The organism is Mucilaginibacter sp. UYP27 (assembly GCF_040547175.1).
Lineage (GTDB): Bacteria > Bacteroidota > Bacteroidia > Sphingobacteriales > Sphingobacteriaceae > Mucilaginibacter.
Genome location: NZ_JBEPPE010000001.1, coordinates 865,072 through 1,326,444, shown reverse-complemented (window position 1 = coordinate 1,326,444; position 461,373 = coordinate 865,072). Strand labels below are relative to the sequence as shown.

General features: G+C 43.0%; 405 protein-coding genes, 4 tRNA genes, 3 rRNA genes and 1 riboswitch (2 of these 413 cut by a window edge). Of the genes, 195 read left to right on the top strand and 217 right to left on the bottom strand.

The features are described 5' to 3' along the window. The 4 genes from ABIB39_RS05890 to ABIB39_RS05875 form a co-directional block, all read right to left on the bottom strand. Window positions 1-533, bottom strand: the 5' portion of a protein-coding gene (locus ABIB39_RS05890) for a hypothetical protein (RefSeq protein ID WP_354428143.1). 811 nt of this gene lie to the left of the window's left edge; only the first 533 of its 1,344 coding nucleotides appear in the window; it begins with the start codon at window positions 531-533; the stop codon falls past the left edge of the window. 111 nt (window positions 534-644) lie between these two features. Continuing rightward, window positions 645-1,193, bottom strand: coding sequence for an SGNH/GDSL hydrolase family protein (locus tag ABIB39_RS05885; protein WP_354428141.1), 549 nt, complete (start codon window positions 1,191-1,193; stop codon window positions 645-647). After that, window positions 1,160-1,789: a hypothetical protein gene (locus ABIB39_RS05880; protein ID WP_354428139.1), complete on the bottom strand. Its 630-nt coding sequence runs from the start codon at window positions 1,787-1,789 to the stop codon at window positions 1,160-1,162. Before ABIB39_RS05880 ends, ABIB39_RS05885 begins: the two co-directional genes overlap by 34 nt. 20 nt (window positions 1,790-1,809) lie before the next feature. Further along, window positions 1,810-2,922, bottom strand: coding sequence for an MBOAT family O-acyltransferase (locus ABIB39_RS05875; RefSeq protein WP_354428138.1), 1,113 nt, complete (start codon window positions 2,920-2,922; stop codon window positions 1,810-1,812). Window positions 2,923-3,518: 596 nt separating this feature from the next. Between ABIB39_RS05875 and ABIB39_RS05870 the strand changes: the two genes are divergently transcribed. From ABIB39_RS05870 to ABIB39_RS05835, 8 genes are all read left to right on the top strand, one after another. Further along, the gene (locus tag ABIB39_RS05870) at window positions 3,519-5,993 is read left to right on the top strand and encodes an SLBB domain-containing protein (RefSeq protein ID WP_354428137.1); all 2,475 of its coding nucleotides are present in this window, start codon (window positions 3,519-3,521) and stop codon (window positions 5,991-5,993) included. Between the two features lie 20 nt (window positions 5,994-6,013). After that, on the top strand, window positions 6,014-7,069 hold the full coding sequence (locus ABIB39_RS05865; protein WP_354428135.1) for a GumC domain-containing protein: 1,056 nt from the start codon (window positions 6,014-6,016) through the stop codon (window positions 7,067-7,069). 145 nt (window positions 7,070-7,214) lie between these two features. Then, window positions 7,215-8,450: a lipopolysaccharide biosynthesis protein gene (locus tag ABIB39_RS05860; protein ID WP_354428133.1), complete on the top strand. Its 1,236-nt coding sequence runs from the start codon at window positions 7,215-7,217 to the stop codon at window positions 8,448-8,450. 13 nt (window positions 8,451-8,463) lie between these two features. Next, window positions 8,464-8,970 (top strand): serine acetyltransferase, encoded by a 507-nt coding sequence (locus ABIB39_RS05855; protein ID WP_354428132.1) that lies wholly within the window; start codon window positions 8,464-8,466, stop codon window positions 8,968-8,970. Then, window positions 8,970-10,127, top strand: a complete 1,158-nt coding sequence (locus ABIB39_RS05850) for a glycosyltransferase family 4 protein (RefSeq protein WP_354428130.1) — start codon at window positions 8,970-8,972, stop codon at window positions 10,125-10,127. The genes ABIB39_RS05855 and ABIB39_RS05850 overlap by 1 nt, the downstream gene beginning before the upstream one ends. 60 nt (window positions 10,128-10,187) lie before the next feature. Then, complete coding sequence (locus ABIB39_RS05845) at window positions 10,188-11,312, top strand: glycosyltransferase family 4 protein (protein ID WP_354428129.1); 1,125 nt, start codon at window positions 10,188-10,190, stop codon at window positions 11,310-11,312. Window positions 11,313-11,314: 2 nt separating this feature from the next. Beyond that, window positions 11,315-12,421, top strand: coding sequence for a glycosyltransferase family 4 protein (locus ABIB39_RS05840; protein ID WP_354428127.1), 1,107 nt, complete (start codon window positions 11,315-11,317; stop codon window positions 12,419-12,421). Window positions 12,422-12,534: 113 nt separating this feature from the next. After that, a complete protein-coding gene (locus ABIB39_RS05835; protein ID WP_354428125.1) occupies window positions 12,535-13,878 on the top strand; it encodes a sugar transferase in 1,344 nt (447 codons plus the stop codon). A 392-nt stretch (window positions 13,879-14,270) separates the two neighbouring features. Here ABIB39_RS05835 and ABIB39_RS05830 read toward each other — a convergent pair whose 3' ends face one another. The 5 genes from ABIB39_RS05830 to ABIB39_RS05810 all read right to left on the bottom strand — a co-directional run bounded on the left by ABIB39_RS05830 (window position 14,271) and on the right by ABIB39_RS05810 (window position 20,872). Beyond that, window positions 14,271-16,334, bottom strand: a complete 2,064-nt coding sequence (locus tag ABIB39_RS05830; protein WP_354428123.1) for a beta-L-arabinofuranosidase domain-containing protein — start codon at window positions 16,332-16,334, stop codon at window positions 14,271-14,273. Window positions 16,335-16,747: 413 nt separating this feature from the next. After that, the gene (locus tag ABIB39_RS05825) at window positions 16,748-17,119 is read right to left on the bottom strand and encodes an aminotransferase class V-fold PLP-dependent enzyme (RefSeq protein ID WP_354428121.1); all 372 of its coding nucleotides are present in this window, start codon (window positions 17,117-17,119) and stop codon (window positions 16,748-16,750) included. Then, complete coding sequence (locus ABIB39_RS05820) at window positions 17,077-17,964, bottom strand: dienelactone hydrolase family protein (RefSeq protein ID WP_354428120.1); 888 nt, start codon at window positions 17,962-17,964, stop codon at window positions 17,077-17,079. Before ABIB39_RS05820 ends, ABIB39_RS05825 begins: the two co-directional genes overlap by 43 nt. 163 nt (window positions 17,965-18,127) lie before the next feature. Next, the gene (locus ABIB39_RS05815; RefSeq protein WP_354428118.1) at window positions 18,128-20,476 is read right to left on the bottom strand and encodes a glycoside hydrolase family 3 C-terminal domain-containing protein; all 2,349 of its coding nucleotides are present in this window, start codon (window positions 20,474-20,476) and stop codon (window positions 18,128-18,130) included. A 21-nt stretch (window positions 20,477-20,497) separates the two neighbouring features. Continuing rightward, window positions 20,498-20,872, bottom strand: coding sequence for a hypothetical protein (locus tag ABIB39_RS05810; protein WP_354428116.1), 375 nt, complete (start codon window positions 20,870-20,872; stop codon window positions 20,498-20,500). A gap of 136 nt (window positions 20,873-21,008) precedes the next feature. Here ABIB39_RS05810 and ABIB39_RS05805 point away from each other — a divergent pair, with 136 nt between their 5' ends. Both ABIB39_RS05805 and ABIB39_RS05800 read left to right on the top strand, forming a co-directional pair. Then, on the top strand, window positions 21,009-21,782 hold the full coding sequence (locus ABIB39_RS05805) for an NUDIX hydrolase (protein ID WP_354428115.1): 774 nt from the start codon (window positions 21,009-21,011) through the stop codon (window positions 21,780-21,782). A 193-nt stretch (window positions 21,783-21,975) separates the two neighbouring features. Then, entirely contained in the window at window positions 21,976-23,502 is a 1,527-nt protein-coding gene (locus tag ABIB39_RS05800) for a choice-of-anchor I family protein (RefSeq protein WP_354428114.1), read from the top strand. A 70-nt stretch (window positions 23,503-23,572) separates the two neighbouring features. Here ABIB39_RS05800 and ABIB39_RS05795 read toward each other — a convergent pair whose 3' ends face one another. Continuing rightward, window positions 23,573-24,349: a type 1 glutamine amidotransferase domain-containing protein gene (locus ABIB39_RS05795; protein ID WP_502916174.1), complete on the bottom strand. Its 777-nt coding sequence runs from the start codon at window positions 24,347-24,349 to the stop codon at window positions 23,573-23,575. 139 nt (window positions 24,350-24,488) lie between these two features. On the opposite strand from ABIB39_RS05795, the gene ABIB39_RS05790 reads away from it, so the two are divergent. Beyond that, window positions 24,489-25,055: a Crp/Fnr family transcriptional regulator gene (locus ABIB39_RS05790; RefSeq protein ID WP_354428113.1), complete on the top strand. Its 567-nt coding sequence runs from the start codon at window positions 24,489-24,491 to the stop codon at window positions 25,053-25,055. A gap of 126 nt (window positions 25,056-25,181) precedes the next feature. Continuing rightward, window positions 25,182-27,509: a S9 family peptidase gene (locus tag ABIB39_RS05785; RefSeq protein WP_354428111.1), complete on the top strand. Its 2,328-nt coding sequence runs from the start codon at window positions 25,182-25,184 to the stop codon at window positions 27,507-27,509. Between the two features lie 99 nt (window positions 27,510-27,608). Here ABIB39_RS05785 and ABIB39_RS05780 read toward each other — a convergent pair whose 3' ends face one another. Beyond that, window positions 27,609-27,713, bottom strand: a complete 105-nt coding sequence (locus tag ABIB39_RS05780) for a heme-binding protein (protein WP_354428109.1) — start codon at window positions 27,711-27,713, stop codon at window positions 27,609-27,611. Window positions 27,714-27,815: 102 nt separating this feature from the next. On the opposite strand from ABIB39_RS05780, the gene ABIB39_RS05775 reads away from it, so the two are divergent. Beyond that, complete coding sequence (locus ABIB39_RS05775; protein ID WP_354428107.1) at window positions 27,816-28,163, top strand: DUF1801 domain-containing protein; 348 nt, start codon at window positions 27,816-27,818, stop codon at window positions 28,161-28,163. A gap of 45 nt (window positions 28,164-28,208) precedes the next feature. Here ABIB39_RS05775 and ABIB39_RS05770 read toward each other — a convergent pair whose 3' ends face one another. The 11 genes from ABIB39_RS05770 to ABIB39_RS05720 form a co-directional block, all read right to left on the bottom strand. Continuing rightward, window positions 28,209-28,607 carry a GlcG/HbpS family heme-binding protein gene (locus tag ABIB39_RS05770; protein WP_354428105.1) on the bottom strand — a complete coding sequence of 133 codons (399 nt, stop codon included), beginning with the start codon at window positions 28,605-28,607 and terminating at the stop codon, window positions 28,209-28,211. A 53-nt stretch (window positions 28,608-28,660) separates the two neighbouring features. After that, complete coding sequence (locus ABIB39_RS05765) at window positions 28,661-29,164, bottom strand: hypothetical protein (protein ID WP_354428104.1); 504 nt, start codon at window positions 29,162-29,164, stop codon at window positions 28,661-28,663. Window positions 29,165-29,177: 13 nt separating this feature from the next. After that, window positions 29,178-30,104 (bottom strand): TIGR01777 family oxidoreductase, encoded by a 927-nt coding sequence (locus ABIB39_RS05760; protein ID WP_354428103.1) that lies wholly within the window; start codon window positions 30,102-30,104, stop codon window positions 29,178-29,180. A 12-nt stretch (window positions 30,105-30,116) separates the two neighbouring features. Beyond that, entirely contained in the window at window positions 30,117-30,932 is an 816-nt protein-coding gene (locus ABIB39_RS05755) for a DCC1-like thiol-disulfide oxidoreductase family protein (protein WP_354428101.1), read from the bottom strand. A 55-nt stretch (window positions 30,933-30,987) separates the two neighbouring features. Continuing rightward, window positions 30,988-31,494 (bottom strand): GbsR/MarR family transcriptional regulator, encoded by a 507-nt coding sequence (locus tag ABIB39_RS05750; protein ID WP_354428099.1) that lies wholly within the window; start codon window positions 31,492-31,494, stop codon window positions 30,988-30,990. Window positions 31,495-31,636: 142 nt separating this feature from the next. Beyond that, complete coding sequence (locus tag ABIB39_RS05745) at window positions 31,637-32,011, bottom strand: hypothetical protein (RefSeq protein ID WP_354428097.1); 375 nt, start codon at window positions 32,009-32,011, stop codon at window positions 31,637-31,639. Between the two features lie 90 nt (window positions 32,012-32,101). Then, window positions 32,102-34,351, bottom strand: coding sequence for an FG-GAP-like repeat-containing protein (locus ABIB39_RS05740; RefSeq protein WP_354428095.1), 2,250 nt, complete (start codon window positions 34,349-34,351; stop codon window positions 32,102-32,104). Window positions 34,352-34,484: 133 nt separating this feature from the next. After that, a complete protein-coding gene (locus ABIB39_RS05735) occupies window positions 34,485-35,039 on the bottom strand; it encodes a hypothetical protein (protein ID WP_354428093.1) in 555 nt (184 codons plus the stop codon). A gap of 80 nt (window positions 35,040-35,119) precedes the next feature. Beyond that, on the bottom strand, window positions 35,120-36,640 hold the full coding sequence (locus tag ABIB39_RS05730; RefSeq protein WP_354428091.1) for a cryptochrome/photolyase family protein: 1,521 nt from the start codon (window positions 36,638-36,640) through the stop codon (window positions 35,120-35,122). Window positions 36,641-36,672: 32 nt separating this feature from the next. Further along, window positions 36,673-37,257, bottom strand: a complete 585-nt coding sequence (locus tag ABIB39_RS05725) for a DUF3108 domain-containing protein (RefSeq protein WP_502916184.1) — start codon at window positions 37,255-37,257, stop codon at window positions 36,673-36,675. Next, window positions 37,196-37,486 carry a hypothetical protein gene (locus ABIB39_RS05720; protein ID WP_354428087.1) on the bottom strand — a complete coding sequence of 97 codons (291 nt, stop codon included), beginning with the start codon at window positions 37,484-37,486 and terminating at the stop codon, window positions 37,196-37,198. Before ABIB39_RS05720 ends, ABIB39_RS05725 begins: the two co-directional genes overlap by 62 nt. 187 nt (window positions 37,487-37,673) lie before the next feature. Here ABIB39_RS05720 and ABIB39_RS05715 point away from each other — a divergent pair, with 187 nt between their 5' ends. Genes ABIB39_RS05715 through ABIB39_RS05705 form a run of 3 tightly spaced genes read left to right on the top strand, consistent with a single transcriptional unit; the run spans window position 37,674 to window position 39,456 of the window. Continuing rightward, the gene (locus tag ABIB39_RS05715; RefSeq protein ID WP_354428085.1) at window positions 37,674-38,750 is read left to right on the top strand and encodes a sensor histidine kinase; all 1,077 of its coding nucleotides are present in this window, start codon (window positions 37,674-37,676) and stop codon (window positions 38,748-38,750) included. Beyond that, window positions 38,747-38,893, top strand: coding sequence for a hypothetical protein (locus ABIB39_RS05710; protein WP_354428083.1), 147 nt, complete (start codon window positions 38,747-38,749; stop codon window positions 38,891-38,893). The genes ABIB39_RS05715 and ABIB39_RS05710 overlap by 4 nt, the downstream gene beginning before the upstream one ends. Before the next feature lie 23 nt (window positions 38,894-38,916). Beyond that, entirely contained in the window at window positions 38,917-39,456 is a 540-nt protein-coding gene (locus tag ABIB39_RS05705; RefSeq protein ID WP_354428081.1) for a LytR/AlgR family response regulator transcription factor, read from the top strand. 73 nt (window positions 39,457-39,529) lie between these two features. Here ABIB39_RS05705 and ABIB39_RS05700 read toward each other — a convergent pair whose 3' ends face one another. The 5 genes from ABIB39_RS05700 to ABIB39_RS05680 form a co-directional block, all read right to left on the bottom strand. Next, complete coding sequence (locus ABIB39_RS05700; RefSeq protein WP_354428079.1) at window positions 39,530-40,549, bottom strand: asparaginase; 1,020 nt, start codon at window positions 40,547-40,549, stop codon at window positions 39,530-39,532. Between the two features lie 111 nt (window positions 40,550-40,660). Then, window positions 40,661-41,428, bottom strand: a complete 768-nt coding sequence (locus ABIB39_RS05695) for a TatD family hydrolase (protein WP_354428077.1) — start codon at window positions 41,426-41,428, stop codon at window positions 40,661-40,663. A gap of 47 nt (window positions 41,429-41,475) precedes the next feature. After that, window positions 41,476-42,471: an FKBP-type peptidyl-prolyl cis-trans isomerase gene (locus ABIB39_RS05690; RefSeq protein WP_354428075.1), complete on the bottom strand. Its 996-nt coding sequence runs from the start codon at window positions 42,469-42,471 to the stop codon at window positions 41,476-41,478. 53 nt (window positions 42,472-42,524) lie between these two features. Continuing rightward, window positions 42,525-43,496, bottom strand: a complete 972-nt coding sequence (locus ABIB39_RS05685) for an FKBP-type peptidyl-prolyl cis-trans isomerase (RefSeq protein ID WP_354428073.1) — start codon at window positions 43,494-43,496, stop codon at window positions 42,525-42,527. Between the two features lie 15 nt (window positions 43,497-43,511). Beyond that, window positions 43,512-44,522, bottom strand: coding sequence for a DHH family phosphoesterase (locus ABIB39_RS05680; RefSeq protein ID WP_354428071.1), 1,011 nt, complete (start codon window positions 44,520-44,522; stop codon window positions 43,512-43,514). Window positions 44,523-44,651: 129 nt separating this feature from the next. Here ABIB39_RS05680 and ABIB39_RS05675 point away from each other — a divergent pair, with 129 nt between their 5' ends. Further along, entirely contained in the window at window positions 44,652-45,071 is a 420-nt protein-coding gene (locus ABIB39_RS05675) for a nucleoside-diphosphate kinase (RefSeq protein ID WP_354428069.1), read from the top strand. Between the two features lie 140 nt (window positions 45,072-45,211). After that, window positions 45,212-45,412: a hypothetical protein gene (locus tag ABIB39_RS05670; protein WP_354428067.1), complete on the top strand. Its 201-nt coding sequence runs from the start codon at window positions 45,212-45,214 to the stop codon at window positions 45,410-45,412. Between the two features lie 2 nt (window positions 45,413-45,414). On the opposite strand, the gene ABIB39_RS05665 is transcribed toward ABIB39_RS05670, so the two are convergent. Together ABIB39_RS05665 and recF are read right to left on the bottom strand one after the other, a co-directional pair. Beyond that, window positions 45,415-45,705, bottom strand: a complete 291-nt coding sequence (locus tag ABIB39_RS05665) for a DciA family protein (RefSeq protein ID WP_354428066.1) — start codon at window positions 45,703-45,705, stop codon at window positions 45,415-45,417. Further along, window positions 45,698-46,798, bottom strand: a complete 1,101-nt coding sequence (gene recF / locus ABIB39_RS05660; RefSeq protein WP_354428064.1) for a DNA replication/repair protein RecF — start codon at window positions 46,796-46,798, stop codon at window positions 45,698-45,700. The genes ABIB39_RS05665 and recF overlap by 8 nt, the downstream gene beginning before the upstream one ends. A 308-nt stretch (window positions 46,799-47,106) precedes the next feature. Between recF and ABIB39_RS05655 the strand changes: the two genes are divergently transcribed. The 6 genes from ABIB39_RS05655 to ABIB39_RS05630 all read left to right on the top strand — a co-directional run bounded on the left by ABIB39_RS05655 (window position 47,107) and on the right by ABIB39_RS05630 (window position 51,457). After that, window positions 47,107-47,781, top strand: coding sequence for a tetratricopeptide repeat protein (locus ABIB39_RS05655; protein WP_354428063.1), 675 nt, complete (start codon window positions 47,107-47,109; stop codon window positions 47,779-47,781). Between the two features lie 159 nt (window positions 47,782-47,940). Continuing rightward, window positions 47,941-48,438, top strand: coding sequence for a 6,7-dimethyl-8-ribityllumazine synthase (gene ribH, locus ABIB39_RS05650; RefSeq protein ID WP_354428061.1), 498 nt, complete (start codon window positions 47,941-47,943; stop codon window positions 48,436-48,438). Between the two features lie 236 nt (window positions 48,439-48,674). Then, window positions 48,675-49,004 carry a bacillithiol system redox-active protein YtxJ gene (ytxJ, locus tag ABIB39_RS05645; protein ID WP_354428059.1) on the top strand — a complete coding sequence of 110 codons (330 nt, stop codon included), beginning with the start codon at window positions 48,675-48,677 and terminating at the stop codon, window positions 49,002-49,004. Window positions 49,005-49,172: 168 nt separating this feature from the next. After that, window positions 49,173-50,051, top strand: a complete 879-nt coding sequence (gene lipA, locus ABIB39_RS05640; RefSeq protein WP_354428057.1) for a lipoyl synthase — start codon at window positions 49,173-49,175, stop codon at window positions 50,049-50,051. A 24-nt stretch (window positions 50,052-50,075) separates the two neighbouring features. Further along, on the top strand, window positions 50,076-50,630 hold the full coding sequence (locus ABIB39_RS05635) for an RNA polymerase sigma factor (protein ID WP_354428056.1): 555 nt from the start codon (window positions 50,076-50,078) through the stop codon (window positions 50,628-50,630). Beyond that, window positions 50,630-51,457 (top strand): anti-sigma factor, encoded by an 828-nt coding sequence (locus tag ABIB39_RS05630; RefSeq protein ID WP_354428055.1) that lies wholly within the window; start codon window positions 50,630-50,632, stop codon window positions 51,455-51,457. Before ABIB39_RS05635 ends, ABIB39_RS05630 begins: the two co-directional genes overlap by 1 nt. Window positions 51,458-51,687: 230 nt before the next feature. Here the strand turns inward: ABIB39_RS05630 and ABIB39_RS05625 are convergent, their stop codons facing one another. Then, window positions 51,688-53,193 (bottom strand): NAD(P)H-hydrate dehydratase, encoded by a 1,506-nt coding sequence (locus ABIB39_RS05625; protein WP_354428053.1) that lies wholly within the window; start codon window positions 53,191-53,193, stop codon window positions 51,688-51,690. 132 nt (window positions 53,194-53,325) lie between these two features. Next, window positions 53,326-56,172, bottom strand: coding sequence for an excinuclease ABC subunit UvrA (uvrA, locus tag ABIB39_RS05620; RefSeq protein ID WP_354428051.1), 2,847 nt, complete (start codon window positions 56,170-56,172; stop codon window positions 53,326-53,328). 258 nt (window positions 56,173-56,430) lie between these two features. Here uvrA and ABIB39_RS05615 point away from each other — a divergent pair, with 258 nt between their 5' ends. Then, on the top strand, window positions 56,431-56,580 hold the full coding sequence (locus tag ABIB39_RS05615) for a hypothetical protein (protein ID WP_354428049.1): 150 nt from the start codon (window positions 56,431-56,433) through the stop codon (window positions 56,578-56,580). Between the two features lie 165 nt (window positions 56,581-56,745). On the opposite strand, the gene ABIB39_RS05610 is transcribed toward ABIB39_RS05615, so the two are convergent. After that, the gene (locus ABIB39_RS05610; protein WP_354428048.1) at window positions 56,746-57,537 is read right to left on the bottom strand and encodes a lytic transglycosylase domain-containing protein; all 792 of its coding nucleotides are present in this window, start codon (window positions 57,535-57,537) and stop codon (window positions 56,746-56,748) included. A gap of 221 nt (window positions 57,538-57,758) precedes the next feature. Here ABIB39_RS05610 and ABIB39_RS05605 point away from each other — a divergent pair, with 221 nt between their 5' ends. The 6 genes from ABIB39_RS05605 (at window position 57,759) to ABIB39_RS05580 (ending at window position 62,792) form a co-directional block, all read left to right on the top strand. Then, window positions 57,759-59,234 carry a pseudouridine synthase gene (locus tag ABIB39_RS05605; RefSeq protein WP_354428047.1) on the top strand — a complete coding sequence of 492 codons (1,476 nt, stop codon included), beginning with the start codon at window positions 57,759-57,761 and terminating at the stop codon, window positions 59,232-59,234. Between the two features lie 263 nt (window positions 59,235-59,497). Beyond that, the gene (locus ABIB39_RS05600) at window positions 59,498-60,187 is read left to right on the top strand and encodes an SIMPL domain-containing protein (RefSeq protein WP_354428046.1); all 690 of its coding nucleotides are present in this window, start codon (window positions 59,498-59,500) and stop codon (window positions 60,185-60,187) included. Window positions 60,188-60,296: 109 nt separating this feature from the next. Continuing rightward, window positions 60,297-60,536, top strand: coding sequence for a hypothetical protein (locus ABIB39_RS05595; RefSeq protein ID WP_354428045.1), 240 nt, complete (start codon window positions 60,297-60,299; stop codon window positions 60,534-60,536). A 20-nt stretch (window positions 60,537-60,556) separates the two neighbouring features. Beyond that, entirely contained in the window at window positions 60,557-60,781 is a 225-nt protein-coding gene (locus ABIB39_RS05590) for a hypothetical protein (RefSeq protein WP_354428043.1), read from the top strand. 279 nt (window positions 60,782-61,060) lie between these two features. After that, window positions 61,061-62,218, top strand: coding sequence for an N-acetyl-alpha-D-glucosaminyl L-malate synthase BshA (gene bshA, locus ABIB39_RS05585; protein ID WP_354428041.1), 1,158 nt, complete (start codon window positions 61,061-61,063; stop codon window positions 62,216-62,218). A gap of 73 nt (window positions 62,219-62,291) precedes the next feature. Then, entirely contained in the window at window positions 62,292-62,792 is a 501-nt protein-coding gene (locus tag ABIB39_RS05580; protein WP_354428040.1) for a hypothetical protein, read from the top strand. 119 nt (window positions 62,793-62,911) lie between these two features. Here ABIB39_RS05580 and ABIB39_RS05575 read toward each other — a convergent pair whose 3' ends face one another. From ABIB39_RS05575 to ileS, 4 genes are all read right to left on the bottom strand, one after another. Next, a complete protein-coding gene (locus ABIB39_RS05575; protein ID WP_354428038.1) occupies window positions 62,912-64,054 on the bottom strand; it encodes a lactonase family protein in 1,143 nt (380 codons plus the stop codon). A 328-nt stretch (window positions 64,055-64,382) separates the two neighbouring features. After that, complete coding sequence (locus tag ABIB39_RS05570) at window positions 64,383-64,988, bottom strand: lipoprotein signal peptidase (RefSeq protein ID WP_354428037.1); 606 nt, start codon at window positions 64,986-64,988, stop codon at window positions 64,383-64,385. Further along, complete coding sequence (locus ABIB39_RS05565) at window positions 64,989-65,366, bottom strand: TraR/DksA family transcriptional regulator (RefSeq protein WP_354428036.1); 378 nt, start codon at window positions 65,364-65,366, stop codon at window positions 64,989-64,991. Continuing rightward, the gene (ileS, locus tag ABIB39_RS05560; RefSeq protein WP_354428794.1) at window positions 65,367-68,750 is read right to left on the bottom strand and encodes an isoleucine--tRNA ligase; all 3,384 of its coding nucleotides are present in this window, start codon (window positions 68,748-68,750) and stop codon (window positions 65,367-65,369) included. A gap of 352 nt (window positions 68,751-69,102) precedes the next feature. Here ileS and ABIB39_RS05555 point away from each other — a divergent pair, with 352 nt between their 5' ends. Continuing rightward, the gene (locus ABIB39_RS05555) at window positions 69,103-70,749 is read left to right on the top strand and encodes a M28 family metallopeptidase (protein ID WP_354428035.1); all 1,647 of its coding nucleotides are present in this window, start codon (window positions 69,103-69,105) and stop codon (window positions 70,747-70,749) included. Between the two features lie 54 nt (window positions 70,750-70,803). Further along, the gene (locus ABIB39_RS05550) at window positions 70,804-71,799 is read left to right on the top strand and encodes a YbjQ family protein (protein WP_354428033.1); all 996 of its coding nucleotides are present in this window, start codon (window positions 70,804-70,806) and stop codon (window positions 71,797-71,799) included. A 264-nt stretch (window positions 71,800-72,063) separates the two neighbouring features. Here the strand turns inward: ABIB39_RS05550 and ABIB39_RS05545 are convergent, their stop codons facing one another. Next, the gene (locus tag ABIB39_RS05545) at window positions 72,064-72,714 is read right to left on the bottom strand and encodes an HAD family hydrolase (RefSeq protein ID WP_354428031.1); all 651 of its coding nucleotides are present in this window, start codon (window positions 72,712-72,714) and stop codon (window positions 72,064-72,066) included. 82 nt (window positions 72,715-72,796) lie between these two features. On the opposite strand from ABIB39_RS05545, the gene ABIB39_RS05540 reads away from it, so the two are divergent. Then, on the top strand, window positions 72,797-74,344 hold the full coding sequence (locus tag ABIB39_RS05540; RefSeq protein ID WP_354428029.1) for a CotH kinase family protein: 1,548 nt from the start codon (window positions 72,797-72,799) through the stop codon (window positions 74,342-74,344). A 9-nt stretch (window positions 74,345-74,353) separates the two neighbouring features. Beyond that, complete coding sequence (locus ABIB39_RS05535; protein WP_354428027.1) at window positions 74,354-74,545, top strand: hypothetical protein; 192 nt, start codon at window positions 74,354-74,356, stop codon at window positions 74,543-74,545. Here the strand turns inward: ABIB39_RS05535 and ABIB39_RS05530 are convergent. Then, complete coding sequence (locus ABIB39_RS05530) at window positions 74,542-75,318, bottom strand: SDR family oxidoreductase (protein WP_354428025.1); 777 nt, start codon at window positions 75,316-75,318, stop codon at window positions 74,542-74,544. The genes ABIB39_RS05535 and ABIB39_RS05530 overlap by 4 nt on opposite strands. A gap of 82 nt (window positions 75,319-75,400) precedes the next feature. Here ABIB39_RS05530 and ABIB39_RS05525 point away from each other — a divergent pair, with 82 nt between their 5' ends. The 4 genes from ABIB39_RS05525 to ABIB39_RS05510 are packed head-to-tail and all read left to right on the top strand — an operon-like array spanning window position 75,401 to window position 77,631. Further along, the gene (locus tag ABIB39_RS05525; protein WP_354428024.1) at window positions 75,401-75,586 is read left to right on the top strand and encodes a hypothetical protein; all 186 of its coding nucleotides are present in this window, start codon (window positions 75,401-75,403) and stop codon (window positions 75,584-75,586) included. Continuing rightward, on the top strand, window positions 75,586-75,951 hold the full coding sequence (locus ABIB39_RS05520) for a diacylglycerol kinase family protein (RefSeq protein WP_354428022.1): 366 nt from the start codon (window positions 75,586-75,588) through the stop codon (window positions 75,949-75,951). The genes ABIB39_RS05525 and ABIB39_RS05520 overlap by 1 nt, the downstream gene beginning before the upstream one ends. After that, window positions 75,941-76,666, top strand: a complete 726-nt coding sequence (recO, locus tag ABIB39_RS05515; RefSeq protein WP_354428020.1) for a DNA repair protein RecO — start codon at window positions 75,941-75,943, stop codon at window positions 76,664-76,666. Before ABIB39_RS05520 ends, recO begins: the two co-directional genes overlap by 11 nt. Before the next feature lie 29 nt (window positions 76,667-76,695). Beyond that, window positions 76,696-77,631, top strand: coding sequence for a hypothetical protein (locus tag ABIB39_RS05510; protein ID WP_354428018.1), 936 nt, complete (start codon window positions 76,696-76,698; stop codon window positions 77,629-77,631). 77 nt (window positions 77,632-77,708) lie between these two features. Here the strand turns inward: ABIB39_RS05510 and ABIB39_RS05505 are convergent, their stop codons facing one another. From ABIB39_RS05505 to ABIB39_RS05470, 8 genes are all read right to left on the bottom strand, one after another. Continuing rightward, window positions 77,709-78,803, bottom strand: coding sequence for an AI-2E family transporter (locus ABIB39_RS05505; RefSeq protein WP_354428016.1), 1,095 nt, complete (start codon window positions 78,801-78,803; stop codon window positions 77,709-77,711). 131 nt (window positions 78,804-78,934) lie between these two features. After that, on the bottom strand, window positions 78,935-79,177 hold the full coding sequence (locus tag ABIB39_RS05500) for a hypothetical protein (RefSeq protein WP_354428015.1): 243 nt from the start codon (window positions 79,175-79,177) through the stop codon (window positions 78,935-78,937). A 246-nt stretch (window positions 79,178-79,423) separates the two neighbouring features. Then, window positions 79,424-80,341, bottom strand: a complete 918-nt coding sequence (locus tag ABIB39_RS05495; RefSeq protein ID WP_354428013.1) for a glycosyltransferase — start codon at window positions 80,339-80,341, stop codon at window positions 79,424-79,426. Window positions 80,342-80,389: 48 nt separating this feature from the next. Beyond that, a complete protein-coding gene (locus tag ABIB39_RS05490; RefSeq protein ID WP_354428011.1) occupies window positions 80,390-81,160 on the bottom strand; it encodes a class I SAM-dependent methyltransferase in 771 nt (256 codons plus the stop codon). A 4-nt stretch (window positions 81,161-81,164) separates the two neighbouring features. Next, entirely contained in the window at window positions 81,165-81,818 is a 654-nt protein-coding gene (locus tag ABIB39_RS05485) for a class I SAM-dependent methyltransferase (protein ID WP_354428009.1), read from the bottom strand. Next, complete coding sequence (locus tag ABIB39_RS05480) at window positions 81,815-83,131, bottom strand: flippase (RefSeq protein ID WP_354428007.1); 1,317 nt, start codon at window positions 83,129-83,131, stop codon at window positions 81,815-81,817. Before ABIB39_RS05480 ends, ABIB39_RS05485 begins: the two co-directional genes overlap by 4 nt. A 94-nt stretch (window positions 83,132-83,225) precedes the next feature. Continuing rightward, window positions 83,226-85,037 (bottom strand): translational GTPase TypA, encoded by a 1,812-nt coding sequence (gene typA / locus ABIB39_RS05475; protein ID WP_354428005.1) that lies wholly within the window; start codon window positions 85,035-85,037, stop codon window positions 83,226-83,228. Window positions 85,038-85,250: 213 nt separating this feature from the next. Continuing rightward, window positions 85,251-86,063 carry an alpha/beta hydrolase gene (locus ABIB39_RS05470; RefSeq protein WP_354428003.1) on the bottom strand — a complete coding sequence of 271 codons (813 nt, stop codon included), beginning with the start codon at window positions 86,061-86,063 and terminating at the stop codon, window positions 85,251-85,253. Between the two features lie 229 nt (window positions 86,064-86,292). Between ABIB39_RS05470 and ABIB39_RS05465 the strand changes: the two genes are divergently transcribed. The 7 genes from ABIB39_RS05465 to ABIB39_RS05435 all read left to right on the top strand — a co-directional run bounded on the left by ABIB39_RS05465 (window position 86,293) and on the right by ABIB39_RS05435 (window position 95,670). Beyond that, the gene (locus ABIB39_RS05465) at window positions 86,293-87,000 is read left to right on the top strand and encodes an alpha/beta fold hydrolase (protein ID WP_354428002.1); all 708 of its coding nucleotides are present in this window, start codon (window positions 86,293-86,295) and stop codon (window positions 86,998-87,000) included. A gap of 95 nt (window positions 87,001-87,095) precedes the next feature. Continuing rightward, window positions 87,096-88,169, top strand: a complete 1,074-nt coding sequence (locus tag ABIB39_RS05460; protein ID WP_354428000.1) for an ATP-grasp domain-containing protein — start codon at window positions 87,096-87,098, stop codon at window positions 88,167-88,169. 154 nt (window positions 88,170-88,323) lie between these two features. Continuing rightward, the gene (locus ABIB39_RS05455) at window positions 88,324-89,421 is read left to right on the top strand and encodes a carboxylate-amine ligase (RefSeq protein ID WP_354427998.1); all 1,098 of its coding nucleotides are present in this window, start codon (window positions 88,324-88,326) and stop codon (window positions 89,419-89,421) included. Window positions 89,422-89,542: 121 nt separating this feature from the next. Next, entirely contained in the window at window positions 89,543-90,382 is an 840-nt protein-coding gene (locus ABIB39_RS05450; RefSeq protein ID WP_354427997.1) for a type 1 glutamine amidotransferase, read from the top strand. A gap of 41 nt (window positions 90,383-90,423) precedes the next feature. Next, window positions 90,424-90,753 (top strand): GIY-YIG nuclease family protein, encoded by a 330-nt coding sequence (locus ABIB39_RS05445; RefSeq protein WP_354427995.1) that lies wholly within the window; start codon window positions 90,424-90,426, stop codon window positions 90,751-90,753. A 76-nt stretch (window positions 90,754-90,829) separates the two neighbouring features. Beyond that, window positions 90,830-92,026, top strand: a complete 1,197-nt coding sequence (locus ABIB39_RS05440) for a hypothetical protein (RefSeq protein ID WP_354427994.1) — start codon at window positions 90,830-90,832, stop codon at window positions 92,024-92,026. 275 nt (window positions 92,027-92,301) lie between these two features. Next, window positions 92,302-95,670, top strand: a complete 3,369-nt coding sequence (locus tag ABIB39_RS05435) for a trifunctional glycoside hydrolase family 18/polysaccharide deacetylase/glycosyltransferase family 2 protein (protein WP_354427992.1) — start codon at window positions 92,302-92,304, stop codon at window positions 95,668-95,670. A 291-nt stretch (window positions 95,671-95,961) separates the two neighbouring features. On the opposite strand, the gene ispF is transcribed toward ABIB39_RS05435, so the two are convergent. Together ispF and porV are read right to left on the bottom strand one after the other, a co-directional pair. Further along, window positions 95,962-96,444 (bottom strand): 2-C-methyl-D-erythritol 2,4-cyclodiphosphate synthase, encoded by a 483-nt coding sequence (gene ispF / locus ABIB39_RS05430; protein WP_354427990.1) that lies wholly within the window; start codon window positions 96,442-96,444, stop codon window positions 95,962-95,964. Then, the gene (porV, locus tag ABIB39_RS05425; RefSeq protein WP_354427988.1) at window positions 96,444-97,619 is read right to left on the bottom strand and encodes a type IX secretion system outer membrane channel protein PorV; all 1,176 of its coding nucleotides are present in this window, start codon (window positions 97,617-97,619) and stop codon (window positions 96,444-96,446) included. The genes ispF and porV overlap by 1 nt, the downstream gene beginning before the upstream one ends. A gap of 237 nt (window positions 97,620-97,856) precedes the next feature. Between porV and ABIB39_RS05420 the strand changes: the two genes are divergently transcribed. The 4 genes from ABIB39_RS05420 to ABIB39_RS05405 all read left to right on the top strand — a co-directional run bounded on the left by ABIB39_RS05420 (window position 97,857) and on the right by ABIB39_RS05405 (window position 101,834). Then, window positions 97,857-99,503, top strand: a complete 1,647-nt coding sequence (locus tag ABIB39_RS05420; protein ID WP_354427986.1) for an SUMF1/EgtB/PvdO family nonheme iron enzyme — start codon at window positions 97,857-97,859, stop codon at window positions 99,501-99,503. 322 nt (window positions 99,504-99,825) lie between these two features. Next, the gene (locus ABIB39_RS05415; protein WP_354427985.1) at window positions 99,826-100,299 is read left to right on the top strand and encodes a ribonuclease H-like YkuK family protein; all 474 of its coding nucleotides are present in this window, start codon (window positions 99,826-99,828) and stop codon (window positions 100,297-100,299) included. Between the two features lie 132 nt (window positions 100,300-100,431). Beyond that, on the top strand, window positions 100,432-101,274 hold the full coding sequence (locus tag ABIB39_RS05410; protein WP_354427984.1) for a sulfurtransferase: 843 nt from the start codon (window positions 100,432-100,434) through the stop codon (window positions 101,272-101,274). 107 nt (window positions 101,275-101,381) lie between these two features. Further along, complete coding sequence (locus ABIB39_RS05405) at window positions 101,382-101,834, top strand: SRPBCC family protein (protein WP_354427982.1); 453 nt, start codon at window positions 101,382-101,384, stop codon at window positions 101,832-101,834. A 61-nt stretch (window positions 101,835-101,895) separates the two neighbouring features. Here ABIB39_RS05405 and ABIB39_RS05400 read toward each other — a convergent pair whose 3' ends face one another. Both ABIB39_RS05400 and mnmL read right to left on the bottom strand, forming a co-directional pair. Then, window positions 101,896-103,113: an acyltransferase family protein gene (locus tag ABIB39_RS05400; RefSeq protein ID WP_354427980.1), complete on the bottom strand. Its 1,218-nt coding sequence runs from the start codon at window positions 103,111-103,113 to the stop codon at window positions 101,896-101,898. A 308-nt stretch (window positions 103,114-103,421) separates the two neighbouring features. After that, window positions 103,422-104,372, bottom strand: a complete 951-nt coding sequence (gene mnmL / locus ABIB39_RS05395; protein ID WP_354427978.1) for a tRNA modification radical SAM protein MnmL/YtqA — start codon at window positions 104,370-104,372, stop codon at window positions 103,422-103,424. A gap of 454 nt (window positions 104,373-104,826) precedes the next feature. On the opposite strand from mnmL, the gene ABIB39_RS05390 reads away from it, so the two are divergent. The 4 genes from ABIB39_RS05390 (at window position 104,827) to ABIB39_RS05375 (ending at window position 107,623) form a co-directional block, all read left to right on the top strand. After that, window positions 104,827-104,961, top strand: coding sequence for a hypothetical protein (locus ABIB39_RS05390; protein WP_354427977.1), 135 nt, complete (start codon window positions 104,827-104,829; stop codon window positions 104,959-104,961). Between the two features lie 185 nt (window positions 104,962-105,146). Continuing rightward, window positions 105,147-106,013, top strand: a complete 867-nt coding sequence (locus ABIB39_RS05385; protein ID WP_354427975.1) for a DNA adenine methylase — start codon at window positions 105,147-105,149, stop codon at window positions 106,011-106,013. Window positions 106,014-106,017: 4 nt separating this feature from the next. Then, window positions 106,018-106,512, top strand: coding sequence for a hypothetical protein (locus ABIB39_RS05380; protein WP_354427973.1), 495 nt, complete (start codon window positions 106,018-106,020; stop codon window positions 106,510-106,512). A gap of 1 nt (window position 106,513) precedes the next feature. Continuing rightward, window positions 106,514-107,623: a DGQHR domain-containing protein gene (locus tag ABIB39_RS05375; protein WP_354427971.1), complete on the top strand. Its 1,110-nt coding sequence runs from the start codon at window positions 106,514-106,516 to the stop codon at window positions 107,621-107,623. A gap of 13 nt (window positions 107,624-107,636) precedes the next feature. Here the strand turns inward: ABIB39_RS05375 and ABIB39_RS05370 are convergent, their stop codons facing one another. Further along, the gene (locus ABIB39_RS05370) at window positions 107,637-107,825 is read right to left on the bottom strand and encodes a hypothetical protein (RefSeq protein WP_354427969.1); all 189 of its coding nucleotides are present in this window, start codon (window positions 107,823-107,825) and stop codon (window positions 107,637-107,639) included. Window positions 107,826-107,888: 63 nt separating this feature from the next. Here ABIB39_RS05370 and ABIB39_RS05365 point away from each other — a divergent pair, with 63 nt between their 5' ends. After that, window positions 107,889-108,083 carry a hypothetical protein gene (locus tag ABIB39_RS05365; RefSeq protein ID WP_354427967.1) on the top strand — a complete coding sequence of 65 codons (195 nt, stop codon included), beginning with the start codon at window positions 107,889-107,891 and terminating at the stop codon, window positions 108,081-108,083. Between the two features lie 28 nt (window positions 108,084-108,111). Here ABIB39_RS05365 and ABIB39_RS05360 read toward each other — a convergent pair whose 3' ends face one another. Further along, complete coding sequence (locus ABIB39_RS05360; protein ID WP_354427965.1) at window positions 108,112-108,489, bottom strand: hypothetical protein; 378 nt, start codon at window positions 108,487-108,489, stop codon at window positions 108,112-108,114. Window positions 108,490-108,721: 232 nt separating this feature from the next. Between ABIB39_RS05360 and ABIB39_RS05355 the strand changes: the two genes are divergently transcribed. The 6 genes from ABIB39_RS05355 to ABIB39_RS05330 all read left to right on the top strand — a co-directional run bounded on the left by ABIB39_RS05355 (window position 108,722) and on the right by ABIB39_RS05330 (window position 118,550). Next, the gene (locus ABIB39_RS05355; protein ID WP_354427964.1) at window positions 108,722-112,753 is read left to right on the top strand and encodes a methylmalonyl-CoA mutase family protein; all 4,032 of its coding nucleotides are present in this window, start codon (window positions 108,722-108,724) and stop codon (window positions 112,751-112,753) included. Between the two features lie 382 nt (window positions 112,754-113,135). Beyond that, window positions 113,136-114,134 (top strand): ABC transporter ATP-binding protein, encoded by a 999-nt coding sequence (locus ABIB39_RS05350; protein WP_354427962.1) that lies wholly within the window; start codon window positions 113,136-113,138, stop codon window positions 114,132-114,134. 4 nt (window positions 114,135-114,138) lie between these two features. Beyond that, on the top strand, window positions 114,139-115,707 hold the full coding sequence (locus ABIB39_RS05345) for a hypothetical protein (protein ID WP_354427960.1): 1,569 nt from the start codon (window positions 114,139-114,141) through the stop codon (window positions 115,705-115,707). A gap of 667 nt (window positions 115,708-116,374) precedes the next feature. Next, window positions 116,375-117,082 carry a M23 family metallopeptidase gene (locus ABIB39_RS05340; protein WP_354427958.1) on the top strand — a complete coding sequence of 236 codons (708 nt, stop codon included), beginning with the start codon at window positions 116,375-116,377 and terminating at the stop codon, window positions 117,080-117,082. After that, on the top strand, window positions 117,079-117,837 hold the full coding sequence (locus ABIB39_RS05335; RefSeq protein ID WP_354427956.1) for a DUF4846 domain-containing protein: 759 nt from the start codon (window positions 117,079-117,081) through the stop codon (window positions 117,835-117,837). The genes ABIB39_RS05340 and ABIB39_RS05335 overlap by 4 nt, the downstream gene beginning before the upstream one ends. A 170-nt stretch (window positions 117,838-118,007) precedes the next feature. Beyond that, window positions 118,008-118,550, top strand: coding sequence for a thioredoxin family protein (locus tag ABIB39_RS05330; protein WP_354427954.1), 543 nt, complete (start codon window positions 118,008-118,010; stop codon window positions 118,548-118,550). Between the two features lie 153 nt (window positions 118,551-118,703). Here the strand turns inward: ABIB39_RS05330 and ABIB39_RS05325 are convergent, their stop codons facing one another. The 3 genes from ABIB39_RS05325 to ABIB39_RS05315 form a co-directional block, all read right to left on the bottom strand. After that, complete coding sequence (locus ABIB39_RS05325) at window positions 118,704-119,384, bottom strand: hypothetical protein (protein ID WP_354427952.1); 681 nt, start codon at window positions 119,382-119,384, stop codon at window positions 118,704-118,706. A 232-nt stretch (window positions 119,385-119,616) separates the two neighbouring features. Continuing rightward, on the bottom strand, window positions 119,617-121,053 hold the full coding sequence (gene pyk, locus ABIB39_RS05320) for a pyruvate kinase (RefSeq protein WP_354427950.1): 1,437 nt from the start codon (window positions 121,051-121,053) through the stop codon (window positions 119,617-119,619). A gap of 64 nt (window positions 121,054-121,117) precedes the next feature. Then, entirely contained in the window at window positions 121,118-121,543 is a 426-nt protein-coding gene (locus ABIB39_RS05315; protein ID WP_354427948.1) for an IPExxxVDY family protein, read from the bottom strand. A gap of 510 nt (window positions 121,544-122,053) precedes the next feature. On the opposite strand from ABIB39_RS05315, the gene ABIB39_RS05310 reads away from it, so the two are divergent. Genes ABIB39_RS05310 through rnc form a run of 3 tightly spaced genes read left to right on the top strand, consistent with a single transcriptional unit; the run spans window position 122,054 to window position 124,307 of the window. Then, on the top strand, window positions 122,054-122,293 hold the full coding sequence (locus ABIB39_RS05310; protein WP_354427946.1) for an acyl carrier protein: 240 nt from the start codon (window positions 122,054-122,056) through the stop codon (window positions 122,291-122,293). A gap of 24 nt (window positions 122,294-122,317) precedes the next feature. Further along, window positions 122,318-123,571, top strand: coding sequence for a beta-ketoacyl-ACP synthase II (fabF, locus tag ABIB39_RS05305; RefSeq protein ID WP_354427944.1), 1,254 nt, complete (start codon window positions 122,318-122,320; stop codon window positions 123,569-123,571). Between the two features lie 10 nt (window positions 123,572-123,581). Further along, complete coding sequence (gene rnc, locus ABIB39_RS05300) at window positions 123,582-124,307, top strand: ribonuclease III (RefSeq protein ID WP_354427942.1); 726 nt, start codon at window positions 123,582-123,584, stop codon at window positions 124,305-124,307. 69 nt (window positions 124,308-124,376) lie between these two features. Here rnc and ABIB39_RS05295 read toward each other — a convergent pair whose 3' ends face one another. Next, complete coding sequence (locus tag ABIB39_RS05295) at window positions 124,377-125,099, bottom strand: hypothetical protein (protein WP_354427940.1); 723 nt, start codon at window positions 125,097-125,099, stop codon at window positions 124,377-124,379. 234 nt (window positions 125,100-125,333) lie between these two features. On the opposite strand from ABIB39_RS05295, the gene ABIB39_RS05290 reads away from it, so the two are divergent. The 9 genes from ABIB39_RS05290 to ABIB39_RS05250 all read left to right on the top strand — a co-directional run bounded on the left by ABIB39_RS05290 (window position 125,334) and on the right by ABIB39_RS05250 (window position 131,688). After that, window positions 125,334-126,209 (top strand): YicC/YloC family endoribonuclease, encoded by an 876-nt coding sequence (locus tag ABIB39_RS05290; protein ID WP_354427938.1) that lies wholly within the window; start codon window positions 125,334-125,336, stop codon window positions 126,207-126,209. A gap of 93 nt (window positions 126,210-126,302) precedes the next feature. Then, entirely contained in the window at window positions 126,303-126,884 is a 582-nt protein-coding gene (gene gmk, locus ABIB39_RS05285) for a guanylate kinase (protein ID WP_354427936.1), read from the top strand. A 20-nt stretch (window positions 126,885-126,904) separates the two neighbouring features. Further along, entirely contained in the window at window positions 126,905-127,276 is a 372-nt protein-coding gene (locus ABIB39_RS05280; protein ID WP_354427934.1) for a four helix bundle protein, read from the top strand. 51 nt (window positions 127,277-127,327) lie between these two features. Further along, window positions 127,328-127,903, top strand: a complete 576-nt coding sequence (nadD, locus tag ABIB39_RS05275) for a nicotinate (nicotinamide) nucleotide adenylyltransferase (RefSeq protein ID WP_354427933.1) — start codon at window positions 127,328-127,330, stop codon at window positions 127,901-127,903. Between the two features lie 81 nt (window positions 127,904-127,984). Then, complete coding sequence (locus tag ABIB39_RS05270; RefSeq protein WP_354427931.1) at window positions 127,985-128,584, top strand: MiaE family protein; 600 nt, start codon at window positions 127,985-127,987, stop codon at window positions 128,582-128,584. Between the two features lie 395 nt (window positions 128,585-128,979). Continuing rightward, complete coding sequence (locus ABIB39_RS05265) at window positions 128,980-129,840, top strand: sensor histidine kinase (protein ID WP_354427929.1); 861 nt, start codon at window positions 128,980-128,982, stop codon at window positions 129,838-129,840. Window positions 129,841-129,843: 3 nt separating this feature from the next. Beyond that, on the top strand, window positions 129,844-130,545 hold the full coding sequence (locus tag ABIB39_RS05260) for a LytR/AlgR family response regulator transcription factor (protein WP_354427927.1): 702 nt from the start codon (window positions 129,844-129,846) through the stop codon (window positions 130,543-130,545). Between the two features lie 96 nt (window positions 130,546-130,641). After that, the gene (locus ABIB39_RS05255) at window positions 130,642-131,166 is read left to right on the top strand and encodes a hypothetical protein (protein ID WP_354427925.1); all 525 of its coding nucleotides are present in this window, start codon (window positions 130,642-130,644) and stop codon (window positions 131,164-131,166) included. Window positions 131,167-131,310: 144 nt separating this feature from the next. Then, window positions 131,311-131,688, top strand: a complete 378-nt coding sequence (locus ABIB39_RS05250; RefSeq protein ID WP_354427923.1) for a response regulator — start codon at window positions 131,311-131,313, stop codon at window positions 131,686-131,688. 50 nt (window positions 131,689-131,738) lie between these two features. Here the strand turns inward: ABIB39_RS05250 and ABIB39_RS05245 are convergent, their stop codons facing one another. The 7 genes from ABIB39_RS05245 to ku form a co-directional block, all read right to left on the bottom strand. Continuing rightward, complete coding sequence (locus ABIB39_RS05245; protein WP_354427921.1) at window positions 131,739-133,343, bottom strand: FAD-dependent oxidoreductase; 1,605 nt, start codon at window positions 133,341-133,343, stop codon at window positions 131,739-131,741. A gap of 7 nt (window positions 133,344-133,350) precedes the next feature. After that, entirely contained in the window at window positions 133,351-134,061 is a 711-nt protein-coding gene (locus ABIB39_RS05240; RefSeq protein WP_354427919.1) for an SAM-dependent methyltransferase, read from the bottom strand. A 69-nt stretch (window positions 134,062-134,130) separates the two neighbouring features. Next, complete coding sequence (locus ABIB39_RS05235) at window positions 134,131-135,387, bottom strand: pyridoxal phosphate-dependent aminotransferase (RefSeq protein ID WP_354427917.1); 1,257 nt, start codon at window positions 135,385-135,387, stop codon at window positions 134,131-134,133. Between the two features lie 359 nt (window positions 135,388-135,746). Continuing rightward, window positions 135,747-136,481 (bottom strand): acyl-CoA desaturase, encoded by a 735-nt coding sequence (locus tag ABIB39_RS05230; RefSeq protein WP_354427916.1) that lies wholly within the window; start codon window positions 136,479-136,481, stop codon window positions 135,747-135,749. A 156-nt stretch (window positions 136,482-136,637) separates the two neighbouring features. Next, a complete protein-coding gene (locus ABIB39_RS05225; RefSeq protein WP_354427914.1) occupies window positions 136,638-137,099 on the bottom strand; it encodes a ferritin-like domain-containing protein in 462 nt (153 codons plus the stop codon). 249 nt (window positions 137,100-137,348) lie between these two features. Beyond that, entirely contained in the window at window positions 137,349-137,930 is a 582-nt protein-coding gene (locus ABIB39_RS05220) for a YciE/YciF ferroxidase family protein (protein WP_354427912.1), read from the bottom strand. Window positions 137,931-138,017: 87 nt separating this feature from the next. Next, window positions 138,018-138,791: a non-homologous end joining protein Ku gene (gene ku, locus ABIB39_RS05215; protein ID WP_354427910.1), complete on the bottom strand. Its 774-nt coding sequence runs from the start codon at window positions 138,789-138,791 to the stop codon at window positions 138,018-138,020. A 284-nt stretch (window positions 138,792-139,075) separates the two neighbouring features. Between ku and ABIB39_RS05210 the strand changes: the two genes are divergently transcribed. After that, window positions 139,076-139,708 carry a hypothetical protein gene (locus tag ABIB39_RS05210; RefSeq protein WP_354427908.1) on the top strand — a complete coding sequence of 211 codons (633 nt, stop codon included), beginning with the start codon at window positions 139,076-139,078 and terminating at the stop codon, window positions 139,706-139,708. A 177-nt stretch (window positions 139,709-139,885) separates the two neighbouring features. After that, window positions 139,886-141,175 (top strand): HAD-IB family phosphatase, encoded by a 1,290-nt coding sequence (locus ABIB39_RS05205; protein WP_354427906.1) that lies wholly within the window; start codon window positions 139,886-139,888, stop codon window positions 141,173-141,175. Window positions 141,176-141,292: 117 nt separating this feature from the next. On the opposite strand, the gene ABIB39_RS05200 is transcribed toward ABIB39_RS05205, so the two are convergent. Both ABIB39_RS05200 and ABIB39_RS05195 read right to left on the bottom strand, forming a co-directional pair. Next, a complete protein-coding gene (locus ABIB39_RS05200) occupies window positions 141,293-141,763 on the bottom strand; it encodes a universal stress protein (protein ID WP_354427904.1) in 471 nt (156 codons plus the stop codon). Window positions 141,764-141,833: 70 nt separating this feature from the next. Next, window positions 141,834-143,162, bottom strand: coding sequence for a voltage-gated chloride channel family protein (locus ABIB39_RS05195; RefSeq protein WP_354427903.1), 1,329 nt, complete (start codon window positions 143,160-143,162; stop codon window positions 141,834-141,836). Window positions 143,163-143,186: 24 nt separating this feature from the next. Then, window positions 143,187-143,251, bottom strand: a riboswitch (Fluoride riboswitch). 116 nt (window positions 143,252-143,367) lie between these two features. Between ABIB39_RS05195 and ABIB39_RS05190 the strand changes: the two genes are divergently transcribed. After that, the gene (locus ABIB39_RS05190) at window positions 143,368-144,321 is read left to right on the top strand and encodes a tryptophan 2,3-dioxygenase family protein (protein ID WP_354427901.1); all 954 of its coding nucleotides are present in this window, start codon (window positions 143,368-143,370) and stop codon (window positions 144,319-144,321) included. A 3-nt stretch (window positions 144,322-144,324) separates the two neighbouring features. Continuing rightward, window positions 144,325-144,645, top strand: coding sequence for a hypothetical protein (locus ABIB39_RS05185; protein WP_354427899.1), 321 nt, complete (start codon window positions 144,325-144,327; stop codon window positions 144,643-144,645). Here ABIB39_RS05185 and ABIB39_RS05180 read toward each other — a convergent pair whose 3' ends face one another. Beyond that, on the bottom strand, window positions 144,646-145,107 hold the full coding sequence (locus ABIB39_RS05180; RefSeq protein ID WP_354427897.1) for a hypothetical protein: 462 nt from the start codon (window positions 145,105-145,107) through the stop codon (window positions 144,646-144,648). A 109-nt stretch (window positions 145,108-145,216) separates the two neighbouring features. Between ABIB39_RS05180 and ABIB39_RS05175 the strand changes: the two genes are divergently transcribed. After that, on the top strand, window positions 145,217-146,281 hold the full coding sequence (locus tag ABIB39_RS05175; protein WP_354427895.1) for a branched-chain amino acid aminotransferase: 1,065 nt from the start codon (window positions 145,217-145,219) through the stop codon (window positions 146,279-146,281). Window positions 146,282-146,336: 55 nt separating this feature from the next. Here ABIB39_RS05175 and ABIB39_RS05170 read toward each other — a convergent pair whose 3' ends face one another. Continuing rightward, entirely contained in the window at window positions 146,337-147,083 is a 747-nt protein-coding gene (locus tag ABIB39_RS05170) for a class I SAM-dependent methyltransferase (protein ID WP_354427893.1), read from the bottom strand. Beyond that, on the bottom strand, window positions 147,083-147,610 hold the full coding sequence (locus tag ABIB39_RS05165) for a serine acetyltransferase (RefSeq protein WP_354427891.1): 528 nt from the start codon (window positions 147,608-147,610) through the stop codon (window positions 147,083-147,085). The genes ABIB39_RS05170 and ABIB39_RS05165 overlap by 1 nt, the downstream gene beginning before the upstream one ends. Before the next feature lie 98 nt (window positions 147,611-147,708). On the opposite strand from ABIB39_RS05165, the gene ABIB39_RS05160 reads away from it, so the two are divergent. Both ABIB39_RS05160 and ABIB39_RS05155 read left to right on the top strand, forming a co-directional pair. Beyond that, window positions 147,709-148,968: a glycosyltransferase family 4 protein gene (locus ABIB39_RS05160; RefSeq protein ID WP_354427889.1), complete on the top strand. Its 1,260-nt coding sequence runs from the start codon at window positions 147,709-147,711 to the stop codon at window positions 148,966-148,968. After that, window positions 148,965-149,714, top strand: a complete 750-nt coding sequence (locus ABIB39_RS05155; protein WP_354427887.1) for a glycosyltransferase family 2 protein — start codon at window positions 148,965-148,967, stop codon at window positions 149,712-149,714. Before ABIB39_RS05160 ends, ABIB39_RS05155 begins: the two co-directional genes overlap by 4 nt. A gap of 98 nt (window positions 149,715-149,812) precedes the next feature. Here the strand turns inward: ABIB39_RS05155 and ABIB39_RS05150 are convergent, their stop codons facing one another. The 3 genes from ABIB39_RS05150 to ABIB39_RS05140 all read right to left on the bottom strand — a co-directional run bounded on the left by ABIB39_RS05150 (window position 149,813) and on the right by ABIB39_RS05140 (window position 152,919). Further along, window positions 149,813-152,200: a YfhO family protein gene (locus ABIB39_RS05150; RefSeq protein ID WP_354427885.1), complete on the bottom strand. Its 2,388-nt coding sequence runs from the start codon at window positions 152,198-152,200 to the stop codon at window positions 149,813-149,815. Window positions 152,201-152,378: 178 nt separating this feature from the next. Continuing rightward, window positions 152,379-152,675: a hypothetical protein gene (locus ABIB39_RS05145; protein WP_354427884.1), complete on the bottom strand. Its 297-nt coding sequence runs from the start codon at window positions 152,673-152,675 to the stop codon at window positions 152,379-152,381. A gap of 4 nt (window positions 152,676-152,679) precedes the next feature. Then, window positions 152,680-152,919, bottom strand: coding sequence for a DUF4834 domain-containing protein (locus ABIB39_RS05140; protein WP_354427882.1), 240 nt, complete (start codon window positions 152,917-152,919; stop codon window positions 152,680-152,682). Between the two features lie 237 nt (window positions 152,920-153,156). Here ABIB39_RS05140 and ABIB39_RS05135 point away from each other — a divergent pair, with 237 nt between their 5' ends. Next, entirely contained in the window at window positions 153,157-153,774 is a 618-nt protein-coding gene (locus ABIB39_RS05135) for a hypothetical protein (RefSeq protein WP_354427880.1), read from the top strand. 52 nt (window positions 153,775-153,826) lie between these two features. Here ABIB39_RS05135 and uvrB read toward each other — a convergent pair whose 3' ends face one another. Then, window positions 153,827-155,854, bottom strand: a complete 2,028-nt coding sequence (gene uvrB, locus ABIB39_RS05130; protein WP_354427879.1) for an excinuclease ABC subunit UvrB — start codon at window positions 155,852-155,854, stop codon at window positions 153,827-153,829. Window positions 155,855-156,106: 252 nt separating this feature from the next. On the opposite strand from uvrB, the gene upp reads away from it, so the two are divergent. From upp to ABIB39_RS05035, 19 genes are all read left to right on the top strand, one after another. After that, entirely contained in the window at window positions 156,107-156,754 is a 648-nt protein-coding gene (gene upp / locus ABIB39_RS05125) for a uracil phosphoribosyltransferase (protein ID WP_354427877.1), read from the top strand. Between the two features lie 36 nt (window positions 156,755-156,790). Beyond that, window positions 156,791-157,711, top strand: coding sequence for a toxin-antitoxin system YwqK family antitoxin (locus ABIB39_RS05120; RefSeq protein ID WP_354427875.1), 921 nt, complete (start codon window positions 156,791-156,793; stop codon window positions 157,709-157,711). Between the two features lie 57 nt (window positions 157,712-157,768). Then, the gene (locus tag ABIB39_RS05115; protein WP_354427873.1) at window positions 157,769-158,479 is read left to right on the top strand and encodes a YjjG family noncanonical pyrimidine nucleotidase; all 711 of its coding nucleotides are present in this window, start codon (window positions 157,769-157,771) and stop codon (window positions 158,477-158,479) included. Beyond that, entirely contained in the window at window positions 158,476-159,006 is a 531-nt protein-coding gene (locus tag ABIB39_RS05110) for a DinB family protein (protein ID WP_354427871.1), read from the top strand. Before ABIB39_RS05115 ends, ABIB39_RS05110 begins: the two co-directional genes overlap by 4 nt. A 651-nt stretch (window positions 159,007-159,657) precedes the next feature. After that, on the top strand, window positions 159,658-160,512 hold the full coding sequence (locus ABIB39_RS05105; protein WP_354427869.1) for a UDP-2,3-diacylglucosamine diphosphatase: 855 nt from the start codon (window positions 159,658-159,660) through the stop codon (window positions 160,510-160,512). A gap of 35 nt (window positions 160,513-160,547) precedes the next feature. Beyond that, entirely contained in the window at window positions 160,548-161,594 is a 1,047-nt protein-coding gene (locus ABIB39_RS05100) for a WG repeat-containing protein (protein ID WP_354427867.1), read from the top strand. Further along, window positions 161,570-161,767 carry a hypothetical protein gene (locus tag ABIB39_RS05095; protein WP_354427865.1) on the top strand — a complete coding sequence of 66 codons (198 nt, stop codon included), beginning with the start codon at window positions 161,570-161,572 and terminating at the stop codon, window positions 161,765-161,767. The genes ABIB39_RS05100 and ABIB39_RS05095 overlap by 25 nt, the downstream gene beginning before the upstream one ends. A 147-nt stretch (window positions 161,768-161,914) precedes the next feature. Next, window positions 161,915-162,901, top strand: a complete 987-nt coding sequence (locus tag ABIB39_RS05090; protein WP_354427863.1) for a glycosyltransferase family protein — start codon at window positions 161,915-161,917, stop codon at window positions 162,899-162,901. A 277-nt stretch (window positions 162,902-163,178) separates the two neighbouring features. Beyond that, a complete protein-coding gene (locus ABIB39_RS05085; protein WP_354427861.1) occupies window positions 163,179-164,162 on the top strand; it encodes a DUF6427 family protein in 984 nt (327 codons plus the stop codon). A 45-nt stretch (window positions 164,163-164,207) separates the two neighbouring features. After that, window positions 164,208-164,900 carry a phosphoribosylformylglycinamidine synthase subunit PurQ gene (purQ, locus tag ABIB39_RS05080; protein WP_354427859.1) on the top strand — a complete coding sequence of 231 codons (693 nt, stop codon included), beginning with the start codon at window positions 164,208-164,210 and terminating at the stop codon, window positions 164,898-164,900. Further along, the gene (locus ABIB39_RS05075) at window positions 164,901-165,644 is read left to right on the top strand and encodes a type III pantothenate kinase (RefSeq protein ID WP_354427857.1); all 744 of its coding nucleotides are present in this window, start codon (window positions 164,901-164,903) and stop codon (window positions 165,642-165,644) included. Next, window positions 165,637-166,965, top strand: coding sequence for a BamG family beta-barrel-assembly machinery protein (bamG, locus tag ABIB39_RS05070; protein ID WP_354427855.1), 1,329 nt, complete (start codon window positions 165,637-165,639; stop codon window positions 166,963-166,965). The genes ABIB39_RS05075 and bamG overlap by 8 nt, the downstream gene beginning before the upstream one ends. A 9-nt stretch (window positions 166,966-166,974) precedes the next feature. Then, window positions 166,975-167,553: an LPS export ABC transporter periplasmic protein LptC gene (gene lptC, locus ABIB39_RS05065; protein WP_354427854.1), complete on the top strand. Its 579-nt coding sequence runs from the start codon at window positions 166,975-166,977 to the stop codon at window positions 167,551-167,553. A 97-nt stretch (window positions 167,554-167,650) separates the two neighbouring features. Further along, window positions 167,651-169,768 carry a peptidylprolyl isomerase gene (locus tag ABIB39_RS05060; protein ID WP_354427853.1) on the top strand — a complete coding sequence of 706 codons (2,118 nt, stop codon included), beginning with the start codon at window positions 167,651-167,653 and terminating at the stop codon, window positions 169,766-169,768. Window positions 169,769-169,840: 72 nt separating this feature from the next. Then, window positions 169,841-170,356 carry a DUF2480 family protein gene (locus ABIB39_RS05055; RefSeq protein WP_354427851.1) on the top strand — a complete coding sequence of 172 codons (516 nt, stop codon included), beginning with the start codon at window positions 169,841-169,843 and terminating at the stop codon, window positions 170,354-170,356. Between the two features lie 110 nt (window positions 170,357-170,466). Beyond that, complete coding sequence (locus ABIB39_RS05050) at window positions 170,467-171,246, top strand: DUF3108 domain-containing protein (protein ID WP_354427849.1); 780 nt, start codon at window positions 170,467-170,469, stop codon at window positions 171,244-171,246. Window positions 171,247-171,254: 8 nt separating this feature from the next. Beyond that, window positions 171,255-171,818 (top strand): DUF3109 family protein, encoded by a 564-nt coding sequence (locus tag ABIB39_RS05045; RefSeq protein WP_354427847.1) that lies wholly within the window; start codon window positions 171,255-171,257, stop codon window positions 171,816-171,818. A gap of 348 nt (window positions 171,819-172,166) precedes the next feature. Then, window positions 172,167-173,303, top strand: coding sequence for a GDP-mannose 4,6-dehydratase (gmd, locus tag ABIB39_RS05040; RefSeq protein ID WP_354427845.1), 1,137 nt, complete (start codon window positions 172,167-172,169; stop codon window positions 173,301-173,303). A gap of 14 nt (window positions 173,304-173,317) precedes the next feature. Beyond that, the gene (locus ABIB39_RS05035) at window positions 173,318-174,931 is read left to right on the top strand and encodes a capsule assembly Wzi family protein (protein ID WP_354427843.1); all 1,614 of its coding nucleotides are present in this window, start codon (window positions 173,318-173,320) and stop codon (window positions 174,929-174,931) included. Between the two features lie 75 nt (window positions 174,932-175,006). Here the strand turns inward: ABIB39_RS05035 and ABIB39_RS05030 are convergent, their stop codons facing one another. Then, window positions 175,007-175,492 carry a hypothetical protein gene (locus ABIB39_RS05030; protein WP_354427841.1) on the bottom strand — a complete coding sequence of 162 codons (486 nt, stop codon included), beginning with the start codon at window positions 175,490-175,492 and terminating at the stop codon, window positions 175,007-175,009. Continuing rightward, entirely contained in the window at window positions 175,489-176,823 is a 1,335-nt protein-coding gene (tilS, locus tag ABIB39_RS05025) for a tRNA lysidine(34) synthetase TilS (RefSeq protein ID WP_354427839.1), read from the bottom strand. Before tilS ends, ABIB39_RS05030 begins: the two co-directional genes overlap by 4 nt. Before the next feature lie 51 nt (window positions 176,824-176,874). Here tilS and ABIB39_RS05020 point away from each other — a divergent pair, with 51 nt between their 5' ends. Next, a complete protein-coding gene (locus ABIB39_RS05020; RefSeq protein ID WP_354427837.1) occupies window positions 176,875-179,580 on the top strand; it encodes an OstA-like protein in 2,706 nt (901 codons plus the stop codon). A 5-nt stretch (window positions 179,581-179,585) separates the two neighbouring features. On the opposite strand, the gene ABIB39_RS05015 is transcribed toward ABIB39_RS05020, so the two are convergent. Then, complete coding sequence (locus tag ABIB39_RS05015; protein ID WP_354427835.1) at window positions 179,586-180,158, bottom strand: non-canonical purine NTP diphosphatase; 573 nt, start codon at window positions 180,156-180,158, stop codon at window positions 179,586-179,588. Between the two features lies 1 nt (window position 180,159). Continuing rightward, on the bottom strand, window positions 180,160-180,780 hold the full coding sequence (locus ABIB39_RS05010) for a hypothetical protein (RefSeq protein WP_354427834.1): 621 nt from the start codon (window positions 180,778-180,780) through the stop codon (window positions 180,160-180,162). A 154-nt stretch (window positions 180,781-180,934) separates the two neighbouring features. Here ABIB39_RS05010 and ABIB39_RS05005 point away from each other — a divergent pair, with 154 nt between their 5' ends. Both ABIB39_RS05005 and ABIB39_RS05000 read left to right on the top strand, forming a co-directional pair. After that, window positions 180,935-182,317, top strand: coding sequence for a peptidylprolyl isomerase (locus ABIB39_RS05005; RefSeq protein WP_354427832.1), 1,383 nt, complete (start codon window positions 180,935-180,937; stop codon window positions 182,315-182,317). Between the two features lie 2 nt (window positions 182,318-182,319). Continuing rightward, a complete protein-coding gene (locus ABIB39_RS05000) occupies window positions 182,320-183,282 on the top strand; it encodes an AAA family ATPase (RefSeq protein WP_354427830.1) in 963 nt (320 codons plus the stop codon). An 87-nt stretch (window positions 183,283-183,369) separates the two neighbouring features. Here ABIB39_RS05000 and ABIB39_RS04995 read toward each other — a convergent pair whose 3' ends face one another. From ABIB39_RS04995 to mutL, 6 genes are all read right to left on the bottom strand, one after another. Further along, the gene (locus ABIB39_RS04995) at window positions 183,370-184,236 is read right to left on the bottom strand and encodes a DUF4440 domain-containing protein (protein ID WP_354427828.1); all 867 of its coding nucleotides are present in this window, start codon (window positions 184,234-184,236) and stop codon (window positions 183,370-183,372) included. 159 nt (window positions 184,237-184,395) lie between these two features. Beyond that, window positions 184,396-185,886 carry a cysteine--tRNA ligase gene (cysS, locus tag ABIB39_RS04990; protein ID WP_354427826.1) on the bottom strand — a complete coding sequence of 497 codons (1,491 nt, stop codon included), beginning with the start codon at window positions 185,884-185,886 and terminating at the stop codon, window positions 184,396-184,398. A gap of 46 nt (window positions 185,887-185,932) precedes the next feature. After that, window positions 185,933-187,045, bottom strand: coding sequence for an endonuclease/exonuclease/phosphatase family protein (locus ABIB39_RS04985; protein WP_354427824.1), 1,113 nt, complete (start codon window positions 187,043-187,045; stop codon window positions 185,933-185,935). After that, window positions 187,035-187,865 carry a rhomboid family intramembrane serine protease gene (locus ABIB39_RS04980; RefSeq protein ID WP_354427822.1) on the bottom strand — a complete coding sequence of 277 codons (831 nt, stop codon included), beginning with the start codon at window positions 187,863-187,865 and terminating at the stop codon, window positions 187,035-187,037. Before ABIB39_RS04980 ends, ABIB39_RS04985 begins: the two co-directional genes overlap by 11 nt. 29 nt (window positions 187,866-187,894) lie before the next feature. Beyond that, the gene (locus ABIB39_RS04975) at window positions 187,895-188,608 is read right to left on the bottom strand and encodes a rhomboid family intramembrane serine protease (RefSeq protein WP_354427821.1); all 714 of its coding nucleotides are present in this window, start codon (window positions 188,606-188,608) and stop codon (window positions 187,895-187,897) included. A 34-nt stretch (window positions 188,609-188,642) separates the two neighbouring features. Beyond that, on the bottom strand, window positions 188,643-190,499 hold the full coding sequence (gene mutL / locus ABIB39_RS04970; RefSeq protein ID WP_354427820.1) for a DNA mismatch repair endonuclease MutL: 1,857 nt from the start codon (window positions 190,497-190,499) through the stop codon (window positions 188,643-188,645). Window positions 190,500-190,638: 139 nt separating this feature from the next. On the opposite strand from mutL, the gene ABIB39_RS04965 reads away from it, so the two are divergent. From ABIB39_RS04965 to ABIB39_RS04955, 3 genes are all read left to right on the top strand, one after another. Further along, window positions 190,639-192,270 (top strand): amidohydrolase, encoded by a 1,632-nt coding sequence (locus ABIB39_RS04965; RefSeq protein WP_354427818.1) that lies wholly within the window; start codon window positions 190,639-190,641, stop codon window positions 192,268-192,270. Continuing rightward, on the top strand, window positions 192,257-194,074 hold the full coding sequence (locus ABIB39_RS04960; protein WP_354427816.1) for a serine hydrolase domain-containing protein: 1,818 nt from the start codon (window positions 192,257-192,259) through the stop codon (window positions 194,072-194,074). The genes ABIB39_RS04965 and ABIB39_RS04960 overlap by 14 nt, the downstream gene beginning before the upstream one ends. A 309-nt stretch (window positions 194,075-194,383) precedes the next feature. After that, complete coding sequence (locus ABIB39_RS04955; RefSeq protein WP_354427815.1) at window positions 194,384-194,992, top strand: hypothetical protein; 609 nt, start codon at window positions 194,384-194,386, stop codon at window positions 194,990-194,992. Between the two features lie 73 nt (window positions 194,993-195,065). Here ABIB39_RS04955 and serS read toward each other — a convergent pair whose 3' ends face one another. After that, window positions 195,066-196,337, bottom strand: coding sequence for a serine--tRNA ligase (serS, locus tag ABIB39_RS04950; protein WP_354427814.1), 1,272 nt, complete (start codon window positions 196,335-196,337; stop codon window positions 195,066-195,068). A gap of 125 nt (window positions 196,338-196,462) precedes the next feature. On the opposite strand from serS, the gene rsmI reads away from it, so the two are divergent. The 3 genes from rsmI to lnt are packed head-to-tail and all read left to right on the top strand — an operon-like array spanning window position 196,463 to window position 199,354. Beyond that, on the top strand, window positions 196,463-197,206 hold the full coding sequence (gene rsmI / locus ABIB39_RS04945; RefSeq protein WP_354427812.1) for a 16S rRNA (cytidine(1402)-2'-O)-methyltransferase: 744 nt from the start codon (window positions 196,463-196,465) through the stop codon (window positions 197,204-197,206). Between the two features lie 12 nt (window positions 197,207-197,218). Next, a complete protein-coding gene (locus ABIB39_RS04940) occupies window positions 197,219-197,737 on the top strand; it encodes a hypothetical protein (protein ID WP_354427810.1) in 519 nt (172 codons plus the stop codon). A gap of 6 nt (window positions 197,738-197,743) precedes the next feature. Beyond that, on the top strand, window positions 197,744-199,354 hold the full coding sequence (gene lnt, locus ABIB39_RS04935) for an apolipoprotein N-acyltransferase (protein WP_354427808.1): 1,611 nt from the start codon (window positions 197,744-197,746) through the stop codon (window positions 199,352-199,354). Window positions 199,355-199,359: 5 nt separating this feature from the next. Here lnt and ABIB39_RS04930 read toward each other — a convergent pair whose 3' ends face one another. From ABIB39_RS04930 to ABIB39_RS04910, 5 genes are read right to left on the bottom strand one after another with little or no spacing between them, the layout of a single operon-like run. Next, a complete protein-coding gene (locus ABIB39_RS04930; RefSeq protein ID WP_354427806.1) occupies window positions 199,360-200,208 on the bottom strand; it encodes an N-acetylglucosamine kinase in 849 nt (282 codons plus the stop codon). Beyond that, a complete protein-coding gene (locus ABIB39_RS04925) occupies window positions 200,205-200,588 on the bottom strand; it encodes a response regulator (RefSeq protein WP_354427805.1) in 384 nt (127 codons plus the stop codon). Before ABIB39_RS04925 ends, ABIB39_RS04930 begins: the two co-directional genes overlap by 4 nt. A gap of 40 nt (window positions 200,589-200,628) precedes the next feature. Further along, window positions 200,629-201,942 carry a TolC family protein gene (locus ABIB39_RS04920; RefSeq protein WP_354427803.1) on the bottom strand — a complete coding sequence of 438 codons (1,314 nt, stop codon included), beginning with the start codon at window positions 201,940-201,942 and terminating at the stop codon, window positions 200,629-200,631. A 5-nt stretch (window positions 201,943-201,947) separates the two neighbouring features. After that, window positions 201,948-205,070 carry an efflux RND transporter permease subunit gene (locus ABIB39_RS04915; protein ID WP_354427801.1) on the bottom strand — a complete coding sequence of 1,041 codons (3,123 nt, stop codon included), beginning with the start codon at window positions 205,068-205,070 and terminating at the stop codon, window positions 201,948-201,950. A 5-nt stretch (window positions 205,071-205,075) separates the two neighbouring features. Next, window positions 205,076-206,149, bottom strand: a complete 1,074-nt coding sequence (locus ABIB39_RS04910; protein ID WP_354427800.1) for an efflux RND transporter periplasmic adaptor subunit — start codon at window positions 206,147-206,149, stop codon at window positions 205,076-205,078. Window positions 206,150-206,391: 242 nt separating this feature from the next. Here ABIB39_RS04910 and ABIB39_RS04905 point away from each other — a divergent pair, with 242 nt between their 5' ends. The 3 genes from ABIB39_RS04905 to ABIB39_RS04895 all read left to right on the top strand — a co-directional run bounded on the left by ABIB39_RS04905 (window position 206,392) and on the right by ABIB39_RS04895 (window position 209,268). Beyond that, entirely contained in the window at window positions 206,392-208,179 is a 1,788-nt protein-coding gene (locus ABIB39_RS04905) for a M61 family metallopeptidase (RefSeq protein ID WP_354427798.1), read from the top strand. 158 nt (window positions 208,180-208,337) lie between these two features. Continuing rightward, window positions 208,338-208,493, top strand: coding sequence for a lmo0937 family membrane protein (locus tag ABIB39_RS04900; protein ID WP_354427796.1), 156 nt, complete (start codon window positions 208,338-208,340; stop codon window positions 208,491-208,493). An 82-nt stretch (window positions 208,494-208,575) separates the two neighbouring features. After that, window positions 208,576-209,268, top strand: a complete 693-nt coding sequence (locus ABIB39_RS04895) for a PAS domain-containing protein (protein ID WP_354427795.1) — start codon at window positions 208,576-208,578, stop codon at window positions 209,266-209,268. 57 nt (window positions 209,269-209,325) lie between these two features. Here the strand turns inward: ABIB39_RS04895 and ABIB39_RS04890 are convergent, their stop codons facing one another. Both ABIB39_RS04890 and ABIB39_RS04885 read right to left on the bottom strand, forming a co-directional pair. Continuing rightward, window positions 209,326-211,308 carry a TonB family protein gene (locus tag ABIB39_RS04890; protein WP_354427794.1) on the bottom strand — a complete coding sequence of 661 codons (1,983 nt, stop codon included), beginning with the start codon at window positions 211,306-211,308 and terminating at the stop codon, window positions 209,326-209,328. Between the two features lie 2 nt (window positions 211,309-211,310). Then, entirely contained in the window at window positions 211,311-211,682 is a 372-nt protein-coding gene (locus ABIB39_RS04885; RefSeq protein ID WP_322229134.1) for a BlaI/MecI/CopY family transcriptional regulator, read from the bottom strand. A 131-nt stretch (window positions 211,683-211,813) separates the two neighbouring features. On the opposite strand from ABIB39_RS04885, the gene ABIB39_RS04880 reads away from it, so the two are divergent. After that, complete coding sequence (locus ABIB39_RS04880; RefSeq protein ID WP_354427791.1) at window positions 211,814-213,217, top strand: MBL fold metallo-hydrolase RNA specificity domain-containing protein; 1,404 nt, start codon at window positions 211,814-211,816, stop codon at window positions 213,215-213,217. Window positions 213,218-213,277: 60 nt separating this feature from the next. Here ABIB39_RS04880 and ABIB39_RS04875 read toward each other — a convergent pair whose 3' ends face one another. From ABIB39_RS04875 to ABIB39_RS04855, 5 genes are all read right to left on the bottom strand, one after another. Continuing rightward, on the bottom strand, window positions 213,278-214,192 hold the full coding sequence (locus ABIB39_RS04875; RefSeq protein WP_354427789.1) for a polysaccharide lyase: 915 nt from the start codon (window positions 214,190-214,192) through the stop codon (window positions 213,278-213,280). Between the two features lie 888 nt (window positions 214,193-215,080). Then, on the bottom strand, window positions 215,081-216,505 hold the full coding sequence (locus tag ABIB39_RS04870) for a SusD/RagB family nutrient-binding outer membrane lipoprotein (protein ID WP_354427787.1): 1,425 nt from the start codon (window positions 216,503-216,505) through the stop codon (window positions 215,081-215,083). 11 nt (window positions 216,506-216,516) lie between these two features. Beyond that, window positions 216,517-217,188: a hypothetical protein gene (locus ABIB39_RS04865; RefSeq protein ID WP_354427785.1), complete on the bottom strand. Its 672-nt coding sequence runs from the start codon at window positions 217,186-217,188 to the stop codon at window positions 216,517-216,519. Between the two features lie 179 nt (window positions 217,189-217,367). Next, window positions 217,368-219,629 carry a SusC/RagA family TonB-linked outer membrane protein gene (locus ABIB39_RS04860; protein ID WP_354427783.1) on the bottom strand — a complete coding sequence of 754 codons (2,262 nt, stop codon included), beginning with the start codon at window positions 219,627-219,629 and terminating at the stop codon, window positions 217,368-217,370. A gap of 804 nt (window positions 219,630-220,433) precedes the next feature. Beyond that, window positions 220,434-221,615: an MFS transporter gene (locus tag ABIB39_RS04855; RefSeq protein ID WP_354427782.1), complete on the bottom strand. Its 1,182-nt coding sequence runs from the start codon at window positions 221,613-221,615 to the stop codon at window positions 220,434-220,436. An 890-nt stretch (window positions 221,616-222,505) separates the two neighbouring features. Between ABIB39_RS04855 and ABIB39_RS04850 the strand changes: the two genes are divergently transcribed. From ABIB39_RS04850 to ABIB39_RS04825, 6 genes are all read left to right on the top strand, one after another. After that, the gene (locus ABIB39_RS04850) at window positions 222,506-224,953 is read left to right on the top strand and encodes a bifunctional YncE family protein/alkaline phosphatase family protein (RefSeq protein ID WP_354427780.1); all 2,448 of its coding nucleotides are present in this window, start codon (window positions 222,506-222,508) and stop codon (window positions 224,951-224,953) included. A 354-nt stretch (window positions 224,954-225,307) separates the two neighbouring features. Continuing rightward, window positions 225,308-226,558: a YdcF family protein gene (locus ABIB39_RS04845; RefSeq protein ID WP_354427778.1), complete on the top strand. Its 1,251-nt coding sequence runs from the start codon at window positions 225,308-225,310 to the stop codon at window positions 226,556-226,558. A 5-nt stretch (window positions 226,559-226,563) separates the two neighbouring features. Next, window positions 226,564-227,442, top strand: coding sequence for a hypothetical protein (locus ABIB39_RS04840; protein ID WP_354427776.1), 879 nt, complete (start codon window positions 226,564-226,566; stop codon window positions 227,440-227,442). Between the two features lie 316 nt (window positions 227,443-227,758). Further along, window positions 227,759-231,037: a SusC/RagA family TonB-linked outer membrane protein gene (locus tag ABIB39_RS04835; protein WP_354427774.1), complete on the top strand. Its 3,279-nt coding sequence runs from the start codon at window positions 227,759-227,761 to the stop codon at window positions 231,035-231,037. Window positions 231,038-231,062: 25 nt separating this feature from the next. Beyond that, window positions 231,063-232,589 carry a RagB/SusD family nutrient uptake outer membrane protein gene (locus ABIB39_RS04830; RefSeq protein WP_354427773.1) on the top strand — a complete coding sequence of 509 codons (1,527 nt, stop codon included), beginning with the start codon at window positions 231,063-231,065 and terminating at the stop codon, window positions 232,587-232,589. A gap of 75 nt (window positions 232,590-232,664) precedes the next feature. Continuing rightward, window positions 232,665-233,531, top strand: coding sequence for a glycerophosphodiester phosphodiesterase family protein (locus ABIB39_RS04825; protein ID WP_354427771.1), 867 nt, complete (start codon window positions 232,665-232,667; stop codon window positions 233,529-233,531). A 391-nt stretch (window positions 233,532-233,922) separates the two neighbouring features. On the opposite strand, the gene ABIB39_RS04820 is transcribed toward ABIB39_RS04825, so the two are convergent. Then, window positions 233,923-233,997, bottom strand: a tRNA-Val gene (locus tag ABIB39_RS04820). 98 nt (window positions 233,998-234,095) lie between these two features. Beyond that, complete coding sequence (locus ABIB39_RS04815) at window positions 234,096-234,407, bottom strand: hypothetical protein (protein WP_354427770.1); 312 nt, start codon at window positions 234,405-234,407, stop codon at window positions 234,096-234,098. A gap of 413 nt (window positions 234,408-234,820) precedes the next feature. Between ABIB39_RS04815 and ABIB39_RS04810 the strand changes: the two genes are divergently transcribed. Both ABIB39_RS04810 and ABIB39_RS04805 read left to right on the top strand, forming a co-directional pair. Beyond that, window positions 234,821-235,519 (top strand): ferritin-like domain-containing protein, encoded by a 699-nt coding sequence (locus ABIB39_RS04810; protein WP_354427768.1) that lies wholly within the window; start codon window positions 234,821-234,823, stop codon window positions 235,517-235,519. A gap of 12 nt (window positions 235,520-235,531) precedes the next feature. Continuing rightward, window positions 235,532-236,383 (top strand): ferritin-like domain-containing protein, encoded by an 852-nt coding sequence (locus ABIB39_RS04805; protein ID WP_354427767.1) that lies wholly within the window; start codon window positions 235,532-235,534, stop codon window positions 236,381-236,383. Between the two features lie 546 nt (window positions 236,384-236,929). Here the strand turns inward: ABIB39_RS04805 and ABIB39_RS04800 are convergent. Further along, a complete protein-coding gene (locus tag ABIB39_RS04800; RefSeq protein ID WP_354427765.1) occupies window positions 236,930-238,684 on the bottom strand; it encodes a DUF6600 domain-containing protein in 1,755 nt (584 codons plus the stop codon). 179 nt (window positions 238,685-238,863) lie between these two features. On the opposite strand from ABIB39_RS04800, the gene ABIB39_RS04795 reads away from it, so the two are divergent. Beyond that, a complete protein-coding gene (locus tag ABIB39_RS04795; RefSeq protein ID WP_354427763.1) occupies window positions 238,864-239,826 on the top strand; it encodes an isopenicillin N synthase family dioxygenase in 963 nt (320 codons plus the stop codon). Window positions 239,827-239,850: 24 nt separating this feature from the next. Here the strand turns inward: ABIB39_RS04795 and ABIB39_RS04790 are convergent, their stop codons facing one another. Next, entirely contained in the window at window positions 239,851-240,069 is a 219-nt protein-coding gene (locus tag ABIB39_RS04790; protein WP_354427761.1) for a hypothetical protein, read from the bottom strand. 8 nt (window positions 240,070-240,077) lie between these two features. Further along, on the bottom strand, window positions 240,078-240,359 hold the full coding sequence (locus tag ABIB39_RS04785) for an ATP-dependent Clp protease adaptor ClpS (protein WP_354427759.1): 282 nt from the start codon (window positions 240,357-240,359) through the stop codon (window positions 240,078-240,080). 104 nt (window positions 240,360-240,463) lie between these two features. On the opposite strand from ABIB39_RS04785, the gene ABIB39_RS04780 reads away from it, so the two are divergent. Then, window positions 240,464-240,586 (top strand): hypothetical protein, encoded by a 123-nt coding sequence (locus ABIB39_RS04780; protein WP_354427757.1) that lies wholly within the window; start codon window positions 240,464-240,466, stop codon window positions 240,584-240,586. A gap of 192 nt (window positions 240,587-240,778) precedes the next feature. On the opposite strand, the gene ABIB39_RS04775 is transcribed toward ABIB39_RS04780, so the two are convergent. From ABIB39_RS04775 to ABIB39_RS04765, 3 genes are all read right to left on the bottom strand, one after another. Further along, entirely contained in the window at window positions 240,779-243,475 is a 2,697-nt protein-coding gene (locus ABIB39_RS04775) for a TonB-dependent receptor plug domain-containing protein (protein WP_354427755.1), read from the bottom strand. Between the two features lie 61 nt (window positions 243,476-243,536). Next, window positions 243,537-244,073 (bottom strand): dCTP deaminase, encoded by a 537-nt coding sequence (gene dcd, locus ABIB39_RS04770; protein ID WP_354427753.1) that lies wholly within the window; start codon window positions 244,071-244,073, stop codon window positions 243,537-243,539. A gap of 162 nt (window positions 244,074-244,235) precedes the next feature. After that, complete coding sequence (locus ABIB39_RS04765) at window positions 244,236-244,358, bottom strand: hypothetical protein (RefSeq protein WP_354427751.1); 123 nt, start codon at window positions 244,356-244,358, stop codon at window positions 244,236-244,238. Window positions 244,359-244,498: 140 nt separating this feature from the next. On the opposite strand from ABIB39_RS04765, the gene ABIB39_RS04760 reads away from it, so the two are divergent. The 4 genes from ABIB39_RS04760 to ABIB39_RS04745 all read left to right on the top strand — a co-directional run bounded on the left by ABIB39_RS04760 (window position 244,499) and on the right by ABIB39_RS04745 (window position 247,461). After that, a complete protein-coding gene (locus ABIB39_RS04760) occupies window positions 244,499-245,137 on the top strand; it encodes a 4'-phosphopantetheinyl transferase family protein (RefSeq protein ID WP_354427749.1) in 639 nt (212 codons plus the stop codon). A 63-nt stretch (window positions 245,138-245,200) separates the two neighbouring features. Beyond that, window positions 245,201-245,929: a lipoyl(octanoyl) transferase LipB gene (gene lipB / locus ABIB39_RS04755; protein ID WP_354427747.1), complete on the top strand. Its 729-nt coding sequence runs from the start codon at window positions 245,201-245,203 to the stop codon at window positions 245,927-245,929. Then, entirely contained in the window at window positions 245,929-246,657 is a 729-nt protein-coding gene (locus ABIB39_RS04750; RefSeq protein ID WP_354427745.1) for an SGNH/GDSL hydrolase family protein, read from the top strand. Before lipB ends, ABIB39_RS04750 begins: the two co-directional genes overlap by 1 nt. A 360-nt stretch (window positions 246,658-247,017) precedes the next feature. Beyond that, on the top strand, window positions 247,018-247,461 hold the full coding sequence (locus tag ABIB39_RS04745) for a lipocalin-like domain-containing protein (RefSeq protein WP_354427744.1): 444 nt from the start codon (window positions 247,018-247,020) through the stop codon (window positions 247,459-247,461). 158 nt (window positions 247,462-247,619) lie between these two features. Here the strand turns inward: ABIB39_RS04745 and ABIB39_RS04740 are convergent, their stop codons facing one another. The 10 genes from ABIB39_RS04740 to miaB all read right to left on the bottom strand — a co-directional run bounded on the left by ABIB39_RS04740 (window position 247,620) and on the right by miaB (window position 258,598). Then, window positions 247,620-249,050 carry an L-serine ammonia-lyase gene (locus tag ABIB39_RS04740; protein WP_354427742.1) on the bottom strand — a complete coding sequence of 477 codons (1,431 nt, stop codon included), beginning with the start codon at window positions 249,048-249,050 and terminating at the stop codon, window positions 247,620-247,622. 123 nt (window positions 249,051-249,173) lie between these two features. After that, window positions 249,174-249,962 carry a mechanosensitive ion channel family protein gene (locus ABIB39_RS04735; RefSeq protein ID WP_354427740.1) on the bottom strand — a complete coding sequence of 263 codons (789 nt, stop codon included), beginning with the start codon at window positions 249,960-249,962 and terminating at the stop codon, window positions 249,174-249,176. Between the two features lie 338 nt (window positions 249,963-250,300). Then, on the bottom strand, window positions 250,301-251,935 hold the full coding sequence (gene groL, locus ABIB39_RS04730) for a chaperonin GroEL (RefSeq protein ID WP_502916164.1): 1,635 nt from the start codon (window positions 251,933-251,935) through the stop codon (window positions 250,301-250,303). Between the two features lie 131 nt (window positions 251,936-252,066). Further along, entirely contained in the window at window positions 252,067-252,360 is a 294-nt protein-coding gene (locus ABIB39_RS04725; RefSeq protein ID WP_354427738.1) for a co-chaperone GroES, read from the bottom strand. Window positions 252,361-252,600: 240 nt separating this feature from the next. After that, the gene (gene secG / locus ABIB39_RS04720; protein WP_354427737.1) at window positions 252,601-252,963 is read right to left on the bottom strand and encodes a preprotein translocase subunit SecG; all 363 of its coding nucleotides are present in this window, start codon (window positions 252,961-252,963) and stop codon (window positions 252,601-252,603) included. Between the two features lie 11 nt (window positions 252,964-252,974). Then, complete coding sequence (locus tag ABIB39_RS04715) at window positions 252,975-254,867, bottom strand: hypothetical protein (protein WP_354427735.1); 1,893 nt, start codon at window positions 254,865-254,867, stop codon at window positions 252,975-252,977. Window positions 254,868-254,887: 20 nt separating this feature from the next. Further along, window positions 254,888-255,442 carry an LptE family protein gene (locus tag ABIB39_RS04710; RefSeq protein WP_354427734.1) on the bottom strand — a complete coding sequence of 185 codons (555 nt, stop codon included), beginning with the start codon at window positions 255,440-255,442 and terminating at the stop codon, window positions 254,888-254,890. A gap of 13 nt (window positions 255,443-255,455) precedes the next feature. After that, window positions 255,456-256,703 carry a sigma-54 interaction domain-containing protein gene (locus ABIB39_RS04705; protein ID WP_354427732.1) on the bottom strand — a complete coding sequence of 416 codons (1,248 nt, stop codon included), beginning with the start codon at window positions 256,701-256,703 and terminating at the stop codon, window positions 255,456-255,458. Between the two features lie 33 nt (window positions 256,704-256,736). Then, window positions 256,737-257,108, bottom strand: a complete 372-nt coding sequence (locus ABIB39_RS04700) for a four helix bundle protein (RefSeq protein WP_354427730.1) — start codon at window positions 257,106-257,108, stop codon at window positions 256,737-256,739. A gap of 41 nt (window positions 257,109-257,149) precedes the next feature. Further along, on the bottom strand, window positions 257,150-258,598 hold the full coding sequence (gene miaB / locus ABIB39_RS04695) for a tRNA (N6-isopentenyl adenosine(37)-C2)-methylthiotransferase MiaB (protein ID WP_354427728.1): 1,449 nt from the start codon (window positions 258,596-258,598) through the stop codon (window positions 257,150-257,152). Between the two features lie 151 nt (window positions 258,599-258,749). Between miaB and ABIB39_RS04690 the strand changes: the two genes are divergently transcribed. Continuing rightward, complete coding sequence (locus ABIB39_RS04690) at window positions 258,750-260,558, top strand: hypothetical protein (protein WP_354427726.1); 1,809 nt, start codon at window positions 258,750-258,752, stop codon at window positions 260,556-260,558. Between the two features lie 61 nt (window positions 260,559-260,619). Here the strand turns inward: ABIB39_RS04690 and ABIB39_RS04685 are convergent, their stop codons facing one another. From ABIB39_RS04685 to ABIB39_RS04620, 14 genes are all read right to left on the bottom strand, one after another. Further along, complete coding sequence (locus tag ABIB39_RS04685) at window positions 260,620-261,258, bottom strand: hypothetical protein (RefSeq protein WP_354427725.1); 639 nt, start codon at window positions 261,256-261,258, stop codon at window positions 260,620-260,622. 9 nt (window positions 261,259-261,267) lie between these two features. Beyond that, complete coding sequence (gene sov / locus ABIB39_RS04680; RefSeq protein WP_354427724.1) at window positions 261,268-268,488, bottom strand: T9SS outer membrane translocon Sov/SprA; 7,221 nt, start codon at window positions 268,486-268,488, stop codon at window positions 261,268-261,270. A 24-nt stretch (window positions 268,489-268,512) separates the two neighbouring features. Continuing rightward, window positions 268,513-269,097: a Holliday junction branch migration protein RuvA gene (gene ruvA, locus ABIB39_RS04675; RefSeq protein WP_354427723.1), complete on the bottom strand. Its 585-nt coding sequence runs from the start codon at window positions 269,095-269,097 to the stop codon at window positions 268,513-268,515. 6 nt (window positions 269,098-269,103) lie between these two features. Next, entirely contained in the window at window positions 269,104-271,401 is a 2,298-nt protein-coding gene (locus ABIB39_RS04670; protein WP_354427722.1) for an NADP-dependent malic enzyme, read from the bottom strand. 108 nt (window positions 271,402-271,509) lie between these two features. Then, window positions 271,510-272,724 (bottom strand): lytic transglycosylase domain-containing protein, encoded by a 1,215-nt coding sequence (locus ABIB39_RS04665; RefSeq protein WP_354427721.1) that lies wholly within the window; start codon window positions 272,722-272,724, stop codon window positions 271,510-271,512. Between the two features lie 60 nt (window positions 272,725-272,784). Next, window positions 272,785-274,209, bottom strand: coding sequence for an Asp-tRNA(Asn)/Glu-tRNA(Gln) amidotransferase subunit GatA (gatA, locus tag ABIB39_RS04660; RefSeq protein ID WP_354427719.1), 1,425 nt, complete (start codon window positions 274,207-274,209; stop codon window positions 272,785-272,787). Between the two features lie 105 nt (window positions 274,210-274,314). Beyond that, the gene (locus tag ABIB39_RS04655; RefSeq protein WP_354427717.1) at window positions 274,315-274,503 is read right to left on the bottom strand and encodes a Sec-independent protein translocase subunit TatA/TatB; all 189 of its coding nucleotides are present in this window, start codon (window positions 274,501-274,503) and stop codon (window positions 274,315-274,317) included. A 36-nt stretch (window positions 274,504-274,539) separates the two neighbouring features. Continuing rightward, the gene (locus tag ABIB39_RS04650) at window positions 274,540-275,049 is read right to left on the bottom strand and encodes a Sec-independent protein translocase subunit TatA/TatB (RefSeq protein WP_354427715.1); all 510 of its coding nucleotides are present in this window, start codon (window positions 275,047-275,049) and stop codon (window positions 274,540-274,542) included. Between the two features lie 55 nt (window positions 275,050-275,104). Then, window positions 275,105-276,397: a murein hydrolase activator EnvC family protein gene (locus ABIB39_RS04645; RefSeq protein WP_354427714.1), complete on the bottom strand. Its 1,293-nt coding sequence runs from the start codon at window positions 276,395-276,397 to the stop codon at window positions 275,105-275,107. Between the two features lie 16 nt (window positions 276,398-276,413). Further along, entirely contained in the window at window positions 276,414-277,214 is an 801-nt protein-coding gene (lolB1, locus tag ABIB39_RS04640; protein ID WP_354427712.1) for a lipoprotein insertase outer membrane protein LolB1, read from the bottom strand. Continuing rightward, a complete protein-coding gene (locus tag ABIB39_RS04635) occupies window positions 277,192-278,928 on the bottom strand; it encodes a tetratricopeptide repeat protein (protein WP_354427710.1) in 1,737 nt (578 codons plus the stop codon). Before ABIB39_RS04635 ends, lolB1 begins: the two co-directional genes overlap by 23 nt. A 22-nt stretch (window positions 278,929-278,950) precedes the next feature. After that, the gene (locus ABIB39_RS04630) at window positions 278,951-280,435 is read right to left on the bottom strand and encodes an oligosaccharide flippase family protein (RefSeq protein ID WP_354427709.1); all 1,485 of its coding nucleotides are present in this window, start codon (window positions 280,433-280,435) and stop codon (window positions 278,951-278,953) included. Between the two features lie 19 nt (window positions 280,436-280,454). Then, a complete protein-coding gene (locus ABIB39_RS04625) occupies window positions 280,455-280,733 on the bottom strand; it encodes an acylphosphatase (protein ID WP_354427707.1) in 279 nt (92 codons plus the stop codon). Window positions 280,734-280,840: 107 nt separating this feature from the next. Next, window positions 280,841-282,010 (bottom strand): amidohydrolase family protein, encoded by a 1,170-nt coding sequence (locus tag ABIB39_RS04620; protein WP_354427705.1) that lies wholly within the window; start codon window positions 282,008-282,010, stop codon window positions 280,841-280,843. Between the two features lie 144 nt (window positions 282,011-282,154). Here ABIB39_RS04620 and rlmN point away from each other — a divergent pair, with 144 nt between their 5' ends. Continuing rightward, the gene (gene rlmN / locus ABIB39_RS04615; protein WP_354427703.1) at window positions 282,155-283,222 is read left to right on the top strand and encodes a dual-specificity RNA methyltransferase RlmN; all 1,068 of its coding nucleotides are present in this window, start codon (window positions 282,155-282,157) and stop codon (window positions 283,220-283,222) included. A gap of 81 nt (window positions 283,223-283,303) precedes the next feature. Next, window positions 283,304-284,080 (top strand): ComF family protein, encoded by a 777-nt coding sequence (locus ABIB39_RS04610; RefSeq protein ID WP_354427701.1) that lies wholly within the window; start codon window positions 283,304-283,306, stop codon window positions 284,078-284,080. An 80-nt stretch (window positions 284,081-284,160) separates the two neighbouring features. Here the strand turns inward: ABIB39_RS04610 and ABIB39_RS04605 are convergent, their stop codons facing one another. The 4 genes from ABIB39_RS04605 to ABIB39_RS04590 form a co-directional block, all read right to left on the bottom strand. Then, a complete protein-coding gene (locus ABIB39_RS04605; protein WP_354427700.1) occupies window positions 284,161-287,289 on the bottom strand; it encodes a PAS domain S-box protein in 3,129 nt (1,042 codons plus the stop codon). Window positions 287,290-287,304: 15 nt separating this feature from the next. Continuing rightward, window positions 287,305-288,579 (bottom strand): serine hydroxymethyltransferase, encoded by a 1,275-nt coding sequence (glyA, locus tag ABIB39_RS04600; protein WP_354427698.1) that lies wholly within the window; start codon window positions 288,577-288,579, stop codon window positions 287,305-287,307. 115 nt (window positions 288,580-288,694) lie between these two features. Next, a complete protein-coding gene (locus tag ABIB39_RS04595) occupies window positions 288,695-289,633 on the bottom strand; it encodes a hypothetical protein (RefSeq protein ID WP_354427696.1) in 939 nt (312 codons plus the stop codon). A gap of 46 nt (window positions 289,634-289,679) precedes the next feature. Further along, a complete protein-coding gene (locus ABIB39_RS04590) occupies window positions 289,680-290,429 on the bottom strand; it encodes a segregation and condensation protein A (protein ID WP_354427695.1) in 750 nt (249 codons plus the stop codon). A 136-nt stretch (window positions 290,430-290,565) separates the two neighbouring features. On the opposite strand from ABIB39_RS04590, the gene dxs reads away from it, so the two are divergent. Then, window positions 290,566-292,497 (top strand): 1-deoxy-D-xylulose-5-phosphate synthase, encoded by a 1,932-nt coding sequence (gene dxs, locus ABIB39_RS04585; protein WP_354427693.1) that lies wholly within the window; start codon window positions 290,566-290,568, stop codon window positions 292,495-292,497. Window positions 292,498-292,609: 112 nt separating this feature from the next. On the opposite strand, the gene ABIB39_RS04580 is transcribed toward dxs, so the two are convergent. The 3 genes from ABIB39_RS04580 to ABIB39_RS04570 form a co-directional block, all read right to left on the bottom strand. After that, window positions 292,610-294,184, bottom strand: coding sequence for a M28 family metallopeptidase (locus ABIB39_RS04580; protein WP_354427691.1), 1,575 nt, complete (start codon window positions 294,182-294,184; stop codon window positions 292,610-292,612). Between the two features lie 250 nt (window positions 294,185-294,434). Next, on the bottom strand, window positions 294,435-295,127 hold the full coding sequence (locus tag ABIB39_RS04575; RefSeq protein WP_354427689.1) for a response regulator transcription factor: 693 nt from the start codon (window positions 295,125-295,127) through the stop codon (window positions 294,435-294,437). 9 nt (window positions 295,128-295,136) lie between these two features. Beyond that, window positions 295,137-296,966, bottom strand: coding sequence for a sensor histidine kinase (locus tag ABIB39_RS04570; protein ID WP_354427687.1), 1,830 nt, complete (start codon window positions 296,964-296,966; stop codon window positions 295,137-295,139). 137 nt (window positions 296,967-297,103) lie between these two features. On the opposite strand from ABIB39_RS04570, the gene ABIB39_RS04565 reads away from it, so the two are divergent. After that, window positions 297,104-297,985, top strand: a complete 882-nt coding sequence (locus ABIB39_RS04565; RefSeq protein WP_354427686.1) for a T9SS type A sorting domain-containing protein — start codon at window positions 297,104-297,106, stop codon at window positions 297,983-297,985. Window positions 297,986-298,122: 137 nt separating this feature from the next. On the opposite strand, the gene ABIB39_RS04560 is transcribed toward ABIB39_RS04565, so the two are convergent. Next, entirely contained in the window at window positions 298,123-298,485 is a 363-nt protein-coding gene (locus ABIB39_RS04560; RefSeq protein WP_354427685.1) for a DUF3127 domain-containing protein, read from the bottom strand. A 244-nt stretch (window positions 298,486-298,729) separates the two neighbouring features. Between ABIB39_RS04560 and ABIB39_RS04555 the strand changes: the two genes are divergently transcribed. From ABIB39_RS04555 to ABIB39_RS04540, 4 genes are all read left to right on the top strand, one after another. Further along, window positions 298,730-299,830: a tyrosine-type recombinase/integrase gene (locus ABIB39_RS04555; RefSeq protein ID WP_354427684.1), complete on the top strand. Its 1,101-nt coding sequence runs from the start codon at window positions 298,730-298,732 to the stop codon at window positions 299,828-299,830. A gap of 407 nt (window positions 299,831-300,237) precedes the next feature. Continuing rightward, window positions 300,238-300,468, top strand: a complete 231-nt coding sequence (locus ABIB39_RS04550; protein ID WP_354427682.1) for a helix-turn-helix transcriptional regulator — start codon at window positions 300,238-300,240, stop codon at window positions 300,466-300,468. After that, the gene (locus ABIB39_RS04545; protein WP_354427680.1) at window positions 300,468-300,911 is read left to right on the top strand and encodes a hypothetical protein; all 444 of its coding nucleotides are present in this window, start codon (window positions 300,468-300,470) and stop codon (window positions 300,909-300,911) included. Before ABIB39_RS04550 ends, ABIB39_RS04545 begins: the two co-directional genes overlap by 1 nt. A 173-nt stretch (window positions 300,912-301,084) precedes the next feature. Then, on the top strand, window positions 301,085-302,011 hold the full coding sequence (locus ABIB39_RS04540; RefSeq protein ID WP_354427678.1) for a phage/plasmid replication domain-containing protein: 927 nt from the start codon (window positions 301,085-301,087) through the stop codon (window positions 302,009-302,011). 255 nt (window positions 302,012-302,266) lie between these two features. Here the strand turns inward: ABIB39_RS04540 and ABIB39_RS04535 are convergent, their stop codons facing one another. Further along, on the bottom strand, window positions 302,267-302,491 hold the full coding sequence (locus ABIB39_RS04535) for a helix-turn-helix domain-containing protein (RefSeq protein WP_354427676.1): 225 nt from the start codon (window positions 302,489-302,491) through the stop codon (window positions 302,267-302,269). 91 nt (window positions 302,492-302,582) lie between these two features. Between ABIB39_RS04535 and ABIB39_RS04530 the strand changes: the two genes are divergently transcribed. From ABIB39_RS04530 to ABIB39_RS04520, 3 genes are all read left to right on the top strand, one after another. After that, window positions 302,583-304,028 carry an energy transducer TonB gene (locus ABIB39_RS04530; protein ID WP_354427675.1) on the top strand — a complete coding sequence of 482 codons (1,446 nt, stop codon included), beginning with the start codon at window positions 302,583-302,585 and terminating at the stop codon, window positions 304,026-304,028. Between the two features lie 340 nt (window positions 304,029-304,368). Further along, window positions 304,369-305,562 (top strand): PDDEXK-like family protein, encoded by a 1,194-nt coding sequence (locus ABIB39_RS04525; protein WP_354427674.1) that lies wholly within the window; start codon window positions 304,369-304,371, stop codon window positions 305,560-305,562. Between the two features lie 51 nt (window positions 305,563-305,613). Further along, entirely contained in the window at window positions 305,614-306,522 is a 909-nt protein-coding gene (locus ABIB39_RS04520; RefSeq protein WP_354427672.1) for a DUF5655 domain-containing protein, read from the top strand. 34 nt (window positions 306,523-306,556) lie between these two features. Here the strand turns inward: ABIB39_RS04520 and ABIB39_RS04515 are convergent, their stop codons facing one another. Next, window positions 306,557-307,156, bottom strand: coding sequence for a recombinase family protein (locus ABIB39_RS04515; RefSeq protein ID WP_354427671.1), 600 nt, complete (start codon window positions 307,154-307,156; stop codon window positions 306,557-306,559). 147 nt (window positions 307,157-307,303) lie between these two features. Beyond that, window positions 307,304-309,178 carry a DUF262 domain-containing protein gene (locus tag ABIB39_RS04510; protein WP_354427670.1) on the bottom strand — a complete coding sequence of 625 codons (1,875 nt, stop codon included), beginning with the start codon at window positions 309,176-309,178 and terminating at the stop codon, window positions 307,304-307,306. 193 nt (window positions 309,179-309,371) lie between these two features. Here ABIB39_RS04510 and ABIB39_RS04505 point away from each other — a divergent pair, with 193 nt between their 5' ends. From ABIB39_RS04505 to ABIB39_RS04485, 5 genes are all read left to right on the top strand, one after another. After that, entirely contained in the window at window positions 309,372-310,856 is a 1,485-nt protein-coding gene (locus ABIB39_RS04505) for a type I restriction-modification system subunit M (protein ID WP_354427669.1), read from the top strand. Continuing rightward, window positions 310,765-312,429, top strand: a complete 1,665-nt coding sequence (locus tag ABIB39_RS04500; RefSeq protein ID WP_354427667.1) for a restriction endonuclease subunit S — start codon at window positions 310,765-310,767, stop codon at window positions 312,427-312,429. The genes ABIB39_RS04505 and ABIB39_RS04500 overlap by 92 nt, the downstream gene beginning before the upstream one ends. Next, window positions 312,426-314,156, top strand: a complete 1,731-nt coding sequence (locus ABIB39_RS04495) for a restriction system-associated AAA family ATPase (protein ID WP_354427665.1) — start codon at window positions 312,426-312,428, stop codon at window positions 314,154-314,156. The genes ABIB39_RS04500 and ABIB39_RS04495 overlap by 4 nt, the downstream gene beginning before the upstream one ends. 10 nt (window positions 314,157-314,166) lie before the next feature. Next, window positions 314,167-315,357 carry a hypothetical protein gene (locus tag ABIB39_RS04490; RefSeq protein ID WP_354427663.1) on the top strand — a complete coding sequence of 397 codons (1,191 nt, stop codon included), beginning with the start codon at window positions 314,167-314,169 and terminating at the stop codon, window positions 315,355-315,357. A gap of 158 nt (window positions 315,358-315,515) precedes the next feature. Further along, the gene (locus ABIB39_RS04485) at window positions 315,516-316,109 is read left to right on the top strand and encodes a hypothetical protein (protein ID WP_354427662.1); all 594 of its coding nucleotides are present in this window, start codon (window positions 315,516-315,518) and stop codon (window positions 316,107-316,109) included. Window positions 316,110-316,250: 141 nt separating this feature from the next. Here the strand turns inward: ABIB39_RS04485 and ABIB39_RS04480 are convergent, their stop codons facing one another. Continuing rightward, complete coding sequence (locus tag ABIB39_RS04480) at window positions 316,251-316,541, bottom strand: helix-turn-helix domain-containing protein (protein WP_354427660.1); 291 nt, start codon at window positions 316,539-316,541, stop codon at window positions 316,251-316,253. 517 nt (window positions 316,542-317,058) lie between these two features. On the opposite strand from ABIB39_RS04480, the gene ABIB39_RS04475 reads away from it, so the two are divergent. From ABIB39_RS04475 to ABIB39_RS04430, 10 genes are all read left to right on the top strand, one after another. Next, window positions 317,059-318,234 (top strand): THUMP domain-containing class I SAM-dependent RNA methyltransferase, encoded by a 1,176-nt coding sequence (locus ABIB39_RS04475; RefSeq protein WP_354427659.1) that lies wholly within the window; start codon window positions 317,059-317,061, stop codon window positions 318,232-318,234. Continuing rightward, complete coding sequence (locus ABIB39_RS04470) at window positions 318,231-318,722, top strand: hypothetical protein (protein ID WP_354427658.1); 492 nt, start codon at window positions 318,231-318,233, stop codon at window positions 318,720-318,722. The genes ABIB39_RS04475 and ABIB39_RS04470 overlap by 4 nt, the downstream gene beginning before the upstream one ends. Window positions 318,723-318,899: 177 nt before the next feature. After that, window positions 318,900-319,139: a helix-turn-helix domain-containing protein gene (locus ABIB39_RS04465; RefSeq protein WP_354427656.1), complete on the top strand. Its 240-nt coding sequence runs from the start codon at window positions 318,900-318,902 to the stop codon at window positions 319,137-319,139. 63 nt (window positions 319,140-319,202) lie between these two features. Beyond that, window positions 319,203-319,847, top strand: a complete 645-nt coding sequence (locus tag ABIB39_RS04460) for an HD domain-containing protein (protein WP_354427654.1) — start codon at window positions 319,203-319,205, stop codon at window positions 319,845-319,847. Between the two features lie 29 nt (window positions 319,848-319,876). After that, window positions 319,877-321,187: a carbohydrate porin gene (locus ABIB39_RS04455; RefSeq protein ID WP_354427653.1), complete on the top strand. Its 1,311-nt coding sequence runs from the start codon at window positions 319,877-319,879 to the stop codon at window positions 321,185-321,187. A 65-nt stretch (window positions 321,188-321,252) separates the two neighbouring features. Beyond that, the gene (locus ABIB39_RS04450) at window positions 321,253-321,780 is read left to right on the top strand and encodes a YceI family protein (RefSeq protein WP_354427651.1); all 528 of its coding nucleotides are present in this window, start codon (window positions 321,253-321,255) and stop codon (window positions 321,778-321,780) included. 49 nt (window positions 321,781-321,829) lie between these two features. Beyond that, window positions 321,830-322,894: a sensor histidine kinase gene (locus tag ABIB39_RS04445; protein ID WP_354427649.1), complete on the top strand. Its 1,065-nt coding sequence runs from the start codon at window positions 321,830-321,832 to the stop codon at window positions 322,892-322,894. Window positions 322,895-322,944: 50 nt separating this feature from the next. Then, window positions 322,945-323,595, top strand: a complete 651-nt coding sequence (locus ABIB39_RS04440; protein WP_354427648.1) for a DUF47 domain-containing protein — start codon at window positions 322,945-322,947, stop codon at window positions 323,593-323,595. 21 nt (window positions 323,596-323,616) lie between these two features. Continuing rightward, on the top strand, window positions 323,617-324,624 hold the full coding sequence (locus ABIB39_RS04435) for an inorganic phosphate transporter (protein ID WP_354427646.1): 1,008 nt from the start codon (window positions 323,617-323,619) through the stop codon (window positions 324,622-324,624). Between the two features lie 39 nt (window positions 324,625-324,663). Beyond that, on the top strand, window positions 324,664-325,386 hold the full coding sequence (locus ABIB39_RS04430) for a DUF4197 domain-containing protein (RefSeq protein WP_354427645.1): 723 nt from the start codon (window positions 324,664-324,666) through the stop codon (window positions 325,384-325,386). A 142-nt stretch (window positions 325,387-325,528) separates the two neighbouring features. Here ABIB39_RS04430 and ABIB39_RS04425 read toward each other — a convergent pair whose 3' ends face one another. Both ABIB39_RS04425 and ABIB39_RS04420 read right to left on the bottom strand, forming a co-directional pair. After that, complete coding sequence (locus ABIB39_RS04425) at window positions 325,529-326,854, bottom strand: hypothetical protein (protein WP_354427644.1); 1,326 nt, start codon at window positions 326,852-326,854, stop codon at window positions 325,529-325,531. Beyond that, complete coding sequence (locus ABIB39_RS04420; RefSeq protein WP_354427642.1) at window positions 326,805-327,377, bottom strand: RNA polymerase sigma factor; 573 nt, start codon at window positions 327,375-327,377, stop codon at window positions 326,805-326,807. Before ABIB39_RS04420 ends, ABIB39_RS04425 begins: the two co-directional genes overlap by 50 nt. Before the next feature lie 83 nt (window positions 327,378-327,460). Between ABIB39_RS04420 and ABIB39_RS04415 the strand changes: the two genes are divergently transcribed. Beyond that, window positions 327,461-329,470: a vWA domain-containing protein gene (locus tag ABIB39_RS04415; protein WP_354427640.1), complete on the top strand. Its 2,010-nt coding sequence runs from the start codon at window positions 327,461-327,463 to the stop codon at window positions 329,468-329,470. Window positions 329,471-329,545: 75 nt separating this feature from the next. Here the strand turns inward: ABIB39_RS04415 and ABIB39_RS04410 are convergent, their stop codons facing one another. The 3 genes from ABIB39_RS04410 to pdhA form a co-directional block, all read right to left on the bottom strand. After that, the gene (locus ABIB39_RS04410) at window positions 329,546-330,328 is read right to left on the bottom strand and encodes a M90 family metallopeptidase (protein WP_354427639.1); all 783 of its coding nucleotides are present in this window, start codon (window positions 330,326-330,328) and stop codon (window positions 329,546-329,548) included. Between the two features lie 214 nt (window positions 330,329-330,542). After that, window positions 330,543-332,246, bottom strand: coding sequence for a dihydrolipoamide acetyltransferase family protein (locus ABIB39_RS04405; RefSeq protein WP_354427637.1), 1,704 nt, complete (start codon window positions 332,244-332,246; stop codon window positions 330,543-330,545). Between the two features lie 39 nt (window positions 332,247-332,285). After that, window positions 332,286-333,281 carry a pyruvate dehydrogenase (acetyl-transferring) E1 component subunit alpha gene (gene pdhA, locus ABIB39_RS04400; RefSeq protein WP_354427633.1) on the bottom strand — a complete coding sequence of 332 codons (996 nt, stop codon included), beginning with the start codon at window positions 333,279-333,281 and terminating at the stop codon, window positions 332,286-332,288. Window positions 333,282-333,873: 592 nt separating this feature from the next. Between pdhA and ABIB39_RS04395 the strand changes: the two genes are divergently transcribed. Together ABIB39_RS04395 and ABIB39_RS04390 are read left to right on the top strand one after the other, a co-directional pair. Next, window positions 333,874-334,449: a C40 family peptidase gene (locus tag ABIB39_RS04395; protein ID WP_354427631.1), complete on the top strand. Its 576-nt coding sequence runs from the start codon at window positions 333,874-333,876 to the stop codon at window positions 334,447-334,449. A gap of 64 nt (window positions 334,450-334,513) precedes the next feature. Beyond that, window positions 334,514-335,641, top strand: coding sequence for a CapA family protein (locus ABIB39_RS04390; RefSeq protein ID WP_354427629.1), 1,128 nt, complete (start codon window positions 334,514-334,516; stop codon window positions 335,639-335,641). Here the strand turns inward: ABIB39_RS04390 and ABIB39_RS04385 are convergent. Next, complete coding sequence (locus ABIB39_RS04385) at window positions 335,638-335,823, bottom strand: hypothetical protein (RefSeq protein WP_354427627.1); 186 nt, start codon at window positions 335,821-335,823, stop codon at window positions 335,638-335,640. The two genes, ABIB39_RS04390 and ABIB39_RS04385, sit on opposite strands and share 4 nt — an antisense overlap. Window positions 335,824-336,118: 295 nt before the next feature. Between ABIB39_RS04385 and ABIB39_RS04380 the strand changes: the two genes are divergently transcribed. The 5 genes from ABIB39_RS04380 to ABIB39_RS04360 all read left to right on the top strand — a co-directional run bounded on the left by ABIB39_RS04380 (window position 336,119) and on the right by ABIB39_RS04360 (window position 340,898). Beyond that, on the top strand, window positions 336,119-336,571 hold the full coding sequence (locus ABIB39_RS04380; protein WP_354427626.1) for a 3-oxoacyl-ACP synthase: 453 nt from the start codon (window positions 336,119-336,121) through the stop codon (window positions 336,569-336,571). Between the two features lie 146 nt (window positions 336,572-336,717). Further along, a complete protein-coding gene (gene rbp, locus ABIB39_RS04375; protein WP_354427624.1) occupies window positions 336,718-337,134 on the top strand; it encodes an RNA-binding regulator in 417 nt (138 codons plus the stop codon). 289 nt (window positions 337,135-337,423) lie between these two features. Then, window positions 337,424-337,987, top strand: coding sequence for a ribosome recycling factor (frr, locus tag ABIB39_RS04370; protein WP_354427622.1), 564 nt, complete (start codon window positions 337,424-337,426; stop codon window positions 337,985-337,987). A gap of 125 nt (window positions 337,988-338,112) precedes the next feature. Next, entirely contained in the window at window positions 338,113-339,057 is a 945-nt protein-coding gene (locus ABIB39_RS04365) for a bifunctional helix-turn-helix transcriptional regulator/GNAT family N-acetyltransferase (RefSeq protein ID WP_354427621.1), read from the top strand. 80 nt (window positions 339,058-339,137) lie between these two features. After that, complete coding sequence (locus tag ABIB39_RS04360) at window positions 339,138-340,898, top strand: ABC transporter ATP-binding protein (RefSeq protein WP_354427620.1); 1,761 nt, start codon at window positions 339,138-339,140, stop codon at window positions 340,896-340,898. A gap of 104 nt (window positions 340,899-341,002) precedes the next feature. On the opposite strand, the gene pyrH is transcribed toward ABIB39_RS04360, so the two are convergent. From pyrH to ABIB39_RS04325, 7 genes are all read right to left on the bottom strand, one after another. Continuing rightward, window positions 341,003-341,707 carry a UMP kinase gene (gene pyrH / locus ABIB39_RS04355; RefSeq protein ID WP_354427618.1) on the bottom strand — a complete coding sequence of 235 codons (705 nt, stop codon included), beginning with the start codon at window positions 341,705-341,707 and terminating at the stop codon, window positions 341,003-341,005. Between the two features lie 50 nt (window positions 341,708-341,757). Then, window positions 341,758-342,879, bottom strand: coding sequence for an N-acetylglucosamine-6-phosphate deacetylase (nagA, locus tag ABIB39_RS04350; RefSeq protein WP_354427616.1), 1,122 nt, complete (start codon window positions 342,877-342,879; stop codon window positions 341,758-341,760). Between the two features lie 170 nt (window positions 342,880-343,049). After that, entirely contained in the window at window positions 343,050-343,901 is an 852-nt protein-coding gene (tsf, locus tag ABIB39_RS04345; RefSeq protein WP_354427614.1) for a translation elongation factor Ts, read from the bottom strand. A 92-nt stretch (window positions 343,902-343,993) separates the two neighbouring features. Continuing rightward, window positions 343,994-344,848 (bottom strand): 30S ribosomal protein S2, encoded by an 855-nt coding sequence (gene rpsB, locus ABIB39_RS04340; protein WP_354427613.1) that lies wholly within the window; start codon window positions 344,846-344,848, stop codon window positions 343,994-343,996. Window positions 344,849-344,867: 19 nt separating this feature from the next. After that, a complete protein-coding gene (rpsI, locus tag ABIB39_RS04335) occupies window positions 344,868-345,254 on the bottom strand; it encodes a 30S ribosomal protein S9 (protein WP_121248210.1) in 387 nt (128 codons plus the stop codon). A 26-nt stretch (window positions 345,255-345,280) separates the two neighbouring features. Continuing rightward, the gene (gene rplM, locus ABIB39_RS04330) at window positions 345,281-345,718 is read right to left on the bottom strand and encodes a 50S ribosomal protein L13 (RefSeq protein WP_067062091.1); all 438 of its coding nucleotides are present in this window, start codon (window positions 345,716-345,718) and stop codon (window positions 345,281-345,283) included. A 498-nt stretch (window positions 345,719-346,216) separates the two neighbouring features. After that, complete coding sequence (locus tag ABIB39_RS04325) at window positions 346,217-347,236, bottom strand: aldo/keto reductase (RefSeq protein WP_354427610.1); 1,020 nt, start codon at window positions 347,234-347,236, stop codon at window positions 346,217-346,219. 116 nt (window positions 347,237-347,352) lie between these two features. Here ABIB39_RS04325 and ABIB39_RS04320 point away from each other — a divergent pair, with 116 nt between their 5' ends. Beyond that, window positions 347,353-347,679, top strand: coding sequence for a hypothetical protein (locus ABIB39_RS04320; RefSeq protein WP_354427608.1), 327 nt, complete (start codon window positions 347,353-347,355; stop codon window positions 347,677-347,679). 145 nt (window positions 347,680-347,824) lie between these two features. Here ABIB39_RS04320 and ABIB39_RS04315 read toward each other — a convergent pair whose 3' ends face one another. The 6 genes from ABIB39_RS04315 to ABIB39_RS04290 all read right to left on the bottom strand — a co-directional run bounded on the left by ABIB39_RS04315 (window position 347,825) and on the right by ABIB39_RS04290 (window position 355,627). Beyond that, window positions 347,825-348,805 (bottom strand): acyl-ACP desaturase, encoded by a 981-nt coding sequence (locus ABIB39_RS04315; protein ID WP_354427606.1) that lies wholly within the window; start codon window positions 348,803-348,805, stop codon window positions 347,825-347,827. Between the two features lie 1,363 nt (window positions 348,806-350,168). Continuing rightward, window positions 350,169-350,280 (bottom strand): 5S ribosomal RNA (gene rrf, locus ABIB39_RS04310). 310 nt (window positions 350,281-350,590) lie between these two features. Further along, window positions 350,591-353,475: ribosomal RNA gene (locus ABIB39_RS04305) — 23S ribosomal RNA — on the bottom strand. A 273-nt stretch (window positions 353,476-353,748) separates the two neighbouring features. Further along, window positions 353,749-353,825 (bottom strand) — tRNA-Ala (locus tag ABIB39_RS04300). Window positions 353,826-353,871: 46 nt separating this feature from the next. After that, window positions 353,872-353,946, bottom strand: a tRNA-Ile gene (locus ABIB39_RS04295). Between the two features lie 159 nt (window positions 353,947-354,105). Then, window positions 354,106-355,627 (bottom strand): 16S ribosomal RNA (locus ABIB39_RS04290). The 16S, 23S and 5S rRNA genes sit together here with 2 tRNA genes alongside, the layout of an rRNA operon. A gap of 700 nt (window positions 355,628-356,327) precedes the next feature. On the opposite strand from ABIB39_RS04290, the gene ABIB39_RS04285 reads away from it, so the two are divergent. Then, a complete protein-coding gene (locus ABIB39_RS04285) occupies window positions 356,328-357,731 on the top strand; it encodes a methyltransferase RsmF C-terminal domain-like protein (protein ID WP_354427605.1) in 1,404 nt (467 codons plus the stop codon). 56 nt (window positions 357,732-357,787) lie between these two features. Here ABIB39_RS04285 and ABIB39_RS04280 read toward each other — a convergent pair whose 3' ends face one another. Then, the gene (locus ABIB39_RS04280; RefSeq protein WP_354427604.1) at window positions 357,788-358,513 is read right to left on the bottom strand and encodes a LytR/AlgR family response regulator transcription factor; all 726 of its coding nucleotides are present in this window, start codon (window positions 358,511-358,513) and stop codon (window positions 357,788-357,790) included. 2 nt (window positions 358,514-358,515) lie between these two features. Then, the gene (locus ABIB39_RS04275; RefSeq protein WP_354427602.1) at window positions 358,516-359,430 is read right to left on the bottom strand and encodes a sensor histidine kinase; all 915 of its coding nucleotides are present in this window, start codon (window positions 359,428-359,430) and stop codon (window positions 358,516-358,518) included. A gap of 383 nt (window positions 359,431-359,813) precedes the next feature. On the opposite strand from ABIB39_RS04275, the gene ABIB39_RS04270 reads away from it, so the two are divergent. The 4 genes from ABIB39_RS04270 to ABIB39_RS04255 all read left to right on the top strand — a co-directional run bounded on the left by ABIB39_RS04270 (window position 359,814) and on the right by ABIB39_RS04255 (window position 362,055). Continuing rightward, window positions 359,814-360,017, top strand: a complete 204-nt coding sequence (locus ABIB39_RS04270) for a hypothetical protein (RefSeq protein ID WP_354427600.1) — start codon at window positions 359,814-359,816, stop codon at window positions 360,015-360,017. Further along, the gene (locus ABIB39_RS04265; protein WP_354427599.1) at window positions 360,011-360,910 is read left to right on the top strand and encodes an ABC transporter ATP-binding protein; all 900 of its coding nucleotides are present in this window, start codon (window positions 360,011-360,013) and stop codon (window positions 360,908-360,910) included. Before ABIB39_RS04270 ends, ABIB39_RS04265 begins: the two co-directional genes overlap by 7 nt. Before the next feature lie 5 nt (window positions 360,911-360,915). Then, entirely contained in the window at window positions 360,916-361,722 is an 807-nt protein-coding gene (locus ABIB39_RS04260; protein WP_354427598.1) for an ABC transporter permease, read from the top strand. A gap of 126 nt (window positions 361,723-361,848) precedes the next feature. Next, window positions 361,849-362,055: a PLDc N-terminal domain-containing protein gene (locus ABIB39_RS04255; RefSeq protein WP_354427596.1), complete on the top strand. Its 207-nt coding sequence runs from the start codon at window positions 361,849-361,851 to the stop codon at window positions 362,053-362,055. Between the two features lie 14 nt (window positions 362,056-362,069). Here ABIB39_RS04255 and ABIB39_RS04250 read toward each other — a convergent pair whose 3' ends face one another. Both ABIB39_RS04250 and ABIB39_RS04245 read right to left on the bottom strand, forming a co-directional pair. Next, entirely contained in the window at window positions 362,070-363,065 is a 996-nt protein-coding gene (locus tag ABIB39_RS04250) for an EamA family transporter (RefSeq protein ID WP_354427594.1), read from the bottom strand. Then, window positions 363,062-363,517 carry a DoxX family protein gene (locus ABIB39_RS04245; RefSeq protein ID WP_354427593.1) on the bottom strand — a complete coding sequence of 152 codons (456 nt, stop codon included), beginning with the start codon at window positions 363,515-363,517 and terminating at the stop codon, window positions 363,062-363,064. The genes ABIB39_RS04250 and ABIB39_RS04245 overlap by 4 nt, the downstream gene beginning before the upstream one ends. An 80-nt stretch (window positions 363,518-363,597) precedes the next feature. On the opposite strand from ABIB39_RS04245, the gene pdxR reads away from it, so the two are divergent. Beyond that, complete coding sequence (gene pdxR / locus ABIB39_RS04240; RefSeq protein ID WP_354427591.1) at window positions 363,598-365,085, top strand: MocR-like pyridoxine biosynthesis transcription factor PdxR; 1,488 nt, start codon at window positions 363,598-363,600, stop codon at window positions 365,083-365,085. On the opposite strand, the gene budA is transcribed toward pdxR, so the two are convergent. Then, on the bottom strand, window positions 365,082-365,876 hold the full coding sequence (budA, locus tag ABIB39_RS04235; RefSeq protein ID WP_354427589.1) for an acetolactate decarboxylase: 795 nt from the start codon (window positions 365,874-365,876) through the stop codon (window positions 365,082-365,084). The two genes, pdxR and budA, sit on opposite strands and share 4 nt — an antisense overlap. 115 nt (window positions 365,877-365,991) lie before the next feature. Between budA and ABIB39_RS04230 the strand changes: the two genes are divergently transcribed. Then, complete coding sequence (locus ABIB39_RS04230; protein ID WP_354427588.1) at window positions 365,992-366,756, top strand: PI-PLC domain-containing protein; 765 nt, start codon at window positions 365,992-365,994, stop codon at window positions 366,754-366,756. Here the strand turns inward: ABIB39_RS04230 and ABIB39_RS04225 are convergent, their stop codons facing one another. The 10 genes from ABIB39_RS04225 to ABIB39_RS04180 form a co-directional block, all read right to left on the bottom strand. Beyond that, on the bottom strand, window positions 366,757-367,203 hold the full coding sequence (locus ABIB39_RS04225) for a DUF1569 domain-containing protein (protein ID WP_354427587.1): 447 nt from the start codon (window positions 367,201-367,203) through the stop codon (window positions 366,757-366,759). A gap of 89 nt (window positions 367,204-367,292) precedes the next feature. After that, window positions 367,293-369,065: an alpha-L-rhamnosidase-related protein gene (locus tag ABIB39_RS04220; RefSeq protein ID WP_354427585.1), complete on the bottom strand. Its 1,773-nt coding sequence runs from the start codon at window positions 369,063-369,065 to the stop codon at window positions 367,293-367,295. A 2-nt stretch (window positions 369,066-369,067) separates the two neighbouring features. Further along, the gene (locus ABIB39_RS04215) at window positions 369,068-372,307 is read right to left on the bottom strand and encodes a glycosyl hydrolase (RefSeq protein ID WP_354427583.1); all 3,240 of its coding nucleotides are present in this window, start codon (window positions 372,305-372,307) and stop codon (window positions 369,068-369,070) included. Window positions 372,308-372,367: 60 nt separating this feature from the next. After that, window positions 372,368-373,753, bottom strand: a complete 1,386-nt coding sequence (locus tag ABIB39_RS04210) for an FGGY-family carbohydrate kinase (protein ID WP_354427581.1) — start codon at window positions 373,751-373,753, stop codon at window positions 372,368-372,370. Between the two features lie 3 nt (window positions 373,754-373,756). Further along, window positions 373,757-375,031 carry a sugar isomerase gene (locus ABIB39_RS04205; protein ID WP_354427580.1) on the bottom strand — a complete coding sequence of 425 codons (1,275 nt, stop codon included), beginning with the start codon at window positions 375,029-375,031 and terminating at the stop codon, window positions 373,757-373,759. Window positions 375,032-375,089: 58 nt separating this feature from the next. Further along, window positions 375,090-377,210, bottom strand: a complete 2,121-nt coding sequence (locus ABIB39_RS04200) for a bifunctional aldolase/short-chain dehydrogenase (RefSeq protein WP_354427578.1) — start codon at window positions 377,208-377,210, stop codon at window positions 375,090-375,092. Window positions 377,211-377,331: 121 nt separating this feature from the next. Further along, window positions 377,332-378,414 carry an L-rhamnose/proton symporter RhaT gene (gene rhaT, locus ABIB39_RS04195; protein ID WP_354427576.1) on the bottom strand — a complete coding sequence of 361 codons (1,083 nt, stop codon included), beginning with the start codon at window positions 378,412-378,414 and terminating at the stop codon, window positions 377,332-377,334. Window positions 378,415-378,553: 139 nt separating this feature from the next. Next, the gene (locus ABIB39_RS04190; RefSeq protein WP_354427575.1) at window positions 378,554-378,844 is read right to left on the bottom strand and encodes a hypothetical protein; all 291 of its coding nucleotides are present in this window, start codon (window positions 378,842-378,844) and stop codon (window positions 378,554-378,556) included. Between the two features lie 80 nt (window positions 378,845-378,924). Next, a complete protein-coding gene (locus ABIB39_RS04185; protein ID WP_354427573.1) occupies window positions 378,925-379,800 on the bottom strand; it encodes an alpha/beta fold hydrolase in 876 nt (291 codons plus the stop codon). A gap of 172 nt (window positions 379,801-379,972) precedes the next feature. Next, a complete protein-coding gene (locus tag ABIB39_RS04180; RefSeq protein WP_354427571.1) occupies window positions 379,973-380,542 on the bottom strand; it encodes a hypothetical protein in 570 nt (189 codons plus the stop codon). Window positions 380,543-380,807: 265 nt separating this feature from the next. On the opposite strand from ABIB39_RS04180, the gene ABIB39_RS04175 reads away from it, so the two are divergent. Beyond that, window positions 380,808-381,407 (top strand): Crp/Fnr family transcriptional regulator, encoded by a 600-nt coding sequence (locus tag ABIB39_RS04175; protein ID WP_354427570.1) that lies wholly within the window; start codon window positions 380,808-380,810, stop codon window positions 381,405-381,407. Between the two features lie 51 nt (window positions 381,408-381,458). Here the strand turns inward: ABIB39_RS04175 and ABIB39_RS04170 are convergent, their stop codons facing one another. The 3 genes from ABIB39_RS04170 to ABIB39_RS04160 are packed head-to-tail and all read right to left on the bottom strand — an operon-like array spanning window position 381,459 to window position 386,905. Then, on the bottom strand, window positions 381,459-384,677 hold the full coding sequence (locus ABIB39_RS04170) for an error-prone DNA polymerase (protein ID WP_354427569.1): 3,219 nt from the start codon (window positions 384,675-384,677) through the stop codon (window positions 381,459-381,461). 2 nt (window positions 384,678-384,679) lie between these two features. Further along, a complete protein-coding gene (locus ABIB39_RS04165; RefSeq protein ID WP_354427567.1) occupies window positions 384,680-386,176 on the bottom strand; it encodes a Y-family DNA polymerase in 1,497 nt (498 codons plus the stop codon). A 3-nt stretch (window positions 386,177-386,179) separates the two neighbouring features. Continuing rightward, complete coding sequence (locus tag ABIB39_RS04160) at window positions 386,180-386,905, bottom strand: ImuA family protein (RefSeq protein ID WP_354427565.1); 726 nt, start codon at window positions 386,903-386,905, stop codon at window positions 386,180-386,182. Window positions 386,906-386,992: 87 nt separating this feature from the next. Here ABIB39_RS04160 and ABIB39_RS04155 point away from each other — a divergent pair, with 87 nt between their 5' ends. Continuing rightward, window positions 386,993-387,271, top strand: coding sequence for a hypothetical protein (locus tag ABIB39_RS04155; RefSeq protein ID WP_354427564.1), 279 nt, complete (start codon window positions 386,993-386,995; stop codon window positions 387,269-387,271). Window positions 387,272-387,473: 202 nt separating this feature from the next. Continuing rightward, window positions 387,474-388,367, top strand: coding sequence for a glycoside hydrolase family 43 protein (locus ABIB39_RS04150; protein WP_354427562.1), 894 nt, complete (start codon window positions 387,474-387,476; stop codon window positions 388,365-388,367). A gap of 90 nt (window positions 388,368-388,457) precedes the next feature. Here the strand turns inward: ABIB39_RS04150 and ABIB39_RS04145 are convergent, their stop codons facing one another. Genes ABIB39_RS04145 through ABIB39_RS04130 form a run of 4 tightly spaced genes read right to left on the bottom strand, consistent with a single transcriptional unit; the run spans window position 388,458 to window position 396,239 of the window. Beyond that, window positions 388,458-390,293, bottom strand: coding sequence for a glycoside hydrolase family 2 protein (locus ABIB39_RS04145; protein WP_354427561.1), 1,836 nt, complete (start codon window positions 390,291-390,293; stop codon window positions 388,458-388,460). A 56-nt stretch (window positions 390,294-390,349) separates the two neighbouring features. After that, window positions 390,350-391,051, bottom strand: a complete 702-nt coding sequence (locus ABIB39_RS04140) for a DUF3823 domain-containing protein (protein WP_354427560.1) — start codon at window positions 391,049-391,051, stop codon at window positions 390,350-390,352. A gap of 15 nt (window positions 391,052-391,066) precedes the next feature. Then, window positions 391,067-392,968: a RagB/SusD family nutrient uptake outer membrane protein gene (locus ABIB39_RS04135; protein ID WP_354427558.1), complete on the bottom strand. Its 1,902-nt coding sequence runs from the start codon at window positions 392,966-392,968 to the stop codon at window positions 391,067-391,069. Between the two features lie 22 nt (window positions 392,969-392,990). Beyond that, the gene (locus tag ABIB39_RS04130) at window positions 392,991-396,239 is read right to left on the bottom strand and encodes a SusC/RagA family TonB-linked outer membrane protein (RefSeq protein ID WP_354427556.1); all 3,249 of its coding nucleotides are present in this window, start codon (window positions 396,237-396,239) and stop codon (window positions 392,991-392,993) included. A 195-nt stretch (window positions 396,240-396,434) separates the two neighbouring features. Here ABIB39_RS04130 and ABIB39_RS04125 point away from each other — a divergent pair, with 195 nt between their 5' ends. Further along, the gene (locus tag ABIB39_RS04125; RefSeq protein WP_354427554.1) at window positions 396,435-400,421 is read left to right on the top strand and encodes a hybrid sensor histidine kinase/response regulator transcription factor; all 3,987 of its coding nucleotides are present in this window, start codon (window positions 396,435-396,437) and stop codon (window positions 400,419-400,421) included. Here the strand turns inward: ABIB39_RS04125 and ABIB39_RS04120 are convergent, their stop codons facing one another. Beyond that, window positions 400,422-401,741, bottom strand: a complete 1,320-nt coding sequence (locus ABIB39_RS04120; protein ID WP_354427552.1) for a vanadium-dependent haloperoxidase — start codon at window positions 401,739-401,741, stop codon at window positions 400,422-400,424. It abuts the gene before it with no gap. 263 nt (window positions 401,742-402,004) lie between these two features. On the opposite strand from ABIB39_RS04120, the gene ABIB39_RS04115 reads away from it, so the two are divergent. Further along, on the top strand, window positions 402,005-405,565 hold the full coding sequence (locus ABIB39_RS04115) for a VCBS repeat-containing protein (RefSeq protein WP_354427550.1): 3,561 nt from the start codon (window positions 402,005-402,007) through the stop codon (window positions 405,563-405,565). Between the two features lie 20 nt (window positions 405,566-405,585). On the opposite strand, the gene ABIB39_RS04110 is transcribed toward ABIB39_RS04115, so the two are convergent. The 6 genes from ABIB39_RS04110 to ABIB39_RS04085 all read right to left on the bottom strand — a co-directional run bounded on the left by ABIB39_RS04110 (window position 405,586) and on the right by ABIB39_RS04085 (window position 415,150). Then, window positions 405,586-407,106 (bottom strand): glycoside hydrolase family 43 protein, encoded by a 1,521-nt coding sequence (locus tag ABIB39_RS04110; RefSeq protein WP_354427548.1) that lies wholly within the window; start codon window positions 407,104-407,106, stop codon window positions 405,586-405,588. 73 nt (window positions 407,107-407,179) lie between these two features. Next, complete coding sequence (locus ABIB39_RS04105; RefSeq protein WP_354427546.1) at window positions 407,180-408,286, bottom strand: acyltransferase family protein; 1,107 nt, start codon at window positions 408,284-408,286, stop codon at window positions 407,180-407,182. Between the two features lie 529 nt (window positions 408,287-408,815). Then, a complete protein-coding gene (locus ABIB39_RS04100; protein WP_354427545.1) occupies window positions 408,816-409,904 on the bottom strand; it encodes an alkaline phosphatase family protein in 1,089 nt (362 codons plus the stop codon). 53 nt (window positions 409,905-409,957) lie between these two features. After that, on the bottom strand, window positions 409,958-411,559 hold the full coding sequence (locus ABIB39_RS04095; protein ID WP_354427544.1) for a SusD/RagB family nutrient-binding outer membrane lipoprotein: 1,602 nt from the start codon (window positions 411,557-411,559) through the stop codon (window positions 409,958-409,960). Window positions 411,560-411,581: 22 nt separating this feature from the next. Continuing rightward, window positions 411,582-414,860 (bottom strand): SusC/RagA family TonB-linked outer membrane protein, encoded by a 3,279-nt coding sequence (locus tag ABIB39_RS04090; RefSeq protein WP_354427542.1) that lies wholly within the window; start codon window positions 414,858-414,860, stop codon window positions 411,582-411,584. 155 nt (window positions 414,861-415,015) lie between these two features. Further along, window positions 415,016-415,150 carry a hypothetical protein gene (locus tag ABIB39_RS04085; protein ID WP_354427541.1) on the bottom strand — a complete coding sequence of 45 codons (135 nt, stop codon included), beginning with the start codon at window positions 415,148-415,150 and terminating at the stop codon, window positions 415,016-415,018. Between the two features lie 645 nt (window positions 415,151-415,795). Here ABIB39_RS04085 and ABIB39_RS04080 point away from each other — a divergent pair. Further along, a complete protein-coding gene (locus ABIB39_RS04080) occupies window positions 415,796-416,152 on the top strand; it encodes a hypothetical protein (protein ID WP_354427540.1) in 357 nt (118 codons plus the stop codon). Window positions 416,153-416,824: 672 nt separating this feature from the next. On the opposite strand, the gene ABIB39_RS04075 is transcribed toward ABIB39_RS04080, so the two are convergent. After that, window positions 416,825-417,406, bottom strand: coding sequence for a phosphonate degradation HD-domain oxygenase (locus ABIB39_RS04075; RefSeq protein ID WP_354427538.1), 582 nt, complete (start codon window positions 417,404-417,406; stop codon window positions 416,825-416,827). 152 nt (window positions 417,407-417,558) lie between these two features. Here ABIB39_RS04075 and ABIB39_RS04070 point away from each other — a divergent pair, with 152 nt between their 5' ends. The 4 genes from ABIB39_RS04070 (at window position 417,559) to ABIB39_RS04055 (ending at window position 421,338) form a co-directional block, all read left to right on the top strand. Beyond that, window positions 417,559-418,134: a helix-turn-helix domain-containing protein gene (locus tag ABIB39_RS04070; RefSeq protein WP_354427537.1), complete on the top strand. Its 576-nt coding sequence runs from the start codon at window positions 417,559-417,561 to the stop codon at window positions 418,132-418,134. A gap of 80 nt (window positions 418,135-418,214) precedes the next feature. Further along, a complete protein-coding gene (locus ABIB39_RS04065; protein ID WP_354427535.1) occupies window positions 418,215-418,898 on the top strand; it encodes an HAD-IA family hydrolase in 684 nt (227 codons plus the stop codon). A 5-nt stretch (window positions 418,899-418,903) separates the two neighbouring features. Continuing rightward, window positions 418,904-420,214, top strand: a complete 1,311-nt coding sequence (locus ABIB39_RS04060) for a DUF5690 family protein (protein WP_354427533.1) — start codon at window positions 418,904-418,906, stop codon at window positions 420,212-420,214. Beyond that, window positions 420,211-421,338 carry a TIGR03364 family FAD-dependent oxidoreductase gene (locus tag ABIB39_RS04055; RefSeq protein ID WP_354427531.1) on the top strand — a complete coding sequence of 376 codons (1,128 nt, stop codon included), beginning with the start codon at window positions 420,211-420,213 and terminating at the stop codon, window positions 421,336-421,338. Before ABIB39_RS04060 ends, ABIB39_RS04055 begins: the two co-directional genes overlap by 4 nt. A gap of 556 nt (window positions 421,339-421,894) precedes the next feature. On the opposite strand, the gene ABIB39_RS04050 is transcribed toward ABIB39_RS04055, so the two are convergent. The 17 genes from ABIB39_RS04050 to ABIB39_RS03970 all read right to left on the bottom strand — a co-directional run bounded on the left by ABIB39_RS04050 (window position 421,895) and on the right by ABIB39_RS03970 (window position 437,433). Continuing rightward, window positions 421,895-422,998 (bottom strand): AI-2E family transporter, encoded by a 1,104-nt coding sequence (locus ABIB39_RS04050; RefSeq protein WP_354427529.1) that lies wholly within the window; start codon window positions 422,996-422,998, stop codon window positions 421,895-421,897. Next, window positions 422,998-424,101, bottom strand: a complete 1,104-nt coding sequence (locus ABIB39_RS04045; RefSeq protein WP_354427528.1) for a glycoside hydrolase family 130 protein — start codon at window positions 424,099-424,101, stop codon at window positions 422,998-423,000. Before ABIB39_RS04045 ends, ABIB39_RS04050 begins: the two co-directional genes overlap by 1 nt. 2 nt (window positions 424,102-424,103) lie before the next feature. Beyond that, a complete protein-coding gene (locus ABIB39_RS04040; protein ID WP_354427527.1) occupies window positions 424,104-424,850 on the bottom strand; it encodes an HAD-IIB family hydrolase in 747 nt (248 codons plus the stop codon). A 5-nt stretch (window positions 424,851-424,855) separates the two neighbouring features. After that, entirely contained in the window at window positions 424,856-425,827 is a 972-nt protein-coding gene (locus tag ABIB39_RS04035; RefSeq protein WP_354427526.1) for a type I phosphomannose isomerase catalytic subunit, read from the bottom strand. A 10-nt stretch (window positions 425,828-425,837) separates the two neighbouring features. Next, window positions 425,838-427,097: a DUF2254 domain-containing protein gene (locus ABIB39_RS04030; RefSeq protein WP_354427525.1), complete on the bottom strand. Its 1,260-nt coding sequence runs from the start codon at window positions 427,095-427,097 to the stop codon at window positions 425,838-425,840. Continuing rightward, window positions 427,094-427,489, bottom strand: coding sequence for a hypothetical protein (locus ABIB39_RS04025; protein WP_354427523.1), 396 nt, complete (start codon window positions 427,487-427,489; stop codon window positions 427,094-427,096). The genes ABIB39_RS04030 and ABIB39_RS04025 overlap by 4 nt, the downstream gene beginning before the upstream one ends. 3 nt (window positions 427,490-427,492) lie before the next feature. Next, window positions 427,493-427,732, bottom strand: a complete 240-nt coding sequence (locus ABIB39_RS04020) for a hypothetical protein (protein WP_348050872.1) — start codon at window positions 427,730-427,732, stop codon at window positions 427,493-427,495. 67 nt (window positions 427,733-427,799) lie between these two features. Continuing rightward, window positions 427,800-428,234 (bottom strand): hypothetical protein, encoded by a 435-nt coding sequence (locus ABIB39_RS04015; protein WP_354427521.1) that lies wholly within the window; start codon window positions 428,232-428,234, stop codon window positions 427,800-427,802. A gap of 61 nt (window positions 428,235-428,295) precedes the next feature. Continuing rightward, on the bottom strand, window positions 428,296-429,750 hold the full coding sequence (locus ABIB39_RS04010) for a trypsin-like peptidase domain-containing protein (protein ID WP_354427520.1): 1,455 nt from the start codon (window positions 429,748-429,750) through the stop codon (window positions 428,296-428,298). A gap of 54 nt (window positions 429,751-429,804) precedes the next feature. Beyond that, window positions 429,805-430,074 (bottom strand): HPF/RaiA family ribosome-associated protein, encoded by a 270-nt coding sequence (locus tag ABIB39_RS04005; RefSeq protein ID WP_354427519.1) that lies wholly within the window; start codon window positions 430,072-430,074, stop codon window positions 429,805-429,807. Window positions 430,075-430,085: 11 nt separating this feature from the next. Then, window positions 430,086-430,445, bottom strand: a complete 360-nt coding sequence (locus ABIB39_RS04000; RefSeq protein WP_354427518.1) for a hypothetical protein — start codon at window positions 430,443-430,445, stop codon at window positions 430,086-430,088. Between the two features lie 265 nt (window positions 430,446-430,710). Next, window positions 430,711-431,199 (bottom strand): DUF2147 domain-containing protein, encoded by a 489-nt coding sequence (locus tag ABIB39_RS03995; protein WP_354427516.1) that lies wholly within the window; start codon window positions 431,197-431,199, stop codon window positions 430,711-430,713. A gap of 2 nt (window positions 431,200-431,201) precedes the next feature. Beyond that, window positions 431,202-432,110, bottom strand: a complete 909-nt coding sequence (locus ABIB39_RS03990) for a universal stress protein (RefSeq protein WP_354427514.1) — start codon at window positions 432,108-432,110, stop codon at window positions 431,202-431,204. Window positions 432,111-432,218: 108 nt separating this feature from the next. Next, window positions 432,219-433,100: a mechanosensitive ion channel family protein gene (locus ABIB39_RS03985; RefSeq protein WP_354427512.1), complete on the bottom strand. Its 882-nt coding sequence runs from the start codon at window positions 433,098-433,100 to the stop codon at window positions 432,219-432,221. Between the two features lie 8 nt (window positions 433,101-433,108). Next, on the bottom strand, window positions 433,109-434,854 hold the full coding sequence (locus tag ABIB39_RS03980; RefSeq protein ID WP_354427510.1) for an APC family permease: 1,746 nt from the start codon (window positions 434,852-434,854) through the stop codon (window positions 433,109-433,111). Window positions 434,855-434,863: 9 nt separating this feature from the next. Then, window positions 434,864-436,183 carry a DUF389 domain-containing protein gene (locus ABIB39_RS03975; RefSeq protein ID WP_354427509.1) on the bottom strand — a complete coding sequence of 440 codons (1,320 nt, stop codon included), beginning with the start codon at window positions 436,181-436,183 and terminating at the stop codon, window positions 434,864-434,866. Window positions 436,184-436,185: 2 nt separating this feature from the next. Then, window positions 436,186-437,433 (bottom strand): cation:proton antiporter, encoded by a 1,248-nt coding sequence (locus tag ABIB39_RS03970; RefSeq protein WP_354427507.1) that lies wholly within the window; start codon window positions 437,431-437,433, stop codon window positions 436,186-436,188. A gap of 305 nt (window positions 437,434-437,738) precedes the next feature. Here ABIB39_RS03970 and ABIB39_RS03965 point away from each other — a divergent pair, with 305 nt between their 5' ends. Next, entirely contained in the window at window positions 437,739-438,713 is a 975-nt protein-coding gene (locus ABIB39_RS03965; protein ID WP_354427505.1) for a DMT family transporter, read from the top strand. 534 nt (window positions 438,714-439,247) lie between these two features. On the opposite strand, the gene ABIB39_RS03960 is transcribed toward ABIB39_RS03965, so the two are convergent. Continuing rightward, window positions 439,248-440,690, bottom strand: coding sequence for a HEPN domain-containing protein (locus tag ABIB39_RS03960; RefSeq protein ID WP_354427503.1), 1,443 nt, complete (start codon window positions 440,688-440,690; stop codon window positions 439,248-439,250). Between the two features lie 139 nt (window positions 440,691-440,829). Between ABIB39_RS03960 and ABIB39_RS03955 the strand changes: the two genes are divergently transcribed. Further along, window positions 440,830-441,243 carry a helix-turn-helix domain-containing protein gene (locus ABIB39_RS03955; RefSeq protein ID WP_354427502.1) on the top strand — a complete coding sequence of 138 codons (414 nt, stop codon included), beginning with the start codon at window positions 440,830-440,832 and terminating at the stop codon, window positions 441,241-441,243. A 150-nt stretch (window positions 441,244-441,393) separates the two neighbouring features. On the opposite strand, the gene ABIB39_RS03950 is transcribed toward ABIB39_RS03955, so the two are convergent. From ABIB39_RS03950 to ABIB39_RS03920, 7 genes are all read right to left on the bottom strand, one after another. Beyond that, window positions 441,394-441,921 (bottom strand): hypothetical protein, encoded by a 528-nt coding sequence (locus tag ABIB39_RS03950; protein ID WP_354427500.1) that lies wholly within the window; start codon window positions 441,919-441,921, stop codon window positions 441,394-441,396. Further along, a complete protein-coding gene (locus ABIB39_RS03945; protein WP_354427498.1) occupies window positions 441,918-442,904 on the bottom strand; it encodes a relaxase/mobilization nuclease domain-containing protein in 987 nt (328 codons plus the stop codon). Before ABIB39_RS03945 ends, ABIB39_RS03950 begins: the two co-directional genes overlap by 4 nt. After that, window positions 442,879-443,283, bottom strand: coding sequence for a plasmid mobilization protein (locus ABIB39_RS03940; protein WP_354427496.1), 405 nt, complete (start codon window positions 443,281-443,283; stop codon window positions 442,879-442,881). The genes ABIB39_RS03945 and ABIB39_RS03940 overlap by 26 nt, the downstream gene beginning before the upstream one ends. A gap of 197 nt (window positions 443,284-443,480) precedes the next feature. Then, window positions 443,481-443,780 (bottom strand): hypothetical protein, encoded by a 300-nt coding sequence (locus ABIB39_RS03935; RefSeq protein WP_354427494.1) that lies wholly within the window; start codon window positions 443,778-443,780, stop codon window positions 443,481-443,483. Next, window positions 443,777-444,046: a helix-turn-helix domain-containing protein gene (locus ABIB39_RS03930; protein ID WP_354428792.1), complete on the bottom strand. Its 270-nt coding sequence runs from the start codon at window positions 444,044-444,046 to the stop codon at window positions 443,777-443,779. The genes ABIB39_RS03935 and ABIB39_RS03930 overlap by 4 nt, the downstream gene beginning before the upstream one ends. Window positions 444,047-444,242: 196 nt before the next feature. Beyond that, window positions 444,243-445,028: a hypothetical protein gene (locus tag ABIB39_RS03925; protein ID WP_354427492.1), complete on the bottom strand. Its 786-nt coding sequence runs from the start codon at window positions 445,026-445,028 to the stop codon at window positions 444,243-444,245. 486 nt (window positions 445,029-445,514) lie between these two features. Beyond that, window positions 445,515-446,801: a vanadium-dependent haloperoxidase gene (locus tag ABIB39_RS03920; protein ID WP_354427490.1), complete on the bottom strand. Its 1,287-nt coding sequence runs from the start codon at window positions 446,799-446,801 to the stop codon at window positions 445,515-445,517. Between the two features lie 217 nt (window positions 446,802-447,018). Here ABIB39_RS03920 and ABIB39_RS03915 point away from each other — a divergent pair, with 217 nt between their 5' ends. Both ABIB39_RS03915 and ABIB39_RS03910 read left to right on the top strand, forming a co-directional pair. Then, on the top strand, window positions 447,019-448,104 hold the full coding sequence (locus ABIB39_RS03915) for a sensor histidine kinase (RefSeq protein ID WP_354427488.1): 1,086 nt from the start codon (window positions 447,019-447,021) through the stop codon (window positions 448,102-448,104). Continuing rightward, window positions 448,101-448,802 carry a LytR/AlgR family response regulator transcription factor gene (locus ABIB39_RS03910; RefSeq protein ID WP_354427486.1) on the top strand — a complete coding sequence of 234 codons (702 nt, stop codon included), beginning with the start codon at window positions 448,101-448,103 and terminating at the stop codon, window positions 448,800-448,802. Before ABIB39_RS03915 ends, ABIB39_RS03910 begins: the two co-directional genes overlap by 4 nt. Window positions 448,803-449,105: 303 nt before the next feature. Here the strand turns inward: ABIB39_RS03910 and ABIB39_RS03905 are convergent, their stop codons facing one another. Further along, window positions 449,106-449,468, bottom strand: coding sequence for a winged helix-turn-helix transcriptional regulator (locus tag ABIB39_RS03905; protein WP_354427484.1), 363 nt, complete (start codon window positions 449,466-449,468; stop codon window positions 449,106-449,108). A gap of 74 nt (window positions 449,469-449,542) precedes the next feature. Here ABIB39_RS03905 and ABIB39_RS03900 point away from each other — a divergent pair, with 74 nt between their 5' ends. From ABIB39_RS03900 to ABIB39_RS03885, 4 genes are all read left to right on the top strand, one after another. Then, complete coding sequence (locus ABIB39_RS03900) at window positions 449,543-449,980, top strand: SRPBCC family protein (RefSeq protein ID WP_354427482.1); 438 nt, start codon at window positions 449,543-449,545, stop codon at window positions 449,978-449,980. Between the two features lie 32 nt (window positions 449,981-450,012). Continuing rightward, window positions 450,013-450,555 (top strand): SDR family NAD(P)-dependent oxidoreductase, encoded by a 543-nt coding sequence (locus ABIB39_RS03895; RefSeq protein WP_354427480.1) that lies wholly within the window; start codon window positions 450,013-450,015, stop codon window positions 450,553-450,555. 4 nt (window positions 450,556-450,559) lie between these two features. Then, on the top strand, window positions 450,560-450,751 hold the full coding sequence (locus tag ABIB39_RS03890; protein ID WP_354427478.1) for a hypothetical protein: 192 nt from the start codon (window positions 450,560-450,562) through the stop codon (window positions 450,749-450,751). 168 nt (window positions 450,752-450,919) lie between these two features. Then, window positions 450,920-451,498, top strand: coding sequence for a DUF1579 family protein (locus ABIB39_RS03885; RefSeq protein ID WP_354427476.1), 579 nt, complete (start codon window positions 450,920-450,922; stop codon window positions 451,496-451,498). 603 nt (window positions 451,499-452,101) lie between these two features. Here the strand turns inward: ABIB39_RS03885 and ABIB39_RS03880 are convergent. The 3 genes from ABIB39_RS03880 to ABIB39_RS03870 form a co-directional block, all read right to left on the bottom strand. Beyond that, window positions 452,102-452,230 carry a hypothetical protein gene (locus ABIB39_RS03880; protein ID WP_354427474.1) on the bottom strand — a complete coding sequence of 43 codons (129 nt, stop codon included), beginning with the start codon at window positions 452,228-452,230 and terminating at the stop codon, window positions 452,102-452,104. A gap of 278 nt (window positions 452,231-452,508) precedes the next feature. After that, window positions 452,509-453,723: a site-specific integrase gene (locus ABIB39_RS03875; RefSeq protein WP_354427473.1), complete on the bottom strand. Its 1,215-nt coding sequence runs from the start codon at window positions 453,721-453,723 to the stop codon at window positions 452,509-452,511. 251 nt (window positions 453,724-453,974) lie between these two features. Next, window positions 453,975-454,046 (bottom strand) — tRNA-Glu (locus tag ABIB39_RS03870). A gap of 240 nt (window positions 454,047-454,286) precedes the next feature. Between ABIB39_RS03870 and ABIB39_RS03865 the strand changes: the two genes are divergently transcribed. The 7 genes from ABIB39_RS03865 to ABIB39_RS03835 all read left to right on the top strand — a co-directional run. Further along, window positions 454,287-454,568 carry a DUF427 domain-containing protein gene (locus ABIB39_RS03865; RefSeq protein WP_354427471.1) on the top strand — a complete coding sequence of 94 codons (282 nt, stop codon included), beginning with the start codon at window positions 454,287-454,289 and terminating at the stop codon, window positions 454,566-454,568. Further along, window positions 454,568-455,959 (top strand): mercuric reductase, encoded by a 1,392-nt coding sequence (locus ABIB39_RS03860; protein ID WP_354427469.1) that lies wholly within the window; start codon window positions 454,568-454,570, stop codon window positions 455,957-455,959. The genes ABIB39_RS03865 and ABIB39_RS03860 overlap by 1 nt, the downstream gene beginning before the upstream one ends. A gap of 8 nt (window positions 455,960-455,967) precedes the next feature. Further along, complete coding sequence (locus ABIB39_RS03855) at window positions 455,968-456,933, top strand: ABC transporter ATP-binding protein (protein WP_354427467.1); 966 nt, start codon at window positions 455,968-455,970, stop codon at window positions 456,931-456,933. Continuing rightward, on the top strand, window positions 456,926-458,497 hold the full coding sequence (locus ABIB39_RS03850) for an ABC transporter permease/substrate-binding protein (protein WP_354427465.1): 1,572 nt from the start codon (window positions 456,926-456,928) through the stop codon (window positions 458,495-458,497). The genes ABIB39_RS03855 and ABIB39_RS03850 overlap by 8 nt, the downstream gene beginning before the upstream one ends. 2 nt (window positions 458,498-458,499) lie before the next feature. Beyond that, window positions 458,500-459,654 carry an ergothioneine biosynthesis protein EgtB gene (gene egtB, locus ABIB39_RS03845; protein ID WP_354427463.1) on the top strand — a complete coding sequence of 385 codons (1,155 nt, stop codon included), beginning with the start codon at window positions 458,500-458,502 and terminating at the stop codon, window positions 459,652-459,654. Between the two features lie 18 nt (window positions 459,655-459,672). Beyond that, window positions 459,673-460,662: an L-histidine N(alpha)-methyltransferase gene (locus ABIB39_RS03840; RefSeq protein ID WP_354427461.1), complete on the top strand. Its 990-nt coding sequence runs from the start codon at window positions 459,673-459,675 to the stop codon at window positions 460,660-460,662. 259 nt (window positions 460,663-460,921) lie between these two features. Then, window positions 460,922-461,373: the 5' portion of an SPFH domain-containing protein gene (locus ABIB39_RS03835; RefSeq protein WP_354427459.1), read on the top strand. Its footprint extends 490 nt past the window's final position; 452 of the gene's 942 nt are visible here — the first part of the coding sequence; it begins with the start codon at window positions 460,922-460,924; its stop codon lies off the right edge, out of view.

The window sequence follows — 461,373 nt, the reverse complement described above, 5'->3', positions numbered from 1 at the left end:
AAACGATAAATTCCGTCGCCCTGACTGGCATCATACACAATCAGGTTTTCGTAATCTGTTGTAGATAGCAAACGTGCAGCATACAGTAGATAAACACTGATAAATATAGTCCCCATAATAAACATTTGTACAAACAAGACTGTCTTGAGCAAATTATACGGATCTTTCGCGTTGGAAAACACGCTTGCGATAAAGCCACAAAAAGTAACGCAGGCAAACATTTCTATAAGCCTGGCCAGGCTTATAAAACCTGGATGCTTGATAAAAGTTAGTTCCTGATCGTTGATGTAAAAATCAGTGAAATAATTGAATATCAAAGTCTTTAAAAAAAAAGCTACATAGTATAATATAAAATATATTGTAGTTTTACTTTTTAAATTTTTTTTAAGAAAAAACGGGAATAACGCAAGCATTATAATTTCTGCCAGTTGCAGCCCCGCTATCTTTAAATCGGGCAACTGAAGGCACACCGTACAAAGCAAAACGATCCAAAGTTCTGACCTGTAAAACACCGGCCCCAATAGCTTTGTCATATACGACTATTCAAATTTCTAATTAAACTGATTGTGGCATTCATAGCCAAGATTACAAATTAATAAAAAAAGAGGGACATGCTGAATAGTGAGGTGTTTTTAATATATTATTTACAACCGCTTATGGTTTTTGAAAACCATTGTATCAATCATTAAAGACAAAGGAATTGTTCTTTTTGCGCCAATCATGTTTTTAAGATAACACGTGTCTATTTTTTTTAAAACTCCGGACAAGGGTTTCGATCTTAGGTAATTGTACCATAGTTTTCCAACAAACACTTCCCCGGGATGTATCCCATCAAGCATATAATTGTCGCTGAGGCCCGCTCTTCGAGGTGTGGTGAAAGGAATGAAGTCAAATTTACGCGCTTTTAAAGAGTCCTGCAGATCTAAATAATTTTTAAAGAACTTGTTGAAATCTTTCACTTTTGTAAAGTAATCATAAAAGTCATCAGATATCGGCGGAATAAACACCACAACCTGGATACCCATAGCTCTTAGCTCATTTAAGCAGGCAAAAACTTTTACTATTAGTTCTTGGTCAAGCGTGTAAGGATAAGTAAATATATAATCTTTGTTTTTGAGCAGATCTTTATACCCCCCCGGGTCTCTAAATTTAGGGTCTTTCAGGTACTTGGCAATGTCTTCGGCATAATGCATACTGCCATCTCTCCGATACCCTGAACCCCGTTTGCCCCAAAAACCCAAACCCAAATCAACGGAAGTAGCCGATGAAATTTTGCTATAGCTATAAATAGTTTTAACGAGTAATTGAGATGCGGCGGCATGAAATTTTGCTTATATATCTCATCGGGATGCGGATCATCAATCATGTTCACGTGGTAGTTGGTGTTCGTTTTTTTTACAAGGGAAAGGTCGAGCCCTAAAATCACAAGTTTAGGTTTATGTAAGCGTTTTTCTTGAATCTGGGTCACAACGCTCTGAAGATCATAGGCATTATTTATGGCATACCCCATATTGTAAAATACTGATTGATAAGGATGAAACATTTCTTTCCGAAATTGCAATACGATAGATTGCCCTAAAACAAGGATATCCGGAGAGGTTCGTTTCATCATCCCCAACTTATACATTGTCGGCGAATTATCAAAAAACGCCCTCATGTAGTACAATTCTTGTTTGCTACTTATTTGGTTATCAATAACATGATTGATCGGCGTAGTCTCCTTATTTAAGTAAAGCAGGTATTCGCATACGCCAAAGTAGAGCCATACGGGCAACAGATAAACAAGCACCTTTTTTATAAACCGCTTCATCAAAAATTAAAATATATAAAGGATGGATCGATAAAAAGCCCCGTTATTAATATCATAAATAACAGGATATAATAAAGTGGCACCTTAAACCAGGGTGAGTAATGATGTATATCAAATTGGTATTCATTTTCTTGTTGAAACCATTCCCAGATGAAAAATAAGGTTAATAAAGGGAGAACTTTAAGCAAAACCATTGTTGGCAATATAAATTCAAACTGGAACATTCTGTTCAGGTATCCTAAAGCCGAAGGTATGTCTGGAGATCTAAAAAAAACGGTTGTAACAGATGCTACCACAAACACAAATGCGATAGATATTGCAGACCAGAACCGGCTATTTTTCAACTTTTTGAATAGTTTTTTTAAAGCCGGATTTTTTTTAGACAGAATGTGTGGTACAAAGTATAACCCATTTAAAAAACCAAATGTTATAAATGTAAAATTAGCGCCATGCCACAAACCAATAAGCACAAGCAGCAAAAGGGTGCAGAAAATGCGCCAAATTGTACTTTTACGATTTTTATAAAGTAATGGCATGTAAACATAATCCCTAAACCAAGCGGTTAAAGTTATGTTCCACCTTGACCATGCCTCGCGTGAAGTTTTAGCAAAAAATGGCGTTTTAAAATTCGTACTTAAGTTAAATCCCAATAATTTACCAGTGCCTATAGCAATATCAGAATATCCTGAAAAATCGCAATAGATCTGAATATAAAAATACATCGCCCCCAACAGCAATTCTAAAGATGATAAAGCGTTGTAGTTCATAAAAGCAAAGTTTACTTTAGGCGCCAAACGGTCTGCTATAACCATTTTTTTAAAAAGTCCGTAGGTAATCTGCCTTACACCGTCAGTTGCGAGTTGATAATTGAACTTACGACCCGTTAAAAATTGGGGAATAAGATGATCGCCCCGTTCAATGGGGCCGGCAAATATTTGTGGGAAAAAACTGGTGAAATTCAGAAAAGCGACGATGTCCTTTTCAGGCTTAATTTTTCTTTTGTAAACATCAATGTTGTAACCCAGTGTTTGAAAAGTAAAAAAACTGATCCCAATGGGTTGAATAATTTGAAGGAGTTGTATATCTGCCTTTACATGAAAAAAGCCGAGCATTTGTACAGTGCTTTGAATAAAAAAATTACAATACTTGAAAAAAAAAAGTATGCCCAAATTGAGGAATAAACTTGCCCCCAGAAACCAAGACTTATACCGGCGCGCCTTGTAAATCTTGAAACTCAAAAAATAATCTATCAGTGAGCAACCGATGATTAGAAACAAAAACAAGTAATTGAACCAACCGTAAAAAAAATAATTAAATCCTAATAATAGAAAATTTTGAACCCTGATGTTTTTTTGAAAACTCCAGTAAAGAAGGAATACGGTGATTAAAAATACAAGGTATTCGAAAGAATTAAAACTCAACTTTATTGTGGATTGGTAATATTCGTTCTAAAATAGAGATAATTAAGGAATAAATATTAAACTATTATCATATAAGTTAATAAATTTATTGCGGCGTAACGTTGTATCACATTATGAAAATAACTTATTGATTGAAACGGACAACAGGCCGTAGTAAACTATTATTTGGTTCACGATGTATTTTCCAATTAAAAAAATTGACACCCTAATTATAGAGATAAATTGATTTACTTTTGCACAAAACAACCTTTAACTAAAGTTTGTTTGAGCATGATACCCTCCAATCCATGAATAGACTTTTAGTACTTTTATTTGCTCTATATATTTCTTGCGGAATATTTTCAAAAGCTCACGCACAAAGTAGTTTGCAAAACATCTCATCTGTTAATGTAGATAATCTTTCAGACCAGCAGATTAACCAAATATTGCAACAGGCTTCTAAAGCCGGCTTAAGCGATGCGGATATACTACAGCAAGCACAGGCAAAGGGCCTGTCAGAAGGCCAGGTACAAAAATTACAGGCGCGCATCAAAGCCTTCAGGGATAATAACATCGGCCGGGGTTCAAATAACAGCGATACCACTGGCTTCACTCAAAGGCGTTTAAATTATCAGCCGGATAGTTTAGAGGATAATACAGGAAACCGAAAAGATTTGTCAGAGAAGTTAAAACCTAAAATATTTGGTGCAGATATTTTCAAAAATAAGAACAGTACGTTTCAGCCCAACTTAAAGTTGGCTACACCTGTAAATTATATCTTGGGGCCAAGCGACCAATTAAATATAAATGTTTATGGGCGCTCGCTGGTAAATTGGAAACTGGAGGTTAGCCCGGAAGGAAATATCAACATACCTGGTGCCGGTGTTTTAAACGTTGGCGGTAAAACTATTGAACAGGCTACAGCATCCATAAAAAATAAACTTGCGGCCAATAATTATTCAGTTGATAAGGGAACAACCGTACAGGTAACCCTCGGAAATATTCGGAGCATACAGGTTATTATGATTGGGCAAGTTGTAAAACCCGGCACCTATACCTTACCGTCTTTAGCAAGTGTTTTTAATGCCTTATATGCTGCAGGCGGCCCTAATGAAAACGGCAGTTTAAGACAGATAGAGATCATCAGAAATAATCGTATCATCCGACACCTTGATGTGTACGATTTTATTTTGAAAGCTGATCAAAAAAATAACATCACACTTCAGGACCAGGATATTGTGCGTGTGCCAACTTACCGCACAAGGGTAGAGTTTTCTGGTGAAATAAAAATCCCGGCTTTATTTGAGGTTTTACCTGGCGAATCCTTGGACAATGTGATTGCATTCGCCGGTGGATTTACAGACAGCGCTTACACCGCACGTATCAAGGTTTCGCAAATAAGTGACCAGCAACGTAAAATAACGGATGTTGTTGAAGCCGACTATAAAAATTACATGCCCTTACGGGGAGACAAATATATTGTGGAGCCTATTTTAAATAGGTTTTCAAACAGAGTGGTTATTGATGGCGCGGTTTTCAGACCCGGCATTTACGAATTGCAAGACGGATTGACCCTGCTGCAATTAATAACAAACGCTGCCGGGTTAAAAGAAGACGCATTTACCGAACGTGGCGTAATAACCCGCTTGAAACCAGACAATAGTACCGAGATAATTAGCTTTAACGTACGTGATGTGATCAATAAAAAAATTAATATCCCGTTGCAGCGCGAAGATGTGGTAAACATATCTTCCATTTTTGATCTGCGGGATAAATACGTTGTTACGATCAACGGGAATGTACGCAGGCCGGGGAAATTCGCTTTTGCCGCAAACATGAAGGTAGAGGATCTGATTTTAAAAGCAGGCGGTTTTACAGAAGGAGCCAGCACTAACCGAGTTGAGGTGGCACGCCGTATATCTGATGCCGATCCTAATTCAAAAAACAGCTCGGTTGCGCAAGTGTTTAGTGTAAATATTGATGGCGCGCTTAAGCCCGCGGATGCGAATTTTGTATTGTCCCCATTCGATATTGTTTCTGTTTACAACCTGCCTGGTTATGAAAAACAAAAAACTGTTAAAGTAGAGGGTGAGGTATTGTATCCGGGTAGCTATACCATAAAAAATAAAAACGAAAAAGTATCGGATCTGGTAGCAAGAGCAGGCGGGCTCACTGCCTCTGCCGATGCTACAGGTGGCTCTTTGAAAAGAGAGAACATTGCGATCCTGGGTATTGATAAAAATAAATCTGATACCATAGCAATTGAATTTGAACGTACCAACCAAAACAATCGGTTAAAAAGAACATATCGCGACTCTACCAATACCGAAGATAATCAGCAGCGCAATAATTATGTAGGGATAGAACTTGATAAGATTCTTAAAAAACCCGGCTCGAACGGAGACCTTTTATTAGAAGATGGCGACGTATTGAGAATCCCAAAACAACAGCAAGTGGTGCGTGTTAATGGCCAAGTGTTATACCCAAGCGCGGTTGTTTATGATAAGTCAAAATCGTTTAATGATTTTGTTTCTAATGCTGGAGGGTATGCACCACAAGCTTTAAAGCGTGCTGCGTACGTTGTGTATCCTAACGGTACAGTAAAAGGCACTCGCAAATTTTTATTTTTCAACAACCACCCCGAAGTAAAGCCCGGCAGCGAGATATTTGTGCCAAAAAAACCTGAGAGCAGAGGTAGTTCGTTGCAAACAATCTTAGGGTTATCAACAGGGCTGGCTTCATTAGGCGCTGTAATTTTGGGCATATTAAGTTTACGCAGATAGCGATTAGTACCTGTAAGAAAATGGATAATAAACACTCAGATGTAATTTCGTTAAGTTACATTATACTCAGGGTAAAACTGTTATTTGCCTACTTAATAAAAAAATGGCTTATTATTTTGGTATTCGGGTCAATAGGCGCAGCTTCAGGGTATTTTTTTGCTAAAGTTAAACGAAACACCTACTCGGCTGAATGTACTTTCGTTTTACAGGACGGAGATAAAGGCGGCCTTGGACAATATGCTGGTTTGGCATCCCTGGCTGGAATAAGCCTTGATGGCGGCGGCGACGGACTGTTCCAGGGCGATAATATTTTTGAATTGTATAAATCGCGCACGATGCTTGAGAAAACACTATTAAAAAAGGTGTTATTTAATGGCAAACCCCAATTATTGATTGACCGCTACATTGATGAAAATAAATTTAGGAAAATTTGGGCGGATCAAAAGTTGGGCAATATAAATTTCAATACCCCGGTTGATCGATTCTCGCGCGTTCAAGATAGTTTGATGACAGATATTGTAAAACGTATTAATAAAACAGCATTAACTGTTATAAAACCTGACAAAAAACTTGCCATTATCCACGTAACTGTTAAGTCTAAGGACGAGCTTTTTGCTCAGGCTTTCGCAAACGAAATTGTAAAAGATGTAAATGATTTTTATGTGCAAACTAAAACAAAAAAATCAACGATTAATGTTCAGCTTTTGCAAAAGCAAGCTGATAGCGTTAAGCGCGTTGTTAATCAATCTATAGGCGGGGTAGCAAGCTCACTTGACGCTGCACCCAATGCTAACCCGCAGATGCTAACGTTAAGGGTTCCATCACAACGTAAACAGGTTGACGTTCAGGCAAGCGTGGCTGTATATGGGGAAATAGTGAAAAACCTGGAAATTTCAAAACTTGGCTTGTTGAAAGAAACACCACTTATACAGGTGATAGATGCACCTATTCTTCCGCTCGAAAGCAATAAAATACCAAAAAAGATCGCCTTTATTGCCGGCTTTATGTTATTCGCTTTTTTAGCTGCAGCGTGGTTTGCACTGAAGTTTTTCACTCAAAAAAGTCAGCAGTCCTGACATGCCTGTAATGTTAAAGTTTAAAAGCCTCTTACGGCAAGTTTTCAAAAAAGACAATGATGGGATTCACGTCATTGATGGCAAAAAAAGAAATCTTAAATTATTGGTGCAGTTAGGATTATCTTTTGGATATAAGGGCCTGTCCATGATCTTAAGTTTTGCTATTGTACCTTTATCAATAAATTTATTGGGCTCAACTGAATATGGGCTTTGGTTAACCATATTTTCGTTAGTGAACTTCTTTTTGTTTTTTGATCTTGGGCTTGGTAACGGCTTAAAAAATAAAATTACAGTAGCCTTGGCCAACAATGAGATAGAAGAGGTGAAGCGCTACATCAGTACAGGATATATTGTGTTTGCTTCATTATCACTAATACTTATAGCCGGCTTATTCTTAACCACCAAATTGATTGATATAAAATCATTTATCGATACCGCGGGTATTTCTCCTAAAGATGTGGAACGATCTATTTTAACAATAGGGACAATCATTATCATTTCCTTTACACTCAACTTTGTGTACAACATTGCAGCATCTATGCAAAACATATCGTTCTCTAACCTTGGTATGGTGCTCAATAATTTAATTACAGTATTGATCCTTATTGCGTTCAATGTATTAAAAATAAAAGCAAACATCAATATGATGGCTCAAGTTATGGTTATATCCCTCATTGTAAGTATGGTAACAGCCAATATTATATTTTACAAAAAAAACCCTTCGCTATTGCCCGCTTTAAGGCACTTTCGGTCTGATTATTTGAATAATATACTGAAATTAAGTTTCGGTTTTTTTATTGTGCAGATCCAGGTGATAGTGATATCTTTTACCGATACCATCATCATTAATAAATACCTTGGCAACATTGAGGTGACCAAATATAGCCTGGTATATAAACTCTTTAATGCTGTTATAGTAATGCTGAGCCTTATATCTATGCCTTTGTGGACAGTTTTTACTGAAGCATTTGAAAAAAAGGACAACGTTTGGATAAAAAACGTATTTACACGATTTAATTATTTTGTGGCTGGGGTTGCTATAGTATTCATTTTAATGGGGGTATTTATAAATCCTATCCTTTACTTATGGGTACAAAAAAATTACGATATACCAGTATTATTAATAACAGGCATGGTGGTATATCACGTACTTTATGCCTGGAATTACAACTATTCGGTATTTCTAAACAGCATTTCGGCCATACGCGTACAGCTGCCTTATCTGTTTTTTACCATTATAGCCAACATACCCTTATGTATATATTTTATCCATTTAAATCTGGGTTCTGCAGGGGTTGTGCTGGCATCGGCGGTATGTATTCTACCATTTTCTATTTACGGCCCATACGTTGCATATAAACGGATACGCGCCAATACTTAAAAATAAAAAGAACATGCCCGTCAATTACAATATATTTCAAGATTTTAGAGCTAACTCAAAAAACGTAAAAGGGCAATTTGTATTGGTACTATATAGGCTCGCAGTTTGGGTGCGAAGCAATAAGTTGATCACCATACTTTTTTTTTGGTATCTCATCATATATATTTTTGTAGTAGAATGGTTTATGGCCATTGAATTATCATGGCACGTGAGGCCCGGCGAGAACCTCCAATTACATCACGGCTTTTCATTGGTGGTAAACCCAGGGGTTAAAATAGGTAAAAATTGCATTTTAAGGCACTGCACTACCCTGGGCAATAAAAAAAGCGCCGAGGGGGATTATAATAGCGGCTGCCCGGTAATTGGTGACAATGTAGATATAGGGGCAAATGTGTGTGTCATAGGCCCCATAACTATTGGTAATAATGTAATGATCGGCGCAGGTTCTATTGTCGTTAAAGATGTGCCATCTAATTGTGTAATAGCAGGTAACCCGGCTAAAGTTCTAAAATATTTATAATGCTGAATATACTTTATGTGTTTGGCGGCGAAAAAGCCTCCGGTGCCGAGAAAGTGATCGAACGCCTTATTAATCACAATTTAGAAGTTGTAAAACCACATTTATTTGTGGCCCCCGGAAGTTATGCTGACGAGCTGGTTAGCCGTAACGGTGATATTAAGATTACTATTGTCAACCCTTTGAAAAAGCTTAACAGAAGCAGTTCGGCTAAATTTACTTTTTTTTGGCAGGCTATAACAAACAATCTCAAAGTTGCTGCACAGGTTATAAAATACATTAACCGAAATCAAATCGACATTGTGCATGCCAATACCATAGTGCCTGCATTTTACCTGATCCCGGCAGTTACATATTTCAAAGTATTCAATAAAAAAATAAAATTTATATGGTCAGATCACGACCTGAAATACTTTTCGGCGTTCGAAAATAAGTTGGCCCAATTAGCTTTCAAAATTTTCGACCGCACGCTGGTAGTTTCTGACGCAGTAAAGGCAAAATACGCCAATAGTAAAAAAGTGTTAACATTATATAATGGCATTAACCTATCTGAATTTACGCCTAATGAGACGAGTAAGAATTTGTTCAGAACAAAGCATGGCTTTACAGAACATCAAATCGTTATAGGGCTTGCAGGAACCATCGAGCCACGTAAAGGTCAGTTGCAACTTATCAAGATATTCGAAAACTTAAATAAAACAAGTCCTGAGGCGCGCTTGGTGTTAGCGGGCCCACCTTCGGCAGACCACCAACAATATGTTAATGAAGTTTTAAATGCGGTGAATAGTGACTTGCACGTCACATATCTGGGTAAAATAAGCGACATGCCCGAAATGTATAACGGCTGCGATATTCTTATTAATAATAGCAATTTAACCGGCAGTGAGCCACTTGGTACAACCATTTACGAGGCAATGGCGATCAAGAAAATAGTAATAGCATCAAACACCGGCGGTAGCCCGGAGATTATTACTGACAATACCGACGGTTATTTATTTGAGTGCAACGATCAAAACGCGCTTTTGAAAAAACTGGAATACGTTATAGGGAATTTTAGTTACCTGAACCATGTGCGCGAACATGCAAGAGAGAAAGTATTTCGTAAATTTAATATCGATACGATGACTGATCAATATAATAGTATCCTCAGTTCGTTTTAACGCCCAGTCCGCGAAAAAAAGACTATAGTAAAAAATAGGATTATAGCCTGCCTGATAAACATGAAACTAACCTCAAGCTTACTATCAAATAAACCATCCTTATGTATTGATGCCAGGATGATACAACATTCGGGCATTGGCATGTACTTGCGTATGCTTTTGCCAATAATTTTACCAAAGTATAATAGTATATTACTTGGAGACCCAGCGTTATTGTCGGCATACAGTGACTCGGCCAAAATAATTTCTTTCCTGCCGCCTATTTATTCCATAAGCGAGCAAAAACAATACAGAAAGCTGATCCCAAAATGTGATCTTTTTTGGTCGCCGCATTATAATGTTCCGCTCTTTGTTGTACAAGCCCGTAAAAGGGTGGCAACAATTCATGATGTTTTCCACCTGGCATTCATCAAACAGCTCAGCATCAAACAAAAGATATACGCTAAGTTGGTAATAAACAGGGCATTAAGTGCAAGTGATCAAATTATCACTGTGTCTAATTTCTCTAAAGATGAGATAATTAGATTTGGCAGCGCCAAGGGGGCTGATATAAACGTGATTTACAATGGTGTTAAACAATATCCAATGGTTGGAAATTGGAAAGATGTTAAAGCTAAATATAAGCTACCTTCACAATACATCTTATATGTTGGCAATGTCAAACCCCATAAAAACCTACAAACGCTTGCAGAGGCTTATTTAAAACTCTCAGAAGAATTAAAAGAAACATATAAAATTGTAGTGGTTGGTAAAATTGACGGTTTTATAACGGGTGACGAAGATCTGCTACGCATAATCAACAACAACGATATTTTGAAACGGAGTATTGTGTTTACAGGTTTTGTTGATGACGATGATATGGACACGATCTATGCCAAAGCGTCGGTATTTGTTTTGCCATCCTTATATGAAGGGTTTGGCTTGCCGCCGCTTGAAGCTATGCTTAATAAATGCCCCGTGCTGGTGTCCAATCAAAACAGCCTACCTGAAGTATGCGGCGATGCAGCCTTGTACTTCGACCCACATGATCCGGCTGATATTGCCGCCCAGATGGAAAAAGTGTTATCAGACCAAGGCTTGCATTCCAGCCTGGTAACAAATGGCACAAAACGTGTGAAATATTTTACTTGGGACAAAAGTGCGCAACAACACATCAACCTTTTTAACAAATTGATATATAGCTAATAATGAAAGTAGCATTAGTACACGAATGGCTTACCGTTATTGGCGGGTCCGAAAACGTATTTAAAGAGATTGCATCCATCTACCCCGATGCTGATATTTTCACCCTTGTGGCCCGCGGTGAAACCATTAAAAAACTTAACCTTGAGGGCCACAAGATAACTACCTCGTTCATACAAAAGCTGCCATTCGCAAAAACTAAATACCGGTCTTACCTTCCGCTTTTTCCGCTGGCCATAGAGCAGTTTGACCTTTCTTCGTATGATTTGGTAATATCGTCGTCTCACGCGGTGGCCAAAGGCGCATTAACACATTCAAACCAAATGCATATTTGTTATTGCCACTCGCCTATCAGGTACGCGTGGGATTTGCATCACCAGTATTTAAAGGAATCGGGGCTTAACAAAGGCCTAAAAGGTTTTTTGGCAAAATACCTGCTTCATCGTATTCGTACGTGGGATATTATCAGCACTAACCGGGTAGACCACTTTATAGCTAACTCTAATTACATAGCCAGACGAATAAAAAAAATATATGGAAGGGAGAGTGTAGTGATTCACCCGAACGTTGCTACTAACGACTTTTCGCCCGTATTTACCAAAGAAGATTTTTACGTTACCTGCTCCAGATTTGTACCGTATAAAAAAATTGATCTTATAGTTGAGGCCTTTGCACAAATGCCCGATAAAAAACTGTATGTAATAGGCGAAGGCCCTGATTTTAAAAAAGTGAGTAAATTGGCAGCCACAAATACAATTCTGTTAGGTTACCAACCTTTTGATGTTTTAAAAAAATACATGGGTGAAGCAAAGGCTTTCGTTTTTGCCGCCGAAGAAGATTTCGGGATTTTACCTGTCGAGGCACAGGCTTGCGGGACGCCTGTAATTGCGTTCGGCAAAGGCGGCGCATTAGAAAGTGTTGTAGAAAATAAAACAGGCATATTCTTCTATGAACAGACTACAGAAGCAATAAAAAGTGCGGTTATAAAGTTCGAATCAAATAAAAATTTATTTGACTATCATGAAATTGTAAGCCATGCTAAATCATTTTCAACGAAAGTATTTAAAGATCAGATAGTTAACTACATCGATAAAATAATGAAAAACAATTGAGTGCGCTGTAGCGTTTCGAGTTAAACCACCGTATATACTTAAATAAGTATCGTACTTTTTAATTTAAAGTCATTTTAAGAAACTTATATTTGCAAAAATTTTACCCCCTCAAAATGCGCTACTCGAAATTGCTTAAGCCCCTTACATTTTTATGTGATCTTTTAATATTAAATATTTCCTTATCTATATCCAGCTTGCTGGTTCTAAAATACTATTCAGCAGAGATAGAGACAAGCGAATTTTATTTATTGGTTAATTTGACCTGGATTTCTATAGCCTCATTAACAAGAAACTACACTATTAACAGGCCATTAGTATTAAGCCAGAATCTTAACTATTTTTTGAAAACAGTTGTTTACCATCTAGTACTTGTATTGGGAGTAGTTTATTTTTTTAAAATTTTCGAGGTGAGCAGGCTACAGATGGTTGCTACTTATTTGTTGTTTTTTTTATTAATAATAATCCAACGTTCACTGATTTTTGAAATTCTGGACTATGTCCGTAAAAAAGGGTTTAACAACAAATTCATTTTAGTCCTTGGTAATAACGACATCGCTACCAGAGTAAGAAATTCATTCAAAAAACATCCCGAGTATGGGTACAGCTTTACGAAAAATATTTCTGAAGAGGAACTTTCACTTTTAACTCAACAAGAATTATTTGAACAGATTATTAGCACCGGTGTTAATGAGGTATTTATATGCTACAAATCAATGGATAAGATCTTTTTAAAAAATCTTGTAGATTTTGGAGATCAAAACTTGATTAAAGTAAAGTTTATACCAGACCTGATGCTTGAAAGCGCCAATCCAACAATAATTAATTACGGCAATTTCCCGGTTATACAATTATCTAACAACGTTGAACTTAGTTTTAATATCCTTGTATTTAAAAGATGTTTTGATGTTGTCTTCTCGTTAGCTGTGATGATTCCCGGTATGCCTATTTTTATTTTATTAATGTTGGCCACCAAGTTAACTTCAAAAGGCCCGGCCTTTTACGCACAGGAGAGAATTGGTAAAAATAATAAGCCTTTTAAAATTTATAAATTTAGAAGCATGTTTATAGATTCGGAAAAACTTGGACCACAACTTTCAAGTGATTATGATCCACGAATCACTAAATGGGGACGTATGATCAGAAAATCCAGATTAGATGAATTGCCACAGTTTTGGAATGTATTAAAGGGTGATATGTCTGTTGTTGGGCCCAGGCCAGAACGCCAGTTTTTTATTGATCAGCTTATGCAAAGGTCACCAAACTACAAGAAATTATTGCGCCTTAAACCAGGATTAACCTCAATGGGGCAGGTTAATTACGGATACGCTGAAAATGTTGACCAAATGTGTAATCGTGTACGGTATGATCTGTTATACCTAAATAATATTAATTTTAATAATGAAATGCGTTTGATATTTAAAACCATAAAAGTTATGACCCAGTTAAAGGGGAAATAAATTAGTACAATAATTTATTAAAAATTGAAAAGGGTGTAATTAATAATTATACCCTTTTTTGTGGGCCGAAAACAGCTACTTTATATAATTAAAAGTCATAATAGATATTTCGAAATAAACATCTTAGCCCAACGCTATTTGTAATAACCTAAAAGGGTTAGTAAGTGGCTGGGTGTTATTCGAATACTTGGGATCTCCTGAAAATGAGAATAAGTGCAGGCGTATCATTAAAGCGTCATTCACTAAAAGCAAACCGCCTAAAACGGTTATAGATGTTAAAAGCTTTCGTTACTTACTTTCAAAGTAATTAATAGGCGTAACAAAAAAGGATCCTTTTAATCAAACATTTACTTCATCAATAAACGGTTCCTAAACGTGTTAAAGCCTAACAATTATTCCGCTACCGGAAAAGCCGAAATTCTTAGCCTTGCGCCGCCCATAGGCACTAACGTTAACCGTGTTAAAGGTTCGGTATTTTTAAAAGGGCTTTGAGGCAGTACGCTGCATAAACCATACTGGTCAACGGTCCACTGCGGGATTTTTTTACCTGTGGCTACAAGGCGTATTGGCGCGCCAGTGTTGGTGAATGGGTTATTGTCTTTAGGCCATTCCTGCTCTATAACTTTGAATGACTTTTGGGGGTGCTGCTCATCAATTACCAACCCGTAGTTCCATGCTGATGCCGGGTGGATCTCGTACGAAGGCCATTTTTCAGGATCGGCACCTGCCTGCCAGCGCGAATCACCAATGGCTGTTTTTTTGCTATCCTCTTTAATGTATTTCTCGTCGATCTTTAGTGAGTATGTTAACGGGCCGTAGTTTACGCTAACGCTATTTTTATTTTTAGCCCATTGGCGCACTTCAATCTGCATAGGTAAATGCAGGGTTACTTTATCGCCGTTTTTCCAGGTTTTTGCCAGGCGTATATAATCGCCTTTTACGTTGCTAACTTTTACCGCCAAGCCATTTACTTTAACTGATGCTCCTTTACACCATTCGGGCACGCGTAAATACATAGGGAAGGTTACGGCTTTGGCTGTATTTACCGTAAAGTTCAGCTGATCTCTAAAAGGGTAACGGGTAGTTTCGGTAATAGTTACAGCTGTGCCATCGCCAACTTTTGCGTTTACCTGCCCCTGGGTATAAAGTTGGGCTGCCAAGCCATTATCGGGTGTGGCCATCCAGCTGTTTTCTGCATAATAAACCCAACCTGCAGCATGGTTGTGCTGGCAGCAACGGCTGCTAAAAGGGTTCATCATTAAAAACGGACCGCTGTTATCAATACCCGGGTTATGGTTTTTACCATCACTTACCACCATGTTTGGCGCTGTTAAATATCGCAACGATCTATAGTCGGGCATGAAGGCTGCCGAGAATGTATTGAAAGCCACATCCTCACAATTTGCCGCCCAAAAACTATCGCCTGTAATACCCAGCAGCATTTGGTCTGATGTCATTTGCTCAACCATACCACAAGTTTCAACGGCCTGGCGGGGGTCATCGTAGCCTTTGCGGGCATTCTCATCCGCACCAAACATGCCGCCCGGCACCTGCCCATATACATTACGAATCAGCTTAAAATCGTTATATGATGCCGCAAGATCTTGCGGTTTGTGGCTTTGCAGGTAAAAAGTGGCTGGCTCCCTAAAACATTGTGCCACATTTACATTGTGCCAGTTGGGCAGGTTGTTAGTTTGGCGCCAGTTGGCGGTATTTTTATCGAGCTTGGTAGCTAAGTCCAGCAGAAACTTATCTCCCGTACGGTTGTAAAGCCAGTAAACGCTGGCAATATTATCACCGCCGCGGCTGTTTTCCCAGTAATCCTGCAACAATTTATTATCAGGCAACGACAACTGGAATTTAAAATACCTGGTCATAAAAGGGACAACGCGAGGGTCTTTGCTGTACTCGTAATACGATTGCAGGCACCAAAGCATCGGCATATTTGTCCACAGGTCGCGGTTACCATCATGTTCAACGGCGGGGCCAAAATCGCCATTGTCGCGCTGATTACTTAATACGGCGTCTATCCAAAATTTAGCTTCGGCAATGATTTTTTTATCGCCCAGCATGTAGCCAATGTTGGCGTAACCTTTAAGCCAGTATGGCAATTCTTCCCAGCCATATTCTCCTTTGCCCTCTTTATTGAGCCAGGCATTATTGTTTTTAGACAGCCAGATACTTATTTCGCCCAAGTTGCCGGTAAGCCCGTCGCGCTGTAATTCAAGCGCTTTTTTTAGCCAGCCGCCAGCTTGTATGCTACCTACAGGCAACTTAATAAAATATGCCTTTTGCAATGGTGCGCGGTTGCTTACATAATTAGCGTTTAAGGTGCTATTATTTATTTTATTGAGCACGGCACCCCTAACGGCTTGGGCCGGGCACATTTCCATACCGGCCCAGCTTAATATTAACGATAAACTAACAATTTTACCAATAGTGTTTAAGTGATTCATTCGGCCGCTTTATTTTACTAACTCTAATTTATACAATTTTACTTGTTCCTGAAATAACTTTTCGATAGGTATGGTTATAAATTTCGGTCGTAAGTTGTAAAGCCAGTTGCCTCGCCTTAAATTTTCGCATATCGTAAAGTTAATGTTTTGACGACCTAATTTGTTTACCGTCTAAAAATTATAACTGATTTGAAGGGTTAAATAACTTAATTGTTACGCACACTGATATGATTCGGATTTCAAAGTAACAATTGTCATAAGAAACTTCGAAGTATCGTTACCTATAAACATTATTTCCAGCCAATGGAAGATGGAACAAAAGACTTTCCCGTCCGGAGATAAGATCTGTGCATTTGCCACAAAATCCGGTAAGTAATAAGGCTTCGCCAATTATTAATTCTTTATGCTTTGTATTATGCGGCTACGGCTTTGTACAGGTCTGCTAACGTTTCTGCTACATAATCAATTTCCTGTACCGTATTGTATTTGCTAAATGAGAACCTGACTGTGTTTCTGCAAACATCGGCACCAATTGCTTTTAAAACATGCGAAGCCGAACCTGTTGAACACGCACTTCCGCCTGATACCGAAATACTGTTTTGGTCGAGGTAGGCCAGCAAGTCGCCGGTTGCATGGCTAACTGGTAGGCTCGCGCTTAGCACGGTGTAAAGGCTTTTATCTGCAATGGCCGAATTACCGTTAAACTGTACATCGGCTATTTTTCTATTTAGATCCGAATAGCTTATTTCAAATTCTCGCTGAAAAAATCTATTGTACGTTTCCAAGCCAGTTCGGCAGCGATTTTATCATACCGTGGTGTGGTATCGTTATGGAACCCATGGTTTACGTTTTCGTAAATAAACGCCTGATATTTTTTACCATTCTCTTTTAGGGCGGCTTCGTATGCGGGCCAGCCATTGGTTATCCTTGTATCAAGCGATGCATAGTGCAACATTAGCGGAGTTTTAATTTTGGGTACAACGGCAGCCTCGGGCTGTGCACCGTAAAAAGGTACTGCAGCAGCCAAATCAAGTACGCGTACAGCCATCATATTGGCTATACCACCACCATAACAAAAACCTACTACACCAATTTTGCCGTTGCAGTCCGTATGGTTTTTAAGGTATTCATAAGCGGCTATAAAGTCCTCCTGCATTTGTTTTGGGTCGCGTTTGCTTTGTAAATCGCGCCCTGCATCGTCGTTACCGGGGTAGCCGCCAAGCGGTGTAAGCGCATCCGGCGCCAGCGAAATAAAACCTGCAACAGCAGCACGCCTGCCCACATCTTCGATATAAGGGTTTAAGCCGCGGTTCTCGTGGACTACTATCACACCACCCAATTTGCCTTTTGCACCTTTAGGCTTTGATAGCAACCCTTTTATACTGCCACCGCCTTTTGGCGAAGCGTAGTTGATATATCCGGATTCCAATCGCGGGTCATCTGCCTTTACCTGTATGTTATTTTTATAATCGGGCATCAGGAAACCCATGAGGGCAGGAACAGTTAATCCGCCAACTGCATAAAGTGACAGTTTCTCTAAAAATATTCGGCGATCTACGCGGTTGTGCGCATAATCATCATACAAGTCAAACACTTCCTGCTTAATATCTTCTTTGTTGATCTGGCTCATAATAAAAGGCTTTTGTCAATTTTAATAATAGCGGCAATGGCTTGCTATCCAATCAGGTAACACCGTTGCTACACAGATGGTTTGCTATTCATTAAATATCCACCTAAACGCAAGGCCTGCATACTCGTAGTACGCAGGCCTTTAGTACTAAATATAATAGCTGTTAATTTTTAAGCTCGTCTATGGCTATTTGTGGCACTAATGCTTTATTCACTTTTTGTACCGTGATATCCTTAGCCAGTTTAAATATCTTTTGCAGCTTAATATCGTCGCTCGATGCTCCGATCTTTACATTATAAGTACCCGCCTCAGCAACCCATGCCGATTGCTTTGTGTTAAACGAAGCAAGATCTTTGGCATTGATACTGAACATTAACACTTGCGAAGCGCCCGGCTGTAGTAAAGCAGTTTTGGCAAAGCCTTTAAGCTCTTCTGCGGGTTTATCCATGCTTTTTGCCGGGGCATTTAAATACAGTTGTGCTACCTCTTTACCGGCAACCTTGCCTGTATTGGTAACCTTTACGCTAACCGTAATTTTACCCGTAAAAGTTGGGTTGCTTAGACTAAGGTTGCTGTAAGCAAACCCTGTGTAAGATAATCCGTAACCAAACTCATAAGCCGTAGCCTTTTTAAACGTGTTATAATAACGGTATCCCACATAAATCCCTTCTTCGTAAGTTACCTCGGCAGGGATGGCTTTCATACCCATCATCCCGGTTGTTGCCTTTTCAGGAAACTCTTTCCCCGGGAAGTTCTTGGCAGTTGGCTCGTCCTTATAATTGGCTGGGAAAGTAGTTGCTAACTTGCCCGATGGATTAACTTTACCGCTTAGTACATCGGTACTTGCATTGCCGCCTTCTAATCCCGGCTGCCATGCAAGTAATATGGCGTCAGCATACTTTTTAACAGGCTGTATATCTATCACCCCGCCTATGTTAAGTACTACAATAACTTTTTTATGCTGCGCATGATACACCTCGGTAAGGTCTTTTATCATATCCTTTTCTACGCCGGATAATTCGTAATCGTTTTCTGTTTTACGGTCGCGGCCTTCACCCGCGTTCCTGCCAATCGCTAATATCGCAACATCAGATGTAGCGGCTTTTTTAGTCATCATATCCTTATCCATTGCATATTCTGGCGCTGCCGGCGTCGGGTTCATAAACTCCTGGAAAAAGCCTTTCTTAGGGTTCTTTTTAGCATAATCGGTTAAATAAGCAGTATACACTGTTTCTATATCCTTATCCACTGCATAGCCTGCCTTGGCTAAGCCCTGCTCCAACGAAATTTTATATGCTTTATTTACATCGCCGCTGCCGGTACCACCGGCAATCAGTTCGTAACCGTTTATACCATATAAAGCTACATTGTGCGTGGCTGCTTTAAGCGGTAACGATTGTGCATCGTTCTTCAATAACACCATGCTTTCTGCAGCTGCAGCCCTTGCAATAAAGGCGTCTTTTTTAAGGTCGGGTTTATCGGAGTGTTTGTAGCCTTTAAACGTTGGCGACATTAACACTAACGATAACAACCTGCTTACGTTTTTATCAAGTACCGCAACAGATAACTTGCCGCTTTTTACTGCATCCATTATGGCTTGCGTTTGGGCTTTGCCGCCCGGCATAAGCAGGTCGTTACCGGCGTTCATCTGGGCAACCGCGTTTTTACCGCCAAACCAATCTGTCATTACAGATCCTTTAAAGCCCCATTCTTTTCTAAGGATGGTTGATAGCAAGTCGTGGCTTTCTGATGTATAGGTACCGTTAAGCAGGTTATAAGAGCTCATCACTGTCCACGGTTGTGATCTTTCCACTGCAATCTCAAATCCTTTAAGGTAAATCTCCCTTAACGCCCGCTCGCTTACAATAGCGTTAACTGTGTTACGGTTTGTTTCCTGGTTGTTTACCGCGAAGTGTTTAATAGAGGTGCCCACACCGTTAGACTCGATCCCGTTTACCATTGCGGCGGCCATTGTACCCGCCACTAACGGGTCTTCAGAAAAGTATTCGAAGTTACGGCCGCCAAGCGGGTTACGGTGGATGTTTAAGGCAGGGCCCAATAATACATCAATACCATATTCTTTTACCTCGTGCCCAAAAGCTGCGCCCACTTTTCTAACAAGGGCGGTATCCCAGCTCGAGGCCAGTAAAGTACCAACCGGCCATGCGGTTGCATAATAGGTTTTACCGGGGTTGCCTTTACGCACGCTATCGATACGTACACCTGCTGGGCCGTCTGATACGACGATAGAAGGGATGCCAAGGCGTGGTATAGCATAGGTTGTACCGGCTGCACCTGGCACTTTGTCTTGCGTTTGGCCAATTGTGGGGCCTGCACCCGGCATACTGAAACCATTACCTACTACCAGTTTTGCTTTTTCCTCAAGCGTCATGGCTTTAATAATTTGTTGTATAGGGCTTTTACCTAACTGCGGTGCTTTTTGCGCCTGGGCTGATACGCCATAAAGTACGAATGCGCAAAGCAATGCTTTACGAAGGTGTATAGTCGACATTAGTTTATATTTTATGATGATCTATTTGGTTTTTACGCGTTCGCCTTTGGCTTCAAACATGCCCATCAGGCTACCTTTTACGCGGTCGGCATCAATGCACTCCAACAATAGGTTTACATCGTAACCCTGTGCATTAAAGTAAGCGGTTATCGTTTTCTCCTTTTCATCAATTTGCATAATTTTAGAGATTTCCTTGTCGGTAGAGTCGCGCATGCTGCCGGTTAATTTACCATCTTTCCGTTCAAACAAAAAGTTCATGGTGGCATCGCCATTGGGGGTGCCTAAAATGGTTATCTTCCATTTCCCGGCAAAGTAGTCGGTTGTTGATTGCGCTTTTGCACTTATAGATAAGCACATACAGGCAAATACCGCAAAAATTAAAACGATCTTTTTCATACTGGTTTATTAAAGGTTAAGAATTGGCTGGTTACATTCCGTAGAAATGACGGATTAAATGTAAATAACAAAATTTACAAATCAAATTTATTCCGTACTTTTTACGTAATGGATTTTATTTAGCTTTGCAATAACAATGGAAGCACTAAAATTTGAGGACCTTACTAAAGACGCTGAACAATATCTGCGCAACGTTTCAGTTGATAACGTGATCTTTGGCTATCACGATAAAGAACTGAAGGTGTTGTTGCAGCAACCTTTCACATCATCTAAATGGACAGTTACCGGGGGGTACATCAAAAGGACTGAAACCATTGAACAAGCCGCCAACAGGATCGCGCTTACCAGGACAGGGTTAGATAACCTCTACTTCCAGCAGTTTGGGGCATTTGGCAACCCGGATAGGGCAAACGACAGTGATTTTAATGCAAAGCGATTAAGCGAACTCTTGGGCACTAAAGTTCCTAACGATTTTTTTGCCTTTGATTATTTTGTTTCGGTAGGGTTTTATACGCTAACAGAGTTTTCATTGGTGGCGCCGAAAAAAGATAAGCATGAAGCAGATTGCAGGTGGTGGCCAGTAAACGAGCTGCCCGTTATGATGTTTGATCATCAGCATATTATTAACGAGGCTTTGCGTGCCCTGCGCCTGCACATTGCGCATTACCCGATAGGTTATGAGTTGCTTCCGCAGAAATTTACCCTTCCCGAAATCCATAACTTGTATGAAACCATATTAGGCAAACCGCTTGATGACCGCAATTTTGCTAAACGTTTAATGGCTACCGGTATCATTATCAAATTAAAAGAAACCAAAAAGATAGGCGCCCATCGTTCGCCATTCCTATATAAATTTGATAAAGAGAAATATGACGAGGGGCTTAAAAGCGGCGTTACGCTGGCATTTTAAAAATAAATAATTTTTAGGGGAGCAAAAACAGGTGCAGTAATAGAACACGTTATAAATATTAAAGGCCAACGTATAAATCATCCGTTGGCCTTTCCTGTTTTTTAACATAGGTGTGTTAACATATCTTTAACACAGGCCGTAAGTTGTATTAACCTTGTACAGGTAGTTTTGCGGTTCAAACAAAACAAATACTATGAAGCATTACTTACTATCGGCATTCCTGTGCCTTTTTTTATTTAGTTGTAAAAAAGACAAGATCAGCACCACACCAGACCCGGTTAAACCTGAGTTTTTTGTAAACGAAGACCCAGCCACCTTCAAAGAAATAGGCTCTCTCGATATTGGCGATGTAGGCGCGGCCGAGATCAGCGCATTTGACCCTGCTACCAACCGCCTTTTTGTGGTTAACAATGGCGTTGTAAATAAAATTGACGTGATCGATTTTAAAGACCCGTTGCACATGTCGGTCATTAACTCTATCGGTGTTGCCCCTTACGGTGGCGCGGTTAACAGCGTAGCTGTATCTGGCGGTAAATTAGCCGCGGCTATAGAAGCTACCGATAAACAGGCAAACGGCAAGGTTGCTGTTTTTAAAACGAACGACCTTAGCGAAGTAAAAGTGATAAATGTTGGCGCATTGCCGGATATGATCGCCTACTCGCCCGATGGTAAATTTATTTTAACAGCTAACGAAGGCGAACCGAATGATGCCTATACTAATGACCCTGCCGGTACGGTATCTATTGTATCGGTAGCTAATGATTATGCCGTTACCACAATAGATTTCTCGTCGTTTGCAGGTAAAAAGGCCGATTTGGTGGCTAAAGGTTTCAGGATATTTGGCTTGGGTAACGATTTTGTAAAAGACATCGAACCCGAGTACATCACCATATCTGCGGATTCTAAAACCGCCTGGGTTACGCTACAAGAAAACAATGGTATCGCTAAAATTGATATAGCTACCAAAATCATCACCAACATATTCCCGCTGGGCTTTAAAGATTATAACGTAGCTGGTAACGAAATAGACCCAAGCGATAAGGATGATAAAATAGCTGCCGCAAAATGGCCGGTAAAAGGTATTTACATGCCCGATGGTATCGCTATTTTAGAGCAAGGTGGCATACCCTACCTATTTACCGCTAACGAAGGCGATGCAAGAGAGTACGCAGGCTTTAGCGAGATAAAACGTATTAAAGATATTAAGCTTGATGCCGTATTGTTCCCTAACGGTACCGACCTGAAAAAAGACGCGCAACTTGGCCGTTTAAATATTACAACTACCTTAGGTGATACCGATGGCGACGGCGATTTTGACGCATTATATTCGTTAGGCGCACGTTCTTTCAGCGTATGGAACGGGCTTGATGGTAAACAAGTATTTGACAGCAAGAACGAACTTGATACAAAAACCATTGCAGCAAATGCTTATGATGATGGCCGTAGCGACGATAAATCTGTTGAACCGGAGGGTATCACTATTGGAAAAATTGGCCATAAATACATAGCATTTGTAGGTATGGAACGTGCCGATGCCGTTGCCGTTTATGATGTTACCGACCCAACCAAACCCTCATTTTTACAACTTCTAAAATGCGGCGATGCACCCGAAGGTGTATTGATCATCCCTGCAAAAAACAGCCCTACCAAAAAATGCCTTTTGGTTGTAAGCAGCGAAAATGATGGTGTTATAAAAGTTTACACCCCCAATACCCTTTAATCAATAATTTAGTAAACAAAGAAGGGCCGGTTTATAATATAAACCGGCCCTTCTTAATTGTTAATCAAGCTTATTTAACTTTTAGCAATTCAACAATTTTCTCGCCAACTAATTCTGCCGAAGCCGGGTTTTGGCCGGTTATCAGCAAGCCGTCGTTCACCATAAACCCTTTCCAGTCTTCGCCTTTTTTATAATTGCCACCGTTGCTTATCAACATATCTTCTAATAAAAAGGGCACCATATCTTCAGATTGGCCTGCTGCTTCTTCGGTATTGGTAAAGCCGGCAACAGTTTTACCTTTTATCAGCAGATCGCCATTTTTAGCTTTAACATTTTTAAGTACCGCAGGCGCATGGCACACCATGGCAACAGGTTTGCCGGTGTTATAAAAGGTTTCTATCAGTTCAATCGACTTTTCGTTTTCGGGCAGGTCCCACATTGGGCCATGGCCACCCGGGTAAAATATAGCATCGTAATCGTTAGCTTTTACAGATGTCAGTTCAACCGTATTGTTTAACCTTTCCTGCGCTTCTTTATCATCCAGGAAACGTTTTGCAGATGGGGTAATGTAATCAGGCAATAAACTTTTAGGGTCAATTGGCGATTTGCCACCCCTTGGCGATGCAATGGTAACCGCTATACCTTTACCTGTAAATAAATAATACGGGGTAGAAAATTCTTCCAGCCAAAGGCCGGTTTTTTTGCCCACACTTTTTACCTCATCAAAAGAGGTAACAACAATCAGTACTTTTTTTGGAGTATTCATGGTAATTTTTGTTAGTTGGCCGTAAGCCGCCACATTAATAAGCGACAGCATTGCCAGTAAAATATTGGATAAAATTTTCATAACTTTTATTGTCCAAAGGTGCTGCTTTTGGCTACCCACTACAAGGAAGTAAGTCACTAATAAAATGTGATGTATATCACATGAATATTGGGGCAATGGCAGATTATACTTAATTTGCAGGGGTATTTATACCAATTAAATGAGCCAGGCATTCAGACATCATATCGAAGAAATAATAACGCTTACCGATGCGCAGTTTGACCACGTTTTATCTTTTTTTAAAATCAAGAAGCTGAAAAAACACCAGTACATTGTACAAGCCGGAGATTTGGTAACGCTTGATTACTTCGTATTAAGCGGCCTTGTTAAATCATCGTTTATAAACGAGCAAGGCAAAGTACACATACTGCAGTTTGCAATGGAAAACTGGTGGGTGTCTGACTATAAGGCCCTCAACAGCCAAACACCATCAGCTTTTTATATTGATTGCATTGAAGACACCGAACTATTAACCATCACTATCCAAAATAAAAATAAACTTTGCGCCGAAAGCCATAAAATGGAGCATTTTTTCAGGATAAAAGCAACCGGTGGTTACGTGGCTTTACAGCACCGCATCCTCTCCTTATTAAGTAACGATGCCGAAACCCGTTACAAGCGACTTTTTGCGCAATACCCCTCTCTTTTTCAACGCATCCCAAAAGCCATGATAGCCTCTTATCTCGGTGTATCGCGCGAAACTTTGAGTCGCCTATCTCCTGTTTAGGCCCGATCAACAATTATTACAAGCTGTAAAACGCTGCCCCCTCTGTAACATACATTATACTATACAGCTATCGCATAATTTAAGAATTTGCCTTACCTTGGTTTGTTTTACAAACTGACTTTAAAAATGAATAAATACTTACTTACGGTATCTGCTTTCGCGATGGCATTAACAGCCGGCGCGCAGCAAACCGCTCCAATAACCGCTAAAGATTATGAGCGTGCCGAAAGCTTTTTAAGCTACAACACATCCGGCTTGGTTGATAGGGCAAACGTTTTCCCTAACTGGCTCTCCGGCGATAAATTCTGGTACCGCGTATCAACCGCGCAGGGCAGCGAATATGTCCTGGTAGACCCAATTAAAAAAACCCGTACCTCGGCTTTCGACCCGCAAAAACTTGCCTCCGCTTTATCAACTGCATCAGGCAAAACTTATGATGCAAACAAATTGCCATTCCAAAGCATTGGCTATTCTGCCGATGGCAAATCGGTATTATTTTCTGCGGATGCTAAAAAATGGGCTTATAACCCGGTAAGCAACCAGGTAAGTGCCGATACCTCAAAAGCTATTGCGGGTAAAACCGCTGCCTTAACCGGCCGTGCGGCACGTGGTGGTGGCAACGAAGTAATGTCGCCAGACCGCAGCAAAGCTGTTTTTATAAAAGATTACAATCTTTGGGTGCGTGATGTTGCCAGCGGCAAACAAACCCAACTGACTACAGATGGCGTAAAAGATTTTGGTTATGCTACCGATAACGCGGGCTGGACCATGAGCGACAGGCCGATTGTTTCATGGTCGCCGGATTCTAAAAGAGTGGCAACCTTTCAGCAAGACCAGCGTAAGGTAAGCGATATGTACCTGGTTACCACCAACGTAGGCAAACCAACTTTGATGGCATGGAAATACCCACTGCCGGGCGATAAGGACATTGTTACTATACAACGTGTTATTATTGATATTGATAACCCAAAAGTGGTGCGCTTTAACATCGCGCCTGATCCGCATCGTGCAACACTAAGCGATGATATTGCCAGCAGCGGCAGTTTTGATGATGCCGACTGGAAAGCCGACGGCAGCGAGTTTGCATTCTTATCAACCTCACGCGATCACAAGAATGAGAAATTCCGCATTGCTAACGCTACTACAGGAGCGGTGCGTGAGGTATTTGAAGAAACTGTTAAAACACAATACGAATCTGGCTGGGGCGCTATCAACTGGCGTTACCTCGCTGCATCCAAAGAGATCATCTGGTTCTCGGAACGGGATAACTGGGGGCACTTATACCTTTACGATACCACAACCGGCAAACTAAAAAACCAGATCACCAAAGGCGACTTTGTAGTTACCAAACTGCTTAAGGTTGACGAGAAAACCCGCACCCTATACTTTGTTGCAGGCGGCCGCGAGCCGGGCAACCCTTACTTTTCTCACTTATATAAAATAGGTTTTAACGGTAAAGGCTTAACGCTTTTAACGCCCGAAGATGGCAACCACACCGTTAGCTTCTCTCCTGATGATAAATATTTTGTAGACAGCTACTCACAGCCAGATGTAGCGCCGGTTACCGTATTGCGCGATATGAGAGGTAGCCTGCTGGCTACTTTAGAAAAAACAGATGTATCGAGACTTACTGCCACCGGTTGGAAAGCCCCCACTCCTGTTAAGTTAAAAGCACATGACGGCACAACCGACGTTTACGGTTTGGTATTTATGCCTACCAAAATGGATGCCGGTAAAAAATATCCTGTTATAGACTACATCTACCCGGGCCCGCAGGGTGGTAGCGTTGGTAGCTGGTCGTTCTCCGCATCTCGTGGCGACCACCAGGCGCTTGCCGAACTGGGCTTTATAGTGGTGTTGATAGAAGGCACCAGCAACCCGCTGCGTTCAAAAAGTTTCCACGACATGAGCTATGGCAACATGGGCGATAATACCCTGCCTGATCAAATAACGGGCATTAAACAATTGGCGGCAAAATACCCTATCGATACTACAAAAGTGGGCATCTGGGGCCACTCGGGTGGTGGTTTTGCTACCGCTAACGCTATGTTTAGGTATCCTGACTTTTTTAAAGTAGGTATCTCAGAATCGGGCAACCACGAAAATCGTAATTACGAGGATGACTGGGGCGAACGCTATAACGGTTTGGTAAAAAACTCAAACTACGATGCGCAAGCGAACCAAAACTTAGCTAAAAATTTAAAAGGTAAACTAATGCTTGCACATGGTATGATGGATAACAACGTACCACCATACAACACCTTATTAGTTGCCGAAGCATTAGAAAAAGCCAACAAAAGCTTCGACCTGGTGATATTCCCAAACAGCGCACATGGTTACGGCCAATACTCATACTACATGATGCGCCGCCGCTGGGATTATTTTGTAAAGAACCTTTTAGGTGCAGAGCCACCTTACGATTACGTGCTTGGTACTAAAACAACTAAACGCTAAAATCCGCGACAAGTACTAATAGTAAGCCCCGGCAATTATTGCCGGGGCTTTTTTGGGCAAGCTCTTAATCAAAATGACCTCAACAAGTTTTGTAGACGACTATAGTAAAGCGCCGGCGCCAGCTGATGCCACTTCATGATCCTGATCTATCGAACCACCGGATACGCCGATGGCGCTAATAACTTTACCGCTGTCATCTTTCAAAACCACACCACCCGGAAACTGATTAGCCCGCCGTTTGAGTGTTATTACTCATATTTAGTTTTATGAGTTAACTTAGTAAGTTTTAATTCAATACTTTTATAGATGCTCCGCCCTATAGATAGTTACTATTTAAAGCATCCCGAGCCAATGCAGAGTTGCTTGCAATATATGCGCGGCCATATACTTCAATTGGATGCCAATATTACCGAGGCTTGGAAATATGGCATGCCTTTCTTTTGTTATAAAAGCAAAATGATGTGTTACCTATGGGTGCACAAAAAGCACCGTCTCCCGTATTTAGGTATTGTAGATGGCAAGTTGATCTGCGATCACGACTTAATTATTGAGAGAAGAGCAAGAATGAAAATACTACTGCTTAACCCTACTGAAGACCTGCCCTTGGATAAGATAAATAACATCTTAAACCAAATGCTGAGCCTGTATAAATAAGGAACGCCACCATTTGGGCAGCGTTCGTTATCAGTTTAAGCGGACCTATATTGCGCCGGCACCTGCTGATGCTACTTCGTGATCCTGATCTACCGACCCACCTGATACGCCAATGGCTCCAACAATTTTACCGCTGCCATCCTTTAAAACCACACCACCCGGAAAGCTGATTAGCCCGCCATTTGAGTGTTCGATGTTATAAAGCGGACCGCCCGGCTGCGATAGTTTGCCTATCTCGCCCGAGTTCATGTCAAAAAATCTTGCGGTTTTAGCTTTTTTAATGGCAATATCTATCGACCCCAACCACGCGTTATCCATACGGTGAAAAGCTACCAGGTTTGCACCTTCGTCTACAATTGCTATGTTCATAGGTACGCCAATCGCAGTTGCTTTTTCTTTAGCAGCTTTAGACAATTGTTCTGCCTGTTCTAATGTAACACTCATATAATTTTGATTAGTTGAGTAATTAGAACAGCAGCTACTGAAGTATGTTTAAATTATTTGACCGTTTGTGTTGTAATTTGAATATCTTCCAGTTTCCGGGCGTACCGGTAAGCAATATACAAAGGAATAATTCCTATCACCCCAAAGGAGCAATCTATCAGTTGCCAAAACAGCGGAATATGCCTGATGGGCCCGGCAATAAATGCCAGTGGAAAGATGAGCACGCAAGCGATCATCCCAAACTGCAGCACCCAGATATTACGTGCCGGATCGCGCAGTGGGCCTATGAATACCAGCGCGATAATGATGTGGGCAAAGGCAAGCCAGTCGGTACCGTAACTTAAATAGGGGTATTGGGCATTGGTGGTTTTTATCGCTGTGTAAATAGTGGTTAGCCAATGCTGCATTTTGGGTGAAAAGGCAGCAAGGTTGTTCATTGCAATGGCCAGTTCGCTCTCTATCGGGAACGCGGTTATGCCGCTTAATACCAGGCCGACGATTAGGAAGATGATCCAACGTCGGGCTTTTGTTGTTAACTGTGCTTGTGTAGGTTTCATGTTTAGGAATAATTTAAAAACGAATACTTAGGATATCTTTAAGGGCATGCTCCACTTTGGCAAACTGGAATTGGAAGCCCGCATCCACCAAACGTTTGGGTAACACCCAGCGGCTTTTCAAGATCAACTCAGTCTCGGTACCTATTACTGCTGCGCCCATTTCCAGCAGCCAGGCCGGTGCAGGTAAACCGAACGGGATGCCAATAGCATGCCGCAGTTTTTTCATCAGTTCGGTATTTTTAACGGGTTCGGGTGCTGTGCAGTTTACTACACCATCAATTTCGGGGTGCTGCATTAGCCATTCGGCAGTTTTTACCACGTCTTGCTCATGCACCCATGATACATACTGCTGCCCGTTGCCCTGCCGGCCACCCATACCCGTTTTAACCAGGTTTACCAGCCGTGGTAAAGCGCCGTCGTTACGACCAAGCACTATGCCAATACGCAAGGCTACTTTGCGGGTGCTTGGCGTTTGCTGGTCGAAAAAGGTTTTCTCCCAAATCTTGCAAACTTCGATAGAAAAACCATAACCAATTTCGCCGGTCGCCTCATCCTGCGGGCGGTCTTCTGCGTGGCGGTATATGGTTGCAGATGCCGCGTTTATCCAAAGCTTTGGCGGAGTTATCAGTCCGTCCACAACCTTGCCCAACAACATAGTAGGCCCAACCCTTGAACTGATGATCTCCTCTTTATTCTTTTGCGTGTACCGGCAATTCACATTTTTACCGCAAAGGTTTATCAGTATATCGGCACCTTCCAGTTCTGTTACCCAGTTGCCCATGGTTCGGCCATCCCACACCAAAGTTTTAATATTCCCTTTATCCGGCTGGGGCCGCCTGCTCAAAATAATAATCTGTTCGGTATCGTACTTATAATGCTCGGCAAGGGCTTTGCCTAACTGGCCATTACCACCCGCTAATATTATTTTTTGGTATTTCATAATCGTGTATAATTAAAGGAATAAAATAACCGCCAGGATAGCCGCTCGATAGATTGCCCAGGTGATAGTCAACGCCCATCCAATGTTAAGTAGTTTGCTCCTGCGGATGTGTTCTAAAAACATCAGCCCGGCTACCATCATAAAGTAGGCAGCGTAAATAAAAGGGGGTGCGCCAATTATTTTAGCTACAAGTAACATCACCAGCAACAGCAACCCGCCGGCAAAAGAAATGGTCATCATGTTGCCAAGGTATTCCCATTTCTTATCATTGGCTACTACACTTATGATAATTCCCTGGAACAGTACCTGCCCACCGCATATCAAAGCCTCGCGGTACAAATTACCAACGGGCATAATGCCTTGCAGCAGGCCTGCATAAATAGTTAGCACGTATGAGGTAACCGCCCAGGTAAATATGAGGTAGGCAATGCGATATTTCAATTTAAAAGTGGGCTGTACATTTGCCCCATCGCCGCCTGTTGGGATAATTACACGGCGGTTGTATGAAATAAAGGCGTAAACCTTGCTCATTATCCACACAAACGGACTGATATTAAAGAGCGGTTTAAAAACCGGTGCAGCATTGCCAACAATTTTGAACAAGCTTTTTATCCCGTAAGTAACCTCGCCGGTTTGGCGGTCTACCAGTGCGATCTCGTTTGCAGCCCGTTGCCTATCAACCAGTGGGCAGGCATCGGGTGTTAGCTGCTGGTAAGCTTCACGGCCATCTTTATCAAGCATGCCGGTTTGTATAAAAGCGTTTGTGTAAAGTTTGCACATGGGGCATTCCGCATCGTAAAGTATGGTGTAATTGGCAAGGGTTTTCATTATGGTATTATTTATATTTTCAGTAATAATTGAAATTAAAAAACAAAAAAAAATGCTACTTGAACATTTTAAAAATAGATCCCCAAAACCAACTCTCTTCGGCTTTAAGCATGGTCTCCAAAGTTTTGTCTACGTTTTTAGCCATCTTATTTATATCCGTTACCGATTTATTAAAAGTTGCAAATTCCGGGTCTTTACTACTGCCTTTTACTTTTGTAAGTTCGTCTAAAATTTTAAGTACGGGTTCCAGTTCGCGTTTGCGGCGTTCTTTGGCAACCTGGCGGGCAATATTCCAGGTATTTTTGTCAGCAAAAAAGTATTCTTTACGTTCGCCTGCTTTATGTAATTTTTCAACAAGGCCCCAACTCATCAAGTCGCGAAGGGTCATGTTGGCATTACCGCGAGAAATGCTCAGGCTTTCCATAATTTCTTCGGTAGTTAACTCGCCGGGGGTTACCAATAGCAAAGCGTGTACCTGCGCCATGGTGCGGTTTATCCCCCACTCAGATCCCAACCTGCCCCATGCTTCAATAAACTTTTGTTTTGCCTCCGGTAATTCCATATACAAATGTACATATCTTTTTAAACTTTCAAAATATATTGAAAGTTTATTTTTATTTATTTTATCATCTGTTAACTCAATTTCATGTAAACAAAAGAAGCCACCTGTTTGGGTGGCTTCTTTTGATACTAATGGATCTTAGTTAAGATGTTGCGCTCCAGCCATCGCTCCAACCGGTGCTTGTTTTGCTACTACCCTTCACCATTTTCTCGTAATTTACTTTTTGGGCGGGGGTTAAAACGGCTTTAATTTTTTGGATAGTAGTTGCACGCAAAGGGCGGATAGCTACTAACATTTTATCGTTATTGCCTTTTTGCTCGGCTTTGATCTTCTCAAACTTTTGTGCCGATTCCTGGTAAATGGCGGCAATTTTAGTTGTCTGGGCATCGGTTAGCTTTAACTTGCCTTGCAACTCTTTTGCTTTTACAACCGGGTCGGCGGTAGATACTTTGGTTTGTGCATTAGCGGCTACAGTAAGGCCGAAAAACATGCAGATAATTAACATTAATTTTTTCATATGTTGTTGGTTTATGGTTATTAAATAATAAGTGAAGTTACCTTTTAGTCTCAAATATTTTTAAATATAGCAATAATATCTGCCATTATATTACTTAACGTGGGCCGTCATGGGCATGCAAACGGCAACGCCCTTTTTATCTTTAAAGGTAAGCTTCGTGAGATTTTGGGCTTGTAAATAACTACCCCCTTCTGTAAGGTGTAAAAATTGGCGGGGCAATATATTTTTAAACTTTTGAATAGTGCCGCTACCCGCCCATTTTATTTCTATCTCGTCGATAGAAGTTGCCTGGCCTATCCCAATCTCCTGCTGCAAGGGCGATGCGCCGAAGCTACCGCCACTGTTCACATCTTTATAAACACTGCGCTTTACGCCACCTTCGATAAAGGTGAGTTTGATGTGGCTGCCAATAGCCGCCTTATTTGCTTTGACACCCGTGAACTTAATGCTGATCCAGTTGTTACTGCCTTGGCCGGGATTTAAGTACAGCGAACTGGTGTAAGAGTCACCGCTGTAAGCACCTCCCATTTCGGCATAAATATCCTGGTTGCCATTATTACGCAGATCGGCAAAGGCTACGCCGTGGCCCTTTTGCAGGTTGCCCAGGCGCGACGCCGTTGTGGCATCCTCAAACCTTTTGCCACCCAGGTTATGGAACAGTTTATTTGGGACCAATGATTTAAAATCGGGGTTGCCTGTGCCCAAATACATATCCAGATAACCATCGTTATCAATATCGCCAAAGTTGCCGCCCATGCTATAAACCACTTTATTTAAGCCCACCTGGTTGGTAACATTGGAAAAGGTGCCGTTCTGGTTGTTATGGTACAGGTATATATTACCTGCTTCTTTAACAGGTTTACCCAATGCAGCGGCAGCTGAATAATACCCAAGGGTGGTACTAAAATTATAATTCCCTATCAGGACATCCTGCCAGCCATCGTTATCATAATCATAAAACCAGGTGGTAAAGGTGCGCTGTTTATTGTCGTTAATACCCGATGCCGCTATAGCGTCAACAAAATCGATTTGGCCACCGGGTTTGGTAATGTTTTTAAGCAGGTGCTTTTGCCCGTCCATTGTAGATAGGAAAACATCCGGCAAACCGTCGTTATTATAATCGGCAGATGTTGCGCCTTTTACATAACCAAGTATATCGCAGTGGACTTTACCGGTAACGTTTGTAAATGTACCATCGTGGTCATTTACAAACAGCATACAACGGTGCTCGCCACCCGCGTCCATGCCCGGCGAATTTTCGGTGCCTATAAACACATCCAGCCAGCCATCATTATTAAAATCGGCCCAGGTTGCGGCTTGCGTAGGGTGGTAAAATAGCAGGCCGCTTTCGATAGTTACGTCGCTAAAGGTACCGTCGCCATTGTTACGCAGCAACGAACTTGGCTGGTTACCGTAACCTTTATTAAGCCACGCCCCGCGCAATACAAAAAGATCAAGGTTACCATCGTTATTGTAATCTGTTTGCTGGATGTTTAAGCCGCCTTTAATTCCTACAAGGCCGCTTTGTTCGGTAACATCGCTAAACGTACCATTCCTGTTATTGCGGAAGTAGTGCATGGCATCACGCAGGTCCCAGCCCGATGTTATGATGTCCATATACCCGTCGTTATTAAAATCATCAATAGCTACGCCGCCGGCCTTTCCGTGTATATTTAAACCAAGCCCCGCGGCTCCATCAACAAAGGGTTTTATTTTACTGCCATTATCGCTGTCTAAATTTGGGATCAGGTATTTTGCAGGCACTTTGCCCGGGTATTGCCCTAACGTCATGTAAGCGATGTTCAATAACCAGCGCGATTCATAATCGTCGGGCTTGTAATTTAATAACGCCTGGTATGCTTTAATAGCCTGTTTTGACCCGGTTTGGATGGTATGCACACCATCCTCTTTTATGGGGAATATACATGACGCACCGGTGTGGTTTAACATGCAGTTGCTGCGCTCGCCAAGTCGCATGTAAGCTATACCCAAGTCGGGCATCAACTGGGGCATCGACATATAATCGATTTTATCGGCCAGTTGCTCGTACAAATCAACCGATTCCTGTTCTTTGCCTACTTTAAGGGCCAGGTCGGCTTTGGCAAACAGATAGTTCATATGCTCTTGCGGACTGTCGTTATTTGAGTTTAGTAGCGAATCATACAGATGATACTTTGCCTCGGGGTTAAAGGAGTTTTCGAGACTATTGTTCCTGTTGATGAGTTGTTGAATCAGCCCTACCATCTCTTGGTGCGATGACCGGTGATGATATGATGCAATAGTTATGGTTACTACAAGCAACAAAACAAATGTTACTATGTAAAAGATCTTCCTTTTCATGGATATATGAATAATTATCGGCATAGCCGGCAGCAGGATGGGTTACGCTTATACAGTAAACACAAGGTGCATTACTACTAAAGCTTACGTTAAGTTGAATGGATTTCCCTGCGCTAAGTGCGCGCGGAATTATCTAAGACAGTGACGCTGCATCGGGTGGCTGGCCCGGCCCCTGGATAACCGACTCCGAAATATGTGATTGGGACAGCGCGGTTACTTTCTTAAAAGTAACTATCAGCGGGGTAGAGAACCTGTATTGAACATCCTTATGGCTGTACGCGATTAATATGATTTTGCCAAATGGCACATGGTCTTTCTTTTGAATGGGGATATCATTTATGTTTTTAGCATCAATGATGTTTTGAGTGCTTAGCGTAGTGGTTTCGTAATTAGGCACACACATTAAATATATGCCGGTGCTGGTAACCCGAAGTTTCACGTAATTATAACTCGCATTTTGGAAATTCACACGGCCCGAAACCGCTTCATAACTAACCTGGTCGGTGATGCCAGGCATGCTCATGGGGATCTTCACTTCTGTAAGGTCCTTAATGTTATACTTGTTACTGGCAACCTGGTGGTTGTACAACTCGTTTGACTGATAGGTAACATACTGATGTAACGCCAAATGCCCGCCTATATTAAACAGGAGCACATGTAGCAAAAAAATAGCTATCAGCTTTTTCAAAAGGACTTAGGTATAATTGGTTAACTAAATTGCGATTATAAAACAAGCATTCAAAATTATTTGAAGGAAATATTTTCGTCTCATTTAATGTAACCACCTTGTTTATCAAGTTCTTTTAAAAAAAATTCGGCATTCGCAAGATGTTTCTCCTGCTTATCTACAGGCATTTTATCAAAGGTTTTGATAAGCATTCCCAGCCTTGGGTTTTGTAAAAAGAAGTTGCGGTGCACATGCATAAACCGCCAAAACAGGCCGTCCCAAGTTTGCTGCCAGTCGCCTTTGGGCCAATTGCCCATTTTCATAAGATAATTACTGCCACTGATGTAGGGCTTGGTCATCATGAGGCCGCCATCGGCAAATTGCGTCATGCCATAAGTATTGGGCACCATTACCCAATCGTAGGCGTCGATGTACATCTCCATAAACCATTGGTAAACCTGATGCGGATCAAACTCGCAAAGCAGCATAAAGTTGCCCATTACCATTAGCCGTTCTATATGGTGACTGTAACCCGTATTTAGTACCCGTTTAATTACAGTATCTATAGGGTAAATCCCGGTTTCGCATTTCCAGAACGATGCTGGGATCTTCCGTTTAAAGCCCCAGTAGTTTTTGGTACGTTGTTTTACGCCCTCGCGCTTGTAAACAATATGGATGAATTCGCGCCAGCCCATAATTTGCCGAATAAACCCTTCGAGCGAATTGAGGGGGATCTCAATATCCGCAGCAAAATCAAGGGCTTTATCAATTACCTGCTGCGGGTTTAGCAGGCCAATGTTTAGCATCGGGGTAAGTACGGAGTGATACAGAAAACCCTCCTGCGCAACCATTGCATCCTCATAGATTCCGAAACTATGGAAACGCTGTTTCAGGAAATTGCCAAGCCAATGCTCTGCCTCTTTATAAGTAACGGGATAAAACCCGCCAAGGTTTCCAAATGGCGATGCCGTGCTGCCATAATTATCGGGGTAGTAGGTATCTACCCATTGCTGTGCATCGGTTACATATTTGTTGTCGGCTGGAACATCCAACACAGGAACAACTTCGTTCTTTGGGAACTTTAAACGGTTCTCGCTATCGTAGGTCCATTTACCGCCGAGGGGTTTGCCGTCGGCTTCCAACAAGATTTTTCGCTCCTTTCGCTGCGCGATGTAAAAATCGGTTTGAAAATAGGTTTTGCGCCCATCAAAATATTCGGCCACATCACCGGCACTATTCAAATAATTAGGTGAGCGATATTTTGCTAACGCGATGTTGTGTTTGGCACAATGAGTATCCAGGCGTTTCTCCAGCCAATCGTCGGCTACATCGGCATAATGGATGCTATCCACTCCCTGCCCTGCTAAATAAGGGATAAGTTTACGTACATCGCACAGTTCATCTGTGGCTTCAATGTACTTTACTTGGATGCCATTTTCGCTTAGGAAATCAGCATAAAACATCATAGAGGCCCGATGCAGCACCAGCTTTTTCTTGTGGAAGGTATATTGGTTAAAATACAATTCTTCCTCTACCAGGTAAACCAAACGCTCATTTTTCACGGCCGGGTGTTTCTGAAACAACTGGTGCGGAAAAATAAGCGTTATACTTTTGGGATGCATGGCTTTAAAACATGCTTTAAGGGCAAATTGTTCTACTTACCAAACCTCGATAAAACATTATAAGCAGCCGCAGGCAGCTTTACTTTGTAGCGGTAGCCTCCCGGAAAGGCATCTTCCTCTTTTATAAACTCGTGGCCTTTTTTACTTATCCAAAAAGTTTCGGTAGCATGCTGGCCTTTGTAGTCACTTTCGTTAAACAGTTTCCAGCAATCTACCTTTTGGTTATCCATGGTCATGATCACCTCGCTGCCTATGACCTTGTAAATAATATAATCGGGTTTGCCAATGCCGGCATCGTAAAAGTTAATGGCAAAGGTTTTACCGGCAGCTAATGGCAGCATCTGGAAGGTTTCCATATCCAGGTTCCAGTTAAAGTTTGGCGAGGTAAAATCAAGCGAAAAATCTTTGTTCATATTGTTAGCCACGGTATCGGCGCCCTTAATTTTATCTGCATCCCAATTGTAAGCGCGGTTTTTACCGCCAACCTTTTCGGCGTGATAGATCGGCGCAAAATCGCTCATCCGGTTTACGGAATACACCGTGCGATGACTGCTGCTATCGCTGCCGTACCAGTGCTGGCTGGTAACTAATACCTGTTCGCCATTGCGGGTTGCTATTTTGGTATCGCGCAGCCAAAGCCAAAAGCCAAGGCTTTTGGCTTTGGCTGCGCGATTGAAAGTAAACCAGGTACTGGCGCAAGCCGGGTTTTAATGTCGCTGTTTTCAAGCGATGATCTTTAAGCCTTATGGTATCTACCTGTGCCAATGCAAATTTTGGGTTTGCAGATAAAAACAATGTAGTTAAAAGGCATATCATAATGCCCGTTATTGATGTTTGAATTTTCATGTTGTGTGCGTTTAAGTTTTGCATGTTGCTACAAATCTGCAATTCATCACCCATCACATGAAACTGTTTCAACCTTGTTGGCTATGTATTTAATTAATAGAGTGATATTTTCAACGATGTCATGTACTCCTGTGATATTTGCCTTTTAACCCATTCGTTTAAGAAAAAGCGGCATGCATTTAATTAAATGCCGCTATTGTTTAAACAGGTAGGCTTCTCAAGAAAAAGCTTTGTACTTTTAAGCATGTTATCGTTTAAAAGTAAACCCACCATTGTGCAATTGCAATGGATGGTTTGGGGTTTTGTTTTCGTGGTGATTACCCTATCGTTACTGGCAATGGATAGCTTTTGGCAGGCCATTACCTACGCGCTTTTGAATACTTGCTTTTATGCGACTATTATTTATGGTAACATTTTATGGCTGTTCCCAAGGCTATATTTAAAGGGAAAAGTAGCGCTTTATATTTTGGCGGTAATTATTTTCCTGCTTGCCATGGGCGCTATGCGTGCATTTATCACCTTAAATATTTACAACCTTTTATTCGCCAAACACCCCGAGCCTATGACCATGAAGGCCGTGATCAGCATGATTGTCGGCGGCATTATGATCTTCCTGCTCAGCTTTGTGTTCAGGATAGCTATAGCTTATTTCGCCCTTAAACGGCAGTCGGAAGAGATCCTTACCCAAAAAACACAGGCAGAAATCAACCTGCTAAAATCACAGGTGCAGCCACATTTTCTCTTCAATACCCTCAATAATATTTATTACGAAGCCTACCTCGAGGCACCACGCACGGCTGCGTTAATAGAACGTTTGAGCGATATTATGCGCTACTTTGTTGACGAAAGCCCCAAAGAACAGGTTAACCTGGGTACCGAGATCCAGTTTCTGGAGAATTACATCGCGTTAGAAAAGATCCGCATTAGGTATGATATCGATCTCACGTTCCATAAGGATTCCAGTACCGCCCAAAGCCTGCCGCCCATGTTACTGATGACCTTCGTCGAGAACATTTTTAAGCACGGAATTGATAAAAGCAGCAACGAAAATAAAATAGAGATCTCGCTAACACAGCAAAATGGCAGGTTGATATTTACTACAACCAATACGCTACCGCAAACCCCGCTAAGCATCTCCTCGACAGGTTTTGGGATTGATAACCTGCGCAAACGGCTGGTGCTATTATATGGCAGCAATTTTGAATTGCAGGTGCAAAATAAAGGCGATATTTACGTGGCAAACCTAAATATCCCGCTGGCATGAATTTAAGGTGTATCATTATTGACGATGAACCCAATGCGGTAAACCTGCTGGAGGTGCTTATAGGGCAAACCACCCAATGGCAGCTTTTAGGCAAGTGCTACAACGCGTTGGAAGCAATGAATTTCCTAAAAAACACACGGTAGATTTTATCTTTCTGGATATCAATATGCCGCACCTAACCGGGATGGAACTGGCGGGATTGCTACCTAAAGAAACCAAGATCATATTCACTACCGCATACGCAGAACATGCTGCGGAAAGCTACGCTTTCCAAACTATAGACTACCTTTTAAAACCTATCACCCTAAAACGCTTTGTAACAGCCACGCAAAAAATTGAGGCCGCTTTTGCTATGCAACCGGTAGTTGAAAAGGCAGAAAGCAAGGCCGATGAGGGTTACTTCTTTGTAAAATCGGGTAAAACGCTACGCAAGATCCTGTTGGATGAAGTGCTTTATTTCGAGGGGGAAAAAGAATATGTTCGCCTGGTTACGGGAAATGATGAACTGCTCATCTACCGCCGTTTAAAAGATATAGAAGAGCAACTGTCCACACCCTTTGTGCGTGTACATAACTCGTATATCGTCAACACAAAACTGCTAAGCAAGGTGCAGGACAATCATATTTACATTGGCGATAAACAGATCCCCGTAAGCGAAAAGTTTAGGGATGGGTTTATGGGGCTGATTAGGAAGCGTTTGTTTTAAAAGCGGGTAGAAATCTGTCTATACACGTCATTTTAATGACGCGCTGGGTGGAGTAAAGCGGTAATAATGCTCTTTACGATTCCGTCAACTCGCCCCTTAGGTCTTTTTCTAAACAGCGTTTTACTTCTTGCGGGTCATCAAGTTCGCCAAGCAGGTACATCATTTTGGTGACGGCTGCTTCGTAGGTCATGTCGTAACCGTTAGCAACGCCAATGTCCTTAAGTTGCTTGCTGGTTTCGTAACGGCCAAGTTCAACAGTACCCACTTTACATTGGGAGATATCCAGGATCACCTTACCGCTATCGATAGCATTTTTAAGCAGGTCGATAAACCATTGATCAGTGGTAGTATTGCCCGCGCCGAATGTTTCCATCACAATGCCCCGCACATCGGCACCCAAAATGGTTTCAACAACCTTGGGGCTGATTCCCGGGTAAAGTTTTAATACAGCAACATCATTAACTAAAGTATTATGAATTTTCAGCGGGCCTTCTCCGGGTTCGCGAATGTCATTTACGCTGAAACGCAGGTGTACGCCAGACTCTGCCAATATCGGGTAATTGGGCGAGCGGAAGGCCTCGAACTTTGAAGAATTATATTTGAATGCACGGTTACCGCGGAACAGCTTGTAATCAAAGTAAATACAAACTTCGGGCACGCGCGCCTTGTCGTTCTTTTTGGCTTTGGCAATCTCGATAGAGGTCATCAGGTTTTCCTTGGCATCGGTACGTACCGCGCTGATAGGTAACTGCGACCCGGTAAATATTACCGGCTTATCCAAATTTTGCAGCATAAAGCTAAGCGCCGATGCAGTAAAGGCCATAGTGTCAGATCCATGCAGTATCACAAAGCCATCCACCTCGTTGTAGTTGGCTTCTATAAGCGCGGCAAGTTCTGCCCAAACCTCGGGGTTCATGTTTGATGAATCGATGATATGCTCAAACGAGTGCACCTTAATTTTGCAATTAAGCTTTTCCAGTTCGGGCACGTTATCCATTATCTGTTCAAAGTTAATGGGCACCAGTGTTTTTGTAACCGGGTCGCTCATCATACCTATTGTCCCTCCGGTATAGATGATCAGTATCTGGCTCATTCAGGTCAGGTTTATGCTGTTAATATTAATTTATTTGAATTAAGCAGGAATCAAGAAAACTCAATTGTCAACTTGTTTTCTTAATTCTTCAGGCTTAAGTCTCGCGTCCTTTTATACACCAAATATCTTTTTCGAATTTTGAGTGGTGATAGCAGCCACCTGCTCGATAGATATTTGATATAGCTCCGCCACTTTTTGGGCTACATAAGTTAAATAAGAGCTTTCGTTAGGTTTACCACGGTACGGAACGGGTGTAAGGTACGGAGAATCGGTTTCTAAAACCACATGCTTTAAATCAATTTGTGGTAATATCTTATCCAGTCCTCCATTTTTGTAGGTAACTACACCGCCTATACCCAAATAAAAGCCCATTTCGGTGATTTTATTGGCTTGCTCCAGCGTGCCGGTAAAACAATGAAATATTCCGCGCAGATTTTCGTCCTTAGTTTCCTGCAAAACTTGGTAAACCTCATCAAAAGCATCACGGCAGTGGATCACTATCGGCATTTCCATGCTTTTGGCCCAATCTATCTGCAATTTAAACGCTTGGATCTGTTCGGTTAAAAAGGTTTTATCCCAGTAAAGGTCTATCCCAATTTCGCCAACGGCATACACGGGGTATTTATGTAAGGATGCTACAATAAGCGACAATTCGTGTTCCCAATCATCCTTTACAGAACATGGGTGAAGGCCCAGCATCGCGTAGCAATTGTCGGGATAAGCCGCCAGCAAATCAAACATCAGCGGTACCGAAGCAGCATCTACATTGGGCAAAAACAAACGGCTTACGTTACTATTCAGGCAACGCTGCATCAAAGCGGTACGCTTCTCTTTTTCCGTTTCGTAATATAAATGGGTATGTGTGTCAGTAAATACCATGGTACAAAAGTAAAAAAGCCTTCTTTGCGGAAGGCTTTTCAATTGAATTAATTTTTCTTTTTAACGGTGGTCCGCTTTTTAAGCGGCGTTTTCTTTAGCGATGCCTTGCCCGCCGGTTTTACCACAGCGTGCTTGATCCGCGCTACCCTTACCAATTCTACATCAAATAACAAGGTAGAATATGGTTTAATGTCCTCGCCGGCACCACGCTCGCCATAAGCTAATGCCGATGGGATGATGAACGTTGCTTTTGAACCTTCGTAGAGCAGGGCCAAACCTTCGTCCCAGCCTTTAATAACGCGGCCGGTGCCTAATGCAAAGTTAATGGGCTCGTAGTTGCGGCCCGGCTGGTTTAAGCCACCTGCTTTTGCATCGGCCTCAACACTGCTATCAAACATTTTACCCTCCAGCGTGCGGCCTGTATAGTTTACATACACGGTATCGCCATTAAGCGGCTTAGGTTTTGCACCTACGGTTTTAACCACATAATGCAAACCCGATGGCGTAGTTTTAGCAACAAGGCCTTTGGTTTTAATGTAATTTGATAAAGTTGCCATTTCGGTCGCTTTAACTTTTTCACCTTCGGCCTTCATTTTTTCCATAGCGGCATTACGCTCGGCCATGGCTTGTTCTAATGTTTGCGACGAAAGTATCCGCAGTTTAAAAACCAGGTTGCTCCCTTTTTTAAACATTGGCGGCATCTCTGTTTCGTGCCCTTTAAATACCGAATCGACCGGTACTTTTACTATCGCGCTGTCATTAACCGACATTAGCGGGAAAATGTCCATCAGGTCGGCCATATTGGTAGATGGGATGATCTGAGTTTTTATTGGCTGGCCTTGCTTATAAGTGCTAAACAATACCGAATCTGTTTCCGTTGCTTGGGTGGCGTTAAAGGTGATTACATCGTTTTGCTTTAACTTTGCACCCGGGTTTGTGCTGATGATCTGATATTGCACGCCCCTTGCGGTACGCTGAGATTGCGCGCTGGCATTAAAGCCAAACAGGCAAAGCATCAAACTTAAAAAAATACTATTCTTCATAATAAAAAAAGCCTCCCGGGATTACTCCGGAAGGCTGTATAAGTTTTACAAAATTATCTTACTTGTGGTTGTGGCATTGCCGGTTGTTGTAACGGTTTTGGCGCGTTAGGGTCACGTTTTATGATCTTTAATAACTCTATCTCGAAAGTTATTGGCGTAAATGAACCGATACGTGGCGGGTAACCCTGCTCACCGTAACCAATGCTTGACGGAATCACGAAAGTTGCTTTAGCACCTTTGTTTAAAAGCTGCAAGCCTTCTTCCCAACCTGCAATTACACGGCCTTCGCCAACAGGCACCTTAATAGGCTCGTATGTGCGGCGTGCATCGTAAATTTTAGTGTCGGTTTTAGCGTCTTCTTTAACGCTGGTATCAAATAGTTTACCATCTAATAACCTGCCTGTGTAATTGACAACAGCGGTATCGCCAACAGCAACATTAGGGCCACTACCCGGGGTTTTAATTACATATTGTAAGCCAGATGCTGTAGTAGTAGTTTTAAGTTTTTTATCGTCTACATACTTCTTGATCTTAGCAGGTTCTTTTTTCTTGATGATCTCGCTTTGAGCTTTAAAGTAATCAGTAACGTGTGCTTGGAAAACAGGATCTGACTGGTTACCTTTTGCAATTACTTTTTCAACCTTAATTTCGTAAATAAGGTATTTACCTTTGATGCCGGGAGGCCTTGGTGCGCCTTTCTTAAACATTGAGTCGACAGCTAATTTTACGGTAGCGCTATCGCCTTCGCTCAACAACAAAAACGAAGAAGAAATATCACCTTTACGGCTTTCTTTTTCCATTATCTGTGGTACAGGGCGGCCTAATTCATAGGTGCTGCCTAATACCGAGTCGCCGTCTGTTTTTAATATCAGGTTAAGGCTAATGAAATCGCCCGGCTTAATAGTTGGCCCGGCTTTATCTGTACGGATGTTGTACAACATGCCACCGGCACCTTGTTTAAAACCACCTTTGCAACTTGCAAGCCCTAATGCCGCAACTGCTATGATCATTAAGTTTTTTCTCATTTTTTCTGTTAGTTCTTATTGTAATAATAGTGTTTTATACTCGGGTAATATTGATTTAAATTTTGCTACGGTTGCCTCCAGCGATTCATCAGACTGGCCGCCTGCCGCGTTGCGGTGACCGCCCCCCTGGAAATACTTTTTACAGATCTCATTTGCCGGGAACACATTTTTTGAACGTAAGGATAGTTTAACCTTATCGTTACGCTCAACTATAAATGCTGCCAAATGCACGCTTGCAATTGAAAGTGCATAGTTAACTATTCCTTCGGTATCGCCGGTGTTTACATCAAACCTGGCGATATCGGCTTTGCTAACGGCCATTATGGCTGTATTATATTCGGGCAGTATCTCTAAACAATTTGCAAGGCAATGGCCCAAAAAGCGCAAACGGTTTTCTGACGAACTGCTGTATATTAATTCGTGGATGCGTGAGTTATTGGCGCCGGCATCAATCAAATGTGCCGCTATGCGGTGCACGGTTGATGTGGTGTTTGGCAACCGGAAAGATGCAGAATCTGTCATGATACCTGTGTATAAACAGGTAGCTACATCTTTATTAATTAATTCGGCGTGCTGTAACTGGTCTGCTATAAATGTATAAACCAATTGCGCAGCAGCACAAGCATTGATATCCCAATGGCGGTAATCATCAAAATCTTCCGGCTCCAGGTGATGGTCTATCATCACTTTGTAGGCCTTGCTTTCGCCAACCAGCGGGCCCATATCGTTAATGCGGTTCAGGGCGTTAAAATCAAGGCAGAAAATGATCTCGGCATCGGCAATTAACGTGGCAGCAAGATCGCGGTTTTCGGTAAAAATGATCACCTCTTCGTTGCCCGGCATCCAGTGTAAAAACTCAGGATAATCTGTAGGTGCAATCACCTTGGCGTGGTGCCCTTGCTGTATTAGGTAGTTATACATCCCTAACGACGAGCCCATAGCGTCACCATCGGGCTTGTGATGGGTAGTAATTACTATTTTACGGGGCTGACTTAAAAGTGCAGTAAGCGAGGCTAAATCCAACATCAATTTTAAAAGAGTTGCAAAGCTAAGTAAATTAATTAAATACGTATAGCATAATTGTGGCAAAAGCTTTAAGTTTCAGTTATAAAACGCTACTTTTGCGCCTCTTTAATCAACAAAGTACATTATACAATGGCAAATAACAGAACTTTTACAATGATAAAGCCCGATGCAGTTGCAAACGGCCACATTGGTGCTATTTTAGACCAGATAAGCAAAGCAGGTTTTAAAATCGTAGCATTAAAATACACATCACTTAGTGCTGAAAAAGCAGGTGAGTTTTACGCGGTACACGCCGAGCGTGGTTTCTTTGCAGACCTTGTTGGCTTTATGTCATCGGGCCCTATCGTTGCGGCTATCTTAGAAAAAGATAACGCTATCGACGACTACCGCAAACTTATTGGCGCAACAGATCCATCTAAGGCTGACAAAGGCACTATCCGTAACTTATTTGCAAAATCTATAGATGCAAACGCCGTACACGGTTCAGATTCTGACGAAAACGCAGCGATAGAAGGCAACTTCTTTTTCTCGGCCTTCGAACGTTTCTAAGCTATTGAGGCTCAAATAAAAAAGCGCTTTGTAAACTATTAATTACAAAGCGCTTTTTTGTTGTTTACTTGCTAATAAACAAATAGTATGTATCTTTCATATCAGGGCAACTTAACGTATGCCTATTAAATGCGATTACTATGAAGTCACTTATTAAATACCTTATCTATTCTATAGTTATCGTGGCTATTATTGTAATTTCAATGGATATTTTCAGTGACCACCCGGAGGCTCAATTCGCGTTTATATTCCCCGGTATCTTCTTATTGGCCTTTTCTCAGATCATGGACGATAGCTACCGTTTGGTTAATCACAGTTTACGCACCTCACGCGGCAGGTAGTTTTATAGGAACACGATATCTGCCACCAGTTCGGTTTTTGCAAACTCATTTATTTTTTGAATGATCTGCTCACGCATCATTACAAGTTCGTGCTTAATAACCGATGATTCTATCCGCAGAAACAGTTTCTTATCTTTTATAAATAATTCTTTGGTGCGGTTAGCTACCGACTTGCCTACCAGATCAGGCCATAGGGTTACAATAGCGGTTTCGTCAAACTTTCGTTTTATTTTGTAAACATTGAGCATCTGCTCAATTGCATCTTTTAACGATTTATCGTTTGCTTTACGCATCTATACTACCCTCCGTTACCTTAAATAATTTCACGCCCACAGCTATCTTTTCAAAGATCCCCTCTACCCTTGCACTGCTGGTATCGGTGATGAACACTTGCCCAAAATCGTTATTGGATACCATTTGCATCAGTTTGGTAACACGGTTATCATCCAGCTTATCAAAAATATCATCCAGCAAAAGCAATGGCTTAAAACCATTTTTTTGGGTAAGGAAGGTGTACTGCGCCAGCTTTAATGCTATCAAAAAAGATTTTTGCTGCCCTTGCGAGCCAAACTTTTTCATAGGCATGCCGTGGATGTTAAACTGCAGATCATCTTTATGGATACCCATGGTTGTACGCTCCAGGATTCTGTCGCGCTCCATGCTTTTCTTGAGCAGTACGGCAAAACTTTCATTCAGCAATTGCGACTCATAGTTCAGCGCTACCTGTTCGGCATCTTCGCTAATGAACTGATAATGTTTATTAAAGATGCCGGTAAACAGTTCCATGAACGCCCTGCGTTTTTCAAAGATGCGGGTACCGGATGCGATTAGTTGGTCGTCGAAAACGGACAGCAATTCCGGGTCATAACGGCCGGTATCGGCAATTTGCTTAAGCAGAGCATTGCGGTTGGTTAATACCTTATTATATACAATTAGTTCGTCCAGGTAGTTATGGTCGGTTTGCGAGATAACGTTATCTATAAATTTGCGGCGCTCCTCGCTACCCTCAATGATGATACTAATATCATAAGGAGAGATCATCACCAGCGGTAACAGCCCGATATGATCTGCCAGGCGCTGGTAATCTTTTTTATTTCGTTTAAATTGTTTCTTTTGATTGCGCTTTACCCCGCAGGCCACAACCTCTTTGTTCCCATTTTTTTGGAACACCCCATTTATCATGAAAAAATCGGCGCCCTGCTTTATCTGCTGGGTATCTATCGGGTTAAAATAACTTTTACAAAGCGACAGGTAATGCACCGCATCTAACAGGTTGGTTTTACCCGCGCCATTATTACCAACAAAGGCGTTCACCCCTTCGGCGAGCGAAATCTCGGCCTCGGTATAGTTTTTAAAGTTGATGAATGATAGGTGCTGCAAGTACATAAGCGGGGAGCAAATTTAGTGTTTTTTGGTTGGTTTATTTGTTCAATGGTTCATTAGTTTATTGGGGATTCTGCAGCCATTCTGGTTATAGACGTGAAGTTGGCGGCACGAAGTATCTTGCCTCTACGGGATGAACAATGTAGAGGTGCGACACTTTGCGTCTCACTGCAGAAAGGCAATTTCCACCCTGTTTTCAGCCCTATTATCCACTAATAACAAACCCATTACGTATATACCAACTATCCAAAATTTAAATTTGCTAAAAGGATTGAAAACCGTATTTTTGCAAACTTAATTTTTAAATACAGATGTCAGCAACCGAGGTGAATACAAAAACTACAGCAGAGAAAACAAGTGTTGTAAAGAGCGGTAGTTTTGTTCAGGAGAACCAAAAAAGCTTATTATTTATTGCAGCAGCTATTGTTGTGATGATTGTTATTTACATAGCATACCTTAAACTTTACCTTGCACCAAGGGAAGTTACCGCTGCAAACCAAATGCACGTAGCACAAGATTTTTGGGCTAAAAAAGATTGGGACAAAGCTATTAATGGCGATGCCGGCTACCCTGGTTTCAAAAAAATTATAACTGATTACAGCAACACTAAGGTTGCTAACCTTGCATATTTTTACTTAGGCACCGCTTATTTAAACAAAGGCGAATACCGCCAGGCAATTGATAACCTTACCAACTACCGTGGCGATGACAATATGGTTGCTGCTGAAGCTTTAGGTAGCACAGGCGATGCTTACGTTGAATTGAAAGATTTAGAAAAAGCGGAGACCTTTTTCAAAAAAGCTGCTGATAAAGCAAGCAACAAATTCCTTACCCCGTTTTACCTTAAAAAACTGGGCTTGGTTTACGAGGCAAAAAAAGACAATCAAGCCGCTGCTGATACATATAAAAAAATAAAAGCTGATTATTTTGAAAGTGCCGAGGCTCAAAACATTGATGAGTACATTGCACGCGTTGACACAAAGTAATAAAACATCAATATCGAATTTCAAATGTTCGATTTCGGATTTATAAGTTGAATGCATACATTCACAATAGATCAGAAATCGGACATTTTTGTTTAAAAGCAAATCCGAGACCGATAGTATAGCAATTCGAAATTGAACATCCGAAATCCAAAATAAAAAATGGCTACTCAATTAAAAAACCTGTCAGATTTTTCGACCGCGAGCGAGATTCCATCGGCCGAAGGCTATAGCTTTGGTATTGTGGTTGCCGAGTGGAACGCAGAAATAACCAACGCGTTGTACCAGGGCGCTTACGATAGCCTCATCAAGTACGGCGCTAAGCCCGAAAATATACACTCATTCCCGGTGCCGGGCAGCTTTGAATTAACCAGCGGTGCCGAACTGTTATTGAAAAACAAAAAGCTTGATGCTGTAATTACATTGGGCTGTGTGATACAGGGCGAAACCCGACATTTTGATTTTATTTGCGCCGCGGTTGCAAATGGTGTAACTAATGTTGCTATAAAATATTCAAAACCTGTTATATTTGGTGTGTTAACTACTGATAATCAGCAGCAGGCTATTGACCGCAGTGGTGGCAAACACGGCAACAAAGGCGACGAAGCTGCTGTAACCGCCATTAAAATGGCCAAATTGAACGAAACTTTAATTGGGTAAACCCGTATAAATACCAAGTTTAACAAGCACATGAAAAAGATCTTATACATAGCAATCATAGCACTTGCAATTGGCAGCATGTCGTCATGCTCTAACAAGTTATGCCCTGCATACGGCTCATACCCCAGCCGCCGCTAACACAGCAATTTGTCATTTTTTTTACCTTTAAGTTAAAACTAAAAGCAGTTTTACATTGTCTTTACTTTTAAACAGGCAATTACTTATATTTTTGTTTCATGGAATGGATATCGTTGGACACGGCAGAACAGATAGATAATATTAAACAACAAGCTGGCTACAGCTTAATTTTTAAACACAGCACCCGATGCTCTATCAGCATGATGGCAAAAAGGCGCTTTGAGATGGATTGGCAGAACCTGCCATCGGATATGCCGTTATACTTTTTAGACCTTATAAAACACCGCGACCTATCTGCCAAAGTAGCGCAAGATTTTATGGTACACCACGAGTCGCCACAGATGCTATTAGTAAAAGATGGCGAATGTGTACTTGATCAATCTCACGGTTCTATTTCGGTAGACGAGGCCATGAGTGTGCTTTCTTAATCAGAATCAAGATAAGAGTCCTGAATCAATCTGAAATACATATCGGATCCGCAGAAGTTATTCTGCGGATTTTTTGTGTCTGATTGATTTTGCATCAACAAACTGTAATATTGTACTAATTCTATTCCCCCTTTAGGGGGTTAGGGTGTTTTTACCTATTTTTGTTTCATGATAGATTTGCCAGTAGTACCCGCCACCCAACCGCAGCGCAAGCCGGATTGGTTAAGGGTTAGGCTTCCGGTAGGGAAGGAATACGCCCATGTACGTGGTTTGGTTGATGAACATAAGTTGCACACCATCTGCGAAAGCGGCAACTGCCCTAACATGGGCGAGTGCTGGGGAGCCGGTACAGCTACGTTTATGATACTTGGCAATATTTGTACACGCTCGTGCTCTTTCTGCGCGGTGGCCACCGGCAGGCCCCTGGCTGTTGATGCCGATGAGCCAAACCGCGTAGCCAACTCAGTAAAGCTAATGCAGGTTAAACACTGCGTTATCACCTCTGTTGACCGTGACGATCTTAAAGACGGTGGTTCTATCATCTGGGCCGAAACCATCAACGCCATCCGCCGCGAAAGCCCGGATACCACCCTTGAAACTTTACTGCCCGATTTCCGTGGCATTTGGGGCAACCTTGACCGCGTATTAGCAACATGCCCGGAGGTAGTGTCACATAATTTAGAAACTGTACGCCGCCTAACCCGCGAAGTACGCATCCAGGCAAAATACGACCGCAGCCTCGAGGCGCTTAAAATAACATCGGCTGCAGGCGTGCGTACTAAATCGGGCATTATGCTTGGCCTGGGCGAGCGCGAGGAAGATGTACTGGAAGCAATGGACGACCTACTGGAAGCTGGCGTACACATCCTTACGTTAGGCCAGTACCTGCAGCCAACACGTAACCACCACCCTGTTATCGACTGGATCCACCCGGATCAGTTTGCAAGCTACAAGGAATGGGGATTGAAAAAAGGTTTCAGGTATGTAGAAAGCGGCCCGCTGGTACGCTCTTCTTATCATGCCGAAAAACATTTGTTTGAAATGTAAGTTATCCTTTATATCTTCATCGAGTTGAGCCCCAAACGTAAAATATCATTATCTGAAGAGGATTTAGTCCTTGCTTTGCGCAACCGAGAGAAGATCGCGGTTGAGGCATTGTACGATATGTATTCCGCATCCCTGTTCGGTGTTATCTCACGAATCATTACAGATGAGGCCATCGCCGAAGATGTTTTACAAGAAACTTTCGTAAAGATCTGGCATTCGTTTTCCGGCTATAGTGCCGAAAAAGGGCGTTTATTCACTTGGATGGTAAATATCGCACGCAATTTAGCTATAGACAAGGTTAGATCGAAGGATTTTAAGAACCAGAGCAAAAACCATGAGCTTGAAAATAACGTAACTTTCATTGACGAACAAAGAAATACAGTTTACAAGCCTGAATTGTTGGGCATCAGGGAATTAGTATCTACCCTTAAACCTGAGCAAAAGTCGATTCTTGATCTCGTGTATTTTAAAGGTTATACCCACGTAGAGGCCGCCGAAGAACTTGGCATACCCCTGGGCACCATTAAAACACGATTAAGGATGGCCATAATACAACTCAGAAAACATTTTAATGAATAGTGGAAAACGTTAAGGCATATATCGAATCAGGCATCTTAGAGCTTTATGTTCTGAGTGACACCAGCGCTACTGAGAAAGCGCAGGTGGAAGAGATGGCTGCGAAATATCCTGAGATAAGAGCCGAAATTACCGAAATAGAAAAATCAATGGAGTTGTATGCGGAAGAGCATGCCGTTGAACCATCAGAAAATTTACGCACAAAGGTTTTAAACAGCCTTATTGTTAACCTTGGCGATGATAACACGTTCTCTAAAACTGTAACCCGCCAGGATGATGATAACATACGCACTATCCCTGCTGCGCGTTTAACCAGCTTTTACAAGTACGCGTTTGCTGCCTGCCTTACCTTATTATTAATTAGCGTATATGGCCTGGTAAACCTGTATAGCAAATTGCAGGAATCTAACACACAGCTTGCCGCTTTACAAACCGACAATACTAAGATTGCCAACCAGGTTAGCCTGCGCGATAACGAATTACAGGTTTACCGCGATACCGCCTTTAAAGTATTAAAGCTTAAAGGTACTGCCAAAACGCCATCCGCTGCTATGGTATTGGCATGGAACTCGATAAGTAAAAAGGTAATGGTAGATGTACCAAGCCTTAAGCTACCACAACATGACGAGCAACACCAGTATCAGTTGTGGGCACTTGTAAATGGCAAACCTGTAGATATGGGTGTATTCGATCTCCCAAAGGCAGATACTGCCGGTGTTAAGGAAATGAAGGCTATAGCATCCGCACAGGGCTTTGCCGTAACATTGGAACCAAATGGTGGCAGCATTAACCCAACCATGGATCAAATGGTGGTTATAGGCACGTTTTAACAACGGTATTTTAATATAATAAAACCCGCTTTGCCCTATGCAGAGCGGGTTTTTTGTTAAAGTTTTGTTAAAAAAGGCATCTTATATAAAACAAATAAATATTTAGCGTTGTTAGTGTAACTAATACATGACTCACACGTCATATGTATAGTTAGTTAGAAGTATATAGTTCTTTATAAGATCAGTTAATAGTTTGAAAAGCGAATGTTTGATACTGACATTCGCTTTTTTTATGCCTTTAATTTTGCCATTGTGATAGGCAACTGACTAATGATATTTGTAGGCAATACCACATTCAACCTGTTAGGAAGAGCCAGCTCATCGCCCGCCTTACCATGGATATACACACCTAAAATACAGGCATCCAGTGGCGAATATTTTTGCGCTAATAACGAGGTGATGATTCCTGTAAGCACATCCCCCATCCCGCCGGTTGCCATAGCCGCGTTCCCTGTCGAATTAAAATATAGTTTTTCATTTGGCGTAGCCGTAATCGTATAATCGTTTTTCAGGATGATGTAAATGCCTAATTCTTTTGCCTTGGCTTTCGCCGTTTGCAGCCGTTGCCACCAACTGGTATGTTTACCAAACAAGCGGTCAAACTCTTTCATGTGTGGGGTAATTACACTCCCGGCCGGTAGTTTTTTAAGCAGGCTTTGGTTCTCAGATAATACATTCAGCGCATCCGCATCTATCACAATCGGCTTATCATAATTTTTTAATATGGCTTTAAGCAACTTTAATGTGTCGGTCTCCCGGCCCAAGCCCGGGCCAATGCCAATGGTGCTAAATTTCTCCCACTCAATTTTGGGCAGCTTGTTTTCATCGCGCACGAACGCCATAACCTCGGGAATAGAGCTATTCAAGGCAACCAATCCACTCCGCGGGATACATGCCGTAGTCAAACCAGCCCCTGCATGCGCGCAAGCCGAGGCCGACAGCAATGCAGCCCCCATGGTTTCATCACTACCTGCAATAATCAAAGCGTGGCCGTATGTACCTTTATTGCTAAAGCGATGGCGTGGTTTTATAAGTCGCTGCGCGTCTTTTTCTTCTACCAGGTAATAAGGTGTGGCAACTGTATTTAGGAAGTCTTCATCTAATCCTATTTTTACCACCTCGCAGCATTTGATAAACAGGCCACTTTCGGGTAGCAAGAAATTGAGTTTGGGTTGCTGGAAGGTAATTACCAGGTCCGCTTTTAAAACTGTGGCATCTTTGGGTATCTCACCATCGGTGTAAAAACCGGTAGGCACATCAACTGCCACAACGGTTTTATCCAGTCCATTCAAGTAGTCGACCACCGTTTTATAATCGCCGGCAAGGGCTTTGTTTAGCCCACTGCCCAACATGGCATCGATAATTATATCAGCCTTTTCTACGGTCGATTTTGTGGCGGTTTTTAGCTCTTTAATGGCGATTTTAGTCGCCTTTAAGCGCTTTAAATTCTCATTAAAATCGTTGCTGGCCTTATCACTAAACCGGCAGATCTTCACACCAATATTGCGGTAACCATGATTGCACAGGATGCGGGCGATAGCCAAACCATCGCCACCGTTGTTACCAGTGCCGCAGTAAACCGCAATAGTTTGTTTCTTATCCTGGAAATGATTGATGAACCAACCCACAAAGGCTTTTGAGGCGCGCTCCATCAGGTCGACAGAACTTATTGGCTCATGAGCTATAGTGTAAGCGTCGGCTTCACGGATATGCTTGGATACGAGTAAAGGCAGCATATATCCTAAAGATAGGATTTATAGGTTTTGTTTGGGGAGAAAAAGATTTGTCATTCTAGTGAACGAAGGATTTAATCATGAATGCAAACCGACGATTAGATACTTCACTATGTTCAGTATGACAAATGTAAATTACTTTATCTTCATTTCCTTCTTCAAAAACTGCCCTGTAAAACTATCTTTAACTTTACACAAACCCTCTGGGGTGCCGCTAAAGAGTATCTTGCCACCGCCAGATCCACCTTCTGGGCCAAGGTCAATCACGTGGTCTACAACTTTAATAACATCCAGGTTGTGTTCGATAACCAATACCGAGTTCCCTTTATCAACTAATTGGTTTATCACCCCAAGTAATACGTTAATATCCTCGAAGTGCAGGCCGGTTGTTGGTTCATCTAATATATAGAAAGTGTTGCCGGTATCCTTTTTACTCAGTTCGGTTGCCAGTTTTACACGTTGCGCCTCACCGCCGGATAATGTGGTTGATGATTGCCCAAGTGTGATATAACCCAAACCCACATCAAACAAGGTTTTAACCTTACGATAGATGGATGGGATATGCTCAAAGAATGGCGTAGCATCTTCGATACTCATATCCAGCACATCGCTAATGGATTTACCACGATAGCGCACTTCCAGTGTTTCGCGGTTGTAACGGCGGCCTCCACATTCTTCGCAGGGCACTTGTACATCCGGCAAGAAATTCATCTCGATAACCTTTTGGCCTGCACCCTGGCAAGTTTCGCAACGCCCACCTTTTACATTGAAAGAGAAACGGCCCGGCTTATACCCGCGAATCCTCGACTCGGGCAGTGCCACAAACAGGTTACGAATATCCGAGAACACCCCCGTGTAAGTGGCGGGGTTGGAACGCGGTGTGCGGCCAATTGGCGTTTGGTCTATCTCGATTACTTTATCGATATGCTCCAGGCCTTCAATTTTATCATAAGGCAGGGGCACTTTCTTTGCACGGAAGAAATGGTGGTTCAGTATCGGGTACAATGTTTCGGTTATTAAACTCGATTTACCACTGCCTGACACCCCTGTTACCCCTATTAGTTTACCCAACGGGAAATCGACAGAAACTTTCTTTAAATTATGCCCCGTAGCTTTTTTAAGTGATAAGGTTTTACCGTTACCCTCCCGGCGTTTTTCGGGGATTGCAATTTCGCGCTCGCCGTTGATGTACGATGTAGTAAGCGTGTGGTGTAACATCAATTCGGCAGGTGTACCTTGCGCTACGATAGTGCCGCCGTGTACGCCTGCTGCCGGGCCCATGTCAATTACGTGGTCGGCTTCCAGTATCATATCCTTATCATGCTCCACAACCAAAACCGTGTTACCCAGGTCGCGCAGGTTTTTAAGAGCGTTAATAAGCCGTTCGTTATCACGCTGGTGCAGGCCGATACTTGGCTCATCCAAAATGTACATTACATTCATCAACTGGGAACCAATTTGAGTTGCCAACCTGATGCGTTGCGCCTCGCCACCAGAAAGTGTTTTAGCGGTACGGTCTAAAGTCAAATAACTTAAGCCCACATCCAACAAGAAACCAATACGTGCGCGGATCTCTTTCAGGATCTCTTTAGCAATAATATTCTGGCGTTCGTTAAGGCGGTCTTCAAGGCCGGTGTACCACTTACTAAGCGTGGTAATATCTATGCAGGCCAGTTCAAAAATATTCTTCTCGTCAATCTTAAAATGCAGCGACTCCTTCTTTAAACGGGCGCCGTTACAAACCGGGCAGGTACGCAGTACACGATAGTTTTCCATATCGTCCATACCCTCGTCGTTACGGCGTTCCTGCTGCTCTTCCAGCATCCTGATGATGCCATCAAAGGTTACCTGGTAGTTTTGAACATTCCATTTATTATATTCTACAGCAACAGTTATCATCTCCGGCGTGCCGTTCAATATCATATCCAGCTGTTCGCGGGTCAGTTTTTCTATCGGGGTAGATAGCGAGAACTCATATTTTTTAGCCAGTGCCTTTAACACCTGGAAGATCCAGGTTTCGCGGTACTCGCCAATAGGGGCAAGCCCACCATTTAGGATACTCAGTTTCGGGTTTGGCACTACCGATGCTTCATCCACCTCAAAAATATAACCCAGGCCATTACACTTTTCGCAGGCACCATAGGGTGAGTTAAACGAGAAAGTATTTGGCTGCGGCTCATCATACGAGATGCCCGACACCGGGTCCATCAAATATTTACTAAAGTAGGCTACGTTATTGTCCTTATCGCCAATGCGGATAATGCCCTTGGCTATTTTAAGGGCCGACTGTACCGATGTGTATAACCTTTTGCTATCGGCTTCGCTCACCACCAGGCGGTCAACCACAATATCAATATCGTGGATCTTGTAACGGTCTACCTGCATTTTTGGTTCAACGTCGGCAATGGCGCCGTCTATATAAACCTTCAGGTAGCCCTGCTTGCGGATCTGTTCAAAAAGCTCGCGGTAGTGGCCTTTACGGGCTTTTACCACGGGTGCCAAAATGTTGACGGGCTGCCCGTCAAACTTTTCAAAAATGGTTTTCAGGATTTGCTCCTCGCTCATGCGCTCCATCTTTTCGCCGGTGGTGTAGCTGTAGGCATCACCCGCGCGGGCAAAAAGCAAACGCATAAAATCGTAGATCTCGGTAATGGTACCAACGGTACTGCGAGGGTTTTTGCTGGTCGTTTTCTGCTCGATTGCAATTACCGGGCTAAGGCCCGATACCTTGTCAACATCGGGACGCTCCATACCGCCCATAAACTGGCGCGAGTAGGCCGAAAATGTTTCCATATAGCGGCGCTGCCCCTCGGCATAAATGGTATCGAAAGCTAAGGATGACTTGCCGCTGCCGCTAAGCCCGGTTATTACAACCAGCTTATTGCGGGGGAAAGAAACATCTATATTTTTTAGATTATGTACCCGGGCACCATAAACTTCAACTTCACTTTGCTCGCCCAGGTCTAATGTTTTTTCGCTCATATATTCTTCCAGAAAACAAGACAGATGCGGCTTGGTTTTAATTGGCCGCGTTATTACTAAAAAAGTTCGCAAATATACGCAAAAACGAGGTCGATTTATACGCTTCGCCCAGATATGAAGTACCTGTTAATGTAAAATTCTAACCTCACCATCAACGCTTTAATTATACCGTTAAACAAATGTTTTTAAGTTAACAGTGTATTTATAATACATGGCTTCATTTGCGGCAAATAAACAAGCCAAACCATTAACCGTGGTATGGGAGGGTTGACCATTACACCCGATGGTAAAACCCTGGTGGGCATTATGCAATCGCCTAAGTACAACCCAACAAAGACCGCGGTTGCAAATTCGGTAGTGCTGCGGATCTTGACTTATGAAAGGTACTCCCTGCTACAAAAACTGTAGACCATAACAGGTTATACTTTGTAAAGCTGAAGTTATAATAAGATATTACCCCTTATTTTAAGCCCCCTCTTGCACGGAAGGGGCTTTTTTGTACCCCCTATATCCAAAAAAAAGCCACCCCAACCAAGGATGGCTTTTAAATGTGCTCCGTAATATTAAATTACTTTAATTGTTATATGCTACCAAAAGTGGCAGTGGTTTATGCATGTAGGTATAAAAGTTTTTATACCCGTATTTTGCAGGCTTATTGATGATCTCTTTCATCGCGATAAGCTTGTAAACGTACGAACCGGTTTCGCGGTTAAGCACCATGCGGAAATAGTTATCCTCATTTTGCTTGTTCATGGCGCGTTCCAGTTTTACTGAACCGTTGTTGTAAGCAGCAGCGGCTAATGTCCAGCTGTTAAACTCACCATACAGTTCTTTAATGTACTTGCAGGCCGCGATGGTAGATTTACGCAAATTTAAGCGATCATCTTTACCGTTGCCAACCTTCAAACCGTAAGTGCGTGCGGTGCCCGGCATAAACTGCCATACGCCACGTGCGCCTTTTGGTGATGTACCTTCGCACAAGCCCGATTCTACCAACGGCACATACTTAAAATCTTCGGGGATGCCGTAGGCTTTTAAGATAGGCTCAATAATTGGGAACATCTTGTCGGCTTTTGCATGCAAAACGTTCGATTGAACTGTTTTGTACCCGTGCTTTGCTATTGATTTTTTTAATTTAAAATCTACTTTTTTATCGTTTACAGGCAGTGCTTCGTTGGCAAAATTATACGCTGCTTCAGCATCTTCGGTGTGTTTGTTGAAGATGTAATTTGAAGATTTATTAACGATAGTTTTGGCGACGAAAACAGGGTTTGTACTGTAAATGTTAAGCCTGGAAATGATAACCAGCACGAAGATTACGGAGCACGTAATTAGGTGTTTTTTAGTCATTTCAATTTTACTCATTAATTATACTTTTTGGTATGATGTGCGGCAAAGGTAATCTATATAAATCAGATTGTCAAACACTTAGTAAAACCTTAGTGTTTTGAGAATTTTAAAATAGCGCGAAAATCGTGGTTTAAACTGCTTTAAACCTGCTTTTTGCACCCGATTAAAAAGTTGTATTTTTAGTTAAAAAGTTGTACTTTTGACCCTCACGCTGCGAAAGCGCAAAACAAAAAATTATGGTATTTAAACGACCAGCAGGTAGTCGCGACGACAGGCCGAACAACTCTCAAAACCGCTCTAAAAGTGGTGGCGAAAACGGCAAAAGGCCATCATCATCCTCTACAGGAAAATCATTCGGCGCAGGCCGTACAGATGGCAAAAAAAACTTCTCGGTAGATAAACGCGGATCCACCTACTCAAAACCAAACACCGGTAATTCAAATGCTGAAGGCAGCGACAGGCCAAAGAAAGACTACGGCCAGTCCTCATCATTTAGCGGTGGCGAAAAAAAATCATTCACACCAAAAGGCCGCCCATACACCGGCAGGCCGGCAGATAACGACCGCCCAAAACGCAGTTTTGGCGGCGATGCGCCACAAGGCGACCGTAAAAGTTTCACCCCGCGTGATAAACCATACAGCGGCCGCACACCGGGTGGCGATAGCGAAGGTGGCAGCACATACCGCAAGCCAAGTTTAGGCCCAGCATCATACGGCCCGCGTAAAAACGCTGCCGCAGGCGATAAACCATTTAACAGGAGACCAGCCGGTACCGACGGGCCAAAAACCGAAGGCGCTGATAAAAAACCATACGGAACCCGCGAAGGCGGGCCAAAGAAAAGCTTTGGTGGCGACAAGAAATTTGCAGGCACACGTGGCGGCACAAAAGATTTCCCGAGTACATCAACGGGTTTCCGCAAACGCGAGGGCGACGATGCACCATCCAAACCTACAATGCGCGGCCGTAAAAACCCGGTTGTAAAAGCTAAAGACGATGGCCTGATACGCCTTAACCGTTACATTGCCAATGCAGGCATCTGTAGCCGCCGTAAGGCTGATGAATTGATCGCAGCAGGTGTTGTGTCGGTAAACGGCGAGGTGATCTCTGAACTGGGCCACAAAGTTGACCCGATCAAAGATCTTGTACGCTACAACGGCGAAGCTTTAAAACGCGAGAAAATGGTTTATGTTCTACTTAATAAACCAAAAGATTATATCACCACTACCGACGACCCTCAGGAGCGCCGTACCGTTATGCAACTGGTTGATAAAGCCAGTAAAGAACGTATTTACCCTGTTGGCCGCCTTGACCGTAATACAACCGGTTTAATATTGATGACCAATGACGGCGACCTTGCCGACAAACTATCACATCCGCGTAACAGCATTACCAAACTTTACCTGGTAGAACTTAACAAGGCATTACCACAAGGCGATCTGAACAAGATAGAGTACGGTATAGAGCTTGAAGATGGTGTTATAAAACCAGATAGCGTATCGTACGTTACAGGTGGCACTAAAAAAGATATAGGCATCCAGATCCACAGCGGTAAAAACCGTGTTGTGCGCCGTATCTTCGAATCGCTTGGTTATGATGTGGTGAAACTTGACCGTTCGGTTTATGCTAACCTTACTAAAAAAGATCTTCCGCGTGGACGTTGGAGATACCTTGATGAGAAAGAAGTGATCCAGTTGAAACATTTGATTAAATAAGGATCATCAACATAATATTAAAAGGCATCATTTACGTGATGCCTTTTTTGTTTACGAACTTTCTCCCGCCCGTCATTGCAATGACGGGAGTATTCAAAATATATTATTAAATATTTCTCGCCCGATATTATCTGCTTAAGTCTTTATTATCACCTTATTAAAACACCAATTGGTGTTTACGGTTACACATTTGAATTTATTGCCTGTTGCACATTAAACTATCGGCACGTAATCCACTCTACATTATACAAACATTAAACACGATGAAAAAATTATTCTTAATAGCAGCACTTGTAGCCACCACTTTTGGGGCGTTCGCTCAAAACGCAGATCTGCGCCGTAAAATTGAAGTTACCGGCATTGCCGAGCAGGAAGTTACCCCCGATATTATCAACGTATCTATCTCGTTAAGGGAATATATGAATGGTAAAACCAAGGTAACCATCTCTACTTTAGAGAAACAACTTGAAAATGCTGTTGCAGCGGCAGGTATTGCCAAAGAGGACTTTACCATCAACAGCTTATCATCATGGAATTACCAAACCGAGAAAAAGAAAAACCCGGACTTTTTGGCCAGCAAACAATATGGCATTAAATTTCGCGACCTGAATAAGTTTGATCAGATTTTAAGCAAGGTTGATGCAAAGGGCATCCAAAGCACCAATATCGATAGCTACGATTACTCTAAGATAAATGAGATCAAAAATGCCTTGAAGTTGAAAGCCCTAATAGCCGCACGCGATAAAGCAGCATTTTTAGTAAATGGCCTTGGCGATAAACTGGGCAGCGCATTAAACATTACCGAAAGCGACAACAGCAGTTTCCCGCAGCCGCGTAACGTAATGTACATGGCTAAAGCATCGATGGCTGATAGTGCAGCTCCTGAATCTGACATTGACGTTAAGAAGATTAAACTAAGCTTCCAGATCAACGCCATTTTCGAGATAAAATAAGTGACCCTATATATAGTAAAACAGCCTCGCATAGTCGGGGCTGTTTTTGTTTAGGGCTATAAAACATTTAATTTACGGGTATGTTATTATTATACGTAAATTGACCATTATGAAAGCGTTAAAATATTTTGCCATCGTAGTTTTATTATCAGCATCGATAACCGCTTGTAAAGATAGCGGCAGCAAAGCCGTGGGTGGCTCGGCAGATACCGTTGCCAAAATGGGCACAGGTGACCCAAACAACACCCATGCGGCAGATTCTACTAAAATGGATAGCGTTAATAAAGGCAACGCCGACCCAAGTGGCCGTGGCGCGAGCGATACGCTAAACGCGCGACCTGTTCATTGAACTTATAAAATCAGTTTGATATGAAAGCTTTGCGATACTTGTTAGTGGCTGGTCTGTTATCTACGGTTATTGCTGCATGCAGCAGTAACGGTAACAGTTCAGCGGCCGATACTACAACTACAGATACTGTAGCAAAAGGGCCTAAGACAGAGGCTAACCCTTTTAGATTGCGATTGGATACTATACAAGTTGTAACCGTAGAGCGTAACTCCAATGATACCGCAAACGCGCAATCTGTTCACTAACAATAGTTTAAAGGAAATGTTGCGATAAATACTATCCATAACTTGGTAAACGCTTCCCTTTTAAAGCTGATTGCCGGGGTGGCGTAATAGTTCATTGAGTACTTATTCATTTGTTCATTGCGGATTAGCATCACTTTACTGTCATCTTTAATTCTTTTGAATTTCCCTCCTGTCAATCATTTTACATACGGGTAACACTTTTACAACAAATTGCTGTTAAACTTGCATGCTCAATATCCGCGTTAAATAGTGGCAAGGGCTTAAAGCGTATTACACAAAATGAAAATAGGAATAGTTTGTTATCCCACCTTTGGCGGAAGCGGGGTTGTTGCTACAGAGTTAGGTAAAGCCCTTGCAGACCGCGGGCATCAAATTCACTTTGTTACCTACAACCAACCTGCGCGCCTCGATTTTTTTTCTGAGAATCTTTTTTACCACGAAGTATCGGTATCGCAATATCCGTTGTTTGATTACCCCCCCTATGAGTTGGCCCTGGCCAGCCGCCTGGTAGATGTGGTAAGGTTTGAAAAACTGGACCTTTTGCACGTACACTACGCTATCCCGCATGCTTCGGCAGCGTTTATGGCTAAACAGATATTGGCCACTTACGGCATTTCTATTCCGTTTATTACCACCCTGCACGGTACAGATATTACCCTTGTTGGGCAGGACAGCACTTATAAGCCGGTGGTTACGTTTTCCATCAACCAAAGCGATGGCGTAACGGCGGTGTCCGAACATTTAAAGAACGACACCTATAAATATTTTAAGATAGAGAAGGACATTAAGGTGATCCCAAATTTTATTGACCTTACCCGTTTTAGCCTTAAACCAAAAGATCACTTCAAAAAAGCCATAGCTCCAAATGGCGAAAAGGTTTTGGTGCATACCTCCAACTTCCGTAAGGTGAAACGTACCGAAGATGTAGTAAAAATGTTCGCAAAGGTTATTGAAAAGATCCCGGCGAAACTACTGATGGTGGGTGATGGCGGCGAACGCTCTTTATGCGAACGCCTTTGCCGCGACTTGGGTATTGCCGAGCACGTACGCTTTTTAGGTAAGCAGGATGCTATTGAAGAGATCCTGTCGGTATCAGATCTATTCCTGATGCCATCACAGTCAGAAAGTTTTGGTTTGGCAGCGTTAGAGGCCATGGCTTGCAAAGTACCTGTTATAAGCAGCAACGCGGGTGGCTTACCCGAATTGAATATTGAAGGTGTAACAGGTTTTCTACTTGACATCGGCGATATTGATGGCATGGCCGAGAAAGCGATTTACATTTTAGAGGACGAGGCCAGGCTTAATCAATTTAAAGAAAACGCCCTTAAACGCGCTAAGGAACTTGAACTTGCCAACATTATGCCCCTGTATGAAAACTTCTATAAAGAGGTAATTGAGAAAAACAAACTGGATATAGCTGCTTGCGCAAATAAATAGTATGATATTATTATAACCTTTTGGCCTGATTTGTGTTCATACACCAATCAACATATATTATAATAAATATACCATGAAAAAGATATTCCAAACAACCATTGCCATTTTAGCTGTAGCCTTTATTTTTTCGGCTTGTTCAACGCCGCAGCAAACCAATGCCGGTACAACATCATCTCCAAATGTATCCCGCGGTAAATTTACAGGCACCTGGACTATTACTAACGTAAGTTACGATGGCCTTGTTCCCGGCGCTGTACAAAACGTATTTGATCAGGCATCGCCGGCAGATTTTGTAGGCAGCACCTGGAAATTCACTAACAGCGGTAACGGTGTTTACACACTTCAAAACGGCGCATCGCAAACCATTTTCTGGTCGGTATTTAGCGGTGGCAGCACCGGTACACAGTTCCAGTTCAAAAAACTTTTCCAGGGCGATAAAGCTAAAAACGTAGCCGAAGGTTACCGGTTAGATATTGGCAGCATTGATAATGCAAACATGACCTTACGCTCACCTGTACCAATTGGTAACAGTGGCACGGGCTACATCGTTTACACGTTTACCAAAGCGCAGTAAGGGTTAAGTTAAAAGTCGAAATTAAAAAGTAAAACAAAGAAGCCGAAAGTGTTATCCACTTTCGGCTTCTTTGTTTCAAACCTTTGAGGTTTTTTGATTTTTTAACTTTAACTTTTGACTTATAAAGCCGATAAAAATTTCACACAAACCGGGTTACCAACTACCACACGGTTAACGGCCTGTAATATCTTGCCGGTGTTTTCATCTATTTTGTAAACAATAATGGTATCGCTATTTTGATGGGCTATAACCAGGAACCTCCCGCTTGGGTCTATAGCGAAGTTACGCGGGCCTTTGCCACCTGTAGGCTTGCGTTCTATAAAAGTAAGTTCGCCATTTTCCTGATTGATGGCAAATACCGATATATCGTTAGCATCCCCACGGTTGGTAGCATACAAGAACTTTCCGTTTGGCGTTATGTGGATATCAGCAGCACCTGTTGCACCTTTAAAGCCATCAGCCAATAAAGTAATGTCTTGTTTCAGTTTGGGCTTGCCGTTGTTATAATCGTAAACTAAAACAGCACTTCCCATCTCCATAATGGCATACAGGTATTTTTTATCGTTAGAAAAAGCTAAGTGGCGTGGGCCGTAACCGGGAGTTACACTTACAAACGCCGGTTTTGCAGGTACAATAGGATTTTGGTTACCGCCCTTGTATTTAGTAATGTTTATTTTATCGGTACCCAGGTCTGTGTACAGCACGTATTTTTCATCGGGCGATAATACCGCCGTATGCACATGTGGTTTCTCCTGGCGCTCTTTATTAGGGCCGTGTCCATCTTCTTTAATGGTTTGCACTGCAGCGCCTATAGAGCCATCTACATTAATAGGAAGCACCGCGATGTTGCCACCCGAGTAATTGGCCACAAAAAGGTTTTTTTGATTCTTATCAACCGATACATAGCAAGGTGAGCCGCCCAGGGTAGATACTTTATTAATAAAAGTCAATTCGCCGGTTTTACCATCAAATTTAAATGAGCTTACTTCGCCGTTATCGTTCTCGTTAACCGCATAAACAAACTTGTTGTTGGCAGATACTGCTATGTACGACGGATTGCTTACATCATCAATACGGTTAAGGTACGCCATGCGGCCGCTTTCGGTATAAAAACGGTATACGCTGATACCTTTGCTGGCGCCGCTGGTGTAAGCACCAACAACAATATCAAAGGTTTTTGGGTATGGCGATTTTTTAGGCTTTTGCTGCGCGATGCCTAAAACAGGTGATAACATAGCTATCATTATAAATATTCTTTTCATCAGGAGTATTTGGTTTATATGTGCAAGTTAATAAAATATGTCTGAACCAGAATTTACAGAATTTAGGATTTAACAGAATTTTAAAAGCATTTTTTATCAGACCGGAATATGTATGATTGGTTTAATTTCATCAAGGAGTGCCCTTCGGGCGGGCGTTTCCGCTCACGCTGCGCAGGCCTTAACCACACTTCAGGTATCCGCTGCAATCCTAATGCGCCCTTCTAATGCAAGAGACGCGAAGTATCGCGTTTTTACAGCCGTGAGATGAATGCACAAAAAAGCCCTCAAGACTATCGTCAAGAGGGCTTCAAATAATATAAATAAGGCTTTACTCCTCTACCATTTCACTATTTGGGCTGCTCACCTCAGGCTCTTCTTGCTTAAAGTAGCGTTTTTGATTTAGCAATATCATAATAACCCCTACAGATATGGCAGCATCAGCCAGGTTAAACACCGGACGGAAGAAGATAAACTCCTCGCCAGCCCATATCGGCACCCAGTGCGGGAAATGACCTGTTAACAGCGGGAAGTAAAACATATCTACCACACGGCCGTGGAAGATGCCTGCATAATTATAAATTATGCCGTAAAAGGTTGAATCTATAATATTACCCAATGCGCCGGCCAATATCAAAGCTACCATCATCACTAAACCGCGATGATATTTGTGCTTTATTAAAAATACCAGTGCATAGCCTATACCACAAACCGCAACAATACGAAACAGAGTTAAAACCAGTTTACCCAGTTCCCCGCCCAGCTCCATACCAAAGGCCATACCGTTATTTTCAGTATAGTGCAACATCCCGCGGTTGCCCAGGAAATGAATTTCTTCGCCCAGGAACATGTGTTTCCTCACCCAGATCTTGATGATCTGATCGAGCAGGATAATTAAAGCGGCAGTAAAAAAAGGTTTTGTATAAGCAGCCTTCATTTATTGCTTTAATTTTGCTTCCATAGTTAGCGTTGTGTGCGGTACAGCACGCAGGCGTTCTTTAGGGATAAGCTTACCGGTTTCGCGGCAAATACCGTAAGTTTTGTTTTCGATACGCACCAAAGCAGCCTCTAACTGCTCAATAAATTTCTTTTGGCGGGCAGCTAACTGGTTAATTTGTTCTTTTTCCAACGTGGCAGATCCATCCTCCAGTGTTTTATAAGTACCGGCGGTATCATCTGTACCGTTCGCGTTAGGCGAACTTAATGAAGTAGCCAGCGCGCTCAGCTCTTCTTTAGAGCTGCGTAGTTTTTCTAATAATAGGTCCTTAAATTCTACTAATTCCGAATCAGAGTACCTTGTTTTTTGGTTTTCCATTTAACTTTTACTTATAGCAATCAAAATTTCATATTCGTCAATAACCACTTTCGTGCCTTCAGTTAACTGATTATCAAGCACAAGGCTGTCAGCTAAAATTTCGGCGCAAATATAGGCTAAATTATTTTCCAATGCTTTCCAGATTTCGGGGCTGCAATTTACCATAACATTTATCCTGTCGGTAACCTCAAATCCTTTAGCCTTACGTTCGTTTTGTACTCGGTTTACAAATTCGCGGGCAATACCCTCCTCTTTCAGCTCGTCGGTTATCGTAACATCTAAAGCCACGGTTAGTTTGCCTAAATTTGCAACCTGCCATCCCGGAACATCTTCCGCGATAATTTCCACGTCTGAAATCAGGATCTCATACTTGCTATCAAGTACAGCGATAATACCTTTCGACTCCAGTTCAGAGATCTCTTCCTGGCCAAAAGCATTGATGGCAGTAGCCACATCCTTCATATCCTTACCAACTTTAGCGCCCAGGGCCTTAAAGTTTGGTTTGATTTTCTTTTTGATAAAACCGGCAGCATCGGTAATGTATTCGATATCCTTAATGTTGGTTTCAGAAAGGATAAGTTCTTTAACTTTTTCTATCTGCTCCTTAAAGTTCTTATCCAGTATAGGCAATAAAATTTTGCTTAACGGGCGGCGAACCGGGATCTCTATTTTTTTACGAAGCGATAATACGAGTGATGAAATATCCTGCGCCATTTGCATACGCTCTTCAAGGGCAACATCCACCAGTTCGTTATGATACTCAGGGAAATAGGCCAGGTGTACCGATTCAAACTCCTCTTTACCGGTAACGCTGTTCAGGTCGGTGTATAAACGCTCTGCGAAGAATGGCGCAATTGGCGACATTAATTTACTGATGGCTATCAAACACGTATAAAGCGTTTGGTATGCCGATAGCTTGTCTTCAGAATTATCCGATCTCCAGAAACGTCGGCGGCTTAAACGGATATACCAGTTGCTAAAGTGTGCGTCAACAAATTCCTGTATGGCACGGGCTGCCTTGGTTGGTTCAAAATCGGCGTAATAGCCGTCAACCTCTTTGCTTAGGGTGTTTAGTAATGATATGATCCAGCGGTCAAGTTCCGGGCGTTTATCTAAAGCGATCTCGGCTTCTTCGTATTTAAACTTATCGATATTGGCATAAAGCACAAAAAACGAGTAGGTATTATACAGCGTACCGAAGAACTTACGGCGCACCTCGTCAATACCATCGATATTGAATTTAAGGTTATCCCATGGCGATGCGTTGCTGATCATGTACCAGCGGGCAGCATCGGCACCAAATTGCTCAATAGTTTCAAACGGATCGATACCATTCCCTAAACGTTTAGACATTTTGTTACCGTTCTTATCCAACACAAGGCCGTTTGACACCACGTTTTTAAACGCCACACCTTTGTTGCCAACTTTTTCGTTAACGGCTTTTACCTCGTCGCTGGCTTCGCTCAGCATCACCGCAATGGCGTGCAGGGTAAAGAACCAGCCGCGGGTTTGGTCTACACCTTCGGCAATAAAATCAGCAGGGTAGGCGGCAGCAAATTCCTCTTTATTCTCGAAAGGGAAATGCCATTGCGCGTATGGCATGGCGCCGCTATCAAACCAAACGTCTATCAGGTCGGGTTCGCGCAACATGCGTTTGCCGGTTGATGAGGTTAGGATCACATCATCTACATAAGGGCGGTGCATATCTTCCAGCTTAAAGCCCGCAGGCATTAAATCAGCGGCGATAGATTTCTCTATCTCAGCATTCAGCTCTTCTATCGAACCTATGCATTTTTCTTCTTTACCATCTTCCTCGCGCCAGATAGGCAGCGGGGTACCCCAGTAGCGTGAACGCGACAGGTTCCAGTCTACCAAATTTTCCAGCCAGTTGCCAAAACGGCCTGTGCCGGTACTTTCGGGTTTCCAGTTGATGGTTTTATTAAGCGCAACCATTTTATCTTTTACCGCGGTGGTACGGATGAACCAGCTATCTAACGGGTAGTATAGGATAGGTTCATCAGAACGCCATGAGTGCGGGTAGCTGTGCTCGTATTTTTTAACGTCGAACGCGCGGTTCTCTGTTTTTAATTTTATGGAAATAAGTACATCCGTCGGTTTAAAACCTTCCGCTGCGCGGTCCGCGTCGGTATAATATTCTTCTTTAACGTAACGGCCTGCAAAATCGGTAACCTCGTCTACAAAGCGGCCCTGCTTATCAACCAAAGGCACATCTTTACCATTCTCGTCTTTTATCAGTACCGATGGCACGTTGTTTTCCTTACATGCCCTAAAGTCATCCGCGCCAAAAATAGAGGCGGTGTGCACAATGCCGGTACCGTCATCGGTAGTTACAAAATCTGCCGGGATAACACGGAAAGCATTTGCTTCCAGATCGGCATTGGTTACATACGGCATTAACTGCTCGTAGTGGATGCCCAGCAGGTCGGTGCCTTTAAACTCACGGGTTAAAGTCCAGGGGATAATTTTATCGCCGCCCTTGTAGTCTTCAAAAGAAGCGTTCTCGCCCTCGGCCTTAAAATATTTTTTTACCAGGTCCTTAGCTAATACAACGCTAACCGCATCGTAAGTATAAGGATTGAAAGTGTTTATTTGTACGTAGTTGATGCCCTCGCCAACGGCCAAAGCACAGTTTGACGGAAGCGTCCACGGGGTGGTGGTCCAGGCCAGTATAAATACATCGCTGCTTACCCCGTCAAATAAAAATGCCGAATCTTTATCGTTCTTTACTTTAAACTGGGCAACAATGGTAGTATCCTTTACCATTTTGTAGGTACCCGGCTGGTTCAGCTCGTGAGAGCTTAGTCCCGTGCCCGATTTTGGCGAATATGGCTGTACGGTATAACCCTTGTAAAGCAGGTTTTTATTGTAAAGCTGCTTGAGGATCCACCAAAGGCTTTCTATGTATTCGTTCTCGTAGGTAACGTAAGGGTTGTCCAGATCTACCCAGTAGCCCATTTTAAGGGTAAGGTCGTTCCAAACGTCGGTGTAACGCATCACCTCCTTACGGCAGGCATCGTTGTATTCTTTAACCGTGATTTTTTTACCGATATCATCCTTAGTGATGCCTAACGATTTTTCTACAGCCAGTTCTATAGGCAAACCGTGGGTATCCCAGCCGCCTTTACGCTTAACCTGAAAACCTTTAAGGGTTTTATAACGGCAAAAAATATCCTTGATACTCCGCCCCATAACGTGGTGGATACCGGGCATACCATTAGCGCTGGGCGGGCCTTCATAAAAGGTGTACGGCTTGCTTGCCGGCCTGCTGCTGATACTTTTTTCGAATATGCTGTTCTGTTTCCAGAAATCCAGCACGTCTTTACCTGTTTGGGATAGATTTAACTGCTTATATTCCTTGTACATCAATGTGTTCGCGTCGAATTTTAAAGGTTGCAAAAATAGCGAATTTTATTATTAAATGATAGTAATTGCCTAATTATGACGGAGAGATTTCAGCCTCTCACCGCTACTCTCCGAAGGAGAGGAAGTAAAAACATAAATGATTAAACTTGTTGGCCGTCCGCTTTACGAGTCGACTCACCCCCTGCCCCCTCTCTGCTGCGGCAAAGAGGGGATAAAATATATATTTTTATTCTCACCCTCTTTCCGCTTGCGGAGAGAGGGTCGACGAGCATAGCGAAGTCGGGGTGAGTAAATAGCCGGCTTCAAACAATATCTTTCTTTCCTATATTTGACTAACAAACACATCTAACTCATGAAATTAAACTTCATAAGCGTTTTGGCTGCTGCCGCGCTTTTAGCGGGCTGCGCCGGTAACGAAAAGAAAACAACAATTGCCACTACTCCCGATACCGGGATGGCGGCAGATATAAGGCAGCATATTGCCGTTTTAGCGAACGACAGCCTGCTTGGCCGCAAGCCCTTTACCAAAGGCGAGGATAAAACCATAGCTTACATAGCCGACGAGTTTAAAAAGTTAGGCCTTGAGCCGAGTAATAACGGCAGCTATTTCCAGGAAGTGCCATTGGTAGAAATAACTTCTGCCGCGCAGGATATGAACATTAGCGGCGCGGCTACCGTTGCCCTAAAGCCGGGTGTTGATTTTGTTGCCGCTACCCGCCAAGAGGTGGATAGCCTGAGCCTGAAAAATTCCCCGCTTGTTTTTGCAGGCTTTGGCGTTGTTGCCCCCGAGTACAGCTGGAACGATTACAAAGGCCTTGACGTTAAAGGTAAAACCGTTGTGGTTTTAGTGAACGACCCGGGCTTTAAAGCTAGGGAAAAACTTTTTAAAGGCGACACCATGAGCTACTATGGCCGCTGGACCTACAAGTACGAAGAGGCCGCGCGCCAAGGCGCCGCGGGTGTGATCATCGTACACCAAACCGAACCGGCAAGCTATGGCTGGCAGGTAATACAAAACAGCTTTAGCGGTGCCAAACTTTATCTGCAACAAGCCGATAAACACATGAACCGCTGCCAGGTAGAAGGTTGGATGAGCGAAGAAGCCGCTACCAAACTATTGTTGGCGGCAGGCATCACAGGCGATATTCGCGCTTACGCCCGTAAAAAAGATTTTAAGGCCGTAGCGTTGAACAGCACAGTATCGTTATCGTTAAAAAACACGCTTAAATATTCAAAATCTCACAATGTGATTGCCACGTTAAAAGGCACGGCTAAGCCGGATGAAACCATTTTATACACCGCCCACTGGGACCACTTCGGCATTGGCAAGCCCGATGCAAAAGGCGACAGCATTTACAACGGCGCCATAGATAACGCAAGCGGCGTTGCAGCGATATTGGCGGTTGCCAAAAAGTTTACCCTGCAAAAAGATAAACCGAAACGCAGCATTGTTTTCCTTGCCGTTACTGCCGAGGAGCAAGGGCTTTTAGGATCTGAATATTATGGCACCCATCCTGTTTACCCGCTAAATAAAACCGTGGCCGATCTTAACATTGACGCCCTATCCGACTTTGGCGAAACCAGCAATTTCTCTATCACGGGCAAGGGCCAAAACGACCTGGACGATTACGTGGTAGCCTTAACCAAACCAAAGGGCTGGGATGTTGTGGGCGATGAAAACCCCGGCTCGGGCAGCTACTACCGCTCAGATCACTTTAACTTTGCCAAGGTTGGCGTACCAGCGCTTGATCTCCACAACGGCTCAAAAAGCATCCAGCGTGGCGAAGAATTTGGCAAGGAACAAGCCAAAGTATATAACGAGCAGCACTACCACCAACCATCAGACGAGTACAGCGAAGCGATGGACACCAAAGGCATGGCCCAAACTGCTAACCTGATGTACCAACTCGGCGTAAAACTCAGCAACGAAACTACCTTCCCCGGTTGGAAAAAAGGCTCGGAGTTTAAAGCGATACGGGATAAAGCAATGGCGAAATAAATTTGATTGAGAATCACCCAATTACTAAGCCCGGCTCAATAATCAGCCGGGTTTTTGTTTCTATACAGTTTAGTATTAGATTTATGCAAACCTTATTATGAAAAAGTATTAGTCACCACAACAGAAAGCCTGCAAGGCTGGGAAATTGTCAATTATATAGAACCCATATATTCCAACTTAATGGTTGGCGCAAATTTCTTTAGCGACTTTGGGGCCTCGTTTACAGATATATTTGGAGGCAGGGCAACCCGCTATGAGAAAAGCATACAGCTTTTAAACGAAAAAGCCGTTGAACTTATAAAAGTTAAAGCGCGCGGATTAGGCGCCAACTGCATACTTGGGTTAAAAGTAGATGTTGACGAAGTAAGTGGTAAAAACATGCAGATGTTTATGATAACCGCATGGGGAACAGCCGTTATTGTGAAAAACGCTGTAAACCCTATTCAGCATTCAAATTCTAAAGAAATTGATAAAGACAAAATAAACGAACGGGCTAATATTATTCGTCTTGCCAAGGCCTCGGCAAGCGATTCATTTAAACTTTTATTAAAAGATCTTCAAATAATAGTAGATACCCGCTCTGCGATGTTCAAAGACATATTATTAAGTAAATTTAAAAAACTTGATTCTGTAAATTTCAATAATAATGATGATTATAAAGAGGCGGTTAAACTGTACAATGATTATTTTTCGACATTAAACGCAGAAGATGCCATACCATTATTTTACAACGACTTACTATCAGAGACAGAAAGCCATTACTTGAACAAGGTATTAGAATTAATAAAAAACAATGACCTTGTAGATTACAACTTCATAAATCAACTTTTAGATAGCGATTTAAAGAAAAGAAAACTTGCCTTAAATATATTGCAAGCTGATAAGCCAACTTATAATATTGACGATATAGCCGCATTAGAAAAAACGATCGTTCATCTAAAGGAAGCATTTCCATCGAAAGTTACTATAGGACTAAAAAAAGGATTTTTATCTTCTACTGAAAAAGAAGTATGGACTTGCACTGCGGCACCTCAAATGCGATGGAGTTAACTTTTTGTAATAGTGGTACAAATGATCATCATGGCTTTAGATCTGATGAATTACAACTTTCCCAAATTATTACGCTATTAAACAATAAATTGGAGGCACTAAAGGTAATGCTTTAATCTATCCAATAGGGGATAAAGTAATGGCGAAATAATAGTTATATAGCCCGTCATGCCCAACTTGTTTCGGCATCCCACGAGACAGGCAATTAGCATTCTTTTTACTTTGCTTGAGAGATGCTGAAACAAGTTTAGCATGACGACTTATTTACACCTTATCTATTCTAATCCATTGCATGCCTGCGGCTTCGGCGGCTTGTACGCCGGGTTCGCCGTCTTCAAATACCAGGCAATGTTTAGGGTCTACGCCAAGCTTTTTCGCAGCGGCCAGGAACGGGTCGGCGTAGGGTTTACCATGGGTGGTTTCGCCGGCGCATATTAGCACTTCTACTTTATCTAAGATCCCTAAAACGCTTAATGTTTTTTCTACCGAAGTACGGCTCCCGCCGGATACCACACCTATACGTACCTTACCGGCATGGTTTATCAGGTGGTTAACCACATAATCAATAGGTTGGGTTTTCTCGATGTATTCGCTGAAAAACACCTTGTGTTTACGCGCGGCAAAATCAACAGGATCGAATGTAGTGTTGTACCGTTTATTTATCTCGCCCACCACATTCAGGATAGGCAAGCCGGCAAATTCATCAATGATATCACCCTCGATCACAAAGCCATCATCGGCAGCAACACGAATGTAGCTTTCCTTGTGCGCGCCCATATTATCGGCAAGGGTGCCGTCGCAATCATATAAAAACGCTTTAAAGTCCCCGGATGAAAGCTTGTTTAACGCCTTATATTTTTTTATTGAAGTTGCCTGGTCCATCATGGCTGCAAGTATATATAAACCTTCAAACATATTTGTAATGTTTAAGTTAGCAGGTTGTTAACATGGTGTTAACCTTTTTTTAATATATTGCATACCAATTATAAATACTTTCATGAAAAAAAGCTTTACCTGCCTGTGTTTACTATTGTTAGTTTTTGGCTGTAAAAAAGATAGCACCGTTACCCCGCCCGTTGTTGTACCACCGGTTGTTGTAAACACCACCCCGCCTGTTACCTTCAGTTTAGAGGAAGAAAAAAACAAAGGCAAAATAACCAATGATATAGCACTTACTTTAGATGGTACTAACCTAAAAGGTTACACATCGGGTACTACCGAAAGCCACAGTTTTGCGGTTACTTTTAAAACCAAGGATGCGGCATCAACCGTAAAAATTAAAGATATAGCTCAAGTAAGCGGTGTTACTGTAAACGATTTTACAAAGCCAATTGTTTACACCATTACCGATAGCAAGGGCGCAAGTATAAATTACACGGTAAGCATTTACAACTTTACAGGCCTGCCCATATTTAAGATAACCACGGCAAGCCCGGTGGTTTCGAAAGATGATTACGTTACCGGCGCGCTAAACATAAATGCCAATGGCTATGCCGACCAGGAAACCAATGATATTAAGCTGCAGATAAAAGGCCGCGGTAACTCCACCTGGGCATTACATCCTAAAAAACCTTATCGCTTAAAATTTGATTCCAAAGCTCAATTATTAGGCATGCCGTCTGCAAAAAACTGGGTATTGCTGGCCAATTATTCTGATAAAACCCTAATGCGCAACTACATTGCCGATGGTGTGGCTCAAAGCCTTAAAAGTGATTTTGCGCCGCATGGCATTTTTGTAGAGGTGGTAATGAATGGAGAATATCTTGGCACTTATATGCTTACCGAGCAAGTTGAAGTTAATGCCGCCCGTGTAAATATCCCCGAACTTAAACCGGCCGATAACAGCGCGTCTGTTGTAACAGGCGGTTACCTTTTGGAGCTGGACCAGCGCCAGGAAGACCCTTACAGGTTTAAAACAGCGGGTAACCTGCCGTTCACCATTAAATCGCCGGATGTGCCAAGCACGGCTCAGATGGATTATATTACAGGTTACATGCAACAAACCGAGAACGCCATTTTTGCCGCGAATTTTGCCGACCCGGTTAATGGCTACTCCAAATACATCAATTCAGATTCGTTCATCAATTGGTTTTTAGTAAACGAGTTGTTTAAGAACCAGGATGCCGCCAACTATAGCAGCATGTTTTATTATAAAGACCGCGATGGTAAACTGGGCATGGGCCCCGCGTGGGACTTTGACCTGGCTGCCGGCAATGTGGATTACAGCGATGCAACTAACCCAAACGGCTGGTGGGTGAAAGATGGCCCGTGGTTTAGCCGCCTGTTCCAGGACCCTGCTTTTGTTACCAAAGTGCGTACCCGCTGGCAGTTCCTTAAAGCTAATGGCATCCCGGCTATGTTTAAAAGCATTGATGATACCCAAACCTATTTAACCCGGCCGGCAGAGCAAAATTTTACCAAATGGGATATCCTGAACACTTATGTATGGCCTAACCCTATTGTTTTAGGTACTTATCCAAAAGAAGTGAACCAGCTTAAAGCATGGCTTATACAACGCATAGCGTGGATGGATGGGAATTTGTAATTTCGCGGTATGAATTTAAAGATCTACGTGGTGATATTTGTAGGGGTACTCATTATATTGTTTGCCGCCTTTAGCTTGTTTGCCGTTGGCGCGCAAAACCAACAATGGGGCAGCGTACTCATAGGCGCGGCCATTGGCTGCCTGCTTGCTATAGGTTTCCGCTTGATGAAGAAGAAACGGCTTCAAAATAAAAAATCTTAATAAATATTCCGCCCCGCGCCGCCATCAACCTGGATGGTTTGCCCGCTTATATAGGCTGCCTGTTCTGATGCCAGGAAGGTTACCAACGCGGCAAAATCCTCTGGCTTGCCAATGCGGCCAAGTGGTATGGCTTTAGCTTTTTGTTTGATAGCCTCGTCGGGGTCCATATCTTTTGGCATGGTGTGCTTGATGCGATCTGTAAGGATCAGCCCCGGCGCTACGTTGTTCACCGTGATGTTGTAGGGTCCAAACTCATCGGCCATAAGCTTTGCCATCCCCACTACGCCCATCCGCATAGCGGTGGATAGTACCGAACCACCCAACACCGATTTTACCGAGCCGCTTATAACATTGATGATACGCCCGCTACCTGTTTTTTGCAGATGGGGCAATACTAAACGACTGGCACGCGCCATGCTAAGCAAGTTCAGATCAAACGCCTGTTGCCATTGCGCGTCGTCAAAATTCTCAAACTTATCAAAAGGAGGGCCGCCGGCATTGTTCAGCAAAATATCTATCCGGCCAAATGCATTGGCTGCTTTGCCGATAAATTCGGTTACCTGCGCGGCGTCAGCCACATCAACAGGTATGGCTACCACTTTGTTGCCCGTGGCTTGCGTAATTTCGTCGGCGGTTTTATTTAATGCTACTTCATCGCGCGAGCCGATGATAACTTTAGCGCCTTCGGCAGATAAAGCCATCGCGATAGCTTTGCCTAAACCTTTGCTTGCAGCCAGCACTATGGCTACCTTGTTATTTAGTTTTAAGTCCATTTACTAATGTTAAACCGTTGCTAACATAAATAAAATATATTTGTACTAAGCTTAACGGCTTACTCAATATTGATACTTTAATATGAAAAACCAGGTTGCCCGTACATATTTATTGCTCGGCATTGCACTAATACTATTTGCCTGCGCAGCGCTTTTTGTGCCACCCGGCAAAATTCAGGATTTTATGAACGGCGGCTCGGCAGGTTTCGCGCTTGCAGGCTGCATCAGCTTTGTGATGTTGCTGATCCAAAACTTTAAAAAACGCTAATGAAAAAATTTATCCTAAGTGTCGGTTTTGCACTTAAAGGTATCGGGCATGCCTTTGCTACACAGCTAAATTTTAGGATACAAACCTCTGTCGCGTTGCTTGCTATCGCGATGGGTTTATATTTCGACATCAGCGCGAGCGAATGGCACTGGATAACTCTTTGTATTGCCCTGGTGCTGATGATGGAACTTTTTAATACCGGTATGGAGGCTCTGGTAGACCTGGTATCGCCGGGGTATAACGAACTGGCCGGGCATGTTAAAGATGTGAGCGCGGCAGCGGTATTAATAGTGGCGATATTTACTTTAGTGACCGGCGCCATCATTTTTTTACCCAAAATATTTCTGCTTTTCCATGCTGCATAAAACCCGTGGCATTGTGTTTAAAACCACTGACTACAGTGAAAGCAGCGTAGTAGTGCAGATCTTTACCGAGAAGTTTGGTTTGCAGTCTTACATAATCAACGGGGCAAAAAAGCCCAAGGCCAAAATAAGCCGCAACATGCTGCAGCCCCTGCATTTGTTAGATCTGGTAGTTTACCACAAAAGCAACGGCAACGTGCAGCGAATAGCCGAGTTGAAGAACTCGCCCAACCTGCAAACCATCTCGTACGATGTGATCAAAAGCTGCATCGTTATGTTCCTGAACGAGGTGCTGTATAAAGCCATAAAGCAGCAAACGCCCGATGAGGCTACCTTCGATTTTGTATTTAATGCTATTGAACTGCTGGACCATAAAACCCGCGGGTTGGCAAATTTCCACCTGCTATTTTTGGTGCAGCTAACGCGATACCTGGGTTTTTACCCCCACGGTAAGCTATTGGCCGAGGCTGATTTTTTTGACATGAAAGATGGCGTCTTCACCAATTACAAACCCGACAGCGTAAGTTACCTGTCGCCGCCGCATACCAAAAATTTATATACTCTGCTAAAAAGCAATTTTGGCAATATCGATGAAGTAAAACTAAGCAACGACGAACGGCGTTACCTAATCAATAAATTATTGGAGTATTACGCCATGCACATTGAAGGCTTCGGCAATATCCGCTCGCACGAGGTGTTGGAAGAGGTATTGGGGTGATATTGACAGATATTTACTAAATTGACCGCGTGAATAAGCAGCTAAACTTAAAAGTAATAATTCCATTTTTCGTAGCCATTGCGCTTGCGGCTTGCGGCCCGGGCAAGCCCGAGAAATCTAAAATAACGTTCAAAAGCATCGAAGGCATTACCTTTTTAGAGGTATCGCGTAAGCAGAATAATGGCCTATCTTACAACGAGTATGGTTTCCACCTAACACCTGACTGGAAGCTTCGCTTTACATCTGCCGACTCGGCAGCGTTGTATAGCCCGGTAAAAGGCAAGTTCTTTAACTTCCCCCTGGCCCTGGGTACCGATTCGGTTTTTAACATAGCACATGCCTTTTTAAAGATGAAGGTATTAAGTAAAGATAGCCTGGTGTTCCAGTTATTAGAGGCACAGGGCGACTCCATAAATCTGCATAAATCGCGGGTCACCATGAAGCTTTACGCGGAAGATTACATCAAAAATAAATTACATACCGATCTTGCTACCTTGCAACGTGCCGGCAAGCAGGATAGCATTTATGTACGGGGTTTGGTTGCCAAGGCAAATGCAGATATCAAAAAGGCATTCGCGGCATCCCAGCCGGTACAACTCATCAGCAAAAACCCAAACCTAACGGTTGAGAAAGAGAAGGCAACACCAAGCCTTTTGGACAATAAATATAGTACCGACGATGATTACCTGAACCCCGTTTACAATATTGACATCCACAAGGCCTATCAGAATTTTGACTATGCATTTGAGGCTACCGTAGATTCTGCCGGCGCCTGGCACTATAACAAACCTTTACGTGGCTTTTTAGACGATAAAGTAGCCGAAGCCTCATTCATCCGTATATCAACCGTTATTATGAATACCTATCTGAAGTTATTCCTTACTACCGTACCCGGCCAAACTTTGGGGATGAAACATGCCAGTATTATTTCGGTAAGAGTTAGGGGTTTTGTGGCCGCAAAATAATTGACAGATCAAGGACCAAGCACATACAATAAAAAGCGTTCACGGTTGTTTTGGAGACGATAAAAGTGATTAAAAGCCTACTTTTTTTGCTTAAAAAGCCTCGTAATAAAATTACCTTCTTCGCCTTTTTTTTCTTTTGGCGGGCCAATTAAAAAGGCATAATCTTGCAGGGGTGTCACATGGTCGCACACTATTTTAAACATGCCTAATAGCGGCACGGCCAATATCATACCGGGGATGCCCCAAACCGCCTCGCCTATTACAATAATAAGTATGGTGAACAGCGGATTAATGTTTAGCCTGTCGCCTACTACAAGTGGCTCAAGAAAATAAGTTTGGATGAGTTGTACCAGCCCGTAAGTTATCAGCACCCCTGCTACAACCCGTGTATCGCCACTTTGCGCAAGTGCCATTAAAACGGTTATGGATGTCCCTGTAATATTCCCCGCAAAGGGCACCAACTCCAATATACCGCATAGCACTGCGAAGAAGAGCGCGTTATTTACACCTGCAATGGTAAAGCCGATGCCGTACATTATCCAAAGTATTACTATCATCAGGCCCAATCCACCCAGATAGCTTTGGGTTACTTTACCAGCGTTATTCAGCACAACTTCGGTCTCTTTACGGTTATCTGGCTTAAATAACCGCAGGATGAACTTCTTGAAATGCGCCCGGTAAAACATGAAAAGGAATGTATAAACCAGCACCAAAATTGTATCAATCAAAATACCCGCAAACGACCCAACAAGCGTGGTTACCATTCCCGCCGCCTGGCCCATGGTGCTGCCCTGCTGCTCCTTTATTATTTTTTGCTGCTCGCGGTGCGAGATGCCGAAATGCTGCTTTACGTATTCTTTAAGGCCGGCTATGATATTTTGTACCCGCTCTTCTATTTTAGACAGGTCTTCTGCCAGGTCGTTAAATTGGTATTGCAATAGTGCAACCAAGCCCCCAATTACCAAAAGCAGGGCAACAACACTTAAAATGGATGCCAGCACGTTACCCATACCCCTGTTTTGCAGCCAATGGCATACGGGTAACAATAGCATGGATAACACCATACCAAATGTTAACGGTATCAGCACGGCCGAGGCAAAATACAGGATGCCAAATACTAATACAAAAAGTAGAAGGATGCGTAGTGTTTGGTTAAGGTAGGCAATATTCATTTGTAAGGGAGTTTGAAGATGCGCACGAGAAATAAAATCACAAAGGGCACTGAGTTTATGTAGCGATATCAACATTAACAGATATTTAATCGCCGCACCCCGCGCCCTTTGTGAAACTCATTAAAAGTTGGTTAGCCCAATATGCGTTTCTTGATATAATCTACGGCAGAATCGGCCAGGTCATTACCGCCGGTTTGCACCAGGCAGCCGTCTTCCTGAACTGTTAGTTCGGCCTCAATATTATCATCGATGTGTACTGTTAATTTATTTTGAGCCTTTTCTACGCGACAAGGCACTTCGCGGCCCGAGTAATGGATATCAAACTCGTATTTGCCGTCTTTATCTGCGGGGGTAGTGTCTTTCTCTTCAATCATGGTTTAGTTCCTTTAATATTAGATATAACACCAAAGAGCTTACCAATGTTTCATAAACAAAAAAGAGAAAACTTTTTGGGCTCTCTCTTTTTGTGTTTTTACTGACCTCATTATATCATAAAGAACAATTGGTTGGGTAGGATATATAATAATTGACCAAATATAATATCTATATACTAAGTAGACAATATTTAAATGATATTTTTTATCAACAACAGCAATAAAGTTTGGTAAATTGTTTATAAACTACCTTTTAAGGGGTGCTGTTTTAAACAACAGTTGCTTGGCAAAGCGTAAACCGCGTTGTAAAAGGGTGCCTTTGCGATTTTTTAAGAAATATTTTATAGCTTCATAAGCCGGCTTACTTTCCTTTAATATGTCGGGGAAATATTTAACAGGCTGTGTTGCCACCTGCACACCGTACATGTTTTCGATATTTGAATGAACGCCGGTGCCGTCATGCCCTATGTTGTGGATAAGCGATTGGCTTGGGTTAAGCGTAAGCCCGTTATTCAGAAAAATGGAAGCATACCAGCGGATAGCCCACGAATTATTTTTGCGGGCCTTAAAAGCCTGCATCTGTTTCCAAAAATTCATGGTGCCCTCTATCGAGAATTGATTTATCTTCTCATCATCAAAAGCGGCCATCAGTTTATCAATATCTGGCTCGAGGTTTTTCCAGGAACTTGCCCAGGTAGCCCATCCCCAGCTAAATGCGGCCCGAAAAAAGAAAGTTTCTGGCAAAGCAACATCCGCTAATGGGAACATATACGCACTAATGTGCATCACCTTATCCTCATAGGCATAACGAGCTAAGGCATCATTAAAATATTGAAGTGTGTAGGGCGATGATATTAAATCGTCCTCAAATACAATTACGTTACCATATTGGTTTACCAACTGCGTTACCCCGGCGATAATAGAATTAGCGAGCCCCATGTTCTGCTCGCGGGCTACAACCCGCACCGATTTAAACCCGGTGGCCGCTGCCGCAACTTGCCTAACCTCGTCAACCGCCGCCTTATCGGCATCAGTTTTAGCTCCGTCAGAGAAAATGAACAGGTCAGACTCTGCAGCCAGAAAATTTTTCTGCAAATAGCTCAGCGTTTGGCCCGTATGATCGGGCCGGTTGTAAACAAATAGCGCTATAGGTGCAGTATTCAATTAGTGATTTATTGTCCCGATAACTATCGGGATGGTGATTATTTACAATTAGAAGATATCTGCTTGCTTATCCGTTTTGGTGCATAGCACGGTGTAGGCATTTGCAAAACGTTCCCTTAATTTATCGCTCAATTCAACAAGGGTATTTTTCACAGCGAATTGAGCAAGTATTTTAAACCTGTTGACAAAACTCTTCGGCTTTTTTTGATTGATAAAAGTATTGAAACGGGTAACCTCGGGGCCAATGATAGAGGTAAGGTCTTTACGCACCTCGAAGCCTTCGGTCTGCAACAGGTACCTTAGTGAGGTTGGCGTGTATATATTAATATGCCCATACGCCAGGAAATGCTTTATACGCTTATCTACATTTGCTTTATAATCAATGGGCACTTCTATCACAAAATGCTTGCTCACGCGCTTAATTTCGCGCAGCAGAAGGCGCTCGTGCTCCACATGCTCTAACACGTGAGACAGGATGATCAGGTCGAAGCTATCATCCTCAAACGGCAGCTTGTAACCGTCAAATTCCTGTACGGATACCAGGTCCTTTATATTACGTGCTTTGATATGTTGTACCCCGCTATCAGAGATTTCTACGGCGTGGTACTCAGGCGCGAAATTATAGCCGGATAGCTTTTGTAATATGCTACCATCGCCCGCGCCAACTTCCAGCACTTTTTTAAACGCCAGCCCTTTACAAACATCAATAATATGATAGGCTTTATACTTGGCACCAAGCATACGCCAGGCCTCGTCATGGGCTTTGTAAAACTCGTCGTACGCGGTTTTTACGTTTTCGCTTATAATATCCTTTGCCATAGTTTTAAATATCCAGGCAGTTATCGGCCTTGTAAAATATCGAGGTTGATTTACGATAGAAAAGACCCGGCGAAATCCCGCTTAGCAGCAAATGTTTAAAGCCTTTGCCTATCAGAAAATCAACACCTTCGTTATAAACGCCACGTTCCGAATCGTCCAATACGACAACGCCGTTTGGGCTTAAAGCCTCAACAGCTTGCTTGCAGCAGTTAACGCGGTCGCGGCCATCAACTATAATTATATCGAATTTTCGGTTGAGCTTCACAGGCATTCGGCAGTAATCGCCATCGCGTATCAATTCACAAAATATCAGCTCAGAATTACCAGGTTTAACGGCCGATTTTTCTATTTTATCAAACCATTCTTTATCATGTTCTACCGATACTACCTTACCTGCATATTTTGCATAAAAGTAAGTGGAGTTGCCTGATCCAAACTCAAATACCGTATGCTGTTTGGTAAGCCTTGTTTTTATAAAATCGATAAACGAATAAGTTACCCATGGTATGGGGTTACCGTCCTGATCTACCGGCGAACGGGTGTCGAATGCTTTGAACCAGCCAATATCATCCAGGTAACCTTTTTTATCAAAAGATAGCAGCGCACGCAAATGCGACGGGTTAGTTAATACTTTTATTAATGACGAAAATGTGCTCAACGCTTTATGATTTTTTGAAAAAGTGAAATTAAGAATAATGATTTTAACATCATCACTCCCTGGTGGCTAACTTTTGGAATTAACAGCACAAAAAACGCCGAACTTGCATAAGCTATCAGCGTGGCTATGGCTGCACCCATCATCCCCATTTTAGGAATAAGGACAAGGTTAAGTATAATATTTACTATCGCCCCAAAACCTGTGCGCCAAAAAGTGAGCTTTACGTACCCCTCTGCTATTAAATACTGGCTGTTGGCCGCCCCTAAAAATACAAATACCCCCGACCAGATATGCACCGATAATACCGGCGCGGCATAGGCATACTCGGGTGTGTAAACCTTATATATTAAATGCGAAGTAAAGGTGATTATAACAGCGGCAGGCAGGCTGAGATAGATCATCAGATCGTACAGGTTTTGGATCCGTTTCTTGTATCTGTTGATGTCGTCCCGCTTTGCATTTAATATAGCCGGGAAAAGCGTGGTGATGATAACGGTTGGTATGAAATTCCAAGCTTCGCTTAGGGTGGCTACGGTTGCATACGCTCCTGCCTCTTTTACACCCGATATATTCTGTACCATCAGCTGGTCTATCTTCATATATAGGGACACCATTACGCCCGAGATAATAAGCGGCCAGGAGTAATGCAGCAGTTTCCTGGCAAGCTCGCTGTTATAAGCCCAGTTAAATATATTACGACCTTTGCGGTTATACGTAATAAAATACCCGGCAGCTAACAGCAAAAAATCGAATGCGTAAGCATACACAAACGCTATCAGCGGCATTTCAAGATAAATTAACACCAGTTTTATGGCAGCAGATAGCAGCGTGCCGGTAATTTGCACCTGCATAATGTATTTCGATTTCACCTCCGACTGGAAATATGAATCGATAACGTTAAAAGCCTGTACGATGCCTATTATGGAGAAGATCAGCACATAAGTGTATGGCGTACCGTGTGCAGGATAAACCTGATAAGCCAGCCATATCAGGGGGATGCAACCCATACCAGCAAAAAGCTTCATCCAAAAAGAAGTACCTAAAATACGGTCGCGGTTTTGGGGGAACTGGTGAAGCTCTTTAACAATAAACTGATCGAGGCCCAAGGTGGCTAATGCCGAGAAAAGATAAATGTAAGTGATGCCCCCTGTTATGATACCCAGGTTGGCCTTGCTTAAGTATCTGGCAACCTCAATACTCACAAGCATTTTAATGAACAGGCTGCCAATTTTACCAACAAGCGCCATCCCGGTATTTTTAAAATACTTATCTAAAGCTTCCTTATCAAAACCGGGGATAGTAGGTATGCGCATAATTTGCACAAATATATAAAAAGCAAAGGGCTCTCCGTTAGGAAAGCCCTTTGTGTTGTATCTTGATTCTTTGTTCTTGAATCTCCTAAACCAATTACTGGCTCTGGAATTTTTTAGCGTTAATTCTACGTTCGTTCTCGTTAAGGTAGATCTTGCGTAAACGGATGCTTTGCGGGGTTACCTCAATGTATTCGTCGGCCTGGATATACTCCATAGATTCCTCTAACGAGAATTTAATGGCAGGTGCAATACGTACGTTGGTATCGCTACCGGATGCACGCATGTTGGTTAACTGCTTGCCTTTAGTTAAGTTAATAACCAAATCGTTATCGCGGATGTGCTCGCCTAAAACCTGTCCTTCGTAAACGTCAACTCCCGGATCGATGTGGAAACGACCACGATCCTGCAGTTTATCAATAGCAAAGGCAGTAGTTTTACCGGTATCCATAGATACCAATACACCATTTAAACGACCAGGGATCTGGCCTTTCCAGGGCTCATATGCTTTAAAGCGGTGGGCCATAATAGCCTCGCCACCTGTTGCAGTTAATACGTTGTTACGTAAACCGATGATACCACGTGCAGGAATATCAAACTCTAAGTGTTGTAAGTCGCCTTTAGGCTCCATTACCAACAGGTCGCCTTTGCGTTGTGTTACCAACTCAATTACTTTACCTGCAACATCACCCGGTACATCAACTATTAGTGTTTCAACCGGCTCACATTTAACACCGTCAATTTCTTTAACGATAACTTGTGGCTGGCCTACCTGTAACTCGTAACCTTCGCGGCGCATGGTCTCGATCAATACGGATAAGTGGAGGATACCACGGCCATATACTAAGTATGAATCCGGTGATTCGGTCTCAACAACCTTCAACGCCAGGTTTTTCTCCATCTCTTTGTACAAACGGTCACGTAAGTGGCGCGATGTTACAAATTTACCCTCTTTACCAAAAAATGGTGAAGTGTTGATGGTGAACAACATGTTCATGGTAGGCTCGTCAATTTTAATAACTGCCAGTTGTTCCGGTTTGTCAAAATCGGCAATGGTATCGCCAATGTCAAAACCTTCGATACCAACTACAGCACAAATATCGCCTGCGCTAACTTCAGTAGCACGCACTTTACCCAAACCTTCAAAAGTATAAAGTTCTTTTATACGTGATTTTTGGATAGTACCATCGCGTTTTACCAATGATACCGGCATGTTTTCTTTAATAACACCACGAGCAACACGGCCTACCGCGATACGGCCTACGAAAGATGAATAATCTAACGAGGTGATCTGCATTTGCAATGTGCCTTCATTAATAGGTGCCGGCGGGATTTTTGCCAAAATAGCATCCATCAACGGGAAAATATCTTCGGTAGGTTGTTTCCAATCTGTGCTCATCCAACCTTGTTTAGACGACCCGTAGATAACCGGGAAATCCAGTTGATCTTCGGTAGCTTCAAGGTTGAAGAACAATTCAAAAATTTGCTCGTAAACTTCTTCGGGGCGACAGTTCTCTTTATCTACCTTGTTTACAACCACAATTGGTTTTAAGCCTAATGCTAAAGCCTTTTGGGTTACAAAGCGGGTTTGAGGCATAGCACCTTCAAACGCGTCACAAAGTAAAAGAACGCCATCAGCCATTTTCAATACACGCTCTACCTCACCACCAAAATCGGCGTGACCAGGGGTATCAATAATATTGATCTTAACATCTTTATACATTACCGAAACGTTTTTTGATACGATGGTAATACCACGTTCACGCTCCAGGTCATTGTTATCAAGGATTAATTCACCAGTTTCCTGCCCATCACGGAAGATGGCGCAACTGTGTAAAATTTTGTCAACCAATGTGGTTTTACCGTGGTCAACGTGTGCGATAATCGCGATATTTCTTATTTTTTGCATAAAATGCGGCCTCTAAATTTGGCGCAAAGATACGCTTTAGAAATGGCATTTGAAAGGGCAAGCGGCTTTTTACAATTAACTGATTATTACTTAATTGTTAGGTAATGGGAAGGTTACGAAAATTCAGTGTCACCTTTTTATCGGAAACGCGAAGTTCGCGTCTCTACAATATATGCAAACTTATAGACACATACTTTGCACCTTGTTTCCCCCTTACTTCCCAAACGCCCATTGTAAAAACTTAGGCATGGCTTTTCCCCAGGTTTCGGGGTCGTGGGTGCCGCCTAAAACTTCCAGGTATTGGATATCGGCGGGGCGCTGATAGCCTTTAGCAAGCAGTTCTTTTATAATGTCTATGGTGTCGTCAATAGAATCTATGATGCCGTTCTTGTTACGGTCGGCGGTTTCATCTTTTGTGCCGGTTTGCAGCCAAAATTTAAGGTCGGGTTTGCCGGTGCTGCTTCTTAGCATGCTGTGCATAATGCGGTCCTCGTTGGTGTAGCCTTTGCTCAGGTCTTTGCTTCTCCACCAAAACGAGGCCGAAAAGGCACCAACCTTATCAAACAACGCGGGGTTGTTCCACGCAACATCCATAGCGGTTAACCCGCCAAGCGAAAATCCCGCGAAAGCGGTGGTCTCAAAATCATCTATTCCGGTATGCTCGTGGATATATGGTAAAAGTTCTTCGGTAATAAACTGCGTATAAAGGTTAGCGCTGGCGCCGCGTTTTTTAAAGTCAGGCATGCCGGCAATGCCATATTCCTGTATACGCTCCTCGCCGGCGTGGATAGCTACGGTAAGCATCGGTTTTATGCAGTTGCGTTCGTATAGGTTCTCCAGGGTGTCAACCATTTTTAGATTTTCGAGTTCCTGTCCGTCGTTCAGTAAAAGTAAATTAAGGGGTTCGGCTACGCCGCCATCTTCGGGCATCAGCAGGGTGCAGGTAACGTCGCGTTCAAGTATTGTTGAGGGTATGGTAAGTTCCTGTTCTGCTATTTTCATTTCAAAATCTGTACTGTAGTACATAGGGGTAAAAATAATTTGGCCTCACCTAAATTCTCTTCAAAGTAGAGGACTTTAAGACACTTTCCAAAGCTCTTTCTTTTAAAGCGGGCGAAGTAAGGCATTGTTATCAAAATAATTAAGGGGACAAAAATACCTTTATAGTTTTAAAAATTATCGAAAACATAATTATTTGGCACGATGTTGACATTTACACACAATCCTGCTATCTTACCATCTTAAACACAACATTTTGACTGAACAACATCACCGCTGGCACTCCCCAAACTTAAACATGGACCTCGAAATGTTGGTTTTTGGCGACAGGGGCTTCCCGGTGATACTTTTCCCCACTACCCAAGGCCGTTATCATCAAAATAAAGATTTTGGTTTGATAGAAAGCGTTAAATGGTTTGTGGATGAAGGCCTGGTGAAGATCTATTGCCCGGACACTGTTGATGCCCTAAGCTGGTATGATAAAGGCATCCACCCTGCCGACCGTGCCCGCAACCACGCGTGGTATGATAAAATGCTGGTAAATGAGCTTGCCCCCTGGGCTATGCACGAAACCGGCGTTGGCAAAGTGGCCGTGGCCGGTTGCAGCTTTGGCGGTTACCACGCGGCAAACTTCGCGTTTAAACACCCCGAATTGGTTGCCCACCTGTTTACCATGGGCGGCGCCTTCGACATTAAAATGTTTACCGACGGCTTTTATAACGACGATATATTTTATAACAACCCGGTTGATTTTTTGTCAGGCAGCAATAAGCCCGACCTATGGAATATGAATATCATCCTCGGCACATCAGAACATGATATGTGCAAGGATTACAACTTCCGGATGTCGGGCATCCTGGATCAAAAGGGTATAAACAACTGGCTGGATGTCCGCCCGTTTGCCAACCACGACTGGCCGATATGGAAAGAGATGTTCCCGCATTATTTGAGCACAATTAAATAGATGCAAGAATTAAGAGTCAAGACAAAAAACTAACCACATAAAAAGTAAAACGCGGTACGGCTGCAAACCGCCAACTGCATACTAAACATATTACCATGAAAAAGAAAATAGGCATCTTATTCGGGCAGGAAAATTCATTCCCGCAGGCATTTGTTGACAAAATAAACGAGAAGGCTGAAAAAAACATATCTGCCGAATTTGTACGCATCGATAAAATGATGCAGGGCGAGCCACTGGGCTACTCTGTCATAGTAGATCGCATTTCTCAGGATGTACCGTTTTACCGGGCATCGCTAAAAAACGCGGCTATTACCGGCACTGCGGTTATCAATAACCCTTTTTGGTGGAGCGCTGATGAAAAGTTCTTTAACAACGCATTAGCCGTAAAGCTTGGCATACCTGTACCAAAAACTGCATTGCTGCCATCAAAAGACCACCCGGCAAGCACAACCGACCGTTCGTTCCGTAACCTGGCGTTCCCGCTGGATTGGGATGCTATATTTGATTACGTTGGTTTCCCGGCATATATGAAGCCGTTTGACGGCGGCGGCTGGCGCGATGTTTACAAAATAAGCGATAAAGATGATCTTTGGGAGAAATTCGCCGAAACCAAGCAACTGGTAATGCTATTGCAGGAAGAGATCATTTTTGACGATTACTTCCGTTGTTATTGCATTGGCGGTAAACACGTGCGCATTATGCAGTACGAGCCACGCAACCCGCACCATTTGCGTTACGAGCATGGCAAAGCCCCTGCATCTAAAAAAATGCTGGATACCATCACCAAGTACGTGTTGCAGCTAAACCAATACCTGGGTTACGATTTTAACACCGTAGAATTTGCTGTGCGCGATGGCATCCCTTACGCTATTGATTTTTGTAACCCCGCCCCGGATGCCGAAGTAACAAGCGTTGGTCAGGACAACTTTGAGTGGGTAGTAGAAACTGCCGCAAGCTATGCCATAGAACGCGCCAAGGCACAAAAAGATGATAAGGACAACTTAACCTGGGGCGAATATGTACGCACGGGCGTCAACGGTAAACCATTGGTAGCATCAGCAAAAACAGCTAAAGCCGATGTTAGTGCCGGCAACGTTGACCACGCTATAACAGAAGAAGAAAAACCAAAAAAGAAAGCAGCTGCCCCGAAGAAGGTGGCTAAGAAATAAGATTACCTAATTGTCATTTCGAACGATAGTGAGAAATCTTCTACAAGCGATATAACGAACTTGCAAGGCCGCTTTGATGATGTAGAAGATTTCTCCTCGTATCTCGTTCGAAATGACATTTGTTTTATTACAGACCAATAACCCCTAACCAGTTATGAACAAGTTCACCTTAGGTGTTGAAGAAGAATTTATGGTGATTGACCCTGTAACCAGGGAACTGCAATCGCACGATCAAAAAATTGTGGATAGCGCGCAAAAGATCCACGAGGACCAGGTAAAGGCCGAAATGCACCAGGCAGTTGTGGAGGTGGGCACCCACATTTGCCGCAATACAGAAGAAGCACGTAAAGAAGTGGGCAAGCTGCGTACAACCGTTGCGCAGTTAGCAGGGGATATCGGTCTGCGCATTGGCGCTGCCGGCACGCACCCATTTTCGCACTGGCAACACCAGCTGATAACCGACCACCCCAGGTATTTTGAGATAGTGGACGAATTGCAGGAAGCCGCACGCTCCAATCTGATCTTTGGCTTACATGTGCACGTGGGTATCCAATCGCGCGATATGGCTATCCATATTGCCAACCAGGCGCGCTACTTTTTACCGCACGTTTACGCATTATCAACCAATTCCCCTTTTTGGGAAGGCAGGAATACAGGTTACAAATCGTTCCGTACTAAGGTGTTCGATAAATTCCCGAGGACGGGCATCCCTGATTACTTCGATAGTATTGAAGATTACGACAGGTATATCAGGCTGCTGGTAAAAACCAACTGTATAGACAACGCCAAAAAAATCTGGTGGGACCTTAGGGTGCACCCCTTCTTCGAAACTATCGAGTTCCGCGTGTGCGATTGCCCCATGCTGATAGACGAGACCATGACTTTTGTGGCACTGTTTCAATGTATTTGCGCCAAGCTGTACAAATTGCGCCTTAGCAACATGAAGTTTATAACCTATAACCGTGCGCTTATCAACGAGAACAAATGGCGTGCTGCCCGTTACGGTATCGATGGTAAAATGATTGATTTTGGTAAGGAGCTTGAAGTAAATACCCGCGCGCTGATACTGGAGCTCTTAGACTTTATTGACGACGTGGTTGACGACCTTGGCTGCCGCGACGATCTGCAATACGTACACAAAATATTGGAGAATGGTACCGGCGCTGATAGGCAACTGGCTATTTACAACCAAAATAATAACTTTGTAGATGTGGTAGATTACATTACATCGCAAACTTTAAAGGGAATATAGTAGCCCTACCCAAACCCTCCCCGAAGGAGAGGGCTGAATTAAATAGTTTTAACAACAAAATAAAAAGTAAAGTCTCCCCTATCGGGGGAGATCCGATAGCTATCGGATTAGAGGGGGCTTAATGAACACAGATAAACCGGAAGTGAGAGTAGCCATATTAGACCTCTACGAAGGTGTGGCTAACGAAGGGATGCGGGGTTTCCGGGATATACTGGACCGCTATAAGACTAAACACGGCCTCGAATTAAGTTACCAAACATTTGACGTACGCCTAAAAGGCCAGGTACCCGATACCAATTTCGACCTGTACATTTCAAGTGGCGGGCCGGGTAGTCCGCTGGAGAGCGAAGGTACCGAGTGGGAAAAAAAGTATTTTCGCCTGATAGACAAATTGGAAGCACATAACAAACAGGAAGGCACTCAAAAAAAGCATGTATTTTTTGTATGCCATTCGTTCCAGCTAATGTGCCGCAAATATGGCCTTGGCGATATCACGTTAAGGCGTTCGCCATCGTTCGGGATCTTGCCGGTTCATTTAACTGAAGCGGGCCGCCATGAGTCGGTTTTTGATGGCCTGGCAGAACCGTTCTATACTGTAGATTCGCGCAGCTGGCAGGTAACCAACCCCGATCTGGTCCGCTTTAAAGAGTTAGGCATGGAGATACTCGCGATGGAAAAAGAACGCCCTTATGTTGACCTTCCGCGTGCCATTATGGCTATTCGTTTTAACGAGTACTTTTTCGCCACGCAGTTTCATCCCGAGGCGGATGCATCGGGTATAAAAACCATGCTGTTGCGCGAGGATAAAAAAGAGGATGTGATAAATGAGCACGGCGAAGCCAAATATAAAGAAATGCTTGAACGGCTGGAAGATCCGGACAAAATAGTGCATACCCAAAATACCATTATCCCCAATTTTTTGGATGAGGCGATCTTGAGCTTTTGTCATGCTGAGCGATAGCGAAGCATCTAATAAACGAGCGATAGGTATACTCCTGACATATGAGACAGCATAATTATTACACATATATACTTACCAACTACACGAAAAAAGTTTTATATACAGGCGTTACTAATGATATTGAAAAACGGCTATATGAACACTATTTCGGTGTAGATCAGGGAAGCAGTTTTACTTCGAAATACAAATGCTTTTATTTGGTTTGGTATGAAAGGCATCAGTATGTAAATCATGCCATCGAACGCGAAAAGGAAATTAAGGGTTGGACAAGGGCGAAAAAGATAAATTTAATAGAACAAGAAAACCCGAACTGGACTTTCCTAAATAATAATATTATGGAATGGCCGCCGATAAATACGCACATTAATTAGGGTGGTACATCAGTCGGCGATTAGATCCTTCGCTATCGCTCAGGATGACAAAAAGGACCTCTAAATTGCTTAACCCATGAACCCATCAGCCAGAGAAATATTCAACCAAAACTTCACAGAAGAAAAGTATGCTGATTTTTTGGTGGACCTTAACGCGGGCCTAAAAAAACCGATCGAGTTTCGCATTGCAGAAACGCCGGTATTTTTAACGGACGATTTTAGGGATAAGCTGTTACAAGCTGGTGAGGAAATAGTGGCCACCATTTTAAACCCCCATTTTAAGGAACAAAGTGAACGCGCCATTCCCGATAAATGGCGTGTAGCAAACGAGAACGACCACTCCCATTTTATCGCTTTAGACTTTGGTGTTTGTAAGGATGAAGCGGGCAACATTGTACCCAAGCTGATAGAAATGCAGGGCTTCCCGTCGCTTTACGGTTTTCAGGTGCATTTGGCAGAAAATTACAGGCACGCGTTTAACATACCCGGTAACCAAACCATATTTTTTAACGGACTAAGCAAAAGCGGTTACCTGGATCTGTTAAAGAAAACCATCATAGGCCCTTACGAGCCGGATGAGGTGGTCATCATGGATGTAGATGCCCCAAACCAAAAAACGGCGGTAGATTTTTACATCACCGAAGGCTACATTGGCACACCCGTAGTTTCCCTTGCCGACCTGATACAGGAAGGCGACCGGCTTTTTTACAAACAGGCATCAGGCGAAAAGAAACGCATCCGCAGAATCTATAACCGTTTGATATTTGACGAGATAGAAAGCGACCCGGAGATCTTCAACAAGGTGGTCGACATCCGCAAGCCGCTTGATGTGGAATGGATAGCACACCCCAACTGGTTTTATCGCATCAGCAAATTTACCATGCCTTTTTTGGAAGGCGACTACATTCCCAAAACACAATTTTTGCACGAGGTAAAGCAAATTCCCGAAGACCTGCAGAACTACGTGCTTAAGCCATTATTTAGCTTTGCCGGTCAGGGCGTCATCATCGATATCATGGATGGCGACATTGAAAATATAAAAGACCCCGATAACTGGATCTTGCAGGAGAAAGTAACTTACGAGCCCGTACTGCAATCGCCGGATGGCGGGGTTAAAATAGAGATCCGCCTGTTGTATTTATGGCCCGATGGCGATGCCAAACCTACCCTTGCCGTAAACCTTGCCAGGCTTAGCCGCGGTAAAATGATAGGCGTCAGGTACAATAAAGATTTTGACTGGGTTGGCGGCACCGTAGCCTTTATGCACAAATAAACATTATACTATTTTTGCAGTCTGTACGTATATAAATAAAGTATTAATTTTGCGACATGAACATACAGGCAATTATTATCGTTGTATTATTTATTGCAGCAGTTTGTTACGTTGGCCGCTTACTGTACAATAGCTTGTTCTCTAAAAAAAGCTGCGGCAGCAATTGCAAGTGCGGGGTCGATTTTTCGAACGTTGAACCCTCCAAGCAGTTGAAATAATTGCGCTGTTCTAAAACCGTACCTTTATCAATCATATTATAGTATTAAATCCCCTTCATGTCTTCTAATAAGCAGATATTTCAGGCCGATAACCCCGGCAGGTGGAACCGTTTTAAATGGCTTAGCCGCGTTTTATTAATTATCCTTATAGTTGGCGCAATAGCCGCGGCCATTACCATTACATCGACAGAATACCCCGCGTTGCCGAACTTGGATGCTGCCCCCCAAAGAATCTCTAAATCCGATATGGATGCCTTAAAGAAATCTAAAAAGTATAAAGATTTCAAGATAGAAAAGGCCGAAATTGCTGTAATGGCACGCGCCCGCCATTTACATCAGATTAAGCACCCCAACAATGCAAATCGTATAAACGCGGCATTTTATAAAGCTTGGGAAGCACAGGCTTATACCTCACTTGCCGAAAACCTGCCGCATTTAGATATGGTCATATCCGAAGGTTTTTCGTTCTCGCCAAATGCCGATACGCTAAAAGCCATTATTGATACTGGCCTGATAAATCTTAATAAAAGATATAAAAAACAGGTACTGATTACCCTATCCAATTACGTTAATTACGATAACAAAAGCGGCGGATACGACATTAAAGATGTTGAGCGGATCTTTAAAAGTAAAAAGCTAAGGGCTGCTTTCATCAATAGCATGGCCGATAAGCTGGAGCATTACAAATTCAATGGCATTAACGTAGATATCGAAGATATTAAAAACCGTAACACTAAAGATTACATCGCGTTTCAAAACGACCTTTATAATATATTTCATGCACGGGGGCTAATGGTTACCCAAAACGTTATTCCTAACGATGATGATTACGACTTAAAACGCCTGCAGTACCTAAACGACTTTTTGTTTGTTATGGCCATAGATGAGCATACAGAAGGTAGCAACGCAGGCGATGTATCTCACCAACATTGGGTAGAAGAAATTTTAGACCAGGTTTGTTCTGTTATCCCAAGCGAGAAAGTAATCCTTACCGTTGCAGGTGAAGGTTTTGACTGGCCCGAAGGTAGCCTTGGCCAGCCAATAGGTTACCAGCAAGCCATTAGTACGGCAGACCAGAAAAAACAAAAGATAATTTATGACCCGCTATCGGCAAACCTGCACTATACTTATTTAGGGAATGACGGTGTAGAACATACTGTTTACTTTACCGATGCTGCTACAAATTTTAATATTATCCGCCTGGCTGATGACTGGGCTACAGGTGGCGTGGCATTATGGCGTTTAGGCGGGGAAGACCCTCGCTTATGGACGTTTTTTCAAAAAAATCTTTCAATAGATTCGCTCAGGAAAACAGGTATAGATGTTAAACGGCTTACCACTGTTGGCTTAAGTAACAACATCAGCTACGCTGGCGATGGCGAGGTGCTGGACCTGATCACAGTGCCAAACAAAGGCCGTATAGATGTAAACCTCGATACCACCAACTACACCATCACCAATCAAAAATACGTTACCATCCCAACCAAATACGTTATACGTAAATATGGCTACAAACGCGGCAAAGTAGTTTTAACGTTTGATGATGGGCCGGATCCTGAATTTACACCGCGAATTTTAGATATACTTAAAAAAGAAAAAGTACCCGCTTCGTTTTTCGTAGTTGGGTCGATGGTGGAGAAGAACATTCCATTGCTTAAACGTATTTATGACGAGGGGTACGAGATTGGTAACCACACCTACCTGCACCCGGATATTTCTACCATCAGCATAGAGCGCGTTAACCTGGAACTTAATGCTACCCGTAAACTCATAGAATCTGTTACCGGGCGTAGCACTATCCTGTTCCGCCCGCCATTTAACGCCGATGCCGAGCCGCAAACCCTGGCCGAGGTTATCCCCGTGGCAGAAAGCCGCAGGCAAAGCTACATCACCATTGGTGAGTCTATTGACCCGTGGGACTGGCAGCCGGGTGTGACAGCCGATAGTATCATAGCCCGTACCATCCGTCAAAAAGATAATGGGAGTATGATACTACTGCACGATGCCGGTGGCGATACCCGCGAAGAAACCGTGAAGGCACTCCCTGCTATTATCCATTACTTTAAAAAGAACGGTTACCAGTTTACTACTATTGCCGATATACTTGGCAAAAACAAAGACGACCTGATGCCAATGCCAACCAGCGACGACAAAACCTTTTGGGGCCGCTTTTATGATGTAGTGGTAGTGGGGTTTTTCATAGGTAACCGGTTTATATTTTACCTGTTCCTATCCGCTATATTTTTGGCAATGGGGCGTATTATATTGATAGGCATTATGGCTTCAAGGCAGTTCGCCATAAACAAAAATATAGATCAGGCACCACACCCGCAGCCGCCTGTTAGTATTATAGTACCTGCCTATAACGAAGAAATTACCGCCATCCGCACAATAGATAGCTTGCTAAAAACCGAATACCCCAATTTCAACATTATTTTTGTTGATGATGGGTCTAAGGACAATACCTACAAGGTGGTTTCTGAGGCTTATGCAAATAACCCGTTGGTAAAGGTGTTTACCAAGCCAAACGGCGGCAAGGCATCTGCATTAAATTTTGGCATTACCCACGCCGAGCACGATTATGTGGTTTGTATAGATGCCGATACACAGTTAAAAACTGATGCTATCTTCCACTTGATGGCGTACTTTACTGATGAGGAAATTGGCGCGGTGGCAGGTACGGTTAAGGTTGGTAACGAAACCAACATCATTACCAAATGGCAGTCGATAGAGTATATTACCGCCCAAAACATGGACCGCCGCGCGTTTGATATCATCAACAGCATCACGGTAGTGCCGGGGGCGATCGGGGCATTCCGCAAGTCGGCTATATTTAGGGCCGGTGGATTTACCTATGATACCCTGGCCGAGGATTGTGACCTTACCATGCGCATCCTGAAACAAGGCTACGTGATAAAGAACTGTGCTGAGGCCGTTGCCTACACCGAAGCGCCAGAGTCATTGAACATGCTGATGAAGCAGCGTTTCCGCTGGAGTTTTGGGGTGATTCAAAGTTTTTGGAAAAATCGCGACGCGCTGTTCAACAAAAAATACAAATATTTCGGTATGGTTGGGATGCCTAATATCCTCATCTTCCAGATCATATTGCCGCTATTTTCGCCGCTGGCGGATCTTATCATGATCCTTGGACTGTTTGGCAGCCACCCGGAGAAAATGCTGGTGTTTTACGTGGCATTCCTGCTGGTAGATTTCCTGGTGGGCGTAGTAGCCTTCCGTATGGAAAAAGAGAAATATTACAAATTGGTGTACCTTATACCGCAACGTTTCATCTGGCGACAGCTGATGTATTACATACTGTTCAAATCTATGCGCAAGGCCCTTAAAGGGGAGCTAAATACCTGGGGCGTACTAAAACGTACCGGTAACGTAAAGATGAAGAAGAGTGAATTGCAGGGGGATAAATAGATGTGCAGATGCGTGGGTATGCAGATGTGGAGATACGTGGATGTGCAGATTGCGTATCAAATCGTAATGTTTAAATCGTAAAAAAGGTGGCAACCTGTTCGCGTGTTCACGTTCACGACCGTGAACGCTTGCAGATATTTTACAATAAGCTGATAATTAGGCACTTAATTTTTAGACAAGTCTAAAAATTCAGATAAACGACTTTAAACCACCCATTTAGCATCCGCATATTTGCACATTTAAATTCTGCACATCTGAATATCCGCACATCTACTTATCTGCACATCCAAATCAAATCTTCTCTATCAAACAAACCGCATAGGCCACAACGCCTTCTTCACGGCCTATAAAACCTAATTGCTCATTGGTGGTGGCTTTAATAGATATGTCTTCGATATCTATACCCGCGGCTTTGGCTATGTTGGTCTGCATAGCGGGGATATGGGGATTTATCTTTGGGGCTTCCAGGCACACCATGGCGTCTATATTGCTTATCTGCCAGTTTTTTTCGGCAAGCAGGGCTACCACATGTTGCAGTAGTACCAGGCTGCTGATGCCTTTCCAGCGGTCATCAGTATTAGAAAAATGGAAGCCGATATCGCGCAAATTGGCGGCGCCTAAAAGGGCATCGCAAATGGCGTGCAGCATTACGTCGGCATCAGAGTGACCATACGCGCCGCTGGTATGTTCAAGGTTTACACCGCCCAAAACAAAGGGGTGGTTTTGCTTTAGCTGATGTACATCAAACCCAAAGCCTACTTTAATTTTAGCCATTATTTTTTAGAAACATTTTTAACCCCGCCAAAACTGGCAGACAGGGTAAAACGGAGTGTATTAGCCAATGGGCTGTTTTGTTGACTGGCTATCAGGTAAGAAAAATCGAACTTGAAGATATCGTATTTGATCCCTATACCTGTTGTGGCATAGTGCCTGCCGCCTTTATCGGGGTTTTCGTAAAAATAACCCGCGCGGATAGCAAGCATGTCGTTATATAAATATTCCACTCCCGGCGAAAAGCTAAGTTCTTTCAACTCCTCGCTAAAGCCGCCCGGTGCATCACCAAACGAACGGAAGATACCCGAAGGTACAGATACGTTATCGTCGCTGCCGCTGATGATGTTGCCACTTGCATCGCGCAACGGCGGTGTTGGCACTAAAAGTTTATTTACATCAAAAGCAACGGTAAACTTGCTCAGCTCGTCAATCTGCCAGGTGTTGGCTACACCCAGTTTTAAATTGGTTGGCAAAAAGTAGCTTGGCCCTGTGCTGGTATAGCTTATCTTGTTACCAATGTTGGAGATGTGCGCGCCGAAAGCAAAGTTGGAGCCATCGCCGTAAGGCTTATTATAAAACATAGATATCCCTGCCGATACCGCGTTACCCGCCTTATTTTGCTGGCCTGATCCGGTTACGAATGAGCCGTTGCTAAAGTTAGAGTAGATATAACGCAGCGTTAAACCTAACGATAAGTTGGGGCCAAACTTACGGGCAAATGATGCATCTATCGAAAATTCGCTTGGTTTGTAAACACCCTGATCGGTTTGGTTGGCATCTATCAGCTGGATAGACCCCAGGTTAAAGTAACGCAATGATGCGCCAAAGGTATTACGGTCGTCAATTTTATGTGCGTAGGCCAAGTAGGCCAGATTTACATCGGGCACTAAATGCCTTAACCACGGGCTGTATGATAAGGATATATCGTTGTCGTTTTCCAGGAACGCCAGTTTTGCAGGGTTCCAATAATTGGCATTAACATCCGGCGATATGGCCGCACCGGCATCGCCCATTGCACCTGAGCGCGAATCTGGCGAGATATTTAAAAATGGCACTGCCGTTGGTATAGCGTTAGTGCCACTGCCATTGGTAGTAGTACTGCTTTGCGCCGCTGCAAAAACGGGCAGGGCAAGCAAAATATATACGGTAAGGCTTTTAGTACTCAAAAATTTCATTGGGTGCAATTTAGTCTTATTATTTAAAAATAATAAAATTTACAACGGTTATTATCCGGGTTAAAACATTCAGGCAATCGCGATTAAACCACTGTTAATGCAAATTATTGTAACTCCGTTAATAATTTATACGTTTAAATAAGCTGATAGGTTTATACTTGTTATAAAACGCATATAAATAACCTGTTTTTTATAACTGATTTTTTTTAAATTTACCTCCAAATATATTTTGCAAACATGAAAGTACTTACTAATACTGCTTTAGTGATGTTGGGATTAGTTGTTACGCTTAGCAGCTGTAGTAATAAAAAACAGCAATCGCAAAAAACAGGTCTAAGTTACAACGATAGGACAAACGGCGGGTACTTAAGGTATCGCCAAAGCCACCCTACCCCCGGGCCGGGCCTTGTACCTATAGAGGGTGGTACCTTTGTTTTAGGCGGAAGTGCCGACCAGGATGTTACCTACGAGTACAACAATGTGCGCCGCAGGGTAACTGTACCTTCGTTTTATATGGATGAGACCGAGGTATCTAACCAGGATTGGCTGGATTACCTGCACTGGATAAATATTACTTTCCCTAATGATAACGAGCTTTATTATAACGCCCTTCCGGATACACTTGTATGGCGCAGCCCGCTTTCATACAATGATGTTTATGTAGATAATTACCTGCGCCACCCTGCATTTCAGGATTACCCGGTGGTAGGTGTTACCTGGGAGCAAGCACAGGAATATTGCGCATGGCGTACCGACCGTACCAACGAAAACATTTTGCGCGAACGCGGCAACTTAGTAACCTGGAAAGACCAGGCTAAAGGCGGCGCAGCAGGCGCAAATGCGGCTGCAGGTCAGCCTTTCAACACAGATATTTATTTGAACGGACAAATAAAGGGCCAGGGTGTTGATGGTAAAAAAATGATAAAAGACCTTAACCCTAACGCACAAGGTGGCACCGGTAAAGACGGCGCGCGCAGGCCTGTACGTTTAGAGGATGGTATCTTGAAACAAGGTTACCGCTTACCGTCAGAAGCTGAGTGGGAATATGCCGCTTTAGCCCTTGCCGGTAATACGCAGTTCGAAAACATTAACGATGGCCGCATTTATCCCTGGGACGGCCTTGGCGTACGTTCGCCAAACAGAAAAACACGTGGTTTGATATTAGCCAACTTTAAACGCGGCGCCGGTGATAATGCCGGTGTTGGAGGTGGCTTAAATGATAAAGCTATTATCACAGCAGAAGTACGTTCCTACCCGCCAAATGATTTTGGTTTGTATAATATGGCAGGTAACGTAAACGAGTGGGTTGCCGATACTTACCGCCAAACTTCATTTGAAGAGGTGGATGACCTGAACCCTTTCCGTGGTAACGAATTTACCAACAAACGCCTTGCCGACCCAACCAAGGGTTTATACGCGAAAGATAAATATGGCCGTGCTATTAAAGACGCTGCAACTTCAAACAAGAAGCTGAAGTACGCGGATATGTTAGCACAGCAACAGGCACAGTCAGCAATTAACAACGCCCCGGCAGGTACTCCCGCTAACAGCACAGCGCCGGGTGCAACCACAGCATCTGTAAAAGACCCATTAGCCGGTAAAGCCTACACGCCAGATTACCGCGATTTTAACGATACTGTTAGTACAGCTTTATACGGCAACACAACTTTAGTGAATAATCACTCTAAAGTGTACAAGGGCGGTTCGTGGAACGACTTATCGTACTGGTTAAACCCTGCTACACGCCGCTTTGCCGACCAGGAAAGCGCAAGCTCGGATATTGGTTTCCGTTGCGCCATGACAATGGTTGGTGCGCCCGAAATTAACCCTAATGGCAAGCTGCATCACCCGGTTAAAAAGGCTAAAAATTACAAAGCCAAATAAAAAGATCCAATCTTGACCCATTATAAAGCCGCTTCTGAAAAGGAAGCGGCTTTTTTTTTGGCCTCACCTAAACCGTTAAGCCCCCTCTAATCTCCCCCGATAGGGGAGACTTAATAGTCTTTTGATTTTACTCCCTCTCCTTCGGAGAGGGCTGGGGAGAGGCTTACTTCGGAGAGGGCTGGGGAGAGGCCTCTAACCTGTTAATATTCAGCTAAATGTTAACAAATAAATTACCGTATATTAACGTTTATGAAATAGTTTATCGCTTATTTTTATAGACCTATAAAACGGGTCGGACAAAATTAACCAAAAACGATTTTTTATGACCTGGAGAAAATTTAGCGGTGAGGTTATCCAAACCCCCATACTGGAAGAGGTTGAAGCCGCCATTGAGCGCGAAGCAGCACTTGGCAATAAATTAAAAGTCTGCATCGGTACAGATTCGCAGGTGAAAGGCTCGGTTACCGACTTTGCCACCGTGATTGTTTTCATTCGCGAGCAGCGTGGGGCATTCATGTTCATTCACCAGGAGCGCACCTCTCAAAAAATGACCATCAAGGAACGCATGTTGCACGAAGTTCAAAAATCTATAGATATTGCCTACAAACTTTGCGACCTGCTGGATCTTTACGACGTAGGGCTTGAAGTACACGCCGACATTAATACCAACCCTATGTTTAAAAGCAACGCCGCCCTGCACGAGGCAATGGGTTATATCATGAGCATGGGTTTTGTATTTAAAGCCAAGCCGGAGGCATTCGCAAGTTCTTGCTGCGCCAATAAAATGGTACAGTAGGGGCTCAAAATATCGAATAACGAATTTCAAATAATGAAGTACTTCGGCATCCGGTGCCGGCATTCGATATTCGTTATTGACTTCCTTGATTATTAGTTATCATTTTTATATTTGATAGCTAATCTCTGAAACATGTCCCCACTTATAGAAATTACCGACGCAAGGGTATTTGACCCTAAAACCATATTGATAGATGTACGCGCAGGCGCCAACGGGCACGAGCGCTACCTGGCAGGCCACCTGCCAAATGCCATTTTAGCTACGCTTGATGATGACCTGGCCTCGCACCCTGCAGATGCAGCAAATGGCGGCAGGCACCCGTTACCTTCGTTAAAAGATTTTGCAGCTACCTTAAGCCGTTGGGGCGTAACGCCAGAGAACCATGTGGTGGTTTATGATGATAAAAACGCGGCCATGGGCGGCGCACGCCTTTGGTGGATGCTTCGCTCGATAGGCCACACCAATGTACAGGTACTAAACGGCGGTTTAAAGGCCGCAACTGATGAAGGGGTGCAACTTAGTACCGATGATTACAAACCCGCCGCTACCGGCCCCTATCCTATCCCAGAGCAATACAGCCACACGGTAGATATCGAAGAAGTAAAAGCAGCAGCCAAAGCCGATGACCGGGTAGTTATTGATGTACGCGAGGGTGCACGTTACCTGGGCCATACCGAACCTTTAGACCTGGTGGCGGGCCATATACCCGGCGCGGTAAACCTTTTCTACAGCAACAGCCTGTCGCCCGAAGGGAAATACCTTACGTCGCAGGCTTTGGCTACCCTTTACAAGGGCACTATTGGCGATGTAAAACCCGAAGATGTGATAGTACATTGTGGATCTGGCGTTACGGCATGCCATACCTTGCTGGGCATGGAGCATGCGGGCATTAAAGGGCCAAAGCTTTATGTAGGGTCGTGGAGCGAATGGAGCCGTAACGATCTGCCAATTGCTACTGAAGCGAATGGGCTTTGATAAGTGCTGAATTGTTTACTATTGTATTACAATTCCAGTCGCTTTAGCAACAAAACCACCTAACAATTAGCTGTTTAATCTGTTTATTATTTGTGAAAACATACGCCTTGAAATTTAAACAGAACATCCCCATCAGCCTTGATAAGGCATGGGATTTTTTCTCGTCGCCATTAAACCTGGCAAAAATAACGCCCGCAGATATGCGCTTTGTGGTAACATCAGATTATACGGCGCAAACCAAAATGTACGCGGGGATGATCATCACGTATAAGATCTCGCCCCTGCTTGGCATCAAAATGAATTGGATGACCGAGATAACGCAAGTTGTAGACGGGAAGTATTTTGTGGATGAGCAACGCTTTGGCCCATACGCGCTATGGCACCACCAGCACCATTTTAAAGAGATACCCGGCGGTGTAGAGATGACCGACATTTTGCATTATGCCATGCCTTACAGTGTGCTTGGCACCATAGCCAATAATGTATTTGTGGGTAAAAAAGTGAAGCAGATATTCGAGTACCGGGTAAAAGCGGTTGACGAGTTGTTTGGGAAGATGTAGGCTTAATTTGTTATCTGAGCGATAGGGTAGGATTTATCGACATGCATTAGCGGATAGATGCTTACATGCGTTCAGCATTGCGGGGCTTATTTTTGATCAAAAAATCCGATTTACGAATATATTGATTTAAAGGTTCCTCTATCAGCTTGAACAACAGTATAGATACCCCGTTTAGGATGATAAAGGCGTATAACACGTTCAGGGCATCGTACTGGAAAGGCGAGATCCAGTCCTTACCCCATTTATCGTACAGTTCAAAAATACCGTCGTTCCATTTGTTGAAGTAGTGATGCAGAAAATCGTACATGTACCCCAGGTGGATCAGGTAAAAGATATACGAGCTTTTGCCCAACAGCTCTACAAAGGGGTTAGATAAGATCTTCTTTAGTACCGTAGCCTCCGTAAGCAAACCATAGAAGAACAATGCGATGGATGATGAAAGCAGGTAGTTATTGGTGATGATGCCAAACGGATTATGCAAGCCTGCAACTTCCCCTTTTGGGATAGGCAGTACGCTCATGATACCCACACAAACAAATATGAGCGCGAAGCCCAGGTAGGTAAAATTACTTTTGCTCCGTCCGTCCAGGTTTTTCTTGCGTACGATGAGCGCCAGCTGGATCCCCGCGAAAAATTCGAAGCAGCGGCCCAGGAATGTGTACAGCATCATAAATGTAAAGTTGCCAAAGAAACCATACCAATCTACATGGCTAAATATTAACACAAGCGTAGCGCCCGCAAGCGTTATCACTATCGGTTGGATATAAAACTTGCGGTATTTTTGCGCGAAGTAAAAGATGAACGGTGCCGCAAAGTAAAAGCACTCCTCTACCGTTAAGCTCCAACCCTGGGCTATGCCCGTAAACTTCAGTTGGTCGAAAAAGCCGCGTAAAAAAGTGATGTGCATAAAAAACAACCCTATAGGGCTTGCAAATCCGTTGGTTACCTTTTGATCGTGTGTGAAGTAGTAGGAAACAAATGCCCCCAGCGTAAGCAGGAAGTACATGGGATAGATGCGCGCCACCCTGTTTTTGAGGTACTGCCTAAACCAATCGCCGGTTAATTTAAAACTGTCGAAATACCTGAAAGCAATTAAAAACCCCGACAAAACAAAGAAAATGGTTACCCCGATATGGAACTCGCTAAGAAAACGTTGCACAGCACGGGGAAAACTCTCATCAAACGCGTACGCGTAATGCGATACAAACACCAGGTACGCCGCCAAAGCACGCACCCCCGTAAGCGCAGGAATATAGTTGGGTAAAGGTTTTTGCGCCAAGATTGTAGTTTGAGTATGTTTTTACGTGTAAACGTACACTATTGTTAAGCAAAGCAAATACCAATTGCTATCTGAACCCGAATTTTGAGAATTAAGGAAGCCTCTCCCCAGCCCTCTCCGAAGGAAGCCTCTCCCCAGCCCTCTCCGAAGGAAGCCTCTCCCCAGCCCTCTCCTTCGGAGAGGGAGCAAAAAAGAAAGTCTCCCCTATCGGGGGAGATTTAGAGGGGGCTTTCCTCTCCCCAGCCCTCTCCTTCGGAGAGGGAGCAAAAAAGAAAGTCTCCCCTATCGGGGGGAGTTTTAGAGGGGGCCTAAAGGCTGCTCCCCTGCACCACGCCGCGGCTTAGTATGCGTTGGTCTATATAGTATTGGATCTCTGATTTTTTGAGGCCCCAGTTGGGTGCTATCAGCAGTTCGCGGTCGCTTAGGCCAAACAGGCGTTGGATCACGATATCGGGGCGTACCCTTGGCAGCAGTTCGCACAAAAAGTCGGCGTACTCGTCAATACCGAAAAGCTTGAATGGCTCGCGTTTATATTTAACGCCCATAACGCTGCCCTCCACAATGTGCAGGTGGTGAAACTTTACAAATTTTATTTGCGCGTGGCGGTTTATCTCGTCGGCATATTTAAGCATCATATCGTGCGTTTCCCAGGGGAAACCAAATATGGTGTGCACACAAACATCCAGCTTGGTATTTTTGGTAAGCTTAAGGGCTTGTATTAACTCGTCATGACTGCAGCCACGGTTTATCTGGTTCAGCGTTTCATCGTAGATGCTTTCCATCCCCATCTCCAGGTCAACGTCAAAGCGGTCGGTATAGCTTTCCAGCAGGGCAATCTTTTCGGCATCTATACAATCGGGGCGGGTGCCTACGCTAAGGCCTACAATGTCTTCAGTACCGTAGCTCAGGGCTTCGTCATACATCATTTTAAGGTAGTGCGCAGGCGCGTAGGTGTTGGTATTGGGCTGAAAGTAAATGATAAACTTATCGGCCTTGTTACCCTTGCGGGCACGTTCCATACCCTCTATCACCTGTTGCTTAACCGTTGGGGCATTACGGCTCACGCTGGGCGTAAACGAATCTACATTGCAATACGTACAGCCGCCATAGCCTTTACTGCCATCGCGGTTGGGGCAGGTAAAGCCACCATCAACAATAACCTTAAACACCCGGTGACCGGGGTATTTTTCCTTAAGCCACGGGCCATAGTTGTTATAGCCCTTCTCCCACTGTACCCCTGCCTGATTACTTAACATCATGATTGCCGCAAAGATAGGGTTTTTTGATGTGCAGATATGCGAATGTGCAGATATGCAGATGTTTTGAACCTGCAATGACGATTACACATGTACAGAAGCCTCTTAATTCCCTCCCCACGGGAGGGTTAGGGAGGGGTTGTAAAAGCAATAGGTAAATGTAGCGTGCCAGCTGATAGATTCTTTCACTCACTCAGAATGACAAGGAAGTTGAAGAAGTTCTCATCCACCCACCAAACCCGTACTGTCCCACTTTTTGAGACATAACGTGTGGTACACTTACAACATCCTGACTATCAACCGATAACAAATTCGCTAATTTCGACTTGAACTCAAGTATTTCTTTATTTAAAATACAGAATATTCTGTAAAATAGGCGACTAAACATTTTTGCATGCCTGTACCACTTTGTAAAAAATGGAACACCGTGAGACACCCTTTTTTTTGAACTCTTAGGGTGGATAACTATACCCGCTGCTTACACTCCGTAGCAACCGATGCCCCAGACCCCGGCACCAACGGCCACCTTATTATTGTAAACGATATCGTTTGCAGGGATTTTTATGTGGAGATTGGGATGGTGGAGGAGTGATGAAGTTGGGGAAATTAGCTATTAGTTAATTGAAAAACAGGTAGAAATACGTATTGTCTATTTAACAGATTAAAGTTAATTTTATGCCAACAAGTTTTATAAAGTTTAAAATTGTTTAAAATCGCCACCTTTATAATCCACCTACTCTAAATAAAAGGAGCCGATTACTCCTTTAAAAAATATACATGCTAAATCTTGATCAGAAAGAAGTAAATAAATCCAACCTTGATAATCTGCCGTTTGAACCTCTCAAGCCATTTATCAGATGGGCCGGCGGTAAACAAAATCTGGTGAAGATTTTATCGGAAAATTTACCCACCAAAGGATTTAACCGTTATTACGAACCATTTGTAGGTGCTGGCTCATTATTCTTTCACAACAATTTTCAATCAAGTGTAATTTCGGACATTAATCCACATTTGATTAATGCCTATGAATGCATCAAAAATTCTCCCGAGGAAGTATTTGAAAGATTGGTATATTATAAAAAGCATATTTCCAAAGACTATTATTACACCTTAAGGTCGAAATTTAATTGCGAAAGGGAAACTTTCACATACGAGCAAGCTGCAATATTTATTTTTTTGGTTCACTCTTCATTCAATGGAATTTTTCGGGTCAATAAAAAGGGGGAGTATAACGTACCCTTTGGTAAAATAAATCCTGCTTTACCAAATTTAGAGCATTTGAAAAAAACACAAAGCCGGTTGATTGGTTGCGAAATGATTAACTGTATGTATGAAGATATTATAGATAAAATAAAAGCTAATGATTTTATTTATTTTGATCCACCTTATCCCCCATTAAACGACACTTCATTCTTTCAACACTATACAATTGATAAATTTTCAGCGACAAAACAATATGAATTGGCGGAGTATGCTAATTTATTAAGCGGAAAGGGTGTTAACGTGATGATATCTAACGCCAATATAAATTCAATACAAACATTGTATAAAAATTGGAATATTGAAAAAATCAGTACTTATCGATATGTGAATTGTAAGTCAGAACGGAAAATTGTGGAGGAATTAATTATTAAAAATTATTAAATAAATGAATGTTCATAAAAAGAATCATCTTCAAAAAACAATTAAAGCACTTTCTTACAATGTACTGGGAGTGATTCTGCCATTCATTCTTTCATTAATTCCTATTTTGATTTTAAAAAAATACGATAAAATAGAGGCCTTTTTAGATGAGGGAGAGTTTTTAATATTTGCTGCAGGATTATATACCGGAGCTTTGTTTTTATTTGGCGAAAATTCCAATTCAATTAAAAAAGGATATGATAAATTTTTAAGTGCAACATGTTTGTGGCTTTTAATAATATGTTCAAGCTCATACGCTATAATTTATTGCCTCCAAATATTAGATGTATTCAAAAATATTGATTTATCCTTTATTAGAATTTATTCCATTATAATATTTTCAATCGCCGTGTTAGCAAGCTATAGAAGTGTATTTATTGATTTCCTTAAAATATATCCTCAAATTGATGTAGAGCAAATTAGTAAGCAGGATGTTGATAACATAGTTAATAATATATAATATGGATCAGGAAATAATTTTCCCTTGCTTAAAGTGCATTCAACCAATAGGTGAGTTCTATGTTGGGGTAATGAATCATGAAGATCTAATTACCATCTCTTACGCGGATATAAGAAGATTAGAGACAGGAAATGAAATGCGTGAAGTAGAAGTTTATACTGGCATTCAAAGAGAACTATCTACAAATAGAACAAAAGAAATTGGAAAATATGTCAATATGGTTGATGCAACCTTTCCAACAAGTGTAATTTTGCATATCGATCCAAAAGACATAATAAACTACGATGCGCAAACAGGATTAATGCGACTTCCTTTTAAAGACAATATTGCTAAAGTCTTAGACGGGCAACATAGGATTGCTGGTTTAGAACATCACATAAATGGAGGAACCACTTTTCAGATTAATATTACGATTTTTGTGGGCATGGAACTTGAAGACCAAGCAATAGTATTCGCTACGATTAACAAAACTCAAACGGCGGTAAATAAATCATTGGTAGCCGATCTTTTTGAATTTGCTACTCATAGAAGTCCACAAAAAACAGCTCATAATATCGTAAGAGCACTTAATCAAAAAGAGGGAAGCCCATTTCAGCATAAAATTAAAATCCTGGGAACTGCTAATGATAAACAAAAGGAAACAATTACTCAAGCTACTTTTGCGGATGCTTTAATGAAGTTGTTTTCAAAAGATCCTATGACCGATAGAGATCTTTACAAAAGAGGAAAGACACCATCAAAATATGACGGAAAGGATGCTTTGTCAAGGCCATTAAGACACCTCTTTATTGACAAACAAGATAGTACAATTGCAAAAATTATATTAGAATATTTTAAAGCAATACAACAAAAATGGCCTGTAGCTTGGAATGTCGTTGAAGCTGAGATGATTTTAAATAAATCGACAGGCTTTATCGCATTGATGAATCTTTTCCTTGATTTATATTTGACATTCAACAGATTAGGAGAAGTAATTACGTCTGATGAATATATGAAGTACTTTGATCGTACCACTTTAGTTGATCAAGATTTCAACAGAACTAATTTTATACCAGGCTCAGGCGGGCAATCAAGTTTATATAAAGCACTTAAAGAGCAAATGGGGCTTTAGATTTTAGATACCTTTAGTACAGGTTTACCGATCTTAAAATTATCTGTGTTTTGGTACTGACAAATTCATCATTCGACCCCTCCCCCCTAAACCCGATAGCAGCGGATACCGGCCTTGTGGCTAAGGCATCGTGCAGTATAAGCGGATAGCGGGGGCTGCCACAAGCGAAGCACCACTGCGATTGCTTTTCGGGAAAATTCAATTTTAACCCGTGTGGGTAATTACTTATATTGCCTTTGATTTACACGCAAACCCCGCAACAGCCATGAAGAATATTACCGGTACCGAGTTTCTGTTTAGGGCATTGGGCGCTGTATGCCTGCTGCTGGTTATACTTATGCAGGGTACAAGCAGTTTTAAAAACCTGTTGCCGCAATGGGCGGTACTGGTGCTTAGCCTTACCGCTATTGCGCTGTTTTGCACTGCCATTTACCTGCAACGCAAGCGCGAACTTCGTTAGTTTATTTGTTCGCCGGTTTAATATTTCATTAGTTTACCCGGCTTGGTATGTTGCTTGTTTTTCGGCGGAAGAGGTAGCGGGAGTAATCGTCGGCACCGTAGCGCAGGGTGTTTACAAACAGCCAGCCGCGCTGGGCCATATAGTTAAGGGCTTCGGCCAGGGAGTTAAATTTTATTTTCTTGCCTTTGGTGTCTACCAGTGTTTTGTCGTCATTCTCGTCGCCGGCGATGCCGTAGTCTATATCAAGGCTTACCTTTTCGCCAAATATTACGCGCGAGGGGGAAACAATACAATAAGTTTCGGCGGGTGTGTTAGTAACCGAATCGGCACGTGAGGCGTTGTAACGTTGCGCCGAAGCGAAGTAAGGCAGCAGGCCAATAGCGGCCAGTAATAATAGTTTTTTCATGATGGTTTGGTACGCGTGTTTTTTTGCGCGTTGCAGGTTAGAGTGGGGCTTGCAGGGCTGGGTTTAATGGGGTTAAAAAAAATTGTGGGGTAATGCGCTTTGTGGATTGGTGAACACACCCATGCCCCTCTCAAGAGGGGAATTAATACTCCTACAATTATTATGCACGCATAGCTTCTGCATGTTTAAAAATTGGTTAATTTTACCGTTGTTATAAACCAATTATACCTGCATGGAAAGCATCGCTCCTTATAAATCCCGCTACAAGATCCGCTTTGTTACGGCTGCCTCGTTGTTTGACGGGCACGACGCCACCATTAACATTATGCGCCGTATTTTGCAGAGCACCGGTGCCGAGGTGATACACTTGGGCCACAACCGCAGTGTAGACGAGATTGTAAATTGCGCCATACAGGAAGATGTGCAGGGCATTGCCCTCACCAGCTACCAGGGCGGCCACGTAGAGTATTTTAAATACATGCATGATTTGCTTGCCGAGCGTGGCGCGGGCCATATCAAGATCTTCGGCGGGGGTGGTGGTGTGTTCCTTCCGCAGGAGATTAACGAGCTGCAAGCCTACGGCATCACCAAGATCTACTCGCCCGATGACGGCCGCACCATGGGCCTGCAAGGGATGATAAACCATATGATGCAGGCGTGTGATTTTCTAACGCCAACGAGCCTCTCCCCGGCCCTCTCCTTCGGAGAGGGAGCAGAAGGCATGAGGAAGCCCATGATGGATAAGGGGGATATTGCAAGGTTAATAACAGCTGCAGAGTTGGGGAGCCTCTCCCCAGGCCTCTCCGAAGGAGAGGGAGCAGAAAAGCAAGTCTCCCCTATCGGGGGAGATCCGATAGCTATCGGATTAAAGGGGGCTTCTTCTGCCCCCGTCCTCGGCATCACCGGCACGGGTGGCTCGGGGAAATCGAGTTTGGTGGATGAGATTGTTCGCCGTTATTTGATGGAGACGGATAAAACGCTGGCCATTATTTCTGTCGACCCCAGCAAGCGCAAAACAGGCGGCGCCCTCCTTGGCGACCGTATCCGCATGAATGCCATTAACAGCCCGAGGGTATATATGCGGTCGCTGGCTACGCGGCAGGCCAACCTTGCTTTGAGCAAGCACGTGCAGGAAGCTATTGATATTTGCAAAGCGGCAGGGTACGATCTCGTGATTGTGGAGACCAGCGGCATAGGCCAATCTGATACCATGATCACCGACTATTGCGACGTATCGCTTTACGTGATGACGCCCGAGTTTGGCGCGGCTACCCAGTTAGAGAAAATTGACATGCTCGATTTTGCCGACGTGGTAGCCCTCAACAAATTTGATAAACGCGGCGCTTTAGACGCCATCCGCGATGTTCGCAAGCAGTACAGGCGCAACCATATGCTTTTTGATGCCAAGGATGAGGACCTGCCCGTTTATGGCACCATGGCATCCCAATTTAACGACCCCGGCATGAACACGCTGTTCACCGCCCTGATGGAGACCGTAAAAGTAAAAACCGGCGTTGATTTGATTGGTACGGGGAGCGGGGTAACCGGTGCCGAGCAAGGCGAATCGGAGAAGATCTACATTATCCCGCCGGATAGGATAAGGTACCTGGCAGAGATAGCCGAAAGCAGCACAGCCTACACCAATTGGGTGAACGAACAATGTAAAATTGCCCAGCAAATGTTTAATGTGAGGGGAACGATTAGCCTCATGAGCAGCCTCTCCCCAGCCCTCTCCGAAGGAGAGGGAGCAGGAAAGAAAGTCTCCCCTATCGGGGGAGATTTAGAGGGGGCCTATAACCACCTTGAAGACCACCTGCACGCCGATTGCAAACGCCTGCTAAAAGAGTGGCCCGAGACGGTTGCCAAATACAAGGCCGATAACTTTATTTACAAGGTGAGGGATAAAGAGATCAAGCAGCCTTTATACTACACTTCGCTGTCGCAGTTGAAGATTCCCAAGATAGCGTTACCAAAATACGAGGCCTGGGGCGATATACTGCGCTGGTTACTTACCGAGAACGTACCGGGCGAGTTCCCTTACGCCGCTGGTGTGTTCCCGCTGAAACGCGAGGGTGAAGACCCTACCCGCATGTTTGCAGGCGAGGGCGGCCCCGAGCGTACCAACAAACGGTTCCACTATGTGTCGCTTGGTCAGCCTGCGCACAGGCTGTCTACCGCCTTTGATTCGGTAACCCTGTACGGCGAAGACCCGCACGAACGCCCCGATATCTATGGTAAAATAGGCAACTCGGGCGTAAGCATCGCCACGCTGGATGATGCCAAAAAGCTCTACTCCGGGTTTGATCTTTGCCACGCTTCAACTTCGGTAAGCATGACCATTAACGGCCCTGCCCCCATGCTCCTTGGCTTCTTCATGAACGCCGCTATTGATCAGCAATGTGAAAAATATATTACGGAGCATGGATTGCAGCATTTGGTAGAGGATGCTTACAGGAGGGTTTATGATGAGAAGGGGCTGGAACGGCCGAGGTATCAGGGAGCCTCTCCCCAGCCCTCTCCGAAGTTAAGAAGCCTCTCCGAAAGAGAGGGAATTAAGAAGCCTCACCCTGCCCTCTCCAAAGGAGAGGGTTCTGAAAAAGAAGGTGTAAAGAGGCATGGTTTTGAGACCGCTGATTTGAAAATTTGGGAATTTCTTAAAAGTAATTCGAAAGACAATAGGCAAAATCCCACTGAAGCAGAAAGTTTGCTTTGGAAATTATTAAGGAATAGCCAGATCGGATTTAAAATAAGAAGACAGCATGCCATCGATGGTTATATTGCCGATTTTGTTTGCTTATCAAAGGGTTTAGTTATTGAAATAGATGGTGGCTACCACAACGCTACAATAGAGCAGGATGAAATCAGAACCTGCGTTTTAAATGATGAAGGTTTTGATGTAATAAGATTTACGAACAATGAGGTATTAGCGAGCACTCAACAAGTAATCGAAAAAATAAAAGAAACGCTAACTAAACAGCAGGACAGGAAAGTCCTCTCCTTTGGAGAGGATTTAGGTGAGGCTACTATCGGGGGAGATTTAGAGGGGGCCCCTCTCCCCATCGGCAACAACGGCCTCGGCCTAATGCTCCTCGGCTTAACCGGCGACCAGGTGCTTTCTGCGGATGTGTACGAGCAGATCCGCGCGTATGCCATTGCTACGGTGCGTGGGACGGTGCAGGCCGATATTTTGAAGGAAGACCAGGCGCAAAACACCTGTATATTTAGTACGGAGTTTGCCCTGCGGATGATGGGCGATATCCAGCAGTATTTTATTCAGCAAAAGGTTCGTAATTTTTACTCGGTGTCTATCTCGGGCTACCACATTGCTGAAGCGGGTGCCAATCCCATCACCCAACTTGCTTTTACGCTGAGCAACGGTTTTACTTATGTAGAGTATTACCTGAGCCGCGGAATGAACATAGATGATTTCGCGCCCAACCTTTCCTTCTTCTTCAGCAACGGTATCGATCCTGAATATTCGGTGATAGGCCGTGTGGCAAGGCGCATCTGGGCCAAGGCTATCAAAAATAAATACAAAGGGAACGACAGGTCGCAGAAGCTTAAATACCATATTCAAACCAGCGGCCGTTCGCTGCACGCGCAAGAGATCGATTTTAACGATATCCGCACCACGCTGCAGGCTTTGTATGCCATTTACGACAACTGTAACTCGCTGCACACCAATGCGTACGACGAGGCCATAACCACCCCAACTGAAGAATCGGTGCGCAGGGCGATGGCTATCCAACTCATCATTAACCGCGAGCTTGGCCTCGCCAAAAATGAAAACCCGATACAGGGCGCCTTCATTATCGAGGAACTTACCGACCTGGTAGAGCAGGCCGTACTTACCGAGTTTAAAGCCATTAACGACCGTGGCGGTGTGCTTGGCGCTATGGAAACCATGTACCAGCGCAGCAAGATCCAGGAAGAATCGCTTTACTACGAAACCCTTAAACATACCGGTGAATACCCTATCATCGGGGTAAATACGTTCCTCAATAAAAAGGGGTCGCCAACGATTGTACCTTCAGAAGTTATCCGTGCTACCGAGGAGGAGAAACAGTTCCAGATAGCGGCCCTGCACCTGTTTCAGCAACGGAACAGCGAGCATGCGACTGCCTTGTTAAAAGAGCTGCAACAACGCGCAATAGCCGGCGATAACATCTTCGAAGCGCTGATGCAGGCTTGTAAATATTGTTCGTTAGGGCAAATCAGCAATGCGCTGTACGCCGTAGGTGGGCAGTACAGGAGGAATATGTAGAAGGGAGTTAGGGTCAAGAGGAGAGAATGAAGAAACAAGAATTAAAATAAGGGTGTATTATTTCTAAGATTTACCGGGTGATAGGTTTCGGGTGTTGTTTAGTGCTTCTATTAGTCTTGTCTCTTTTACAATGGCGTTCCCTGCGGGCCGGGCTTTACGCTCATACGCCTGCAGGCCTTAGGCGCAAGGCCGGTATCCGTTTCAATCCTTAACGCAAGTCCCCTGCTCCGTAGGAGCAAACGCTTTGTAGCGGATTATTGGACTTAAATCTGTTGCTCCGTAGGTGCAATCCAGGGGTAGCCCTTACAGGGCACGGTTTCGTTTTATAAAATCCCTACAAAGCGGTAGTTCCTACGGAACATTAAGCAATACTTGTCCGCCCTTGTCCATCATTTCCGCACTCCTAAACGGACAGACAAGAATAAACCCATCAACCCACATCACCTTATTTGCCATCACCTGTAACATTGGTATTAGCGGGGCAGTCATACTGCCACAAAACAACCACATGGCCTTAGCAATAACCAACCTTTCCAAAAAATATAACAACCAAAAAACCGCCTTAAGCAATTTTTCCATTGATATCAATAAGGGCATATTAGGTTTACTTGGCCCAAATGGCGCGGGGAAATCTACCCTTATGAAACTCATTGCCACCATCAGCAAACCTACCGGCGGCACTTTGCTTTTAGACGGTACCGATATTGTGAAACATCCTGATGCTATCCGCAAGGTATTGGGTTATTTACCGCAGGATTTTGGCGTGTACCCTAACCTAAACGCTTACGAGTTTTTAGAATACATCGCCGCCATGAAAGGCGTGGGTGGTAAAGGCCTGCGCAAGCGTATCGACATATTGCTGGAAGGCGTTAACCTTACGGCAGATGCCAAAAGGCCTATCGGCACCTACTCGGGTGGGATGAAACAGCGGATTGGGATTGCACAAGCCCTGCTTAACGACCCAAAAGTTTTAATTTTTGACGAGCCCACCGTAGGCCTCGACCCGGAAGAGCGAATGAGGTTTAGGCAATTAATTGCCGACCTGGCGCAGGATTGCGTGATCATCCTGTCGTCGCACATCGTATCGGATATCGAAACCATTGCCGATGAGGTTGCCATTATGCAAGGCGGCATGCTCATCACTAAAGGCTATCAGCAAGATATTATTAAACAAGCCGACGGCCGCATCTTTGAAACGTTTTTGGATAACGCCGCCCTTACCGAATTTAAGGGCCGGTACAAGGTAATAGATACCTCCCGCCAAAACGACCGTATAAAAACACGCTACATTAGCACCCAGGCCAATGCTGCCCCGTCTTCGGCCCCGGTTAAGGCTACTTTAGAGGATGCCTACTTGTTTTTAACCCAAAACAACGCCTAAGTATATGCCATACCTCTACAATATTATCAAGGCAGATTATTTACAGCGTACCCGCAGCTATTCGTTTTTAATAACGATGTTCGTTACCGTTTACGCCGCTTATTCTTTTGTGCCGCCGGACACGGCGAACTATACCACATTAAGCGCTTCGGGGTTCAGAGGCGTATATAATTCGGCATGGGTGGGGTATGTATCCGCTACCATGACAACGGTTATGCTCTCCTTTTATGGCTTCCTGCTCATCAACAGCGGTATCAAAAAAGATATCGATACCGAGGTAGGCCTAATTATCGCCACCACCCCTATCAGCAATTTTAAATACCTTTTATGTAAACAGCTAAGTAACTACCTGGTGCTGCTAACCATTGCGGGCTGCACTTTTTCGGTAAGTATAGTGTTGTTTTTCATCCGCGGGGCTGGGCATCCTTTTGTGCTGTCTAACTTTATTTTGCCCTACCTGTTTTTTGCTGTGCCCGCATTGTTTATGGTGGCGGCACTGGCCGTAGTGGCCGAGGTTTTTTTGGGCAAGCGCAGCATCCTGCAATACATCATTTACTTTTTTTTATGCGGGGCTACCATGGCTTCCATAACCAAAAGCGGCCCTACCACGGGGGCATTTGATCCAATCGGTTTAAGCCTGGTCACCAAAAGCATCACCGCGCAAATTAATACGCAGTTTCACCAAAGCGTTAAAGATGTATCCTTCGGGTTTATTTTTAACGGACACCGCAAATACAAGCCCTTTGTTTGGGAGGGGATCAGCTGGTCGGCAGTGTTTGTGTTTAGTAGGGTATTGTGGATAGGGCTTGGCTTGGGGCTTGTATATTTCTCCTCGTTGTTTTTCCATCGGTTCGATCTAAAACAATCAGCAGGCAAAAAGAAGGTCAAGGCCATCCTGCAACCTACCGAAACTGATAAACAAAGCACCAACCCCGCAGGGATCACCCGCGAAGCCATGCCGCCGCTTGTTTTCAATTACGGCATTGTCCCGTTCATCAAAACAGAATTATTGCTACTGGTAAGGCAGGGCAACAAATGGCTTTGGCTGCTTAACGCAGGGGCTTGGGTAGCCATGTTTTTGGCGCCGTTGCCAATTGCATATAGCTATATATTGCCTGTACTGTTGTTTTTGCAGGTAACGCGGTGGAGCGCACTGGTCACAAAAGAAAAGGCAAACAGGGTGCATTACTTCGCCTACGCATCATACAAACCATTGTTAAGGATGCTGCCCGCGCAGATCTTAGCCGGGGTGTTGTTAGCACTTGCATTGGCACTGCCGGTAATTATACGTAACGCTGCACTGTTAAACACCGATGCCATTTTAAACATCATTAACGGCTGTGTGCTTATTGTTTTATTGGCGGCGACCCTGGGGATATTAACCGATGGTAAAAAGCTTTTCGAGGTGGTGTTTTTTATGCTTACCTATGCCATCATCAACAAGGTAGACGTGGTAGATTACCTGGGCAGCATGCCCCATGGCAGCACCTATTTAACTATCATCCTGCTTATAAATGCAGCCCTGGCGTGTGTTGGTTTTTTAGTGAGGAATTACCAGGTAAAGCATTTGTAAGGCGATTGGGGTAGTTCGGTAGCGTTAACCAGGCATATTCCATTTACTACAAGAATACGTAACACCTTTTGATTAGTGCTTAGTTAGGAACGGGTTTGCTTTATTAATCGCCAGTGGATGTTCATTTCTTTTTTGTCGCAAAAAAGAAACGAACCAAAGAAAAAACACGCGGCTGTACCGTGTCGCTGTCTAAGGGTGTTGGTAGGCAATGCCTGTGCTACCCGCAACACGCTAAGGCCGCATTAAGAGAGCTGACGTTCAGTTCATCAGGCTCACAAGAAAATCTTACTAATTGCATAATCAATAAATTACGGTTCAGATAAGCGAGCCTGACAAACCCAACGGCACCGTCAAAAATGCGGCATAGCGTAACACACGGTTGGCACCGCAACTGATAAAGCACTAACTTAAACAGGGTGTTACCAAGCCGCGACTTTTCTTTGGTTACTTTCTTTTGGGAGAAAAGAAAGTAACATCCACTGACGATTCATATCATTCATTGCCATAAATAACGAAGAACTAACCTACGGCAAGTCTATCGAATACTGACGCTTTAACATAGTTGTAGTTTTGTCCGCTGTTGTCCACTCATGTCCATACTCCCAAACGGACGGACACAAACACGCTTGCATCCCGCATTGCTTTTACTTAAATTTAGTCACCATTTATGAAGAAGCTGCTACTGATATTTATTGTTGTTTTATTTACAGACCTTGCTTACGCGCAGGAGGGGGCATCCACCTGCCAAAAAATCAACGCGCTTAATAACCGTGTACTCAACGGCACCATCAAGCGTGCTGATGCGGCAAAGCAATTTAAGGCACTGCTTGGGCAATTAAAAGTTAACCCATCAACCATAAGCAAAATATGGATATTCCCGCTTAAGGGTTATAAAAGCAGTGCCATTGGCGGCACAAATGGCAACGGTTATTCTGATAAGGGTTACCATTACCTTGATGGCAACAAACACGCCGCGCACCCCGCCCACGATATTTTTATTAAAGACGCCAACCAAGATAACCTTGACGACCGCACCCTTAAGCCTGTTGATGTTTTGGCTGTGGCCGATGGAGTTGTGGTAGCCTGCACTAATGAATGGGAACCATCAAGCACCCTGCGCGGCGGCAAATTTATTTGGGTGTATCACCCGGCACCAAATATGTTTACTTACTATGCCCACAACCGCACCATATTTGTAAAGCCCGGCGATGAAGTAAAAGCAGGCGATAAAATTGCCGAAGTTGGCCGCACAGGGCTTAACGCTTACAAGAAACGCTCGCCTACGCATCTGCACTTTTCGGCATTCAAGATCGTGAACGATCTGCCGGTACCGTTCAACCCTTATCAGCAACTGGTTAAATCAATAAAAAGATGAAAAGCATTTTAGCCTTTATAATATTAGCAGTAGTAACTGCATTTATCCCCGCGGATAATGTAACTACACGTTTTAAGCCTTCGGCAGGTTATGCGCATGTTGCTGTGGCTCCGGGCAGCTTTGGGGCTTACCTGCAAGGCCTTGCGCTTAAACCCGCCGGCACACATACCAAAACCTATACCGGCAGCATCGCCCGTACCGATGCTTACACCGCCGCCGTAATAGATATGAGCGTTGGCAGCCAGGATCTGCAACAATGTGCAGATGCCGTGATGCGCCTGCGTGCCGAATATTTATATCAGCAGAAAAGCTATAAAGCCATTGCATTTAACTTTACCAGCGGTTTTAAATGCGATTATGTGCACTATGCCGATGGTTACCGCTACGCTAATGAGCGTTGGATATTAAAAGGCAAAAAGGATTACAGCTACCCCAACTTCTTACGGTACATGACCCTGGTATTCTCTTACGCGGGCACGCTTTCCCTCCAAAAAGAATTAAAGCCCGTTGCCAATGCCAACGATATTAAGGCAGGCGATGTATTCATCAGGGGTGGCTCGCCGGGGCATTGTTTTATGGTGATGGATGTGGCCGAGAACGCCGCCCACAAAAAGCAGTTCCTAATGGCGCAAAGCTTTATGCCCGCGCAAAACATCCAGGTGTTGCAAAATGGTTCGCCGTGGTTTAGCCTAAACACGGTTGCCGGGATCCCCTACGGGGAGTTAGTGGATGCGAAGTATTTGAGGAGATTTTAGTGCAGGAGGTTAAGAACCAGTAATCAAGACCCAATGTCATTGCAGGTAACGTTCATTGCAGGTAACGTTCTAAGCCCGGCAAGCGGGTCTTTTTTGTGCCCTAATAATTTACCCTGCTATTACCTATGCTTAAGGCTACTATCCCTATATTTAGAAAAAATCAAATCGCCATGAAAAAGATATTTCTTTTAGCATCTGTAATTGCCCTGGGCTTTGGTGCAAATGCCCAAACGGCACCTGCTGCATCGGTTTCAAAAACAGATTCTACAAAAAAGGTAGTCCCCCATTTATATAACCCTGCCGCGGATGCCAAAGCAGATATCGCGGCAGCAGTTAAAAAAGCAAATACCGAACATAAAAACGTATTGCTGCAAATTGGCGGCAACTGGTGTATCTGGTGCTTAAGGTTTAACGACCTGGTTACCGGCGACGCCGAGCTTAATAAAACCATGAACGATGATTTTGTGGTAGTGCACCTAAACTGGAGCCCCGAGAACAAAAACGAAAAAGTATTAGCTGATCTTGGTTATCCGCAGCGTTTCGGGTTCCCGGTATTTGTGGTGTTAGATGGCAAGGGCACCCGCCTGCATACCCAAAACTCGGGCTACCTGGAAGAAGGTAAAGGCCACAGCAAAGCCAAAGTACAGGAGTTTTTTGATAACTGGTCGCCAAAGGCGCTTGATCCTAAGAGTTACGTAGAGAAAGCGAATTAGTAAGCAGAGATTAGTTAATTAGTGATTGGAGATTAGTTGCTAATCGACAATTAAACCCGCGCGTCATTTCAAAGTAAGAAGCAATGACGGCTTTAAATAAAAAGAGGGGCAGTGCATAATGCATAACTCTTTTTATTTATATGATTACCACACCTACTGCTCTTTATTAAACTGTAGTGATTGTGAGTCTACAATGTAACCGTATAAATACTGTCTGTTATTGCCTGATGGCGCTAATTTTATCATAGCTGCCCCGTTATTAGCAATTTCCATATCAAATTTTCTTTTATCCTTGCCTTTACCCACAGAATAAGTCAGCTTGAAATTTCCTTTGTCGGCTCTCACATTATTAATAACATCTTTACTCTGGTAAGCATAAAAGTCCTTGTCTGTTATGTCACCGATGTCTGTAGGAGTTTGATCACCGCTTAACAAAAGGCCATCAGGCAATTGAATCATAAATACCGCTTCGCCTTTTTGAGTATTGTATCTGTCCTGATTATGAGGGTATTTATCTATTCCATAAGCATTGTAGTAATTATGATCAACATTTATTTCAGAAACATATCGGTTTTGATCAAAGTTAGACGCTTTACCACCTGCAATCTGCGTTTGCGCAAACAAACTTAAATTCATTTGACTCGGTGTTATGGCAGGCGTGGGATAAGAATCATAGGCAGTGACGTAAATTGGCCGTGTTTGCATTTTTGTAACCACAAATGCAAAGTGTTTTGCAGAGATTAACGCATCTACAGAAACTACAGGTTTATCCTGCGCGAATGTTATTGCTATGTATGTTACAATAAAACAGGCTGTTATAATTATTTTTTTCACGATGCGTAAATAATTTTATTATAAGACATCAAACTAAACATAAGGTTTAAGCAAACAAAAATTATTTACCTACAAATTATTAGGAATAGCATTTAAGTTGCGTTTAGGGCATAGTTGGCAATACCATACACCAAAAAAGAAAATCATTTAAATAAAAAGAGGGGTATGCAAATGCGTACCCCTCTTTTTATTTAAATCCGTCTTCGAACTTTCAGACTTCTGACTTTCAGACTTACTCAATAACGCTTACTTTAAGCATATTGGTTTTGCCTTGTTTAATAATTGGCACAGCCGCGGTGTTGATAACCACATCGCCTGCGGCAAGGTATTGCTCTGCTTTAAGGATATTATTTACGTCGGCAATGGTTTCGTCTGTACTGTCAGATTTATCATAGTAGAATGCACGTACACCCCATACCAGGCTAAGCGCATTAAGCAACTGCTTGCTTGATGTAAAGATGTAAGTACCTGCTTTAGGGCGGTAGCTCGAAATTTCGAAAGCGGTGTAACCACTAACTGTCATGCTTACAATACCTTTTGCATGGGTATGCTCTGCCAAATAAACTGCCGAACCACAAAGCGCATCGCTCAGGTAGTTTGCAGATGTTTGGTCGGTGTTTTCTACTTTGGATGCATTGAACGGGTAACCAAGGTCCTCCACGTTACGCACTATCTTAGCCATAGTTTCAATAACTATAACCGGGAACTCACCAACAGATGTTTCACCGCTTAACATCACGGCATCAGCACCATCAAGTACCGAGTTGGCAACGTCGTTAACCTCGGCACGTGTGGGGCGAGGGGTAGTGATCATAGATTCCAGCATTTGCGTAGCAACAATAACCGGTTTCGATGCATCGCGGCATTTACGGGCTATCATTTTTTGCAGCAAAGGCACTTCTTCAAGCGGGCACTCCACACCAAGGTCGCCACGGGCAATCATCACACCGTCGGTAGCAGCGATGATCTCGTCGATATTATCAATAGCCTCCGGTTTTTCAACCTTGGCAATTACGCGGGCAAATTTACCACTCTCGCGGATGATGCGTTTAAGGTCGATGATATCCTGACCGGTACGTACAAATGAAAGGCCTATCCAATCAACATCCCATTGCAGGGCGTATTGCAGGTTCACCAGGTCATCCGGCGTTAAGCTTGGGATAGATACTTTTGTATTTGGCAGGTTAACACCTTTACGTGATGTTAAGATACCGCCGTGCACAACCTCGCACACCACGGTGTCTTTACGGTTGGTCTCAATAACTTTAAGCTGCAGTTTACCATCATCTAACAAGATGATCTCGTTAGCCTGTACATCCTGCGGGAAGGTTTCGTAAGTAATGTAGATCTGGTTATCGTCGCCAATACACTCGTTGGTAGTGATATTGATACGGGTACCATTAATAAGGTGGATACCGCCATCTTTAACCAAACCGATACGGATCTTAGGGCCCTGCAGATCGGCAAGGATACCTACATTGGTTTTATATTCGTCGTTTATCTCGCGGATAAGGTCAATAAATTTCTTGTGGTCTTCGGGTTTACCGTGCGAAAAATTCAATCGGCACACATTTAAACCGGCACGGATCATTGATAATAACACTTCTTTTTTTGAGCAGGCCGGGCCCATTGTAGCAACAATCTTAGTACGATTATAGTAAAATTTCATATTTTCAGGTTAAATTCAGGCAATATTACTGGTATTGTGTATAATTAACACATCTAAATTTCCGCTAAAATAATAGATTTTCGCGTGATTTTATTTTTTTCGGATCAATCTTTACCGCGGCAACAATTTCGGGTATCTTATTAAGGCACGAAAGTACGTTATCCAGGTCGTCGTCATCAATGTAATTTTTGATCATCACAAAATAATCCGCCTCTCGCATTTCAGGCACCAAATACCCCTCACTTCCCTTATTTCCAATAAAATAGAAATCGGTTTCGGTGCTTTCCCAGCTAAAATGAAAAAGCGAAAAAAGCAGCGGCGCGCCGTTAACATTGGCCTCCAACTTAAGGTCATCTATCCGTGTAAAATTAAAATTTAAACATTTGTTTATATGGTAGCAAATACGGTAATCTTTTAAAGATGTAGTAACTGCTATCAGCACAAAATCCAGATCGATCTCAAACTTTAAAACTTTCCTGTTCAAAACCATTTACATTTTAAAAGGGTAAAAATACAAAATGGAAGCACTAACCATAAATTTTGTTGATACATTTTTTAAATAACGGGTTGCCGATATTGGTTAACGCGGGCATGCCACTGTAAACCATATACATAATTATATAGCAGCAAGTTTATTTTTTGAGGGGGGCAAGTAATAGGCATAGCCATTTCAAATGAAAAACGCGAGGTATTGAGGTGCTCTAAAGCATTCATCTTTTCAAAAACATGGCCTTCCAACACTTTTAAGATACGGTATAATAAATTGATAATTAATTAGATACGGTAGCATAATGTAACTTTATCAATATAAATCCGAAATAGATATTAAACTTAAATAGTTCTACTCAAAATCATTACTTTTACGCCGGTTAAAAACCAAACTGAAACCTTTTGCCACAAAAAATTGTTCATTCAATATTGTCAAAGTTTTTAGATTTGATATTTAACATAATTTATTTTTCTTTGCACTGAATTTATTAATCATTAAACTATAAAGACTATGTCTGATATCGCTTCAAGAGTAAAAGCAATTATCGTGGAAAAACTGGGTGTTGACGAAAGTGAAGTTACACCAGAAGCAAGCTTCACCAACGATCTTGGTGCGGACTCTTTAGACACCGTGGAATTGATCATGGAGTTTGAAAAAGAATTTAACGTTGCAATCCCTGATGATCAGGCAGAAACTATTGGCACTGTTGGCCAGGCTGTTTCTTATTTAGAAGCAAACGTTAAGTCTTAATTTATAGCTCCCCAAAACTGTTCAATGGAGTTTAAAAGAGTTGTAGTAACCGGGCTTGGAGCGCTTACTCCAATTGGTAATACTGTTCCCGAATATTGGAATAGCCTCATCAATGGGGTAAGCGGCGCTGCCTTTATCAAGAGTTTTGATGTTGAAAAATTCAAAACTAAATTTGCCTGTGAAGTAAAGGGGTTTGACGCCGAAGGTTTTTTGGGCCGGAAAGAGGCACGCAAACTTGACCCGTTTGTTCAATATGCTTTATATTCTACAGAGGAAGCTGTTAAAGATGCCGGATTAGATTTCGACAAACTGGATACCAGTCGTATTGGCGTTATCTGGGGATCTGGCATCGGTGGTTTAAAAACGTTTTTAGATGAGGTTGTAAACTTTGCCAAAGGCGATGGTACACCCAAGTTTAATCCGTTCTTTATCCCTAAAATGATAGCCGACATTGCACCGGGCCATATATCAATTAAATATGGTTTACGCGGGCCAAATTTCACCACGGTTTCCGCATGTGCATCATCAAACAACTCGCTTATTGATGCCTTTAACTACCTGCGCCTGGGTAAAGCAAACATGTTTATCACCGGCGGGTCCGAAGCTATTATTAACGAAGCAGGTATTGGCGGCTTTAACGCTATGCATGCCCTAAGCACCCGTAACGAAGACCCTACAACTGCATCGCGCCCCTTTGATCTGGACCGTGATGGCTTTGTTGCCGGCGAAGGTGCAGGAACCATTATTTTGGAAGAATTGGAGCACGCCCTTAAACGCGGCGCTAAAATTTATGCCGAAATGGTTGGCGGTGGCATGAGTGCCGATGCTTACCACATGACTGCCCCACACCCCGATGGTTTAGGTGCATCACTGGTGATGAGAGCTGCGTTGGAAGATGCAGGTTTACAACCGACTGATATAGATTATGTAAACGTACACGGTACATCAACCCCAATTGGTGACCCGCAGGAAGTAAAAGCTATTACCGATGCTTTTGGCGACCATATTTATAATATCAACATCAGCTCAACAAAATCAATGACAGGCCATTTACTTGGTGCTGCCGGCGCTGTTGAAGCAATTGCCTCTATCCTGGCGTTGCAGCATGGTATTATACCGCCAACCATCAATCACTTTACCGACGACCCGGCCTTTGACCCTAAAATTAACTTTACATTTAACACCGCCCAAAAACGCGAAGTAAACATTGTACAAAGCAATGGCTTTGGTTTTGGTGGCCACAATGCTTCAGTTATATTTAAAAAATACCAGCAATAATTTCGCCTGGATGCCATTAAGCCGTTTTTATAAGCTATACCTTTCGCCAAATAGAAAATACGTTAAGGTTTTAAAAAATTTGCTCGGTTTTGTACCGGGCAATTTGTCGTTATACAAGTTGGCATTTCGCCATAAATCGGTAGCGCAAAACATCCGCAAGGGCGTAAAAAACAGTAACGAACGTTTGGAGTTTTTGGGCGATGCCGTATTAGGCAGCGTAGTGGCGGAAGTGCTTTTTAAGCTTTACCCCTATGAAGACGAAGGCTTTTTAACCGAGCTGCGATCTAAAATTGTAAGCCGCAACAACCTTAACCAGCTTGCCCGCAAACTGGGTTTTGATAAACTGATCGAATTTGATACCAAAATACTAAATTCGGGCAGGCAGGGTTCCCTTTTGGGCGATGCTTTCGAAGCTCTTATAGGTGCTGTTTACCTGGATAAAGGCTACGATTTTACCCGTAATTTTTTGGTGAACCACATTATCAAATCGCATATAGACATCCACACGCTGGAGCAAACCGAAACAAACTTCAAGAGTAAATTAATTGAATGGTGCCAGCGCCACGGTAAAGACATCAGCTTCGATGTAACCGAGAACCAGGAAGGCGAAAGCACCAAGCTTTTCACCGTACAAGCCAGTGTAGACGGCGAAATAATGGGATCCGGCAAAGAATTCAGCAAGAAAAACGCTGAAAAACTCGCGGCCGAGAAAGCTTGCGTTGCATTGGGGATATAGTTTATTTCGGATATTCGATTTAAGAATTCGAGCTACTCACCAATATATTTAATCGAGCACTCACCAACTTTAATACAATTTCTGCAAACTATCCTTGCCTCCGCTTTTTTGGAAGTATTCGTATTGTGCCTTTATCTTTTTGATGAGGTCGTAATCCCCCCAGGTTTTAAGGTCTTCAAATGACGGGCGATAGTATTCCATAAATTTGCGCACTGTTGTGCTGTCGCCATCAGTTAAACCAGTTGCGCGCATAACCAACGGTTTGTTGTAACGGCGGTCAACCTCGGTAGCCTCTACTTCGCGCTTGCTAAATGCCGCAAAACGCTTTGCACGGCCGGGGGTTTTGCCAAATAATTCATATATCCCCGTTATCGGTGACGTGAGCATGGATAAAACAGGCGGGTTACCATTATAAAAAGTTCCCTTTTTACGGTAATCGCCCATTATCTCGTTAAGTTCCTGCTTTTTAGTTTGTCCAACAATACGTACCTCGTTCAACTGCACTTCGGGTTGCATATAAACCACCATGCCATAGCTTGATGCTTGTTGCTTTTGCGGGGTATAACCTGTTTTTGTAAATAATAAAGTATCGCCAACCGTAGCATCAATGCTAAACCCCCCAAGGTTATCACAATAAATGGCTTTGTTGGTTTTCATGTTCATGATGTAAACGGCGTTAAGCCTGTCGGACGAGATTCGTTTAAATATAGCCCCCTTAATAGCAACCTGTTGTGCCGAAGCAAGGAAGGTAAAGCAAAACAGATTTATAGTGCAGGCTATTAAAAACTTCAAGGGCATATTTATTTAACGCTGCAAACTTATAAAATGTATAGCTGCCAAAGTGTGAAAAAGTGTTAAAGTTAGTTTTAGTTGGGATGTCCGAAAGTCTGGGAAGTCCGTAAGATGAAATAGCATAGTAGCTTACTTTGTTGCTTAGCAAATCCCGTCTTTCGGACTTGCGGACTTTTCTGTCTTTCCGTCTTTTCTGTCTTTTCTAACTTTCCGACTAAAATATTATCTTTGCACATGATAAAATCCATGACAGGGTATGGAATTGCCAGCTACGACTCGGGCAAAACAAAATATACCGTTGAGATAAAATCCCTTAACAGTAAATTTCTTGAACTATCCCTGCGTTTACCTAAGATCTTCTCTGAAAAAGAGTTTCAATTACGTAACGACTGCAGCAAGCAGATAGACCGAGGCAAAGTGAACCTTTCTATCAACACAGAGCAGGCAACCTCAAACGTAAAAGCGGCCGGTATCGACCGCGAGCTGCTTAAGCACTACTACAATCAACTAAAAAGTGTAAGCGACGAACTTAACGAGCAAGGCGGTAATTTACTGCAACTGGCCCTTGGTTTACCCGAGGTGGTTAAGTATGAAGAAGATACCGTATCTGAAGATGAATGGAAACTGGTTGAAAAAACATTTCAGCAGGCTATGGCCAACTTCCAGCAGTTCAGGAGCGATGAGGGTAATGTTTTAGAGGCTGATGTTAAAATGCGCATCGGCATCATCTTAAAAAACCTGGAGCTTGTTGAGGTTGAAGAGCCAAAACGCGTCCCCGCCATCCGCGAGCGCCTGAACCAATTTTTAAGCGAAGCCGTTGGTGCCGAAAGTATCGACAAAAACCGTTTTGAGCAGGAACTGATCTACTACATAGATAAGCTTGACATCACCGAGGAAAAAACCCGCCTTAAGGCACACTGCGACTATTTCATCGAAACCTTGAAAAACGCTGATGCAAACGGTAAAAAACTTGGTTTTATATCGCAGGAGATAGGCCGCGAAATAAACACCCTGGGTTCGAAAGCAAACGACGCCAACATGCAAAAATTGGTAGTAGGTATGAAGGAAGAGCTCGAGAAAATCAAAGAACAATTACTAAATGTGTTGTAAGATGTTGTAAGGTTTAAATGTTGAAAGGTTGGAATGTTAAACTCCCCAGCCCGCAGCATTCAAACTTTAAACCCTTTCAACTTTCCAACGATAATGAAAGAAGGCAAGCTCATCATATTTTCGGCCCCGTCTGGTGCAGGTAAAACGACAATTGTGCACCATCTGCTTGGCGAATTGCCCGAACTGGAGTTTTCTATTTCGGCAACTACCAGGCCTGCACGTGGCGAAGAGGTTGATGGACAGGATTACTATTTTATCAGCCTTGCCGAGTTTACCCACCGTATTGCCAAAAAACAATTTGTAGAGTTTGAGGAAGTTTATACAGGCACGTTTTATGGCACCCTGCGTACCGAGATAGAGCGCATTTGGGCCAAAGGAAAAACCGTAATTTTTGATATTGATGTTGAGGGTGGTATGCACTTAAAACGTAAGTATAAAGAGCAGGCGCTTGCTATTTTCGTTCAGCCGCCATCGTTAGAGGTTTTAAAGGAACGCCTTGCCGGCCGCGGTACCGATAGCCACGAAAAGCTACAGGAACGCTTTGCAAAAGCAGAAAAAGAGCTTAATTACGCCCCTCAATTTGATATTATCCTAAAAAATTACGAACTTGAAACGGCTTGCAAAGAAGCGAAGGAGTTGGTGACCACCTTTATCAACAACAGTTTGCAGTTGTAAGTTTGCAGTTGGCACTTTAGATGGGTACATACAAAGACTTGTTGCTGTATAAGAAAAGTTTCTCTCTTGCAATGGAAATTTTCTCTGTTACAAAACAGTTTCCAAAAGAAGAAACGTACTCATTAACTGATCAGATAAGGCGTTCATCCCGTTCTGTAAATATTTGTACAATTGAGGCTTATCGCAAACGAAGGTATCCTAATCACTTTATAAGTAAACTTACAGATGCCGATATGGAAAATAGTGAAACGCAGGGATGGCTAACATTTTCATTAGCATGTAATTACATTACACAAGAAACGTATGAGAAACTTCACTCATTATCTGACGAGATAGGAAGAATAATATATTACATGATAGAAAACCCGGGTAAGTTTGGAGCCGGAAAATAAAGGCTCTGTTATTTATAACTGCAAACTGCTTACTCATAACTGCAAACTGTAATGAAAATAGGCTTACTATTCGGTTCGTTTAATCCAATACATATTGGGCATTTAATTATTGCCAACTACATGGCTAACCATACAGCGCTGGATAAGGTATGGTTGGTGGTATCGCCCCAAAACCCGCTAAAAAAATACGGCGACCTCATTAACACCTACGACAGGTTGGAGATGGCAAAATTGGCTACCGATAACGCGACTAACATAGCCGTAAGCGATGTGGAACTTAAACTGCCGCAGCCATCATATACCATTGACACCCTTACTCATCTAAAAGAAAAATATCCGGAGCACGAGTTCGCGCTCATCATGGGGTCGGATAACCTGGTTACCCTGCATAAGTGGAAAAACTATCGCCTCATATTGCGCGACTACCAGATCTTTGTTTACCCCCGCCCCGGTTATGAAAACGCCGAACTGGCATCGCACCCGGCCGTTACCATCACCATGACGCCGCAAATGGAGCTTTCGGCTACATTTATCCGTAAATCCATCGCCGAAAAAAAGAACATACAATATTTTGTGCCCGACGCTGTTTTAAAATTTATAGAGAGTAAAAGTTTGTACAGGGTTTAAAACATTCACATCCCCAGCACGTCATTAACAGACTTATTTAAATCCTTCGTCTATTACCGCCAACACCCTATCTTTGTCCCTGTGAGCGAGAAAACCATCCTTAAACTTCAACTGCCTACCGACCCGCTTTGGGTGAAGAACGTGGTAGAAAGCAATATTGAAGAATTATTGACCGACCATGCCTATTGCGAGCAAAAGGCGGCTACTAATGCCATCACCCTTATTATCCAAAACCCGAACCTAAGCGATGTGGTGCAGGAAATGATCGCACTGGCACAAGAGGAGATGGAGCACTTTAAACTGGTGCACGATATTATGCTGAAGCGTGGCTTTGTACTTGGTAAAGAACGCCGCGATAATTACGTGAACGAATTGCGTAAATACATGATAGTTGGCGGCGGCCGCGAGCAGCAGCTAATAGATCGGCTGCTTTTATCGGCCATGATCGAGGCCCGCAGCTGCGAACGTTTCAAAGTACTGTCAGAAAACATTAATGACGAAGAGCTATCGGTTTTTTACCACGAGCTGATGATAAGCGAGGCTACCCACTACGCCATGTTTTTAAGGCTTGCACGCAAACACGCGGTAGAAGTTGATGTAGATGCCCGCTGGACAGAATTTCTAGCATACGAGGCCCAAGTGATCCAAAATTACGGCAAGGGCGAAACCATCCACGGGTAATTCATCCATACAAAACACCCGCTTACCGACACATTGCGTAACTTACAGCTCAATTAGTACTTACTTTGAACATGTTACGTTTAAAAACCTTTTCGGTAATTATCCATATTGCCTGCTGGCTGTTGTTTATGGCGTTGCCATTGCTTTTTGTAAATGGGCGCAGTGAAAGCTCCAGTATATTGGTTTTGCTCGCATCACCATATTATTGGTTATTCTGCTTAACATACGTATCTATATTCTATCTGAATAGTTCGCTCATGTTCCCCCTGTTTTTTCTAAAGAAAAGATATGTTGGTTATGCTATTATTTGCGTATGCTTACTAAGTGCTCTGTATTTTTTAAAACCCTTTGAAAGATTATTACGCAACAGCGAAGGCTGGCGTAGTAACATAGCTATGCAACAACAGCAGGGCGGCCAGCAATTTGGGCCTCCTCCCGGTGATAATACAGGCCCCGGTGGGCAACCTACAAACAGCGCCGTGCAAATGCCACAACGCGATAGTTTATTTAAAGGCCAGCATCAGCCACCGCAGTTTGGCCGACGTTGGCAGGGTGGTAAACGAAAGCATTTTGATACCATTAGCTTATTCCTTTTTTTAATGATTATGGCCTTAAGTACCGCCATAAAAACGGTGCAGCAATGGCAGGTTACCGAGCAACGCGTTATCAGTGCAGAAGCCGAGAAAGCAAGTGCCGAACTATCGTTCCTGAAAGCGCAGATAAACCCGCACTTTTTGTTTAATACGCTGAATAATATTTATACCCTCGCTATTACCAATAATGAGAATACGGCCGAAAGCATCATGAAGCTATCTAACATTATGCACTATGTTACCGATGATGTTACGCTTGATTATGTTACCCTGCAAAGCGAAGTAGATTGCATTCAAGATTACATTGCCTTGCAAGGTTTGCGCCTGGGTGGTAAAACCAAGGTGAATTTTAACATCAATGGCACTATCGCGCAGCAAAAAATTGCGCCGTTGTTGTTGATGACCTTTGTAGAGAACGTGTTTAAGTATGGTGTAAGCAAACAGCACGAAAGCATTATCGATATAAACCTGCTAATAGCAAACGGCAGCGTTACCTTTATGTGTACCAACCCCATATTTGAGCGTAAGGAAAATATTGAACGCACCGGCATCGGCATCACCAATACTAAGCAACGCCTGCAGCACATATACCCGGGCAAGCATACTCTAAACATTGCCGACGATAACAACCAGTTTACGGTGGTACTAACTTTGCACACCTAAGTTATGGTTTTAAGATGTGTTGCCATTGATGATGAGCCCCTTGCCCTCGAATTGATGCGCAACTATGTTTCGCGGTTTCCGGCCCTGCAATTATTGCAGACCTTTGAGGACGCTATATCCGGTGCAGAGTATTTGCAGAATAACTCCGTCGACCTTCTTTTTGTGGATATCAACATGCCCGATATTACGGGGATAGACCTGGTGCGGTCACTTGAAAATAAGCCCATGGTGATATTCACCACCGCTTATAAGAACTTTGCTTTTGAAGGATTTGAACTGGAAGCTATAGACTACCTGCTGAAACCTATCGACGTAAAACGCTTCGGCAAAGCCATAGAGAAGGCAGCCGATTACTACCGCTACAAAACTGCCACTACTGCCCAGGGCGAAGACGAGAACCTGTACGTGTACTCGGAGTACCGCATGGTTAAGGTCGCCCTCAAAGACATCGAATATATTGAAAGCATGGAGGATTATATCAAGATCCACCTACAGTTTGATAAAACCGTGCTTACCCTGATGCCACTTAAAAAGGTACTGGAAAAATTGCCCGAAGATAAATTTCAGCGCATCCACCGCAGCTATATTGTGCCGGTTAGCAAGATCATCTCTATCCAAAACCGTAAGGTGAAATTGCCCGCTATCGAGCTGCCTATCAGTGATAGTTATGCCAACTTTGCCCGCCGCTGGATGAAATTACGATGAAAAAAATCGGATAGTCGATACATATCTCCCATTTACCGACACTCCCTTTCCCGCATATCACGCCGCCTTACATTTATACTATTAAATCTTACTATTATGTCAAAGGCAATTATTAAACTCACCTACAAGCAAGTTATCAACTCGTCATCAAGCACCGATTTTGAAAAGAATGTACTGTTTGCTTCCTATCAGGAATTCCTGCTAAAATCGCAGGCATACAACCCGGATAACCGTTTAAAAACTTTCAGCGAGATGAAGAATAACGATGGTCGCGCCAATTCGTTGCATTACAAACTGAGCTTTGCCATTGGTTACTTTATAGAAATGCTGAAAAACAAAATCCCGGCGCTTGCCGATAACCTGGGCAACAGCATCACCTTTGAAGTGCCAAAATTTGAACTGATAGAATCGGACACCACAACCATCGCAGCCCACAAAGTTGCCCTCAACTACATCACCAGCGACCTTACCCTGCTGAACACCTTCGGCGACTATTTGGTATTAGGCACCTGTGATAGCGAAGAAACATTCACTATCAAACTACAGGATGGCTTATCCATTAGCAGCTACCGGGAGGCAACCAGCCCAAAACTGAATGGCCACAAGGTTTTGGCCTACTAATTTACACTGCATACACGTAATTTTTTCATAATAGGTTTGTTAAGTGCCCCGCAGGTATGAGCGGGGTACTTATTTTAACCCCTTTATAACATACCGCATAGCCGGCTTATGGTGATACGTTGACGAAACTTAAAACTCATTTTCATGGAAACTTCAACGTCACAAAAAACCATCCTGATACTGGATAAGGATAACCGCATATTATCTGTTGTAGATGATATAATGCACCTTGGCAATTACGATATCCACGTAATGATCGACCCAAACGCGGTGTTCGATAAAGCCAAAATTCTTAAGCCCGACCTTGTAATATTGGATTACCTTTTACTAAATGACGAGTGTGCCATGATATGCCGCGATTTTAAAGAAGACGCCGAAATGCAAGGCGTCCCCCTGATAGTTGTTACCGCCTACAACACTAAAAAGACCCGCGACGACGCTTATAACTGCGAAGCTCTGTTTGTAAAACCTTTAGACGTTAGCCTGTTTGCATCAAGCGTAAACTACCTGATAGCATCCTGAAAACTTTATGTTTAGTGTGTTTAGCCTGGCTGTGTAAGTAGAGTCGGGTTTTATTTTGGGGCGATAAAACCTACCACGTTATACAGGTAGTTATTCATCATCTCAATGTCCACCAGGTCATTCATGTAACCAATATGCAGATCGGGGCGAATGATAAGGGCTTTGCGCATGCCGGCTTTTACCTCAAAGGCGTCGAACACGTGCCAATTGGTATTTGATGGCGGCAGGTGGAAAAAATTGATGCTACCTTGGTGTCCTTGGGTTATCCATTTAGCAAGGGTAAACAGGTAATCTTCCTTGATCTCGCCAAGGGTAATGAGCGTAAAGCCCGGCTTGCTACACCATGCATGGGTATCGGTTTCTGTCTTTTTCTTTTCGTCAAAAATTTTGAGGTATGGCAGGCGGTCGCCGGCTTTTATTTTAGTGTCGCGGCTAAGCTGCAGGTTTATTTTACTATCGCGATAGCTAATGCCGGTTTGAGATATACGGCTAAAAAAGTATTCGCGCGGTTTTTTGTTCTTCCAGAATAGTTTAAGCACATTGGGCACCACGTATCGTTTAAGTAATCCGCTAAACCAGGTACGGGAGGTGATTACGTTAAAAATACGGTCGGTAGTGTTAAGCAGGTCTTTAGCTACGGGCATACGCTCGGTAGCATAGCTACTCAAAATAGTTTCTTTTATTTGCCCGTTTACTACGGCGGCCAGTTTCCAGCCCAGGTTGTAGGCATCCTGCAAACCGGTGTTCATGCCCTGCCCGCCAACCGGCGAGTGGATATGAGCGGCATCGCCAATTAAAAAACAACGCTCATCGCTAAACCTATCGGCCATGCGGTGGTGCAATTTGTAAATGGTTAGCCAGTTTACCTGCTCTATTTCAATATTCTTGGCAGTGGTAGCTTTCAGTTCGGGTAATACATCCTCAATATTCAGTTCTTCTTTGCTTTCTAAACCATCCGGCAGGCTGGCAACTATCCTGAACGACCGCTCTTCCGGCATCGGGAAAAATGCCGCGAAACTATTTTTAGCGAGATACATGCTCAGGATATCATCCTGCATTTCACTTGCCAGCTTAACATCCGCCAGGAAAAACTTATGCTGATAGGTATCGCCGTTAAATGGGATAGCCAATTGTTTACGTACTACACTGTGCGCACCATCGGCACCAACCACATAATTGCAGGTAAGGCTGCGCGTGGTATCGCCGTTTTGAAGCGTAACTTCGGTATTATCTTTATTTTGCTTTAGGCTGATGAGCGTAGTTTCCCAGTAAACGGGGCAGCAGGCGGTAGTAAAATACTCCAGCAACGTGCGCTCATTTTTACTTTGTTGATACAGGTGAATGAACGGATAAAGCGTTTGGGTATCACCCATATCCCTCAACGCTATAGCCGCCAGTTGTTTTCCACCCATATTAAAAGCCAAGCCGGCGGCTTGTTTACCGCCGCTTATCACTTTATCTACAACGCCCAACTGCCGGTAGATTTCCAGCGAACGGGCTTGTACCGCCAACGCCTTCGATTGATTGGTAGGCCCTTTTTTGATATCGATAATAATTGGCTGCACCCCGTTTCGCAGTAACTGGGCAGCCATCATCAGGCCCGAGGGCCCGGCGCCTACTATCAGCACATTAGTATGTTTTGGCAGGGCTATCATCTCATTTTTAAGCGTGGAATAACAGGAAAATGGCCGGGCGTTTGCGCAGGTCTGGCACTTGTTTTAGCCACTCGCTTATCGGCATCGTTTTAATGAACTCGGTAGGCGCGGTAATATCGCAGGCAACACAAAGGCGGGTTGTAGGTTTGCAGCTTTTTAAAACCTCCTGCAACATGCTATCGTTACGGAAAGGGGTTTCGATAAACATTTGCGTTTGCTTGTTCTTCTCGGCAAGGCTTTCCAGCTCCTTGATGCGTTTGCTGCGCTCAATTTTATCTATAGGCAAGTAACCGTTAAACGTAAAACTTTGCCCGTTAAACCCCGATGCCATCAGCGCCAGTAATATCGAACTTGGGCCAACTAACGGCACAACCTTGATGCCTTTTTTATGTGCCTCGGCAACAATATCAGCACCGGGGTCGGCAATGCCGGGGCAGCCCGCTTCGCTCATCAGGCCAACATCGTTACCGGCTATCAGTCCTTTAAAAAACTCCTTTAGGCCTGCATCGCGGTTATGCTTACCATAATCGTGGATCACCAATTCACTTTGCGGGGTTTTTAAACCGGCCAGTTTTAAAAATCGACGCGCGGTTTTCTCGTTCTCTACAATATATTCTTTTACGCTGTTAATGGTATCAACCAAATAGGGCGTAAACGATTGGGCCGCGGCCTCATCTGCAAGTGGTACAGGTACTAAATAAAGGGTTCCGTAAGCCATAGTATTATCTTTATAGCCCCCTCTAAATCTTGCCCGAAAGGGAAGACTTTAAGAAAACTGCATTATTTGTTATTTCAATTTCGCAAGCGCTTCGCGGATGCGTGGTATCATCTGTTGGATATCTTCCAAGGTGCTTGCCCCAACCGATGCCCTGAACCAGGTAACATCATCATCGGTACCAAAGGCCGAGAAGGGAACAAAGGCAACCTTAGCTTCTTTGATCAGGTAAAAATTCACATCGGCACTATTCTTTAGCACCCGCCCTTCCGGGGTGGTTTTGCCTGTGTAATCTATTTTGATGGTCAGGTAAATGGCGCCCATCGGTTCAATTGAATCAACCGAAAAGCCATCAGCCTTTAACGTCTGGAAACCTTCGTGCAAGGTTGTAAGACTGGCTTGTATATCGCTTTTAAGTTTGTCAAGGTAGGTGTTAACGTAGCTTTCATTCTCCAAATATTCGGCCATGGCAACCTGTTCTGCCTTTGGCGCCCATGCTCCCATGTGGCCAACAATGGCTTTCATATTACTTACAATTTCGGTTGGGCCAAAGCCCCAGCCTACGCGTACGCCCGTAGCCGCAAAACATTTAGAGCCGCCGTCTATAAACACGGTGTAATCTTTCAACTCGGGGCGCAGGGTTACCGGGTCGTAATGTTTGTGTTCGCCAAAAGTTAATTGCGAATAGATCTGATCGTATAGTAAATACAACGGTTTCTCATCCGCGTTACGGCTTTTGTTTTCGGCAATTACCAGGTCGCAAATTTCTTCCAGGTCTTTTTTACCAAACATGGTGCCTGTTGGGTTTAACGGCGAGCATAATGCCAGCATTGTTGCGCCCTTTAAGTGCGGTGCAATATCATCTGCCGTAGGCATAAAATTGTTTTCGGGGCGGGTTTCCACCAAAATGGCTTCGGCACCTGTTAGGTCACAATAATGGTTGTTGTTCCATGATGGTGTAGGGAAAACCACTTTGTCGCCCGGATCAACAAGAGCAAGGTATGCAGAATAGATCAGCGGGCGCGAACCACCCGAGATCAGGATCTGATTAGCGGCGTACTCCAAACCCATCCTGTTTTTTAAGAATGCGGATACGCTTTCGCGTAGGTTCAGCATACCATCTGCAGGCGGATAGTTAGTTTGATTATGGTTATAAGCATCAATAATACCGTCTTTAAGCTCAGCCGGAATAGGGTAAATATTAGAATCGAAATCGCCAATGGTTAGGTTGGCAATGTTTTGTCCCTGTTTTTTTAATTCGTTAATTTCTCCCGCTATCTTGATGATCTCGGACCCGCTTAAATTTTGCGCTAATACTGATACTTTCATTTGTAGATTTTTACGAAAGGCAAAGATAGGGTTATTGCGGGGAAAGGTAAAAGGTTAAAGGCGAAAGGTTAATTGAAGTTTTGTAAAACGCACTATGTTTGTCGCTTTAATAGGTCGACTCACCCCGACACCGCTTCGCTTGTCGACCCTCTCTGCTACGCAAAGAGGGTAAAAAATAAAATGGAGTTGAGTAAAGAAAAGCTCCCTCTAATCCGATAGCTATCGGATCTACCCGTTAGGGGAGACTTTATTATGTTAATGAAGTGTTATGTCAATCTTTATCAGATGCGGCCGGGGAGAGGCTACAAAAAAGGCGAAAAGTTTATCACTTTTCGCCTTTCCATTTATGTTTAACTTATTTACAAGTATGCTTTTCTCAGCCTGATTATCCTTGCCCAATGCATGAGTTTCATGATCGGATAAACAGGGTCTATCTCGAACCATTTAGCACCAAAATTGGCACTATTTGGGCGCTTGTGATGATTGTTCTGGAACAACTCGCCAAGCATCAGGAAATCGAACGGGGTTGTATTTTTTGATTTATCGTTGTTATCGAAGTTTGAGTAACCGTATTTGTGGCCGCACCAGTTTACAATAGCGCCGTGCAACGGGCCCATAATAAGGTGGATAGGAATCAATAAATACATCCACCATTGTGTAGCAAATGCTACATAAAAAGCGATGTATAACAAGCCGAACATAATACGCGATACAATAGATGAACCTACGTAATCTATAAATTTCCATTCCGGGTAGTTTCCCTTGAAGCGTTCTTCAGGCTCATGTATCCTTTTCTCGTGTTTACGATAGCTGATAGCCGTGTAGTACATCATCTGGAACACGTCTTTAAAGAAGTGCGGAGAGTGCGGGTCTTTTTCGGTATCGCTGTAAGCATGGTGCTCGCGATGCATAATTGCGTATGCACGCGGGTTTAAGTATGACGAACCCTGGAAAACGTAGGTCATGATGTAAAACGTACGCTCAAAAAATTTATTGGTAGTAAACATTTTATGAGAGGCGTATCTGTGCAGGAAAAATGTTTGAAAGAACAGCGACAGAAACCAGTGCCCTAAGAAGAAAATTAATATAATCACAGAAAATAGAATTATTGTGGATGTATTATTTATAACGATTACAAATATACGATTAAAACCGTATTAGGGATTTAAAATTAGTGTTAAGAAATCCATTTATTACAAAAAAGCCACCCGATTTATAGCGGGCGGCTTTTAAAATAAACTTGATTAAGCTTATACCTGAGCATCTCTTAATGCCTTGATACTATCGTGGCCTTCGTTGATGGCCTGTTGCTGCTGTGCAATAACAGTGGCAAATTGCGGCGCTAAACCATTCTCTTCTGATAAAGCATCTCTGTATGCTTTTTTAATAGCATCCTCGCCGCGTTCGCACTCTTCTAAAATACTTTTACGGTCGTGGCCGCTGAATGTAGCTTTAATATCTATCCATGCACGGTGAATGGTTCCGGTTGCAGTGTTACCTGTTTCAACCTCGCCACCTGCCTGGCCTACTGCTGCGCTAAGTTCCTGCACATTCGTGCGACTGTCGCTGGCAAATTTTTCAAATATAGCTTTAAGATCAGCATCCGCTTCGCCCAAATCTTTTGACGCACGGTCAAAACCGTCTATACGATCGTTATTGATTTCTATTAAGTCGTTTAATACTTCTACTGATTTTTCTGAGGTAGTTTCCATGGTAGTTGTTTTCTAATTTGTTTAGTACTACCAGTGCAACCACCATGCCAAGTTTAATTTGTAATTAAATAATTTATCAAAATACATATACCCAAAGGTTAATATCTTTGAAAGTTAGGCTTTAAAACAAAGCATATCCTACAAATGCCGGCGGCGGCTTATTTATATTAATTGACAACAAAAATTAAAAAAAAAGACCGCCCTTGCAGGCAGCCTTTCTCAGTTTAGTTAGTTATAGTGTTACTTTTATTATTCTTTTTCGCTTTTGGCAGAGTCATTAATGCCGGCCTCAGCAATTTGTGTAAGCAGGCTATCGCAATTTTTTTCTTCTTTTAAAGTAGCCTCTAAAAGTTCGGCAGCTTCAGTATAACCCAAAGTTGTTGCCAGGGTGCGTAAAGTACCGTACGATGCAATTTCGTAATGCTCTACCTTTTGCGCGGCAGAAATAATTCCCGCGTCACGCGTTAACGATCCCTTCTCGGTTTCAGAAACAATCTCATCTGCTTCTTTCAACAAGCCGGCCATCGCTTCGCACTTTACGGCCACTGCTTTTTTGCCTATAGATGCAAATGCGTCTTCCAGGCGGGTTATCTGGCCTTCGGTTTCGGTGATGTGGGTTTGGATAGCGTTACGCAATTCATCAGATGTAGCGGCTTTTGCCATTTTAGGCAAGGCTTTTACCAAATGCTTCTCGGCCCAATAAATATCTTTTAATTCGTCAAGAAACAATTCGTTTAGGGCCGACTCTTCTACATTCTCGGTTGTTTCGGGTGCCTTAGGTGTTTTCGTAGCAGTTGCATTTTTTGCAGGTGCTGTTTTAGTAGTTGCCATATAATAAATGTTTAATTTGTGTAATTGATGAACACGTATATCTGGTATAAAGTTTTACTAATAAGATAATTTATTAATTACAACTGACTATGCGCCCTTTTTTGACTTTAAGCTACTCATCAATTGTTCGTACAGGTCATCGCTTTTGGTTACACGCGGTTTAAGTTTTTTAATAGTAGGGCGTTTACCCTTAGCTTTCGCCTTGATGATCTTCAGCAGCTCATCATTATACTCGTCCTTAAATTTAGATACATCAAAGTCTTCGGCATATTGGTTGACGAGGGCCAGGCCTACATCCAGTTCCTTTTTGCTTACCGCTACATCGTCGGCAATGTTCAAATCCTCGGTACCACGAATCTCCTGCCCAAAACGGATGCGGGTAATCACCAGCACATTATCTATGGGGTGCACAATGCAAAGGCTTTCGGTATTGCGCAGTACAAAGCGCGCGAGGCCCGCCTTACCGGATTTTTTTAGCGCCTGTAGCAGCAGGGCATAGGCCTTATTGTTTTTAGTATCAGGTTCGGTATAGTAGGATGTTTCGTAAAACATAGGGTTCACATCGCCTATATCAACAAAGCTTTCTATCTCCACCACCTTACTTTTCTCGGGCGCGGCGGCTTCAAAATCTGCTTCTTCTACTATTACATAGTCGTTGTCATTTATTTTATAGCCCTTTACAATTTTATCATAAGGCACCTCTTTGTGGGTTTTCTCATTAACGCGCTGGTAGCGGATGCGCTCGTGGTCGCGGGCATCAAGCATATCCAGATCGATACTGCTTTTTTGCACTGCCGAATATAATTTTACCGGGATGCTCACCAACCCAAACCCTAACGAACCTTTCCAGATAGACCTCATAACCTTATGATTTAATACTATTTACTATAACTATAAAAAAAGGCAACGGTTTTTAAAATGAGTAAAGTGGTATAAGCTAATATTATTTTACCGTTAAAATATGCCCTTAGTTACTTGCAAAGGCACATTACGTCATCCATACAGATATTTGAAGCCTTTAATAACTGCAATGTGCGTTTATGATATGCGTATTAGTACGTATTTTAATATACCATAACGACGGGATTGCTGCAAAACACTGATTGTATGACCTTTACAATTACAAACTAAACACTAAAAATATCATGAAAAAGTTATTACTAAGCGCAGTTTTTGCATTAACCCTATGCTTCTCTGCAAAAGCACAAGACGAAACTGTAGCAGAAAACCCTGCGGAAATTAAAGACACCAAAGTTTTAACCATCGACGAACTGAAAGCCCAACGTGCCGAGCTGGTTGCGATGCTAAAATCTGAAGACTTCCAAAAAACTTTGGCTAAAGCCGATAACCTTAAAGCACCAAAAGAAGTTGGTATTGCAGGCGTTGATGCATTGGCCGGCCTGGTTACCACCATGATGACCCAGTTAAAAGAGAACCGAGCTTTATTGCCACAAATGTATGCCAGCGTAACCGGCCAAACACTTGACGGCCTGCCCGCTACCGAGGTAAAACCATTAACGCCCGACCAGATGTTAGGCTTCTCTAAACTTTGCCTTGCAATGGGTTCAAGCCTGCTAAAATCATCAAAAGACCTGATCACCCTGCCGGGCGAAATTAAAAGCGCCGGGTTGATGAAAGGCATCAAAGGCTTAAAATCGTTAATGTACATCAAAAGCAATATTGGCGCCATCAGGCAAGAGATCGCGTTCAACTCGAAAATGATAAACAACCTGGTACAGACCAACAAACTGGCCATTGCTGCAAATACAACAAAATAAAGGCTTCTTTTATTTAGTTTAAAGCGGGTGCTGCACGGGGGGTGCGGCCCCACTTTTTTGTTTTTACAGTATTGTATCGCCTTAGCCCTGTTGAAAATGAACACCTAATGTGGATGATTTTCTGAACAATGCCTCAATCATTTTTCGCACATTTGCAGCTCAGCATCTTACACCCCCATGGAGCAGTACTTTATTATTGATTTCGACAGCACCTTTACACAGGTAGAAGCCTTAGACGAGTTAGCCCGCATATCTTTAAAGAATCATCCCGACCGCGAGGGCATCTATAAACAAATAGAAGACCTTACCAATGCATCTATGGAGGGCCGCCTGTCGTTTACAGATAGCCTGGAACAACGCGTAAAACTGCTTTGCGCTAACCGCGACCATCTGAAAATGCTGATCACCCATTTAAAGAAAAAGGTATCAACCTCTTTCTCCCGCAATACCATGTTTTTTAAGAACCACCAGGACGAGGTGTTGATCGTATCAGGCGGGTTTAAGGAATTTATTATCCCGGTTGTTACCGAATACCATATCAAGAAAGATAATATCTACGCCAACACTTTTGTATTTGATGAGGAAGGTAACATTGTAGGTTACGACCGCGAGAACCCCTTATCGCAAGAGGGTGGCAAGGTGAAGCTTCTGAAAGAGTTAAACCTGTCCGGAGAGATCTTCGGCATTGGCGATGGTTACTCGGATTTCCAATTAAAGGAATCGGGGATGATCAAAAAGTTTTTTGCCTTTACCGAGAATATCGAGCGTAAATCTGTTGCAGAAAAGGCCGATCATATCACCCCGAGCTTTGATGAATTTTTATACATTAACAAACTGCCAAGGGCAATATCATATCCAAAAAACCGCATCAAGTGTTTGGTTATTGGCGATATAGATGAAGAGGCTTTAGGCCAAATGAAACGCGAGGGTTACAACTTCCGCCATCGCGATAGTATAGAAGAGAAATACCTGGACGAGGCCGGTGTTTTGTTTTGCGATGAAGCAAACTTACCCAAACCAGAGCATCTGGAAAATGCAGGTCGGTTAAAAGTAATAGGCTGCTTTGGCCGCGTGAACCGCAAACTGGCCGAGGCCGCCTGCGAAAAAGGCATCATTATATTCGATGACCCTAAAGCCAACCCGCGCAATACCGATTTTATCCCCCGTAGGGTAATTGCTTTTATGAATGAAGGCAAAACGCACATGAGTTGTAACTTCCCAGACCTGCAGCCGCCTCGTATCAACAATGCGCACAGGTTAATTCACATTCACAAGAATGTGCCGGGGATACTGGCGCAAATAAATGAGGTTTTTGCAAATCATAATATCAATATAGTAGGCGAGTTTTTGGTAACCAACCCACAGATTGGCTACGTAATTACAGATGTAAATACCGGTTACGGCACCGAAGTACTAAACGAGCTTAAAGCTATTGAGCAAACGATAAAATTTAGACTGCTTTATTAAATGGTTCATGGCGGATGGTTCATAGCTTATGAAAACTGCCCTAAACTATGATCATCAATTTTACAAGTTAATATAGTTTACAGGAACTACTATTAACCATGACCCATGAACTATCAACTACTCCCCTTTTTCCACAAGTGGCACCACTAATACCGGCACATGCGAGTTGCGCACAACGCTTTCTGCAACGCTGCCCATTAGCAGGCGATCTATACCTGTACGCCCATGGGTGCCAATCACGATCAGGTCAGCTTTAAATTGTTCGCTGCAACTTAATATGCCATCAGCCGTTGAGCCGTACTCGTTAAAGTGTGTAACCTCCAAACCTTTCGCATATTTTTCAATAGTACGTTCTATGATGTTATCAGCCTGATCTTTTTGGATGTTTATCATGTTCACCTCATCGTAATTTATCGTAGGCAAGCCGATCATCGGGTCGTTTGAGGTATCGGCAATTACGGCCGGCTCTACAATGTGCACCAAACCAACGTGGGCGTTAAAGGTGTGGGCGATATCAAACCCGTACGATGCCGCGTATTCGGCAAATTTGCTGTCGTCTATTCCGATAAGTATCTTGCTAATTTTCATGGCTATAAGGGTTTTGGTTCCCCTTACTAAACAATCAATTTAGGATATGTTTTATTAAAGATGTAATTGCCTATAGGCGGTACCTGGCAAACATGCGCTTTAGATAATTGCCCTGCGCAAGCCCGGATTTGGACAAGGCAGTTTTTTGGGCCGAATAGATCCCACCATCGCCGCTGAAGGCGTAAGCCGTAAAACAAGCTATGGCAAAAAAGATAGCATACTGCCCGCCGAATAGTTCAACCCCCATTAAAGTGCAGGCCAGCGGGGTATTTGTAGCCCCTGCAAATACCGCGATAAAGCCCAAAGCGGCAAATAAACCAATGGGGGCATCCATCAATTGGGCAAGGGTATTGCCCAGGGTGGAGCCTATGTAAAATAACGGGGTTACCTCGCCGCCCTTAAAGCCTGTACCAAGGGTGATTGCGGTATAGATCAGTTTCCAAAGCCAGCTAAAGGCATCAGCCCCGGCATGTTGGAATGCCGAAACAATGGTTATCGCGCCGGGATATTCGGCATCCACACCCAAACTCAAATAATCGGGCTTACCCCAAATATAAGTAATACCGATGATGGCAAGGCCGCCAACAACAGGTATCACCCAGGTAGCCTTGATCCATTTAAGCGAAAAGTTTTTGACCATATGTACCGCCCTTTCAAAGGCATAGCTCACCATACCAAACACCACCGATGCCACAAGCACCTTTGCCACAAGCAGCAAATTGCCCGGCAAACTAATGCCATATAGCACTTGCCCGGTATCGGCAACATCGATATGATAGGCGGTATGATGAATGTGCCACAACGATACCGTGACATCGCCCACGTAGCCCGCTATCAAACAGGCAAAAAATGACTTATATGGCATGCGCCCGATGGCGATAACTTCGATGGCGAAGATGGCACCGGTAAGCGGCGTGCCGAATACCGCCCCAAACCCGGCTGCCACACCTGCGGTCAGGATGGTTTTTTTGTCGGCCTCGTTCAGGTTAAACCAGCCCGCGAACAAGTTAGCCAGGCTGCCGCCAATTTGCACGGCCGTACCCTCGCGCCCTGCCGAGCCGCCAAAAAGATGGGTAATAACCGTGGTGACCAAAATAAGCGGTGCCATGCGTTTAGGCACACCCGCCCCCGGCTGGTGGATCTCGTCAATAATTAAATTATTACCCCGCTCGGCGCTTTTGCCGTACCATTTATACAGCAGGTGGATTACTACACCCGCCAAAGGCAACAGGTACAACAACCAGTTATGCGCAAAGCGGAAATGAATAGCCAAGGTTAACAGCCACAGAAAAAACGCCACCATGCTGCCAATTGCTACAGCAACGGGGATGCACAAGAGCGCAACACGGATGATCTGGATAAAGGGCGAAAACGGTTTGGGAAAGATATTTTTAAACATAACCTACGTGCAAATAAACAACTTATTTGGGTAGGCGTCATCAGCTTTGCAGCGGTTCAAGTAGGCAGAACACCATTGCCTTGTTTGTGTAGGACAAATATAGTTTTTTAGTTGAAGGTTTAAAGTGCAAAGTAAAAAGTTAAGCCCTATTACAGCTTTTCACTTTAAACCTTTAACTTTCAACTCCTACCCCTATCTTTGCCCTATGAGCATCTCTCCCGAAATAGAAAAAAGGCTTACGCTGCTGCAGGAAAAATACAACGCCATGGGCCAGGATATGACATCCTACCTGGACGGCCTGCTGCATGCCGACTTTTTAACCTATTGGGACTATATTCACCTGGATACGCTTTTGAGCCTGCAAAGCCCGAAAACGCCATTCCCGGATGAAGAGATCTTTATTATGTACCACCAAATTACCGAGCTTTACTTCAAGCTAAGCCTGCACGAATGCAAGCAGATAGCCGAGGCCGAAAACCTTACTGTCGAGTTTTTCACCGCACGGGTAAAACGCATTAACCGGTATTTTGAGGCGCTGACAAACTCGTTCGAGATTATGGTGGATGGTATGGAGAAGGAGCAATTTCTCCAATTTAGGATGAGCCTGTTGCCCGCCAGCGGTTTCCAAAGCGGCCAGTACCGTTTGATAGAAATTTACGCGACGGATTTTATTAACCTTGTTGCCCAGGATCATCGGCAAGAATTAGCCACCGCACCGGTTGAAGATCAGTTTGAGCAGATCTACTGGAAATATGGCGCTACGGAACTCTCTACCGGTAAAAAAACATTGACCCTAAACCAGTTCGAAAAAAAATACGCCAAAACATTTATCGAGCTTGGCAAGCAGGTTAACAATACCAACTTTAACGCTTTATTGCAGCAGTTTAAATATAATGGCGCAAGCACTAAAGCATTAGAGGAGCAATTGAAACAGCTTGATGTAAACGTGAACGTGAACTGGCCGCTAAGCCACTACAAATCTGCCGTGCGCCACCTGCACCGCGAGCCCGAGGAGATTAAAGCTACAGGTGGCACCAACTGGCAGAAATACCTGCCCCCGCGTTTCCAGCGCCGCATTTTTTACCCATCTTTATGGAATACCGACGAACTCGAAAACTGGGGAAAAGCCTGGGTAGATAAAGTGGTTAGCGAACTGTAAACTATGTCAGAGAAAACCATTTTAGCAAGCTTTAAAGAGCATCCTATCGCGATAATATTTTGTTGTATTTATTTTTTATTGTGGTGTTGGATAGCTTATGTTACCTATTATGATCTTACTCACCATGGTGATGGCGAAACTATTGGGCTTACACTTTATTATTTCCTATTTGTAGTAATCCTACCATACCTTCTCATAACTTCGGGATTTGCGCTTATTTCTAAAAATTCAAAAATATTTTACTGGAATATGGTCGGCTTTATTCTCGTTTTTATCCCGATAGCCGCATTGATTGGCTTTTTGGTAAGCTATGTAAACGGATAGCTATATAGCAGTTATTTGCAAACTATTAGCCGCTGCCGCATCATTCACTAACTTCTCTATCTCGTAAAAGCTTTCAAACTTGTTGATGATCATCATCGAGCTTTTCTTCGGAAATTTATTTACCAGGAATATTCCCGGGCCGCGATGGGTAACCTTTTTAATATCGGCAAGGTCTATGGCAACGTCCGGTTGGTTTAGGGTATGCAATACAATTTTCTGGCCGTCGATAATAAGGTTCGTGGCATCTACCCCTTTAAAATATTTCTTTTTCCCGTAAACAAACCCCACTATCAAAGCCATAAATATAATGGCGAATGTGATGATATTGGCCGTGGTGCCGCCACGGTAAAGCAGGTTAAAGGCAAAAATACAGATGATAACAACGTATGAAGCTAAGATGGTGTAGGTCCAGGTTTTTTTGAGTTTGGCGTTTCCTTCGGCAGTAAGTTTGTATTCGGGCATGCAGGGGCTTTGTTAATTTGCTGTAATATAGTATTCATAAGGCTTTAAAATTAAAAAATCGTTCAAAATTTTTTAACTTGCCACTTTCTGTATTACTTATTCTACTACCATGACCGACACGCTGGACATAAAAATCACCAAAGCCGCTCACTCACGTTTAGCTGAGACGGATTTTAACACCCTGCCTTTTGGCAAGGTATTCTCTGACCACATGTTTTCTGCGGATTACATTGATGGCGAATGGAAAAATTTTGAGATACTGCCATACGGCCCAATCTTAATGAGCCCGGCAATTTCTTCGCTGCACTACGGGCAGTCGTTTTTTGAAGGTATTAAAGCCTACAAACATGCCGACGGTAAGGTTTCTATCTTCCGCCCGGACAAGAACGCCGCTCGTTTTAACAAATCGGCAGAGCGCCTTTGTATGCCTACCCTGCCCGAAGAACTCTTTGTGCAAACCATTGCCGCACTGGTTGACCTTGACCGCGACTGGATCCCTGGAAAAGCTAACCACGCATTGTACATCCGCCCGTTCATGTTCGCTACCGACCCATATTTGGGTGTAACGCCATCGGCTACTTATAAATATATGGTTATTGTTGGCCCGGTTGGCCCATACTTTTCAAAACCGCTTAGGGTTAAAATTGAGACGCATTACACCCGCGCTGCCGAAGGTGGTATGGGTTACGCCAAAGCTGCCGGTAACTACGGTTCCTCTATGCTGCCTGCCCGTAAAGCTACCGAACAGGGTTTTGACCAACTGATCTGGACAGATGCTAAAGAGCACAAATACATCGAAGAAATGGGTGCTGCTAACGCGATGTTCCTGTTAGATGGTAAACTGATAACTGCCGAAGCAAACGATACCATCCTTGATGGCGTAACCCGCGATACGGTTATCGCTTTAGCTAAAAGCTGGGGCATAACGGTTGAAGAACGCAAAGTATCTGTTGCCGAACTGATAGAAGGTGCTAAAAACGGCAAACTTACAGATGCCTTTGGTGCCGGTACTGCCGCAACTATCGCTTCAGTAGCATCTATCAGCTTTGAAGGTGAAGAATACTTTTTGAGCGACCCTGCAACACGCGAGTTCTCAAAACGTGTTTTATCAACCCTTGATGACATTAAATACGGCCGCACCGAAGACATCAACGGCTGGAATTATATGGTGTAATTTTCTTACCAATTATATACGAAAGCCCTGCAGAAAATGCGGGGCTTTTTGATTTTTACATCACCGCCTTCACCACGATATACGGTGATAGCGCTTTGCTTTCTATGGGAATGATCTTGGTAAATACTTTACCTGCCACCCAAATAGCTTTAACAATGGCTTTAGATAAACCCTTCTGTTCAGATTTATTCTCCAGCCACACGCTGAATTTTCCGTGGTAATAAGCTTCAATATCTTTCAGACCCAGGGCTTTGCAGCTATCACGCAGCAGGTCAAGGTCCATGCTGTTGATGTTATGCTTGTCGTAGTTGTCTTTATCAAAATTCTTTTGCACCCAGCCATTAACACTCTTAAAATTTGGCAAGGTGATAAACAAGGTGCCGCCGGGCTTTAAAAATCTAAGGTGTTCGTTTATAATAAATTGGGTGTCGTTAAAATGCTCTATCAAACCGAATGAAAGCACCAGATCAAACTTTTCGGGTGGTTGGTACGTGAACAGGTCGGCTTCCACAATATCAATATCGCCGGGTGTAAGGTCATTTGCAGCAAGTAGCTTATTAATCAGCTCGGGATGGATAAAATAATCGAGCAGGGTAGTTTTTAAACCCTGGTATTTTTTTAGGTAAATGGAATAATATCCCGGGAAGCCACCCAGTTCAATAGCATTTTTAATACCCTTTTCGGCAATCAGCTTGCCCAAAATATCACCAAAAACATAATTAGGCTTTAGTTTAAATATCAGCCCCTTGCGCGATTCCCAAAACGATTTCCAGAAGGAACGGTCTGTTAAATCATTCTCCATTAAATATGCTCAATAAGGGTTTCAGTTTTCTTTTCCAGTACGCGCGCCGGGTTACCCACTGCAGTGCTGTTATCAGGTATGTCTTTTATCACCACAGCGCCTGCGCCAATAATTACGTTGTTGCCTATGCTTACATCACCAATAATACAAACGTTGGCGCCTACGTCAACATTATTACCCAAACGGGGGCAATTGCTAAAGGTGCCATCGGCCAGTTTTTTATGGCCTATAGTAACACTGTTACGCAACACGCAGTTATCACCAATAACAACACGCTGATTAACTACCAGTGCCTCCCCATGGTAAATAATAAGGCCTTTGCCCGCAACAACTTTGCGCGGCAGTTCGATGCCTAAGGTCCACTCCACAAAAAGGCGGTAAAATACCAGATACCAGCAAAAAAGGATCTTTGAAAGTGTATGGCGGCTAACGATCTGCACCGATCGAAACAGGAACAAAACCACTCGCCCTTTTATGTTGCTCCGGTTAGCGCTCCAGTCCTGGAATAAGTACTCGAAAAAGTTCATGTTAGGTGTCGGATTTGCTGTTAAACTTCATTTTGATATTAATGAAGCATTCAAAAGTAAAATTTTTAATTTTAGTATCATTATACTTGCCCCGATAAATGAAGGTTGCACTCATCAATACATCAGATTCTGGCGGCGGCGCCGCCGAAGCTTGCATGCGCTTATTAAAAGCCCTGCAACTGCAACAGGTGGATGTAACCATGGTGGTGCAACATAAAAAGAGGGCTGAAGATGCGGTTTACACCATTGAGCGAAACATATTTGGCAAGTTACGGTCAAAACTAAATTTCTTGTTAGAGCGGATTCCTTTCATGCTTTTCCAGGAGCGGGATAAGCAGGTTAGGTTCGCTTTTTCACCAGCCAACGCGGGTACGGATATCAGCCAATCTAAGATTATCAAAGAAGCAGACATCATCCACCTGCATTGGACCAACTCGGGGTTCCTCTCTATTAAAGACATAAAAAAAATCATCGCCCTAAATAAACCCATTGTTTGGACGCTGCACGATATGTGGGCTTTTACAGGTGGCTGCCATTACGCGGGCCCTTGTAACCACTTTAAAAACCAGTGCGGCAATTGCTATTTCCTGCGCAACCCGGAGGATAACGACCTATCGCACGATGGTTGGCTCCACAAAAAGGACGCGCTGAGTATCGCCAAAAACTTATCCATTGTAACCTGCAGCCATTGGCTGGGCGAGGTGGCCATGAAAAGCACCCTGCTTAAAGGGTTTATTATACAGGCGATCCCTAATCCTATCGATGTTGACCTGTTCTCGCATAAAGATAAAGCCACCGCGCGTGCCAAATGGGGCGTAAACCCCTCTGCAAAGATTATTTTGTTCGGCGCTGCCAATGTCAACGACAGGCGCAAGGGCATCAGCTTTTTGGTAGAAGCATTGCAGGTATTAAAAGCAAGCCGGCTTAACGAAGATATCGAGATCGTCATATTCGGTAAAAACAAGCACTTTGATACAAATGCTTTATCGTTCCCTGTTAAGCAATTGAATACTATCACTTCGCCTGCCGACCTGGCCGAGATTTATAGCATGGCCGATGTATTTGTATCGCCGGCTATTGAGGATAACCTGCCCAACATGATCATGGAGGCCATGAGTTGCAGCACACCCGTTGTGGCATTCAATACAGGCGGCATCCCCGATTTGATAGACCACCAGGTAAACGGTTACATGGCCGAATTTAAATCGGCTACCGACCTTGCCGCCGGCCTTAATGATGTATTGAACACAGGTAACCGCGATAAGTACGCCGCTGCAGCCCGCTACAAGGTAAAACGCATGTTTAATACCGAGAAGGTAGCAAGGCAGTACATAGATCTTTATAAATCCATCCTATGAAACCCGTCCTGTCGGTAATTACCATCGTTTATAATAATGCTCGGGATATTGAACGCACCATGCTTTCGGTGCTTGGCCAAACTTACGATGCTATCGAATATATTATGGTTGATGGTGCATCTAACGATGGCACGCTGGAAATTATTAATCGCCACGAAAGCCGCATTGCCAAACTCATCAGCGAAAAAGACAAAGGTATTTACGATGCCATGAACAAAGGCCTTGTCCTTGCCACCGGCGACTATGTGATCTTCATGAACTCGGGCGATGAATTTTATGCGGCCGATACAGTTACCAAAGTTTTTGCTACCGCATCCGATGCCGACATATATTATGGTGAAACCGAAATGGTGAACGATGGGCGCGAAACCCTTGGGCAGCGCCGCCACCAGGCGCCCGATAAATTTAACTGGCGCGGCTTTAAATACGGTATGAGTATCAGCCACCAGGCTATTTATATCAGGCGCACACTTACCGAGCCATACGACCCCAAATACCAGCTTAGTGCTGATATCGACTGGATCATCCGTGCGGCTAAAAAGGCTACCAAGATCGTAAGGGTTGATGGTTATGTTGCCAAATACTTAATAGGCGGCATGTCTAAAGCTAAACACAAGCAGAGCCTGCTGGAGAGGTTCGATATTATGAAGCGCCATTACGGGTTGATCCCCACCGTGCTTAACCACGCGGTTATCGCTTTTAATTTAGGGTGGTATTGGTTGAAGAATAAAAGGACGAATGATTAGGTGACATTGAATATCTTGCGCGTCAATGACGGCTTTTCAACAAACAAAAAAGAGCGATAGGTCAACCCTATCGCTCTTTTCCTATATAAAGCCGTTAATTATGCTTTCGCTAACTCGGGTTGTTTGGTTTTACGTTCGGCGTACACAGCACCGGCTAAAGCCAGGATCAATAATATTGAACCTACTAACGAGATATTTTCGCCCAGGTAGTATGATGTTGGGTGGAAGATGAACTCAACCTTGTGGTTACCAACCGGGATGCTCGCTGCTCGCAGCAGATAATCGGCACGGTAGTATGGCTGCTCTTTACCATCGATGTACATCGCCCAGCCTTTATCATAATAGATCTCGGAGAATACCGCAACCTGGTTTGAGGTTGAACCTGTTTGGTAGGTTAAATGATCGGGCTTGTAGCTGGTTAATTCGATGGTGCCATTTTTAGTCGCACCTAAAGGTTTTGCCTCCACAACGCTTTTATAACGCTCGTCAATCATTACCTCATCTTTTGGCGAGAAGCTGCTGATGGCCTGCATTTCCTCATCACCATCTTTTACATACTTAACCGAATTTACAAACCATGCGTGGCCGCAGGCAGTTGAATTGGCATGCATGCTTGGGCTGCCCGTTTTAGGGTCGGCAGTGATGATGTATTTGGTATTAAGCATATCAAGTACATCCTGGTTTACGCTTTTGGTGAATTGATTTTGAACTAATTCATCAAAACGCCTTAAACGAGCCGAGTGGAAACCACCAACAGTTTTATAGAAATAAGATGAACGCGAATCGTGAAACGGATCGCCACTGGTCATATCAAATACCCTAAAATCGGGGTCTTTATCACGGATGATAAATTCATCAATGTCACGTGGGGTGAAACTTTGATCAAGAATTTCTTTAGATACGAAGTTCTCGTCTTTTAAATAACGTTTGTCGACGCTCCACATATCTACCAAAATAATGGACATGAACGCAAGGGCGGCAAATGTTAAGCTTATTTTTTGTTTGATAACAATGTAAAGCAAACCAAACGCTAATGCGATAAAGATAAAAGTACGGATAGCATCGGCACGTTCTAAAGCCTGGCGGTCTTCTATCAGCGCGTTGGAAACCTGGTTAGCCATTTGGGTATTCCCCTGGAAAGCCTGGGTTAAACCGCCTACAAGCGTTTGATGCTCGCTCGATTTAAAACTTAAGAATAAACCCGGTACAGCTATCATTAATAAGGTTAAACCACCGGTAATATAGAAAGCAAGCTTTACATTCTTAAAGATGTATGGCTTATCGCGGTTTACAAATACCTCGTTTAATGCCAGGAAGCCCAATATCGGGAAGCACAATGATGCGATAACCAACGTAGACTCTACCGCGCGGAACTTGTTGTACAGCGGGAAATAGTCGAAGAACAGATCTGACAGGAACGGCAAATTCTTACCGAACGACAGGAACACGCTCAATAACACGGCTGATAACAACCACCATTTTATCCTGTTTTTAACGATGATCAACCCCAAAACAAACAGGAAGAATACGATGGCACCAAAATACCAAGGACCATTAGTACTTGGTTTATTACCCCAATAAACGGGTAACTGGCTGGCAAACTGTTGGGCTTGTGCAGGGTCTACACGGTTTTCGGTTAATACTTTTACCACCTTAGAGTCTTCGGCAGCCGGGGCACCACTGGCACCACCATATGCGTTAGGGATAAAGAAGGTAAATACTTCGCTTACGCTCTCGCTCCAGTTGTAGGCATAATCTTTATCAAGGCCTGTGCTTACAGCGGTGGTTTCGCTTTTAAGGTTAGCAGGGCCACGGATGGTATATTTGCTGTATTCGTAAGTCGTCCATAACGACCCCGCGTTTACAATAACTGCCAAAATAGTAGCGCCCGCTAAAAATGCTAACGACTTTAAGAACGGCGCGGTTTGTTTCGCTTTAATAGCGTGGTAAAGTTCGATACCTATTAAAATAGCGATTGCCAGGAGCAGGTAAAAGGTCATCTGCACGTGGTTAGAGCGGATCTCCATCGCCAGGAACAACGCGGTTAAGGCACCACCGGTAATGTATTTTCCCCTCAAAGTTATGATAATGCTGGCAACTATAGGCGCGAAGAACGCGATGGCATAAGCCTGATTGGCGTGCCCCGCCTGAATATAAATGAAGTTATATGACGAGAACGCGAAGGCTACAGCGCCCGCTGCTGCAAGCCAGTTATTTAACTTAAGGGTACAGAATAAGAAATAAGCACCAAAAAGATATAGTAAAATGGTATCAACCGGGTTAGGGAATACGGCTTTAAGGCCATCTATAATGTAAGTAGTTAGGTTTTTGCCATACTTGGCCCAAATTTGGTAGCTCGGCATACCGCCAAACATTTGGTTTGTCCATAATGGTGCTGTGCCGGTTGCGGCTTTAACATCCATGATCTCCTTTTGCATAGCTTTGGCCTGCAAAACATCGCCCTGGTACATTATTTTACCCTGCATTAACGGGTTAAAGAAATAGGCAAAAGTTAGTACGAAAAATATTGCAGCGACTATAAGATGCCCACTATTCCGCTTGATCCAGTTGTTCATTTAAACTTTTTTAGGGATAATAATTATAATCTTCAAAAATAGAAAATTGAATGAGATTAGAAACGATAAGTTTTTATAAGATATTCAATTAGCAATTATGGGGCTGGTTGCTAAAATAATAAAACATGAATACCATTAATAAGATACTTACAACATAAACAATAACGTTTAGCTTATTATACTCCTCGCGATTGCGGCGGATGTTGTAAAGATTGTAAAAAGCAAGGATAGCTATAGAAACCCAAAAAAAGTTATTGATGGTGCCACAACTGGTAAACAGTTGCGTTAGTAATGCAAGTACAATAAAATTGGTAAGTATTAGCAGTACTGTGGGCGGGGTATTGTTGTGGCCGCGCCTGCGTTTATATAGCCCTTCGGGTAACATTGGTTTATTTAATTTCTTCGTAATCTACAAATTCTCCTTCAGAATCAGGGACTGAACTTTTTGCATCGGGCTTATAATCTACACGCACACGGCCATCAGGTTTTGGAGGCTGTTGTTGCTGGCGCGCCTGCTCCTGCGCTTTGTTAATTATGCTGCCAAACAGCATAGGCAAAAATATGCGCACAAGGCTGCGGATGATATATAACGAACAAATGGCAATTATTAAGAAACGTATCAAACCCATCTGGTTTTAAATTAGCTTACAAATATAAGTATATAACGTAAAATTTGTTTCATTATGATATTTATGTATATGAAAGGGGCAATGAATCAAACCCATTAATCCGTCCACTCACTAAAAAGTCAGTTTCACTCACTCAGGTATCCCGCCCAATCATTACTGTAAAATCGTGCTTTGATAGTATTTACCATTGTATCAGAAAAACACAAATCAAACTTAATAAACATTAAAAAAACTATCATGAAAACACAACGCTACTTATTTCTATTAACAGTTATCTGCTTATCATCATTAATGGTTAAATGCAAAAAGGGTGATGACGGACCTATTGGCCCTGTAGGTGCTAAAGGTGATACGGGTGCTACAGGGGCAAACGGTACAAATGGCACCAATGGTGCCGCGGGAACTACAGGCGCTACAGGTACGGCAAATGTAATTTACTCCGACTGGATAACGCCTGCATCTTATACCAAAACAACCGTATTTAGCACATTCAATTTCTTTTATGATATTGCTGCATCTAAAGTTACCCAGGCTGTTTTAGATAAAGGCACCATACTTGTGTACGCAAAACTGAACGGATATAACCCGGTGATATGGCCTACCGACCAAGTGAGTGGATTACCTATCGTGATCAATTATCTAAGTGGTACTACTCCGGAGATAGACACATGGTCGGCACGTAGTACGTTAGGTAAGATCCAAATCCATATGACCAACAATAATAATGCTTACGGCAGCTTATCTACAGCACACAGCTTCAGATACGTGATCATCCCCGGTGGCGTGCATACAACCTCTGTTGTAAATTTCAGAAATTATGCCGAGGTTAAAAGAACTTATAACATAGCCAACTAAAGCCTTAAGATTTAATCAAAGCCGCGCTTATATAAATGAGCGCGGCTTTGATTTAAGAGAATTTCTCTTCCATCATTTTTTCCAGGGCAAACATTTCATCGCGCAGTTTGGCGGCCAGCAGGAAATCCATATTTTTTGCTGCTGCCACCATGTCCTTGCGGGTGTTATCGATAGATTTTTTCATGTCCGGCTTGGTCATGTATTGCACTATCGGGTCGGCAGCAAGGGTAAGGGTATCGGTTTCCACGTAAGCCTGTTGTACGCCACCTTTAAAGTCGACAACGGAGGTTTGCTCCATGATCTCCTCTTTGGTTTTACCAACAGTACGTGGCACAATGCCGTGCTCTTCATTATATTTCATCTGCAACTCGCGGCGGCGGTTAGTCTCGTCCATCGTTATCTGCATCGAGTCGGTAATCTTATCAGCATACATAATAACCCGGCCCCTATCGTTACGGGCAGCACGGCCAATAGTTTGGATCAGCGAACGCTCTGACCGCAGGAAACCTTCTTTATCAGCGTCCAAAATAGCTACCAATGATACCTCAGGCAGATCCAACCCTTCGCGCAGCAAGTTGATCCCTATCAACACATCAAACTCGCCAAGGCGAAGGCCACGCAGTATCTCTACACGCTGCAAGGTTTTCACTTCCGAGTGTATGTAACGGCATTTAATGCCGAGCCTGTCCATATACTTGGCCAACTCTTCGGCCATGCGTTTGGTAAGGGTGGTTACCAGGATGCGGTCGCCCATTTTAATTGTTTTGTCCACCTCGTCAAGCAAATCATCCACCTGGTTTATCACCGGGCGGATCTCGATGATCGGGTCAAGCAATCCTGTAGGGCGTATCACCTGCTCTACTACTACACCGCCAGATTTTTCCAGTTCGAAATCGGCAGGGGTGGCGCTTACATATATCGTTTGGGGGGCAAGGCGCTCAAACTCCTGAAAGTTTAGCGGTCGGTTATCCATCGCCGCAGGCAAACGGAAACCATAATCAACCAAGGAAATCTTCCGGGACCTGTCGCCGCCATACATCGCCCTTATTTGGGGTACAGTTACGTGGCTCTCGTCTATTACCATCAGGTAATCGTCCGGGAAATAATCTAATAAACAGAACGGGCGCATCCCCGGTTCGCGTCCGTCAAAAAAGCGCGAGTAATTTTCGATCCCGCTGCAATAACCCAACTCGCGGATCATCTCCAGATCGTAGTTAACCCTTTCCTCCAGGCGCTTTGCTTCAATGAAGCGGCCATCGCCAATGAATTGCTTTTTGCGGGTTTCCAACTCCTCCTGAATGGCCCAAACAGATTGCTGGAAGCGCTCACGCGGGGCAACATACAAGTTGGCAGGGTAAACCACCATGTGCGTCATCTTCTCGATGGTTTTACCCGTGGTGATGTCAAATGTGCTAAGCTCTTCAATATCATCCCCAAAAAAACTGATGCGGTAGGCGTAATCCATATAAGCCGGGAAAATATCCACCGTATCGCCCTTAACCCTAAACGTACCGCGTTTAAAATCGGCCGTAATGCGGGCGTATAATATCTCCACCAAACGGTGTAAAAAAGCGTTCCTGCTAATACGCGTCCCAACCGCGAATTTAAATACCGAGTTGGCAAAATCTTCGGGGTTACCCATACCATAAATGCAGGAAATGGACGACACTACGATCACATCCCTCCTGCCGCTCATGAGCGACGAAGTGGTGCGCAAACGCAGTTTTTCTATCTCCTCGTTTATCTGCAGATCCTTTTCTATATAGGTGTTGGACGAGGGGATAAAAGCCTCGGGCTGGTAATAATCGTAATAAGATACAAAGTAGTTCACCGCGTTATCGGGGAAAAACTGTTTAAACTCGCCATACAGCTGCGCCGCCAGCGTTTTATTGTGGCTAAGTATCAGCGTGGGTTTTTGGGTTTGCTCAATTACGTTGGCAATACTAAACGTTTTGCCAGACCCGGTTACCCCCAACAGGGTTTGGAAAGGGTCGCCGTTGTTTACACCGTCAACCAGTTGTTTTATAGCGGTTGGCTGGTCGCCGGAGGGTACGTACTGAGAAGTTATTTTAAAATCCATTACTCAAAAATAGTGATTAGTGACCGGACTTTTGTGATTAAGCTGTCAAGATTGCTAAACATTTTAGTTGGCCGTATTAACCTGATACTTTACAAATATCTTATACCTGATGACAACCCTATGTCAGCATCTTTTTATACAACCAAATTATTTGTATAATGATTGCTTAATTGCATCTATTTAGCAATCTTTAAGCAGGATTTGAAAAAAGCGTTTATTTCAAATTTCAGGTATCACATCTCAAGTCCACCCATGCAGCCTTTCATCCTCAACAAAACCAACAGTATTGCCAACCAATTTTTGGCTGAGCTTCGCGATGTTAACCTGCAGCAGGATAAATACCGTTTCCGCAAGAACCAGGAAAGGCTTGGCGAGATATTGGCCTACGAGATAAGCAAGACCCTAACCTACGAGACTGCCGATGTGCAAACGCCCTTAGGCACCGCCACCATAAACTTGGCTACCGAGCAACCCGTTATAGCCACCATATTGCGCGCCGGGCTACCCTTTCACCAGGGGTTTATTAATTTCTTCGACCGTGCCGATTCCGCATTTGCAACTGCTTATCGCAAGGTTAAAAAGACGGGGGCGTTCACCATTCAGATCGACCAGATCTCCGCTCCTGACCTGGAGGGAAAAACCCTTATTATGTGCGATACCATGCTGGCCACCGGGCAAAGTATGGTTTTGGTTTGTAAAGAGATCATGGCGCAATACAATTTAAAGGCCCTGCACATTGCCGCCGTTATTGCCAGTACCGAGGGTATTACTCATGTACGCGCCAACCTGCCCAAAGCGCAAGTTTGGGTTTGCGCAGTTGATGAAGAAATGACCAGCAAGGCTTACATAGTACCGGGATTAGGTGACGCCGGCGATCTGGCGTTTGGGGAGAAGGTGTAGATAGATTTCGTAAAAAATTGTTTTATATATTTATCCATGAAAAAAATTATACTCTTTTTAACTTTAACAATATCAGCTCAATCTTTCGCTCAAAGCAGAAAGGTTTTTTTAGCGGAAGATGGCTCCGCAATAGACTCATCAAAGGCCACATTCTATCTACTTATTAATCAGCTATCAGATACTTCCTGGTCAGCTAAGCAATATGGCATGGATAACGTTATAATAACGGAAGGAAATTACAAAGATGCAAGCCTTATCACGCCTCATGGCAAATTCACTTATTATAACAGGGATCTAAAAAAAATCGGTAACGAAGCCTCGGCAAGCTATGTAGAAACCGTTGGAGAATATAAAAACGGCCTAAAAGATGGCCAGTGGATAGTTTTTCGGTCTGAAAATTTTATATCCAGTTTAGATACTTATAAAAATGACAAATTAAACGGATTACATGAGAACTATGGTGACAAAACATTACCTATTACTATAAGAGGTAATTATGTTGATGATGTTAAAGAGGGTGAATGGTATACAATAAGTAAAGATGGAAATATACTTAGAGCCGAAGGTTTTACTCACGGTAAACGTACCAGTGACAACACTAAATCCTCAGGTTTAAAAGCTGCAATTCCACCTGACGACTTTAACAGCTATATTATAGGGAATATTACTAAAGTAGTTTCTAATGATACAAATGAAACGATATTTGTGCATTGCACTATTACCAATGAAGGAATGGTTGTAAACCCAACAATAACCAACCCAGAGATAAACCCTTCGCTTGCTATGACAATATTAAATACACTCTTAAAGTCCCCTAAATGGAAACCTGCATATGATGTTAATTTGAAAATATACATAGAATGGAATGCAGGCTTTATGGTAACTATTAAAAAAGGCAATGTAAATACCTTCTATTCGTCAAAAGCGGAAGAATTAATACATCAGATTAAAAACTAAGCGTAGCTTTACTCGCACAACGTTTCGTGAACGTTCAAAATAATACAGTTACTTATAATGCTGCAATACGAAGTCAAACAATACAAACACATCTTCTTCGACCTTGACCACACCATTTGGGATTTTGACAAGAACGCCGAAGAGACCCTGCACGAGCTTTACGGCACTTATAAACTAAAAGATATTGGCCTGCACTCCGCCGATTTGTTCATAGAAACCTACACCCGCCATAACCACCGCCTTTGGGCAGATTACCACTTGGGCAGGATAAGCAAGGATGAACTGCGCGAAGAACGTTTCAAATCAACCTTTATCGAACTTGGTGTACAGCCAAACCTGATGCCCGCTGATTTTGAGGATGCCTATGTAAATCTCGGCCCAACCAAAACAAACCTGTTTGCCCACGCACACGAAACGCTGGCTTATCTACAAGGCAAATACACGCTGCACCTTATTTCTAACGGGTTTAAAGAATCTACCGAAATGAAGGTTGCCCGCACCAATCTTGCCCCCTATTTTAAAAACGTCATCATATCCGAAGTGGTGGGCGTTAACAAACCCGATCCGCTGATATTCCACCACGCTATTGAACTGGCCGGGGCCACCATCCCCGAAAGTATAATGATAGGCGACAGCATAGAAGCCGATATCCGCGGGGCTATGGGTGTAGGCATGGATGCCATTTATTTTAACCCTGCCAATTTAGAAAAGCCTGCGGATGTGGCTGTTCAAATAGTTGGGTTAAAAGAGCTAACTTTATTACTATGAACATCGCTAAAGAGCGCCGCGCCATTGATGCCGCATTAGATACCTACCGCCAGTTGCTGGACGGTTTTTCTGACGAGCGCTTCGCCCAAACCCCACCCACGGGTGGCTGGAGCTACGCCGAGGTGTATGATCATATCTTAAAATCGAGCTTAGGGTCTACCATCGCGCTGGAGCGTTGTACGAACAACAACTGCCCTCCAACCAAAAAGGGTATGGGCTTTTGGGGATATTACGTAATGGCAACCGGCCTGTTCCCGCCGGGGAAATTAAAAGTGCCCGAAGCTGTTGCCGATAAAATTGCCCCTAATAAGATAGATATTGAAGCCGCTAAAAACCTCATCATCAAAACCCGTAAACGGATAGAAGGTGTTACGGGCCTAATTAAAGACGCGCCCGCCAACGCCCGCTGGCAGCACGCCCGCCTGGGCATGCTTAACGCCGCGCAGTGGTTTAAATTTACCCGCGTGCATTTGGAGCATCATTTAAAACAGTTGGAACGGATCAAAAACAACTTTATGAAGCGGTAAATTTACTCACCCGACCATCGCTACGCCTGGTCACCCTCTCTGCTTCCCAAAGAGGGTGAAAAAAGAAAAAATCTCTAAATCCTATTTGCGAAGCAGAAAGGGTCGCGCATGGAGTGCCGCAAGGTGAGTAAAACACATAAAATGTTCACGTTCACGGCCATGACCACACATTTTTATTTACAAACAACTCAAAATCAAATACTTGAGTTTTATTGTGTACTGACAAAACACCGCCACCACTTTGATCAAACCGGTTACAGGTGTTTACAGGTACTTTAAACGTCCTTAAAAAAACCGCGCCGGAATTTCACGTGCATTTCATATTTAATTGGTAAATTACTTACATCAAACAGACAAGCTACCGCCAATATAAACCTGCCGCCAAATTAATTTTTGTTTAACGTAACCTTTTACATTTAACAAAGTCTTAACACTATAATAATTTGATTATATGATATTTGTAAAAATAAGGAAAGATGAATTTTGAATTTACTTACTTGTTTGTAATAGGATTACTGGTATTGCTTGGTGCATTCTATCTAAGCCCTTACGAACTTAAGGTTAACGAAGACGACGACGAGGAATAAGCCTCCCGTTACCAGCTGCCAGCGTTTATAAATAAACGGCTATTGTATAGCCCCTCAGTTTTTAATGGCAAAACGCGAAGTAGATATAGTTATCATTTCTGATGTGCATTTAGGCACGTATGGCTGCCACGCCAAAGAACTCCTCAAATATCTTAAAAGTATCAAGCCCAAAATGCTTATCCTCAACGGGGATATCATCGATATTTGGCAATTCAGCAAATCGTACTGGCCCGAGGCACACATGAAGGTGGTGCGCCGCATCCTGAAGTTTGTTACCGAAGGCGTGCCCGTGTATTACCTTACCGGCAACCACGACGAAATGCTGCGCAAATTCACCGATTTTAACCTCGGCACATTTCAATTATTGGATAAGATAGTGCTTAACATCGATGGTAAAAAAGCCTGGATCTTTCATGGTGATGTGTTTGATGTGACCATGCAGCACTCTAAATGGCTGGCAAAACTGGGCGCCGTTGGGTACGATACCCTCATCCTCATCAATAGCATGACCAACTGGCTGCTCACCGCTATGGGCCGCGAAAAAATGAGTTTCTCGCAAAAAATAAAGGCCAAGTTTAAAGACGCCGTAAAATTCATTAACCAGTTTGAGCAAACCGCTGCCGACCTGGCCGTAGAGAAAGCCTACACCTATGTTATTTGCGGACACATCCACCACGCCGAGATCCGCGAGATCCAGTCGACAGAGCAAACGGGGTCGGTGCTATACCTCAACAGCGGCGACTGGGTGGAAAGCCTCACCTCGCTCGAATACCACAACAACGACTGGACTGTTTTTAAATATGAACCCGACGACTTTAAACAAGATAACGACGAAGACGACATCACCGACGCCGAAGACCTGGACGCCAAACTGGACGTACGAAGTTTGTTAGAAAGGTTTAAGCAGGAAGCGCAGTAGGGGTGATTGCTAGAATAAAAACACTTTTATGCAAAATGTCTAAATTTGTCGCGATGAAAAAGATCTCGCTTTTCCTATCGTGTTTTTTGGTTAGCATGTTTTTTAATACGTGTGTTACGGCCCAAAATCACCAGATTGTTATTTCTGCCGCCGACAATGAAGCCCTGCCCTTCGCCCTCGTACCTTACCGGGTTAAAAACCTATGGGGATTTTCGGATTATAAGGGAGACATCAAAATTGCCCCCCAATATGATGATGTGAAGCAGATAAAATATTATTGGACAGATGGCACCAGCTTTAAAAGCGTTATGGTAGTTCGTAAAGGGTCAAATATCTTTGCCATCAACCATCATAATAAAATACTTATTCCACCTACCACTCAATTTGATGAGATCAGCCCTGATACTTATTATTATGGTGTTGCAATCGTATCCAAACAAGGCAAAGAGGGAGTATTTTATAACAAGCAGATCATCCCTTGCTTATACACCAGTGTCGAGCGTGAAAAAAACCTCAGTTTCCGTGTTTTGGCCGATGGCAAATCGGGTATTATCAACTCAAAAGGAAAGATAGTTGTGCCTATAGAGTATTACGGGATCGGCACAAAAAGTATTACTAAAGACGCAGTGACTTGGACAGCCCTTAACAGCACCAGTAAAAATATGGAGTTTACGGATGAAATAGCAGAGACACCCGCAAACGAAGAGTTTCACAGTTACATCGTTAATGAGCCGTGGCCCGCAAGCGTTGACATGCCACAAAGCCTGATGGATATTAAAATGAAAGATTTGCGTAAAGTTTATAAAACAGCGGTTATAGATACCTATTATTCGTATATAATTTATGTAACTAAAAACGGCAAATGGGGTGCATTTAACTTAATTACGGATAGCTTAAGTGTGCCTTGCCTATATGACGAACTTAAAGCCGAAAAACAAACCGAGCCCAAAATTGCTATTCGGGCAAAAAGGGACAACTATATGGCTATATTGATGAAAGTAACAAATTACTTTCCCCAATTATTTTCGATGGGATATATAAAAAGGGCGCCAATTTTATGCTCCTACAAGGCAAAAAGATAGGTTTATTAACACATAACCTTAAATATATCAAACCGCTTTACCTTGATATCAGCTATCCCGAGGAGGTTTATGATGCCAAAACTTCCAAAGCACAGGTTTTTCATGAAGTATTAACAGCATCTGGAAAAAAAGGCTTTATAAACATTGACGGGTTTGAATACTTTAAAGACTAAGCGCAAATAAAAAGCGTGGAGGCCTACTGACGCCGAAGACCTGGACGCCAAACTAGATGTACGCAGTTTGTTAGAAAGATTTAAGCAGGAAGCGCATTAAATCTTGTCAAAGCCATTATATTTGCTCGCATCATCTACTAATATTCTATGAAAATATTGTTCGGTATACAGGGTACAGGGAATGGCCACATTAGCCGCGCCCGCGAGATTGTACCCCTGTTGCAGCAATACGGCGAGGTGGACCTGCTGGTGAGCGGCACCGAAGCGGAAGTGAGTTTATCGCAACCGCTTAAATATCGTTTCCATGGGTTTAGCTTTGTGTTTGGTAAAAACGGCGGGGTAGATAATTGGGCCACCTTTAAGATCATGAACCTGCGCCAACTATGGAAGGATATGCACAGCATCCCTTTGGACCAATACGACCTTATTATTAACGATTTCGAACCCGTTAGTGCCTGGGCTTGCCGCCTGCAAAAGGTGCCGTCGGTGTCGTTAAGTCACCAATGCTCTTTTGTATCGCAAAAAACGCCAAGGCCAAAAAAATGGAACTATGCCGAGTGGCTTTTTAAATTTTATTCGCCCACTACGCACCATATCGGTTTCCACTTTGAGCGGTATGATGATTTTATCCATACCCCGGTAATCCGCAGCGATATCCGCCAGATGGTTACAAGCAACCTGGGCCATTATGCCGTTTACCTACCCGCCTACAGCGATAAAACGCTGATTAAGCACCTTAAAGAAACTAACGCCGAGTGGCAGATCTTCAGCAAGCGCACAAAAATAGCCTACAGCGAAGGCAATGTAACTGTTGTGCCGGTGAATAATGAGGCTTTCAACATCAGCCTTGCCAGTTGCGCCGGCCTGCTTACCGGCGGCGGTTTCGAAGGCCCTGCCGAGGCCTTGTTTTTGGGTAAAAAGGTTTTAATGATCCCCATGCGTGGCCAGTACGAGCAGCAGTGCAATGCCCTGTCCGCATCTAAACTTGGGGTAGAAGTTGTGCATACCATAGGCCCCGATTTTGTAGCCCGCATCAACAACTGGATAGCCGATGACCGCCGCATAGTGGTCGATTTCCCCGACGAGACCGCCAGGATAGTAGACGAGATGGTGAAAAAATACGCGCGGAAGTAAAGACACAAGAGATAAGAATCAAAAGACAAGATTAAATTCCAGGGCGCCGGGCAGTGCGATTCCCAATGGACTTACGCCGTCCCGATAGCTATCGGGAACGCTACGCTGGTCGGCCCTCTCTGCTGCGCTAAGAGGGTGTAAAATCAGTTATTGTTAAGGCGAACCCTCTTTCCGCGTAGCGAAGAGAGGATGGTAGAGCGAAGCAATGACCGGGTGAGTAAATAGCACACAACACTCTAAATTTTTGTGCTAATTTTGCAGCCAATAGCCAATCGGTATGATCAGTATTTTTAAGGTATTTAATCCGCTTAACATATTATGGCTGGCCATTTTAATTTTTGTGCTGCGTATAGGTTACGTAGCGCAAGTGCCCGATAAGCTCCAGTTTATATTTGTTGAACCCTTTGCACGTTTGCTGATACCCGCAAGTTACGAGTATGCATTTTCGCCCGTTGCCAATATCTTCCTGGCGGGATTAATTGTACTGGGGCAGGCCTTGCTGCTTAATTACCTGGTTAACCATTATAACCTTTTGGGGCGGTCAACCTTTTTACCGGCGCTGATGTATGTAACCCTTACCGCGCTGTTCACCCCTTTCATGACGCTGAGCGCGCCGCTCATCTGCAATTTTTTAGTGATCTGGATGCTGTTTAAACTATTCAGCCTCTACAAAAGCGATGATGCAAAGTCAACCGCTTATGATCTGGGGATGATCGTAGCTATCGGCTCTATCATTTACCTGCCTTATATCTACCTGTTCTTGTCTATCTGGATAGCGCTGATTATATTCAAGCCCATTAACTGGCGCGAGTGGATCTCGGGCGTGCTTGGGTACGCAACGGTGTTCTTCTTTTTCGCGGTATTTTACTACCTCAACAATAAGCTGGGCAGCTTTTATCATATCTGGGCACCGCTGGGCAGCAAGTTCCCAAGCATCAACATTAATTATTACAACTACCTGGTGCTGGTGCCTGTGCTGCTTATTTTGGTGCTTTACTTTTTTAAACTGCAGCAAAACTATTACAAAAGCTATGTGCAGGTACGTAAATCGTTCCAACTGTTGTTTATCATATTTTTGATAGGCGCTGGCTCGTTTTATGTAAAAACCGAGTTTAACCTTAACCACTTTTTACTGTGTGCCGTACCTGCGGCGGTGTTTTTTTCGTACTATTTTATCAACGCCAATATCCGCTGGATGTACGAAAGTTTGTATTTATTGCTGCTTATCAGCATCATATATTTTCAGTTTAACACTTTTTAACTTTTACATTCGTTCAAATTTCATAGGTTATATTAGTTTTGTACCATGAAATTTGGTGTAGTAATTTTCCCCGGCTCAAATTGCGATGAGGATATCATCCACGTTCTTCAAAATGTAATGGGCCAGCAGGTGGTGCGTTTGTGGCATAAAGACCACGATCTGCAAGGTGCTGAGTTTATTGTTTTGCCGGGCGGTTTCTCCTTCGGCGATTACCTTCGGTCGGGTGCTATTGCCCGCTTCTCGCCTATCATGCAAGAAGTTATCCAGTTTGCAGCCAAGGGCGGCAAGGTGATGGGCATTTGCAACGGTTTCCAGATATTAACAGAAGCAGGCCTCTTACCGGGTGCATTGCTGCACAACAAAAACCGCAAGTTTATTTGCCGCAACATCCACATGAAAGCGCAAACCGCAAACTCGTTGGTTACGCAATTGATAGACCCGCAACGCGCGCTAAAAATACCTTTGGCCCATGGCGAGGGTAATTATTTTGCCGATGCCGATGTATTAAAGGCCATTAATGATAACGACCAGGTATTGTTTCGCTATTGCGACGAGGCCGGTAACATTACCGATGACAGCAACCCTAACGGTTCGATAGAAAATATTGCCGGTGTAACCAATGCAGGCCGCAACGTGTTTGGCTTTATGCCACACCCCGAGCGCGCATCAGAAAGCCTTGTAGGTAACGAAGACGGACTGGCTATTTTTGAATCGATACTATCACTGGCCAGAGCGTAAATGCCAAACCTGGTTATTGATATTGGCAACACTTTTACTAAGATCGCCGTTTTTGAAAATGACGAGTTGCTTAAAGTGGACCAATACCAGCAGCCAACACAGCAAAACATCGATAGCTTTTTAAGTGGATCTAAAATTGGCGGGGTTATCATATCATCTGTAAAAACAGATAAACAACCCTGGCAAACCACGCTCGAAAAAGATTTTGGCGTGATACAATTTAACAGCGGCATAACAGCAGGCATAAATAATCAATACAGATCCCCTAAAACACTTGGCGCCGATAGGCTTGCCGCGGTAATAGGGGCAAATTATTTGTTCCCCAATATCAACAACATCATTATAAGCGGGGGCACCTGCATTACATATGACTTTGTTGACGCCGGCGCAAATTATTTTGGCGGCAGTATATCACCGGGGTTAAATATGCGTTATAAAGCCGTTAACCATTATACAGCTGCTTTGCCGTTGTTACAGGCTGACGAAAACTTTAGCTCCCCTTACGGTAATGATACCATATCGGCCATCAAATCGGGGGTGCAAAACGGGGTTAAATACGAGCTGCAAGGCTTCATAAACGAGTATATAAAAGCAACACAAGGGTACAATATCATACTAAGCGGGGGCGACAGTATTTTTTTTGATACTCTATTGAAAAATAGCATCTTTGCCCCCTGTATTAAAATTGAGCCTTATCTGGTTCTTAAAGGATTAAACGCAGCGATACAAAAGCATAATGACTAAATATATAAGGTTCCTGATAATACTGTTCTTATTTACTGCAACGGCACTTGGCGTAAAGGCACAATCTACTGCAACTACCAGCTCGCCATACTCGCGTTACGGTATAGGCGACATTAACCCAATGCTGCTGCCGCAAAATACTGCCATGGGTGGCATTGGTGTTGCAACCAACACTATAAGCGGTTTCTTTAATATAAACCCGCTTAACCCGGCATCAAACGCAAGCATCGGTTTAACGGTTATAGATGTTGGCTTGTACGGTAAATTCAACACGCTCGAAAAATCGGGGCAAACCTCGCAAAACAACGCCAACTTCAGGCTAAGCCATGTTGCTTTCGGTATCCCGTTAACAAAACGTTCGGCAGTTACCTTTGGGTTGATGCCATACAGCGAGCTGGGCTACAGCTACAGGCAGGTAACTTCTAACTTTGGTTCGGGCAATACAGGGATAGATACTAACGCGGTAAACTATATTTACAACGGTGATGGTGGTTTATCGAGGTTTTTCTTAGGCTACGGTTTTGGTATAGGCAAACACCTATCAATTGGTGCAAGCGCGTCATACATATTTGGCAACCTTAAAGAGTCCCAATCAACAGAGGTACCTAATTTGAGTGGTGTACTTAACTCAAGGATCGAAGAAAGCAATAGCATTAAAGGCTTCAATTACGATTACGGGATCCAGTACGGGATAGATTTTTCTGACAAGAAACGCTTAACGTTAGGGTATTCGGGGTCGGCAAATACAAAATTAAATACTACCAACAGCTATGTTGTTAGTAGCTATTACAGAGATAACAATGGTGACGAAGGCGTTGCTACAGATAGCCTTATCAATAACCAACAGGCATCTGCCAAAATACAATTACCAATGATAAACCGCTTTGGTATATCATTCCAAAACCAGGGCAAGTTTTTAATAGGTGCCGATTATACCATGAGTAATTGGTCAAAACTAACCGTTGCCGGTGTTAATAAAGGCCTTCGCGATAGCCGTACATTTAACATAGGGGGCCAGATCACGCCAAACGCAAACTCATTATCTAACTATTTTGCCGCTGTTGATTACCGCCTGGGCTTTATATACGATCAAACATACCTCAACGTAAATAATACCGATATTAAGCGGTACGCAGCTACATTTGGCGTTGGTTTGCCGCTTAGGTCAACCACAACATCAACCTTTTATAAAGTTAATATCGGTGCCGAAGTTGGCAAGCGTGGTACTTTGGTTAACAGCCTTGTAAAAGAAAATTACATTAACTTACACCTATCTTTCACACTTAACGATAAGTGGTTCCAGAAATACAGGTTCGATTAATATTGGCTAATGCAAAGCAGGCTTAAACAACTGAGCATATATTTACCGGCTGTTTTTATAGTCCTGCTTTTGAGCGCCTGCGAAAACGATATTAATAAGGTAAAAGCCATTGCCGCTGCCGATGCCACCAAGCCTATACAGCGCACTACCCGCGTAGATATGATATTAAGCGACTCTGGCTATGTAAAAGCACAACTCACCGCTCCCCTGCTTATACAATATGATATCAAAAAAGACCCTTACAGTGTAATGCCAAAAACGGTTAAGGTAATATTGTATAAACGCGATTTAAATAAAGACATCACCATTACTGCCGATACCGGTTATTATTACAAAGAGAAAGATATTATTATATTCAAAAAAAATGTTGTTTCTACCCGGATGGAAGATGGGGTGGTTTATAAATCAGAAGAGTTGATCTGGGACAAGAATAAAAAGCAAATTTACTCAAACAAGCAAGTGTTAATGACAAAGCCCAACGGCGATCAGATGATCGGCACAAGCTTTGTAAGCGACGACAAATTCCTAAACCCCAAGTTTGAAAACTCCACAGCCATCATCCACGTGGATGGCAACCTAGCGCAATAATAGCCCTGATTTTTTTCACAAAATTTTGTGTTATAGAATTTTAGTAAAAATTGTATCTTGCGCCTCTTTTTGAGGAATATAAAACATAGAAAATTATATGGGCATAATGGGTTTTTTGCGGGAGCGAATGGGAAAGATTCTCGCAATTGTGATTGGAGTAGCACTTTTAGGCTTTATTGCCGAAGAGGTAGTGCGTTCGGGCAGTTCTTTTTTTAGGGGCGATGCAACCACAGTAGGTGAAGTAAACGGCGAAAAGATCGCTTACACAGATTTTAACACCAAGTTAGAGCAATCTACACAACAGTTTAAACAAAAAAGTGGCGGCCAAAGCCTTACACCACAAATTAACAGCTACATACAGGAAACCACCTGGAACCAGTTCTTAACAGAAAAGTTGTTAAATAAAGAAATTACACGTTTAGGCCTTATTGTTGGCAGCGACGAAAGACAAGCTATGATAAGCGGTAACAATCCGGACCCGCAGATACAAAGCCAGTTTGTTGACGAAAAAGGCCAGTTTGATAAAAGCAAGCTTAACCAGTTCTTAACTTACCTGCAATCGCCAAAGGCCGAAAAAACACAATTAGACTCCTGGGCAGATTTTATTGTTCAATTGCAGGCTTCGAGGTTACAACAAAAGTATATGGCTTTAGTAACCAATGGCCTTTATGTAAACTCGCTTGACGCACAGGACGATTACCAGGCTAAAAACAAGCTTGCTAACTTTAAGTACACCGTGCTTGATTACGCATCAATACCTGATGCCAACATTAAGTTAACTGATAACGATTACAGCGACTATTACAACGCGCACAAAAGCGAATTTAAAAACGCTGCCGAGTTACGTAATTTTGAATATGTAAGCTTTAACGCATCACCTTCAAAAGACGATAGCGCTGCTGTAAAAACACAGATCGATAAATTACTGCCTGAGTTTAAAACAACCGCTAACGATTCTCTATTTGTACAGATCAACTCTGAAACAAAAGCACAGCTTGCTTACCAGAAAAAAGGCCAGTTGGAGCCTAAATTGGATTCGGTTATGTTTGCTGCCGAAAAAGGTTTTATATATGGCCCATACCTATCAAACGGCAGCTACAAAATAGCTAAGCTTGTTGATACACGCGTAGGCCCCGATTCTGTAAAAGCAAGAAGCATTATAATTAACCCTGCTGCAGAAGGTGGTGTTGATAAAGCTATAGCGAAAGCAGATTCACTTAAAAAATTAATAGCAGGCGGCAGGCCATTTGCCGAACTTGCTAAAAACTTCTCTGCCGATAAAGCATCGGGCGATAAAGGTGGTGACATAGGCACATTAGGCCGTGGCACGTTACCTGCCGCTTTTGCCGCTTTCGAAGATGCCATATTTAATGGTAAAACCGGGGATGTTAAAATTATAAACGCCCAATTTGGGGTAGCCCTTGTACAAATAGAAGAGCAAAAAGGTTTATCTAAGGTTGTTAAGGTTGCTATGGTTGATAAACCTTTGGCGCCAAGCAGCAAAACACAAAACGCAATTTACAGCAAAGCTCAAACTTTCTTAAGCACATTAACCGGCGATAACTTTGATGCACAGGCTAAAAAAGCAGGCCTTGCCATTAAGAACGCCGAAGATGTTAGCGGTAACACTGCTACAGTATTAGGTTTAGATAATGCACGCGAAATTGTTAAGTGGGTATTCAAATCAGATAAAGGCACTTTCTCTGACCAGGTATTCGCGGTTGGCGATCAATACGTTGTTGCCCGTGTATCTGCCATTAAACCTGCCGGTATTTTGCCGTTAGATGCTGTTAAAAAACAAATTGAGCCAATGGTTCGCATCGCTGTTAAAGGCAAACAACTGTCAGATAAATTTAGTGCAGCGCTAAACGGTGCTTCAACAATCGATCAGGTTGCTCAAAAAGCAGGCAGCAAGGTTGTTCCATTACAAAACATTGTATTTGCTAACCCGGTTATCCCGGGCTCGGCAGCAGAGTATAAAGTTGTAGGTACAGTATTTGGCTCGCAGCCAAACAAGGTGTCAAAACCTATCGAAGGCCAGCAAGGTGTTTACGTTATCTCTTTAGATAGCTTTACCAACCCCGCACAGCTTACCAACAACGTTCGCGAGAAAACTCAGTTAGGCCAAACACTTGTACAACGCTCGCAAGGCCAGGTGCTTGATGCGCTGAAAGATAAGGCGAATGTAAAAGATAACAGAGCTAAGTTCTTCTAAGAAAAATTTAAAGTAATTTTGCATCCGGCACCAACGTTATAGTTGCTGCCGGATTTTTTATTTGAAGGCACCATGGAAATACAGGAAAACATCATCAATAAAGTTGCGCAAAGCGGGCTGGTTACATTAGACCCTGCCCAGTTTTACGCCCCGGGCGAGCGTGTGGTTTACGACATTAAGGATAACCTTTTCCATGGCTTGATGTTGCGCGAGAAAGATTTTCGTGAGTTTGTAAAAACGCATGATTGGGCTCAGTACCAGGATAAGAACGTAGCCGTTACCTGCACTGCCGATGCCATTGTACCTGCATGGGCCTACATGTTACTGGCAAACCGTTTGGCACCCTATGCCCGCGCGGTTGTATTTGGCGACGCCGATGTTTTGGAAACCGTATTATTTGTAAAAGAAGTAGCCGGGCTTGATGTGGAGCAATACCGCGACCAGCGTGTGGTGATAAAGGGCTGCGGTGATCTGCCTGTTCCGGTATCGGCTTATGTAGAGCTCACGCAAAGGCTTACCCCGGTTGCAAAAAGCCTGATGTTTGGCGAACCATGCTCTACAGTGCCCATTTATAAACGCAAAGATTAAACCAGCCTCACCCCACCCGATCTTAGGCAGAGGGTTCAAAAAAACAACTGCTAAAATATATGAAACCAGAGATTAAACTGTAATATCTTAATTGCGTCTATACCAACCAAATGAAGAAATACTATTTAGTTCTGATACTTGTTACCGCCTTAACCCGCGCTTTTAGCCAGGACGAGGCTACAAAAACCAAAGAGGTTGCATTTAAAGCTGGCGAGCAAATTACCTATAAACTTAAATACGGTTTTTTTAGCGCTGCCGAAGCTGTGATAAAGGTGGAGAACAGTCCGCTGAAGTTTAACGGGCACTCCTCATTACATATTAACGCTGCTGCCCGTACGCTGGGCACATTTAACCTGTTGTTTAAAACCAAAAACGAATACCACTCATACATCGATCCAATAACCCTGCTGCCGTACTACTATTCGGAGAACAGGCAGGAGTCTAAATACAGGCATACCGATAAGGTAACATTTGACAGGGAAAAGAATGTGATCACTGCAGATAAGGGGCAATTCCCGTTCAAGGGTAATGTGTTCGATTTTTTATCCTGCTACTACTTTGCCCGTAACATCGATGTATCGCACCTTAAAATTGGCGAAAAGCTTGATTTGCGCTATTTTCTGGAAGATGGCATCCACTCGTTAACCATTACTTACCTGGGTAAGGAGCGGGTAAAATGCGGGCTTGGAACGTTCAACTGTTTAAAGTTTAACCCCACAATTATTCCCGGCCGCATCTTCAAAAAAAACAGTATGCTATATTTGTGGATCACTGATGATAAGAACCGCATCCCCGTTAAGGCGCATGTGGAATTGGTGGTTGGCAGTTTAGTGATGGACCTTAGCCAGGCCAGCGGGCTTAAATACCCGTTAAACCCGGTACAAAAATAAAATACAAGATGATTGAAGTAGGAAGCGTGTTGTTGCACGAGGATGTAATTAAAAACAATTTTGTTTGCAATTTAAACAAGTGCAAAGGCGCATGCTGCCTGGAAGGCGACTCCGGCGCGCCACTTAACCATGATGAGCTGGACAAACTGGACGAGATTTATCCGAAGGTAAAACCATACATGACGGCCAAAGGCATCGCCACTATTGAACGCGAAGGCACCTACGTAACCGATTTTGAGGGCGATTACACCACCCCATGTGTAGAGGTTAATAAAGAATGCGCCTACGTGATCTGGGAAAACGGCATCACCAAATGTGCTATCGAAAAGGCATACGAAGAAGGCGCGGTTGACTGGCAAAAACCTATCTCATGCCACCTGTACCCTATCCGCATTACCGCATACCCGGAGTTTGATGTTTTGAATTACGACCGTTGGAGCATTTGTAGCCCCGCCTGTTCTTTTGGCGACGAGCTACAGGTTAAAGTGCACGAATTTTTAAAAGGCCCGCTTATCCGCAAGTATGGCGAGGGCTGGTACCGCGACCTGGAAGATACGGTAGCCGGTATCTAATTAAGAATAATGAATGTTGAATTTTAACAAAGGGTACCTCATTATTCAATGTTGATATTCAGTTTAAAAATTATGTTTTTTTGTTATCACAAAGGGGCTTGCTTGCTCCGTTAGGAGCTGCCGCTTTGTAGAAATATGCTTATACCTCTCTTGCGCCGTAGGTGCAACCCCGATACAAAAAGGGTAACCTCTACGAGGCAAATAAATTAGCATCGTTTTGCTACAAAGCGATAACTCCTAACGTAGCATTTACAACTAACCCTTGATACCTGCCTCATAAAACAACCCTTTCCCGATACAAGCTTTTACGATTAATTTAAATAATATTGCACTTTATAATATTTGTTAATGAAAAAGGCTTTAATAACCGGTATAACAGGGCAGGATGGCGCATATTTAGCTGAATTTTTGCTTAAAAAAGGATACGAGGTACACGGTATAAAACGCAGGTCGTCATCGTTCAATACCGACAGGATAGACCACCTTTACCACGACCCGCACGAAAGTGGCGCCAAACTGATGCTGCACTATGGCGACCTTACCGATGCTATGAACCTTACCAGGCTGATCCAGGAGATTCAACCCGATGAGATTTACAACCTGGGCGCCCAAAGCCACGTTAAGGTAAGTTTCGATTCTCCCGAATATACCGCCAATGCCGATGGCCTGGGCGTACTCCGTATATTGGAAGCAGTACGTTTATTGGGGTTCACCAAAAAAACACGTATTTACCAGGCATCTACATCAGAGCTTTACGGCCTGGTGCAACATGTGCCCCAAAGCGAAACCACGCCTTTTTACCCGCGTTCGCCATATGCAGTAGCCAAACTTTATGGTTATTGGATCATCGTAAACTACCGCGAGGCTTATGGCATGTATGCCTGCAACGGCATCTTATTTAACCACGAGAGCCCCATCCGCGGCGAAACTTTTGTTACCCGTAAAATTACTCGTGCCGTTGCCAAGATAGGCTTGGGCCTGCAGGATTGCCTGTATGTGGGCAATTTAAGCGCCCAGCGCGACTGGGGCCACGCAAAGGACTATATAGTTGCCATGTGGCTAATGTTACAACAGGACAAGCCTGAAGACTATGTAATAGCAACAGGTGTAACCACCACCGTGCGCGAATTTATTAAAATGGCCTTTAACGAATTGGGCATCGAAATAGAATTTAGCGGCAAGGACGAGAACGAAAAAGGTGTTATCATCGATATTGATCAGCAAAAGATAGAAAGCCTTGGCTTAAACCCCGATGGTTTAAAATTTGGACAAACCATAGTAAAGGTAGACTCTAAATATTTTAGGCCTACCGAGGTCGACCTGTTGATAGGCGACCCGTCTAAAGCCAAAAAACAATTAGGCTGGGAACCGGGTTATGACTTGCAAGCCCTTGTTAACGACATGGTAAACTCGGACCTGCACCTGGCTAAAAAGGACGAGCACATGAAGAAAGGCGGCTTTAAAACACAAAACTATTTTGAATAGCTAAAAGGCAAAATATGAAGAGAATTTTTATCAGCATTACGCTCTTACTGGTTACTGTGGGCATAGCCCGTTCGCAATCAGTTTATCAGCCCTACTCTTACGATTTTTATCAGAAGTTTAATGCTGATGCGTATTCAACCAAAACCCGTTTACATACCAGCATCAAGCCCTTTTTTGTCGACGATTCACTGTTGATGCACCGTTATGATTCTATTATGAATTATGGCGATAAAGGTTCAACAAATATCTTATACCGCAAGCTTTTTAACGAGCATCTAATTGATATAAAAAGCCAAAACTCCACCTTTTACGCCGATCTGCTTCCCGACTTTAACATCGGGCGCGATTTTTCTTCCAAGCAAAACACCTACCTTAATTCGATTGGGATGCAGTTTGGTGGCACGGTTGGTAAAAAGTTTTATTACAATGTATCCGGCTACTTAAACCGCGCCGAAGTACCGGATTATATTTCTACCTACATCAGGCAGGTTGGTATTGCGCCAGGGATGGCTTACGCGGGAACTTTTAACAATAAACCAAATGCTTACGGCTGGGATTATATTACGGCCGTGGCATCATATACTCCGGTTAAGTATATCAATATTAGCGCCGGGCGCGATAAAACCTTTATTGGCGATGGCTACCGCTCATTATTGTTATCAGATTATGCATCACCATACCCTTTCTTTAAACTAACGGCCAACCTGGGCAATGTTAAGTACATGGCCATGTGGGCTTACTTTAGCGACCCTGCCGGCACCAGCGACATAAATATCGACCGTAATAAATTTGGCATATTCCATTATTTAGACTGGAATGTTAACAACAGGCTTTCGTTTGGCTTTTTTGATTCTGTTATTTGGGCCGGTACCGATGACAAAGGCCACGCGCGCGGATTTGATTTTAGCTATATTAACCCCGTTATATTCTTAAGGCCGATAGAGGCTGCAGGTGGTTCGCCGGATAACGCTTTAATAGGTTTTACAACCAAATATAAGTTAACTGATGGCATAACGGCTTACGGCCAATTTTCGTTAGATGAGTTTACTGCCAGTGAGTTTTTTAATAATACAGGTAGTGCCCGTAATAAATTTGGTTACCAGGTTGGTATTCGTGGCGCCAACTTATTTGGTGTACAAAACCTTAATTATTTGTTAGAGCAAAATACCGTTAGGCCCTACACCTATTCTGAAAGGGCCAGTATATTAAACTACTCGGCCAATAGCGAGCCGCTTGCACACCCATGGGGCGCTAACTTCCGCGAAGTGGTTGCCTTACTAAACTACTCGTATAAACGTTTTGATTTCATGGGCGAAGCTAACTATGGCCGCTATGGGTTAGACTTAAACAATCAAAATTATGGTAAAGATATATTTGAATCTTACCGGGACCCGGTAAACCGTGATGATAATATTATTGGCCAGGGATTAAAAACCAATATGGTTTACTTACAGGGCAAAATTGGTTATGTGCTAAACCCAAAATACAATTTAAGGCTGGAGCTTGGCGGCATTTACCGCACCGAAAAGAACAGCGACTTTAACGACAAAACCAGTATGATCACCTTCGGCGTGCGCAGTTCGTTCCGCCAGATCTATACTGATCTCGCCAGTTATAAAACGCATTAAGGAAAATTAAAAAGCATCAAGAAGGCCCCGAATTACCGGGGCCTTTTTGGATATTATAATGCTTTTTTTTCGCCTTTAAACCGCTTTCATTTCGCCTTTTATTGCACGCAAAAACTCGTTAGCGTGCTGCGAGCCTATGATGTACACCAACCCATCGCGATCTGTTAAATGGATGGCATCATTACCGGCCGCGTAAAAACGAATGGTGCCTTTTGTATGCAGGTTATAAACCGGGTTGTTAAATAAGTAACGGCTGTAGGTGCCTTTCTCCACTTTTACGATGCTGTTCAGGTCTATTTTAACGCGGCGGGTGCTCCACAGGCCATCAAGCAAAATGCTTTTGTTTACCACATGGGTGCTAAAGTGCAGCAGGAACCCCATGATAATGGAGATGATGATGATCACAAAACCGACAATGGCCAGCAGGTCGCCGTTACGTTCGCGTTCGTCGGTAAAAAAGTAAGCGGCAAAGCAAAATAGCGCCAAAACCAGGCGGATGGTAATGGGGATCCACTCCCTTCCCAGGTACTGCTTTTCTACAAATACTGATTTATCGCTCATAATTTAAACAGTTCGAATATAGTAACTTTTTTAGTGTTATCATTTACTTTATACCTTTCGTCGGGCCGGTAACCGCCTATCCAAATGATGTCGCCATTACCATTTACAAGTACGGGCACATCGCCTTTTCTGTTCAGCGGTACTTTCTGATGAATAAAAAAATCGCTCAGCTTTTGCTTCGTTTTCATCCCCAGCGGGTAAAATGCATCTCCCTGCTGCCATGCACGAATGGTTAAAGGATAAACCAATTTATCTGCATCAATAGAAACAGCCAACGGGTTATTTTTAACGATCAAAGCACTATCATCATGCAGTAACGTAAGCTTGTACCCGCTATAAACAACATGCGTATCATCTTGGGCGATGTTTACATCTGCATTTACACCAGTACTTTTAGTGCTAATGATAAGCCTGCCTCTATCAACCACTAAGGTGAACCCGGGGCTTTCAAACACCCTGCCTGCATGTTTATCTAAAACCGTTAGCAGATCGTCAACCACGGTTTCTATAAAGCCAAAGCCCTGTAATAATTTGTAAAGCAACAGGCGCTGTGGCGAGAGTTCTTTGATCTTATCGATAGCGATATGGACCTCTTTCCCGTGTTGTATCAACAGTTCGGTTTTAAGCGCCTCAACTTTATTGTTCAGCAAAATCTCCAGATCCCTAAAGTTGCGCAGGTTGTTCTCAAATGTCGCCTCCAGGTTGGGGTTTAACTGTTTTAGCAATGGGACAACCTGGTGGCGTATTTTGTTACGGGCATATTTTGCAGATGCGTTTGAGGCATCCTCCACATATTTTAAACCTTCGGTAGTGATGATAGTCTGTATTTCGTCGCGGGTGAGGAAGAGTAGCGGGCGCGCCAGTTGGCCATTTTTCGGCAAAATACCATGCAAACCAGCTATACCTGTACCACGTGTAAGGTTTAACAATATTGTTTCGATAGTATCGTTCTGATGGTGTGCAAGGGCTATGGTATCGTAACCATCTGACTGACTGATTTGAGCGAACCAATTGTACCGCAGATCGCGCGCAGCCATCTGGATAGAAATTTTGTTGTTAACGGCGTATTGTTGGGTATCAAAATTGATGGTATGGAAGTTTACGCCAAGTTGCCCGGCAAGCTGGCGGGTAAATTCCTGGTCGGCACCGGCATCGGCACCGCGAAGCATAAAGTTGCAATGCGCTATACTAAAATTGTACCCGGCGGCTTTTAGCAAATGCGCCATCAGTACCGAATCCATGCCCCCGCTTACCGCTGCCAGTATGTTATTGGCGGGTGCAAACAGGTTGTTTTGTTCAATAAAATCAACAAAGCGTTTAACAGGAAGCATCCGTCAAAATTATTAAATTAAAAACCCCAGCAAAAAACTAATTTTGCCATCGTGATAAAATACATTTTCAGTACATTTTTTATACTCCTTACCCTGGCGGTGTCGGCACAGAAAAAATCTGTTGTAAAGCTAATACAATCAAAAAGCAGCCAGATTATACAGCTTAACGGCAAAAATGTGCTTAAGGTTTACCAGGGTGTGTTTCAGCAGGATTATTCGATCATGCGGTCAGACAGCGCGTACTTTTACGTTGCCGATAACGCTTTTGATGCCTTTAATAACGTACACATTACCCAAGGCGATACACTGAATATTTATTCGGACAAGCTAAACTATAACGGCAATACCAAAATTGCTATCTTAACAGATAATGTAAAGTTGATTGACAGGGACGCCACGCTCACCACTAACTATCTTACCTATAACACCGCAACCCGCATAGGCACCTACACCGGCGGCGGCAAACTGGTAAATAAAGACAACACACTTACCAGTAAAAACGGCTATTATTTTGCCTTCTCGCGCGATTCTTATTTCCGTTACAACGTGGTGCTGGTTACGCCGGATGCCTTGATAAAAACAGATACCCTTCGCTACAATACCGGCAGCCGCATTGCCTATTTTTACGGCCCCACTAATATTTACGATACTAAGGACAAAAAAGACACCCTTTATACCGAGAACGGCCTTTACAATACCCAAACGGAGCAAGCCTTTTTTGGCAAGAAAAACCTTTACAAGCAAGGCACCAAAACATTAAAAGGTGACAGCTTATTTTATGACAAGCTGAAAGGCTACGGCCGCGCGGTAAAGCGGGTAACATTTCATGACCGCGAGCAGAACATTACCCTAAAGGGCGATCTGGCTACTTATTATAAAGAAGGGGAACGTACCGTTGTTACGCAGGACCCATACGTAATTATTGTTACCGAAGAAAAAGATTCGACCCGGACAGATACCGTGCCTGTTGCCAAACCCGGCATAAAGGCAGCTAACCCCATCGCGGTTAAAAACGGGGTGCCTGCCGCCGTTGTAAAAAAAGCCGATGCGTTGGCCGTAAAGCAAGCGCCGCCAAATACCATTCCCATTAAAACCGGCGGCATCCCCATACCGGGGATTATTGATACCCTTACTAAAATTGCCAAAGCTAACCCTGACGCGGTTAAGGCGGCCAATACTATTATTGCCAAAAAAGTGAACGCCCCCGGTGTAAAACCATTTAGGGGCACCACGCCGCTTAAGGGGGCGGGCCTTTCTGCATTCCCGATGGCGCCAAAAGATACGGTTTTGAAGATCGAAGCGCCGGATAAAAAAGTAAAACGCGATTCGATCTATATCTCTGCCGATACGCTGGTAACCCAGATATTGATGTATAAAGATGTAAAGATAATGCAGGAGAAGCAGCGCCTGTTAAGCGTTCGTGATACATCGACAAAAACAAAAAAAACCACCGTTGAGGGGCAAAAAAAGAATGATAAATTTTTGACCTTAAACCCGCCACGCTTTAGGCGCGATACCGCTTACCTGCACCGCGACTTTTTTGCTGATTACAAGTTTGCCCCCAGGGATATTGTGCTAACACTACCCGTAAAAGGCAAAGGCAACGCCGTAAAAACTGATGCAGGGTTTAGTACAGCTACCTCAAAAGCGGACAAAGGGGCGTTTGGTACACTTGGTGGCGCAAAGGGTGACAAGGGCGCGTTTGGGACATTACCGGCCGGAACCACTGCAAGAACTGCTGACACCACAAATGTGGATAAAGACCCTATATTTTACACCCCGCCAATTACGTTGAGCGATACGGCAAGGGTGCGTATTATTAAGGCATACCATAACGCCAAACTATTTAAATCTGACTTGCAGGCTAAGGCCGATTCGATGTTTTACAGCTATGCCGACTCGACCCTGCGCTGCTACATACAGCCTTTGATATGGACACAGGGCTCGCAATTATCTGCCGATACCATCACCATGCAAATGAAGAACAAAAAGATGGATAACCTGAACATGTACCCGCAATCTTTTATTGTGAACATTGAAAAAGGCGATTCTACTAACTTTAACCAGGTGGCATCTAAACGCATGAAGGGTTTCTTCAAAAATGGCAAACTGGACAGGATGTTTATTGTAGGCAATGCCGAAAGTATCGCTTACAGCCGCGATAGCTCAAAACGTGTGGATGGGATGCAGCGGTCTTTAGCCAGCAAGATGCGCATCTATTTTAAAAATAACAGCGCCAACAATATCTTCTTTATCTCTAAACCAGAACATCGCTACGGCCCATTAGCCAAGTTTAAGGAGGATGACCTGATCTTGAAGGGTTTTATATGGAAACCAAAGGAACGGCCGGTATCTAAAGAATCTATCATTCCTTCATACAACAGGAAGATAGCCAGGGCCAAAGCTGCGGCCAATAAAAAAGCCGCAGATGCCGACAAGGGAAAAATGAGCAAACCGGGCGAGAAAGTGGGTAAAGATTCTTTACAAAAGAAATCACCTGTGCCGCCGGGTACAAGGGCTGCCAAGGATAGCACCGGTGTAAAATCGCCGGTTATTAAAGCACCTGCCGGTGGTGCAAAGGCCGATAGCGCGGCAATAAAAACAAAAGGCGTAATTAAAGCGCCGGCAGATAAAGCTAAGCAGGACAAAACCGCTGTTACGCCAATACCTGTTACTAAAGCCGCGGCAGACACGCTGAAAAATAAGCCGGCTGCAACGCTTAAAACCAAAAAAGACTCGACGGCTACTAAGCCTTAGCCTGGTTATTTAAAAAAACCGATAAGCAGATCAACCGCGCGGCCACGATGGCTGATGCGGTTTTTTGCGTCCATGCTCATTTCGGCAAAGGTAATGTCATAACCATCCGGCTGAAATATCGGGTCGTAACCAAAGCCTTTTGTCCCACAACGTTCCCGGCGAATGGTGCCATTAACAATGCCATCAAAAAAATGCTCTTCGCCGTTCCACATCAGGGATATCACCGTGCGGAAACGCGCCTTGCGGTTAGTTGTATCCTTCAGGTTAGCAAGCACCTTGTCTATATTGGCTTCATGGTCGCCATGTTTACCTGCATAGCGGGCCGAGTAGATGCCGGGGTCGTTATTCAACGCCTCTATTTCCAGCCCGCTATCGTCCCCAAAACAATTGAGGTTATATTTTTGGTAGATGAATTGGCTTTTAATGGATGCGTTCTCATTAAAGGTTAACCCTGTTTCTTCAATATCATCATGGCAGCCAATATCATCAAGGCTTAATAACTTTATTTGGGTGCCGGCCTTGCCCTGCACCTCCTCCAGCTTATGCGCGTTGTTGGTGGCAAATACTAATTGCTGCATGTTACAGGGTTTTCATTTGTTCCCAAAATAGCTTTTTGTTATCGTTGCTGCTCATCATCTCATAAAAACTAAAGCTGTACAACACATGCGTTTTTTTGCCCTGCAATGGTTGGTTAAGCGGCAGTTTGCCTATCCCCTCAGGCAGCGAGTCGGCACCCATAATTACCAGCCTGGTTGGCGTAAAGTAAGCGGCAAGAGCGGCAAGCTTCACAGGGGCGTATTTGTTTACGTTTAGTATCGCAACATCATCAAGCGCAAGCTCTTTACGTTTCAGTATATTTTCAAGCGCGATAAGGTGTGCTGCCGCGATGTGTTCTTCGTTGGCGTAGTTTACCAGCACCACAAAGTTTTTATTGTTTTTACCCAGATAATTAAATTCGTTATCAGGCGTTTGTACAATTGGTTCGGTTGTTTTAGGGGTAGCGGAAACGGGTGTTGGCTGTGCTACAGGTTGTTCTGCAATTACCGGGACAGCAGGTTGCTCTGTCACTATAACGGTAGGGGCCTGCGCAAGGGTTTGTTCATCAACCGCGGTAGCTGTGTACAAGCCTTTGTCCTTATTAAGCAGGTAAACTTCTTCCTGCATAATGTAGGCAAAGGCCTGCGGGTTGTCAACTTTCATATTTAACATAATTTAACCAAAAATACCTATTCCTGTTGATGCATTATCAGCATATTCGCATTACGGCTTAATTATACATTTATTATTAATAAATTTTACCGAAATTCGCATTTTTAACGGATAAACTATCCGTAGCAATTAGTTTAAAAAGTACATGAGAAAAATCGCACTGTCCATTATAACTTCTTTTATATTTCTGTCATTTGCCCAGGCACAGGTACGTACACTTGATAAGATAGCAGCTGTTGTAGGCAGCGGGATCGTTCTACAGTCAGACATTGAGTTGCAATACGCGCAATACCTGGTGAGCGGCCAACAGCCAAATCCAAGTGTAAAATGCTTTATCCTGCAAAATCAGCTTACCCAAAAATTGCTTGCCCAGCAGGCCGTGATCGATAGCGTGCAGGTAAAAGACGAAGAAGTTGATGCCGAAGTTGACCGCCGGATGCGTAGCTTTATACAGCGCGCAGGTAGCCAGGATAAGTTAGAAGGTTTTTTAGGCCGCTCTGTTATCCAGTACAAGGATGAGCTTCGCCCGGATATCAAGGAATCTCTGGTGGCACAGCGCATGCGTTCAAAAATTACCGAAAAGGTGAACACTACCCCACAGGATGTAAAAAAATACTTTGAATCGATGCCTAAAGATAGCTTACCATCTTACAACAAAGAGATAGAGGTAGGCGAGATCGTGTTTTCACCAAAACTGAATAAAGAAGAGAAGGAGTTTTACAAACAAAAAGCAGAAGACCTTAGGGCAAGGGTAAAAAAAGGTGAAGACTTTGGTACACTGGCAAGGCTTTACTCGCAAGATCCCGGCTCGGCACCTGATGGTGGCGACCTTGGCTTTTTTGACCGTACCGTAATGGTAAAAGAATTTACCGCAAACGCGTTTAAACTTAAAACCGGCGAGATCTCGAACGTGTTTGAAACCGAAAATGGTTTCCACTTTTTACAGGTTATTGAACGCCGCGGCGAGCAGGTACACGTACGCCACATACTGATTATGCCAACGGTTACCGAGGCAAGTTTAGGCCGTTCGCAAACTACTGCCGATAGCGTTTACAACGTAATGATGAGGGTTAAGAAATTTGATTTTAGCAGTGCGGCAGCCTTTTACTCTGATGATAAAGAAACCAAGTTTAACGGCGGTATGATGCTGAATGCAGATAACGTTCAAACCCGTTCTACTTACATCCCTACAGATAAGCTCGACCCGCAGATAGCGCTAACCACCGACACCATGAAAGTGGGCTCGGTTTCAAAACCACAATTGTTTACAGACCAGCAAACGGGCAAAAAAGCTTATAAGATCTTATACCTAAAATCGGTTACTAATGCGCACAAGGCTAATTTAGAGCAGGATTTTGCCAAACTAAAAGAAGCTGCCACAAACGATAAACTTAGCCGTACCATTACCCAATGGTTTGATAAACGCCGTAAAGAAACATTCATCAAAATCGACCCTGAGTACCAAAGCTGCCCGCCATTAAAAAGCTGGATAGCTGCCGAAACAACAGCACAAGCCAAAACTGAATAAGTATGCCATACCGCTCAGATGTTGAGGCCGCCGATGCTTTGAAGAACGTTTATCAGCAAATTCGTGCTGAGATCGGTAAAGTGATAGTTGGCCAGGATGAAGTTATTAAGTTTGTACTTATCTCCATCTTCAGCAATGGGCACTGTTTACTTGTGGGTGTACCCGGCTTGGCAAAAACCCTGCTGGTGCAAACCGTGGCACAGGTTTTAGACCTCGACTTTAAGCGCATCCAATTTACGCCCGACCTTATGCCGTCTGACATCATCGGCTCGGAGATTTTGGGTGAGGACAGGAATTTTAAGTTCATAAAAGGCCCGGTGTTCTCAAACATCATACTGGCCGATGAGATTAACCGTACACCGCCAAAAACGCAGGCCGCTTTGTTAGAAGCCATGCAGGAAAAATCGGTTACGGCGGCGGGCGTTACCCACACACTTGCCAAGCCATTTTTTGTACTGGCTACCCAAAACCCTATTGAACAGGAAGGCACCTACCCCCTACCCGAAGCACAGTTAGACCGCTTTATGTTTAACGTGGCTTTAGATTACCCTACGTTTAAAGAGGAATTACAGGTAGTAAAAAACACCACCAGCAGCAATACCGTAACCGTTAAGAAACAATTGAATGCCGAGCAGATCATCTACTTCCAGCAATTGGTTCGGAATATCCCGGTAAGCGATAATGTTTTGGAGTATGCTGTTAAGCTTATTAGTAAAACGCGCCCTAACAGCGAGTTTGCAAGCCCGCAGGTGAAGCGTTTATTAAACTGGGGCGCAGGCCCGCGCGCATCACAATTTTTGATCCTGGGGGCTAAATGCCATGCTGTGCTTAACGGAAAGTACTCGCCGGATATTGAGGATGTACAGGCAGTAGCAAAACCCATACTTAGCCACCGTATAGTACGCAGCTACCACGCCGAAGCCGAAGGCCTTACAGCTAATGATATTATTGAGCAGCTTTTTTAGGAAATTCTGAATCCTAAGATCTAAATCCTAAAAGGAAAACTCTAATTCTAAAGGACGCAAGATAATTAATCTAAAATCGTAAATACGTTAGTTTTCTACTGTAGAGAATATCTCCAGTAACACATTCCACCTGTGGTTGGCATCAATTTCCCAGATACGTACGTAGTTGTAATTGTTAACTATGTTGCCTTTTTTAATACGGGCTGTGCCGTAGGTATAAGCCAGATCATTACTGGTAGACCGGCCAACGTTAACCGTTTCTGCAAATATACTGATGCCTTCGTTATCAATAAATTTCTGGATCTTATCGGTACCTGTCATCGGCTCAAAACCCGGGAAATAGTAACGTGCTTCCGGGCTTAAAAACTCTTTGTAGCCGGCCAGTGAGGATAATTCTAACGAGTGATTAAGGGTCTTATCCGTAGCTACTAAGATGTTTTTACCTGCAAACGGATCTTTACTTGGCGCTTTTTGCTTGGTTAGATCAGGTTCTTTGAAATCCGTTACGGCTTCCTGCTCAGGCTCGGGGTGTTGGATGCCCAGGTTTAAAAGCAGTTTAAATTTGTTATCAGAATTATCTAAACGCCATAACGATACGTAATCGCCGTACACTTTATCATCATCTGTTTTGCCATTCTGGTAAACATAAGGGCCGGACGTAAAACCAAGGTCGCCATTAGCAGATAACCGCGCAAATTTTGGCTGTGAGCTAAGTTTACCGGGTAGTTTTTCTATACCGCTGTAAAACTCGGTTATTTTAACCGCGTTGGGTTTAAACACAATACCCTCAGCATCGGCTACGGATAAAAAACCGTCTTTAATACCTTTACGTTCAACTACCTTATTAAAATTCTCTTCGGCATTTACAACAGAAATAACTTCAACTTTGGCTTGTGCCATTGCCGAAAGGCTAAATCCTGATAATATAATAGCAGCTAATAATGATCTTCTCATGTGTTTACTTATTATAATTTGCTTGGGCAATTTAATAATTATTTTAACTGATTAACATAAAGGCTGCCCGGCCCTAATTGTTTTAATAGTAATACTTGTTTTAACGTTTATTAACAGCTCCGCCTTTTATCCTCTCCTTTGCAAATCGCAGGGAGAGGCTTAAATCCTGATCCAATCGGTAGTGCCCTGCTTGTTATCGTTTAGCTGGAAGCCTATCTCTTTTAAGCCCTCGCGGATCTTGTCAGACGTTGCGTAGTCCTTATTTGTTTTGGCTTCGTTGCGTAACTTGATCACCAGGTGCATCAGGTCGTCGGTATCTGCATTCTCGTTATCGTCCTGCTTTAAACCTAAAACATCATAAAAGAAATCGTTATACGTTTTCTTCATCCGTTCAAAAGTGGCTGCCGCTATCTCCCCCGAGTTACGGGTGGTAGCCGCATACGAGTTGATCCATTTGGATAAGTTGTTCAGAGCATCTAACGTTTTTGGCGAGTTAAAATTGTCGTTCATGCTGTTATAGCAGTCATCGCAAATATCATTTATCGCTTTATTGGTTTCGTCATCAACGGCAGTTAACTCATTCTGCTGCAACGTAACTAACTTTTTGGCACTCTCTGCCAGCTTCTTGTAAAAGATCTCTGCCGCCTCTATAGCCTCGTTGCTAAAATCGACCGTGCTGCGGTAGCTGGCCTGCATAAAAAAGAACCTCACCGTCATGGGGCTATAGCCTTTTTTCAGCAGGGGATGGTCGCCTGCAAATAACTCGTGCGGTAAAAAACTGTTCCCTAACGATTTTGACATTTTTTGCCCGTTCATGGTAAGCATATTGGTATGTAACCAGTACGATGCCGGGTTTTTACCGCAGCAAGCTACGTTCTGCGCAATCTCGTTAGTATGGTGGGTAGGCATCAGATCGATACCACCACCGTGGATATCAAATTGCTGGCCCAGGTATTTATTACTCATGGCAGAGCATTCCAAGTGCCAACCCGGGAAACCCAATCCCCACGGCGACGGCCATTTCATCAAATGCTCGGGCTTCGCTTTTATCCAAAGGGCAAAATCAAGCTTGCCGTGCTTTTCAGTTTGGCCGCCAAGGTTGCGGGTGTTATTCAGCATATCCTCCAGTTTGCGGCCGTTAAGTATGCCGTAATCCTGGCTTTGGTTATATTTTTCTACATCAAAGTAAACCGAGCCATAAACCTCATAAGCGTAGCCTTTTTCAAGGATGCTTTTTACCAGTTCTATCTGCTCAATAATATGGCCGGTTGCCGTTGGCTCGATGCTTGGCGGCAAGGCGTTAAAAGTTTCCATCACCTTATGAAAATCAACAGTGTATTTCTGTACAATTTCCATTGGCTCCAACTGGGCTATTTTTGCTTTTTTAGATACTTTGTCTTCTCCTTCGTCGCTATCGCCCTCTAAATGGCCGGCATCGGTAATATTACGGACGTAGCGCACTTTATATCCAAGGTGCAGCAGGTACCTGTAAATAAGGTCGAAAGAAATAAAGGTACGGCAGTTGCCTATATGCACATCGCTATATACGGTAGGGCCACAAACGTACATGCCAACATGGCCTTCGTTAAGTGGCTTAAACTCTTCTTTTTTACGTGTTAAAGTATTGTAAACAAATAATTTTTGTTCCATAAGCGCAAACTTACAATTTTAGGCGTGGAGTTTATTTTTGAAGATGTTATTTTAATACCAGTAAGGTGCTTAAAGGATAATGGTCTGACAATTTTTTTTCGATGATCTTGTACTCCGTTACATCAAACTGCGGGCTGGCCATTATATAATCTATCTGGTAATTGGGGAAATCCCCGTTATACGTACGGCCCAAACCAGCACCCTTTTCGCGAAACGCGTTTTTTAAACCTTTTGCCATTTGGTTAACCGCGAAGGATGAAGGGGTATCGTTAAAATCGCCGGAGATAACATACGGGTATGGGCACTTTTTGGCATGTTCTTTAATGACGAACACCTGCTCGGCACGTTTCGCGAAAGCGGTTTTCAATTTCCAGCCAACGCGTTTTGTGGCCCCTATATCTGTTTTCCCTTTTGATGAGAGGTTGCCCAGGTATTTATAGTCCTGCGGTTCAAACGCTATGGATTGTAAATGAACGCTGTAAATCCTCACCATCGCGCTATCCTTCTGCACATCAACATACACACACTGGTTGCCGCTGCCCTTTACTGACAGTTGTATCAACCCGTAAGCTTTTATGGGATACTTAGAAAAAATAGCCAGGCCTATGGCCTCGCTGGCACTGGTCATGGTAGCCTCAAAATAATAATGTTCGGCACGCATTACTTTTTTGATAGAATCTATCATAGCGTATTGCCCCTTTTTTCGTGTAAAAAACTCCTGCATGCCTAAAATATCCGGTTGCTCCTGCCCAATCAGGTCCAATATTTCGTGCTTGGTAGAAATATCATTTTTCTCGCCGTATCGCTTAAAATCGTGCACGTTGTAGGTCATTACCCGTAATTGTTTTTTGGGAGCCGACTGGCTTGCCCCTTCCGGCAAGCGGATGCCGATATTATTGTTCAGCACGTTCCACCCCATTAAAATGGTTATAAACGACAGGCCGATGAACCAGCTCCTGCGGATGAGCCAGTAAACCATTATAATAACATTTGCCAAAAGTAAAGGCGGGTAAGCAAGGCCAAAAAAAGCGATGGGCCAAAAGCTGCGGGGATCTACATAGGGCGCCAGGTAACCCAGCAACAGGGCGGCGCACAATGCATAATTTATCCAAAGGAAAACACGATCAATAAAATTTAGCCCCTTCTGTTTAGCCATCATTATTGTTGCTTGCCCTTGAAAGGGTTTCTTTTTCTTGCTTGTTTAAACTATCGTAACCACTGCCCGATATTTTATCAAGGATGCGGTCTATTTCGTCCTGCTGTGGCACACCTGATGCTTTGCGCTGCGGAGCATTGTAGCTCACCACCTTTAATTTGGGTTTGGGTGCAAACAGCTTATTGATGCTCTTGATCCAATCGTTACCACGGTTTAACTGCTTTATGTAAATAAAACCCAGTAACGCGCCGCCAATTTGTGCAATTTGGGTGCCCGGGTTATTACGAGCACCAATCAGCGCGAGTGCCACATAAACGATGCAAACCCACTTTAACCTAACCCTGCCAATGATAATAAGTTGCAACTCGTGATTTGGTAGTAGTGTTGCAGTAGCCACCATAATGCTCATAATACTTACAGATGCCCCGGTTATACCAATTGCAGGCAAGTTTACATTATAAATAGCAAGTACATTATAAGTAATAACGTATAATAATGCACCTGCAAAACCGCCTATTAGGTATAAGCCTATCAGCCGTTTGTGGTTCAGATACTCCTCAAATATCCTACCTAACCAGTACAGCCAAAGCATGTTAAACAGGGCCGGGAAAAAACCCTCGTTCATAAACATATAGGTGAGTGGTGTCCAAAAATGCTTCAAAAGATCCGGCCAGGCCGGGAAGAGCAATAGGTACTTGTTTGTTAAAACGCTTGTAACCGGAATAACAGCCAATAAAAAAACAACAATATTAATTCCGATCAGCAGATTTATACGGCTGTCGGCTTTTAATAGCTTGTATTGGATATCTTTCCAAAGAGTCATAACCCGTATTTATATTATTTAAACAGCTTTTAATAAAAATTGTTAGGCCGTTTTATTCCCCAAAGTTTTATTAAAAGGAAGCCGAATAGCGCACCACCAAGGTGTGCAAAGTGGGCAACGTTATCACCCGCAAAACGGCCGATGCCGGTAAACAACTCGATTGCAATGTAACCGATAACCACATATTTTGCTTTGATAGGAACAGGGATGAACATGATCATCATTTCCAGATTAGGGAACAGCATGGCAAAACCTACCAAAATCCCAAATATGGCACCCGATGCGCCCAGCATCGGGAAATTCATAATCCCGTAAAGCTTTTGTGCGTTCTCCGGCCCGCCATAATTAAAGTACGATGCTTCTAACTCGGGGTGTGGAATAGTAAATGCCCCCGTTAGGGCGTGTATCTGAACAGCTTGTACCACCATGTACAAAACATAGGCGCCAATGCCTGTTATAAAATAATAGTTAAAGAATTTTTTAGACCCCAGGGTATATTCCAGCATCGGCCCAAATGAATATAGGGCAAACATGTTAAACAAAATATGCGTAAGTCCACCGTGCATAAACATGTAAGTGATTATTTGCCATGGCCTAAATGCCGGCGCAAGCGGATAATAGGCTGCAAAAAGAGCGTTCAGATCTATCAGCTTTGCTAAAGCATATGTGGCAATAAAGAACAGGATATTAATGATAAGCAGGTTTTTTACTACCGGCGGCATATTGGCAAATGGTGATTGCATGTTGTGTACGTGTAATATGGTTTAAGCTGTTAAGCTATTTTTCAAATCGTTCTGCTAATTCGTTAAGTGTAAAGGTACTAATTACAGGCTTGCCATTTAGTGCCAGGTTTGGCATTTGGCAGGCAAAAAGCTGATCAACCAGTTGGTTCATTTCTTCCATGCTTAGCTTTACACCCGCTTTTAACGCCGCATTGCGTGCCAGCGAGCGGGCAAGGTTATCGCGTTTATCTAACTTTAATATTGCCAGGTTGTTTTTAAAGCCTTCCAGTAATTGTTCCAGTAATTCGTTCTCGCTGGCGTTGGTAATATCTGCCGGGATGCCCTCTACTACAACGGTGTTACGGCCAAACTCGCGGATATCAAAACCAAGCGCGCGGATATCAGGTAACAGTTCTCTCAATAACTCAAAATCGGCGCTGTTTAGTGTAACCGATTGCGGAAATAAACTCTGCTGACTAACCCCGCTATGATTTTGCAATTGCTGCAAAAAACGCTCGTACAAGATGCGCTCGTGAGCGGCCTGCTGGTTTATCAGCATAAAGCCCGATTTTATCTGCGACAGTATAAACCTGTTATGCACCTGGAAGAACTGTTTCTCGCTGCTTTTGCTTATCTCCTGCTCGTTTATGGCAACGCTGGTTCCACCATGCATTTCGTGCTGCAGGGTTTCTTCCTTTTTGCTTATCTCGTACAAGGTATCCCAGTTGCGCGGAATGGCAGTATGGTGAGTGTTACTATCGCGCAAAAAAGGGATCTCCCGCTCGCTCGTCCTTTTTTCGGATGCGAAGGGGTTAAAGTCCGGGTTAAAGGCTATAGTTGGCTGTTTAATTTCATCAAAAGGCTTTTGGGTGATGAGGTGGCCTATGCTGTTCTCCTGGTCAAAATCTAAAGTCGGAGTAATGTTATATTTACCCAGCGAGCGTTTCACCGCCGAGCGGATAATAGCGTAGATAGATTTCTCGTCCTGGTATTTTATCTCGGTTTTTGTGGGATGTACGTTGATATCTATCTTGGCCGGGTCTATGTCTATAAAAAGTACATAAAGCGGGAATGTCTCATCGGGCAGTAACTCCTGGAAAGCCGTTAGCACCGCGTGATTCAGGTAGGCATCTTTTATAAAACGGTTGTTCACAAAAAAGAACTGCTCGCCGCGGGTTTTACGCGCAAACTCGGGCTTGCCCACAAAACCGCGCAGGTTAATAATAGTGGTTTCTTCTTCAACAGGCACCAGGCGCTGATTGTAATTATTACCGAACAGGTGCACGATACGTTGTTTCATGGCTGATGCCGGCAGGTGATAAACTTCCTGCCCATCGTGGTGCATAGTTAAAAACACTTGCGGGTTGGCTAATGCTATGCGCTGAAATTCATCAATAATGTGGCGCATCTCTACCGGGTTACTTTTTAAAAAGTTACGGCGGGCTGGCGTGTTATAAAAAAGGTTTTTAATACAAATTGATGTACCAAAGTTTGCAGAGCATGCTTCCTGGCTTATCACTTCCGATCCTTCTATCTGGATGCAGGTACCTAATTCATCTTCGTGGCGGCGGGTTTTTAGTTCTACCTGAGCAATTGCAGCGATGGAAGCCATAGCTTCGCCCCTAAAACCCATGGTGCGGATGGCAAAAAGGTCTTCGGCCTTGCGGATCTTTGAGGTGGCGTGGCGTTCAAAACACATGCGCGCGTCGGTAAGGCTCATACCGCAGCCGTTATCAATAACCTGTATCAATGATTTACCGGCGTCCCTTAATATCAGTTGAATTTTATCGGCACCGGCATCTATCGCGTTCTCTATCAATTCTTTTACTGCGGATGCAGGGCGTTGTACTACTTCGCCAGCGGCTATCTGGTTGGCAACGGCATCCGGTAAAAGCTGAATTATATCTGGCATTAAAAATATTTCCCTTCCGGCACCCAAAACAGGTGCATCAATTAAGACGCTAAATTAATTATTTGATTGCATAACTTTACCCTTACATACTTGTATATAATATTTACATTAATTTATTTACATCTACCTGTCTATTAATATGAAGAAACTCTGGCCATTGCTGTTTTTATTGGTTACAGCATGTAAACAAAAAGAATACAACGCCGACCTAATCGTAAAAAACGCCCTCGTATATACTGTTGACAGCACTTTTTCTACCGCGAACGCATTTGTAGTAAGCAGCGGCAAGATAGTCGCCGTTGGAAATATCGATACCCTCGAGAAAAAGTACCTTGCCCACGAAGTGATCGATGCCGGAGGCAAAGCCGTTTATCCCGGCTTTATTGATGCACATGCGCATTTCATGGAATACGGCATGGGTTTGCAAAATGCCAATTTGGTGGGCCTAAAAAGCTGGGAGGCTACTTTAGATACCGTAAAAAGCTACGCCGCTCATAAAACCGAAGGCTGGATAGTTGGTGCCGGATGGGACCAAAATACATGGACTAACAAATCATTCCCTAATAAAGCCAAACTGGATTCCTTGTTCCCGGTTCGCCCTGTAATTTTGAGCCGGATAGACGGGCACGCGGCTATTGTTAACCAGGCAGCCCTGAATATCGCGGGTGTAAAGCCCGGCCAAAAGATAATTGGCGGTGAGGTAGAGACCGTTAACGGCAAGCTTACCGGCATCCTGGTAGATAATGCTGTAGGCATTGTAACCCGCAAAATCCCGGAACCTACCGAGCAAATGGTACAAAGCGGATTGTTAGCCGCGCAAAAAAATTGTTTTGAAGTTGGCCTAACCACGGTTGATGATTGTGGCGTGCCGTATCAACTGGTAAACGTTATTGCCTCCTTACAACACAAAGGCGACCTTAAAATGCGCCTTTACCTGATGCTTGCCGACCAGCAGGAGAACTACGAATACCTTTTTAAACGCGGGGCTTACAAAACACCGGGCCTTAACGTACGCTCATTTAAAGTTTATGCAGATGGCGCTTTGGGATCGCGCGGGGCGTGTTTGCTTCATCCCTACAGCGATCAAAAAAACTGGAGCGGGTTTTTACTAAGTTCTAAAGCACATTTTGAAGAGGTTGCTAAAATGATTGCCGCAAAAGGTTTTCAAATGTGTACACATGCCATTGGCGACAGCGCCAACCGCGTGATGCTTAAAATTTACGCAGAAAATCTGAAGGGCAAAAATGACAAGCGCTGGAGAATAGAACACGCGCAAATTATAGCGCCCGAAGATGTAAAGATGTTTGGCGATAATAACATTATTCCATCGGTACAACCAACGCATGGTACATCTGATATGACCTGGGCGGTTAAACGACTTGGTGCCGAAAGGTTGAAAAGCGGCTATGCCTACAAAAACCTGATGAAACAAAACGGGTGGATCCCGCTGGGGACTGACTTCCCGGTAGAAAATATAAACCCGATGTACACGTTTTATGCTGCTACCGAGCGTAAAAATTTACAAGGCCAGCCCGAAGGCGGTTTCCAGATGAACAACGCGCTTAGCCGTACAGAAGCCCTGCGCGGCATGACCATCTGGGCGGCAAAAGCCAACTTCGAGGAAAAAGAAAAAGGCAGTATTGAGGTTGGCAAATATGCCGACTTTGTGATACTGGATAATGATATTATGAAAGCCAAAGGCAGCGAATTGCCAAATGTTAAAGTTTTAAAAACGTATATAAATGGTGTTAAGGTTTATGAGAAAAAATAAGCAGCGTATCTATTTCCTGCTGCTATCCGGGTTTGCATTTTTTAATTCCGCATGCGCGCAAAACCCACCGTTAACGGGTAAAGCTTATGTGAAAGAACAGCTATTGGTTGAGCAAGCTACTGTTTTGCTGAACAACGAGAAGCAACTGATACCCCTGCAAAACCTGGAGGTGAAGAAGATTGCCAGCATCCACTTTTCATCAGCGAACAGCATTGGTTTTGATAGCCTGCTGAATAAATATGCCAAAGTTGATGCCTTTAACGGCAACGATTACCTCAGCACCAAATCATTAGAAATGCTGGCGCAGGACACCAAATTTTACAATACCCTCATCATCCAGCTAACGGATAACGAGGCCAACAACCCGCGCATCATCAGCTTTATTACCGATAACCAAAAGATTAAAAATGTGGTGGTTTCTTTATTGGGAACAGGGCCCGCACTGGCTAAGCTGAATGACGTTTCGGCGCCGGTGATCTGGTCGGGCAAGGTATCGCAGGTAGCAGCTTTCTACAGTGCTCAGGCGATTTTTGGCGGGGTAGCTATCACACAAAAACTTACAAAAACATACTCGCCAAAGTATACTACAAATACGGGGTACCTTACATCTAAAACCCGTTTGCAATACACTGTGCCCGAGGATGCCGGTATTAATGCTGATAACATGAAAGCCATTGATGCCATAGCACAAGAGGCCATTAGCAGCAGGGCCACTCCCGGTTGCGTGGTGTTGGTTGCTAAAGATGGCAAGGTGATCTTCAACAAAGCCTATGGGTCGCACACTTATGACAACAGCATCCCCGACAGGATAACCGACATTTTCGATATAGCTTCCATGACCAAGATTTCGGCTACTACCATGGAAGCCATGCAACTTTATGACCAGGGCAAGCTAAACCTCGATTCGACATTAGGCACCTACATGCCTATCACGCGAAACACCAACAAAAAGACGCTGACCGTTCGCGAATTGCTGGAGCACCAGGCAGGTTTGATCCCCGACATTTCCACGTTCGAAGTGATAAAACCAGCTGACCACAGTACCGATTCGTCGGCGGCATTCCCGGTTAAGGTTAATGACAACTATTACGTACGTAAAGGTTACTTCAACGAGGTGATGCTGCCGGCTGCCTTGCGTTCGCTGGTTAAAACCCGCGGGCAATATGTGTACAGCGATGTGGGTATGATATTTTTGCAGCAGATAGCCGAAGCCATAACCGCTACACCGCTGAACAGATATGTACAGGATAAATTTTACACCCCGCTGGGGATGCAAACCGCGGGCTTTTTACCGCTGTACCGTTTCCCGGCAAACCGCATCCCGCCAACCGAGGATGATAAAAAAGACCGTAAAACTTTAATAGACGGCTACGTGCACGACCCAACCGCAGCCCTTATGGGTGGCGTTGCCGGCCACGCAGGTGTGTTTGCAAGCGCAAATGACATTGCAATACTGTACCAGATGATGCTTAACCGCGGCACCTACGGTGGGGTACAATATGTTAAACCCACAACGGTAGATCTTTGGACATCCAAACAATCGCCGGTTAGTCGCCGTGGCCTTGGTTTTGACCGCTGGGACCCAATCGCCGACAGGCATTACCCATCCAGATTAGCATCAGACCAGTCATTCGGCCACACTGGCTTTACCGGCACCTGTGTATGGGTAGATCCTAAATATGGATTGGTTTACGTGTTCCTGTCCAATAGGGTACACCCCAACGTTGGCAGCAAACTGGGTAGCCTAAACATCCGCCCACGCATCCAGGATGCGGTTTATGAAGCGATACAGAAAGGAATGTAAGAGTTAAATATTGGCACACGTGCGATTTAAAAATCATTTGTATATTTGTAATAAAGAAACTCAACATTAAATGTCTAATACAGTTTTCAAACCACTTTTTCAAAGAACCCTATCGGAGCAGTCAAAACTGATAAACCCGCAGGTAAAAAGGGTGCAACAAGAAAATATTAGTCGTGGCCTTTATAATAGTTATCGGGACGCCCGATACAAATCAAATGATATATTGATACGTAAGTATGAAGATCATAGAGAAGTTATTAAAGTTAATGCAATTACTGGGCTTACGCAAACAATCAAAACCATAAGGTAATGACAGCCCCACAGCTGTATGTTTTTGCCGGCCCAAATGGAGCCGGGAAAAGCACATTTGCTGCTTCTATGGTTCCACAGGGTACTCCAATATTTGATGGCGACAAAAAATTCGCCGACTTAAAAGCATTTTTTTATGACTTGGATGAAAGCCTTATATGGCTTTCAATTACCGACGTCCATTTTCCTGAATGGAAAGAAAAAATGATATATCGTAAAGGAGATGTAGCTTTTGAAACAAACTTTCGTGACCCCGAAGTGATTAATTCTGTTAAACAGTTTATGAATCATGGCTTCGAATCCCGGTTAATTTTCATGGGTCTCGATTCTGTAGAGGCCAGTATCGAAAGAGTTGAACTACGGGTTGCTAAAGGCGGGCACGATGTTTCCGTTGAGTACATCAATATTAATTATGAAAAAAGCCTCGCAAATCTATTTGAGTTTCACAACACCTTTACGTCTATACATCTTTACCAAAATTTTCAACCACCGGGCAAGGCTATGAACATGGTACCCTTAATGAACGTTATAAAAGGTGAAATTACGGAAGAGGCGCCCCAATTGCCAATTTGGGCTGGTGATTTTAAAACTTTGCTCAACAATAGATAACAAAGAAAGCCACAGCAAACCGCCGCTTTCCTTGTTATCTATTCTCGTCATTGCAATGACGTAAGGGAGTTAATTAATCTATCCACTCAAACTTAGTATAAGGCACAAGCACCTCTGGCACTTTTATGCCTTTATCCGTTTGATTATTCTCCAACAATGTTGCCACAATACGTGGCAAGGCTAATGCACTACCATTAAGCGTGTGGGCCAATTGTGTTTTACCCTCTGCATTACGAAAACGTAGTTTCAATCGGTTACTCTGAAATGTTTCGAAGTTTGATACGGATGATACCTCTAACCAGCGTTGCTGCGCGGCGCTCCAGGTTTCCATGTCGTAAGTTAATGCGCTGCCGAAACCCATATCGCCACCACACAGGCGCAATACACGGTATGGCAAACCAAGTTTTTGTAGTAGGCCCTGTACATGGGCACTCATGCCTTCCAGCACATCGTATGAATTATCGGGATGTACAACCTGTACAATTTCTACTTTATCAAACTGGTGTAAACGGTTCAAACCACGTACATGCGCACCGTAAGACCCGGCCTCGCGGCGAAAACAAGGTGTATGTCCGCAGTTTTTAACGGGTAGTTCATCAGCCTTTAAGATCACATCGCGGTACATATTGGTGATAGGCACCTCGGCAGTAGGGATCAGGTATAAATCATCAACCCCTACATAGTACATTTGTCCTTCTTTGTCGGGTAACTGTCCTGTTCCAAAGCCGGATGCCGCGTTTACCATAAGCGGTACACTTACTTCGCTGTAACCTGCTTTTTCGGCCTCATCAATAAAAAAGTTGATGAGCGCGCGTTGTAATTTGGCACCCTTATTTTTATACACCGGGAAACCTGCGCCGGTTATTTTAACACCCAGTTCAAAATCTATCAGGTTATATTTTGCTGCCAGTTCCCAATGCGGCAAAGCATTGGCGGGCAATTCTGGGATAGTGCCATTCTCCAGCACCACCTCGTTTTCCTCCGGCGTTATACCTTTTGGTACAGATGAATGTGGCAGGTTCGGCAGCTGAACAAGCGCTTCGTAAAGCTCTTTTTCAGCTTTTGCTAATTCTTCATCAAACTTTTTAATGCTTTCTTTTGAATTGCCTGTTTGTGATTTCAGCACTTCCGCCTCATCCTTTTTACCGGCACGCATTAGTTCACCAATTTGTTTGGCAGATGCATTAGCCCTTGCTTTTTCTTCTTCTCCACCACGTTGCGCAACCGAACGTTCGCTATCCAGTTCAAGGATCCTATCTACCAATTCCGGCTGCTTAAAATTTTTTACAGCCAAACGTTCTAAAACCTGTTCCCTGTTATCGCGGATATAACTAACTTGCAGCATTGAATTTATTTTAAAAGGCAAAGATATAATTAGTTCATAGATGATGGTTCATAGTTAATGGTTTTTTGTAGCTGCAAGCACCATTGGCAAACCCACATTTTTTTATGAACTATGATCCATGAACCATGAACGCTACCACACCATCCGGCAAACTATATTTAGTACCTACCCCAATTGGCAACCTGGAGGATATGACCTTTAGGGCTATCCGTATTTTAAAGGAGGCCGACCTGATACTGGCCGAGGATACACGTACATCGGCACCGATGCTAAAACATTTCGACATCCAAAACAAGGTGTTTGCGCATCATCAGCATAACGAGCACCAGTCCAGTAACGAGATCATCAAGTTTCTGCTGATGGGACAAAATATAGCGTTGATAAGTGATGCCGGTACGCCTGCCATATCCGACCCCGGGTTTTTCCTGGTGCGCGAGGCTTTAAAATTCAACATCCCAATAGAATGTCTGCCGGGCGCAACGGCATTTGTGCCCGCGCTGGTTAACTCGGGCTTCCCTACCGATAAGTTTTGTTTTGAGGGTTTTTTGCCATTGAAGAAAGGCCGCCAAACCCGCTATAAATTCCTGGCGACAGAAGAACGCACCATTATACTTTACGAGTCGCCGCACCGTTTATTGAAAACGCTTGATGAAATGGCAACCTATTTTGGTGCCAACCGCCAGCTTTCAGTATCGCGCGAGCTGACTAAAATGTTTGAAGAAACCGTAAGAGGTACCGTTACCGAGGTTAAAACCTATTTTGAAACCCACCCGCTTAAAGGTGAGTTTGTAATGTGCGTTGCAGGTGCCGCCCCTGCCGAAAATGATAAAAAGAAAAACAAATATGCGGATGATGATGACGAAGATTAGCGACTTAAAGTAATGGAAACAATTAAAAGCTTTGTTGCATATAATTTAAAGCAACTTAAAATAGCCTTCATTATCACTACTTCCATTATGGCTGTATTTATAGCTTGCATGTTGTTTTTCGGTTTGTCGAGGTATTCTTTATTCGATAAGATAACATTACCAATAGGATTTGGAATTGTTGTAGGATGTAGTGTCGTGCTAATGATGATTTTGATTGGCTGTATTAACTGGTTCTTCAGGGAAAGATACTTCAATAAACATTTAATGATTTTAATCGACCAATTTAACTTTAGTGTTCGCCCGTATCCAAAGTCGGTATGGGAGCTTACTAAACCTGCATTGTTTGGCAGCTTACATGGACAAGAAATGGTAATTGAACTTATAGAGCAAAAAGATCTGTTTATCGCTTATAAAAACGGAAGCAACGATTTCGACAAGAAATACGGGCTTATATATCGCTATAAAAATTTAAAAAAATTGGGCGTTGAAAATTTGGTTAAAGAATTAACGACCATTGCACAGGGCACTTAACAACAAATGAAAAAAAACCTACTACTCGCTATATTTTCCGGTTTACTGCTTTGGGTGGCCTGGCCGCCTACACAATACACTACATTCTTTTTATTTGTGGGCTTTGTGCCGATGTTGCTGGCTATGGAAAACATCATTCAATCGGATGTTGCCGGGAAGGGTAAAAAGATCTTTAACACCGCATTTATCGGGTTCTTCATCTGGAATACGCTTTGCGTTTATTGGGTGTACAATTCACTAAAAGTAATTGGCCCAATTGTAGCTATACCCATAACGCTGATACCTTACGCGCTTGGGCCGCTGTTAATGGCTACGGCTTGCTGGTTATATTACCGGGTTAGGCTTATCTCCGGGCGCGCAATTTCCTTGGTTGCCTTGGTTTGTTTTTGGATAGGTTACGAATACCTGCACCAAAGCTGGGACTTAAACTTCCCGTGGATGACGCTGGGTAACGGTTTTGCCACCTCACATAAATGGGTGCAATGGTATGAATATACTGGCGTTTACGGCGGCACCATTTGGGTGTGGGCAATCAATATCTTGCTGTTTCTGCTTTATATTGGCTTACGCGAAGAACAGGCTAAACAAACCCGCAAGAACCTAATTATAAGTTTTACGTTGGTTTTGGTATTACCTTTAGGCCTATCGCTTTTCAAATACTATAGCTACAAAGAGCAGATAAACCCATCTAATATCGTGGTGGCTCAGCCTAATGTAGATCCTTACCTCAAAGCGGAGATCCCTGTTTATAATCAAATAGAAACCTTAACACACCTGTCAGATTCTATTGGGCAGCGCAATACCGAGTACTTTATCTGGCCCGAAACCGCTATCTCGCAGGATATGGACGAAGACCATATCTATACCGAAAACAGCTATCTGCAGGTAAAAAAGTTTTTGAACAGGTTTAAAAACGCTAACGTTTTAACAGGAGGCGAAACACATAAATTTTACACCAAGCGAGCAACTAAAACTGCAAGCCCTTTACCGGAACAGCCGGGTGTGTTTTTCGATAATTTTAGCGCGGCTATTAATATCGAGAATTCATCCAAAGTACAGTTCTATCATAAATCGCGATTAGTACCGGGAGCTGAGTCGTTGCCTTTTGGGAGTGCTTTATCTTTCTTAAAACCTGCCTTTGAGCACTTGGGGGGTGCAACCGGCAATTATGGCCTGCAAACTGAGCCCACCGTATTTTATTCACAAAGCGGGATAGGTGCCGCGCCGGTTATCTGTTACGAATCTATCTATGGCGAATGGGTGTCTAAATACGTAAAACAGGGCGCGCAATTCGTTGCTATTATCACTAATGACGGCTGGTGGGAAAATACTTCCGGTAAGGACCAGCATTTGGACTACGCCAAGTTACGCGCTATTGAAACCCGCCGCTGGGTTTGCCGATCGGCCAATACGGGCATCTCGGCATTCATCAACCAGCGGGGCGATATTGTGCAGCAAAGCAAGTGGTGGGTGCGTACCGCATTAAAGCAGGACATCAACTTAAATTCCGACATAACGTTTTATGTAGCGTACGGCGATTACCTTCCAAAGATCGCGAGCTTTTTAGCCGTGTTAGGCATCTTTTTGATCGGGATAAAAAAGAGTTTTAGCCACTAAGTGGACTATCCCCTCTTCACAATAAACTCCATTAGATCCAGAATTGGCTGGCGGATGATCTTGCCTATATGCACATCGTTCTCTTCGCAAACGGCTTTTAACTCATCGGCAAAAATATAGGCAATGGAGCCTACAAAATGGCATTTGAACTTATCAAATTGTGGGTACGATTTGATATTGGTATCTACAAACTCCAGCAAGCCTTTTCTTAGCAGGTCCTGCCCGTATTCTGAAGCGCGGATCTCCGTTAAAAATTTAGAGAATGATGCCAGGTAAGAGTTACCGCGGGGTTTTTGATAGGTATTGATGATAACATCTTCCTTTTGCAGGTTATAAGTTGCCTTAAACTTATTGTTAATATCGTCGGGCATGTTGCCGTAAAGGTAATCTGTTACCAGGGCCTTGCCAAACCAGGTGCCCGAGCCTTCGTCGCCCAGTGCATAGCCAAGGCCATGCTGCCCGTCGTGGATATCCTCGCCGTCAAAAAAAGAGATATTTGAGCCTGTGCCCAATACGCAGCAAAAACCTTTCTCGTGCCCGCATGTGGCGTATGCCGAAGCCAGCAGATCGCTGTCTACACTTACATAGGCGTTAGGTATTAATGTACTGATGGCGTTTGATACTATCTCGTGCCTATCCGGGCTGGAGCAGCCCGCTCCAAAAAAATAGATCTCGGTTATATCCGCAGCCATGGCAACCATTTCTGGTACCTGTTCCTGTATAATCTTTACTATTTCCTTTTCGGTTAAAAAGTATGGGTTTAGGCCGGCCGATTTAAATGCCTTGTTTTCTTGCCCTGGCACTGATAGCAGCCAGTCTGTTTTAGAAGATCCACTGTCTGCTACTAATATCATGTACAAAGTTCCTCAAGCACCTCGCGGGTAAGCGGCTTATGCACAAACTGGGCAACGTATTTATTGCTTTTTGAGTTGTTCATGTCGGTTGGGTCAAGGGATGATGAAAGCATAAAAATCTTCACCGCGTCCTTATTATCCAAATTAAGCGCTTCGTATTCCTTTAAAAACTCAAACCCACTCATCATAGGCATGCGGATGTCCAGAAAAATGGCGTCGGGCTTAACGCTGCCTTCGCGCAGGGCGTTTATGGCATCGTGTGCCGATTGTATTACAATTATATTATCTGCGAAGTTAGCACTTTCAATAATTTTGCGCGTAACAAAGTTGTCAATATAATTGTCATCAATGAGCAGGCATGTGTTGAAGTGAACAGGCATCGTTGTTCAAAAATAAACTTTTAAAGCAATTAAATATAGTTTATTGAATATTTATACTGTTTGTTATTTGCTGCAAGGTAACCTCGGCCATTTTTGACTGATACTGCGCCGAAAAAAACTTGGATTGCGCATCTAAATAATTCCTTTGCGCCTCGCGGATCTCTAACTGGGTGATGTTGCCTATCTTATATTTCTCTAACGAGATCTCCAGGTTCTTACGGGCAAGTTCCACACTGGATTGCCCAATTCTTATCAAATCTAAACCCGATAAATAAGCCACATAAAAATTACTTATCTGTGCTTCTACATCCAGCATTACCTGCTTTTGGCTCAGGTCGGCATTGGCAATTTGGAGTTTGGCATTACGCTCGCGCCGCCATTGATTAAGCCCGTCGAATATATTTACGGATGCCGTTAAGCCATAAGCAAAACCGTGTGAGTTTTGGCTAAGTGTAAAGCCCGCGGGCGTTTTGCTATTAGTAAAGATGTAGCCAGATGTTACGCCGATGACCGGATAACGGGTTGATTTAACCTGCCTTAAACTTATCTCGGCCAAGCGTTTATTTATTTGGGCTGATAATATATCGGGGTTTTGCGCCTGGGCTTTAGCAATGATGTCGCCCAGTATCAGTGTATTGTTTACCATTATGGTATCGCCAACGGTAAAGTCTGTTTGCAGGTTACGCACCAGCAGTTGGTTCATTTGGATCTTGGTTTGGCGGAACTGTTGCAACTGAATTACCAGGTTGGAAGTATCTGTGTTCAGATTTACCTGGGCATTGTAAACATCCAGCTTTGAAACCCGGCCCACTGTAAACTTATCATTAGAATAGCGCAGTTGCGTGCGCGAAATCTCTATAGCACCGCTTAAAGCTTTTATCTGCTCCGTTTGGCTGATAAGGTTGTAGTACGTATTAATAACATTGGCAACCGTGCTTTGAATAGTATCCTGCAAGCGGATGGCACCAAGTTTATCCTGCTCTTTCAGCATATCGTAATTAGCGAACATATTAAAGCCATCGAAAATCGTCCAGTTGAGGTTTACACCGTAGTTATTATTGCTGTTATTGGCAGAAAGGTTGTTAACCGTACCATCGGTGCGGGTTTGCTTTATTTTTTGATTACTGTTATTCAAAGCAGCATCGCCGGTAACTAAAGGCAAAAAGCCCGCGTTACCAAGCGTAACGTTATTGCTGGCTATGGCAGCGTTGTTTTGCGATAGCCTTATGTTGTAATTGTTCTTTAGTGCTATTTCAACGGCATCCTTTAGGGTAAGCAACGGGGCACCCTGCGCCCACGCCCCTGCAACGGTAGCACAGCAAAAGATCAAGCAAATAATTCTTTTAATATTCATATTGCTTAAAGTTTTTCAATTAATAAAGGAGCTTTTGGTTCAACTTCCTCTTCCGGCTCATGGTCGGGGTCGCGGCGGGTTTTGGATGCGAACACCATGTACATGGTTGGGATAACATAAAGCGTTAACACTAATGAGAACAACATCCCGCCAATAATTACAATACCTAACGATACACGGCTTTTTGCACCTGCACCTAATGCCAAAGCGATTGGTACGGAACCCAGCACTACTGCCAAACTGGTCATCAAAATCGGGCGCAAACGAGATGTCGCGGCTTCAACAACAGCATCATATTTACTTAAACCATGCTCCATACGCTGGTTGGCAAACTCTACGATCAGAATTCCGTTCTTGGTTACCAAACCTACCAGGGTAATGATACCTATCTGGCTGAAGATGTTAAAAGTTTGGTCGAACAACCAAAGGGACAGGAATGCCCCGGAGATTGCCAAAGGCACGGTAAGCATCACCACAAACGGATCTACAAAGCTTTCAAACTGTGCGGCAAGCACCAGGTATATTAGCAGCAAAGCAAAACCAAATGCAAACAGGATGTTTGATGAACCCTCGGCAAAATCCCTTGACGGGCCGCTAAGCGCGGTGCTAAAGGTATCGTCCAGTAACTTGGCTTTGATGCGTTCCATTTCGGCAATACCATCACCTACCGTTTGGCCCGCCGCAAGCCCTGCCTGTACCGTTGCCGATTTATACCTGTTAAAGTGATAAATAGACGGCGGACTGGCGCTTTCGGCCACCTTCACCACATTATCTAATTGTACCAAACCGCCTTTGCTGCTGCGTACGTAAACAGATTTAAGGTCTAAAGGCTGGTCGCGGTTGGCGCGGTCTACCTGGGCTATTACCTGGTATTGTTTACCATTTATCAGGAAATAATCTAACCTGCCGGCACTGTAATACAATTGTAGCGTCTGGGCGATATCATCAACCGAAACACCCAGGTCTCGGGCACGGTCACGGTCTGTAGTAACCCTAAGCTCGGGCTTAGTAAATTTCAGGTTAACGTCCGATCCCTGGAAAACAGGGCTTTTAGATACCTCCGCGAAAAACTCGGGAAGCACCTTTCTTATCTTTTCAAAATCCTGGTTTTGGATAACATATTGCACGGGCAACGAAGTACGCGCACCGCTACCACCACCGCTTATGGTTTGCTCCTGCACCACAATGGCGCGGGCGTCAGGCATTTTAGTTAATTTTTTATTCAGCCAGTCGGCGAGTTCCTGCTGGGTACGGCCACGCTCATCCGGGGCAACCAAACCTACACGCCCAAAGCCCGAGTTGGCAGATCCACCACCACCAAACGATGGCGATACGATCTCGAGGTTCACATTAGCTTCGGGGATAGAATCGGCAACCAGGTTAGCCACCTTATCCATATAGCGGGTCATATATTCGTAAGTAGCACCTTCAGACCCGGTAACCGAGTACCGCAAAAGGCTGCGGTCATCAAGCGGGGCAAGCTCTGACGGTGTTATTTTGAACAATACGCCGGTTAATATCAATGAGCCGCCAAGTATCACCCATGACACCCACGTTTTTTTCATGAAGTTAACCAGTGTTTCGGTATAACCGGTGGTCATGCCTACAAAGAAAGGTTCGCTCCACTCATAAAACCTCGATTTCTTTTGGTTCTTGCGGATCAGCTTTACGTTAAGCATCGGTGTTAAGGATAACGACACGAAGGCCGAGATCAATACCGCCCCGGCGACGACGACCGCGAATTCCCGGAACAGCCTGCCTGTAAAGCCCTGTAAGAAAACGATAGGCAAAAACACCGCGGCTAAGGTTACCGATGTAGATACCACCGCGAAAAATATCTCGGCACTACCTTCAAAAGCCGCCTTGCGTATGGCCATACCAGCCTCTACTTTTTTGTAGATATTCTCCGTTACCACTATACCATCATCTACCACCAAACCCGTGGCAAGCACAATGCCCAGTAAGGTTAGGATATTGATAGAAAACCCAAATACATACATGATAAAGAATGCCCCTATCAGCGATACCGGGATATCTATTAACGGCCGGAAAGCGATGAGCCAATCTCTAAAGAACAGGTAGATGATTATTACCACCAAAATGAACGAGATCAGCAACGTTTCCTTTACCTCGGTAATGGAGTTGTTGATGAATTTGGTATTATCCAAAGCTACCTTCACGGTAATATCGGGCGGCAGATCTTTCTTGATCTGCTCTAAACGTTTATAAAAATCTTCAGCAATTTGTACGTAATTAGCTCCCGGTTGCGGCACAATAGCCAAACCAACCATCGGCACGCCGGATTCTTTCAACGATGTTTCCTCATTTGCAGAACCAAGGACCGCATAGCCAATATCATTAAGCCTGATAACGCGGTTACTATCGGCACGGATTATCAGGTTATTAAACTCTTTTTCTGTAGTTAGTTTACCAAGCGCGCGGATGGTGATCTCGGTATTATTACCTTCAATTTTACCGGCTGGCAGCTCCACGTTCTCGCGGGCCAATGCGGCACCAATATCGGTAGCTGTTAGGCCAAGCGATGATAGTTTATTAGGATCTATCCAAAGGCGCATGGCGTACTGGCGCTGGCCCTGTACATTAATGGTACTTACGCCGGGGATGGTTTGCAACCCCTCCAGCAATACATTTTCGGCGTAATCATCTACCTGGGTGATGTTACGGGTGTTACTGCTTACAGTAAGGGTGATAATCTGGTCGGCGCTGGCATCAGCTTTGGTAACTACCGGCGGGGCGTTAATATCTTGTGGTAGCTGGCGTTGCGCCTGCGATACCTTATCGCGCACGTCATTAGCCGCTGTTTCAAGGTCTGCATCCAAATCAAATTCTACAGTGATGTTACTGGACCCAACCGAACTTGTTGATGAGATATTACGGATACCCGGCACACCGTTAATAGCTTTTTCTAATGGCTCGGTAATTTGCGACTCGATAACATCCGAGTTGGCACCCGAGTAACTTGTAGATACGGAGATTATAGGCGGATCTACCGACGGAAAATCCCTCACCCCCAAAAACTTGTACCCAATTACACCAAATACAACTATCACAACAGATAAAACTGTTGCCAATACGGGTCTCTTTATACTTACGGAAGATAAACTCATATCGGTTATTTGATAACTTTAAGGATCTTCAACGGCGATTTAGGGCGGATCTGGATCAAGCCCGACACTACAATACTATCGCCTGCTTTAAGGCCATCTATGATTTGGATCTTAGTATCGGTACGCAAGTCGGTCTTCACATCTTTAGCTACCGCGATACCATTTTTATATAAATAGATCTTGCTGCTCTTCAGATCGGGTATCACACACTCGGTTGGCACCATAATGGTCTTGGGGATCTGGTCGAGCGTTAAATTAATTTTGGCGAAAGCTCCCGCTGTTAAAGCATTTTTGGGGTTTGGTGCTTTTGCACGTACTGTAATGGTACGGGAGTTGGCATCTAACGCGGGCTCAATAGCATACACCGTTGCCTTAAAGTTATCCCTCGAACTTTCTACCGTAAAACTAACCTTGCTGCCCGTACCAATAATTGGCAGGTAGCGCTCAGGTACCGAAAAGGTAACTTTTGCCGGGTCGATATTTACGAGTGTAGCAATTGATGTAGATGGCGAAAGGTAACCACCCGGGCTAACATTTCTTAAACCAATAACACCAGAGAACGGCGCACGGATCTCGGTACGGCTTATTTGGGCGCGCACAACATCTGCCTGTGCCTGTAAGGATTGCAGCGACGATTGCGAAGTTTGATACTCCTCTTTGCTCACAGCTTCTTTTTGGTATAAGATCTTATTGCGGTTGTTGATATCGCGGGCAAGTACCATTTGCGCCTGGTATTGTTGTAAAGATGCTTGCAGGTCCTGGTTGTAAACTTTTACCAGCAGCTGCCCTTTTTTTACACGGGCACCTTCGTTAAAATATATCCCGGTAATATTACCGGCGGTTTGGCTTATCAGGTTTACACGTTCGTTGGCATCAATGGTGCCGGTGATATCTATTTGATTACTGACGGCGGTATCCTTAACTACCATAATATTAACCGATACAGGGCCGTTTTTTCGCTTGCCTTTACCGGCAGCAGCAGCGGAATTTTCCTTACCTTTTTTACTGAAGAATTTGTTATAAATTAAAAATGCAACAAGCAGCGCAAGTAACGTATAGATGATGTATTTTGCTTTCATATCTGCTTGTAATTGTTATTAGTACCTATTGGTCTATGTTTTTAAAATGCAAACCATATGTAATTATAAACTGTTAAAACCCGTGCATGTACCTAATTGGTGCAACACAAACAACAGCCATACTTGTTTGAACTTGCAATATTAACTGCTTAGCTATCAATTTGATTGCATGTATCAACCATTTTACATCACAACTGTTTTTGCCCCATTTATTTAAAAACATAAAATTTATAACTTGCCGCATGAAAAAACTGCAACTAACAGCACTGGTACTTTTAACCCTCTTTTTTATGAATGTAACCACGGGCAGCGCGGCTGGCCTTGCTAAAATATCGTACAAAGTTAGCTTCCCCGAAGCACAGGCACATTATGTAGATGTAGAAATGACCATATCGGGCCTGGCACAACCATCGCTTGAAGTTAAAATGCCTGTTTGGGCGCCCGGCTCATACCTGGTAAGGGAGTTTGCCAAAAACATCGAATCGCTTAGCGTTAGTGCTAATGGCAAAGTGGTATCTGCGCCCAAGATCAATAAAAATACCTGGAAGATAAATACTACCGGCCTTACGTCGGTAACGGTAAAATATAAAGTTTACGCTTTCGAGCTATCGGTACGTACCAGCTTTATCGATGTATCGCACGCGTTCCTTTCTACAACAGGCATCTTCCTGTTTCCTAAAGGCATGCTGGCACAACCATCAACTATCACTATAAAGCCTTACAAAGATTGGAATAAGGTATCTACCAGCCTTGAAATGGTTAATGGCGATGCATTTACCCGCACCGCCCCAAGCTACGATATCCTGTATGATTCTCCATTAGAAATTGGCACCCAGGATGTGTTTGACTTTGATGTTGCGAACACGCATTACGAAGTTGCCATGTACGGCGGCGGCAACTATGATAAAGAACGCCTCAAGAAAGATATGGCCAAGATCATCGAAGCTGAGGCGGCTGTTTTTGGCGAAAACCCCAACAAGCATTACACCTTTATCGTTCACAACAAATTACGCAACGGTGGCGGTTTAGAGCACTTAAGCTCTACTGTTTTAGGCGCTTCGCGTGATGGTTACACAAACGAACGTACGTACCACGGTTTTTTAGGTTTGGTTGCGCACGAGCATTTCCATCTGTGGAATGTGAAACGTTTACGCCCAATTGCTTTAGGCCCGTTTGATTACGACAACGAGAACTACACCACCAACCTTTGGATAGCAGAAGGATTTACGGCTTACTACCAAAACATTATTTTACGCTACGCAGACCTGTCAAATACCGAAACTTTCCTGGGTGATATGGTAAGCGATATCAACACGGTAGAAAACCAACCGGGTACCAAAGTACAGCCGCTATCAGAATCGAGCTTTGACGCGTGGATAAAAAGCTATCGCCCCAACGAGAACTCGTACAACATAGGCATCTCTTACTATGACAAAGGCGCGGTGATAGGTATGTTGTTGGACCTTGAGATAATAAACAACAGCAACGCCAAATACAGCCTTAACGATGTAATGAAGTACATGTACGACACATATTACAAAGGCAAAAAACGTGGTTATACCGATGCGGAGTTTAAAGCGGGTTTTGAGAAATTCGCGGGTAAGAACCTGAATGATTTTTACGCGCAGTACATTAATGGCTTATCTGCTATTAAGTATGATAAATACATGGGTTATGCAGGTTATAAATTAGCCGATGAGATGGCATCTACTAACAATGCCGATTTAGGTATCGCGGTTAATACCCGTAACATCATAACAACGGTTTTCCGCGATGGTGCTGGCTGGGTTGACGGCCTAAACGTTGGCGACCAGATCACCAATATTGATGACACCCCGGTTACCGACATATCTTCCATTAAAGGAAAAAAAGTGGGCGACAAAATTGTGGTGACTGTTAGCCGTGATGGGCAAGCATTTAAAATACCTGTTACCCTAAAACGTAACGATAACGTTAAATACACCATTACCGAATTACCAAATGCTACACCGCAGCAATTAGCAGTACGCAAAAAATGGCTTAAGCTGTAATTAGCCGCTTATAGGTATCTAAGCCTCTTTGCAAATTGCAAAGAGGCTTTTTTGTGGGTACCATTCCTTTTAGTTGAAGGAAAAAAATATAAAACATTTTATATCTATTTAACATTGTATTTAAAAAACCTTCGGAAAAACATTTTAATACATTAACCATGAACTCTTTATTATATACGATAGCTGTCATTTTATTAATAGGCTGGGCAATCGGCTTTTTCTTTACTGCTGTAGGTAGTCTGATACACATATTGCTTGTTATTGCGGTTATATCCGTAATATTCGGCATTATCCGCCGGCCTACGGCTGTATAAACCATCCGATAATTATTTTAAGGCTGGGCTGTGTCCCGGCCTTTTGTGTAAGCACCCGATCCTCAACAAAATTGACCCAACCATGAAAATACCATTCACTCCACAATTACTTGGCGACCTGATAGAAAAGGGTTATACCTATGTTTTGGCAAGCACACATGACGACCCATCATCGCCGGCGGCGTCAAACATGGTTTTAAAACCTGTGCGCGAAAAACCAAAGCTTAACAACCTGCCCGATGGATTTAACACTTTTTACAAAATAACGCGCGAGCCTATGCAGCTTGCTTGCGGTGTAGACGGGGTTACCATTGAAGTGGATTATGCCACGCTTAACCAAAACATAACCGGGGAGGATATTTTTGAAGATAGTTACTTTAGAATGAGCGAAGATTTTTTTCACCAGGTTTTAGATAGCCTGGAGGATTATGCCGTGATAACCACCGATAAAAACGGCGATATCAATAGCTGGAATAGTGGCGCACAGCGAGTGTTGGGCTATACCGAACCGGAAGCTATTGGTAAATGCGCCGATATTTTTTTCATCCCCGAAGATGTTGCCAAAGGCGCGCCCGGACTGGAATTAAGTACCGCCCTGAAAGAAGGTCGCGCAATAGACGAACGCTACCATATGCGCAAGGATGGTTCGCGCTTTTGGGGCAGCGGCCTGGTGTTCCCGCTACAGGATGAGGATAGCAAACACCGCGGCTTTACTAAAATTATGCGCAACCTGCGCGAGGAAAAAGAAGCACGGGATGAAGGGCCAAAACTTTAGGAATAAAAAAAGCCGGCTTGTTTCACAAGCCGGCCGGGTTAAACTATAATTAACTGATTATTTTCCTAACAATCCTTTTTTAGTGGTGATGAGTATCACACCATTATCTCCGCTTTTGCCATACAAGGCAGTTGCCGACCTATCTTTTAGTACGGATATGCTTTCTATATTGCCCGTTGGGATCAATTGCATTTTTTCCTGTTTAATGATTTCCCCGTTAAGCACATATAGCGGATTTGTACCGTGGCCGTTACGTATTTTTATTAAAGGCGCAACGTGGCTTGTATCTACCCAATTATAACTTTTTACAGGTGTGTAACCTACTTTAGCTGGTTTATCATCATCGGCAGCTAACGTGAAGTTTATTGGTAAACTGTAGGCTACTCTAACAACGCGGCCATTTTGAATGCCCGGTTTCCATGCAGGACTGTTACCCATTACCCTAAGCGACTCTTTATCAATATCGTCGCTCACGCCTCTTAAAATTTTTACACCTGTCAGCGAGCCATCTTTTTCTACTATAAAAGTTAAGATAACCCTGCCTTGAATGTTTTTATCTCTTGCATCTTTAGGATACTTAACGTTTTGCGAAAGCCATTTGCCAAAAGCACCATCCCCTCCCGGGAAATTTGGCGATTGTTCTACAGCTGTAAACACAGGGGAATCTTCGCGGGTAGTGGGTTTATCGTTAAATCCAACTTTGTTATTAAGTGGTTTGCCCTCCGCATCAACCTTTACACCGAGCGAAAAGGCTACCGGTACCGAATATTGCACACGTACCAACCGTTTGTTTTGGACACCCGGTTTCCATTTTGGCGAACCTTTAAGTACACGCACTGCTTCTTCGTCGGTACCACTCCCTAATGATCTTATTACTTTAATATCAGACAGAGAACCATCTTTTTCTACCACAAAGGTCAAAACAGAGCGGCCTTCAACCTTGTTTTTTACAGCTTCGGCAGGGTATTTTATGTTTTTAGCCAAGTATTGGCTGAAAGCCGTTTGCCCTCCCGGGAAACTTGGTGATTGTTCCACCGCGCTAAAAATCTGGTTTTTATTCTCCTCAGGAATGGTATCAGCCGGGGCTGCAGGTAACTTGTCCTTTTTAGGGTCGTAAGTTACGATGGTTGTTTTGTAGGTAGTGTCGGCTAAAACCGCTTTTGCAGGGGCTTCAAAAACAAGTTCTGCATGGTTGTGAATGGCATTTATAGCCTTACTGTTCTCGATAGTTGCCGATGAAAGTACCAGCATTAGTATAAATAGCGGGGCCGACAAGCCGTATTTGATAAGCTTAAGGCGCTGCGATCTGTTTTTTTGTAACATCATGATCCGTTTTTTTAGTAAACTGTGATTGTAAAATGGGTTAACTAATTGGTGTGCCGGCGTGGCAAACGTTTGGCTCAGTAATAACAATGCGTACTCTGCCTTGTTAGTACCTGCTTTAAGCGTATGCCTGTCGGCGATGTACTCGTGCACGTGTTTAACAGCAAATCGGTACAGATAAACCACGGGGTTAAACCAATTGATGATCATCACCGCTTCTATGATCAGCACGTCTGCTGAGTGGAATTGGCGGGCATGCACCAGCTCGTGTTTCTCTATAACTTCTTTGCCATCTATACCCTCGCTTACCCTTATCTTGTTAAAAAAAGAATAGGATACTGATGGCGTAGGGTCTTTAATTATTCGTTGTAATAGTATAAGTTGAATGATAAGCTTTAAAGCTAATATCAACACCCCTGCCGCGTAAAGCCCTACCAGCACCTGGCCTATGGTTATGGGGTTATCTTTTATGGGGGCAAGGTCTGTTATGGTGATGGCGTTACTACCGTAAATACTGTATTGAACTTTTTGGGTTATGAAAAGCCCCTTAACCCACTCGCTTTGTATCAGGGGGATAAAAAACGAAAGGATGGCCGTACCAACCAGGTACACGCGGTTAAGTTGAAAAAACGTTTCGCGGCGCAGCAATAAACTATAGAAGCCGAAAAACAGCGTCAGGTAAATATTTACCAGCAATAAATAATGCCACCAGTTCATAACTATTTGTCTTTTAGTTTTTCAATCAGTTTCATGATCTCATCGGCCTCTTTCAGGTTAATTTTTTCCTTGTTCACAAAAAAGGAAAGGATCCTGTTAACCGAGTTGTCAAAATACCCGCTCAGCAATTTATCGGCAGCAAAGTTTTTGTATTGCTCTTTGCTTACTATGGGGTAATACTCGTGGCTTTTGCCAAAAGCATTATGGTCTACAAAGCCCTTGGTTTCCAGTATCCTAATAATTGTTGATACCGTGTTGTAAGCGGGTTTCGGCTCGGGTAAAACGTCTAAAACATCTTTTACGAAGCCTTTTTCCAGCTGCCACAGCACTTGCATAATTTGTTCTTCGGCGCGGGTTAAATCTTTTATTTCCATTTAATTAAGATGATTATTATTACGTTAGTACTAAGGTATGTCATATAAACTAATTTAACAACTAAATGTTTAGTTTATTTATTATTAAACTTTTATTTGTCTATTTGGTTCTCCAAAACAACCTATTATAAATGGATATTACATTTCACGGTGCTGCCCGTAACGTAACCGGCAGCAAACACTTATTGCGCTTACAGGACGGTACAGGTATACTTTTAGATTGCGGCATGTTCCAGGGACTTGGCGAGCAAACCGAAGATATGAACGAGCATTTTGGCTTTAACCCCAAAAGGGTAGACCACCTGATACTCTCGCACGCGCACATCGATCATTGCGGGTTGATACCCCGTTTGGTCAAAGAAGGTTTTGAAGGGCCTATATATTGCACGGCTGCTACTATGGACCTGGCGAGGATCCTGCTAATGGATTCGGCCAAGATCCAGATGCAGGATGTAGAGTACAGCAACAAGCAGCGAAAAAAGAATAACCAGCACATGCTGGAGGCGTTATATACCGAAGAAGATGCTGTTGCCGCATTAAGCCATTTTAAGATAGTTGACTACCACGAGGAATACCACATTAATGAGAACCTTAAATTTAAATTTACCGATGCAGGCCACGTTTTAGGCAGTGCCGCAGTACACATCGCCGCTACCGAGAACGAAAAAAAAACATATATAACCTTTAGTGGCGATGTTGGCCGCTACGGCGATCTGCTTTTAAAAAACCCACAAACTTTCCCGCAGGCCGATTACATTTTACTGGAATCTACCTATGGAGACAGCCTGCATAAAGATATCGGCCCTATCGAGGATGCTTTATTAAAGATCATCAAACATACCTGTATCGAGAAAAAAGGGAAGGTAATTATCCCTGCGTTTAGCGTTGGCCGCACGCAAGAACTTTTATATGCGCTTAATGCTTTGGAATTGAAGGGTGAATTACCCGATGTACTTTATTATGTAGATAGCCCGCTATCAGAAAAAGCTACCCAAATATTAAAGGATCACCCCGAGGTATATAATAATGATGTTAAAGAAGTGATGAAAGTTGATGCCGACCCATTTGGGTTTAAGGGTCTGAAATTTATCCAGTCTACCGAGGCATCTATTGCTCTTAATGATGATGTAAGGCCTTGCGTTATTATTTCCTCATCCGGTATGGCGGAAGCCGGGCGCGTGAAACACCACATCAAGAATAACATCAGCAACCAAAAAAACACCATATTAATGGTAGGCTACGCCGAGCCAAACTCATTGGGCGGAAAACTTGCCCGCGGCGAAAAAGAGGTACATATTTTTGGCGAACAATACCAGGTGAACGCCGAAGTGCAATCCATCAAAAGCATGAGCGCACACGGCGATTATGAGGACCTGCTTCATTTCTTATCCTGCCAGGACCCCAAGCTGGTTAAAAAACTGTTCCTGGTGCATGGTGAATATGAGGTACAACAGCACTTTGCCGAAAAGCTAAAAGAGAAAGGGTTTGATGATATCCAGATTCCTTACCAGCACGAAAAGGTGGTTTTGGATTAATTTGAATACTACTTATAAAAAAGAGCCTGCTAAAGCAGGCTCTTTTTTAGTTTGGATCAATTAGTTAATGCGGTGCACGGTTAAATTATCATAGTAGATATAATCTGTTGTGTTGGCTGTCCAGTAGGTTTGGCTGCCACCACGGAATGTATGGAACGTTAGCTGGTCTATCATCCTTTTAGAATCGTTGGTTGTCCAGCGGATATCCTGGTCGAGTAACACCGTGCCATTTATCACGATCTGTACGTGGCCATCGGTATTTGAGCCTGTGTTGCTTTTAATATAAAGGTGCACGTGGTACCATTGCCCTTTAACCAACGCACCGCTTGTTGGGTAGGTTTTGCCAAAAGTATCCCCAAAATTATTCCCTGACGACGGCCCGCCGTTCATATCCTTATAATACAAGTATGGCTGAAAGTAAACGCGGTTGGGGTTAGAATCGGGCGAGTACCACATCAGGCGCAAGGTGCCGCCATTGCCATCCCAAGCAGCATCGCCGCCGGTGTTGTGCTCGCCTATCCCAAAGCCAAAGCCCACTTTACCACCCCTGCTCCAGTTAAACTGGCTATGGAACTTTACGTCGTAATCCATCTCATACGCCGAGCCTGACTGCAGCACGCTATTGGCAACAAGCCCACCTGCACCCGATAGCTGACCAGGGAGCAAAGTAACCCGGCTGCCTACGCCATCTTTGCCGTTGGTAGTGAAAGCACGGCTATCGTTCCAGCCGGTAATGTTACCAAAATCGGTGGTGGCCTGGCCGCTGGTGTACGTTGCCCCGTTGGTGCGGTTATTCCAGTTGATGTTTAAATTGCCGTTAACGGCATCCACCTTTGTTGTTCTGCCAATGGCGGATGCCTCGTGTGCGGCGGTTACAGGGGTTTTTTGTTTAGTACCCGCTTCTTTTTGGCAGGATGAAAGCATTAAACCTGTTAAGGCAAAAATCGCCCCTGTTTTTAGGATCTGGTTTTTCATAATTATGATTTTTAAATTGGTTTCACATTTACACCGATACCACAATTAATTGCATAGCAAAGCCATTGTCCTTCTTTTTAAGAAAACCCACATAATTTAAAGATCACTTACCAGCTTATGGTAGTGTAGGAAACAATTGGTTAAACTGCAAAGCAACAGGTATCGCTTAAATCAAATCTATTTAATTAAAGGATAATTAAATTAAACCAGGGCGGATTTATTCACGAAATCGTATTCGTAAAATTGGCAGGTCAGGGCTTTAGTGACTTCGACATTCTCCAAAAAAACAAGAGCCACGCATTTCTGCAAGGCTTTTAAAGGGCATTATTATTTAAATTACAATCTAAAATCATGTGAAAAATACGGATACAAACCCTCGGTTGAGTGGCCTGCCAGCACTTGCAATACTATTAAGGATGCCGAGGCAAAATACCCCCCGCCGCCTGTACCGCTATGCCATTGATTTGAAGTGTCGTTATCAACCCAAACCTGCCTACATTATAAAATCCGGTTACGCCAAGTTCACCGGGTAAGATATACCCACTAATATCTGCCAGTTTAACACGAGCCTGGAAATTATTAAAGGCAATATGCTTGCCTGCAAACCTATACTGTAAGTAACCCAATAGATTACCTTGCTCACCTAAAAACAACAACTGGTAAAAAGCTGGTTTACCTAAACTAACTTACCGCCAATACGGTCATAAATAACTACCGAGCCGCTGCGGGTGAGCTTTTGATACCATGTAACCTCCGGTTTTAATAGCGCGTATGAATCCGAGAACTGTTTAGCCCACCAGCCATTATAAAATACGTTTTACAATGTGAGCAAATAAAAAGGGGGCAACTATATAGTTTGCCCCCTTTAATTAACTGATCAAAAAAGCATTAAAATTTATCAAAGAATAATTTAGTTTCTACCTCGTCGCCGCCAATTTTTGATGACGCGTCGTTATAATTCACAGTATTAACATTCTGCTCGCTAACCGGGTAAGTAAAGCGTGTTGGGAAACCGCTAACAGGGTTTGCAGGTGCCGCTAAAACAGGATAATCCAATCTCCTGTTCTCTATCCATGCGTCCCATCCCCTATTGTATAGGGCAAGCCATTTTTGGTAACCTATTTTTTGTTTGTAGGTTCCCGTAGCGGTAGCGTAAGCCACATTGGGCAACGCTGTGTAAGCTGTAGCATTTACCGCGCTACCACCCCAATAAATTATAGAAGCGGTTATAGCTTTAGTATAATGGTCAGCAGCAGTACCGGGTACACTGTAACCACGCTCAACAGCTTCGGCAAGGTTAAATTCTGTTTCAGAATAATCCAATAATAAGCCCGGGAAGTCTGGTGCAGTTAATTTGGTACTTGGTTTAGAGAATGCGTCGTAACTATTTTTGGTGCCTGGTCTACCACCCGAATATCCACCCGACGCATCTGTAGTGAAGTACAGGGCACGCCTTGGGTCTCCTGATGTGGTTAATTGATCTATAAACGTTTTTGAAGCTATAAAATCAAGCCTACCGCTTTGTACCAGATCTACCCAAACCGGGTTGGTATTTGGTGGGTTAAGCGCAAATTTAAAATTAGCGTTATCGTCGTTGCTGGTAAATACACCTGCCGCCACGGCCGATTCTACAACAGCTTTGGCTTTGCCGTTGTTTACATCGGCCAAAGTGATACCCATTTTTAGTTTAAAAGTATTTGCAAATAACTTCCATTTACCCACGTCGCCGCCGTAGATCTGGTCGGCATTATCCAGGCTCTGAGCTGTGGTTATGTTGGCGAGATCAGCATCTAAACGGGTAAGCAATGCTGTATAAACGGTTAAAGCGTCATCAAACTTAGGGAACTTGTTATCAATATTAAGTGCTTCGGTATAAGGGATATTGCCAAATGTAGTTACCAGGTAATAGTAGGTATATACCTGCATTATATCCGCAATAGCGATATCTGTTTTAATGGCATCTGCCGATAATGTAATTGACTTTGCAAAATTTGCCTTTGACTGCTCAAAAGGTTCTAATACATCCCGGTAATAAGCATTCCATATGCCATCAGGTATCTTGTTATCCTTAATGTTATAGTTGCTTTCGGTAATATAAGTAGTTTCCTGCCATTGTTGTTCTATAAGCCTGAATATATTTAAATACACATTCGACGATGATAGCGTACTGGCTAAAGTATTTTGAGCTTGTGTAAACAATGCCGTAGCCGGTACCGACGACGGTTGCTTCGGATTATTGTTAAGGCTGGTTATATCTTTGGTGCAGGCCCCCAGAAAAAGCAAGGGTAACACTGCTGTAATTATTTTTTTCATTGAGGTAAGCATTAGAAAGTGAATTTAGCATTTAGTGAAACCGTCCTTACTGTTGGGTAAGCACCAGATTGATAACCCTGCAGGTTACCCGAGCTTAGGCTTTCCTCCGGATCTGCATAAGGCAGGTTTTTGTGAATGATCCATAAGTTGCGGCCTATTAAAGATAGGTCGATACCTTTTACAGGCCCCAGTTTAGAAACAAAACTTTGCGGGAAGCTATAAGAGATAAGAGCTTGCCTTAATTTCACGTAACCGGCATCATAAACAAATGCTGCATTAGGGTTAGTTTCGTAACCGTACAAGCCCGAACCGGTGTTTTCTACACGCACTTTATTTGGCTGGCCGTTGGCATCAACGCCCTTAACAATAACACCACCACCTTGTGCAATTGGCAGGCGCGATGGATTGCCCAAATCGTTTAAACCCGCAGTTTCGGGATATAAACCGGTATCAAATCCGTAGTAAGTATCAAGCGAGAACACGCTACCACCTTTACGAATATCGATCAGGAAGCTAAATGTTAAATTTTTGTACCTGAAGGTGTTGTTGATACCACCTATCCATTTAGCGTTGCTGTTGCCAATAACATTATTTGCCGTGCTGGTTTGTAAGTAATAACCATCATCGCCAACAACCCTTTGGCCATCTTTATAAATAAAGTCGGTACCACGTATGGTTCCCAAAGGCTGGTTTAAACTGGCGTTGATTGTTACACCACCCTGGAAAGAGCCCAGTTGCAGGTTTTGTGCCTGCTGGCCTGTTGCATCTGTAAACAGTTCTAAAACCTTACTGTTGTTTTTAGTAAAGTTCAGGTCGATTTTCCATGAGAAATCTTTACTCCTTATCGGCGATCCGTTCAGCGTTAACTCGATGCCTTTGTTTTGAACCGTGCCCGAGTTAAGGTAAGCCGCGCTATATCCGGTAGCCGATGATATAGTAACCGGTATGAACTACTTGTACGCTCCGGTTTTAGGGTTGGGTTATTTTTGGTTGAATTAACAACGGCCTGCGGCGCACCATTTATAGGTGTGCCTATAGTATAAGTATCAATGGTGCTATATATTGGAGCATCATTACCTACCTCGGCATAGTTAGCTCTTAACTTACCATATGATAGCCAATTGTAGTCTTTTAACAACTCAGAAAATACAAAGCCTGCTGATATGGCCGGATAGTAATAGGCATTGTTACCTTTTGGCAGTGTTGAAGCAACATCACGTCGCAAAGTACCATCAAGCGTATATGTATTTTTCCAGGTTATAGTAGCACCTGCATATAAGCCGTTCACTTCTCTGCGCTGGTCGGCTTCTATAGGCGCATCTGGTGTGTTTACCGAGTTTGATAAAGCATAAGTACCCGGCACTATCAAGCCGCCGTTGGTTATGGCAAAAATATCCTGATAACGCTGTTTCCTGATATTTGTACCAAGCACACCTTTCAGGTTAAAATCGCCAACAGTTTTATTCGCGCTGGCTATTAAGTCAAAGTCGGTTTCGTTCCAACCTGTGTTACGCCTCGAATAACCTGAAACGCCGGTTGTACCAACAGCACGCCTTTCTTCCTGTAGCTGGTTCCAGTTATCTACCGTAACCCTACCCAAAATATTTAACCAGCTTGTAGCTTTATAGTTTAACGATACATTGCCAAAATAGCGGTTGCGGCTGTCCGTTTCAAAATTTTGATAACGGCCAAAGTATGGGTTATCCCAGTAAATGGCAGTTGGGTTATCAAAGTTGCTTAGGTTCCAGGTAGCGTTACCGTTTTCGCCTTGTGCGAGGCTATTGTAATACGCGTTTTTCAATTGTTTAATATCGGTATTAACCTGCCACCACTGCCTAAAGTTACCTACAACGTTTTCAGATTGGTAACCTGTTCCGTAACGGCCCAAGCCATCGGTACGGGTATAATCGATAGAAGCTGCGGCAGTTAATTTATTGGTGATATTGTATGATCCCGAAAAGTTGATAGCATTTTTAAGGATGTTACTGTTTGGAAGGATGCCCGTATCATTATTACGGGTATAACCTAATTTGAATGAGCCATTATCGCTACCATTGGTAATAAATAAACTTTGGCTGTTTGATATAGGTTTTTCAAAAAAAGTACTTGGATCATTAGCTGCAGCTACCCAGGGGGTTGCCTGGCCGTAGGTAGACAACCCTTTGTAAAAAGCGTTCCATTGGTAAACTTTTAAGTTTGGGTCAAAAGCAGCACCATATGATGCATCTTCGGTTAATGGGGTAACCAAATCTGGCTTGCCATCGCCGTTTACATCCCTGTACCAGAAGTACCCGGTTGGGTCTTCGTAACCCGGCCCGTAGCCACCGCCATATTCTTTTTGATATTTAGTAAAGGTTGATTTATCAATAGCCCCTACACCTACACCTGTATTAAAAACAATGCCTAAACCCTTTTTAGCTTTTTTAGTAGTAATAAGAATTACCCCGTTAGAACCCTGTGAACCATATAGCGCGCTTGCAGCCGCACCCTTTAGTACTGTAATGGATTCGATATTGTCGGGGTTGATATCCTGTATTGGGCTACCGTAATCATACCCGCCACGGCCGCTTCTTTGATCTGCAGAGTTAATAGTGGAGCCGGAAGGTGCGCCATTATTAAAAGGTACACCATCTACTACAAATAATGCCTGGTTTGAATTAGCTATAGATTTTGCACCACGTATAACAACGTTTGTTGAAGAGCCCAACCCATTATTTTGTCTAATCTCAAGCCCGGATACTTTACCTGACAAACCTTCGACAAAATTTGAAGAACGGGTTTTGCTAACTTCTTCGCCCGACACCTGCTGGGCCGCGTAGGCCTGTTGGTTACGTGTACGGGTTAAACCAAGTGCACCTGTTACCACAACCTCGCCAAGTTGCCTTGCCGATGGTACAAGCAATACATTCAGCACAGGGCCTGTTACTGTTAACTCTTGTGGTGTATAACCAAGAAAACTAAATGTTAAAATGGCGCCGTTTGGTACCGATAGTGAGAATTTACCACTGGCATCGGTTTGTGTACCTGTAGAAGTACCCTTAACACCGACGCTTGCGCCTATAACGGCCAATCCGTCATCTTTGCCAGTAACCTTTCCGGTTACCGCAATGTTTTGTGCCTGCAAAAGTGATATACCATATCACATTAAGCAAAGCGTTGTGAGGAGAAATTTTTTCATAAATAGAGTGTTTGTTTTTACAATTAGAATTTCGGCATATGTACGTGTTATTTAAAAGTTAAATTTAGAATAATTTTTATGGAATTTTTAACCAAAGCAATACTTTATTTAAAGTTTATCAACAAAAATAAACTTTGGATAGGTAATTTTAAGTCGAAAGCAATAATATTGTTACAGAGCAGCATTGCCCAATTACACTATTTATTAAAGAGAGAGATAGGTGAGACAGCAAAGCCTCACACAGATCCAACATAATATCTATCGAGTAGCGAAGACCAAAGTAGATCCACGAAATACGACATGTAAACTAAAAAAGCCTTACATTTCTGTAAGGCTTTTGTTAAGTGGGCGTTAACAGGCAGTCGGTTCACAATCTTTTCCGGCTGATTAAACTAACCTTGCTTTTAACGGATGAGTTCAGCGATATCATCCAGATATAAACTGAGGAGTGCTCGAAGCTTTTTACTCTGATCAATGATAGCTATGCTAAAGCGCGGTATGACGAGAATTTTTTGGTTGAAGAAGAAATGGTTAAAGCTGCTTTAGAAAAAGTGCGGTTATTGATGGCTAAAGCGAAGCTTGTCTTTAAAGGCAACGATAAAATATAATTGTAAAGAATGCTTTGTAGTGAATGAATTAAGAAACTCCCAGGCACCTCCAGCAGAGTTGGGGTCAGGTTTGGTATTGTTTACTGAACCTGACCTTTCTTATTATTTGAAGTCAGCATTTGCGGCTTGCATTAATGGCATATTAAATGCGTTTCGCTACCCTTTTGTAGAGCGCCAAACAAAATAGAAGTCCCAAAAAAGCTAACCCACATCCTATATATTCCGGGGATGTATAGCCAAAGCCCGCCGCTATGGGAAGACCACCCAGATAAGCCCCCAACGCGTTACCAAAATTTGAAGTAGCCTGAAGAACAGATGAAGCCAGCATTTCGGCCCCTTTTGCTACTTGCATGATAAGGATTTGCATAGGTGCTATCACAGCGAAGCCAACGGCCCCTGTTATAAAGGTCATGGCAACAATGGGTAACTGATAACGGGCGATCAATGCAAAGGCAGTTAAGCTGAGCATCATAGTAAGTAATAAAACGCCAGTAGTAACTAATGGCGAATAACGGTCGGCCAGGCGCCCGCCAATAAAGTTACCTGCGGCCATACCCAGGCCAATGATGACCATGATCACCGTAACCATACTGCCGCTAAACTCGGCAACGTGGGTCATAACAGGCGCAATGTAGCTGACCCAGGCGAAAAAACCACCCGTTCCAATGGCCGAGATTCCTATAACCATCCATAAATCCGCTTTTCCAAAAATGCTAAGGCTGTCTTTAAAACTTGTTGCCCCTGTCGGTTTAAGGGGCGGAAGCCATAACCGAATGCAGAATATGGCGATCAAAGCAAATAGCGCAACCAGGCCAAAGGAAAATCGCCAGCTAAAGTCATGCCCTATATACGTTCCCAGTGGGACACCGATAATATTAGCAACAGTAAGTCCGGCAAACATCACCGATACGGATCTTGCCTCCCGTCCAGGCTCCGCCAGCCTGCTCGCTACTACTGCGCCCATGCCGAAAAAAGCGCCATGCGGCAACCCGGCCAGGAAACGTGCAGTCAGCAATAAACCATACGTGGGTGCGATAGCAAAGAGCCCGTTAAATACAAACACCATCATCATCAGCCCAATCAATACTTTTTTTGGTGGAAAATTTCCTGCCAAACCAACCATCAACGGCGCACCTATCACTACGCCTAAGGCGTATATTGATATCAGGTGTCCTGCTTCTGGAATAGAGACATTCAGCGTTCTGGAAACATCAGGAAGCACGCCCATCATTAAAAATTCGGTCATGCCTATGCTCAGTCCGCCAATCAGCAGCGAAACCAAACTTAGTTTAACAAGCGGGCTTTTGTCTTTATTATTCACCATTTATATTACACTATTCAATCTCCGGCTGCAAAGAAACATGGAATACAGTTATAGTGCAATAACTCATCCAATTATATGTAAATTTTGCAACTTTTCACCCTAATCAACCAAGCTTCGACCAGACGTGTAACGGGGAGCACTTATCCCACAATAATTTTAAGATAAAGGGGCAGGCATTGGGTAACCAGTTCAAATGGGCTGAACTCATCAAAAAGGCAGACTATGGGCAAGAAAGAGACCTCGAGACTATTAGCTGCACAAACAGCCGGACAAGAGAAACCTATGGAGCACTTACAGGCATGGGATTGATATAAGTGACGACATCGATGATGAAGCCATTCATAGCAGGAACAGGCAAAGAAAAAACCAGGCAAGAGCGAATACGAGATAGCCGATCGCTTCAGCAGCCGGCTGCTTTCACAAAATTAGCATCGCAAGAAAACAGTAAAGGGTATATAAATCCAATGATAGGATCGGAGCCCTTGACAGTTTCCCTGCTTGCTGCTCCGGTTTTTTTTAAGCCCTGCAATGCCTTGGTGTGTTTTTACCTGTCGTGATTTGTGGGGAAGGTTCAATCATTCCCCTGTCACACAAAGTCAATTCCGAATTTGACTACCTCCGTTAGCTAATATACGAAGGCGATTTGATGTCTAAAAGTTATTGTCGAAGTTTGAGCTGTTATAACCGCTACGCAGCTTGTACAATTCTTACTTGATCTTTTCCGCAATTTAACAATACGTTAATACTGATAATCTACCTTTATACAAAGATTTATTGCCTTATATTATCAGATAGGCAACCGGAGCCCGCCTTGTTTTTTTTAATATTTATTTTGCAACAGGCTTATTATTTAATCAAAGTCCGGAAGTTGAATTTAATTCGCATTAACTATGTCACCAAGAAAAATCCTATACCTATGCGCCATATTCTTTACATATAGCAGGTTAGTACAAGCCCAAGATCTTGCTACGGTTGAAAGTAAAAGAGTAAGACTTCCAAACGGATGGTCATTAACACCAGTCGGCAAAAGCTTGCCGCTTGGAGATTTGCCTTTAAATATTGCGGTAAGCAAGAGTCACCGTTACGCTGCGGTTACAAACAATGGGCAAAGTGTTCAGACCATTCAGCTATTGGATGCCAAAACCGACCGGGAACTAGATAAGGTATTGATAAGTAAGGCTTGGGGAGGCTTGGTCTTCAGCACAGACGATCAATCGCTATACGCCTCCGGTGGCGATAATAACTGGATTATCCGGTATGCTATTACCAATGATAAGCTGGTGGCAGCCGATACCATTAAGCTTGGCGACGCCTGGAGTAAAAAGTCTAATTCGACATCTATTTCCCCTACAGGCCTGGCGCTTGACGATAAGCGGGGAATTCTATACGTAGTTACTAAGCTTAATAACAGCCTTTACGTTGTGGACCTTAAAACGAAAACCATCCGGCAGCAGATCAAACTACGTAGCGATGCTTATAGCTGTCTGTTGTCGCCCGATCTGTCAAAACTGTATATCAGTCTTTGGGGCGACGATAAAGTAGCCATATTCGATACGAAGGTAAACAAGTTGCTTAACGCTGTAGCTGTAGGCGATAATCCTAACGACTTATGTATCTCTCGTAATGGAAAGTATCTATTTGTGGCTAATGGCAATGATAACACAGTATCGGTAATTGACGCACAAAAAGTGAAAGTACTCGAAACGCTTAATACAGCTGTGTCTCCTACACCGCTTAGCGGAACAACCAGTAACTCAGTAGCTTTAAGCAAAGACGATAAAACTTTATATATTGCCAACGCCGATAATAATTGTCTGGCTGTGTTTGATGTATCAAAACCAGGATCCAGTAAGTCACTTGGGTTTGTACCAACGGGCTGGTTTCCAAGTGTCGTGCGAGTTATAGATAATAAACTGTATATCGCCAACGCTAAGGGCTTTTCGTCCCTTCCTAATCCGCACGGACCTAATCCGGCGGCTAAAAATCAAACTGTTTTGTCGCATGCCGGAGATCCTTTTCAGCCGTTGCGGACTGAATATATTGGCGGCGGGTTATTAATGGGCACACTAACCATCATTCCCGCACCAAGCGAAAAGGCACTGTCAGTATATTCACAAGCCGTAGTTCACAACACACCGTACCATCGGGAGCAGGAAACGGATGCTTATGGGGAAGCAGGTAACCCTATCCCAGTTAAAGTGGGCGCTGAATCACCAATTAAATATGTCTTCTATATTATTCAGGAAAACCGAACCTATGATCAGGTGCTTTCCGATATGCCCAAGGGCAATGGAGATACCAGCCTGCTGCTATTCGGTAAGCGCATTACACCTAACCATCATGCACTTGCAGAAAACTTTGTGTTGCTGGACAATTTTTATGTAGATGGTGAGGTTAGTGCCGATGGGCATAACTGGAGCCTTGGAGCATACGCAACCGACTACATGGAAAAGAACTGGCCCACCAGTTACGGCAATCGTGGGCCGGGGGCCATCGGCCTGACTGCCAAAAACAAGCTATACATTTGGGATCAGGCTAATCGTTCCAATATATCATTTCGCACTTACGGCGAATTTATCAACGCGGACAATACACCTCAAATACCTGTATTAAAAGATCATTTTGCTAAGGCGTATCCTACCCGGGACCTGCGTGACCCGGATACACTGCGATACCAAGCATGGGAGCATGATTTTGACTCATTAATGCGCAGTAATGCTCTACCCAGGCTAAGCACCTTGCGCATGCTATCTGACCATACTGAAGGCACCACTGCCGGCAGGCCTACACCTTTTGCTCATGTTGCTGATAATGACCTGGCTGTTGGCCGCGTGGTAGAACATATCGCCAAAAGCCCGATATGGGAAAACAGCGTGATCTTTATTGTTGAAGATGATGCACAAAATGGGCCAGACCACGTAGATGCCCATCGTTCGCCTGCCTATATTGCTGGCGGCTTTGTAAAGCGCAATTTTGTCGATCATACGATGTACTCTACTTCATCTGTGCTTCGTACTATTGAACTGATACTTGGTTTGCCGCCTATGACCCAGTATGACGCATCAGCTACAGCTATGTGGCGTTGTTTTAGTAAAACACCAAATAGCGCAACGTTTAAAAGCCTGCCATCTAATATCAACCTTAATGAACTAAACCCTAAAGGCACGAAATTAGCGGCTATGGCTAAAGGTCTTGACTTCTCTGCAGTTGACCGTGTACCTGACGAAATCATGAACACGATGATATGGAAAGCGATCAAAGGAGAAAATGCAACTGTTCCTTCACCTGTACGCGCAGCCTTTGTAAAGGCCATCACGAAAGCGGATGACGACGATTAATGAAAACATGGCATTATTCTTCCCAAGAGCTTAACCCCCTCCAAAGTGGTTAGCCTTTGTCCCGCCTCTTGTATATTTATGACAAGTAGCCAGCTTATTCGCTTAAGGCTTTATCTGGTGGTATTATTGAACAATGGTAGTATATCGCGGTGGAGTTTTTACTAAATATTAACGATAAAACAACGCTGCAAAAATAACGGAGGATCCGCCGTTGGGGATAGCCGGAATGATAGATCTTGAATTGATCCTGTTGGCAGTTTTCATTATTTATCAAGATCGGATTTAATATAAAGTTACAGAAACCTTAACTCGCAGGTTACATTTAAAGGCGTACTTGCACACCATTAATTACCGATGAAGCATATTTTTTTTTCAATATTTTTTCTGATAATTGCCATTGCAGGCTTTACCCAAAACATTGCACCAAGCCGTAATTACAAACTAATTACAGGTGGTGATTGGGTTAAAGCCAAAAACTATTATCTTCTTACATTATTAGAGCAGGATGACGAAACCGCTGCGCTTTTAAAAACCGACGCTATTTTATCTAAAATCACCAGAGAAAAGGTTGCCAACCTGCAAACATCACTTGCTAATTGTAAAGATGCATCGTGCCTGCCTCTTGTATTTAAATTTACAGATGAAGAAATACAAATTGTAAGCAACCGGCTTAGTGCGCTTTATAAAACCGGCAACGCACTTGATCGGCTTGTGAAAACCCAAATAATGCCATCCGGTACTTATTATTTATATAACGATTTAACGCCTGTGGAACTATTGGTAAAGGCCTGGCAGCAGGATGCCGCCGCCATAAATTATACCATAGCCGTATATGCCGAAGGTAAAAAGCCAAATTATGCCGCAATTGATTCCATTAGTTTTAACGTAAAAGCTAAAGCATACTATATATTGATGTATGATTGCAGCACAGTAGTACTACAGGATGTTAAAACCGCCCGCCTGTTTTTTGAACCTGCGCTGCAGGCAGCGTTAACTTATTTAGAGGTGAATGAACGCCGTGACGCTGCCAATTTTGAACCCATGACCACGACAGTTAATCAAATGGCTTATAACCGGGTGAAACTGATTGAGTGGGATAAATATCCGTATTCGCACATATTGGTACCAGGTGCCGGACCTGACAATTTAACCTCGCCCCTAAGTGGCGAGGGAATGCTGCGCTGCCGTTTAGCTGCAACGCAATACCGTTTAGGAAGGGCGCCTTTTATTGTAGTTTCCGGCGGAAGTGTACACCCGTTTAAAACCAAATATAACGAAGCTCAGGAAATGAAGACGTACTTAATAAAAGCGCTGCATATTCCGGATAATGCTATCATTATTGACCCACATGCGCGGCATACCACAACCAACATTCGTAATGATGCCCGGTTGATATTCAGATATGGTATTCCCTTTAACAAACCCGGTTATATTGTTACGGATAACTACCAAGCCGATTTTATAATGACCATGGCTGACAGATGCCAAAAAGAACTAGGTTACGTGCCTTACAAACTGGGCAAGCGCATATCAGAAACCGAATTGGAGTTTTACCCCAATATTGAATCGTTGCAAATAGATGCAGATGAACCACTTGACCCATAGCACTTATGATGAATAAATATATCGTGTGTGTCACTCTGGTTGCCTTAGCTACAGTTGCTTTTGTAAGTGATAAATATGCTACTAAACTCAATCGTGCCATAACTATTGATTCGTTAGGTGCCTGCCAGGGGGTATCTTACCAAAAAGGCCGCATCTTTTTATATGGCGACCGCGAAGTTGGGATAATACGCGAATATAAGATGGTTCATGATAGCCTGACATATCAGCGTAAAGAAGTGAAACTTACACAAAGCGGGCAGGATGTAATAAACCACCCCACAGGGATTGCTTACAATGGCAGCAGCCCTGTTTTTATAGGTAATTCTATCCGGCTGAACACCGAAGGCACTAAGTGGCGGGCTGTTATTTACTGTGTGGACTGGAGCGGCTTGTTAAAAACCGGTACGCTTGATGGCAACCTGATTAATACCATTGAGGACGATGCCTGCATACAAGGCACCCGCCCCGAATATGTAAAGTATAACAAGAAATGGTACGTAGCCACAGCCGATTATGGCGACCATGGCAATGAAGTGCGTTTACTTGACCCTGAAAAATTAAAAAATGCCTCAAAAACAAGCAATGCAGGTGTTGTTTACAAAAAGTTTACATGTAGCCCATGGGTACAAAACCTGCACTGGATAGCCGATAAAGGTGTATTAGTGCTTGTGCAAAACAAAATAGAAGGCCGCCAGTGGCGCTTTACTTACATTGATTTAAAAAAGTCGATAGAAGCTGGCAAACAGGTTATTATAAGCCAGGCCGACAATATAGACCGGGGCGATGAATTGGAAGGTTTTGCGTTTACTGGTAACAAGGGCATAGGTGTAGCGGTCACCTCATCACGGAAGAACAATGTGAATTTCGTATCTATCGTCAATTAACCTTTGGGCACAATGGTTAATACAATCTTAATTTTTAAGTAGCATTGGCTTAAGATAGCACGTGTAGTTTTGTTGCGGGAATCTTATCAATAACACCTCCTTGTTGTCATTATTTTAATGATAGGTATGGATTGTTGTGAAGTCCCAATATGGTTACCCCTAATCTCAGTGCCTATGTAATTACGCTCAACTCATTCAATGGCAACAATTTAAACCGGTAGCTGCGCTAACAATACACCGGCGAAACAATCGTTAGTCCGTCCACCAAAGGGATATAATTTTTAGTGTCATTTCTCTCACAATCAATTTTTTAAATATGAATAAAAGGATTACTCATGATCTTTTAGGCAGGTTTTTGTTAAAACCGGTTTTACTTTTAATGATCATGGTGCAGGCGCTTAATGTAAGCGCTGCAAATACTTATAAAAGGATAATACACCAGGCGGTACAGGTTAACGGTACCGTAACAGACGAAAATAATTTGATCTTGCCAGGCGTATCAGTACGGGTAAAAAACACCACCCAAGGCGTAACCACTGATGCTAATGGTAAATACATCATTTCAGCAGAACAAGGTTCGACATTAGTATTCTCTTTTATTGGTTACTTATCGCAAGAGGTACCTGTAACGTCGGCCGTTACTATCAATATAAAGCTTATGCCACAGGCCAATATGCTTCACGAGGTTGTAGCTATTGGTTACCAAACCATTCGCAAAAGTGATGTTACCGGTTCAATCTCCAGCGTTAAAGCCAGCGATCTGAACTTGTCTGCACCAAACTTAGGGCAGGCGCTGGTGGGCAAGGTGTCAGGTGTGCAAATCTCCCAAACAGGCGGCGCGCCATATACCAGCCCCAAAATTAGGGTTAGGGGTGTAGTATCGTTTAACGCCAGTTCAGATCCTTTGTATGTTATTGACGGTTTTCCGGCAGGTAACGATATTTATATTAACCCGGATGATATAGAAAGTATAGATATCTTAAAAGATGCTGCTTCTGCCGCTATTTACGGTTCGCGCGCCTCTGGCGGTGTGGTATTAATCACCACCAAAAAAGGCAAAGAGGGTAAAGGCAAGTTCGAGTATAGTGTTCAAACCGGTATTGACCAGCTTGCCCATAAGGTAAAACTGCTTAATGCAGATCAGGCCGCTTTATTGGTTATTGATGGTCGTAACAACGCCTATCACGACCTTTGGGTTAACACCGGCCATACCTGGACCGATGCCATGTATTCTGATAACAATGCTACCCGCGTAAGTAACGTAGGTAATACAGGCAGCGTAAGTATCCCGGATGGTTTATATGATTTTACTTCGCAAAGCCCGGTTAAGCAAACGGTAAACACCGATTGGCAGGATGAACTGTATCGCAATGCGATTTTCCAAAAGCACAACCTATCATTTTCAGGTGCATCAAACGGTATCCGTTACTTTGTAAGCGGTGCATACCAAAAACAAGATGGAATTATTATCGGTACAGGCCAAAACCGGGTAAACTTCCGTACTAATGTTGATGGTGATGTAAGCAAGAGGATCCATATTGGTGCAAATATATCTTACACTCAAAATAATAACAGGGAAACCCAGGAAGGCCGTTTTGACCACAGCCCTATTCTTGGCGCGCTTATTTACATGCCTTACCTGCCTGCTTATAATGCCGACGGCTCTTATCAAACAAATGTTGAGGCGGCCGGTTCAACGCAATATGGCTACCAGGGTATTGAAAACCCGCTTGCACTTGCCGATCGTATAAAAATTACAAGGAAAGGGTATCGTAGCCAGTACTTTGCCAATGCAACTTACAATATATTGCCAGGCTTTAATTTTAAGACCAACCTGGGTACACAAACCTACACCGAAAAGTATGATTATTACTATCCAACTACATTAAGTAGTGGTGCATTCGCTCCGGGATCACAACAATCGATACTCGCTGCCAATGCAATAGCATCAAACCTTACTACGCTTGACAGGCTTGCCGAATTCACCTTAAATTATAACAAACAGTTTGGTAAACACCATTTTGATGCCCTGGCCGGCTACACTGCACAACGTGTTACCAGCGATTATATAAGTGTAAAGGCAAACGGTTTTCAAAATGATAATATTCCGGAGATATCAAACAAAGGTGCGCTGGCGGCTAACTTTAGCTTAAATTCGGCAAACAAGAGTGCTTATACCTTGCTGTCTTATCTTAGCCGCGCTAACTATAATTATGCAGGTAAATATTATTTAACTGCGTCGTTCCGTGCCGATGGTTCATCCCGTTTTGGCCCGGCAAATAAATACGGGTATTTCCCATCAGTAGCAGCTGGCTGGGGTTTATCTGAAGAAGACTTCTATCACAACTTCCTTGGCGATCAGTCTACCGTTAAACTGCGTGCAAGCTGGGGTAAAAGCGGCAACTTCAACATCCCTAACTATGCTATACAGCAAACACTGGGAACGCCATCCGGTGCTGTGTTAAACGGCGGGACGGCAACAGCAACCTTCCCGGGTGGTATTAAAGATAACGCGCTAAGCTGGGAAACCACTTCACAATATAATTTAGGTGCTGATATCGGTTTGTTTAAAGGCCGCCTATCTATCATCGCAAACTATTACTTAAGTTACTCTTATAACTTATTGTATAACCAGCCAATTTCTGCAATATCCGGCAGTACAACTATTTTAACCAACCTGCGTGATTCAAAGATCCGCAACACCGGTTTTGATTTACAGTTAGATGGGAAAATCATCAGCAATAAAGATTTTACTTTTGGTGCGAGCGGTAACATTTCATTGAACCGTAACAAGGTTGTAAAGCTGCCTGCTAAAAACACGCTTATTATTAACGGTGCAGAGCGTTCATACCTTACCAGCATTACTACCGAAGGGCAGCCTATTGGTATGTTTTACGGTTTAAAAGTTGGTGGTATAATTACTGCTGACAATCTGGGTAAAACAGCGCCTTCGGCTTCACAAACAAACCCCGCCAAAATAGGCGATCTGTGGTTTGTAGATACAAATAAGGACGGTGTGGTAAACGATGCTGATAAATCCATCATTGGTACGCCATATGCAAAGTTTACTTACGGCTTTGCAATCAACAGTACCTATCATCATTTGGATGCCAGCGCATCTTTTAATGGTTCATATGGTAACCAGATTCTTGATGGCCAAGATTATTACTTGTATAACTTGGAAGGGTCAGGTAACCAATATGCTGATGTAGCTAATCGTTATAGAAACGCTGCTGAACCGGGTAATGGTACTGTTTACCGTGCATCACGTGCAGGTACACAAAGTAACAGCACACGTTTATCAACCTTTTACCTGCAAAACGGCTCTTATCTACGTTGTACCAACATCACTTTGGGTTACAGCCTGCCTGGTATTTTACAAAGTACTTTGGGTATAAGTAAAGCGCGCATATATGCAAGTGTTGTAAACGCATTTACGATAACCAAATACAAAGGCTATAACCCGGATGTTGATTATAACTACTCCGGCGCTGCAACAAACAGCACCCAGCCGGCCAACCTTGCTCCGGGTATAGATTATGGCGCTTATCCGCTGGTTAGGTCTTTCAACTTAGGAGTTAATGTTACTTTTTAATTATCATTTTATAAAAAGAATAAAAATGAAAAAGAAATTCATAGCTATTACTTGTTTAGCCGCATTGATAGCCGTAAGTCCGTCTTGTAAGAAAGACTTCTTAAATGAAAGCGACCCGAATGCTATAACGGTTGACGCCAGTTATAAATCACCTAATGATGTATTGTTAGCAGTAAATGGTATCTATCAATCCCTACGCAGCGGCAATAACGTTGGCGAAAGCAGCGATTTATGGACCGATCAGCGTTCGGATGATACAGGTACGCAGGATAACCAGTCAAACTCAGGTGAACCTTTCCAATTCGGTAATTTTTCCATACTGCCAAGTAACACTTATCTAAAAAGCCACTGGGTATCCTTATATACAACAGTTACCCGTGCCAATGTGGTATTATCACATATTGATAAGGTTACCTTCCCGGATAACAACGTGAAACTGCAATATGCAGCCGAAGCAAAATTTTTACGCGCATTTACCTATTTTGAATTGGTGCGTTTATGGGGCGATGTTCCGCTGGTAATTAAAGAATTATCTTCTGCCAACGTTGCTGCAGCAACTTTCCGCGAGAAACAGGCAGTTGTTTACCAGCAAATTGTTACCGATTTAACAGATGCGGTTAACAGCCCCTTACCGAATCTGCAAGCCCCAACCGGACGCACATCGAAGGCTGCTGCTAACTTTTTGTTAGGCCAGGTATACCTTACTATGGCGACTACCTTAGATGCGGCCAACCGTAACGCCAATTTAAAAAACGCAAAAACGGCGTTGATGGCGGCATACAATATGCGTGCTTTTGGCGACCTGAGCACGATCCCATATACGGATGTATTTGATGTATCCAAGAAAACAAGCTGTCCCGAGCTAATTTTTCAGATTGCCAATATACAGGGCGATCTGAACTTCAGCTCATCAATTGCGGCTAACTTCCAGGCTAAAGGCGAAACTGTCAACTCACAAAAAGTATCATCGGGCGCTGGTTATAACGTTACCCATGATTTGATCAACGACTACGAAACCGGCGATCCTCGTATGGCGTTTTCTGTCAAATTCGCTAATGATCCTATTGTAAAGGATTGGTTTGTTACCAAGTTCAGGGACATGAGTAACGGTGCCGGTATTAACGGTTACGGCGGCAACGACTGGATCTTAATGCGCTACGCAGATGTTATTCTTTCGTTAGCCGAAGTAAACAACTATCTTGGTGACCCGGCTACCGCAATTAGCTTTTTAGATCAGGTGCGTAAGCGTGCAGGTATGCCTTCTTACGCCGTATCAATGGCTAACAGTGATTATGCAACAAAATATCCGTCACTTAAGCTGGCCATTTTGCATGAGCGCCGGGTCGAATTAGCCTTTGAGCACCACCGCTGGTTTGATTTGTTGCGTACCTTTACTACAGAAGAATTAGTGTCCTATTTCCACGCCAAAAAACAAACCGATTTTGGCTTGGCCCAGGCGGCAAACTTTACTACTAAAGACAGGTATTATCCAATCCCTTTTGATGAGTACAAACTCGATCCTGTGAAAATGTATCAAAACCCGGGCTATTAATCCCGGCAATAAATAAAAGGAGGGGCTAGGGTTCCTCCTTTTTAATTTAACTTAAACCACTTTTCATAAATTAGAATGAAACTTCATCAAATTATTACCAGTATAGGCTTTGTATTGAGCACTGTCAATATAGCTGCTTCACAAAGCAAAGTATTAGTAACTGCACATCGCGGCGACTGGCGCAACGAACCGGAAAATTCATTACGGGCATTTAAATCTGCCGCGGCAATGGGGGTGGATATTGTGGAATTAGACCTTAAAAAAACCAAAGATGGCGTAATTGTAATTATGCATGATGGCACCATTGATCGAACCACCAATGGTAAAGGCAAACCTGCCGATTATACATTCGACGAGATCAGGAAATTTGGATTAAAAAATGGGATAGGCCGGGTAACCGGTAACGTGATCCCTACTTTAAAAGAAGTGATGCTGGCCCTTAAAGGAACGGGCGTTAAAGTAAACCTGGACAAAAGTTACGATTATTACGAAGAGGCTTTTACCCTGCTCAAAGAAACCGGTACGCTTAAACAAGCTATTTTTAAGGCCGAGGTTACTTATGATCAGTTAAAGCAAAGATATCCAAAGCTGATAGACAGTATTATTTACATGCCGGTGGTAAATATTGACAGGCCCGAGGCTAAACAAATTATTGTTGATTATCTTAATAACATGAAGCCCTATGCTTTCGAGCTAAACTTCACAAAAGACACATCGGCCATATTAACGAACAATAAGTTTATTACTAAAACAGGTGCAAGGGTATGGCTTAACTCACTTTGGGCTTCGCTAGATGCAGGGCACGATGATGATACGGCTGTTGAGCAGGACAATAAAAAAGACAGTTGGGATTGGCTTATAGTACATGGTGCAACCATTATTCAAACGGATAGGCCGCAAGAAATGTTAAAATATCTTAGAAAGAGGGAAGTGCATAAATAACTGAAAATCGGCTTCGATATTACACTTCCTTCAATAAAGCCTATACAAAACTTTATTAGCAGTTTCTGCTCTGCTACCCAACACGGACAAAACTGCAAATGAGACATAACAAAATCTTTCAATAAAGATTTAAGTGATAATTATCGGCTTGTATATTTTGCAGGCGCATCAACTTATAATGGGCAAGTTACAAACTGTAGTGTAACATACTATTTTCAGTAGAAGTACCTTGATAATCTCATCTATTTTGCTATATTTTATATAATTAATCAAATCATTAACCGGTTGGTTGCTTGCAAAATTGCAAGCGATTTGCAAACACATTGGTAGGACGAAAAAGTTAGGGGCAACAAAAAACCCCTTAGAAGTTATCTAAGAGGCTTTTGTTAAGTGGGAGTTACTGGGTTCGAACCAGTGACCCTCTGCTTGTAAGGCAGATGCTCTGAACCAGCTGAGCTAAACTCCCTTCGTTTTGGGATTGCAAATATAGGAATTACAGGCAATTCGTCAAAAAAATATTTTAAATTATTTACAATTGTTAGATATACAGCAATTTGCATTTTATTACATGGCAATATTACGGCTACCTCTGGGGTCTTCGGGTAAAATTTCCATCTCCGGGTACTCAACATAATCGGCGTACCATTGTATCGCGCCCACAACGTCAAGAGCATCATCGGCAGTAATATTAATGGTTTCGAACGCGTAAAGTTTATCGTTGGCATATCCAAATAATTGTATCTCGCTTTCGCTGGGGGTAAAACGATCTTCGGTGAGGCAATACACACGGATCTTTAAACCAGTATCACGCGAGTGTATCACATCCCTGCAAGGGTTGTTAGGGTCGGTAGCCAATAAATACACATTGTGATCCATACTACTTTTAACATTGATACTTATAATAAGTTTCCAATATTTTATTAAAGGGATGTTAATGCAAAACTGTAGAAACAAGAGATAAAGCTTTGGGGAATATAATTTCTACACTGTGAGAAGCCAATTCCACAACAGACTTTCGGCACAAATTAAAAAGCCTTGTTTTTAAGCAAATAAGGCACTTTTGTACTTGGGCATCAGGTTTGTATATATCTTAGCAACCCTTCTCAAAGGGAGTTTTTCATAGGTAGATGTAGGGCCGAAATACTGCGAGAGTTTTTCGGCCTTTTTTCCCCTGAAGAATCTTTCACACTCCAATTTGCTATAAACGACAGTTTCTAAAATCCGAGTTAAAACTTTGCCCGTAAATGGCTGTATTATAAGTTATATATAAACTACTAAACATCAACTTTATGAAACCAGAACTCAACCCATCAGCAGGCGAGGCAAATATGGCCAGAAGGTCGTTTTTGCGCTATGCGGGTGCAAGCGCAGCGGGTATAGCTCTTATCGGCTCTGCAGCATCATGTAAAAAAGACAGAATAATAGTAAACCCTACCAATGGCATCGACATCGGCTCGGGCGATATAGGTATATTAAACTATGCGTACGCACTTGAACAATTAGAGGCGGCCTTTTATTTACAGGTAATAGCAACACCTTACAGTGGTATCAGCTCAATGGAAACCAATTATCTTACAGACATTCGTGACCACGAGGTTTTACACCGCGATTTTTTTAAAGCCGCTATCGGCGCTAAAGCCATCCCAACATTAACCTTCGATTTTTCTACTATTAATTTTAGCAGCCGTGCTTCGGTATTGGGTGCAGCGAAATTATTAGAAGATACAGGCGTAAAAGCGTATGATGGTGCCGGTTATTTAATTAAAGACCCGGGTTACCTAACCATTGCCGGTAAAATTGTATCGGTAGAAGCAAGGCACGCTGCTTTGATATCTAACCTTATCACTCCGGGCAGCTTTGTAGGCGACGACCAGATAGATGCAGACGGATTAAACAAATCAAATACAATTGCCGAAGTATTGGCAGCTGCAAGCGGTTTCTTTAAAACCAAGGTAAGTGCAGTTAATTATAATTATACAGCTAAATAATCAGATATCATCATGAATTTATTTAACATAATAGACGAAATAGAAAAAGTTGATCCGGAAATACGCGATAGGTTAAACCCACGCCGTGCCGCTATCAAAAATATAACAAGCTTTGGTTCAAAAGTAGCTGTTGCTGCTATGCCATTCGCAATTGGTACCATGTTTAAAAGGGCATACGGCCAAACATCAACATCTGTTGTTGATGTTTTGAACTTTGCTTTAACATTAGAACACCTGGAAGCTGCGTTTTACAATGCAGGTGCTGCAAAATCAGGTTTGATCCCCGCTGCTGACAGCGCTTATCTAAACCTGATCAGGAGAGACGAAAACGCTCACGTTAAATTTTTACAAGGCGTTATCACATCTTTAAAAGGTACGCCGGTAAGCCCTGCTACTTATGATGTTACAGGTGGTAACAATAAAGGTAACGGCCCGTTCCCTGATGTGCTTACAAATTACGCTACATTTTTAGCAGTTGCACAGGTACTTGAAGATACCGGTGTACGTGCTTACAAAGGCCAGGCGCCTAACCTTATTGGTGATCAAAAATATCTGACCCCGGCCTTATCGATCCACGCGGTAGAGGCACGCCACGCATCAGCTATCCGTAAATTACGCCACGATTTAGGCCAGGCGCCTAACATCAGGCCATACATAATTAGTTCAGCCTCTTTAGGTAATGATACCGGTATTGCTGCTGCTAATAACAACTATGCCGGCGAAGAAAACGTAACACAGGGTGGTGTAAACCTTGTTACTGCATTAAAAGTATCGCAAGCTGTTGCCAGCGCATCATTTGATGAACCATTAACTAAAGAGCAGGTTGTTGCATTAGTAGTTGGATCGTTTATAGTTACCAGCTAATTGATATAATACTGATCTTATAATGAGGGGAGACCGGCATAATGCTGGTCTCCCCTTTTTTTATTAATAGGCTGGGCAATCGGCTTTTCTTTACTGCTGCAGGTAGCCTTACTCACGTTGCTTGTTATTGCGGTTATATCTTTAATATTTAGCATCGTCCGCAGGCCTACGGCTGTATAAACCATCGGGAAATAATTTTAAGGCTGGGCTATGTCCCGGCCTTTTGTGTAAGCACCCGATCCTCAATGACAACTGGGTCCAACCATAAAAACACCCTTCACCCTACAGTTACTTGGCCACCTGATAGAAAAGGGCCATACCTATGTTTTAGCAAGCACATCTGCCAACCATCATCGCCCAAAGCATCAACATGGTTTTAAAGCCCATGCGCGAAAACTCAAGCTTAACAACTTTCCTGATGGGTTTAACACTTTTTACAAAATAACCCACGAACCTATGTAATTAGCCTGCGGTGTAGACGGGGTAAAATAGCTCTACAACAAAAAAGCACAGGCGTAATGTCTGTGCTTTTTGTTATAAGTGCCTTTAGTTACGAGCAGGCCTGCCGCCTGATGTTTCCCGAGGTTGCTGTTGCTGCCTTTGCTGCTCCTGTTGTTGGCGCTGTTGGCGTTGTTGTTCCTGTTGCTGCTGGCGCTGCTGCTCCTGTTGTTGACGGGATTGCTCCTGCTGCTGTTTTTGTTGTTGCTGAGCCTGCTCCCGTGCCTGTTGTTGTTGCTGGGCCTGTTGCTGGCGCTGCTGTTCTTGCTGTTGACGGGCTTGCTGTTGCTGAACTTGCTGTTGTGCCTGTTGTTGTTGCTGGGCCTGTTGCTGGCGCTGCTGTTCTTGCTGTTGACGGGCTTGTTGTTGTTGTTGTTGCTCACGAGCTTGTTGTTGTTGAACTTGCTGTTGGCGCACCTGCTGCTGTTGGGTTTGTTGCTGGCGCACCTGCTCCTGTTGCTGGCGGGCCTGCTCGCGTTGTTGCGTTTGGGCATCATCAGTAACTGCAGGGCGGCTACCGCGGCTTGGGCGCTGGCCTTGCTGCTGTTGTTGCTTCTGCTGCTCGCGCGCTTGTTGCTGTTGCTGGCGTTGCTGCTCGGCGACTTGTTTTTGCTGATCAGTTTGTTGCTGCGTAGCTTGTTGTTGCTGCGTTTGTTGATCGCGCTGTTGCCTTTGCTGTTCGCGTGTTTGTTGTTGCTGCTGGCGAACTTGTTGTTGCTGTTGTTGTGCATCACCGGTTACAGCCGGGCGTGTACCGCGGCCCGGCCTTGCTCCGTTATTATTATTAGGATTATTAGTCCCCTGCGGCGATGTTGGGCGTGTTGTATTAGCAGGGTTGGTACGTGGCCTGCCATCAACATTAGCGTTGTTATTGTTAACCCTCACTACTTTCCCATCAGGGTTATTGGTCCTTGCTGCTTCGGCCAATTTGGATGCATTGGCCGGATTATAACGTGTACCACGACTACTGCTACTGCCGCCAATACGTTGAGCAGGGTTTTGCTGCCTGTAGGCTGCTGCATCTACCACCCTTGCAGGGCGCGCATTTGCATTAGTCCTAACCCCCGGCCTGTACACACTAATATTATTATTATTAACCGTAGTGCGCGATGGCCTGCTCGTATTGGTTATATTATAAACCCTTACCGGCCTGCCACTGTAACGCTGTATATCCTCGCGCCTTGGGCTATAATAGCTATGGTTATTATAAGTATAACGGTTACGCACCCAGTTAGTATTACGGATAATTACATTGACCCTGTTATGTGGCACATAGTAGTTATAAACGTTAGGGTAATTGATGTATGCATAAGGTGCAAACACCCAATAGTTATCGTTAATGGCATAATTGTTATCATCATAATAAGACCCATTGTCATAATTTACATTAGGTTCCATTGGTGCCCAGCCATAATAACCACCGCCATCTCTCCAGTTTACCCATGCCGGAGCCCATTCGCTCCCGGGCGACCACTCCCAGCCGTAGTAATTATCAAAGTGCCACCTGCCATAATGGAAGGCTGCCCATCCCCACGGATAATCGGACACCCAGGTATTCCCGGCATCTGTCATAGCCCAATAACCGCGAGTAGCGTAAGGCTTAAAATCTTCTTCTACGTCCGGGATCCAAACGTTACCGTATTGCTGGTCGTAGATCCAGGTACCGTAAGGTTGCAGCTCGTCATAAAATTGCTGGTCTGATATATATTCGCCCTCCTGCTGGGCCATAATTTTGCTTGGGGCGCAGGATGTGATCATGAACGCCAATACGGCTATGCCCAATATTTTATTTAAGGTTTTCATACTCTGAGATTAATATAACTGGTATATTGTATTCGACTGGTTATTAATTCAAACGTTTAACCGGCTAATTGTTTTAAAAGCAATGTTATAAAACAAATCCATCATAACAGATATTTTATTCGACACGGGCCGTATCTCCATAAAAAATTAGATAATTTTGCCCTGTAATATTCAAACGTATGAGCACAGTAAACATCCCCCGCCTCGATCTTAATACCTATATTAACGGCAGTACCGAAGAGCGCAAAGCATTTTCTGACAGCATCGGAAAAGCGTTTAACGAAACCGGCTTTGTAACCATTACCAACCATGGCCTAAGTAAAAACCTGATAGATGAGCTGTATACCCAGGTAAAAGCCCTTTTTGCTTTACCCGAGGATGTTAAAATGAAATATGAGATTCCCGGCCTTGCAGGCCAGCGTGGCTATACCGGCAAAAACAAGGAAACTGCAAAAGGCTTTAAAGTGCCGGACCTTAAAGAGTTTTGGCAGATAGGCCAAACCGTTACCGATGGCGACCCGATAAAGGAACTTTATCCGGACAACATTAAGGTAACCGAAAAGCCTGAGTTTAATGCCACCACTTTAGAAGTTTATAAAAAACTGGAAGGGGCAGGCACATACCTGTTACGCGCCATCGCGGTTTATTTAGGGCTTGATGAAAATTACTTTGATGATAAGGTACACAATGGTAACTCGATATTACGTACCCTGCACTATTTCCCGATAGAAGACCCCGATGCACTACCTGATAACGCTGTACGTGCCGGTGCACACGAAGACATTAACCTGATTACCCTTTTGATTGGCGCCAGCGCCGACGGGCTTGAATTACTAACCCGCGACAATCAATGGTTCCCGGTTACAGCCTTTGGCGAAGACCTTGTGGTTAACGTAGGTGATATGCTGCAACGCTTAACTAACAACAAACTAAAATCTACCACGCACAGGGTGGTTAACCCACCGCGCGAGCAAATGAAGAACTCACGTTTTTCGGTACCATTTTTCCTGCACCCAAAAACCCATATGGATCTTGCCAGCCTGCCCTCAACTATTGATGAACAGCACCCAAAACTATATACCGACATCACCGCCGGCGAATATCTTGACGAGCGACTACGAGAGATTGGTTTAAAAATGTAACGGAACTAAAAGGTCTTTTAAAGTCTATTTTGGATTGTTTAGATCCTGGTTTTCGTCGTCGATATTACCAGTAGTTTCTTCACCGACATTTGCTTTATCTTGAGCGCTTTGTTTCGCCGCGCGGCTATCAAGTATCATCCCTATAGCCATTCCGAATATCATCCCAAGTGCAAGCTTATGGAATACTATACCCACTATTATCCCAATAGTGAGGAACAAGAGAAAATTATTTTTATTTTTCATTGCAATATTTAGTCAACGCTAACGGTAAGGCCTTCTTGCTGTAATATTTTTCGGTAGATCTCCATTTCGGTGAATGAACCTTCCAATACCGCGCATTTGCCTTCGTTATGCACCTTCCAGGCAATTTTTTCGCCTTGGGTTTCGGTATAATCCAGATATTTCATCATGCAGTGGATAACGTGTTCAAAGCTGTTATGATCGTCATTCCACAATATAAGGCGGTGCATTTCTTTTAATCCCGCTAATATTTCCTCTAAGGTGAGGGTCTCTTCCTGTACTTCGGTTGGCATATGTATCAGCAAATTTACTTAAAAACAGTAATAAATGAGTTATAATGATGTTTATCCTTTTATAAAAATTACACGCAACACACTTATGCTTAATAAATCACAAAATGAAACGAAGCGCCTCCCTGCTTCCACTACTGGCAATTGCTTTTGCAACAGCCAATGCACAATCAAAAGAAAGCCAGAAACTTTACCACCACCACCAAATATCGCCGTACACGTTACCTTAACTACTGGGGCGACAGCCTGCATTACATAACGACGAGAAAACCTAACCTATACCTTATCTAACGATAAAGAAACATATGTGCCCCCATCCGCATCAGTTAAGTCAAAATAAAAAGTGAAAATTCCAAATAGGGTATCTTAATTATCGAAAGTCAAAAATTCGCAATGCGACTTTTGGCTTTTGGCTCTTGACTCTACTCCACCTTATACCTTATTACCTGTCTGCCAATATTGCCTTCGCTGTCTATACCTTCAATAACAACACGGTAATTCCCTTTGCCGGCGTTAAAGTATTCTACGGATGACTTACCACCGCCGGTAACAATATTGGGTTTCCAGTAGACGGTGCTACGCAGATCGGCCAGGGTTTGGCGGTTCTTTACATCATATTTTGGGGAATAAAATGCGCGTGCACGGTAAAGGCCCTTTGGCGCATAAGGCGTTATGCCGCGGCTAAACGTTTGCGGGTAGTCAACAGGCTCATCGCCACGTTTTGTAGTGATGAGGATAACCCCGTTGCTTGCTCCCATGCCATATACCGCATAGGTACCAGGATTGCGCAGCACTTCTATAGATTGTACATCATTAGAGTTAATTGTGTTAATAGCATTATCCGAAGTACGCAACCCATCTATCACCACCAGCATTCTGCCACCACCCCGGGTAGTATAAGGTATGCCATTGCGGAATATCACACCCAACAAGCGCCCCTGCAGGCACTCTCCCAATTGGGGGCAGCCCATATTAAAAAAGTCTTTAGCTAAAAACACCTGATCGGCGTTGCCGGGACCATTTAAGTTAGATGAATGTTTAAGGGCATTGCGTTTCTCGCGGATCTGCACCTCGCGCAGGCTGATTACGTGGTTACCCAAGCCGTATTTCATTTGCTCGTAAAACATTGCACGGCTATTTTGCGCGTAAATCGAAAGGAAATTACTCGTGTTCAATTTAAAATCGGCAATGTTTTTATAGTCGGATGCCGACGGCGTCGGGATACTGTCCATCGTTATAACAACGTCCCGTTTGTTTTTGGCGTTACGTGCCTGAATCAAAAATTTAATACTATCGGCAAAAATCACATCGTCAAAAGCAAAGCGCCCGTTTCGGTCGGTAAGTGTATCTACCTGTAGCAGGCCATCCCCATAATTTATCAGCTCCACTTTGCCACCCACAACCGGGTTGCCCGATGGTGTAGTTACCCTGCCGGATATGATAAAGTTGCTTTGCGACAGGTAACGATTGGCATGCTGATTATCACTCAGCACATCTTTCCAATCGTACCGGTGATAGCCCTGGGTAAGCATCAGTACATCAAGGTCGGCGCGGGTTTTGTCGTTTGCGTTGTTAAAATAATAGGCGGGCTGCTCTACATAACCTTTAATGTCCGACGTAAGCAGCAAGTTAGCTAAAATATTATTCTCATTGTTTTCATCAACCGGCACTTTTGTTTCATCGGTAACCGCTAATGAGAAACTACCAACTGCGGGTTTGCCTTCAGTATCTTGTGCATTGATGTTTAGGCTAACCTTTTGCCTTAGCGTATAGCTTTGGTTATCGGCTGTTATAGACAGGTTCAACCTATCCTGCGGATTATCTATAAACACCAAACGCTCGTTTAATGGCGTGCCCGACGAAGAGAACAGCGTAAACCGCGCTATCCCCGAAGGGAATTTGCTTTTTGGCACTACGGCCGAAAATACATTAGTACCGGGCTTGCTTTTAGCCGCGTAATAAACTTTACCATTGCTTTGCGCCACAAGGCTAAACAGGTTGGTATTTTGTTTGCTGGTGCTAACGATCACTTTTAAACTATCGGACCCGGAGGGAATTACATTGAGGACAAAACCCTCGTTGTTAGCAGCAGGCACATTTATTGTTGCTTTTGATCCATCGGCATAAACAATATTGGCTTTGTACACATCGCCCAGTTGCGGCGTAAAATTAAATATGCCCATGCCGAAATGAGCGGTGCTCATTTCGGCCACCTGCTTGCCTTTATTATCAGTAATGGTGCCTTTTATACCAATGCCTAAACCATCTGTACCAATTGCCTTGAAGGCAACCCTTGTTTCGATACCGTTCACGAGCATTCCGCCTTCGGGGAAAAACTGCACATCAGCTTGGCTTGCCACTGCCTTTACCGGGATGCTTTTATAAACTGTGCCACCCTGCCCCGTTCCGCTTATACCGGTAACTATCCTGCCCGATTTTAGCAACGCGGCGTTATCGCCCGGCAAACTGATATGCAGATTACCGTTGGCATCAGTTACGCCTTTGCCGTTTGCTATAACCGATTTATCAAGCATCAATGAATAATTAACGCTATTGCCGGAATAAGCCGCGCCATTGGCATCGGTATAATTTATATCGGCGCTGGTAATATTTTGTCGGTTTTGGATGGTATTGTTAAACGTGGTTTTTGTAAATACTTTATTAGTAATAACGTTGGTAATACTGATAGTCTTATCAAAAAAATAAGCGCTGCCCGCATTCATCATGTATTGTGTATAGGCACGGATGCGGTAGTTGCCCTCGTGCAAAGTATCAGGCAGGGCGAAATCGCCGTAGGCAAGGCCATTGTGTAGTTGAAGTTTTATGTTTTGTTTGATAGCGTCCTGCTCGTCTATCAATTCCACATTCAAGATCCCGCTATCGGGTTGCAGGCGGTGCTGCGGGCCGGTAATAACGTATGCCTTTAACCAGATATCATCTCCGGCGGCGTAATAAGGCTTATCAAATTGAAGGTGTACTTTTTCTGTGGGATGGGTTGTGGTCCACTTATCCAGCTGGCGCTGCACTGTAGCAATAATATCATCATCGGCACTAAAACTATAAGCGCCAACAACACCAATGGCCAATAACAGGCCGGCTATAAAACGTTTGTAAGCCATACATTTACAGGTAGATCACAATATAAACAATACTACCTGATAATTGTGACTGCCTGTATTATTAAAATTTATTCTTCCACATCATGCTTTCCACGGGGCGGGTGGTAGGGTTGTTATATTTGGCGTTGCTTTTGGTATTGTACAGGGTTTCTATCTCGCCCTCTACCACAAAATATATCAACTGACCTATAGGCATCCCGGCGTAAATTTTAACTGGCTGAGCGCATGAAATTTCCAGCGTCCAGGTGTTACAAAAGCCTACATCACCTTTACCGGCAGTAGCGTGGATATCTATCCCCAAACGCCCTGTGCTGGATTTTCCTTCCAAAAAAGGCACATGCTTGTGGGTTTCGGTGTACTCAACCGTTACGCCCAGGTATAGCGTGTTGGGTTGCAGCACAAAGCCCTCTTTCGGGATCTCGAAACTTATGATCTCGTTATGCAGTTTGGCATCTAATACACGGTCTTTATAAGTGGCTAAATGCTTACTCAAATGCACATCGTAAGAGTTTGTACCCAGGCATTCGGATTTAAACGGCTCGATAATAATACTGCCTTTTTCTATCTCTTCGAGGATGCGCTTGTCTGATAAGATCATATAAAATTTACTGGGCTTAAAATTACTGCTTATTGGCTTAACTGCCAACAGGTTTTACACATCTGTTGGTATTAAAAACAAAGCCGCATCATACAATTGTACAATGCGGCAAATTGCACCGCCGTTTGGCAGTGCGCACTTACACTAATCCTACCCCGGGTTTTAAAGCGTTTTTTGTACGCTTATTTTTTTTGCCGCATACTTTTCGGCAAGGCGCTGTTTCATGCAACCTTCTGTTATGGCTACGACCACTAAAATGGCGACAGCAATGTATATCCTTTTCATTTTGTGTTAATTGCGATGCGAAATGTTTAGTGTTTATATGACGTACGTTCGCCCGCATTAGTTACAAACCCGAATAATTAACGCTAATTATTATATTTAGCTGATACAAATTGGTTACCTTTTTTGCAATTTTACCATTCATGGCTATAGCGTACCGACAACAGATTGATGATGATACAGAGTTTGCGCTTTGGCGGATAGAAGAAACCGCCGACGAACTGTACAAACAACTGCAGTTGGACGAGACTGAGAAAGCCTACACCAAAAAATTAAGCAAAAACAAACGCTACCTGCATTGGCTGGGCACCCGCGTGCTGCTGCGTAAAATGCTGGGTACAGATGAGTACATTGATGCCAAGGTTGACAGCCATGGCAAGCCTTACCTGGTGAGCTTGCCTTACCACATCTCGCTTAGTCATTCGTTTGATTATGCCGCGGTGATGATCAGCAAAACCCGCCCCGTAGGTATAGATATTGAGCAGATTAAAGAAAAGGTAGAGCGTATTGCTCATAAGTTTTTGCCGCCTCATGAACTGGCCTTTATACATGACCACCAAAAGATCCAGCAGCTTTATGTATGCTGGTGTGCTAAGGAGGCTGTTTACAAATGCTTCGGGCAAAAAGAGGTATCGTTTGCAGATAACATATCTTTGCAGCCCTTTACGTTTCAGCACCACGATGTACTGCAGGCAAAGCTGCACAAGGGCGAAATTGATATTGATTACGAGGTTGGCTATATGCAGTACGAAGATTACATGATAGGATACGTGAAGGGATAATGAAAATATGCGGATGTGCAGATTTCAGATGTGCAGATGCATTGGCATTCTTTAAATTTTATAATGCAGAACAAAAAGGTAATATTTCAGGATTGGGGGTTAACGGATTACCAGGTTGCCTGGGACCGACAGGAAAAACTTTTCGGCGAAACCGTTAAGCTAAAAACCGAGATCCGCAACCGCACGCTGGCGCTTACCAACACCGACGAAAGCCCCGACGATACCCCTACGCCCAACTACCTTGTTTTTTGCGAACACCCGCACGTCTACACCCTTGGCAAAAGCGGCAAGGCTGAGCATTTACTGTTAGATGAGCAGGGCCTTAAAGATAAAAATGCCGTTTACTATCCTATCAATCGCGGTGGCGATATTACTTACCATGGCCCCGGCCAGCTGGTAAGCTACCCCATTTTAGACCTTGATAATTTTTTTACCGATATCCACCTTTACCTGCGCACGCTGGAAGAGGCCATCATCCTTACCCTTGCCGGTTATGGCTTAACCGCCGGCCGTTACCCCGGCTATACCGGCGTTTGGTTTGATGCAGATAACGAGCGTGCCCGTAAAATTTGCGCATTGGGAGTTAGGTGCAGCCGCTGGGTTACCATGCATGGGCTGGCCTTTAATGTAAATCCCGATCTTGATTACTTTAAGAACATCGTCCCTTGCGGGATTGATGACAAGGCAGTAACCTCTATGGAGGCAGAACTTGGCCGCAAGGTTGATATGAACGAAGTAAAAGAAATCCTTAAACATCATATTTCCGTACTTTTTGGTATGGAGATGATATAATGAGGGTAATAACCACACTATTCCTGATCGGAACTTTTGCGGCCTGCACAAAAGCTACTATGCCCACGCAAGCGGCTGCCCAAAAACCAAATAACAATATGCCTGCAACCGATACTTTAACTTACCTGGCCCTTGGCGATTCGTACACCATTGGCGAGGCTGTGCCTTTAGACAAATCTTTCCCGTACCAACTGGCAGCAAACTTAAAGGCAAGCAACCATGTAGTAACCAACGCCGATATTATTGCTGTTACCGGGTGGACAACCGGCGACCTTAAACAAGGCATTACCCAACGCGGCATTACTAAGCACGACTACAACATTGTAACCCTGCTTATTGGCGTGAACAACCAGTTTCGCGGGTATGGCCGGGAAGATTACCGGAAAGAATTTATTGAACTTTTAACCGGCGCTATCAATTACGCAGGCGGTAACAAGAAACATGTTTTTGTACTTTCTATCCCCGACTGGAGCGTTACCCCATTTGCTAAAAACGGCGGTTATGATGCCGAAAAGGTAGGTGCAGAAATTGATCAGTTCAACGCCATAAACAAACAGGAGACTGAAAAACTGGGCGTCACCTATGTAGACATTACCCCCGCATCCCGCAGGGCAAGCTACGAAACTACGTTGATAGCTAACGACGGCCTGCACCCTTCAAGTAGTATGTACAGCCTTTGGGTAGCGCAGTTGTTGCCGGTTGTAAATGCACAGTTAGCTGCCAAATAACCCCGAATAACTGTCACGTTTACCATTATGTCCCATTTATTATATTTACAATGCGAGACAGTTTGCAATATACTAACAATCAGCGCTTTGCGATTTTAATTTGCATGCATTTTTTTGGACGAAATTTTTAAATAAACCGCCTAAAATACTGTATTATAAAGAGATATAATTTTTTGAGCGGGTGTCCCACGCGTTTCTGAATGGGACAGAATGGGACAACCCTTAATTTGACCCGTGCTGAATAAGTTTACACGTTTGCTGGTTATACTGGTGGCGATTACAATTGCACTATCCGTTCAAAACCGAGCTTGCCATGGCGAAGAGTTTTTCTTATCTTCACTATAACCATTTATCACATTTATGAGAAAACTCATCGCCACGCTCACTATTATCGCTTTTATATTTTGCGGCTGTAAAAAAGATCGTCCAGAAGATACCGCTATTACCATAAACGCGTTGACGGGCCGGTGGCAGGTAGTCCCCATTTCAAATACTTATTATGGCAACAATGATCAGGCACAGGTACAGCCCCTTGATGTAAGCAAGCATTACGAATACGAACTCTCGGCAGATGGGAAGGTTACAGAGTATTATATTGAAGGAAATTACACCTCTACCGGGCAGTTTGGCCTAAGCAAAGAGGCCGGTCAAGATTATTTAACTATAGGTATTTCGGGGCACTCAGGTGATCTGTACATGGGCAAAGCCGAGATAAAACGAATTGATAATAACACTTATCAGCTTTCATTCACTTCTTTCTTTGTTGGGAAAACGATATTTGTGGAACAGTTAAAAAGAAAGTAATGTATCTAAGCCGCTACCGCAAGTGTCCCGCTCGTGATCAATGTCTCTCACAAACTTAACGAAGCCAATAACGGATATGGGTTACCCGATTCACCCTTAAAACGCCCGCCAAGTTTTTATTTAAATTGTATAGAAATGTCTCCCAAGTTGCATAACGTTTAACACTCAGGCAAGCTAATAGGTATATTAATAGCTAACCCACCGTCTGATGTTTCTTTGTATTTGGAGTTCATGTCCTGGGCGGTTTGCCACATGGTGCGCACCACGGCATCAAGGCTTACTTTGGCCTTATCGGGGTTGCTTTGCAGGGCAAGTTGGGTGGCGGTAATAGCTTTTATGGCGCCCATGGTGTTACGTTCTATACAAGGCACTTGTACCAGGCCGCCAATAGGGTCGCAGGTAAGGCCGAGGTGATGTTCCATGGCAATCTCTGCCGCCATTAAAACCTGGCGCTGGCTGCCGCCCAAACACTCGGTAAGGGCTGCTGCTGCCATTGCAGATGATACGCCAATTTCGGCTTGGCAACCGCCCATCGCGGCAGATATGGTAGCGCCCTTTTTAAAGATGCTGCCTATCTCTGATGCCGTGAACAAAAACTGTGTTATCTTTTCATCATCAAAGCCATCACAAAAACTGATGTAATATTGCAGTACTGCAGGGATAACACCTGCTGCACCATTAGTGGGTGCGGTTACTACACGGCCAAACGATGCGTTCTCTTCGTTTACGGCAAGCGCGAAGCAGCTCACCCAGTCCAATATATTTTGGAAACCGTTACCTGTTTGGCGCATAGCCTGCACCCATTCGTGGTAGTTGCTGTAGGTATGGCCTTTTAACAAGCGTTTATTTAATGCTGACGCACGGCGGGCAACATTAAGGCCGCCCGGCAGGTTACCCGGGGTATGGCAACCGCGGTACATACACTCTTGCATCACTTTAAAAATGTTCAACACACTATCGCGGGTGTCTTTTTCGGTACGCCAGGCAAGCTCATTCTCTAAAACCACCTCAGATATTTTAAGGCCTGTTTTACGGCACCAATGCAGTAAGTCGCCGGCGGTGTCTATCGGGAAGGGCAGGTCTACTTCTGTTTTATGGGTGGTTTGTTCGCCCTCTTTCACCACGAAGCCACCACCTATTGAATAGAATGTGGCAGATACCGCGGTTTCGTTACTTAAAAGCGCCTGGAAGGTTACCGCGTTGGGGTGAAATGGCAGGCTCTCGGCAAACAAAAAAAGCAGGTCATCATCGGTAAAAAAACTGATCTCTTTTTCGCCGCCTAATTGTAGTTTATGTATTTTATTTATGCCGGCAATTTTGCTATCAATCTTGTCAACTTCAAAGGTTACGGGGTCGTCTCCGCTAAGGCCAAGCATTATGGCAATATCGGTACCGTGGCCGCGGCCTGTTTTGGCAAGCGAACCATAGAGCAAAATCTTCACCTGCACCACAAGCGGCAGGGCATCATTATGTTTCAATAGCTCAACAAACTGTTGCGCGGCACGCCAGGGACCAAGCGTATGCGAGCTTGACGGGCCTATGCCTATCTTAAACATATCGAATACAGAAATTTGCTCGCGTTGTTGCATCAAATATTAGTTGAATTTTGATGTAAAAATAGTCATTTAGTGATAGAGAACAGTGATTGGCGAGCAGAGATTAGTTTATGACGTATAAGAGGCTAATACCTAACACCCACCTTAAATCGCTACTTATGACATCCCAGGGAATTTGATCCCTGCTGCTTTAATATCGTTGATTATTTTTTCCTGCAATACCATTTTAGCACCCAGGAAGTGAGCCGGGTCTACCCATACACGTACGGTAAAACGCATGCCGTCGGCCTCTAAAAGCAGCACACCCACCTTAACGGCAGGTTCCCCCATTATATTGGGTACTTCTTTTATAGCCGCAGTTAAAATGCCTTTCACCTGTTCGATATCGGCGCCATAGTTCAGTTTGAAATCGATATCGAGCCTGCGTTTACCCTGGCGGCCAATATTTGTGATCACTTCGTTAAAAAGCTTCCCGTTGGGGATGATAACTGTTTTATTATCTGCCGTAAGTATTTCCGTATAAAACAACTGTATAGACTGTACGCGGCCATCCTGGCCTTGCGCTAATATATGGTCATCAATTTCAAAGGGTTTTAATAACAGGATAAGCACCCCGCCGGCAAAGTTTTGCAACGTTCCGGATAACGCTAAACCCGCCGCCACACCCAATGCGCCAATAACGGTACTAATAAATGTAAGCTGGAAACCAATGATATTAAATACGCTGATGATAAGTATGACGTATAAAGCGGTAATAGAAAGGCTAAGAAAAAATGGTTGTAATGAAGAGTGAACTTCGCGTTTGCTCATCCGCCTGGTAAGGCGGGATTTAATAAATGCAATTGCCCAAAGGCCAACAAAAAAAAGGAATATCCCGAAGAGGTATCTTGGCCCGTTAGCGACCAACCAAACATGTAATTGATGATAAAAATCTTTTAGCTCCATAGATAGGGGCCAAAATTAAGAATTTTTCTTAACTGTACAGGGTCACAAACAGCTCGGGGCCTTTAAACAGAAACCACTCAACAATGTGGCTGTGTATATGCTTCCGTTTTTTAACTATTTGTTTCATACCAGCATATATTCAAATGCTGTGCCTAACAGGCCGGATATTTATTATGTTACACAAAAATAACACAATATGCCATTTCGGGGCAAAACCAATTAGCCGCCCGGTATAAAAACGGCTAAACTGTACATAATGAGCTGATAAAACAAAACCCCCTGTCTGAAAAAGCAGACAAGGGGTTTGATATTATATACTTGGCTTTTAGCCGGGATGATTACATCATGCCGCCCATGCCGCCGCCGCCCATTGGTGGCATGCCACCTTTGTCATCATCAGGCTCGTCTGCCAACACACACTCGGTGGTTAACAACATAGCCGCGATAGATGCTGCGTTCTCTAATGCTACACGGCCTACTTTAGTAGGGTCGATAACACCTGCGCCAATTAAGTTTTCGTATTTATCGGTACGTGCATTGTAACCAAAGTCGGCAGTGCCTTCTTTAACTTTTTGTACAACTATCGAACCTTCGATACCCGCGTTTTCGCAGATCTGGCGAAGTGGCTCTTCGATAGCACGACGGATGATCTGGATACCGGTGTTCTCATCTTCGTTAGCACCTTTAAGATCTGTTAAAGCAGCAACCGCGCGGATGAAGGCAACGCCACCACCTGCAACAATACCTTCTTCTACAGCCGCGCGGGTTGCATGTAAAGCATCGTCAACACGGTCTTTTTTCTCTTTCATCTCAACTTCTGATGCTGCACCAATGTACAATACAGCAACACCGCCAGATAATTTAGCTAAACGCTCCTGTAATTTTTCTTTATCGTAATCAGATGTAGTAGTTTCGATTTGCGCGCGGATCTCGCCAACACGTGCTTTGATCAAATCTGCATCACCGGCACCATTAACTAAAATAGTGTTGTCTTTATCAATGGTGATCTTTTCTGCCTGGCCTAACATATCCAAGTCTGCGCTTTCCAATTTGTAACCACGCTCTTCAGATATTACGGTACCACCTGTTAACACAGCGATATCCTCTAACATTGCTTTACGACGGTCGCCAAAGCCCGGTGCTTTAACAGCAGCAACTTTTAACGAACCACGGATCTTGTTAACTACCAAAGTAGCTAATGCTTCGCCATCAAGGTCTTCAGCAATAATTAATAATGGTTTACCTGTTTGTACTTGTTTCTCCAGGATAGGAAGTAATTCCTTCATCGAAGAGATTTTTTTATCGTAGATCAAAATGTAAGGGTTTTCTAATTCCACTTCCATTTTATCAGAGTTGGTAACAAAGTACGGAGAAAGGTAACCACGGTCAAACTGCATACCTTCTACTGTTTTAACTTCAGTTTCGGTACCTTTTGCTTCTTCAACAGTAATAACACCCGATGTACCAACTTTAGCCATCGCTTCAGCTATCAGCGAACCAATAACCTCATCGTTATTAGCAGAGATAGACGCTACCTGTTTGATTTTGTTATTATCCTCGCCTACGGTTTGTGATTGCGTTTTTAAGTTTGCAACAACTGCCGTAACCGCTTTATCAATACCGCGTTTCAAATCCATTGGGTTTGCACCCGCTGCAACGTTTTTAATACCTGCAGTAACAATAGCCTGTGCTAAAACGGTAGCAGTAGTAGTACCATCACCTGCTATATCAGCAGTTTTTGATGCAACTTCTTTAACCATCTGCGCGCCCATGTTTTCGATAGGGTCTTTCAGCTCAATTTCTTTAGCTACGGTTACACCATCTTTGGTAACAGCCGGTGAACCAAATTTTTTGTCGATAATTACGTGACGGCCTTTGGGGCCTAATGTAACTTTAACTGCGTTAGCCAAAATATCAACACCACGCTTTAAAGCGTCACGTGCCTCAACATTATATTTAACTTGTTTTGCCATGATTTTAATTATTGATTTATCGAGTTAATGATTTAAAGCATCGCCCCAATAATCTATGTGTTTTTTTGATTTTAAGTTTCGTTTGTTTATTACTGAAAGAATAATTCACTCCTTCACTAAATCACTAATTATTAAAGAACCGCGTAAATGTCAGATTCGCGCATGATCAGGTATTCTTTACCGTCTACGTTGATCTCGGTACCTGCGTATTTTCCGTATAAAACAGAATCGCCAACTTTAATGCTCATAGGTATAAGTGCGCCAGAAACATCAGCATACTTACCCGGGCCTACAGAAACGATGGTTCCTTTTTGAGGTTTCTCCTGGGCTGTTTCAGGAATGTAAATACCAGAAGCGGTTTTGGTTTCAGCAGCAGCAGCTTCTACAACCACTCTATCCGCAAGGGGTTTAATGTTTAATGACATAGTAATACTATTTTGATTTTATAATTTTAAGTTTCGCTTAGCTTTTCACATCAATTATGCCAAGCAGCCATTATTTTTTGCATTGGCATATTTACTGTTCAATTGTCACCTTTTAAGCAAGGTTACAACCTATTGATATAACCAATTACCGCCTATGTGTCAACGTGTCAGTTAACCCCATTTCAGCAAAAAAGGCTTTGGAGTATAGTCCAAAGCCTTTAAAATATTTTTATAACCTTATTACTTTTTAGGTTGGGCAGCAGGTGCAGGTGTAACTGCAGGCTGGCTTAACGGTACAGTAACAGGGGCAGTTGTACCTTTTGGTTTAGAGTCGTTTTTTATCTGCTCCAATAAAGCCGGGTCGCTGCTTTTTTGCGAACTATCTTTAACCGAAACGTTGATCATCAACGATAAAACCATGATACTGATAGCCAGCACCCAAGTTCCCTTTTCTAAAAAATCGCCGGTTTTTTGTACGCCCATTAGTTGTGACGTACCTGAAAAATTTGAAGCTAAACCGCCGCCTTTAGGGTTTTGGATTAATACGATCAGGCCTAAAAGGACACATAAAATGATCGTGATGATGATTAAAACTAAATACATTTCTTATTATATCAATTGGTTTTATTTTCTAACTGTTCAATCTGGGCTGCAAAGTAAAGCTTTTTTTCCGGAAACTTCAATATCAATTTTTTATAAGTAGCTATCGCTTTATGATATAGCATCTGGTCGCAGTAGATACGGGCCAGGGTTTCGGTTACAAAATCGTTAAGGTCTTCTGAGCTTTTTTTGGCTTTATTCTCATTATCCAGCCTGTCTGCCGACAGGGGCTTTATCTGCGGCTCGGTATGGATAAAGCGCTCTATAATAACGTCCTCTTTTTTTGCGGGGTCAAACTCAACCTTGCCGGGCTCGTTACCACGCTCTACACCGCTTACCGATGTATGGCTAAAAATATTCGCGTAATACTGCTGTTGCAACTCATTACCTGAAACATTTCCTCCGAGGTTCGCGGTTTCTTGCGAGGCCTGTTTAGCATCTGCCTGCTGCCCTTCAACATTCGCGTAAGGCTGGAAACTCCCGGCATGTTCCTTACGGGTTTTGTTAAGCCACCACATAAAGGAGTACGGCATTTTATCATCGTCGTAGCGCGATACCTGCTGCTCGGTATGCTCTGCCAGTTGTGCTATTGGTTGTTGTTGCGGCTCTGGTATTGCTATGGCTTGTGGCGCTTCTTTAACGGGTGCGCTGTTATTTGTAACGCCCCGCAACTCATCAAGCTTTTTATCGAATGTCAGGTAATCAGCACCGATGGCGCTACCCATTATCAGGCGCTCTTCCTGTTCCTGGATGTGCTTATTTCCATCCTGCAATGGCTCAACAACCGGCTGCGGCTGGTGAAACAACACTGCTGATGCCTCTTCTTCTTCGGGGCCGCTATCTATGTGCGGTTCGCTAAACCTTGCTTCGGCAACAGGTTCGGCAGGCGTTTCAGCAGTTTTATGCTCAAAGCCAATATCTTCGATGCCTACAATTTCGTCGTAAACCTCATCTTCAATATCCTGTTTAGGTTGCTCAACTACAGGTTCGGGTGCAGTTGTATTTTCTGCCCCCGGCTTAGGGAAACGCGCGTTAAACCTTGGTGCCTCGTAGTGTGGGATATGCGGTGGAGTTTCTTCAACAAGTTGTTCGGCTACGGCTTCCGTTTGTTCAACAGCCTGTGGTTCTTCAACTACAGGCTCGGGTTCAGCATGCTCCACAACCTTTTCAGGTTCATTGTTTTCTACTAAAGCGGCAACTTCTTCCGGGGTGTCCAAAACAGGGGTTTCGGCCGGTTCTTCAAACGGCTCTTCCTCAATATTATCTGCTGCTACAGCAGGCGTTTCTACCACGGTTTGTTCGTAGTTATCAACCGGTGCCCGGGCAACTTCTTCGGTTACTTCGGGCTCATCAATAACTTGTATAGGGGCTTCCTCTTGTGCTTCAATAACTTGTAAGGGCTCGCTTAGGGGTTCATCAGCAACAATTACTTCTTGCTGGCCTGCTGTGTTGTATCCGTTATCAAAAGCATCCGTATCATCAAGTAGTACGGGTTCGATTATCGGTTCATCGGCAACAATGCCTTCCTGTTGTGCTGGGGTATCGTATGTATTGTAGAACGCACCGGCATCAATAGGTTTTGCCTGGGCGCTGCCGACGTTAAAAAACTTTTGGGCCGTAGTGTAAAAATCTCCTGTTGAATGAATGATGCTTGCATCATTAACCACCGCAAGGTCCTCGGGACGATAAACTATTTTGTGGAGGGTACGCAAATTATAATAAACTGTTGCTTTGCTTAGTTGCGTTTTGTCGCCTGCACGGGCAAGCAGCACCTGCAACAACCCACTCTGCGGGTTATCCTGAACCAAACGCTCCAGGCTTTGGATACATGACGATCCGTTATCGGCCGGGTTGGCCAACAAGTCCCATAAAATTTCTTTCTGCCTGCTATCTACGTATCCGCTCACGTTTTATTAAACTTTAATGCCTACCAATTGGCAAAGGCCTTGTTAAAAATATCGTCGGTTAACTGTTTAACTATTTCCGGTATCAAAGTCTGTTCCTGCGATGCGCTATCGCCGGTGAATTCTTTATATTTTGTGAACGATTCATCAAAACTAAGAATTTTATCAGGATCGCTCGTCCTTTTACCATCCTTATAAAGATATTTTATATATTTTACCTGAACCGTTATTGTTAAACGGCTGGCACCGGCAATTGGCGCGGTGTTACTATTAGTTGCCTGTATAGATACCGGCGCAATACTGTAGCCTGTAATAGCCCCGCTCATAACAGCGTCAGCTTCGCTTCGTGTTATGCTAATGCTTGTTTCTGAACGTGTACGGCTTTTTAACGCCTCGGTAAATGTTTGGCTTAGGGTTGGCACCACCAATTGCGCATTATTCTCAAAAAATTGAATATCGATAGTTTTCAGGTCGGCCGGGATAGATTTGCCATTAAGCGACAACTTATAAGCGCATGAGTTAAACAACATCACAACTGTGCCCAATACCAATATATTTAAAAATAGCCTTTTCTTCATGTTATTTGATACCCTATAAATCTAATTCTTTTATTTTACGATATAAAGTCCTTTCTGATATCCCCAGCTCATTTGCGGCCAGCTTGCGTTTGCCTTTATGCTTTTTAAGCGCCTTGCGGATCAGGTCAGATTCTTTTTCTATCAGCGATAACGATTCTTCTATCTCTTCAGCCTCGTGCGTAATGCTGTAGTCGTTGTTGTTGTTGCTGTTAACGTTATTGTTAACGGGTTGCTGCAGGGTAAATTGTGCTTCGTGGTTATTGATTGGCAATTCTATATCGCGGTAAAGCTGGGTTACAGCCGGCGAGTTGTTAGCGTAGTTGGTGCTTACGCCGCCGTGCTCGATAATATCGGCTACCAGCTTTTTCAGCTCCACCATATCGCGCTTCATATCAAACAGAACTTTATACAAGATGTCCCTTTCAGAAAAATCTTCTTTTGGCTGGTTATCTAAACGCATAGGCAGATTGCTTCTGCTGGCCTCGCGGGGGATATAGGTAAGCAAGGTTGGGGCGGTAATCACATGGTCGCGCTCTAAAACGGCCAGTTGCTCGGCCATATTTTTTAACTGACGGACGTTACCGGGCCATGAATAGTTAATTAACACCTGTTGTGCAGCCTCGTCCAGCTGGATTGGCGGGCTACGGTATTTGTCGGTAAAATCTGAAGTGAACTTACGGAATAGCAGGAAAACGTCTTCCTTCCTTTCGCGCAATGGTGGTATTTTCAATGGAACAGTGTTTAGCCTGTAGTAAAGATCCTCGCGGAACTTACCGGCCTTAACAGCATCGTAAACATCCACATTGGTGGCTGCTATAACACGCACGTTGGTTTTCTCTACCTTAGATGACCCTACCCTAATGTACTGGCCGGATTCTAATACCCTAAGCAAGCGTGCCTGGGTGCCCAACGGCATTTCGGCTATCTCATCAAGGAAAATAGTACCACCGTTAACCGTTTCGAAATACCCTTTACGCTCGCCGATAGCACCTGTGTAGGCGCCCTTTTCGTGACCAAATAATTCCGAATCTATGGTTCCCTCAGGGATAGCCCCACAGTTAACCGCGATGAACGGCCCATGCTTGCGCGGGCTCATCTGGTGGATGATGTGCGAAAAAACTTCCTTACCGCTCCCACTCTCCCCGGTAATTAATACCGAAATGTCTGTAGGCGCAACCTGGTTGGCTATATTTATTGCCCTGTTCAACAACGGCGAGTTGCCGATGATGCCAAAGCGTTGTTTAATGTCTTGTACTTCCATATTTAAAAAGAGTCAAGAAATAAGAGTCAAGAATCAAGAAATTGTTTCTGATTTAAGAATATGCTCTCTAAAAGAGAATATCATCCTTTGTACCTCAGATACTGAATCTAAGCAGTTTCTTAATTTGTCTAATGACCCATATTTTCGTCGCTCACATATTAACAATTGTGTTTCAAGTTCAAAAGAAGACGATATTGCGATTGCTAAAAACTCTGCAAAATGCTTATTAGTGTTTTTTCCCGAACCTTCTGCAATATTTGAAGGGACGGAGCAAGAACATCTATTAATTTGATCTATCAAATTATACCGTTCACTAACAGGCAACTCTTTACAAAATTCAAAGGTAATATCTGTGAGGTCCATTGCTTTTTGCCATATTTTTAGATTCTTAAAATTATGTCTCATGCAGTTTTCCTGTCTTATCTCTTGGTTCTTGTTTCTTAATTCTATTCTACAATCTTCCCTATTAGCGTTGCTGATGTTGTTCTCTCCACCAATACATTAACGTACTGGCCCGGTTTGTAATTTTCGCTTACCGGGAAAATCACCATAGCGTTTTGGTCGCTGCGGCCACAGTAATCCTTGTCTGATTTTTTGGAGAAACCTTCTATCAGCACTTTTTCTACTTTGCCTAAACGTGCCTGCATCCTGTAGAAAGAATACTCCTGCTGCTTAGCTACAATTTGTGCCAGGCGGCGTTGTTTTATTTCCTCAGGGATGTCATCCGCGTAGCGCTTAGCAGCTAAAGTGCCCGGCCTTTCGCTGTATTTAAACATGTAAGCAAAATCGTATTTCACGTAATCCATCATGGTTACGCTATCGTTATGCTCTTCATCCGTTTCGGTACAAAACCCGGTGATCATATCTGTTGAGACCGCGCAATCAGGTATTATCCTGCGGATGGCATCGATCCGGTTCATGTACCACTCGCGGTCGTAAGTACGGTTCATGATATCCAGTATGCGGCTGTTACCGCTTTGTACCGGCAGGTGTATATAATTACAAATATTATCGTATTTAGCAATGGTGTGCAAAACCTCGTCAGTAATATCTTTAGGGTGCGACGTGGAGAAACGCACGCGCAGATCCGGGCTGATCAAGGCAACCATTTCTAACAGGTTGGCGAAGTTTACAATAGAAATCTCGTCGCCAACTGCCAACTGCTCACTGCCTTCTGCCAATGGCTTACTCCACTTGTACGAGTCCACATTTTGGCCTAACAAAGTAACTTCGCGGTAGCCTTTGTCAAAAAGATCTTTACACTCGGCAACTACCGAATAAGCGTCACGGCTGCGTTCGCGGCCACGGGTAAACGGCACCACGCAAAACGAACACATATTATCACAGCCACGCATAATAGATACAAAGGCATTAATGCCATTGCTATTTAAACGCACCGGGCTAATATCGGCGTAGGTTTCTTCGCGGCTAAGCAATACGTTCACTGCTTTTTGGCCGCTATCAACCTGTTCTATCAGGTTTGGCAGGTCGCGGTAAGCATCGGGGCCTACTACAACATCCACCAGTTTTTCTTCTTCTAAAAATTTGGCTTTTAAACGCTCGGCCATGCAGCCTAAAACGCCTACCACCAAACCGGGATTTTTGAATTTTGCACCGGCAAATTCTTTCAGTCGGTTACGTACGCGCACCTCGGCATTCTCACGTATCGAGCATGTATTTATGAAAATAACATCTGCATTTTTAAAATCTGACGTGGTCTCAAAACCCTTTTCGGCTAATATCGAAGCTACTATCTCACTGTCAGAAAAATTCATGGCGCAGCCATAACTTTCTATATAAAGCTTACGGCCATTGTGTTTACCAACGGGCTCTAAAACTAAAGCCTCGCCTTGCCTGCTCTCATCATGCACTTTATCCGGTATAAGCAAATCCATTGTCATCTAAAAAATTGAACCGCAAAAATACAAATTTTTATATAACGAAGTGACAGTTTGGCAGAGCTTTAACAATTTTAGCTTTTTGTTGTTGTAGTACCACACAAGCAGTAATAGGGCTCACTACATTAACACTTACCCGAAACGACTAATGGCAAACACCTTTTTTAAACATCGCTGGCAAAAAATACTGCTCATTGTGTTTGGGGCTATCATAGTGATCGCAGCAGCAGCCCTTTTATGTATCAACAGTATTTTAGCGCCTAAACTGTCAGCCAAGCTGAAAGAAGCCGTTTTAAAAGGTACCGACAGCCTGTACACCATCAATTACAGCGACCTTGACCTGAATGTACTGCAAGGCAAGGCCGTGTTATATGATATTAGTTTCAAAGCCGATACCGCTGTTTTTCACCGACTGAAGAAACAAGGGAAAGCACCGGATAAACTTTATGAACTGCATGTAAAACGGCTGGTAATATCCGGCGCCCACGCGTTTGAACTCTATTTTAAAAAGAAATTAAATATCGGCCGCATCACCCTTAACTCACCCGAGGTGATCATCAATAAATATTCGGACAAAGAAACCGATACCGCCAAAAAAGATAAGCGCACCCTTTACCAAAAGCTATCAAAAAGCCTTAAACTGGTACATGTTGGCGAGATATTACTTACCGATATCCATTACAAGCAAAGCAATTACACCGGGCCAAAGGTTGCCGTATCGCAACTTAAAGAGATGGATGTAAAAGCAACCGACCTACTGATAGATTCGGCCACACAAACAGACACTTCACGCTTTTTATATTGTAAGGACGTTAACACCGAATTAAAAAACTATAGCAGCAGATCGGGCGATGGCCTGTACACTTTCAAGGTGCGGTCGATAAAGTTATCTACTCAATCGTCAAAGCTGACCATTAGGGGTATAGACCTAAAACCTATTGACCATACCTTATTCTTTAGAAAAAGCAAAACCGACCGTTATACCTTACGGATAGATTCGATCCAGCTTAATAATTTTGATTACATCACTTATCAAAAAGATCAATCTTTAAATGTGAAACGTATGGTGATGGATAATGGTTTTTTTGAGGTTTACAGCAACTATAATGGATTGCTGCCAACTACCGACAGGTTGGTTACCTTCCCGCATTGGGCCATTCGCCACGCCATAAAAGCAACCATTAATGTTGACACGCTTGACCTGAAACACTTTGCCGTAACTTATAAACAGCTTAATAAAAAGCCCATGAAAACCGGTGCGCTTACTTTTAATAAGATCTCAAGCCGGTTTTTGAACCTGACTAATGACAAGGAGTTGCTTAAAAAGAATAACATTGCTACAGCAAACGTCACCAGCTATTTCCTGGGCAAAGCCAGGCTCGACCTGCGCTTTGTTTTTAATTTAAGCGATGCCAATTACAGTTATTCGTACAAAGGGCACCTTGCCCCAATAAACATGACCGATGTAAACACGGTATTAATGCCTTTAGGTACCGTTAAGGCCACTTCCGGCAGGGTAAATAGTTTTGATTTTGATATTCACAGCACACAAAAGGTATCTAAAGGCACCGTGTTGTTTCTTTATAAGGATTTAAAAGTAGATATTCTTAGAGCAGATTATACTAAAAATACGCTGATAAGCGCACTGGCCAACGCTGTTATCCTAAAACATGACAACCCCGATGATGGCGCTAACAAGCCGCGCCTGGCAAATGTTGTTTACATACGCCCTGCAAACTTTCCTTTTTTTAAAACAGTTTGGTTAACCCTACTGGGTGGTATCAAAAACTGCGCAGGCATAGGCCCGGCCCAGGAAAAAAAGCTTAACCAACAGGCAAATACCGATGACAAAAAAGAGCAGGAAAAAATTGTTAAAAAAGCGGTGAAGGAAAAGGAGAAAGCGGACAAGGAATTTAAAGAAGAGTTGAAGAAAAAGGCAGAGGGGAAGAAAGAATAGTTGTAGCGATAAAATCGCCCAACCATGTTAAGCACTCGTCACAAAAGAGCGTAAGATTTTACTAATCCACACACAAGCCATTATCCTTTGGATCTTCAAAGGCAATTCTTTCGCTTACTTTTTCGACATCTCCATTTTCACTCACTTTAAAAATAATCTCACTATAGGGATGACTGCAACCAAAAGCCTTGTACGAAAAAAGCTTTACAACATAGCTTTCGCCATCCTTATACACAGATGAAATGGATGGTGTATAATAATATTTATATTCTTTTTTAAACTCCCTATCATCCAGAATGGGATAACCTTTAGTAACAAGTATAGCGTAACCCATCGCTTCGGCAATATTTGAAATAGGGGCGTAAACTTTTTTTAATTCCTCTTTATTATTTATTAAAAAGTATTTACTATTTATTTTAATAACGGGCTTGGGTATAACGCAAATAAAGCCGCCAATCATCCAATCGTTTCCTCCACCATTTCTACATGATTCCAAGGCCGTAGCCATAGGATAATTAGGCGTAAGGCCGCCCAAGCTTTTGTTTGCCTCCCTTACCTCTAATAAATTGAATTGTTTTTTTATTGATTTATAATCTACTGTATCAATAGGTGTAGTTAAAGGATATTTTACACGCTTACCGTTATCACATCTGCCTATCAAAAACCCAATTACCAATATAAAAATCGATCTGTTATTCATGAGATTAGGTTACTGCAATAACAGCTTCAAATTGATACCAAAGTTGGTAAACGAGGTATTGAACGATTGCGAGGTATATGGCTTGGTGATGTTGCTATCGTAAAATAAATTAAGGTTAAAGCGCTGGTTTATCACGTAATCTATAGATGGGCGCAGGGTGATGTTTTTGGCGCCAGATGACACTTCGGCGGCGGCTACATCGGCACGATAGATCAGGGTTTTATTATCGCGCACTGCTACATCAAGCTTAAAGTTAATATCGTTGTTATCCTTATTCCCTGTGCCAAATAATCCCCACGGCATCCTGAAATTTTTAGGCCGGTAACCAAACCCGAATACCATAATATTTTCGTCCTGCTGCGCCAGTTGGCTGTTTAGCAGACTTAAGTTTAACGAGCGGGTTTTACGGTACTCGAAGTTAGCCGTCATACTGTTTTTAAAACGAATATCGGCACCTAATAATGGAACGAACTGCTCGAATATGGCTACTTGCGAGAACTGGTAGAACGGCAGAAAATCGTTATTAAAGTCCCTCGAACTAACAGCGTTATTGTTTTCCTGATATTGAAGCAGGGTAGTAAAACTGCTTACAATATAGGATGAGCGGTAACCGTGTTTAAGGTCGAAAGAATCGAAAAGCTCGGAAAAAAATGGCATTTTACCCAAGCCCGCATACGAGATCTGCCAGTTTGGGATCGGGATCTTAGGGAACTGGCTGGTGCTTGATTTACCTGCGTCTTTATCCGAATAAGCCGCTAAAAATGCCGGAACCAAAACGTTTTGCGCGTTTGCCCCGTAACCATCGGCATATCCACCTGCCGCTACACCCGAGTTTGGATTGGTTAGGCCAAGCCTTTGCGATATAATGGTACGGTTATCTAAAAACTTTTGGTAAGTAGGCGACCGGCTATTAATGTCGCCCGATTTTGCAAACGCCGTACCCAGCGAGAAGAACGAAACACTATAAGTACCCGATGTTACCGGGCTTAGGTTTTCGATACTGTTTGTTGATGCCAGGTATTTAAAATTGCTCTGATAATTTTTATCCTGTGTTTTAAACGCGATCAGCTCGATACGCAGGTCTGATATCGGCTCTATAATACTCCGCAGCCGGATGTCCTCGTTAAATGATTTTATATAAAGTTGATTCTGCAAGGTATCATTAGTGATCCAACCGTTGGCAACAGCTTTGGCGCGCAGATCGGTCTGGCTGCCCAATAAGAACCCTATGCCAGGTGCGTTATAAGTAAAATCCTCACCAAATAAATTTGATTTTGGCAGATAGCCCGGCAGGAATGTACCCTCGGTACGCGTATAAGTACCGCTAATGTTTTTGATTCCCGTCAATATGCCCAGGAAAAACTTCGCCGCGCCCGTTTTCTCATCCTTACCCTTGCGCAGGCCCTTAAACTTATTGTAGAAGTTGGAGAAATTAAGGTTAGGGTTCAGCTGTATGGTGCGTGCATTTTGGATACTGTTACCTACATCATACATTGGGTCGTTTATGGCAAACTCTGGTTGGCTTTGCCAATTAAAGTTGGTGCTATAACGCACGGTTAGCGCTGTCCAGTCAAGGCCGGGTAGTTTGTTTATTGGCGCCGTCCAGTTTAAATTAATAGTATGGTTGTAGTTGGTGGTACGGCCAAGTTTCCAAAGATTTTCCCAAAGGGTATCGCGTTTCAAGCCATTGATACGCCCGGCCGGTTCATCTACCACGGATAGGTTTGTCGCATCGATATCCAGTGTCAACGCTTTCGACAAATTCCACCCTATACCGTAAACACGGGTAATGTTAAAGTTTTTATTGAACGCTGTTGGGATCGCTATAAAGTTATTCGGGTCGTTATTCCGCAGGGTATTTTCCGAGTAATAACGGTCAAAATTGATACTGAAATTCAACCTTGATGGCAGGATACTAAAGTTAAAATCGCGCGCCAGGGCAAGCAAATTGCTCTTAATGATCTTGGCAAACGGCGTGTAATATTTAGGATCTTTATTATAATTATAACTCAGCGCTACGCGATAGGTCTTGGCAAAATCGTTCTCCACGTTAAAGTCGTGGTGCTGGTACTCTGTATAGGCATAGGTAGCGGCAAAGTTCTCAATATCCCAAACATGCACCGGGGCAGTAGTGTTTGTACGCTCCTTGTGCACGTTAGTAAAGTTGATGCTCTTACGCGTGGTAAAATCTTGCGTTACGTTCTTAATCGAATCTCTGGCCTGGTTAGTCGGCGCTGCAGCAAGCGATTTTTTCAGTTCCACATCCGGCGATCCGGGGTCATACTGCGGGGTGCTTATCTGGGTAGAGATGTTCACATAAGCCGGAATGCGGATGCCGCTTTTCTCCGGGAAAAACTTACCCAGCTCAACACTTGCCGATGCGTCTATCGCCTGATTATCGCTCCGATTACGGTCGCCAACTCTGGAGTCCAACGTACCGAAGCCGATGGTGCTTTTGGTGCCCGATACGGTGATATTCGCAAAATCGGCCAAGGCGGCATCAACCCTTGCGGTAGCAGCCCAACCACCACGCTGGTCAAAGTCGGTTAAGCGCAATTCATCAAACCAAACCGTCCCAGTTTTATTTAAGCCGTCATCACCTGCCAAACCGCCGGGTTTGTACGGGTTACGTACACCAAGCATAATGGTACGCAGACGGCTCAAGTCGGGCTGGCCTTTAATGGTTACTTTGTTTTTGCCGTCGGTATACACAAACGGGATAGTAAAAGGCCACGGCTGCCCGTTTAGTTTGGCATTATTACGGGCCAGCTTGGCGTCTATCAAAATAGATAGCTGCAGGTCAAGTTCATTATTTGCCGGCCAGATGCTGCCCGGATCGCGGGTGCCGGGTTGGGTGATACCGAGGGGCACCTCGTATTCATAATAGTTATCCTGGTAATCAACACCAAGGCGTACAAAACCATTAAGATCGTTATCCTTTAATTGGTCGCCCTCGGCGTGAATGAACATTTGGATGCGTTTGTATGACCGCAGATCGTTAAAGAACGTGCGGAACGCCGCCCTTGAGTAACCATCGCGCAGGTTGCTTACATTTAAGGATAGCGATTGCTCGTTAAGCTTGGTATCGGTTTGCAGGTTGTTGTAGTTACGCTGGCGGTTAATGCCCGGTGGCACCACGTAAGGTATTGGCGTGCGGTTACCGTTCTCCTCGATGTTTACGGCCTGCACATCTAAAGTAGAGCCATCAATAACGGGGCTAACAATGGCAGGATCGGCAATTACATTTTGCGGGTTATTTTCGGCGTTAAATGTCCGCCACTCTCCCCTTACCAGTTGCAGGGTCGCGAAACGCAGTATCGATGTATCGGCAAAGTTTGTCATAAACATCCGCATAAAACGGATGGCCTTAAAATCCTGGATGTTACCCACCTTGCTTTGGTACTCGTTTATCGGCACCCTAAACTGGTACCAGGTAACCGGCTGTGTGGTACCGTTAGGCAGTTTTACGTTCGAGGTGATTTTATCGTTAATAAAGTTTTGGCCAATAACCATATCCTGCGGGCGGATAGATACACGGTACTGGAAGTACTCGTCGGTTTGGCTCATATTATTATCGCGGTTGATGTCTTCACCATCAGGCAAAGATGTTGATGCCGATGTCTGGATGCCCAGTTCTGCCTGCGATTGTTCTGCTGTTTTAGAGTTACCATCGGTACCGTTATAGCGGCTGTAACGATCCAGGATCCCGGCGTTTGCCTGGTCAAGCGCTGCGCCTTGGTAGTATTGGTAATTATCTGATGAAGGGTCGCCCGAGAAGGCTGTTGCAGCCTGCGGACTTAACACGCCCTGTACCTGTTGTACTACTGGCGCGAATTTGGCCTTCTCATCATTGTCATTCAATCCATCCAAACCCACATCCTGCAACCTGCGCGAATCGGGGTTATTATCGAATGCGTTGATAACAGGCTGTAACTTTGATACCCTGCCCCAAACGGTTTCATCTACATTCGCGCCAGCGGCGGCATCAACAGGCAGGCTGTTCTCCAAACTCTTGCGGCCATCTTTCAGGATATCTTCAGATACACTACCTAAGTTGAAATACAGATCACCACCTGCCGCGTTTGGTTTGTAGATGAACGGATCCATCATCCAAAACTCAATGTAGCCTACGTTCAGCGATTCAAAATCGTTAGTTTCCAGCTTTCGGAACATACCGCCCCAACGTGCTTTAGGGTTTTGTAAGGTACCATCGGTATTTACCCCGGTAGTGGTATAATTATACGGACCACGCACTGTTGGGTAAAATACCATATTCAAAGTCGACAAACTTAACGGTTGCCCGGTGGTAGATTGTTTAAAAGGAAAAACCTCCTGCTCGATAACCTGCCTTACATAATGGTTAGATAGTTCGCCTCGCGATACCGGCACGGTGCTGGAACTTGTGTAAAATATCGGGTCGATATTAAAGAAGGCCAAACGCGCGCGGTTAAAGCCATAGCTCAAGTCATTAAAGGCATCATTCTCGGCAAACATTTGCGGAGTGCCCGAGATTTGCCAGTTGATAGAACTTTTTATATCGATCACCGAACGGCTACTCTCAAAATCGTCAAGATAGGATGTACCGTTCTTAGAGCCTGCAAAATTTAACGCGCCGGGGCTGCCCGGCATTAACTTGGCAAACTCGCCGCTAAAGTTAATGGTTGATGGTGCCTTAGTATTAATGAACGGGATCTTGTCAACAAGGCGCGTCAAAAAGCGCGATTGCGTACTGTAATTTGCGTCGAGCCCCCAAATGGTATTGGAGATAGATTCCTCGCCCACAATTTCGTTTTGGGTGATGGGTTGTTCGGTTAGGTGCATAATGGTACCGCCCAGCAATAGCTTGTCGCTGGCATGGTAATCAAACCTCGAGCCAAATAATGATTTTTGCTGAACCCCAAAAAGTTCGTTGTTTTCTAACTTAACATTAATGGTTTGGCCTGATGCAAGCAGCGCCTGGTTCAATATCCTTATACGGCCCGCACTGTTATCAATGGTATAATCTGACCCTTCCTGTAATTTTATCGAACCGGCCGTAACTACTACCGAGCCTTGCGGAACATTCACCGCGTTCAATTGATACTCCGATCCGCTTTGCGCGGTATATGTACCCTTTATTAAATATCTGTTCAGTTTTGGAAAAAATTGCTGCGCGATGGTTTTGGTAGAATCATACAAAGGCTGGTAAACATACCGGGCTACAAGGTCGGGTTCGCTGACGGTAAATTGTTTAGCAAGGTCGCTGCCAAAAGGTTCCAGTACCGGGAACATGATCCGCCCTTGTTGAGAATCGATCGTAACACCCTCCAAAAAATCGAAGTAACCGTCCGGTCGTTTATCGTTTTGCTGATCCAGGTTGTCTACGCCGGTTAACTGCATCCACCGTTTACTTTTGGTATTTGCCCCCTCGTCCATTATGGTTTTCTCTATGCCCGATTTATCATCCAACCGCGAAATATTCAACCTAAAGTTTGTTGAACTTATCTGGCCTGCACCAAGCGAGTAGATGTTTTTCATCATCAGGTCCCAGGTTGGCAGGTTGGTTTTAAGCAATTCGTTTTTTAATAATTTGGTGTATAAAACGGTTGGCGTGTTTGGGTCAACCGCCCTATCGCTGCTAAATTCTCCCACCTGGTACTGCACGCCATTCATCGAATATTGGTACGCCACTGCCAGCACCTCATCATTATTTAATGGGTAATTTAACGAGATATAACCCAGTTGCGGGTGCAGGGTAAATTCCTTATCTGTTAACTTACGGGCGTAGGTAAGTTTAGCGTAGTTATCCGTAGCGCCTGTAGTCCTGAAATATGCGGCCGCGTCGTTTGAATTTGTTGTGCGTGCGCCGGGTGGCAAATTATTTAATAACGAGTTTGATTGCTGCGTAAAGCCTGGGCCCTTAAAGCCGGCAGGTAAGCCGCTAAAGCCCGCGCCACCCTGTATTAAAGTTGCATTGTATGGTTTGTTTTCGCCCAAATCCAGAAACGCCAATATATCGCGCGAGTCGGTAGTTACATTGGTACGGTTGGTTGTCCAAACCTCAATTTTGGTAATGTTTACGTTAGAGCTGATGATGGGGATATTTGCCAGCGCCCTGTTGTAGGTATTGCGGAAATATTGCGACAGGAAAAAGTGCTTGTTACCCTCGTAATCGGCAGCGGTGATGTTTATATTTTGCTGTTGCGAGCCGTTGGTAATGGTAATATTTTTTGCTTGAGAACGCTGTTGCGAGAAGATACTCGTTACATCCAGCTTGCCAAACTTAAGCTTGGTTTTAACACCAAACAATGCCTGGCTGCCAGATATTAAAGTAGTGTTTAGTGGCATACTTACGGTACCCGCCTCTATCTTTTGGATGATCTCGTCCGGGTGGCCGGTGTAGTCCAGTTTTATTTGGTTCTCGAACTGAAACTGCGCTTCGGTATTGTAATTGGTGGTGATCTTTAACTTGTCGCCAATCTCGCCGGTAACATTTAGTTGGATGCGCTGGTCAAAATTAAAGTTGAACTGGTTACGCTGGCGGGTATTAAATAGCGGGTTCTCGTTCTTATTGATCTGCCCGGCCAATATCACCTCTGCCGAACCTTGCGGGCGGATGTTGATATTAGAGCTACCAAAGATCTGCTCGAAGGTTTTGCTCCTGATCTTCATCTGCGGGATAAAGCCAGGCTTTTCAGATTCAACATTATAATTGTCTGATAATTGCTTGAAGTATTCGCGTTTTACGCCGCGTTGCTGCAACATCAGGTACTCGCCAAAACTTAAATATTGTGGCGCGCGGTAAAGCAGGTTACCCACGCGCTCGTATAAAATGTATTTGTTAGTTGCGGCATCATATTCTAAAGTGCGCACCAGGCCCGGAGGGTCGGTAAAAAATATACCGGAGCGTGCCCTTTTGCTATGAGGCTCGGCAAGGCTTATAGGGCCAAGCTGTATGCTGGTATCGACTTTTAAGGCCGGGATTGTAGTGGCTGTAGTTTTAGGTACCTGCTGGCCCGGCTGGCGTTGCTGTTGCCCGGTGGTTAGTTGTTGCTGACCCGGAATTTGCTGCTGTTGCTGCTGACCAGGAACACCCTGGCCGGGAATCTGCGACCCTTGCTGGTTGCCTACATTTTGCGGCGTTACCGGCCTTGATATGGGCGTTTGCTGGGCAAATACCTTCCCCACTCCACTTAAAGCAGATACAAAGAGTATGACTACAAAAAGCTTGATGGTAAAATTTTTTATCAAGTGGTATAAATTATTGCAAGGTAATTATAAGCTTTTTAGGGCAGATTTAATTAGTTGTTCTACAGTTAATACACCTGTATTTTTACTTATTTCCTGGTCTAAAACTTTTTCTGCAACATTACGAACAAATCCAAGCATTACAAGGGCAGAAAGGGCTTCATCTTTTGCCGTTTTTAACCCTGGCATTACCGTTAATGTGTCTGGTCCTTCTTTTTTAAGCTTGTCCTGCAGTTCTAAAATTACGCGCTGTGCGGATTTTGGGCCGATGCCCTTTATCCGTTGGATTGCCGAAACATTACCCTGAACAATCGCCGCCTGGATCTCGGCCGGGGTGATGGAAGATAACATCATGCGCCCCGTGTTTGGGCCTATACCTGAAATGGAGATGAGGTGCATGAATAGCCTGCGTTCGCCCTCGGTGGCAAAACCATAAAGGGTGTGTGCGTCCTCTTTTACGTGCATCCAAATAAACAGTTTGCAGCGTTCGCCCTCGGGTAACTGCCCATAGGTATTTAACGATATATTGATGTGGTAGCCAATGCCCCCGGCATCTATCACCACATGCGCACCGCCCTTAAAAATCAGTTTCCCATCAATATAATCGTACATATAATTTTATTTTTTTGCTTTTGATGGTTTTGCTTCAGCACATTTTACCTGTGCATCTATCACTGCTATCGTAACCATGTTCACAATCTCGCGAACAGAGCTACCTAACTGCAATACGTGAACGGGCTTTTTCATACCCAACAGGATAGGGCCAACAGCTTCTGCGCCGCCAATTTCCTGTAAAAGTTTATAAGCGATGTTACCTGATGCTAAACCAGGGAATATCAGGGTGTTTGCAGGTCTGCCGTTTAATACCGAAAACTCGAAGTTATCGCCAAGTAATTCGGAGTTTAGGGCAAAGTTGGCCTGCATCTCGCCGTCTACCACTATTTCGGGATATTTTTCATGCAGGATGCGTACGGTTTCCCTGGTTTTCTCGGGGATCTCGCCTTCGTTAGAGCCAAAGTTGGAGTAGGATAATACCGCTATGCGTGGTTTTATATTCAGCTGTTTGATAGAGCGGTCCATCAAAACGGTAATGTCTACCAGTTCCTGCGCGGTAGGGTTGATGTTTACGGTGGTATCGCCAAAGAATACAGGGCCTTTTTCGGTGATCATTAAGTACATACCTGCAACACGGTTTACACCTGCTTCGGTACCGATGATCTGCAATGCCGGCTTAATAGTAGTAGCGTAGTCTTTAGTTAACCCCGAGATCAATGCATCTGCTTCACCAAAGTGCACCATACAAGCGCCAAAGTAGTTACGGTCTATCATCAGCTTTTTAGCCTCAACCATTGTTACACCTTTGCGCTGGCGCTTTTTGAACAGGAATTGGGCGAACTCCATCGAGCGCTCAATCTCTGTTCTTGGGTCGATGATCTGTACATCGTCAAGGTCAAGTTCGTTCTCGCGCATTATCTCGCGGATGCGGTCCGCATTACCCAACAATATTGGGGTCGCGATGCCTTCGTCTTTAACGATCTGGGCGGCACGTAATATTTTATAAGTATCGGCCTCGGCAAATACCACACGTTTTGGCGTTTGCTTGGCTTTGTTGGTCAGATCGCGCAGCAATTTATTATTTGTGCCAAGGCGTGACAATAGTTCTTCGTTGTAAGCATCCCAGTCGGTAATGGCTTTACGCGCCACACCAGAATCGATAGCTGCTTTGGCAACCGCCGAAGACACCTCGGTGATCAGCCGCTGATCCATTGGTTTGGGGATGATGTAATCGCGGCCAAACTTAAGGTTGGTAATATTATATGCTAAATTCACGGCCTCGGGAACGGGCTTTTTAGCCATTTCGGCTATGGCCTTCACCGCGGCGATCTTCATTTCTTCATTTATTGCAGTCGCCCTAACATCAAGCGCACCGCGGAAGATATACGGGAAGCCTAATACGTTATTAACCTGGTTAGGGAAATCCGACCGTCCGGTTGCCATGATGATATCTTTACGGGCGGCAATAGCCAAGTCGTAAGAAATTTCGGGCTCTGGGTTAGCCATCGCGAAAACTACGGGGTTTTTAGCCATGCTTACCAGCATAGCTGGGGTAACCACATTACCTGCCGAAAGACCAACAAATACGTCGGCATTTTTCATTGCATCGGCAAGGGTGGTGATATCTTTACGGTCTGTAGCGAATTGCAGGCGCATTTCGTCCAGATCGGTACGTTCCCGCGTCAACAAACCATTAATGTCAAACATCACCAGGTTCTCTTTTTTAACCCCAAGCGACAGGTACATTTTGGTACATGATACCGCTGCTGCACCGGCGCCGTTTACTACCAATTTAATCTTATCAAGCTTTTTTCCCTGGATCTCGCAGGCATTCATCAACGCCGCGCCGGATATGATAGCCGTGCCATGCTGGTCATCATGCATCACCGGGATCTTCATCTCGGCCTTTAGCCTGCGCTCTATTTCGAAGCATGTTGGTGCAGATATATCCTCGAGGTTAATCCCACCAAAGGTTGGCTCTAAGGCCTTCACTATGTTTACAAATTCATCAACCGTTTTGGCGTTGATCTCCAGATCAAACACATCGATATCCGCGTAGATCTTGAACAGGAGGCCTTTACCTTCCATTACCGGCTTACTGGCTTCGGGGCCAATATTGCCCAGGCCAAGAACCGCGGTACCGTTACTAATAACGGCCACCAGGTTACCCTTTGCAGTATATTTATATACATCTTCTACATTTTCGGCTATGCGTAAGCATGGCTCGGCAACGCCTGGAGAGTATGCTAAAGTTAAGTCGCGCTGAGAATTAGTAGGTTTTGTAGGCACTACCTGTATTTTACCAGGCCGGCCTTTTGAGTGGTAATTTAAGGCGTCCTGTTTACGATTTGGTTTATTCATGATCTCAAAAATTCAAGCGCTCAAAATTACGATTACTTTTCCTGAACTATCTAATAAATAAAGCCCGGCCTCGAAATACATCAAAACCGGGCTTTATCGGAAATCTATCTATCCCCTGCCTAAGTTAACGGTTAATCCCGGTAGTAACGGCAGGGTAGTGTTGGTGCCTAATGCTTTATTCCATTGCAGCAGATCGCTAATTTTGACATTGTATTTTGCCGCTATATTGGCAAGTGTATCGCCCTTTTTTGTAATGTGAATAATTGTTGAACCGGGAACAACAGTTCTTTGATCAACAGATTGATCAGACGTTTCGATAGCAATGTACCGGAGAGGTTTTGGCGTGCGGATGGGCGACGACAGATCAGCAATGGCATCCTGTAAAATAGATTGCCGTTCGGCAGTTACCACCGGGACCACAATTTTGCGCGGGACAGCTGCCGTACCGTTAACCAACTGTTGGCGATACGATGGGTTTAGGGTGCAAATGTCTTTCAACGTCATCCCCAATGCCTGCGCTACGCGGCTTAGCGATACAAACTTGTTCACCATTATGGTATCGGTAACTATCGCGAGGTCGCTGGTTTGCGGTACTATATAATGGTATTTATGATATTTCATCACATAATTCACGGCGATGAACGCCGGTACATATCCACGGGTTTCGGCAGGCAACAATTCTCGGATGCTCCAGTAATCGTGTGTGCCGGTTTGCTCCAGCGCGTGCAGCACGTTGCTTTTACCACAGTTATATGATGCTATGGCAAGCAGCCAATCGCCAAATTGCAGGTAGGCGTCTTTTAGGTATTCGGCTGCTGCGTTGCTGGCGCGTACGGGGTCGCGGCGGTCATCAACATAATCTGTCATTGCCAAACCGTAGACCTTAGCTGTTTCTGACATGAACTGCCAAGGGCCGGCAGCACCTACCCTGGAAATAGCGTTCGGGTTTAGCGCCGACTCCACTATCGACAGGTACTTAATTTCATCTGGGATGCCCGCATCGCGGAATGCCTTTTCGTAAATAGGGAAGTAGTATTTAGACAGCCCTAACATGCGGCCCATCTCATCCTTACGGCGGGTGTAATTATCTATGTAAGCTTGTACATAGCCATTGTAATTTAAAGGCACCTCATTTTGAATGGTATCCAGCCGGCGTTTTATAATATTGTTTTGGTAGATGGATACGGGAGCTTGTATTATGGGGGGCGCCACGTTGGTGTCCTGCTGAACCATCTCTGCCTCAATGGCAAATCCGGCGTTGGCATCTGCTTTAACTATTTGTACAAATAAGGCACAAATAATAAAAGTAAATAGTCTCTTCATATTTTAGGGTTAGCTATCCGCAGGAAAAGCCTTACAGTTATTTACTAATGTATTAAATTTCTATAGTTGCAGGAAATATTCCGAGAAATTTAACAGTTCCTGCTCGCAAAAACTTTTGGCCAATAATTGTAAACCTAACGGCAAACCTTTCCCGTTATTGCCTGCCGGGAGCGATATGGCGGGCATGCCCGAAAGCGAAGCCTGAACGGTAAAAATATCGTGCAGGTAAGTTACTACAGGGTCTTTCTCTTTCACACCGATAGCGAATGCAGGCTCGGGAGCGGTGGGGGTTAGTATAAAATCAAATTCTTTTAAGATCTCGTTGGTTTTGTCCTGGATCAGGCGGCGAACCTTTTGGGCTTTTGCATAATAGGCATTATAGTAACCCGCGCTTAATACAAACGTGCCCAGCATAATGCGGCGTTTAACTTCTTTACCAAAACCTTCGGAGCGGCTTAGCTTATACGTCGATTCCAGGTCGGTGGCATTGGGGCTACGGTAGCCGTAATGCACACCATCGTACCGGGCAAGGTTTGATGATGCCTCGGCCATAGCCAATATGTAGTAGGTTGGCACCAGGTAATCTAAAAGCTCGAACGAGATAGGCTTTACGGTATGCCCATCGGCACGTAACTTCTCTATATAAGTAGTAAGCGTGGCTTTAACTTCAGCATCTACGCCGGGGCTGGATAAAGCCTCCTGCATGTAAGCGATCTTTTTTTTGCCTGTTTCCTTTCGCAGGTTTTTTGCTTCGGGAACGGGGTGCTGCGATACAGTACCATCGTATTCATCGTCACCTGCCAAAATTTCTAATAACAAAGCGGCGTCGGATACCGATTTGGTTATCGGGCCAACCTGGTCGAAAGACGAAGCGTAGCTAATGATGCCATGGCGCGAAATGCGCCCGTAAGTTGGCTTAAGGCCAATAACACCACAAAAAGCTGCGGGTTGCCTAACCGAACCACCCGTATCTGTACCGATAGCGGCGTGGCACATACCTGCCTGCACTGCGACAGCAGAACCACCCGATGAACCACCAGACACTCGTGTATTATCCGCATGGTTTTTTACCGCGCCGAAGAACGAGTTTTCGTTAGCGGCACCCATAGCGAATTCATCGCAGTTGGCGCGGCCTATAATGATGGCATCTTCTGCCAGTAAACGCTCCACCACGGTTGATGAATATATTGAAGTAAAATTTTCTAAAATTTTTGATGAGGCTGTTACTTTATGCCCTTTATAGCAGATATTATCTTTAATAGCGATAACCATACCGGCCAGTTTACCGGCAGTACCGTTACTTATCTTCGCGTCAACCTCTTTTGCAGCAGCAAGGGCCTCGGTATCAAAAACCTCGTTAAAAACGTTAAGATGTGCGTTTTGCTGTATTTGCTGAAGGTAGCCCTTTACCAGGCTTTCAGCTGTGATCTCCCCACTTTTCAACCCGTTCTTAATGTCGGTATAAGCGGAATAGTGTTTAGCCATGGGCCTAAAATAAAAAACTTATCTGTTGAAGCATAAATATTTCAACAGATAAGTTTTATAAGTGTTAACAGCTATGGTAAGCTGAAGCAATAAATTGCCAGTAAGTTAAACCTTAGGTTTCTCTTCTGTTGATGTAGTGTTTGTGTTTGCAGTGGTCTCACCGTTCTGCGCGTCTTTAAATTCTTTAACGCCCCGGCCTAAACCTTTCATCAGTTCAGGTATTTTTTTTCCACCAAACATAATTAAAATTGCAACGATGATCAATATGATCTCTGGTGCGCCTAATCCACCCATGATTTTTAAGTTTTATGTAATGTAAATATTTTATTGTTATTTATGTTCTTCTTCAACCACCTTTTTAACCGGCTCTTCTTCAGTTTTGGTTAAATTGATAGTGTGCGGTTCTGCTTCGGTATTATGCTCAAATGTAGCATCTTCTGCAATTTCTTTTGTTGTTACGGCTTCTGAATGTTCTGCACTGGCGGGTGCACCGTGGCCCCTAAAAGCCGGGATAGTACCAGCAACCGGTTCGTAACCATGCTCGGGCACTTCTTCAGCCGCAGTTTCATGTTCTGCCGGGGTCTCTTCTGTTTTTACTGCTTCTATTGAAGCTTCGATTTCAGCAGTCTGTTCGGTTTTCTTTTCCTCGTAATTGTTTATCTGGTTGTTAATTTCGCGTTTAACATCTTCAGATGCATCCTTAAAATCGCGGATACCTTTACCAAGTCCACGCGCTATTTCCGGTAACTTTTTACCGCCAAAAAGCAACAGCGCAGCAAAAACGATCACTACCATTTCGCCGCTGCCTATATTTAAAAATAATAAAACTGAATTTAACATTGTATTAATTTAAGATTACAAATATACATAATTACTAAACGCACGAGATTAGAAATCAATTAGGAGCAAGCCATAACTTTGGGTTGACAAAGGTTGAGCTTTTTGATAGCGTAAATATGGTAGTCGCGTCGCCGGTTGATGGATCAAGCGCAACTGTACCCAACATTTGTTTTGTACTTACCTTTTGCCCTTTAGAAACGTTTACCGTTCTTAAATTTTGGTAAGCGGTAAAGTACTCGCCATGTTTAATAATAACCAAGTAAGTACCGCTAATATCCATAATGGTTTTCACCTCACCTTCAAACACTGCCCTTACAGCCGCGCCTGTGTTGGTACGGATCTCGTAACCGTTGCTTTCGTTGCGGATGCCGTCATCATTATACGTACCGAAACCGTGCACCAACTGCCCTGCGGCAACTGGCCATGGCAGGCGGCCTTTATTACCTAAAAAGTCGTTACTCAATTTAGCGGCCTCCGGCGTAGAGTTTAACACCTCGCTGTTTGTTGACGTTTTTGTTATCGCTTTTCTGGTTGGGGCAACCACCTCGCGGTTTTCTGCTTTGGCCTTTGCCGCCGCTATCCTTGCTGCTTCCCTCGCTTCTGCTTCGGCCTTGCGCCTTGCCTCTTCTACTTCTCTTCTAATAGTATTTAATATCTCTTGCTTGTTACGCGCCAGCCTTTTTTGAACGTCGCGCTGCTGCGATTTTAACTCGCCCTGGTGTTTGCTCAGGTCCGTAATTACTTTTACCTGGTTGTTCTTGGCTTTACCTAACTCTTCTTTTTCCTTCTCCTGGCTTTGCAACAGGTCGTTCTTCTGTTTTTTATCCCTGTCAAGTTCTCCAATCTTCACATGTAGGTCTTTTTGAGTGCCCTGTATGTACCCTGCCTGCCGCTCGCGGTAAGTGCCAAACTGCTGTAAATATTTTAAACGCCTGTAAGCCTGGTTAAAGTCTTTTGCGGCAAAAATAAACATCAGCTTATTATAGGCACTTTGGTTACGGTATGCAAACAATACCATTCCTGCATAGTCTTTTTTTAACTGATCTAACTGGTTTTGTAAACTATGTACGGTATTATTGCTCTCAGAGATTTGATTATCTAAATTTCTTACTTCGGAGTTGATGTTGGTTATCTTCTCTTCGCGTAGGTTTATCTGCGCTTTTAATATGTTGAGTTGTTTTAAAGATACCTTTTTATTGTTCTTGGTTTCATCGTACTCGCGGTTTAACTGATCCAATTCATCGGTCAATTTATCGCGCCTGCGCTTTAGCTCGGAACTGCTTTGGGCAAAAACGCCCGAAGCTGCAAGCATTAAAACAAAAAACAATGCGGCTTTAAAAAATTTCATCCACCAAAAATATAATTTAATTAGCAGGTTCGTAGCTTTTTGGAATACTAAAAGGATATTCGAGCTGCTTATCAAACTCGGCCTGTGTATAACGCAGGTTTACCTGGATTTTTTTATTGCCTGCTGTAGAAGAAATATCTACCTGCGAGGGTATTACCCGATTATCCGCCTGGATAAATACCTTATTGGCTACCTGCAATGATTGCCCCGCCAACTGGTTGGTTAAGTTAGTTTGCGTAACCTTTAAATCAGGGCCCAACAACAGCTTATAAACCAAGTCTTGCAGTGTTCCGTTAATTGCGGTATTATTACCCTCGGCGCTAAAATCGGCATTATTATTTAACAACTCGGGCATAGCGTTACCCACCAGTAGCGACTGTAATGTTTTAAAATTCACCTGCTTGCTGGCGTAGGTGTAAACATAGCTAAACGGCTTTTTAAGGTACATCCCTTGCAGGCGGTTCACCACAATAATACTATCGGGAGTTATTTGGGCACGCGCAACTTCAACACCTAAAATTGCGGTAATAGAGATCCAGATCTTTTTATCTTTCGCTATGCGGATGTTAAGGGTAACATCGTTGCTGTTGCCGTTAATATCCAGTTTGGTTTTCGCCTTGCCATTGAATGTATTGAACGACACCTGTTTTAAGCGGATAGCTGCAAGTTTTGTTTTTATACTATTCTCTTTATCAATAGCGGCAGAATCTACTGTGGTGGTGGGGCGGTTAACAACAACCAGTTTTTTCGACTTACATGCGACAAGCGCAATAAGGCAAAAAACAACGGCTATTTTATTGAATGTATTTTTTCTCATTTATCTTACGGTCTAATACCGGCGATTTTGCACCCTGCGTTTTTGCTTTGGCCCAATTTTGTAGCGCGGCGTTGGTATCGCCCAGCAAAAACAGGATATCGCCGTAATGTTCTGTTTTAACGGCGCTATCGCCTTTATCATGTTGGAGCGATTTTTCTATCCAAAGTTTAGCAGCGGCGTAATTTTTCTGCATAAACAGGATCCATGCATAAGTATCTTCAAACGATGCCGTGTTGGGCTGCAAGTCGTTACTATGTTTGGACATTAACGCCGCGCTTTCTAAACGCTCGTTCCTTAACGACAAATAGTAGGCATAATTGTTCAGCGTAAATGCATTATCGGGGTTTATGGCGATGGCTTTCTCGTAAGCACTGTCCGACGCTTTGTTATCATTGATAGAATGATAGCAATCCCCAAGTGCCGAGTAGCCTTGCGTAAGCAGGTCTTTATCCTGCGTTTCTAAACTTACGGCATTCTTAAGATAGTTGATGGCTTTGTTATAATCGTGCTTTTGCTGCCAGGCAATGCCAACCATATAATTCATCCACGACTGGTTGGGGAAGAACGATAATGAGTTCTCGCCATCTTTTATAGCGGCATCCAAATCGTTCTCGCCAAGATCTATCCTTACCAATTGTTCCTGCACGTTATAGGCCTGGTTATCCAGACTAACGGCTTTTTTGTAGGCGGTTTTAGCCTCGGCTATTTTCTCGCTCTGCAACAGCATATCGCCGTAAATAGCATAGGCCTTGCCGTTTGTTGGATGCGCCACGGTTAAAATGCGGCTTAGTTCCAAGGCGCTCGCCCTCGCGTTTGGCTCGGGGAATTTTGGCACATAACCTAATAAGATCCTTATTTTTTGTTCGATGTCCAGGTCCGGGCTGGCAAAGGCTATCTCCAACTCGTCGTAGCTTGCTTCCGCTTTATTTTGCTCGCGGTAAATATCGGCCAGGGCCAAATGGATGGTGCCGTTTTTAGGGTCGATGGCTTTTGCTTTTTGCAGGGTAGCCAGCGCTTTATCACTTAGGCCGTTGGAGTTATAAACCTCGGCCTGCATCAGGTAATATTTTATTTGTGTAGGGTTGGCGGCTATCAGTTCATCTAACGACGACGCGGCTTTTTTAACATCTCCCTGGCGGATATATATTTTTTGACGATTAGCAAGCAGGTCTTCGTTTGGCCCGTCAAGTTCTTCAACTTTTTGATACAGCATTAAAGCCTCATCATACCGTTTCTGCAAAAACATGGCGTTGGCCTTGTCGTAGTAGTAGTCGGATTTATCGGGGTTAAGGCGAATGAGTTCATTAAAAACATTCTCCAGTTTATTAATGTCGTTGTTTTTTTCGTAGGTGCCGGCAAGGGCTATCCAATACCATTCGTTATTGGGGTTAACCGTAACGGCGCGCTCCAACAAATTTTGTTGGGCGGGTATATTGTTCTGCGCTTTTTCCAGGTTAGCCAGCTCAAACATGGTGGCATCGTTAGTGGGGTCGATCTGCAGGATGCGGTTAAAAAGCTCGGAAGCCAGTTTGGGGTTCTCTACAGTTTTTTCACGCAGGGCAGAAAAAAACAGTTGTTTCACCATGCCGCTATCCGCACTGGTCATGGGGCGGGCGGCAATTATCACGGCCGAATTACTTTTGCCCGGTTTGCTTTGCGCAAAGCCCAATAAAGTTATCCCTGTAAATAATATAAGTACTGCCGCTGTTTTCATACCGGATGCAATGCGTTTGCTATTACCTTTTAAATATAGCTTTTAGTTCGTGCCTTTCAGTGTATAAAGCGCCTAATCCAAATAAAATCAACAGCCCGTTACCAATAAAGATGTTCCGTTTAAATACCGAGAACGATAGGTAAACAAGCACTGCCGATATAATGATATACGCAAGGTTCTTTTTTAAGTTGTACGGGATGGGATAATTTTTTTGCCCCCAGATGTATGACATGATCATCATAGCCGTATACGCTGCAAAAGAAATCCATGCAGACGCCATATAGCTATACTTAGGGATAAATATCACGTTTAACACAACGGTCAACACCGCGCCGATCCCTGAGATATACAAACCATATTTAGTTTGATCGGACAATTTATACCAAACGGATAAATTCATATAAACCCCAAGGCTTACGTAACCAAACAGCAACGGCGGGACAACATCAAGCCCAACCCAATATGTACGGTTATGGACGTAATATTTTAAGATCTGGATATTGGCTATTACACCTAAAAATATGACGCATACAGTTATCACAAAATAATTCATGATACGCGCGTAGGTTTGGCCGGAGTTTTTGTTTTTTGCGTGGCTAAAGAAGAAAGGTTCGGCTCCCAAACGGAACGCCTGTACAAAAATGCTCAGGAAGATAGAGATCTTAGCACACCCCGAATAGACACCAACATCATGCTCGCTAATATTTGCAGGGAGCAGTTTACCCAGCAGAATCTTATCAAGGTTCTCATTAACAATGTATGATAGGTTGGCGACAAGGATAGGCCAACTGTAGAGGAGCATGTCGGCAAACATAACTTTGTCAAACTTAATTTGCAATTGCATCAATTGAGGCAATAAAAGCAAGAGGGTAACCAAACTGGCCACAACATTTGAAAGGAATACATAACCTATCCATCCCGGTACAAACCACTGCCCTATCCAGGCGCTGCCTGCTAATTCGTGTTTAATCCAAAATGGCAAGCCCCAAATAAATATCAGGTTGAGGCCTACCATCACCACAATATTTACAATTTTGATGGTGCCGTACTTAACCGGCCGACCATCGGCACGCAACTTGGCAAAGGGAATGGCGCACCATGCATCCAATACCAGTATCGCTATAAAATACTTGATAAATATTTGGAAGTCGGCCTGTGGGGTATCTTTCCCAATTTTTATTAAACCCGCAATAACATTCGTAAACGGTACGGTAAATAGCAGGAAAACCATCGATAGCACAAAAACCACCCAAAAGCCATTATTATAAACCTGCCTTTTGTTAGCCCCTTCTTTATTAAGGTAACGAAAAAAAGTAGTTTCCATACCGAAAGACAGCGTCGCGTTTAGTATAGCGGCGTAACTGAACATGGTAGTAAAAATTCCGTAAACCGAGGGCTTGTATACCGAGGTATAGATTGGTGTTAATAACGAGCTAAGCAAGCGCTGTGCTATAGTAGTAACACCATACAATGCCGTTTGCCCGGCAAATTTTTTAGCTGTTGACAATTAGGAATGTATAAAAGATTTATAAACGCTTTTTAACAATCTCAAAATTACGATAGTTTTTCAATTCGCCCTCATGAACTTCAACGCTGTCTACAATGGCGTGTTCGGCGCCTTCATGGCACCATTCCAAAAACATATCCATCATCATATTGTCAGCTTCGGCAGCAACAAATACATCGCCATTTGGCTCGTTACTTATAAAACCGCGTACGCCAAGCTGATCGGCAACGGCTTTGGCGCCCGCCCTAAAAGATACGCCCTGCACTTTTCCCTTAACCGTTATATCCAGATGTTTCATTAGTTGATGAATGGTTGATTTATTATGATGAATGTTTAAAACGCACCCATCCACAATTTTGTTGAATGCAAATTAACTTAATCAAACGCAATCAACCTAATGTGGCGTTAAACCAATTTTTTTACTTGGGTATCGGGAGTAAGTTTAAAGCCATCCATGCCGGTAAGCAAGTTTAACCCCGGGGTTTTACCAGCTTCAATCGTACCTTTTTCATCATCGATCCCCAGGAATTGGGCGCCGTTAATGGTTCCCCACTGCAGCAGGGTATCGATACTTAAGCTTGGGAAGTTTTGTTGAAGCGTACGCATCTCGCTTAAAATACAAAGCTTATCGTTTGATGCAAGGCTATCGGTACCCAATGTAATGTTCAATCCCTGGTTCACAAAAAGATCTATTTTAGGCAGGCGTTTTTCGATGTACAAGTTTGCATTGGGGCAAAAACACCAGTTTATCTTGCGGTCGAAACGTTTGATGAAGTAAATATCTTTAAGATTTGTGCAGGTATTATGCACTAATAAGATCTTTTGCCTATTGGTTAACAGCGGGATGATAGATTGCAATGAATTTCGCGCCTGCGGGCGGAAATAGCCTATGTCAACCCCAAGATGCTTATACAGGTCAATAAAGCCCCCTAATTTATAGCGGTAAAATTTATTCTCGTCCTCGCATTCCTGATTGTGAATGCTTAGCAGGTTTGTACCCGCGTCGCTATGTTTTTTTATCAGCTTGAACAGTTCTTTAGACACCGAGTAAGGCGCGTGCGCGGTTATAGATGTGGGTTGTGGCTTAAATTGCTCTAAGGTTTCAAGGGCCTTTTCAAAAAGCTCGTCGGCTTTATCGGGCAAAAAGCCCAATATTTCCACAAAGGTGTGGTAATATAATTTACTATTTGATTTTATAGAAGCGGTAACGCTACTGTTAGCAATATCGCCAACTGCCACAATACCATTATCATACATTTGTTGGTCGGCCGCTTCGGCAGCGGCAATAACCTCTGCCTGGTCAGCCGTTCGGAATGACATGATGTCTTTAATAAAACTGATGAGCCCGCCTCCCGCCGCTATGCGGTCTTTCATATGCGAAAGCTCGGTGTGGCAATGGGTATTTATAAACCCTGGCACAATAATGCCGCTAAGATGTTCAATAATATCTGATGCGGGGGGAGATTTGTCGTCGGTAATGGAGATGATCTTCCCCGCATCATCCACAGTAACAATTCCATTCTTTATAGGATCGGCACAAACAGGGTAAACGTAATCGGCTTTAAAACTTTTCATTAAATATAACTTAGCATCAGCAATGTTTTTTTTAAACCCAATTCATATAGTAAATACAATTAACTTTTAGTTATTGTTTTTAATGTTAGAAAAGAATGACTTTAAAAAAAGACCAGAATTTTTAAATTTAAGTACTTTTGTATTGTGAATAACAAAAAAGATAAAATAGATATCCGCAGCCTAAGCCTCGAAGCCTTACAGCAGCAATTCATCGGCATGGATGAAAAGGCTTTTAGGGCTAAGCAGGTTTATGAATGGCTTTGGGAAAAATCATGCATATCTTTTGATGCTATGAGCAATATTTCAAAAGAACTACGTACTAAACTTGATGAGAAATTTGTAATTAACGATGTTAAGATACATACTTCGCAAGTTAGTGCTGATAAAACTATAAAAAATTCTTTCATATTACACGATACACATCTTATTGAGGGCGTTTTAATTCCCACAACCGGCCGAATGACCGCCTGTGTATCATCACAGGTGGGTTGCAGCCTTACATGTAAATTTTGTGCTACAGGATATATGGAACGCAAACGCAACCTAAACCCCGACGAAATTTACGATCAGGTGGTACTGATTGACAAACAAGCACGCGAAAATTACGGCATCCCTTTATCAAACATTGTTTACATGGGCATGGGCGAGCCGTTGCTTAATTATGCCAATGTGATGAAATCTATCGAGCGCATCACGTCTGAAGATGGATTGAACATGTCGCCAAAGCGTATCACGGTGTCAACCGCCGGTATTGCCAAAATGATTCGTAAACTGGGCGATGATCAGGTGAAGTTTAACCTGGCCCTATCTTTACACGCCGCCAACGACGAGAAGCGTAATGCTATAATGCCAATAAACGAGCAAAACTCGTTAAAGGCTTTGGCTGATGCCCTTAAATACTATTACGCCAAAACCAAAAACGCCGTTACGTACGAGTACATTATTTTTGACGGCGTAAACGATAACATCCAGGATGCTATAGAACTTGCCCGTTTTTGCAAGCACTTGCCTTGTAAGGTTAACATTATTGAGTATAACCCTATTTCAATGGCTGCATTCGTAAACGCCGGCGAAGATAAGGTAGAAGCCTTTGCCGATTATCTACGCAGCCAGGGCATCAATACTAACCTGCGCCGCAGCCGTGGTAAAGACATTGACGCCGCTTGCGGGCAGCTTGCTATAAACGAGAACGAAAAGGAAGTAAAAGCGTAAATACCATAAAACATATTGTGAGTTAACTCCCCCCTGCCCCCTCTCTGCTGCGCAAAGAGGGGTTGTTTTTTCTAACCCACTTTGCGCGAAGCAATAACCGGGGGAGTAAATAGCCCAGCAACATTTTACATTTTGCTTAAAGATGCCTACCTTAAACCCATGCAAGCCATCCGCACCTACCTGGCCGATTTTGTTTCGCTGATATTTCCGCAGCTTTGCCCCGCCTGCCACGCCAGCCTGATGGCTAACGAGGATGTTTTATGTACAGACTGCCTGTATAACCTGCCATTCACCAATTTTCATCAACAGCCGGATAATATTGTTGCAAGCCAGTTTTGGGGCAAGCTAAATATCGAAGCCGCTTATGCGCTTTATTACTTTAACAAGGGCGGTAAAGTGCAAAACATGGTGCACGAGTTTAAGTACAATGGCATGCAATGCATCGGGAATAAGCTGGGCAATATAGCGGGTAAACAATTAATGCAAAACCCTGTGTTTGATTCCGTAGATTACATTATCCCGGTACCGCTTCATAAAAAGCGCTTAAAAATTCGCGGCTATAACCAAAGCGCCTGCTTTGCCGAGGGATTGGCGGATAAACTAAATGGTGTTGTAGAGCTTGATAACCTGATCAGGACAGTTGCTACTAAAACGCAAACCCACAGATCGCGCTTTGCGAGGTTCCAGAATATGCAGGAGGTTTTTGCGGTTGCGGATCCCAATAAATTAGCAGGCAAGCATATTTTATTGGTCGATGATATTATTACTACGGGCTCTACCCTGGAGGCCTGCGGAATCGAGCTTTTAAAAGTACCGGGATTGAAACTTAGTATTGCTACGATTGCGTACGCGGAATAAGTGATTAGTGGCCGGCTAATAAGAGATTGGCTTACAGCTTTTAAACTAATCTCTGATCACAAATCCCTAACCTCTACTACCTATTGCTTCTGATACCTGCTTAATTTTTCAAAAAGGGTGGTAGGGTCAAATGGTTTTAGGATGTAATCGTTCATGCCGGCGTTCTCTATCTGGCCCATTTGATTGCTCAGCATAGATGCGGTAAGGGCTATGATAGGTAACTTTTGAAAGTATGCCTCCGATTTTGAGCGGATAACCCCCGTAGCTTCCAACCCACCCATAATAGGCATGTGGATGTCCATCAATACAACATCGAAATTTTTGTGCACCTCCAGTTTATCAATAGCTTCCTGGCCATTCTCGGCAAAGTCGGCAGTTGCGCCCCATTTTTTAAGCACCTTGTTAATTAGCAACCTGTTTATTTGGTTATCATCAACCACAAGTACATTAATATTTAGTCCTGTTTCCACGTTGTTTCTTGCGTTTGTTTGATGATTTACTAATTTATTAAATGTTATAGTAAACCAAAAAATTGAGCCTTCCCCAAGTACGCTATCTACGTTTATACGAGAGTCGTGCAGTTCTATTAAACGTTTGCTAATAGCTAAACCCAGGCCCGTACCGCCGTAGTTGCGGGTAGTATCGGCCTCGGCTTGCTTAAACGATTCAAATATGGTATTTAATTTATTCTTAGCAATGCCTATGCCCGTATCAGAAACACCAAAACGAATCCTTACGGTATCTTTTGTTTGTTCAATTACCTTTAGGTCGATATTAACGCCGCCCTTGCCTGTAAACTTAACAGAATTGCTCACCAAATTCAGCATTATCTGAACAAGGCGCGCCCTGTCGCCCAAAACAATATCGGGTACACTTTCGTCAATACTTTGGGTAAGGTAAATATCTTTTTCGTCGGCCTTGTACTTCATGGAGCCGATGATGCTTTGCACCATATCGCGCATGTTTACGCTGGCTTTCTCCAGTTCGATGTTGCCGGTTTCTATTTTTGTAAAATCGAGCACGTCGTTTATCAGCGTCATCAGGTTCTCGGCGGAGAATTTGAGGATGCTCAGGTTCTCTTTCTGAGATTCGAGCGGGTTATCGTTCAGCAACAGGTGCGACATCCCAATAACTGCGTTCAACGGCGTACGGATCTCGTGGCTCATCACCCCGATGAACATATCTTTGGCGCGGCTTAGCAGTAATGCTTCTTCTTTTGCTGATATCAGCTCCAGCTCGGCTTTTTTCTTAGCGGTAATGTCAATAATAGTTTCGATGTACTTATCTACCTTGCCATCATCGGACATGATAACCGAGTTGATGACCGAGATCCATAGCGGCTGGCCATCTTTACGATATATGAACAAGTCTACCTCAAAAGATTGTTTCTTTTCAGAAAGCTCGCGGGCTTTGGTGATAATGCCTACATCCGTTAGTTCACCCTTTAATGAATCGCCAAGGTGTTTATCCCTAACATCTTCAAGACTGTAGCCGGTTATTTTTTCGAATGCATTATTTACCCACTCTACCTTACCGCTGCTATCATTAATAACAACGCCGCTGGTAGTTTTACTGGCCACAAGCGATAGCATGGTCAGTTCCTCTTCCGCTTTTTTCCGTTCGCTTATATCAACCATCACACCAATCTGGCGCTCCAGATAACCTGTCTCGTTAAAAAGCGGACTGTTTGAGATAAACACCCAAGCGGTTGAGCCATCTTTTTTATAGATCTTTATTTCAACCTCATAAGGCTTATTTTCTTTAACAGCTTGTACAGCACCTTCAAAAACTTCGAGGTTAGTTTCCGGGCCAATCAGTTTGGTGCCTACCGTTTGGCCTTTAAGTTCTTCTTTTGTGTAACCGATGATGTGCTCCATGGCCTCGTTCATCCAGATGATCTCGCCATTGGCATCCCTTATCATGATACCGCTCGGCGATTTACGCGCAGCGAACGACAATATCTCTACATCGTGCTCGGCTTGCTTACGGGCGGTTATGTTAGTTATGATGCGGATAAATTTTTCCAGGCTGCCATCGGCAGCGTAAATACTGGTATTGGTAACCAGGATCCATATCGGGCGGCCATTTTTTCTAACCATAGATAACTCAACCTCGTAAGGCTGGTTGGTTTGGCGGGCTTCTATCAAACCCCTTTCCGACTCGGCATCTTTGGGTTTGCCTTTTAAAACCTCGCCCAAAAATTTGCCCTCCACATCCTGCAGATTGTAGCCTGTTATGGTTTCAAAAGCATCGTTTATCCACACCACCTCGTCGCTTGCGTTGCTGATCACGACACCATTACGGATCTTGCTTGCAACTAACGACAGCTGCTTTGTTTCGTCGATAAGTTTTTGCTGAAAGGTGGTATCGCGGCCGCTGGCAAACCATTTGCCACCCTTGTTAACGGCCGTCCAGCTCATGTGTTTAACTTCACCGGTGCGGGTAACGGTTTCGGTTCCCACCTCAAACGGCTTTTGCGACCGGACGGCTTGCTCGATCATCGGCACATATAAATCGCGGTTTTTACCGGCCACAAAATCCCACAAGCTACGGCCTATAGCTTGTTCTGGCGTGTAGCCCAGGATGGTAAGCACGGCGTCATTTATGGTTTCGATATTAGAATCGGCACCGGCAATAAAGTGGATCTCTGATGAACTGTTGAACAGATTGGCGAACTCCTTGTGTCTGTCCAGACTTTTTTCCAGCTCTTTTTTTTGCCTGCGTAAGGTAAGGTGCGACATTACCTCGTCGGCCAATATTTGCAGGGCATCGCGTTGCTGGTTGGTAAGCTTGCGCGGGATCATATCCAGTACGCAAAGCGAGCCAAGGCGGTAACCTTCAGGGTCTATCAGCGGGGCGCCGGCGTAAAACCGTACACCACCTGCCGCATCAACAAAGGGGTTGTATTTTATCTCGTCGTGTAACAGGGCATCGGGCACTTCAAACACTTCGTTGCCCTGCATGGTGTAATTGCAAAACGAATTATCGCGCGGGGCTTCAGAAACATCAAACCCAAAGCTCGATTTAAACCACTGCTTATCGTTATCGATCAAAGTGATAAAGGCAATGGGCGCCTGGCATATATAGGATGCCAGGCGGGTTATAGCGTCATACTCTTTCTCGGGCAACGTATCAACTACGTCATATGAACTAAGCGCTTTTAACCGCTTACTTTCAATGTCTAAAGAGTTTTCCGGCGCTATCCCCATCTATTACTTTTAACCTTAATCCTTATACAACGGAAAGTCTTCCATAAGCTTGTGCACCCTTTTACGTATCTTCTTAATAGAAGTTTCGTTTTCCGGGTCTAATAATACCCCATCTATCAGGTCAACAATGGTTTCCATATGTTTCTCTTTTAAGCCGCGTGTAGTGATCGCGGCTGTACCAACACGGATGCCTGATGTAACAAACGGCGACTTATCATCATAAGGCACCATGTTTTTGTTAGCCGTAATATCTGCTTTTACAAGCGCGTTTTCGGCAGCTTTACCGGTGATGTTTTTATTACGAAGGTCAATTAACATCAGGTGGTTATCTGTACCGCCAGATATGATATCGTAACCCTTATTAACCAAAGCTTTAGCCATAGCGGCACCATTTAGTTTAACCTGGGTAATGTATTTCATGTAGCTGTCAGACAATGCCTCGCCAAAGGCAATAGCTTTAGCAGCGATGATATGCTCTAACGGGCCACCTTGTGTACCGGGAAATACAGCCATATCTAACAAAGCCGACATCATTTTAACCTCGCCTTTTAGTGTTTTTAAACCCCATGGGTTTGCAAAATCTTTACCTAAAAGGATAAGGCCGCCACGCGGGCCACGTAATGTTTTATGTGTAGTCGTAGTAACAATGTGCACAAGCGGAAGTGGATCTGTTAACAAACCACGGGCAATTAAACCTGCCGGGTGGCTAATATCTGCCAGTACCAAAGCGCCAACTTTATCGGCCACTTTACGGATAAAGGCGTAATCCCAATCGCGTGAGTATGCCGAAGCACCACAGATGATCAGTTTTGGTTTTTGCTCCAAAGCAACTTTTTCAAGTTGTTTGTAGTCTATTAGGCCCGTTTCTTTTACAACACCGTAAAAATGCGGCTCGTACAATTTACCAGAAAAATTAACCGGCGAACCATGCGTTAAGTGACCACCATGAGAAAGATCGAAACCTAATATCTTATCGCCCGGGTTTAGCACCGCAAGCATTACTGCTGCGTTTGCCTGCGCGCCGCTGTGTGGCTGCACGTTTGCCCATTCGGCATTAAACAATTGTTTGGCACGCTCAATAGCAATGGTCTCAATTTCATCAACAACCTCACAACCGCCGTAATAGCGCTTGCCCGGTAAGCCTTCGGCGTATTTGTTGGTTGCAACAGAACCTGCTGCTTCCATTACCTGCTTGCTTACAAAGTTTTCTGATGCAATAAGCTCAATTCCTTCTTCCTGGCGTTGCTGCTCTTCGTCTAACAGCTTAAATATTAATTTGTCTCTTTTCATTGTTGTGTGTAAAACGGTGCTAATTTAGATATTAGATGTGAGATGTTTGATATGAGATTGAAATCTCTACTTGTTTTATAGGATAAACCTTACCACCTGCTATGTCAATCTTCCCTTATTGCGAAGACAAACGTTGGTCCAGCTTTTTCAATTCATCCTCCATAAATGACGGTTGATTCATTTGAATTCTTAATTTCCTGATCATATTAACCATAGCTACCAACCCTTTCTTATACCATGGAAACTCCTCTATAAGAGATTTCAATTTTGCCAACGCGTGAATCACCTGACCAGTGCTTGCTAATTTAACGGCGTGCTTATGTCTAAACACCGGGCAATAATAATACTCATTTGCCATTGCATCCCAATCATCAATCCCGGATTGCCCCAACGTCAAAAAGATAGCAGCAAATATGGATGAATCCATATAATCGTTTGAAAACGCAAAAAAATTAATTAGTGCAATCTCATTGTCTTTTGATGCGGATATCTTTTTCTGTAGTATTTCCTGAATTAGTTGATGAGCCCGTTCTTTATCTCTTTCATCGTCGTGTAGATGCAGGATATTCGCATACTCAACAAATATGCGTTGATTAAACGGTGAGTCTTTAGGTGAATTATTAAATGTATATTCTATTATACTCCGGGCACTGCTTAACTGAGATAAAAGACGATATGTTTTCGCTAAAGCAACAAGTACTAACGGGTTACGTTGATCGTCACCATTCAATTTTCCTTCTTGGAATTTGACGCTTTCAAGAGGAAGCCTATCATTGTTATATCTTTCCAGTACTTGCCATTTATCAAGTTTACCGAACTCCGTTTCATCCCAAAAGCTGTACAATAATCCTAACCTGTCCCATTTAGAACTAATAACTTTCCATTCATCAAATACAGCATTGAAGGCTTCGTGGGGTTTATATACAGTGCCATCGGTATCTATGAGATTTATACCAAATTTAAGATTCGGATTGGAAAAGTACCGACGAAATGATTCATAAAGCTCAATTTCAAAATTCTCTTCAGAATTATCCGACTTATAATTGCTACTCATATCGACTTACGGTTAAATACACTATTATCAAATTTATTAACTGGCGTTAATTTTCTCCTCTCGGGCTTATCCAAAAGTTATTATATCCAAACCCAATGGTTATATCTATCATTTCCTGCTGAAGCATCTCCAGCACGGCTAAAAAATTATATACAAAGTGTACCTTGTTCTCGCTGTTGCCGGCAATGTTCTTAAAATCCATCTTTTTGTTGATGCGCAGCAGGTTGTTGATGGCTTCCTTCTGTTTCTCGATAGTGTAAGGGTATTGCACAACAGTATGGTGTACCTCTTCGGTACGGGTTATGTATCGGCGCATCATGCGGTTATACACCACCATCAGCTTGTACAGGTTTAGCTCGGATAACTCCTCGCCGGGCACGGCCACTTTTTCTACCTGCTCCAGGTCGAGTTTAATATTGCCTCGTTTCTCCTGTTTAAAACGTTCGTCTTCGTAAGGACGGATCTCTTCACAAAGCACCTTGAATTTTTTATACTCGATAAGCTTACGGATCAGCCCCTCTTTGGTGTCCATCTCGTTCTCTTCCTCGCCGGTGTTGTATCGCGGCAGCAGCATTTTGGCTTTAATGCGCATCAGGGTGGCGGCAACAAAAATAAATTCGCTTGCCAGTTCCATGTTAAGCACCGTCATCTGGTGAATGTAATGCAGGAAATCGTTGGTAATTTTGGCGATGGGGATATCGTGGATATCAAGCTCGTCGCGCTCGATAAAAAACAGCAAAAGATCAAAAGGGCCTTCAAACTGCGATAACTTTATGGAGAACCCATCTTCGGTCATGTGTCAAAAATACAGCTATTTATAATTTATCTCAATTATAAATTTTAAATTCAAAACATAAATTACCTTTAATATATTCCAATTATTAGTAATTAAATAGCTTACTTTGTAAGTTATTATAGAGTGAATATCATACATGCAGGTACCCGCCGGTGAATTTTTAAAACGCATCAACTATCCATCTGATTTAAAGGAGTTTAAAGAGGACGAACTGGAACAGGTGTGTAACGAGCTGCGCCAATATATTATTGATGTAGTATCGGTAAATGGTGGCCATTTTGCCGCCAGCCTTGGTACTGTAGAGCTTACCGTAGCCCTACAGTACGTACTAAACACCCCTTACGACCAACTGGTTTGGGATGTTGGACACCAGGCGTACGGCCACAAGATACTAACCGGCCGCCGTGAAAATTTCCACACCAACCGTGTTTACAAAGGCATAAGCGGTTTCCCAAAACGCAACGAGAGCATTTTTGACACCTTTGGCGTTGGCCACTCATCTACTTCGATATCCGCAGCACTGGGTATGGCAGTTGCCTCGCAATACAAAGGAGAAACCGACCGCCAGCACGTTGCCGTTATTGGCGACGGTGCCATGACAGCCGGCCTTGCTTTTGAAGCGCTTAACCATGCGGGGATCGAAAACTCTAATATCCTGGTGATATTGAACGACAACAACATGTCGATTGACCCGAATGTAGGCGCGCTTAAAGAATACCTTACAGATATTACCACATCAAAACCATATAATCGTTTCCGTGATGATATAGCCACCGTGCTTACCAAAATTTCATCGATGGGCCCGGATGCTTTCAAGATAGCCAAGAAGATAGAGAAAAGCATAAAAGGCACGTTGCTTAAACGCAGCAACTTTTTCGAGGCGCTCAAATTCCGTTATTTTGGCCCGGTTGACGGCCACGATGTAAAACACCTGGTAAAGTTGCTGCAGGACCTTCGAGACATACCCGGCCCTAAGCTATTGCATTGCGTTACTGTAAAAGGTAAAGGCTACGCACTGGCCGAAAAGGACCAGACCAAGTGGCACGCCCCCGGTTTATTCGACAAGATAACCGGCGAAATAAAAAAGACAAAATACGATAAGCCACAGCCGCCTAAGTATCAGGACGTGTTTGGCCATACGATAATTGAATTGGCCGAGGCTAACCCTAAAATTATGGGTATTACCCCGGCAATGCCGTCGGGCTGTTCGTTAAACCTGATGATGAAGGCAATGCCTAACCGCGCCTTTGACGTGGGTATTGCCGAGCAGCACGCTGTAACATTTAGTGCCGGTTTGGCTACACAGGGGCTTGTGCCTTTTTGTAACATCTATTCCAGCTTTATGCAACGCGCGTATGACCAGGTGATACATGATGTTGCCCTGCAAAAATTAAACGTAGTATTTTGCCTTGACCGTGCCGGTTTTGCCGGTGCCGATGGTGGCACACACCATGGTGCTTACGATATTGCCTTTATGCGGTGCATCCCTAACATGACGGTATCTGCCCCGATGAACGAGGAAGAGTTGCGTAACCTGATGTACACCGCACAATTGGAAAACATGGGTCCGTTTGTGATCCGTTACCCCCGTGGCAATGGAGTGATGGTAGACTGGCAACGCCCTTTAAAAGCTATCCCCGTTGGTAAGGGCCGTATGATCTGCGATGGTGAAGAGGTTGCTATACTTAGTTTTGGCGCTATAGGTAACGAAGCCGTTAAAGCAACTGCCACACTGAACGCGGAAGGATATTACCCTGCCCATTACGACCTACGTTTTGTAAAACCTTTAGACGAGGCGCTACTGCACCAGGTGTTCAAAAAATACAATCACATTGTAACCGTTGAAGACGGTTGCATTGAAGGTGGTATGGGTACCGCCATATTAGAGTTTATGGCCGATAACAATTACCATGCACAAGTAACCCGTTTAGGCATCCCCGACCTTGTTATTGAGCACGGCGAACAACCCGAACTTTGGGCAGAATGTGGCTACGATGCCGCAGGCATTGCCGATAAGGTTAAAAAACACGCTATTAAAAGGGATAACACGCATATTATAGCGTCGTAATCGACTCACCCGGTCATAGCTTTGCTCGACCACCCTCTCTGCTTCGTAAAGCGGATATAAAATAAGAAAGCCGCTTGATAACTCAAGCGGCTTTTCTTTTATAGTCTAAACCCTACCTTGCTGGCGCAGCAGGCGGAGGGGTTGGTAACGCCTTACGAGGGATCATTTCCTTACGTTCTGATGTGTTGTATACAAATGATGCTACGATGGTAGCAGCTTGTTTCAAATCATCTTCGCTCAGGCGATCGTAAGTATCCTGGTTGCTGTGGTGGGTACGGGTGTTGTAATCCATGCCATCCTGTATGAATTGGAAACCCGGCAAACCAACCGCATCAAACGATTGGTGATCTGTACCACCGGTGTTGCTTACGGTTACTGTAGTAGCACCAAGATCTTTAAACGGCGCTAACCATTCTTTAAATATCGGCCCTGCCGCGCTATCGCCCTGCAAGTAAATACCACGAATTTTTCCGGTACCGTTATCCAGGTTGTAGTAAACATCCAGTTTAGCTTGCTCTGGTTTCAACGTCATGGTTTTAACATCGCCAAAATGCGCGGCTACGTAACCACGAGAGCCAAACAAACCTTGTTCTTCGCTGCTCCAAAGCCCAATACGGATAGTGCGTTTCGGTTTAAAGCCAATAGCTTTTAAGATCCGCATAGCCTCCATCATCACCGCGCTGCCGGCAGCATTATCGGTTGCACCGGTTGCACCATGCCATGAATCTAAGTGGCCACCTATCATAATCACCTGGTCCTTCAGTTTTTTATCGGTACCCGGTATTTCGGCAACTACGTTGTAGCCTTGCATATCGGCAGTAAAAAACTCTGTTTTAATGTCGGCTTCCATGGTTACCTTTTGGCCAGCTTTTACCAGGCGCAAAATGCGCAGGTAATCTTCGCCGCTGGTTTCTAACTCAGGGGCAACCGCTTTAGCGGTATCGGCGTACGAAGCGCCGTTGGTTGTAAAAGTAGTACCATAGTTACCACGGCCTTGTGCTAATATCAAACCTACTTTTTCGTCCAATAAAAACTTGGTGATAGCACCACGCATGGCTATCATTTTACGGCGGGCAAGCATTTGCGGGCTGTTTGGATCAAACTGGCGGCGCGGGCCACCTGCAGGCGCCATTGTAGCGGTAGCCATTTTGTCGAGCTCTTCGTCGGTATAGCGGGAAAGATCCGCTTTAGTCCCCGGCGTTAATTTTGCCTGGCTATCAAAAATTACAATTTTACCGACAAGCTTGCCTTTGTATTTATCAAGATCGGTAGTGGTATCAGCTTTTACCAAAACAACATCACCTTTAATAGGGCCGTTGGTGCCTGGTGTCCATGCTTTAGGGATAGCGATAATAGCGTGGTAGTAGGGAACGGTAATTGCGGCGTAGTTCTTTTGAACCTCCCAGCCTTTACCAAATTTACCCCATGGTTCTAACTTAGAGTTTACCATACCCCAGGTTTTTAGCTGATTAACAGCCCAGTCCTGCGCACGTTTTAAACCCGGCGAATTAGCTAAACGCGGGCCTGAAACATCGGTTAAATAGAAAGCGGTTTCCATTACCTTTGAATGGTTCATGCCTTCTTCACGAATTTTTTGGGTAGCGGCCTGGTCAACAGTCTCCTGCGCAAATGCAGTTCCTGCTAAACCTGTAATAGCCATACAAGTGTAGAGTAATTTTAATTTCATATAAGAGTCAGTTAGTTTTAGCAAACTTATCTATTTGGCCTGTAATTTCTTACGGATAGATTTAACAAAGTTGTTACAAGCAATAATTAGTTTTGACTTGAGTTGTCGAGAGATTTAATCATGCTGCGATGAGCCATACCCGTGGTAGCCACGTGAAACGAGAAAACAAGGCTCAAATTTGATACCGAAAAACCAGGAATTGTACGCTTAAATTCTTTATAAAACAAGTGTGAATACTTGACCAGTCTTATTAATTGATCAGCAGTTTATATCCCCTGCCGTGCACGTTGATAATTTCTACCGTAGGGTCATCTTTAAGATACTTGCGGATCTTGCTTAGGAAAACATCCATACTGCGACCGTTAAAATAGTTATCGTCATGCCAGATGTTCAGCAGGGCTTCTTCACGGGTAAGCACTTCATTCTTTTTTATACACAGCAAACGCAGCAGTTCGGCTTCTTTGGTTGATAGCTTTTGCAGTACGTTATCGCGGGTGATGATCTGCGAAGTATAGTCAAAATTGTAGCTGCCAAGTTTAAACTGCGATGGGTTCTCATTGCCTTTTTTTTCGTGGATATCGGTACGTTTCAGCAGGGCATTTATACGAAGCAATAATTCTTCGATACGGAAGGGCTTGGTAATATAATCATCACCACCCAGGTTAAAGGCCATTGTTTTATCCTCTATCATGGCCTTCGCCGTAGCGAAGATAATGGGCACGTGAGCGTTGATCTTACGGATCTCCTTCCCCAACGTAAACCCATCTTTTTTGGGCATCATCACATCAAGTATCAGCAGATCGCAATTTTGCTTGGTGAAAGCGCGCAGGCCTTCTTCACCATCTTTACATAACACCACATCAAACTTACCTTTTAAGGCAAGATAATCTTGCAATAGCAAGCCAAGGTTCGGGTCGTCTTCAACAAGTAATATTTTTTTCATGATAGGTGGTTATGCAACAGGAAATTTCAATTCAAACTCCGACCCTTTTTCTCTTTCAGATCTAACACCGATGGTTCCATCCAGGCGTTTTACAATGGTATTTACGTAGCTTAAGCCCAGGCCAAAGCCCTTAACATCGTGCAGGTTGCCGGTTGGTATGCGGTAAAACTGTTCAAATATTTTTGCCTGCTGGTCGCGGTTCATGCCAATACCTTTATCTGCAACGCGTATTACAACATGGCCGTTCCTATTTAACGTACTTATTGCAATATCAGGTGCGTCGGTGCTATATTTAATAGCGTTATCTATCAAATTGAACATTACGTTGCTAAAATGTAGCTCGTCGGCGATAATAACGGAGCGCTCGGCCTCAAGTTTAAGTTCGATATTGGCATTGCACTTTTGGATCTTTAGCGCCATGCTGTCAAGCACAATGGTTATCATTTCGTTTACGTCAAGCGGTTTTTTATCCAGCTTAAAGTCGTTTCGTTCTATGCGGGCAATATTTAGTACACGCTCTATGTGACTACCAAGGCGTACGTTCTCTTCATAAATCACATTGGCCAGGCGGGCGACTCGCGTTTTATCCTGGGCTATTTCGTTATCCTTTAAAGCCTCGCTGGCTATCATAATGGTTGATACCGGGGTTTTAAACTCGTGCGTCATGTTGTTGATGAAATCTATTTTCATCTCCGCGATCTTCTTTTGGCGCAGTATAGAGAAAATGGTATAGCCAAAGCAAAATATCAATACCAAGATCAAGCCCCCTGTAGTGCCCATGGCAGCCGTCATGTTACCTAATATAAAGGAGTTTTTTTGCGGGAAAGAAATTTTGATCTTACCAGGGTCATTTATAAGCTCATTGCTAAAAATAGCTTTTTCGAAAGTATTGGCAGCAATAAACTCGGGCTTAATGCCTTTAGTATCCATGGCGCTGCTAAAAATGAGCGAATCACTATTGGCGGTACTTACCTCATAGCTAAAAGGCAAGGAGATGCCACGGTTATGCAGCTCGAACCGCAGTAGCGAATCTATCCAGAAATTATTTAACCGTTTATCCAGCGGTTCATCACTTTTGCGGTATTCTTCGGCAAGGTTTTCAATTACGTTAGGCTTTTTAGAGTTAGGCGTAGTGTTTTCTAACGAATCTGTCTCCAGCATGTGTTTTACTTGCTTAAACTGCCGCTCTTTTTGCAAGCGCTCCTGCTCGCGCAGCCACTCGGGGTTAAGGTTTGGCACCGATATTATCTGCGGGCCAAATTGCGGGTCTACATAAGTGTATTTAAGCGTATCGTATTTATGCAACTTCTGCTTAAAAGGCCGTGGGGCACTTTTTACGATCTCGGGGATAAAGCGGCCATGCACTTCGCCAAACTCATCAGTATATTGTTCTATCCGAATGCGAAGGTTTAGCGTGCCCTGCTGTATCAGCCCGGCAATATCATCATCCATCTTTTTGTGAAGGATCATCCGTTTCAGGCTATCGCGCAGCATCGCCAGCTTGCGCTCGCGCTTGGTTTGCTTTTTCTTTAGCACCAGCACATCCCCAATAATGCTTTTGCTGCCGTTGATGCTTATTTCGCTTTTTGTGTTGAGCACGCCGGTGCGCCTTAGTGTTATAATTTGTTTGGCGGGGGTTGTTTTGGCGTTCAGGAAGTTTAGGGCATCCTGCTTGGTAACTTTTGATACCACGTTGTTTAAAGCCTCGTTAACCGAGCGGTTAAAAAGCTCGGACTGCATCTGGTACGATTGGCGCAAAAAATACAATTGCATTACTACCACCCCTAAGAGTGCTGTCCCCATTAAACCAATGATAAGCCCTATGCTTCTTCTTTTCATGCAATCACAAAAATATTTTAAATTAAGTGAGAACGATTGCTTTTAACAATTTTTAACACATTAGCTTTCAAGTTTTAATCTGTTGATTTGTAACAGTTTCCTAAATTTGCGAGTCTTAACTTAAATCACCACAAAAAATGAAAAAGTTATTTAAACCCGGATTTGAATTTATATTTTCGGTTGCACTGATAGCCATACTTGGTTTGCCACCTTTGGTGTTGGCACAATCTCAAAAAAACATCGAGATCCAAATTGTTAACGGCGATACCACCGTTAACGGCAAAAACATAAAAAAACTAACCACCGCCGAGCGCAAAGACGCGCTCGACGCCATAAGCGGCCTGCCGCCAACGCCAATCGCCCCGGGCAACCCCAGCCCCTCAAATTCTAAAGTGGTCATCAAAAAGCGGATAACTGGTGGCGGCAAAGATGATATTGTAATTGAAAGAAGCATAACCGGCAACGAACCACGCATAGCTGATTTTGACAGCAGCCATAAGGATGTAAAGATCCGCCTGAGGAAGTTAAAGGGTGCCGATAGCGTGCAGGCCTTTACCTATCGTTTTAATAACGACTTGCCGCAGATGGGCACAAGAACTTTTAGTTTTGATATGCCTAAACATAAACAGGCGTTTGAATTTACCAGCCGCAACTCGCAGAATTTCAACTACAGCAATACCGATAATGACGGCATTAGCACTAACATTAGTTTCGGCGTGTCAGATCCGTCTAAAGAAAAGTTAAAACGCATTACGGGTGTAGATAAGGCTGAGCTTTATATTAACGACCTTAATATCGCACCAGAGTTTTCTACAGGTAAAACCAGCCTGTCGTTTAACCTCCCGGCCAAAACTGCTGCCGAAGTAAAATTTACCGATACAGAAGGCAAAGTTTTATGGGCCGATAAAACCACCACAGGCAGCTTCAGCAAAAAAATAAACTTACCATTAAACGGCGTTTATTATTTACAAGTGAAACAAGCCACTAATGTTGCACTAAAGAAGATAGTTAAAGAGTAGTTGCAGTTATTGGTTGAGCAGTTTGCACTATTTAAACTAAAAAACGATTCCACAACAAAAAGCCCTTCTAAATATTTAGAAGGGCTTTTATATTTTATATCAGCCTGCCTACTGCAAACTAATAACTGCGAATTGTATTAAAACGGTAGATCGTCATCATCCGGTGCCGAGCTGATATCAGCAGGGGCTGCATATTCCGGGGTTGAAGCCGCGCCGGCCGCGCTTAAAGCATTAACTTTCCAAAGCTGTAACGAGTTAAAGTATGTTTTTTTACCTGTCTTATCAGTCCATGGGCGGCCTTTCAGGTTAAAAAATACTTCTACATCGTCGCCAACCTTCACATTGTCTAATAAATTGCAACGATCCTGGATAGCTTCAAACTTCAAATACTCGGGGTATTGTGGGTTCTCGACGTACTCAAGTATCAATTCTCTCTTTTTTAATGATTCGGTAACCTGCTGGGTTGCCGACACTTCATATACCTTACCTTTAACTTCCATAAATCAGAAAATAATTTAAAATGTAAAGTTAATAGTATGAAATTAAATAGCGGCGTATTTAATTTATAAATTCGCAAAATAATTATGCAAGTTTTCCACACTAAAATTAACACAATTAACATTAACTGCCAATAATGGGAATTTATAGGTAATTAAAGAACTTATATTAATAATAACTAATACCAAGATGCATGAATATGCATTATATTTGTTACTCATCCGTTACTCAAATAAGTTATTATTAATGAACGCAACTATATTACATAGAGAACTAAAGAAAAATCGCACCAGTTTATTGCTTGACTACAGCTTAAATGGAAAAAGGGTTCAGGAAACTCTTCAAATGTATATTACCACGAAGCCTAAATCCCAAATTGAAAAGGATCAAAATAGAGAGGTATTGCAAAAAGCAGAATTGGTAAGACTTCGATTTTTAAATAAGGTGATGGATAATAGGCATGACATTACCGATAACAGTTCTAACAAAATATTACTATTAAAGTACTTTCAGCATCTTGCTGTATTGAAAAAGAAAGGAAGATCGGCACTTACTTGGCATAGTGCGGTTTTGATATTGGAAGAGTTTTTAAATGGCGAACAGATATTACTTAAAAGATTAAAAGAATCTCACCTTGAGAAATTAAAACAATACATGCTAAACTCCTACATTAAAAAAAATGGTAAAAAGTTAGCTCCTAATACTGCTGCTTTATATTTTAGTAAAATCAAAGCAGGGTTAAATCAAGCATATCAAGAAAAGCTAATATCCTTTAAAATTTCGGATAACGTTAAGTCATTACCTAAAAAAAATATTCCAAGGAAGTATTTAACTATTGATGAAATCCTTAAATTGAATAGTACAGACTGTAGTAATCAATTATTAAAAAAAGCTTTTTTGTTTAGTGCACTAACAGGTCTTAGATGGTGCGATATAGAAAAATTAACCTGGAATGATATAAAATATTCCTCAGATAGAGGCAATTTTATCGAGTTTACGCAAAAAAAGACGGATTCTGAAGAATGGGTGCCTATTAGTGACGACGCATTTAACTTATTGGGCACCAGACCAGATGTGAATGGCGAAAAAGTTATTGTTGGATTATCATATTCACCACATTTTAAAGCCATTATTAAAAAATGGTTAAACAAAGCGAATATTGCGAAAGAAATTACTTTTCATGGGGCCAGGCACACGTACGCTACAACTCTTGTAACCAAAGGAGCTGACCTATTTGTTATTTCCAAAATGCTTGGTCATAAAGATATACGCACGACACAAATCTATTCGCATGTTATTGATAAGACTAAAGTAGACGCTGCAAAACTTTTAAATATTTTTGAATAATTATTTTCAGATAAATTTTTTAATACCCAAAATAAAAATCTATTACTTTTTAACTAAACATCAATAAATCAATATTTTAAAATAAATTTTTTCGTTTCGATTTCTTGCCCCATATTGTCAGTATGAACGAAAAAGGATATTATTTCACCTCTCTTCCTCTACCCCGGCAGCGGTTTAAAGGTTATTTTACTACCTTTTTTGTTATGGTAAAACTTGATGTCATAGTTAGCGCTGATTACAACATCAGGAGCATTACGGATTTCACGAATCCTTATGTTGAACGGTCGTACCCCTTTTACCATTTTTACAATACCACGTCTTTACGACCCTCGGGGTAGTATAGACGCACAACTAAATTTAACCCAACCCAACTCCTAACAGATTTTTAACATTTAAAAAATTAAGCCATGATGAATAATTTCATGACATTGGAAGGGCTATGTGCCTACACGGGTTTCTCAAAAAGCTCCATTTACAAGATCTCGCAACGAAATCTAATCCCGAAATACCGTCCAACGGGTAGAAAATTATACTTTCTTCACGAGGACGTCGACAAGTTTTTATTGAGAAATAGAATTGCTTCTGTAGACGAACTTAATGAACAAATTGATTTGGAAACCTTAATTGCTTGCAAATAATGAGAAAGCCCCATTTTGATAAATATTTGTTTGAGGCAAAGCATCATTCAATACACAACAATGTTTATTCACTAAAATTAGCAGAAGGCTATGTAGGGAATGATGCGGCTAATTATCGCGCTCATCTTGAAATGAATCGCCTGAATTATTCGGACAATATCGAAATCAACCTTAACAATGCAGCAATTTCAATTTATTCTACGATAGACGGATTGCCATATCGGCCTGAAATCCTTTTGCCACTTCAATTTGGCAATTGCCTTATGGGTAAAGATGTTGAAACAAACCGATCAGTGTTGGTTGAGCTACAAGGTATTGAAGATAATAACGGATTGTTTGTTCTCACCTCTCTCAGTTTACAATATAGCGATTTGAAGTATCATCAATTACAAGATAGAAATCGCCTGCAAATTAACTCGATGGGCACAGTACCTGCTAAATAGATTAACCACGGTATGTATTAAATACTGCTGAAACATCAAATCTAAGGGGCTACAAGGTGTAGTGCTAAGTAGCCCCTTATTCAATTATTATAAACACATGGTTTACCAAATTAGCCTTTTCTATAGTAATAGAAAAAAGTTATTCTGAAAGTAACCTTATACCACAATATGACATGTTTGATTCATTCAATTTTACATTAGATAGCAGCCAATTTGATTACAGGCACATACAACAGATATTTGAAGATAAAATGAACTTCAAAAAGAAGATTGACTACGTTAACGGTTCTTCGTTAATTGTTAATTATAAAAATTACGCCTTTAGCCTGTCTGAAAAAAGCCTGAAGGCAACCGGAAGCTTAACTAAATTGTATTACGGCAATAACGTTGAAAATTTGAACTTCAGCCAGGTGCAAGAAGCTTTAATGGAGTTTGAAACCGTATTTGAAATATCATTCGACAATGCAACCGTCACACGGGTCGATATAGCAGCAAGTATTTCAATGAGTCATCCGGTGAAAATGTTTTTGGACTTATTAGTTACCCCAGCCAATTATGAGCCGACAGTTCGCAATACATCCAAGTTGTTTGAGGGTAAGATACAGGATTTATACTTCTATAATAAAGTAGCCGAAACCCGGATTAAGGATGTGGTAAGTTACAAAAAATATAAAAGTGATCATATTTTGAAATACGAAATAAGATTCGAGAATGGTTTAGCTAATAAATTAGGGCTGAATGATTCAACCTTTAAAAACTTTTATGACGTTAAAACCTATGAAACATTAATAAGTAAATGGTATCAAGGGTATAAAGATGTACCTAAACTTACAATGGCCGAACAGAAATGTTATGATGTAAGTTCTCTTACAGCCATTAAAAATTCAGTTTTTGAAGATTATGTTAATATAACCGGCGGCTTAGAAATGTTTCAGGCAAAAGTATATCAGCAAAAACCAAAGAAAAATGTAAAATATCTTTTTAATAACTTCCTCAATTTGTTGCCTAAGGCAGAGTCGATAAGCCCGACATTAAAATCAGAATTAGATTATATGATTGATAGTATTTACCAAAACGAAATGAATCATCTGACGGCTTGATTAAAGCTTGTCGGAAATATTTAGTCAATTAACTGCTTTTCCTGCCTTATAACTGCTCATTATCAAATCACCGATATAAATATGGTGGCAATAATTCAAGGGCGTTAGAGGGCGGGATTTTTTTGTATAGAGGCAGGTAAAGTCTGAGGCAGTTCTATACAGTTATTTCTCTGTATTAATGACCTTAAAAAGGAAAGGTTAATAAATCATAATTGTGGCTTTATCCAAGCGGTATTAGCTGATGCCGCTATTAAGTTAAAAATCAAACAAATCTTTTGGAACTTTGCCAAGCGCTATAGCCAAAGCTTGTACAGTGGAGATGGTAGTATTTATTTTACCTAATTCAATATCGGATATTTGTGAATATTCCATACCCGCAGTTTGTGCAAGTTTTTCCATCGACATTTTTTGAGCATTACGTACGCTTCTTAAATGCTTACCAAAAGCAGAAATGTATTCATTATTTCTAATGTTATTCACCTGTGCAAGGTGGGTGAACTTTAAATTTTATATTATAGGATACATCCCATATTTCAGATTGTTAGTTATATTTGTCTAACAAAACCAAACCATGAAAACTTATTGCTTATTTACATTTTTATTATTTGCCCCCATCCTTTTGTTTGCACAAATCAAACGCCCATCGGCATCCAATGATCTTCCACAAAACGTAATTAATGAATTTTCGAAAGCTGTAAATTATGCATGGAACTATGCCAACAATACTGATGCCTTTAAAGGTGCATTGATGCTCCGACTGCGACAGCGGGGGGTGTATTCACAATTTGATATTAAAAGAACGATACAGGATGTAGGAAAAAGTAAAAATTGCAGAAATTTAGTTTTAGGTGCCTTGGCAGATTACACAGGTATGAGTAGATTGAATCAGACTCTTTTAAATATGAGCATCCCGGCTAATATTGCAAGAACCCTAACCTCGTATGCCTACAGCCTACAACAGCAGGATGCAAGCAATAATGCATCTACGGCACCGGCTGATAAAAGTGGAAATAAATACATTGTTATTGCTCAAAAAACATACTTCTATAGTTTTAATGCCAAAGGCGGTGTCGGGCAAAGAAGGCCAGCATACTTGGTTGAAGGGGAAGAATTTGAAGGTCTAAAAGAATTTGAAGGTTACATTTATTCAGATTTTACAAATCCGACGACTAAAAAAACAACTAAGGGTTGGATTTTGAAAATGGATATTGAAAAATTAGATGATCAGCCTGAAGAGACTCAGATTAATAATATCGATGCTAATTCGCCCTTTAATTCTTTAAAAAAATACGACGGAGAACATCAGGATGTTAAAAAGGTATTTGCCGATCCTGTTGTTGCCGGAATATTAAAAACAATCCTGGGTACTGATTATGTAAATTTCAACAAAGATTTTTTATCAAGTCCCCTTAGGGGTGATGTTTACGTAAGGCACAATGTATTATATATAAAGTCTTTTGTAACACATTATGCTTCAACAAATGCTTCGTTCTTCATCGATTTAAAATCCGGTAAAAGCTTTATGTACTGGAATACATTTAACAAGGACTACCAAGATTTATTGAAAACCTACGGCGAAGTCCCTTTAACATCCGCTATCGTCAATTTCATTCAACGGTATAAGACTGATATGCAGAATTTCATAATTGATTACGATATGCGATTGCTGGACGAAATATTAAATTATCATGATCCAAATGAAATAGTGAATATTGCTGATACTGACCAACGCCCCGAATTTCCTAACGGAGAAGTAGCTTTCATTAATTTTTTACGCAAAAATGTAAAGTATCCTGACTTAGCTAAAAAAAATGAAATTCAAGGCAGAGTAACCGTCGAATTTGTTTGCGAGAAAGATGGCTCACTCACCAATTTTCATATAATAAAAGGAATTGGCGGTGGCTGCGATGAAGAGTTGGTGCGCATATTAAAATTATCACCACGTTGGAAGCCGGGTATAAAAGATGCCAAAGAAGTGCGCACCTTATTTATTATGCCGTTTTATTATACGCTTTAGATACAAAGTCAAACTAGACGGCATAACATGGTTCGAGGCTGTTTATAAATAATCTGTTGATGAGATAGGCATGAAATAAACAGATGCTCTCTACAGCTTCTTTTTAGACTTTTAAGGCTATAATTGAATTTCGATGCGGATTTTATAATGGAATATAAATCAAGACATAATTAATTCATAACTAAACTTAGTCGACATATCCTTAAACAGATTTAAATTTTTTATAACAGCAAGATTGTATTACACTATTGAATAAAAATACAAAATCATTAAAACGGGCATCAATATTCACGATGTGTTTTTTATTTCTAACTTTACTGGATAGCCTTTTCAAATCACAATGGAATCGATTGTTACAGCAAGTTACATCAAGCCCTATTTTTCAGGTTTAATTTCTTTAAATCGAACACTAAAAGATGTTCAAGCATTATACGACCCTGTTAATGCTTTTCGATTTAATTTATTTAATTTCTGGTACCCAGGGGAAAACAAATTATCTCAAATCCTTGCATTTTTTCTTGATCCAAAACAAACACACGGTCAGGGGGACGTCTTTCTGAAAATCTTTTTAAATCAATTTGGATTGACCCATTTAGTTAGTGACACTAATAATGTTAATGTAAAATGCGAGTATACCATAACATATCAGCGGCGGATCGATATTTTAATTTCCTTTTACAATGATAAATTTGCCATAGGAATTGAGAATAAATTTGGTGCGGGAGATCAGGTAAATCAATTACATGATTATGCAAAATATTTCAAAGATAATTTTAACAATCATGTTTTGTTTTACTTAACTCCAAAGGGCGGTAATCCATCATTATCAAGCATTAATAAAGAAAACTACGAGTTATATATAGGCGATGGTAGTTTACAATCTATTAGTTATACAAGTGATATTATTGATTTAATCAATAAATGGAGTTTAGCATGTCAGGCTAACAGGGTTAGATATTTTCTAAACGATTTCGAGCAGTATTTTAAAAAAATATTAATAGGCGATAATTTCATGAATGAACACCAAATTGTGGCTGACTATGCGTTATCTACACCTGAGAATTTAACAGCAGCATTTGATACGTTTAAAGCCTTTAGTATAATTAAAGAGGAAATAGCCAAACGGTTCACGGATAAATTAGCAGCAAATTTAAAAACCGTTTTTAATGGCGACAAATGGGATGTCATTTGTTCGAAGAATTTGAATGTTGTTGTTAATCATATTAGTTGGCCGAGTAATACATATGTAGGCATCCGTGATTTTGATCATGATAGAGTACACTTTAGTGTAAAAACAAATACCGTTGACTGGCAAGGGTTGTTTTCATTTGTAAAAAACGAAAAGGGCGGCAGTTTTAATTCTAATAATTGGTGGTTGAAACTTGAGCCTGCTTATAATAGATGGGACGAAAATATTGAAGGAATAACGGCTTTGTATAATCTTAATGATGATGCAATTAGTTACATGATAGACGGGATAGTGCAAATTACAGATATTGTTAATAGGTTCTCAGATTATATTGTCAGTAATTAATAAGACAAAATAGCAACGCATTAGCATTAAATTCAAACGAAACATATATCCATGATTGTATATAACCAACAAGGCATTAATCTTAATGAGGCTAACGAGAAACCGTTTATCTTAGAAAAGGATATACAGAACCTTTTCGAAGCCAATTTAAATGCGATTATGGGTCTGCAATTGGTGAAAAGCGAATTCACTATCAAAAACAAACGAATAGATACATTAGCTTTTGACCCAGAAACAAAAGCTTTTATAATAATTGAATACAAAAGGGACAAAAACCACAGCGTAGTAGATCAGGGAGTTTCTTACTTAAACTTAATGCTTGAATATAAGGCCGATTTTATAATCGAATACAATGAAAGCCTTTCTCAAAACTTAAAACGTGACAATATAGACTGGAGCCAAATAAAAGTATGCTTTGTATCTCCATTATTTACAGAGAATCAAAAACAGGCGACAAATTTTAAAGACCTTTCAATTGAACTTTGGGAAGTTAAACAATACACAAATGGGGTTATTATAATTAACCCTATAAGAAAATCGGCAAGTGCGCCAAGTATTAAACCAATTGCGAAACAAAATGAATTATTGCAAAAGGTTGCAAAAGAAATAATTGAATATACAGAACAATATCATTTAAAAGGTAAGTCGCAGCAGGTGGTTGAATTATATGAGTCTTTCAAAAATGCCATCTTAAACTTACCTGGCGAAATTAATATAGTACCTAAGAAAACAAATATTGCATTTAAAACCAAAACAAATGTTATTGATGTAGAACTTCAATCAAATTCCTTTAAAATGTGGATCAACCTTAAGAAGGGGCAATTGGATGATTCTAAAAATTTGATGCGAGATGTTTCCATGTTAAAGGGTCATAACGGCAATGGTGATTACGAGTTAATAGTAAAGGACACTGAAAATTTAGAATACATCGCAAGTTTGATAAAGCAAGCTATTCAATAAAATTAGGTTGTGTTAGTATTAACTATTATTTGTGTTAAAATGGAAAAGTGTTCTTCACCTTTACAACTGTCGTTGTGGAAACCCCTACAACTTTTGCAACTTCCCGTATGGTAAGCCCTTTTTCAAGGCATTTAGAAATTTGCCTAGAAACGTCTTTATTTAAAAATTCTTTTTCGCTCTCGTTCGTCCCTTTGGGCCTACCCAACTTGCCGCCATTTTGTAAATATACAAGCCGACCTACCGCAGTTCTTTCCTTAATGTTGGAAAGTTCCATTTCGTAGAGCGAGGACATTACCGAGGAAATCATTTTCCATATTGGGTTTTTAACGCCATTAGGCCGTGATTGTAATCCAATATTTCTAACTGTTACATTGATTCCGCTCAATTCTAACCAATCTAGGGTTGTAATTACATCGCCTGTGTTCCGTCCTAATCTTGAAAATTCTTCTACAACAAGTTCCGTTACCAAGCCTTGTTTTATAAGCTTAGTTAGTTCAGCTCCTTTAGGTCTATCTCTGAACGCAATGTTGCCAGAGACTTTATCTAATAGTACTAAATCATATTTATCAGTGTCATTAATAAATCGGTTGCCTGACTGACCGATAGTACTTACCCTATTATATTTTATCCGCATTGTAGTATTAGTTTTATTGTGTGATTAAAACTAATACTACATTGCGATTCTTGAAACGTGCGAGCGCAATTTATAGTTACTTTTTTGTGTTAGTTTTTATTATAATTTAAAGTAACACAAAAAAAATATTCGTTACCGTTGCTTTTCTTAAGATAAATAATTATCGCTCCATATAGTCTTGCAAATGTTGAAAATAAGTGCATGCCTTGTTTCTAAAGCGTTTTCATCGAACTTATCGATAGGTGCAAGTAAAATTGATGGGTGTTTATTATTCAAGAGTTTAAGACCACTATTATTGTGATAAAAATTTGGGGTTAACGTTCTGGCAAAATTAGTATCATTGGTATAGGTTTTCAACTTATTGGCATAAACTTCCGCTAAAGACATTCCGTTATCGCCTTTTTTTAACAACAGAAGTCCGCCTAAACGATCTCTTTGCTCATTAAAAAAATCTTCATTACCAAAGGCTATCTTATTTTCATCATTTTGTGCCAAAATATGTTCAATATGATATTTTTTACCAACGCATAAATTATTGTACCCTGCAAAATTTGTGTAACTCATTTCTGTGCACAAAAACTCTTCTATACGTGCTAACACATACCGAATAAAAGTCTTATTTCCCGAATTAACTTTGGTATCTTTAAAGAATCCATAAGTGAACAATTCGGTAACATTTGCTGATCGCGTTTTATTAATATCACTGATTAACGCATCATCGAAATTCTGTTTTATTTCTGCCAGATCATCTTTATCACGTAAGTTAATCACTAATGATGTTATCTGTCTGGTAAAACTATTACTATCATAACATCCTTGTAGTCGGAGTGTCATATAATGCCGGTCCACCAGTTGAGCCAATAACTTTACTTTTTCATTATAGCTTTTATCGTGGGGCTTAACAGCAGAAAGTATTACCAAATATAGATTAGTTATTTCATTAAGCTTAATATTGTAGAATACGTATTTATTACTTTCAAACGTGCTGCTGACTAAATCAGTCATTTTTGTTGCATAGTATATAAAGTCCGTTTTTATAAAATTTTTGACAAATTTTGGTTCCTTTTTAAACGGTAGTCGATCTTGCCAATCTCTTGAAAAAATGGTTTTATGATAATCTTTAAACACCTGTATTTCTGTCGTTGTTTTAGACCATCTTGCACGGAAATAGTAAGTGAAGAAAGCATCTATGGGGTCATCAATGTTGGGAAACTTTAAACCTGAATTTTGCAATATTGCACAGGCTGTATTCCAGAATTTTAAATATTCATCAATTTCATCTTTCGGTATCTGACTAAGTAACTGAGCCTTTAAAATTTCATGTGATTTTAGTTTTTGTCCTTTAGCATTAATTACCTCAAACACCATAGCAACATCATCAGATTCTTTTATTTCAATTTCTACCAACTTAATATTGGTAAGAAAAAAAATAATGAAACATTCCAGATAATGTGGATTGGCATTTTTAAATTTCTCATTTAGAAATTTATCGATAGTTTCATAGTTTAGGTAAAGAAATATGTCGCTTTGTTTTAATAAACGTTCCGGTTTAGTGTTCTTTTGATTTTTAAATAAATCAGTTAATGTATCCGTGCGATCGTCACCTCCCATCCAAAACTGTAAACCCGCAGAAGTTGCTTTACAAATTAGATTTTTTACACTGTCAGTTCTGGCATCACTAAGTTCCTTTTCCTTAGCTAAATGAAATAGCTTTATAAGCATTAGTGTGAGTGTGGAGAATCGTTGTTGTCCATCCACTATACACGTTCGATCAGCTTGTTGATTTATTATGTAAGTATTGAGATAATACCATTTATAATATTCTTTAATGTAATCTGGAGTCGTTTCTGAGCTTTCAGTATATTTTAAATCAAACCTATGGTAAGAATCTTCTAGCAGGGCGAAAACATTATCAAAACTCCAGGTATAGTCTCTTTGATAAAAATCAATAAAATATTTTACCTGAAAAACATCTTCAATAGCTTTATATTTTAAATTACTGTTATCCGTTTCATTATTCATTTTGGAATTTCAATAGTCGAGGTTAATAATAAGGTTAGTTTGCTGTCAACAACAAATATACTGTGAAGTCGGGCCGTATCCATTTCCGCTGACAAAGTTTTTATAACTCATTTTTAAGGAATTACTTTTCGAGTTTTTGTAATATAAAGCAATGTACTTTAATCCTACTATATTAGCACATTGTTCAATACAAATGGATTTAGTAAATAAACTTTGGGGATTCTGTAATAAATTACGTCACGATGGGGTTGATCCATCTGATTATATTGAGCAATTAACATATCTTTTGTTCATTAAAATGGCAGAAGAAAAGGGGATTTATGTGCCTAAAGGGTTCGATTGGAATTCCCTTGTTACAAAAGATGATGATGAGTTTTTACTGTCACATTTGGAATCGGTATTACAAAAATTGAAGACCGAGGGCGGTATTTTGGGTGAAATTTTTTCTGACCCGGTTTCAAGGGTAAAAAATTCCCAAATATTAAAGGCATTAATACAGGAAATCAATTCCATTCATTGGACAAGTATTGACGCTGATGTTGTAGGATTAGCTTTTGAGGAATTAATAGGAAGAGTAGCTAATGAAGGTAAAAAAGGGGCTGGTCAATATTTTACCCCAAGGCCATTAATTCAAACAATTGTCAATGTAATAAAGCCTAACCCTCTTGAAAGTAAAGATTTTAACATTGGGGATGTAGCGGTAGGAACTGCTGGGTTTTTAGTCGTCTCTTATGAGTGGTTTAAATCTAAATACGGACATCATAAATTAAGCAAAGAAGAACAAAAACGAATAATTGAAAAGGTTTATTTTGGTCAGGAATTAGTGCAACGCCCTCGTAGGCTTGCTTTAATGAATATGTTTTTACATGGAGTTAATGCTGAAATAAAGTTAGGTGACACAATTTACGGAATTACAGATGAAAGGTATTTTTCTTGCATTTTATCTAATCCGCCCTTTGGAAATAAAGGTTCAAATCAGGTGCCCAATAGGAACTTTCCTGTAAAAACAAGTGATAAACAGCTAAATTTCATTCAACATATTATTGAAAGGCTTAAGCCTGGTGGGCGGGCAGCAATAGTTTTACCAGATAGTTGTTTATCAAACGATGCAGCAAAGAAGATTTGGTCATTCTATCTTAACATAAATAAAAGCAAATCAGAAGTTTGTAATCTACACACAATCATTAAACTTCCGGAGGGGGTTTTTGCAGCATATGCAAACGGCGTGAAAGCTTGTGTTTTATTTTTTCAAAAAAGTGTCCCAACGGAAACTTTGTGGATGTATGATGCCCGTAAGGGTACAAGGAAAATTACCACAAAAAGTAATATTTTAGAATTAAAACATTTTGAAGAATTTGAAAGGTGCTATGGTATCGATCCGAATGGGAAAAGTATTAGAACACAAACAGATAAATTTGTACCCCATAAATTTGAAGATATAGTAAGTAGAGGTTTTGATCTGTCGTTCACCGAAATAGTTAAGGCTGCACCATTACCTCATCCCGAAATAATTATTGATGAAATGATTGCAGATTATGAACGAAAAATTAGTGCTTTAAAAGAATTAAAAAGTAAATTGTCAGCAAATGATGAATATTCCAAAACATTGGTTGACAATTCCTCTTCGGCAGATAGTAGTGGCTCGAAAAGGAAAAAAACCGCAAAAGGTATCAAGTAATAAATTTTTCGATAGTGTACCCTATTTGGATATTGAGGTATTGGAAACTCAAAATATTACTCAATTTGCAGATCCCTATTCCACAATTATATCTTCCATCGATGACGTATTAGTTGTATGGGATGGTTCACGAAGCGGATTGGTTTTCCAAGGCATAGATGGCGCCGTAGGATCAACATTAATGTGCTTGACACCAATTGGTGTTAATAGTAAATATCTTTATTACTTTTTAAAACTTCAATTTCAGTATTTGAATCAAAATACTACTGGGGATAGTATTCCACATATAAACTCGGATCTCTTTTATGATTTAGAAATACCATTTCCTCCTATCGACGAGCAGATAAACATTGTAAATATAATAGAGGAAAAATGGGTGAAATTTGAAAACGATATAAATAAATCAAACTCTGAATTAATACAAAGTTTGCGGAATTACTTAATAGAACTTAACTCTACTATAGTAGAAGCAGAATTAAATAAAATACATTCTTTAGAAGATTTTAAAAATTCGGTTTTAGATTACGCAGTTTCTGGAAAATTAACCAACAATTGGTCAGATGAAAACGGAGAATATCCGAAAGTTAGACTTGGCGAAGTTTTAACATCTATAAATTACGGCACGGCGAAACCTTCCAAAAAAAACATAGAAGGAACAGCGATAATTCGGATTCCCAACCTGAAAAATTTCTACATAGATTTAAGTGATTTGAAATATTCGCATTTAACTGACGACGAGTACAATAATCTTAAATTGGAAATAGGTGATATTTTATTGATTAGATCCAATGGTAGTGTTAATTTGTTGGGACGGTCTTGTGTAATAACCGAAAAAGAAAAGGGTTTGGCCTTTGCGGGTTATTTATTACGATTAAGGCTTAATCATGCAAAAATATTACCAGAATTTTTAAATTATTCATTACATTCACCTGTAGTTAGAAGACAAATTGAAAGTGGCGGTCGGTCCAGCAGTGGCGTTAATAACATAAACACTGATGAAGTAAAAAACCTAACAATTTATCTTCCTCAGATAAAAGAGCAACGAGAAATAGTATCCAATATTGAGAAATTACTCATAAAGATTGAAGAGGCTGAAGAAAAAAATAGATTATCGAGCCAGCTTTTTGAAAATTTATATCAATCAATTCTAAATTTAGCCTTTAGCGGAGGATTTGGTACAGCAAACCCCACCAATCAAAATTTGTCATTAATAATTAGACAATTAGAAATTGAGAAAGAGGAAAAACTCAATAAAATAAAACTCTTGAAAAAAGCGCAATCGACGTTATTAAATGAAAAGTTTATGAGTTCAAAAGATCACGAGAAAATTAAAGATTTCATTAAAAAATTTTCAATTGAACAATATGGCGATCCAGGCTTTATCCTTACTGATAAAAACATAGAGAATATTAAAATCAACACTCAAGACAGTTTTAAAGATTTTGATTTCGATGACTTTTCTTCTATCTTTTTAGAAATGGTTCAAAGTAAAATTACTTCAACGGACGACTTTCCGTTTTTTATTACTGTAAAAGATAATGAAAAGATAGGATTTCAAATAAGAAAGCCATGAAAATACAGTCGATCCAGCTTTTTAATGAAAAATATCGTGGTCTAGAGCATTTTGAAAAGAAGTTCCCAAAGCATATCTTACTAAAAGGGCATATTGATCCAATTTGTCTGGTCGGCCTAAATGGAAGTGGAAAATCAAACTTTTTGGAATTAATCGCTGATATTTTCTATGACCTTGAAATTTTCTTTTTGTATGAAGCTGAGAATAAACTGTACCATACCGACAGTCCCAAATATTTTGCTTATGCAAACAGGGATCAGGAACCGATCTATTTTGATTTAAAATATAAAATCAACATCTATAATCAAGTTACCCAAAACGAAGAATCAAAGGAAATTCAAATTACGAGAAAACCCCCAACTGGTCGAATTAAAAAAAAGCATGCGCCTATTTTTAAAATTAAAGTCGAAAATAAACAACAGAATAGTTTATTTGACGACGATCCTTACACTGTAATTTCCGCTGATGAAGCAAGAAATTATCTTCCTTTAGTAGTTGGTTACACCTCCGGTTTAAATGATCTCGTAAGCATGCCGTTTATCGATTTACAAGACTTCTATGCACAACAAGTCGCTAAGGAAGCCAAAGGTAAAAAGAATAAGATTTCGGATAATCAAAAAAAGGCTATTGAATCACCTAACTTATTAATTTTAAATTATGATTCAAATGCTGCTATTGTAGTTTCAAATTTGCTATTAGCAGACGCTCAGAAATTAAAAACAATTCAGGAAACACTACGAATAGATAGGCTTAACTCCTTTAGGATTATTATAAGATGGAATAAACTTTATACCAAACGCACTTTGGAGGTAACTGATGAACTTCAGGGATATTTGAATAGTTTAACTGACTGTGCTATTTTAAAAGAAATTACAAAAGAAAGTGGCGAGGGGGAAATTCATACACTGGATTTCGTCTTTAATGAAGTCACGCAGGAACTATTTAGAGATAAATTTGGGACACCACAAAAACTTTTCGAGGCCTTAACAAAGTTAAATCTTTTAAACACACTTTGTATACAAAGAGAACAGCGAAATAATCTACGAAAGAAGCGTGAGAAAGGTCAATTACTCAGATTTCCACAGATAGCGTCCCTTGATAAAATTTTTAGCATCGAAAAAATTGAACTTATTTTAAAATTAGGTGAAGAAAGGTATGTTCGAACCGAATACGAAAAGATTAGTGATGGAGAACATCAGTTTATTCATATAGTTGGCGGGATCCTGCTTTTTGATGATAAGTATCCTAAACGAGATATACTTTACTTGTTGGATGAACCAGATACCCACTTTAACCCTATTTGGCGAAGTGATTTTTTTTACCAGTTGGAAAAAATACTTGTTAACAAGGAGGTCGAATTTATAATAACCACCCATTCACCGTTTGTTTTATCTGATTGTCACGGTTACAATGTCTTTAAATTTATAAGAGAAGGAGATAGGGTAACATTTGATCGCATAAAAAGCGAAACTTATGGCAGTACCTTTGAAAATGTTTTAGACGATGTTTTTCAATCTGATTTAAAGCAAGATGAACATTTTAAAAACCAAATGGCTAAACTTTCATTTAACCAAATCCAAAATCTTTATATAAAAATCAATAATTCGGAAACTAATGAAATGTTAGAAGCAATAATGGATGAAATTAGGTTATTAGGTGAATCAATGGACAGACTTCAGCTACTAAAACATTATACGGATAAGGAAAACGAGCTTTCAAAAATTTAACAATTGCTGAATGCTGTTTTATCTAAAATATTTTAATCATGATGTAGAAAAGCTACATGAATTAATATCGTTCTTTTTTGAAAAAGTAGAAAAGGAAAAACCTGTAGCTTTTACAACATCATTGCTGCCGGCATGGTATTCCGCTACTGTAAATAGATTAGAAAAGCTAGAGACTCAATTGACGCATTTTTTAACCTTAAGCGAGAAGGAGAAGACAGCAATCATCAAAGCTTTTTCGGATGGTAATAGAATTGACACCCTGTTTTCCAATAAAACAAAGCGATATGCGCATATTCCTGTAGCCTCCGATTTTAAGAAGCATAATGCGGATGGAAGCTTCGATAATACTATTGAAGTTTTTTTAAATGAGCTATTTGTCGATAATTTATATACAGGGCAGTTAGGCAAAAAAGACAGTACATTTTCTAAAAAAATTGGCAGTCATCTTGGAAATCACTTTACTGGATTGAAAGACAATCATTCAATTTCTAATGAAGATTTTTCCCTGTGTCCATTTTGTGGGATTGAACCAATTAAGATGATTAATTCTGAAGGCAGACCAGATTATGATCACTTATTACCAAAAGGTGATTCATTATTTGTATTTTCTTCAATTAATTTGAAAAATTTAGTTCCGATTGGCGACCATTGCAATGGTAAAAAAAGCTCCCAACATCTTTTATATTCAGATAAAAACCGAACAGCGAGAACAATTTCTTTTTATCCTTTTGAGCCTACTCCAAATCCATGTGAATTATATAATTTTGAGTTGGTGTGTAAAGAATATCCTGATTACTCGAACTTATGGAAGGGAGAATGGGAGGTAAAAATAAAACCAAATGTAAGTTCTAATCGTCGAATTACTGATAAAATTAAAACATGGGACAGAGTGTTTAATATCAAAAATAGATATGAAGAATATTTAAAAATACATGGAAAATCAATGATAGATAAGATTCTGCGTACTATGGATTCGAGCAGTGCAGATTTATTAATTGAATTAAAAAGTGAATTAAATAACCTTCTAAGAAAAAGATATTTATATGAATACATTTTTATCTCTACTGAAGAAGGATTAATACCTAAAAGAATTTTAATTGAATGGTGCCTAAAGGACGAAAACTATTTGTTAAACTACTTAAATTTTAAAAAAACGTTCCCTACCGCTCCAATAAATGTAAACAGCCAAATGTTTGAGTGATATTTGTTGCGGTTACGATTCAAGGTAGAATATGGGACAATATATTAGCAATACTGAATCTTTCCAATTTAAGGCATCAACAAAAGATATTTTTAAAGCATTAATGTCCGAGGCGGTGGCTATCGTTAATTAAAGCGTCTAATAAAGACATTCGTGCGTTGCTTGATATAATCCAAAAGGAAGCGAAGAATAGTGACTCTGAGGGATTTAAAACCCCTTCTATTAAGGCGTTGTCAAACGATATAGGATTAACATCTGCAAAAGTTTCAAAATTCATCAATCAGCTATATGCTGAACGATGGCATTTAAACATTGATCAACCTAAATTATTTATTCCTGCTTCCGATTTTTGTACTTTCTACTTCAAGGATGGCTTTAGTCAACAATATGCATTTTTTAACCTAAAGGTCACACATCCTATAGATGTGGGTGACAGCTTTAGTTGGACTTTTCTATTAGGTAAATTTAGTAGTACCACATTTTATGTCGAATCGATAGATCATGAACACATAAATGGGGAGATGGTAACATCCATTCATTTAAAAAGTGGCTATTATAATAACTATAGAAGATTTTTAATGGATAAAGCGAGAATGCTTGATCTGATTGATTTCAAGGAAATGATGACCTTATCAGATTATAAAATTGATGAATTACTTTACCATCGAGTTGAGAAGGGTTTAGGTGGCTTTCCTCAAAGTATGACTAAAGAAGCTGAATATTTTGCCAAAAGAAAGAATAGATGGTTGTAAGAAAGAGTATAAAATTTGCACCCCAATTTGCACCCCATGTAATTTTTAAGCATAAAAAATGCCCTTATCTATATCAGAAAGGGCATTTTAGTCGATTTGATGGTGGAGCCGGAGGGATTCGAATTAAATAGACACCAGGCTCTATCTAATTTTGCTTTCTAACGATGTCAAAACAGCAGATTTTTGATATAAAATCCGACCACCAATTCTCAAATATGGAATTTTGCCTTTTTTTCTCCAACGAATTAAGGTAGGTTCCGAAATGGCTAAAAATTTGATTAATTCCTTAGTTGTAATTGGAGGTTCAGTTTTGGCTATTGCAATAACCGAGGCGTTAGTATTCAGCTTTTCAAAAGCAACTAAAACAGCCATGTCTATGATTTTTTGTAATTCTTCACGAGTTGTGATAATCTGTATTTGATCAATCCCCATATTTCATTTATGTTTTATCAACAAACATAATTCAAATGCATTCGCACTTATTAATACACTAAAAAGTAAATCAATTGCATGATAGATAGTAATTACGTCCTTGGACGAGTCCTAATATTAAACCTATGCGCATTTTAAGGCTCTCTAATGAATTATTATTATAAAATTGATGTTCTTCTTTAAATCAAAACCAACGCTGTCTAACTTAGGGCAAAATAGTCGTTAAGGATGTACTTATCCGATATCGGATATTTAAATAGTTATTGCCTAATAATCTTTTTAACAATCACTAACTTTAAAGTTGAAATAAATGTACTTTTTTCAAGTTCACTTATGTTATTAAACAATCTCTTGAGTATAAAACAATGTATTGTGCTTTAACTAATTTAACTTTAGTTTTGCAATTAATCCTACCATAAATAAAGGATGATATTAATCAGATTACAATTGTAAAAAATGTGTGCAACTTGTTATTAATCTGTTACTCATCCTTGCTAAGTAGTTGAATAACAACACCATGTCAATTTTCCACACTGAGAGTAAGATCATTATCACCTGTAACAAAAGGCTGTCGCCTTATTTGCAGCAAGAGGTTGAAGCGTTAGGCTTTAAACCAACACGCGTTTGGCAAACCGGCGTTGAGCTGGTTGGTACCGTAACAGATACCATTGCGCTAAACCTTAACCTGCGTTGCGCGAGCCAGGTTTTATACCTGTTGAAAAGCTTTACCGCTGCCGACCCAAAACAACTGTACGACGAGCTTGTGCAGATTGAATGGGAAGAATACATAGATTTTTCAGGATTCTTTTCGGTAACCTCTAACGTTAATAACGAGCACATTCTTACCCCGTTGTTTGCCAATGTAAAGGTAAAAGATGCCATTGTTGACAGGATAAAAGATAAAAAAGGCATCCGCCCAAACTCCGGTGCCGATAATAATAAAACCGTTGTAAGCCTTTACTGGCAGGACGACAAGGCCGATATTTACCTGGATACGTCGGGCGAAACTTTGGCAAAACACAGCTACCGTAAAATACCGGGCAAAGCCCCGATGCTGGAAGCTTTGGCTACATCAACCATTATGGCAACCAATTGGGATAGGAACAGCACGTTCATTAATCCCATGTGTGGATCGGGCACTTTGGCTATCGAGGCGGCTTTATTGGCTACTGATAAGCATCCCGGCCTATTCCGCATGAACTATGGTTTTATGCACCTGATGGGTTATGATGAGCAGGAGTTTTTTGTAGAGCGCCGTAAATTAAAAGATAAAGCCAAAAAGGCGGTCGACTTTAAGATAATCGCCACCGATATATCTGAGGATGCCATAGATATCGCCCGTAAGAACGCAAATACCGCCGGTGTAGAACATTTAATAGAATTTTACGTTTGTGATTTTGAGGATACTGAAGTACCTGAAGGTGGCGGTGTTATTATGTTTAACCCCGAGTATGGCGAACGTTTAGGGGTACACAGCAAACTGGAAATAACGTATAAACGCATGGGCGATTTCTTAAAAAAGAAAGCCCTTGGCTACCGCGGTTACGTTTTCACCGGCAACCCCGATCTTGCTAAAAAGATAGGTTTAAAGGCTGCACGCCGTATAGAATTTTATAATGGAAAATTAGACTGCCGCTTATTTGAATATGAGCTTTACGAAGGCAGCAAACGCGAACCAAAAGAAACAGAATGAAAAAACTGATCATATTAGCACTTGTATTAACATCTTTTTACGCTCACGCGCAAGAAGACCTGGCCTTCCCTTTCCAGGGCGGCGCCCCTATCATGAACAAATTTTTTAAGGATAGCCTAATAGTTGGCCCGGAGATAATTGCAAAGAAGGCAGCCGGCGTAGCAGTTATAAAATTTACTGCGGATGTAAATGGCAATATTCAAAAGATGGTTATTTATTATGCTGATGATTACCTGCTAACCCTGCCGGTAATTGCGGCGTTAAAAAAATCTACCAAAAAGTGGATCATCCCAAACAAGGAGAAATTTCACGATTTTATTATCCCGTTTTCTATTAACTTTAATAATCCGGCAACTGCAGTCGCCGATATTCAAAAAGCCGCTTTCGATTTTTATAAGAACCGCCACCCTATTGTAGCTAACGACCAAATACCGCTTAACTCGGCTACGTTACTGCCTACAGTTGTGGTAAAGTACGATATAAAGTAGTTTATACTACCTTAAAACGACAAGAAAAGCGGCTTATGGCCGCTTTTCTTGTTAACCTTAAGTTGTGTTATCTACACTTCTCCCGCCTGTCGGCAAAAAAATTTCGTTAAAATTATTTTTTTTAAATCCGTTGCCACACCAATTTCGTTTATAAAGATGATATCCTAATTAAACACAATGAGTAAAATGCTGAACTTTAAGGTAAAAGCAGTTGCGACAAACATTCGCAACAAACGCGAAGAGTTGAACTACACACAAGAATATTTAGCGGCAAAATTAAACATCTCTCAAAACGCTTACAGTAAAATAGAGCTGGGTTATACCAAGATCACAGTTGAGCGCCTATTTCAGGTAGCTGAGATATTAGATACCGACCTGATGGAACTGATAAGTACGCCGGAAGCAGAAGCCGCCTGAATCGCCAAAAAACACTAAAACTAATTTAGTATCCTGTTATATTTGCACACCCAATCTGCAGATATGAACCACCCCGCCATTATTCAAAAAACAATAAACTTCGTTCAGGATACCTTAAAAGATGCCGAAGGCGGGCACGATTGGTGGCACATACAACGTGTTTATACCAACGCTAAACACATTGCCCGGACAGAATATTGCGACCTCCTTTCTGTTGAACTTGCCGCGCTGCTACATGATATTGCCGACAGCAAATTCCACAATGGAGATGAAGAGATCGGCCCCGCAACTGCCGGTAAATTCTTAAACAGTATTGATGTTGATGCCGCTATTGTTGAGCATGTGCAACAGATTATCAGGCACATGTCGTTCAAGGCAAGCTTTAATAAAACCACTTTCCACTCAAAAGAACTTGCCGTTGTACAAGATGCCGACAGGCTGGATGCCATAGGTGCCATTGGTATTGCCCGCGCTTTTACTTACGGCGGTTTTAAGGACAGGGAGATCTACAACCCCAATATCAAACCAAACCTTAACATGAGTAAGGAGGAATACAAAAACACAAAAGCCCCTACCATTAACCACTTTTACGAAAAATTACTTTTACTAAAAGATAAAATGAACACCGAAACGGGCAAACAAATGGCCCTGCAGCGCCATAATTTTATGGAAAGCTTTTTGGAGCAATTTTATAGCGAAGTACAATAAACCAAAACACCATTTAACGCTTCATCAGCATGAAAAAACCTTTACTTTTTTTAACCATACTTTTAATTGCAGCAAAATTTTCTGCCGCGCAGGATACCACCAAAAACCAACGCTTTAACTTGCATTTTCAGCAAACGGTTATTATGCAGTACAAACCGCAGTTTTCGGCATCCTATACAGGCCAAAATAGTTTAAGCCCGTTTGGCGAAACGCAAATATCATTAACCAGTACCCTTTTTGGCGGCGCGCGTTTATGGAAAGGTGCAGAGGCTTATTTAAATCCTGAATTAAGTGGCGGATCCGGCCTGAGCAAAACGCTGGGTATTGCAGGTTTCCCAAATGGAGAAACTTTTAGGGTTGGCGCGGCTGAACCTAAGATTTACCTGGCCCGCCTTTACCTAAGCCAGTATTTTAACTTTGGCGATGAGAAGGAATACATAGAAGATGACGTAAACCAACTGGCAGGCATGCGCAGTAAGCGTTACCTGAAAATCACTGCCGGTAAATTTGGCATGGCAGATTTTTTTGACGGTAACGAGTTTAGCCACGATGCCCGTTCGCAATTCATGAACTGGAGTTTAATGGATAACGCCGCCTGGGATTATCCTGCAAACACCCGTGGCTATGTAATTGGCGCCGTTGCAGACCTGGGCCAGCCCAACTGGAACTTGCGCTTCGGTTTCACCATGACTACTACCACCGCCAACGGAGCGACCTGGGATGAGCATTTGAGCCACGCCAATACGCAAACTTTAGAATACGAAAGGCGCTATACCTTAAACGGGCATAAAGGCACGTTAAGGTTATTAGGCTTCCGTAATAACGGGATGATGGGCATTTACCGCGATGCCATTAACCAAAACCCTGCCGCACCGGATGTTGACGCTACACAGGCATACGGCCGCCACAAATACGGTTTCGCTGTTAATGCCGATCAGTACCTGAGCGATGATTTCGGCGTGTTTGCAAAAGCCAGCTACAACGATGGCAAAACCGAAACATGGGCCTTTACCGAAATTGACCGCTCGATAAGCCTTGGCGCTGTGCTAAAAGGCAACAGGTGGAGCCGTAAGGATGATGAGTTGGGGCTGGCCTTTGTAGGTAACGGGATCTCTGAAGATCACAAGAATTATCTGGCAGCAGGCGGTTACGGCTTTATAATTGGCGATGGGCAGTTGAACTATTCGCCCGAGTTGATTGCCGAACTTTATTATAAAATAAATGCCTATCAGCATAAATTATGGATCTCTCCCGATTACCAGTTTATTGCCAACCCGGCTTATAATAAAGATCGCGGACCGGTAAACGTGCTATCTGTAAGGGCGCATGTGGAATTTTAACATCTGCAAAAAGTAAAAATTCAACATTATTAAACCCGGGCGGTTTAAAACCGTCATATTGCGACATGAAAAACATTACAGCCGTTATAGCATTCTTTGTCATAAGTACAGGTTCTTTTGCACAAAACAACATCACTAAAGCCAAGATCTCTTTCGAGTTAAAGAACCTGGGGATTAAAACCGGTGGTATAATTGGCGGCGTGCAGGGCAACATCGCTTTCGACCCTACTAAGTTAGCGACCAGCAAAATTGAAGCTATTGCCGATGTTAACACCATTAACACAGACAATGATATGCGCGATGAGCACCTTAAACGCGACAATTACTTTGACGTAGCCAAATATCCAAAAATGAGTCTGTCATCTGTATCGTTTAAGACAGCAAGCGGCAGCAATTTTACAGGTTTGTTCAACCTCACTATTAAGGGCGTTACAAAAGCGGTTGAGGTACCATTTACTTATGCCACATCATCTACCGGCAACTTGTTTAAAGGCAGCTTTAAAATAAATCGTAAAGATTTTAAGATCGGCGGCAACAGCATGACCATGAGCGACGATGTTACCATTAATTTTGAGGCCGAAGCTCCAAAATAATAACGATATAATAACATTGCAAAGCGCGGTTTTGTAGTAACTTTATACTATGAAATTGCGCGTTCTCATTTTAATTAACGCTGCCGCCGTTGCCATCACCTTATCGGCAGTAAACTACTACTTTCAGCATAAATGGTACGATGTTATGGTAACCTTCCTGGTTACTTTTATCACCAGCTACATTGTTTTTTACTACCTGATAGAAAAATATATCTACTCAAAAATCAAGCTGATCTACAAGCTGATCCATAACCTTAAACTTGGCCGCGACCTGCGCGATGCCCTTGGCGAACACGTGAGCGCCGACCCTATAAATGATGTTGAGCAGGAAGTAAAAGAGTGGGCCAGGCTAAAAAAGAGCGAAATAGACGACCTTAAAAAGCAGGAAAAATTCCGCAGGGATTTCCTTTCAAATATCTCCCACGAGTTTAAAACACCGCTTTTTGCCATACAGGGTTATATTGAGGCATTGCAGGACGACGAACTGGAAGATAAAGAGTTAGCTAAACAATTCCTGGCCAAGGCATCAAAAAATGTTGACAGGTTAAGCTACCTCATCAATGATCTGGATGAGATCTCGAAGCTGGAATCGGGTGAGATTCCTATCAATTACAGCAAATTCAAAATTAACGACCTGATCAAAGAAGTATTCGAATCGTTGGAACTGAAGAGCAAGCAGCACAATATTAAATTAACGTTTAAACAAAAATACGACGACGGCATATTTGTGAATGCCGACCGCGAAAAAATACGCCAGGTTTTAGTTAACCTGATAGATAATTCTTTTAAATATGGTAAAGAAGGTGGCAACACAGCGGTAAGTACTTTTACCTTGCACGAGCAGGTATTGGTAGAGGTTACCGATGATGGTATAGGCATTGAAGAAAAGTTCTTACCACGCTTATTTGAACGGTTTTACCGTACAGACACCAGTCGTTCCAGGCAAATTGGAGGCTCGGGACTGGGCCTTGCCATTGTTAAACACATTATGGAAGCGCACCAGCAAACCATTAATGTACGCAGTACCGAGGGCATGGGGTCTACATTTGGCTTCACACTTCAAATTGCCAAACAGATCCTGCCTTTCCCGAATATACCAGTGTTAAAAAGTTAACATTAACTTAACATTGCAACCGTACCTTTATCAAAATTTTACGAAACAAGATGTCACTTAACAGTATATTCCAGTATTTTGTACCAAAGGATAAAAAAACATTCTTCCCGCTTTTTGAGCAAGCTGCAAGCAATGTTGTAAGCATGGCAACCATTTTGGTTGAAGCCGTTAACTCGGTTAACCCTGCAACCCGCGAAGAACTTTTCAGGCAGATAGACAAGCTTGAGAATAAAGGCGACGAACTTACTCACCAGATATATCTTGAACTTGGTAAAAACTTTATCACCCCGTTTGATCGTGAGGACATCCACTCTTTAGCAACCGCTATTGATGACATTGCCGATTATATCCATGGCGCTGCCAACCGCATGCTGCTTTACAAAATAGACGATTTTAACGAGCACATCCGCAAGTTATCTGAACTGATCCTGCAAGCAGGCACCGATCTTGAAAAAGCAGTGCGCGAGCTTAAAGACTTACGTAACGTACGTGCTATTGCAGATTCATGTATCCGTATAAACAGCGTTGAAAACCAGGCCGATTACGTATTTGACCGTGCCGTTGCCGATCTTTTCCTTTACGAAACAGATGCTATACGCCTTATTAAATACAAAGAGATCTTAGCCGCGCTTGAAACCGCTACAGATATGTGCGAAGACGCTGCTAACGTAATGGAATCTATACTAATTAAAAACGCCTAAGCTAATTTTATATCATTTTAAATGGTTACTACCCTACTTGTTGCTGTAATTGCCCTGGCGCTTATTTTTGATTACACCAATGGTTTTCATGACGCGGCCAACTCTATAGCTACCGTAGTATCTACTAAGGTGCTAACGCCTTTCCAGGCCGTGTTGCTTGCTGCGATATTTAACTTTGCCGCTTACTTTTTTATTAAAGACCACAAAGTGGCCAACACGGTTGCCAAAACGGTGAACGAAAACTTTATTACCCTGCACGTGGTGCTTGCCGGCCTTATCGCCGCAATCACCTGGAACCTTACCACCTGGTGGTTTGGCATCCCATCCAGCTCATCGCATACGCTTATTGGCGGTTTTGCAGGCGCGGGTATTACCAATGCGCTGTTTATGGGCAAGCATGCCTTTGACGCTATCAACTCACACTATATTTTAACCATTGTGGCCTACATTGTACTGGCCCCGTTTATTGGTTTATTCATCGCATACTTTATTACCATCCTGATACTCCATATCTGTAAAAAGGCTAAGCCTGTTGTTGCAGAGCGTTGGTTTAAGAGGCTTCAATTAGTATCGGCAGCGGCATTAAGCTTTGCACATGGTACTAATGACGCGCAAAAGGTAATGGGTATTTTATATGTGAGTTTGGTTGCTGCCAAAGTTATTGGCAGTGGCGCGCCAATGCCCGAATGGATCCCGCTGGCTTGTTACACGGCTATATCGTTAGGCACCATGTCTGGCGGTTGGAAGATCGTTAAAACAATGGGCTCTAAAATAACCAAGATAACGCCTTTAGAGGGTGTAGCTGCAGAAACTGCAGGTGCGGTAACCTTGTTCATTACGGAGCATTTTGCTATCCCCGTATCTACAACACACACCATTACCGGTTCAATCATTGGGGTGGGTTTAACAAAGCGTGTTTCGGCTGTGCGCTGGGGCGTTACCGTAAATTTGGTTTGGGCATGGATAATCACCATCCCTATTTCGGCGCTTATTGCCGGCCTTATGTTCATGTTGGTTAGGCATATATAATTGCTGCATTACTGGCAGTAAATTTGCTTACCTTTTCGCATGAAAAAAACGCTTATCCTTATTCCGCTCCTGTTCACTTTATTTTGTAGTTGCGATACGCTTAACCAGGTTGCACAAACCACAGTAAGCCAGCTTGGCAACCCAACTAATCTCGAAATTAACAACGGCCTTAAACAAGCCCTGGAAATAGGCACCGGCAAAAGTTCGGACCAGCTATCTGCCGCTAATGGTTTTTTTGGTAACGCTGCCATAAAAATACTTTTCCCGCCCGAGGCACAAAAGGTGGAGAAAACCCTGCGCAGTATTGGGCTGGGCAAATTAGCAGATAACGTTATCCTATCCCTTAACCGAGCCGCAGAAGATGCCGCCGGCAAAGCAAAGCCAATATTTGTTAACGCCATAAAGCAAATGACCCTAACTGATGTAACAAATATCCTTTTAGGAAACAAGGATGCCGCTACGCAATATTTTAAACGTACTACCACCATGGCACTTGCCGCCGGCTTTAAACCGGTTATTGAAACCAGCTTAAACAAAGTAGGCGCTACAAAATATTATACTGATGCGGCAAATGCTTACAACAAAGTACCGTTTGTAAGCAAAGTGAATCCGGACATCAGCGATTACGTTACCCAACGCGCTATTGAAGGCCTGTTTGTAAAAATTGCACAGGAAGAACTAAACATCCGCCAAAACCTTGGTGCACGTACTACACCATTACTCCAAAAGGTGTTTGGTTACTACGATAAAAATAAAAAGTAATAGAATATCTTGATAGAGAAACCGGCGATAGGTTTAACACCTGTCGCCGGTTTTGTTTCCATTTATTAACGCGTCATTACAGAATAGTGCTTAAGAGATTGCTTCCCACATCGTAATAACAGGATTTTTCTGAATGGACTTTCTACCTATGAAACAACACCTTAACCTGCACATCCTCGGCTTTGCCGGATGCATTACCTATCCAGGCAGGACCGTTTTGAATCAGGCTGATAGCTTTTGCATCAGCGGTTGTGCTTAGGCTTTTGGTTACCGTGATGGCAGTAACTGTACCATTAGGATTTATGGTGGCTTTTAATTCTACTGCGCCTTCTTTCCCATCCAGATTAACGGCACGTTGCTGCAAGTATTTTTTATAGTTATCCCAACCGGCTAAAGGGTGGGCATTTGATATGCTCTTTGCTCTTTTATCAGCGATGGCTACCTCCCTCAAAATCGGGGAAGTTATAGCATCGCTTTCATTACTTTTAAAAGTTTTAGTACCGATTGCATTCTCCACACTCCCGGTAGCTGCATCCTTTTTAGCACTCGGCATGGTGTACCCATAAGCGTTGCCTTCTGTTGCAGAGGCGGGTTTGGCGGAAGCCCTTCCGGCCGCATCCGGCAAAGGCAACGCGTCTTTTTTATCTATAACCGCGCCCGCCATTAAATTTGGCGGCAGCCCGGCGCTTGCCAGTGCCGATGGATTATTATCTGTGGCTTTGCCTGGTCGCGTGGTCATGCTTGCCCCTTCGGCCTTACTCTTAAGTACGGTTGGTGCTGTAGCAGTTTTATTGGTAGCGATAAATCCGCCGCCCAAAAGTGTGTCTTGTTTTTTACCGGCAACAATATCCGAGCCTACCATTTCTTCTAACGGGCTTATAGTTGGCACTTCCTTTAATATATCTTGTTGTACCGGGGCGGTCCCATTCATAGTAACCGTGGTTTTGGCATTCTTATCTGCGAAAACTTTTTTATTAATGTTTGGCGATATATTATTGGATGCTATAGTTTGTTTTTTCGGAGAGGTTATCACCTGCTCTGCCTGCTTATCTATAATAACAGGCGCTGTATCTGTAGGGATAGCTTTTGCCGGTTGGTTCATGGCTATCTGTGGTATCTGCTTATCGCTACTGTCATTGTTGTAAAGCAGCCCTATCACCACGGCAAAACCTATTACACTGGCAGCAATTGCTGTAACCATCCAAGGTGTCATGCGCATCACTTTCGTTGCTGTACGGGCTTCTAATCGTTGCTGTAAGCCCGTAATATTATTACGTTGATCTGCCTTTATCGCGCCATACCCTTCCAGCGCATCCATCAAAAAAGGATCGTCCTGCGCGCGGCGTTCCAGTTTATGCATGGCGCGGGCATCAAGCTCCCCGTTAAGGTACTTCTGTATTTGCTGTATGTCGGCCTGTTTATTCTCCACTGTTCTTTTCAAGGCAAATTTTAAGATTGCGCTTTCCATTTTGTATGTAGCTTTTTACCTCGTTCATGGTAAATCCCGTTTCATCGGCTACTTCTTTATAACACTTCTCGTCAAGGTAAAATAACTTAACGCTTTGCTGTTGTGCCGGCGTTAATTTACCCAAACATCGCTCCAAAGCCTGCATGGCCTCTTCGCGGTTATCTGTATCAGGATGCAAAACCGGGGTAAATTCCATAAACTCATCTAAAGCTACGGTCTCTGATTTTTTACCGCTTCGTAATTGCATTAGGCAATAGTTGCGACTAAGCACATATAACCATGCCCTAAACTGCTTAATTTCATGCTGATGCACCTTTTGTGCCAGCTCTTCAAAAATAGCCATTACAACATCCTGCGCCTGTTCTTCATCTTTTAAATATTTTAAACCAACACCATAAACCAGCGGCATGTAACGCTCATACAGTCGGCCCAAAACTTTTAAGTCGCGGCTGTCCCGGTAGCTTTGCAATAGCTTATCGTCTGCGGTATCTTCTGGTTTAACTGGTCGGTTAAAAAATTTCATTCAAGAGGGGTGCAAAATAATTTTTTTTACCCGTTTATGGAAATCTTAAATATCCTGCATCCTACCCATAAAACATAACAGATATGAAAAAGCTATTATTACTGATGATGCTGTTTGCCGCCTTTACCGGGTTTAAAAGCGCCACAGCCAACCGTATTATTACCGGCACAGTTACCGCTGCCGGCGACAAACTGCCCTTGCCCGGCGTAAGTATAACAGTGAAAGGGACCAGCATCGGTACTCAAACTAATACGGCGGGGCAGTATTCACTAAGCGTACCCGAGGGTAAGGCGACTTTGTCATTTGCGTTCACAGGGTTTCAAAAACAGGAAATCGCCGTTGGCAGTAAAAGCCATGTAGATGTAGTACTAAAGGAATCCTCAAACTCGCTTAACGAAGTTGTAGTAGTAGGCTATGGCGTTCAAAAAAGAACCGATGTGGTAGGTAGCGTCACAACTGTTAGAAGGCGGGACATTTTTAAAAATATACCCCACGGTTACACAACAACGCAATACAAAAACCAGCCGGTGCAAGGCCGCACAAAAAGCGTGTCGGCTGCATTGCAAGGAAGAGTCTACGGCTTGCAGGTTAATGCAGCAGATAAAAAATCTTACAACTACAACGCTCCAAGTCCAGTCGAAAAGGACGAAAGCTATAAAGGAACAATTGAGAATGCCTTTACCAATGCTTCATCAACCCCGCTGTCTACTTTTTCTGTTGATGTGGATGCCGCATCGTACAGTAACATTAGGCGTTTTATCAATAACGGACAACTGCCTCCATCCGATGCGGTACGCGTTGAAGAAATGATAAACTATTTTAACTACAATATGGCGGGCCCTACAGATGGTGGCCCGGTTGCTATCCATACCGAAATTTCATCGGCACCGTGGAACACCAAACACCGCTTGTTGCGCATCGGCTTAAAGGCCAAAACCATAGCCAACAATAATTTACCTGCATCTAATCTGGTTTTCCTGATAGATGTTTCCGGGTCGATGAACAGCGAGAACAAACTGCCGTTGGTACAATCGTCATTAAAAATGCTGGCAGACCAATTGCGCCCGCAAGATAAAGTTGCTTTGGTAGTTTACGCAGGTGCGGCAGGTGTGGTACTGCCATCAACCAGCGGCGATAAAAAAGAAACCATTAAAAATGCCATTGATAATTTAAGCGCGGGCGGCTCTACAGCGGGTGGCGCGGGTATTAAGCTGGCCTATAAAATAGCTGCCGAAAACCTGATGAAGAAAGGTAACAACCGCATCATCTTAGCTACCGATGGCGATTTTAACGTTGGTGCATCAAGCGATGATGATATGGAAAAACTGATCGAAAAAGAACGCGAAAGCGGTATCTTTCTTTCTGTATTAGGTTACGGGATGGGTAATTATAAAGACAGCAAAATGGAAACCCTTGCAGATAAAGGCAATGGCAACTATGCCTATATCGATAACATTACCGAGGCACGCAAAACCCTGGTGAGCGAGTTTGGCGGCACGTTATTTACTGTTGCTAAGGATGTGAAGTTGCAGATAGAGTTTAACCCTGCCAAAGTACAAGCCTATCGCTTATTGGGTTACGAGAACCGCCTGTTAAACAAAGAGGATTTTAACGACGATAAAAAAGACGCGGGCGATATGGGAAGCGGCCACACCGTTACCGCGTTTTACGAAATTGTGCCTGCCGGGATAAAAGACGATTACATGGTAAGTGTAGACCCATTAAAATACCAAAAGGTAAAAGAAAGTAAAGTTGACCTGAACCCATCGGCAGAGATGATGACTATTAAGTTCCGTTACAAAGAACCGGTATCATCGGTAAGTAAATTGAGCAAGGCCGTAGTTTACGATAAGCCGATTGAATTTGCCGCCACTACTGCCGATTTCAAATTTGCATCTGCCGTGGCTGAGGTTGGCATGTTGCTTCGCGAATCTAAATTTAAACAAAAAGCAAGCTTTGATCACGCTATTGCCACAGCCCGCGCCGGCAAAGGCGACGACCACGAAGGTTACCGCGCCGAGTTTATCCGCCTCGCAGAAAGCGCAAAACTGCTGAGTAAGTCATCTGCTTTGGCTAAAGTTGAGGAGGAATAGGTAAGTATGCCAGTCTGAACTTGTCGAACTATTAATCCTTCGACAAGTTCAGACTGACAAAACTAATCAGGCTAATTACTTTGCAGGATCTTGCCCAAATGTTTTGCTCAGTATGTCATACAATTCCGGGTGCTTGGTTTGGAATTGCTCCGGTTTCTCAAAAAAGTATTCGGATACCACCGCGAAAAATTCCGCCTCATTGGTGGTGGCATAAACGTCGATATCTGAACGCCCCTCCTCTATCTTATGAATCTCCTGGTGCATCATCCGTACCCAGGGCTCCACATATTCGTGTAGCATGAAACCTTCGGGGATGCCATCCGTAGCGCCGTCAGATTTATCCAATAAATGCACAAACTCGTGGATGCCGGTATTCTCCTTCCCGTTGTTTTCAGAAAAACCCTTTATAAGTGCGCTGCGCGATAATATCATTTGCCCGTTCATGTAACCGCTGCCCACCATACCCATGATGTTTCGGCCCTCGCTCCCGTTACCTTCAAACTGAAACTCCTTATCGAAGGTGTCCGGATACAAAAGCACGTTAGTAAGGTTACGGTACGTCCAATCTTTAAAAGCAAAAATGGGGATCACCGCGCTGGATGCTATCATAATGCGGTCGGTATCTGTTATCTCTAAGCCTACACCTTCGATGCGTATGGCATCAAGAAACTGCTCTATCCTGTCTTCAAAGTACAGCTTATCCGTGTCTGATAGTTTGTTGTAATAATCGATATGCTGCGTTAACAATTGCTTCTGCGCGTCGGTCAGAATGGTTTGGGTGAGTTTACCGTTTCGTTTGCGCCCTTGAAATAGCGAGTAACAGATAACAACGACGATAATGATGGAGAAATAAATCATGGTGGTATGTGAGGAGGCAAGTTAACAAAAAAGAATATGTCAATTGCGAGCGATAGCATGGCAATCTTTTCGCTTACAGTCGAACGCGACGGGATTGCCACGTGGCTACGCTTCTTGCAATGACATATTTTATAAAATAATCCTAAAACAAAAAGCGATGGGTAAACCCATCGCTTTTAAAATCATTCGGACTTCCGGACTACGGACTTTCCGACTATATCATCATCCTTACCGGTTCTTCCAGTAATGATTTTAAGGTTTGCAGGAATGCGGCAGCTGTTGCGCCATCCACCACGCGGTGATCGGCACTTAGCGTAACCTTCATTACGTTGCCCGGTACTACCGCGCCATTTTTAACAACAGGCACTTGTGCTATACCGCTAACGGCTAAAATACAAGCGTTTGGTGTGTTAATAATTGCGGTAAACTCGTCAACACCAAACATACCAAGGTTTGATATGGTGAAAGTTGACCCTTCCATCTCGGCAGGTTGTAATTTTTTAGATTTTGCTTTACCGGCATACTCTTTAACCTCTTGCGAGATATAGCTTAACGATTTACCATCGGCAAATTTAATAACCGGTACCAATAGGCCTTCGTCTACCGCTACTGCTACACCAATGTGTACATGCTCGTTAGTACGGATAGTATCACCCAGGAACGATGAGTTGATGGCAGGGTGTTGTTTTAGGGCAACCGCGCAAGCTTTTAATACAAAATCGTTAAAGGAGATCTTAACCGGGGCAACCTCGTTCATTTTGTTACGGGCAGCAATTGCCTGGTCCATATCTATCGACATGGTAACATAGAAGTGAGGGGCAGTGAACAAGCTTTCAGACAATCTGCGGCTAATAGCTTTACGCATTTGCGTAACATTTCTTTCCGTAAATTTCTCTTCGCCTGTGTAAGTTGGCAATACAACCGGTGCTTTTGCGGCAGATGCAGCGGTTTCCTGTGGTTTAGCGGTCTCTGCAGGTTTTGCAGATGGTGTAAAGCCTTCAATATCTTTCTTGATGATGCGGCCGTTTTCTGCGCTGCCTTTAACATCATTTAAATTAATGCCTTTGTCTTTAGCAATTTTACGCGCCAAAGGTGATGCTTTAACACGGCTGTCATCCTCGGTAGAACCGGTTGACGTAGCAGTTGGGGCAGCTTCAGACTGTGCAGCCGGCGCTTTCTCTTCGGTAGCTTCTTCAGCAGGTGCTGCTTCAACGGTACCATCGCCCCCATCAGCGTTATCTAATAATGGTTGTATGTCGGTACCCTCTTTACCAACAATAGCAATAATGCCGTTAACCTGTGCGGCTTCGCCTTCTTTAACACCAATGTATAATAAGGTACCGGCTTCGTAACCCACAACTTCCATGGTAGCTTTGTCGGTTGCCACATCAGCTAATGAATCATCCGCTTTTACTTTATCACCAACTTTAAAGTTCCATTTTTCAATGGTACCCTCAGTCATGGTATCGCTTAGCAAAGGCATACGTATTACCGTAGCCGGGATGCTTGAGGTATCAACCTTTGGTTTTGCAGATGCAGATTTCTCGGCAGTTGCAGCAACCGGTTTTTTATCTTCGGCTACCGCTGGTTTTTCCTCGGCCGCCGGTTTTTCTTCTTTTTTCTCTTCAGTTTTTGCAGGAGCAGAACCGCCGCCATCTAATAACGCTTTGTAATCTTCACCCTCATTACCTAAAACGGCAATAATAGTGTCAACCGGCACAGCGTTACCTTCTTCAACACCTACATAAAGTAAAGTGCCGTCCTGGTACGATTCAAAATCCATAGTGGCTTTATCGGTTTCTATCTCGGCCAATACATCGCCCGATTTTACCTTATCGCCAACTTTTTTATGCCATTTCGCCAATACTCCTTCGGTCATGGTATCGCTCATTTTGGGCATTTTAACTACTTCAGCCATATACTGTGATGAATATTGTTAATTTTTAAATATAAAATATTAGTCGCGGATGTACGGGTAGTCCTGTTGTACATAAACATCAGTGTAAAGTTCTGATGCTTCCGGATAAGGAGAATCTTCAGAGAACTGAACTGCCTCATCTACTTGTGCTTTAATTTTCGCGTCTATTTCTTCGAACCATTTGTCATCAGCATAGCCATTTTTTTGAATAGCTAATTTTACTGTTTCAATAGGGTCTTTTGATTTATAGCTTTCCAACTCCTCTTTAGTACGGTATTTCTGCGGATCGCTCATCGAGTGGCCCTTGAAACGGTAAGTACGCATTTCCAAAAAGGTTGGGCCTTCGCCGCGGCGTGCACGTTGTACAGCCTCGTCCATGGCGTTGTGCACCGCAACCGGGTCCATACCATCAACCGGTGATGACGGGATGCCGTAAGGCAAGCCTAATTTGTAAATATCTGTTTGTATAGTAGTACGCTCTACAGATGTACCCATTGCATAACCATTGTTCTCACAAACAAAAATTACAGGTAGTTTCCATAGCGCGGCCATGTTAAAGGTTTCGGTTAATGCACCCTGGCGCACGGCACCATCACCCATATAGGTAATGTTTACGTTATCGGTACCCTTAAATTTTTCGGCAAAGGCTACACCTGCACCCATTGGTACCTGGCCGCCTACAATACCATGTCCGCCATAGAAATGGTTTTCCTTGTCGAACATGTGCATCGAGCCGCCTTTACCTTTAGAGCATCCTGTTGCTTTACCATACATCTCGGCCATAATAGCGTTAGGGTGTGTACCTTTAGCTAAAGCGTGTGCGTGGTCACGGTAAGCAGTTATTAAACTGTCTTCGTGGCGTATAACAGACATAGCGCCTGCTAACACAGCTTCCTGCCCAATATAAAGGTGGCAAAATCCGCGTATTTTTTGCTGACCGTATAACTGACCGGTTTTTTCTTCAAACTTACGCATCAGGAGCATAGACTCATACCACATCAGGTAGGTGTCTTTAGTTATTTCGATTGAACTCATTTATTAAATAAAGTTTCTATGTAGAAGTGCAAATCTAATTATATCCTGCAAATAACCGAAACTGCAACGAATTTGTTAGCATCATTTGATTAAATTTTTGCCGGGCCGTTATAATGCACGCATAGTAATTTTGAAAAATGCGAAATAACATTTGGATATGGTGTAAAATGTACGCTTTGTAAGAAGGCGAAAAGTTGCTTTATCGCAATTATCTTCTTGTAAAAAATCTTTGTTTCAACGTTAAATGCAAGTCGGTTTTGGGTCGAAAAACGGTAATTAGAAGCCTATTTAATTCTTGCTTAATGTTATTGCTTAACGGCTAATTCAAAATTATAGAGGCAACTTTTAATTACGTAAGCCATACAACACTAATTGAAAATTAATTTCACCGGGTGAAATTTCAGCCGACGAATTTTACTTTATCGACATTATTATTAACAACGGTTAAAAATATTATCTGAATCGTTATGAAAAAAAATCTCCTATTTAATTTGGTAGTTTAAAAATATTGGATAGTTTTGTATTCAACAATAGACACAGCGTCCAATTTAATATACATTTGCTGCCCTAATTCAGCAATTAAAGAGATTAAATGAAGAAAATTATAATTGCTATTGCACTATTTATGAGCGTTTTAGCCGCTCAGGCTCAAACAAAAACTGTTCCAACTCCAGTTGCAGAAAATGCAGAACAAGAGAGTTTAGCAAAAGATTACCTTTCTCAAATTATGGGTGTTGCTGTTTCGGCTACCTCAAACATGAAACTCTTTAACTTTGTGTACAATTGGATAGGTACTCCATACCGTTTTGGTGGTTCATCAAAAAAAGGTATCGATTGCTCAGCATTTACAAAACAACTATACAGCGATGTATTTAACTTACCAATCCGTCGTAGCTCACGCGATATTTTTAGTATGGTTAGCCCGGTTGGTAAAGATGATCTTAAAGAAGGTGACCTTGTTTTCTTCAAAATACATAGCCGCAGCATTTCGCACATCGGCATTTACCTTGGTAACAATAGGTTTGCACATGCATCATCGCGTGGTGTAGCCATCAGCAATTTAGATGAAGCGTACTATAGCCGTTATTTTTATAAAGGCGGCCGTTTATTAGAATCATTTAAAAGTGAACTATCGCCATCGTCTACCGATGACAAGCCAGCTAACTAAGCAAACCTAAATTAAATATCCCTGATCCTTTCATTAATCATGAGAGGATTTTTTTTGCCTGATCATGAAAGCCCGGTTCATCCTTTTTATAGTTGCCGCGATATTTTTATCCGCCTGCCATCAGCCTGAAACTAAAATGCATCCGGATAAATTGGAAGCAGATACTCCAATTATTTCTACAGATACAATTGCCCTGTTGCCCGCTGATACAACTATAACTATTGCGGCGGCTGGCGATATCATGCTGGGGTCATCCTATCCGGACAGCACTTTTTTACCACCCGATAGCGCAAAGGCAAGTTTTAAATATGCTTTAAAGCATCTGCAAAAAGCCGATATTACTTTTGGCAACCTGGAGGGTGTGTTGTTAGATACCGGAGCGCCGGTTGGTTACAAATTAAGGTTTCAGCATAAAGGATATTTATTTAGAATGCCCGTTAAGTTTGGCGGTGTTTTTAAAGAAGCCGGCTTTAATGTACTTAGCGTGGGCAACAACCACTCAAATGATTTTGACCGCGCCGGCCGCCGCAGTACTATTAAAACTTTAGATAGCTTGGGCATCCACACCGCGGGCTTTAAAAGCCATCCGTCAAAATCGTTCACGAAGAATGGCGTAAAATATGGATTTTGCGCTTTCTCACCCAACGGGCAAACGGTTTCGCTATTGCAGATAGCCAATGCAAAAGCCATCATCAGCGATCTGAAAGCCAAAAACGATATTGTAATTGTATCCTTTCACGGCGGTGGCGAAGGTACGGAATATGAGCACGTGCCGGATTCGGCCGAGATCTTTAAAGGTGAGAATCGCGGAAACCTGCGCCTGTTTACCCACGCCGCTATTGATGCAGGGGCTGATGTAATATTGGGCAACGGCCCGCATGTTGCACGCGCGATGGAATTATATAAAAACCGGTTTATAGCCTACAGCCTCGGTAATTTTGTGACTTACAAAGGGGTGAGTGTAAGTGGCGTATGCGGCCTTGCACCATTGCTCAAGATCCGCATTAATAAAAAGGGTGAGTTTTTGAACGGGCAGATCATATCCTACAGGCAAAACCACCACATGGGTTTGTTGCCAGATACGCTTAACCGCGCGGCACTGCGCATAAAAGATTTAACCGAGGCCGATTTTATCCGGCCCGGGTTAAGTATTTCTGCTACCGGCGCAATAGCACCGGCAGTAAGTAATTAGGCTTCGTCTTTTGTGTTGCGAACAAGGCTAATACCCGTAAAGAAAAATATAACAGAGATCAATCCAATCACTATTAATGTAGTTGCGGCACCTGTGTGCTGAATGATTTGTACGCCTGTATAAATAAGACCGATAATACCTAATACAGTAAGTATTGCTCCGAATGTACGTTTTAAATTCATGATGAACAGTTAGTTGAGGTTAAACAATCTACTCATTAACCACAATTCCCCCAGTTTGTTTGCATACACCCGCTGGTTGTGTTATATCGATAAATATCATAAATGTGTAAGTTTTTAAAAATCCAAGTATCATTTGCCAACCAATTACGTTAATATGCTTGTAAGTGCCTCGCATTTACATTGTGATAAGGTTTAGGTTGAAAGTCCCCGGGCAGCAAGTGCCCGGGGCTTTTATTTTTTATAGCCTTTAGCAATCCCATCCTTTTTCTACATCTTCGTTTTTTAACTTTATATAATGAGTGATTTAAAAGCAAAGCTGCACGCGTTGTGCGTTGCTTATATACAAACCCGCATGCAGGCTGCCGAACTTGCAATTGCTGAAGCGCAGCAGGCACAAAACGATGATACTAAAAGCAGCGCGGGTGATAAATACGAAACCGGACGCGAAATGGCCCAGCAGGAAACCAACCGCAACCTCGCGCAACTTAATGAGGCAAATAAGTTAATGGTGGCCCTAAACCAGATCCCCGTTAACAACCCATCCGTAAAAACAGAGAATGGTAGCGTTATATTCACCAATAATGGCAATTTTTACCTGGCTATAAGTGCCGGCGCGTTGGTCTTAGATGGCAAAACCTACATAGCTGTATCGCCGGCATCGCCTATTGGTTTTAAAATGAAAGATAAAAAAGCAGGCGAAGAATTTATTTTAAACGAAAAAACTTACCTAATACAGCGGGTTTTGTAAAATTCAAGGCTAAAATTTAAGTTGAAATAGAAAATAAAAAATATAGTTTATTAAATAATTGTACAATTGATTGATTTCTATTCTATATTTGGTGTAAACAAATAAATGAACGGTGCAAAACTGTTCATTACTAAACTAATTTTTTGATGAACATATTCGTAGGAAGCCTTCCTTACTCATTAGAGGAAGCAGATTTACAAGAGCTTTTCGAAGCTTATGGTGAAGTAACCACCGTTAAAATTATTATTGACAGAGAGTCGGGCAGAAGCAAAGGCTTTGGTTTTGTTGAAATGTCTGATGACGAAGCTGCACAAAAAGCAATTTCAGGCTTAAACGGTTCTGAAGTTAGCGGTCGTTCAATCGCAGTTAGCCAGGCAGAAGACAAAAAACCAGGCGATCGCAGAAGCGGTGGCGGCGGTGGTTTTGGTGGCGGCAACCGCAGTGGCGGTGGCGGTGGTGGCTACTCAAGAGACAGCAACAGAGGTGGTGGTGGCGGCGGCGGTGGCGGCGGCTATTCTAAAGATAGCAGAGGCGGCGGTGGCGGCGGCGGTAGCCGTTGGTAATAACCAGCCTTTAAATTAAAGCAAGGCGCCGCGTTTACCACGGTGCTTTGCTTTAATTAGCATTTGAAACACGCTCTCAAATTTTGTTAGCGTGCTTTTTATTGCCTTTTTTTAAGTGATTTGGTGTTGTTATTTAATAACAACAATATATTGCTATACACTTCATATATAGCCTGTTAAAACTACTTGCATAATATTCTGTTATTAGGCCGGCAAATTCTTTTGCTTGTAAGCAGTGAATTTTAAGGGGCTTTGATACTTTTTATTATTTTTGTAAAAAATCACAAAAATGAGCGAACTCATTAAAAAACAAGTAAATGATGCAAAAGCTTTAATGGATAAAGCGATTGATCATGCAGATAACGAATTAAATAAGATCCGTGCAGGTAAAGCAAACCCATCTATGTTAGATGATATTAGCGTTGATTACTACGGTACACCTACTCCTTTAAGCCAAATTGGTAGCGTAAACACGCCAGATGCGCGTACTATTATAGTACAGCCCTGGGAAAAATCGTTATTACCTGCTATCGAAAAAGCTATTAAAGAAGCTAATTTGGGCATTAACCCGCAAAACGATGGTGTAATTATTCGCATCAACGTACCACCTTTAACAGAAGAGCGCCGTCGCGACCTGGTTAAGAGAGCCAAAGGCGAAGCAGAAACGGGTAAGGTTGCTATCCGCAACATCCGTAAGGATGCCAACGAAAAGATCAAAAAATTAAAGACTGAAGGCGTTTCTGAAGACGAGATAAAAGTTGGCGAAGCCGAGGTTCAAAAATTGACTGATGCCTATATCGTTAAAGTTGACCAGTTAACAGATCTGAAAGAAAAAGATATCATGACGGTTTAACTTTAACCGTTTGTATATATTGAAAAGGGGTGACCAAATGGTTCATCCCTTTTTTGTTGAAATAATTTGCAAGTGTAAAATCAACCGTAATATTTGCGTAATTAATTACGTAATTGATATTACATATGGAGTTTTACGATAAAGTGGGCAAGATGGCTTTAGGAAGCAGGTTGCATAGGTTAAGTGAAAAATTAACTGAACAAGCCGGTGATGTTCACGGCATATATAATATTGAAATGAATCCGAAGTGGTTCCACGTATTTTACGCGCTGGCCGAGGGCGAGGATAAATCGATCATGCAGATCGCGCAAGAGATAAGCCATTCGCACCCTTCGGTGAGTACCATTGTAAAAGAAATGGTTAAACACGGTGTAGCGCAAGAAGTAGCCAACAAAGCAGATGCCCGAAAAACATATATCCAGCTAACAGATAACGGACGCGAGATAAACAGCCGTATCCAGGTACAATATGCCGATGTAAATGCCGATGTAGAAAATGCTTTGGCCGAGACCCAGTACAATATCTGGAAAGCTATTGGGGAGTGGGAATTTTTGCTTGAACAAAAAAGCCTGGTTAATAGGGTAAAGGACGAAAAGAAGGCACGCGAAAGTGCCGATGTACAAATTGTAGATTATAAACCCGAATACCAGCCGGCCTTTAAACATTTAAATGAAGAGTGGATAAGCCAATATTTTAAGATGGAAGCTACCGACTATAAATCGCTCGACCATCCAGACGACTACATCCTTAATAAAGGCGGCCATATATTTATGGCGCTTTACAATAACGAACCTGTTGGTGCGTGCGCGCTCATCAAAATGGAAGAGAATATGTATGAACTGGCTAAAATGGCTGTTTCCCCAAAAGCAAAGGGCAAGGGTATAGGCTTTATATTAGGGCAGGCATGCATCACCAAAGCAAAAGAGATGGGCGCCACTAAACTATATCTTGAAAGCAATACTATTTTAAAACCGGCCATCAACCTATACCATAAATTAGGGTTCAAGAAAGTTACCGGCATCCCGTCGCCGTACGAACGGTGCAATATCCAGATGATGCTGGAGCTTTAATTTCCTATTATTAACCCCATTGTCAAATTAAAGGGAATGAGCCGCTTAGCCATTCCCTTTTTTTATTTTTGTGTTATAACATGAAAATATTACTTTCTTATTTATCAAAACACCGCTGGACGGTTGTCCTCGCGCTGTTCCTTGCCGGGTTAAATATTGGCTTTTCGCTGGTAGACCCTATGGTCACCGGTACCATTATGGATAAATACATTATCCCTAAAGACAATATCGCCCGAAGTTTCGAATACCGCCTTTATGGAGCCCTTGGATTAGTAGGCCTTGCTATTGGCGCGGCCATGGTATCGCGTATAGCAAAAAACTTCCAGGATTATTTTACTAATATAATTGTTCAAAAAACAGGTGCCGAAATGTATGCAGATGGTTTAAAACACTCTCTTGAATTGCCTTACCAGGTATTTGAAGACCAGCGCAGCGGCGAAACCCTGGGTATCCTGCAAAAAGTACGGCTGGATAGCGAGAAGTTCATCACCTCGTTTATCAGTGTGTTATTTGTGAGTTTGGTGGGGATGATTTTCGTGATCGTTTATTCGTTAAAGGTAAACTACCAGGTAACACTGGTGTATTTCTGCGCTATCCCGATTATTACGTTTGTTAGTATGGCGCTGAGTAAGCGCATTAAAAATATTCAGCGTAAAATTGTAGCCGAGACTACCGCTTTGGCAGGATCTACTACAGAATCGCTGCGTAATATCGAACTGGTGAAAAGCCTTGGTTTAGCGAAACAGGAAATAGCACGACTTAACAAAACTACTTACAAGATCCTCGATCTGGAGTTGAAAAAGGTTAAATATGTGCGCAGCATGAGTTTTATACAGGGTACAGTTGTGAATCTTGTGCGTAGTGCCATGGTATTGATACTATTGATCCTGATCTTTAAAAATGAATTAACGCCGGGCGATTACCTAAAGTTCTTGTTCTATTCATTCTTCCTGTTTAACCCTTTGCAGGAACTTGGTAACGTTATCCAATCGTGGCGCGAGTCGCAGATCTCGTTGGCTAATTTTGAGAACATCCTTAATGCCCCTATCGATAAGAAACCTGAAAAACCGGTGTTATTGGAAAAGGTGCGAAGCCTGGCATTTAGCGATGTAAGCTTTAAACACTTAACGGCTAACCGCAACGCGCTAAATAATATCACCTTTAAAACCAATACCGGCGAAACCATCGCCTTTGTTGGCCCATCGGGTTCGGGTAAAACCACGTTGGTTAAACTGTTGGTTGGTTTATATCAGCCGTTGGAAGGTGACATCCTTTATAACGACATACTGAGCAAAGAAATTGACCTTGACCAGCTACGCGAGAAAGTTGGTTTTGTAACGCAGGATACACAACTATTCTCGGGCACAATACGCGAGAACCTGCTGTTTGTAAACCCAACCGCTACCGACGAGGAATGTATGAATGTATTACAGCGTGCAGCCTGCCAAACCCTGCTTGCCCGTGCTGATAATGGCCTTGACACCGTAATTGGTGAAGGGGGAGTAAAAGTGTCGGGCGGCGAAAAGCAACGCCTTTCTATTGCCCGTGCATTGTTGCGTAAACCGGATATCCTGGTATTTGATGAGGCAACATCTTCGTTGGATTCTATCACCGAAGAAGAGATAACAGATACTATCCGCGATGTATCTGTATTGAATGACCATATCACCATATTGATAGCCCATCGCCTGTCAACCATTATGCACGCCGATTGCATTTATGTGCTGGAAAAAGGCCATATAATAGAATCTGGCAAGCATCACGATCTGATAGATCAAAAGGGCCTTTATTACGCCATGTGGAGGCAACAAATTGGTGAGAAGCATACGGTGGATGCGTAAGTAAAACGCCAGGCTTTACCCCCACCCGTCATTGCAATGACGGGTCGTAAACCAAGAAAGCCCTGCTGAAATCAGCAGGGCTTTCTTTTACGCTTATCTTTTAATTATTTTACCAGCGTACCAATATGTTCGCCTTTAGCGATTTTCATGAAGTTGCCTTCTTTGTTCATATCAAATACAATGATTGGTAGTTTGTTTTCCTGGCAAAGGGTAATGGCGGTCATGTCCATTACGTTTAAGCCCTTATCGTATACTTCCTGAAAACTGATCTCATCATAACGGGTTGCTAACGGGTCCTTCTCCGGGTCGGCGGTATAGATACCATCCACACGGGTGCCTTTCAGTACAACGTCTGCCTTGATCTCTATAGCACGTAATGATGCTGCGGTATCTGTTGTAAAATACGGGTTACCGGTACCGGCACCAAATATCACAATTTTACCAACCTCTAAATGGTGCATGGCACGGCGGCGAATGTAGGGCTCACAGATCTGCTCCATTTTAATAGCCGATTGTAAACGGGTTTCTACCCCAATACTTTCCAGCGCATTTTGCAGGGCCATACAGTTAATTACAGTGGCAAGCATACCCATGTAATCGGCCTGGGCGCGTTCCATACCGCTTTTTTCGGCACTAAGTCCTCTAAAAATATTGCCGCCACCAACAACAATGGCTATCTCGATACCCTCGTCTTTAACCGCTTTTATATCATGAGCGTATTGCAAAACCTGGTTGTTATCAATACCATACTGACGTTCGCCCATCAGGGATTCGCCGCTAAGCTTTAGTAGGACTCTTTTGTATTTCATTTATATGGAAGATTTATCAAAAATAGATATAAAATGGTATTGTTAAAATTTTATGTTGTGGGTGTTAAATAATTCCCCTGCAATATGGTTGCCAGGGTTTCAAATTTGTTGTTAAAGATGATCAGATCGGCGTCAAAACCTGCTGCTACTCTCCCCTTTGTTTTTTTACCGGCCAGTTCCGCAGGATACAATGTAGCCATGTTTACGGCTTCGGCCAGTTCGATACCCACATATTCTACACAGTTTTGTACCGCCTTTAACATTGTTAAGCTCGAGCCGGAAAGCGTACCATCTGGCATTACGTATTTGTTGCCATCTAACCTGTGCTGGTAAGCACCTTCGGTAGCGGCGGTAACAGCATCGGTAATTAAGAATAATTTATCGCCAAGCTCGCGTTTAGCTAAACGGATCATTGGCCAATCCACATGGTTACCATCGGCAACAATGCTGGTGTACGGTTTTTCTTCGAATATGGCGGGGATGTAACCCGGCTCGCGGTGGTGCATTTGCGGCATCGCATTAAACAAGTGCGTTACTGCCGGGATAGGTTTATTTAAAAAGCCTTTCCCCTGCTCGTAAGTAGCATTGCTATGGCCCGATGATATGATGATGCCCTGCGCATGCAGGTAATCTATCACTTCCTGGTCCTGCAATTCCGGCGCTATGGTTATCATGCTGATAACGCCATCAGCCTGTTCTATCCAACTTTTAACTTCGGCAAGTGTTGCTTTTTTAATTAAATCTGCAGGGTGGGCGCCGCGTTTTGCAACGTTAAGGTACGGTCCTTCGAGGTGCAGGCCCCAAAAGTTACCACGTCCATTTTTCCGGTATTCTTTTGCGGCTGCGATGCCTGCTTCAACAATCTCATTAGTATTTGTACCGATGGTGGCGAAGAAGCCGGTAGTGCCCTGGCTTAACAGATCATCTTCCATGCGTTTAAGCGCAGATACCTCGGGTTTGCCGGCAAAGAGTTTACCGCCACTACCATAGATCTGCAAATCAATAAAACCCGGTGCAAGATAAGCGCCGTTAAGGTCTTTCTTTTCTGCATCCGCAGGGATGGCAGTATCTTCAATAATAGCTTTGATCCGGCTGCCCTCAATTAAAACAGCTTTGCCCGTGGCGATGGTACCGCCGGAGATGAGTTTAAGGTTATGAAGTGCTGTTATCATAGTGTCGCGTATTTAACAGTTTACGTCATTGCGAGGTACGAAGCAATCTCTGCATAGGCAGAGCGGCTTTGTACAGCAAAGAGATTGCTTCGTACCTCGCTATAACGCGGGTGTTTAGAAATCTCAGGGCAAAAAAAATCCCCCTCGTTAATACGAGGGGGATAATATAATTAAGCTCCTAAAGCAACTCGCTTGAAAGCGGTAACGGTTAGGCCTTTATCAACCGTGTCTAAGAACTGTGCAACAGTTTTAGAAGAGTCTTTAACAAACTCCTGGTTTAATAAGGTAGAGTCTTTGTAGAATTTATTAAGCTTACCAGCAGCAATTTTTTCAACCATTGCTTCCGGTTTACCTTCTGCGCGGATAACATCTTTTGCAATTTCCATCTCACGCTCGATGATAGTCGAATCAACACCGTCTTTATCAATAGCTACCGGGTTCATTGCTGCGATTTGCATTGCAACATCTTTACCTGCTTCGTCAGCACCATCAACAGCTTTGCTTAAACCTACTAACACACCTAAACGGTAGTTACCGTGGATGTAAGCAACAACTTTATCACCTTCAATAACTTCATATTTAGATACACCGATTTTCTCGCCGATCTTACCTGTTTTGTCGATGATAGCATCACCAATTTTAACAGTTGTATTTTCAACGTCGATAGTAAGGTCATACAAAGCTTCGATAGAAGCCGGTTTGCCTTGAACAGCCGCATTTGCAATTTCGTTAGCGAAAGCAACAAATTCAGCGTTTTTAGCTACGAAATCTGTTTCGCAGTTAAGCTCAATAACAACACCCGTTTTAAAATCTTCAGACGTACGTGCTATAACAACACCCTCGTTAGATTCGCGATCCTGGCGGCTTGCAGCAACCTTAGCACCTTTTTTTCTTAAAAAATCAATAGCAGCTTCAAAATCGCCATTGGTTTCAGTTAAAGCTTTTTTGCAATCCATCATGCCCGCACCTGTTTGCTGGCGCAGTTTGTTTACATCTGATGCAGATATTTGTACTGTAGACATCTTTTTAGTTTTAAAGTTGAAAGTAAAAAGTTGAAAGTAAAAAGCTACAGGTAACACCTACAACTTTTAACCTTCAACTTTAAACTCAAATATTATTCTTCTGTTGAATCGGCAGCAGGAGCTTCAGTTTCAGCAGCGTCAGCTGTTACTTCTGCAGTCCTTTTACGTTTGCCACCTTCAGAACGGTCAGCTACTTCCGGTGCATCAGCTTTTGCTTTAGCAGCAGCAGCTTCTTTTTCGGTTTCGTCTTCTTTCTCGCGTTTGCGCTCATCTAAACCTTCTTCGATAGCTTTGATGATAATACCGGTGATCAATGAAATTGATTTGGTAGCATCGTCATTCGCCGGGATAGGGAAATCGATGTTCGACGGATCAGAGTTTGTATCAACCATCGCGAAAGTCGGGATGTTTAATTTCAAAGCCTCAGATACTGCGATGTGCTCTTTCTTAACGTCAATTAAGAACAATGCAGCAGGTAAACGGTTAAGATCCGCTATACCACCTAACAAAGTTTCTAATTTGATACGCTCGCGCTGTATCATCAAACGCTCTTTTTTAGATAAGTTGCTGTAAGTACCGTCCTTAGTCAATTTATCGATGTTTGACATCTTTTTGATCGACTTACGTACGGTAGCAAAGTTGGTTAACATACCACCCAACCAACGCTCGGTGATATAAGGCATATTTACGCCTTTTGCATATTCAGCTACGATATCTTTCGCTTGTTTCTTTGTTGCTACGAATAATACTTTACGACCTGATTTTACAATTTGTTTAATTGCTGCAGCAGCTTCTTCAACCTTAGATAAGGTTTTATTTAAATCTATAATGTGGATACCATTGCGCTCCATGAAAATGTACTGTGACATTTTCGGATCCCATTTGCGGGTAAGGTGACCAAAGTGTACACCTGCATCCAGTAAGTCCTGATATGTTGTTCTTGCCATTGTTTGTGTCCTCCTTAAATTATCGTTTACTGAATTGGAATTTCTTACGTGCTTTCTTACGTCCTGGTTTCTTACGCTCAACCATACGGTCATCACGTGTCATCAAACCTTTAGCGCGCAATGCTGGTTTTTTCTCCGGATCCAGTTCAACAATAGCTTTCGCGATAGCTAAACGAACGGCTTCTGCCTGGCCTTTAACACCACCACCTGCAACGTTTACTTTAACATCAAATTTACCGGCAGAGCCAGAAACTTCTGTTGATTGCATAACGATGTACTGTAATGGTAAGGTAGGGAAGTACTCTTTGTAATCTTTACCGTTAACGGTAATGGTGCCGGTGCCATCGTTCAAATAGATACGGGCCACAGCGGTTTTTCTTCTGCCTGAAGTGTTAGTTGTTGGCATTTTCTTTTCTCCTTGTGATTAAAAAATTAAATGGTTGTTGGATTTTGAGCGGCATGAGGATGCTCTGCACCTGCATAAACATGCAGGTTACCATAAATAGCACGGCCTAAACGATTTTTAGGTAACATACCACGTACGGCTTTTTCAATCACACGCTCAGGATGCTTTGCCATTAACTCTTTTGGAGAAATGAAACGCTGACCGCCCGGGTAACCGGTGTAAGAAACATACTGCTTTTCGCTGAATTTGTTTCCGGTCAGTTTAACCTTGTCTGCATTGATAACAATTACATTATCTCCGCAGTCTACGTGTGGGGTGAACCCTGGCTTGTGTTTACCTCTGATCATCATTGCGATCTTAGTACACAAGCGCCCCAAAATCTCATTGTTAGCATCAACAACAACCCATTCTTTATTAACGGTTTTCTTGTTGGCTGAGACAGTTTTGTAACTTAACGTATTCACTTGCTTTTAATTAAATTTATTAAACGTATACTTTACCCCGTAATTACGGGACTGCAAAGATAGGCTTAATTGTTTAATTTACAAATGGTTTTTAAGGAAATTTGAGGGAGATTGCCGGTGGATATATCGGGAAATTAGGACGGTGGGAAATTGAGATGGGTTTAATAGTTGTAATTAGTTTATAACGGTTGTTAATTGGGTATTAATAGAGATACAGTGGGTAGCTGGTTAGGTATGTGATAGTTATGCATATCAGCTAAATAATGATGGCGCTGCCTGCGGCCCGGACTATACTTACAACTCCTCATTACAGGTTGCCGGTAGAAGCCGCCTTTCATTCCGGGGTTTCCACTACTATCCCTAACGCAATTCTATAAATGTAGCTAAATCGCCATTGCGGTAAGAAGCAATCTCTTTGTTATACAATTCTGCTCTGCCTATGTAGAGATTGCTTCGTACCTCGCAATGACGCCCTTAACTATTATCAGCAGCATCTTCTCACCTCTTCTCCACCCTGTCATAAAACCCGCCGAAGCTATTTACCTTCACTGCTTCTTCCGCAAAAAAATCACCGGGGAAGCCTAATTCTATTTTACTGGCATCATCCAGTTTTTGGATCTGGGCTTGGCTTAGCACAACGTCAACAGTTTTAAGGTTATCCTTTAGCTGATCAATTTTGGTTGCGCCTACTATAGGGATGCAGCTGAACCCTTTGCTCATGGTCCATTGGAGGGCAACGTGGCTTTCTGATACACCGAGTTCCTGCGCTATTTCCATCACTACTTTAGTTATGCTTTCGGCGCGGGCGTCCAGCCGTTTACTGTCGGCTTTGATGCGGCCTTTATCGCCTTTTAAATATTTACCGGTTAACGCGCCGCCGGCCAATGGCGCCCATGGGGTAACGGTCATCCCAAAGTGTTTAGCCATCGGGATCAGTTCGCGCTCAGCAGTGCGGGCAAGCAGGCTATATTCTACCTGCAAGGCAATGAACTGGCTCCAGCCCATCAGTTCGGCCAGCGTGTTTCCTTTAGCTACAACCCAGGCGGGCGTATCGCTAATGGCGGCGTAGGTTACCTTACCTTGTTTTATCAGATCATCCAATCCGCGTAGCACTTCGTCTATCGGGGTTATGTCGTCCCAAATGTGCAGGTACAGCACATCCAAAAAATCTGTTTTCAAACGTTTTAGGCTATCCTCCACACTGCGCATCATATTTTTACGGCTGTTGCCGCTGGCGTTGGGGTTGGTGGTGTTATCTTTTAGGGTATATTTTGTGGCGAGTACAAAGTAATCGCGGTCTTGAGTTGAAAGGTAGTCGCCTATGATCTTTTCGCTGGTGCCCAGTTTGTATACGTTGGCCGTATCCAGAAAATTGCCGCCGGCGTTGGCATAGGTATCCATGATCTCGAAACTGGTGGCAGCATCTGCGCCCCAGCCACCTTCGGTACCAAAGCCCATGGTGCCTAAACAAAGTTCGGATACTTTTAGGCCCGACCGGCCCAGTAATTTATATTTCATAGTGGTAGTATTTATAATGTAACGCTGTAAGTAAAACTGATGTTTTAAAAACGGAAATAAAAGCGCGGGTAAACAATACACGTGCGCCAATTGTAAATATATTAAACATTACCGCCATGAAGATCATCACCCTGCATAAACCAGTTAACATCACCGAGCTTTACAACCATATCGAGGAAAGGCTAAACCCCCTCTTCCAAAAGCAAAAGCAAAGCGACATCAGCTTTACCATCAGCAACACACCCGCCGGCATCGAGATAACCCAGCCCGACCTTTACGAAGGCGTACTATTTACCATTGCCGTGCAGGATGATGAACTTTGGATAACCCGCAGCGAGCATTATGTGGATGACATAAATTCCATCACGGTAGAATCTATCCTGAACAGTTTATTTGACGATATATCAAATGGAAGAGGAACGGATCTGGTGCAGGAGGGATAGTGCTTAAGATTGCCCTGGTGAACTTGCCGAACATTAAACATCATGCTTAATCGGCGTAAAAATCTTCGACGGGCTCAGACAGACAAACCGTCTAAAAACAAAAAAGCCCGCTTTGTTTCAAAGCGGGCTTGCTAATAATAATATTCTATCCGTAGATCCAGCTGAATTTGTATTCCAACATTGGGTTTTTCATACGTTCGGCAACGCGGATCAAGCGGTTTGGTAGGTTCACGATGTAATCACGGGCCTTTTCGCCGTCTTCTTTTAAATCGGTTGCGCTTTCTATATGCCAGTCTTCTATCAGTTCTTTTAGAATATCAACATAGTCGATAGCTGTGTAGATACCTAAACGCTCTGCAGCATCGGTAAAGTGACCAAAGGTTTGGCCAATTTTTAAACCAATTTCGCGCAAGAAGTGAGCAGGCATTACAATTTTTTTACGCATCATATCCTCAAACGCAAGCATCGCTTCATTAGGGTCAACTTCAAATATCTTTTCAATAAAGTATTTGTATGCTTTAGCATGGCGGGCCTCATCACCGGCAATTACACCACACATTTTTGATAACAAAGCATCACCATCCTTTTTAGCTTGTGAGGCTACCCGGCGGTGAGATACATTTGTTGCCAGCTCCTGGAAAGATGTATATATAAAGTTACGGTATGGGTCGTGGCCGGTACCAATGTCAAAGCCGTCGGCAATAAGGTACTGGGTAGATACCTCCATCATGCGCATGTTAACACGGCCCGACAAGTAAAGGTATTTATTTAGCAGATCGCCGTGGCGGTTTTCTTCTGCTGTCCAGTGGCGGGTCCATTTCATCCAGCCCCCTTCTTCGTTATCAGATACACCTTCTACCATGGTTAACCACGATTCGTAGGTGGGAAGTGCTTCTTCGGTAATGGTATCACCTATAAGTACGGCAACAAGGTCATAAGACAACCCGCGTGCACTCTCCTGCATTTCTTTTATTTCGCTAAAAAACGTGTCCCTGGATGCATCAGGCAAAAAGTCTGACGGCTGCCAAATGGTATCGATAGGCTTTAGATACTCGCTCATCTTTTCAAGCATGAACTTCTCTATATGCCCCATTACTTCCTTACGTTTATCTTCAAAAAATTTCATAGTACTATCTTAGTTGGGCAAAGTTAATCATTTAAACAATAATATTATTTAGCCCCGGTATAATCAATTGCCTGTTTTATTCAGTTGCTTAAGTTGTTAATGGCCGGCGGCCCGTTAAGTATCGAAAAGTTGGTATTGTAATGCCACATATCCCGGGTATGCTAAATGCCTTTAAATTTTTACGTACCGCCGTTATATAGCGGCAACGGCTATCGGCATCGGCATATTATTATATACGCCATATTCTCCGCACAATATAGGAACACCAAACTTGGCCCCCCAGTTTTTAACAATCAATAATTTATCATGAACCGATGGCTCGTTACCATCGTTACGTTACTGGTAATAGTTGTTTTCGCCCAGGTGCCAATCAATTTGGGGTTATATAGCTCGAAGAACCTTATCCGGGCTTTCTGGTATAAACCGCTTACTTGACAAAATCCATTCGTCAATAATCTTCAGGGTTCTCTGTTAGGTAATTGGTATCGTTATGTTACCGTAATTATAATAGATAATGAGCTGTAGCCCAGATAACGGGCACCATATATCTTTCTATAATAACCCTCATACTGTTGGCTTACTATCTCTTGTGCGGCATTTACCTAAATAAGCTTGGGTAATAATCACGAGTCGCTGTTTTATATCGAAAAATCTAACATAATTTTTGAGGTATTAGGAAACCGTATAAAGGCTATGTGCCTAACCGCACCCATTATCCCGTTTTACGCTACTTTTTTATTCAGCATATTTAGCAAAACACCTGCACCTGTATTAGCATCTGCGGTGGTACGGCTATATTGTTCTATGTAATTGCATCTACCATAGCTAAACGCTTAAATGACGATGGCCACGTTTGGTTATTGCTTATCCTGTTTCTGTTTCACCCGGGGATACTTTATACGGCTTCGTTGGGTAAAAGTATCTATCTGCTACTTATCTTCTTTTTCTGTTCTTCTTTGACCTATTCAAGTTCTACAGGTCAAATACTACGTTCCAGGTATCTAAGGGTACGCTAATAGTTACAAGTATGCCCTCTCATTCTATCTTTAGAAAGATAGAACTCAACCCCACCCCGATATAAGAGATTACAGCCGAGTTAAAAGGTAGACAAAACAACTGTGCCGAAAGGTATTGTATACGAATATAATTAATCCATGGTGACACAATATTGTCAGTAGTGACAAAAACGGAAGTATCTGATTAAGACCAGTATGTGGAAAAGTTGTGGCGTTCACGGCCGTGAACGTGAACAAGGGGAGGCATTAGGATGTGCATATGTGGGGGGATATGCGGAGGTGTGCGGATGAGAAAAGTATATAACAAAGAAACCCCTCATCTTTTGGATGAAGGGTTTAACTTTAAGATTGGGCACCGACCTACTCTCCCACATTTTACTGCAGTACCATCGGCTCTGGCGGGCTTAACTTCTCTGTTCGGAATGGGAAGAGGTGGACACCGCCGATATAGGCACCTGAATATTTTATAGTTAGTATTTAGTAGCGTGTATCAAGTATCAAGACTTTAAACGCGCTATTAAGCTAACCAATATTTTATTTTGTAAGTATAGTAACCATATGTTCAGGAAGAAGACCATGTCTTGCTACTTGATACGATATACTTGCTACTATAGCAAACTTAAACATAATTGAAAGAAGTAAGTATCAGAGAAAACAACAGCTTTGTTTTGCTCGGTGTTAGAGGCAAGGGATCGGATATGGGAACCGGGATTGCTCCTGGTCCTTGCTTCTTACGGCCTCGGATCTCTAACACCATTCATTACCTGCTATGAGAAAGCTTCGGATTATTAGTATTACTCGACTTTGATGTCACCACCTTTATATCTGTAACCTATCAACGTAGTAGTCTGCTACGATCCTCAATGGAAGTCTCATCTTGTGGCTAGTTTCGCACTTAGATGCTTTCAGCGCTTATCTATTCCCAACGTAGCTACTCTGCAGTACACCTGGCGGCATAACAGATTCACCAGAGGTTAGTCCAACCCGGTCCTCTCGTACTAAGGTCAGCCCCACTCAAACTTCCAACGCCCACAACAGATAGGGACCGAACTGTCTCGCGACGTTCTGAACCCAGCTCGCGTGCCACTTTAATGAGCGAACAGCTCAACCCTTGGGACCTTCTCCAGCCCCAGGATGTGACGAGCCGACATCGAGGTGCCAAACCTCCCCGTCGATATGAGCTCTTGGGGGAGATCAGCCTGTTATCCCCAGCGTACCTTTTATCCTTTGAGCGATGGCCCTTCCATGCAGAACCACCGGATCACTATATCCGTCTTTCGACCCTGCTCGGCTTGTCTGCCTCACAGTCAAGCAAGCTTATGCTATTGCACTCCACGTACGGTTACCAAGCGTACTGAGCTTACCTTTGAAAGCCTCCGTTACCTTTTTGGAGGCGACCACCCCAGTCAAACTACCCGCCAAACAATGTTCTCGACATTATCGAGTTAGACACCAAATACAGAAAGGGTGGTATTTCAACGTTGACTAACATACTCCTAGCGAAGCATGATCACAGTCTCCCACCTATCCTACACATCCTGTATCCGATATCAATGTTAAGTTGTAGTGAAGGTGCATGGGGTCTTTCCGTCCCGTTGCGGGTAACCGGCGTCTTCACCGATACCACAATTTCACCGAGCTCATGGCTGAGACAGCGCCCAGATCGTTACACCATTCGTGCAGGTCGGAACTTACCCGACAAGGAATTTCGCTACCTTAGGACCGTTATAGTTACGGCCGCCGTTTACCGGGGCTTCGATTCAATGCTTCTCCATTGCTGAATAACATCCCCTCTTAACCTTCCGGCACCGGGCAGGTGTCAGGCCATATACGTCATCTTTCGATTTTGCATAGCCATGTGTTTTTGTTAAACAGTCGCCTGGGCCTTTTCACTGCGGCTGATATTGCTACCAGCGCCCCTTCTCCCGAAGTTACAGGGCCATTTTGCCGAGTTCCTTAGCCATGATTCACTCGAGCACCTTAGGATTCTCTCCTCGACTACCTGTGTCGGTTTACGGTACGGGTTTTTATAACCTGAAGCTTAGCGGGTTTTCTTGGAAGTCTGATTACCTGAACTATCACCTTACCCGAAGGCTCAGTGTACTATCAGCTTTCAGCAAGAGTGGCGTACTTAACTACCTCTCCTATACCTACGGCCTTTAACGAACTATTCCGTCAGTTCGCGTCAGTGTCACTACTCCGTCACCGCATCGCAGTTATAAAAAGTACTGGAATATTAACCAGTTGTCCATCGGCTACGCCCTTCGGCTTCACCTTAGGCCCCGACTAACCCTGATCCGATTAGCGTTGATCAGGAAACCTTAGTCTTTCGGTGGGCGGGTTTCTCTCCCGCCTTATCGTTACTTATGCCTACATTTGCTTTTCTAATTCCTCCACAGTCAATTGTCTTTCCTGCTTCACCGGCAATTAGAATGCTCCCCTACCAGTATATACATAGTATATAATCCATAGCTTCGGTATAACGCTTAATGCCCGTTTATTATCCATGCCCGATCGCTCGACTAGTGAGCTGTTACGCACTCTTTAAATGAATGGCTGCTTCCAAGCCAACATCCTAGCTGTCTGTGCAATCGGACCTCGTTAGTTCAACTTAGCGTTAATTTGGGGACCTTAGCTGATGGTCTGGGTTCTTTCCCTCTCGGCCATGGACCTTAGCACCCATAGCCTCACTGCAGTGTATATTATATAGCATTCGGAGTTTGTCTGGATTTGGTAGGATTTGACTCCCCCGCACCCAATCAGTAGCTCTACCTCTATATAACTTAACCACCACGCTGTTCCTAAAAACATTTCGGGGAGTACGAGCTATTTCCCAGTTTGATTAGCCTTTCACCCCTACCCACAGATCATCCGGAAACTTTTCAACGTTTATCGGTTCGGTCCTCCAGTACCTGTTACGGCACCTTCAACCTGTCCATGGGTAGATCACAAGGTTTCGCGTCTACCCCCTCTGACTATACGCCCTATTCAGACTCGCTTTCGCTTCGGATCCGTGTCTTAAACACTTAACCTTGCCAGAGAGGAGTAACTCGTAGGCTCATTATGCAAAAGGCACGCCGTCACACCACGAAGGTGCTCCGACCGCTTGTAAGTACACGGTTTCAGGTTCTATTTCACTCCCCTGTTCGGGGTTCTTTTCACCTTTCCCTCACGGTACTGGTTCACTATCGGTCTCTCAGGAGTATTTAGCCTTACCGGATGGTGCCGGCAGATTCCCACAAGGCGTCTCCGACCTCGCGGTACTCAGGATACCACTATCCTATCATTACTTACCCGTACGCAGCTCTCATGCTCTATGGCGGGGTTTCCCACCCCCTTCCGGTTCATTTTGATATTCATGTTGTGGTCCTACAACCCCAGCTATGCCGTAACATAACTGGTTTGGGCTTCTTCCCTTTCGCTCGCCACTACTCAGGAAATCATTATTATTTTCTCTTCCTCTGCTTACTTAGATGTTTCAGTTCAGCAGGTTTGCGCATTTATGCAACTATTCTTCAAATAGTTAGGTTTCCCCATTCGGAAATCCGCGGATTAATTCATATTTGCTAATCCCCGCGGCTTATCGCAGCTTATCACGTCCTTCATCGCCTCTGAGAGCCAAGGCATCCCCCGTGTACCCTTTCTTACTTTCTTCTATACTTGTGATGCTTTTGCTCATCACTGTATGCTTTTTGATATGTTGTTCGTTCAAATAAATGTGCCGGGAGATCCGAGCCAAGACTTGGACCGAAGTCTTTTATCTTGTTTCTTTCTTCCTTTTGCAAGTATTTAAAGCCAAACAACGTCTCTACTGTTGTTTTCTCTTTTTAATTACTTCTTCCAATATGTCAAAGAACTTTACCCTATACTACACAACGTGTACAGTAACTTGCATTATATCCTATCCTGTTAAGGAAACGGAGGGTGTGGTGGAGAATAACGGATTCGAACCGTTGACCCCCTGCGTGCAAGGCAGGTGCTCTAGCCAGCTGAGCTAATCCCCCTTTCAGATGTTTATCAATACCATGTTATTCTGGTATCTTCACCTCGTAGTCCCGAGCAGATTTGAACTGCTGACCCCTACATTATCAGTGTAGTGCTCTAACCAAACTGAGCTACAGGACTGTGTGTTATTTTTACAATCTTGCCACTATTATGGCTGCACCACAACCGATGGCTTCATCTTCCGGGTTGTTTTTTTAGAGAATAAATAAGAAAATAATCATGCAGGTAACAGTTAAACTGTCATTTGCGTACTCAAAGTAATTTTGGATAATGCTCCAGAAAGGAGGTATTCCAGCCACACCTTCCGGTACGGCTACCTTGTTACGACTTAGCCCCAGTTACCGACTTTACCCTAGGACGCTCCTTACGGTTACGCACTTCAGGCACTTCCAGCTTCCATGGCTTGACGGGCGGTGTGTACAAGGCCCGGGAACGTATTCACCGCATCATTGCTGATATGCGATTACTAGCGAATCCAACTTCACGGGGTCGAGTTGCAGACCCCGATCCGAACTGTGAATGGCTTTACGAGATTGGCATCCTGTTGCCAGGTAGCTGCCCGCTGTACCATCCATTGTAGCACGTGTGTAGCCCCGGACGTAAGGGCCATGATGACTTGACGTCGTCCCCTCCTTCCTCTCTATTTGCATAGGCAGTCTGTTTAGAGTCCCCATCATTACATGCTGGCAACTAAACATAGGGGTTGCGCTCGTTGCGGGACTTAACCCAACACCTCACGGCACGAGCTGACGACAGCCATGCAGCACCTAGTTTCGTGTCCCGAAGGACTGATTCGTCTCTGAATCATTCACTAACTTTCAAGCCCGGGTAAGGTTCCTCGCGTATCATCGAATTAAACCACATGCTCCTCCGCTTGTGCGGGCCCCCGTCAATTCCTTTGAGTTTCACCCTTGCGGGCGTACTCCCCAGGTGGAATACTTAACGCTTTCGCTTAGACGCTGACCGTATATCGCCAACATCGAGTATTCATCGTTTAGGGCGTGGACTACCAGGGTATCTAATCCTGTTTGATCCCCACGCTTTCGTGCCTCAGCGTCAATGACACTTTAGTAAGCTGCCTTCGCAATTGGTGTTCTGTGACATATCTATGCATTTCACCGCTACTTGTCACATTCCGCCTACCTCAAGTGTATTCAAGTTCTTCAGTATCAAAGGCACTGCGATAGTTAAGCTACCGTCTTTCACCCCTGACTTAAAGAACCGCCTACGCACCCTTTAAACCCAATAAATCCGGATAACGCTTGGATCCTCCGTATTACCGCGGCTGCTGGCACGGAGTTAGCCGATCCTTATTCTTACCGTACATTCAGCTTCTCACACGTGAAAAGGTTTATTCCGGTACAAAAGCAGTTTACAACCCGTAGGGCCGTCTTCCTGCACGCGGCATGGCTGGTTCAGGCTTGCGCCCATTGACCAATATTCCTTACTGCTGCCTCCCGTAGGAGTCTGGTCCGTGTCTCAGTACCAGTGTGGGGGGTCATCCTCTCAGATCCCCTAAACATCGTAGCCTTGGTAAGCCATTACCTTACCAACTAGCTAATGTTCCGCATGCCCATCTTAATCCTATAAATATTTGATTATCAGAAAATGCTATCCGATAATGTTATGCGGTGTTAATCTCTCTTTCGAGAGGCTATCCCCCAGATTAAGGTAGGTTACATACGTGTTACGCACCCGTGCGCCACTCTCATGAAAAGCAAGCTTCTCAATCCCGTTCGACTTGCATGTATTAGGCCTGCCGCTAGCGTTCATCCTGAGCCAGGATCAAACTCTCCATTGTATAATGTGTTTGTTCAAATCCAGACCCTATTAACTCATCAATAGAAATCTGTAAAAAAAAATATTCTCTTACATTATCCACTATCTTAAGCTCGCTTTAATAACAATCAGTTCCTTCTCTCGAATTCCCTGCCGTTACGCTGCATAATTTATTCTCTATCTCTTTTAAGAACTGTGCGCTTCACCTCGCGGCTCTGCTTTATGTTGTTGACCATTGCGGTCTAAACTCTCAATGTGTATTTCAAAAACCATTGCGGTTTCTTCTGTTTTTCAATGCTTTGCTTCGTTGTAGAAGCGGATGCAAAGATGCGATTATTTTTGATTCGTGTCAAGTGTTATTTTCACTTATTTTGAATTTATTTTTTTCGCTTTGTTTTTCAATTAACAACCGCAATTCCTTTCGTTGTTGCGGGCTGCAAAGGTGCAAATAATCTTTCTGTTTGGCAAGTGAAATATTCACTTTTTAAACTTTTTTTTTATTCGCTAAATCTTCAAAAAACAACGCCCTTTTTATTTGAGCGGCCACAAATGTAAGGAGAAAACCCCTACCCATACAAGCATTATTTTTAAATAATTAAAACAATTATGTAACTACCTGTAAATTAACATCAATTAACGCAGGCGTTATACATGCAAACATCAATCAACCCCATTTAAACCCCAAATTACGTGTTAAAGGCATTATTTGGGGCCATAAAAAAATGCGTAAGTTTGATTTAGATATGGAAAACTTCAACTTCCCGCCACTGTTTTTAGATGATTTGACCGGTGAACAAGGCTTCGACCGCCAAAATTTTATGGATGCGCACCTGTCAGAACCTGCCCCAACATCTATCCGAATCAATCCTTTTAAGCAATCAATGGTAAAAACCGACTCGCAAGTGCCCTGGTGTGCCGAAGGTTTTTATTTAAATGAGCGGCCATCTTTTACGTTCGACCCGTTATTTCACGCAGGTGCCTATTATGTACAGGAGGCATCATCCATGTTTATCGGCCATATATTGAATACCGTTCGCCCAAATAAAGACGATGCTATTAAAGTGTTAGACCTTTGCTCGGCGCCCGGCGGTAAATCTACCTTACTTAATGCGGCTTTAAACAGCAGCGACCTCCTGGTGGCAAACGAGATCGTTAAAACTCGTGTACCTATGTTAAGTGATAACCTTAATCGCTGGGGTACATCAAACACTATAATTACCAATAACGACCCACGGGACTTTAACACCATCCATAGTTTTTTTGATGTGGTACTGGTAGATGCGCCATGCTCAGGCTCGGGCATGTTCCGTAAAGACCCCGCCGCAATGAACGAATGGAGCGAAGGCAACGTGAACCTTTGCCACCAACGACAGGAACGGATCCTCGCAGATATTTACCCCGCACTAAAAGAGGACGGATACCTTATATATAGTACGTGTAGCTATTCGCACCAGGAAAATGAGGATATACTGGATTGGCTTTGCGCCGAGTTTGGTTTAGAAAGTGTACGCGTACCTATATATAAAGAGTGGGGAATTGTTGAAACCGAATCGCCACTTAACAAAGCTTGGGGTTATCGCTTTTACCCGGGCAAGGTAAAAGGAGAAGGTTTATTTGCTGGCTGCCTGCGTAAAAAGGAAAGCAGCGGCGGGATATCCAACTATAAAAACAACGGGCAGCAGAAACTCCCCGCCAAAGAAATGGACATTGTAAAAAGCTATATTAATAATGCAGACGACTTTTACCTGTTTAAAGTAAACGAAGACTGGCTGGCCATAAACCGCGAACACAAAGAAAGCCTGAACATTTTGCACCGGCACCTATATATAAAGAAGTCGGGCGTGCGGATTGGGAAGTTGGCTGGTAACGACTTGATCCCTGATCATGAACTGGCCTTAAGCCTTATTATTAATAAAGAGATTGTATTATCTACCGAACTAACCAAAGAGCAGGCGATCCAATACCTGCGCCGGGATAATATAGACATGCAGATAACCGGCAAAGGCTGGAGTTTGATGACTTACCAGGGCTTAGCTTTAGGCTGGGCGAAGCTGCTGCCGAACCGAATCAATAATTATTACCCTAAAGAGATTAGAATAATGAGCCAGGCAAGCAGTTTGCAGTAGGCGGTTAGTACAGTTAGCAGGTATTGTCTACTGCCAAATAAAAATTGCCAACTGAATTATATATTCTTTCCATCCACTATCTTAAAAAACTCATCCCTGTAAGTATCGCCAACGGGAATTACTTTATCGCCAATGAAAATGCGGCTTCGCTCGATGCTGTCTATTTTATTGATAGATACGATGTATGATTTGTGCACGCGGATAAAGTGCTTTGGCGGCAGGGCGTCTTCCATCTTCTTCATGCCTTGAAGGGTTATGATCCGCTCGGCGGCGGTAAAGATGGATACGTAATCTTTTAAGCCCTCTATATATAGGATGTCGTGCAGGTAAACCTTTTGGATCTTATGCTCGGTTTTTACAAAGATAAAATCGCTCATAAAATCGTCCTGCTGCACAGGCTCGGCCACGGGTGCCGGTTTTGCCGACGGCTGGATGATGCCCTGCGCCTTTTGTACCGATTTAAAAAACCTGTCGAAAGCGATGGGCTTTAATAGGTAATCTACCACATCAAGTTCGTAACCTTCTAAAGCATACTGCGGGTAGGCAGTGGTTAATATCACTTTGGCTTTGCCGTTGGCGATGCGCAGGAACTGGATGCCGGTAAGCTCGGGCATTTGTACATCCAAAAAAACCAGGTCGATGCCGCCATCCTGAACCATAGTAAGCGCCTCGATAGGATTGGTAGTGGCTTTCACCAATTGCAGCGAAGGCATTTTGGAGATATAATCTTCCAGTATATTAAGCGCCAAAGGCTCATCATCAACAACAAGGCAACGGATCATGGCTATAAAACTAAGGATAATTGACAAGTGTACGTATCCGCTTCGTCGCGAATGTCTAAATTATATTTACCGGGGTATAATAGATCGAGCCTGCGGCGAACGTTTGCAAGCCCTATCCCACCGGACGAATCGCGGTTATGCGTATGTTTTTTGTTTTGGATGAAAAACGTTAGGTGACCATCTTCGAGGCTTATTTTTAACAAGATGGGCGATGCCGCATCGTTAGCCACCCCATGTTTAAAGGCGTTCTCTATAAACGAGATCAGCAACAGCGGTACAATATGCTGATCTGTTACCTCCCCTGTTACTTCAAAATTGACGAACGCTTTGTCGCCGAAACGGATCTTTTGCAGATCGATGTAGTTTTGCAGATATTGCATCTCTTTACTGAGCTCCACCTTATTATCGTTGCACTCGTAAAGCATGTAGCGCATAATTTCGGATAGTTTAAGAATGGCCTCGGGCGTGGTATCAGATTTTTGATAAGCCAGGGAATAGATGCTGTTTAACGAGTTGAACAGAAAATGCGGATTGATCTGCGATTTTAAGAACGATAGTTCGGCACTTAGGCGCTGGTTCTCCAGGTCGCGCTGAACGCGTTCGTTCAAGAACCAATCGGTAGTGAATTTTAGAACTGTGCTCAAAAAAATAAAGATGACACTGGTAAATAAGGTACTGAAAGCGTATTGCCAAAAAGTAATGATCTTACCCCCACGCTCTAAAGCGATCTGTTTAAATATAAGCGCTACCCCATATTTGACAAGCCCAAACACGATCAGGGCGCTTATTATATATATAGCGTATTGCTTATACTTCTTAACATCTAAATACTTCGGGATAAGCAACAGGTAGTTTAAATAGAACAGGCCGATGTTAATTACGCCAAAAAGCAAAAATACAACAAGCAATGTTTTCATAGGCATTTTTCCTCCGCTGTGCCCTAAAACCACAAAAAGTGAGATCATGCTTAGCCAGAATAGTAAATGCCAGAAAATTTGCCAAGCCCTTTTCATCTATATATTATAGTGTTGTATCTTAAATTACAAAGCAACCTCACCTGCCCCTCCAAACGAAAGGGTTTAGAACAGGCTTAACCTGCATCTAAAGTAATATTTATACCCGGATTTAGCTGTGCAATTATATGTAGCAACGCATTGTTTCGATGAACAGGCTAAAAAAACCGACGAACGGGTTAAACGTGCTTTTTACCCGTTCATCTACAAATGCTGCCTGTTGGTCTAAATCATTTTAGGGGGTGCGTAATTTAGTATTCCTTTGTTCTATCAAAATCACACACACAATGAAAAAGTTAGTTTCAAACTCAAATCCATTTATTTTATTATTGGCCCCTGTAGTTTTTGCCATTATAATGGGCGTTAGCTACCAGTTTGAACAGAAACAATTTACTGCCAACAATTCTGCTGTGCATGCAACATCATTATTTATAAAAGGCGTAACGGTTGTTAAAACAGTTGCCTCCGTTGCTACGCAAAACCTATGGTAATCCAAACCGAAGGCGTATCATTTAGCTTTGGCAACCAGCAAGTTGTTAAATCACTTTCCCTGCAAGTACCCGCGGGGAGTATATACGGTTTTTTAGGGCCAAACGGTGCCGGTAAAACCACTACCATTAAAATGCTGCTTAACCTGTTACAATCGGGCGAGGGCAGCATTCATATTTTTGAGAAAGAGCTAAACAGCAACCGCATCGAAATTTTAAAACAGATAGGTTCGTTGATTGAGCAGCCCGCCATTTACCAGCACCTTACCGGCCGCGAAAATCTTTTGAACCGCGCCATGCTATTGCAGGTAAACGAAGCAAAGGTTGATGAAATGCTGAAACTGGTACAACTAACCGACGCCGCCGATAAAAAGGCCGGCCAGTATTCGCTGGGGATGAAACAGCGCCTGGGTATCGCCCTTGCCTTATTGAATGACCCCAAGCTTTTAATTTTAGACGAACCCACAAACGGGCTTGACCCTAACGGGATCATCGAGATCCGCGAGTTGATGTTGCGCCTGGTTGCTACAGGTAAAACCGTGTTTATATCCAGCCACTTACTGGCCGAGATAGAGAAGATGGCTACCCACGTAGGCATTATTAATAATGGCGAATTGATGTTTCAGGGAACGATAAGCGACCTGCAAAACATTAGCCAACCACTTATCAATATAGAAACGGATAATACGGTAGATGCCGCTAACCTTTTAAAGCGCCATAACTTTACGGTGACCGACGTTGACCAGGACCACTTATATGTGCCTTTTACATCTAAAGAGCAAATTGGCGAAATCAACACCCTGCTTATCCAAAACGGCCTCACTGTTTTTGGCATCAACAAGCAACGAAAAGACCTTGAAAGGTTGTTCTTAGACATTACCACCAAAGCCAACTAAACACCATGAAGGGATTCTTACTCTCATTCCAGTCCGAATTTTATAAGAGCCGCAAAACACTTGGCTTTTGGAGCGCCGTGCTGTTGCCTTTATTGATAAGCTTACTGGCCTTTACTATATTTTATACCAAAAGCGATAAGTTTTTAACTACCCCACCCATGATGCTGTGGGTACAGTTCACTATGGTTGGCCTGGGCGTGATGGGTACATTGCTTTTGCCTATGTACACCATATTTATTGCCTATTCGGTAAACAATGTAGAGCATAGATCTGATACCTGGAAAACCCTGTTCAGCCTTCCTATATCACGCTGGTCGGTTTACGGAGCTAAATTTTTTTATGCGGTATTCCTCATTTTTTTGTGCCTGGGGCTATTTGCCTTATTCACCATAGGCTTTGGTAATTTATTAAGTGCCTTAAAGCCCGAACTTAAGTTTAGCGCCTACCATATGGAGCTGCAACTGATGCAGGTGTACTTTAAGCTGTTCCTGTCATCATTAGGCATTCTTGCCATACAGTTTTTACTAAGCCTTTTATGGGCCGACTTTTTAAAGCCGATGGGGCTTGGCTTTGTAGCTACCATTGTAGGTGTTACAGCAGCCTCAAAAAACTGGGAGTATAGTTATCTGTTTCCCTACTCGCACCCCATGGTTGCTATAACCACCATGGTAAACCGCGGTGAAAAAGGCGGTGGCCCTACAAAAGAACTGCAGATAGATATGTTTACTAAAGATGTTTATGTAAGCCTTGTTATTTGCGTTGTGGTATTTATTGCCGGTTACTATATTGTACGAAAGAAAAGTGTAAAGTAGGCATTAAAGCTACGAGCCCCGTCACCCAATATCTATCATAAATAAAATGCCCGTGTTAGCACGGACATTTTACCGTTAATTATTTCCTTGTATCTTAGATAAATTTATCACCTTAAAAAACTTCTTATGGGCGGATTCGGCACTACTGAATTGATCATCATCTTTATGATATTATGCTATTTCGGCCTAATCGTATTTGCCCTGATAGATGCCCTTCGTTCAACTTTCCAGGATTCGGTAACAAAACTGATCTGGGTATTGGTTATCCTTTTCTTCCCGTTCTTAGGATCGATCATTTACTTTGTCGTTGGGCGCAATTCTAAAGTCATATAAGCCACATCATCGGTTTAGGCCACTTCACACATTTTTCCGTTTGCATTTTCAGGCTTCGCCTCAGCCTCTTTTTTGTCATTTGCATTCTTACGATATTTAGCCAGGTTGATAAGCAGCACGCTCAGCAATATAATTACCAGCCCGCCAATTTGCAGCCAGGAGATATGTTCTTGCGCAAACAGCACACCTAACAGTACCGCAATAACCGGGTTAACATACGAGTGTGTGCTTACCTGCGTAGCCGGCCTTACCTGCAACAGCCATACATAAGCCGTAAATGCAGCTATCGATCCAAATACGATTAAGTACGCAACTGCCAGCCATGCCTGCAAAGGCACGCTTGTTATGTCAAATCCTGTAAACTCGTGATGTAAAGCCGCGGCAGGCAAAAATGCTATGCCTGCAATAAGCATTTGCCAACCTGTATTAACCCTGGCAGGGCTACTGCTGCTATTATATTTGGAATATAACGACCCCGCCGACCAGCCAATTGGGCCGATAACCAATAACGCTACGCCCCATACCTTGGCACTATCCTGCGGCCCGCCAAGTGCATTTGCCACCTGTTCTCCAAATAGCAATATTACACCTGCAAAACCTATGATCAACCCAACTACCGTGGCGGTACTGGTAAGGTTTTCGCGCCAGTTGCGTTTATCTAATATAACAAACCATATAGGGTTGGCAGATACCATAATGGCAACCATAGCACTCGGCAATGCTTGTTCTACCCATATCACTATCCCGTTGCCAATTCCCAATAATATCAATCCGGTAATGGCCGAATTTATTACATCGCGCTTTACCCAAATTTTATCGCCTTTCAGGGCGCACCAGCCAAGTACCAATAGGCCCGCAATAATGTATCGCATAGCGCCCATGATCATAGCGGGCATGCCATGGATAGCCATCTGGATAAAAAAATAGGTTGAACCCCATACAATATATACCGTAGCAAAAGCTAATACTATTAATAATGTCGAGGGTGCTTTTGGGGTGGTAGTTATCATAATGGTTGTTGTTTAGTAAGTAAAGCGTCTATACTCCATTTATAGTTTGGCAGTGTGGCAAGTAAAAAGCTTGCCGCGCTAACTGTAAAAACCGAGTAGCCTATCGGGGCGTCTATCCCGCGCGATATGGTCATTGATATCGCAAAGGCCAATGTAAGCGCGCCGCTGCCCAAAGCCGCAATGCGTGTAAATAATCCAAATATTAACATCAAACCAAAAACGCCTTCACCTATCGTTGCCAAAACAGCAAGGGGCATTACAAGGCCTTTGGGTAAAAACGACATGGTGTCGTATGACAATAACATAAAATGCTTCCAGTCGCCCCAGCTAATGTGCGGCTGCCCGTAAGCGCCCAGCCAGCCAAGCCTATCGGCTACCAGCCAAACGTACGCAATACCTATGGCTAACCTTAAATACAATGCCATGGCCTGCTGAAATTTCACCTGCTCCATTATTTTTGTTTGATGATATAAAAATACGGGGAAGGTGGCCTATCTTTATAGTCCAGAAAAAACAACAACGATAGTCCAGTATGCAATTTGTAGCAGGTTTATTAAATATTGACAAAAGCCTGCAGGTGCCTGTGTACCTGCAGATAGCCAATGGTATCATCTGCCACATCAGGCAGGGTACTTTAAAACCGGCATCTGCGTTACCCAGCAGCCGGGCAATGGCCGTAGGTTTAAAGGTGCACCGCAATACGGTTGTTGCCGCGTACGATGAATTGTACGCCCAAAGCTGGGTGGATGTATATCCGCAGAAGGGAATATTTATAGCTGCCAATTTGCCCGAGGTTGCGCCCCGCCCCATTGCAGATAATACTCCGCAGCCACTATCCTATCCCGAAAACACACATTTTGAGGTTTGCGAAAACACGCTGGGGCATATCAGCCTTTTTCAACCTGTCCCAAGCCTATCCATCGCCTTTAACGAAGGTTTCCCGGATACGCGCCTTGCCCCGGTTGAACTGATGCTGCGTGAATACCGCCGTTTTGCCAATTACCACTTTACATCAAAATATTTATTGTATGGCCCGGAGCAGGGTTCCGAAAACCTGCGGATAGAACTTGCCCGTTTTTTGGGCGAGACCCGTGGCCTGCATGTAAACCCCGAACACGTACTGATAACCAAGGGTGCGCAAATGGCTATCTATCTTGCCGCGCAGCTATTGCTTGGTAAAAACGACACCGTTATTGCTGCCGACCCCGGCTATTGCGGCGCCAATGAAGTGTTCATTCAAACGGGTGCAAATTTAGAGTTGGTACCTGTTGATGAATGCGGGATAGACCTGGATGCGGTGGAAGAGATCTGCAAAAGGAAAAAGGTAAAAGCACTTTATGTGATACCGCATCACCACCAGCCCACTACCGTTACGCTGAGTTCGGAAAGGCGCATGCGTTTGCTGGAGCTTGCCATGCAATACGGCTTCGCGATACTGGAAGATGACTACGATTATGATTTCCATTACACCAGCAGCCCCATCCTGCCCCTTGCCAGTGCCGATTATTATGGCAGCGTTATTTATATAGGATCGTTTTGTAAAACTATTGCGCCGGGCATCCGCATCGGGTTTATGGTTGCGCCGCCAAACCTGATATCCCAAGCCACTAAACTGCGCCGCATTATCGACAGGCAAGGCGAGCAACTTTTAGAAGAAGCTATGGCCAACCTGCTCAAGAACGGCGACATTACCCGCCACCTTAAAAAAGCCAATAAACTATACCACGAACGCCGGGATAAATTTTGCGCCCTGCTGCAACAGCACCTTGGCGAATACATTAGCTTTAAGATCCCTGACGGTGGTTTTGCTATATGGATGAAATATCTCCATGGCATTAAACCAGCCAATGTTGCAGAAAAGGCGGCAGCCATGGGCCTTGCCATAAGTGCCGGGAAAGATTATTATTACGACAAAGCATTTGAGAGCGAACACATCCGCCTGGGCTTTGCCTCTATGACGTTTAAAGAAATGGAAGAAGCAATTGCGATATTGGCTAAAGCAATTAAAAAACTGGTTTAGTCCTTTTTGCCGTTCTCTACACGTTTCAACTCCTCGCGGCGATCTTTATTAAAGTCGAAATTGTCAAAATCTTTGGTTTGTGGGATGTCTACCTTAAAACCATCCAGTTGGTCAACCTCGATGGTAATATCTCCCGTCATCAAGTCAACAATGTGGCCGCCGTCTTTTTTGTCGTCACTTAAAAAGTGGAAATGGTAGCCGGTGATATTTGGCCCATCCATAAATGTTGGGATGCGGTAACCGACCAAGGTACCTTTCACATTTTCGAAAGTGAAGAAATGCTGGAGTGGCAGCATGTCGGCCAAGGGCTGGTACGGCTTGTTTTTAACCGGCGGAAAGGCCCGCGTTTTTACCAAACTAAAACTTCCTGTTATTTTGATCGCGTAGATGCCATTCTTGTTTGAAAGCAAGCTATCGAGATACTTAAAAAGATCATTTTTTGACAGTTTTTGGTAATTTTTGGTCGTCTTTTGGGCTTTGAAAAAGTTGACAACTGCAAAGGGCGTAAGCTTGGTTGGTTTTACCAAAGATGTTTTACCGGTTGATCGTGTTTGGTATACCTTGCCGTCTAAGATCAGTACCTCACCGTCGAGTTTATCGGGGGCACCCAAACCAAAGTTGCCATGTTGCAGTACTTTGGTATAAGGGTAAACGGCATCATACAACCCGCCAATAAAAGCGCTGGCGTGGCCCGCCGTGTACAACGTATTATTTTTTGTTTGTGCCGATGCATTGCCAAGTGATAGCAAGCACAGCATTATAAATATAGCGTAGGGGTTGCGAAAGGCCATTGTTGCAGGTTATATATTGGCTAATATACTAAATACTGTATGATACTCTCTCACTCTACTAAATTAAAACTTAATCTGTCGCTAACATTAAATGCCTGGTTTGGGTTAACAATATATGGCTGCATTAAAATATATTTATTCCTTTTTCGCACTGTTCATGCTGCTAACGCCTGCCTTTGCGCAGCAAAAGTACACTGCGGCGAATATCCACTCGCATAATGATTATTCGCGGCCTAATGCTTTTTACCAGGCCTTTAATGCCGGAGCAGGCGCAATTGAAGCAGATATACATTTGCGGGATGGTAAGCTGTTAGTAGCCCATGACACTTTGATATCAAAAGCGCCCCGCTCATTGGTGCAATTATATCTACTGCCGATAATGAAAGAGCTGAAAGCCCACCCAAGGCCACTCAATTTGGTGATAGATTTAAAAGGCCCGTATGCACCAATACTCACCGAATTAATGAAAGAATTAAAGCCGCTAAAGCAACTGATAAAAGACAATAACTCAAACCCGTTAAGCATTATTATCACGGGTAACCGCCCGCCTCCTACACAATATAAGAACTATCCATCTTACATTACTTTTGATGACGACCTGCAATTACCACACACGCCTGATGAGTGGAAACGGGTTGCGCAGGTAAGCCTTAATTTCGAGAACTACTCGGATTGGCGCGGCGAAGGCGACCTGCCAATTGTGGAAGAGCGCAGACTTAAATCCGTAATTAATGCCGTGCATGCAGCAGGTAAAAAGATAAGGTTTTGGGCTGCGCCCGATAATATTGCAGGCTGGCAAAAACTGATGCAACTGCATGCCGATATTTTATCTACCGACAAGATCGATGACTTGGTTGCCGAGCTAAACGCGAAGCGATAATTAAGCGTTAAACTGCCTTAAGTGATGGTCGATGTGTTTGTATGCAAGTTGCCCAACCTGGTCTTTGGTCATTTTGCCAAAAAACCAATGCATCAGTTCTGGATGTGAGGCAATCTCATACTCCTGGATCAGCCTTATCCATTTACTTTTCTCTGCTTCCACATCTCCGCTAACTTCGGTAATTTTAAAAGCAGTATCTGTGGGCGCATTCTTCTCCATTGGGGCGTCGTCTTTAAGTGCTTTGCCTAATGCCCATTTCCCCAGCAATCGCCCAAGAAACATTCGCTTATACGCCTTTTTGCCAAGATACATTTCATCAACAACGGTACAATGTTTAAGCATCTGGTAAACATTCATAGTTCCCCATTCAGCTTTACTTTCACGGGTAAGTGTATTTATCCTGCTTATTAAGGCTTTCTGTGTTGCTTTGTCGAAAATAGTTTGCATATCGTTTGGTTATTAACCAAAAGTATATCATAAAAACTATTGTACCAAGTAACATACCGCCAAGTTAAGGGGTTAAACGCGACAGCCCTCTATTGATACACTTTTATAATGGTAATACCTTTTGGAGCCTGCACATCAATTTTAACTTTCCCGTTAACCAGTTTTGTATTCTTTATTTTTACAACACCTAACGGTGTAGGGAAAGCCCCCTCCACAAACTTCAGGTCGCCCAGATGAGGTTTAATTTTTAGCACTTTGCACCCTGGCGCCATTACGTTTACGCCCAGTACGTACTGTGTTAACCATGGCGTAGGGCCGGATGCCCAACCGTGGCTAAGGCTATGCCTGAAACCCTTGTAACAAAACGCGCCATAATCACCATGTATGTCTTTTTTACCATCGGGTACCAATTCATCAATCCGCGAAGCGTTGGGTAACCAATCGATATTAAAATCTTCCCAAAACGTGGTCGCGCCTAACGAAAGCATTGGCCCCCAGTAGTTGCGGATGGCATCGATAGAGCCCTGGTAATCGCCGGCCTTTGCTTTAGCCAGCAGCATGTAGTAGCCAAAAAAGGTGGAATAATCGTGCACGCCCCTGTCAGACAGTACGGCGTTTGCGTTAACCGCCGGCATTAAACCCGACAAAGAAAGCAATGCGGCAGCTTGTTTAGATTTTCCCGGGTCGGGAACATTCTTCTTTAACCTAATTACTGCAGCCTTACATTTCGTGGCGGTAATAGGGTCATTTAAAACAGTTGCCAGGTCGGCACCTGCAGTTAATGTCATAGCAAGCATGCCTTGCAAACCGGCGTGGATCGCTTTAGGATCGGTGCTCGACGGCCAATCCAGGAAACGTTGCCCATCTTTCAATGCTTCGCTGTTATTGGCATCAATTTGTTTAATGTATTGATTCAATAACTTAATCATGTAAGTTTTTTGCTGTTTAAGATAATTTAGGTCGCCGTTGTGCATGTACCAGTCATAATGGATAAGCACCCACCACATAGAATAGGAGATCATCCCGTTCATATACTCGGGCAACGGGGTAATATCTCGTGCCAGGTCAAGGCTTTTAGGCACCACATTGCTGATGCCAAAAACTGTTGCTATGGTTGATGTTTCGGGATGCATATCGCCCACCCAAACCAGGCGGTCGCGTTTAATGCCGTCCCACAAATAATCCTGCATGTTTAGGTGCACCGTATATGCCCCTGTCATCCAGATCTTGTTGAGTAAGGTGTCGCTGCTTTTAAAAGAGCCTAAGTAAGGGATATCCCTAAATATGAAAATGGCACGGGCCTCTTTTAATTTTAATTCGGCATTATCATCCAGCAGGTCTATCCTTACAAACCTAAACCCTGTATTACCCACTTCCAGTTTACCTAACCACGGTAATGAAACCTCAAAATCGCGCATGGCGTGGTCATTGGTGGCGCCTTTTACGGTGTCAATAATGCTCATGGCTTCACTTGCAGATTCGCCAAAACGGATTCGTACCCGTACAGGCTTGCCCCCCCGGGATTGATCTGTAACCAACTGCAAACCGCCATGCAGTTCACGACCAAAATCAAGCAAGATACCCGCCTTGCCCTTATCGGTATTCCGCAGGATGCAAAGGTCTTTACCCGATAGATTGGCTTGTCCGTCGCCTGGTTTTAACAATCGTTCGGCATTTTTAATGTTTGCAAAGTCTTTGGTACTTTGCCACAAGATCCTAACAGGTGATAAGTATCGCCTTACTGTTTCTTCTTTTTGTACATCTTTTAAATGTGTACCGGCAAATACAGGCGGTAGTTGCGCAAAAACACTTTTATAAAGCAGTGCAATTGCAAGTGTTAGGTATATCTTTATTTTGTTCATTGTTAGTATTTGACCACATCAATTTTCACAGGGCCTAATAAGCCCGATGATTGCAGCGTCCCTTTAGCATCGGGGCCATAAAGCACCTCGGTAGGCCGTGTACCGGCGGGCATCAAAGCATCGCCTATCAGCCGGTTCACCCAGTTGTTAACCACTTTAATCTCCAGCTTATTATCACCGGGTTTGAGCGCATTGGTAATGTCTACAGTATAAGGGGGTGTCCATGCGCCACCCATTTCTACACCGTTCACAAAAACCTTGGCTATAGATCTCGCCATGCCTAAATCTATAATATAGTTTGCGCCCTTGTCTATCTTCCCGGCTTTAAAAGTGGTGCGGTACCATGCCGTGCCTGAATAATATTTAATGCTATCATTCGCGCTCTTAGCCCAATCTGTAAGGGTTTCAAATTTTACGGGCTGCGCAGGGCCGCGCATATTTTTATCAAAACTTACCATCCAAGGCTGGGTGATAGTTATGGTTTTAGAAGCTGGGGGGTAATTCGCTTTGGTGCTATCACCGCCCGTGCCCTGCTTGCGGAATATAACAAACGCGCTCTCTAATGGCGCAAGTTGCATAGGTAAAACCGTTGTGGTTGCAGTTTGATGGTACGATGGCAAACTGCGCATACTACCATCTATCGCATTCCATAACTCAGGGCTGTTGCCTTTAGTACGGAATTCCGCGTCAAATTTTATGGGTGTATCCTTTTGGTTCGATATAAAATAAAGTTCGCCTTCTTTTACCTGGCGGTGGATGAATAACACATCGCTGGTTTTGGTGATCTTCAGGTCGGGCTGCACTTTTATCATCTCCAGCACTTCCTGTAAATTCATATTGCTTATTACCATGCCTTTGCCATAACGGTTAACCCTGGTTGTGGTGCCGTCTATCTTACCCCAAAGTTCAGCTGCCAGATCCTGCACTTGTTTATCTGCAGATGGATAACCCTGCATACTTGGCGAACGCAAGGGCTTAGTACCTAAAACAACCAGTCCCTGTTGCACCAAATCTTTAATTTTAGCCAATAACTCCGGGCGGATGGTTTCTAACTTTGGCAATACCAATACGCTATAGTTTATACCGTTCGGCAAAGCAAGTTTGCCATCTTTTACAAAAGCCTTTTGTTTGATAACTTCGCCGTTTATGTAATCAAACGAGTAGCCTCGTGGCAGTTCAGGGTCGGTTACTCCCGTCATTTTGGGGGCATCCTCGCCAATAAAGTAAGCTACATCGGCAACGTACTGGCCTTGCTGCAGCATCATGTTACAGCGTTTGATGTATTGCAGCAGCACATCCATATCAAAAAACCAGGTATTTAGCCTGTTAAATTCCACACCAAACCAAGATGTTAAACCGGGACCCTTATCGCCCGGTTGCTGTATGTAAACATGCATTAGGGTATTATTGATACCTTCGGTAAAGAAGCGGTCGCCGCGTTTTTTAAACATGGCAGGGTAACGTGCAAATGGTGCGCCCGCCGCCGTAAACGACTCTGCCGATACCTTTATTTTTCCATAAACATGTGCCGATGATGATGCCGCGCGGTTCTCAATATCACCCAGGTCTCCTTCACTCCAAAACTCGCCGCCTATCTCATCCGACTGCCCGCCGTACTGCAAAAACTCGCCCGGGAAACCCCAGTGTCCGTAGTTTTCCAGCCATGTAGTTAATCCATTTTTGTGGCTTATATTCCGCAAGCCGCCAACGTATTTATAAGCCACATCATCTGCTATCAGCCTGCGCAAGTCCCACAAAAACCTGTCGGACATGTCCTGGTTGCCCACTACCTTGCCCTGTAGGGTTGGCAAAAATGGTATCGGGTCGTAATTATAGGCTTGTTTAAATTCAGTAACCAAATTATCCGTCCAGTTTTGGCTGCCGGTTTCGTAGCTGTCTTCCACCACAACTTTCCATGTTTTGCGGTCTTCCGGCGGGATGCGTTTCAGGATCTGCGCCATGTACGCGTTAAAGTGGCTGGCAACATGCTCTTTGCTCATTTTATCTACTTCAAGGCCGCGCCCTTCGGGTGGTGCTGGTGCGTTGGTAACGTTGGTTGGTGTCATCCCCGTACGCTCAATTATCCAGTTACCCGCAGGCACTTTCCAGTTAAATGTGCCGTCTGCCGTCATATATTTGGATACGTCTATAACTTTTGCGGGGTCGATAGCATACTTAGAAACCTCGTTAGGCTGCTGCGGCCATTGATAAGCCGTCCAAAATGGATGCGGGGTAGGCCACATTTTGGCAAGCGACTTTTCCAGGTATTTCTCCACCATTTGCACCGATGACAATTTAATTTCGGTTAAGCCCGAATCGCCACTCACCTTTGTAAATACAATCCTGAAATTAGTAGCCGATGTGGCCGGGATAGAAATTGGCGCAGGCCCATAAGATATAAACCCGGTGTTTAATTCGGGATTGGTACGGTCGATAGAAAAATGGTTAAGCGTTACATAAGCGCCGTTCACTTTTACCTGTACATCGCCTTCCAGGTAAACCCGGCTTTTTGCGGTAGAGATGATAACGCTGCTTACGGTATATGGCTTTTGTGTATTTATATCGATGATTAACGGCTTCCCTGCTTTTAAATTGATGCCGGTTGCTTGGTTTCCGTCAAATAACTTCCCTAATGAATCTACCGCAGGAATGGAGTTCAACGTCGGTTTTAAACTATTGATATCGCCATTATAATCAGCCGCTACCGGGTAGGCAATAACCTTTACATCCTGGAAATTTACATGCGGTTGTACCAATTTTTTGCTGAGCGATAGCGGCCCTTTAACCATCACTTGCGATGATGTTAAGTAGCGCATTGCCTGATGTGGTTTAACCCATGGCCCGCCGGATTGGCTCCAACCGGGGCTATTAAAGATTCCTATTTCGATGTTTAACCGGGTTGCTGTTTTAAGGGTGGTGTGTAGTATATCCCACCACTCGTCCGAAAACATTTTTATTTTTCCGTAAGGCACCTCATCCATCCCAATGTTTCCGATGAAGGCTCGGTTGATGCCCACCTTCTTCATCGCTTCCAGATCCTTTACTACACCTTCTTTTGAAATGTTACCCGAGATCCAGTACCAATAAATACTCGTCTGCACCGAATCGGGGATGGTTGCAAACCCGGTTTCGATAGACTTAAAACTTGATGAATGGTAAAGCGCGGACGTGTTTTGGGCTTTTGAGGCGGTTGCTGCAAGGCATAGCGCTAAAAAGCAAAAGCAGGCATGTTTTAACTTCATTAGGGTTAATATTATAATTATAATATGGGCTGATTGATAAACCAGCACTTTTTTCCACTATCAGACGCTTACAGATTCGTTGGCCGAATAATATTTTAATTCAATGATGTCACTCGGGATCTGTTTGCTATTCCATTCCTTGTGGATAGCTAGGGCTGCACCAACTGCGGATGCCTGCGCCATCGACGCGGCAAAGGTTTCCATGTTTTTAAATGATGTAGCAAGCAAGTGCATGTAAATGCTGTTTTTGCTAAAACCGCCATCTACAAAGATCCTTTTTACAGACGTGCTGTTTAGTAGCAGTTTGGTTGATGCTACCTGCAAATTAACCAGATCTATCACCAATTGATGGTATGCCTCAATATCATTAGCAAATGCCGAAAGATTCCTTGTAGCAAAATTCGATTCCTTTGCAAAGCCTTCGCCCTGCGTTTGCGTATGCTTCTTTTTCAGCTTCGCTATTACATCGGCATCAAACGGGATATTCCTGTATTTGATAACATTCTGGTTAAAATGCGCCGCTACGCGTTTTACCTGCTGCTCGTGCTCTAAACCTGAAAATAAGCGCGATGCTTTTACGTGCTTGCCTTTATACTGAATATAAAACAGGCAGTCTTTATTTAATTCATCAGCAGTTAGCGGCGACTGATTGAAAGGGTTTAAACTGATACACCAGGTACCGGTAGATATCAGGATAAATGGCTCCTGAAAATTTACGAGATAGGGTATCAATGCTGCCGAACTATCATGCAGGCCAACGCCTACTTTATAGTTATTGCCGGGGAATAGTGCCTGCAATGCTTTATCGGCAGCTGCTATAGGCGCAAGTTTTAAGGTAAGCCCTTCGCGTTGGATCCATTCATGGTAGCGGTCGTTCTCAAAATCCCACATGGCGGTATGGCAGCCAATGCTGGTCAAGTCCGAATAGTATTGCCCGGAGAGTAAAAAACTTAGATATTGAGGCAGATGTAAAGAGTACTTGATGCGGTTATAAAGTTCGGGCTGTTCATACTTGATCCTGTATAACTGCAGGCCCGAATTTAAACTCCCCAAAATTGGTGAAGCTGTTTCGGTGCTGAATTTCAACTCGCCACCGTAGGAGTTATAAAAAATTTCGCTTAAAGTTTCCGGGTAGGGTTTAAGGTAATTATATAGCGGCGCTAAAGCCTGCCCACTTTCATCCAAATGCACAAAGCTTGCACCATAGGCCGAAAAATTTACCGCCCGTATTTTAAATTCCTTCAACCTGAATATTTCACTCAACGAATCGAACACCGAAAGGCGCAGGCTTTGCAGGTTTTCGCACACAAAACCATCCTCGTCAACCGTTTCTGTAAACCGTGCCGATTTTTCAAACACGATTTTATAGTCCTGGTCAAACAAGAACAGTTTTTTGTTGGTCTTGCCTACATCAAATACAGCTATAACGGGTGTGGCGCTACTCATAATTTATAAGCCGGTGGCAACGGTGTTTATACCGCGTTCGCTGATCAGGTTCTCTCTTACTTTTAATTTACGGTATGCATTCACCGGATTTAAAGCGCCGCCATTACGCAAAGCTGCTTCAGATACTAAAGCGCGCACATCTGTACGGTAGGCCCTTTGCAAAATCTCTTGCGCCAGCACTACATCATTATTTTTTTGTGCAGCCATTAACGCCTCTTTATCTATAATTAAAGCTTGCGCATAGGCTATCTTGATAGCTTGTACAGATTGCAATAAGTCCTCTATCGGGTCTTTAACATTGTGAGATGCATCTATCATCCAGCCTAAACCGGTAGCATGATCCATGCCGCGGGCGTCCATTCCTTCTACAAGTTCGTTAAATATCAGGAACAATTGGTATGGGTTGATGCTGCCAACCGTAAGGTCGTCATCGCCATATTTAGAGTCGTTGAAGTGGAAACCGGCAAGTTTGTTCTCCATCAGCAATAAAGATACGATCTGTTCGATGTTGGTACCCTGTAAGTGGTGACCAAGATCTACAAGAGTAGCTGCTTTTGGCCCTAATTTAGACGCCAGCAGGTAAGATTGGCCCCAATCGCCAATGGTTGTCGAGTAAAAGTTTGGTTCGTAAGGTTTATACTCTACCCAAACTTTCCAGTCATCAGGCAAAGCCTCATAAATTTCCTGCAAGCTTTCTAATGTATTTTGGAACGCGTTTCGGAAGTTTAGCTGACCGGGAAAATTAGAACCATCAGACAACCAAACGGACAAAGCCTTTGAATTAAGCTGAACTCCGTATTTTATTACTTCGATATTATGCTCAATAGCTTGTTTGCGTACCGCTTTGTCCGTATGATGAAGCGAGCCAAACTTGTAACTATGCATTTGGTCTTTTTGATCCTGGAAGGTATTGGAATTTACGGCATCGAAGTGCAGCCCATGCTGTGCTGCCAATTGCTTTATAGAAGCAGCATTCTCCGGAATATCCCAGGGGATATGCAGCGAGATAGAATTGCTTGACTTATTTAGGGCATTGATCACACCAACATCTTCGATTTTCTCTTCTAAACTCCTTGGTTCGCCACCACCCGAGAAACGTCCGAAACGTGTACCGCCCGTGCCCAGCGCCCAGCTTGGGATAGCTATATTAAATGCGCTTAGCTTTTTTAATACACCTTCTGCATCATTAACATCACCGGCAACATATTCAAGGCTGCGCTGGTGTTTTTTTATATCGGCCTGGTTCAGTTCTTGTAATTTAGCTTGCTCTATCTGCATCTTCTCTCTGGTTATAATTTGGCAAGCCGGTGGTTAGCCGGCTTTGATTTCTATTAGTTTATCGTACAAATGCAGCGGCAACACCACCATCAACATTTATGACGTTACCTGTTGATTTGTTTAACAAGCCGCCTGTTAAAGCAAAGCACGCGTTGGCAATATCGGCAGGTAATATCACCTGGTTAAGTAAGGTACGTTTTGCATAGTAAGCTGGCAATTCTTCCACAGTAACGCCGTAAGCTTTCGCACGGCCTTCGGCCCATCCGCCGGCCCATATATTGCTATCGCTAATAACCGCATCGGGGTTAATTACGTTTACACGGATGCCATCCGGGCCAAGCTCGGCAGCATTTAACCTGCTCAGATGTAGTTGCGCTGCCTTAGCACTACCATAACCGGCATTGTTAGGGCCGCTAACCAAAGCGTTCTTGCTTACTATATTAATAATATCGCCACCAATGGCTTGTTGTTTCATCACGGCCACGGCAGCCTGGGTAACAAAAAACTGGCCTTTCACCAATACATCGTACAGTAGATTCCAATCCTTTTCGGTATGGTCGCCAATGGTTTTAGAGATAGAAAGACCCGCGTTGTTTACGATAAGGTCGACACCACCAAAAGCTAAAATCGCGGCAGCCATAGCTTCCTTAATTTGCGTTTCGTTGGTAACATCTAATGTAGCGGTTGCGCAGGCGTCTTTACCAAATTGCTTTACAAATTCATCGTAAGCGCCGGCTAAACGCTCGGCATTCATGTCATTCAGGATCACCACGGCACCTTCTTCTACAAACTTTTTGGCGATTGCTTTGCCTATACCACCCGCACTACCGGTTACCAAAGCTATACGGCCGGATAATGCCTTTGGCTTTGGCATACGTTGAAGCTTTGCTTCTTCAAGCAACCAATATTCAATATCAAAAGCTTCCTGTCGCGGTAAAGAAGTGTATTCTGATATTGCTTCGGCGCCTTTCATCACGTTAATAGCGTTGATGTAAAATTCGGCTGCTACCCTTGCGGTTTGCTTATCCTTAGCAAAAGTAAACATACCCACGCCCGGGTAAACTATCACCACCGGGTTAGCATCGCGTATAGCAGGGCTGTTTGGGTGCTTGCAGGTGTTATAATAATCCTCATACATTTTGCGGTAATCCTCAAATGCAGGGGTAAGTTTTTCTTTAATGGCGGCAACATCGCTCAGATCCTCGCCCGGTGCAAGTGTTAACACCAGCGGACTGATCTTGGTACGCAAGAAGTGATCGGGGCAGCTGGTCCCCATTGGTGCTAAACGGTTCAGATCATTAGAATTTGTATATTCTAACACCCTTGCATCGTCCGTGTAATGCCCGATCATTTGTGTTTTTGACGAGCAGAAACCACGGAGGATAGGGGCCAATGCAACCGCTTGTTTTTTACGGTCGTCTGCCGGCAGGCTTTCAATTTTTTGACCACCGAACACGCTGCCGTTTTGGGCATAGCTTTGTTCCAGGAACTCGGCACATTTCTCTATCACCTCCAGGGTGTTGATGTAACTTTCGTAAGCGGTATCCCCCCAGGTAAATAACCCGTGCGAACCCAGCATGATGCCACGGATACCAGGATTGCTATCTAAGCATTCTTTGAGCTGCAAACCCAGGTCAAAACCCGGGCGCTGCCAGTCTACCCAGCCAATGGTGCCTTCAAATAGTTCTTCAGTTATTTTTTTACCGTCTTTTGCTGCTGCGATGGCAATTGCAGCATCGGGATGCAGGTGATCTATATGTTTAAAAGGAAGAAAGCCGTGCAAAGGTGTATCTATAGATGGCGCTTTAGAATTAAGGTCAAAAATGCTATGGTTAAACAGCTCCACCATTTCGTCTTCAAACTCGATACCGCGATACACGTTTTTAAGGCTGCGTAAACGGGCTACGTATAAAGCAGCAAGCCCACTTTTTTTAAGGGTGCCTATATCACCGCCAGATCCTTTGATCCACATTACTTCAACCTCTTTACCGGTTAAAGGGTCTTTATCCATAACCTTGCAAGACGTGTTGCCGCCACCATAGTTGGTAAGGCGCAGGTCGGCACCCAGTAAGTTAGAACGGTATATTAACAGGGCTACTTCATCACCGGCCAGTTCGGCCGCGCGGGTGTCATCCCATAGGTAGCTTACATGTTTAAATTGTGTTGTGTTGACAGACATATCTTTACGATTATATTTTATTTTTATTGATAGGTTAATGGTCGCAATATTAATTAACGTTTATTGCCTAACTGTGATACACTGTGTTGACCAGGTAAACCTACCCTGCTACATACAGCTACTACCCTTTTATTGAATTACCGTACCCCACTATCAGCACCGAAATAATAATGGTAACAATACCGGCAAATACTGTAGCCAGCGCTTTTTTACTTACGCCTTTCCATTCTTTAAGCACAAGGCCCCAGATGTTGGCTATTAGTATAATGAATGCCATGTGTAAGATCCACGAACTTGCACCGTTGCCTAAACGACTTTCGCCCATGCCATAGAAAAAGAATTGCAGGAACCACGTGGTACCGGCCAAAGCCGAAAACAAGTAATTGGCTTTTAGCGGTGTTTTTTTATTGGTATAATCGCCAAAGGTTTTGTTACGTGCATTTAATATCATACACCAAATGAAATTGGTAGATAACCCGCCCCAAAGTATCACTACGTAAGTAACATTGTTTTGGAACAGGAACTCACCGCTTGCAGGATGCAAGGCTTTCCATGCAGTATTGGCTTCGTTAGCCATTATCTTACCCGCATCAATCCCAAAAGCGAAACAGGCACTTAATACGCCCGAAACTATAGCTACAAAAATGCCGAGGCCAAATTTATACTCTGTGTTGTTAACGGCAACATCCTTGTCTTTAGCTAACTCGCGTTCTTTCATCACGCCGGCATATCCGCAAATCATTATGCCTAATACACAAACCACAATACCCAGTAAAACCATTTGGCCCCAATGGCTATGCAGCAATGTGGTGATGCTATCTTTACCCTCCTGCGGGAAGAAATCGTAATAGATAGACGGTATTAAAGAACCGAAGACAGAGCAAAGACCCAAAATGATCGTACTCCCTAAAGCAACGCCCAGGTATCTCACACCCAAACCATAGGTAAGGCCACCGATGCCCCAAAGGACACCGAAGAAATAGGTAAGTAATAAAATTTGCCCATTGGTGTGTTTTATAATATCAGCAAAACCGGGGATGGTTAACCATGCAGCAACAGGCGGCACGATAAGCCAGGAAAAAATACCGCCAACGATCCAGAAACTTTCCCACGCCCATCCTTTTACCTTTTTATACGGAATATAAAAACTGCCCGAGGCAAACCCACCTATAAAGTGGAATATGATCCCAAAAATTGCTTGCATGAAATTAGGTTAATTGGTAAATAACTTTGCTAAGCTAATTAACCAAAATTTTATAACTGTTATATACTGTATGGCAGGAGGGATATAATAGTAAAGCCGCTCTACTTTGTGTAAAACGGCTTATGGCCTGTAAATATTTCTATGAAAGGAATTGTAGCACCAACTGTTCCCATTCTTCTTCTAAAGAAATGTTCGGTCGGGTTTGCCGTGCTTTACTATACCAGTAATCGGCATTCCAAATATCACCTTCTTTACGGTGCAGATAGGCATGTACCCAGGCAGATCTCTGATCGCTTAAAGAGTCGACCGCGGCATGTGCCTGTTGCCAATCGCCTTTGCCATCGTACCAAAGGCTTTTTAATTGCACAGATAGTTCGTTATCGGGCTGCTCTAAATTCAATGATGCTTTAAATTCGGTTAAAGTTTTCATGGGCATAACTTTGCAATATTATTAGCTAAAGTATAAAAAAGCCGCTTTACTTTCGTAAAGCGGCTTTGTAGCCAATGCTATTACTTTAAAAACTCATCCAGATAACCAAGGATCGTTTTCGTCTGCATCATAAGGCTCACATGGCTTTGTGCCGGCACAACGGCCAATTGCGATTTTGGCATCGGCGCCAGGTCTGCAGAGATACCGCCGCCCAATAACTGGTATGTTTTCATCAATTCTACCTTATCCAGGCCATCATTATCGCCCGAGATAAGCAATACTGGTGCCGTGATCCGGGCAATATTGGCGTCGCCCATGTCAAACGGCGTAGCTGCAAAAGCCAACATCTGTTCTATGAACTTCGTCCATTTCGTTTTATCGGGTGCTACAGCATCGTATGCCGCTTTCATCGGGCTGTTATCAAACATTGCAGGTTTCATATTTTTAAATACACCTGCTATTTGGGGGATCCAGCCGGTGCTTTTATAAGCGGCAGAAATGATAACTAATTTTTTTAATCTTTTAGGGCTTTGTATAGCAAACTGGTAAGCCACAGAGCCGCCCATACTGTACCCAACTACATCGGCGCTGTCAACTTTCAGGTGATCCATCACACCAACTACATCGCTTGCTAAGGTAGCTTGAGATAATTTTCGGTCTGAGTAAGGTGTATGCCCGTGCCCCTGCAATTCAATAGCTATTACCTTCCTCGTTTTTGACAACTCGGGGATGAGTTGCCCCCAGTTCCCCTCGATAGTCATAAATGCACCGTGCAATAAAACGATTGGCCGGCCCTCCCCATATATTTCGTAATAAACCTTAATGCCATTAACGGGTGCATAGCCACTGGTAGTAGGTTTACTTTGCTGCGCTTTAGATTGAAATGCGGTTACAGATAGTAAGGCAACTATTAACATTGGGGTAAGGATATTAATGCCCTTAAATATTCTTTTCATGATAGTATTTAAATTGTGTTTAATTCTATTTACAATACAAATATCGAAATCATATAAGGTTATAATGCTGTGTAAAAACGACCGATTAAGGGGCGGTTTGCGACAATCCCAATAACAAAGCCGCCCTACTTTCGTAAAGGGGCTTTGTAGGTTTAAATTATATGGAGATAAGTTATTTAGCCGTTTTGGATAAACGAAACGCGGCAAGCAAATAATAAAAAGCACCAAATGCGGCGTATCCGGCCAGGCTTGTTATCCCTTTTGTTGGGTCGTACGCTAACAAAATAAAGGATGTGCCGCCAAGCATGGACTGGGCACCGCTGATGATCATAGGCCACTGCCCGCCTAAAGATTTGCGACGGCGTAAGCCTAATATTAGCTGGATCAATCCTGTTCCAATTGCCCAGATACCAAAAACTATCAATGCTTCGGGAACTCCTTTTTGCAAAGCGAGGCCCACCGCGATGGTTGTTATTGTACTGATGGCGGCATTTACATATTGTGGTATTTTGGATGAGCTATTGTTATTGGCGCGAATATCGAGTAAAGTGCAAAGTACGTCCCAAGCCGGGTAAATTATGAGCAATACGTATGCTGCCGTTGTAGATGTTTTGGCAAAAAGGGCTATAAGAATTACCCAAATTACAGAAAAGCCTGCACGGGTAAAGTAAAGTTTACGTAACGACTTTGCAGTTTCAACGGCTTGGACGTTTGCTGCATTAGATTGAGAACTTAATGTCATGATAAATTTTTTAGGTGATTTGATGGTTCAAAGTTCTGTAGTATTGCCCAACAGGTTTTTCACTTAAGTGAAAATGCGGATAGAAGATTACGTTGTAATTACAGTGTGTACCAGGTAGTAATATTACTTATTAAATATGCGCATAATTTACTGTGCCGTTATGAAAAGCTTTTGTGTTAACTTAAGTTAAAATTCAAGTCTTTAAGAATACCGAATTTTGATGCGTTTTAATTATTGAGCCGTATTATCAAATACAATTTATATCATGACCGATAGAACCGATATCCTATCTCAGCACTTGAGAGATTTTGCCCTGTTGAGCGATAAAGACATTGGCGACAGCCAGCCGTTTTGGAAATCGCGAAAGATCAACAAAGGAGATTTTTTTAACATGCAAAGCATGGTTTGTAACGATCTGGGGCTGATCGTTAAAGGCATATTCCGTATCTATTATCGCACCCCTAATACAAAGGACGATAAGAACATTTTCTTTTTCTCAGAAAATCAGTTTGTAGTTTCTTTCAGGAGTTTTGTATCGCGCGACCCATGCTGGTATTTTATAGAGGCGATGGAAGATTCAGAAATTTGCTTTATCTCTTACAAAGATCTTAATGGCCTTTATGATAGCCACCCAAATTGGGGGAAGTTTGGCAGATTATTGGCGGAATTATTTTTCACGATTGCACAAACACGCACAGAGGAATTTATTTTTTTCTCGCACGAACAACGCTACCTGCGGCTCCTGGAAGAACACCCGGATATTGTGGGGCGCATCCCGGCTTATCATATCTCATCTTACCTCGGTATCACAAACCCATCATTAAGCCGGATCAGGAAACGTATTGAGCGTAAAAAGGCTGAGTAAGTACACCAGGAAACAAACCATAATATCATATTTAGATCTGTAATTATGTAACTATCTAAAATTCCTTCCCTTATAAAAAACTTTTTCTTGTTTATGTACTTTCTGTTCGCCTTTGTTACCACCATGATGTGGTTTGGTTGTTTCATCTGCTCTTGCCAAAGTTAAAAGTGGCAGATTATCTTCGTTGCTTTGTGTTAATTTCCGTAGCAGGCTATTCAAGTTAAAGCATTTATTAGCTACCACATGGATCACTTCGCCTTCGATCTGTAATTTGCCCTGCACCATAAATAACCGGGACTGGATTATCTCTTTACGATATTGATCAAATAATCTTTCCCAAACTACAATATTGGCCGCGCCTGTTTCGTCTTCAAGAGTCATAAATAATACGCCTTTGGCCGTACCCGGGCGTTGGCGAACGGTTATTAAACCCGTTACGCTTACAGGGTCGCCGTCTTTCATATTTTTCAAGTCGGCAATTTTTGTGTTGTGCAGCAAAACCAGTTTTTCACGTACCAAAGCAACAGGATGATTTTTTAGCGATAACCCGGTGGAAGAATAATCTTGAACTACATGCTCACCTTCTGTCATTAAGGGCAATTGTATCTGCACTTCTTTTACACTTTCTGATGGGGTACCTTCAAATAGCGCCATTGGCCTATCGCCTAAAGCAGATACTTCCCACAAAGCTTTACGGCGATTTAAACCTAATGAATCAAAGGCATCGGCATCGGCCAGTATCTCTAAAGCCGCTTCAGAAACACCAGCAGTGCGCAATTGATCTATATTACTATATAGTTTTTTGCGCGCCGATATAAGTACTTGCATATCGGCTTCACGCAGGCCTTTTATCTGGCGGAAACCTAACCTTACTACATAAAATTTGCCGTTTTTTTCTTCTAAAATATTATCCCAAAAAGAATAGTTTACATCTACAGGCGCAACCTTAACATGATGGTCAATAGCATCGCGTACTATTTGTGCCGGCTGATAAAACCCCATTGGCTGACTATTGAGCAAGGCCGCGCAAAACACATCGGGATAATAACATTTTAGCCATGATGATATATAAACCAATAAGGCGAATGATGCCGCATGGCTTTCAGGGAAACCATAGCCCTCAAAACCCTGTAACTGCTTAAATATGCGCCTGGCAAAATCTTCTTCATACCCTTTCTTCATCATCCCATCTACCAGTTTTTTTTCATACAGCCCTAACTTGCCGTTGGCTTTAAAACTGGCCATGCTTCGCCTTAATTCGTCAGCTTCGGCGGGGGTAAAGCCACCGGCAACAATAGCAATTTCCATTGCCTGCTCCTGGAATAATGGCACACCCAATGTGCGTCTCAAAACCTCTTCCAATTCTGGTTTGGGATACTCCGGGATTTCTTCACCATTACGCCTGCGCAAGTATGGGTGCACCATATCGCCCTGTATAGGGCCCGGGCGAACAATGGCTACTTCAATCACCAGGTCATAAAAACACTGAGGCTTGAGCCTGGGCAACATGGACATTTGCGCCCGGCTCTCGATCTGGAACACGCCAATGGTATCTGCATGGCAGATCATCTCATATACCTTGGGGTCATCCTGCGGCACATTAGCTAAAGTTAGTTTTTCACCATAGTGCTGTTGCACCATATCAAATGCCTTGCGGATCATGGTGAGCATCCCTAAACCTAACACATCTACCTTGAGGATCCCTAATGCTTCCAGGTCGTCTTTGTTCCACTCCAGTTGGGTGCGGTTTTCCATCCGGGCATTCATTACCGGGCAAAGGTCTGATAGCTTATTATCAGTAATTACGAAACCACCCGTATGCTGCCCTAACTGCCTGGGAAACCCCATTAATTGTGTAGTTAATTCCAATACTTTATAAATAAGCGGATCATGCGGGTTTAGCCCTTGTTCGCGCAAGCGCTTTTCATCAAAACCCTCTTCGCTAAAATCCCAAATGGTAGCCCCCACACGTTTTATGGTATCTTCTGATAAACCCATTGCTTTGCCCGCATCGCGGATAGCGCCCCGATGACGTTCCTGGGTTACTGTAGCCACAATGGCGGCGTGCTCCCGGCCGTAATCCTCATAAATATACTGGATGATCTCCTCGCGCCGTTCATGCTCAAAATCCACATCAATATCCGGCCACTCTTCGCGGGCATCAGACATAAAACGGGAAAATAACAAACGGGATTTCATAGGGTCGACCGCTGTTATTGCCAGGCAATAACAAACAGTTGAGTTAGCAGCCGAACCACGCCCCTGGTGCAGGATGCCCAATTCTTCGGCCTTTTGGGTATATTTATATACCCGCAAAAAATAGGGCGCCAACTTCCGCTTTTCTATAAAGGCCAGTTCAAATTCGATCTGATCGGAAACTTTCTTTGGTACCTCTCTGCCATAACGCTCATGGGCGCCGGCCCTGGTATATTTGGTTAGGCGTTCTTGTGGTGTTAATCCATCAATTATTTTTTCTTCCGGTTCAATATATTTTAACGTATCTAATGAAAACCGGCAGGCATTTGCAATTGCTAATGCGTTTTCTATAGCTTCAGGATATTGCCGGAACAAGCGATGCAATTCATCAATAGGTTTAATAAACCTTTCGGCATTGGCATGCAGCTTAAAACCGGCTGTATGTATGGTGCATTTCTCGCGGATGCAGGTTAAAATATCCTGTAGCTCGCGCCGGGCAGCTTCATGATAATGCACATCACCTACGGCTACCATAGGTATGCCCGATTTTGATAATCGTGCTAATCTTTTTGCATCATCGCCGCTGTAAGAACGGGCGGCAGCTATGTATATAGATTCGCCAAATTCAGCTTTATACTCCTTTATATCTTTCTTAAACCCGTCATCATAATCAAACCTTGCGTTTAATTCGTCAGGTGGGATGATGATGAATTGAATACCTTGCTTATGTGCATAAACATCTGCTTTATACAAATAGCATTCTCCCTTTTCGGCCCGTAAATTACCAACCGTTAATAATGCTGAAAGCCTGCCGTAAGCATCACGGTCAGTTGGGTAAGCCAATAAACTTGGGCCATCTAACAGGTCTACCCGGCAGGCGGGTATAAATTTAAATTCAGGTTTAAGCTTCTTAGCTACTACATGGGCGCGGACAATACCCGCAAGGCTATTGCGGTCAACAATGGCGATGGCATCATAGCCGCAAGCAGCGGCCTGCTCAACCAGTTCTTCCGGGTGCGACCCACCCCGCAGGAAGCTAAAATTTGATGTGGCTTGTAATTCGGCGTATCTCATGGCTATGCAAAAAAACCATGTAAATACCATTGCGGTGTATCATGGTAATGCCCCAGCCTAAACAGCCAGTAACGTTGCCCTTCCGCATCTTCAACGGCGTAATAATCCCGGTGCAAGCCTTTATCCTGCCACCATTCGCGCTCGATACGTTCGGGGCCATCAGCTTTTTCAACTATATGCCGCTTACCTTTATAAGTAAAAACTTTTGGTGGATAATCGGGCAACAGCGCCATTACTTCTACAGGTTCGGGGCGTTGCAACAGGCGCAATGGCCGGGGCCTGTCGGTCCTCCATTTGGTTGTTGGTGTGTCTGATAGAGATGTAGTTTGTTTAATCGAACGCTCGGGCCAGTAATTTTCTGAGGGTAAGCAGCGATAGATCGCTTTAGCCCCAACTTTACCGGCTAACTTATCTAACAGCTCTGCCAAAGCTTTATCCTGCAGGCCGGGCTTACCCGCCCATAGTTTTTCCTGCACCAAGTCAATGTCTTCTACTTTGGGCGCTTCTAACAAAAACAACTCGATACCTAAAGCGGGTTCTATTTTACTAACCTGTAATTCAAAAAGTTTAAACAAGTGCGAAATACTATGCGAGCCGCGATTGGTACTGATACTTGCCTGCACCATTTTACCATCGATACGATAACACTTAAGTGTTGCTTTACGAAGCCCCTTACCTTCTGATTGTAGCCGCGTACACAGGCCTTCCAATAATTTTGAAATTGCTATTTCAATAGCTTTAGCTGTTCTTACCGGCTCAAGGCAGGGCAACCGTTCTGTATAAGGCACCGGTGGTATAAGCGGAATAAATGGTTCGTCCTCAATACCCAATGCCTGCGCCAGCTTTAATAGAAAGCCGTCACCAAATCGCCTTCGCAGTACGGTGCGTGGTATCTGCATAAAACTTTTAATGGTAGCCAAACCCAATTTTTGTAGTTTTTGAAGCACATTGTTCTCTAACCGTAAAGCTATTGGCGGCAAGTTAAGTAATGCCTGCGCCTGTGTGCCACTCTCTATAATAGGTGTAGTTTTTCCGTAATGTGCAACAGCCCAGGCAGCCCCAATAGTATCGGCAATGGCAGCCCTTGCATCATAGCCTGATGACCGCAGCTTGTTAACTATCTCTTTTAAATAACCGCGTTCGCCCCCCCATAAATGTGCACAGCCAGATATATCAAGCATTAAACTATTCGGCAGGTTAACAGTTACGATGGGTGTGTACCTAATGCACCACAATCCCAATTGCCTAAGTAGTTTAGCTTCTTTACCCGGCAAGTTATCCAATACCTGTAAATTGGCAGTAATGGCTTTGGCATCAGCAGCGGCCATACCCGGGTAAATACCCTGGGTTTCGGCAACCGCATTAGCAGCTGTGATCACCATGCGGTTACGTTCGGTCGCGGCGAAAACAAAAGGCACATCCTTTAATTCCGGCTTCTGAAGTGTTAGCCAATCTGTCGTCAAATAACGAAACCATATTACCATGTAACGCTTTTGCATGGCTCATCCTACTTTTTGTATTTGATGTGCCAATACCTTTTCTTCAATTGGCGTGAACCCGCTATCTGACCATTCGACAATCCAATTACCCGGCTTACCATTACGCACACGTAACAATTCAACCTGCCAGCGGGGGAAACCTAAGCCCGGCAAACCATCTATAGGTTCACTTGCCAAAGGTTTGATCTGCCAACGTGCAGCACAAGCTGTCGACCCCATTTTATTTGACCGGTTACGAAGGATAAACCCTGTTACGCCGCTTTTTTCTACGGCCAGTTGCAACCGCCTCGATTGCTTAAAATCAACCTCAGATAATTCGCCTACAACCGCCGTTAATCCTATACATTTCAAGGCTTCTTCCATCACCCATAACACATCTTTCTCTTTACAAAGGTGTATAAAAATTATTCTGTCGGGCTCAACCTCAAATAATTTAAGGGCCGTTGGATATACATTTCCGGATAGGCTGATCCATAAACAAGCCCCTCCATTTTGCAGCAATACCGATAGTAACCCAGTTATAAAACCACTGGAAGCAGTAGCCTGTTCCATATTAGCACAAACCATTTCGTGTACGGCCCGCATTGGGAAAATCCCATTTGGAAAATGTGCCTCAATAGTATTTAAACCAAATGGCTTTCTTTCGCCAAACGAGGGCGGCTTATAACCTTCCCATTGCAAAATATTTTTTTGCAGATTATTAATCAACTCTCTTTTAGCATCGGCCATTACAAATAATTATCATTACAAATCTATGCTAATATTTTTAGCAATTCATAGTAATAATTACAAATTATTTTTTCACTTTTGTTTGTGATGATAAACAATGCTTATTTAATTAATGATGCACGGGCTTGGGTAAAACGTAAAAACGGCCCTGATGAAGTGGTACGCATTATTTTAGATCTGGAAAGCAGGGATGCGGCACTGTGCTATCTGTTATATACGGCTTACGATAAAGAGCCCGATTACCTTGGCAGGATATTATTTGATATAGAAGGCTACTGGATCTATGATGGGGAAACATTAACTATAAACGAGCAGGAGCAGGTGGCGAAGTTTATTATAAACTACGTTGAAACGGTTTTCATATGATCATAATCCCGGATGAAGTACGTTTATCATGTCTCTGTTAACCCATAAAGCTTTATTCGCGTGGTAAATATTTTAATATAAAACGGTAAATTTCCGGCTACTTAATTTAACAATTCGTGAATAAATTATCTGTTCTCTTTTTCGCTCTATTTATATTAAATGGCGCGATGTCCTACAGGCAACTACTTACAAACCATCCGGTTTGACCCCTAATGTTGATACTATTCAACTGGCCGACCCAACCATTTTTGCCGATAAGGGTTTCTACTACCTGTACGGTACTGGCAGCAAAGACGGCTTTTTAGTTTACCGCTCTACAGACCTTAAAAATTGGGGAAATCCCGTTGGAAAACGCAGTGGCCATGCCTTCTTTAAGGGCGATAGTTACGGCACCAAAGGTTTTTGGGCGCCCCAGGTATTTAAACAAGGCACAAAATATTACATGGCTTACACCGCCGACGAACATATTGCCATTGCGCAAAGCGATAGCCCGCTTGGGCCATTTACTCAAAAAAAAATCGGGTGTATTTCTGGCGTGGGTAAACAAATAGATCCGTTTGTTTTTATGGATACCGATGGCAGCCTGTACCTTTACCATGTACGCCTGCAAAACGGCAATCGTATTTTTGTAGCACGCTTAAAAACCGACTTATCTGATATAGACACCGCCACCGCAAAAGAATGCCTGCATGCCGAACTGCCATGGGAAAATACCGAAAATTCGGGATGGCCGGTTTCTGAAGGGCCAACGGTGTTGAAGCATCAAAACCGATACTACCTGTTTTATTCGGCCAATGACTTTCATAATATCGATTATGCTGTAGGTTATGCAACCGCCACTTCGCCATTCGGCCCGTGGACCAAGACTGCAGACAGCCCCATCATCAGCCGAAAAAATACCGGGATTAACGGAACCGGACACGGCGATTTCTTTATCGGTAGCAAGGGGGCGCTTTATTACGTATTGCATACTCACAAGAGCAACAGCCAGGTAGCAAGCCGCAAAACGGCAATTATAAAAGCAAAATTCACAAAAGGGAACCCTTCAAAAATGGTGGTAGATGCTAAAAGTTTCCACTATCTGTTATCAAGATAATTCGAGTCGGCGCTTACATGCGAAAGCAAACATTAAAAAAACGGGATGGCAAATTTGCCATCCCGTTTTTTAATAATAGAACCGACCTATCTATTTAGCCAGTTCGGGATTGTATAACTTCATGTGCTCTTCATGGAGTTTTTCTACAGGCATTTTAATGAATTTACGATCGTAGGTTATAAACCCGTTTACTTCACCCTCCACATCAGTGGTTTGAGTGTAAACAGCTGCTGATAACCCTTCTTTGATTAGTTGCTGCAACCTGTTGGTGAATGTAATGTACTTTTTCAACACATCTTCTCCATTTTTAAAATTCTGGTAACCCCAGTTTTTATTGGCCTGCCAGTTGTGGCCTTCAACAGGCCAGCCTAAACCACCAAACTCACCTAAAACAACCGCAGTGTTTTTACCGAACAGGTCTGGCCTTGGCATTGCCGGGTTAGGGTAGTTATGCAGATCTACAATATGGCCGGTAGTGTAAAAATTACCTCCGCTTGCACTATTTATCAATCGGGAAGGATCATTTTTCATGGTCCACTCAGCTATTTCGACAGTTTTAAATTGACCCCATGCCTCGTTAAACGGCGTCCAAACAACTATACATGGGTAGTTATGAAGCGATTTCATGATGGCGGCCCACTCCTTGCGGTAGTAACCTTCAGATTCGGCCGTGCGGGGTTTATCAGTAGCGCGATCTAACACACCCGGGCGGTTCTCCCAGCCGTTACCCAAGTCGCCGCTTGGCATATCCTGCCAGAGCAACATACCCATTTTATCGCAATAAGTGTAGTACCGGGCAGGCTCCACCTTAATGTGCTTACGGATCATGTTAAAACCCATTGCTTTCAACTGGTCTATATCGTAGACCATCGCCTCCTCTGTTGGCGCGGTGTATAAACCATCTGGCCACCAACCCTGGTCAAGCGGGCCGTATTGGAAAACAAATTTATTGTTCAGCAACATGCGTTGTACCCCATGCGCATCAGGACCTAACGAGATTTTGCGCATTGCAAAATAACTTTTCACCTCGTCTATCATTTTACCGTTGCGAATTACCGCCACTTTAAGATCGTACAGGAAAGGATCGGTAGTTGACCATAGCTTTTGGTTAGCGATGGTTAATACGGCTGTAGCGTTTGCATCAACGGTTTTCTCATCAACAACTACTTTACCGTCAAACGCAGTTACTTTTAACTTATCGCCTGGTTGGCTGTTAGCCACCTCGGCAGATATAGTGAGTGATTTATCATCAATGTTAGGAGTTTGGTTGGTGGCATCAATATGCGTTTTTGCTACGCCCTCTAACCATACCGTTTGCCAAATGCCGGTAACAGGGGTGTACCAGATACCTTCGGGAGTTTTAACCTGCTTGCCGCGTGGCTGCGGGCCATCGTCAGTAGGGTCCCAAACAGTAACTTTTATTTCTTGCTGGCCGCTTTTTAAATACGGGGTGATATTGAACGAAAAAGGGTCAAAGCCACCCTCGTGCACACCTGCACTTTTACCATTCACAAAAACCTCGGCACGCCAATCAACTGCGCCAAAGTGCAGCAATAAATCTTTACCCTTAAGGCCCTTGTTTAACGTCACCGTTGTTTTGTAGAACAAAAGGCTATCTTTACCTACAGTTTTACTTACACCAGATATTGCCGACTCTACGGCGAACGGCACCAATATTTTACCTGCATAAGCTGCGGGTTGTTTTTCTGTTTTCGGGGTGATGGCATAATCCCAAAGTCCGTTAAGATTTTGCCAGTTGCCGCGCACCATTTGCGGGCGCGGGTACTCCGGTAATGGTGCTTTAGGGTTAACCTTTTCTGCCCAAGGGGTAGTTATCCTGGTTTTAATGAGGTGCCAATTGCTTTGCTGTGCATTTACGGTTAACGCAAAACATGCCAGGGAAAGGCTAATTGCAAGTCTTTTCATGTGTAAAATGTTTAAGAAAATAGAAAAATGGGGCCACGGTCCATGGCCCCTAATTATTAGAATGTAACTTTTACCAAAGGAGAGAAGACAAGATCCTCTACCCCTGCTATCTTAATCCCAACACGTGCAAAAACATAGTTTTGCGTAGGTGATATGGTGGGGATGTTTACTGCCATGGTAATATTATTAAGGCTCGTTATAGCGCTACCTTGAAGGTCAGTTACGCCGATTTGATCGGCACCCGATACGAATTGGGTTTTGTTGATAAACAAGCTAACCTTTTCAATATCCTTAGCATTAACGTCAGTTATTACTTTTTCGATATTAAAGGTTGCGTTTACTTTTCCTGCTGCCGCTGTAAGAACAGCGCTACGAACCATATAATACGGCGTAACGTCAATATCAAGCGTTTGGTCGCCGCTTACTTTTACGGCTAAGGTATCGCGTTTACCTGCACTCAGTTCTTTCCATCTGAAAGGGCCCTGGTTAGCAGGAATCGTAAACTTGTAATCGCCTGCAAAAAGCAATGTAGAATATGAGCCGTCCTGGCCAAACGCGCCGCTGATAGGGCCGGTTTTACCGAAGCCCGGCTGATAAAGCTCAAACGGCACCCTGTTATATTCTACATTAACAGGTTCGCCGTTGTAAACCAAATGCCCTTTTAAGCTAACCGATGGGGCAGCATAATTATCCTTTTTACAGCCGTAAGCTGTAAAAAGGGATAACAATAATATAATGTAGTGAAATTTTATTTTCATGATCATGTGTATTTACTATTGATTGGGTTGCTTAACAATTAAAGGGTTTGCAGATAATATATCATTCCCAATTTGCGAATAATAGTTACCAAACTGGAAACTATTTGCACCCGTAACAGGCGATGGCAATACAATTTTAAACAACCATTTATTGTTATTGGGATTACCCGGGTTGTAATATTTGTAAGGCCATAAACCGTATGGCTGTGTATTGCGTTTTGTAGCCTTGCCAATGTTGCTAAGTAGGTCGGTAACGGTCATTTTGTTACCATCCCAAACAACGTGAGCTAATCTCCAGCGTTTCATATCAAATAAGGTATGGCCTTCAAATACAAGCTCAACTCGGCGTTCGTGTACAATACGGTCAAATGTAAGGTCGCCGGTTGTTAGCGGTGTGGTTAAACCTGCACGTGAACGTACCTGGTTAACATAGCCTACTGCAACTCCGGTTTGCCCAAGTTCAAAAGCTGCTTCAGCAGCGTTAAGCAATACCTCGGCATACCTGTAACGTATAAACGCCACATCACTACCCCTGCCCCTACGGCCCGAGCCCACGGTTGGATCAAGATACTTACGGATGTAGAAACCGGTTTGGGTCCTAAACTCCTGGCCGTTTATCACGCCATCTTTACCGGTAACCTGCACTGGCGCTGTTGTACCCGGAAGCGGCTTTAAACTACCTGCATCGTTGCTGGTTAGTATGCTTCCGTCTGCCAGTTGGTAACCGGCCCAAACATCGGTACGTTTACCTTTGAACAAGCCATTTGGTAGTAAAACCGTACCGGCAAGCCGTGCATCGCGGCCAGCAAATACATCAAGCTGGTTGGTGTAATAAATTGGGGCGCCGGCACCATCTGCAACCGGTAGTGGCGCATAAGTGTTATCCAATTTCTCAAATGACTCTACCAAATTTAACGATGGATTTAAGCGGCCTGCATCCAACCCTTCGTCAGATATTGAAAATGGTTGGTTGTTGGTAGTGTAACCGTGCGTTTTGCCACCGTTGGCTTTAAAATCCTCTACAAATATAGCTTCCTGGTTAACAGAAGTTTTATCAAGGAACACTGCGGCAAAATTATCGCTAAGATCTGGCAGGGCTTTATATAACTGGTAGCTACCTGCTGTTTGCGTAATAATTGCCTGCGCGGCTGTTAAGGCTTTTGTGTAATAATCATTAGCCATGCTTGCCGGGATACCTACCTCGTTACCGGGTAATGATACCTGCGGGGTGGTAACACCATATTTGGCAATTGAACCTGCGTATAATGCAGCCCTTGCTTCCATAGCCAAAGCTGCTGCTTTGGTAGCCCTCGATTTTGTGTTTACATCTGCAGGCAGGTCATTTTTAATGGCCTCGGCTTCGGTTATCACAAAATCATAAATATCCGATTCTTTTGAACGGGGCTTTTGCAAAGGCGTTAAGTTACCCGAGTAATCGTACTCTAAAGGCTCGGTGATCAAAGGCACACCGCCCATTCTTTTTACGATCTCGAAATAATACTGCGCCCTTAAAAACCTTGCCTCAGCAATAAAACGGGCTTTGTCAGCATCGGCAAGTTTAGTTGCTGCAGTGGCACGTTGTATGAACAAGTTTAGATCGCGGATGTAGCCGTAATCCCAAGTGTTCCACTCGCCGAAACCCCAGCCTGTTCTTTGTACAAAGAAATAGCTGCCATTCTCTGAAGGGAAGGCTTCGCTAAAATCTGTGAAAGACGACCAGCCGTTGTCAAGTCCCGAAAAATCAAGCACCCTGTTATAAAGATCGCCCAATACGGAGAGCACCAGGGCGGGGTCAGAAAATACCAGTTCGGTAGGTAATACCTGTTTAGGTGGTATATCTAAAAATTCGCTGTCTTTCTTGCATGACTCTCCTACAAGGAGGCCGGCAACTATCATTATTAAAAATTTCTTTTTCATGGAGTTTAAACTTAAGGGTCAATTAAAATGATAAATTAACACCTACGTTAATAACTTTACTCTGAGGCACCTGCAAACCGTTATCATCAGTAGTTTCAGGATCTACAGCGTATTGTTTAAGGTTATCAAACGAGAACAGGTTATAACCGTTCACGTAAAATCTGGCCTTCTTGATCTTAGCTCTTGCTAACAAACCAGCCGGCAAAGTGTAACCAATTTCGATAGTACGTGCACGTAAATATTTAACGCTGTGCAACCAAAAAGTTGAATTTCGTTGTCCATCCCCGTTATATCCGTCGTTGTTCCTATCCGCTGCATAGCTTGCGCCACCAAAACCAGGGTTAACCCTGTTTGCGGGATATTTACCAGGCACCCAGGCGCTGTTTACGTCGTATGGATCGGCACGGTGCCATCTATCAGCAAATATGGTATTGAAGTTACCGTTGTTTTGGAATGCCCAGCGGGTTTCGTAATTCTGGAACCAGGTATAACCTGCACCACCAGAGAAATCAGCATGTACATCAAACCCTTTGTAGGCAGCACCTAAAGAGAAACCAAAGTTGATGTTTGGCTGCGTACCGTAACCAAAGCCAATGGGGCGTTCATCATAGATATCTATCTTACCATCGCCGTTTTGATCTTTATAGATCAGATCTCCAGGCAACAGGCTTCTGTTACCTTGCTGATCTATGTTAACCTTGTAATTATTAATCTCTTCAATTGATTTGAACTGACCAGTAACCTCGTAACCCCAGTCGATATGCGAGTAGCGGTTCTCGGTAGAGTTACGGTATTGGTCCCAAGAGTTAAAAAACAGCGGGTTGTAGCTTTGTACATTTTTTTGCCTGCTGTAAGAGAAGTTACCGCTAATGTTATAGCGCACATCACCTACACTTGAGTTATAGGACAGGGCGATATCCACACCGGCTTGCGAATCGCTGCTTGCATTTTCCTGCGGCAGTGAATAACCAACCTCAGCCGGGATGATCACGTCATTTCTGTTCCCAAGCAAACCTGTACGTTTACGGTAAAAATATTCTGCCGAACCCGATAGTTTACTGTTGAATAAAGTGAAATCTAAACCAACGTTGGTAATCTTGCTTTTCAGCCAAGATACACGTGTGATTGGGATACCTTTATCGCGAGATACAATAATGGAATTACCATCTAATATGGCAGTACCCTGGTTGTAGTTGTAGCCAGTTAAATAGGCGTATGGCGCAACTATAGTGCCGTTAGGATCGTTAGGGTTCCTGGCATCTCCAAGGATACCGTATGAGCCTCTAATTTTCAGGTCGTTGATAAAGCTATTTTCGCCAAGTAGTTTCTTCATGAATCCTTCTTCGGTTATCCGCCAGCCGGCAGATACACCTGGGAAGTAACCTACTCGTTTGTCGGGAGCAAAAAGATATGATGCATCGCGCCTACCAGAAAATTGAACGTAGTATTTGTTGTTGTAGTTGTAATCTATCTGGGCAACGTAACCTAACCTCGATTCTTTATCGTCCCTATCCTGGTATTGATCGGCAGTTGGGAAATAAATTAAAGGCAGGTTGTTTGATATTGGCGAAGCGTGGATCCAGTTACGCAGGTGCTGCAACTCTATACGCTCGGCAACCACAGTACCTGCAATGGTATGCTTGCCAAAAGTATTATTGTAGTTTAACTGCAACTGCGTTGTGGTGTTAAACTCCTTTATTTGCTCGCGCTCGCGCCATGGATTGGTACTACCACCAGTTATGTCGTAAGTATCGGTAGCCGGGCGGTAGGTATAAGCATTGTAGGTATACTCCTGGTTGTTAAGCAAATAATCCTCAACATAGTAAGAGTATAGTCCTTTTAGCGTTAAACCTTTAACACCCGGAATATCATACTCGGCACCAAAGTTGGCTTGTAACACACGCCTGTCGCTATGGTAAACACCCGATAGCTTTTTATTAAGAAAAGCATAGTTTGTTTCGGTGTGGCCAATATCATTCAGATAATCGGGGTTATCATTAGCATAAGGGCGCTCTAAAGGCGTGTTCCTTAACACTGCAAGTTTAGCCAGGCCATAATCATCCTGGCCCGGTACACCCGGGTTTTCAACGGTCTCTATACGGCCGTTGATGTTTAAATTTGCCCTTAAACCGTTTGCAAGTTTTACCCCGATATTCGATTGTATGTTTGAGCGTTTGTACTCATACTCTTTACCTAATTGCGAGTTTTGGTAAAGGTTTGTTGCAGATACATAATAGTTAACCCTATCGCTCGCGCCCGAGAAGTTTGCGTTAACAGAGTTAAGCGGCGCGTTATTGTTAGCTTTTAAGATGTAATCGCGCCAGTTAAAGCTTTTGTAACCCGGTTCGGTGCCTGCTTTGTATTTGTCAAGTTCTGCAGTGGTAATAGATGTAGAACCATTACTGTTTACCTGTGCATCAGCAAGGTAACGCATGTAGTCGTAAGCAGTGGTAGCAACGTTAGGGAATCTGTAGAAGTTTTGGTATCCGGTGTAGGCATCAACGTTGATACGTGTTTCGCCCGATCCTTTTTTAGTGGTTACCACCACAACACCATTTGCCGCCTGCACACCGTATATAGCTGCCGAAGCATCCTTTAATACGGTTACGCTTGCAATGTCATTCGATGCCAGGTTATTAAACGCGTTAACATTTTGCTGCACACCATCAATAACATAAAGGGGGCTACCCATGTTACGGATCTGGATGTTAGCTGTAGCACCCGGGCGGCCTTCGGACTGCCTGAAAGTTACACCCGCAATTTTACCGGCAAGTGCTGTACTTACTGTCGAACCTGCGTGTACCCGCTCAATGTCCTTACTGGTAGTGCTGGCAATGGAACCGGTAATAGATTCTCTGCGTTGCGATGTAAAACCTGTAACAACCACCTCTTGCAAAGCGGAGCGGTTACCTTTAAGCCTGATGTTTAAGTTGGTTTGGCCGTTCAGCCGAACCTCTTGCATGGTAAACCCTATATAGCTAAATACCAACACGGCGTTGGCATCGGGCGCGTTTAAGGTAAATTTACCGTTAGCATCGGTCGCGACACCTATTTGCGTACCGCGAACCCTCACGGCTACACCAATAAGCGCTGTATTTGTGGTATCTGATACAGTACCGCTCACTTTTACCGTTTGGGCAAAAGCTGCGTCTGCAGAAAGCATACACATAATAACAGCACAAATAACAAATAATAATTTGGGATAGTGCAGGCCGTACAACCAATGTGAACGGACATACCCCTCCTGTCTGGGCAGTAGAGATTTTCTCATAAGATTTATTTACTGTGGTTAAAATTGGTTTTTTAAAAGCACCAGAATGTGCCCTTAAAATTTAAATGTAAAGTAAACAGTTTTAAATCCCGGTGATTATCCAAATCATATCAAAAATTAGTCGAAAAGTATCATTGTTAATTTTAAGGAAAACCCCTGCCCTTAATAAGTATATTTGTTTGAAGCCCAATTATTTTGAAACCGATCTATCTTTTCTTTTTTTTATTAGTACTGCCTACTTTTTGCAGCGCCCAAACCTATTATTTTAAGCATTACCAGGTTGAGCAGGGCTTATCAAACAATACGGTTTATACTTGTTTACAGGATAAAAAGGGCTTTTTATGGCTCGGTACAAAAGACGGCCTCAACCGCTTTGACGGCTATACTTTTAAGGTTTTCAGGCACAACCCGCGCGACAAACGCACCTTGGCAAATAACATGGTGCATGCCCTAAGCCGTGATAAAGATGGCAGCATGTGGGTAGGCACAGATCAGGGGGTGGAGCACTACAACCCAAATACCGAAACCTTTACAAATTTAAATGTTGCGGGCCAGGAGGGTGTGCGCTGCATTATGCAAGACAGTTATAACAACTGCTGGTTTATAGCCGGGCCTGCCCTGATGAAGTATGATAAGAAAACAAAAAAAATAACCAATTATAAAGCTTATCAAAATTTCGAGGCTACATCTATCGCCTTTAATAATGGCACCCTTTGGGTGTCTACTACAAAAGGCACCATTGAGAAGTTAAACCCGGCAAGCCGAACTTTTACCAGTTATAGTTTGTTTGATAAGTCGCCACGGGTGGCATCAAATTATATTGAAAAGATTTTTTACGCCGGCAAGGATAAGATTTTCATTGGCACCACCAACCAGGGGTTTAAAGAGTTTGATTGCGTTGCCGGTAGCTATATCGACAGGTTAACCTACAATGCCGATAAAACCGAAGTCTACGTTCGGGATTTTAACAAATACAGCGACGATGAGTATTGGATAGCTACCGAGTCGGGCTTGTTTATCTATAATACTACCAAGGGCACTTTTACCAATATCAAAAAGCGTTATAACGACCCCTACTCGCTATCGGACAATGCCTTATATGTACTGTATAAAGATATTGAGGGTGGCGTATGGGCCGGCACTTACTTTGGCGGCATCAATTATTACCCCAAACAGCATTCATTATTCCGTAAATATTATCCCGGCGAAAAAAACACGCTACAGGGTAACGTAGTACGCGAGATCAGCAAAGACCAATACGGTAACTTTTGGCTGGGCACGGAGGATAACGGCCTCAACAAACTCTCGGCAGATAAAAACACTTGGACACATTATTACCCCGGCGCATCAAATGGCATATCCAACTCGAACATCCACGGGCTATTGGCCAATGGCAACTATTTATACATAGGCACATTTGAGCGCGGCCTTAATATCTTCAACATTAAAACAGGTAAGGTTGAAAAAGTGTTTATAGCCGGTGCCGGCAACAATGCTTTGAAAAGCAATTTCATTGTTACGTTTTTAAAAACCAGGGCGGGCGTTATACTGGTTGCAACAACCCGCGGCCTGTATCGCTACAACCTTGATAAAAAAGATTTTACGCTGATAGATAAGATACCGCCGGTTGATTTTGTCTACTCTATGATAGAAGATCATAACGGTAAAATTTGGCTGGGCACGGTTAGGGATGGTATTTACGTGTACGACATTAATAAAAACACAGGAACCAAACTCGCTTATGATTACCCGGCTAAAGGCGCTTTGAATACCTCTGCTGTAAACGGCGTGTTCGAGGATAGCAACAATAACATCTGGTTCGCTACCGAAGGCCTTGGCCTTTGGTTTTACGATACAGACCACCGCACCTTTAAATACTACGATAACGAAAATGGCCTGCCCAGCAACTACACCTTTAAAATATTGGAGGATAACAATAAGAATATCTGGGTGAGCACATCACGCGGTTTGATCTCGCTAAACCTTGGCACCAACGATATTAATATCTACACCAAAGCAAACGGGCTTTTAAGCGATCAGTTCAATTATAACTCGGCGTTTAAAGATACTGACGGCACCATGTACTTCGGCTGTGTGCGGGGCATGGTAAGTTTTAACCCTGCGCTGTTCACCAAAAACGCTTTTGTGGCGCCGGTATACATTACGGGTTTCCAGGTGCATAATAAAGAGATCACGGTAAATGGGCAAGATTCATTACTAAAGCACTCTATTATTTGCACCAAAAAAATAAAACTCAACTACAACCAATCTTCCTTTAGTATCGATTTTGCATCCCTGAGTTTCCCCTCGCCAGAGATGACGCAATATAAATACATAATGAAAGGCCTGGACCATACCTGGACAACCATTAAAGCTAATCGTAAGGTTTATTTCACACAGTTATCTACCGGCCATTACACTTTTACGGTTAAAGCGGCTAATAACGACGGTAACTGGACAAATAAAGAAACCACCATTGAGATAGATATAGCCCCGCCATTTTGGAAAAGCGCGTGGGCATATATGATCTACTCCTTACTCATCCTCGCTACCATATATTACCTTTTAAGGAGTTACCACAGAAACATCAGGCAGAAGAACCAGCGCCTGATACAACAACTGGAAAGTGATAAAGAAAAAGAGCTTTACAATGCCAAAATAGAGTTTTTCACAAATGTTGCCCATGAGATCCGTACGCCGTTAACGCTCATCAAGGCCCCAATGGAAAAGGTGATGAAGCGCGCTGCCGAGGTGCCCGAGATACATGGCAACTTACAAATTATGGAACGCAATACCGATAGGTTACTCGACCTTACCAATCAACTGCTCGATTTCAGAAAAACCGAGACAAACGGCTTTAGCCTTAACTTTGTAAAGACAAACATCAGCGAATTACTTAAGGATGCCTTCCTGCAATTTAAAACCATAGCCGAGCAAAAAAACTTTAGCTATACGTTTAATCACCCGGATAAAGTACTGTATGCCTTTGTAGATATCGAGGCCTTTACCAAAATTATCAGTAACCTTATTAATAATGCCATCAAATATGCCTCATCAGAAGTAAATATCACCCTGTTTGAACCTGCCGAGGGCGACACCTCATTTACTATTGTGGTAAAAAACGATGGCTACCTCGTCCCTATGGAGCTGCGCGAACGCATCTTTGAGCCGTTCTTCAGGATGAAGGAATCTGAAAAGCAAACGGGCACCGGCATTGGGCTATCACTTTCGCGCTCGTTGAGCGAATTGCATAAAGGTTTTCTTTTTTTAAGTGACCCGTTAGATAATTTTAATATCTTCACTCTTACATTACCAATTCACCAGGACAAAGAGTTCGATCTTCATAATACATCTGACGATTATGAATACGCCGGCGTTATAAACCGAAAAGAAAATTTTGATAGCATGAAACCAATTATACTTTTGGTAGATGATAATCCGGAGATACTGGATTTTATAGAAAATGAACTGACGGAAAAGTACGCCGTAATTAAGGCTATGAATGGCCAGGAAGCGCTGGACCGTGTGGAGGAAGAGAATATCCAACTTGTTATTTGTGATGTAATGATGCCGGTTATTGACGGCTTTGAGTTTTGTAAACGCATTAAAACCAATTTTGAGCACAGCCATATTCCTGTTATCATATTAACTGCCCGCAATACCCTCCAAAGCAAAATTGAAGGTTTAGAAGTGGGTGCCGATGCTTACATCGAAAAACCATTTTCTCCGGAACACTTACAAGTGCAAATTGCCAACCTGCTTATTAACCGCAATAAAATAAAAGATTATTTCGCGAGTTCGCCGTTGGCGAATATCAAAACAATGGCTTATTCAAAACCCGATGAAAGCTTTTTGGATAAACTAAATACCGTTATATACAAAAACATGCAGGATGCGGGTCTTGATGTTGAGCACATTGCCAATCTCATGAATATGAGCAAGCCAACCCTCTACCGCAAGGTGAAAGCCATATCAAATCTTACCATTAACGAGTTGATCAATATTACCCGTTTAAAGGCCGCAGCAAAGTTATTAGAGAACGGCGATTATAAGATTTACGAAGTTGCAAACATGGTTGGCTATAGCTCGCAATCGCACCTGGGCCGCAACTTCCTTAAACAGTTTGGCACCACCCCTACAGAGTATCAGCAAAGCAAACGTGCAAAAGCGAAGTCGGTTTAGTTATTTGTGTGTTTTTAATTTGGCAAGGCCAAACCGTCCAATTTGTTGCCCTTCGGTAATGCCGTTATTAATAGATGGCATATAATGTATTCCCCCGTAAAAACGGCTAATGGATGCTTCCTCTGCAGCAGCTTTAAAAGATTTAAAACTACGCGCAGGCAGGTCAAAAGCCGTCTCAGTAGAATCTGTAAAGGCAAAATCATCCCCAAACATCTTACTTAGCACCACTGCCGATGCATTTGAAACCACGCTATGCCCGCTGGTATATTCAGGAAAGGGCGGCGTTTGCAGCAGCGGCATCCAGCTTTGATCTATATGCGCGTTGATGTAGGTTTCGGGCCTTATCACCTTACTTTTATATTTCTCATCCCAGCAATTGATGAAACTATCGGCAATTACCACAGCAAGGCAGGCATAGGTTTCGGCGGTGCGTATGTAGTCGGCTTTGGCTTTACGGCAGGCGTAACCCGCAATAACCATCCAGTGCCCACCCGGCGAGATCTTTTTGATGGCAAACATGGTATGGCCGTTGTTGTTCACTTTAAATGGATTGTCGTCCCAGTACGTAGCTATAGCGCTTTGTTCTTCAGATAAATGAAGACCCGTATCCTTAACATCCTGCGCCAGTTTATAAAAATAGCTATCCGGCTTCGACGAAAAATCTACCGCCTTGGCAGGTTTAAACTGCTGCGCCGAATCTAACAGGAACGGCCTGATATCATTCCAGTGTGGCTCCACTCCTTTCATGTAGGCGGGGGGGGTTGGCTGCCAGGTGGCGTCGTCGGTTTGCACGTCGTATTTAGCTAAGGAACGGGTTTGTTTGTAGTTATCTTTCCCCGCCCATTTCAAAATGCCGTCGGCTATGAGCTTGCCGTATTCTATAGAGTTTTGATAAACCTCATCGGGCATGCCGGTATCTTTAAATTCTTGCATCATGCCGTCGTGGAAGCTTTCTATCCGCCCTTCGGACATTACGAGTATTTTTCCCACCAACAGTACCGCATGCGACGCCGCGAGCGAGTAGCAGAATTGCTTGCCTGGCGTTGGTTGTGGTAGCGGCCCAAGGCCGTTAAGTTGGCCGGATAAAGTAAGATACTTTTTATCGCCCTGTCGCGCGGCCTCATAGCCCGCAACAGAAATATACGCGTAAATACGGCTGGCAACAGGCGGAGAGTAAATATCACGAAGCATTACATCGGTAACCTGTTTAACCGAGCGATGGATAAAATTCGGGTTCTCCGCCAGCTTCTTCCAATCGTTCTTCGGCCCGCAAGATGCCAGTACCAATATCGCCCAAAAAGCAATGTAAACTTTCTTCATAAATAAATATTAAGCGGCTTATGGCAATGTTTTGCCCCAACAAATCTATATGTAAATATAAGTTCTGGAAATACCATTATTACCCACGATACATTTAGACTAAATTTTGAGATTATTTGACGAATTGCCTATTTTTAAATGCATTTTCTTTACTGGCAATTAACCGAATATTTAATGAGCGTGTTGCTCTGACCAAAGCTTAAACCACACGTCGATTTTTATCTACACATATTTATTTATTACTCTTTTTCACTAATTATAAAATGTATAACCGCATACAAATACAGCGTGCCGCTTTCCTTACCGGCATGCTATTTCTATTAACCGCCTGCTCAAAAAAAGGGAACGACAACACTCTGTTTAAACTTTTAGATCCATCAGAAACCAACATCAACTTTAAAAATACCATTACCGAAAGCGATAGTATAAACATACTTAACCACCCTTATTTGTACAACGGCGCCGGTGTAGGCATCGGCGATTTTAACCATGATGGCTTACCCGATGTTTACTTTGCAGGGAACATGGTGCCTGGTAAATTATTCCTCAACAAAGGCGACCTAAAATTTGAAGATATAACTGCTAACGCGGGTGTAAATGGCGGCGGCAGATGGTGTGCAGGTGTATCGGTGATTGATATTAATAATGATGGCTGGTTGGATATTTACATATCTACATCCTTTAAAAAGGACCCTTCGCAACGTAAAAACCTGCTTTATATCAATCAGGGCGCTAACAAAGCCGGCGTACCAACCTTTAAGGAATCTGCTGAGGCTTATGGGCTGCAGGATACAGGCTTTACCACCCAGGCTATATTTTTTGATTATGACCACGACGGATATCTGGATGTGTACCTTCTTAACAACGTGCTTGGCAAAAGTACACCGGTTGCTTACCGTCCCAAAATAACAAACGGCAACGCCGAAAACAACGACCGCCTGTACCACAACAATGGCAACAACACCTTTACCGATGTTACTAAACAGGCGGGTATAGTATTTGAAGGCTTTGGCAACTCGGTAGCGGTTAATGATATCAACAACGATGGATGGCCGGATATTTACGTAGGCAACGATTTTATCTCTAACGATGTACTTTACATCAACAACAAAAACGGCACGTTCACCAACCGCTCGTCCGAGTATTTTAAGCACACGGGCTGGTCAGTCATGGGGTCAGATCTGGTGGACCTGAACAACGATGGCCTGTCAGACCTGGTGTCGCTGGAGATGCTTCCCGAGAAGAACCTGCGCAAAAAAACCATGCTAATGGGTGATAATTACATCACCTACATCAATAATAATAAATTTAAGTACGATCATCAGTACATCCGCAATGTGCTGCAATTAAACCAGGGGCAAATAGGCAATGGCCCCCCGCTATTTAGTGAGGTAGCCTACATGGCTGGTATTTACCAAACCGATTGGAGTTGGACACCCCTCGTGGCCGATTATGATAACGACGGTTTTAGGGATATGGTGATCACCAACGGCTACCCGCGCGATGTAACCGATCTTGACCACGCCCTTTATACCAACGGGCAAGGGCGCACTGTAAAAGAGAACACCACGCTTGCAGCTGCGGATTCTTTCCCGGTAGTAAAAACGGCCAGCTATGCATTCAGGAACAGGGGTGGCTACCAGTTTAGCGACCAATCTAAAGACTGGGGTATTATTAAACCCACCTTCTCTACCGGCGGGGTTTATGTCGACCTGGATAACGACGGAGACATGGACCTGGTGATCAACAATATTGATGACGATGCCTTTGTTTACGAAAACACGTTGAACACCAAAACCAGGGTTAATCCCACCCAACATTACCTTAAAATAAAGCTGGTGGGCAATGCCAAAAATACCGGCGGTATTGGCGCAACCATCCGCATTTATTACGGCGGCAAACAACAGTTTTACGACCAACAGCCTTGCCGCGGTTATATGAGCACCGTTGATGCCATGGCGCATTTCGGTTTAGGCACAGCATCAAACGTTGATTCGCTGCGAATTCGCTGGGCAGATGGCAAAACACAATTGCTGAGTAATGTTAAGGCTAACCAGGCCATTACATTATATTATAAGAGCAGCGCGGGCAATGTGCAGCCCGGCATCCCTAAAAATATAACGCCGGTGTTTACGGCGGTTGGCAATCAAACAGGGATCAAATATTTGCATAAAGAGAAAGACGCCATAGATTACAACATTCAACCTACACTGCCCCACAAACTAAGCCAATATGGGCCATGTATTGCAGTTGGCGATATTGATAATAATGGCTTTGATGATTTTTATGTTGGCGGACCTGCAGGCAATAAAGGCGTATTTTATATGCAGAATAAAATCGGGGGCTTTACCATGGATAACACCCGATTTGTACATGAGGATTTTAAGGACGAAGAGGACATGGGCGCCATTTTATTTGACGCCAACGGCGACGGCTGGCCCGACCTATATGTAGTTAGCGGCAGCTATGAGTTCGCCAAAAACAGCACCGCCACGCAGGACAGGCTTTACATCAACAATAAAAAAGGATTTTTTGAGCGGGATTACGCGGCTGTGCCTGTTGAATACGACAATGGATCATGCGTGCGCGCCGCGGATTATGATGGCGACGGTGACCTTGATCTTTTTGTGGGCGGGCGCTCAATTTCGGGCATGTACCCGTCATCGCCTGTAAGCCACATTCTTCGTAATGATGGTGGCAAGTTTACCGATGTTACCGAAAGCCTATGCCCCGGTCTGGTACACGGCGGTATGATAACCGATGCCCTTTGGAGCGATTTTGACAACGACGGGAAACCCGATCTTGTTGTAGTGGGCGAATGGATGCCTGTTACCTTTTATAAAAACAACGGCAGCAGCTTTACCAGCATAAACAAAACTACAGGGATTGATAGCCACGTTGGCTGGTGGAACAGCATCATCGCCGGCGATTTTAACAACGATGGCAAAATAGATTACGTTGCAGGCAACCTTGGCCAAAACTCAAACTACAAAGCATCCGCTACGCAGCCGATGACCATTTTTGGCAAGGATATGGATGGTAACGGATCGTTCGACGCTATGATATTTTGCTACATGAAAGCGGAGGATGGCTCGCAAAAAGCCTTCCCGATGCACACCCGTGATGACCTGATAAGCCAGGTGATAGGCATCCGGAAAAAGTATCCGTCTTACAATGGGTTTGGCTTGGCCACCATGCAGGATATTTGGAGCGATAAAGACAGGAAAGGCGCAGTGCAGTTAACAGCTACGGATATGACCACCAGCTACATTCAAAATAACGGCGGCGGTAAGTTCAGTATTGCGGCTATGCCCCTATCGGCACAAATGGCGCCAGTTTATGGCATGGTTACCGAGGATATTGACCACGACGGCAACCTGGACCTGCTGCTGGCTGGCAACGATTTTGGTATGGAGCCATTCACCGGCAGGCATGATGCCTTCATGGGTTTATACTTAAAAGGCAATGGTAAAGGAGGTTTTAAAGAGATGAGCATGCAGCAAAGCGGCATTTGCATCAGCGGCGATGCCAAAGCTTTTGCCCTGCTAAAAGCAGGTAACAAACAGCTTTTTGTAGCCAGTCAAAACCAGGACAGTCTGAAAGTTTATGCAACAACAGTTACTAAACCGCTTAAATGGATAAGCCTGAAGCCGAATGATTTTTATGCGGAGCTCACTTATAAAAATGCGACAAAAAAACGGGTTGAGTTTTATTATGGTTCGGGTTACCTGTCGCAATCTTCGCGGTCATTCCAGGTAGCCCCCAACGTTGCTAAAATAGTTATCGCCAACTATAAAGGGATTAAAAGAGAAATAACGATGTAATAAGTAGTTAATAGCTTCTGTTATTGCCCACTTATATCTTTAATGCTGAAACTTGCAAACCGGGCTCCCTCGGTCGCGCTGCCCTTAAAGTGCAGCCCGGCCCTTGGGCTGCGGTCCCACTGTGGTAATTGGTCGGCTTTTATCGGAGTGTCTGTTTTTAACATCTGCCAATTGGCCTTGCCTGTTCTGTAGAAGAATTGGCAGGTTTTATCGGGCATTAACTCCAGTTTTAGTTGCACAGGTAGCTTTGTTTTTAAAGTGGCGTTCGCTAAAACGGCAAACTCATCGTCCCTAACCTGCCACACCACAATCTGGTTATTTTGTGTGCCGATGCCCAGGGCCATATTAGCATCACCATAAAAACTTAACCCTTTAAGCGCCGCGTTATAGTTAAGCACGGTAACATTCATTACAAAATGCCCCGAAACAGGTTTTGTAGTCAACACAATGCCCGTATTATTAGAACCTTTTATACTCCCGGATAACGACAACACACCTTTTTGTTGCTTAACCCACGGAGTGGAATGGCGGAAATCCCATTGCCAATAAGGCGCAATTTTGGTGGAGGTAAAGTTATCTGCAATACCCCGCGCCGGTACCCCTATAACCTCTTGTGTTTTAAAAGCAGGCCATCCACTATTTGCAGGCCACACCAATTCTGATATCAGGCCTTGCCTGCCCGTAAAAGTTGTGCTTTCGCGATTGTAGGCATGGTGCAAATACATTTCGGCGCCATTGGGCCCCTTTACAAATGTACCATGCCCCATGCATTTCCATTTTTCATTTTCAGATAAGATGGGATTGGCAGAATATACCTCATATGGCCCTGCAAAACGCGTTGCCCGGGCAACGCGCACATTGTAGCCACACTGCTCGCCACAGCAATTACCTGCCGAATAAAAAATGTAATAATAGCCATCCCTTTTCAGGATGCTTTGTCCCTCCATACCAATACGAGGTTTATCTTTGAGCAAGGAAAAAGTTTCGCCTTCCAGTTTAAGGCCATCGGCAGAAAGTTTGCTGCCCAATACTTCTATAGGCCGGTTATCAAGTCCATAAGCTTTAAAGGTGATGTATAGTTGCCCGTTATCATTAAAAACAAAAGCATCTATAGCTTCTTTACCAAACGTAATAAGCAAACGATGATCTGTAAACCCCTTATCGGGATATTTTGAAGTTGCTACGCCGATGTAAGAAGTATTATCGCTTTTGCGGCGTGCGGTATAATAAATGTAGTAAGTATCATTTATCTTATAATACTCGGGTGCCCAAAAAGAGCCTGACGCCCATGCCGGGGTTTTATCAAAAACATACCCGGCCTGCTTCCAATTCTTCAGATCGGTTGACTTGTATATCGGGAAATGCGGTGCCCACTCTGACGAAGTACCCACTGCAAAATAGGTTTTACCAACACGAATGATGGACGGATCGGCAAAATCACCGGGGATAGCCGCACCATCATTACGTTGAGCCAGCAATTTAACGGGTGTTAATATGCTTGTTAAAAGGGTAAGGAAAGCAGCAATTGCTAATTTTTTCATATCAGTATCTTATATTCTGAGGCTTTAATAGTTCATTGTTGTCAGCCTCGAGGTTTATCTTAGATCTTTTCTATTAGCCCAGTTTTTTTCGCAACCATTTGCGCACCGGCTCATCATACCATTTCAAAGCTACGTACGCCAATAAAATCGTCCCTATCAAAATAGCTAAAGCATAAGGCCACGCCTGTACAATAGTTACGCCCTTATTATTACTTATCCATGCTACATAAAAGTAAACCAACGGATAATGCACCAGGTATAGCGGATAGGAAATATCGCCCAAAAACTTGCAGATCCGGCTCTCTATTTGCGTTTGGGCCCTACCGCTTGCGCCGAGGTAAACAATAAGCGGAAAAACGATAATGATGCAAACGGATTCGTATATCCCGTTCAGCCAAATATGCCCGGCACCGCCGATACGTGGCATATACAATACCGCCGCTATCAATACGCTGCACCAAAAAAATGCATGCCTGATACTGGTGGGTTTAAAAATACGCGAAAGCAACAGGCCGGCAAAGAACGGGTACATGGTACGGGTAAAACCTATGCGCACTTGTTCCACATTAAATGTCCACCCGCCGCTAACATCGCCATTAGTAATGGCCAGGTGAGCAAGTGCTACAGCTGCAATGCATACTAATATTGACAAAGTGGTTTTTGAAAACTTTCTGATCCAAACCGCATAAAGGATATTGGCAATATATTCAAAGAATAAAGACCACCCTACACTATTAAGAGGGTGCATTTCTTGCCAACCCCGAATATCCAGCGACAGCGATACAGGCAGTATTGTGTAGCTAACCAGTAAAACGAGCAACATTTTCCAAAGTGGTATGGCATGGATAAGCGGCCAAATCGTCGAATCTGTGAAATAAAAACCGATGGCGCCTAATGTCATGCCCAGTATCACGAGCGGTTGGAGCCGCTCTATACGGCGTTTAAAAAAATTACCAATCGTCATTTTAGGCCAACGGTCGTCATAAGCATAGCCGATAACAAAGCCTGATAACAGGAAAAAGAAATCTACAGCCAGGTAACCGTGGTTAACTATGATATCCATGTGGCCTGTACCCAACGGTTCGGTCAGGTGAAAGGTAACTACTATAATGGCCGCAACACCGCGCAAACCATCCAAAATAGGGTAATGCAGCTTAGTATTTAGCTTATTATTATCCATGTATAGATAGCGTTGTTCAGTTCTTAACAAATTGCTACAGTAAGTTTCCGATTTATATACGCGCAAGTGATTACTTTCAGTTGCACGCAAGAGGCAAACGAAGCAGGTATTGCCTGGCATATCAAGCCATTAAATTGGTTCATAGGTGGTATAATATTGATTTGTCTTAATTCAGATCATAAAAATATATAAAAGCGGTTTCATAATATCTGCGTATTGTATCAAAGTACACGCATATCGTATCATTTTAACACGCCTTACGCACATAATCAATCAGCCGTCCTCGTTTTAACCAATGAAAAAGCCTGTAAACGTACGTTTACAGGCTTTTGACTTTTCTGTATGTGGTCGCGACGAGAATCGAGATCCATTAATCCTATATGCGCTAAACGCCCTTTTTACGTTAATCTATTTCAAAGCTGCAACCTGAATTTGAGGTGTCTAATCAAAAAATGTTGTACTGGAGTACCCACATATTAAAAGCCACCCGCCCAGGAATGCGCCATTGTTAAAAGGAGTAAATGCACAACTAATTTATAACCGTTTTAATTGCATCGCCCACCTCGTGGCCTGCATTCGCTTTAAAATCAAACCCAAGTAGTTGTGCCATGGTTTGGGCCAATTGCTTGTGGTACGTAATGGTTGGGGTTGATACCACACCTGTTGGCGGCGTATCTGGACCTATTACTGCAAACCAGGTATTTTCTGATCCTTTTACATCTGCACCATGGTCGCGCCATTTGTCCATTGGCTCGTCTCCGCGACCATGGTCGGTAGTTATTAAAAGGGTAGTTTTATTTTTATAGAATGGATCGATCTGAATCATATCCCACAATGCTTTTATGTAGCCATCTTCCTGCTTTGCCCTTTCCAGATATGCTTTGTAGTTGCCTTCGTGTGCCATGTCGTCTGTTTCATCAAAAGCCATGTACAACACACGTGGTTTGTATTGTTTTATATACTCTTTGCTGAACTCGTAGGTGATAAAATCTAACCGGGTGGAGTCGCCAAGGTAAGCAGGTACGTTATGCTGTAGTTCGTTCAGGTATTTTAAACGGGCTTTGGCATCAGTGTTTTTAAGATCAGCATAACCTGAATATACCGGCAAGCCGGAACGGTTCACGTTCAAGATCTGCGGGAAACGCTCCCATGAAGAAAACGCGATCACCTTACCCTCAAAACCTTTCTGCTTATTAATGTACTCCAGCACATTCATGTTGGGGTTAATGATCGGGTCGTTAGTGTTCATCCTTGTATCGGGGAAACCTGTGAAAATCTCGTTATATCCCGGATACGAAAAGCGGTATGGGTTGGCCAGCTCATCTTTGTTCCCGGTATCGCGGTTGCCGTAAAGCTGTCCCTGCTTGCTTATTACCGACCATAAGAACGGAAACAACAGGCCCCTGCGCCCCTGGGCGGTGGCGGCCCAATATTTTTTGCGCACGTCGCTTTGGTCAGTAGTATATTTAGAGCTTATCATGGCCGAATCTGCACCACGAAAAACCTCCTGCCAGCGCATGCCATCCAGCGTTACTACAATCAGGTTTTTTGTTTTATGCTGCGCGAAAGACTGGCTTATAGCCAATATGCAAACAACGGTAACTAATAACTTTTTCATAAATATTGTATTAAACAAAGCAGGGCCTTTCGGCCCTGCTTTTATCATTCTTATTATTTCAGTATCCACATAATACCGTTAATGTCATCATTGCCGCCAAACTGGCTGGCCAATGCATCCTGGTAGTTTTTAGCGTTGGAGTTGCGCTCTGCTGATGGATATTTAAAGCGCGTTGCAATACGGCTGCCATTACCTGTACCCGGGCCTGTAGTAAACACCGGTAACCCTGTACGGCGATAAGTAAAGTACGATTCTAAGCCTGAATGCCTGAACAGCGCTATATATTTTTGCTGCAGGATGCGGGTGATACCGGCAGCATCAGCAGTGTACTTAACACCTGCCTGGTTGTAGTAAGCGTTAAAATCGGCAGTAACGCTATAATCATCATAGTTTGCAGCGTTTTTAACATCTGTTGAACCCGGGCGGTAAAAATGAGCTAAGAAAATACCACTCTCAGGAATCCCGTATGTCGCCATTGATGCCTTTATACCCGCCTGGTAATACGTTTCGGCATTGGCACCTGCTGCCCAGCCACGGCTTATGCCTTCGGCAATGTTAAACATCAACTCGGGGTAACCAATTTGTACACTTGGCTCGCCCGTGTAGGTGGAGTAAAAGTACCTGCGGTTAATGAACGAGTATTTTTGTAAACCTGCATTATTATACATCACACCTAAGTCAAGCCCTGCATCGGCACCAACAAATGATGCAAAATCTGTAGGGCTTTGTTTTGCTTTGTCAACCAGGTCGCGGGCTGGTTCGGCAGTTACAAATACACGAGGGTCTTTTAGTTTTGTTAACAAGCTTATATATGTTGCAGACATGTTTTTACGTGAACCGCTTTGGCCAAAGTTGTTCGGGTTCATGGGGTAATAGTTATTTGGCGATACAAACACATATTGCAGGTTGTCTGCAGTACTGGTCATCAACGGGTATTTAGCAGGGGTATTAATAATGTTTGCAAAACGTGTTGTAACCTTTAGGTCAGCGTCTGCAGTTTTTTTGCTTAATTGTAAAAGTAAGCGTACTTGCAAAGCATTTACCGCTTTTTGCCATTTTTTTAAATCGTTGGCAAAGTAAATATCGTTGGTTAATACAGCGCCTGCACCTGTACCAAAATCATTTGGCTTTGCTATTAATTGTGCAAGATCATCATTCGCACTATCTAACCAAACTAATGATTGCAGCATCACCGCTTTCTGGGTATCATATTTTGGCTCCAGGTTATCCAAGCCTTTTAAGGCTTCGGTCATCGGGATATCGCCCATTTCTAAACTCATTTTGCTGAACAGGTAAGCTTTAAAAAATTTACCCAAAGCTTCATACGGGTTTATGGCAGCGCCACCGGTTTCAGAAGCTTTTTTTTCCATATCCACAACGTTTTTAAGTGTGGTGTAATAGTCATCACCGCCACCAAGATCGTAACGGTTGTTACCGTAATAATCGTAGTTGTACAGGTAATACTGGCTGTATATTTCTTTTTGCCCGTCAGGCAGTTCGGCCATGTTGTTCAGTATGCCGTTAAAAAGTAATGATGCAGGCACGTTGTTTGGCTTATTGTTGTTTACAGAGAGTTCGTCGAACCCCTTTTTACAACCGGTTGCCGACAGTAGCATAACTACCGGCAATACATATATTTTAAATATCTTTTTCATGATTTGTTCTGCTTATCAATTGTTAGAATGATACGTTTAAATTAAGGCCGTAGCTGCGTACAGTTGGCGATTGCAGGCCTGTAGAAGCGGTAGCGTAATTGTATTGGTCAAGGTCAACATCTTTAAAGCGTTTGTCCTTGTAGAAATACAATAGGTTACGGCCATAAACAGAAACTGAAGCTTTCTGGATAAAGGTTTTCTGAAGCATGGTTTTAGGAAACTCGAACCCAAAGGTTACTTCACGCAGTTTGGTAAAGGTTTTGCTCATCAGGTTGGCTTCGTCAACGCCGTAGTATTTACTTACATAATCTTGTACAAATGCAACCTGTGTGTTTGGCCCGTATTGTAGTTGGTTGTAGTTTAATACCGCACCTGTGTTAGAGTCATAGTTTATAGATGTGCCATTAGATACTACTACACCTTCGCCAACGTATGAACCGTTGTAACCGGCTTTACCAAAGTTGCTCCAGTCTTTGAAACGGGCATCGCCAAGGGCGCCTTCGGCAGTTTCGGCATTAGCACCACCACGCATGGTTTTATTGTGCATGTAATCAACAATAACACCACCAACTGAACCATCAAACTGTACACCAAGACTAAAGCTTTTGTACTGGAATTTATTGTAAATGCTCCAACTGTATTTAGCGGTTTCGTTACCTAAGAATTGTAGTACCGGGCTCACCAGGGGCTTGCCGGCAGCATCATTGATGATCTTACCATCTGGTGTGCGTACAAATGCGCTACCGTATAATTTGTCGGTACGGTCACCTGCTTTAAAGAAGGTAGCGTAGCTGTCCTGGCCCGATGGCAATTCTTTATAAACTTCTTTGTAGGTTGAGATGTTGGCTAAGATATTCCAGCTGAAACCTTTAGGATTTTGCAGGATAGCACCACTTAACGAACCTTCATAACCGGTCTTTTTGGTTTTAAGGGCGTTGATGTACTCAACAGTATAGCCTGTTGCAGTAGAAATAGCGTTAGGCAAAATTCTTGGCCCATCAATGTATTGGAAAGCTGTTCCGCTAAAGCCTATACGGTTTTGCAGGAATTTAATATCAAAACCTTCCTCGTAATTAACACGGGTTGATGTTTTGATGCCGTTTTGGTACAAGTAATCTGACGCGTAACCTGCAGCCTGGCTATTGTAAGGCTTACTGGTGTTGTAGGTTGAATTTAATGAATAATCCGGGCCGTTATATGGCGATGCATAAGTGGTACCGTAACCTACCGGGTTGTTAAACAATGACGGGCCTGTGCTGCCACCAAATACAGTGATAGAACTGAAAGGAGCGGGGCCAATTGTTGTAGAGGTAGCATCCGAACGGATGTTAGAGAACGATGCCCTGCCTTTTAAGAAGGAAATAAAATCAGGCATTTTAATGTAATCAGATATCACAGTTGCTACCGATAAACTTGGGTAGTAATAGGTTGTCGGTACCTGGAATGCCGATGATTTATCAATACGGCCGGTACTTGAAATTGTAGCGTATTTACCAAATGTTGCATCTAACGAGTAGTATGCACTTAACACCCGCATATCCGAGTTAAAGCTGGTAGACTGTACGGCATTTTTTGAGTTGCTAAAAGAGTACACTTCAGGCACGCTCAAATAATCTGTAGATGTCCAGTTTGACTTGTAAGATAGGTTACGCATGTTACCACCTACTAAACCTGACAGGTTTAAGAACTTTTTGATGGTATAATCATAGTTCACCATTAGCTCGGTGTTGTTGTCAAACAGGTCGCGGCGGTCTTCACGGTAGTCACCTTCGTTACCTTCGCGGCCATAAGGGTGGGCCGAAAATGGCATTTTTTCGGTACGAAGGATGTTGTAGGTATCAATCTGTGAACGTAAAGTAGCGTTCAGGTTGCTGTTGATCTTGAAGTTTGCAGATAAATATCCATACACATCGTTTTTGTAATGGCCGCGTGTCCACTCTTTAACCATAAACCATGGGTTGTGGTAACGGGTGTATTCGGCAAATTGCGATTGAATACCCTCTTTACCCGGCTGCCAGATCGCTTTAATGTCGGGTGCGTTAACATCCCAATCGGCACCTGTCCAGATAGCTAAGTTGTATATTAAGCTATTTGGCCCGTACTGTACGTCAGGAAAGTTATCGGTAGTTTGGCGGTTAAAGTTTACGTTACCCTCAAATTTCCAACGGCTTGTTGGATTAAATGATGCATAGATGTTCGCGTTAGCAATATCCAGATACTGCTCTGGGATGTAGCTGTTTTGGTGTTGTTGCGATGCAGAGAAACGTACATTGTAAGTATCGCCGTTTGCACTTAAAGCAACGTTGTTATTTGTTTGGTAACCTGTGCGTAAAAAGTTGTTCAGATTGTTTGCACCACGTGCGGTGTACGGTGTAGCCTGGCGAACGCCGTTAATAACAGGGCTATCGTATTGCTTAATAAGCTGGCCATTAAAGTATGGGCCCCAAATGTCGTAATCGGCATCTACACCACCCGGTGCACCACCTTTACCATCCACAAATTCATAAAAGGTATTCTCGCCCGCGCCATATTTATGTTGCACACGCGGGAACGCCAAAAAACCTGTATTTACAACTGTACTGCTGTTTATATCAACAGTTAAGCCTTTTTTGTTTTTATTGCCTTTTTTGGTGGTAATTAAAATTGCACCGTAAGATGCACGGTTACCATAAAGTGCCGCAGCTGCAGGGCCTTTCAATACGGTATAGGTGTCAATATCATCAGGGCTGATGTTATAGGTGTCTGTGTTGATAGGGAAACCATCCACAACATATAAGGAAATGCTGTTACCACGGATAGCTACATTTGGTGCTCCCAGTAATTCGGCCGACGGGCCTACCGATAAACCTGCCACTTTACCAATTAAACCGGTAATAGGGTTTGGGTCGCGGGCAAGGGTAAGGTCTTCACCCTTTACGGTTGATACGGCGTAACCAACACGGCGGGTTTCTTTTTTAACACCCAGGGCGGTTACTACCACCTCGCCAAGGGTTTTGTTATCGGCGGCAAGATTTACAATAATCGCGTTGTTAGTGCCAATTGTTGCCTCCTGCTGGGCAAAGCCTAAAAATTTAAAAATTAAAACCTGGCCCTGGTTTGCGTTGATAATGAAACGACCGTAAGCATCAGTTGTCGTGCCTTGATTCGTCCCTTTTAGCATTACGCTAACGCCTGGTAAAGGCTGCTTGCTTTCGTCGTTTACGGTTCCGGTTATTTTTGTTTGGGCAAACAAAATAACTGGCGACAGGCAGCACACTATAATGAGTGCAAGCCTTCTAAAATTGAGGTAAATTTGTTTCATTGCTGCTGAATAATTTTTGTGAGAGATTATTCGGCAATAGTAAACTTTGTTTATTATTTGTAAACTAAGTTTAGATTAAGTAAACTTTAAACCTGTATTGATTTAAAATTAAGCAGCAGCATAATTGGTAACATAATCGATACATACTAATTAAACTAAGTTAACAATTTAGTGGTGGGTGATGTGGTACCAATCCCGGCATTAGTGCCAGATGCCGTAGGGAAAGCATTTTGAGCCGAAGCATAATTAACAATGCCCAATAAGGCGATAAAATAGAATGATTTTTTCATGAAGGATAAAGTTCGGTGTAGTTTAAGGGTTATATTTATTCCCCCTAAAGAACTTAAAATTAAATATAATTATCCTTATTTCTGGTAACAATATTTATTTATAAACTATAACTATATAGAGACTTTCTTTTGCAATGATGTCATAAACAGAGTCATAATTTATACGCATGTTGAATTTGAAAACCAGTTGTATTACTACAAGATTGCCGATACTCAATCGCGCAGGTACAGAACGTACGATCTGTATAAAAAGCCGCTAAGAAATAGCATATTTACTGTAACAATCATTTTAAGCAACCTACAACAGATCGCCCAGTTGTTGGGCCATTCCTGCCGAAGCCATTAAAAACTTTAGTGAGGAAGCCGTGATCAATATTATTTCAAGTACCTTGCACGATAATGCAGGGTCTGTTAACAACAACTGTACCCCTCAACTTCAACCCAATGGATAAACTCCTCGAAGTGATCGAGGAAAACAAAAAGCTTTATGAACGTCTTTTGCAGGCTGAAAAAGAGAAAAACGAACTGTTAAAAGGTAAATCTAACTAAATCAAATATATTTCAATCTTTATTTGTCAATTAGTTATAGCAACACTTATGATGTTCAACTTTATTTTATACCAGGTTTAACTTTAGATTAAAAAAATGAAATATTTCATAGCAATATTGCTCATTAACTTTTTTACTGCATCTAACACCTTTGCACAACAAAATGTAACTGCAAAAGAGATTAGAAATTTCATAAACAAAAGGGTAACTATAACCGATACTGTTTACAAAACAAAAATTATCAATTCTAAGCTACGTGTTTTATCTTTAGGAACATCTGACTCAGACAGTAAAGTCATTGTCATTCAAAAGGAGAATTTCGATACATTTAGAAAAAAATCATCATTAACAGGGTTTAAAATATCTGCAAAAGGTATTGTTAAGTTAATAAACGGAACTCCTACAATTTACACAACCAACAAAATAGTAGTCTTAGGGCCAATTGATTTATAATTATTTACACATATTACTTTAAGTTTACTACGGGTAAACTCGATGGTGTTTTCAATGAGTTATCAATGGTCAAAGTTGATTTAGATGGTGTAAGAATGGTTGTCCTATCATCTAAATTCCGTCTGTCCGTTATGTTTTTATTTAAAATCAATTTGGTATTATCATCCGTAGGATAAATATTATTGTGAACGTTACTTTCTAAGGTGGGCGTAGTAGGATAAATCGCCCTATTATTCGGGTCAGCGCCATGAGCAACCCCATCATATTATGAAAACCTACTTCATGTGCTGTCAATTCTTCGAAGTTTTGATTATTACTTATTGTGTTATCTTGAAAAGTAAGAAAACCGGGATTATATTCAACTGTATTAGCCGTAGTACCCCCATGAGCAAAAGCTCCATTACCTGAAAAACCGGATGAAACCCCATGGTTGCAGTCGAATATCTGGTCCTGTATGCGTTTGAGATGGATCTCTTACATAGCTTAAGTTTACATCATATTTTACATTTACTGCAAAACCTCGCCCATTAGCATAATCTTGACTACTGATATAAGTAATTGGCTGACCATTTGAGGAATAGTTTGAACATATAATGTTGTATTATGTGAAGAAAATATATTAGAAAAATTAGTACTATTCATACCTCGCAACTGCGATACGGCATAAATCAGCTATAAATCGCCCTTAAGATGGTTTATAGCTATCCGTTTTAAATATTCAATGTTGTTAACAGGCGTATTTTGCAATTTAGCTTCATCGTCCCAATAGCGCAGGCGGATAATAAGATCCGCATCCGGGTTAGCCTCAAATTCGGCCGCCTCTGCGGCGGTCATTACTCCACCCTGAAAATTCAAAGTAGCGCGGCTGGCGGGCGATAATTTCTCAAAGTATTCGGGGTGTTTATAAGTAAGATATCGTTTGGCTATAACGTGACCCTTAACCAGGTTAGCTAAGCGTGGCGAGAAACCACGGTCTAATAAATAATCGGCTCCCAGCTTTTCGTGATCTATATTCCCCATTCCATCCATGCTGCCAACTTCGGCGCCGGCGGCACACAGGTGGCCAATATCATGAAAGAACGCGGCAAGCACTACTTCGTCATCGTAACCTTCGGCCTGGGCCAGCATAGCCGCCTGCGACATATGCTCTAATTGCGATACCGGCTCACCAATGTAATCTTCATTGCCGTGCTGCTCATATAAAGCAAAAACTTCGTCAACAATTTCTTTGGGAGTAGAGGCAAGTGGGGTCATTAGTTATTATTTGTGGCAAATGAAGCATCCTAATGTTATTCTAAAATTAAGTTTGCGTCATCTAATTTGTCAGAAGTTAAATTAAGCTAAATACCTTGCTGCGTTTAATTTTATTATCTACTTTACCGCCGTTCAACAAATGCTAAACACTAATGGAAGATGATGTACTGATCCAAATCAGTAACCGGATCAAAGACAAACGTCGCGAAAAAAACATAACCGTACAGGAACTTGCCTCCCGGGCAAATGTAAGTAAGGGCCTTATTTCGCAGATAGAGAACAGCCGCACCATACCATCGCTTATCGTATTGATAGATATTATTAAGGCATTAGAGATAGACCTTAATGTGTTTTTTAAAGATATAGATGCCGGTAAAAACTTCCCGTTAATTATTCGCAGACAATCCGAGTACCATCACTTTGAAAAAGAACATGCCGAAGGGTTTCACTACCAGCGTATATTTACGCAATCCATCAAAAATTCTACGGTCGACATTGTGATACTGGAGCTGGAACCGGATGCTTACAGGCCGCAGGTAGAAACCGAAGCTTACGAATATAAATACATCCTTAACGGTACTATCGAGTACCAACTGGGCGAAGATACTTACACCCTAAGCCAGGGCGATTCGATGCTGTTTGACGGTCGCATCCCCCATACCCCTAAAAATAAAGGAACAGAAACAGCCAGCATGCTGGTGGTTTATTTTTTTGAGGTGTCTAACTAAACTTAAACAAATCTTAACACTACGTTAGTTTATAATTAATAAACAAAGTTTACCATTGCTAAACAAATTTACGTTTAGCAATGCCTATAAACCTTGTTGTATTTGATATGGCCGGTACCACGGTCAGGGATGAAAATAAAGTTGCCGATACCTTTAGCGCGGCGATGCAAAAATATGGTTACAACGTAACGGTGGCCGATGTTAACCCATTAATGGGTTACGAAAAAAGTGTAGCCATAACCAAAATGCTGCACCGGCACGAGCCGGATGCCGACAAAATAACTCCCGAACTTATCCATAACATTCACCAGGAATTTATAAACCTGATGATCCGTTATTACCAAACTACACCAGTTTTAGAAGCATTGCCACATGCCGAAGCTACATTGGCAGCATTGAAGTATTCTGGTATAAAAATTGGTATCAACACGGGTTTTTCTAAAGATATCGCTCAAACTATTGTACAGCGTTTAGAGTGGTGCGAAAAGGGGCTGATAGATTACCTGATAGGATCTGACGAGGTAACAGAAGGCCGGCCGAACCCCGCCATGATAAACCGCATGATGGAACTTGCAGGCATAACCGACGCACAGGAAGTTGCCAAGGTTGGCGATACAGAAGTGGATATACGCGAAGGACAAAACGCTGGCTGCAAATATGTAATTGCCGTTACAACCGGGGCCTTTACCCGCGCCGAACTGGAGCCTTACAACCCTACCCATATTATTGATGATATAGCAGACGTAATTACCATCATCAATTAAAACCTATGGCATTAACCCATAAACTAAGGGCAAAGGCAGCCACGTTGCCATACACTGTAATTTCTGTTTTGGCGGCTGTAGCTGCTTTTGGGGCTTATACATCTATGTATGCTTTCCGCAAGGCATTTGCCGCGGGGACATACCCCGGCCAGCAATTTTTGCATGTAGATTATAAGGTTTGGCTGGTTATTGCCCAAATTGTTGGTTACACGCTAAGTAAGTTTTACGGAATCCGCTTTATTGCCGAAGTAAAAAGCGCCAAACGCGGATTGACCATATTGGTATTAATAAGCGTTTCTTGGCTGTCCTTATTGGGTTTTGCATTGGTACCTGCGCCATACAATATTGCATTCCTGTTCATCAATGGCTTCCCGCTGGGACTGATTTGGGGCTTAGTGTTTGGTTACCTGGAGGGCCGCCGCTCAACCGAATTTATGGCTGCGGTATTATCCATTAGTTTGATCTTTGGGTCCGGGTTTGTGAAAACCATAGGGCAAACATTGATACATGTTTACCACGTAAGCGAGTATAATATGCCGTTTTTAACGGGAGCGCTGTTTGCCATCCCGTTAATGCTGTTTGTATTTATGCTGGAATTGATGCCGCCGCAAACCGCGCAGGATAAAGCCCTGCGTACCGAGCGCTTGCCCATGAATGCTCAAGAGCGCAAGCACTTTATCATCCGATTTTTACCCGGGATAATTTTGACCCTCATTATATATGTGCTACTTACCATTATGCGCGATATCCGCGACAATTTTGAGGTAGAGATCTGGAACAGCCTCGGTATTAAAGACCGTACCATCTACACCAAAATAGATACAAAAATATCCATCATCGTATTGGTTGTTATGAGCCTGCTTATCCTGATCCGCAAAAACCTGCGGGCCTTTAGCGTTATTCATTTGATGATCATTGGTGGTTGTGTGCTGGTTGGGGTATCAACAGTAATGTACTCCCTAAAAATGATTGACCCTGTTAGCTGGATGACCATGGCCGGCCTTGGCCTTTACCTTGGTTATGTACCTTATAACGCAATATTTTTTGAACGGATGATAGCCACCTTCCATTATAAAAGCAACGTGGGCTTTGTAATGTACGTAGCCGATTCGATGGGTTACCTGGGCAGCGTTAGCATCCTGCTGATAAAAGAACTTGGCCGCCCCAATATTAGCTGGGGCACTTTTTTTAAAGAGGGTGTAATGATAGTGGCAGTATTAGGCGGCATATGCGGTGTATTATCGCTGATATACTTTTTCCAATCGGCCCGTAAAAGCAAAGAAACCAAAGCCGGACTTAATTTTTCTACAGTATGAGCAAACCATCGGCCATCGTAATTGGCGCAGGCATTGTTGGGTTAGCTACGGCGCGTGCCCTGGCTACCCGCGGTTACCAGGTAACAATTTTTGAACGTAATGAATGTGCCGTTGGCGCATCCATCCGCAATTTTGGGATGGTTTGGCCAATTGGGCAGCCAACCGGGCCTCTATTTGAACGGGCCATGCTATCGCGCAGCATCTGGAAACAAACTTGCGAAGTGGCCGGCATCTGGCATGACGAGGTTGGCTCGTTACACCTTGCCTACCATGATGATGAATTGGAGGTAATAGAACAATACGCCAATATCAATAAAACACAACGCGATTATGCCTTGCTTACCGCGCAGCAGGCATTGGATAAATCGCCGGGTGTAAACCCAGACGGACTTAAAGGCGCGCTTTGGAGCGGTACAGAAATGATACTCGAGGCCCGCGAAGCCATTGCAGCGGTAGCCAAATATTTAGGAGAGCAGCATGGTGTAATTTTCTATTGGAATACGGCCATTAGCCGGGTTACAAGCAATACCGTAACATCCGGCACAAAACAATATCACGCCAACGAGATCTTCATTTGCAGCGGCGTAGAGTTTGAAACACTTTACCCTGAGCTTTTTACCTCTTTCGGGATTACCAAGTGTAAGCTTCAAATGATGCGCCTTGCCGCGCAATCCAACAACTGGCGTATTGGCCCGGCACTTTGCGGTAGTTTAAGCATGATCCACTACCCCGGATTCCAGGCGGCACCTGCTTTGCCGGCTCTGCGTAAGCGCTACGAGGAAGAATATGCCGAATATCTCAAATGGGGCATCCATGTAATGGCGGCGCAAAACCATACCGGCGAAATTACCGTTGGCGATTCGCACGAGTTTGGTTTGGTACACGACCCGTTCGATAAGGATTTTATTAACCAGATGATCCTGAAATACCTGCAAACTTTCACCAACTTTAAGGATACCCACGTAATACAAACATGGAACGGTACCTATGCAAAAATGACAACAGGCCAAACCGAACTGGTTATAGATGCCGAGCCCGGTGTGACCATCATAAACGGCCTCGGCGGCAACGGAATGACCTTATCCTTTGGCCTTTGCGAACAAATAGTAGCTGCAAGATTTTAGATGGGTAATTGTAATGCAAGAACAAACAGGAATATTTTGAAAATGAATTATTAAATTTCCAGCTTACTCCCGGGAAAGGAGACCACTTCAAGGCTGTATGGATGTTTTCAAATCGGAGAGATCGTAAGTCAAAGTATTTCCAGCGTACAAGTACACTATAAATCTGCCAGCGTATTGGAAAAGCAAAAACTAATTGATTCAGTATACCCTAAAAATCATGTTTTGACGGAAGCGAATATCGAACCGCTTATTTAAGCGAACCACTATCGCTTATCATTCTAATAAACAGCCATTGCAAGGCATAAAAAAAGGGGAAAAGTTATCTTTTAATAACCTTTCCCCTCAAGTAGCCCGTAGGGGAATCGAACACGACTAAAACCCTATTGACTTACAATACTTTATATGGTTATCGATTTACTACGCACCGAATTACTAACCATTATTTGATGCAGACTAATTACAAATCTTACGATTTAAATATACAAAACGACTTAGAATAATGCAAATTCAAAAGTTGTATAACATCTAAAGTCAAATGTTTTCAAAATCTATTGAATTACTTTTTAAACCATGATTTGATTTTTGTTGTCAATGGTTTATCCGGCTTCTTTTCATCGCCATTGCTTATCAGGTAACCATAGGGTTTTAACGGTTCAATATGGTCAAATACAATTTTCAGCATACCTAAAAGCGGAATGGATAGTACCATGCCGCCAATGCCCCATAAAGTATCTCCCAATACTAATACCATAATGGTAAAGAAAGGATTAACATCGACATCTTTACCGACCACTAAGGGTTGTAAAATGTAGCTCTGGATAAACTGCACCAGCCCGTAAGTGATCAGCACACTGATGACCATCGTGCTACCGCCACCCTGTGCTACCGCCATCAGTACTGTCAGAGAGGTTCCCGTAAGATTTCCGACGAATGGAATGATCTCAAGCGTGCCGCAAAGGATGGCGAAAAAGAAGGCATTCTGAACGCCAACAATAGAAAACCCGATGCCATACATCACCCATAAACAAACGATCATTTTGGCCAAGCCCGAAACATAATTCTGCGCTACCCCTGATGCTTCTTCTATGATTGTATTTGTTTTAGCCTGATGCTCCTTTTTAACCAGTTTCAAAATAAAATTCTTAAAATGTTTCCTGGAACTGATGAATAGGAATATGTAGATCAGCACCAGGATACCCGTGGTGAGCGAACCTAAAAATCCTGCAGCAAATGAAGCGATATAGGTAGCCACATTACCGGCACCTGACGAGCCTTGTTTTTTCAGCATTTGATCCTGCTGCTCTTTGGAAACCCCAAACCGGTCATTGATAAGCTGCTGCAATTGCCCGATATATTTATTGGCCTGCTGCTCCATTTGGTCAAGATTAGCCTGTAAATTTGATACCCGCCAGCTGAACAGGAATATCATTAAGCCAATCACTAAAAGCAGCAATAACACACAGATCACCGCACCTACAGTCCGGTTCATCCCTTTTTTTTCCAGCCAGCGGCTTAAAGGCAGAAAAAGCATGGCCATGATCCCTGCCAGTGCTATCGGCATTAATATGCCGGCCGAAAAATACAAACCGGCAAATAAAAGAAACAATAACAGTAAGTATTGAACGGCGCGGGATAACGAGTTAGTTTTTTGTTCCATCATTAATAGTTTTGTGAATGTTCATACCAGTCCAGGTTCTCTGGCAGGTCTAAGCGGGCAACGCCGATTCGGTTATCAGCCATGCCGTAGTAAACATCATAACGGTCGGGCATGCCGATATCATCCCTTCGGTCTATCCCGGTCGGAAATACTACGTTGGCAATCACGCCAACGGTTTCTTCGGGGAGCGTAGGTTCCAAAATGGGTTCAAAAGAACGGAAAGTAATATCGTAAGGATCGGTTTCAGACAAGAACATCAGGCCTGCGGAATATATCAGTTGCTGCTTTTCAAGCGTTGAATTTTTGCTTTCGCTAACACCATGATAACAAAACATCCAGCCAAACCGGGTCATTACAGGCGGTGTGCCCGAACCGATCTTGATTCGCTCCCAATCAAAGACCGGCACCGCCAGCGGACGGTGCGAGGTGAAGGCAGCAGGGTCCCATTTTTCACTTTCCTGCTTCTCCGGGTGGATATGGCAATAGGATAACCAAATACTTTCGTGGTGTTTGTCTAACGCCTTATCCCAGGGGTGCCCCATTTTTTCTTCAGGCGAGGTGCCGGGGAATAACGGCCGGTGCAGCATCCCCAATGCCCGATGCCCGTGTGGGCTTGGGATTTGCATTGGAAAAACACAGGCATCTTTGTTATTGATACCATTGAACGCCATGTTTTCATACGGGAGGTAAGTCGCAAGGCCGATCCGCTCCCATTTAAGCAGATCCTGTGATTGCGCCAGTGCAATACGCGGCCCGTCAGGTGAAAACGCTGTATAGGTCATGATATAACGCTCTAAAGGCTCCACATAGGTCACCCGCGCATCTTCGCAGCCACCACCGCCATCCGGGCGCTTTTCATAATCAGCCTCCGGTTCCAGCGCGATCCCTATACGCTCCACATCAATAGGGTCACCCGCATTATTAAAAAGCACTTTAACAATTCCAATCCGGGAATAATTATCTTTTGTGGCAATCCTGGGGAATAGGTATAAATTTCCGTCCTTGCCACGCGCAGCAGCAGGGTTAAGAACGCCGCCCGCCTCCATTGGGTTATTTGCCTCCGGTTCCATCAGGATACCGATCCTTTTTAGTTTCAATGTTTTCATATCTATTTTTGGCAGGCTATAATCGTAGCTATTATCTTTTTGGTTTCTTCAGGATCACGCACCTGTATACAATTCGCACCTGAAGCGCGCGCCGGGAAATCGTTACCGCCCTCAAACAGCGCATCACCCAGAAACAGCATATCAGTTACCTTTATTTTCAAAATATCTCTTAGTTTTCGCATTCCATAAGCCTTGTCTATGCCGGGCTTGGTCACATCGATAGATGTAGCACCACCCAGGTTAATGGCAAAACCGGGAATCATCCTGATTAAAATTTTCCTGATCTTTTTTCGTTTTTCAAAATCCGAGTCCCAGGCTTTTTTGGGTTCAAGCGGGGCTTTTTGTCCCAGCGCCGAAAAGGTGATCTGGCTGTCACGGTCTTCCACCTGTTCCCCCCATATCTTGTCCGCTTTAACGCCGGATTCGGCTATCGCTTTTTCAAAGGAACCGATGATCTTCTTTTTTTCCTCATCCGTAAAATTCTCGGCATATAATTGCTTCCAGCCGCTTTCATCAAAGGCATAAAACTTAGTGCCACAGGTAGGCAGGATGGATAAACTGCTCAGGTCGGTGCCCGCAGGCAGATGCCCGATCACCTGTTTTTCAAACTGCGGCCAATCGCCGCCGGAGATAATGGCGACCCTAGCAACGGTTAACAATTCAGTAAACAAGCCGGCCATCTCCGAATCTATAGCCGCTTTACTTTCAGCCAGCGTGCCATCAAGGTCAAATACGATCAATTTTTTCATGGTTCTTATAATGGAATACCTATCTCCAATAGTTCAACATTTCCTGATGGTTCAAAAGCACATTTACCTGTTTGAGCAGGCAGCAAAAAAACCTGTCCTTTGCATACGTTAAAAACATCTTTTTCGAAATTCAATTTGCCGCCTCCGTTAATGCAGACCAATATCCGTGGTTCGTTTGCCTCTCCAACTGTAAACAAATCAATACTTTCGTGCTTCCAGACGATAAAGTGATCCGACCTCAATAAAACCGGCAGCTTGTTACTTTCAGGCTTTACCGGGCCTATGTCTGTTTGGCTATAATCCACACAGGCCATGGCTTCTTTTACCTGTAATTCCCGTGGTTTTCCGGTCTTTTTATCAGTGCGGTCCCAGTCGTATAACCTAAAAGTGACATCACTGTTTTCCTGCACCTCGAAAACGACCACGCCATCCAGCGTATGTACCGTCCCTGCTTTAATGAGTACACTATCGTTCAGATCCGGTTTAAAACTATGCAGGTATTGGCCAACAGTTTTCTCACGGATCGCTTGCGTTAGCTTTTCTGGCGTAGTGCCCGGTTTTAGTCCAGCGTATATCAGGCTTTCCTTTCTGGTTTCCAGTACTACCCAAGCCTCGGTCTTACCGTTTTCGCCTTTCGGGATATATTGCTTTTGGTTATCATCAGGATGAACCTGTACCGAAAGCACATCATTACAATCCAAAAACTTAAGTAACAGCGGGAACCGTTGAAACTTTCCTGCAAATTTGCCCATCAAGCCTTTTTCATCAGCTTTGATCAGGTCTACAATGGATTTTCCGGCCAAATTCCCATCCGCCACTAAACTTGCATGGTCATCCCGGTCGCTCAGCAACCACGCTTCGCCAACTGGGCCGTCTGGTAAAGGTTCAGCCAACAGGTGCTCTAAATTCCGGCCGCCCCAAAGGCGATACTGATATATTGGTGCGAAACGCAATGGATAATAATTAAGCTTGGTCATTTTCGGGCTATTAAATACTTTTTACCAGCGGGAGTTGACCCGAGGTTTCTGTTACCTTTTGATCTACTTTTTCAAGCATACCTGCTAATAATTCTTTATGACTATCGGCTGGGGCTATCTTTAGCAATTGTGTCAGGATACTATACAGCCCCTGTTGAATATACCGGTCATTTTTCCCGTAATCCCATATCGGGTAAATGCAAACCGCAAAAAGATCTTCAAAAGTTCGGTCGGTCAATATGATACTTCCTTTGTCATCAGGGTGCTGAATACACAATTGGGGATGATGCCTTGACCGGTAAGCGAACAGGTCTGCCAGTGCGTGAAGGCTTAATACCGCAGTTTCCGGGTCGTTAATCCCGGGGCTTAAAGCCTTTAAAGCCACCTCTGCCAGTTGATGAAAGCCGTAGTATGCATTTTGAGTTATCGGCTGGCCCGAATAAAAATCAAGCGTTAGCAACAGTTCGACTTTACAATCATCAGAAAGGGCCTTACCATACCATTTAAGTATTGGTTGGCCGACAAGCAAATAAGTACCCGCCGGGTGTATCAGTTGCACCGTACCGCTGTTTTCTCCAATAAACTTCAACAACGACCTTTGATCAAAACCCTGGAAGCTGCCTGATCTTTGGGTTAATAATACTACAGCTTCAGTAGCGGGGAGGATAGTATTTTCAGGTATATCAACAGTACAGCTTTTTTGAAGCGATGCCAGTGTTTGGCGGTGCACCCGTTCGATAATGGTCTCGAACTTGACCGACTGTGTCACGTAATGGAGGAAGTAGATGAACAGAAAAATATCTACTACCGTAAGCGCGACCAGCAAATAGATGCTTAAGGCCGGCACATAAATACCCGATTCGATATCCCGGATAGTGCTGAGTAAAAAGAGAGAATAAACAATCGTACCGATATAGGTACCCAGCACCAATTGCTGGAAGCGGTTGCCGATCATGCTTTCCAGCATGCGGTTACTCATTTGCGAGGCAGCCTGGTTTAACAGGATCATCACCATAGAGAAACTGAAAACCATGAGGGAAATGATACCACCTGCAATAGTTGATACAATGCTACGTGCGGTGCTGGCATCCTTTAATCTTATCCAGCTGTAATAAGACTTGATATGTTTACCCGTTTCCGAAAAATCAAGCTCCAGCATCAGCCAGGAAAGCACTAAAAAGCCAATGGCAATAATTGCCGGATAAAAAGCAATGCTGGTGACAATTTTATTATAAGTGCCCCGCAGCCATTTGATAAACCGGCTACTCATTTTGACGGGTTGGTTCCCGGTTCAATGGAATAAATGCTGTCGACTACAAAGTGGCTTACACCGCGCCATGGTAATGTGTGCAAATATTCTTTATAATGTAATTGTAAAACAGCTCCCGCGTGATGATTAAGTGAATCAGCCAGTTTGGAATCAGTTACCGAAAACATAAATTCGTTAGATGCTATCGCCCCTGGTTGCGGGGTTTTAAAACCGGCCTGTATCAATCTTCCTTCGTGGGTCTTAAACAAATATCCTTTCTCTACAAAATAATTCAACTGCCCGGCTTTCACACCCTGGCCAAACACAAAATAGTAGCGATAGTAGACAATAGAGAGCAGCGCGATCAGCAAAACGCCGCCGCTTATCATTATAATTTTCTTTTTAGTGGTCATAGATTAAGAATTAAAACAGGTGTAAAGTGAAATCGGGTGAAGGGCGATGCCGATCCGGTTGATCAGTTCGGGACTGATATCGGATTTGCCTATCACGGCCCAACGCCCAGTTTCTTGGGTAACGCTAAAGGATTTGGCATCCGGAAAATCGATTCGCCAGCCTGAGCCTTGTTCATAAGTTTCGGGAGTAGCCTCCAACTTCAGGACTTTGTTTTTTACTGGTTCGTTGATCGTGATCTTCATGTTCTTTGATTTAAATTCAATGCCGCTTCGAATAGGGTACCCGGAACAGGTGGTTGAAAAAGCTTTTTCAATCATTAATGCCTTTTATCGGTACCGGGAAAAGGAAATCATCTAATATATTGTGATGCGCGCGCGACACATGGTCTTTGAATGCCAGCATACTTTTATGCATGGCCGCCTGATAATCGGCATCAAACTTTTTCAATAAGGTCTCTAATTTCCCCAGTTTAGCCGTTAAAGCCGTTTTTCGCTCGGCTTGTCCTTTAGGAAGAACCGCGTCCAGTTGGTTCCAGTTTTCACGGAATGCCTGATCTGCTTTTTGATAAAAACCGGACAGCAGGATGTTGCTGGTGTAGGTCTTGGTATGGTCAAATGCGATCGCGGTATTCTTTTCCGCATCGTCCGTGGTTCCATCGGCGTTAGCGGCGAGCATAGAAACATACACCGGGAACTTTAAAAATTCTTGTTGTTCCTCGGTCGAAAGTTCATTAAAGGTGTTCATAGAATTGAGATTAAGCGCCGAGTGATAAATTAAATACGATCCGTGAGCCATCCGGCGTAATTCAGGCAAAACGGACGATGCCATTGCGGGCGGCTTTAAAAGCCTTGCTAAGGTCATCTGAGGTATTGATTCGGTTACCATTGACGCTGATGATGATAGAACCTCTTTGAATCCCGATCTGCTCAAACAGGCCATCCGGCGCGATAGCTGTTATGGCCAGGCCTGCATTCATCTGATATCTTTGCTTAAAGGCATCGCTTAGCGGCGCGAAAGCGGCACCTAATTTTGAGGCCAGTGTCTTCGGAGCAAGTTCGTCTGTTTTCGGGGCGGCTTCCTGTGCTTTAAGAATAACACTGGCACTGTTAACCGTAGTTCCCCGCCGATATTCCAGTTTGACGGCATCACCGGGATGATGGCGCGCGATGCGTTCCGATAATTCCACTGATGAATTGATCTTGGCTCCGTCAACACCCTGAATAATATCCCCCGGCTTTAATCCTGCGGTAGCTGCCGCACTGCCGCTTTGTACGCCGGTAAGATAAGCACCATTAACGCTTCCCGGCTTAATACCTTGCTGGATCAAAAATTGATCTTCGGTAGCAGGGGAAGGAAAACTTACACCTAAGAGACCGCGTTTCACCTCGCCATATTTACGCAGGTCTTCCACGATCTTGCTGGTCAAGTTTACGGGGATGGCAAAGCCATAACCTTCATAACTGCCGGTTTGCGAGGCGATAGCTGCATTAATACCGATCAGTTGCCCGCTGGTATTGACCAAAGCCCCACCGCTGTTCCCCGGGTTGATCGCAGCATCGGTCTGGATATATGCTTCCACGGCAGAACTGGTAGCGGTAGCCGTACCTGATCCTCCATTTGGGTGTTTGTTTTCTTGCCCGATGATGCCGATGCTTCGCTCTTTAGCACTTACAATACCAGCGGTTACCGTGGTATTAAGCGAGAACGGGTACCCCGCTGCCAGCACACATTCACCGATCTGAACATCATCAGAGTTCCCAACCTGAATAGGTGTAAGGTCATTAGTGCTGATCTTAATAAGGGCCAGATCAGTATTTGGATCACGCCCTACCAGTTTTGCCGGAAAAATCCGTTTATCAGTCAGGATCACTTCGATATCTGTTGCACCATCCACCACATGATTATTGGTAACAATAAAACCATCTTTGCTCCAGATAACTCCGGAACCGGAAGCCATTACCGGTACCGCGCGCTGGTTTTGGTTATAATAGCCCCCATAAGAACCTTCATTTTCAGCGGGACGGTTCAGTTTTACTTTGATATGCACAATTGACTGCGTGACTAAAGCGGCGGCTTGTGTAAATTCAGGGACAGCATCCATTATTTTGGCTTTGCCGCGGTTCGCAGCCAATTGGGTAGATGGTATACCAGCCTGGGCCGAGTCGATTGCGCCCCTCCTGGGTTCCATAACTTTGAAAGTAGCGAAGCTAACTGCTGCTGCAACTATTGCGGATATACCGATCAATCCAAATTTGTTCATGATCCGGTATTTAGTGGTTCTTAATTTTATCGGTTATGGTGGTTAGTTTCGTTTTCATCTTTTCGACAGCATGATTAACAGCCGCTCTACCGTGTCGCCCAGCCCCGAAACCGCCACAGGATCCATCCCATCCAAACGCGCTTCCAAAAGGCAGCGTTTTTCATCCTTCCCTTTTTTTTCGCCGTTTTCATCGGTCAGGTGCACTTCTATACGACTGAGCTGTTGTTCAAACCGGCTTAACGCATCAGTTATCTTGGTCTCCAGGTATGTGCTCAATCGCTCATTTCCTTCTATATTATGGTCCGTATTGATCTGTATATTCATGTTCTTATATTTTAATTCATTTTTTCAAGTAATGCTGCCGCTGCGATAAAAAAGCCTTTGACTTTTTCCTTTTGTTCGAGGGTCAGCGTATCAGGATCGATCTGTGCGGCTGTTGTCTTTACACGCGCCGCACTTCCATACAATGATGGGTATTTTTGCTGTTGCAAATTATACAGCGCATCACTCAGGATATCAGCGGCTTTACGGATATCATCAGCATGTGTGATCGCCAGCGGATCTCGTGTGATTTTTTCGGCATCACTTTCCGCTGCGCCGAGATCAGCCTTAACGCCGTAACCTGCCGCTTTAACTAATTTATCGCGGGTAGTACTCGCCATAGCGACGTTGACCTTTTGCGGCTGATAACCCATTTTGAACAAATCAGAAAATGCGATTTCCTCCTGTTGTTGATCAGTGAAAAAGCCGGAGATTATACCCGGCGCTACAATTTCATGCTGATCGCTAATATTGGTTTTTTATGGGTGAGTTTATTTAAAACGGCCGTTAAAAATGGCTGACTATAGTAACCTTAAATAAACTACAGGTGGTAGAGTTATTTGTTTTAGGACGATTACTTATTCAGGTATTGCCTGAAACCGGAAGAAATATTAGCAAATAATAGCTGTATTTTTGGTATTATTTAATCCTGTGGAAAAGCATTGTTTTTCCGATAAATTTAAAATGCCAATAGCCCCGCACTTTTAACAAGCCCTTTTGTGTTATAGATGCAGCCGCATTCCACTCCTTACCATGCTTCGAATCATAAACTTTACCATCCTCCCAGGTTTGATTTTGCGCATCGTATTTTAATCCATCAAGAATGCTCATGCCCAGAATGGTTCTGTTTCGCAGCGCAGGATCAGGATTTCTTTTGTCTTTCCAATAATTCATTGGTTTACCTTCTGTATCGCTAAACCAGATAATTTTTGACTGAAAATCACTATGGATCGTGTAGATCTGTATCCTTAACGTTTTTTCTTCATTTTCCCACTTTCCACAGATCCGTTCACTGGCCGGTGCAGATTGAGCAACTGCATTTCCGGAAATAAAAATACCCAAAATCAACGTCAGAAGGATACTGATGAATACTTTGGTATTTAAGGGTTCGCCTTTAGAAATCATCATCTTTATACGGTTAAATTAGCTTTCCGTTGATAAGCTATTTTCAGAGTTGTTGCTTTTGATTTGAAATCACCTTTTACGCACAGTACCGCCGCATCTGGATTACGGATCATTTTCTGAGTAAAACTTCCGTAAAAGAATTCTTTCAAAGTACGGGTCTTATTCAATTCGATAACGATCAGGTCGGCTTCTTCCTCCCTGCAGATCCTGCTTAATGCCTTAACAACATTACTGGTATAGAGAGGCCTTGTTCTTGCTGATCTGGAAATTTTTTGTGTTTTATGACGGATGCGTTCCGCAAAACTGGTTATACTGCTCAACAAGTCCGCGTTGTCTTTTTGGATCACACTGACGATTGATACATCTGCATCATTCTTTTCGATGACCGCACTCGTTAATGGCAAACTGGCCATAGGTTGCCCGTCGCTGATCACAGGATAAACAATATGCTTAAAGTTATTCACCTTCCTGCCCGCTGGTACCGTCAGCACATGGCAAGGAGCTGACTTAATGATTTGATAGGCAGCGCTGTCAAACAAGTAAGACTGATCTTTTAATCCGGAAGGAATGCCGGTGATAATCAGATCTGCATTTATCTCTTTAGCCATCTCTTCTACCGCAGTAGAAAGTAGTCCTGTTACAGTGTGACAATGACAGTTTACCTGGTAATCTTTAACAATTGCAGCAGCTGTACGTTCAATGAGATATTTATCCTTTTCAAATATTTCTTCCATCATGGGTTCAATAGTAGACAACTGACCTTGGCGTGGATAATAGTTCATGATGTCCTGCACATAAAGCAAGTGAAGATTTGCCCGTTGTCTTGAAGCCATTTTGACTGCGGTATTGAGCGCGTTTAACCCTGTATCGGATAAATCTATGGGTATGAGAATGTTATTTATAGTCGTTTTCATAATTATATATATTTTGGTTAACAAATAGCGACCATAGGCAGGCCGCTGTGAAGTATGCCATAATATACAAAAAAAACTCCAAACCGTCAAGAAAAAACAGAGATTTCTTTATTTTACTTTCATCTCACTTAAAGGAACGCCGCCCTTTATTCCAAAATCCATCGTTCGAATAGGGAACGGAATCATAATTTCATTAGTATCATAAGCTTTTTTGATACGCATGATCGCCTGGCTTTTTACTTCCAGAAAGTTAACCTGCTCGGTGGTACAGACCCATAGCCTGATCACATAGTTGATCGAACTGTCAGCGAAGTCGGTGTAAAACATAGTGATCTCATCATCCTTCGATAATCCTTCAATGTCCTTGACAGCGTCCAGCGTAATCTCTTTTACTTTATCAAGATCGTCGCCATAGGATATGCCAACGGTGAGGTCCATTCTGCGTTTGCCGAGTAGTGTATAGTTCTCTATCGGGTTTTGAAAAACATCTTTATTGGGTATGATCACCATCTGTCCCTGATAGGTACGGATCACTGTATCGCGAAGATTGATCTCTTCCACTTTTCCCATATATTCCTTGATCTTCACAATATCGCCTACCGACAGCGGTTTCCTGACTGAAATAAATATCCCCGACATAAAATTGGCGGCTATATCCTGGAAAGCAAAGGCCAATGCCAGTCCTAATATACCCGCTCCCGCCAGGATCGACGTTACAGCTTTGTCCAATTTCAGAACACTTAAGGCTATAAAAACAACAATGCCCAGCAAAAAAAGATAAATAAGCGAGCCAAACAAGTTATCCAGGGTTTCATTATGAATGAACCTCCGGAAAATCTTTTTGACGGCTTTACTCACCAACTTTGCCACAAAAAAACCAACTACAAGGATCAATGCCGCTAAGGCAATATTGGGTAATATCCGTATGAAGTCTTTTATCCAGAGCGTGAGTTTATCACTGATTAGTTTATATGCGTTATTGATATCCATATTTTATTTTACATAATGAGCCTAACCCCACCCAATTCAGAAACGTGGTAAGGGAATTTATCGCCAGGTGCGCCGATAAACATAAAGTTCTTGGGGATTTTCCATTCTTGAGATAGCCGTTCAATTAATTCGGGCCCAAACTTTCCTTCGATTTCCGCAAAATGGATGTCTATATCCGGGTAAGCACGGTCAAGAACCTCGATATCTTTTTTTAAATGGTCATTATTAGATTCTGAATTACAGATATGGACAATCTTCAGCTTTTTGGTGGCTTCGTTATCTTCTACATACATCATTACCCGGTTTAATATGGCTACATTATCACCACGCGTGAAAAACACCAATTCCTGCGAATTGATCTTTACTAGTGACCTATAGGGCCTGAAAATTTTAATTACAAGCTTGCGGATGGGTAACCCTACATGCGTTGTTGAATATATGAGCCACTTAATGATCCTGGCACGGTTAAGCATGATCAGGATAAACAACATTGCCGGAATCAGGTAATGGAGAAACACATAAAATGAAGCCAGGTTAAGCCGCATGTTTCCAAGAAAGGCAGCGATAATAAACCCCACAGCTATCAGTACGGACAGTACAGGTGCTTTTTCCATACGGGGTAACTTTTGGCGTTTCACTTTAAGTAACAAGTTGCCGACGCCAAACAAGGCCATGACCAAAAGGAAGGAGAATGTATAAACACCGGCAAGGCTTGCAAGATCCCCCTTGGTAACCAATAAGATGGAGACGCAAAGGATAAAGAAACCTACAACGATGCGATAGTTGACACCTCTCCTGGTTTTTGCAAGAAAAAAATTAGGCAGGATCCTATCCAGGGTGATCCGTTCAGCAAGCCCGGTAACACCAACATAGGAGGTTAGTACGGCTCCGCATAATACTAATACGGCGTCAATGGATATGAGATAGCTAAGCCAGCCACCACCTGCTGTAAACCCCATGAAAGAAAGTAAAGATTCCTTATGGCCATTAATGGATGACATGGGTAAAACTGCCAGCGCCAACAGGGCTATAACTGGATTAAAGAAACTTACTACGCGCCACATATTGCGCAGCGTTTTTGGAAATACACCGAGCTTCTGCTCTTCCACGAAATTTGCAGAGCTTTCGAACCCGGAGATACCAAGCATGGCTGCCGAAAAACCCAAAAACAGAGCTGTCAGTATACTGCCGGATGTCAACGGTAAATGCCAGTTAGTTAAAAAAGTCGTTAATCCGTTGTTAAAAAGAAACCAGCAGCACATGAGTACGAGCAGGCTGAGTGAAGCCAGGTGCGTGATAAATATGATGACAGCAACAATCGCCGATTCACCAATACCGATAATGGCCAGCATCATAAAAATCCCCAATACCATAATGGTAGCCGGAATTAATGGAAGGCTACCCGCTATATCATGGAAATAAAACATGGCTTCATAGGCAGATATTACCGCTGTTGCCATATAAGAAAGTATGGTTAAACAGGCTGCAAAAGAAGCGGTGCGCTTGGAGGCGGTGTTGAGCAATACATTGTAGGCGCCCCCATTAAGAGGCAGCGCGCCCACCACTTCACCATATATCTTTCTGAACAAATAAAGTACTACAGCAACAATCAACAGGGAGATCCAGGCGTACTGGCCTGCATAGGCAATAGTTAGGGCCGACACATAAAGGCACGATGAACTGATGTCATTGCCGCAAATAGCGGTAGCTTGTAATTCATTTAATTTATGTAATACCGGGTTGCTTGTACTCATTATTTAGATTTATTGAATAACCAGTTTTAATTGCGTCGATTGATACCGCTTTTGCAGCCATTCCTGTAATTTCTGAACATCTGCCTTACGTAATGGTTTTGAAAACCGTGCGAGTGCTACCTTTTGCGTATCCACCAATGTTGTATCCGCTCGTCGAATAGCTATTTGGTTAACCCCAAATGATCGAATAGCCGGGTACAACACTTTCATTTCCGTCAATACAATGCTATCTATTTGGGGAATCCTTGCCAGTACTTTCACTGTATCGGTATTAGTTCGCGTGTTAAAAACATCCTCCAGTATACTGGCCTTGATCTGGGAAAGGTCCAGTTGCTGCTTTGCATTAAGCCCCTGCCGTATACGGAGCTGCACATTACGCAGGCGATAGTTGTTCATTCTGTGTTTTAAGGAATCAATTAATGTTTTATTCAGTTCTGCGCCTATCAATAAAAGATCAATTTCCTTATGCTGGCTGGTGTAGGCAAAAGTTTTGGATATGACCTGCGTATTCTTGAAATGAAATTCCTGCTCTACAAATTTGCGGGCATTACTTTCAAAAATACTCCTGTTTACAATTCGGTAAGCCATGTAAATACTAGGGATCAGAGTGATCAACACAACGAGCACAACGTACCGTGTTACTTTTTTCTGCACGCCGGGCTCATCAAATACTTTCCTGTGCATCTTTAGATACCGCGCCATCAAAAATGTGGCAATGGCAATAAACACACTATTGATGAAGTAGAGATAAATAGCCCCCAGGAAGAAATACCAATTACCCATGGCCAGGCCGAAGCCTGCGGTGCATAAAGGTGGCATCAGTGCGGTAGCGATAGCCACCCCGGGAATAACATTGCTTTTTTCTTTACGGGATGCCGCAACCATGCCTGCCAGGCCCCCGAAAAATGCAATAAATACATCCCATGTAGACGGGGAAGTACGCGCAAGTAACTCCGATTGCGCTTCATGTAGCGGTGTTATGGAAAAATAAATAGTTGAGGTAAGAATACTGATAATGGTTGCTACCAGTAAGTTTTTACCTCCTTTTTTTACCATTTCGAGATCGTTGATCCCAATTCCCAGACCGATACCCATCACCGGGCCCATGATGGGAGATACCAGCATGGCGCCGATGATAACCGCAGTTGAATTGACATTAAGCCCGATAGAAGCAATGAATATTGCAAAGATTAGTGCCCAGAGGTTGGCCCCTCGAAAGTCAATATTCTTTCGTATGGACGAGATAATAGTTGCCTCATCAGCCTTGTCTTCCTGCAAGTTAAACCGATGGGTCAGAAAATAACGAATACGTTGCAAAAGGTTGCTCATAATTATTCTAACGCTTTTACCTGGAGCCTTTGAGCTAGTTTACCAATCGTTAAACCTTGTACTAAAATGGAAAATATCACAATTATATAGGTAATCAGTACAAATTCATCCCGGTACATATTTGCACTCAACGAAAGTGCTAGTGCTACCGATATACCCCCTCGTAAACCTCCCCAGGTCAGAATAGCAATGGCATTATTTTCAAACTTGATCTTATAGCGCAGTAAACTGACCGGCAATATAACGGAGATCCATCGCGCAGCAAGCACGATCAGAATAGTGATAGCGCCAATAATCATGACCGTAGGGTTGATCTTTATAATGAGCATTTCCAGTCCGATGAACAGGAACAGTACCGCATTTAGGATCTCATCGATCAGGTGCCAGAATTTATCGAGGTAATCTCTTGTCTGATCAGACATGCCTTCTTCTTTTGATTTATTTCCGGTGATAATCCCGGCAACTACCATTGCTAATGGCCCTGATATATGCAGGTGTGAGGCCAACGTATAACCACCCATTACAATGGCTAACGTAATCAGGACCTCTACTTTATAATCGTCTATAGACCGTAGTGCTAAAAAGCCCAGGTAACCCAGTACTGCTCCAAAGATTAAACCACCTAAAGCTTCCTGGAGGAAAAGCTTCCCAATATCAGTTACCGAAAAATCTCCACCTGCTGAGCGGGCGATCTGCGCTATACTGATAAATATTACTACAGCTACGCCATCGTTAAATAACGATTCGCCGGCTATTTTAACTTCGAGAGAAGATGGAATCTTTGCTTGTTTAAGAATACCCATTACCGCAATGGGATCTGTTGGTGATATAAGCGAGCCAAACAGCAGGCAATAAATAAAGGGAATTGGCATTGAAAATAACCTGAATAAATACCAGGTCATGCCGCCCACTAAAAAGGTGGAGATAAGTATGCCCATAGTAGCCAACAATATTACCGGCCAGCGCTCTTTTTTCAATTTACCGGCATCAATATGGATTGCCCCTGCAAAAAGCAAAAAACTGAGCATGAAATTCATTAATATATCCTGAAAGTCGACAGAGTTGGCAAGCTGAACCGCTTTTTCTGAAAGGAGAGATTGTGAATTGCCTAATAAAACCAGCAATATAGAGGATATCAGCGATAAGGCCATTATCCCTATAGTAGGCGGCCATTTAATAAACCGATGATTAATATACGCAAATAATGCTGCTAAAACAATGGTGATGGTGATGATCTCGCGTGTATCCATTTACAATTATTAATATTAAGACAATGATTTCGTCCGTTTTTCCTGGTTTGGCAAATACCCGGTCGCTATAGGAGAATCTTTCGAACATAGCTCATTAATGTAGTTTACCGTTAAGGGGGTAATATCTTATAAAAACAAGTTTTTTATCTAAAAAATGTTTGCTCTTAAAAAATAATAGCATGATTCCGCCTAGTCAGCTTATTATTATGAAAGACTTACAACCACAGGCTGATAAGGAATTTCATAGATATCAAATGAATTAACAATAATTAAATGTAGGGATATTATCTTGAGGGTATTATAATATGGCAGTTGTTGCGGAAACAAATCTGTTTACTGTTTGTAGCTTTTTAACTGGGGATGGAACGTTTATGAAAAATATTAAGACCTATTTGATGCTACTATTCGGCATGATACTGTTTGGTAGCGCTACCCCACTAAGCAAATTGGTTACAAAAGATTTCCCGGTTTTTATTGCGGGCGGATTAAGAGTCCTGCTTGCCTTCATCGTCTTAGTTCCTTTCGTTAAACTTTCCAATATTAAAAGTTATAAAGGAAGGGATAAGTGGCTTTTAGCCGGAATAAGCCTTGTCGGCGTGGTTGGTTTTACGGTCTTGATGCTTTTTGGCATGAAACATATATCCGGGGTAACCGGAAGTGTGATCATGAGCGCGACCCCTGCGTTGACAGCTATTCTTTCGGTAGTGTTTTTTAAAGACGATTTTAATTGGAAGAAAGGCGCCGCCATTACCTTGGCTATAGCAGGGGTGATCATTATGCAACTTGGTAAACATCAGGATAACCAAGGCAAAAATGAATTATTAGGTATTTTGCTTGTGGTCGCCGCTATTTGCTGTGAAGCCGGATATACACTGATGGGCAAAGTACTTACTAAAAACTTTCCGCCTGAAGATATCGCGGCGTTCTCTGCACTGATAGGATTTTTGGGGTTCCTGCCTTTTATGATATGGCAAGCCAAAAACCTTTCCTTTGATACAATTGCCATTAAAAGCTGGCTTTATTTGGCTATTTATGGCGCTGGCACTATGGGGCTCGGTTCCGTTCTTTGGTATAAAGGGATAAAACAAGTTGAAGGCAGCACTGCCGCGACATTTATGGGTGTGATGCCGATCAGTGCCTTGGTATTGTCTTATTTTTTATTAAATGAACCGTTTCGTTGGATACATTTGGCGGGATTCGCCATGGTGTTTTCAGGGGTAATAATTATTATAACTATACATGGAAAAATGAAAATGAATGCCGGTGATAATCAGCACTAAGCTGATTAAATTAACACTGAATTAGGCTTAATTACAATTTGCTTGTACAAGCATGGCAATCCATTTTACGCACCATCGCATTTACAACGCTTAGGCACCAAAATCGCAAGGCGGGTGAAATGTCAAGGCCGAAACACCGCTAAAAAACAAAATAAAATGCTTCGCTTGTATAGCCTTTACTTTTCATCCGCCGGTCGGTAATTTTGCCGGACGCGGTGAAATGAGATTAATATTGGGGCGAGGGAAAGGCAGGTGTGTTATGAGGAACGAATGTCACTCCTGCCAGCGGCAGCGAGGCTGACGGCGAAATGAAACCCAGCGCGATAGCGCGAGGTGCAATGAAGCCGCCTGCCGTAGCTGCATGGTTCCAACGGGTGTATGTGTCGTTTTGCTTTTTAGCAGCAATGCCGGACGGTTTAAATCTACCGCCCGACATGCTACTAAGGGGTCTGGCAGTACTTTCTTTATTGTAACCCATTTTTCAAAAGTAAGATGAGGCGAACAAGTGCCCACCTGCCAATACCTCTGAGGCTGTCAACCTTTGATATCTTCTATATATTGCTTGTAAACCCTTTCCGCTACCCGATTGAATTTTGTCACCTGTTTCGATAAAATTCTTACTGAATCTCCATCAGGATCAAATGAACTGTTATATCGTGATTGTGAATAGGCATTTTGCAACAATTGGTAAAGTTGCGCTCCCTCTGTGGTATTTAGTTCAAATACGTCTTTTAATTCATCAGTAAACAATAAGGTAAGCCTTAGCAACCTTGATAGATTATGCATTTGTACGCGGTAGCCTATAACAGCTTGTATTATTGCTTTAAGAACGCTTTCAACCGATTGGTGCAAAAGAAATGCTGCCAGCCTGAAATTGTTATCGGCCCTATATAGTTCTGCGCCTTTTAAAAACTCATTGCCCTGTTTACCCCATCGTTCCCAATTAAATTGTGCTCTTGCTAATAATATTCCCCTGGTTATTTCCTGGTGAGCAGGTAAGGTGAATTCCTGGGATTGATATAGAATAATTCCCTTGTCCATGACGGTAGACCAAAAACGTCTGCCTTTAATAAGTGCTTCTTTTGCGCTGTTAATTTTATGCACTATGGCATGTACATGAGCAAGGTATTGGCAGTTATCTTCTATCTTGTAACTGATTTGATGCCCCGGCGTTTTTTCATCGTCGGCTATCAGTATAAGCAGGTAGAATGTAAACGGCTTGGGATGTGTTCCTAAATGCATAATCATTTGAACCTCGGGGCAGCATTTTAATATCAGATTTTTAATTTCTTCCAATGCCAATTTTTCGCTTGCCGTTGGTTCAGGGCTTATTGTTCGCAGAGCAATTGGTTCCGTAGATGATTCGGCTAAATTATTTTCAAGTATGCTCCGCTTAAGTTGCGGACGACTACTTTCGCGTTGAAAAATTAGCCATGCTGCAGAGTACAGCTTGATTAAATTTTCGTAAACATTGATAACTTCTCCCGCATATAATGATTCAACATCTGCGTTATTGTAAAGCGCTACGTGTGACCACTCATGTAATTGATCCCTATACTCTTGCGGTTTAATCTTTTTGAAGACTTTCTTAACTGCCTTATAGGGTTCAAGCTGTTCTTTCATGGAAAGATTTTTAGGATAGTATTCCCATCGTTCCCTTTCTTCCTCCAATTGTTCCTCGGTAACTTTGTCTTGGCGGAAAGAGTATCTTTTATAGCCAATTAATAGCAGGTACATCGCTTCCAAAATCTTTAAATTTAGGTCATATACAAAAAGCAATGTACCAGGGCCGTGACGATCCTCGTCATAATGCTCATCGTTCACTACATAATAGCGCCACTCTTTTAACCGCTTGCCGTGGCCTTTTACAGAATCCGCACTAAAGAAATCAACAACTACGGACATCGGATTTTCAATTTCGTAATGGCGAAGTGTTTTAGGGTAATGCTCCCAGGGTGCATAGGGTGTGTTGTTCATAATGCTCAATTTTCACCGGCCTCCATTAACCGGCAAAACAAAAGAATAGCAAAACATTATCGTACCGAACCATAGGCAATTGTACTTTACAATAAAGCTGTTGTTTTGTACATTTACATTTTAACAATACATTTGACTTATGGCAGAAACAACCTTACACATTGGCAGAAAAATCAGTAAGATCCGTGAGTTGCGAGGAATTAAGCAAGAAACACTTGCTACTTTAATGGGTGTTAGCCAACAAGCTATTTCAAAAATTGAGCAGAGTGCTGATGTAGAAGATTTGGCTTTGGATAAAATTGCTAAGGCGCTAGGGGTTACCGCAGAAGCCATAAAAAATTTTAGCGAAGAGGCTGTCATTAATATCATATCGAGCACGTTGCATGATAACGCCGGTTCAGTAAACAATAATTGCACGTTAACTTTTAATCCGGTGGAAAAATGGCTGGAAGTTATTGAAGAAAACAAAAAGCTTTATAACGAAAAGATTGAATTGCTTGAACGCCTATTACAGGCTGAAAAAGAAAAGAACGAGTTGCTAAAAGGCAAATAATAAGAAGTGGCCTAAAAATATTAAATTGCCGACATCTAAAAGGACAAACCCTTTTTGTCCGATTGTGATAAGGTTTAGGTTTAAGCCCCCAAACAGCGAGTGTAAGGGGGCTTTATTTACTTTCCTGAATGATTCGCAATAATATTGAGTTTACTTATCATCTGTTTTTAAATAAGCCGTATCCATAGCTGATAGAGTTCTCTTTTTAGCAATATGCTTTAAGTAAATCCATGCCCTTTGATAATGAACTGATTTCTCACTTTGCTTATGCTGGCCGTAGGCATCAATTGCTTTGCCGCCTAAAGAATACAAGTAGGTTATAGCGACTAAGCATATACCCCAGGGGATAAGCCTGCCAAAAACAATTTTATAGTACTGCCCCTGGTTGGTTTCGGGGAACAATAAAATGCGTAACTGTTTAGTGGCTGATGTTGGTACCTTACTTAATTTATCATTGACTTGCTTCAACAAGATCAATTCCTCATCCCTTTGATTATTCTGTTTAATTTCCCTTACCTCTGTAAGTATAGTACTAATGGCAACTGAATAATCTGGGACGGGATTTTCGGAAATTTTTGCTACCTGCTTTTCCATCTCTGTATTGTTTTTCACCAGGCTATCAACAATCTCATCGTTGCTATCCATCCTTTTGCTTAGTTCTTCTATTATCTCTTTCATCTTGATATTCCTCTGCTTTGTTGTTGTTCATTTTTCTTTCGCCGTTTTCTTTCCGGGCTATCGTCATCGTCGGCTATATTGCCAAGCAAGCCACCTAATAAATCTGCTCCCGCTGATAGTGATTGCCGTAAATAATGGGTTTCCGGCTCCGGTTTTAAATAAATGGTTTGTTCAGTCTTCTCCTGACTTTCGCTTTCCTGCTTTGCGTTTTCTATTACTTCCCTTAACTGATCCGCTAAACTCTTTTCCGGTTTAGCCTGCTGTTGCTCTATGGCCTGGCTCAGCTTTGCGTAACTTAAACTGCGGTCGATCTCTGATCCTTTAAACTTATACTCGCCCTTGCTGAAACTGATGCCCTGCACCTCGGTAGTGCCGCTCTTGTATTTCAAGTGGGTATCAATACCCTGCTTAGCCAATACTTGCTTTAGCTCATTGATATTTTTTACTTTTTTGCTGGCCGCCTTTATCGCATCGAATAACTCATATTTGATCTTATCGTCCCCTTTAAGCTGCTGCCGGTTGACCTGATCTTTACCTGGCGACATGTAAAAGCCGTGCTTTATGGTTAATTCTTTTGCTACCTGTACATTTCGCTTCTTTTGAAATTTATCCGGTATGGTTTCACCATTGTTGCTTACGCGGTTATAAACGATGTGAATATGCGGGTGTTCTTTATCCCGGTGCTTAACAATTAAATACTGTGTGTCCTGTATCTTCATTCTTTGAAGATATTCTTTCGCCATATTTACCATTACTTCATCGTTAAGCTTGTCAAGATCATTTACGCTCCAGTTTAGGGCAATATGACCAACTGCCTTTCCTAAATTCGGATTGTATTTTCTTTGTAGGTTAAAATCGTTGATGGTTTGATTAACTTGCTGCATTCTTACACCTGCGGCATCCAGTATAACCGCATCATGCTTTTGTACCACATACCGGATACACCCGCCAAAGCTTTTACCCGTTATCACTTTCCCTATCATTGTTATTGAGGTGTTTTAGAATAACATCTATCTCGTTCAAAATTTTACTACAATCCCGTGCTACCGTTAGTAGTCCAAGTTGATGCGCAAGCTTTGTTAGCTGATTAAGATTGTTAGCCAACTCGGCAAGCATCCAAAGGATGCGCCGCTCTTCATTTGTTAATCGCGGAACTATCTTTGCACTTTTAGCCGCTGCCCTTATCCAACTGCTTGAACGCATTCCGGCAGTCTTAGCTTTACTGTCAATATAAAAGCGCTCGGTCGCTGTCATTCTGATGCGCATGATTAAGTCACGTCTGACCCTTTTCTTCGGCCCACCGCCTTTGTTTTTTAGCTCAGCTGTTTGTTTGTTATTAGTGTTCTTTTCTATCGCTTCCATCTGTTAATTCATTACTGTTTCTCTAATTTTCCCTTTTGCAACCATCGGGCGCAAAAGGCAAGTTTGCCCGGTGTCGCAGACATCCGGGAGGTCTTTGTGGCAACAAAGACACAAACTTGCTCCTTACTACCGGATAAAATTTCCCTATAATGTTTTTCGCGATATTGTATATCCCAAATGGTTTTAAGCTGTGCATTTTACATACCTGCTTTGTCCGTTATCAAGGTGACCCGGCTTGCTATATGCTTATCAAAAGATGGCTCATATATAATGTATTCGTGGCCGATCAGACCCTTTAAGCACTTGTGATAAGTGGCCGGTGAACGGATGCCGGATGTTGCCATTAAACTGCTCCGCGTTACCCTGAAAGGCGTGTTGTATTGCTGCTCTTGCCATAATGAAAGCATGGCCGTATACAAGCTGATATGAAAAGGGCTTAGTCCTTTATGTTTTTGGATTGCCTTCAGTAAGGCCAGTTCCGGAGATGCCTTTTTCATTTAATACCTCCTTTCTCTAAAAGCTTCATGATATCCTGGTAACGGTAATACATCATGCCGCCTATTTTAGAATAGGTGAGTGTGCCGTTTATACGCAGGTTCTGTAAGGTGCCAGGCGATATACCTAACAGCTTTCTTACTTCGTTGCTTTTCAGCCATTCCTTGTTTTGTGGTTTTGCATTGCCGCTGAACGCATCTTTTAGTTCCTGTACCAGTTCTGCTTTGAACTGTTTTAGGTCTTCTTTAGTTAAAATCTCTACTTGCATCTGTACTCCGTTTTTGGTTAACGGGACGAATGTAAATTGCGAGATAGCTGATCTCATGACCATCGGTTTCCGATGGTCATGTATAAGAGGCGAACAAGATGGTTATTATAAAGCCTAAATAATTGATATAAAGCAAATTACTTTCTCGTGCAGAAAACGAGGCGAAAACTGGCTGAAATAAATGAGAAATGAATGATTAAGCTTTATTGCTGTTCTTGACGCCTTTTTTTGGGGTGTCCGATACTATCTTAAACAGCTTATTCTCGGCAGGAACTTTAGTCCCCTTGACTCCTATATCGTCTTGTTTATCGGAGAAATAATTCTTGGCAGTCTCTATGGGTATGTCTTTGCCGTCAATGGAAAAGTATTTGCTGATCATTTTATAATAGGGCGTCTTATGATCGCAGCGAAGCAGCCGCCGGTTAGCGGGTAATTGCAGGTCACGAAGTTGCTGAATTAGATCAACGACTGTAGGCAAATGGCCTTCCTCTATTCTAATCTTTTGTACCACATCGTATTCCTTCATTTCGTTAATTTGCTTTTCTAACACTGCGATGTGTTTTTGCAACCTTGCGATGGTAGCATCCTTTTCTGTATAAACCTCAAGTTGTGGACGAACGGCCCATTGATCAATCGAATTCAAGTAATCGGCAAATGTCCGTAATTTCACTTTTTGAATATTAGTTCGCTCATGCTTGGTTTTCGATCCGGGTTTATCTTCTTTAATTAATGCTGCAATGCCATCGTTGATAACGTCTCTCAGGTGCTTGTAGAATTCAATCTCTTGAGATCCTGCATTTACCTTTAAAAAATGATCCAGGTGATATTTGTAAAATGCTTCAAATTCATTTTCCTTACGTTCATATAAGTTATTCAGGAAATGGCGGTCATAATGGCCCCGCCACCAGGAAAAGGGCATGCCTATATCGAACGGATGTTCGCGTTTTTTAAAGCGGGCAAGAGGTTTGAAATATTCTTTCATGAGGATACATAATTGATCAACATGAACAAAGATGATAAAATTTAGATTATGCCAAATAACCCAATGATCTGTAATAAATACTTGTATGTTGGCTAATATTAGCTTTCGCTAACTTTTATAGATACCATTAACCAAAAAAATACGTGAGTGATGAATTTAACGATAATGTTCAGTTATCCTTTATTGATAGCACAAAATGTATAGTTTGATAGTTCAAGGATATCCCATCATTTTTTTAATAATTGAATCAGTTGGCCTGTTAATACTTTGATTCGAGCCCAGTTTGGGGAGCTTCAATGAGCAGGCAAGAGAAACCTTTTGCCTGCTTTTTTATTAAGGTTAACCCGATAAAGGCTCTAGCCGTCGTTGTCCCGATAATCACTTCCAGGCATAGCCACTGAACTCAATACTTTTAAATTTAAAGAGGGTTTGATAAATTTTGATGGGTAGTAGATTTAATGATTCATGATCTTTTACTCTAATAATCTAATTTCGTTCTTTTAAACAGTTCAGGTAAATATAATTACCTACTTTCCTGCCTTGGGTTTCGCCTTGCATAACGGCATTTCTAAAGTGGAAACCTACATAAATTCTCGAAAGCGAAACTTCCCTTGCCGCATCAGAAAAATTTGTAAAGCTGCGGGTAACACCGGGAAGGGCATTACTGCTGCAAGAAAAAGCCATAGCATCCGTGTTAAAAAAGTTTTTTAAAACTTCTGCTGCTGCACCGCCGTCAAGCGCGTGGTTTGACGGATAATCGGGTACCGGCGGTGTTGGCGGCGATAACAAGTTCCAGGCCGCATCGCCTGCTGTGTTGGGATTGCCATCCGTTTCGGCCAGCCTTACCGCAGTTATCGGCCTCCAAAATTTGTAATAAAATTTACCGTCAAAAGCACTGATGTTAGCATCGGCTTCTGCCATTTGCAGCAAAGCCAGCAGCCGTGCTGCCTTCCATCCGTTCAAGTGTTTCTGTAAAATTAGCGTGCGGGCAATCCGGTTCCAGCTTAGCGGAATATTGTCCAGCCAGAACAAGCCAATTTGTGTCTGATCTGTACTGCGTGCGGTACAGCCCATACAGCCCAGGGTTTTGATCTCATTAAAATCAGCTGTATAAGCATCGCTGTTAATGGCGTAGGGTGCCGGCGCTCTAAACTGATCTGCAGAAGTAACACTAAACGTTTTCACTTTCCCCCAGCCTGGCAAAACAACCAATCCGTTGTAAGGCGGCATATCAAATGGTGGCGTAGCACGGTACTCTCCCGGCAGAATACCCGGGGTAAAGGGATATTGCGCAGTCATAGAACCATCGTTTGCTCGTTTGTCCAGCATCGCTTTTGCTGCCGCCTTGCCAATTGCTATTCCTTTTTCCCTTCCTGTAGTTAGATCTGCTAAACTGCTGTTCAGCAAACTATCCGTTGTTGTTTGCTGAACAGGAAACAGCGCTAACATCACATCATGAGCAGCCTGTGCAACCGCCGCATCCGGACTAGCTTCGCTGTCGCTTGAGGTAATTGAAGTGTAGGTGTCGTATTTTGGAACAATAGCGTTCAATGCATCGTGCATAGCCAGGTTAATCATGGCATATATGCGTGATTCGGGCATCGGTTGTATACCGGTGGTTTTGGCAACTGCCTTAGTCCCGGCTTCGTTCCATTTTAGTACCATCCCGGCACTGTAAGTTTCGGTAATGTCGGGTGTTGCTGGTTGGTCTTTTTTGCAGGATAACATGCTGATCATTGTAGTACACAAGAGATAAAATATTGGCTTTTTCATATGTTGATGGGTTGATTTACGCTAAACATAAATGGAATATCTATCCCCAATTTAAATAGTAGCTATTTACCCACAGTTTACCGACCGACGGCTGATTATAGTAGACGAACCGCATATCCTTATGTTTACCTGTTATTTGTTTGCGAAATCATGCTGTATGACTTCAATTAATGGCCGATGATATTTATCCGCTTAAATTGGGTAACTTTAGATAGATATGCATATCAGTGATAACAAATTGGACTATAAAGCTTTGGTGCGGAGATTTTTACTTCACCTACTCTTTTGGGTCCTGATCGTGACCTATTTTGCCTGGGGTTTCGGGTTTAACCTTAATTATAAAAAATCGTTTTTAAACGCATTGTTTTACCTGCCGGGCCACATGTTCATCGTGTACGTATCTTTGTATTTGCTGGTTCCCCGTTATCTTATTACACGAAAGTTCCTTCACTTTTTTGGCGGATTGTTTTTAACAGTGGCTTGCTGCACTGCTTATGCAAGGGCGATGCAGCTCACCCTGGGGGCTAAAAGTAGCCCGGGAGATTTTACCATGACCACGGGCAGGGCTATTCTTCCTTTCTTTCATGTTGGCGGTATCGCCATTTCTATTAAGTTATTAAGCTATTGGTACAAACAAAAGCAGCAAACCATAGCGGCGGAACAGCAGCGAACTATAGCTGAACTGCAATTATTAAAGTCACAGCTTCATCCTCACTTTTTATTTAATACGTTAAATAATTTATATAGCCATACACTGGAACAATCGCCAAAGGCACCAGAAATTGTGTTAAAGCTTTCTGCGTTGCTCCGGTTTATGATCTACGAAAGTTCAGATCGTATAGAACTGGAAAAGGAAATTATGCTGATGGAGCACTACATCTCGCTGGAAAAATTAAGGTACGGCGAAAGGCTGGATGTATCTACAGTAATTACTGGCGATACAAACGTGCATCAAATTGCACCTTTATTATTGCTTCCGTTTTTGGAGAATGCATTTAAACACGGCACCAGTAAACAACTTGATCAATGTTGGATAAGCCTCACAATGTCGGTTAATGAGGGTTTACTGTATTTTAAACTGGTAAATAGTGTTGACCGTGAGCAAGAACCAGCTAATTACAAAACAGGTGGTTTGGGCTTGCAAAATGTAAAGCGCCGGCTCGACCTGTTATATAACGGCCTTTATCATCTGGACATGTTGATGAAAGATGAGGTTTACGTGGTAAACCTTGAAATAAAGTTATCGGAATCACCAGCAAATGAAGCCCTTGAATATGCTATAGCAAAAAAAGAAGCGGTATGAAGTGGAAATGCTTGATTGTAGACGATGAGCCGCCTGCAATAAAAATCATCAGAAGTTACGCGGAAATGGTAGAGCAGCTGGAAGTTACAGGCAGCTGTTCAAACGCGTTACAGGCTATAGAATTTTTAAAATCTAATAAAGTTGATTTGCTTTTTCTGGATATACAAATGCCTAAATTATTGGGCACCAGCTTTCTGAAAACCTTACAACATCCCCCCCAAGTGATTTTTACCACTGCTTACAAAGAATTTGCTACTGACGCTTTTGACCTGGATGCGGTTGATTACTTATTGAAACCCATCTCATTTGAGCGTTTTTTAAAGGCTATAAACAAAGTAACCAGCACAAATAATGTCCGGCCTGTAACGGAACCTCAGCCAATGCAAGGCTTTTTATACTTCCGGGCAGAAAGGAAAATGATAAAAGTATTCCTGTCAGACATAGTGTATGTCGAGAGCTTAAAGGATTATATCCGAATATATCGATCAGGTGATAGCCCTTTGATGGTAAAGCAATCCATTTCAACATTGGAGGCAATGCTGCCTAATAAGATGTTTATCAGGATACACCGATCTTTTATTGTCTCCGTTGATAAGATCACGGCCTATACCAATCAAGATGTAGAGATCGGGGAATATGAAATTCCCATTGGCAGGCAATACTCGGGCGTTTTAAAGGATTCACAGTCTAAAGGATGAACGGAATTAATATATAAAATACTTTACTAAGCTGCAACCCCAGATGGCCCTTAGCTAAACAACTAACTTTTGACTAGCAATTAGCTTGTTTTACTAAATATTTTTTCTAAGTCATAAGGCTATTTTTGACACATAAGTCTCTATAGGAATTGCACGGAATTGCTCCCAGAATGGGCTAGAACACTTTACGCTAAACCGGATATCTCTTTCAAATTATATATGAAGTAGTTCGAGTCCACTCTCGGGAAGTTACTTTATTGGAGATTGATTTTGGTATTAAGCCACTATAACGATATTCATAAACTAAGTTTTAGAATTGCTATTCTCTTTTATCACGTCGAGCATAATAATACGATGTTTTACTGCCCAATCGCGAAGTTGTATGATAATAGGCGCGCAACTGCTGCCATGTTCAGAATGAGAATAAAGCACTGAATTTGCTGCCAGTGAACTTCTTTCTACTACAATAAGCCTGTTATGTTCAAGGTACCGCAATTCTCTAATTAATACCCGCGAAGTGACAGGATTTAAGTCCGCCTTGAGGTCCGAGAATCGTTTAGGGCTTCCGCAAAGTGAAGCCATAATAGCACCACGCCAGCGACCTCCTATCAGTTCCAATGCATCCTGAACATCACGATGAAAAATATGTTTTTCTTTGTCTCTCATATCTTTGGTATCCTCAAAGATACCATAATCCTGCAACTAATAAGGATTGTTAATGTTACTTAGATATTATTAAAATGAAAATGATGGATAATAGACCATTTGAACTAGAGCAAGTTTATGATGCTCCCATTGAAGAAGTCTGGAGAATACTTACTGATGAAGACGATATGAAAGAATGGTATTTTCCTCAGTTAAAAAAATTTAAGCCTGTCGTCAGCTACAAATTTGATTTTACCGACGATGGTTCAGATTATAAAAAAGAATGGCAGGTTACTAAAATTGATGAGGGACGAAAATTAGGGCATAGCTGGATTTACAAGGATTACCCAGGCAGTTCAGAGGTAACATTTGAATTGTTTCCGGTAGGCAATAAAACCAGACTTAAGCTTACCCATACAGGCTTGGCAAGCTTTCCAGATGATCCGCACTTTGCAAGACGCAGGTTTGAAGATGGCTGGAAGCAGATCATCGGGAGCAACCTGAAAAATTACCTTAAAAATCAAACTAGTTAGTTATTTAACTTCCATAATCGCAAATAAAACATATGAAAACATCAGAAAACACCATTTTGATTACCGGAGCAGCCAGTGGTATTGGATTAGAAATCGCCAAGTTGTTTAGCCAAAAAAATAATAAGATTATCATGGCGGATAGGTCAATTGACCAACTTAAAATTGAAGCGTCAAAATTGGAAAACGCTGTAGCAATTGCTGTAGACTTGACTGACGAAAATGATATGAATAAACTCATTCAAACGATAAAGCTAAATTTTAGCGACTTGAATATTGCTATACTCAATGCTGGCGCAGCTAATGACTATTCGCTTTATAGCACAGAGTATGACCTGGAATATGCGAAGTCGGAAATTCACACAAACTACATCGCAAATGTTAGGCTAACCCATGCTTTAGAACCATTATTAAGTACCAAAACGGAAGCCGCATTTGTGGTTACTACATCCGGGCTCGCATTTGTTCCAAACCTGAATTACCCAACCTACAGTGCTACCAAGGCCGCACTACATTCATTCGCCCTGGCATCGCGGCTGGCGCTGAAAAGAAAGGGGTCAAAAATTAAGTTTTTTTGATTTGATGCCGCCGTTAACTGAAACGCCCTTAGCGAAAGGATTAGATGCGCCTAAAATTACCGCAGCTGAGGTGGCATCCTGGTTTATCGACAGCTTTGAAAAAGATGAATTAGAAATACATGTAGGAGATACCAAAAAAATATATCAGCTGTTTCTGAGGTCTCCAGAGGAAGCTTTTATGGCGGTGAATCCCTAAAAATGAAATACCTAGTTCTTCGATTAAACCGCTTGCAAATAGTTTAAAATTTTCAGTTGTTCCAGTATATGGTTCGAATTATGTCTGGGGACTTTTCAATTTCTTACAATAAGTGGTTTATTTTTAAAGTCAAATACTATTTTTTATCTTTAATGAAAACACCTACTCATGAAAATTTATAAATTTATTTCAATCGTATTGATTTGCGCAAGCCCAATGGTTTTAATGGGGCAGGCCAAACCAGAGAATACCGATATGACTATAATGCTGGACTTATCCCGTCCTGGCGAAATGCATGAAATATTATCGCAGCTAATCGGGACCTGGCGATTTCAGGATAAAAAATTAGCTTTTGTAAAAGGTACACTGACCCGTAATTCAATATACAATGATCGCTTTTTCAATGTAGAAATCACTGGCGGTAAACTTCAATTACCTATCCGTAGCGGGATGAAGGAAGATAATTATCATAGCTTCCAATTAGAGGGATACGACAACGTTAAAAAGCAGTTTATCACGATCTCGATAAACAATCACATAGGAAGTGATATTCAGGAGCAAACAGGTAATTACGATGCTGCAAAAAAGCAATTGAGTTATGAGTGGGAAAGTAGCATTCTCCCGGATAAAAAAATGAGAAATCGAAGAATAATAACTTTTGTTGATGGGAATCACTATATTGAGGAGTACTTCGAATTTAATAAAGGAACTTTCGAAAAGGTGAGAGAACTAGATTACATAAAGTAAAAAAGTTTGACAATGGCTGTCAGCAAACACTAGTTGATTTTAATATAATGTAATTTAAAAGGAAAGTTGGCAAGCCCCCTACCAAAGCAAAAATACTTCATGCTAAACTTTATAATCAATGGGTAGAGCGGGTTCATGCCATGAAAACTCTAAATTTCTGACGGCTTTCAATACTGGGTAAGTGAGGGAAATTACACGATTTTTGCATTACATGGTTAATTGTGCCTTCCACAATTGATTTTGTGTTTGGAATATGACACCAATAACTGTTAAAGAGAAAAAGAGTAGGGGATAATCCTCAGGGGGTCACTTGATATATCATAAATAGGCTAAATATTACGATATGTAGGCATGAACTACAATTACAGGCCCACAAGAACCCGAAGATGGGCATAATGAGGCGAATGTGCCATTACTGTTTATTTAGCTTACGGCCCGCGTGCAACTACTTTACCAAACTGGCTACAAAGCTCTACAAAAGTTAGCGGCCAACTTGGTACTAACAACCCCAAAACTAATTTCCTGAATATTTACAAAAAGATGATGTGCAGGGTACGGTAACATTCGGTGGAAAATGTTGGGCTTGGCAGCCGGGGCGCTTTGTCAGTACTTTTTAATGGTGCTGGAAAAGTAAACCTGCACCGGCATTAGATTATTGGGGGCATCCGATGCGGGTGCCCTTAAATATTGGTTGATTCCTATAAAGCCATGCTCCGGGATCGAGGTTTGCATTGGCCGGTAATAAGAAAGCCCCGGTTAGAAACCGAGGCTGATCCGAAAGGGTGGGTTAGTCAATAGTTACTTACTTATACGCTAAACATTCAAAATTTGTTGTGAGTCCAAAAAAAAACTCTTCGGAATCTGAATTCCAAAGAGTTAACTATTGACTAAAGAACACCCCTGCTCTTTAGTATATACAAGTAACATTAAAACTACGGATAAGTTTGCTACGAAATGTAACGCAAATATATTCAATTACGTGACAGGAGGCACCTTAGAGATTGAATGATTTAAATTGCAGCGTACTTCTGTTTAAGAGCAGCCATATCCTGGCTTACTTTTAAATCCAATATTTTAGCGTAATGCTGAGTGGTTTTAATACTGGTATGGCCTAACATTTTGCTAACCGTTTCTATTGGAACATTATTAGATAAAGTAACAGTTGTTGCGAAAGTGTGCCTTGCCAAATGAAATGTTAGATGCTTAAAGACATCCGATAAGTCTGCTATCTCCTTTAAGTAAGCGTTCATCTTTTGGTTGCTCAAAACCGGCAATAATAAGCCCTGATTTTCACATTGCGGGTGATCCTGATATCGGTTCAAAATTTCTAATGCTACAGGTAAGAGCGGTATCCTTGAAGAAGTATCTGTTTTTTGCCTGCTTGTAAATATCCATTGGCCACCGTCCATGCCTATACCTATCTCGTTTCTTCTTAGTTTTTTAACATCAGCATAGGATAATCCGGTATAGCAGCAAAAAACAAAAACATCCCGTACCTGTGTTAAACGTTCAACAACAAATTTTTTACTGGTGATGGCATCCAGTTCTTGTTGTGTTAAATAAATGCGCTCTTTGGCTTTTGCAGTAGATTTGAAATTGATAAACGGGTTCTGTTTTAGCCAATTGTTTGCAATACAGTGATTGACGATTTTTTTCAAATGCTTTATGTATTTGGCTGCCGATACCCCACTAATTTTACATTCGGCTTTTAGATAAAATTCAAACCCGGCAATAAACGCATGATTTAATCGGTTGATTTCTATATCGGTTTTACCATATTCCTTCTGTAAATAAGCTATGAGGTGTTTCTCGGAAGTGTTATACCCTTTCAATGTGTTGACCTCAAACCCATTTCCTATCAGAGCCTTTACTTTCGAGTTATGCTCATTGAATAATTGCATCAGGAAGTGGTTCTTTTGATTCTTTCCGGCAAATTCGTTGTGAAGGCTTTCAGTTGTTACCTGCTGGTTCGTATCAATTAATGCCTGTTGTGCATTCCGAAGTTTGGTTTGCAGGCTGTCTAGATAATTGTTAAGTGACTTGATTTCTTCTTTGGATCCAATTGCACGCCCCGCTTGGTTGTTCCATTTGACCGGATCACAATCGCGCCCTACTGATATATCTGCGCGTTTGCCACTAACGGTGATGCGCATGTAGATGGGCATTGCACCCCCTTTGTAGTTTTTTTGCTTTCTGATGTAGAAAAGCAGATGGAAATTACTCATAATTACAAGCTTAAAAAGTTAAACAAAAGTAAGTTTGTAGTCTGCTTTTATCAAGATGTTCACTCGCTGAACAGGTTGACAGTCAATTAATTATAAGCAATTCGGTGCGTAGTTATTTTCCACTTAGTTACGCACCGAATTACGCTCATTTTTGTTGCGTTTTGGTGCATAATATGGAGTTTTGATGCCAACAAAAAACCCTGTAAACTTTTGATTTGCAGGGTTTTAGCACCTTTTGGTATTGTTTTTTGTAGCCCGTAGGGGAATCGAACCCCTGTTTCTAGAATGAAAATCTAACGTCCTAACCCCTAGACGAACGGGCCATTTTAATGGCTCTAAATCGGTTATATTTGATTTAGTTCCCCTTATTTTGGGAATGCAAAGATAAACGTTTCCTTAGAAATTAAAAATAAAATTTAAGAAAAAATTTCAGAAAGGTTTTTCGCCCTTTTGCGACTAACAACTATTAGTACATCAAATTAGAATACGGCAAACAAAAAACCTGTTTGGCTATTTATAAATTCAATACTTATAAAGTACCTTTATACAAACACTTAAGCCTTATGAAAGCCGTTTGGAACAACCAGATCATTGCCGAAAGCAATGACACCATTGTAGTTGAAAACAACCATTACTTCCCCAAGGATAGTGTAAAGTCCGAATTTTTGAGGGAATGCAGCACTCACACTACCTGCCCGTGGAAAGGCATCGCATCATATTTCACCATTGAGGTAGATGGCCAACAAAATAACGACGCGGCCTGGTATTACCCCGAGCCAAAGCCGGCGGCAGCCAACATAACCAATTACGTAGCCTTTTGGAAAGGTGTTAAAATAACCGAATAATGAAGGAATACGATTGTATAGTAATAGGATCCGGCCAGGCCGGTATGCCATTGGCTAAAAAGATGGCAGCTGCCGGCAAAAAAACATTGCTGATAGAGAAGCGCTTTATTGGCGGCACTTGTGTTAACGATGGTTGCACCCCCACTAAAACCATGGTAGCCAGCGCTCGTTTAGCTTATTTGGCGGGCAAGTGCAACGAGATGGGCATAACCATAAAGGGTTACAAGGTGGATATGCGTCAAATAAAAAAGCATAAGGACGCTATCGTCATGAAATCGCGCAATGGCGGGCAGGCGGCGGTGGAAAAAACGCCAAACCTCGATCTGCTTTTTGGCGACGCTACTTTCATCGATAAAAAAACCATCAGCGTAAAGCCAAATAAACCCGGCAAATCGAAAGAGTTTAAAGCCGAACAGATCTTTATCAATACCGGCACAAAAACCCTTATCCCCGATGATATTGAGGGACTGGATGAGATAGAGTACCTCACTTCAACCACTATTCTCGATCTGGAGAAAGTGCCTGAACATTTGCTTATCATCGGCGGCAACTACATCGGGCTCGAGTTTGGGCAGATGTTCCGCAGGTTTGGTAGCAAGGTTACCATACTGGAACGGTCGGCAAGGCTATTATCCCGCGAGGATGAGGATATTTCTGCCGAGATCACTAAGATCCTGGTAGAAGAGGATATCACCATCCATCCTAAAGCAAAAACCACAAAACTTAAAGCAAAGGCCAAAGGCAAAATAACCGCTACGATTGATATAGACGGTAAGGAGCAGAAGATAAAATGCAGCCACGTGTTGATAGCTATCGGCCGTGCGCCGCAAACAGATACGCTTGGGTTGGATGCCACCGGCGTTAAAATAGATGAAAAGGGTTACATCAAAGTAAACAGCAAGCTGGAAACCAATATTAAAGGTATTTACGCCCTTGGCGATGTAAAAGGAGGCCCAGCGTTTACGCATATTTCTTATAACGATTATACCATTGTTTACCGTAATCTCATCGAAAAGCAAAACCTGAATATCAACAACAGGCCTGTGCCCTACTGTATGTTCACAGACCCGGAACTTGGCCGCGTGGGTATCACCGAAGCGCAGGCAAAAGAGCAGGGCTTAAATTACAAAGTGGCTACCCTGCCCATGGCACATGTTGCCCGCGCTATCGAAACCGGCGATACCCGCGGTATGATGAAAGCGGTGGTAGATACAAAAACTAAAAAGATCTTAGGCGTGGCGGTAGTTGGTACCGAAGGCGGCGAGATTATGACCGTATTGCAGATGGCTATGGAAGGCGGCATCACTTACGACAGGATCCGTTATTGCGTATTCGCGCATCCTACTTATTCCGAGTCGCTCAATAATTTATTCATGACTTTGGAGGATTAACGCCCGCTATGATAAAAGTTGAGCATCTTGTAAAAACCTTCGGCACAACAAAAGCTGTTGATGATATTTCTTTTGAGGTGAACGAGGGCGAAAACATGGTGCTTTTGGGTACCAGCGGCTGCGGCAAAACCACTACTTTAAAGATGCTTAACCGGTTGATTGAACCCGACAGCGGGACCATCAATATCAATGGTAACAATATACAGGCCCAGCCGGCCCAAATTTTACGCCGAAGCATTGGCTACGTACTCCAAAACAACGGCCTGTTTCCGCACTATACCGTTGCCGAAAATATCGCCATTGTGCCCAACCTGCTCAAATGGGATAAAGCCAAAACCCAAAAGCGCGTTGATGAACTGCTCGAAAAACTCCACCTCGATAAAAACTACCTCAACGTTTATCCTAACGAACTTAGCGGCGGCCAGCAACAACGCATAGGCCTGGCAAGGGCATTGGTTGCCGACCCGCCCGTGTTATTGATGGATGAACCCTTTGGCGCGCTGGATAACGTTACCCGGTCCAAGATCCATGGTGAGTTTTTAGCTTTGGATGAACTGAAGCGCAAAACCATTATCATGGTAACGCACGATGTGCAGGAAGCTTTTGAATTGGCCCACCGGATTGCCCTGATGGATAAAGGCAAAATTGTACAAATAGGCTCACCGGCCGAGCTTTTATTTAACCCGGCGAATGATTTTGTCCGCGACTTTCTGAAGGAGCAGCACTTGCAACTGGAGTTTAAAACCATCAAATTGAGTGATATTTGGGGACACCTACCCGAAAGCGGTAAAAAAATAAACACCTCTCTGCTTTCGGCCTCGGCAGATGTTTGGCAGGCTTTGGAGAATTTTAAGTTTTATCCCCAGGAAAATATCAATATTCTCAACCAGCGAAATAAAGAAGTAAAGTCCATCACGTTCGACCAGTTGATGGCTGCATTTTCAAAATATAAAAACCACCAATCCCATGAATGAGCATCAGCAAACTTTGTGGGAATTTATGCAGCAACAAGCCGATAAACTTGGTGTGCAAACCATGCAGCACATCGGGCTTACGTTTATATCGCTGTTTATAGCTGTGCTTATAGGCTTGCCTTTGGGCATTTACATCACCCGCAAAAAGCAATTATCGGGTGTTGTGTTGGGCATCGCCGGCATCCTGCAAACTATCCCAAGCATTGCGTTGCTTGGCTTCATGATCCCGGTTTTGGGTATTGGGGCAAAACCGGCTATCGTGGCCCTGCTGCTTTATGCCTTGCTGCCCATCATCCGCAATACCTACACAGGTATTACCGGCGTTGATGCCACAGTTAAAGAAGCCGCTGTTGCCATGGGCATGAGCAAATGGCAAGTGCTTTTTAAAGTAGAGTTACCGTTGGCTATGCCGGTAATATTAGCGGGCATCCGTACCGCTACAGTTATAAATGTTGGCGTAGCAACGCTGGCATCCTATATTGCCGCAGGCGGCTTGGGCGAGTTCATCTTCGGCGGTATATCGCTTAACAATACCAATATGATACTGGCGGGTGCTATCCCGGCAGCTATGTTGGCTATCCTGTTCGATTTCTTGCTATCGCGATTGCAAAAACTAAACTTTAAAAAAATAAAAGGCGTGGTAAAAATCGCTCCGGTGATGTTGATCTTATTATCCTGCCTGTACTTTATCCCATCAGCCTATGGCAGCAAACTAACCGCGGGTTTTACGCCCGAATTTATGGGTCGGCAGGACGGTAACCTTGGCCTCATCAGCAAATACGGGTTAAAAATCCACACCATAGTAATAAATGATGCGGTTATGTATAAGGCCGCCCAAGAAAAAGAATTGGACGTGATAAGCGGCTACAGCACCGATGGCCGTTTAAAGGCTTACGACCTGGTGGTTTTAGATGACGATAAAAAGATCTTCCCGCCGTATTATGCCGCGCCAATTGTGCGTGAGGATGCCCTGCGCAAATTTCCTGAATTGGAAAAAACGCTAAACTTATTAGCCGGTACAATTACTGACTCGGTAATGACCGAATTAAACTACCGTACTGATTACCTTCACCAAACGCCGGAACGGGTAGCGAAGGATTTTCTGGTATCGAAAAAACTTTACAAGCCAGAGCGTGGCGGTAACGAAGGTGTGGTGCGCATCGGCTCAAAAATATTTGGCGAGCAGTATATTTTGGCGAGTATATACACTATGCTGATTAAAGGATATACCAATTACAACGTTGCGACTAAAACGGGCCTAGGTGGCACCAAAATAGTATTTGATGCCATGACGAATGACCAGATAGATTTTTACCCTGAATACACCGGTACCGGCCTGCTGGCAATTTTACAGGCATCGCCAAAAACGGTTAGCCGGCTGCAGGTAAGTAAGGATAGTACTTATAATTACGTGCAGCAGGAGTTTGCAAAGCGCTACCAAATAAAGTGGTTAAAGCCCATTGGGTTTAATAACGCCTATGCATTAATGATGCGGCAAAAGCAGGCAAATGACCTGCACATTAAAACAATTTCGGACCTTAAGGGGTATTTGGAAAGTAAGTAGTTATGATTGATTTAGCCGACTGTTATAAAAATGTACGCCAGCGTACCGAAGCGATTTGCGAACCTTTGCAAACCGAAGATTATGTGGTACAGCCCGTGGGTGATGTTAGCCCGCCTAAGTGGCATATTGGGCACACCACCTGGTTTTTTGAAACCTTTATCCTGAAACCTTATTTTGCCGAATATCAGGAATTTGACCCTAATTATAATTACGTTTTTAACAGCTATTACGAAACCGTTGGCAACCGCGTTATCCGTACGGACAGAGGCAATTTGAGCCGCCCCACAGTTATCGACGTAAAGCGTTACCGCAAGTATGTAGATGATGCCATGTACAACTTTTTGGCCTGTGGCGATATTAGCGATGATGTTAGAGATCTGTTGATCCTTGGTTTTAACCATGAGGAACAACACCAGGAATTGTTATTAACCGATATAAAATTCATACTGGGTAATAACCCGCTGTTCCCTGCGTACTCACATGATTACATTTCGCCAAAATCCGAAAAAACAGGCGTGCCATTTATAAAATTAGAAGAGGGTATTTACGAGATAGGTTTTGAAGGCGAAGGTTTTGCTTTTGATAACGAACTGAACCGCCATAAGGTTTATCTGAATGCTTTTGAGATAGGTCCCGACCTGGTTACCAATGCCGAGTACCTGGAGTTTATGAATGATGGCGGCTATCACGATTTCCGCCACTGGCATGCGGCAGGCTGGGATTGGGTAAATACCAATAAGGCGGAAGCGCCCATGTACTGGCACAACATTGATGGCGAATGGCATAACTACACCTATCATGGTTTAGAAAAGCTAAGCCTGCACGAGCCCGCGCGCCATATGAGTTATTACGAGGCTTATGCCTACGCATCATGGAAAGGCATGCGCCTGCCAACCGAGTTTGAATGGGAAGCATCGGCAAACCTATTTAAATGGGGCAAGTGCTGGGAATGGACAGAGAGTGCTTACCTGCCTTACCCTGGTTTCGCGAAGGCACCCGGCGCTATTGGCGAATACAATGGCAAGTTTATGGTTGGGCAAAAGGTGTTACGCGGGGCGTCAGAAGTTACCTCGTTAAACCACAGCCGCATCACTTATCGCAACTTTTTTCAGCCCGAACTGCGCTGGCAATTTACTGGCATACGTCTTGCTAAATAATATCACAATATAACACAAATGGCATCCACCACCACAGCAACGCAACAAACAACGGCAACTACCTTAACCGACGACCAGTTTTACCTGGACGTTGTGGCTGGTTTAACGGCCACTCCAAAGCATCTGGCGTCGAAATATTTTTATGATGCTCAGGGGGATAAAATCTTTCAGGAGTTAATGGCCTGCGAGGAATATTACCCTACCAATTGCGAAATGGAGATCTTCACCGCGCAAACAGCCGAACTTTGCAAGGCCATTATTGCCGATGGTGATGCTTTTGACCTGATTGAGCTTGGCGCCGGGGATGCCACAAAATCCACTCAGTTGCTAAAATATCTAATAGATAACAAAGCGGATTTCACCTACCTGCCGATAGACATATCGGAGAATGTGATTTCTTACCTGAATATCACTTTACCGGTTACCCTGCCGGGCATCAAGATAGAAGGCCTTAACGGCGAGTATTTTGACATGCTACGCAAAGCGGCGGCTATATCTGATAAACGCAAGGTGGTGATGTTCCTGGGATCTAACGTGGGCAATATGCCCGTGGCAGATGCACAGGGCTTTTGCCGGGAGTTACGCAACAACCTGTCCGAAAGAGATATGCTGTTGATCGGTATCGACCTGAAGAAAAATCCGGCTACCGTTTTAGCCGCCTACAACGATAGCGAAGGTATCACCAAACGCTTTAACATAAATTTGTTGGCCCGTATAAACCGCGAACTGGGTGGTGACTTTATTACCCGCCAGTTTGACCACTACGCCACCTATGATCCGGAAACAGGAGCTTGCAAAAGCTACCTCGTTAGCCTTGCCGACCAAAAAGTAAAAATTGGACAGGAAACCATATTGTTCCAAAAGGACGAATACATTTACATGGAGATCTCTCAAAAATACGCTATTGAACAGGTTGATGACATGGCAGCATCAGCGTCGTTTAAACCGTTGCACCAATTTTTTGATAGCAAAAAATGGTTTGTGGATGCTATTTGGAAAGCGGCGTAAGTTCTAAAGGGGGAACTCTGTATATCAACAAATTTCATTATTATTTTCTACAAAGCGGTAGCCTCGATGGGGCAAGTCGTAGTTGTACGTATCAATAGTTTTAATTAATATCATGTGCCGTTAGGGCACAACCGCTTTGTAGCAAGTGAATGGATAATTCTGCGTGCCGCAGGTACGCCCCCTCACAACTTGTTCAAATAAAAATGCTTATTGCACCTATTGTTATAAAGCCTATATTTATTAAAAATATAAAGCCTAAATGACAACATCATCAATTGTGACCTACCTGGTTGTATTCTTTATCATCATTGTAGTTTTATCCTCTTTTGTAACTGTTAAACAAGGGACCATAGCAGTGGTAACCATATTTGGTAAATACCGCCGCATCCTTACACCGGGATTGAACTTTAAAATTCCATTGGTAGAGCAGATATACTCTAAAATATCCATCCAAAACCGATCTGTAGAGCTTGAATTCCAAGCCGTAACTTTCGACCAGGCAAACGTTTATTTCAAGGCCATGCTACTTTATTCGGTATTAGACCAGCAGGAAGAAAGCATTAAAAACGTAGCCTTTAAATTTGTGGACGAACGTAACCTAATGCAGGCGCTTATCCGAACTGTAGAGGGCTCTATCCGTGCGTTTGTGGCTACCAAGCGCCAAAGCGAAGTATTGATACTTCGCCGCGATATTGTAGAACATGTTAAGGA

Coding starts and splice junctions, on each gene's coding strand:
- ABIB39_RS05455 (WP_354427998.1), top strand. CDS start 88,324: ATGAACAAGTTCACCTTAGGTGTTGAAGAAGAATTTATGGTGATTGAC.
- ruvA (WP_354427723.1), bottom strand. CDS start 269,097: ATGTACGATTATATTGATGGGAAACTGATTTTTAAGGGCGGTGCGCAT.
- pyrH (WP_354427618.1), bottom strand. CDS start 341,707: ATGAAATACAAAAGAGTCCTACTAAAGCTTAGCGGCGAATCCCTGATG.
- ABIB39_RS05450 (WP_354427997.1), top strand. CDS start 89,543: ATGAACACAGATAAACCGGAAGTGAGAGTAGCCATATTAGACCTCTAC.
- ABIB39_RS05700 (WP_354428079.1), bottom strand. CDS start 40,549: ATGAGCCAGATACTGATCATCTATACCGGAGGGACAATAGGTATGATG.
- ABIB39_RS03945 (WP_354427498.1), bottom strand. CDS start 442,904: ATGATAGGGAAAGTGATAACGGGTAAAAGCTTTGGCGGGTGTATCCGG.
- ABIB39_RS05815 (WP_354428118.1), bottom strand. CDS start 20,476: ATGTCGACTATACACCTTCGTAAAGCATTGCTTTGCGCATTCGTACTT.
- ABIB39_RS04905 (WP_354427798.1), top strand. CDS start 206,392: ATGAAAAAACTGCAACTAACAGCACTGGTACTTTTAACCCTCTTTTTT.
- ABIB39_RS04480 (WP_354427660.1), bottom strand. CDS start 316,541: ATGGGGATTGATCAAATACAGATTATCACAACTCGTGAAGAATTACAA.
- ABIB39_RS05805 (WP_354428115.1), top strand. CDS start 21,009: ATGGAAGCACTAAAATTTGAGGACCTTACTAAAGACGCTGAACAATAT.
- ABIB39_RS04395 (WP_354427631.1), top strand. CDS start 333,874: ATGAAGAAAATTATAATTGCTATTGCACTATTTATGAGCGTTTTAGCC.
- ABIB39_RS05415 (WP_354427985.1), top strand. CDS start 99,826: ATGACCTGGAGAAAATTTAGCGGTGAGGTTATCCAAACCCCCATACTG.
- ABIB39_RS04140 (WP_354427560.1), bottom strand. CDS start 391,051: ATGAAAATAAAATTTCACTACATTATATTATTGTTATCCCTTTTTACA.
- ABIB39_RS03990 (WP_354427514.1), bottom strand. CDS start 432,110: ATGAAAACGACTATAAATAACATTCTCATACCCATAGATTTATCCGAT.
- ABIB39_RS04620 (WP_354427705.1), bottom strand. CDS start 282,010: ATGAAAAGTTTTAAAGCCGATTACGTTTACCCTGTTTGTGCCGATCCT.
- ABIB39_RS04590 (WP_354427695.1), bottom strand. CDS start 290,429: ATGACCGAAGATGGGTTCTCCATAAAGTTATCGCAGTTTGAAGGCCCT.
- ABIB39_RS05195 (WP_354427903.1), bottom strand. CDS start 143,162: ATGTTTAAAAATATCTTTCCCAAACCGTTTTCGCCCTTTATCCAGATC.
- ABIB39_RS05095 (WP_354427865.1), top strand. CDS start 161,570: ATGCTCCTACAAGGCAAAAAGATAGGTTTATTAACACATAACCTTAAA.
- ABIB39_RS05605 (WP_354428047.1), top strand. CDS start 57,759: ATGGTATTTAAACGACCAGCAGGTAGTCGCGACGACAGGCCGAACAAC.
- ABIB39_RS03925 (WP_354427492.1), bottom strand. CDS start 445,028: ATGAAAGAATATTTCAAACCTCTTGCCCGCTTTAAAAAACGCGAACAT.
- glyA (WP_354427698.1), bottom strand. CDS start 288,579: ATGAAAAGAGACAAATTAATATTTAAGCTGTTAGACGAAGAGCAGCAA.
- ABIB39_RS04565 (WP_354427686.1), top strand. CDS start 297,104: ATGAAAAAGTTATTTAAACCCGGATTTGAATTTATATTTTCGGTTGCA.
- ABIB39_RS04520 (WP_354427672.1), top strand. CDS start 305,614: ATGATTGTATATAACCAACAAGGCATTAATCTTAATGAGGCTAACGAG.
- ABIB39_RS05685 (WP_354428073.1), bottom strand. CDS start 43,496: ATGAGAAAAAACTTAATGATCATAGCAGTTGCGGCATTAGGGCTTGCA.
- ABIB39_RS04910 (WP_354427800.1), bottom strand. CDS start 206,149: ATGAAAGCAAAATACATCATCTATACGTTACTTGCGCTGCTTGTTGCA.
- ABIB39_RS04130 (WP_354427556.1), bottom strand. CDS start 396,239: ATGAGAAAATCTCTACTGCCCAGACAGGAGGGGTATGTCCGTTCACAT.
- fabF (WP_354427944.1), top strand. CDS start 122,318: ATGGAGTTTAAAAGAGTTGTAGTAACCGGGCTTGGAGCGCTTACTCCA.
- ABIB39_RS05675 (WP_354428069.1), top strand. CDS start 44,652: ATGGCAAATAACAGAACTTTTACAATGATAAAGCCCGATGCAGTTGCA.
- ABIB39_RS05795 (WP_502916174.1), bottom strand. CDS start 24,349: ATGAAAATTTTATCCAATATTTTACTGGCAATGCTGTCGCTTATTAAT.
- ABIB39_RS04940 (WP_354427810.1), top strand. CDS start 197,219: ATGGAAACAATTAAAAGCTTTGTTGCATATAATTTAAAGCAACTTAAA.
- ABIB39_RS03995 (WP_354427516.1), bottom strand. CDS start 431,199: ATGATGATTTCTAAAGGCGAACCCTTAAATACCAAAGTATTCATCAGT.
- ABIB39_RS05205 (WP_354427906.1), top strand. CDS start 139,886: ATGGAGCAGTACTTTATTATTGATTTCGACAGCACCTTTACACAGGTA.
- ABIB39_RS04325 (WP_354427610.1), bottom strand. CDS start 347,236: ATGAAATATAAATTACTGGGCCGGTCGGGCCTAAAAGTATCCGAACTT.
- ABIB39_RS04985 (WP_354427824.1), bottom strand. CDS start 187,045: ATGATGGCTAAACAGAAGGGGCTAAATTTTATTGATCGTGTTTTCCTT.
- ABIB39_RS05860 (WP_354428133.1), top strand. CDS start 7,215: ATGATCTTAAGTTTTGCTATTGTACCTTTATCAATAAATTTATTGGGC.
- ABIB39_RS05830 (WP_354428123.1), bottom strand. CDS start 16,334: ATGAATCACTTAAACACTATTGGTAAAATTGTTAGTTTATCGTTAATA.
- ABIB39_RS04975 (WP_354427821.1), bottom strand. CDS start 188,608: ATGCAATCACCATTTGCCAATATGCCGCCGGTAGTAAAAAACCTGCTT.
- ABIB39_RS05315 (WP_354427948.1), bottom strand. CDS start 121,543: ATGGTTTTGAACAGGAAAGTTTTAAAGTTTGAGATCGATCTGGATTTT.
- ABIB39_RS04530 (WP_354427675.1), top strand. CDS start 302,583: ATGAAAACTTATTGCTTATTTACATTTTTATTATTTGCCCCCATCCTT.
- typA (WP_354428005.1), bottom strand. CDS start 85,037: ATGCAAAAAATAAGAAATATCGCGATTATCGCACACGTTGACCACGGT.
- ABIB39_RS05435 (WP_354427992.1), top strand. CDS start 92,302: ATGTCTTCTAATAAGCAGATATTTCAGGCCGATAACCCCGGCAGGTGG.
- ABIB39_RS05755 (WP_354428101.1), bottom strand. CDS start 30,932: ATGAAAACCCTTGCCAATTACACCATACTTTACGATGCGGAATGCCCC.
- ABIB39_RS04545 (WP_354427680.1), top strand. CDS start 300,468: ATGAGAAAGCCCCATTTTGATAAATATTTGTTTGAGGCAAAGCATCAT.
- ABIB39_RS04670 (WP_354427722.1), bottom strand. CDS start 271,401: ATGAATAAACCAAATCGTAAACAGGACGCCTTAAATTACCACTCAAAA.
- ABIB39_RS05730 (WP_354428091.1), bottom strand. CDS start 36,640: ATGCATCCCAAAAGTATAACGCTTATTTTTCCGCACCAGTTGTTTCAG.
- ABIB39_RS04810 (WP_354427768.1), top strand. CDS start 234,821: ATGAAACCAGAACTCAACCCATCAGCAGGCGAGGCAAATATGGCCAGA.
- ABIB39_RS04210 (WP_354427581.1), bottom strand. CDS start 373,753: ATGAGTAGCGCCACACCCGTTATAGCTGTATTTGATGTAGGCAAGACC.
- ABIB39_RS05520 (WP_354428022.1), top strand. CDS start 75,586: ATGAAAAAATTTATCCTAAGTGTCGGTTTTGCACTTAAAGGTATCGGG.
- ABIB39_RS04570 (WP_354427687.1), bottom strand. CDS start 296,966: ATGAAAAGAAGAAGCATAGGGCTTATCATTGGTTTAATGGGGACAGCA.
- ABIB39_RS05800 (WP_354428114.1), top strand. CDS start 21,976: ATGAAGCATTACTTACTATCGGCATTCCTGTGCCTTTTTTTATTTAGT.
- ABIB39_RS04365 (WP_354427621.1), top strand. CDS start 338,113: ATGGAGTTTTACGATAAAGTGGGCAAGATGGCTTTAGGAAGCAGGTTG.
- ABIB39_RS05410 (WP_354427984.1), top strand. CDS start 100,432: ATGTCCCCACTTATAGAAATTACCGACGCAAGGGTATTTGACCCTAAA.
- ABIB39_RS04850 (WP_354427780.1), top strand. CDS start 222,506: ATGTCACCAAGAAAAATCCTATACCTATGCGCCATATTCTTTACATAT.
- ABIB39_RS04625 (WP_354427707.1), bottom strand. CDS start 280,733: ATGAAACATCTGGATATAACGGTTAAGGGAAAAGTGCAGGGCGTATCT.
- ABIB39_RS05005 (WP_354427832.1), top strand. CDS start 180,935: ATGAGAAAAATCGCACTGTCCATTATAACTTCTTTTATATTTCTGTCA.
- ABIB39_RS05330 (WP_354427954.1), top strand. CDS start 118,008: ATGAAAAAGATATTTCTTTTAGCATCTGTAATTGCCCTGGGCTTTGGT.
- ABIB39_RS04795 (WP_354427763.1), top strand. CDS start 238,864: ATGAGCACAGTAAACATCCCCCGCCTCGATCTTAATACCTATATTAAC.
- ABIB39_RS04465 (WP_354427656.1), top strand. CDS start 318,900: ATGAGTAAAATGCTGAACTTTAAGGTAAAAGCAGTTGCGACAAACATT.
- dxs (WP_354427693.1), top strand. CDS start 290,566: ATGCAGGTACCCGCCGGTGAATTTTTAAAACGCATCAACTATCCATCT.
- ABIB39_RS04110 (WP_354427548.1), bottom strand. CDS start 407,106: ATGAAAAAATTAGCAATTGCTGCTTTCCTTACCCTTTTAACAAGCATA.
- ABIB39_RS05000 (WP_354427830.1), top strand. CDS start 182,320: ATGCCATACCGCTCAGATGTTGAGGCCGCCGATGCTTTGAAGAACGTT.
- ABIB39_RS05695 (WP_354428077.1), bottom strand. CDS start 41,428: ATGGTATTTACTGACACACATACCCATTTATATTACGAAACGGAAAAA.
- ABIB39_RS05530 (WP_354428025.1), bottom strand. CDS start 75,318: ATGGACTTAAAACTAAATAACAAGGTAGCCATAGTGCTGGCTGCAAGC.
- ABIB39_RS05480 (WP_354428007.1), bottom strand. CDS start 83,131: ATGCGCATACCTACTATCCCCGGTTTTGATAAGGAAGCTTTAGATAAG.
- ABIB39_RS04040 (WP_354427527.1), bottom strand. CDS start 424,850: ATGAAAAAATTGATCGTATTTGACCTTGATGGCACGCTGGCTGAAAGT.
- ABIB39_RS04405 (WP_354427637.1), bottom strand. CDS start 332,246: ATGGCTGAAGTAGTTAAAATGCCCAAAATGAGCGATACCATGACCGAA.
- ABIB39_RS05240 (WP_354427919.1), bottom strand. CDS start 134,061: ATGGCTTACGGAACCCTTTATTTAGTACCTGTACCACTTGCAGATGAG.
- pdxR (WP_354427591.1), top strand. CDS start 363,598: ATGCAATTTGTAGCAGGTTTATTAAATATTGACAAAAGCCTGCAGGTG.
- ABIB39_RS05580 (WP_354428040.1), top strand. CDS start 62,292: ATGAAAAAGATATTCCAAACAACCATTGCCATTTTAGCTGTAGCCTTT.
- ABIB39_RS04045 (WP_354427528.1), bottom strand. CDS start 424,101: ATGAAAACATTGAAACTAAAAAGGATCGGTATCCTGATGGAACCGGAG.
- ABIB39_RS05570 (WP_354428037.1), bottom strand. CDS start 64,988: ATGAAGGCTGCTTATACAAAACCTTTTTTTACTGCCGCTTTAATTATC.
- ABIB39_RS05670 (WP_354428067.1), top strand. CDS start 45,212: ATGAAGTCACTTATTAAATACCTTATCTATTCTATAGTTATCGTGGCT.
- ABIB39_RS04160 (WP_354427565.1), bottom strand. CDS start 386,905: ATGGCCGATGCTAAAAGAGAGTTGATTAATAATCTGCAAAAAAATATT.
- ABIB39_RS04320 (WP_354427608.1), top strand. CDS start 347,353: ATGAAGATCATCACCCTGCATAAACCAGTTAACATCACCGAGCTTTAC.
- ABIB39_RS04800 (WP_354427765.1), bottom strand. CDS start 238,684: ATGAAAACCTTAAATAAAATATTGGGCATAGCCGTATTGGCGTTCATG.
- gmk (WP_354427936.1), top strand. CDS start 126,303: ATGAAAGAAGGCAAGCTCATCATATTTTCGGCCCCGTCTGGTGCAGGT.
- uvrA (WP_354428051.1), bottom strand. CDS start 56,172: ATGAGCGAAAAAACATTAGACCTGGGCGAGCAAAGTGAAGTTGAAGTT.
- ABIB39_RS05655 (WP_354428063.1), top strand. CDS start 47,107: ATGTCAGCAACCGAGGTGAATACAAAAACTACAGCAGAGAAAACAAGT.
- ABIB39_RS05770 (WP_354428105.1), bottom strand. CDS start 28,607: ATGAGTGTTACATTAGAACAGGCAGAACAATTGTCTAAAGCTGCTAAA.
- ABIB39_RS03970 (WP_354427507.1), bottom strand. CDS start 437,433: ATGGATACACGCGAGATCATCACCATCACCATTGTTTTAGCAGCATTA.
- ABIB39_RS04920 (WP_354427803.1), bottom strand. CDS start 201,942: ATGAATATTAAAAGAATTATTTGCTTGATCTTTTGCTGTGCTACCGTT.
- ABIB39_RS04760 (WP_354427749.1), top strand. CDS start 244,499: ATGGCTATAGCGTACCGACAACAGATTGATGATGATACAGAGTTTGCG.
- rnc (WP_354427942.1), top strand. CDS start 123,582: ATGCCATTAAGCCGTTTTTATAAGCTATACCTTTCGCCAAATAGAAAA.
- ABIB39_RS05715 (WP_354428085.1), top strand. CDS start 37,674: ATGCCGCTATTGTTTAAACAGGTAGGCTTCTCAAGAAAAAGCTTTGTA.
- ABIB39_RS05345 (WP_354427960.1), top strand. CDS start 114,139: ATGCCATACCTCTACAATATTATCAAGGCAGATTATTTACAGCGTACC.
- ABIB39_RS05385 (WP_354427975.1), top strand. CDS start 105,147: ATGCTAAATCTTGATCAGAAAGAAGTAAATAAATCCAACCTTGATAAT.
- ABIB39_RS05250 (WP_354427923.1), top strand. CDS start 131,311: ATGGAAACTTCAACGTCACAAAAAACCATCCTGATACTGGATAAGGAT.
- ABIB39_RS03850 (WP_354427465.1), top strand. CDS start 456,926: ATGAATGAGCATCAGCAAACTTTGTGGGAATTTATGCAGCAACAAGCC.
- ABIB39_RS03880 (WP_354427474.1), bottom strand. CDS start 452,230: ATGCAAACCTCGATCCCGGAGCATGGCTTTATAGGAATCAACCAATAT.
- ABIB39_RS04270 (WP_354427600.1), top strand. CDS start 359,814: ATGAAAAAGTTAGTTTCAAACTCAAATCCATTTATTTTATTATTGGCC.
- rsmI (WP_354427812.1), top strand. CDS start 196,463: ATGAACGCTACCACACCATCCGGCAAACTATATTTAGTACCTACCCCA.
- mnmL (WP_354427978.1), bottom strand. CDS start 104,372: ATGATGTTAAGTAATCAGGCAGGGGTACAGTGGGAGAAGGGCTATAAC.
- ABIB39_RS05100 (WP_354427867.1), top strand. CDS start 160,548: ATGTCTAAATTTGTCGCGATGAAAAAGATCTCGCTTTTCCTATCGTGT.
- ABIB39_RS04145 (WP_354427561.1), bottom strand. CDS start 390,293: ATGAAAAGACTTGCAATTAGCCTTTCCCTGGCATGTTTTGCGTTAACC.
- ABIB39_RS04260 (WP_354427598.1), top strand. CDS start 360,916: ATGAAGGGATTCTTACTCTCATTCCAGTCCGAATTTTATAAGAGCCGC.
- ABIB39_RS04020 (WP_348050872.1), bottom strand. CDS start 427,732: ATGAAGATCACGATCAACGAACCAGTAAAAAACAAAGTCCTGAAGTTG.
- ABIB39_RS04135 (WP_354427558.1), bottom strand. CDS start 392,968: ATGAAAAAGAAATTTTTAATAATGATAGTTGCCGGCCTCCTTGTAGGA.
- dcd (WP_354427753.1), bottom strand. CDS start 244,073: ATGATCTTATCAGACAAGCGCATCCTCGAAGAGATAGAAAAAGGCAGT.
- ABIB39_RS04080 (WP_354427540.1), top strand. CDS start 415,796: ATGAAATATTTCATAGCAATATTGCTCATTAACTTTTTTACTGCATCT.
- ABIB39_RS04785 (WP_354427759.1), bottom strand. CDS start 240,359: ATGCCAACCGAAGTACAGGAAGAGACCCTCACCTTAGAGGAAATATTA.
- ABIB39_RS05245 (WP_354427921.1), bottom strand. CDS start 133,343: ATGATAGCCCTGCCAAAACATACTAATGTGCTGATAGTAGGCGCCGGG.
- ileS (WP_354428794.1), bottom strand. CDS start 68,750: ATGTACAAGGAATATAAGCAGTTAAATCTATCCCAAACAGGTAAAGAC.
- ABIB39_RS05850 (WP_354428130.1), top strand. CDS start 8,970: ATGCTGAATATACTTTATGTGTTTGGCGGCGAAAAAGCCTCCGGTGCC.
- ABIB39_RS03915 (WP_354427488.1), top strand. CDS start 447,019: ATGCATATCAGTGATAACAAATTGGACTATAAAGCTTTGGTGCGGAGA.
- ABIB39_RS05870 (WP_354428137.1), top strand. CDS start 3,519: ATGAATAGACTTTTAGTACTTTTATTTGCTCTATATATTTCTTGCGGA.
- ABIB39_RS04980 (WP_354427822.1), bottom strand. CDS start 187,865: ATGACTCTTTGGAAAGATATCCAATACAAGCTATTAAAAGCCGACAGC.
- ABIB39_RS05120 (WP_354427875.1), top strand. CDS start 156,791: ATGAAAAAAATTATACTCTTTTTAACTTTAACAATATCAGCTCAATCT.
- ABIB39_RS05665 (WP_354428066.1), bottom strand. CDS start 45,705: ATGCGTAAAGCAAACGATAAATCGTTAAAAGATGCAATTGAGCAGATG.
- ABIB39_RS04830 (WP_354427773.1), top strand. CDS start 231,063: ATGAAAAAGAAATTCATAGCTATTACTTGTTTAGCCGCATTGATAGCC.
- lnt (WP_354427808.1), top strand. CDS start 197,744: ATGAAAAAAAACCTACTACTCGCTATATTTTCCGGTTTACTGCTTTGG.
- ABIB39_RS05090 (WP_354427863.1), top strand. CDS start 161,915: ATGAAAATATTGTTCGGTATACAGGGTACAGGGAATGGCCACATTAGC.
- ABIB39_RS05595 (WP_354428045.1), top strand. CDS start 60,297: ATGAAAGCGTTAAAATATTTTGCCATCGTAGTTTTATTATCAGCATCG.
- ABIB39_RS05050 (WP_354427849.1), top strand. CDS start 170,467: ATGAAGAAATACTATTTAGTTCTGATACTTGTTACCGCCTTAACCCGC.
- ABIB39_RS04435 (WP_354427646.1), top strand. CDS start 323,617: ATGGTTACTACCCTACTTGTTGCTGTAATTGCCCTGGCGCTTATTTTT.
- ABIB39_RS03930 (WP_354428792.1), bottom strand. CDS start 444,046: ATGCAAGTAGAGATTTTAACTAAAGAAGACCTAAAACAGTTCAAAGCA.
- ABIB39_RS04410 (WP_354427639.1), bottom strand. CDS start 330,328: ATGATTTATTTCTCCATCATTATCGTCGTTGTTATCTGTTACTCGCTA.
- ABIB39_RS05135 (WP_354427880.1), top strand. CDS start 153,157: ATGAAAACACAACGCTACTTATTTCTATTAACAGTTATCTGCTTATCA.
- ABIB39_RS04775 (WP_354427755.1), bottom strand. CDS start 243,475: ATGGCTTACAAACGTTTTATAGCCGGCCTGTTATTGGCCATTGGTGTT.
- ABIB39_RS04250 (WP_354427594.1), bottom strand. CDS start 363,065: ATGATAACTACCACCCCAAAAGCACCCTCGACATTATTAATAGTATTA.
- ABIB39_RS05615 (WP_354428049.1), top strand. CDS start 56,431: ATGGGAGGGTTGACCATTACACCCGATGGTAAAACCCTGGTGGGCATT.
- nadD (WP_354427933.1), top strand. CDS start 127,328: ATGAAAATAGGCTTACTATTCGGTTCGTTTAATCCAATACATATTGGG.
- ABIB39_RS05155 (WP_354427887.1), top strand. CDS start 148,965: ATGAAACCCGTCCTGTCGGTAATTACCATCGTTTATAATAATGCTCGG.
- ABIB39_RS04075 (WP_354427538.1), bottom strand. CDS start 417,406: ATGACCCCACTTGCCTCTACTCCCAAAGAAATTGTTGACGAAGTTTTT.
- ABIB39_RS04955 (WP_354427815.1), top strand. CDS start 194,384: ATGACAGCCCCACAGCTGTATGTTTTTGCCGGCCCAAATGGAGCCGGG.
- tsf (WP_354427614.1), bottom strand. CDS start 343,901: ATGTCTACAGTACAAATATCTGCATCAGATGTAAACAAACTGCGCCAG.
- ABIB39_RS05235 (WP_354427917.1), bottom strand. CDS start 135,387: ATGAAAGTATCAGTATTAGCGCAAAATTTAAGCGGGTCCGAGATCATC.
- ABIB39_RS04605 (WP_354427700.1), bottom strand. CDS start 287,289: ATGGGGATAGCGCCGGAAAACTCTTTAGACATTGAAAGTAAGCGGTTA.
- ABIB39_RS04050 (WP_354427529.1), bottom strand. CDS start 422,998: ATGATGGAACAAAAAACTAACTCGTTATCCCGCGCCGTTCAATACTTA.
- purQ (WP_354427859.1), top strand. CDS start 164,208: ATGAAATTTGGTGTAGTAATTTTCCCCGGCTCAAATTGCGATGAGGAT.
- ABIB39_RS04515 (WP_354427671.1), bottom strand. CDS start 307,156: ATGCGGATAAAATATAATAGGGTAAGTACTATCGGTCAGTCAGGCAAC.
- ABIB39_RS05845 (WP_354428129.1), top strand. CDS start 10,188: ATGAAACTAACCTCAAGCTTACTATCAAATAAACCATCCTTATGTATT.
- ABIB39_RS03940 (WP_354427496.1), bottom strand. CDS start 443,283: ATGGAAGCGATAGAAAAGAACACTAATAACAAACAAACAGCTGAGCTA.
- ABIB39_RS04540 (WP_354427678.1), top strand. CDS start 301,085: ATGTTTGATTCATTCAATTTTACATTAGATAGCAGCCAATTTGATTAC.
- ABIB39_RS05705 (WP_354428081.1), top strand. CDS start 38,917: ATGCCGCACCTAACCGGGATGGAACTGGCGGGATTGCTACCTAAAGAA.
- ABIB39_RS04735 (WP_354427740.1), bottom strand. CDS start 249,962: ATGGAGCTAAAAGATTTTTATCATCAATTACATGTTTGGTTGGTCGCT.
- ABIB39_RS05075 (WP_354427857.1), top strand. CDS start 164,901: ATGCCAAACCTGGTTATTGATATTGGCAACACTTTTACTAAGATCGCC.
- ABIB39_RS05575 (WP_354428038.1), bottom strand. CDS start 64,054: ATGAAAAGAATATTTATAATGATAGCTATGTTATCACCTGTTTTAGGC.
- ABIB39_RS05775 (WP_354428107.1), top strand. CDS start 27,816: ATGCTCCGCCCTATAGATAGTTACTATTTAAAGCATCCCGAGCCAATG.
- ABIB39_RS04560 (WP_354427685.1), bottom strand. CDS start 298,485: ATGGAAGTTAAAGGTAAGGTATATGAAGTGTCGGCAACCCAGCAGGTT.
- ABIB39_RS04835 (WP_354427774.1), top strand. CDS start 227,759: ATGAATAAAAGGATTACTCATGATCTTTTAGGCAGGTTTTTGTTAAAA.
- ABIB39_RS05200 (WP_354427904.1), bottom strand. CDS start 141,763: ATGAAAATTAGCAAGATACTTATCGGAATAGACGACAGCAAATTTGCC.
- ABIB39_RS05265 (WP_354427929.1), top strand. CDS start 128,980: ATGCAACAACAGCAGGGCGGCCAGCAATTTGGGCCTCCTCCCGGTGAT.
- ABIB39_RS04780 (WP_354427757.1), top strand. CDS start 240,464: ATGAAACGAAGCGCCTCCCTGCTTCCACTACTGGCAATTGCTTTTGCA.
- ABIB39_RS04065 (WP_354427535.1), top strand. CDS start 418,215: ATGCCTATAAACCTTGTTGTATTTGATATGGCCGGTACCACGGTCAGG.
- ABIB39_RS04085 (WP_354427541.1), bottom strand. CDS start 415,150: ATGAAAAAATCATTCTATTTTATCGCCTTATTGGGCATTGTTAATTAT.
- ABIB39_RS04015 (WP_354427521.1), bottom strand. CDS start 428,234: ATGAACACCTTTAATGAACTTTCGACCGAGGAACAACAAGAATTTTTA.
- ABIB39_RS03840 (WP_354427461.1), top strand. CDS start 459,673: ATGGCATCCACCACCACAGCAACGCAACAAACAACGGCAACTACCTTA.
- ABIB39_RS04010 (WP_354427520.1), bottom strand. CDS start 429,750: ATGAACAAATTTGGATTGATCGGTATATCCGCAATAGTTGCAGCAGCA.
- ABIB39_RS05255 (WP_354427925.1), top strand. CDS start 130,642: ATGTCAAAGGCAATTATTAAACTCACCTACAAGCAAGTTATCAACTCG.
- secG (WP_354427737.1), bottom strand. CDS start 252,963: ATGTATTTAGTTTTAATCATCATCACGATCATTTTATGTGTCCTTTTA.
- ABIB39_RS04460 (WP_354427654.1), top strand. CDS start 319,203: ATGAACCACCCCGCCATTATTCAAAAAACAATAAACTTCGTTCAGGAT.
- ABIB39_RS05165 (WP_354427891.1), bottom strand. CDS start 147,610: ATGAACTTTTTCGAGTACTTATTCCAGGACTGGAGCGCTAACCGGAGC.
- rpsI (WP_121248210.1), bottom strand. CDS start 345,254: ATGCCAACAACTAACACTTCAGGCAGAAGAAAAACCGCTGTGGCCCGT.
- ABIB39_RS05310 (WP_354427946.1), top strand. CDS start 122,054: ATGTCTGATATCGCTTCAAGAGTAAAAGCAATTATCGTGGAAAAACTG.
- ABIB39_RS04280 (WP_354427604.1), bottom strand. CDS start 358,513: ATGATCCGTTGCCTTGTTGTTGATGATGAGCCTTTGGCGCTTAATATA.
- ABIB39_RS03890 (WP_354427478.1), top strand. CDS start 450,560: ATGCCGCCGTTAACTGAAACGCCCTTAGCGAAAGGATTAGATGCGCCT.
- ABIB39_RS04070 (WP_354427537.1), top strand. CDS start 417,559: ATGGAAGATGATGTACTGATCCAAATCAGTAACCGGATCAAAGACAAA.
- ABIB39_RS05500 (WP_354428015.1), bottom strand. CDS start 79,177: ATGATTGAAGAGAAAGACACTACCCCCGCAGATAAAGACGGCAAATAC.
- ABIB39_RS04090 (WP_354427542.1), bottom strand. CDS start 414,860: ATGAAACAAATTTACCTCAATTTTAGAAGGCTTGCACTCATTATAGTG.
- ABIB39_RS05790 (WP_354428113.1), top strand. CDS start 24,489: ATGAGCCAGGCATTCAGACATCATATCGAAGAAATAATAACGCTTACC.
- ABIB39_RS04255 (WP_354427596.1), top strand. CDS start 361,849: ATGGGCGGATTCGGCACTACTGAATTGATCATCATCTTTATGATATTA.
- ABIB39_RS04855 (WP_354427782.1), bottom strand. CDS start 221,615: ATGGTGAATAATAAAGACAAAAGCCCGCTTGTTAAACTAAGTTTGGTT.
- ABIB39_RS05820 (WP_354428120.1), bottom strand. CDS start 17,964: ATGAGCCAGATCAACAAAGAAGATATTAAGCAGGAAGTGTTTGACTTG.
- ABIB39_RS04175 (WP_354427570.1), top strand. CDS start 380,808: ATGACCGATAGAACCGATATCCTATCTCAGCACTTGAGAGATTTTGCC.
- ABIB39_RS05185 (WP_354427899.1), top strand. CDS start 144,325: ATGTCAGAGAAAACCATTTTAGCAAGCTTTAAAGAGCATCCTATCGCG.
- ABIB39_RS05175 (WP_354427895.1), top strand. CDS start 145,217: ATGACCGACACGCTGGACATAAAAATCACCAAAGCCGCTCACTCACGT.
- ABIB39_RS04635 (WP_354427710.1), bottom strand. CDS start 278,928: ATGAAAACAGCGGCAGTACTTATATTATTTACAGGGATAACTTTATTG.
- ABIB39_RS05565 (WP_354428036.1), bottom strand. CDS start 65,366: ATGGAAAACCAAAAAACAAGGTACTCTGATTCGGAATTAGTAGAATTT.
- ABIB39_RS04190 (WP_354427575.1), bottom strand. CDS start 378,844: ATGAAAACTTTAACCGAATTTAAAGCATCATTGAATTTAGAGCAGCCC.
- porV (WP_354427988.1), bottom strand. CDS start 97,619: ATGAAATTTTTGAGTACTAAAAGCCTTACCGTATATATTTTGCTTGCC.
- ABIB39_RS03895 (WP_354427480.1), top strand. CDS start 450,013: ATGAAAACATCAGAAAACACCATTTTGATTACCGGAGCAGCCAGTGGT.
- ABIB39_RS03980 (WP_354427510.1), bottom strand. CDS start 434,854: ATGAGTACAAGCAACCCGGTATTACATAAATTAAATGAATTACAAGCT.
- nagA (WP_354427616.1), bottom strand. CDS start 342,879: ATGATAACAGCACTTCATAACCTTAAACTCATCTCCGGCGGTACCATC.
- ABIB39_RS04900 (WP_354427796.1), top strand. CDS start 208,338: ATGAACTCTTTATTATATACGATAGCTGTCATTTTATTAATAGGCTGG.
- recO (WP_354428020.1), top strand. CDS start 75,941: ATGCTGCATAAAACCCGTGGCATTGTGTTTAAAACCACTGACTACAGT.
- ABIB39_RS04700 (WP_354427730.1), bottom strand. CDS start 257,108: ATGAGACATAATTTTAAGAATCTAAAAATATGGCAAAAAGCAATGGAC.
- ABIB39_RS05535 (WP_354428027.1), top strand. CDS start 74,354: ATGAATTTAAAGATCTACGTGGTGATATTTGTAGGGGTACTCATTATA.
- ABIB39_RS03920 (WP_354427490.1), bottom strand. CDS start 446,801: ATGAAAAAGCCAATATTTTATCTCTTGTGTACTACAATGATCAGCATG.
- ABIB39_RS03875 (WP_354427473.1), bottom strand. CDS start 453,723: ATGAGTAATTTCCATCTGCTTTTCTACATCAGAAAGCAAAAAAACTAC.
- ABIB39_RS05875 (WP_354428138.1), bottom strand. CDS start 2,922: ATGCTCGGCTTTTTTCATGTAAAGGCAGATATACAACTCCTTCAAATT.
- ABIB39_RS04275 (WP_354427602.1), bottom strand. CDS start 359,430: ATGAAAACATTGCTTGTTGTATTTTTGCTTTTTGGCGTAATTAACATC.
- ABIB39_RS04120 (WP_354427552.1), bottom strand. CDS start 401,741: ATGAAGAAAGTTTACATTGCTTTTTGGGCGATATTGGTACTGGCATCT.
- pdhA (WP_354427633.1), bottom strand. CDS start 333,281: ATGAGTTCAATCGAAATAACTAAAGACACCTACCTGATGTGGTATGAG.
- ABIB39_RS04505 (WP_354427669.1), top strand. CDS start 309,372: ATGGATTTAGTAAATAAACTTTGGGGATTCTGTAATAAATTACGTCAC.
- ABIB39_RS04000 (WP_354427518.1), bottom strand. CDS start 430,445: ATGGGTTATCAGCCGCAAAAGGTCAACGTCGCTATGGCGAGTACTACC.
- ABIB39_RS05140 (WP_354427882.1), bottom strand. CDS start 152,919: ATGGGTTTGATACGTTTCTTAATAATTGCCATTTGTTCGTTATATATC.
- ABIB39_RS04500 (WP_354427667.1), top strand. CDS start 310,765: ATGATGAATATTCCAAAACATTGGTTGACAATTCCTCTTCGGCAGATA.
- bamG (WP_354427855.1), top strand. CDS start 165,637: ATGACTAAATATATAAGGTTCCTGATAATACTGTTCTTATTTACTGCA.
- ABIB39_RS04450 (WP_354427651.1), top strand. CDS start 321,253: ATGAAAAACATTACAGCCGTTATAGCATTCTTTGTCATAAGTACAGGT.
- ABIB39_RS05690 (WP_354428075.1), bottom strand. CDS start 42,471: ATGAAGAATAGTATTTTTTTAAGTTTGATGCTTTGCCTGTTTGGCTTT.
- ABIB39_RS05160 (WP_354427889.1), top strand. CDS start 147,709: ATGAAGGTTGCACTCATCAATACATCAGATTCTGGCGGCGGCGCCGCC.
- ABIB39_RS05035 (WP_354427843.1), top strand. CDS start 173,318: ATGAAGAGAATTTTTATCAGCATTACGCTCTTACTGGTTACTGTGGGC.
- ABIB39_RS03975 (WP_354427509.1), bottom strand. CDS start 436,183: ATGAGCAACCTTTTGCAACGTATTCGTTATTTTCTGACCCATCGGTTT.
- ABIB39_RS04215 (WP_354427583.1), bottom strand. CDS start 372,307: ATGAAGTTAAAACATGCCTGCTTTTGCTTTTTAGCGCTATGCCTTGCA.
- ABIB39_RS05785 (WP_354428111.1), top strand. CDS start 25,182: ATGAATAAATACTTACTTACGGTATCTGCTTTCGCGATGGCATTAACA.
- ABIB39_RS04035 (WP_354427526.1), bottom strand. CDS start 425,827: ATGACCAAGCTTAATTATTATCCATTGCGTTTCGCACCAATATATCAG.
- ABIB39_RS05460 (WP_354428000.1), top strand. CDS start 87,096: ATGAAAAAGAAAATAGGCATCTTATTCGGGCAGGAAAATTCATTCCCG.
- ABIB39_RS04915 (WP_354427801.1), bottom strand. CDS start 205,070: ATGAGTTTATCTTCCGTAAGTATAAAGAGACCCGTATTGGCAACAGTT.
- serS (WP_354427814.1), bottom strand. CDS start 196,337: ATGCTGCAAGTTAGTTATATCCGCGATAACAGGGAACAGGTTTTAGAA.
- ABIB39_RS04645 (WP_354427714.1), bottom strand. CDS start 276,397: ATGAAATTTTTTAAAGCCGCATTGTTTTTTGTTTTAATGCTTGCAGCT.
- ABIB39_RS04105 (WP_354427546.1), bottom strand. CDS start 408,286: ATGGATAATAATAAGCTAAATACTAAGCTGCATTACCCTATTTTGGAT.
- ABIB39_RS04230 (WP_354427588.1), top strand. CDS start 365,992: ATGGCTGCATTAAAATATATTTATTCCTTTTTCGCACTGTTCATGCTG.
- ABIB39_RS03965 (WP_354427505.1), top strand. CDS start 437,739: ATGGCAGTTGTTGCGGAAACAAATCTGTTTACTGTTTGTAGCTTTTTA.
- ABIB39_RS04475 (WP_354427659.1), top strand. CDS start 317,059: ATGTCAATTTTCCACACTGAGAGTAAGATCATTATCACCTGTAACAAA.
- rpsB (WP_354427613.1), bottom strand. CDS start 344,848: ATGGCAAGAACAACATATCAGGACTTACTGGATGCAGGTGTACACTTT.
- ABIB39_RS04740 (WP_354427742.1), bottom strand. CDS start 249,050: ATGCAACAACGCGAGCAAATTTCTGTATTCGATATGTTTAAGATAGGC.
- ABIB39_RS04960 (WP_354427816.1), top strand. CDS start 192,257: ATGAGAAAAAATAAGCAGCGTATCTATTTCCTGCTGCTATCCGGGTTT.
- lptC (WP_354427854.1), top strand. CDS start 166,975: ATGCAAAGCAGGCTTAAACAACTGAGCATATATTTACCGGCTGTTTTT.
- ABIB39_RS04115 (WP_354427550.1), top strand. CDS start 402,005: ATGTATAACCGCATACAAATACAGCGTGCCGCTTTCCTTACCGGCATG.
- ABIB39_RS05360 (WP_354427965.1), bottom strand. CDS start 108,489: ATGAAAAAACTATTATTACTGGCCGCTATTGGCCTGCTGCCTTACTTC.
- ABIB39_RS04180 (WP_354427571.1), bottom strand. CDS start 380,542: ATGACATTAAGTTCTCAATCTAATGCAGCAAACGTCCAAGCCGTTGAA.
- ABIB39_RS04360 (WP_354427620.1), top strand. CDS start 339,138: ATGAAAATATTACTTTCTTATTTATCAAAACACCGCTGGACGGTTGTC.
- uvrB (WP_354427879.1), bottom strand. CDS start 155,854: ATGGATTTTAAAATAACTTCTCAGTACGTACCCTCCGGCGACCAGCCA.
- ABIB39_RS04170 (WP_354427569.1), bottom strand. CDS start 384,677: ATGAGATACGCCGAATTACAAGCCACATCAAATTTTAGCTTCCTGCGG.
- ABIB39_RS04490 (WP_354427663.1), top strand. CDS start 314,167: ATGCTGTTTTATCTAAAATATTTTAATCATGATGTAGAAAAGCTACAT.
- tilS (WP_354427839.1), bottom strand. CDS start 176,823: ATGCTTCCTGTTAAACGCTTTGTTGATTTTATTGAACAAAACAACCTG.
- ABIB39_RS04220 (WP_354427585.1), bottom strand. CDS start 369,065: ATGAACAAAATAAAGATATACCTAACACTTGCAATTGCACTGCTTTAT.
- ABIB39_RS04030 (WP_354427525.1), bottom strand. CDS start 427,097: ATGAGTAGCCGGTTTATCAAATGGCTGCGGGGCACTTATAATAAAATT.
- bshA (WP_354428041.1), top strand. CDS start 61,061: ATGAAAATAGGAATAGTTTGTTATCCCACCTTTGGCGGAAGCGGGGTT.
- ABIB39_RS04315 (WP_354427606.1), bottom strand. CDS start 348,805: ATGAAATTTTTTGAAGATAAACGTAAGGAAGTAATGGGGCATATAGAG.
- ABIB39_RS05105 (WP_354427869.1), top strand. CDS start 159,658: ATGGCAAAACGCGAAGTAGATATAGTTATCATTTCTGATGTGCATTTA.
- ABIB39_RS03885 (WP_354427476.1), top strand. CDS start 450,920: ATGAAAATTTATAAATTTATTTCAATCGTATTGATTTGCGCAAGCCCA.
- ABIB39_RS05745 (WP_354428097.1), bottom strand. CDS start 32,011: ATGAAAAAATTAATGTTAATTATCTGCATGTTTTTCGGCCTTACTGTA.
- ABIB39_RS05710 (WP_354428083.1), top strand. CDS start 38,747: ATGAATTTAAGGTGTATCATTATTGACGATGAACCCAATGCGGTAAAC.
- ABIB39_RS04595 (WP_354427696.1), bottom strand. CDS start 289,633: ATGAGTAGCAATTATAAGTCGGATAATTCTGAAGAGAATTTTGAAATT.
- ABIB39_RS04825 (WP_354427771.1), top strand. CDS start 232,665: ATGAAACTTCATCAAATTATTACCAGTATAGGCTTTGTATTGAGCACT.
- ABIB39_RS03900 (WP_354427482.1), top strand. CDS start 449,543: ATGAAAATGATGGATAATAGACCATTTGAACTAGAGCAAGTTTATGAT.
- gmd (WP_354427845.1), top strand. CDS start 172,167: ATGAAAAAGGCTTTAATAACCGGTATAACAGGGCAGGATGGCGCATAT.
- ABIB39_RS05525 (WP_354428024.1), top strand. CDS start 75,401: ATGAAAAACCAGGTTGCCCGTACATATTTATTGCTCGGCATTGCACTA.
- ABIB39_RS04790 (WP_354427761.1), bottom strand. CDS start 240,069: ATGAAAAATAAAAATAATTTTCTCTTGTTCCTCACTATTGGGATAATA.
- ABIB39_RS05590 (WP_354428043.1), top strand. CDS start 60,557: ATGAAAGCTTTGCGATACTTGTTAGTGGCTGGTCTGTTATCTACGGTT.
- ABIB39_RS04665 (WP_354427721.1), bottom strand. CDS start 272,724: ATGAAGAGACTATTTACTTTTATTATTTGTGCCTTATTTGTACAAATA.
- ABIB39_RS05445 (WP_354427995.1), top strand. CDS start 90,424: ATGAGACAGCATAATTATTACACATATATACTTACCAACTACACGAAA.
- ABIB39_RS03855 (WP_354427467.1), top strand. CDS start 455,968: ATGATAAAAGTTGAGCATCTTGTAAAAACCTTCGGCACAACAAAAGCT.
- ABIB39_RS04205 (WP_354427580.1), bottom strand. CDS start 375,031: ATGCAGATAGAGCAAGCTAAATTACAAGAACTGAACCAGGCCGATATA.
- ABIB39_RS05540 (WP_354428029.1), top strand. CDS start 72,797: ATGAAAAAAAGCTTTACCTGCCTGTGTTTACTATTGTTAGTTTTTGGC.
- ABIB39_RS04890 (WP_354427794.1), bottom strand. CDS start 211,308: ATGAACTGGTGGCATTATTTATTGCTGGTAAATATTTACCTGACGCTG.
- ABIB39_RS05810 (WP_354428116.1), bottom strand. CDS start 20,872: ATGAAAAAGATCGTTTTAATTTTTGCGGTATTTGCCTGTATGTGCTTA.
- cysS (WP_354427826.1), bottom strand. CDS start 185,886: ATGGAACAAAAATTATTTGTTTACAATACTTTAACACGTAAAAAAGAA.
- ABIB39_RS05505 (WP_354428016.1), bottom strand. CDS start 78,803: ATGAATATTGCCTACCTTAACCAAACACTACGCATCCTTCTACTTTTT.
- ABIB39_RS04845 (WP_354427778.1), top strand. CDS start 225,308: ATGAAGCATATTTTTTTTTCAATATTTTTTCTGATAATTGCCATTGCA.
- ABIB39_RS04930 (WP_354427806.1), bottom strand. CDS start 200,208: ATGATATTAGTAGCAGACAGTGGATCTTCTAAAACAGACTGGCTGCTA.
- lipB (WP_354427747.1), top strand. CDS start 245,201: ATGCAGAACAAAAAGGTAATATTTCAGGATTGGGGGTTAACGGATTAC.
- ABIB39_RS05680 (WP_354428071.1), bottom strand. CDS start 44,522: ATGTTGGATTTAGCCTCGCTTACTGCACTTTTAAGTCAGCCCCGTAAA.
- pyk (WP_354427950.1), bottom strand. CDS start 121,053: ATGAAATTTTACTATAATCGTACTAAGATTGTTGCTACAATGGGCCCG.
- recF (WP_354428064.1), bottom strand. CDS start 46,798: ATGTACTTGCAGCACCTATCATTCATCAACTTTAAAAACTATACCGAG.
- ABIB39_RS04455 (WP_354427653.1), top strand. CDS start 319,877: ATGAAAAAACCTTTACTTTTTTTAACCATACTTTTAATTGCAGCAAAA.
- ABIB39_RS04225 (WP_354427587.1), bottom strand. CDS start 367,203: ATGCAAACTATTTTCGACAAAGCAACACAGAAAGCCTTAATAAGCAGG.
- ABIB39_RS03905 (WP_354427484.1), bottom strand. CDS start 449,468: ATGAGAGACAAAGAAAAACATATTTTTCATCGTGATGTTCAGGATGCA.
- ABIB39_RS04575 (WP_354427689.1), bottom strand. CDS start 295,127: ATGAAAAAAATATTACTTGTTGAAGACGACCCGAACCTTGGCTTGCTA.
- ABIB39_RS05340 (WP_354427958.1), top strand. CDS start 116,375: ATGAAGAAGCTGCTACTGATATTTATTGTTGTTTTATTTACAGACCTT.
- ABIB39_RS04765 (WP_354427751.1), bottom strand. CDS start 244,358: ATGAAAAGGATATACATTGCTGTCGCCATTTTAGTGGTCGTAGCCATA.
- ABIB39_RS05865 (WP_354428135.1), top strand. CDS start 6,014: ATGGATAATAAACACTCAGATGTAATTTCGTTAAGTTACATTATACTC.
- ABIB39_RS04185 (WP_354427573.1), bottom strand. CDS start 379,800: ATGAAAAGAATATTTAAGGGCATTAATATCCTTACCCCAATGTTAATA.
- ABIB39_RS05115 (WP_354427873.1), top strand. CDS start 157,769: ATGCTGCAATACGAAGTCAAACAATACAAACACATCTTCTTCGACCTT.
- ABIB39_RS05760 (WP_354428103.1), bottom strand. CDS start 30,104: ATGAAATACCAAAAAATAATATTAGCGGGTGGTAATGGCCAGTTAGGC.
- ABIB39_RS04705 (WP_354427732.1), bottom strand. CDS start 256,703: ATGGAAGTACAAGACATTAAACAACGCTTTGGCATCATCGGCAACTCG.
- ABIB39_RS04555 (WP_354427684.1), top strand. CDS start 298,730: ATGAACGCAACTATATTACATAGAGAACTAAAGAAAAATCGCACCAGT.
- ABIB39_RS03950 (WP_354427500.1), bottom strand. CDS start 441,921: ATGAAAGAGATAATAGAAGAACTAAGCAAAAGGATGGATAGCAACGAT.
- mutL (WP_354427820.1), bottom strand. CDS start 190,499: ATGCCAGATATAATTCAGCTTTTACCGGATGCCGTTGCCAACCAGATA.
- ABIB39_RS04710 (WP_354427734.1), bottom strand. CDS start 255,442: ATGAAGAAAAGGCTATTTTTAAATATATTGGTATTGGGCACAGTTGTG.
- ABIB39_RS04165 (WP_354427567.1), bottom strand. CDS start 386,176: ATGCAAAAGCGTTACATGGTAATATGGTTTCGTTATTTGACGACAGAT.
- rhaT (WP_354427576.1), bottom strand. CDS start 378,414: ATGCAAGCAATTTTTGGGATCATATTCCACTTTATAGGTGGGTTTGCC.
- ABIB39_RS04655 (WP_354427717.1), bottom strand. CDS start 274,503: ATGGGTGGATTAGGCGCACCAGAGATCATATTGATCATCGTTGCAATT.
- ABIB39_RS04510 (WP_354427670.1), bottom strand. CDS start 309,178: ATGAATAATGAAACGGATAACAGTAATTTAAAATATAAAGCTATTGAA.
- ABIB39_RS04685 (WP_354427725.1), bottom strand. CDS start 261,258: ATGAATAACAGATCGATTTTTATATTGGTAATTGGGTTTTTGATAGGC.
- ABIB39_RS03860 (WP_354427469.1), top strand. CDS start 454,568: ATGAAGGAATACGATTGTATAGTAATAGGATCCGGCCAGGCCGGTATG.
- ABIB39_RS05380 (WP_354427973.1), top strand. CDS start 106,018: ATGAATGTTCATAAAAAGAATCATCTTCAAAAAACAATTAAAGCACTT.
- ABIB39_RS04155 (WP_354427564.1), top strand. CDS start 386,993: ATGATAAACAATGCTTATTTAATTAATGATGCACGGGCTTGGGTAAAA.
- ABIB39_RS03955 (WP_354427502.1), top strand. CDS start 440,830: ATGGCAGAAACAACCTTACACATTGGCAGAAAAATCAGTAAGATCCGT.
- ABIB39_RS04025 (WP_354427523.1), bottom strand. CDS start 427,489: ATGACCACTAAAAAGAAAATTATAATGATAAGCGGCGGCGTTTTGCTG.
- ABIB39_RS04425 (WP_354427644.1), bottom strand. CDS start 326,854: ATGGAAAGCGCAATCTTAAAATTTGCCTTGAAAAGAACAGTGGAGAAT.
- ABIB39_RS04840 (WP_354427776.1), top strand. CDS start 226,564: ATGATGAATAAATATATCGTGTGTGTCACTCTGGTTGCCTTAGCTACA.
- ABIB39_RS04925 (WP_354427805.1), bottom strand. CDS start 200,588: ATGCCTGTTCACTTCAACACATGCCTGCTCATTGATGACAATTATATT.
- ABIB39_RS03910 (WP_354427486.1), top strand. CDS start 448,101: ATGAAGTGGAAATGCTTGATTGTAGACGATGAGCCGCCTGCAATAAAA.
- ABIB39_RS04430 (WP_354427645.1), top strand. CDS start 324,664: ATGAAAAAAACGCTTATCCTTATTCCGCTCCTGTTCACTTTATTTTGT.
- lolB1 (WP_354427712.1), bottom strand. CDS start 277,214: ATGAGAAAAAATACATTCAATAAAATAGCCGTTGTTTTTTGCCTTATT.
- ABIB39_RS05190 (WP_354427901.1), top strand. CDS start 143,368: ATGAGCATCTCTCCCGAAATAGAAAAAAGGCTTACGCTGCTGCAGGAA.
- ABIB39_RS05045 (WP_354427847.1), top strand. CDS start 171,255: ATGATTGAAGTAGGAAGCGTGTTGTTGCACGAGGATGTAATTAAAAAC.
- ABIB39_RS05145 (WP_354427884.1), bottom strand. CDS start 152,675: ATGTTACCCGAAGGGCTATATAAACGCAGGCGCGGCCACAACAATACC.
- ABIB39_RS04870 (WP_354427787.1), bottom strand. CDS start 216,505: ATGAAAAAAATAATTACAGCAGTGTTACCCTTGCTTTTTCTGGGGGCC.
- ABIB39_RS05365 (WP_354427967.1), top strand. CDS start 107,889: ATGAAGAATATTACCGGTACCGAGTTTCTGTTTAGGGCATTGGGCGCT.
- ABIB39_RS04745 (WP_354427744.1), top strand. CDS start 247,018: ATGAGAAAACTCATCGCCACGCTCACTATTATCGCTTTTATATTTTGC.
- ABIB39_RS04055 (WP_354427531.1), top strand. CDS start 420,211: ATGAGCAAACCATCGGCCATCGTAATTGGCGCAGGCATTGTTGGGTTA.
- ABIB39_RS04420 (WP_354427642.1), bottom strand. CDS start 327,377: ATGAAATTTTTTAACCGACCAGTTAAACCAGAAGATACCGCAGACGAT.
- ABIB39_RS04965 (WP_354427818.1), top strand. CDS start 190,639: ATGAAGAAACTCTGGCCATTGCTGTTTTTATTGGTTACAGCATGTAAA.
- ABIB39_RS05740 (WP_354428095.1), bottom strand. CDS start 34,351: ATGAAAAGGAAGATCTTTTACATAGTAACATTTGTTTTGTTGCTTGTA.
- ABIB39_RS05290 (WP_354427938.1), top strand. CDS start 125,334: ATGATAAAATCCATGACAGGGTATGGAATTGCCAGCTACGACTCGGGC.
- ABIB39_RS05030 (WP_354427841.1), bottom strand. CDS start 175,492: ATGAGCGATAAATCAGTATTTGTAGAAAAGCAGTACCTGGGAAGGGAG.
- ribH (WP_354428061.1), top strand. CDS start 47,941: ATGGCTACTCAATTAAAAAACCTGTCAGATTTTTCGACCGCGAGCGAG.
- ABIB39_RS05335 (WP_354427956.1), top strand. CDS start 117,079: ATGAAAAGCATTTTAGCCTTTATAATATTAGCAGTAGTAACTGCATTT.
- ABIB39_RS04815 (WP_354427770.1), bottom strand. CDS start 234,407: ATGGATCACAATGTGTATTTATTGGCTACCGACCCTAACAACCCTTGC.
- ku (WP_354427910.1), bottom strand. CDS start 138,791: ATGAGGTCTATCTGGAAAGGTTCGTTAGGGTTTGGGTTGGTGAGCATC.
- ABIB39_RS04550 (WP_354427682.1), top strand. CDS start 300,238: ATGATGAATAATTTCATGACATTGGAAGGGCTATGTGCCTACACGGGT.
- ABIB39_RS04385 (WP_354427627.1), bottom strand. CDS start 335,823: ATGAATTTAAAACGTACATTCGGAGCAATACTTACTGTATTAGGTATT.
- ABIB39_RS05010 (WP_354427834.1), bottom strand. CDS start 180,780: ATGAAAGTTGACAACCCGCAGGCCTTTGCCTACATTATGCAGGAAGAA.
- lipA (WP_354428057.1), top strand. CDS start 49,173: ATGATAGATTTGCCAGTAGTACCCGCCACCCAACCGCAGCGCAAGCCG.
- ABIB39_RS05490 (WP_354428011.1), bottom strand. CDS start 81,160: ATGGCAAAGGATATTATAAGCGAAAACGTAAAAACCGCGTACGACGAG.
- ABIB39_RS05225 (WP_354427914.1), bottom strand. CDS start 137,099: ATGGAAACTACCTCAGAAAAATCAGTAGAAGTATTAAACGACTTAATA.
- ABIB39_RS04885 (WP_322229134.1), bottom strand. CDS start 211,682: ATGGAAATAAAAGATTTAACCCGCGCCGAAGAACAAATTATGCAAGTG.
- ABIB39_RS04580 (WP_354427691.1), bottom strand. CDS start 294,184: ATGAAATTAAAATTACTCTACACTTGTATGGCTATTACAGGTTTAGCA.
- ABIB39_RS05420 (WP_354427986.1), top strand. CDS start 97,857: ATGAAAGTACTTACTAATACTGCTTTAGTGATGTTGGGATTAGTTGTT.
- ABIB39_RS04445 (WP_354427649.1), top strand. CDS start 321,830: ATGAAATTGCGCGTTCTCATTTTAATTAACGCTGCCGCCGTTGCCATC.
- miaB (WP_354427728.1), bottom strand. CDS start 258,598: ATGGATTTGCTTATACCGGATAAAGTGCATGATGAGAGCAGGCAAGGC.
- rbp (WP_354427624.1), top strand. CDS start 336,718: ATGAACATATTCGTAGGAAGCCTTCCTTACTCATTAGAGGAAGCAGAT.
- ABIB39_RS05610 (WP_354428048.1), bottom strand. CDS start 57,537: ATGAGTAAAATTGAAATGACTAAAAAACACCTAATTACGTGCTCCGTA.
- ABIB39_RS05170 (WP_354427893.1), bottom strand. CDS start 147,083: ATGGAGAATGATTTAACAGACCGTTCCTTCTGGAAATCGTTTTGGGAA.
- ABIB39_RS05885 (WP_354428141.1), bottom strand. CDS start 1,193: ATGCATTATGCCGAAGACATTGCCAAGTACCTGAAAGACCCTAAATTT.
- ABIB39_RS03935 (WP_354427494.1), bottom strand. CDS start 443,780: ATGAAAAAGGCATCTCCGGAACTGGCCTTACTGAAGGCAATCCAAAAA.
- upp (WP_354427877.1), top strand. CDS start 156,107: ATGCAGCCTTTCATCCTCAACAAAACCAACAGTATTGCCAACCAATTT.
- ABIB39_RS05280 (WP_354427934.1), top strand. CDS start 126,905: ATGGGTACATACAAAGACTTGTTGCTGTATAAGAAAAGTTTCTCTCTT.
- ABIB39_RS04380 (WP_354427626.1), top strand. CDS start 336,119: ATGAGTGATTTAAAAGCAAAGCTGCACGCGTTGTGCGTTGCTTATATA.
- ABIB39_RS05545 (WP_354428031.1), bottom strand. CDS start 72,714: ATGTTTGAAGGTTTATATATACTTGCAGCCATGATGGACCAGGCAACT.
- ABIB39_RS03985 (WP_354427512.1), bottom strand. CDS start 433,100: ATGGATATCAATAACGCATATAAACTAATCAGTGATAAACTCACGCTC.
- ABIB39_RS04495 (WP_354427665.1), top strand. CDS start 312,426: ATGAAAATACAGTCGATCCAGCTTTTTAATGAAAAATATCGTGGTCTA.
- ABIB39_RS04750 (WP_354427745.1), top strand. CDS start 245,929: ATGAGGGTAATAACCACACTATTCCTGATCGGAACTTTTGCGGCCTGC.
- ABIB39_RS04650 (WP_354427715.1), bottom strand. CDS start 275,049: ATGTTAAATTCAGTTTTATTATTTTTAAATATAGGCAGCGGCGAAATG.
- ABIB39_RS04265 (WP_354427599.1), top strand. CDS start 360,011: ATGGTAATCCAAACCGAAGGCGTATCATTTAGCTTTGGCAACCAGCAA.
- ABIB39_RS05840 (WP_354428127.1), top strand. CDS start 11,315: ATGAAAGTAGCATTAGTACACGAATGGCTTACCGTTATTGGCGGGTCC.
- ytxJ (WP_354428059.1), top strand. CDS start 48,675: ATGGAATGGATATCGTTGGACACGGCAGAACAGATAGATAATATTAAA.
- ABIB39_RS05855 (WP_354428132.1), top strand. CDS start 8,464: ATGCCCGTCAATTACAATATATTTCAAGATTTTAGAGCTAACTCAAAA.
- ABIB39_RS05055 (WP_354427851.1), top strand. CDS start 169,841: ATGGAAATACAGGAAAACATCATCAATAAAGTTGCGCAAAGCGGGCTG.
- ABIB39_RS05625 (WP_354428053.1), bottom strand. CDS start 53,193: ATGCTGCCTTTACTCGTATCCAAGCATATCCGTGAAGCCGACGCTTAC.
- ABIB39_RS03960 (WP_354427503.1), bottom strand. CDS start 440,690: ATGAACAACACACCCTATGCACCCTGGGAGCATTACCCTAAAACACTT.
- ABIB39_RS04440 (WP_354427648.1), top strand. CDS start 322,945: ATGTCACTTAACAGTATATTCCAGTATTTTGTACCAAAGGATAAAAAA.
- ABIB39_RS05835 (WP_354428125.1), top strand. CDS start 12,535: ATGCGCTACTCGAAATTGCTTAAGCCCCTTACATTTTTATGTGATCTT.
- ABIB39_RS05110 (WP_354427871.1), top strand. CDS start 158,476: ATGAACATCGCTAAAGAGCGCCGCGCCATTGATGCCGCATTAGATACC.
- ABIB39_RS04895 (WP_354427795.1), top strand. CDS start 208,576: ATGAAAATACCATTCACTCCACAATTACTTGGCGACCTGATAGAAAAG.
- ABIB39_RS04100 (WP_354427545.1), bottom strand. CDS start 409,904: ATGAAAAAGTTATTAGTTACCGTTGTTTGCATATTGGCTATAAGCCAG.
- ABIB39_RS05085 (WP_354427861.1), top strand. CDS start 163,179: ATGATCAGTATTTTTAAGGTATTTAATCCGCTTAACATATTATGGCTG.
- gatA (WP_354427719.1), bottom strand. CDS start 274,209: ATGGCTAAACACTATTCCGCTTATACCGACATTAAGAACGGGTTGAAA.
- ABIB39_RS05220 (WP_354427912.1), bottom strand. CDS start 137,930: ATGGCAACTACTAAAACAGCACCTGCAAAAAATGCAACTGCTACGAAA.
- ABIB39_RS05765 (WP_354428104.1), bottom strand. CDS start 29,164: ATGAAACCTACACAAGCACAGTTAACAACAAAAGCCCGACGTTGGATC.
- ABIB39_RS05440 (WP_354427994.1), top strand. CDS start 90,830: ATGAACCCATCAGCCAGAGAAATATTCAACCAAAACTTCACAGAAGAA.
- ABIB39_RS05060 (WP_354427853.1), top strand. CDS start 167,651: ATGGGCATAATGGGTTTTTTGCGGGAGCGAATGGGAAAGATTCTCGCA.
- ABIB39_RS05750 (WP_354428099.1), bottom strand. CDS start 31,494: ATGGAATTACCGGAGGCAAAACAAAAGTTTATTGAAGCATGGGGCAGG.
- ABIB39_RS03865 (WP_354427471.1), top strand. CDS start 454,287: ATGAAAGCCGTTTGGAACAACCAGATCATTGCCGAAAGCAATGACACC.
- ABIB39_RS04690 (WP_354427726.1), top strand. CDS start 258,750: ATGGCAAACACCTTTTTTAAACATCGCTGGCAAAAAATACTGCTCATT.
- ABIB39_RS04470 (WP_354427658.1), top strand. CDS start 318,231: ATGAAAAAACTGATCATATTAGCACTTGTATTAACATCTTTTTACGCT.
- ABIB39_RS05375 (WP_354427971.1), top strand. CDS start 106,514: ATGGATCAGGAAATAATTTTCCCTTGCTTAAAGTGCATTCAACCAATA.
- ABIB39_RS04805 (WP_354427767.1), top strand. CDS start 235,532: ATGAATTTATTTAACATAATAGACGAAATAGAAAAAGTTGATCCGGAA.
- ABIB39_RS05555 (WP_354428035.1), top strand. CDS start 69,103: ATGAAATTAAACTTCATAAGCGTTTTGGCTGCTGCCGCGCTTTTAGCG.
- ABIB39_RS05150 (WP_354427885.1), bottom strand. CDS start 152,200: ATGCAGGGTAAAATAATGTACCAGGGCGATGTTTTGCAGGCCAAAGCT.
- ispF (WP_354427990.1), bottom strand. CDS start 96,444: ATGGCTAAAATTAAAGTAGGCTTTGGGTTTGATGTACATCAGCTAAAG.
- ABIB39_RS05470 (WP_354428003.1), bottom strand. CDS start 86,063: ATGTACTACAGTACAGATTTTGAAATGAAAATAGCAGAACAGGAACTT.
- ABIB39_RS04725 (WP_354427738.1), bottom strand. CDS start 252,360: ATGTCATTAAACATTAAACCCCTTGCGGATAGAGTGGTTGTAGAAGCT.
- ABIB39_RS04525 (WP_354427674.1), top strand. CDS start 304,369: ATGGAATCGATTGTTACAGCAAGTTACATCAAGCCCTATTTTTCAGGT.
- ABIB39_RS04200 (WP_354427578.1), bottom strand. CDS start 377,210: ATGTCTGTCAACACAACACAATTTAAACATGTAAGCTACCTATGGGAT.
- ABIB39_RS04995 (WP_354427828.1), bottom strand. CDS start 184,236: ATGAGAAGATCATTATTAGCTGCTATTATATTATCAGGATTTAGCCTT.
- ABIB39_RS05015 (WP_354427835.1), bottom strand. CDS start 180,158: ATGCAGCAATTAGTATTTGCCACCAACAACGCGCATAAGCTGGAGGAG.
- ABIB39_RS05720 (WP_354428087.1), bottom strand. CDS start 37,486: ATGAAAATTCAAACATCAATAACGGGCATTATGATATGCCTTTTAACT.
- frr (WP_354427622.1), top strand. CDS start 337,424: ATGAGCGAACTCATTAAAAAACAAGTAAATGATGCAAAAGCTTTAATG.
- ABIB39_RS04390 (WP_354427629.1), top strand. CDS start 334,514: ATGAAAGCCCGGTTCATCCTTTTTATAGTTGCCGCGATATTTTTATCC.
- ABIB39_RS04095 (WP_354427544.1), bottom strand. CDS start 411,559: ATGAAAAAGATATTTAAAATATATGTATTGCCGGTAGTTATGCTACTG.
- ABIB39_RS05210 (WP_354427908.1), top strand. CDS start 139,076: ATGAAAAAGTTATTACTAAGCGCAGTTTTTGCATTAACCCTATGCTTC.
- ABIB39_RS04875 (WP_354427789.1), bottom strand. CDS start 214,192: ATGAAAAACCAGATCCTAAAAACAGGGGCGATTTTTGCCTTAACAGGT.
- ABIB39_RS05600 (WP_354428046.1), top strand. CDS start 59,498: ATGAAAAAATTATTCTTAATAGCAGCACTTGTAGCCACCACTTTTGGG.
- ABIB39_RS05260 (WP_354427927.1), top strand. CDS start 129,844: ATGGTTTTAAGATGTGTTGCCATTGATGATGAGCCCCTTGCCCTCGAA.
- ABIB39_RS05355 (WP_354427964.1), top strand. CDS start 108,722: ATGGAAAGCATCGCTCCTTATAAATCCCGCTACAAGATCCGCTTTGTT.
- ABIB39_RS04285 (WP_354427605.1), top strand. CDS start 356,328: ATGCGTAAGTTTGATTTAGATATGGAAAACTTCAACTTCCCGCCACTG.
- ABIB39_RS04415 (WP_354427640.1), top strand. CDS start 327,461: ATGAAAAAGCTATTATTACTGATGATGCTGTTTGCCGCCTTTACCGGG.
- ABIB39_RS04060 (WP_354427533.1), top strand. CDS start 418,904: ATGGCATTAACCCATAAACTAAGGGCAAAGGCAGCCACGTTGCCATAC.
- ABIB39_RS04880 (WP_354427791.1), top strand. CDS start 211,814: ATGGATATTACATTTCACGGTGCTGCCCGTAACGTAACCGGCAGCAAA.
- ABIB39_RS04005 (WP_354427519.1), bottom strand. CDS start 430,074: ATGAATATACAGATCAATACGGACCATAATATAGAAGGAAATGAGCGA.
- egtB (WP_354427463.1), top strand. CDS start 458,500: ATGATTGATTTAGCCGACTGTTATAAAAATGTACGCCAGCGTACCGAA.
- budA (WP_354427589.1), bottom strand. CDS start 365,876: ATGGCCTTTCGCAACCCCTACGCTATATTTATAATGCTGTGCTTGCTA.
- ABIB39_RS04245 (WP_354427593.1), bottom strand. CDS start 363,517: ATGGAGCAGGTGAAATTTCAGCAGGCCATGGCATTGTATTTAAGGTTA.
- groL (WP_502916164.1), bottom strand. CDS start 251,935: ATGGCAAAACAAGTTAAATATAATGTTGAGGCACGTGACGCTTTAAAG.
- ABIB39_RS05180 (WP_354427897.1), bottom strand. CDS start 145,107: ATGCCCGAATACAAACTTACTGCCGAAGGAAACGCCAAACTCAAAAAA.